This is a genomic window from Bradyrhizobium yuanmingense, from assembly GCF_900094575.1.
GTDB lineage: Bacteria > Pseudomonadota > Alphaproteobacteria > Rhizobiales > Xanthobacteraceae > Bradyrhizobium > Bradyrhizobium yuanmingense.
The window spans coordinates 1-451,346 of sequence record NZ_FMAE01000004.1 but is presented as its reverse complement, the minus strand read 5'-3'; the positions used below and the strand labels follow the sequence as shown (position 1 = coordinate 451,346).

Genomic DNA, 451,346 nt, shown 5'->3' with positions numbered 1-451,346 from the left:
GACACGCCGCACGTCGAGGCGACGATCTACGGCGAGCAGGGCCTGCTGAATTCCCCGCCGCCGGGCAAGCTGATCGTCGACATGAGCACGATCTCGCCGGTCGCCGTCCGCCGCATCCATTCGGACCTGCAGAAGACAGGCGTCGGCTTCATCGACGCGCCGGTCTCCGGCGGGCCGGTGGGCGCCAGGAACGCCGCGCTCTCGATCATGGCCGGCGGCGATGCGGACACGTTCGCCAAGGCCGAGCCGTTCTTCCGCGCGATGGGCACGACCATCACCCATGTCGGCGCATCCGGCGCCGGCCAGACCGTCAAGCTCTGCAATCAGCTGATCTGCGGCATCAACATCCAGGCGATCTGCGAGGCGCTCGCGCTCGGCCGCGCTTCGGGCCTCGATCTCAACCTGCTCCGCCGGGTGCTGCTCGGCGGCTCCGCCGCTTCCTGGATGCTGGACAAGCTCGGCCCCGCGATGATCGCCGGCGACGTTTCCGCGGGCTTCCGGATCGATCTGCAGCTCAAAGACCTTCGCCTGGTGCAGGAGCACGCACAGGCCCTGAACGTGCCCCTGCCTGGCACCGCGCTCGTCACCAGCCAATATGTCGACGCGCGCGCCCATGGCGAAGGCAGCAACGGCAACCAAGCGCTGTTCCGCGTCTATGACCGCATGACCAACCAGACCACCGGCTGACCCTGGAACGATGAGCCTCCAACTCGACTTTCCCGCAGTGCTGGAGCGTTGGCCGAGCTTTCTGGCCGGCGCCGTCCTCACGCTTGAGTTGGCATTCTTCGCGACCGTGCTAGGCGCTTTGCTCGGCACGCTCGCGGCGGTCGGACGCGGCACACACAATTCGCTGATTGCAGGTGCCTGCAAAGTCTATGTCGAGACCATCCGCAACACCCCGCTGCTGGTGCAGATCTTCCTGGTCTATTTCGGCCTCGCCAGCCTCGGCCTGAAATACTCCGCCTTCACGGTGGCGGTGGCGGCGCTGACCATCAATGTCGGCGCCTACACCGCTGAGATCATGCGGGCCGGCTTCGAGGCGATCCCGCGCGGGCAGATCGAGGCCGCCGAGGGGCTGGCGCTGTCGCGCTTCCAGATCTACTGGCACATCATCCTGCTGCCGGCGGTCGAGAAGGTCTATCCTGCGCTCACCAGCCAGTTCGTGCTCCTGATGCTGGCCTCCTCGGTCTGCTCGCAGATCTCGGCCGAGGAGCTCACCGCGGTCGCCAACTACATCCAGTCGGACACCTATCGCGCGTTCGAGACCTACATCATCGTCGCCGTGCTCTACGTCATCCTGTCGCTGGTGATGCGTGCCGGCTTCTGGGGCCTCGGCCTCCTCCTGTTTCCGCGCCGGCGCCGGCTCGGCACGCCGTTGTGAGATGACCATGGGCGGACATCTCAACATCAATCACCTGATGTTCCTCGGCCAGGGCGCGCTGTGGACCATCGGTCTGTCGCTGATCGCGCTGATCGGCGGCGGCATCGTCGGCTTCGTGATCGCACTGGCGCGCATCTCGCCGCTGAAATCGGTGCGGCTCGCCAGTGCGATCTATGTCCAGTTGATCCAGGGCACGCCGCTGCTCGTCATCCTGTTCCTCGGCTATTTCGGTATTGCCGCGATCGGCCTGAAGGTCTCGCCGCTGGTCGCGGCCGGTGCCTCGCTGACGCTCTACGTCGCGGCCTATCTCGGCGAGATCTGGCGCGGCTGCATCCAGTCTGTGCCGAAGCCGCAATGGGAAGCCGCCGAAGGCCTGGCGCTGAGCCGCACCCAGCGCATGGTCAAGGTGATCCTGCCGCAGGCGATCCGCATCGCGACGCCGCCGACCGTCGGCTTCATGGTGCAGATCATCAAGAACACCTCGCTCGCGTCCGTGGTCGGCTTCGTCGAGCTGATGCGCTCAGGCCAGATCGTCAACAACTCGCTGTTCGAACCGTTCGCCATCTACGCCATCATCGCCGTCACCTACTTCGCCATGTGCTATCCCCTGTCGCTGTTCAGCCAGAGGCTGGAACGGCGGATGGGACGTGGCAGGTCCAACCTCGCGCCAGCCTGACATGCAGCAAAACGCCCCCTCCTCCGAACCGATCGTGTCGCTCCACAACGTGCAGAAGAGCTTTGGCGCGCTCCGCGTGCTCGACGGCGTCTCCTTTGCCGTTGCACGTGGCGAGGTGCTCGCCCTGATCGGCCGCTCCGGCTCCGGCAAGAGCACGGCGCTGCGCTGCATCGACCGCTTCGAGAAGGTCGACGGCGGCCAGATCGTGGTCTGCGGGCATCGCGTCGACCGTCCCGACGTGAACTTGCGTGCGCTACGCCAGGACGTCGGCATCGTGTTCCAGAGCTACAATCTGTTTCCGCACCTCACCATCGAGCAGAACATCACGCTCGCGCCCTGCGCGGTGAAGGGCATGGCGACGTCGCAGGCCAAGGATCTCGCACGAAAAGTTCTGGCGCAGGTCGGGCTGGATGAAAAGCTGCACGCCTATCCCGAGCAGCTCTCGGGCGGCCAGCAGCAGCGCGCCGCAATCGCCCGCTCGCTCGCCATGCAGCCGAAGGTGATGCTGTTCGACGAGGTCACCTCCGCGCTCGATCCCGAACTCACCGGCGAAGTGCTGAAGGTGATCGAACAGCTCGCGGCTGACGGCATGACCATGGTGATGGTTACCCACGAAATGGGCTTCGCCAAGGGCATCGCCGACCGGATCGTGTTCATGCATCGAGGCAAGGTCCACGAGACCGGACCTGCCTCGATCCTGACGTCGCCGACCACGCCCGAACTCACGCAATTCGTGGGGACGGGGAACCTAAAATCATAACAGGGAGAGGAGAACCAAGGGATGACCAACAGAATGGTGCTGGGGACTGCCGCCGCGTTGTGCGGCCTCATCATGATGGCGGCAACGCCCGCGTCGGCCGATCTGCTCGACGACATCATGAAGGCGAAGAAGATCCGCATATCGACCGACCTCGCCATCCCGCCCTCGGGCATGATGGATTCCACCATGAAGCCGACGGGCTCCGATGTCGAAGTGGCGCAGATGCTCGCCAAGGATTGGGGCCTCGAGCTGGAATTCATCCAGACCACCGGTGCGACCCGCATCCCGAACGTCCTGACCGGCAAGGCCGACATCATCATCTCGACCCTGTCGGTGACGGCCGAGCGTGCCAAGGTGATCGACTTCACCAAGCGCTATGCGACGCTGCAATCCGACGTCGGCTGCCTGAAATCGTCGACCGTGAAGGACTGGCCGGACCTGAAGGACAAGTCGATCGGCGTCTCGCGCGGCACCACGCAGGACACAACCTTGTCCAACATGAAGGACAAGGACCTCAAGATCGCACGCTATGACGACGATGCCACCATGGTGACGGCGGCGGTGTCGGGCCAGGTCGACTGCGTCGGCTCGTCCGCGACAATCATCAACCAGATCGGCGTGAAGAATCCCTCGCGCGTGTTCGAGTCCCGGATTCCGCTGGCGACCTTCGACCTCGCGATCGGCCTGAAGAAGGGTGAGCAGCCGCTGATGGACAAGCTCAACGCCTGGATCACCGACAACGTCAAGAACGGCAAGCTCAACGCCATCTACAAGAAATTCCACGGCGTCGATCTGCCGGCGGACATGCGCAGCTGAACCACGGGGAAAGACATCGTGACAGCCGCGCGCGGCTGTCACGATCAATGCAAAGATCAAGAAGGACAAAGAATGCGTCTCGTCATCGGATCCGACCACGCCGGCTGGCCGCTCAAACAGACCGTCATCGACCACATCCGCAAGCTCGGCCACGAGGTCATCGACGTCGGCTCCTATGACGACAAGCCGGTGGATTTCCCCGACATCGCCCGCGCCGTGGCGGCGAAGGTGACGTCGGGCGAAGCCGCGCGCGGCATCATGGTGTGCGGCACCGGCGTTGGCGCCTCGATCGCCGCCAACAAGATGAAGGGCATCCGCGCCGCGGTCTGCCACGACGTCCACTCCGCGCATCAGAGCGTCGAGCATGACGACGTCAACGTCATGTGCATCGGCGCGCAGATCGTCGGCGCCTGGCTCGCTGTCGATCTCGTGTCGTCGTACCTGTCCGCCGAATTCTCCACCGACGAGGATTTCCGCCGCCGCGTCGAGAAGCTGCGCGTCATGGACGAGGAAGGCTGAGGGCTCTCCGCCATGATCCTGGTGTTCGGATCGCTAAACATCGATCTGGTCGCGCAGGTCCCGGTGATTCCAGGTCCCGGCCGAACGGTGCTGGCGCCGTCCTACCGGACGCATTTCGGCGGCAAGGGTGCCAATCAGGCCGTTGCCGCCGCGCGGATCGCCGGGCCTGGACGCGTGAGCATGGCTGGCCGCGTCGGCCGGGACGGATTTGGCGACAGCGCGATCGAGAACCTCAGAGCCAACGGCGTCGACGCCGACCGCGTCATCAGAGCCGACGAGCCGACCGGCTGCGCTTTCATCACCGTCGATCAGGCCGGCGAGAACGCAATCACGGTGGCGAGCGGCGCCAACATGACGGCGCGTGCCGGCGATCTTGCGAGCGAGCTGTTCAATTTGGGCACCGTACTAGTGCTTCAGATGGAGGTGCCCTTTGCGCACGCGCTGGAAGCTGCCCGAAGAACCGCCGCGGCCTCCGGCACCGTCATCTGGAACCTTGCACCCGTTCCGGAGCAGATGACGCGTGAGATGGTCACCGAGCTTCTCGCCGTTACCGACTATCTCCTCGTCAACGAGCACGAGGCGCGCGACGCCGCCACCGCCATCGGCCTGGCGTCCGCCGACTACGAAGCCGCAAGCGCCGGACTCGCGAAGTCCGGCAACCTCACCTGCATTGTCACCGCCGGCGCACAAGGCGCGCTCGCCGTGACGGCGGAAGGCACCCGCCTGCGGGCGCCCGCCCAGCGCATCACGCCGGTGGACACGACCGGCGCCGGCGACACCTTCGTCGGCGCCTTTGCGGCGATGATCAGCGAAGGCGTGTCGCTGCAACGCGCGCTCGAAGTGAGTTGCGAAGCGGCGGCTTTGAAATGCCTCAAGGCCGGCGCCCAGACCGGCATGCCCATGCGCAGCGCGATGGGCTCCCTCGCGTAGGACTGATCGCCCGCATCGCTGCCCGCGGCTAAACTCTCCCGATTCCTGGAGGCTGTTTTGGCCTTTCTCTTCGTCCTCGCCGTCGGCCTCGTCGCCGGCACCATCTCCGGCATCGTCGGCACCGGCTCGTCGATCATGCTGATGCCGGTGCTGGTCTATGCCTATGGGCCGAAGGAGGCCGTGCCGATCATGGCGGTGGCCTCCGTCATGGCGAATTTTTCGCGGATCCTGGCCTGGTGGCGCGAGGTCGATTGGCGGGCCTGCGCGGCCTATTCGGTCACGGGCATCCCGGCGGCGGCGCTCGGCGCGCGGACGCTGCTGGCACTGCCCTCGCATGCCGTCGATCTCACCATCGGCCTCTTCCTGATCGCGATGGTGCCGGTGCGGCACTTTCTGGCGCGGCACGAGCTCAAGGCCAATCTCTGGCATCTCGCCATCGGCGGCGCGCTGATCGGCTATCTCACCGGCATCGTGGTCTCGACCGGGCCGCTCAGCGTGCCCTTGTTCTTGTTCTATGGCCTGTCCAAGGGCGCGTTCCTCGCCACCGAAGCGGCCTCCTCGCTGGGGCTCTATTTCGCGAAGTCGGTGACTTTCGGGCGTTTCGGCGCCCTGACCGGGCAGGTCTTCATCAAGGGTCTGATCGCGGGCGCCTCACTGATGTCGGGCGCCTTCATCGCCAAACGCTTCGTGCTGCATCTGAGGCCGGAAACCTTCCGCCTGCTGATGGACGCGATCATGATCGCAGCGGGGCTCTCGATGCTCTGGACCGCAACGCAGCCGTGACCCAGCCGCAACTCAGACGGCGAATTCGGAGGTGATCGATGGGCTGTCAGAGACGACGCGGCTCGCCACGGCCGGCTGCCCGTCGAGCCATTGCAGCACGGCCTCGAGTGGCTGCGGCCGCTGATAGAGGAACCCCTGCCCGAGCCGCACTCCGATCTCGCGCATGGCCTCCGCCTGCTCGGCGCGCTCGATGCCTTCGGCGACCAATGTCAGTCCCAGCGTGGCGGCGAGCGAGGCGATGACGCCGACAATGGCCTTGTCCTCGGCGCTGTCGGGGATCTCGCTGATGAACGCCTTGTCGATCTTCACCTTGTCGAGCGGAAACCGGCGCAGATGGGCGAGCGAAGAGTAGCCCGTGCCGAAATCGTCGAGCGCGATCGTGGCTCCCAGGCGCCGCAGGCGATGCAGCGTTTCGGAGGCGCTGGCGATGTTGTTGATCAGCGACCCTTCCGTGATCTCGAGCTCGAGCATCGATGCCGCGACACCGAAGCGCGCACAGGTCGCGCGCAGCTCGGCGGCGAGCGAGTGGTCGGCAAGCTCGGACGGCGGCAGATTGATCGCGATCCGCAGCTGCGGCCTGCCCGCAGCGGCCAATTGCTGCAAGGCCCGGCAGGCATCGGTCAGCACGTAGCGGGTCAGCCGCGCATTGTTCCCGCTGCGCTCGATCAGCGGCAGGAATTCGCCGGGGCCGATCACGCCGTGCTCGGGATGGCGCCAGCGGATCAGCGCTTCCAGACCGACGACCTCGTGGCTATCGAGATCGACCTGGCTCTGGTACCAGACCTCGAATTGGCCCTCGGCGAAGCCGGTGGGAATTGCGAGCTCGAGATCCCTGCGGCGGCGATAGTCGCGCTGAAGCGCTTCGTCCAGCACGGCGACCGTGCCGGGCGCCTTGCTCTTGGCGTGATAGAGCGCGATGTCGGCGAGCGTCGGCAGATGCGACAGTTCCGGATCGTCGGCGTGGCGCACGGCAAGGCCGATGCTGGCGCGCGGCACCACCTGCTTGTCATGGAGGCGGATCGGCTCGGAAATGGCATCGAGCACGCGTTGAGCGAATGCGTGCGCGGCCCGCTCGTCGCTCACCTCGGGGCGAATGACGACGAACTCGTCGCCGCCGAGCCTTGCGACCCAGTCCTCGGCTTCGACCGCGCGACGAAGGCGCTGCGAAATCTGGACCAGGAACGCATCGCCGGCCTCGTGACCGAAGGTGTCGTTGATGCCCTTGAAGTCGTCGAGATCGATGAAGCAGAACGCGACCAGCGTATCCGGCGCGCCTCCATTCTGGCTCGTCACGGCGAGGCGCTCGGTCAGGGAGCGCCGGTTCGGCAGCCCGGTGAGCGGATCGTGCGTCGCCATGTGCCCGAGCCGGTCCAGCGCGCCGGACGTCGTGTGCTGCATGGCGTTGAAAGCGCGCGCGAGCTGCCCGAATTCGTTCGAGGACGTGACATCGGCCGGATAGGCCCGGCCGTCCTGCTTGCTGCGCTGGATCGCCGACATCATGGCCGCGAGCGGCCGGCCGATGAAGATGTTGGCGGAGATGCGCATGGCGATCAGGGTCGCGAACGTTGCCAGCAGCCCGACGACGAGCATCAGCAGCAGGCGGCTGCCCGCATCCGCGTACAGCGTCGCACGCGAATAGGCGATGGCGATGCGGCCGGCCTGAACGGCCATATTGCCGTTGCTGTAGTGTATCGGGTGCGAGACTTCGGCGACCGACTGGCCTTGGGGGCGCGCGACCACGCGGGCGATCGCAGCGCCGGTATCGTCATAGACGGCCGCCGCCGCAATGGTCTCGTCGTGCATGATCTCGTTGAGCACGCCCGTGACCTGGTCGTAGCGCATCTTCCAGAGCGGCTCGGCGATCAGCTCGGCCCGGCTCTCGGCGACGCGGGCCATGCGGGCGTCGAGTTGCCTGAGCTGCGACCAGAAGCTCGATGCCTCGACGCCGGCGGAGGCGAGCAATTGCACCAGCAGCAGAACGGGCACGGTGGCCCAGATCATCGCGTGGACGACCGAGCGCAAGCGCGGCGGCGCTGCCTGCTCGTTGCGATCCGGCTCGGTCATCGCCTCATCCTTGCGCATCAGTCGGCAACGCCTTCGGCGACCGGCAGCGACGAGATGAGCGCATCGAGGGAAAAGTCATATTGACCGCAGCGCCAGGCCTTCGCCCGGAACCGCGCGAAGTCGATCCGGTCGAACGCACGGGTCTTGATGAGGTCGGCGACCGAAGCGAGATTGTCGCGCGTGATCGCCGACGTCTTGACCTCGACGCGGGGCGAGACGGCAGCAAAATCGCAGCCATCGGCATAATCGCGCAGGAGAACGACGGACCAGCCGCCGAGCAGGAAATGCCCGCCATCGGTCAGGAGCATGCGGCCCGCCTTGATCTCGCGCAGCGCATCCTCCGACCAGTTGAGGCCGACCACCTGGATGTTCTCGCCGGGCACGAGGCCGGCGGCGATCGTCGCGCGCAGCGCGCCGAGCGCCATCGGATCGTTTCCGGCCCAGATCCCGGCGGGCCGGATCTGCTTGCGCGCGGCCCAGCTCAGGTAATTTGCCGTGACCCGCTCGGCCTCGGACTTCGTCCAGTTGGCGAACAGCATGCGGTCCACCACGACGTCGGACGCAGCATCCACCGCGAGCGTGAGGCCGGCGTTGCGGGCGATCGAGGCGGGCGTGGTCTCGTCGCCACCGATGCCGAGAATGTGGATCTTGCCGTCCGCGCTCTGCCATTTCTCGGCACGCGCCGCCGTGATCAGCGCATTGGCCATCCGCGCGCCCGCGGTCTGAAGATCGGTCGTGATGTCGCCGAGCCAGGTCTTGAGCTTTTGCCTGGGCGGTCCAAGGCGCACCGCGTCCTCGCCGATCAGCGTGTTCGAAAGCAGCAGCGTCTTGACGCCCGCGGCTTCGGCCGCCTCCAGGATGGGAACGGCGGCGGATTCCTCGTTCGACAGGATGAGGAAGTCGGGCTTGTCGGGACGGACCACCACGCCGAAGCCGAGCTCCTGCATGGTGCGGTGGTTCCGCTCGCTGGTCAGCACCTCGACATGGGCATCGAGCTTGCGGCCGGCGGCCTGCATGGTCTGCGCGACCATGTCCCAATAAACCTCGCCGGACTTGCCGGGATTGACGAAGACGATGTTGAGGGGCCTGGCGATGCTACCGCCAACGGACCCGAAGACGCCGCAGGCCATGCCCGCCGCGAGCAATATTCGCAGGAATCTCGTCAATTTCGCCGCCCCCATTGGTTCCGAGATTGGACCCACGTCCGCTAAGAATTGGCAAAATCGCACCGGGCACAGCGGCGCAGGGCTAACGAAAGGTATATCTCCCGTGCCGAATTGAGATATTCGAAGCGCCGGCGATCGGCCTGCCAATCCGTGCTATCAGCACATCTGAAACCCGCGACTCGCGCTCCCCATGGCCAAATCCACACTGTCCTTCGTCTGCCAGAACTGCGGCGCGGCCTATAACCGCTGGCAGGGCAAGTGCGAGTCCTGCGGCGAGTGGAATACGCTGGCGGAAGAAGACACCAGCGGAAGCGTGCCGGTGTCGATCCGCTCCAAGCGCAAGGGAAGAACCTTCGCGCTGGAGAGTCTCGCCGGAAAGAGCCCGGATGCGCCGCGCCTGTCCTCGGGGATGACCGAGCTCGACCGCGTCACCGGCGGCGGCTTCGTGCGCGGCTCGGTGCTGCTGGTCGGCGGCGATCCCGGCATCGGCAAGTCGACGCTGCTGACGCAAGCGACCAGCCTGCTCGCGCGCGCCGGCCACCGCGTCGTCTACATCTCCGGCGAAGAGGCGGTCGCCCAGGTGCGCCTGCGCGCCGAGCGGCTCGGGCTGTCGGACGCGCCGGTGCAGCTCGCGGCCGAGACCTCGGTCGAGGACATCGTCTCGACGCTGTCGGAGGGCGCGGTGCCCCGGCTGATCGTGATCGACTCGATCCAGACCATGTGGACCGACACGGTGGAATCCGCACCCGGCACGGTGACGCAGGTGCGCGCCTCGGCGCAGGCGCTGATCCGCTTCGCCAAAAAGACCGGGGCCGCCATCATCCTGGTCGGCCACGTCACCAAGGACGGCCAGATCGCCGGCCCCCGCGTGGTCGAGCACATGGTCGATGCGGTGATGTCGTTCGAGGGCGAAGGCTCGCAGCAATTCCGCATCCTGCGCGCGGTGAAGAACCGCTTCGGACCGACCGACGAGATCGGCGTGTTCGAGATGACGGGCCTCGGCCTGCGCGAGGTCACCAACCCGTCCGAGCTGTTCCTGTCGGAGCGCGACCTCGGCACGCCCGGTACCGCGGTCTTTGCCGGCATCGAGGGCACGAGGCCCGTGCTGGTCGAATTGCAGGCACTGGTGGCCCCGACCTCGCTCGGCACCCCGCGCCGGGCCGTGGTTGGCTGGGATCCGAGCCGGCTCTCAATGGTGCTGGCGGTGCTGGAGGCCCATTGCGGGGTCAAGCTGTCCGGCCACGACGTCTATCTGAACGTTGCCGGCGGCCTTCGCATCCACGAGCCCGCGGCCGACCTCGCCGCCGCCGCGGCCCTGGTGTCGTCGCTGGTTAATGCGCAGTTACCCACCGATGCCGTCTATTTCGGCGAAATCTCGCTGTCGGGCGTGGTGCGCCCGGTGGCGCAGACCCCGGCCCGGCTCAAGGAAGCGGCAAAGCTCGGCTTCCAGCGCGCCGTGCTGCCCGAATCGGCACGGGGCGATGCGGGCGGCGATGCCGGACTGTCCCTGAACGCGGTGAACAGCCTGACGACATTGGTGGCCGAGATCGCAGCGCGGGGCTCCCGCCGGGGCGAATCCGGTGCACAGCCAGAGAAAAATGCCACACCGGCCAGATTCCGCCGCGGAGAGGGTTAGGTGGAGGTGACGCCGGAGGCCTCCGCCGCTATACAGCCGTCACAAAAGCAGCATGGGATTGCGTGGTTGCGGCCTTGCCGGGAACGCCGTCCGCCCTTCTTTTAGGGCAGCGGCCAAGCACCGATTCGCTAGAGCACCTTTGAAGTACGAGCGGACCAGACCAGCCGATGCCAGTAACCATCCTCGACCTGATCCTGCTCGGTGTGATGCTGATCTCGGGCCTGCTCGCGATGGTTCGCGGCTTCATGCGCGAAATCCTGTCGATCGCGGCCTGGGGTGCCGCGGCGATCGTGACGCTGTATTCGTTCTCGAAGCTGCTGCCGACCGCCAAGACCTATTTCAACAACGACACGGTGGCGAGCGTCGTCGTCGTGGCCGGCGTGTTCATCGGCACCCTGGTCGTGGTCTCCGTCATCACGGTCCGGATCTCCGACATGATCCTGGATTCGCGGATCGGCGCGCTGGATCGGACCCTCGGCTTCCTGTTTGGGCTGGCTCGCGGGCTTTTGATCGTCGTGGTCGCGTTCCTGTTCTTCACCTGGCTGGTGCCGGACAAGCAGCGCCCCGACTGGGTCAGCGGGGCCAAGTCCCGCGTCGTGCTGCAGGGAACCGGCGATTGGCTGATGGCCCTCTTGCCTGACGACCCCGAGAACACCATCTTGAAGAGATTCAAGAAAAACAAACCAGATGATGATCAAGCTGAATCCGAGCAGCAGCCTTCGGGCAGTGGCGACGGGTACAGTAAGTCGGCTCGTGACGGCATGAAAAAGCTGATCGAGAAACCTGCGGCGCGTTGATAGGGCCCCAAAAGAGAGGCGAGAACGAGATGCGACACCCTGACCAGGACGCCCTGCTTGATCTCGATCCAAACGCCGGTCCAGGCCCGGCGGCGCTTGAGCTTCAGGACGATCTGGAAGGCGATACGCTGCGCGAGGAATGCGGCGTCTTCGGCATCTACGGCCACCCTGATGCGGCCGCCATCACCGCGCTCGGCCTTCACGCCCTCCAGCACCGCGGCCAGGAGGCCGCCGGCATCGTCTCCTACGACGGCAGCCGCTTCCACTCCGAACGCCGCCTCGGCCTCGTCGGCGACACCTTCTCCCGCCGCGAGGTGATCGACCGCCTGCCCGGCAATGTCGCGGTCGGCCATGTCCGCTACGCCACGACCGGCGCGACCATCCTGCGCAACGTGCAGCCGCTGTTCGCCGAGCTCAATGCCGGCGGTCTCGCGGTCGCTCACAACGGCAACCTCTCCAACGGCCTGACGTTGCGCCGCGAGCTCGTCAAGAACGGCGCCATGATGCAATCGACCTCCGACACCGAGGTGATCCTGCACCTGGTGGCGCGCTCCAAGCGCGTCCGCTTCATCGAGCGCTACATCGACGCGCTGCGCGAGATCGAGGGCGCCTATGCGCTGGTCTCGCTGACCAACAAGAAGCTGGTCGGCGCGCGCGATCCGCGCGGCATCCGCCCGCTGGTGCTCGGCGAACTCGACGGCTGTCCGATCCTGACCTCGGAGACTTGCGCCCTCGACATCATCGGCGCCCGCTTCGTGCGCGACATCGAGCCCGGCGAAGTCATCGTGTTCGACGAGAACGGCCAGGACATCCACAAGCCGTTCCCGCCGATGGCACCGCGCCCCTGCATCTTCGAATACATCTACTTCTCGCGGCCGGATTCCATCGTGCACGGCCGCTCGGTCTACGAGGTGCGCAAGAATTTCGGCGCGCAGCTGGCGCGTGAGAGCCACGTTCCGGTCGACGTCGTGGTGCCGGTGCCGGATTCCGGCGTGCCGGCCGCGGTCGGGTACAGCCAGTATTCCGGCGTGCCGTTCGAGCTCGGCATCATCCGTAACCATTATGTCGGCCGCACCTTCATCCAGCCGACGCAGGCGATCCGCGAATCCGGCGTGCGCATGAAGCATTCGGCCAACCGCGCCGCGATCGAAGGCAAGCGCATCATCCTGATCGACGACTCGCTGGTGCGCGGCACCACCTCCAAGAAGATCGTGCGCATGATGCGCGATGCCGGTGCCAAGGAAGTGCACTTCCGCCTCGCTTCGCCCCCGATCCTCTATCCCGATTATTACGGCATCGACCTGCCCGACCGCGGCGGCCTGCTGGCGGCGACACATACGCTGGAGGAGATGCGCGAGCTCATTGGCGCTGACTCGCTCGCCTTCCTGTCGATCGACGGCATGTACCGCGCCATGGGCGAGCCAGGCCGCGACCCCGCCAATCCGAAGTTTGCGGATCACTGCTTCACCGGCGTCTATCCGACCCACCTCACCGACCAGACCCAGACCGAGCCGCAGCCGCGGCAATTGTCGCTGCTGGCGGAGGCGAGCTGACGCAAGGGCGCGCCGATGCAGCTGAGCTCGGGAAACGAACCAACAGCGACAATATTCAATCGGGCGGCGGTAGCTAAAGCTTGAGGGCCAAATTCCGTCGTGGCTGGGCTTGTCCCGGCCGTCCACGGCTGTAAAACCCCGCCATGACAAAGCCCCTCGCTGACCGTATCGCTCTCGTCACCGGCGCCTCGCGCGGCATCGGTTTCGCCACGGCAATCGCACTGGCGAAAGCCGGCGCGCATATTGTGGCCACCGCACGCACGCAAGGAGGGCTGGAAGAGCTCGACGACGAGATCCGCAAAGACGGCGGCAGCGCCACCCTGGTGCCGCTCAACCTCACCGATTCCGACGGCATCGCGCGTCTCGGCGCCGGCCTGCACGAGCGCTACGGCAAGCTCGACATCCTCGTCGGCAATGCCGGCGTGCTCGGCCCCTCCTCGCCGATCGGCCATATCGAGCTGAAGACCTTCAACGACGTGATGGCGGTGAACGTCTCCGCGAACTTCCAGCTGATCCGCTGCATGGAACCGCTGCTCAGGCAATCCGATGCCGGCCGCGCCGTGTTCATCACCTCGGGTGCCGCCAACAAGGCCACCGCTTATGTCAGCCCCTACGCGGCCTCCAAGGCCGCACTGGAGACGCTGGCGCGTGCCTGGGCGCAGGAAACCGCAAACACGAAGCTGCGCGTCAATCTGTTCAATCCGGGCCCGGTGCGCACCCGCATGCGCGCCACCCTGATGCCCGGCGAGGATCCGGCGACGCTCGACACGCCCGAGCAGGTCGCAGAATACATCGTGCCGCTGTGCGCGCCCGACTGGACTGAGACCGGCAAATTCTACGATTACAAGACCCGCACCCTGATGAGCTTCCGCGCGCCGGCCTGATGGCCCTCCGAGGCCTTGGACGTCATGCCGGCGGTAATGTCCGTACCGCCGAGTTCGATACCGGAAAGCACATTTAGAATTTCAAGCCGACATCGAACGCGCTGAAATAGCGTCTCAACGCATTTTGCCCAAAAGTTAACCGATGGATGACGCTACGACGCAGCGTCATCCGGCTTTAGGTGCATTGCCGTCGGCCATGGGACACGGTAGAGCGTCAATTGGAACAAGGCTCCCGAAGAGAGCCGTCCGCATATTTGACAATGGAGGAAGCCTTTATGACGATGCCCGCACGCCGCGCCGCGGCTCTTCTGGCCTGTGCCGCTTTCGGCTTTGCCACATCCGCCTTCGCGCAAGACAAGACCATCAAGATCGGCGTGCTCAACGACATGTCGAGCCTCTATGCCGACATCGGCGGCCCGAACTCGGTGGCGGCAGTGAAGATGGCGGTCGAGGATTCCGGCCTGAAGGCCAAGGGCTGGACCATCGAGGTGCTCTCCGGCGATCACCAGAACAAGCCCGACATCGGCGTCAACATCGCCCGGCAATGGATCGACGCCGACAAGGTCGACGCCATCGCCGACACGCCGAGCTCCGGCGTCGCGCTCGCGGTGAGCAACCTCGTCAAGGAAAAGAATGCGGTGCTGCTCAATTCGGGTGCGGCCACCGCCGACCTCACCGGCAAGGCCTGCACGCCCAACACCGTGTCCTTCACCTACGACACCTACATGCTCGCCAACGGCACCGGCAAGGCGCTGACCAAGGCGGGCGGCGACAGCTGGTTCTTCCTAACCGCGGATTATGCCTTCGGCCATGCGCTGGAGCGTGATACCGGCGCGGTCGTCACGGCGACCGGTGGCAAGGTGCTCGGCGGCGTCAAGCACCCGCTGAACACGGCGGACTTCTCCTCGTTCCTGCTCCAGGCGCAGTCCTCCAAGGCCAAGATCATCGGCCTTGCCAATGCGGGCGGCGACACCACCAACGCGATCAAGCAGGCCGCCGAGTTCGGCATCGTCCAGGGCGGCCAGAAGCTCGCGGCGCTGCTGCTGTTCATCAACGACGTGCACTCGCTCGGCCTGAAGACCGCGCAGGGCCTGACCTTCACCGAGTCGTTCTACTGGGACCTCAACGACCAGACCCGCGAATGGTCGAAGCGTTTCCAGAAGGTCTCGCCCAAGGGCTCGATGCCCTCGATGACGGTTGCGGGCCTCTACGCCGAGATCCTGCATTACCTGAAGGCGATGGAAGCGCTCGGCAGCAATCCGCGTGACGGCGCCAAGGTCGTCGCCAAGATGAAGGAGCTACCGACCGACGATCCGCTGTTCGGCAAGGGCCCGCTGCGCCAGGACGGCCGCCGCCTCATCCCCGCCTATCTGTTCGAGGTGAAGAAGCCCGAGGAGTCGAAGGGGCCGTGGGACTATTACAAGCTGGTCGCCACCATCGCGCCGGAAGATGCGGCCAAGCCGCTCAAGGACAGCGACTGCCCGCTGGTGAAGAAGTAGGATCGTAGGGTGGGTTAGCATGCGGCTGCGCAAAGCGCAGTCCGCTTGCGTAACCCACCTCTTCCGCCTCCGCGGAAATGAAAGAGGTGGGTTACGCCTCGCGGTTTGCGCTTCGCGCGAACCGCGAGGCTAACCCACCCTACGAGACTGTCCTGGTCGCACCCAGCGACCGCACCGCGATCGCCACGCACACCACCATCAGCACCGCGGCGAGCAGGAACGGTGCGCCGGGCAGATGCAACGGCGCGCTGGCGCCGATGAAATAGGAAAATGTCAGCGTGAACAGGAACGGGCCGACGAGCTGCGACACGCTCTGCACGCTCGCGGTTGCGCCCTGCAGCTGGCCCTGCTGATCCGGCGCGACGAGCCGCGTCATCAGCGCTTGCGAGGCGGCGCCGGAGATGCCCCACAGCGCCAGAATGGGAATCCCGAGCCACGATAGCGGTCCGGTCGGCGCAGCGCCGAGGACCACCAATCCGACCGCGCCGCAGCAGAGGCCGAGCAGGAGCGCGTTGCGCTCGCCGAGCGCATGCACGATGGGGCCGATCGCAAAGCCCTGCACCACCATGGCGCAGATGCCGACCATGGCGAGCGTCAAGCCCACCGTCTTGGCATCCCAGCCGTAGCGATAGGTCGCGTAGAGCACGAAGGTCGAGGGCAGCACGACGTGGGCGACCTGCGCGATGAAGTTGACGATCGACAACGCGGCAAGCAGCGCGTCGGACCGCAGCAGATGCAGCGCTCCGAGCGGACTGGCGCTGCGCCAGCGCAGCGGCGCGCGCTTGTCGGGCGCAAGCGACTCCGGCAGCACGAACAGGCCATAGAGCGCGTTGGCGAAGCTCAGGGCCGCCGCGGCCCAGAACGGCAGGCGCGGATCGATATCGCCGAGCAGGCCGCCGAGCGCTGGCCCCAAGATGAAGCCGGCGCCGAAGGCCGCGCCGATCCGGCCGAAGACCGCCGCACGCCGTTCCGACGGCGTGATGTCGGCGATATAGGCGAAGGCGGTCGAGATGCTCGCCGAGGTGATGCCGGAGATCACGCGGCCGATGAACAGCCACACAAGCGACGGCGCCAGCGCCATCAAGACGTAATCGGCTGCGAGCCCGAAATTCGACAGCAGCACCACCGGCCGGCGTCCGAAACGATCGGACAGCGCACCAAGCACCGGCGAGAACACGAACTGCATCAAGGCCCAGGCGGTGCCGAACAGGCCGAAGATGCGCGCGGCATGTGCGGTGTCGTTGTCGACGAAGCTTTCGATCAGCTTCGGCAGGACCGGCATGATCACGCCGAGCGCGACCATGTCGAGCAGGATGGTGACGAAGATGAAGGCGACCGCGCCGCGGCGGGCCGGCGCTGCGTCCTGCACCACCGCCTCGCCGGCACCGTCGCTCACGATGGCCGCTTGCGCTTGTGCGCGAAGGGATTGGCCTTCTCGCGCAGCGTGATGCGCACCGGCGTGCCCGGCAGCTCGAAGGTCTCGCGCATGGAATTGGTGAGATAGCGCAAGTAGGATTGCGGCACGGCGTCCGCGCGCGAGCAGAACAGCACGAAGCTCGGCGGCCGGGCCTTGGTCTGCGTGATGTAGTTCAGCTTCAGCCTGCGGCCGGAGACCGCCGGCGGCGGGTTGGCCTGGATCGCCTGCTCGAACCAGCGATTGAGCGCCGAGGTCGGCACGCGCCTGTTCCAGATCGCATAGGCGTCCTGGATCGCCTGCATCAGGCGATCGATGCCCTCGCCCATCAAGCCCGAGACGGCGACGATGGGCACACCCTTGAGCTGCGGCAGCCAATGATCGGCATCGCGGCGCAGGCCGGAGATCGCGCCGCCGCCCTTGGTCTCCATCAGATCCCATTTGTTGACGGCGAGCACGACCGCCCGTCCCTCGCGCTCGATCAGGTCGGCGATGCGCAGGTCCTGCTCCTCGAAGCGGTTCTGCGAATCCATCATCAGCACGACCACTTCGGCAAAGCGCACCGCGCGCAGTGCGTCCGCGACCGAGAGCTTTTCCAGCTTCTCCTCGATGCGCGAGCGCCGGCGCAGGCCCGCGGTGTCGAAGACGCGGAAATCGCGGCCCTTCCAGTTGATCTCGACTGCGATGGAATCGCGCGTGGTGCCGGCCTCGGGGCTGGTCAGCAGGCGCTCCTCGCCGAGCAGATGGTTGATCAGCGTCGACTTGCCGGCATTGGGCCGGCCGACGATCGCGACCCGGATCGGGCGCGTCGCGGCCTCTTCCTCCGAGATCGGCGCGTCGTCCTCATCGTCATCTTCCTCGACGGGTTCGGGCATTAGCTTCGCGAGCGCATCGTAGAGCTCGCCCATGCCCTCGCCGTGCTCGGCCGAGATCTGGATGGGATCGCCGAGGCCGAGCGCAAACGCTTCCATCGCGCCGGCATCGCCGTGCTTGCCCTCACTCTTGTTGGCGATGAGCAGCACCGGCTTGTCGGCCTTGCGGGCGAAATCGGCGAAGGCGCGATCGGTCGGCGTCAGGCCGATGCGGGCGTCGATGACAAAGAACAGCGCGTCGGCCTGCGCGATCGCGGTCTCGGTCTGCTCCTGCATGCGCGCGGTCAGCGAGCCCTTTGCGCCCTCGTCGAGGCCGGCGGTATCGATGATGGTGAAGCGGAGATCGCCGAGCCTGGCCTCGCCTTCGCGGCGGTCGCGGGTGACGCCGGGCAGGTCATCGACCAGCGCGAGCTTCTGCCCAACAAGGCGGTTGAACAGCGTCGACTTGCCGACATTGGGCCGGCCGATGATGGCGATCGTGAAGGACATCGGTCATTCGTGCGCTGCCGGGGCTGCGCCTGTCAATGCAATGGGAAATATCAGCGCGAGAAGCTGCCGCTCGGCAGCGGTGCCGGGAAGGCGCTCTGCGATTGCTGCTGCGGGGGCTTGGTCGGCTGCGCCTGCTGGGCCGGCTGATCTGGCGGCGGCGCGGTGGTGCGCCTGCGGACGATCTTGTGCTTGGGCGGCGGAGCGGACGTCGCCGGCGCTGCCTCCGGCTGCGCCTCGCCGTCGACCTCGCCGACGGGTGCTTCGGCCGGCGCGGCGGACTGCTTGGTATTCTTTGCCTTGGCCCCCTTTGCCGGCTTGGCCGGCTCCGGCTCCGCAGGCAGGGCCGCGACGGCAGGTGCGTTCGGGTCGGGCTGCTGCTGCTGTGCGCCTTTGTAGAGATCCCTCGGCACGCCCTGCTCGAGCCCCGGCACACCCTCGGGGAAGACCGGCTTGCGGTCGCCCGGCAGCTTCTTCTTGGTGTCGAGGAAGTCGAGCAGATCGCTCGGATCGAAGCTGGAGCAGCCGCCCAGGACGCCGGTGAAGGCGATCAGGACGGCGGCTGCGATCAAGCGTGGCGTGCGGCGCATCTTGGTGTCTCGTTACGTCAGAGAACCGTCGTCAGCTTTTGGCGACGGGCGGCAACAAAGCCTGGAGCGCCTCGGCGCGAGAGCGCAGGCCGGGCGGCGTTTCGCCGTCTCCGTCAATCGCCTCGAGCCATTTGCGGGCTGCAGTCATGTCGTTGTTACGCCAGGCCGACAGCGCCAGCATCTCCCGGGCGGTGTGGCGGAAGGTCGATTTCGGCGCGGCGGAAGCTTCCAGCCGCTGCTGGATGTCGGCATAGCCAGCGCTGTCGAGCAGGAGCCCCGCGGCGCGGATCTTGGCCAGATCCTGCCACTCGCCGCCAATGCTGCGGTCGGCGGCGATGTCGTCATACATCTTCGCGGCCGCCTTGGGATCGCGGCTCGCGGCCTCGGCCGCAGCACGCAGCCGCGCCAGGGTGCGATAGCCGGACGGCGCCTTGGCGGCGAGCTCGGTGAAGGCTTTCTCGGCGTCCTCGTGCTTGCCCTGCTCGGACAGCTCGGCGGCCTTCTCGAAAGCGGCGCCGGCCGCGGCGGCCTTCTGGGCCTCCAGGTACCTATAACCCTGCCAGCCACCGGCGCCGGCGACGATCAGCACCATCAGCGCGATGAAGTAGATCGAATACTTGTCCCACAGCTTCTTGAACTGTTCGCGACGTACTTCCTCGTTGACTTCGTCAAATAATTCAGACACTTATGCCAATCCCATGCCCGTCCGGGTGCGCGCGCCAAAGCGTTCGCGTCAGGAATCCCGTCCCCGTGTGGCGGCGAGGTAGCCTAACGATATGGCGGTGGCAAGGCAAAGCGAGCCCGATCAAGGCGTTAACCACCCGGGACATCCCGGATGCCCCTGCCCGGCTCAAGCTCCCAGCAGCTCCCGCAGCTGGCGCTTCAGCACCTTGCCGTTGGCGTTGCGCGGCAGCGGGTCTGCCGTGATCGCCATGGTTTCGGGAACCTTGTAGTCGGACAGGCGCTCGGCGCACCAGGCGCGCAGGTCCGTATCGGTTACCGGCTGTCGCGTCACCACCACGGCGTGGACGCGCTCGCCCAGCACCGGGCAAGGCCTGGCAATGATCGCGCTCTCGACCACGGCGGGATGGCCGGCCAGCACGGATTCGACCTCGGCCGAATAGATCTTCAGGCCGCCGCGATTGATCATGTCCTTCTGCCGGTCGAACACGCGAACGAAGCCTTCCGCATCGACCGAGCCGAGATCACCTGAATGCCAGAATCCGCCCGTAAAGCTTTCGGCGGTGGCCTTCGGGTTATTCCAGTAGCCCTTGATCACGGAGGCGCTCTGGATCCAGAGCTCGCCGATCTCGCCGGGAGGCAGCTCGCGCCCGTCCGGGCCCATCACAGCGATACGCGCGCCGGGACACGGCAGGCCGACGCTGTCGATATGGCGCTCGGTCAGCTCGCCCGGCATGATGGTCGAGGGCGAGGTCGTCTCGGTCGCGCCGTAGCAGTTCATCAGCTTCAGGCCCGGAATCTTCGCCTTGAGCTTCTCGATGGTGGCGACCGGCATCGGCGCGCCGCCGAAACCGCCGATGCGCCAGCTCGAGAGATCATAGCCATCGAAATCGGGCTGGAGCAGGCAGAGATTGTACATCGCCGGCACCATCACCGTGTAGGTGACGCGCTCGCGCGAGGCGAGCTTGAGGTAATCGGCGGCCTTGAACTCGGGCATGATGATCAGCGTCCCGCCGCAGCGGATCATCGTCGTGATGTTGGCGACGACTCCGGTGACATGGCCGAGCGGCACAGCTGCGATCGAGCGATCGGCTTCCGTCAATTGCAGGCAGGATACGAACACCATCGAGGAATGGACGATGTTGCAATGGGCCAGCATCGCGCCCTTCGGCTTGCCCGTGGTGCCGGAGGTGTAGAGGATCATCGCGGTGTCCTCTTCGCTCACCTCGATCGGTGCCGATGCCGGAGCGTTTTCGGCGAGCGAAGAGAAGCTCGACCGCGCGGCATCGTCATCGATGGCAATGCGACGGATCACATCGGGCACGTCCTTTGCGTCGGGCAGTCGCTCGGCGATCGAGGCCTCGTGGATCAGGATCTTCGCGCCGCAATCGGCGAGCACATAGGCGATCTCCGGCTTCTGCTGGCGCGTGCTGAGCAGCACGGTCACCAGCCCCTCATGTGCCGCGGCAAACAGCAGCAGCGGAAACTCGATGCGGTTGCCGAGCAGGATGGCGACGCGATCGCCACGCTGCAATCCGAGCTTACGCAATCCCGCAGCGATCCGTGCCGCCTGCTCCGCTGCCTGCCGCCAGCTCAGACGGACATTGCCGCAGATCAAGGCTTCGCCATCGGCATTGCGGCCGCGCGCCTCCGCGATCATCGCCCAGAGGCTCGATGGCCGATCGCAAAATGCCGGCACCACCCGCTCGCCAAAACGCGACTCGAGCCGCATCGGCGGGATCTGAGATTGCGACCAGTCCATGGGATGCCCTCGGCTTGTTGCTCTCGTTATCTTCCCCGCACGGTCAGGCGAGCCCCGTCTTGCGCCGATCGGCTAGACCCCGATCACGGGCACACCGATCACCACCGGATGGAAGGCGAAGGCCAGGGCCAGATAGGCGACCACGCCCACCGCGACCGCGATCAGATCGTTGGTGGGGCCGCCGACCGGAATCGGCGGGGCACCGGCGTCGGTGCGAGCTTTCAGCGAGATGCGGTCATAGACCGCCCAGGCGAGGAACGAGCCGAACAGGACGATGGAGCCGAGATCGCCATTGGCGAGCAGATGCGCCGCCGCCCACAGCTTGATGCCGGCCAGCATCGGATGCTTCAACGTCGCATAGATGCGGCCACGCATGTAGGACGCCACCACGAGGATGACTGCAGGCAGCATCAAGGCCAACGCGATGTGCTTCATCGCCTTCGGCGGATACCAGACGTCGATCCAGCCGGAGCTGCGGTAGTGGGCATAGCCCCAGATGATCAGCGCCAGCCCCGCGAGTGAGACCGCCGAATAGAGGAGCTTGTAAGTCCCCTCGCCCAGCCTCGCGATCGCCTGCGCGCGGGCCTTCCGTCTGGTTGTGAAAATATGGGATGCAAAAAACAGCACCAGCCCCAGGATCATGACCAGCAGACCCACGACATCCTCCCCGCAAAGCAGCCCCCGCCACTGAAGTATCATCGATCGGCCGATGCTCGCAACTCGCGCGCTATTTGCCGAGCTCCCGATTGTCGACATAACGGATCGCGATGGGCCGCCCGGCCAACGCCCCGCCGAGCCCGCTGGTCAATTTCAGCGGCAGACAGGCCTTCAGCGATGCATTGATGGCGTTCAGATAGGTCGTCCGGGTGTCCGCCGGCACGCCCGCAGTCGCGTATGTGAGGCGCGGCGGGCCGATCAGGCCGCCGGTCTTGTTGAAGCTGAAGCGTACCGACATCTGCATGCCTGCGCGCGCATGGTCCGATGGCGGCGACCAGCAGCTGCGCAGCGCGGCGAAGAGGTCGCCGATCGTGTCGAGATCGTGATCGGGCTTCCGGTATTTGGCGCGGTCGGCCTCGGCAGGCACGCTCTCGATCGTGAGCTGGAGGTTCTGGCCGTAAGGGTAGTCGATCTCGGGAATACAGGGGCCGGGCTCGAGCGGGCTGCAATAGGATGGCGTGCAGGGCTCGCCGTCGAGCACGCTGCAAGGCTCGTGCGCGAACGGAATCGGATTGATCTGGCGTCGCTGCGCGTCGGCGGCGATCGAGGTCATTGCCAGCAAGGCAAGAACAAGAATGCAGCGCCACATGTACCGGGACCGCAATGGCATTTGCAACAGGTGGCGACGGCTATGAAAGCTTCAAGGCTGGCCGCGATGGTTCGCTTCACTCGACAATCTGATCCGCTTGCGCCACCAGCGTGGGCGGTAAATTCAGCCCCAACGCATTGGCTGTCTTGAGATTGAGCAGGAACTGGAATTCATTCGGTTGTTGGACTGGCAAGTCTGCGGGACGGGTTCCTCTCAAGACGCGGTCGACATAATCCGCCGAGCGACCGACGAGCTGCGTGATCGAGACTCCGTAAGACATCAGCCCGCCGTCCGTGACGAAGGACGGGAACGGATACATCGCCGGCAGACGATGCGCGGCCGCCAAGTTCAGAATCAATTGCCGATGAACGAGTGGAAATGCGTCGGGAAAGATCAGCAGCCCGCCGTCTGGCTGCTCTGCAAAGCGGGAGATCGCCTGTTCGAGCTCGGCGGCGTTGTGCGCCGGCGCCGGAACGAGCTGGAGCTGGACTGCCGGAATGGCCGCCTTCACGGACGGCATCAAGATCATGGGCGCCGTTCGCGGATTGAAGATTGCGGCAACCCTCCGTATCGCGGGTGCCGCCTGCTTGAGCAATTGCAGCCACTTGCCCGCCATTTCAGGCTCGAAGGTCGTGAACCCCGTGATATTTCCGCCCGGCTTGCCCAGACTTTGGACGAAACTGGCACCCACGGGATCGGCAACGACCGTGAAGATGATCGGCAAGGTCGGCGCGCGTCGCCTCAGGGCTTCCACAGAGGGAGTGCCGATTGCCAGAAGCACATCCGGCCCCCACTTCACGAGCTCCGCCGCCTGGGCATCGGCGACATTCGGATCGCCGGCCCACCAGCGATACTCGATATGGATGTTGCGCTCCTGTTCCCAACCGAGCTCGCCCAGACGCTGTCTCAGTTTCTGGTAGCCGGCCTGGCTCTCCGGATCGCTCGACCTGCCTCCCGCCAACACACCGATCCGCCGCACATTCCCCTGCGCGGATGTGCTCAGCGGATAGGCCGCCGCGCCTGCAACGAGCATGATGAATTCGCGCCGCCTCATGACCGTCGACCTCGCTGTCCTGCTTCACGGAAAAGGTCTGGGAAACATTACCCCTTCTTCTTGACATCCTTGACGTTGCTGAACTCGATGCCCTCGGCACGCTCCCGGGTGTAGCCGAGGTAGAACTCGTTCCGGGCGAGATAGACGGGATCGCCATCGACATCGTCGGCAATGCTCGAATTGTTCGCGGCGATGAAGCTGTCGAGCTTCTTGCGGTCCTCCGAGGAGACCCAGCGCGCCAGCTGGAACTCGCTGACCTCGAACTCGACCGGCAGCGAATATTCCGCCTCGAGCCGGGCCTTGAGCACGTCGAGCTGCAGCGCGCCGACCACGCCGACCAGCGCCGGGGCGCCGTCGCGGGGGCGGAACACCTGCACCACGCCCTCTTCCGACATCTGCTGCAGCGCTTCCTTCAGCTTCTTCGCCTTCATCGCGTCGGTGAGACGGACACGGCGGACGATTTCCGGCGCGAAGCTCGGCACGCCGACGAAGTTGAAATCCTCGCCCTCGGTCAGCGTATCGCCGATGCGCAGCGTGCCGTGGTTGGGAATGCCGACGACGTCGCCGGCGAAGGCTTCGTCCGCGACCGAGCGGTCCTGCGCGAAGAAGAATTGCGGGCTCGACAGCGGCATGCTCTTGCCGGTGCGCACGAGCTTGGCCTTCATGCCGCGGCTGAGCTTGCCCGAGCACAGGCGCGCAAACGCGATGCGGTCGCGGTGGTTGGGATCCATGTTGGCCTGGATCTTGAACACGAAGGCGCTCATGCGCGGATCGGTGGCCTCGACCTTGCGCTGGTCGCTGTCCTGCGCGCGCGGCTCGGGCGCAAACTTGCCGAGGCCCTCCAGGAGGTCTCCGACGCCGAAATTACGTAGCGCGCTGCCGAAATAGACCGGCGTCAGATGTCCCTCGCGGAACGCGTCCAGCTCGAACGGCTTCGACGCCTCGGTGACGAGCTCGAGCTCGTCCTTCACGGCGGAGACATCGAGATTGGCGTTGAGCTTGGCGAGCTCTTCGATCTCGATCTCGAGCGCCGCGCCGGTCTTGGCGCCACCGCCTTCGAGCAGGCGCACGCCGCCATTGACGACGTCATAGGTGCCGAGGAAGTCGCGGCCGCGGCCGACCGGCCAGGTCATCGGCGTGGTGTCGAGCGCCAGCGTCTTCTCGATCTCGTCGAGCAGCTCGAACACGTCGCGGCTCTCGCGGTCCATCTTGTTGATGAAGGTGATGATCGGGATGTCGCGCAGACGGCACACCTCGAACAGCTTTCGGGTGCGCGCCTCGATACCCTTGGCCGCGTCGATCACCATCACGGCGGAATCGACCGCCGTCAGCGTGCGATAGGTATCTTCCGAAAAGTCCTCGTGGCCCGGCGTGTCCAGCAGGTTGAAGACGAGGCCTTCGAACTCGAAGGTCATCACCGAGGTCACCACCGAGATGCCGCGTTCGCGCTCGATCTTCATCCAGTCCGAACGCGTGTTGCGCCGCTCGCCCTTGGCCTTGACCTGGCCGGCGAGGTTGATGGCGCCGCCGAACAGCAGCAGCTTTTCGGTCAGCGTGGTCTTGCCGGCGTCGGGATGGGAGATGATCGCAAAGGTCCGCCGCCTCGCCACCTCGGCGGCAAGCGGGGAACGGGCCGGCGATTCGGCTGTGGTGGCGGCGATGTCGGACATGGCGGGAGCGTGTGGCAGGGAAAACGGGCCTGATCAAGCCTCATTTGGTGATTGCGAAGGTTTCCGGCCAGCCCCATATCCCCCTTTTGGGAGGACGACCTCCCTGCCCATCAGCACACCAGCCGCGGGGACGACCCTGCCTTGAATGGAGGGTCGTCATGGCCTGGAGCATCCTGTTCGTCGCCGGTCTCCTCGAGATCACCTGGGCCATCGGCCTGAAATACACCGAGGGCTTTAGCAAGCTTGTCCCGTCCGCGGTCACGCTCGCGGCCATGGCCGGCAGCGTCATCCTGCTCGGATTTGCGCTCAAATCCCTGCCCGTCGGAACCGCCTATGCGGTCTGGACCGGCATCGGCGCGGTCGGCACCGCGACGCTCGGCATGGTTCTGTTCGGCGAGCCGGCGACGGCCTTCCGCCTCGCCAGCATCGGCCTGATCGTCGCCGGCATCATCGGACTGAAGCTCGTCACTTGACGAGCTGGACCACCCACCAGGTCAGCGCGGCCACGATGCCTGAGGCCGGGATCGTGATCACCCAGGCATAGACGATGGAGCTTGCGACGTTCCAGCGCACGGCCGAGACGCGGCGGGCGGCGCCGACGCCGACGATGGCGCCGGTGATGGTGTGGGTGGTCGAGACAGGAACCCCGAGGTAGGTCGCCATGAACAGAGTCACCGCGCCCCCGGTCTCGGCGCAAAAGCCCTGCATCGGGGTCAATTTCGTGATGCGCAGGCCCATGGTGCGGACGATGCGCCAGCCGCCCATCAGCGTGCCCAGCGCCATCGCCGCCTGGCACGACAGCACCACCCAGAACGGCACCGAGAACTCGCTGCCGAGATGGCCCTGCGAATAGAGCAACACCGCGATGATGCCCATGGTCTTCTGCGCGTCGTTGCCGCCATGGCCGAGCGAATAGAGCGAAGCGGAGACGAATTGCAGGATGCGGAAGGCGCGGTCGACCGCGAACGGCGTCGAGCGCACCGAGGCCCAGGACACGATCGCAACCAGCGCCATTGCGAGCAGGAAGCCAACCAGCGGCGACAGCACGATCGCCAGCACGGTCTTGGACAGGCCGCTCCACACCGCGGCCGAAATACCGGCCTTGGCCAAGCCGCCGCCGACGAGCCCGCCGATCAGCGCGTGCGACGACGACGATGGAATGCCGAGCGCCCAGGTCACGAGGTTCCAGACGATGGCGCCGACGAGGGCTGCGAAGATCACCTGGGCGTCGACGACCGCAGGATCGATGATGCCGGTGCCGATGGTCTGGGCGACGTGCAGCCCGAACACCAGGAAGGCGATGAAATTGAAGAACGCGGCCCAGAACACCGCGAATTGCGGTCGCAGCACGCGGGTCGAAACGATGGTCGCGATCGAATTGGCGGCGTCGTGCAGGCCGTTCAGGAAATCGAACAGCAGCGCGACGGCGATCAGGCCGACCAGGACGGGAAAAGCCAACGCAGCATCCACGGCGGCCCTGCCCTACACTTGCTCGATGACGATGCTGTTGATCTCGTTGGCGACGTCGTCGAAGCGGTCGGCGACCTTCTCGAGATGGTCGTAAATCTCGACGCCTACGATGAAGTCCATCGCATTGCCGTCGCGATGCTTGAGGAACAGCTCCTTCAGGCCGATGTCGTGGAGATCGTCGACACGGCCCTCGAGCTTGCCGAGCTCCTCGGTGATCGCGGTCAGCATGGCGACGTTCTTGCCGATCTCCTGCATCAGCGGCAGCGCACGGCCGACCAGATTGGCGCATTCGATCAAGAGTCCGCCGATCTCGCGCATCGGCGGCTCGAAACTGCGCACCTCGAACAGCATCACGGCCTTGGCCGTCTGCTGCATCTGGTCGATGGCATCGTCCAGCGACGTGATCAGGTTCTTGATGTCGCCGCGGTCGAACGGGGTGATGAAGGTGCGGCGCACCGCCGTCAGCACCTCGCGGGTGATATTGTCGGCGTCGTTCTCGAACTGGTTGACGCGCTGGCAATAGACCGGCGTCTCCTCGCCCCCGTTGAGCATGCCCTGGAGCGCGACCGCGCCCTGGATCACGGTCTGGGCATGGCGGTCGAACAGGTCGAAGAACCGCTCTTCCCTGGGCAGGAACGCACGAAACCATCGCATCATGGGGACAAACTACCGGTTGGAAAATGGTCAGGCCCGCAAGGGCTGTCACAAAACTGTCATAGACCATTTTCGATCCGCGCGCGTGTCGCCTCACGCCCGCGGAGCCGGATCATCCACCGCTTTCATGCATCAATGAAACTGATGCAATACCAGTTACTTAGAGCGATCGCCGGAAGTAATGCGCGATTTCGCCGACGACGCCGCGGCGGAAGGTGAGCACGCAGACCACGAAGATCGCGCCTTGGATCACCGTCACCCACTGGCCGAAGCCGGCCAGATATTGCTGCATGGCGATGATCACGAAGGCGCCGACCACGGGACCGAAAACGGTGCCGAGCCCGCCGACCAGCGTCATCAGCACGACCTCGCCCGACATCGTCCAGTGCACGTCGGTGAGCGAAGCGTTCTGCGCCACGAACACCTTCAGCGCACCGGCAAGTCCGGCGAGCGTCCCCGACAGCACGAAGGCCAGGAACTTGTATTGGTCGGTGCGGTAGCCGAGCGAGATCGCGCGCTGCTCGTTCTCGCGGATCGATTTCAGCACCTCGCCGAACGGCGAGTTGATGATGCGGAAGATCAGGAGGAAGCCGGCGAGGAAGCCGACCAGCACGACATAGTACAGCACCGTCGGCTTGGACAGATCGAGCACGCCGAACATGCGTCCCTGCGGGATGCCCTGGATGCCGTCCTCACCATGGGTGAACGGGGCCTGGAGATAGATGAAGTACAGGAGCTGCGACAGCGCCAGCGTGATCATCGAGAAATAGATGCCCTGGCGTCGGATCGAGATGTAGCCGGTGACGATCGAGAGCACGAACGCCGCGGCGACGCCGACGAGAATGCCGAGCTCGGGCGGCAGCGCCCAGACCTTCAGCGCATGCGCGCTGCAATAGCCGGCCGTGCCCAGAAACATCGCGTGGCCGAACGACAGCAAGCCGCCATAGCCGACCAGCAGATTGAAGGCGCAGGCGAGCAGCGCAAAGCACAGCGCCTGCATCACGAAGAACGGATAGACGCCCGTGAACGGCACCGCTGCGAGCAGCAGCGCCATCACTGCGAATACAATCATCTCGTCGCGCATTGCGCGCGGGGTCACAGGAAGCGTGTCGTCCGTCAGGGTTGTCATCTCAGGCCGCCCTTCCCGTCAATCCCGTCGGCTTCACCAGCAGCACCAGCACCATCAGCACGAACACGACGGTGTTGGAGGCCTCGGGGTAGAAATACTTGGTCAGGCCCTCGATCACGCCGAGCGCAAAGCCGGTGATGATGGAGCCCATGATCGAGCCCATGCCGCCGATCACCACCACCGCGAACACGACGATGATGAGGTCGGCACCCATCAGCGGCCGCACCTGGTTGATCGGCGCCGAGAGCACGCCGGCAAGCGCGGCAAGGCCGACGCCGAGACCGTAAGTGAGCGTGATCATGCGCGGCACGTTGATGCCGAAGGCACGCACCAGCGTCGGATTTTCAGTGGCGGCGCGCAGGTAGGCGCCGAGCTGCGTCTTCTCGATGAGAAACCAGGTCGCAAGGCACACCGCCAGCGAGAACACGACGACCCAGCCGCGGTAGATCGGCAGGAACATGAAGCCGAGATTCATGCCGCCCCTGAGCTGCTCGGGAATGGCGTAAGGCAGGCCCGAGGAGCCGAAATAGTTCTGGAACACGCCCTGCACGATCAGCGCGATGCCGAAGGTCAGGAGCAGGCCGTAGAGATGATCGAGCCCGGTTAGCCATTGCAGCATGGTCCGTTCCAGGATCATGCCGAAGATGCCGACGATGATCGGCGCCAGCAGCAGCGCCCACCAATAATTGATGCCACCAAGGTTCAACAGGAAATAGGCGACGAAGGCGCCCATCATGTAGAGCGCGCCGTGGGCGAAATTGATGATGTTGAGCATGCCGAAGATGACGGCAAGCCCGAGACTGAGCAGCGCGTAGAACGAGCCGTTGATCAGTCCCACCAGTAGCTGAGCGTAGAGAGCCTGCATCGATCCCGCACCCGGTCCCTTCTATTCCTCAAAGACAGGCCGGCGCCGTTGCGCGCCGGCCCGCATCGTTCACCGTTACTTCTTCACCAGCGGACAGGCGCTTTCCGACAGCGGCCGGAAGGCCAGGTCGCCGGGGGTCGTGCCGATCAGCTTGTAATAGTCCCAGGGGCCCTTGGATTCCTCGGGCTTCTTGACCTCGAACAGATAGGCCGGATGCAGCTTGCGACCGTCCGCACGGATCGTTCCCTTGCCGAACAACGCATCGTCGGTCGGCATCTCCTTCATCTTGGCGACCACCTTGGCCCCGTCATGCGGATTGCCGCCCATCGCCTCCAGCGCCTTGAAGTAGTGCAGCAGGCCCGAATAGACGCCGGCCTGCACCATCGAGGGCATCGCCTTGTTCTTCATCCGCTCGGAAAAGCGTTTGGAGAAGGCGCGCGTGCCGTCGTTCATGTCCCAATAGAAGGTCTCGGTGAAATTCAAGCCCTGCGCCACCTTCAGACCGAGCGAGTGCACGTCGGTGATGAAGAGCAGCAGACCCGCAAGCTTCTGGCCGCCCGAGACGATGCCGAACTCGGACGCCTGCTTGATGGTGTTGGTGGTGTCGCCGCCGGCATTCGCCATGCCGATGATCTTGGCTTTGGAGGCCTGCGCCTGAAGCAGGAAGGACGAGAAGTCAGCGGTATTCAGGGGATGCTTGACGTTGCCGATCACCTTGCCGCCCGACTTCACCACCACCGCGGCGGTGTCGCGCTCGAGGGCATGGCCAAAGGCGTAGTCCGCGGTGAGAAAATACCAGGTGTCGCCGCCCGCCTTCACCAGCGCCTGCCCGGTACTGTTGGCCAGCATATAGGTATCATAGACCCAGTGGACCGTATTCGGCGAGCATTGCGCGTTGGTGAGATCCGACGTCGCCGCACCTGTGTTGATCAGGATGGAATTCTTCTCTTTGACGATATTGTTCACCGCCAGCGCAACGCCGGAGTTCAGGACATCCATGAAGATGTCGACCTTCTCGACGTCGATCCATTGCCGAGCAATCGTGGAGCCGATGTCGGGCTTGTTCTGATGGTCGGCGGAGATCAGGTCGAGCTTCCAGCCCTTGGCAGCGAGCCCGGAATCCTCGATCGCCATCTGTGCGGCGACGGTCGAGCCGGCGCCACCGAGATCGGCATAAAGTCCTGAATTGTCGGTCAGCACGCCGATCTTGATGTTCTTGTCCTGCGCGACCGCGCCGCCTGCCGCGCCGAGCGCCAGGGCCGTCCCGAGCAACATTGCCGAAATGCTGTGCTTCATAATCCGACCTCCCAATATTCCTTTGATAGTTACTCTCGATCGTCCGGCCTGCTCGGCTACACACCGAGATAGGTGTGGAGCTTGTCCATGTTGGCGGCAAGCTCCGAATTGGAAAACCCGTCAATGATCTTGCCGTGCTCGACTACGTAATAGCGGTCGGCGACGGTGGAAGCGAAGCGGAAGTTCTGCTCGACCAGGAGGATCGTGAAGCCCTCCTTCTTGAGCCGCGCAATGGTATGGCCGATCTGCTGGATGATGACGGGTGCAAGACCCTCGGTCGGCTCGTCCAGCATCAGGAAGCTCGCGCCGGTGCGTAGGATGCGCGCGATCGCCAGCATCTGCTGCTCGCCGCCCGACAGCTTGGTGCCCTGGCTGTTCAGCCGCTCCTTCAGGTTCGGGAACAGCTCGAAGATCTGGTCGAGCGGCAAACCGCCTTCGCGGACAACCGGCGGCAGCATCAAATTCTCGCGGACGTCGAGGCTGGAGAATATGCCCCGCTCTTCCGGACAGAAGGCGACGCCCATGCGCGCGATCTTGTCGGAGGTCGCGCGGATGATCTCCTGGTTGTTGAACTTCACCGAGCCGGTGCGCTTGCCGATGATGCCCATGATCGACTTCAGCGTCGTCGTCTTGCCGGCGCCGTTGCGCCCGAGCAGGGTGACGACCTCGCCCGCGTTCACGTCGAAGTTGATCCCGTGCAGGATGTGAGACTCGCCGTACCAGGCTTCCAAGTTGCGGACTTGCAGGATGTTCCCGCCAGTCGCAGCCCTGGCCGGAGCCTCGGCGATCGCTGTATCAGGCATGACCGGCTCCCAGGTAAGCTTCCTTGACGCGCTCGTCCTTGGTGAGCTCGGAGTAGTGGCCTTGCGCGAGCACCTGCCCGCGCGTCAGCACGGTGATGATATCGGAGAGGTTGGCCACGACGCTTAAGTTATGCTCGACCATCAGGATGGTGTATTTCGCGGAGATGCGCTTGATCAGCGCCGCGATCTTGTCGATGTCCTCGTGGCCCATGCCGGCCATCGGCTCGTCGAGCAGCATCATCTCCGGGTCGAGCGCCAGCGTGGTCGCAATCTCAAGTGCACGCTTGCGCCCATAGGGCATCTCGACTGCCGGCGTGTTGGCAAACTCGTTGAGGCCGACATCGTTCAACAGCTCGCGCGCGCGGTCGTTGAAGCGGTTGAGCACCGACTTGGAGCGCCAGAAATCGAACGAAGAGCCATGCTGGCGCTGCAGCGCGACACGGACGTTCTCGAGCGCGGTGAGATGGGGAAACACCGCCGAAATCTGGAACGAACGGACCAGCCCCATGCGGGCCACATCCGCCGGCGCCATCGCGGTGATGTCCTGCCCTTTGTACAGGATTTTCCCGGCCGACGGCTTGAGGAACTTGGTCAGAAGATTGAAGCAGGTCGTCTTGCCGGCCCCGTTCGGGCCGATCAACGCATGAATGCTCCCACGGCGAACCTTGAGCGCAACGTCGCGGACGGCGAAGAAGCCCGCGAACTCCTTGGTCAAGCCTTCCGTTTCGAGAATGAACTCATCGGCCAAACAGTTTTCCCCCTGCCCGCGCGCGGCGCGTGGCTGTCCTTGTTGCTTCGGCTGTCCGGAGGACTTGCAGCCCACCGGGGCGCCGCCTCCGGGCGCGGAATATGCCGGAGGTGACGGGGGTTAGGCAAGGCGGAAAGCTGAGCAGGTCAGGCCTCCGGCCGGGGTACAAATGCTCCCTTAGTCGCAGAGGTCGATGTCGTGCCTGCCCGGCCTTTCCGGTTCGCAAGGCACCGGCCATCAAGCCGTCGTTAACGGTCTTTCGTCTCCCGCGCCAGCCTTCATCGAAAATTTTCCCGCAAGCCCGATCATCCCAGGGTTTTCACGCGCGGAGAATATTGTCTTGGATTTTGCAAGCGCCGCTCCCTCCGTCGTCAAGTCGATCCGCCAGCGTGATCTCCTCAACACGTGGCTGCGACTTTATGCGCGCCAGCAGATCGCTCCCGCGATCTGGGAGTATCAGCCCGCGCGGCTCGAGGAGGAGCTGTCGGATCTCATCTATTATACGGTGGAGCTTTCGACGCCGACGCCGCGTCTGGTCATCCAGAGCGAAGGCACGCGCATCTCGCGCGCCTATGGGCATACCGGCAAGGGCGTTTCGCTCGATGATTACGTCGGGCCGCGGCTCGCACCATACGTGATGCCGATCTATCATGAATGCGTCGCGCGCGGCCTTCCGATCTACAGCGTTGCCGACGTCGACGACGCCTATGGCCGAATCGTCGCGTATGAGCGGCTGCTGCTGCCGTTCCTGACCGACGGCAGGGTCAGCCACGTCATCGCGTCAGTAAAGACCTTCTGCGAGGACGGCGGCTTCGAGATCAAGAATCTGATGCGCGGAAATGACGCGCTGCCGCGCCCGAAGCTGCGGGCCGTGATCGATCGCGAGCTGTTTCATCGCGCCCCCGGCCGCATCGCACCCGCCGATCCGGTCGAGTTCTCGGACCAGCCGGGCCGCGCCATCTCCAACGAGATCATTGAGCTGAACTAGCCGTCAGCGCGCCTTGCCGCCGACCTCCTTGGCATAGATATCCGGCTTGAAGCCGACCAACAGCTTGCCGCCGATTTCGAGCACCGGCCGCTTGATCATCGATGGTTGCGCTAGCATCAAGGCCAGCGCCTTCTTCTCGGTGAGGCCTTCCTTGTCGGAGTCGGGCAGCTTCTTGAAGGTCGTCCCGGCGCGATTGAGCAGGGTCTCCCAACCGACCTTGTCGCTCCACTGCTTCAGCCTGTCCTTCTCGACACCCGCCGCCTTGTAGTCGTGAAACGCGTAAGCCACGCCATGGCCATTGAGCCAGGCGCGGGCCTTCTTCATGGTGTCGCAGTTCTTGATGCCGTAGATGATGGTGGGCAAGACGGTCCTCGCGCATGGCGTAGCGGTGATGTGCGTGGCGTTGTACGAAACTCCGCGTCGCGCGACAATGTCGCGAGACGCGTCACCCCACCGAACGGACATCCCATGCACGTCACCCACGATCCCGCAGCGGCGGCCGCACCGACCATCGACTTCGACACATTCCTCGCGGTCGACGTCCGTGTCGGCACCATCGTCGACGCCAAACCGTTTCCGGAAGCGCGCAAGCCAGCCTGGCGGCTGTGGATCGATTTCGGCCCCGCCATCGGCGTGCGCAAGAGCTCGGCCCAGATCATCGACAACCACCCGCTCGAAAGTCTCGTGGGCCAACAGGTCGCGGCCGTCGTCAATTTCCCACCGCGCCAGATCGGCCCGGTCGTCTCCGAGGTGCTGACGCTCGGCTTCCCCGATGCCGACGGCAAGGTGGTGCTGGTGCAGCCGAGCAAGCCGGTGCCGAACGGCGGACGGCTGTTCTAGCCTCAGGGCCTTGTCAGGGCCTTGCCGGAATGTTCAATCCGCGCTGCACCGCGGGACGCGCGAGGCCGCGTTCGAGCCAGGCGCCGACCGCCTTAAACTGGGCGAATTCGACGAGATCGCCGGCACCATAAAAGCCGATGAGATTGCGCACCCAGCCGAGCATGGAGATGTCTGCAATGGTGTAGTCGTCATCCATGAACCATTGCCGGCCGGCCAGATGCGTATCCATCACGCCGAGCAGGCGCTTGGCTTCGGCGACGTAGCGGTCACGAGGCCGCTTGTCCTCGTAATCCTTGCCGGCGAATTTGTGGAAGAAGCCGACCTGACCGAACATCGGCCCGACGCTGCCCATCTGGAAGTGCAGCCATTGCAGCGTCTGATAACGCCGCGCGGCATCCTGCGGCAGCAGCTTGCCGGTCTTCTCCGCGAGATATTGCAGGATCGCCCCGGACTCGAACAGCGCCAATGGTTTCCTGTCGCGGGGACCGTTGGGATCGAGGATCGCCGGAATCTTACCGTTGGGATTGAGCGAGAGGAATTCGGGCGTCTTCTGGTCGTCCTTGCCGAAGTCGACCAGATGCGCTTCGTAAGGAAGCTCGATCTCCTCCAGCATGATCGAAACCTTGACGCCGTTCGGCGTCGGCAGCGAATAGAGCTGAAGTAATTCCGGATGCTTGGGTGGCCAGCGCCTGGTGATCGGAAAGACTGACAGACGGTCCCAGTTGGGGACAGGAATGGAGGACATATCGGACATCGGGACTCTGGGTGCATGGACTGAGGCGTGCTCAATCTAGGCAAGGTACCGCACCGCGCAAGTCACTTCCGGCTGTGCTAGGGCGGCAGTGTCGCCATCGCCACGAACGGGGGCATTGCTTCATACTGCAGCCTCGACTCGATCTGCAGCCTCGACTCGATGAACCATTGACCCGTGATCAGCAGCAGGGCCGTAAAGGCAACCGCGAGCATCGCGGTCGCCAATTGGCACACGTCGTACATGGTGTTCTATATCCCTCGACAGCCTCTGGCGTAGAACGTCGGCTCAGGCGCCACGTTCCAGACGGCAACCAAATATTGCTACTTTTTCCCGATCCTGCTGCGACGGCATCGCTCTGTTCCGGCGGCTCTCAAAGGGACCAATGGCCCCCTCGCGCGTTGTCGCTCAATGAACATCGAGAAACGCGCCCTGCTCGACCACGCCGAACGCTGTCGCCGCGTCGCGAACGATCTTACGCACAGCAAAGCGGCGCAGCGGTTGCGGGCGATGGCCGACGAGTACCAAGCGCGAGCAGCGAGACTGGGCGACGAGGGCGGCTCATATCCAGGCCCCAACAGCCGCGGTCATCTCGAAGGCGAAGTCGAGGGCTGATCGCCTTCAGAAGTTGATCTCCATCCGTAGTCCGCGCGTATCGGCCGTGCCGTCACCAACGGATTGCGTGCTGTCGCGCGCTGCGACGGCGCAGGCACAGGCGTCGATGAGATCGTCGCGACCGATCCCGGTGCCGTGGCGAAGCGTGAGCCATCTCTCGACTTCAGTGAAGCCGCGGCCCCTCAAAAGCGCGATACGCTGCTCGCGGCCCCGCGGCGAGGTCTTCGGTTCGAGCCGCACGCGTCCTGCCAGATTCCAGAAGATCAATTCCGGATGCGCTTCGCCGATCGTCGCCTGCCGCGCCGGCGTCATGGCCTCGTCGACCTCCCTCATCTTGTCCCTGATATTCCAGAGCTGCGCCGACACGCCCCTGCCCTCGCCTTCGTGCTTCCAGTAATGGCGATTGGCCGCCGCCATGTCGTGGAACGCCCAGAGGTCGCGGCGCGCGCCGAGAAACACGGCTGGGCCGATCAGTTCGCGTGCGCGCAAATCGCAGGCGCGGTAGCCGCTCGCGTTCAGTCCGATCGGCATGTCGATCATCGCGCGGGCGTGCGGGATTGCGAGCAGACGCATCAGGCTTGGCGAATAATCGAAGCCTTGATCGCCGCGCTCGTCAATCCACGCTGCGACCCAGCCGAAGCGAAATCCGTCGAGCCCCAGATAGTTTTTGCAAGTCATGCGTCCGTCAATTTCAGTTTCCTCGCGCGTCTCGCTTGACATCCGCAAGTTGCGGGCGTATGTCCCGCGCCCTCGCAAGCACTTCCGTTTGCGACAGACACCATGAACCGAGCGATGTCGTACCGCTACGAAAGAATTATCCGCACCCCGAATAGCCCAAAGCTGTTCGATTGCGCATGCCCGGCTCATGGGAGCGATCTTGCCTGACCGCAAGATCGACAGTCCGCTTCTCACGGACCCTCCCGAGCCTGCCGCTCCGGAGGGTTTTTTGTTGCCCGCCGCGCGGCCCCACCGAACATCCCGGCAATGGCCGGAACGAGAGACCCGGATCTCGGGGCTCGCGCTGGAGAGGCGCGTGCCCAAGTGCGCGGGGCCTGCCGGAGGGAACGAGGCGATGAGCCGGACACCGATGGCAGAGCGAACCCAGTGGGTTCGCAATGTGCGGCGCGTCGACAGCGCCGCGATCGAATTTTTGTAACTCGGTTTGCCGTGAGGGATCGCGGCTCAACCGACGCTGGTGGTGAAGATGTCGGATACTTCTCCACACGGCACAGCGGGTATGCCTCCCGCCTTTGACACACGCACCGGGATGCGGCCTCGGAAAAGGCTTGCACGCGGCCCGGCGCAGGATCTGTCCGTTCGGGACAGAGACTGTGTTGTTGTCACTGAAAGCCGATATCGCCCGTTCCCCAGCGTACCCATCAATGGCCGATGCGAAAGCACTGGCCTGGCGGTGGTGAAGATGTCTGTTACTTCGTGGTAAAGGCGGGAAAGCGCCGAGCAGGTTCGAACCCTGCGCGCCGAAAGGCGGATCGCCCGCAAGGGCAGCAACAGCATCGATCGTTCCCCGCCAACCCCATCACGATCCGTGGTGAAGATTTCTGTTACTTCGCCTGCAACGCGAGAGGTCGCGGGTTCGAATCCCGCCCGGTGTCCCATGCACCGGTAGCTCAGAGGATAGAGCGCTTTCCGGCGAGCTTCGGCTCGTCGGGTACAGCAATCGCCCGTTCCCGGATCGTGTCCCCTAGCCACCGCCGGTGGTGAGGAGCGCTGTTACTTCGGATCGCAATGTCGAAGGTTCGACTCCTTCCGGACGAAAGTCCGTAGCTCAGCGGTAGAGCATGTGACTTGCCCGCAAGGGCAGTACAGCCTCGCCTGTTCCCCGGCACCGTTTCCATCCCCATCAACCCAAGAGGAGGCCATCATGGTCAGGCTCAACAAGATCGTTCGCGCCTTCACGCGGGAGGGCGCACGCGCAATTCGCTTCACGCCCGAGATGGAGCTGAAGCGCGCGCTGATGAACTGCCTCCTGTGGGAGGACCAGTTCTACGAGGACGGCGTTGCGATCGCCGACCGCATCAAGGCCCTCGTACCCAAGGTCGCGCCGGAGCGCGTTGCGCAGCTTGCGATCGAGGCGCGCGAGGTGATGAAGCTGCGGCACGCACCGCTCCTCGTCATCCGCGAGATGGCGCGGAACGAGAGGCACCGCACCCTCGTTGCCGACACGCTCGCCCAGGTGATCCAGCGTCCCGACGAGATGACGGAGCTGCTCGCGATCTACTGGGCGGATGCGCTGGGGCCGATGCAGCAGCGCAAGCGCCAGCCGGTCTCGGCACAGGTGAAGAAGGGTCTTGCCCGCGCGCTGACCAAGTTCGACGCCTATCAGCTCGCCAAGTGGGACCGCGACGGCGCGGTGCGGATCAGGGACGTTCTGTTCCTGGTGCACGCCAAGCCGAAAGACGCCGATCAGGCGAAGGTGTGGAAGCAGCTCGTCGATGGCGAGCTCGCCTCCCCCGACACCTGGGAGGTTTCGCTCTCGGCCGGCAAGAACAAGCGCGAGACCTTCGAGCGGCTGATCGCCGAGCGAAAGCTCGGCGGCCTGGCGCTACTGCGCAATCTGCGCCTGATGCAGAACGCGCAGGTCCCGCGCGAGAGCATCGCAGGCGCGATCGAGGCGATGCGGACGGATCGTATCCTGCCCTATCGCTTCATCACGGCGGCGCGCTATGCGCCGGACTTCGAGCCCGAGCTCGAGGCTGCGATGCTCAAGTCGATCAAGGACCATGTGCGGCTTCCGGGCCGCACCCGGCTCCTGATCGACGTGTCCGGCTCGATGTTCGCAACGCTCTCCGCGCAGTCGGAAATGACGCGCGCGGAGGCGGCGTGTGGCCTTGCCATTCTCGCCCGCGAGATCTGCGACGAGGTCGAGATCTTCACCTTCTCCAACGAGGTCGTGAAGGTCCCTCCCCGCCGCGGTTTCGCGCTGCGGGATGCGATCATCAACTCGCAGCCGCATGGCGGAACCTATCTCGGCAAGGCGGTGACGGAGATCGACCGCAAGGGCGATCGCCTCATCGTCTTCACCGACGAGCAGAGTCACGACCAGGTGCCCGAGCCCAAGGCGCGCGGCACCATGGTCAACGTGGCCTCGTATCAGCACGGTGTCGGTCACGGCGCCTGGACCCGCGTCAACGGCTTCTCCGAAGCCGTGGTCGCGTGGATCGCGGCGTCGGAGACGGCGTTGAACTGATGCGCAACGACAATGGCCCCGGACGCGAGATGCGCCCGGGGCCAGCGAAATCTCTGAAATGATCCGCCCGTCCCGTTATGGTGCGCGCGGAATGACAAGGATCTACGACCATGCGACGACCCGATCCCTACATGGAACGCGCCCGCGAGCTCTGCCTCGCCGCCGGTGTCGATCCCGACTCGCGCGTCGGCGAAGGACGCGGCCAGCCGGCCTGGTGCCTGTACAAGGACGCCGCGCGCAAGGAGCATCTTGCCCGCGAGGCCAATGCGACCGCGAGCTCGATTGCCGCGTTCCGGACGCAGGACGCCCGTTTCCAGAATGCGCCGCTGAAGGTGTTCGGCCCGCATGAGGAGGCGACGATCGCGCAGATGCGCAATTGCATGGCCATCGGCAATGTCGTCTCCGGCGTGATCTGCGCCGACGGCCATCTGGGCTATGCGCAGCCGGTCGGCGGGGTGATCGCCTATGAGAAGCAGATCAGCATCTCCGGCGTCGGCTTCGACATTGGCTGCGGCAACATGGCGGCTCGGCTCGACACGCGCTTCGACGACATCGCGGGGATCGCTCCCACGATCATCCGCGACGTCGCCAAGGTGATCTCGTTCGGCGTCGGCCGTGCCAACGCGGAACGGGCCGAGCACGACCTGTTCGACGACGGCGAGGCCTGGCGCGAAAGCGACATGGAGGACTACCGTCAGAAGGCCGTGAAGCAGCTCGGCACGGTCGGATCGGGCAACCACTATGTTGACCTCATGCGCGACGAGGAAGGCTTCGTCTGGATCGGCGTCCACTTCGGAAGCCGCGGCCTCGGGCATACCTCCGCGACGCGCTACCTCAAGGCCGCCGGCGGCAAGGACGGCATGAACGTCCCGCCCGCCGTAGTCGACGAGGACAGCGAGCTCGGCCGCCGCTACATCGCGGCGATGCAGCTCGCCGGGCGCTATGCCTATGCAGGCCGCGAGTGGGTCGTCGAGCGCGTCCGCCAGATCATCGGCGGCAGCGTCACCGAGAGCGTGCACAACCACCACAACTATGCCTGGCGTGAGACCCACGACGGCAAGGATTTGTGGGTGGTGCGCAAGGGCGCGACGCCGGCGTTTCCCGGCCAGAAGGGGTTCGTCGGCGGCTCGATGGGCGACGACGCCGTCATCCTCGAAGGCGTCGACAGCCCGGAAGCCAAGGCCTCGCTCTACTCGACCGTGCACGGCGCCGGCCGCCTGTTCGGACGACGTGAGGCGAAGCGGCGCTTCTCGCGCGAGGAGATGGACCGTTGGCTGAACGAGCGCGGCGTCACCTTGATCGGTGCCGACCTCGACGAGAGCCCGATGGCCTATCGCCGCCTGCCGGACGTGCTGGCCCAGCACGCCGGCACCGTGCGCGTGCTGCACACGCTACGGCCGTTCGCCGTCGCCATGGCCGGCGAAGGCGAGTTCGATCCGTGGAAGGACTAAAGCGAAGCCGTGGGCGGGAGGCGACGTCTCCCGCCCACGTCACTCCATTTTCTTTCTTTGAATCCGGTCGCCTCTCATCTCGTCAGATATTCGCGCATTAACGCGCGGGCGCGATGCAGCCGCGCCTTCACGGTCTGCCTGCTCGCGCCGAGCGCGGCGGCAATCTCTTCGATCGTCATCTCCTTGACGTCGCGCATCAGCGCGACATCGCGATAGTGCGGCGGCAGCGCCTCGAACGCCGCGGCGACGTCGAGCCGCAGATCGGCCTCAGGGCGCAACAGCAGTGCGGCCCCCGCCTCGGCGCCATCGACCGCCGGCACAACGCCGGCCCGGCGCGCGAGCCGCAGGCATTCGCGCCGGACCACGCTGAACAGCCAGGCCGACAACGCCAGCAGCGAACGGATCGTGCCGACGTGGCGGAACAGGATCCACAGCGCCTCCTGCGTCGCATCCTCGGCGTCCGCCGAGCTGCGGCAGGTCGCCCGCGCATAGCGACGGATGTCCGGCTGCGTCGTCTCGAGCAGACGCGCAATCGCCTCGGCATCGCCGAGCCGCGCGGCCTCGAACAGGTTTGGCGAGATCGCCGCCGCGCTCACGACACCCCTCCCTTGCCGATGCCCGCTATCGCGCACATCGGACAATAACCGACGAGACCGGTCAGCGCGAAGCCGGCGCCACCGAGCGCGACCAGCCATGCTGTCGCGCCGGCAAGATAAACGAACGCCGCAGCCGCCACCGCAATCCCCAGGACGACCCGCACCACCTGATGCAGTCCGCCGATGTTCTTCCTATAGAATCCCATCACATCCTCCGATATGGGCCGAGACCGATTGCCTCGACCAACAAGAGGACGCGACGGCCAAGAAGGATTCGCGCTGACGGAAGATTTTTTTGCGATCAGGCTCCGACCGCCTGATAGGCCAGGCGCTTGAACTCGAAGAAGAACGGATTCCAGAAGCCCATATAGCGCTGGGCCATCAGCACGCCCGCCGTATTGGCTTCCGGACAGATCCACCAATGGGTCCCGGCCAGGCCGCCCCATTGGAATTCACCGGTCGAGTTCGGCGGATCGAACGGTGTCGGCGCGAAGGTGACGGCGCCGCCGAGGCCAAAGCCCTTGCCGGGAATCGAGCCGAGATTGGCAAAGCGGATGGTCTGGCCTGCGGGCAGCTGGTTCGTCATCATCTGCCGCAGCGTTTCCGGCTTCAGCAACGCATCGGACCCGGGCAGCAGCGCACACACCAGCGCGAGCATGTCTGGCAAGGTCGAGACCAGACCGCCGCCGCCCGAGAGCCGCGGCAGCGGCCGCCGATAGGCTTGCGGGTAAGGCAGATGGTCGGCCCGCGTGAGGCCGGGCTTCATGGGGTCGAGCACGTCGGCGCCGTTGTAGAGCGCGACCAGCCTGCCCTGCTGTGTCTCGGGGACATAAAAGCCGGTGTCGGTCATGCCGAGGGAATCGAAGATGCGCGCCTTCAGGAAGGCGTCGAGCGGCTGGCCCGAGACGACCTCGACCACACGGCCGAGCACGTCGGTCGCCACGGAATATTCCCAGGCCGTGCCAGGGTGATAGGACAGCGGCAGGTCGGCGAGCCTGTCGATCATGTCGCTGAGCGGCGTTAGCGGATTGAGCACGCGCGCCTCGTTGTAAGCATTGAACAGCACCGTGCCGGGATCGAAGATACCGTAGCTGAGACCGGAGGTGTGGGTCAGGAGCTGGCGGATCGTGATCGGACTCTTCGCCGGCTCGACATCGGCAAGGCTCGAAGCGCCCTGCTTCAGCACCTTGCGATTGCCGAGCTGCGGCAGGAATTTTTCGACTGCGTCATCGAGCCCGATGCGGCCTTGCTCGACCAGCAGCATGATCGCGCAGGTGACGAAGATCTTGGTGTTGGAGAACGCCCAGAAGATATGATCGGGCCGCAGCGCAGTGTTGGCCTCTCGGTCGGCAAAGCCCACGCATTGCTGATCGACCACCTCGCGGCCGCGCAGCACGGCCCAGGATACGCCAGGAATGATCTCCTGATCGACGTAGCGCTGCATCGCCGTCCGTACGGCGGAAAAATCAGTCGTTCTGGCGTCCATGTGCTCCCCCCCGATTTGTGGTTGGAATCGATATAGCGCGATTTCTCAGGATATGAAGCCCACGGTGCAGCTCATCCCTGCTTCATCAGCACGGTGACCTGCAGCCGGCGCCGAATCCGCATGCCCTGCCGCTGGTACAGCGCGATGGCAGACGTATTGCTCGCGAACACGTGCAGGAACGGAATTTCGCCGCGCGCCTCGATCTGGCGCGCGATGGCGGCGAGCAACGCCTGTGCGTAGCCGCGACCGCGATGATCGGGATGCACGCAGACCGCCGTCATCTCAGTGAAATTGCCGGGCTTCATCCGCTCGCCGGCCATGGCGACCAGCTCGCCGCGAGCGCGGATGCCGAGAAAGGTGCCGAGCTCATGCGTCCGCGCCGCGAACGGCCCGGGCTTGGTCAGCTCGGTCAGCGCCATCATGGCGGAAACGTCAGTCGCGCCGAGGCGGACGATCTCGGCATCGCGCAGCGAAGTGTCGGCGGGCGAGCCGATCAACTGCTCGCCGGGCTCCGCGAGCAGCACCTTGAAGCCGGCGGGAATTTCGACGGACTCGGGCGTGAACAGCACCGCGACTTGCGAGCCCGACATGAGATCGCCGAGCGCCGCAAAACTTGCCGCGGACATGTCCGCCATATCGGCAAACGGCGTCATGTCCACGGGATAGCGCAGAGCCCGCGGGCCGCCCTCGGCCAGATGCTTCTGGCTCGTCGTCAACGCGCTCCAGATCGGGCGATCCAGCAGCGCCTCATCGCTCGCGGACATCGGCCTAATCCTTGTCGAAGCTGACGATGACGGCGGCATTGGCGATCAGGATGGGATCGTTGGCCACTTCCGTGGCCGAGGGGATCTCCAGCCCGCCCTTGACCGCGGTGACGGTCACGGTGCCGTAAGGCAGCTCCTTGGCGACGGCTTCCTTGTCGACGGCTTCTGGATTCGGCACGCCGATCGTGACGTCCACGAACATGTCGTTCGCGGTCTTGCCGATCATCCGGAAGAAGCCGAGGCTGGAATGCCTGATGGCATCGGAGACGGCGCGCTTGGCCGCCTTGGTAGCGTCCCTGCCGTGGACGTCGACGCCCATGCCCATCTCGGTGACACAACGAACGCGAGGCATGCTTTATTCCTGTGGCTGGTTGGGTAGTGGAGAGTTTCGACGATCGGCACGCCCAACACAAGTGTGGTTGTCATGTTGAACCGAGACGTGCGCCACAGGCTCCGTCATTGCGAGCGCAGCGAAGCAATCCAGAATCTTTCCGCGGTGACAGTCTGGATTGCTTCGTCGCAAGGGCTCCTCGCAATGACGAACGGTGAGAGCGTCGCACAAAATTCACGCCTTCGCCTTCTCGTGCGCCCGCAACTCGTCGACCAGCACCCGCACGTTCTCCGAATAATCGATCGGGACCACGACCAGATGCACGCCGCCTTCCCTGAAGGCGGCATCGAGCGTCGTGCCGAAGCTGTCGATGCTTTCGATGCGATAACCCTTGGCGCCATAAGCCTTGGCGTATAGTGCAAAATCCGGATTGCCAAACGTCATGCCGTAATCGGCAAAGCGGTCGACGGCCTGCTTCCAGCGGATCATGCCGTAGGCCTTGTCCTCCAGCACCAGCACGACCAGGTTGAGCTTGAGGCGGACCGCCGTCTCTATCTCCTGGCTGTTCATCATGAAGCCGCCGTCGCCGGCAACCGCAAGCACGCGGCGGTCGGGATAGAGCATCGCGGCCATCATCGCCGACGGCAGGCCGGCGCCCATGGTCGCCAGCGCATTGTCGAGCAGCAGCGTGTTGGCGACGCGGGTGCGGTAGTTGCGCGCAAACCAGATCTTGTACATGCCGTTGTCGAGGGCGACGATGCCGTTCTCCGGAATCACCTGGCGGATGTCGTGCACGATGCGCTGCGGCGTGGGCGGCCAGCACGCTTCGGTGGCGCGGTCGGCGATGTGATTCAGGATCTCTTCGCGCAGCGGCAGCAGTGCCGCGGCCTGCGGCAGCTTGCCTTCGAGGCGATCCGCCAGCAGCTCCAGGCTCGGGCCGACGTCCCCTACGACCTCGGCATCGGGGAAATAGACCTGCTCGACGCTCGCCGGCGTGTAGCTGACGTGAATGACCTTCGGGCCCGAGGGCCCCATGATGAAGGGCGGTTTCTCGATCGGGTCGTGACCGATCGCAACGATCAGGTCGGCAGCGTCAATGGCATCATGCACATAGTCGCGCTCGGATAAGGCGGCAGTGCCCATGTAGAGATTGGTGCCGCCGGGCACGGTGCCCTTGCCCATCTGAGTCGTGAAGAACGGAATGCCGGTCCGCCGCACGAAGCTTGCGATGCCGTGTGTCGACCGCGGCCGGCTGGTCGCAGCGCCCATCATCACCAGCGGGCGCCTGGCGGCCATGATCATCTCGGCGGCGCGGTCGAGCGCGGCGCGATGGGCGACCGGGATTTCGATCGGATGGACCGGGATCACGGGGACCGCAGGCACCTCGTCCCCGGCAACGTCCTCGGGCAGTTCGAGATGCACCGGCCCGGGCCGCTCCTCCATCGCGACGCGAAAGGCGTCGCGCACCACGGTCGGGATGCTGGAGGCGCTGACGATCTGCCGCGACAGTTTCGTGAGCGGCTTCATGGTCGCCACCACGTCCACGATCTGAAAGCGGGCCTGCCGGCTGCTCATGATCGGCTTTTGACCGGTGATCAGGATCATCGGCATGGCACCGAGATGCGCATAGGCGGCGCCCGTCGACAGATTGAGAGCACCCGGGCCGAGCGTCGACAGACAAACGCCGGGCTTGCCGGTCAGCCGCCCGTGCGTTGCGGCCATGAAGGCCGCGGCCTGCTCGTGGCGGGTCAGGATCAGCTCGATCCTCGAAGCACGCAGCGATTCGACCAGATCGAGATTCTCTTCGCCGGGAATGCCGAAGATGCGGTCAACACCCTCATTCTCCAACGCCGCGACGAACAGGTCCGATCCCTTCGCTTTGCGTTCCTGCCCGCTCATGTCGTCTCCCTGCTTGTCGGCTCTCCCGTGTTGCACGGCAGATGGCACATGGTAGCGGCCTGCCGCTCGGGCACAACTCACAATGCGGCGTGCGACTATCCGATCGCGCGATTGACACCCCCAGATATCTGACTAAAGTCAGATATCATGCTCGATCCCGCCTCCCGCGTCCGCCGCTTCAACCGCGCCGTCACCTCGGCCGTCGGAGCACTCGATACGTCGTTTCTCGGGCGCGGCCGGCCGCTCGGGGCCGCGCGCGTGCTCAATGCGATCGGGCACGGTCGATCGGAGGTGGCGGAGATCCGCGACTATCTCGGTCTCGATTCCGGGCTGATGAGCCGGCTGCTTCGCAGCCTCGAGGACGAAGGGCTGATCGAGACCGCCGCACGCGAGGACGATGCGCGGCGGCGCATGGCAAAGCTCACACGGGCGGGCCGGCGCGAGTTCACGGCCTACGAGGCGCTGTCCAACGCGCAGGCCGAAGGCCTCCTCGCGCAACATTCGCAACGCGATGCGTTGCTGGCGGCGATGGACCTGATCGCCTCCGCGCTGACGCGCGAGCGCGTCGCGCTGGAAGAGATGGATCCGCGCTGCGACCAAGCGCGCTACTGCCTCGGCGAGTACTATGCCGAGCTCGGCCGCCGCTTCAGCCAAGGCTTTGACGTCTCGCTGTCACGCGACCCCGACGCCAAGGACATGCGCCGGCCGCGCGGCACATTCCTCGTCGCGATATCGGACACGCTGCCGATCGGCTGCGTCGGCTTGAAGGGTACCGATCACGGCTACGCCGAGATCAAGCGGCTATGGGTCGCGCCGGCCGCGCGCGGGCTGCGGCTCGGCCGCCGCCTGATGGATGCGACCGAGAGCGCCGCGCGCGAGCTCGGCATCGCGCTGCTGCGGCTCGACACCAACAGCGCACTGCCCGAAGCCGGTCAGCTCTATCGCAGCACGGGCTGGCGCGAGATCCCGCGCTTCAACGACGATCCCTATCCGGACCTCTTCTTCGAAAAGCGCCTCTGATGCTGGACCGGTTCGCGATGTCAGCGCGTTAGTCGAAGCCGTGTTAGTCGAAGCCGTGTTAGTCGAAGCCTTGGGAGCTTCGGTATGACGAGAGACGACCTCGCCGACATCTACCGCGCCTACATCAGCTGCCTGAATCGGCGGGATTGGCCGGCACTCGGACAATTCGTGCATGATGAGGCCACCCACAACGCGCGGCCCCTTGGGCTCGAGGGCTATCGCGCGATGCTGGAAAGGGATGTTCGGGAGATCCCCGATCTGCAGTTCCATATCGAGATGCTGATCTGCGATCCTCCCCGCATCGCCGCCCGATTGAAGTTTGACTGCACACCGGTCGGGACATTCGTTGGTCTTGCGGTCAACGGGCGGCGCGTGTCCTTCTGCGAAAACGTCTTCTACGAATTTCTCGACGGCAAGATCCGGCAGGTCTGGTCGGTGATCGACAAGGCCGCGATCGAGGCGCAGCTCTGACGCCACGCCTCGATCTCGAATTCACGCCGCCGCGGGCGCCACCTCGCCTTGCGGCTTTGCGAAGGGGCGGAACGTCATGGCCATCAGGAAGGCCCCTAAGCCCATCGCCCAGGAGGCGATGTAGAGCCAGGCATAGCTGGAGAAGGCATCGTAGATCAGGCCGCCGGCGAGCGGGCCGGTCGCCATGCCGAGGCTGCCGGCCATCGCCGTGCCGCCGATCACCGTGCCCATCATCTTGAGCGGGAAGTTCTCGCGGATCAGAACGGCATAGAGTGGCATAGTGCCGGCATAGATGAAGCCGAAGATCGCGCCGACCGCATAGAACGTCGTCAGCTGTTGCGCGAAGACATAAGCGAGCGCGCCGAAGGCCTGCAGCAGCAGGCCCGAGACCAGCACGCGCTTGGCGCCGAAGCGGTCGCCCATCAGGCCGAAGGCGATGCGCCCGCCGAGGCCGGCAAATCCCTCGATGCTGTAGATCGTCACCGCTGCGACCAGCGGGATGCCGCAACTCACGGCATAGCTGACGGTGTGGATGATCGGGCCGGAATGCGTCGCGCAGCAGAAGAAGTTGGTGGCGAGGAGGATCAGGAATTGCGGCGAGCGCAACGCCTCGCCCATCGACATCTCGTTTTGTCCGGCGGTTTCGCCGGCGGGCGCGGCCGGACCTTGCGCGAGCGCCGGCGGACGGCGCACCAGGAACGAGACCGGGATCATGATGGCGCCGACCACGAGCGCGATGATCTGCATCGAGGTGCGCCAGTCGTGGCCGGAGACGAGCCAGGCCGCCAGCGGCGACATCGTCATCGGCGCCATGCCCATGCCGGCCGAGACCAGCGACACGGCGAGGCCGCGATTGGAGTCGAACCAGCCCGTGACGGTCGCCATCATGGGCGCGAAGATCGCAGCGCAAGCGGCGCCGACCAGCAGGCCGAACACGATCTGGAACACGAGAAGCGAGGTCGCGTGGCTCGCCGCGAACAGGCTGAGCGCCAGCACGACCGATCCCGTCAGCACCACCGGCAGCGGCCCGAACCGGTCGGACAGCGTGCCCCAAGCCATGCTGGTGAAGGCCATGGCCAGAAAGCCGATCGTCATCGCGCTGGAGATGCCGGTCACCGACCAGCCGGTGTCCTTGGTGATCGGCTGCAGGAACACCGGCAGCGAAAACATGCCGCCGATCGCGACGCAGCCAAGCACGCCGCCGGCGGCGACGATCACCCAGCGATAGTTGGAAGAAATCATTTCAGTCTCCCGTCAGGTCTGTCTCGCGTGAAAGACGATCGGGAACTGCGCCGGCCGACAGACCGGCGTCATTTTTGCCGCACGCTTTCGTGACCTGGCAACAAAACTCGAAAAACAACCCCATGCACAGTAGCGGCGCCAGCGGGATCAATGACTTACCTACCAGGAACGACAGCTCAGCGGCTCCCTGTCCTCGCGCGACATCATCACAGATCGGTTTGACACGTCGGGCAAAACAGCCGCAGAATGACAGCATCCCACACATATTGATCTGGTCCGCGATGTTCATCGTGATGATGCTTCGCGCCGCCGGTCTGTTGGTGGATTGCAGGGAGTTCCACATGCCAAAGATCGACGTCGCCACCGTGCCGGCTCGCAAGGGCTCCGGCTATCCGGCGCCTTTCAATGCGCCTTGCGCCGAGCGCATTCGCAAGCGGCTCGGCGATGCCGGAGGCTTGTCGGATTTCGGCGTCAACCTGATGCGCCTGCCGCCGGGCACCTGGTCGAGCCAGCGGCACTGGCATTCGCACGAGGACGAGTTCGTCTACATTCTCGAAGGCGAAGTGACGCTGATCGAGGATGGCGGCGAAACCGTGCTGCACGCCGGCGATTGCGCCGCCTTCCCCAAGGCCAGCGGCAACGGCCATCACATGATCAACAGGTCGAGCGTGACGGCGGTCTATCTCGAGATCGGCTCACGCTCGCCAGCCGACCTCATCACCTGCTCCGACATCGACATGATGAGCCCGGCAGCGGACGGCCGCTTCCTGCACAAGGACGGCACGCGCTATCTGTAAGTGACATTGCGGCTCACAGGGCCGCACTACGGCGCCAGTCGCCGACCGTGAGCCAGACCGCCGAGACCAGGAAGTAGATCGCGCCGACGGCGGCATAGCCCGCGACATTCGCGATCGACGGCACCGCAGGCGTCGCGGCCTGGAAGATGAAGAAGCCGCCCGCCAGGGCCGACTGGCCACCGCTGAGCACCATGGCCCATTGCGCGCCGAGACGCTTCCAGCGCCGCACGGCCGTGCCGAGCTGGAGCAGTCCGGACAGGATCGCCCAGGCTCCGAAGATTCCGAGCACCCAGTTCATGCTGACCTGCAAGGCCAGGATGACCGCAATGGTCGTGGCGAGGCTGACCAGCACGTTCAGGCCCTGCGTGCGGTTCTGGTTCAAGCCACCGCTCCAGAGCGCGTCGAGATAATTGGCGGCAGCGTCCCAGGCCGGATAGGCAACGAGCAACGTCGCTGCGATCACTGCCGATGACGGCGCGATCGCGAGGGCCGCAATGACCCAAGCGACGGAAAACGCGGCACGCATGAAGTAGTACTGCTTCAGCCATTGCGCCTGGTCGGCGCCCAAAGCCATCTCGCTGGTTCTCATTTTCTGCTCCTTACCTACTAGTTGGTAGTTTACGTACGACGCCGAAGCACCGCCCTGCCCGGCCTGTGCCGATCTCGTCAGTGCCTGGTGGAAAGCCGCTCCAGCAGCGGCCGGGTGATTGTCCCGAAGATTTTTGGATCGCCATAGGCCCGCGCCGACAGCATCGCGCCGTGAACGGTTGCCATGAATCCCTCCGCCTCGGCCCGCGCGGTGCCGGAGAGATGGAGCCGGCCTTGCCGCTTGCCGCGCTCCATCACCGAAGCCAGCCACGACGACACGGAGCGGAAATGCGCGCGGACTTCGAGCGCCACTTCCTCGGGCAGAATCGGAAGCTCACTGGCAAGGAGCGCGCAGACGCAGAAGGGAGCCGTCGCATCCTTGATGCACGCCTCCCAATAGGCGATGTAGCTTTTGAGCTGCTCGGCGGGGTCGGCGACATTGCGCTCGAGCGCCGACAGCCCTGCCTGGGCCTCCTCGCGATAGCGCGACACCAGGGTGCGGACCAGATCGACCTTGCTGGCAAAGTGGTGGTGGATGCTCGGCTTGCGGATGCCGACGACATCGGCGATGTCGGCGTAACTGAAGCCGTTGTAGCCGCCCGCGATGATCAGCGTACGGGCGCAGCCAAGAATGTCGTCGGCGGTCGAGGAAGCGGTGCTCATGGCGCTTAGCTACCTTCCAGTAGGTAGGCGGTCAAGCGAGGATGCTTCAATGATCCGTGAGTGAGTGGTAGGAGCCCTGCATGACCATCCGCCCGATGGTGCGCTATCCCGACCGCCGGCTTGCGCTGCCGGCCCGCCCCGTCACCGCGTTCGACGATTTCTTGCGCGAGCTCGCGCAGGATCTGCTCGACACAATGCGCGCCGCGCCCGGCATCGGCATCACCGCGCCGCATATCGGCGTGCCCTTGCGCGTCGTGGTGCTGGAGCTCGACGCGAAGGACGGTCCGCAGACCTACGTCAATCCGGAGATCACATGGGTCTCGCCGGAGATGATCATGCACCGCGAAGGCAGCGTCTCGATGCCGGGGATCAACGACGAGGTGCAGCGACACGCGCGGGTGCGGATCAGCTATCGGGATCTCGACGGCAACATGCACACCGAGGAGTCCGAAGCCCTGCGAGCTGTCTGCCATCAGCACGAGATCGACCAGCTCGACGGCATGTTCTGGATTCAGCGGCTGTCGCGGCTGAAGCGGGAGCGGCTGGTGAAGAAGTTCGAGAAGATGTCGCGGAATTCGTAGGGTGGATTAGCGCAGCGTAATCCACCTGAGTACGACAAAATGAGAGAGATGGTGGATTACGCCGCCCGCTGCGCTTCGCGGCGGCCTGCTAATCTACCCTACGCTACTGCCTGTGTGGGACACCCCGGATTACGCTGCGCTCCATCCAGGCTACGGAGCCCGATTACGCCCTCTTCCCTGTCCGCTTGATGATCGGCGCCTTGCGACGCTCGCGCTTGCCGCGCGCGATCTCGGTGGCGAGCGCGTCCAGCTTCGGCTCCCAGATAATCCTGAACTGGCCGACCCAGGCATCGACCGCTTGCAGCCCGGCGGCGTCGACCGAATAGAGGCGCCTTTGCGCCTCCGCCCGGACGCTCGCAAAGCCGCTCTCGCGCAGCACCTTGAGGTGCTGCGAGACGGCCGCCTGGGTGATGCCGAACTCGGCCCCGATGACTTCGACGACCTCGCCGGACGCCATCTCCTTGAGGCCGAGCAGCTCGAGGATGCGGCGGCGCACGGGATCGGCGAGGACCTCGAAGGCGTGCATCAGCTTCCGGTGCCGGGATGAACGATGTCGGGCGGCATCTCGCCGCGATAGAATGCGATGGTGCGGTCCGAGCGCTGCTTCGCCTCGTCAGGATCGACCCCGCTTGCGACATGCGCCGCACGCCAATATTCGCCGCTCGTCGTCATGAAGTCCTTGCCCTCGGGCGAGACCATCCACGCCTCCGCCGTTTCATGATCGACCGATGCCCCGGTCGCAAGATATCGCTCAAGTCCCGCAAGCGCGAGGTCCCAACCGATACCGACCGCACCCGGACCGAACTGATTCCAATGATCCTCGATGATCGCGGTGTGCTCAAGCGTCAGGCGCGCCTGGCTCCGCTCGGCTTTCAGGCTGACGTCGATCCAGCTCGTGGCGCCGCCGAATTCCCAGGTCGCGGCGAAATGGGTGGGCGGCGTGCAGGACGTGATGGTGCCGCCGGCATTGCCCTTGACCTGGTAGCGTCCGCCGAGCCGGAGGTCGCCCTCGACCGGCGCAAACCAGCGCGGGATCCGCTCCCTGCTGGTCACGGCGTCCCAGAGATCGTCGACGCTGGTGTCGTAGAGCCGCGTTAGCGTCACCGCGCTAGCCGGCTTGCCGTCTCTCTCCAAGCTCCTCACCGAGCGCGTCACAAGCCCCAAGACCCTGGCGACGTCGATCTGCATTTTCGGTTCTCCCTGTGGTTCATCCGCCGAACAAATATCGATCGCGACTAATATAAGTCAATACTTATATTGCGCGACGTTCCGCTGCGTCAAACCGCCCGCGAGGCGGAACCAAACAACGGCCACGGCGTCTATCGGTGCCCTCCCCCAGCCCCACAAGACGGAATGACCTCATGAAAGTTCGCAAATTCGCCATCGCCGACGCCTCGCTCGAGCGCTCACCGGGACAGGACGGCGATATCTTCGTCGCCAACTTGGTCGACCAGCGCCACGGCGGACCTATCACGATCGGCTTCGGCCGCTACGCGCCGAACCAAAATCTCAAGGAGACGATGAAGGTCGACGATGTCATGATCGTCCTCGAAGGGAAGCTGTCGGTCACGAGCGACGGCAGCACCGTGACCGCGGGGCCCGGCGAGATCGTCCATATGCCGAAGGGCGAGACGGTCACGATCCGCTCGCACGAGCAAGGCGCCGTCACCGCCTATGTCACCTATCCGCATTGGCAGGAGGCGCATGAGTGAGGCACGAGCTGCGACGCCCTACCCGCCGGGCATCAGCGCCTTCGCCGGCTCGTAGGGCGGATTAGCCGAAGGCGTAATCCGCCATTGCCGACACGGCGCGGCGAGAGATGGTGGATTACGCCGGCGGGCTGCGCTTCGCGCAACCGCAGGCTAATCCACCCTACCCGCCCGTCACTAGCGCCTTCGCCAGCGCCATGTAGGCCGGCAGCGTCACGGGATCGTTGGCGGCGTTACCCGCCATCGGATGCGAGGCGTAGCGTGCGATCACCATTTCGGCCTTGGGATCGATGTAGATGCCCTGGCCGTAGACGCCGCGCGCCATGTAGGCGCCGTGCGCGTTGTGCGTCACCCACCATTGATTGCGGTAGGAGGCACCCGGCAGCGTGGTGTAGCCGGCCGGCTTGAATTTTTCGGGATCGCCGCCGCGCGCGATGTCCTCGACTACTTGCGACGGCACGATCTGGCGGCCGTTGAAGCGGCCGTGATTGCGCATGGTCTCGCCGAAGCGGGCGAGATCGCGCAACGTGGTGGAGAGGCCACCGCCGCCGCTCTCGGTGCCGATGCGGTCGACGTGGTAGTACGCGTCCTCCTCCGCGCCAATCGGCTGCCAGATGCGTTCCGACAGGAAGTCGGACAGGGTCATGCCGCTGGCGCGCCTGATGATCCACGCCAGTACGTCGGTGTTGACGGTCTTGTAGGCAAAGGCCTTGCCATGCTCGCCCTGCTTCTTCTGCGCGATGAGGAAATCGAAGATGGTGGTGGGGCCGTCATAGCCCGGGGGGATCGGCGCCATGCCGTTGGCGCGCCGCAGGCCCCACACGTCGGAATTCTTGTCGGTGTAGATTTCGGTGTAGGCGAGCCCCGTGGTCATATCCATGACCTCGTGCACACGCGCATCGCCGAACGCGCTTGGCTTCAGCTCCGGCACATAGTCCGTGACGGGCGCCTGCGGGTCGATCCTGCCCTCGGCGACCAGAATCCCCGCGAGCACGCCGGTGAACGACTTCGTCACGGACATGCCGATATGCGGCTTGTGCGGCTTCAAGGCGCCGAAATAGCGCTCATAGATCAGCCTGCCCCGATGCAGCACCGCGATGCCGTCGGTGTAGGTCTCCTCCAGCATCTTCTCGAAAGTCATGGGCCGGCCGTCCATCGTGGTCGAGGCGACCGCGCCGATGTCCTGCTCCGCACGCGGCAGCGGTGATGCCGGCCCCGCCCCGCGCCAGACGTTCACCGTGGGCACCAGCTGGCGGATGTTGCACCAGGCCCAGCGCAGTTCTGGGAAGCTGCGGAACGAGCCGTCCTGGAAGGTGATGAGGCGGTCGGGCGACGGCGGAAAGCCGCGCATCCAGCCGAGGGTTTCGGGGTCGGATTCGATGGGGGGTGCGGACTGGTGGCTGAGGGTTGTGGCGATGGACATGCAGCTGCTCCGAGACAAAGATCCTAGCATAGAAGTCAGCATGCATGGCCGGTGTTGCATGCTGGGGTGGTCTATCGTTCTGCGTTGATTATGACTTCCTATACTCTACTCTCGCCTCGCCTCGACACCAGCGTGCGGAATCAGTTTCGTCGCTCTCTACTTTTGTTATGTCCTATGCGCCCTCACAACCTGCTGCTATCATACTCAGGATAGCTGGAATCAAACGATGGCACCTTCTCAAGAATACAACGATGATCTCCTTTTGCTACTCGCCACACTTTTGGTCGCGGATCATACCAATGTAGATTCGGATGATCTGGAGCCCTTCCTTGATCCATTACTCCGCACGCTTGAAGAGAGACTTTTTGAACGCAGCGAACTTTTTTCTCGGTTGCCGTTCCCTCCACACTTCATCTTCGCACGACTGCGCTCTTCCCTTCGGCGAGGCTCACTTGGGCGACGAACCAAAGGTATGCAAGAGATTGGCGATAGCATATACGGGCGCTTATCTGAGCGCCTCGATCGAATAGAACGAGAGACAGACAGGCGGTTTGCTGAAGTCCGTGAGCGCTTGAACGACCTTTCGTTCGAAGATGAAATCACTCGTCACAACGTACTGCTGTCTTTATCCGACGTTGCGGACGACTTGAAGACATTTGAATGGGGCCTTTCGATCGGCATCAAGCCTGAAGAGCTACGTACTCAACGTACAATACCGATTCGCATCTATCTATCCGAACCGGCGGGCGATGAAACTCACCAGGCGATCATCGACGCCGTAGTAGCAACCCTTGGCGAGCTTTCCTTTGAGAAGGATACTGATCTTCCAGAAGAAAGTGGATCGTGGTGGAAGCGCTTTTGGGCGCGCACCAAAGACATGGCCACCCAAGAAGACGTGGCCGAACGGCTTCAAAAGCTTGAGCGCGCCGCGGAAATAGCCCTACTAGACAAGCCTCAAGCTGCAGCTAACAAGGATCACGCAACCGCCATTGCTACTCTTATGAAAGCCCTTAACAATTCAGACAAGGCGTGCATTCAGGCAGGGAACATTCTGCTATTGAAAAACGGCGACGACATCATCGTCAGGACGCTGTCGCCTGTGGAACTGCGTGCGGTAGAGAAAAACCAGGCCCTGCTGAAACAACCGCAAAGCCTTTTGCGCAAGCTCCAGACGATTTGTGAGGAGGCCGAAGAGCCAGAAGCCAGTTCAGCTCCTCAAAAACCGAACCGACTGATACTTCCTAGACGGCCAAGTAAGCCAGAAAAGAACGACACATGACCTCATTCAATTGAAAGCTATCTCAAATAGTTTTTGCTTTGGCGGATTGGGCTTGGCGGAGAGATTCTACCAAACACATTTGGAATGTGGGGGCCTAGTACCGCTCTGCACGGTTCAACTTATCGGCTCAATGATTGGAAAGTACCTAGCTGTGTTTAAAAGCGAAGTGCGCGACAGCACAATCAATGCACTATTGGATAAGGCAAGAGAGAGGAACTATGGTCAGTACCTCGCCAAAATGGTACTGAAGAAGGTTCGCGGTTTTAGCGATGAACCCATCTCGTTCGACTTTCCTGTCACTGCAATCATCGGCCCGAATGGCGGCGGCAAAACGACCGTCCTAGGCGCCGCCGGCATCATCTACAAGGACGTTGCACCTCGTACTTTCTTTTCAAAGAGTGGGAAGTACGACGCCCGCATGCAGGACTGGTCGATAGAGTACGAGCTCACTAATCGAAAAGTTGCTCCGAAAGATCATATCCGGCGAACCGCTAGCTTTAAGAGCCTTAAGTGGAATCGCGACGCCATGGATAGGCAGGTCCTCGTCTTTGGCGTTTCGCGAACCGTGCCTGCAAGCGAGCGAAGAGAGCTTCTCAGCTGCACATCCCGGAAATTCTCTGTCCCAGACAGCCAAATAGTTGGATTCTCGCAGGACCTAAACCAAGCCGTCTCTCGAATTCTAGATAAAGATGTTAGCGGGTTCAAGCAGCTGAAGATTCACGCCTCTGGCGACGTAACGCTATTAACGGGACAAACAACGAATGGCGTCCAGTACTCGGAATTTCACTTTGGCGCTGGAGAATCGAGCATTATTCGCATGGTTGCCGCGATCGAAACTGCAGAAGATCAAACGCTGGTCTTGATAGAGGAGATCGAAAACGGCTTGCATCCTGTGGCCACGATTCGACTGGTGGAGTACCTGATCTGGGCCGCAGAGCGCAAAAAGATCCAGGTAATCTTCACAACACATTCGAATGAAGCTCTCCAACCTCTACCAAGTAAGGCTATCTGGGCGGCAACGAAGGACAAATTGTTTCAAGGCAAACTGGATATCGCATCCCTGCGGGCAATTACCGGGCAGATCGAAACGTCATCCGTCGTTTTTGTTGAGGACGATTTCGCGAAAATTTGGGTGGAATCGATTCTTCGGCAGGGCGCGAATCGTCCTATCGAGCACTTTCAGGTTCACGCGATGGCTGGCGATGGCGCAGCGGTCTCGATGAACAGCTATCACAATACCAATCCAGCAATAACTGTGCCTTCGGTGTGCGTGATAGACGGGGATTCCAAGCAAGACGAGAACCTTTCTAACGGTGTGTTTCGTCTTCCAGGCAACGCACCGGAAGCATTTGTATTCGACAGCTGCGTTGAAGCATGGCCAGCGATCGGTGGTAAATTGTCCGTCGCCCTTCTCCAAGAATTTGCTGAAAGTGATCGAGTTTTGGATGCGTGCAAACAGGTTCGTTTATCAAACAAGGACACGCATTTGCTTTTTTCGCAACTCGGCGCGAAGTTAGGGCTTATACCCGCACAAACAGTGAGCTTAGCCTTTACCACTATTTGGGCACAGAACAACAAGAAGGCCGTCGAAGAGCTAGCTAAAAGCATCCTTGAATTCAGCGGCGCTGGAAAGAAGAGTGCCGCCTCTGCCTGAACAGCAGCAAAGTCGGCAGCGTATTCAATGTGCAAATCAGTTCCCACCAGCGAGAAGGTTCCCTACTCCCACTCAATCGTCCCAGGCAGCTTGCTGGTCACGTCATACACCACCCTTTCACGGCTTTCACCTCGTTGATGATGGGCGTCGCGGTCTTGGCTGGGGCGGCCGACCTCGTAGCTCGACCATCGCCCGAAGGGGGCGATGCGGATGTCGTATCACGAGCGTAGGTGACGGAGATCCGACGTTTGCGCCGGGTGTCTCCGCGCGATCAGGACGGCAGCAGCGGCCGGCCCGGCGGGTCGGCAACTCCCTCACCCTGTCTTCAGCAGCCATCGGATCGGCACTGCAATCGCCAGCAGCGCGATCACACCTGCAGCCCACAGCGCAACGAACCACAGCAACTGCCGCCAGGCGCGAGACACACGCAGCATCAGTGATATCCCTCGCCGTGCCGCACCTTGCCGCGGAAGATCCAATAGACGTAGCCGGTATAGACAAGGATCACCGGTACCAGCACCGCCGCGCCGACGAGCAGGAACAACTGGCTGCTGGGATGCGTGGCTGCCTGCCAGATCGTAATCGAGGGCGGCACGATCATCGGCCACATGCTAATGCCCAGCCCGGCATAGGACAGCAGGAAAAAGCCCAGCGCGCACAGGAACGGCATCCCATCCTCGCCCTTTGCGAGCGCGCGGTGAAAGCGCCATGCCAGCAGGGCCAAGAGACCTGGCACAGGCGCTGCGTAAAGCATGTTCGGCAGCGTCAGCCATCGCTCCCGGAACGCAGGGCTTTGGATGACCATCATCAGTGATATGAGGCCGATGAAGCCGAGTGTCGCAAATCCGAGAACGCGTGCGTAGTTGCGGCAGCGTGCCTGAAGCGCGCCGTCGGTCTTCCATATCAGCCAGCACGCGCCGAGCAGGCCGTAGCCGACGACAAGGGCAACACCGGTCAAAACCGAGAAAGGTGTCAGCCAGTCCCACCACCCGCCGGCGTAAGCACGCCCCTCCACGCGGATGCCCTGCACGATGGCACCGAGGCAAACGCCCTGGAGCAATGCGGCCGCAAAGCTGCCCCAGGAGAAGGCGCGGTCCCACCATATTTCACCAGCCGACGTCCGTGCTCGAAACCGCATTTCGAAGGCTACTCCGCGGAACACCAGCGCCAGCAGCATCAGAATGAGCGGCATGTACAGCGCAGGAAAAATCGTCGCGTAGGCCAGTGGAAACACGGCGAACAATCCGCCGCCACCGAGGACGAGCCAGGTTTCGTTGCCGTCCCAGACCGGTGCCACCGAGTTGACCATGACATCGCGATCGGGCCTCGCCACCTCGGCCGGAAACAGGATGCCGACGCCGAGGTCGAAGCCGTCCATCACGACGTAGAGCAGCACGGCCGTGGCGATCAGCAGCGCCCAAATCAATGTGAGGTCGATGCTCATGGCCGGATCCCCGCTTGCCGCGGCTCTACTCTGTGCGTGTCTGACCCTGCTATCAAGGCTGGCGCCGGCGTGATGCCGGCCGTGCGGACCGGCTGGCCTTGTGGCGGTCCGTGCTCGCCGGCTTCAGGGGTCTGGCGGAAGAGGTGAAACAGATAAGCAATCCCCGCGCCAAAAACGACAAAGTACACGACAACGAATGCCGCCAGAGACGCGGCCACCGCCGGCGCTGCGATCGGCGCCACGCTATCGGCGGTCCTCAGCAGTCCATAAACCGTGAATGGCTGGCGTCCCGCCTCCGTCACCGTCCATCCGGCCGTCACAGCGATCAGCCCCGACGGCCCCATGGCCACGGCAAAGCGATGCAGCCATGGCGTGTCGTACAGGGCGTCTCGCCAACGCAGAACGAGCGAGGCCATGCCGAGCACGATCATCAGAATCCCCAAGCCGACCATGATGCGGAACGCCCAGAAGACGAGCGGAATGTTGGTCGGCCAGGTGTCTTTCGGGAAAGCCTTGAGCCCCTTGACCTCTCCATCAAGGCTATGCGTGAGATAGAGGCTCGCAAAGCCAGGAATGGCAATTTGGCCGCGCGTCACCCCGGCTTCGGCGTCCGGCATTCCGAACAGGATGGAAGGCGCGCGGCGCTCGGTCTCGAAGTGACCCTCCATGGCGGCGACCTTGGTGGGCTGGTGGTGATACGAATTCACCCCATGCAGATCGCCGATCAGAAGCTGTAGCGGGGCCACGATCGCGGCCATCCACATCGCCATTGAAAACATGATGCGTGCGCGTTCGTTCATCCTGTTCCGCAGCAGGTGCCAGGCGCCCACGGCTCCCACGATCATCGCGGTCGTCAGGTAAGCCGCCGTCACCGTGTGGGCGAAGCGATAAGGGAACGACGGATTGAAGATGATCGCGAGCCAGCTCTCGGGGATGAATTGGCCGTCCGCTCCCATCGCGTGTCCTGCCGGCGTCTGCATCCAGGAATTTGCGGCTAGAATCCAGAAGGCCGAGAGCAAGGTGCCGCCCGCGACGAAACAGGTCGCGACGAAATGCAGGCGCGGGCCAACGCGTCCCAGGCCGAAGAGCATGACTCCAAGGAAGCCGGCCTCGAGAAAGAATGCCGTCAGCACCTCGTAGCCGAGGAGCGGCCCGAGCACCGGGGATGTCTTGTCGGCAAACACCGACCAATTCGTGCCGAACTGGTATGACATGACCAAGCCCGACACCACGCCCATGGCGAAAGCGACGGCGAAAATCTTCAGCCAATAGCGGTAGGTATCGAGATAGGCGCCGCGGCCCGTCCACAGCCACAGCCCTTCGAGCACAGCAAGATAGCTCGCCAGTCCGATGGTGAAGGCCGGAAATAGGAAGTGCCAGACCACCGTGAAGGCAAACTGGAAGCGCGCGAGATCCAACGCGCTGGGTAATAAGTCGGACATAGCTCCGCCCCCGACATCAAGTGCGGCCCGCAGCTAACGCTTTCAACCTACGCTTGTTCCAGCTGCCTCGAACATCCGATGTCGAGGGTTTTAAGCATTCTCTGCGGGCGCTGTCCTTGAAGGCTATCCTCGGCACATTACCATCTCAATATGCCGGAATGTCCTACCCCGCGCACGGCCTGCAACGGACGAGTTGCGGTTGAGTTCGACGCGCAGAGGCCGTTCTGCCGGCTTCGAAGAGCCGGCGCCGAGCTTCTTTGATCAATGCAAGTTCTGGCGCGCTGCCGTTGGGCAAGCCTCACAAGAGGCCATTGTCCTTGAGCAGTTGAACTTCATCACCCGTAATCCAGCCGAAAACCTTCAGCAGCCCATCATTCTGCTCAAGCAGATAGGCATTGGTAAAAGGCACGTCGATACGCCTGCCATCTTTCTCGAATTCGCTGCTCCAGCCCACGTGGACAAGGCAATGTGTTTCATCGATCGAATGCATCTCGATCTCGGAGACGGTGACCGCCTTGTTTCCGATCTGACGGTAGCGCTCGTATCCTTTTGAAATCCGCTCGACAAAAGCGTGATCGTTGTCCCCTGCCATGACACCCTTTGGTCCTACAGCGATATATTGGGTGGAAAAAAGCGAACGGAAAAACTCCTCATCAAGAGTACCGTCCAAGCCATCTCTGAAGGCTTGGGCATATCGATCAAAGAACTGTTCCACTTCGCTTGTCGAGATGGTCATTCGCAGCTCCTCCTTCGACCTCGAGAAAGTGTTGCCAGATCCGCCGCAAGCTGACGGTGCGCTACCTATCGATCTTGGCAAAGATGGACCCTGTGCCAGCGACGCGAGTCTTGCCGGCGCTCGCAAGCACCAGCTTGAAAACGAAGAAGCCCGCATCTCTGCGGGCGTTCCAGGGTTTCACCTTTCTGGTTTCGGGCCGTGCCAACCAACCAGATCACTCCCACTCGATCGTCCCTGGCGGCTTGCTGGTCACATCATACACCACGCGGTTCACGCCCTTCACCTCGTTGATGATGCGCGTCGCGGTCTCCCCTAAGAACTTCATGTCGAACTGGTAGAAGTCCGCGGTCATTCCGTCGGTCGAGGTCACCGCGCGCAGGCCAACGACGTAATCGTAAGTGCGGCCGTCGCCCATGACGCCGACGGTCTTTACCGGGAGCAGCACCGCAAAAGCCTGCCAGATCTCGTCGTAGAGGCCGTGCTTCCTGATCTGGTCGATGTAGACGGCGTCCGCCTTGCGCAGGATGTCGAGCTTGTCCCTGGTGATCTCGCCGGGGCAGCGGATGGCAAGGCCCGGACCCGGGAACGGGTGGCGGCCGACGAAGATTTCGGGGAGGCCGAGCTCGCGCCCGAGCTTGCGCACCTCGTCCTTGAACAGCTCGCGCAGGGGCTCGACGAGCATCATGTTCATGCGTTCGGGCAGGCCGCCAACATTGTGGTGCGACTTGATGGTGACGGAAGGTCCGCCGGTGAAGGAGACGCTCTCGATCACATCAGGATAGAGCGTGCCTTGCGCCAGGAAATCGGCGCCGCCGATCTTCTTGGCCTCAGCCTCGAACACCTCGATGAAGAGGCGGCCGATGGTCTTGCGCTTGGCTTCGGGGTCGGTGACGCCCTCTAACTCGCCGAGGAATTGCTTGGAGGCGTCCACGTGCACGAGCGGGATGTTGTAATGGTGGCGGAAGAGGTCGACGACCTGCTCGGCCTCGTTGAGGCGCATCAAGCCGTGATCGACGAACACACAGGTCAGCTGATCGCCAATGGCCTCGTGGATCAAGACGGCCGCAACGGCCGAATCGACGCCGCCGGAGAGGCCGCAGATCACCCTGCCCTTGCCGACCTGCTGGCGGATCTTTGCAATCTCCTCCTCGCGGAAGGCGCGCATGGTCCAGTCGCCGGTGAGGCCGGCGATCTTGCGCACGAAGTTGCGGATGAGCTTTGCGCCGTCGGGCGTGTGCACCACTTCGGGGTGGAACATCAGGCCGTAATATTTGCGCTTCTCATCCTGGATGATTGCGAAGGGCGCGTTCGGCGAGGTGCCGGCGACGGAGAAGCCCGGCGGCATCCTGGTGATGCGGTCGCCATGGCTCATCCAGACCTGGTTCTTGCTGCCTGACGACCAGACGTCTGCGAACAGCTGGCTCTCGGCCTTCACCTCGACATCGGCGCGGCCGAATTCGCGATGATGGCCGCCCTCGACCTCGCCCCCTAACTGGGCCGCCATGGTCATCTGGCCGTAGCAGATGCCCATCACCGGCACGCCGGAATCGAAGATGAGTTGCGGGGCGCGGGGTGAGCCGGCTTCATGCACCGACTCGGGGCCGCCGGAGAGGATCACCGCTTTCGGCTTCATCTCCTCGAAGGCGGCTTCCGCCTTGTTGAACGGGACGATCTCGCAATAGACGCCGTCCTCGCGCACGCGACGCGCGATCAGCTGCGTCACCTGGCTGCCGAAGTCGACGATGAGAATCTTGTCGTGCGCCGAGGCCACCGAGGGCGTCGACGCGGAGCGGTCGTTCTGTGCTGCTGTCATGGCCAGCCAATACGCTGGCGGCGCGCGGGCCGCAACCGCGGTGGTGGAGCGCCCACATGCTTCTTTGGGCATGGACACGAGGCGCTTAGGTAAGTAATATTTACCTAATTTGTTCAACGCAAACGTCGTCGCAACGCTAACGAGCGCTCCAAGAAAAAGCGGCCACATCGGGGCGACGATCAACGCCTCGCGCCCGCAATGACGGAGGCAACAGCGTGCGCTAACAAAAGCGGCGCCGGCTCCGAGACAGGATCGCCCCCATGAAACTCCCCACCTCCCCCTTCACCGTCACCGACTGGAGCAAGGTTGAGCCGACCACGCATCCCGGCGAGAGCGGCGAGGCCACATGGCGCACGCTCAACATCGGCGAACTCCGCGTGCGGATGGTGGAGTACTCGCCGGGCTATCTCGCCGATCACTGGTGCGATCGCGGCCACGTGCTCTATGTGCTGACGGGCGAGCTCGACTCTGAGTTGCGCGACGGGCGCAAATTCAAGCTCACGGCGGGGATGAGCTACCAGGTATCGGACTTCGGCGACGCCGCGCACCGGTCCTCGACGACGACGGGGGCGACGCTCTTCATCGTCGACTGAAGCGCGCCGACGGTTAATTTGCACCGCGAAATAGCAAAGTGGCGGGACGTTTCGGGCCACGGGTGGTGCCTTGAAGTGGCCCCAAATTCTCGCTATATTGTGATCATCGATACTTGGCCGAACGACTGGGCCGCTTCGCTTCGTTGCTGACGGGCGCGCACGCTTCAGATGAATTCTCCAAACATCGACTCATCAGGGACTATGGGCGCAATGCTGCGTACCGGTCTGCGTGCGTACCTCTCTAACTAAACAAGGAAATTCCCATGGCTATGGGCACCGTGAAGTGGTTCAACACCCAAAAGGGTTATGGTTTCATCCAGCCGGATGACGGCCAGAAGGACGTGTTCGTTCACATCAGCGCCGTCGAGCGCGCTGGCCTCTCCTCCCTCAACGAGGGTCAGAAGGTCTCGTTCGACATCGTCGCCGACCGCCGCAGCGGCAAGTCGTCGGCTGACAATCTCCGCGTCGGCTAACGCCCTCGCACCGTTCTGACCGCGGACGTACCGGCAGAACGTTGGAACTCGAAAGCCCCGCGACCGGGATCGGTCTGCGGGGCTTTTGTTTTTGATGTCATTCCGGGGCGCCCGCAGGGCGAACCCGGAATCCATGGACCCGCGGAGACCGCCGCACGATGGATTCCGGGCTCGCGCTACGCGCGCCCCGGAATGACAACGTCGATCAGCCGGTCTTTTTCAGCACCGACACGAAAAACCCATCCGTCCCGGTCCGGCGCGGCGTCATCAGCCAGCCCTCGGCTGACTGCAGCGCAGCCTCGCCAAAGGCTTCCGCCTTGTCCCAGAGCACGCTTGCGGTCTGCTCGGGCGGGACAACCGAGAACTCGCCATGTCGGCCGACGAACGCCCTCACCTGCTCGCCGTTCTCCTCCGCCAGCACCGAGCAGGTGATGTAGGCGATGCGGCCGCCCGGCTTGACCAGCGGAACCGCGCGCTCCAGCACCTCGGCCTGGTCACGCAGGCGGATCTCCAGCGCACCGGGGCGCATCCGCCATTTGGCATCGGGGTTGCGGCGCCAAGTGCCGGTTCCGGTGCAGGGCGCGTCGATCACGACGAGGTCGGCGGTGCTGCGGATGTCGGCAAGCGAATCGGCCTCGCCCTTGGGCGTGCGGATGTCGGCGTTGTGGACGCCGGCGCGCGACAGCCGCTCATGGATCGGCGCGAGCTGGCGCTTGTCACGGTCGGTTGCGATCAGCCGACCCTTGCCCTGTATCAGGGCGGCCAGCGCCAGCGTCTTGCCGCCGGCGCCGGCGCAGAGATCGATCACCTGCTCGCCGGGTTTTGCCGCGGTAAACTGGGCCGCAAGCTGCGATCCCTCATCCTGCACTTCAATCGCGCCCTTGATGAAATCCTCCTCCGCCTGGATGCCGGGGTTGCGCGCATCGGCCGAAAGCTCGATGCGCAGGCCGGTTGCGGACCAGGGCGTCGGTTTTGCATGAAGATGAGAAAGCGCCTTCAGCGCCTTGTCGCGGTTGGATTTTAGCGTGTTGACGCGCAGGTCCAGCGGCGCCCGGCTCGCCATCGCGGCCGCCTCCGCGGCGCGATCCTCGCCGAACACTTTTGCAAGGTGCGGGTCGAGCCATTCCGGGTAGTCGCCGGCGACGGCGGCAGGTGCGTCCTGGAGGGAGCGCGAGGCGAGCGCAGCCTGCTCGGCCTCGGTCAGCGGCGCCGGCGCAAAGCGGCTGCCGTCGAACAAGGCGCCCATGGTCGCCGTGTCCATTTTGCGCTCGAGGCGGAGCATGCCGATCAGCCGGGCCCGCGCGGTATCGGAATCCATCAGCCAGGCGCTCGAGGCGTAGCGGCGCAGCACATCCCAGACGAGGCCGGCGATGGCCGCGCGGTCGCCGGAACCGGCGAAGCGGTGCGCGGTGCCCCACTCCTTCAGCGCCTTCGCCGCGGGCACGCGGTCCCTCTCGATGGTGTAGATCAGTTCGATGGCTGCGGACAGCCGGGCAGCAGGGGTCATTCGCGTTCTTTCAAGTGGTGCGCAGCGCCTAGATCAGCAGCAAAAGCTTCAGCGCGAAGTAAATCCACATCGCGAGCAGCACCAGCACGCCGGCGAGCCAGACCGTGGAGCGGCGGCCGAGATCGTTGGAGGAAACGAACACGCCGGCATGGGCAAAGCGCGTCACCACGAACACCCAGGACATCAGCACGATGAAGAGATCGGCGCGGCGCAAGGGCAATGCCAGCGCAATCAGGACATAGAACAGCACCGGCAGCTCGAACTGGTTGCGGTAGCAATTGGCGATTTGTGTGGCGCCCTTCGGCCAGTTTGGCTCGCCGAGCGCAATGTCACGGATCTTGGTCTCGCCGGAGACCAAGGTCTTGCGGCGCGCCAGGACCATGCCGATCAGCAGCGCGAAGGTGAGAGCGACCTGCACGAAGACCGGCAGCAGGACCATTTGAACGGACATCGGAACTTTCCCGGGAGGCGAAATGCCGCCGACGTCATTAGCCGCGACTTTTGGCGCTGACAATGAACGACTTGAACCGGCATTCCCGCTTCCCCGACCAACCCCAGATTGTTGAAGCGATTTCGGCCCCTTGGGCCCCGAGGCGAGACAGCCATGAATTCCTTGTCCAGCTTGTTCAGCGAAGCCGCCACGGGCCAGCTCGGCATCATGATGTCGGCGCTGTCCGGGATTGCAGCCGCGCTCGCGGTCGCGCTGGCCATGACGGTCTACTTCCGCCTGAGCTATCGAACCTGGCGCGACGTCGCCCGGCATGGCCTGGCGACCTTGGCCGCGCTCGCGCTGTTCGCCTTTGCCGCCTACGACATGCGTCACGCGGCGCTCGCCTATCTCGGTCTCAACCCCTCCAAGCCTGCCGTCGAGTTCGAGATCCGCATGCCCCGGGAGATGCTGGCGGCGGTGGGCGACAGCCAGATCGAGCTGCACACCGACCGCAACCAGACATTGGCGCTGGTGGACGGCGTGCGCGACCTCTCGGACGGCCGGGCCGTGCTGCGCGGCGCAGTGGTGCTCAACCACCGCACGGCCGATCGCGTTCTGTTCGTGAACCTCTCAGGCAAGGGCGTCTTCGAGTTCCGCCTCCGCCTGCCGGCCGAGCCGCATCGCTCCGGCCAGTTCGGCCCCTGGCACCTCGCCGACCGCATCGCTTCCCCGCTCGCCGCTGCCGTCGCCCCGCAGGACGGCTACAGCATCCGCTATCGCGTGCTTTAAACTTTGTTCGTTGCGATCCATGCCCGGCCCGTCATCGTTCCGACGCGCGGCGACGGGTAGGATGATCGCATGCCCGAATTTCGTCTCACGCAGATTTCCGACACCCATCTCGGCCGGCGCTTTCCCGGCCTGATCGCCAACTTCCATCGCATCAGCGAGCACATCGGCGCCGGCAGACCCGATCTCGTCGTCAACACCGGCGACGTCTCATTCGACGGGCCGACCAGCCGCGACGACCTTGAATTCGCGAAAGGCCTGCACGACGCCCTGCCGGTCACCTGCCGCTATCTCCCCGGCAATCACGATATCGGGGACAATCCGACCGCGATCGGGCCGGCGCCGAAGCCGCCGGTCAGCGAGACGCACCGCCAGCAGTTCTGCGACATCATCGGCGAAGATCATTGGGTGTTTGACGCCGCGGGCTGGCGCTTCATCGGCCTCAATTCGCTGGTGATGAATTCGGACCTCGCCTTCGAGGCCGAGCAGCTCGACTGGCTGTCTCAGGAAATCTCGCGCGTGAACGGCAGGCCGGTCGCGCTGTTCCTGCACAAGCCGCTGTTCCTCAACCTGCCCGACGACGCCGAGACGCCGGAGACGTCGATCCGCTACGTGCCGCAGCCGGCGCGGGCGCGGCTGATCGAGATGTTCGGCAAGGTCGACCTGCGTCTCATCGCCAGCGGGCACGTGCACCAGCGCCGCGACTTCACCTTCCGCCACACCCGCCACGTCTGGGCGCCGTCAGCGGGCTTCGTCGTCAACGATCAGCGCCAGGACCGGATCGCGATCAAGGAAGTCGGCCTGGTCGAATACCGCTTCCAGGCCGACAGTCTCGAGGTCCGCCACATCAGGGCGGCCGGCCAGGTCGATGTCGATATCGAGGAGCTGCTCATCCAGATGGGCGACGGGCACTGATAAAATCGGCTGCGTGCAGTAGGCGCGCTTGATGTCCGCCTGTCACTCAACACCTAGCGCAGAGCCGGACACGCGTGCTCCACATCCCGACCCCGTAAGCGAGGCCTGTCTAGTGGTTCTGGAGCTTCGGCTTGCGACCAACAGGAACATCGCTGGCTCCGCGCGCATTGAAGGACGATCAGACTACGTCGATGGAGGCCCCATGACCAGGACAACGCTGAATGAAGCGAGGCTGACCAATTTGGCCACGGCTTGCGCGGCCTTGGCACTCGTCCTCACGATGGTTCCGGCAACGGCGCAGGAGGCTGGGCGCTCGAGAGTCGGCACACTCACGTGCAACATATCGCCCGGAGTCGGCATGATTGTTGCGGGACAACGGCAGCTGAGCTGCATCTATGCATCGGCACGAGGCAGGGCGCGCGAGGCTTACGAAGGCACCGTCAGCACGCTTGGTCTGGACATAGGAGCCACGTCCGGCGGTCAGCTCGTTTGGACCGTGTTTGCGCCAACGACAGTTCGCCGGGCAGCCTTGGCCGGAACTTATGCGGGCGCGACCGCCGGCGGCACTGTCGGCGCCGGAGTTGGTGCCAACCTCCTGGTGGGCGGCTCGGATCGTACGATCGCCTTGCAGCCGGTGTCCGTCCAGGCGCAGACAGGTGTGAACGTCGCAGCAGGCATATCAAGAATGGAATTGCGGCCGGTTGCAGCGCCTGCACGCGGCAAGGCGCAGTGACGGCCGTCGCTGCCGATCTCAGGAGTTCGTCATTGAGTTGACGACCTCCACGATGGCGGCGGGGTCTGCGTACGTGACCATATGCCCGGCATTTGGAACAAGGTGAAGATCGGACCGAGGCAGTGCTTGATGTAAATCCTGCGCTTGTCTGAATTCGATCACTTGGTCCTCTGTTCCGTGGAATATCTGCACTCGCTCGCCGATGGCTGGATAATAAGCTTGGAATTGTGTTGCAGTTGGAATGAGGAGTGCACTTTCCTCCGCAGCCGCCCTCAACTGTGTGGGCCTGAGCACCAAAGACGCTGGAAATTCATTCCTGAACGTCTGCGGGACAGAACGGGGCGCAAAGATCTTGCGGAGAGCTCCTGGCAGGACGGCCCACGAAACGATCGGCGCGACAGTGTAACTGACCAGGTCGCCCAGGACCGGTATGGCTGGACCTGACATCAGCCACACGTCCAATCGGCCGGTCGGGAAATAGTACCCTGACGCAAGCACAAGACCCTGGGTCGGATAATCCTTTCGCACGGCGAGAGCGATAGCGACCAAGGCGCCCCAAGAATGGCCGAGCACAACCGGATTGCGGATTCCAAGTTGATTGAGCGCCTTCGCCAGCAGAGCGGCTTGAGCTGCCGCGGTCCATATTCGGAGCCGCGGCCGCTGACTATAGCCAAAGCCTGGGCGATCGAAGCACACCACGCGATTGGTGCGGGCAAGAAGATCGACCAGACCGCTGATCGTGAAGTCCTGGATCATGGATCCGTTGCCATGGAGCAGCACGACGCAAGGAGCGGCCGGATCCCCTCGATCGACATAGTGGAGCACTACGCCGTCGCATTCGAGGAACTTGCCGATTGGTGGATTCCTCCACTCGGCCAGTTTGGAGAAGCCGATGTTACCGACGACGAGAAGCGCCAATAACAAGGCAGCGATGAGCAACACGGTTTCAGCGGTGGTCATTACTGACCCTTGATGATCGAGGGTATGAACATGAGACCCGCGGTGCCAAGCAAGTGAACCAATCCATGGAGTAATTGGAAGTTGAGGCGCTCGTTCCTGCGCGCGATCGCGGAGGATTGATTAAAAATCACGTGCCCCGGAACGGTCGAGAAATGCCCACGTTGGCCGCTAAGGATCGCACCTGTGACGGAGAGGATCCGACGTCACCAACAATAACCAAGGAGCAACAGATGGCTAATCCACGCCAGGAGGAAAAGTCTACGCAAAGCCCTGAGGACACAATGCGCCGCGCCGCCGAAAGGACCGCTGAGCAAACCAGACGGATCGGCTTAGCTACCGCTGAGGCCAGCGAGGAGGTGGCCCAAGCCAGCAGTCACCTGCTGCAACAGAATGCCGAGATGTTGCAAAACAGTTGGCGCTTCGGCGTCGACATGGCCACTGTGATGTTGGGCCGGTCTGCTGATCAGCTTGGTCGCACGTTCGGTGTGACGGGCAATGAAACGGAGCAGGCAACAGAACGATCGGTCCGCAACGCTGAAGCAATCATGTACTCTACAACCGCGGTCGTCAAAGGAATGAACGGCGTCTCACGCGAGTACTTCGATTTCGTTCGACAGCAGATCGAGAGGACCATGGACCGTATGAATGAACTCTGGCGCTGCCGAACTCCGCAGGATTTGGCGGCTGTGCAGACCGATCTGATGCGCGATTCGATCAGAAGCGCCCTCGATACCAGCCGCCGGATGGCGGACATGTCTTTGAAGGTGGCTGACGATGCAGGAAACCATATTACTCAGAGTATCGAACGCATGCGGCACGCCGCCTAAAGCGCGACGCGATTAAGAGAATCGTCATCGCCCTTTGGGTTACTGTTTGAGCATCAGCTTTTCGGAAAACCGCCACCCACTTTTCCGAATCATGCTGTAGCGCACTGTCACAGCCATGGCGCACATGTGCGGCTGAACCTCAGCCGCTCTTGTGTTGCGGCCTCGCGAAAGACTCAAGCCACGCTTTTGAGATCCTGCTGGATCGCGGCGAGCAGCGATTGCAGCGCAGCGCTGTTCACCGGCTTGGCCTCGGTGCCGGCTGGCTGAGCAGCGTGGCGCTGCGCAGCTTTCACGGGACGCTTCGGGAATGGCGGAGGCGCAGGCATTGCGGCCGGGGCGAATTCGCCCTCGTCCTCGGCGTGAACGAACTTGCCATGGATGACGTCGTCGCGACGGCCCATGATGAACATGGTCGCCCAATAGCCGACGGCCAGGAGGATGACGCAGAAAATACCAATCTCTAACATCGCAGCACCTAAAATATGCGCGATGATTCAATGCCTTCGTGCGGCCGTCAATGAACCGGCGGTCACACCTGCGGCTTTTGCGGACAGGTGTGACCATTTGGTGACTCTTTGTTAACTATCCCCACGCGGCGTGTGCCCGCGGGGCCACGTAAGGCCCAGTCCCTGTCGCCTAAAGCGCGATGAATGCGCTCGCGCTTTAGGTTGTTGTTTTGGCATGATCTTCCGGAAAACCGCTTCGCACTTTTCCGGATCATGCCTAGGCCTTGTCCGGCCCGACCCGGACCAGCTGCTTGCCGAAATTGGCCCCCTTCAGCAGGCCTATGAAGGCGCCGGGGGCGCTTTCCAGGCCCTCGGTGACGAACTCCTTGTACTTTACCTTGCCGTCGCGAACCCAGCCGGACATGTCGCGCAGGAAGTCGCCGTGGCGGGCGGCGAAGTCGGAGACGATGAAGCCGCGGAAGGTCAGCCGCTTGGTCAGCGTGGCGCGCATCAGGCTGGCGGCCCATTTCGGCGGCTTGGCCTCGGTGTCGTTGTAATGGGCGATCAGGCCGCACACCGGCACGCGCGCAAACGGGTTGAGCAGCGGGAACACCGCCTCGAACACCGCACCGCCGACATTCTCGAAATAGACGTCGATGCCCTTTGGGCAGGCTTCCTTCAGCTTGGCGGCGAGATCGGGATCGCGGTGATCGATGCAGGCATCGAAACCGAGCTCCTTCACGACGTAGTCGCACTTGTCCTTGCCGCCGGCGATGCCGACCGCGCGGGCGCCCTTGATCTTGGCAATCTGCCCCACCGCCGAGCCGACCGCGCCGGACGCACCGGCAACGACGACGGTCTCGCCCTGTTGCGGCTTGCCGATGTCGAGCAGGCCCGTATAGGCGGTCATGCCGGGCATGCCGAGCACACCGATCGAGGTCGAGATCGGCCCGAGCTTGGGATCGACCTTGATCAGGCCCTTGCCGTTCGAGATCGCATGAGTCTGCCAGCCCGAGCGGATGCGCACGATGTCGCCGACCGCGAAATCGGGATTGTTGGACGCCGCGACCTCGCTGACCGCCTCGCCCTCCATCACGCCGCCGACCGGCACCGGAGCTGCGTAGGACGGCCCCTCGCTCATGCGCCCGCGCATATAGGGATCGAGCGACAGCCAGATCGTGCGCAGCAGGACTTCGCCCTGCCCTGGCGTCGGAACGGCGAATTCCTCCAAACGGAAATCAGACGGCTTGGGTTCGCCGACGGGACGCGCGGCGAGAACGATGCGTTTGGCTTGGGCCATGGCTTCCTCCTTTTGTCTTTCGATACGGACGGAAGCGGAGGCAGCGAGGCGCGTCAACACAAAAGCGGTGAGCGGTTGGCCCCTCGGAGCCGAGGGCGCGTCGGCGTCGATTCAAGGCCTATCGCCGATCAAGCCTGTTCAGATCTGTTGTCGCCGTTTCCAGCACTTGTGCCGACACGGCGTCCTTCATTCGGGTAGCCCGGCCATCCGCATGCCCTCCGAGGCGAGCGCGAAATCCTGCGGGCGGCGGACAAGCAGCCAATCGTCCAAAACGCCGACCCGTAAAGTCGGATCCAGCCTGCGAACGTGGGCCATCGCTTCTCGGGCGTCGTCCATCCGCCCGGCCAGCGCATGGCTCGCCGCCATGAAGGCGGCCACCCGCAGGACGTTCGGCATCTGCCGCGACGCCCGCTGCAGTGACGCCACCGCCTCGTCGAAGCGGCGGCAATACAGATGTCCCATCGCGATCCCGGTCTGCATCTGAAATATCTCGGGGTCGAGCGGGCTGAGCCGCATGGCGCGACTGAAATAGTCGATCGCGCTGTCGTGTTCGCCCATCGAGATTCGTTGATACCCGCCGAGATACCAGATCGTCGACGAATTCGGATTGAGCACCAGCGCGCGGTCTACATGGGCGACGCAGGTGTCCAGATCGCCGCCGAAATGGGGCCATGCGTGGCCGCCACGGCACAATGCAACTGCGTCGTTCTTGTTCAGCGTCACCGCGCGCTGGCACAACCGCGCCGCCTCGGCGCCATCGGCGGCGCGGTCTGCGAGCCAGCGATTCATCTTGCGCCAGTAAAAGCACCACGCCGCCATGCCATAAGCCGCAGCAAAGTCCGGATCGCGATCGATCGCCCCGTAGAACAGTGGCAACGCCGCATCGATTCCGTCGCGGGTCGCGGTGTGGAATTGCGCCAGCCCGCGGAGATAATAGTCGTAGGCATCGAGGCTTTCGGTCGGTTTGCGCTTGGCGCGTTCGATTTCGGCGAGTTCGAGCTGCGGCGCAATCGCGCCGACGACGCTGGCGGTGATCTGGTCCTGCAGTTCGAAGATGTCGTCCATCGCGCTCTCGAACCGCTCAGCCCACAGATGAGCGCCGGTAGAGGCGTCGATCAATTGTCCGGTGATGCGCACGCGGCCAGCGGAGCGGCGCACGCTGCCTTCCAGCACGTAGCGTACGCCCAGTTCGCGGCCAATTTGCTTCACATCGACCGCGCGGCCCTTGTAGGTGAAGCTGGAATTGCGGGCGATCACGAACAGCCAACGGATTCGCGACAGACCGAAGATGATGTCTTCGACGACGCCGTCGGCGAAGTAGTCCTGAGCGGCGTCCCCGCTCAGGTTCAGAAACGGCAGCACAGCGATCGAGGGCCGGTCGGGCAGGTCGAGCGCGGCAACCGGCTTCTCCGCCGACGGCACGATCGCGATACGCTGATCGGCCGCTACGTGCACCTCGCCGACAAAGCGGAACCCCTTGCGCGGAACGGTTCGAATCAGCCGCTGCCCCTCTCCACTGTCTTCCAGCGCCTTGCGCACAGCGTTGATGTGGCTGGCCAGCGTCGATTCCGAGACGATCCGCCCGCCCCAGACCGTGTCGAACAGATCATTCTTGCTGACGACGTGGTCGCGGTTGCGCACCAGATACAGCAGCAGATCGAAAGCCTGCGGCGTGAGGCTGACCGCCCCGGAGTCCCGCCGCAGCTCCCGCCGGTCCTCATCGAGGACATAGGCTTCGAAGGTGAACCGCACCACAGAGACCCTGATTGAAACCCGAGCGGCATCCCGCTCTCGGCGCACGACAGCCGATGCTGCTGCGCCCTGTTTGGACGAAACTGCAGGCAGATTTCAAGCGAAAACCAAGGGCGCTGCACGTCCATACCAAGGTCTTGGGCCGGATTCCGGCGCATCCTGCCGCCTCTGGAGCGAATGAGACGCGAGGGCACAATGAAGATCGTGGTGATCGGCGGCAGCGGCCTGATCGGAAGCAATGTGGTGCGCAGGCTTCAGGCCAAAGGCCACGAGGTGGTCGCGGCCTCGCCCTCCTCCGGCGTCAACACATTGACCCGCGAGGGCCTCGCCGAAGCAGTCGACGGTGCACAAGTCGTAATCGACGTCTCGAATTCGCCCGCCTTCGACGACAAGACCGCGATGGATTTTTTCCGGACCTCGGGCCGCAACCTGTTGGCGGCCGAAACCGCCGCCGAGGTGAAGCATCATCTCGCGCTGTCGGTGGTGGGTACCGACCGACTGCAGACGAGCGGCTATTTTCGCGCAAAGCTTGTGCAAGAGGAGCTCATCCAAGCATCAAGCCTTCCATACACCATCCTGCGCGCGACCCAGTTCTTCGAATTCATCGACGCGATCATCGCAGGCGGCGCCGAGGGCGACGTGATCCGGCTGTCGCCTGCGCATCTCCAGCCCGTCGCTGCCGACGACGTCGCGGCCACACTGACCGAATTGGCGCTTGGTCCGCCTCGCAACCGCATAATCGAGATCGCTGGTCCCGAAAGGCGTGGCCTCGATGAGTTTGCACAGCAGGTTCTGGCCGCCAGGGGCGACACACGCCGAGTGATCCCCGATATCCGGGCGGACTATTTCGGCCTGCCCCTGAACGATCAGTCGCTGACGCCGGGCGACGAGCCACAGCTCGGGCGGACCCGGCTCGCCGACTGGCTCCACAACCCTCTCCTCACCCCAAAGGACGCAAAACGATGAGCACGATCACCACCAAGGACGGCACCGAGATCTATTACAAGGACTGGGGCCAAGGCCCCGTCGTGACCTTCTCGCACGGCTGGCCGCTGAATGCAGACGCCTGGGACGGCCAGATGCTGTTCCTTGCCCAGCACGGCTTTCGCGTCGTCGCGCACGACCGGCGCGGTCATGGTCGCTCCAGCCAGGCCTCGGAGCACAACGACATGAACGGCTATGCGGACGATCTCGCCGCGGTGATCGAAGCGCTTGATTTACGCGACGCCACGCTGATCGGCCATTCCACCGGCGGTGGCGAGGTCGCACGCTATATCGGCCGCCATGGTACCGGTCGCGTCGCCAAGGCGGTACTGATCGCGGCGGTGCCGCCGATCATGCTGAAGACCGAAGCCAACCCGGAGGGACTTCCGATCGAGGTGTTCGACGCCATTCGTGCAGGCGTCGCCGGCGACCGGTCGCAATACTACAAGGATCTGGCGATTGCCTTCTACGGCGCAAACCGGCCTGGTGCAAAAGTCTCGCAGGGCACGCTCGACCAGTTTTGGCTGTGGAGCATGCAGGCAGGCGCCAAGAATGCCTATGAGAGTGTCAAAGCCTTTTCGGAAACTGATTTCACCGAGGATCTGAAGAAGTTCGATGTGCCGACCCTGGTCCTGCACGGCGAGGACGACCAGATCGTGCCGGTCAAGGACTCCGCGCGCAAATCGGCGAAGCTCATCAAGGGCGCCAAAGACGTCTACTACCCGGGGGCCCCGCACGGCCTGACGGCCACCCATCAGGATCAGATCAACGCCGAGCTGCTGAAATTCATCCGGAGCTAGCGATCTCGTTCACCTGAATTGCAGATCTCAACGAGAAAGACAGCAGCATGGACAAACCTGCCCACCGCACCCTCGCGGGCGTCGTCGTTCCCGACACTCCCATAGTCGATGCCGCAATCGAACATGCGCGGCAGCACTGCGCCCCGTATCTGTTCAACCACGTCGTCCGCTCGTGGCTGTTCGCGGCAAGGCTCGGACAATTGCAGAACGTGGTGCACGATGAGGAGGTGCTCGCGGTCGGCACCCTGCTGCACGACATCACGCTGAATGAAAGCTTCGCCGGACCTCGCCGCTTCGAGGTCGAAGGCGCGGACCTGGCGCGGCACTTTGCCGCCGAGCGCGGCTTCGACCGGCGCCGCGCCCAGCTGATCTGGGACAGCGTCGCGCTGAACTCGACCCCGTCGATCGCTCTCTACAAAGAGAGCGAGGTTGCACTCGCCACAGCCGGCATCTGCTTCGACGTCATCGGGCTGCAATACGACGTTATTCCCGCCGCCGAAGTGTCGCGGATCGTCGCCGAATTCCCGCGAATGCAGATCAAGCGGCAATTCCGCCGCTGCTTCTGCCATATTGCAAGCACTAGGCCGGAAACAAGCTACGACAATTTCATCCGGGATTTCGGCGAACGCTTTGTCGAAGGATACAGCGCGCCTTCGGTGGTTGATCTGGTGGATGCAGCGCCATTCGCCGAGTAGGATTGCATCTCAACCTTACCTGAGCGACCGCGACGACGAGCTTATCCGAAATCCGGTCGCGGGCCGCTCCGGTCGAACCAAGCACGGCAGTATCTTATCGCGCGCAAAACGCGCGCGCGACCGAAGCGCCTAACCCCCGCCCGGATAGTTCGGGCTCTCGCGCGTGATGGTGACGTCGTGGACGTGGCTTTCGCGCAAGCCCGCACCGGTGATGCGGACGAACTGGGCCTTGTCGTGCAGCTCCTTCATGTCGCGTGCGCCGACATAGCCCATCGCGGCGCGCAAGCCGCCGGCGAGCTGGTGCATGACGTTGCCGACCGGGCCCTTGTAGGGCACCTGCCCCTCGATGCCCTCGGGCACGAGCTTGAGCGTGTCCTTGATGTCCTGCTGGAAGTAGCGGTCGGCAGATCCCCGCGCCATCGCGCCGACCGAACCCATGCCGCGATAGGCCTTGTAGGAACGGCCCTGCCACAAAAACACTTCGCCGGGCGTCTCGTCGGTGCCGGCGAGCAGCGAGCCGACCATGGCAATGTCGGCGCCGGCCGCGAGCGCTTTCGCAAGGTCGCCGGAATATTTGATGCCACCGTCGGCGATGACGGGGATGTCGGCCTTCTTCGCCGCTTCGACCGCATCCATGATCGCGGTGAGCTGGGGCACGCCGACGCCGGCGACGATGCGCGTGGTGCAGATCGAGCCCGGGCCGATGCCGACCTTGATGCAATCCGCGCCCGCATCGATCAGCGCCTGCGCGCCTTCCTTGGTGGCGACGTTGCCGGCGACGACCTGCACCGAATTGGACAGGCGCTTGATGCGGTTCACCGCCTGCAGCACGTGACGGGAATGGCCGTGCGCGGTGTCGACGACGACAAGGTCGACGCCGGCATCGATCAGCCGCTCGGTGCGCTCGAAGCCGGTATCGCCGACCGTGGTGGCGGCAGCGACGCGAAGACGCCCCTGCCCGTCCTTGCAGGCGAGCGGATGAGCAACCGCCTTCTCCATGTCCTTCACGGTGATGAGCCCGACGCAGCGATATTGATCGTCGACCACCAGCAGCTTCTCGATGCGGTGCTGGTGCAGCATCCGCCGCGCCTCATCCTGGTTGACATTCTCACGGACCGTGACGAGCCCTTCACGGGTCATCAGCTCGGAGACTTTTTGCCGGCGGTCGGTGGCAAAGCGCACGTCGCGGTTGGTGAGGATGCCGACCAGCTTGCCGGGCGTGTTCTTGCCGGCGCCGGTGACGACGGGAATGCCGGAGATGCCGTGATCGCTCATCAGCTTGAGCGCGTCGTCGAGCGTGGCGTCGGGGCTGATGGTGAGCGGGTTCACCACCATGCCGGACTCGTAGCGCTTGACCTGCCGCACCTGGGCGGCCTGCCCTTCGGGATCGAAATTGCGGTGGATGACGCCAAGGCCGCCGGCCTGCGCCATGGCGATCGCCATGCGGGCCTCGGTGACGGTGTCCATGGCCGAGGCCATGATCGGGATGTTGAGCGGAATGGCGCGGGTGACGCGAGAGCGAATGTCGACCTCGCCCGGCATGACGTCGGACAGGCCCGGCTTCAACAGCACGTCGTCGAACGTAAAGGCTTCGCGGATGCCCTGAAGTTGCACCGTGGCCATCTGCCAACTCCTTCCTGCGGCCCTGCCGCAAATGGTAATGGATGAGCGCCGCCCTCGGCGTCCCTTGCGGCAACGCCTTGAGAATCGGAGCCCATCGGTGGGGTTGACGCGGGTCGATAGCACGGCCGCGTGACGAATCAAAGCAATTCGGGCCGCTGGCCAGCCATGCACAGGGGTTTTTTGGCCGATTCAGCGGGGTTGGGCTCGGTACGCCGTCCCTCCACCGGTCATTCCGGGGCGCGACGAAGTCGCGAGCCCGAAATCCATCGCGTAGCGGATGCTGCGGTCCGATGGATTCCGGGTTCGCGCCAAGTGGGCGCGCCCCGGAATGACGAAAGACGGTCACACCGTTGTTACGCGGGATTTAGGTACCATGCATGGATCCGCAATGGTCGGCGGCGGACGGCGGTGATAAGCCGCAACTCCACTCCTCCTTCCGATTTCATTGCCCTCATGGTCGACAAGCAACGCGTCATTCCGCTGATCGTGGCCACGGCTCTCTTTATGGAGAACATGGATTCGACCGTGATCGCCACCTCGCTGCCGGCGATCGCGGCCGACATCGGCACCAGCCCGCTGACGCTGAAGCTCGCGATCACCTCCTATCTGCTGTCGCTCGCGGTGTTCATTCCGGCGAGCGGCTGGACCGCCGACCGGTTCGGCGCGCGGATGGTGTTCGCGATCGCCGTCGGGGTGTTCATGGTCGGCTCGGTCGGCTGCGCGCTCTCGACCTCGATCACCGATTTCGTGTTCGCGCGGATCCTGCAGGGAATGGGCGGGGCGATGATGACGCCGGTGGGACGCCTCGTGCTGCTGCGCTCTGTCGACAAGAGCGCGCTGGTCAACGCCATGGCCTGGGTCACCGTCCCTGCCCTGATCGGCCCGGTGATCGGCCCGCCGCTCGGCGGCTTCATCACGACCTATGCGTCCTGGCACTGGATCTTCCTGATCAACATCCCGATCGGGCTGCTCGGGATCTTCATGGCGCTGAAGTACATCGACCCGATCAAGAGCGAGGAACGCGAGCCGTTCGATCTCTACGGCATGGTGCTCTCTGGGCTGGGGCTCGCAGGCATCGCCTTCGGCCTTTCCGTCGCCGGCCTCAACCTGCTGCCGTGGAGCACCGTCGCCGCGTTGATCGTGGGCGGTGCGATCTCGATGACGCTCTACGTCATCCATGCGCGGCGGACCGGATCGCCGGTGCTGGACTTCTCGCTCCTGAAGCTGCCGACGCTGCGCGCCGCCGTGTTCGGCGGCTTCCTGTTCCGGCTCGGCATCGGCGCGCTGCCGTTCCTGCTGCCGCTCCTGATGCAGATCGGCTTCGGCCTGTCGCCGTTCCATTCCGGCCTCGTCACCTTTGCCTCCTCGCTCGGGGCGATGGGCATGAAGACGCTGGCGGCGCGCATCATCCGCACCTTCGGCTTCCGCAATTTAATGACGGTGAACGCGATCGTCAGCGCGTTCTTTCTCGGCGTCTGTGCGCTGTTCACGGTGACGACGCCGCTGCTCATCATCATGGTGATCCTGGTGGTCGGCGGCTTCTTCCGCTCGCTGCAGTTCACTGCGATCAACACGGTCGCCTATGCCGACGTCGAGACCGCGCAGATGAGCCGCGCCACCACCCTCGTTAGCGTCAACCAGCAGCTCGCGATCTCGGCCGGCGTCGCCGTCGGCGCGGCCTGTGTCGAGACCACGATGTGGTTCAGCCATGTCAGCGAGCTCAACGCCACGGTGTTCGCGCCCGCCTTCGTCGTAGTCGCGCTGACCTCGGCGGCCTCGAGCTGGTTCTTCTGGCAGATGCCTGCGGACGCCGGCCACGAGATTTCTGGACGCAAGGCGGTGGAGATCGCGAGCCGCAAGGGCGCCGGCAAGGGTGCGGAGAAGGCCGCGGTCAAGGCGGCATCCGAGGATACGCAGGACGTGCGGGATCAGCGGCTGGGGTGAATACCTCCTCGGTCATTCCGGGGCGATGCGCAGCATCGAACTATGATGCGCAATTGCGCATCTGAGAATCCATCGCACCGCGGAACGCGTCGAGACATGGATTCCGGGCTCGCCTCTTCGAGGCGCCCCGGAATGACGGAGTGCGAGGCTACGCCGCTCCCCCGCCGCGAAATCCCGTCGCCAGCACGTAGCGTTCCGAGGAATCCTGCCGGCTCGCCGCCGGCTTGACGTGACGCACGGTGGCGAAGTCGCGCTTGAGCTGGGCCAGCAGCTCAGCATCGGCGCCGCTCTGGAACGTTTTCGCCAGGAACGTGCCGCCGGGTTTGAGCACGTCGCAGGCAAAGGCCGCCGCCGTCTCGACCAGGCCGACGATGCGGAGCTGGTCGGTCTTGCGGTGGCCGGTGGTGTTGGCGGCCATGTCGGACATCACGACGTCGGCCTTGCCGCCCAGCATCGCGGTGAGCTTCTCCGGCGCGTCGTTGTCCATGAAGTCGAGCTGCGCGAAATCCACGCCCGGAATCTCGGGCATCTCCAACAGATCGATGGCGACGACCTTGCCCTTGCCTTCCAATGATCCGACGCGCTTGGCGGCGATCTGGCTCCAGCCGCCGGGCGCCGCGCCGAGATCGACCACGGCCATGCCAGGCTTCAGAAGCCGGAACTTGTCGTCGATCTCCAGCAGCTTGAACGCGGCGCGGGAGCGATAGCCCGCCGCCTTGGCTTTGGCGACGTAGGGATCGTTGAGCTGCCGCTCCAGCCACAGCTTCGACGACAATTTGCGCTTGCCGCCGGTCTTGACCTGAACGTGCAAGCGGCCGGTAGTGTCCTTGGCCATACTCACCAGCTCCTGAGCGCGCCGTCCTCGCGCATCATCTCGACCAGCATGCCCTCGCGCAAGCCGCGGTCGGCGACGCGCAGGCGCGGCAGCGGAAAGGCGCGGCGGATAGCGTCGAGGATGGCGCAGCCCGCCAGGACGAGATCGGCGCGCTCGACGCTGATGCAGCTGTTGGCGGCACGCTCCTCGTAGCTCATGCCGAGCAGCTTGTTGATGGTCGCGGTGATGTCGGCATCGTTCATCCAGATGCTGTCGATGCGGCGGCGGTCATAGCGCGCGAGGTTGAGATGGATGCCGGCCAGCGTCGTCACCGTGCCCGACGTGCCGAGCAGGTGCATGTCGGCGAGATCGCGGCCGTGCTCCTCGGCGAATGGCGCGACGTGGCTTGCGACCTCCTGCTCCATGGCGGCATAGATCTCTGGCGTGACGTCGCGTCCGCCGAACTGCTCAGCGAGCGTGACCACACCATAGGGAATCGACATCCAGGCTTTTATGCGCGGCTCCGGATTGGTGGCGTCGCGCTCGATCCGCACCAGCTCGGTGGAGCCGCCGCCGATGTCGAACAGGATCGCGCCCCGCCCCCTGGGGTCGACCAGCGGCGAGCAACCCAGCACGGCGAGCGCGGCCTCGGTCTCGCGGTCGATCACCTCGAGCTCGATGCCGGTCTCGGCCGCAACGCGGCTGCGGAAACCTTCCGCGTTCGAAGCCGCGCGGCAGGCTTCGGTCGCGATCAGCCGCAGCCGACGCGCCTTCCGCAGATTGATCTTGTCGCGGCAGATGCTGAGCGCGGCGATGGCGCGCTCGATCGCGGCGTCGCTAATGCACCCCGTCGCCGAGACGCCCTCCCCGAGCCGGATGATGCGCGAGAAGGAATCGACCACACGAAAGCCGTCCTGAGTCGGACAGGCGATCAGCAGCCTGCAATTGTTGGTGCCGAGGTCCAGCGCCGCATAGACGCCGGTTCCCGGCGCCTGCGCGCCGACGGCCGGATTGGTGGCCAATGCCACCGCCGCCATCGACCCCTCCAGCTCGCTATGCGGCGCATGGCCGTCGCGGAGCCGCGTGTGGTCATTCATACAAACTGTCTTTCCGCGGCCGGTCGGGCCGGTCTGGAATTGATTATTCGCCTGAAACATTAGCAGCGCGGCAGGCCTGCGCAACAACGCATCACATGGGACCATGTCCAATCGTGCGTTGTCGTGAACGGGGGTGGTGGGTTATTTGAGGGAGTCCGGTGCTCCGCTGCCGCGAAAATGCGCAAATGCCGGCTTTTCAGGTCAATTCCCATGCAAGAACACACCAAATCGTCGACGCTCGAGAACGCTATTGCACTGCAAAAGTATGGCGTCGGGCAACCGGTCCGCCGCAAGGAGGATGACACGCTGGTGCGCGGCAAGGGCCGCTACACCGACGATTTCAACCTGCCGAACCAGGCCCATGCCGTAGTCGTCCGCTCGACCCATGCCCATGGCATCATCCGCAGCATCGGCCTCGATGCCGCCAAGGCCATGCCGGGCGTGCTGGGGGCGTGGTCCGGGAAGGATCTTGATGCCGCCGGCTATGGCCCCTTCACCTGCGGCCTGCCGCTGAAGAGCCGCGACGGCTCGCCCCTGCTCCAGACCAACCGCCAGCCCCTGGCGACCGACAAGGTCCGCTTCGTCGGCGATCCCGTCGCCTTCGTGGTGGCCGAGACGCTGGCTCAGGCGCGCGACGCGGCCGAGGCGGTCGAGCTCGACATCGAGCCGCTGCCGGCGGTGACGGACCCGGAGCAAGCCGCCAAGCCCGGCGCGCCGCAGCTCTATGACCACATTCCTGGTAACGTCGCGCTCGACTACCACTATGGCGACATGGACAAGGTGAACGCCGCCTTCGCCAGCGCCGCTCATGTGACCAAGCTCGACATCGAGAACACCCGCGTTGCCGTGGTCTCGATGGAGCCGCGCGTGGGGCTTGCCTCCTACGACAAGAAGACCGAGCGCTACACGCTTCAGGTGCCGACGCAGGGCGTTGCCGGCAACCGCGCCAACCTCGCCAACAACCTGAAGGTGCCGAACGAGAACGTGCGCATTCTCACCGCCAATGTCGGCGGCTCCTTCGGCATGAAGAACATCAACTATCCCGAGTACATGTGCATTCTGTATGCGGCGAAGGCACTGGGACGCCCGGTGAAGTGGCTGGACGAGCGCTCCACCAGCTTCCTCTCCGACAGCCACGGCCGCGCCCAGAAGATCCACGCCGAGCTCGCGCTCGATGCCGAGGGGCAGTTCCTCGCGGCAAAGCTGTCCGGCTACGGCAATCTCGGCGCCTACATCACCGGCGTCGCGCCGGGGCCGCTTTCGCTCAATACCGGCAAGAACTTCTCCAGCGTCTATCGCACGCCGCTGATGGCGGTCGACATCAAGGTGGTGCTCACCAACACCACGCTGATGGGGGCCTATCGCGGCGCCGGCCGGCCCGAGGCGAACTATTACATGGAGCGGCTGATCGACCGCGCCGCCGACGAGATGGGCATCAACCGGCTGACCTTGCGCAAGCGCAACTTCATCAAGCCGAACCAGATCCCGTTCGCGGCGTCGTCCGGCGTCACATATGACAGCGGCGACTTCCAGGCCGTGTTCAACAAGGCGCTCGAAATCTCCGACCACGAGAACTTCGCCAAGCGCAAGAAGGAGAGCAAGAAGGCCGGCAAGCTGCGCGGCATCGCGGTCGGCTCCTATCTCGAAGTCACCGCGCCGCCGAGCCCCGAGCTCGGCAAGATCGTGTTCGATCGTGACGGCACCGTGCAGCTCATCACCGGCACGCTCGATTACGGCCAGGGCCATGCCACGCCGTTCGCGCAGGTGCTGTGCGAGCAGCTCGGCGTCCCCTTCGAGAGCGTCAAGCTCGTGCAGGGTGACAGCGATATCGTCCACACCGGCAACGGCACCGGCGGCTCACGCTCGATCACTGCGACCGGCCAGGCCATCGTGGGGGCCGCAAAACTCGTCATCGAGAAAGGCAAGCGCGCCGCCGCGCACATGCTGGAAGCATCCGAAGCCGACATCGAGTTTGCCGACGGCAGCTTTACGATCGCCGGCACCGATCGCAGCATCGACATCATGGAGCTCGCCAAGCGTCTGCATGACGGCAAGGTGCCGGAGGGCGTGCCTGATAGCCTCGATGTCGACCATACCAGCGAACCGGTCGCCTCGGCGTTCCCGAACGGCTGCCACGTCGCCGAGGTCGAGATCGACCCGGACACCGGCGTAGTGCAGATCGTGCGCTACAGCGCGGTCAACGATTTCGGCACGGTGATCAACCCGATGCTGGTCGCGGGCCAGCTCCATGGCGGCGTGGTCCAGGGCATCGGCCAGGCGCTGATGGAGCACATCCGCTACGACGAGAGCGGCCAGCCGATCACGGGTTCGCTGATGGACTACGCGCTGCCCCGCGCGGAGGACGTCCCCAACATGACGGTCGGCGACCACCCGGTGCCCGCCACCACCAATCCGCTCGGCAGCAAGGGCTGCGGCGAAGCCGGCTGCGCCGGCAGCCTGTCGACGGTGGTGAACGCGGTGCTCGACGCGCTGTCGGAGTACGGCATCAAGCACATCGACATGCCGCTGACCCCCGAGCGGGTGTGGCGCGCGATCCAGGAGGCGAAGGCCAAGGCGGCGTAAGGGGCACTGTCGTCGCCACAAACTCTACTGTCATCGCCCGGCTTGACTGGGCGATCCAGTACTCCGAGACGGCAGCGATTGACCGAGAAGCTGCGGCGTACTGGATTCCCCGCCTTCGCGGGGAATGACGACGTCCTTGATTGACGGGCGTGGGCTTTCCCAACTGTCCGCTACGCCGCCGCCTGCTCGCGCGGCTGGTAGATCGCGGTGTGCTGGCAATGCGCGAGCGGCGTCGTGCCGTTGGCGACGACCAGCGCGTCGAACTCGACGAAGCGGTGGCCCTTCTTCTCGTAATTCGCAGTGACCTTGGCCCGCGCCGTGATCTCGTCGCCGGCGCGCGCGGCTGACAGCAGCTGCATGCGGCTGCCGACGTGGATCCATGGGCCTAGAATGGTGTTGTCCACCAGCACGCGGTTCATGACGCGCTGAATCAGGCCGGGATGGCCGAGCCCCTCGCGGGCAAAAATCGGATCGGCCTCCCTGACGTCAGTGAGATAATCGGCCGCATCCTGCCCGGCCCACCGGCGCGGCGTCGTGCCCAGCCATTTGCCCAGCTCGAATGTCGCAGGACTGACAGGCTTGCGCTCGGCGGCGGCGGGGACTTCGAGATACTCGCTCAACGACAATGCCGGCACCACCGCCGGCAGCGACGCCGTTCCCGTGGCACACAGCTCGGTGCGACTGAACACCTCGATGGTCAGCAGGCCGTTGTGCTCGGTGGCATCGACATCGGCGGTCTCGCCGTCATAGACCGGCTTGATGAAGCGGGCCTCGACCAGCCCGCGAGACAGGAAATCGCGGCCCCACCGCGCGATCGGCACGTGCATCATGTAGGCGAAGACATCGACGCCGGGGACCAGACCGCCGGAAAAGCCGAAGCGGCGGGCCACATTGTCATCGTGCATCTTGTTTTCGGACTGCTCGGCGGTGTTGTAGGCCTCGACGCGGTAGGTTTCGAGCCGGTTCGGCATGGGGCATCTTCCCTGTATTCTTGTTGTCGCGGGGCCGATCGTAGGCGCCGGGGAACAGCGGTCAATCCCCTCGCCTTTGCGGCCCGAATGCGGTACCACGCGGCGGAATGACCGAGACCCCGACCCGCATCTATGTCGACGCCGACGCCTGTCCGGTGAAGGACGAAATCTATCGCGTGGCGATCCGGCACGGCGTGCCCGTCAGCGTGGTCGCGGGCAATTTCATCCGCGTGCCGCAGGACCCGCTCATCGAGCGCATCGCCGCTGGCAGCGGCATGGACGCCGCGGACGACTGGATCGCCGAGCGCGCGAGGCCTGGCGACGTGGTGGTGACCTCGGACATCCCGCTGGCCAGCCGCTGCGTCAAGGCGGGCGCCGACGTGATCGCCCCGAACGGCAAGCCGTTCACCGAGGAGTCGATCGGTATGACGCTCGCGGTGCGCAATCTGATGACCGATCTGCGCTCGTCGGGTGAAGTCACCGGCGGCCCGCGCTCGTTCTCGCCGCGAGACCGCTCCGCCTTCCTCTCGGCGCTCGACCAGACGCTGCGCCGGATCCAGCGCCGCCGCGCAGATCAGGCCGTAACGAGCCAAGGTTAGCCATGGCCCCGCCGCTGATCCAACTCAAAGACATCAGGCTGACCTTTGGCGGCACGCCGCTGCTGTCGGGCGTCGAGCTCAACGTCGCGCCATCCGAACGGGTCTGCCTGATCGGCCGCAACGGCTCCGGCAAGTCGACTCTGCTGAAGATCGCAGCCGGCCTGGTCGAGCCTGACGCCGGCACGCGCTTCGTGCAGCCCGGCGCGACGGTGCGCTACCTGCCGCAGGAGCCGGATTTCGGCGGCCACAAGACCACGCTCGCCTATGTCGAGTCCGGGCTCGCGCCGGGGGACGACCAGCACCAGGCGCGCTATCTCCTGGAACAGCTCGGCCTCACCGGCGAGGAGAACCCGCACAACCTCTCCGGTGGCGAGGCGCGCCGCGCGGCGCTGGCCTTCGTGCTGGCGCCCTCGCCCGACATCCTGCTGCTGGACGAGCCGACCAACCATCTCGATCTCGCCACCATCGAATGGCTGGAGCAGGAGCTCGACTCCAGGCGCAGCGCGCTCGTCATCATCAGCCACGACCGTCGCTTCCTGACCAATCTCTCGCGCTCCACCGCTTGGCTCGATCGCGGCCGGATCAAGCAGATCGATCGCGGCTTTGCCTCGTTCGAGAGCTGGCGCGACGAGGTGCTGGCCGAGGAGGAGCGCGACCAGCACAAGCTCGACCGCAAGATCGTCGACGAGGAGCACTGGCTGCGCCACGGCGTCTCCGGCCGCCGCAAGCGCAACGTCAAGCGGCTCGCCAATCTGCATGCGCTGCGCGCCCAGCGCCGCAACTATCGCGGCACCGCCGGCAGCGCCAACCTCGCAGCCAGCGAAGCCGAGCAGTCCGGCAAGCTGGTGATCGAGGCCAAGGGCATCACGAAATCCTACGGCGAGCGCAAGATCGTCGAGAATTTCTCCACCCGCATCCAGCGCGGCGACCGGCTCGGCATCATCGGGCCGAACGGCGCCGGCAAGACCACGCTGGTCAACCTGCTCACCGGCGGCATGCAGCCGGATTCCGGGACGATACGTCTCGGCGCCAATCTGGAGATGGCGACGCTCGACCAGCATCGCGAAAGCCTCGATCCGAAATCGACACTGGCGGAAGCGCTCACAGGCGGCCGCGGCGATCAAATCATGGTCGGCGGCAAGCCGAAGCACGTCGTCGGCTACATGAAGGACTTCCTGTTCGCGCAGGAGCAACGCGGCACACCGCTGGAGGTGCTCTCGGGCGGCGAGCGCGGCCGGCTGATGCTGGCGCGAGCGCTGGCAAAGCCGTCGAACCTCCTGGTGCTGGACGAGCCGACCAACGATCTCGACCTCGAAACGCTCGACGTGCTCGAGGAGATGCTTGGCGACTACGAAGGCACCGTCATCCTGATCAGTCACGACCGCGACTTCCTCGACCGCGTCGTCACCTCGGTGATTGCGCCGGAGGGTAACGGCAAGTGGATCGAATATGCCGGTGGCTACAGCGACATGCTGAGCCAACGTGGCGCCGATTTGAAGCGCGAGGCGCCGAAAGCGCCACCGCTGGCGGAGAAGAAGGACGAGCGCGCAGCGGTCCCCTCGTCCGCGCCCAAGCGCAAGCTCAGCTTCAACGAGAAGCACGCGCTGGAAACGCTGCCGAAGAAGATGGAAACGCTGCACGCCGATATCGCAAAATTGCAGCGTGTGCTCGACGACCCCGGTCTCTATGCGAAAGATCGCAAAAAATTCGACGACACCTCGGCTGCCATCGCCAAGGCGCACGAAGAACTGTCCGCCGCCGAAGAGCGTTGGCTCGAACTCGAAATGCTCCGCGAAGAGATTGAACAGGCATAACTCATGACAACAACTCTTGCAGCCAAGATCGCCCGCGAATACGGCACACCCTGTGCCGTCATCGACATGGACAGGGTCGAGCGCAACATCGCGCGGATCCAGAAGGCCTGCGACGACGCCGGAATCGCCAATCGCCCCCACATCAAGACGCACAAGAACCCGACCATTGCCAAGATGCAGGTCGCGGCCGGCGCCAAGGGCATCACCTGCCAGAAACTGGGCGAAGCCGAGATCATGGCCAATGCCGGCATCGACGACATCCTGATCAGCTACAATCTGCTGGGCGATGAGAAGATGGCGCGGCTCGGCGCGCTGCAGGCGAAGGCCAACATGACGGTGGCGGCCGACAATTCGACCGTCGTCGCCGGCCTGCCTAAGGCGGCTGCGGCGTCAGGCCGCCCGCTCTCGGTCGTGGTCGAATGCGATACCGGGCGCAAGCGCGCAGGCGTCGAAACGCCGGCGGAGGCGATTGCGCTGGCGCGCGAGATCGCTTCGTCCAAGGGGCTCGAATTCGCCGGCTTCATGCTCTACCCCACTGAGACCGGGTGGACGGACGCGCAAAGATTCTACGACGAGGCGCTGGCCGGCGTGCGCGCGCACGGGCTCGACGCCAAGATCGTCTCGACCGGCGGCACGCCGAACCTCGTCAATATCGGCAAGCTCAAGGGCGGCACCGAGCATCGCTTCGGCACCTACATCTACAACGATCGCATGCAGGTCGCCGCAGGCTCAGCGACCTGGGATGATTGCGCGCTGCACATCTATTCGACGGTGGTGAGCCGCGCTGCGCCCGAGCGCGGCATCTTGGACGCCGGCTCGAAGACGCTGACCACGGATACCGGCGGGCTCGACGGCCACGGCCTGATCCTGGAGCATCCCGAAGCCAGAATCGCCAAATTCGCCGAGGAACACGGCTTCCTCGATCTCTCCCGCAGCAACACGCGGCCCAATGTCGGCGATGTCGTCCGCATCGTGCCGAACCACGTCTGCGTCGTCGTCAACATGATGGACGAGGTGGTGATGGTCCGCGGCGAGGAGATCATCGGCACGCTGCCGGTGGCCGCGCGTGGGAAGCTGCGGTAGGTGTACGCGCGCCGTTGCCACGGCCGTCATTGCGAGGAGCCCTTGCGACGAAGCAATCCAGACTGCCTCTGCGGAGGGATTCTGGATTGCTTCGCTGCGCTCGCAATGACGGGGGTTAGCGTTTGAGCCAGCCCAGCACGCCCCTGCCCGCCGCAGCCCCGGTCGCGAACGACGCCTGCAACAAGTACCCGCCGGTCGGCGCCTCCCAATCCAGCATTTCGCCGGCGGCGAACGTGCCCGGCACCTTGCGCAGCATAAAGTGCTCGTCGAGCTCGTCGAACAGAATTCCGCCTGCCGTCGAGATCGCGCGGTCGATCGCCGCTACTCCGGTAAGCTGAACCGGAACAGCATTGACCAGATCTGCGAGCTCCGCCGGCGAGAACGCGGCCAGCGGCCGGCCGGAGGCGATGGCGGCCTCCTGCATGAGGCCGATGCCGACCGGCGACAGCTGCGCGGCCTTGCGCAGGAAGTTCGCCAGCGATTGCTTGCCACGCACGCCTGACAGCCGCGTGGTCAGCGCAGCGGCGTCGAGATCGGGCCGCAACCCGATCATCAGCGTCGCCTGTCCGAGATTCAGCACAGCCTCGCGCAGTTCCGCCGACAGCGCGTAGATCGCACCGCCTTCGATGCCGCTGCGGGTGATCATCGCCTCTCCGCGAACCGTGTGCGCGCGAAGCGTCAGCGCCACGCCCTTGAGCGGCTGGCCTTCGAAACGGTCGCGGAAGACTTTGGACCAAGCGACCGTGAAGCCGGAATTGGCCGGCCGCAGCTTCGAGACGGCAATGCCCTTTGCAGCGAGGATATCGACCCAGCCGGCGTCCGAGCCGAGCCGCGGCCAGCTTGCGCCGCCGAGCGCGAGCAGCGTGGCGTTCGCTTCGATGGCGGAGACGCCTTTCGGCGTCTGAAAGATCAACCGACCCTCGCCGTCCCAGCCGATCCAGCGATGGCGAAAAGCAAAGCGGACACCGGCGGCATCGAGCCGCCGCAGCCAGGCGCGCAGCAAGGGCGAGGCCTTGAACGTTTTCGGAAACACGCGTCCGCTGCTGCCGACGAAGGTCGGCTCGCCCAGCGCCTCGCTCCAGGCACGTAGCGCATCGGGCGAAAATGCCTCGACCGCCGCCTGCAGCTTCGGTGCGGCCTCGCGATAGCGCGCCATGAATTGCGGCAGCGGTTCGCTGTGAGTGAGGTTGAGTCCGCCGCGGCCGGCCATCAGGAATTTGCGCCCCGCTGACGGCATCGCGTCGTAGACAGTGACGCGGGCGCCGCCTGACGCCAGCACCTCCGCCGCCATCAGCCCGGCGGGACCTGCGCCGATGACGGCGACGTCGGTCAGAGCTTGATCCCCGCCCGCGCCGCGGCCTGGGCGACGTATTTCTGCGTCTGCTCGAACGCGCCCTGCAGCGCCCTGGCCTTCGACATGTCGCTGATCTCGGCGAAATGCGCGGCGATCGCATCCGGCGTCCACTCGCTCTCCGGCAGGTTGATGCCTTCGCTCTCCAAAATCTTGATCACCGCAAACGAGCCGGCACCGGCGCCCATGATGGTGCGGGTCGGCGCATCCTCGCTCAGCATGTACTCGACCGCGGGGGTGATCGCGTTCGCCTTCATCAGCTGCAGCGCCTGCGGCGGCAGCAGCTCTTCCGTCATGCGGGTCGCAGCCGTCGGCGAGATGATGTTGACCCGAATGTCGTTCTTGCGGCCCTCCTCGGCGAGCACGTTCATCAAGCCGACCATGCCGGATTTCGCGGCGCCGTAATTGGCCTGGCCGAAATTGCCGTAGAGGCCCGAGGACGACGTCGTCAGCACGATGCGGCCGTAATTGCGGTCACGCATGCCGGCCCAGGCTGCCTTGCAGCAATAGAAGGTGCCGACGAGATGCACGTCGAGTACCTTCTGGAAATCGGCCACCTCCATCTTGCCGAACGACTTGTCGCGCAGGATGCCGGCATTGGCGCACAAGAGATCGACGCTGCCCCACTCCTTGGTAGCGCGCTCGACCATGGCGGTGACCTGCTCGAAATTGGAGACGTCGGCGCCGTCGGCCATCGCGATGCCGCCGGCCTTGCGGATCTCCTCGACCACGGCCTCGGCCGGCGACAGCGAGCCTCCGGTGCCGTCGCGCGCGCCACCGAAATCGTTGACCACGACCTTGGCGCCGCGGCTCGCCAGCCCCAGCGCATGCGCGCGTCCGAGACCATTGCCCGCGCCGGTGACGATGGCGACGCGTCCGTCGAACCTGATTGGCATAGTGGGTTTCCCAGATGTTAGCCGTCATGGCCGGGTTTGATCCGGCCATCCATCAAAATCGACAGGCTTTTGAGCAGCGATGGGTTGCCGGGTCAAGCCCGGCAAGGACGGCACGGGCCTACTCGAAATAGATCAGGCCGAGCCAGTCGGCGACGAGCGCCGGTTTATCCTCGCCCTCGATCTCGACCGTGACGTTGGTGCGGGACTGGAGCTCGCCTGGCTTGCGGAGCTTGGCTTCCGCCAGCACGAAACGGCCACGCACGCGCTTACCTGAGCGCACCGGCGAGATGAAGCGCAGCCTGTCGAAGCCGTAATTCACGCCCATCGTGGTGCCCGCAATCACGGGCATCACCTCGTAGGACATGATCGACAGCAGCGACATCGTGAGAAAACCATGCGCAATGGTAGTGCCGAACGCGGTTTCCTTCTTCGCGCGTTCCGGATCGACGTGGATGAACTGGTGATCTTCGATCACGTCGGCATAGCTGTCGATGCGGGGCTGATCGATCAGGTGCCACGACGATACGCCGATCTCCTTGCCGATCATGGCCTGATAGGCCTCGAGCGTAACAGGCGGCTTCTTCCAGACTTCGTTCACTTAGGTCTCACTCCGTGTCTTCGCCAGCTCCGGAAAATCCTCCTCACGGAATTCCCGGCCGCGCAAGGGATCGCTGCGATCGTCGTCGCGTTCGAGCCGTCGTAGCTGGACGCGGCGGATCTTTCCAGAGATCGTCTTCGGCAGCTCGGTGACGATTTCGAGGCGGCGGATGCGCTTGAACGGGGCCAGACGCGCGTGCAGGTGCTTGAAGATCGATAGCGCGGTTTCCGGCGAGCGTTCTGCACCCGCGGTCAGCAGCACGAACGCCTTGGGGATCGCGAGCCGGATTGGATCCGGGCTCGGCACCACCGCAGCTTCCGCGACCAGCTCGTGCTCGAGCAGGACGCTCTCCAGTTCGAACGGGCTGATGCGATAATCGGAGGATTTGAAGACGTCGTCAGAGCGGCCGACGAAGGTCAAGTAGCCGTCCTCATCCGCGAATACGACGTCGCCACTGCGATAGAGCGCGCCTGCGGCGCCGGACAATTTGCCGTCGTCGCCCTGATAGCCCTGCATCAGGCCGGCGGGGCGGTCGGCGCCGAGCACCAGCGTCACCTCGCCCTCCTTTGCGGGATAGCCGTCGGCATCGCTGATCTGCACGCGATAGCCCGGCAACGGACGGCCCATCGAGCCGATCTTGATCGGCTGGCCCGGCGAATTGCCGGCGAGCGCCGTGGTCTCGGTCTGGCCGTAGCCGTCGCGAATGGTGAGGCCCCAGGCCGCCTGCACCTGATCAATCACCTCGGGATTGAGCGGCTCGCCGGCGCCGCAGACCTCGCGAAGCGCCACCTTGAACGAGGCGAGGTTCTCCTGGATGAACAGCCGCCACACCGTCGGCGGCGCGCACAGCGTGGTGACGCCGCAGCGGCCGATGGTGGCAAGCAGCGACTTGGCATCAAAGCGCGGCTGGTTGACCACGAACACGGTCGCACCCGCATTCCACGGCGCGAAGAAGCAGCTCCAGGCATGCTTGGCCCAGCCGGGCGAGGAGATGTTGAGATGGACGTCGCCGGGCTTCAGCCCGATCCAGTACATCGTCGAGAGATGGCCGACGGAATAGCTGCGCTGACTGTGTCGCACCAATTTTGGTTTTGCTGTCGTACCCGAGGTGAAATACAGCAGCATCGGATCGTCGGCATTGGTCGGACCATCAGGCGCGAAGCTTTCGGAAGCTTTTGCTGCTTCGACATATGCCAGCCAACCGTCGGAGGCCGCGCCGACGACGATGCGAACGACATTCTCGGCGCCCAAGCTCGCGAATTTCGCCACCTGGTCCTGCGCGGCGACCACCGCCCTCGCCTTGCCGCGATCGAGCCGGTCGCGCAGCTCGTCGGCGGTCAGCAGCGTCGTGGCGGGAATGACGACCACGCCGAGCTTCATCGCGGCAAGCATCGTCTCCCACAGCGGAACCACGTTGCCGAGCAGCAGCAGGAGATGGTCGCCGCGCCTCAGGCCCTGCGCGCGGAGGAAGTTGGCGACCTGGTTGGAGCGGCGCGACAGCGCCGCGAAGGACAGCTTCGTCTGCTTGTCCTGGGCGGCATCGACGATCCAGAGCGCGGGCCGATCCTTGCTGTCCGCATTGGCCGCGAGCTCGGCGTCGAACCAGTCGAGCGCCCAGTTGAAAGGAACCGGATCAGGCCAGCGGAAACCTTTGACCGCAGCCTCGTAATCCGTGCGGTGTTGCAGAAGGAACGCGCGTGCTTCCTGGAATGTGGTCATCAAGCTTTCCCGGCTAAACTCCTAACGTGCTTGATAATTCCGGAAAAATCCACCCCGCCCTGGCCGGCTGCGTCGAAAGACTGATAGATCTCCTGCGCATGCTTGCCGAGCGGCGTCGCCGCGCCGGCAGCCTTGGCGGCATCCTGCGCCAGGGTGAGGTCCTTCACCATCAGCGCGGAGGCAAAGCCCGGCTTGTAATCGTTGTTGGCCGGCGAGGTCGGCACCGGGCCCGGCACCGGGCAATAGGTCGTCAGCGACCAGCACTGGCCGGACGAGGTCGAGGCCACATCGAACAGCGCCTGATGCGAGAGCCCGAGCTTTTCAGCCAAGGCAAAGGCCTCGCTCACCGCGATCATGGAAATGCCGAGGATCATGTTGTTGCAGATTTTTGCGGCCTGCCCTGCGCCGGCACCGCCGCAATGCACGATCTTCTTGCCCATGTTCTCGAGCACGGGCTTGGCCGCGGCAAATGCCTTCTCCTCGCCGCCGCACATGAAGGTGAGCGTCGCACCCTTGGCACCGCCCGTGCCGCCGGAGACCGGCGCATCGACCGAGAGCACGCCGTGCTTGGCGGCGAGAGCATGCGCGGCTCGCGCGCTTTCGACGTCGATGGTGGAGCTGTCGATGATGAGCGCACCCTTGGTCATGGCGGGCACGACCTCGTTCCAGACGCCGAGCACATGCTTGCCTGCGGGCAGCATGGTGACGACGACATCGGCGCCCTTCACCGCGGCCGGGGCGCTGTCGGCGATGCTGGCGCCATCGGTCTTGGCCTGATTGCGCGAGGCTTCGACAAGATCGAACGCCACCACCTTGTGGCCGGCCTTGACGAGGTTGGCCGCCATCGGGCCGCCCATGTTGCCGAGACCGATGAATGCGATCGTGGCCATTGTCGTATCCTCCCCTGTCGCGTTGTTAATTGAACTTCAACTCGTCCGCGCCGATCTCGGCGAGATAGGGCGCAAGCATCTCCGGCGTCACATGCTCGATTGCTCGCGGCGACCAGGTCGGGTTGCGGTCCTTGTCGATCACGGCAGCGCGCACGCCCTCGCGAAAATCATCGCTCCGAAACACTTCCAGCGCGGCGCGGTATTCGCGCACCAGGCACTCTTCCAGGCTCGATCCGCGCGCAAGCCGCAGCAGCTTGAGCGTCACCACCATGCCGCGCGGCGATTTTTCGTTCAGCGTCTTCAGCGTGGCCAGCGCGAACTCGGAACCATCGCGCGTCAACGCAGCGAAAATGTCCTCCATGCGATCGAAACCGAACAACGCATCGATGACCGGCTCCCTGGCGGCGACCGGCCCCGCAGTCTCGCCGGAGGCGAAGCCGTCGATGAGCTTGCTGACATCGGCTGCGGTCGCACCGGACCGCAGCTTGGTCAGCGCCTCGCGCAGCTCCGGCAATCTCACGGCCGGCACCACCCAATCGGCAAACTTCGCGTGGATCGCGTCCGGCCCGTTCATGGTCTGGCCGGTCAGCCCGAAATAGGTGCCGATCTCGCCCGGCGAATGCGACAGCAGATAGGTGCCGCCGACATCGGGGAAGAAGCCGAGGCCGACTTCGGGCATCGCGAGCTTGGTCCGATCGGTGACGATACGGTGGCTGGCATGGGCGGACAGACCGACACCGCCGCCCATCACGATGCCGTCCATGAAGGCGACATAGGGTTTTGGAAATTTCTTGATCCGGGCATTGAGGATGTACTCCTCGCGCCACAGGATCTTGCCGAGGTCGCCATTGACCTTGGAACTTTCCCAGAGCGTGCGGATGTCGCCACCGGCGCAGAGGCCGCGCTCGCCGGCGCCTTCCAGCAGGATCACGGCAACGGCAGGATCAGCCTCGAAGCGATCGAGCGCCTTGTCGATGTCGCGAAACATCTCAAGCGTCACGGCGTTGATCGCCTTGGGACGATTGAGCCTGATGATGCCGGCCGCGCCTTCGACGCGCGCGACCAGATCGCCCTCTTCCGCTCCGCTCATCGCGCGCCCTCGATCAGTTTGCGCGCCACGATGAGCCGCATGATTTCATTGGTGCCTTCGAGGATCTGGTGCACGCGTAAGTCGCGCACGATCTTCTCGATGCCGTATTCGCTGAGGTAGCCGTAGCCGCCGTGGAGTTGCAGCGCATGGTTGGCAACCTCGAACCCGACATCGGTGCCGAAGCGTTTCGCCATGGCGCAGAGCATGGTGGCGTCGGGGTCTTTGCGATCGAGCGCCGCGGCGGCGCGCCACAGGAAGGTGCGCGCGGCCTCCAACTCGATCGCCATGTCGGCGAGACGGAATTGCAGCGCCTGGAATTCGTCGAGCCGCTTCCCGAACGCCTTGCGCTCCTTCATGTAGGCGCGCGCCTTGTCGAGTGCTGCTTGCGCGCCGCCGAGCGAGCACGCCGTAATGTTGAGACGGCCGCCGTCGAGGCCGGCCATCGCGATCTTGAAGCCTATGCCCTCCTCGCTCAGGCGATTGGCCACGGGCACGCGGGCGTTCTCGAATATCACCGCGCGGGTCGGCTGCGCGTTCCAGCCCATCTTGCGCTCATTGGCACCGAAGGAGACGCCGGGGGTCTTGCCGTCGATGACGAGGGTCGAGATGCCGCCGGGGCCATCACCGCCGGTCCTGACCATCGCGACCAGCAGGTCGGTGCCACCGGCGCCTGAGATGAATTGCTTCTGGCCGTTGAGGACGTAGTGGTCGCCGTCGCGCACGGCGCGCGTGCGCAGCGCCGCGGCGTCCGAGCCGGCGCCAGGCTCGGTCAGGCAGTAGCTGGCGATCAGCTCCATGGTGCAGAGCTTCGGCAGCCAGGTGTGACGCTGGGTATCGCTGCCGAAGGCATCGATCATCCAGCTCGCCATGTTGTGGATGGAGATGAAGGCCGAGGTGGTCGGGCAGCCCGTCGCCAGCGCCTCGAAGATCAGCGCTGCGTCGAACCGCGTCATGGCGGAGCCGCCAACATCGTCGCGGATATAGATGCCGCCCATGCCGAGCTTGGCGGCTTCGCGCATCACCTCGACTGGAAAATACTTCTCCTCGTCCCAACGCAGCGCGTGCGGCGCGATCTTCTCGGCCGCAAACGCCAATGCCATGTCGCGAACCGCGATCTGATCCTCATTCAGAGCGAACTGCATGCCGGGCTGCTCTTTCTTTCGTCATTGCGAGCGAAGCGAAGCAATCCAGACCGTCTCCGCGGAAAGATACTGGATTGCTTCGTCGCTACGCTCCTCGCAATGACAGGCTGGGCTACAGCCTTACTTCATCAGCGGGATCGAGAACTCCGCACCTTCCTTGACGCCCGACGGCCAGCGCGAGGTCACCGTCTTGGTCTTGGTGTAGAAGCGGATCGAGTCCGGGCCGTGCTGGTTGAGATCGCCGAAGCCCGATTTCTTCCAGCCGCCGAAGGTGTAATAAGCGATCGGCACCGGGATCGGCACGTTGATGCCGACCATGCCGACGTTGACCCTGGCCGCGAAGTCGCGCGCGGCATCGCCGTCGCGGGTGAAGATGGCAACGCCGTTGCCGTAATCGTGGTCGGACGGCAGCGCCAGCGCCTCCTTGTAGTCGTGCGCGCGCACCACCGAGAGCACCGGGCCAAAGATCTCTTCCTTGTAGATCCGCATGTCCTTGGTGACGTTGTCGAACAGCGAGCCGCCGAGATAGAAGCCGTTCTCGTAGCCCTGCATCTTGAAGCCGCGGCCGTCGACGGCGAGCGTCGCGCCTTCCTTGACGCCGATGTCGATGTAGCTCTTGACCTTCTCGACCGCCTCGCGGGTCACGAGCGGACCGTAGTCGGCCGACGGATCGATCGAGGTGCCGATCTTGAGCGACTCGACGCGCGGGATCAGCTTTTCCATCAGGCGGTCGGCGGTGGACTTGCCGACGGGGACCGCGACGGAAACGGCCATGCAGCGCTCGCCGGCCGAGCCGTAGCCGGCGCCGATCAGCGCGTCCACGGCCTGGTCCATGTCGGCGTCGGGCATGACGATGGCGTGGTTCTTGGCGCCGCCGAAGCACTGGCAGCGCTTGCCGGTCTGCGCGGCGCGCTCGTAGATGTACTGCGCGATCGGCGTCGAGCCGACGAAGCCGATGGCCTTGATGTCGGGATCGTCGAGGATGGCGTCGACCGCCTCCTTGTCGCCGTTGACGACGTTGAGGATGCCGGCTGGCAGGCCCGCTTCCATCATGAGTTCGGCGAGCAGCATCGGCACGCCGGGGTCGCGCTCCGACGGCTTGAGGATGAAGGCGTTGCCGCAGGCGATCGCCGGCGCAAACTTCCACATCGGGATCATCGCCGGGAAATTGAACGGCGTGATGCCTGCGACGACGCCGAGCGGTTGGCGCATTGAATAGATGTCGATGCCGGGGCCAGCGCCTTCGGTGTATTCGCCCTTCATCAGATGCGGAATGCCGCAAGCGAATTCCGCGACTTCTAGGCCGCGCTGGATGTCGCCCTTGGCGTCGGGGACGGTTTTGCCGTGCTCGCGCGCGAGCAGCTCGGCGAGCTTGTCGTAATCGCGCTGGACCAGCTCCACAAATTTCATCATGACGCGCGCGCGGCGCTGCGGATTGGTCGCGGCCCATTCGGGCTGTGCGGCGCGCGCGTTCTCGACAGCGGCGCGGACTTCGGCCTTGGACGCCAGCGCCACCTTGGCCTGAACGTCACCGGTCATCGGCTCGAAAACGTCGGCGGTGCGGCCAGAGGTGCCCTTGACCTCCTTGCCACCGATGAAATGTCCGATTGAACGCATGGAATGGTCTCCTTCAGGCCGAGCGTGGTCGCTTTGACAAATCCTATTGACCTGCATTTTATAGGATTCAAGTCTGAGATAATGCACCATAGATGTGCGAAAATGCTGGATCAAGGCGCTATCGATTGGGACGACTTTCGCTTCGTGCTGGCCATCGTGCGGGGCGGCTCGGTGTCGGCTGCGGCAAAACAGCTGGGGGTCGACCATGCCACCGTGATCCGCCGCGTCGACCGGCTGGAGAAGCACCTCTCGGCCAAGCTGTTCGACCGGCGCAAGACCGGCTACCTCCTCACCGAGGCCGGCCAGCGCGTCGCCGACAGCGCCGAAGCCATGGAATCGACCATCGTCGCCAACCAGGAGCAGGTCGGCGGCTCCGTGGCGCGGCTGACCGGGACGGTGCGGATCGGCGCGCCTGATGGGTTCGGCACCGCCTTCCTGGCGCCGCGGCTGACGCCGTTCGCGGACCGCTATCCCGATCTCGACTTGCAACTTGTAGCAACCGCGCGGCTGTTCAGCCTCTCCAAGCGCGAGGCCGACATCGCCATCAGCCTGACCATGCCGAAGGAAGGTCGCATCGTCGGGCGCAAGCTGCTCGACTACCGCCTCGGGCTCTACGCGGCCCCCGCCTATCTGGACCGCTTCCCGAAAATCGCCTCGCGGCAGGATCTGACGCAGCACCGCTTCGTCGGTTACATCGAGGAACTCCTGTTCACGCCGGAGCTCGACTATCTGCCACAGGTGTCGCCGCGAATCTCGGCGCGCTTCCGCAGCGCCAATCTGATCGCGCAGCTCAACGCCACCCTCTCCGGCTTCGGCATCGCGGTGCTGCCGCATTTCATGGCGAGCGACTATCCGCAGCTTGTCGCCGTGCTGCCCGAAGAGATCTCGATCACGCGGACGTTCTGGATGCTGATGCACGCCGACAGTAAGGACCTGGCGCGGATCAGGGCCGTGGCGGATTACATCTCGGAGATTGTCGAGCGCGAGCGGGCGTTGTTTGCTGGGCGGTGAACGGCGGTCTCGTAGGGGTCTCGTAGGGTGGGTTAGCCGAAGGCGTAACCCACCTCTTCCGTCTCCGCGGACGAACACAGTGGTGGGTTACGCCAAGCGAATGCGCTTCGCGCAATCGCATGGCTAACCCACCCTACACGGCATTTCGCCTAGTTCTGTTTCGCCTTCTTCGCGGCCGCCACCTTCGACTCACGCTTCGCTCCCTCGAGCGCGTGGTCCCGGCCGGCCTTCAGCATCTCGTCGGACAATTCGCTCGAGCCGGCGATGCGCGCCAGCAGCATGGTTCCGGCCATCGTCGCGAGCGTCGCGATCGCCTGCTTGCGTGCCGCCTTGCGCGGCATGTTCGAGATGGTGTCGGTCAGGGCCTCGATCATCTCATCCAGCTTGCCGGCAAAGGCCTTGCGTGTCTTCGGACTCTCGCGGGCGATCTCGGCTCCCAGCGCGGGAATCGAGCAGCCGTGACCGGGATTGTCGCGATGCAGCGTGGACAAATAGCTTTCCGCGATCAGCGCTAGCCGCTTTTCCGGAGCGACCTCGCCGGTGAGCTTGCGCCAGTGTTCCATCGAACGGTCCATCGCGTAGGCAAAAGCCTCGATCACCAGTGCCTCGCGGGAATCGAAATGCGCGTAAAAGCCGCCGTGGGTCAGGCCCGCCTCCTTCATGAGGTCGGCGACGCCGATACCGTGGGCACCCTTCTCCCGCAGCCGCACCGAGGCCTTCTTCACGATGCGATCGTGGGTTTCCTGCTTGTGTTCCCGGGAATAGCGCATGCGGATCTCATTGAATGTCGGAGATCATCTCATAACACGCAAATGCCGAGATGGGTGCATCAATTCATGTCAAGTTGTGCCGATCATGGAGAAGGTCGCAGTTGCATGGACCGCAAGTGCGCCCTTGCCGTCCCGCACAAAACCCTCGGTGTAGCTGGTCTGGCGTCCTAGCTTGATCACCTTGCCCTCGGCCGAAATCAGCCCGGAACGCACCGACAGGGGGCGCAGATAAGTCAGCTTCAGATCGAGGGTCACCGAGCTTTGTCCGGCCTCCAGCCTGGTCGAGATGGCGCATCCCATGGCCGTATCGAGCAGCGCTGCGGCGGTCGCGCCATGGAGAAGTCCGATGGTGTTTTCGAGATCCTCGCGCGGCTCCAGTTCCATGACGATCCGGCCCGGCTCGACCACGGCCATGGTGAAACCTATCAGCTTGGCGAAGGGCGGCGGCGGCAGGCGGCCGTCACGGATGCCCAGCATGGCATCCATGCCCGACAGGCCCATCGCCGCCCGCGCCACCGGCGCAGGCACCTGCCAGTCCACTACGCGTTCCCGCCTCTGCGCGGGCGAAAACAGGTCGGGTTGATCGTCACCGGTCATGGCAGCCTCTTTAGATGATATTCGTCATACTATGCCACGGACTTCACGCTGGCAACCCGCCCTCCCCGCCGCTTGACAAGACGTACGTTTCGGCCCGGAAGTGATCCCGACCGGCGCGCCCCGCGCATGTCCACGAAACCTTTCGAGATCCCACGATGGAAATGCTCAACAATCATTGCGGCGTGACGCGCGATGCGCGCGGCGTCGTTCATGTCGCGATCTGCAACGCCGGCCCGCTCAACATCCTCGGCTCGCCCGTGACCGACGCCGTGCGCGAAGGCCTGCAGCAGCTCGCATCCGACCGCAGCATCCGCGTCGTGGTGCTGCGCGGACAGAGCGAGAAGAGCCTGATCGGCGGAGCCGACATCAAGGAGATGGCCGGGCTCGACCAGACATCCGCCGAGGCCTTCATCAGCCGCCTGCGCGATCTCTGCGAGGCGGTGCGCGCCTTCCCTGCCCCGATCATCGCACGCATGCCGGGCTGGTGCCTCGGCGGCGGGCTCGAAGTGGCGGCGGCCTGCGACTTCCGCGTCGCCGCGCATGATGCCCATTTCGGCATGCCCGAGGTGCGTGTCGGCATCCCCTCGGTGATCCATGCCGCGCTGTTGCCGCGCCTGATCGGTTGGGCCCGCGCGCGCTGGCTGGTGATGACGGCGGAGAACATCAATGCAGCCACGGCGCTGGCATGGGGCCTGGTCGACAAGGTCGCTGCGCCCGGCGAGCTCGATGCCGAGGTCGAGCATCTAGTGAAGGCCTTGCTCGAATGCGGCCCCGAGGCACTGCGCTCGCAAAAGGCGCTGCTGCGGCAATGGGAGGAACTGCCGCTGACCGAGTCGGTGAATTTGAGCGTGAAAGTGTTCGGCGAGTCATTCCTGACGGACGAGCCGACGCGGCTGATGGGCGCGTTCGTGAACCGGAAGCGATAGACGCGAGGAAGCAACAGCGCAGCCAAGAAAAGACGGTGTCATGCCCGCCTAGTGCGCAATTGCGCTCCGGGGGGCATCCAGTACGCGGCGCCTTCCCGGTTCTAGCCGCGAGGCCTCTGGAATACTGGATTGCCCGCCTTCGCGGGCAATGACAGCATACTGCGGGTAAGCAGCCCCCCCAACCGCACGACCAAATCTCATCCGACCCACGACATTTTCTCATCCCTGTCGCGGTTGCATTTTTTGCGCCGCATCATATGATGATCATCATCTTACACGTCATCGCCAGGGAGTTCTCGTCATGGCCGAAGCCGCCGATCCCGTCGTCATCGTCTCCGCCGCACGCACCCCGCTCGGCCGCTTCATGGGCGAGTTGTCGCCGCTCCCGGCCCACAAGCTCGGCTCACATGTGATCGGTGCGGTGCTCGAACGCGCCAAGCTCGCGCCCGAGAAGGTCGACGAGGTCTTCATGGGCTGCGTGCTGCCGGCAGGCCAAGGCCAGGCGCCGGCGCGCCAGGCCGCACGCAGCGCCGGTCTGCCCGATGCGACCGGCGCCACCACCGTCAACAAGGTCTGCGGTTCCGGCATGAAGGCGACCATGCTGGCGCACGACATCATCCGCGCCGGCTCGGCCGACATCGTCGTCTCCGGCGGCATGGAGAGCATGAGCAACGCGCCCTACCTGCTCGCCAAGGCGCGCGGCGGCTATCGCGTCGGCCACGACCGCATCATCGACCACATGATGATGGACGGCCTAGAGGACGCCTACGAGACCGGCCGTTCCATGGGCGATTTCGGCGAAGCTACCGCGGAAGCCTATCAATTCACCCGCAAGGACCAGGACGCCTATGCGATGGAGACGCTCAGCCGCGCCCGCAAGGCCGTCGAGGGCGGCGCGTTCAAGGCCGAGATCGCGCCGATCACGCTGACCGAAAAGGCCGGCCCGCGCGTGATCGCCAATGACGAGCATCCGCTCAAGGTCGACCCCGCCAAGATCCCCGGATTGAAGCCGGCATTCCGCGCCAACGGCACCATCACGCCGGCCGCCTCCTCCGCCAATGCCGACGGCGCCGCCGCGCTGGTGCTGACGAAGCGCGCACTTGCTGACCGGAGCGGCCTGCCTGTTCTCGCCGAGATCAAGGGCCACGCCACCCATAGCCAGGAGCCGCAATGGTTCACCACGGCGCCGATCCCGGCGATCCGCAAGCTGCTGGACAAGGTCGGCTGGAGCGCGGGCGACGTCGACCTGTTCGAGATCAACGAGGCCTTCGCCGTGGTGGCGATGGCGGCGCAGCGCGACCTCGGCATTCCCCGCGAGAAGCTCAACGTCAACGGCGGCGCCTGCGCGCTGGGCCACCCCATCGGCGCCACCGGCGCGCGGCTGATCGTGACGCTGCTCCATGCGCTGGAGGCCAACAACCTCAAGCGCGGCATCGCCGCACTCTGCATCGGCGGCGGCGAGGCCACCGCGATTGCGGTGGAACGCCTCGCCCGCTGACGCAAAAGTCCGAAAACAAGGGAACTCTGTCATTTGCGACAGATACATCCCGTGCCATTCTCTAACTGACGCAGGTCTCTTGCGGCCTGCCCATCCACGTTGAGGCCCAATGATTTCGAACTGGCTCGCGGCAGCACTGTCCCGCCGTAACATTCATTATGGCTGGGTGATGGTCGGCGTGACTTTCCTCACCGCGCTGATCAGCGCCGGCACGGTCGGCGCGCCCGGCGTGTTCATCGTTCCCCTGCAGAAGGAGTTCGGCTGGAGCACGGCGGAGATCTCGTCCGCGCTGTCGATCCGCTTCATCCTGTTCGGACTGATGGCGCCGTTCGCGGCCGCCCTGCTCAACCGCTATGGCCTGCGCAACGTCACGCTGGCCGCCCAGCTGATCGTGGTCTCGGCACTCGTGCTCTCGCTCGGCATGACAGAGGTCTGGCAGCTCATTGCCCTCTGGGGCGTGGTGATCGGGATCGGCACCGGCATGACGGCCTTGGTGCTCGGCGCGACCATCGCCACGCGCTGGTTCGCGACACGACGCGGCCTCGTGGTCGGCATCATGACCGCAAGCGTTGCCACCGGCCAGCTCGTGTTCCTGCCGCTGCTGGCGAGCCTCACCGAGCGCTACGGCTGGCGTCTCGCACTCGGCCTGGTCTGCATCATGCTCGTTATTTCGTCGCTGGCGGTGCTGCTCGCAATGCGTGACCGGCCGAGCGACGTCGGCCTGCGGCCGTTCGGCGACGAAGGCACCGAACCTTTGCCGGCGCCGCCGGTCAGCCACGGCTCGATCACTGGCGTTGCGCTCGGCACGCTGCGCGATGCCTCGAGGTCGATGGCGTTCTGGATCTTGTTCGCGACCTTCTTCGTCTGCGGCGCCTCCACCAACGGGCTCGTGCAGGTGCACCTGATCCCGATGTGCCTCGATTTCGGCATCCCGCAGGTGCAGGCGGCGAGCCTGCTCGCTGCAATGGGCATCTTCGACTTCTTCGGCACGATCATGTCTGGCTGGCTATCGGACCGCTACGACAATCGCTGGCTCCTGTTCTGGTACTACGGTCTGCGCGGGCTCTCGCTGATCTTCCTCCCCTTCAGCGATTTCTCCTTCTACGGCCTCTCGGTTTTCGCGATGTTCTACGGTCTCGACTGGATCGCGACGGTGCCGCCGACGGTGCGGCTCACCGCGCAGAAGTTCGGGCCCGAGCGCGCCAATCTGGTGTTCGGCTGGATCTTCGCCGGCCATCAGCTCGGCGCCGGCGCCGCGGCGTTCGGCGCAGGCTTCTCGCGCACCGTCTACCAGAGCTACCTGCCCGCCTTCTTCATCGCCGGCGCGCTCTGCATGTTCGCGGCCTTGATCGTGCTGGCGCTGTCGCGACAGCCGAAACTGCAGCCGGCGGCGGCCTGAAGCCGGCCTACGACCCCATCGTGATGGTGACGCCTGACCCGGCGGCGTCACCATCCGCAAGACGCGGTCGGCCACATTCCCATTAGACTCCTCGCGCCAAACGTGGACAATGCCCTCCGCACGTCACCGTGCGCAGTGCACACCAAGATGCGCCAGAGGAAACAATGCCGGCTGCCTTCCCATCGTCCCCACCCATCATCCCAACCGCCCCCTTGACCGCCGAGATGCGCGATGCGTTGCGCGCGATCGTCGGCGACAAAGGCCTGATCGAGGACGAGCATGGCAAGCAGCCGTTTGTGACGGATTGGCGGGGATTGCTGGTCGGCAACGCCGGCGCCGTCGTTCGCCCTGGCAGCACCGAGGAGGTCTCGAAAGTGGTCCGGCTCTGCCACGAGCACGGCGTCGCGATCGTGCCGCAGGGCGGCAACACCGGCCTGATGGGCGGGGCGACGCCCTGGCCTGCGCACACCGGCATCGTGCTGTCGCTCGGCCGGATGAACCGCGTGCTGGATGTCGATCCCGTCGGCTATTCGATGACGGTCGAGGCCGGCTGCGTGTTACAGACGCTTCAGGAGACCGCAAGCGAGCACGACCGCTTCCTGCCGCTGAGCCTCGGTGCCCAGGGCTCCTGCATGATCGGCGGCAATCTCTCCACCAACGCCGGCGGCGTGCAGGTGCTGCGCTACGGCAATGCCCGCAATCTCGTGCTGGGGCTCGAGGTCGTGCTGCCGAATGGCGAGGTCTGGGACGGATTGCGCGCGCTCAAGAAGGACAACACCGGCTACGACCTCAAGCACCTGTTCATGGGCGCCGAGGGGACGCTGGGCATCATCACCAAGGCCGTGCTCAAGCTGTGGCCGGCACCGAAGGACGTCTGCACGGCGTGGCTGGCGATCCGCGATCCCCGCGCGGCGCTGGAAATCCTGTCCGAGGCGCACGCGGCATCCGAGGACAATGTCGGCTCCTGCGAGCTGCTCAGCCGGGCGGCCATCGACCTTTCCCTGCGCCACATTCCCGGGACGCAGGATCCGCTGAAGGCGGATACGCCCTGGTACCTGCTGCTGGAATGGTCGTCGGCGCGCCCGCGGCAGGACGGAACCGAGGGCATGTCCGGCAAGATGGAGCAGTTTCTCGCCGATCAACTCGAGGCCGGCCGCGTGCTGGATGCGGCGATCGCGCACACATTCGGTCAATCGCGCAACATGTGGCGCATCCGCGAAGCCATGGCGGAGGCCTCCCGCGCCGAGGGACCGGGGATCAGTTTCGACGTGTCGGTGGCGATCTCAGGGATCCCGGAGTTCATCGACAAGGGCCTCAAGGCCGTGCTCGACATTCTCCCGACCATTCGGCCCTATCCGCTCGGCCATATCGGCGACGGCAATCTGCACTTTTCGTTCATGGGGCCGAAGGGCATGGACCAGCAGACGCTGAACCAATACGCGGCCGCCATCACGCGCGCCGTGAACGATCTCGTCACCTCCATGGGCGGCTCGATCTCGGCGGAGCACGGCATCGGCATCGACAAGCTCGACGAGCTCAGCCACTACCGCTCCAAGACCGAGCTCGACATCATGCGCACCATCAAACGCGCGCTCGATCCGCACAACATCATGAATCCCGGCAAGGTGCTCCGGCTGTGATCGGCTCGGCGTTCGGCGTTGGCGGGTCGCAAAGATGTTGCGACCCGTCCGCCGTTTTTGGAGCGCTATCCGCTGCCCTCAAGCCACCGAGCCGCCGCGCGGGTTGACAATCGTATACCCTCGCAGCGAACGCGCGTGGATTCGCGTCGCGCGCCCACCCGAGTTGGCGTCATAGGCCATCCAGACGTCGCCTCCGAGGTGCTGTTCAAGGACGAAAACGTGTCCTCGTCGCGCAGCAACCATTCCCGGTGCGGGTGATGTCCTGGGAAAGCGGAGCCAATTGGACGCAAGATTCAATTCCGGCACGATACGGCCGAACACGCGCAGAGCCGCGCCGCAGCCGCAGAACGACGAAGGGCAACCGGCCGGACGGCCACCGACAATGCGAGCGCCGTGGGCACCGGAGACGGCCGCCGGCGTGGTCGTGCTCCCAGCATCAGTCACCGTCAGTTGTGTCGAGCGGTACGCTTGCAGTGTGGACCTAGAAATCAGCGAAGATCTGGAAGCCAGTGAGGGCCTGGCAGCCCGCTCGCGTCGCGTCTGCGAATACGAGAAGTCGCAGGGCATTGTGACGTTGCATTCAGGAGCTTGATGAATGCGATAAGGGCGCGCTTCCGAAGCGATAGAACCCAGGATAACGAGGACGCACGCAGAAAATACGCGTTTGAACATTGCAGGACTCCAAATGAGAGACCCTGCCCCGGGCAAAGAGACCAATAACAGTTTGGCTGAAATGGGCCTAAAGCGCGGCTGAAACTGGCTGCGATCGTGCGCCACGACTGCACGATCTCATAGCCTACACGTAGCGCCTGAGATGATTAACTCGCCGCGCTCGAATGCGCGATTAGCGCGTCAAGCTCACGGCATGCAACCAAGTCGGACCGCGCGAGGCAAGTATCCATCAGCGCTCCTCCTCCCCGCACTGCCCGGATCGCCAGAACTCGCTGCCGCTCATTGCATCATGGCGGCCGCGATCTTCTCCGCCGACATCAACACCGGAAAGTTGGTGTTGGCGCACGGCACCACCGGGAAGATCGAGGCATCGACGACGCGCAGGCCCTGCACGCCCTTGACGCGGCCCTGATTGTCGACCACCGCCATCGGATCCTCAGTGCGGCCCATGCGGCACGAGCATGAGGCGTGCCAGACGCCGATCGTCGCCTTGCGCACGAAGGCTTCCAGCGCCTCGTCGTCGTTCATCACCTGATCGAAGGTGAAGCCTTCGACGACGAAATTGTCGATCATGTAGTGACGCAGCGCCGCCGGCCCGTCCATCAGGGTCGCGGCGATCGTGGTGAGAATCTTGTTCCTGGTGTTGACCACGCCGATCTTGCGGACGCGATCGGTATAGGCGGCCGGAAACGGCTTGTCCGTCACCTTCCTGACCACCTCGCTCATCTGGATCGCCGCCATCTTGCGGAAACCGCTCATCAGGCGATCGAGATCGCGGCGGTCGGACAGCAGGTTGAACTCGACGATCGGCTCTGCCGAGGGATCGCGCGAGGCGAGCCTGACCTGTCCGGTCTCGGAATAGGTCTTGTTGACGAAGGTCAGGAGCGAGCCGATCTGCGCGCCGACGGCGTGCCAGGCCGATTTGCTGATGACGACGACGAACATGTCGCCCTTGGGCACATCAGGCAGCCCGGAGGAGTAGCGCAGGCCGAGCTGCATGTGGCGCCTGGTGTGCTCGTTCATGCGCGCGCCGCGGCGAACAAACGACGACAGCGAGATCGAGGGATGGTCCATCAGGCGCTGGCCGACGCCCGGCAAGGCCGCCAGCACGGGAATGCCCAGATCCTTGAGGTGACCGACGGGACCGATGCCGGCGCGGAGCAGATGCGCCGGCGAATGGATGGCGCCGCTGGAGAGGATGATCTCGCGCCCGCGGAATTCCTGCTCGCGTCCGTCGACCATCGCCTTCACGCCGACGCAGCGCGTGCCTTCGAACAGCAGCTCTCGCACCTGCGTGTTGGTCGAAATCGCAAGGTTCGCACGCGCGCGGGTGTCGCGATCGAGATACCCCATCGCGGCCGAGACGCGCTGCTCGGCTTGATTGGAATGCGTCACCGGGAAGAAGCCGTCGACGAATTCGCCGTTCTGGTCGGCCACGAATTGATGGCCGGCCTGCTGGAAGGCCTGCGCGAATGCCTCCGAATGTCGCGTCCAGTGCTCGCGCGGGATGCGGCGGACAGGGATCCTTCCGTCCGTGCCGTGATACGGTCCGTCGAAATCGAGGTCGCGCTCCACCTTCTTGAAGAACGGCAGCACGTCAGCCCACGACCACCCCTCGGCGCCGCGCGCCTCCCATTCATCGTAGTCGGTCGGCGCGCCGCGGTTGGCCATCTGCCCGTTGATCGACGAGCCCCCGCCCAGCACGCGCGCCTGCTCGTATTTGCGCAAAGGAGGCCGCGACTCCTCGGGATTGTTGTGGCTGACGACCTGGGTCGTCACCTTGAGCTCGGTCCAGTGAAAGCGCGGATCGAAATAGGCGGTGCCGGGATAGCTGTCCCTGATTTCGGCTGGCTCGTTGCCGGGTGGCGTGTCCTGACCGGCTTCGCAGAGCAGGACCTTGTTGGCGCTCCTGGCGGAGAGCCGGTGGGCCAGCACGGACCCCGCCGAGCCGCCGCCCACGATGATGAAGTCGTACACGATTGGCGCTTCCTCTTGTTCTTGTTGGGGGAACGTAGCGCGTTCCTGTTGTGAGGTCACGCCATCGCTGCCGCGACAAGATTGTCGCGGCAGTCGGATGATGGCCGATATCAAGGCCTGATCGTCATATTCTCCGGCGGCCCCGGCTTTCGCAGCGGCTCCGCGAGCCGGGCAAACTCGCACAGGAGCGATCGCGTCTTCCTGGGATCGATGATCTCCTCGACCCAGAATTTTTCGGCCGAGCGGAACGGCGAGCGGAGCTTGTTGAGCCGCTCCTCGATCTCCTTCAGCTTCGCCGCCTTGTCTTCCGCCGCGTCGATGTCGGCGCGGTAGGCGGCTTCGATGCCGCCTTCGAGCGGCAGCGAGCCCCAATAGGCCGAGGGCCAGGCATAGCGGATCGAGAAGCGGTCGGCCGGCTGGTGCACGACACCGGCGACGCCGAACGCGTTGCGCAGGATCACGGTGCACCAGGGCACCGTGGTCTGGTTCACCGCCGCCATGGCACGCACGCCGTGGCGAATGGTGGCCGCCTTCTCCGCATCGAGGCCGATCATGAAGCCGGGGCAGTCCATGAGATAGACGACCGGCAGGTGGAAGGTCTCGGCGAAGTCGACCCAGCGCACCACTTTCTGGCAGGCATCCGCGGTCCAGGATCCGCCATAATGGAAGCTATCGCTGGCGAGCAACAGCACCGCCCTGCCCTCGAGCCGCGCGAGGCCGACGATGATCGGCTTGCCGAAGTTTTTTGCGACCTCGAAGAACGAGCCCTTGTCGACGACGGACTCGATGATGGGCCGCATCTTGTAGACCTGCTTGCGGTTGCGCGGCACCGCGTTCATCAGCGCTTCGTCGCTGCGTTCAGGACTGTCCGTGCAGGGCAAGGTCGGCGGCAGCTCGTAGACCGATGACGGCAGGTAGGAGAGGAAGCGCCGCGCGCAGGCGAACGCCTCCTCCTCGGTGTCGACCGCATGATCCACCGCGCCGGCGCGGGTCTGGATATCGGCGCCGCCGAGCTCCTCCTTGGTAAGGTCCTGCCCCAGCGCCTTCACCACCGGCGGACCCGCGACGAACATCGCGGACTTTCGCGTCATGATGGAATAGTGGCTGGCGGCAAGACGCGCGGCGCCCAGGCCTGCTACCGAGCCGAGGCCGAGCGCGACCACCGGCACGCGCGACAGATTCTCCGTCGTGAAGCGATACCAGCGCGTGCCGCCGATGCCGCCGGGTAGATTGGCCGCGCCCTTGGTCTCGATGGTCTTGACCGAGCCGCCGCCGCCGGAGCCTTCGATGATGCGGACGATGGGCAGCCGGAAATCGTGCGCCATCTCCTCCGCCATCAGCGGCTTGGCCGAGATCGACGCATCCGCCGAGCCGCCGCGCACGGTGAAATCGTCGCCGACCACGACCAATGTACGGCCGTCGACGCGCGCGCGGCCGAACACGCAATTAGCCGGCGTGAGCTTCTTCAGATCGCCGCTGGAATCGTACTCGCCGATGCCGGAGACGGCACCGATCTCGTGAAAGCTGCCTTTGTCGATCAGCTTGTCGATACGCTCCCGAACAGTCAGCCGGCCCTGGTCATGCTGTCGCTTGACCTTGTCAACGCCGCCCATCTCCCGCGCGAAGGCTTCGCGCCGGGCGAGCTCGTCGAGTTCCGGCTTCCAGTTCATTCACTCCCTCCGAATGGATCGGCTTGTTATTGTTGTGCACGGCCATGGCGACCGGCTTACGCGAGATACGGTTGTTGAAGGCGTCGCCTTCCGCGCCTTCCATCAGGCTGCCGAGCGAGCGGCCAAGCTGGAGCATCATCGGCGCGACTTCCTCGTGCAGACGCTGCTCGTCATACATCGCCGACAGAAGACCGATCGTGATGACCACGAAGGTCTGGTACTGCGGCGACCAGATCGGCACCGCGAGACCGTTGATGTGCGGGCTCCAGAGGCCGCAGGCGACGACATAGCCGCGCTCGCGCAACATCTGCCGGTTGGCCTCGATGCGGGGCTTGAGAATCTTCGCAGCTTCGGGGGCTTCCCGCTCCATGTCCGCGACGAAGGCATCACCGACTTCCGGCGCGAGCGCCGCGGTGTAGGCCGCGCCCGCGGCGGTCGAGGCCATCGAGATGCGGCTGCCGGTGCCCTCGTGCAAGCCGAGCGCCGTCGCCGAACGCGCGAACTGGAGATAGACGAGATGGAAGCGGTCGGGGACGACGAAGCCGACCGTGCCCGGCAGCTGCTCGGCGACTTCCTGCAGCCGCTGGCGAATCATGCTGCGCAGCTGCGCGCCCTTCATCATCGAAGCACTCATCGCCACCGCGCTCGGGCCGATGCGATACTTCTGGTCGCGCGGGAGATACACGAGCTGGCCCATGCGGGTCAGCGTATGCGTGAGCCGCGATACCGTCGAGCGCGGCAGACCGCAGCGATTTGAAATCTCGAGATTGCCGAGTCGCGCCTCGTGGCCCTCGAAGCATCGCAATACGTCGAACGCGCGCGACACCACCTGGATCACATCACCCTCACCGGCTTCGCCAGCGAGCGCACCTTGCCTGCTCAACCGCTCCGAACGTCGTCCCATGATCCCTACCGTTGTGTTCCGCTGTGCGGAATTAAATTCCACTTGCAGACGACGCTACCTCAGGCATTTTGCGACGACAACAAAAAGGCGATGGCATGCCAGAAATTAAGATCGTCACGGAGGTCGCGGGACGCATCTGCGCAACTCCCGTGCAAGTTGGAGGAACCGTCGCGGATGGCGATGACGTTGTGGTGGTCGAAGCGATGAAGATGGAGATCCCAGTGCCCTCGCCCGCAAACGGCACCATCACATCGCTTCTGGTAAAGGTCGATGACGTCGTTGCGGAGGGACAGGCGATAGCGATCGTCGCGAGCTGAGCGTCTTATCCGGTCTTTTCCGCGACAATGTGTCAGTCGCATTCCCACGCGCGCTGTATGGCGTTGCCATCGCTTGATCGCGGTGACATGATCGGTTTCAAACAAAACGTTGTTTCAAACAAAGAATGAAAATCTTCGCGGCAAAGCGAAGATCATTGGAGGGAAACATGCTTCGTGGGCTGCTCGTGCTCGCGCCTGCTCTGGTGGCGGGCATTTCTTTTGCGTCTACACGCTATTCGTTCGCCGAAGACATCAAGCTGCCGGCGACATTGACCTTCACCGCCTATGACACCGGCACCGCCGGATTCAACATAGCGGTCGGCGTCGGCAAGATGATGAAGGACAAGTACGGCACCGACGTGCGCGTGCTCCCCGCAGGCAACGACGTCGCGCGCCTCGCGCCGCTGCGCGCCAAGCGCGCGGTTTCCGCGGCGATGGGGTCGGGCACCTACTTCGCGCAGGAAGGCGTGTTCGAGTTCGGCTCGAAGGAATGGGGTCCGCAGCCGCTGCAGACCCTGCTCTCGACCGTCGACTGCAATTGCGCCTCGCTTGCGGTGGCCGCCGACACCGGCGTGAAGGAGCTGAAGGATCTCAAGGGCAAGCGCGTCGGCTTCGTGGTCGGCTCACCCGCGCTGAACCAGAACTCGCTCGCGGTGCTCGCCTTCGCCGGGCTGACGCAGAAGGACGTCAAGGCTGTCGAATTCGCCAGCTACGGCGCGATGTGGAAAGGGCTGATCAACAACGACGTCGATGCCGCCTTCGGCACCACCATCACCGGTCCCGCCAAGGAGGCCGAGGCTTCGCCGCGCGGGTTGATCTGGCCGCCGCTGCCCGCCAAGGACAAGGAAGGTTGGGCGCGGATGCAGAAGGTCGGCTCGTTCTTCTTCCCGCAGCTTGCGACTTGCGGTGCCGGCATCTCGCCGGAGAAGCCGATCGAGCTCGGCAATTATCCCTACCCGATCTTCGTCGCCTACGCCTCGCAACCGGCCGACCAGGTCTATGCGATCACCAAGGCGATGATCGTCAACTACGACGCTTATAAGGACTCCGCGCCCGGCGCCGGCGGACTCGCGGCCAACCGCCAGACCAAGAACTGGGTGGTGCCGGTGCATCCCGGCGCGGTGAAGGCGTTGAAAGAGGCCGGCCAATGGAGCGACGCTCAGGAGGCACACAACAACCAGCTGATCAAGCGGCAGGAGGTGCTGGCGGCCGCCTGGGCCGATTACGGCAAGTCCAATCCGCCGTCGGACGACAAGGCGTTCCTCGAAGGCTGGACGAAGGCGCGTGCCGCGGCGCTAGCGAAAGCGGGCATGCCGAACGGGTTCGAGGAATAGAGCGAGGTGTTGTTAGGCGTGATCGTTGCCTCGCGAGAAGTGCGCCCCCTCTCCCGCTTGCGGGAGAGGGTTGGGGAGAGGGTGCCTCCGCGGTGGGATTCCCCCAGAGGAGAAAGCCCTCACCCGGCGCTTCGCGCCGACCTCTCCCGCACGCGGGAGAGGTTGAGCGCGCGGCCAGAGCGGTTCAAACAACTGCCGTTTGCCTGATTGCGTTCACCAGCCCACGCGCGGGATCGATGATGTCCTCTTCCACTTCCACCGTCCCGCAAGACGAGCCCAAGCGCGTCGTGTTCGATGATCCCCATGGCGCCGCCGGCAACATGCAGGAAGCGGAAGTCACGCGCGTTCGCACGTTGCGCGGCGCGTGGCGCTGGACGCTGATCGTTGCGACCGCGGCGACGATCCTGCTCTGCATCAACCAGCAATTCTCGCTGCGCTTCTTCGTCGGATACACCCAGCTCAACACGGAATATTTCTATCTCCTGATCGCGTTGATGCTGCCGTTCACCTTCCTGATCTTTCCGGGCACCGAACGCGCGCCGCTCGACCGCATGCCCTGGTATGACCTCGTCCTGTTCGTCGTGACCTTCGCGGCGGCGCTCACGCTGATGGTTAACGTGCGCAAGGCGGCAGAGGCCGGCTGGGAATTCGGCGGCGCGCCCAACACGGTGATCGCCGCAGGCCTCGTGATGTGGGTGATGCTGATGGAAGCGTTGCGCCGCACCGGCGGCTGGAGCCTGCTCCTCAGCGTTCTGCCCTTCACTGTCTATCCCCTGTTCGCTGAAGCCCGCTGGCTCGGGCCGTTCCGTGGCACGCAATCGACGCTCGAGCAGGCGACCGCCTATCACGTGCTCTCGGGCGAGAGCCTGCTCGGCATCCCCATCCAGGCCTTCGCCGACACCGTGATCGGCTTTTTGGTGTTCGGCACCGCGCTGATGATGACGGGCGCCGGAAAGTTCTTCATCAACCTGTCCTTCGCGCTGTGCGGCACCTTTCGCGGCGGCGCGGCAAAAGTCTGTATCTTTGCCAGCGGCCTGCTCGGCATGATGTCGGGTTCGATCATCTCCAACGTGCTCACCGCCGGCACCATGACCATCCCCGTGATGAAGAAGAGCGGCTTTCGCGCCTCCTATGCCGCCGCGATCGAGGCCTGCGCCTCGACCGGCGCCGTGCTGGCGCCGCCAGTGATGGGTGCGACCGCTTTCGTGATCGCCCAGTTCCTCAATGTCAGCTACGCCGATGTCGCCCTCGCCGCAATCATTCCGGCCGTGCTCTATTACGTCGGCCTCTTCATGCAGGTCGACGCCTACGCGGCGCGCCACAAGCTGAAAGGTATTCCCCGCGCCGAGCTGCCGCGGATCATGGATACGATCAAGGACGGCTGGTACTACGTCTTCGTCATCGCGCTTCTGATCGTGATGCTGCTCTATTTCAAGCGGGAGAGCCACGCGCCGTTCTACGCCACCGCGCTGCTTCTCGTGCTCAACCAGTTCTTCTCGAAGGACACGCGCTGGACATTTGCGACGATCGGCAAGTTCCTGGAGGTCAACGGCCGCACCTTCGTCGAGCTGGTCGGCATCCTCGCCGGCTGCGGCCTGCTGATCGGCGCGTTCTCGATGACGGGCGTGGTGTCGAGCCTTGCCAACGACCTCCTGCACATCGCCGGCGACAATGCCTTCCTGCTGCTCGGCATGTGCGCCCTCACCAGCCTCATTCTCGGCCTTGGGCTGACGACGACGGCCTGCTACATCTTCCTCGCCATCCTGGTCGCGCCTGCGCTGGAGAAGCTCGGGCTCAACCGCATGGCGGTGCACATGTTCATCTTCTATTGGGGCATGCTGTCGTCGATCACCCCGCCGGTCGCGATCGCTTCCTTCGCAGCTGCCGGCATCGCCGGATCGCCGGCCATGAAGACCGGCTGGGAATCGATGTGGGTCGGCAGCATCATCTATTTCCTGCCGTTCTTCTTCGTACTCAATCCGGCGCTGGTGCTGCAGGGTTCGAGCCCATACCTCGCCGGGCTCGGCCTGATGGGCCTCGCCGCCTTCGGCACGCTGTTCATCTGCGGCGGCATCCAGGGCTACCAGCCTTTCGTCGGGGACTTGCGCGGCACAGGCAGCCTGGAATGGCCCATCCGTGTGCTGCTGGTGATCGGCGGCTTCGTGGTGGCGACCCCCGGCGGCGGCATCATGCCGCTGTCGCAGATGCAAGTGACGCTGCTCGGCCTTGGCATCCTGCTGCCGACGATCCTGATCGCGCTTCTCTTGGTCCGGCGCCCGCCTGTGATGCCGGACGGGTTGCGCGTGCTCTGATTGCGTTGCACAAGGGAGGCGATGAAACCGCTCTCGCCTCTCGCCACCGCCTGGACCCGTTCGAAGCCGCCCCTGCTGCGGTTTCTGGACAATTGCCTCAGCGAATTCTCCGCCGAAACGTCGGGCCATGTCGCCGATTACATTCCCGAGCTCGGCAAGGCGGACCCTGCCTATTTCGGCATCAGCCTGGCGACGCTTGACGGCCATGTCTATGAAGTCGGCGACTCCAGGGTGCCCTTCACCATCCAGTCGATGTCGAAACCCTTCGTGTTCGCGCTGGCGCTGGACCTGCTCGGCGCCGGCAAGGTCGAAGGCGCGATCGGCGTCGAACCCTCCGGCGATCCCTTCAACTCGATCCGGCTCAATTCCGAGAACCATCCGTTCAACCCGATGGTCAATGCCGGCGCGATCGCCTGCACCGGGTTGATCTACGACAGCAAGGGCGCGGAGGCTTTCGAGCAGATCCGCCTTGCGCTCAGCCGTTTTGCAGGCCGCGACCTTTCCGTCGACGACGCCGTCTATTCTTCCGAGAGCCAGACCGGCGACCGCAACCGCGCCATCGGCTATCTGCTCAAGACCAACGCGGTGATCTCGGACAACGTCGTCGGCGTGCTCGACGTCTATTTCCGGCAATGCGCCGTGCTGGTGACCGCGCGCGATATCGCGGTGATGGCGGCAACGCTCGCCAATCGCGGCATCAATCCGGTCACCGGCGAGCAGGTGCTGAGCGCCTACGCGATCTCGCGCACACTTTCGGTGATGACGTCGTCGGGCATGTACGACTATGCCGGCGAGTGGATCTACCGCATCGGCATCCCCGCCAAGAGCGGCGTCGGCGGCGGCATCCTGGCCGCGCTCCCTGCCCGCCTCGGCCTCGGCAGCTATTCGCCAAAGCTCGACAAGCACGGCAACAGCGTGCGCGGCATCAAGGTCTGCGAGGCGCTGTCCTCGCATTACGACCTGCACATGCTCAACCGCAGCGACGACGCACGCAACGCCGTCATCGCCGACTACGACATCGGCAAGAGCCCGTCGCGCCGCGTGCGCCGCCCGCAGGAGCGCGAGATCCTGGCGGCGCACGAGCAGGAGGTGCGCATCATCGAGCTGGTCGGCACGCTGTCGCTGTCGGCGGTGGATTACGTCTCGCGCCGGCTCGCGGGACGACCGCGGCCGCAATTCGTGATCTTCGATCTCCACCGCGTGACCTCGACTACGCGGGCCGGCGCACGACTTGTGGCCGAAGCGTTCGAGGAATTGGCCGCGCTGAATGTCACGGTGGTCTTGTCGGGCGTCCGGCGCGCCTCCAAGGAATGGAATACGTTACGCGAATGGACCGCTGAGCTGAAGAACGTGCGCGATTTCTATCTGCTCGACACTGCGATCGAATGGGCCGAAGACCAGATCGTCTATCGCTACGGCGGCTCGATCGATTTTCACGAGACCACCGAGCTAGCCGAACAGCCGCTGCTGACCGGGCTGAGCGAGGAAGAGCTGACGGATCTCGCCTCGCTCTGCACCATCAGGACCTATCAATCCGGCGCGAAGATCCTCACGGCCGGCGACCCCGCCGATGCCCTGTACTTCCTGCGCAGCGGCGCCGTGCACGTCACCTTGCCCGACGGCGTCAGGCTGGCGACGCTCACCGCCGGCATGGCGTTCGGCGAGATGGCGCTGCTGGAACAAACCCGCTCCGCCGACGTGTTCGCCGACATGGCAGCGACGGCATGCGAGGTGCCGCTGAAGGATTTCGAGCGCTTCCGCAAGCGGCACCCCCGCGCCAGCGAATGCATCATGCGTAACCTGGCCCAGCTTCTGGCCGACCGCCTGATCGTCGCCAACGCCAAGGTGGATATTCTGACCTCGACGTGAGCGGTTCATGCGCAACAGATCGTCATGCCCGGGCTTGTCCCGGGCATCAACGTTCTTCGTGCTGCGCGGCAAGTCGTGGATGGCCGGGACAAGCCCGGCCATGACGCCGGAGCTCCCAGCTTTCACTTGCTCTACCGGCTCGCCGCTTCGCTGATGCGTCGCCTGATCTTGGCGGCACTGGCGTTGAGCAGCGCGGACGGCTGCTGGCCGGTGGCGGCGCACAGGCAGGCCCAGTAGTAGACGACATCGCCAAGCTCTTCGACGAGACCGGCCTTGTCGAGCCAGTCGTCGCGCAGGAGCTTCTTGATGTGCTCGGCGACCTCGCCCGCCTCAGCGGCAAGGCCCAGCCCGAGATAAGACAACCGCTCGTTCGACGGATGCTCGTCGACTTTGGCAATGGTTGCGGCCCAGGCCGCATATTCATCGATTGTCATGAGCATCCCTCGCAAGCCGAGCTTTGGATCAGCCCACCACTTCGGTGACGGGCTGGAGGTCGATCTCGAACGTCTCCAGGAATTTTGACGTCATGATGTAGAAGCCGACCGAGAGCTGGAGCTCGACCAGCGCCGCTGGCGTCAGCTTCGATGCGATCGCCTTGAAGGTCGCATCCGTCGGCTTCGTCAGCTTCACGATCTCGTCGGTGAAGGCGAGCGCGGCGCGCTGCACCTCGTTGAAGCAGGATGCGGCCTGCCAGTTCTCGAGCGCCTCGTTCTGCTCGTCGGTGACGCCGACATTCTTGCCGATGCGCTTGTGCGCGACGATCTCATAGGGTGCCTCGCACAGGATGCCGGTACGGGTGATCGCAAGCTCGCGCACGATGGGGTCGAGCTCGCCCTTGTGCCTGATTGCGCCCCCGAGGCGGCAATATTGCTCAAAGTAACTCGGCGAATGCGCCATCATCCGGAAGATGTTGGCATGGCGGTTCTTGTCGAGGATTTCGCGGGTGCGGTCGGATGCCTTGGACGGGTCGCTGTACTGAATGCGGGCCATGATTTTCCTAAAGTTTCCCTGATCTTTTGATGCTTTTTGTCGCCGTTGGCGAAGGTTCCCGAAGACTCTATTCGCGTGGGGACGCACGAGCAACATCATCGAGTCAAATTGCCGCCGCATTGCTGATCGACCCTGACACAGTCGATATTCGCCGCGGGGGACAAATCGCGGCGGATACTCGCAAGGGGTGTTCCGAGTAAAAACAATTGGCCGTCGTAAGCGCTCACCGCGCAACGATGAGTCACGCCCAAGTCTAGGGAGAAAACGGCATGAAGGAAGCCACCAAGGGGGCAGCCTCGGGAGCGCTCGCGCATATGCTGGCGGTGACGGCGATGCTCGTCATCGCCAGCATCTTGTTCTACGGGCGTTAGAGTATTTCGATTGCGCATGATCTTTTCGGAAAACCGCTTCACACTTTTCCGAATCAGGCGCTCAGCGTTTTCGTCATTCCGGGGTGGCTCTCGCACAAGCCAAGCCCAGAATTCCCGTTCCAGGCTCGGTCGCATGACCGCCCCCGAATGACGGATCCCTCGGTTGGCGTGTAGCCCGGATGAAGCGCAGCGCAATCCGGGAAGTCTGTCCGCGAGGTGCGAATCCCGGATTTCGCTGCGCGCCATCCGGGCTACATTCGCGTTTCCCTATTTGGTTTTGGCAAAGAACGGCACCAGCTTGCCGGCGAACGGCTTGAAGCTCGCGATGACCGAATCGCCGATGGCGAGGTCATTCTCGCCGTGGGCCATCATGCGAAAACCCTCGGCGCAATCGACCAGCAGGATGTTGTAGGGCACGTGCGCGCGCGTCTCGGGCGTTGCCGCGCGGCAGACCAACGAGGTCGCATACACCCTGCCCTTGCCGCTGGCGCGCTGCTCGCGCGGGCCCGATTCGCCACAAGCTGCGCAGAAGGCCCGATGAAAATACTGTACATGCCCGCATGCGGTGCAGGTCTGGTAGGTGATGGCCTCTTTACCCTTTGTCCAGTCCGCCAGACGCTCGCTCATCTGACCCGCTCCAGGAACATGCTGACGTGAGACGACAGCACGCCGCCGTCGCCGTGCAGCAGTGCAATCGAGGCGTCGCGGACCTGGCGGGTGGCCGCCCGCCCCGTCATCTGCAAATGCGCCTCGACGAGATGCGCCATGGCGCCGCCGACGCCGCAATGGCCGTAACTGAGCAGGCCGCCATGGGTATTCAGCGGCATCGCGCCGTCACGGCTGAAATGGCCGGCGCGCACGCGCGCGGCCGCCTCGCCGCGGCCGGCGAGACCGAGGTCTTCCAGCAGCATCGCGAGCGTGATCGTAAAGCTGTCATAGATCGCGGCGTAGCGCACGTCGGAGATCGCGAGACCCGTGGTCGCCTTTGCACGCGCGATGGAGATCTCGGCGCCAAGCTCGCTGAGGGCGGGCGCTGCCGTGACATGCTGATGCGTGTGGGCCTGGGCGCAGCCGCGGATACGCACGCCCGCTTCCCCGGTTCGCTCGCGGCTGACAACGAACGCCGCGCCGCCGTCGGAGACCGGGCAGCAATCGAGCAGCTTGAGCGGCAGCGCCACTGGCTTGGAGGCCATGACGTCGGCGACATTGATGGGATCGTGGAATTGCGCGCCGGGATGGGTGCAGGCGTGAGCACGCATCAGCACCGCGAATTCGGCGAGATCCTCTTCGGTCACGCCGTATTCGTGCATGTATCGGTTGGCAACGAGGCCGTAATAAGCGGGAATGGTCGGTCCTAACGGCACCTCGTAGTCGGGATGGCCGACCTGCGCCAGCGCCTGGATCGAGGCATCGCGGCTCTGCCCGGTGAGCCGGTTCTCGCCAGCGACCACCAGAACGTTCCGGCAGACACCTGACGCGACGAGATGATGTGCAAGCATCGTCATCGCAAGACCCGTGGCGCCGCCGACCTGGACGGCATGGGCGTAAGACGGGCGGATACCAAAATGCTCGGCGAAGACGGTGGCGAGCATGATGTGCGGGGAGACCGTGGAATAGCCGCAGAGGATGCCGTCGATGTCGGTGCGCTCGAGGCCGGCATCGTCGAGCGCGGCTTGCGCGGCCTCGCTCATCAGGTCGAGCGAGGAGGAGCCCTCGTGCTTGCCGAACGACGTGAGGCCGACGCCGGTGATGAAGCTCATGGTGCCATTTCTCCACCGTCATTCCGAGGCGCGACGAAGTCACGAGCCCGGAATCCATCGAACGGCATGTGCGGAGGATGAATGGATTCCGGGCTCGCGCCCAAGTGGGCGCGCCCCGGAACGACGGATGAGAGAAGCGTGGTCATCTGCACTCCCCCTACTCCGGTGCGTCACGCGTGACGCCGTCGCGCACCATGGCTGCGATCTCGTCAGCGGAATAGCCGATCTCGCGCAAGATCTCGGCGCCGTGCTCGTTGAGCCGCGGCGCCAGGCGTACCGGCTCGGCTTCGGTCTCGGACCAGGTCGCCGTCACTTTCATGCTGCGGATCGGACCTTCGGCCGGATGGGTCACCACCGGGAAAAAGCCGGTCGCCTCCAGATGCTCATCGTGCAGGATCGAGGCGAGATCGTGCATCGGCATGACAGGCACGTCGGCTTTCGTCAGCAGGTCGATCCATTCCGCCGTGGTCCGCGTCTCGAAGATGCGGGCGAGCTCGGCATACACCACATTGATATTGGCGGCCCGGCCGGCGAAGGTTGCAAATTTGGGATCGGCGCGCAGGTCGTCGCGCCCCGTGGCCTTGAAGAAGTTCTCCCACTGCTTGTCGTTGTAGACGATGACGCTGAGATAGCCGTCCGAGGTCTTGTAGGGCCTGCGGTCGCGCGAGAGATGGCGGGCATAGCCGCCCTTGTCGAGCGGCGGCTCGAACGTGAGCCCGCCCATGTGGTCGCCCATGACGAAGCCGGCCATGGTCTCGAACATCGGAATGTCCAGACGCTGGCCGCGGCCGGTGCGGTCGCGGTGCACGAGGCTGGCGCAGATCGCGCCGACCGCGGTGAGGCCGACGATACGGTCGACGAGCGCGTTCGGCACGTAGCGCGGCACGCCGTCGCCGGTCTGCGCCATCAGCGCCGGCAGCGCCGTGGCGCCCTGGATCAGGTCGTCGTAAGCGGGTTTTGCGGCATAGGGCCCGTCCTGGCCGAAGCCGAACACGCCGGCATAGACCAGGCGCGGGTTGATGGCGGAGACGACGTCGTAGCCGAGCTGAAGCCGCGCCATCGCCTGCGGGCGGACGTTGTAGACCAGGACGTCGGCGTCCTTCAAAAGCCGCAGCACGGCTTCGCGCCCCGCAGCCTTCTTCAGATCGAGACAGATCGAGCGCTTGCTGCGGTTGGTGTTGAGAAATACCGGCCCCATGCCGGCGTGACGCATCGGGCCGATCAGGCGGGTGACGTCGCCGTCCAGCGATTCCAGCTTGACGACGTCGGCACCGTAATCGCCGAGCATTTGGGTCGCATAAGGGCCCATCAGCACGGTGGTCATGTCGACGACCTTGATGCCTTTCAGCGGCCCCATCGTTCGCTCCCGATTGCGCCGAGCCCAACTGCCCACGCGATTTCGGTCCAGCTAACGGCAGTGCCGCCGCTCGCGCAAGGGCGGGCGGCGTATGGCGGCATGCGCCGCGGGGCGACGTCGGCCGCTATTTCTTCTGACGGGATTCCCGGATCTTCAGGAGCCGGTCGAGTTCGTCATTCTGCTGATTGATCCGGTCGGCGATGCGCGACTCGTTCTGCTCGCCGGAGGCGGCAGCGGCCTGCTCGATGAGCTGGCGGATATTGTCCTCGAGGATCGCGATACGATCGTTGAGTGCGTCCATCGACAGTGAATCTTCGTAGTTAGTGCTCATGATGCATTTCCCGCAAAATCAATCAGAGCATTAAGGGGGCCGCGCGAGCCCACCATGATCTAACGCAAAGAAATAAGGCGGGCATGGCGTATGGCGCCTTTGCCCACCCTACAGGATCAAACTACTTCAGCGGCTCCAGGACGGAGACGTAGTTGGCGACGGCCGCGCCACCCATGTTGAAGATGCCGCCGAGCTTGGCGTTCTTGAGCTGCATGCCCTCGGGCGCCTGGCCCGCGAGCTGCATCGCGGTCATCACATGCATGGAGACGCCGGTGGCGCCGATCGGATGGCCCTTGGCCTTGAGGCCGCCGGACGGATTGACCGGCAGCTTGCCGTCCTTGAGCGTCCAGCCTTCTTTTATGGCGCGGGCGCCCTGCCCCTTCGGCGTCAGACCCATCGCTTCGTACTCGATCAGCTCGGCGACGGTGAAGCAGTCATGGGTCTCGACGAAGGAGAGATCGGACAGCGTGACACCGGCCTTCTCCAGCGCCCGCTGCCAGGCGACCGTGCAGCCCTCGAACTGCAGGATGTCGCGCTTACTCATCGGCAGGAAGTCCTGGGCGTGCGCAGTGGCGCGGAAGCCGATCGACTTGGTCATGCCCTTGGCCGTCTCGGCATCGGCCAGCACCAGCGCAGCGGCGCCGTCGGAGACCAGCGAGCAGTCCGTCCGCTTCAGCGGGCCGGCGACATAGGGGTTCTTCTCGCTCTCGGCGCGGCAGAAGTCGAAGCCAAAGTCCTTGCGCATCTGGGCGAAGGGATTGGCGACGCCGTTCTTGTGGTTCTTGGCCGCGATCAGCGCCAGCGCATCGGACTGGTCGCCGTATTTCTGGAAGTAGGAGCTGGCGATCTTGCCGAACACGCCGGCGAAACCGCCGACCGTGTCGCCGTCCTCAGGGAGGTAGGAAGCCTTGAGCAGGTTCTTGCCGATCTCGGCGCTCGGCGTGCGCGTCATCTGCTCGACGCCGACGACCAGCACAATCTTGGCCGCCCCTGCGGCAATCGCGCGCAGGCCCTGATGCACGGCGGCAGATCCCGTGGCGCAGGCGTTCTCGACACGGGTCGCCGGCTTGAAGCGCAGCTTGGGATCGGCCTGCAGTACCAGCGACGCCGTGAAATCCTGCGGCGAGAAGCCGGCGTTGAAATGGCCGAGCACGATCTCGTCGACATCACCGGCCGAGATGCCGGCATCCGCCAGCGCCTCATTGGCGACGCGGGTGACGAGGCTTTCGACGGTTTCGGTGTCGAACTTGCCGAACGGCGTATGCGCCCATCCGACGATGCTGGCGGTCATGGTCATTTCTCCCTGGAGGCCTCTTCCTGAGCTAAGTCTTAGCCCAGGGATGGCAAGACTTCACGCGGCTTTCAGCGCCTTGAGGGTCCGCTCGCAGATGGCAGTTATGCCGGCCCAGTTCCCGGCCCGGATTTCCGCCGTCGGGCACAGCCAGGACCCGCCAACCGCAACGACATTGGGTTCAGCCAGCCAGGTCGCGGCATTGGCCTCGCCCACCCCGCCGGTCGGGCAGAACCGCACGTTCGGGAACGGCCCGCCGAGGGCGCGCAGGCCCTTGATGCCGCCGGCCTGCTCCGCCGGGAAGAACTTTGCGACGTCGAAACCGTAGGACAGCGCCATCATCAGTTCCGAGGCCGTGGCAATCCCCGGCGCGAACGGCAAGGAGCTGTCGGTCGCGGCCTTGAGCAGATCGGGGGTCAGGCCCGGGCTGATGCCGAACGCGACGCCGAGCTTCTCGACGCGGCTGAAGTCGGACGGGTTGAGAATGGTCCCGATGCCGACGACCGCCTCGGGGACCTCGGTCATCATCGCGCGCGCCGCCTCGATCGCAACGGGGGTGCGCAAGGTCACCTCCAGCGTGCGGACCCCGCCGGCAACCAGCGCGCGCGCCAGCGGCACCGCATCCTGGATGCGCTCGATGGTGAGGACGGGAATGACGGTCGCAGCCTTGAACAGCGCGACGAGGTGGTTCTGTTGGGCAGCCGTGGTCATGGGTCTCGATTCATTTGGTCGCTGTCTAATTGTTGGCCTGGCGGGACGCCGCCGGCCGGTGCCGCTTCTTCGGCGGCATGGCATAGCCCGGAATGATGGCGCCGGGATAGCAGATCACGAGGCTGGCGAGCCGATGTCCTGATAGGGCGGCCTCCACCGGCTCGGCGCCGGCGAGCCGGGCCGCGATATAGGCCGCGGCGAAGCTGTCGCCGGCGGCGGTGGTATCGACCACGGGCTTGGTCATGGGCTCGGCGCGGACCTCGCTGGCGCCGCCGGGGTAGCGCAACAGGCTCACCGGCTCGGGCAGACGGAACACCAGTTCCGGGGTTGGGATGCGCGCCATCAGCTGGTCGTGACTTTCGCCGGGATGGAGGGCGAGCAGATCCTCGGTCGAGGTCAGCACGATGTCGGCGGCTGCGAAGGCGGTCGCAAACACCTCCCGCGCGATATCGCGGTCCGGCCAGCCGCGCGCGCGGAAATTGGTGTCGAACACGAAGCGAGTGCCGAGCAGGCGCGCGCGCTTGATGGCGCCGAACAGGCGCTCGCGCCCGGCCGCGTCGTAGATCGAGAGCGTGATCGCAGAGAGATAGACGACGTCGTAGCTCATCAGCGAGTTGAGCAGCTCGTCCGTCTCCGGCAGGCTCATCAGCTGGCGCGCGGCCGCACTGTCGCGCCAATGGAAGAACTGGCGCTCGCCCTTCGCATCCGTCTGGATCATGTAGAGGCCGGGCAGCTTGCCCGCGAGCCGCACGACACGCCGCGTGCCGACGCCTTCCGCATTCCAGGCAGCGACCATCTCGTCGCTCAGGGCGTCATCGCCGAGCGCGGTGAGATAATCGACCTTGACGTCCAGGCGCGCCAGATACACCGCCGTGTTGAGGGTGTCGCCGCCGAAGCCGCGTGAGTACAGGCCACCGCCCTGCCCCTGCCCGGCGGACGCGCCGCCCTGGGCCTGCCGCAGCTCGACCATGCATTCGCCGATGCAAGCAACGCTCGCCATCATCAGGGCCCGCTCAGTCCGAGCTCAGGCGACGAAATTGCCGCCGAGCTCGTCTTCGATGTGAATGCGGATGATATCGTCGAACGTCTTCTCGGCGGTGGTGAAGCCGAGTTCGCGCGACCGCCTGGCATCGAAATTGCGCGGCCAGCCGCCGACGATGCCGACGATGAAGGGATCGGGCTCGCGCTTGATGCGCGCGGCGACCTTCTCGCCCGCAACCCGCTTCAAGGCGGCGATCTGCTCGCCGACCGTGGCCGATAGGCCCGGCATGGTCAGGTTGCGGCGCGGGCCGACAGTGGCGAGATCCATGGTGCCGGCGTGAAGCAGGAAGCCGACGGCCGAGCGAGGCGTCGCGTGCCAGTGGCGGACGTCCTCGGAGACCGGAAGGATCGCTTCCTTGCCGGCGAGCGGTTCGCGCAGAATGTTGGAGAAGAAGCCCGATGCCGCCTTGTTGGGCAGGCCCGGCCGGATGCAGATGGTCGGCAGGCGGATGCCGATGCCGTCAAGGAAGCCGCGGCGGGAATAATCGGCGAGCAGAAGTTCGCCGATCGCCTTCTGCGTGCCGTAGCTGAGCAGCGGGGTATGGAAGAACTCGTCGCCGATCGCATCGGGAAACGGCGCGCCGAACACTGCGATCGAGGACGTGAACACCACGCGCGGCTTGTAGCCGCCGCCCGCAAGGCGGATCGCATCGAGCAGCATCCGCGTGCCGTCGAGATTGATGCGATAGCCCTTGTCGAAGTCGAGCTCGGCCTCGCCGGAGACGATCGCGGCGAGATGGAAGATCACGTCGGGGCGACCTGCGATCAGTTTCTCAGCCGCGCCCGGGACGGCGAAATCGCCCGAGACGGTCTCGACGGCAAAACCGGCCTGCTCCGGCTTCTTCGGCTCGACCACGTCATGCATGGTCAGCTTGGTGATATCGCTCTTGCCGAGCCGGCCGTCGCGCAGCAGCCGTTCACAGAGCTTGCGGCCGACCATGCCGGCGGCGCCGAGAACCAGAATGTGCAAGAGCTCAACTCCTTCTTATTGGCCGGACTTATTGGCCGGAGCGCGCCGCTCTTGAAACCATTGGCGCGCCCTCGGCAAGCCCCGCGATCATTCCTTCACGGCGCCGGTCATCGCCGACACATAATGCTCCACGAAGAAGGCGTAAAGGATCACGAGCGGCAGCGAGCCGGCCAGCGCGCCCGCCATCAGCGAGCCCCAGCGGTAGATGTCACCGTCCACGAACTCGTTCACGATCGCGACCGGCACCGTCTTGTTGCTGGTCGATTGCAGGAAGGTCAGGGCGTAGATGAACTCGTTCCAGCACAGCGTGAAGCAGAAGATGAAGGCCGAGATCAGGCCGGGAATGGCCAGCGGCACGACGATCTTGATCAGGATCTGCCAGCGGCTCGCCCCGTCGATCAGCGCGCATTCCTCGAGCTCGAAGGGGATGGTCTTGAAATAGCCCATCAACAGCCAGGTCGAGAACGGGATCAGGATGGTCGGATAGGTCAGGATCAGCGCCAGCGGCGAATCGAACAGGCCGTACTGATACACGACCGTGGCGAGCGGAATGAACAGGATCGACGGCGGCACCAGATAGGCGAGGAAGATCAGCCCGCCGACGAGATTGGCGCCCTTGTAACGCAAGCGCACGATGGCGTAGGCGGCGAACACCGAGGCGATGATCGAGAGCACCGTCGCGCAGATCGCCACGTACATCGTGTTCCAGAGCCAGTACGGATAGTAGCTCTCGAACAGCAGCTTGTGGAAGTGCTTGAAGGTCGGATTCCAGGTCCAGAACGGATTGTACTTGTCGAGGTCGAGCAGCTGCTCGTCGGGCTTCACCGAGGTCAGCGCCATCCAGTAGAACGGGAACAGCAGGACGACGACGATGATGGCGAGCGGCAGGTACAGCGTCACCAGCCTGCGCGGCACCGACTGCAGATAGCTCATGCCCTCGCTGTGATCATCCTTCGCGACTGTCGGAGCCGAGCTATGCAGGACGGCCTTGAGATCGATCCGCGAGGTGGGGAGATCAGTCATTGTTTTCTCCCTGCTGCCACTTGCGACGCTGCAGGCCGAACCAGGACACCATGATGGCGGCGAGCAGGAACGGGATCATCGCACTGGAGATCGCGGCGCCCTCGCCGAGCTGCCCGGCGATGATCGCACGCTGATAGGACAGGGTCGCCATCAGATGAGTGGCGTTGACCGGGCCGCCACGCGTCATCGCCCAGATCAGCTGGAAGTCGGTGAAGGTGAACAGGACCGAGAAGGTCATCACGACGGCGATGATCGGCGTCAAGAGCGGATAGGTGATGTAGCGGAAATTCTGCCAGCGCGTGGCGCCGTCGAGCGTCGCGGCTTCATAGAGCGACGGCGAGACGGTCTGGAGGCCTGCGAGCAGCGTGATCGCGACGAACGGCACGCCGCGCCAGATATTGGCGAAGATCACGCAAATGCGTGCCCAGGTCGTGTCGCCGAGGAAGTTGATGTTCTGGTTGATCAGGCCGAGCTGCTTCAGCGACCAGGAGATGATCGAGAATTGCGAGTCGAAGATCCACCAGAAGGCGAGCGCGGAGAGCACCGTCGGAACGATGAAGGGGATGAGCACCATCGCGCGCAGCATCGCCTTGAACGGCATGTGCTCGTTGAGCAGCAGCGCGAGGTAAAGGCCGATGCCGAATTTGAAGGCGCTGGCGACGAAGGTGTAGAGCAGCGTGTTGAACACCGACAGCCAGAAGATGGAATCGTCCCACAGCCATTCGTAGTTCTCGAAGGCGATGAACTGTCCGACCCTGCCGATGCGCGTGTCCGTGAAGGACAGCCAGATGCCCAGCCCCAGCGGATAGGCCAGGAAGAAGATCAGGAACACCATGGCCGGCACCATGAACCAGAAGCCGAGCCAATTGCGATTGTGTTTAAGCTGGGCCCAGGCGCCAGCCTCGGTCATCTGAGGCTTGGCCCGGGGAATTGCGACATCAGCCATGCCCGATATCCCTGATCGAAATGTTGACGAGCGGGCGACCCAAGAGGCGCCCGCCCCGTGACTGTTCAGCGATAGATGCGCTTCAGCTGGCGCTCGGCTTCCGCCATCGCGCCCTTCGCATCCTTGGCGCCGGTGCAGTAATTGGCGAACATGTCGACGACGATGAAGTCGGCGATCGCGGTTGCCGCCTTCTCGCCGACGGTGCCGATGCCCGACGCCGGCAGCGTGCGCTTGGAGGCCTGCGAGAACACGGCGTTCTTGGGATCGGCCGTCCAGATCGGCGCCGATTCATAGGCGTTCAGGGTCTGCGTCAGATAGCCCTGCGCGCCGGCCAGCCACTTCTCGTAGTTCTCCTTCTCCAGCATGAAGGCGACGAAGGCCTTTGCCGCATTCGGATATTTGGTGAAGTTGAAGGCGAGGATCGGCAGCGCCAGCTGCAGCTCGGTCGGCTTGCCGACCGGACCGACCGGCCAGAGCGCGTGATAGGTGTCCTCGGTGAGCTCCTTCTTGCTGGGATCGGTCTTGGCGGCGACGTAGATCGAGATGCCGTTCGCCGTGCAATAGAGCTCGCCGGCGAGATACGCCTTGTTGTTGGAGGAATCGTTCCAGGACGCCGTGCCCGGAATGAAGTTGTCGTACAGCGCCTTGCAATATTCCAGCGCCTTCGCCGTCTCCGGCGAATTGATGACGATCTTGTCGTTCTGGTCGACCGTGTAGGCACCGTGGCCCCACAGCACCCAGTGCAGCCAGGAATTGCCGTCGCCCGAGGCGTGACCGAGCGCGAAGCCGGCCGGCGTGTTGTTGGCCTTGAGCGCCTTGCACATCTCGAGGAAGCCGGGGAAGTCCTTCGGGAATTCCTTGAAGCCAGCCTTGTCGAGCGCCGACTTGCGGTAGGTCATGTAACCGCCGTTGGTCGCGACGGGAATGCCGAGCCAGTCGTTGCCGAGCTTGCAGGTCTTGGCCGCCGCATCGGTCCAGCCGCCGTATTTGTTGCCGAGATAATCGGCGACATCATTCATCTTCAGCACTTTGGTCGGGAAAAGCTGCGGCAGGGTGTGCAGACCCCAGGCGAGATCGAGGCCGGAGCCGGTGTTGGCCGCAACCGAGGCCTTCGGCTGCACGTCCTCGAAGGACTCGCTGAAGGTGTTCATCTCGGTGCCGGTCGCGGCCTTGAACGCCGCCACCATCGCGTTGAACGCATCGTCCTCCGCCGGCACGAAGCGCTTCCAGCGCATCACCGTCAGCTTGGCGCCGGGCTCGGCCTTCCAGGGCGCGCTCTGCGCCCAGGCCTTGGCGAAGTCGAACAGTGCCGGCCCCGTCAGCATGCCGGTCGCAGCCAAAGCGGTGCCGCCTTGAAGCAGAGACCGGCGGGTAAAGTCTTGCATGTTGTCCTCCCTGTGATGCTTTTTGTCGTCTTATGCCTTGTCGTCTGATGCGTTAGGCGTTCATGCGTTTGCCCGTCGCATCGTCGAACAGATGGACCAGCGATGGCTCGGGCTTCAGCCGCACCTTGTCGCCCGGATTGAACTGGTGACGCTCGCGGAAGACCGCGACGACCTGCTCGCCGCCGAGCTTGGCAAACACCTGCGTCTCCGAGCCGGTCGGCTCGACGACGATGATCTCGGCCTCGGCGCCGTCATCGGCGATGGTGAAGTGCTCCGGCCGCACGCCATAGACCGCAGGACGGCCGTCGGAATTGGCGGGCGCGGTCTTGAGCGGGAGCTTGACGCCGTTCGGTCCTTCGAAGCTCGCAACGCCGTTGACGCGCACATGGCCTTTGAGGAAGTTCATGGCAGGCGAGCCGATGAAGCCGGCGACGAACTGGTTGTCGGGCTTGTCGTAGAGCTCGAGCGGGGTGCCCATCTGCTCGACGATGCCGTCATGCATGACAACGATCTTGTCGGCCATGGTCATGGCCTCGATCTGGTCGTGGGTGACGTAGACGGTCGTCGTCTTCAGCCGCTGGTGCAGCTCCTTGATCTCGGTGCGCATGGCCACGCGCAGCTTGGCGTCCAGGTTCGACAACGGCTCGTCGAACAGGAACACCTGCGGATCGCGCACGATGGCGCGGCCCATGGCGACGCGCTGGCGCTGACCGCCGGAGAGCTGTCGCGGATAGCGGTCGAGCAGCGGCGACAGCGCGAGGATCTCGGCGGCGCGCTTGACGCGCTTGTTGATCTCGTCCGAGCTGGCATTCCGCAGCTTGAGCGAGAAGCCCATGTTGTCGGCGACCGTCATGTGCGGATAGAGCGCGTAGTTCTGGAAGACCATCGCAATGTCCCGCTCCTTGGGCTGGACATTGTTGACGACGCGGTCGCCGATCGAGATCGTCCCGGAAGTGATGTTCTCGAGGCCGGCGAGCATGCGCAGAAGCGTCGACTTGCCGCAGCCGGAGGGGCCGACCAGGACGACGAACTGGCCGTCCTCGATCGGAATCGTCACGCCGTGCAGGACTTCAAAATTGCCGAACGATTTCCGCACGTCGCGGATTTGCACAGACGACATCTAGCTCCCTCCTCGAAAGTCCACGGCGCCTCTCGCGCCGCGACCGTCTTGTTTTTCGGACTTTACCGAACCAGGCCCGATATTAGCGGGCAACATTGTCGGTAGTTTGTGCGGTTTTGGCAATTTGTCTTTGGTTAGTCGTTGCTGGTAGCGCTGTCAACGTTCCTTTGTTTGCGGGACTGACTGTGTTAAGAGCAGCAAATGGGTCGAAAACGCACCAAGTCAGGCAAAATCCGGCTGGCCGAAGTGGCCGAGCTCGCCGGCGTCAGCCCGATTACCGCGTCGCGCTTTTTCCGCAATCCGGAGGCCCTGTCGGTCGCGAAGCGGACGCGGGTCGAGAGCGCCGCCAAGGAGCTCGGCTATGTGCCCAACCTTGCCGCGCGCGCCCTCGCCTCGCAACGCACCGAGGTCATCGGTGTCCTGATCCCATCGCTCACCAATAACGTGTTCTCGGACGTGCTGCGCGGCATCTATGACGCCTCCGAAGGCAGCCGCTACTCGATCCAGTTGTCAAACACGCGCTACAGCATTCTCCAGGAAGAGAAGTTGCTGCGTCTGTTTCTGGCGCAGAAGCCGGCCGGGCTGATCGTCACCGGGATCGACCAGACCGCGGAGTCCCGCGCGATGCTTCAGGCCGCGGACTGTCCGATCGTGCAGATCATGGAGATCGGCCCGGACCCGGTCGACATGATGATCGGCTTTTCGCACTATGATGCGGCCCGCGCGGCGATCGCGCATCTGTTCGAGCAAGGTCACCGCAAGGTCGGCTTCGTCGGCGCGAGGATGGATCCCAGGGTGCAGCGGCGGCTGGACGGATATGTCTCGGCCATGAAGGACGCCGGATCGTTCGACCAGCGCCTGGTGGTCACGACGGCGACGCCGACCTCGGTGACGCTCGGCGGCGCCCTGTTCACCGATCTGCTGGCGCGCGAGCCGGACATCGATGCGGTGTTCTGCGCCAACGACGACCTCGCGCTCGGCGTGCTGTTCGAATGCCGGCGCCGGGAGATCGCAGTCCCCGGGCAGATCGCGATCGTCGGCTTCAACGATCTCGAATTCATGGCCGCCGCCGTCCCCACCCTCACCAGCGTCCGCACCAACCGCTATGAGATGGGCAAGACGGCCGCCACCATGCTGATCGACGCGATCGAGGGCCGCCGCCCGGAGCAGCCGGTGCTCGATCTCGGCTTCAAGGTGATCGAGCGGCAAAGCTCGTCGGCGCGACGTTCGGACAGCAGGCCAGCCGTATCAGCCGCGGGCGCGGCGAACAAAATGATAGCGTTACCAAGCAGCCACGACTAGTATCGGAATCGTGAGGAAACGACCCGCCAGCGGGAAGGCAGATCATCGCGCGCGCCGTTGGGCACCGCACATGCCGCACCATGAGACGGACGGTAGTCGCGTTTGCATTGCAGGAGAAACCAATGACAAAGAAACCAACCAACGGGCATGCCGCCGGCAGCAACGGTACCCGCCGCCATCTTCGCTCGCAGGAATGGTTCAACAACCCGCACAACCCGGGCATGACCGCGCTCTACATGGAGCGTTACCTGAATTACGGCCTCACCCGCGCCGAGCTGCAATCCGGCAAGCCGATCATCGGCATCGCCCAGACCGGCAACGATCTGTCCCCCTGCAACCGCCATCATCTCGAGCTCGCGCACCGCGTCCGCGAAGGCATCCGCGAGGCCGGCGGCATCGCGATGGAATTCCCGACCCATCCCATTCAGGAGACCGGCAAGCGACCGACCGCGGCGCTCGACCGTAACCTCGCTTATCTCGGCCTCGTCGAAATTCTCTACGGCTATCCGCTCGACGGCGTGGTGCTGACCACCGGCTGCGACAAGACCACGCCGGCCTGCATGATGGCGGCGGCGACGGTGAACCTGCCCGCGATCGTGCTGTCGGGCGGCCCGATGCTGAACGGCTGGCACAATGGCGAGCGCACCGGCTCCGGCACCATCGTCTGGAAATCGCGCGAGCGGCTCGCGGCCGGCGAGATCGACTATGAAGAGTTCATGGAGATCGTGGCCTCCTCGGCGCCCTCGGTCGGCCATTGCAACACCATGGGGACGGCCTCGACCATGAACGGGCTTGCCGAAGCGCTCGGCTTCTCGCTGCCGGGCTGCGCGGCGATCCCGGCGCCCTATCGCGAGCGCGGCCAGATCGCTTACGAGACCGGAAAACGCATCGTCGAGATGGTCTGGGAGGATTTGAAGCCTTCCGACATCCTGACCCGCAAGGCGTTCGAGAACTGCATCGTGATCAATTCGGCGATCGGCGGCTCGACCAACGCGCCGATCCACATCAACGCCCTCGCCCGCCATATCGGCGTCGAGCTGTCGATCGAGGACTGGCAGAAGTTCGGCCACGACGTGCCGCTCCTGGTCAACATGCAGCCGGCCGGCTTCTATCTCGGCGAGGAATTTCACCGCGCCGGCGGCGTGCCCGCCGTGGTGCGCGAGTTGATGAAGCACAAGCGCATCCATGAGGACGCGGTCACGGTCAACGGCCGCGGCATCGGCGAGAACTGCAAGAACGCGCCCGCTCCCGACAACGACGTGATCTGGGCTTACGACAAGCCGCTGGTGAAGGACGCCGGCTTCCTGGTGCTGAAGGGCAATCTGTTCGATTCCGCGATCATGAAGACAAGCGTGATCTCCAAGGAATTCCGCGACCGCTACCTCAGCAACCCGAAGGACCTCAATGCCTTCGAGGGCCGCGCCATCGTGTTCGAGGGGCCGGAGGATTATCACGAGCGGATCGACGATCCTTCGCTCGACATCGACGAGCGCTGCGTGCTGTTCATCCGCGGCACCGGCCCGATCGGCTACCCCGGTGGCGCCGAGGTTGTGAACATGCAGCCGCCGGCGGCGCTGATCAAACGCGGCATCCTGTCCCTGCCCTGCATCGGCGACGGTCGCCAGTCCGGCACCTCGGGCTCGCCCTCGATCCTGAACGCCTCGCCGGAAGCTGCCGCCAATGGCGGTCTTGCCGTCCTAAAGACCGGCGACAAGGTGCGCATCGACCTCAACAAGGGCAGCGCCAACATCCTGATCTCGGACGAGGAGCTGAAGAAGCGCCATGCCGAGCTCAAGGCCAGCGGCGGCTTCAAGCATCCGCCGAACCAGACGCCGTGGCAGGAGATCTATCGCAACACCGTCGGCCAGCAATCGACCGGCGCCTGCATGGAGCTCGCCACGCGCTACCAGAACGTCGCCGGTACGTTCGGTGTGGCGCGGGACAATCACTGACACGGTCATTCCGGGGCGCGACGCAGTCGCGAGCCCGGAATCCATTCATCCACCGGCGCTGTGGCGCGATGGATTCCGGGTTCGCGCCAAGAGGCGCGCCCCGGAATGACGAAGGAAAATTCGCAGGAGAAACAACATGGCAGACCGCCTCAAGGGAAAGCGCGCCGTCGTCACGGCTGCCGCGGCAGGCATTGGGCGCGCTTGCGCCATCGCGTTCGCGCGTGAAGGCGCAACCGTCATCGCCACCGACATCAACGAAGCCGGCATCGCGAGCCTGACGAAGGAAGGCATCGCCGAGGTCGCAAAGCTCGACGTCCGCAACACCGCCGACGTCAACGCCTTCGCCAAGCGCGTCGGCAAGATCGACATCCTGCTCAACGCCGCCGGCTTCGTGCATCACGGCACCATCCTGGAATGTTCGGAAGAGGACTTCGACTTCTCGTTCGACCTCAACGTCAAGTCGATGCACCGGACCATCAAGGCTTTCCTGCCCGACATGATCGCCGGCGGCGGCGGCAGCATCGTCAACATCTCGTCCTGCGCAGCCTTGCGGCCGCCGGCGAACCGCTACGTCTACAGCTCGTCGAAGGCGGCGGTGTCGCTGCTGTCGCGCGCGGTCGCGCTCGACTTCATCACCAAGGGCATCCGCTGCAACTCGATCTGTCCCGGCACCGTCGAGACGCCTTCGATGCTCGACCGCGCGGCAGCCCAGGGCCCGCAGGGCAAGGAGATGTTCATCTCGCGCCAGAAGATGGGCCGGCTCGGCACCGCCGAGGAGATCGCCGCGATGGTGGTCTATCTCGGCAGCGACGAGAGCGCCTTCACCACCGGCGTCGATCTCGTCGTCGACGGCGGCTACATGCTCTGACGCAGGAAGGCCTCCGGCATGAACAAGATCGATCTCAACGGCCGCATCGCTATCGTCACCGGCGGCGCGCAGGGCTTTGGCCGCGCCATCACCGAGCGCTTCGTCGCCTCCGGCGCCAAGGTCGCGATCTGGGACTTTGACGCCGCGCTGGCCGAGAAGACGGCAAAGGAGATCGGCGGCGAAACGAAAGTCTTCAAGGTCGACGTCACCGACACGGCGGCCGTCGAGCAGGCACGCGATGCGACGCTCAAGGCCTTCGGCAAGATCGACATTCTCGTCAACAACGCCGGCATCGCCGGCGTCAACAAGCCGGTCTGGGAGACCGACCTGGAGGAATGGCGCAAGGTGCTGCGCATCAACCTCGACGGCCCCTTCATCGTCTCCAAGGCGATCGTGCCCGAAATGCTCAAGCAGAAATACGGGCGGATCGTGAACATCGCCTCGATCGCCGGCAAGGAAGGCAACCCGAACGCCGCGCATTATTCGGCGTCCAAGGCCGGCCTGATCGCGCTGACGAAGTCGCTCGGCAAGGAGCTCGCCGCCCATGACATCCTCGTCAACGCGGTGACACCGGCGGCGGCGAAGACGGCGATCTTCGACCAGATGACGCAGCAGCATATCGACTTCATGCTGTCGAAGATCCCGAAGGGGCGCTTCGTGCTGGTGGAAGAGCTCGCCGCGATGGTGAGCTGGCTCGCATCCCAGGATTGCGCCTTCTCGACCGGTGCGGTGTTCGACATCTCGGGCGGGCGCGCGACCTATTGAGGACATCATGATCCGGGAAGGTGGTTGCCTGTGCGGCGCGGTGCGTTTTAAGGCGGAGGGCGAGCCGCTCAACGTCCGCATCTGCCATTGCCGCATCTGCCAGAAGGCGATGGGCTCGCCCTACTTCGCCCGCGCCCAGTTCGACCAGCGCGCGCTCAGCGTCGAGGGCGAGACTGCACGCTACGCCTCCTCGGAGAATATCGATCGCGTGTTCTGCAAGCGCTGCGGCACGCGGCTTTTCGCCTGGCGCCGCAACGGCACGCTAGCGGGCGTTGCGCTCGCCACCTTCGATGATCGTAACGCCTTTGCGCCGACCGAGCACATCTGGGTGTCGGAAAAGCTCGCCTGGGTGAAGCTCGACGACGGCTTGGTGCAATATCCCGGGACGATCCCGGCGTGACTTTGCGCGACTGCACGGCGGCCGGCCGAAGCATCCATCTGCAGCGTGGCAATTCGGAACCGGCCACCCTATGTTGAGCCGAAGCGTTGCTGCGCCGGTTTGGTCAGGACGGTTGCAAGGCCGCTAGCTAACCGAAATGGATGAGCTGTGAACATTTCCTTGTACGACCTGTCGGTGTGGGTGCTTCCCCTCGTGCTCGCCATCACCTTCCATGAGGCCGCGCATGCCTTCGTCGCGGACCGGCTCGGGGACAACACGGCCGCGCAGCTCGGCCGCGTCAGCTTCAATCCTATCAGGCATATCGACCCGTTCGGCACCGTCATCCTGCCGGCGATGCTGCTGTTCGCGCATTCGCCGTTCCTGTTCGGCTACGCCAAGCCGGTGCCGGTAAACTTCCGCAAGCTGAACAATCCCAGGCTCGACATGGTCTGGGTAGCGCTGGCCGGACCCGCCACCAACATCCTGCTGGCGCTCGCCACCGCCCTCGCCTTCCATGCCCTGCCGCTGGTGCCCGCGAGCGCGGCGAAATGGGTTGCCGACAACCTCAAGAATGCCCTCATCATCAACGCCATCCTGGCCGTCTTCAACATGATGCCGATCCCGCCGCTGGACGGCGGCCGCGTCGCGGTCGGGCTGCTGCCGCGCCCCCTGGCCTTGCCGCTCGCCCGGCTCGAGCCGTTCGGTATGTTGATCCTGATCGGGCTCTTGATCCTGCTGCCGCTGGCGGGCTCGCAGTTAGGTCTAAATCTTGATGTTATTTCAGCAATACTGCGGACGTTGACCGGTTATGTGATTCAGGCTGTTCTCTTCCTGACCGGCAATGCGTAGTTGAACCGGAACACCCGAACACGAGCCGAAAGGCCAGAGGCCGACTTGGTCAAAGCTGCCGATATGCTGATCGCGCGACGCGCCGACACCCGCGCCCGCGCTGATTTCGCCACCTGGAAGATGATGGCTAAGCTCAACGGGGCGTCCGCGCTGCCTCCGGAGGCCCAGGAGTTCCTGAGCAGCTACAGGAACCTGCTGGCGCAGATGAGCGAAGGCGAAGCCACCGAGGCCACCATCGGTGCGATCTACAAGGCCTATTACGTCGAGATGGGTGGCGCTGGAAAGCCGCCCGACGTCCGTCCGCGCGAGGCCGAGCCGGCAGCGGATAATGTTACCGCTTTCCGGCGCCCGGCGCCGAAGCCGAAAAGCGCTGGTTTCTTCGGGACAGGCGCGGCCAGCGGAGTCCAGAAACGGCCCCTGCCCGTGGCGCTGATCTTCGCCTGCCTGGTGGTGGTCTATGTCGGGATCCGGCTCTACTGGCGTTGAGCCGACTTCTTGTTGGCGGTCTTCTTCGATTTCTCAGGGGCGAAGCTGATCTCGAGGGTGCGCTCGAAACGCTCCTCGGTCAGTTGAACCGGAGGCGGCTCGAAAGGATCCGCCTTGCGAACCATCGAGATCGCAGCTGCATCGTAGGCGGCGTCGCCGGACGACGCGATCACGTCGACCGAGACCACATTTCCCTTTCGGTTGAGCGCGAAACTCACCGTGACCTTCTGATTGGCGTTCTCTCTGCCTTCCGGATTGATCTGGTGCTGCTTGATACGCGCACTGATTTTCTTGTTCCAGTCCACCGTGATCTTCAGGATGTCCTTGCCGAGCCCAACCACCGGCGCCAGGGCCTTTTCGGCCTCGCGCGTTGCGTCCTCGAACGTTTGCCGGGCCATATCAACCTGCTTTGGGGCAGCCTCCATGGCGGGCGTTTCAACGGCAGCCGCCTTCGGATCGTCGTCCTGCTCCTTCTTCGCAACCTTTTCGCTGACAATGCGATCGGGATCCTCGGCCTCTTGCGGTCGATCTTGAGGAAGTTCCGTCTCCTTCAGTTCGGCCTTCTGCTCTGGAAGCTCCGGGCGCTCCTCTTGTGCCGCGGAGTCGTTTGGTCCGGTCGGCAAATCGGATTCCTGAGCCTCCGGCGAAGCCATCTCGACGGCGAACTCGGCTCCGGCTGCGCCGAGACCATCGCCGTCGTCGTCGCCGTGCAAATGCGCCAGCGCGAGCGCAGCACCGCCGAGATGCAGGGCGAGCGCGGCCGCCGCCGCCAGGATCCAGAGCTTCCGGGATGGTCTCGGTTCGTCCGCCATCGTTCCGTCTTCTTAAGGCTGGGCGGCGCCTGCCACAGGCGCCCCCGGTGCGCCTTCCAGCGCGACCAGCTTCACCCGCGTATAGCCGCCCGAGCGCAAGAGCTCCATCACGCCCATCAACTCGCCATAGGGCACCGAGCGATCAGCGCGCAGGAAAACGTACTTGTCCTTGCTCATCTCGGAAAGGCTGTCGAGGGTTCCGATCAACTCGGCCCGGTGAACGGCGTTCTCCCCGATCGCGAGCGTCAGATCGGGCTTGATGCTGAGATAGGTCGGCTTGTCCGGCTTCTTCTGCGGCGTCGCACTCGACGTCGGCAGATCGATCGGCAGGTCGACCGTGGACAGCGGCGCGGCGACCATGAAGATGATCAGCAGCACCAGGATGACGTCGATGAACGGCGTGACGTTGATGTCATGCGTTTCCGAGAAATCGTCGTCGTCATCATTGTCAGCGAGCGAAACGGCCATGGTCTACTCCGCCGCGCGCGAATGCACGCTGCCGTGGCTGCGGTCGAGATCACGCGACAGCAGTCGCCCAGCCGCGCCCGAGGCGCGGCTGACGAGCTCGAGATAGCCTTTCGTCACGCGCGAGAAGTGGTTGTAGATGATGACGGCGGGAATGGCGGCGACGAGGCCGATCGCGGTGGCGAGCAGCGCCTCGGCGATGCCGGGCGCGACCACGGCGAGGTTCGTGGTCTGCGACTTCGAGATGCCGATGAAGCTGTTCATGATGCCCCAGACCGTGCCGAACAGGCCGACGAAGGGCGAGGTCGAGCCGATGGTCGCGAGCACGCCCATGCCGATCCGGATGCGCCGTTGCTCCGCGCGCACGATCTCGGAAAAGCTCGAGGCGGCGCGTTCCTTGATGCCGGCATCGCTGGACAGGCCAGCCGACATCCGCGCTTCGCGCAACGCCGCCGCAAGGAACGACGGCAGGATGCCCTCCTTGGTGCCGAGCGCCATCTGCGCTTCGGCAAGCGAGCGCGCCTCCGCAATCTTCTTCAACGCCGAACGCAGCTTGCCGGAGGCGACCGACAGCTCGATCGACTTGGCGATGAAGACGGTCCAGGTCATCAGCGAAGCGAAGGCGAGCCCGATCATCACCGCCTTCACGATGACGTCCGCCGACATGAACATCACCCAGGGCGACAACTCCTTCATGGCCGCCGCCTCGGGCTTCGCACTCGCGGGATTGGCGGCCACCGGGGCGGCGCCCACGACGGCGGGAGCCGTCGAGGCCGCAGGCGCAGCTGCCGGGGGGACGGTCCCGGCAGCGGACGGCTGAGCCGTCGATGGGGCCGGTGCCGGCGGGCTCTGCGTCTGGGCGGAAACGGGGGATGCGAGCCAGGCAGACGCCAGCATCAAGGCTGCGGCAAGGCTTGCTTGAAAGGAGATGGTCTTCATACTTCGGCCCAGTAGCGAATGAGATTGTGATAGATACCCGTCAATTTGACCGTTTCGGGATCGTCACGCCCGAGCCGTTCCACCAGCGCCTGTATCGCGGTGTCGAGGCCATAGATCATGCTCCGGGCTTGATCGTCCCGTATCATGCTCTGAAGCCAGAAGAAAGACGCAACCCGCGTCCCCCTGGTCACGGGGGCGACGAGAGGTGCTGGAGGATAGAGCACAAGGCCCTCCAATTCCTGTCGTTCACACGCGTCGAACGAATGTCGCCTGTTGGTATCGGCCACACAATTGCGGGTCAATGCGTGCCGTTCGCGAGAACCCTTGAATAGATCAAGATCAAAACGATTCTAAACTGCCCCGCTCTCTGAGCGAAGGATGCGTCCTAAACGCAAATCGATTGCTGGCCACTCGATCGCCGCTCTGGGTTTCATCAGCCACAGCAACTCGTCGACGGTCTTCGCAACGGCGCGCACGCGATCGGTGCTGTCCATGCCGGCGATGTTGGCGCCGTTGACAACGGCTTTGATCTCGTCGCGAAAGTCGGTGAAGGAAGCACAAGGGATCGCGCTGCTCGTTGGTGACACGCGATCAATCCCTCGATCAGCATCTGGCACGCGATCAGCTTGCCGTTCAGCTCGTCCATGCTTTGCTCCGTCGCTGCGGCGCCGAAATGGACGATGCCGAAATCCATGGTAACCGAAACGGCTACGAGGCGACTTAGAACCGTTCTTGCGGCAGATCCGAAAGGCAGCGCGGCGCGGGGCCGATCGGTCCCGAGCACACTGCTCCGCGTGCTGCGCAAGACTTGCACGCCGGCCGATCGCGGCGGGAAAACGCGGCATTGCACGTCGCCGCGCCAACGAGCTGCCTACACGGTGCAAAGCTTTCCAATTGTTTAGGATTCTCACCCGATAGTGCTGTTTACTCTGGAAGTTGGCGTGTATTATACATCATGCTGGAACCGTACGATTGCCCCGATATTCGTAGCCGAGGGCATACGAGCCGACACGAGACGACATGAACAAGTCCCGGCCGATCCTTTGGCTTCTGATCATCGCGGCCGTGGCTTCTGCGGGCTATTATGGTTGGCAGCAGAAATTCGGCACGTCCGAGGCGGGAAAAACCCAGACCGCACAAAAAGGCCCGCCTCGCCCCTCCGCCGTCCCGGTCAGCGTTGCGCCGGTTCAGAAGACCGACTTTCCGGTCTATCTCACTGGTCTCGGCACGGTTCAGGGCTTTAACACGGTCCAGGTCCGAAGCCGTGTGGATGGCCAGATCGACAAGCTCGAATTTAGGGAAGGCCAGATCGTCAAGCAGGGCGATCTCCTGGTTTCGATCGATCCCCGCCCCTATCAGGCCACGCTTGACCAGGCCAAGGCCAAGAAGGCGCAGGACGAGGCCAGTCTCGCCAACGCCAATCTCGAGCTCCAGCGCGCCACGAAGCTCGGCGAATTCGCCACCGCCCAGCGCGTCGACACACAGCGCTCCACCGTCGCTCAGCTCACCGCCCAGATCGCCGCCGACGATGCCGCGATCTCCAACGCCCAGACCCAGCTCGATTACACCCAGATCAAGGCGCCGATCACCGGCGTGGCAGGCCTGCGTCAGGTCGACATCGGCAACATCGTCAACGCTTCGTCGCAGACCGCCATCGTCACGATCTCGCAGGTCGAGCCGATCGCCGTGATCTTCACCGCGCCGGAAGACCAGCTCCCCTATATCAGCGAGGGCCAGAAGGCCGGCGCGCTCAAGGTGATCGCCTTCACCACCGACGGCAAGAGGACGCTGGCCGAGGGCAAGCTCGCGGTGATCAACAACCAGGTCGACGCGACCAGCGGCACGATCCGGCTCAAGGCGGTGTTCGACAACAAGGAAAGAACGCTGTGGCCGGGGCAATCGGTCTCGACGCGGCTCCTGGTGCGAACGCTAAAGGATGCGACGGTCGTTCCGGATGACGCGGTCCAGCGCTCCACCAACGGACTCTATGCCTATACGGTCAACCAGGACAACAAGGCCGAACTGCACAAGATCAAGGTCAGCTATGGCATCGACGGTCATTCGGTCATCGAGGAAGGATTGAGCCCCGGTCAGCAGGTGATCGTCGGCGGACAGTTCAAGGTGCAGCCCGGAAGCCTGGTGTCGACGGCGGTAGCAAGCTCGGATCCGACCCAGAACAAGGTTCGACAGCAATGATCGGGGGCGGGATTTCGGCGCCTTTCATCCGATATCCCATCGGCACCTCGCTGCTGATGGCCGGCATTCTCTTCGTCGGCCTGGTCGCCTACCCCCTGCTCCCGGTCGCGCCCCTGCCGCAGGTGGACTTTCCGACCATTCAGGTCACCGCCAATTTGCCCGGCGGCAGCCCCGAGACCATGGCTTCGTCGGTGGCGCAGCCGCTCGAGCGGCAATTCGCCCAGATTCCTGGCATCGCGCAGATGACCTCGACGAGCTATCTGGGCACGGCGTCGATCACCATCCAATTCGACCTCAACCGCAACATCGACGGCGCCGCCAACGACGTACAGGGTGCCATCAACGCGGCCAGCGGCCAGTTGCCGAGGAACCTGCCGTCGCCCCCGACCTACCGCAAGGTCAACCCCGCCGATGCGCCGATCCTGCTACTGTCGGCGACGTCGGAGACGCTGCCGCTGACCAGCGTCAGCGATGCCGTCGACACCCAGCTCGCCCAGCAGATCAGCCAGCTCTCGGGCGTCGCCCAGGTCTTCATCGGCGGCCAGCAGAAACCCTCGATCCGCATTCAGGTCGATCCCGCAAAGCTGGTCGCCAAGGGCTTGTCGATGGAGGACATCCGCAGCCAGATCGCCATCACCACGGTCGACAGCCCCAAGGGCAATATCGACGGCGAGAAGCGGGCCTATACGATCTACGCCAACGACCAGCTCACTCACGCGAAGGACTGGAACGACGTCATCATCGCCTATCGCAACGGCGCTCCGTTGCGAATCCGCGATATCGGCCAAGCGGTCACCGCGGCCGAAGACGCCAAGCAGGCGGCGTGGGCCAACGGCAAGCGCGGCGTGTTCCTCGTAATCTTCAAGCAGCCCGGCGCCAACGTCATCGAAACCGTCGACAGGATCAAGGCGACCCTCCCTCGTCTCGTGGCGGCGATCCCGCCCGCGATCAAGATCGAGCTCATCAGCGACCGCACCGCGACCATCCGTGCCGCGGTCGAGGACGTCCAGTTCACGCTGCTCTTGACCATTGTGCTCGTGGTCATGGTCATCTTCATCTTCCTGCGCAGCTTCTGGGCGACGGTCATTCCCACCGTCACGGTTCCGCTGGCGTTGCTGGGCGCGTGCGCCCTGATGTGGCCGGTCGGCTATTCGCTCGACAATCTGTCGCTGATGGCACTCACCATCGCGGTCGGTTTCGTGGTGGACGACGCCATCGTGATGCTCGAGAACATCACGCGCTACATCGAGGAAGGCGACTCGCCGATGGAGGCCGCCTTCAAGGGTTCCAAGGAAATCGGCTTCACGATCGTCTCCATCAGCATCTCGCTGGTCGCGGTGCTGATCCCGCTGCTCCTGATGGGCGGCATTATCGGGCGCCTGTTCCGCGAATTCGCCGTGGTGCTGGCGATGACGATCTTCGTTTCGATGTTCGTATCGCTGACGCTGACGCCGATGATGGCCTCACGCTTCCTGCGCGCCCATGGTGAGGTGCAGCACGGCCGCTTCTATCAATGGAGCGAGCGCGCCTTCGACGCGATGCTGCGCGGCTACGAATATGTGCTCGATCACGCCCTCGCCTGGCGGCGCACCACGCTCGCGATCTTCTTCGTCACGCTCGGCCTGTCGATCTACCTGTTCGTGCTGATCCCCAAGGGCTTCTTCCCGCAGCAGGACGTCGGCCTGATCACGGCCACGTCCGAAGCCTCGCAGGACATCTCGTTCAAGGAGATGGTGAGACGCCAGGAGCAACTCGGCAAGATCATCCTGGCCGATCCCGACGTTGCCAGCGTTGCCATGTCGATCGGTGGCAGCGGCCGTGCCGGCAACAACGGCAACCTGTTCATCACGCTGAAGCCGCGCAATGAGCGTGACGCTTCGGCCCAGCAGATTATCGCGCGTCTGCGTCCGCAGTTCGACAAGGTCCAGGGCGCCCGCCTCTACATGCAGGCGGCCCAGGACGTGCGGCTCGGCGGTCGACCCACGCGCACTCAGTTCGAATTCACGCTGCAAGACGCCAATCTGGACGAGCTGAACGAATGGGCGCCGAAGATCCTTGGCAAGATGCAGACACTGCCAGAGCTGCGCGACGTCGCGACCGACCAGCAGACGCAGGGCACGACGGTCCAGCTCAAGATCAACCGCGACACCGCCGCCCGCTACGGCATCCAGCCCCAGCTGATCGACGATACGCTGTATGATTCCTTCGGACAGCGGCAGGTCACGCAATATTTCACGCAGCTCAACACCTACAAGGTGATCCTGGAAGTCCTGCCGGAGATGCAGGGCGATCTCGAGACGCTAAACAAGCTCTACGTGAAATCGCCGCTGACCGGCGACCAGGTGCCGCTGTCGACCTTCGCGAGCTGGACCACCGATCCGGTCCGCCCGCTCTCGATCAGCCATCAAGGCCAGTTCCCGTCGATCACGATCAGCTTCAATCTCGCGCAAGGCGTCGCGCTCGGCCAGGCCACCGAGGCCGTGCAGAAGGCGATGGCGGAGCTCGGGACGCCGCCCACGCTGAATTCGAGCTTCCAGGGCACCGCGCAGGCGTTCCAGCAATCGCTCGGCACCGTGCCGCTCCTGATCCTCGCCGCGTTGGTCGTGGTCTATCTGATCCTCGGCATTCTCTACGAGAGCTACATCCATCCGATCACGATTCTGTCGACGCTACCCTCGGCCGGCGTCGGCGCGCTCGCGATCCTGATGGCGGCCGGATTCGACTTCAGCCTGATCGCGCTGATCGGGATCATCCTCCTGATCGGCATCGTGAAGAAGAACGGCATCATGATGGTGGACTTCGCGATTGCCGCCGAGCGCGACGAGCACAAGACGCCGGAGGAATCGATCCGCCAGGCCGCACTGCTGCGCTTCCGCCCGATCATGATGACGACGATGGCGGCCCTGCTCGGCGGCGTGCCCCTCATGCTCGGCCACGGCACCGGCGCCGAAATCCGCCAGCCGCTCGGCTACGCCATGGTCGGCGGCCTGATCGTCAGCCAGGCGCTGACGCTGTTCACCACGCCGGTCGTCTATCTCTACCTCGACAAGCTCAACAACTGGTTCTCGACCTGGGGCCGTTCGGACGACGAAGGCGAGGAGACGCCCGAGCACGGCAGCGTCAAGGAAGCCGCCGAGTAAGCTTGCGCCGCGCCTGCCGCGACGCTACAGCGAGACCCCGGTTCGCAAATGCGGTTTCCCATGCCTGTGCAATCCAGACTTGTCGCCCTTGTCGCTGCTGTCCTGTTGTCAGCGGGCGCAGCACACGCCCAGCAGGGCGCCAAGAAGAACGCCGCGCCCGCCCCGGCCGCGCAGCCCGCGCCTGCCCCGACCCAGGCGCAGGCTGACGGTGCTTCCGGACAGCCCGGCTGGATCGTCCGCTGCACCAGCGCAAGCCGCGACGCGCCGCTCGAATGCGCGATGGAGCAGAACGCGGTGCTGACCAAGACGGGCCAGACCGTCGTCCTGATCAACATCCGCATCGCGCCCGACACCCGCACGCCGATCGCGCTTCTGCAATTGCCGCTCGGCCTCAACCTTCCGGTCGGGGCCAAGCTCCAGATCGACGAAGGCAAGACGTTCGATCTCCAGATCCAGACCTGCGAGAATCGCGGCTGCTACGCCTCGACCCCGGTTGCGCCGGACCTGCTCGCCGCCTTGCGGTCGGGCAAGCAGCTGAAGGTCTCTTTTCAGAACATGGCCAAGGAGACCATCGCGATCCCGATGCCGCTCGGCGATTTCGCGGCGGCCTACGACAAGATCAAGTAGCGGGCACGCCTCACGTCACGATGTCACTCGCCCGAAGCAGCGTTGTGAAGCCGCCATAGATCATGCGCTTGCCGTCGAACGGCATGCCCTCGAATTTGATGCGCGGGTCCGCCATCACCTTCTTGTTGATGGCATCGCGGCTCTCGCGGTCCCGATAGACGATCCAGGCGAACACCACGATCTCGTCCTCCTTCGCGATCACCGCGCGCGGAAACGAGGTGAGCTCTCCATAGGGAACGTCATCGCCGATGCATTCGACGTAATCGAGCGCGCCCTGCTCCATCCAGATGGCGCAGGCTTGCGTCGCCAGCGCCTTGTAGGCCTCGATATTGTCCTTCGGCACGGCGAGAACGAAACCATCGACATAGGGCATTTGCGGATCTCCTTGGGTTGTCCAGCCCAAGGACGATACAGCGCGCGGCGATCCGACTTGGAAACGCAAATACTAGGTGAGGCAAACCGTCGCGAGCAGCGAGGCAGCCCATCAACCTGCCTGCCATCCTGCCCAGGGACCGGAACCATACCTTTGGGAAAGCGCCCGGAACTGGCTGGGGAACCTGGATTCGAACCAAGACAAACAGAGTCAGAGTCTGTTGTGCTACCGTTACACCATTCCCCAACGGAATAGTCGAACAAATTCAAAGGCCTGCTTGATTTGTTCGACTGTGGCCGGGAAGCGCATCGCGCTAATCGCGGCTCAGGCGTGGCAGCCTTCTACCCGCTCACATCTGGGCTGGCAAGCGCTGCGGTGGACGGATCGGGTCAGGGCGCGTTTGATCAGACGACGATGTGGTCGAAGTCTGCGGCGATCCGGGTGTTCGGGAAGATTTTTGCCGCCTCGGCGAGAATCTCTGCGTCTTCGTAGCGTCCCGACATATGCGTCAGCACGAGCTCTCCGACCTCGTTCGCGGCGGCAAAGGAGGCCGCTTCTGCCGCGGTGAGATGGCCGTAATTCCGCGCGGTCGGCGCGTCGCGATCGAGGAACGTCGCCTCGATCACCAGCATGTCGGCGCCGGCCACGTATTGCGACAATCCATCGGTGGTCTCGGTGTCGCCGATCACGACGAGCTTGCTGCCGCCGCTCGGCGGACCGAGGACGTCTTCCGGATCGATAGTTCGGTCGGCAAGCACGATCGGTCGGCCGGCGGCCAACTCGCCGCGCAACGGACCGTCGGGGACACCCAGCGCGATGAGGCGATCAGGCCGCAGATGACGGCGCGCGGGGCTTTGGAAGATGAAGCCGAAGCTGTCGGTGTCGCGGTGGCGGACCGGAAAACAGTCAACGGCGAATTCACCGGTATCGATAGCTCGTCCCTCGGTCAGCGCTTCGAACTGGACGGCGATCGGCGCCCTCCCCGCGCCCCACAGGCCGGCGAGCATGCGGGTGACGAGGTCGAGCGTGCCCGCGCCGCCGTGAACGGTCATTATCTCGGACGTCTGCCGCAAGCCGAGGGTCGAGAACAATCCGGGGATGCCGAGCACGTGGTCGAGATGGGCGTGGGTGAGCAGGATGCGGTCGAGCCGCCGGAAGCCGGCGCCGCTGCGCAGCAGCTGGCGCTGCGTGCCCTCGCCGCAATCGACCAGGACGCGCTTGCCTGCGGCTTCCACAAGGAGTGCCGGATGGTTGCGCTCCGCCGAGGGAACGCTCGCCGATGTCCCGAGAAACGTCAGGGCGAACATGGTCGTCGATGTCCAGCGACCGTCCTTCTCCGCGTCGATACGGTTGACGGTCTCACCGTCCCCAATGCCACGCGAGCAGCAGCGCGTACAGGCCCATCGACCCGGCATAGAGCACGGCGAGCAGCACGTACCCCGCGATCTGGCGACTGATCGTCGCCTTCGGCGTCACCCACCAGTCGAGCGCCTTGAAGGCGGCGGGCACCAGCCACCAGCCGAGCAGCTGCGTGCTGACGAGATTGCCGATGAACAGCGACAGCCAGACCGGCACGCCGTTTCTGTCGATCAGGGGCGCGCTGATGAAAGTACCCCAGAGGTAGACCACGGGATAAAGCACCAGGAGAACGATCAGGTTGCTCTTCCAGATGAAACCGGGCCCTTGCTCGGGAGCCTGCGTCTTGCCGGCCGGGAACCAGAAATTGAAGCCGTAGCTCGCCCGTTTCACGTTCATGCCGGCGTTGAAGCGCGCGCCCTCCTTCAGCAGCGTCTGCCGCAACGGCGAGTCGAGCCAGGCATTGAGATTGGCATCGCTGTCGAAAGACAGGATGATGATCCATTCGTCATGCAGGCCCGGAATCGGCCGCTCGACCTTGTGCCGCAGAAATCCCTTGAACTCGGCCTCCGCTGCCTGGATGCGCTGCTGCCATTTCAGGAAGGCGTCCTCGAGTCCATCAGGGACTTTGAATGAGATGACGGCCGAGACCGCGCTGTCGCGCGGGACGCCGGTGTCGGGCAGGATATGGACGTCCTCCGAACCGACGAAGAAGCGCTGCACCTCCGCGATCAACTTCGCCCGCACCTCGCTCTGCAGCCAGGCACGTGCCGCAGCCGGGCTCGCGAAACGCAGGATCGTCACCCAGTCCACATGCGCCGGCGGTTGCGGCGGCACCACTTCAAGGCTGAGGAAGCCTGGCCAGGCCTTGAGCACCTCGCCGACCTCACCGTTCCACCGGGCGAACGCAGCAAAGCCGTCGTCGGCGATGCGGCGCTGAATGACAAGAGCGACCGGCTGGCCGGTTGTTTCAGGAGATGCGCTCATTGGCAGCGGTCCGCCTCAGCCTTTCTTGTAGAGCCGCTTGCCCATCACCCAGGTCTCGTCGACGCAGCGATCGTCGCCGACCATCATGATGGCGAACAGCATGCTCGCGGCCTCGTCCATCGTGCGCGGGCCGGCGCCGTCGGCGATCAGCGATTGATGCCACGCTTGCGCGACCTGCCCGCCGTTCGGATCGAGCGCGACGAAATCGGCCTCCTTGCCCGGCTCGAAGTTGCCGAGCTTGTCGTCGATGTAGAGGCCTTCGGCGCCGCCGAGCGTGATCGACCAGAAACCGCGATAGGGCGAGAGCTTGTTGCGCTCGGCTTCCGCGAGGTCCTTGCGCGCGGGATCGATGCTGCCGTCGAGCAGCGTGTTGTTGCACATGCCGACCTTGTAGGCGTCGTCGAGCACGGAGATCATCGAGAAGCGGTTGCCGCCGCCGACATCGGTGCCGAACGACATCTTGACGCGATGCTCGGGATCGGTGGCGCGGCCGAGGCGGAACAGGCCACTGCCGAGGAACAGATTCGAGCACGGGCAGAACACCACCGCCGCGCCCTTCTTCGACATGCGGCGGAACTCGTTGTTGGAGAGATAGACGCCGTGGCCGCCGGAGAATTTCGGACCGACCAGGTCGAACTTCTCGTAGACACCGAGATAATCCTGGCAGTCCGGATGCTCGACCAGCACGCCGCTGCATTCGGCCGGATTCTCGGAGATATGGGTGTTGACCCAGCAGTCCGGATGCTCGTGCTTGAGACGCTGACACGCTCTCAGCAATTCCGGCGAGGCACCAAAGGCGAAGCGCGGCGTGATGGCGTAGAGATTGCGGCCCTTGTTGTGGTACTGCGCGATCAGCCGCTTGCTGTCGCGATAGAAATTTTCCGGCGTATCGATGAAATCGGCCGGCGCGTTGCGATCGATCCCGGTGAGGCCCGCGATGACGCGCATGTTGCGCCTGCTCGCTTCCTCGAACAACTCCTCGGTCGAAACAGGCGAGGAGCTCGTGAAGGCTTGGCAGGTGGTGGTGCCTGAGGCGAGCAGCGCATCGAGGAAACGCTTCACGCCCTCGCGCGCGTAGTCGCGATCCCGGTATTTGAGCTCTTCCGGGTAGACCCATTTCTGCAGCCACGGCAGGAGCTGCTCACCATAGGCCCCTAACACGCGCGTCTGCGGCAGATGGATGTGGCCGTCGATGAAGCCGGGAACGATGATGCGGTCCTTGATGTGGGTGACCTCGACGCCCGGATGGGCGGCGGCAATCTTGTCATAAGGACCGAACGCCTTGATCACGCCGTCAGTGACGACCATGAGACCATCCTGGTGAAAGCGCGCGGCGGCCGGCTCGTTGCCGACGTGCTTCCAGGGATCGTCGACGAAATCGAAGAACGTGCCGCGAATTCCGACCGTGGTCATGATTTGGTTCCTTATTTAACTGTGTGTCGCTTGGCGCGCCGACGGCAGCGAGATCGCGAGCAGCGTCCCCGCAATGGCGCAGAGCCCGAGATAAAGCCATCCGATCGGCGCCTGTGTCGCTTCGGGCAACACCGCCGTGATCGCCATGGCACCGCTCACGGCGAGATAGCAGAGCGCGCTGATGAGGCCGCCAACCAGGCCATGGTCGCGTTCGAACAGGCCAAGCGCCATGCCGTACATCATCGGGCACAGCACGCCGCAGCCGCCGAGCACCAGCGCGCCGCCGATCGTGATCGACGTAAAATCCAGACCTAGGGTCATGCCCGTTACGCTCAGGACCGCAGAGCCGGCGAGGAACAGCGCGAAGGCGCCGAAGCCCAGCAAGCGCGCCGGCATGACGCGTGCGAAATGCGCGCAGCCGAGCTCGCCGGCGAGATTGACCCCGCCAAGCCCGAGTGCGACGAGGCCGTAGATGGCCGCCGAATAGCCGAGACCGGTCTGGTAGAAGAACGGCGCGACGACGCCGAACGCCAGCTGCGCGCTGGCCGCCGCGGCAAACACCAGCACGAAGGCGAGGAAGCCCGGGCGGACCAGCGCATCGCGCAAAATACCGGCAGTGCGGCGCGGATCGAACGGCGCGCGCCGCTCTGCCGGCAATGTTTCGGGCAGAAGAAATGCGACGATCGCGGCGACGATCGCCGCGGCGACGGCAATGACGACGAAGACGCCGCGCCACGAGGTCAGCTCGACGATGAAGCCACCGGCTGCCGGCGCCAGCACCGGCGCAAGGCCCCAGGCGGCACCCAACAAGCCGGAGATCGCGGTGAGCTCGCGGCCGCGGAAACAATCGGCTGCGACCGCATAGGCGACGACGAGACAAGTGCAGCCGCCGATGCCTTGCAGGAAGCGCAAGCCGAGCAGCAGCGAGGCGCTGGTGGCCATCGCACAGGCGATGCTCATCGCGATCAGGACCGACAGGCCTGCGAGCAGCACGTTGCGGCGGCCGAGAGTGTCCGAGGCGATACCGACCGGCACCAGCGCCAGAGACATGCCGAGCATGTAAGCGGTGACGGTGTTCTGCATCGAGGCCGCGTCAGCTGTGAGATCCACCACCATCTGTGGCAGGCCCGGCGTATAGGCATCGAGCGGAATCTGGCTGAACGGCACGACGCACAACAGGATCGGCACGATCCCACTCCTGGCGCGACCGGCGTCCGAAGCAAGTGCAGTCATGGCTTACGCCCCCTCGATGCCCGCAGGCCCCATCTTTTCGTGCGCGCAATGAGACACGATGCAGGTTGCGGATATTCACGCACGGAACGTGCCAGAACTGTATGTAAAAACTCTTAGGAGTTCCCGTATCGATACGGTTCGCGGCGCTGGATGATCAGGCTCCGGGCACGCTCAAACAAAAATGCGAAAACAACCCCATGCACAGTACGAATCATTGAAGAATTTCGCGCCGCATGGTGCGGGTCCTGCCGGCGAGGGCCGTTTGACACGTCGGGCAGAACAGGCGCAAAGTTGCATGATCGCCGATCGTGAATCCGCAACTCGCGCCGACGCCGTTAACCGGTCGGAAGCCATGGCTGCTATCAAACGTGAGCCGGCCTCGACATCGGCACCACTGTCGATGGCGCGAGGCTGAACTCTGTGCACGCGCCCGATCGCAGTTTGCACGAGGCCATGCTTGTCCGGCAGATGGATCGAGCCACGGCAGGCATCGGCAATCGAGGTTGGAAATGACTCTCCTCAGAAGTGACGGCGTGTGGTTGAACGAACCGAAACGATGGACGGCAGAGGACGATCGCCTCCAGGTCGTGACGGAAAAAGGCACCGATTTCTGGCGAGAAACCCACTACGGCTTTTATCGTGACAGCGGGCATTTCCTGGGCTTTCCAACCGGCGAGGCATTCACCGCCAGCTTACGTGTACAGGGCGACTTCCAGGCGCTCTACGATCAGGCGGGCATCATGGTGCGCATCGACGCGCGACATTGGGTCAAGGCCGGCATCGAACTGTCGGACGGCCGCGCCATGCTTGCAAGCGTGCTAACCGACGGGCGATCGGACTGGGCAACGGCACCCTATGAGCATGATGCCGGAGACTTCTGGGTCCGCGCAACCGTTGCCGACGGCGTCCTTCGTCTACAAGTCTCGGCCGATGGCAAGACCTGGCCTCTCATGCGGCTAGCGCCGTTTCCGGCAGCAAGCTCCTATCTTGTGGGCCCGATGGCCTGCACGCCCGAGCGGGCGGGACTGGAAGTCGTGTTCTCGAACTTTCGTCTGACACCGCCGCTTGGAAAGGACCTTCACGACCTGAGCTAAGCGGCCTTGCGATCTATCGCGCTCCCGAGCGGGCAGATCGTCGTTCAGCGCAGGCCACTCGTCTCTACCCCCTGGCCGACTGCGCTTCCACGGCCTGCACGGCGACATCAGCGACCTGCCGCAGCGCTTCACGATTGGCGCCTGAAGACGCCATCACGCCCATGCCGACCGCCACCGCCGAGACATAGCGCGCGAGCGCGGCCGGATCGACGCTCTCCTTGAGATCGCCCTCCGCCTTGGCCCGGACGAAACGGTCGCGGAGCTGGTCCTCGTTCTGGGCGCGGCGGGCGGCGAGCTCGAAGGGGACGTTTTCTGAGCCGGTGCCGCAGGCGATGCCGCCCTGCACGAGCAGGCAGCCGGGCGGATTGGCGGGATCGGTCTGCTTGTCGGCGATGCCCATCAGCATTCGCTCGGCGACGGCTCGGGCGGTGGGCGCTGCGACCACCTCGTCCATCCAGATGTTGCGCAGCGTGGTGTAGCGGTCGAGCGCAGCCTTCAGCAGGCCTTCCTTGTTGCCGAAGCAGGCGTAGAGACTGGGCGGATTGATGCCCATGGCCTCCGTGAGCTGGGCAATGGTCGCGCCCTCATAGCCATGGCGCCAAAACACTTCCATCGCCTGGTCCAACGCCGTTTCGGCGTCGAATTCGCGGGGGCGTCCCATGCCCATGTGCCTGTCTCCTCGGATTCGGCGTGCTGTCTCAGCCTAACGCCGGATCCTATCTATTTGTTCTAGCTTTCTTTTTCTTGTGTCTTCCAATCGTCGCGGTATCGGCGTACAATTTTCTTAGTGATTGGTACATAAGTATCTTGCACTGCGGTATCCAGCTCCACATCTGTAGTGAACACTACATATCTGGAGCGCGCAAATGCATCCCTCCCAAAATACCTCCCGCACCGGCCATTTCCGCCGCCTTCTGGGCGGCGTCGCCATCGTGGGCGCCCTCGCCGCGGCCGGCTCGATCGTGACCGGCCGCTATTTTCATGCGGCGCAAGCGACCGCACCGGCGGCCGCAGCTGAACAAGCCGTTTCCGTCACCGTCGCGATGATCGAGCCGCGGCAGACCGTGCTGTGGGACGATTTCTCCGGCCGGCTCGAGGCGATCAACCGTGTCGAGCTCCGCCCCCGCGTTGCGGGTGCGATCATGTCGGCGAACTTCACCGAGGGCGCGCTGGTGAAGGCCGGCGACGTGCTGTTCAAGATTGATCCCGCCCCCTATGCGGCCGAGGTCGACAAAGCTGCCGCCCAGCTCGAGGCCGCCAAAGCGCGCGTCGTCTTCACCCAAAGCGAGCTCGAGCGTGGTGCACAGCTCGTCGGCAACGCCGTGGTCACCCGGCGGGACTACGACCAGCGCGACAACGCCAATCGCGAAGCAATCGCCAACGTCAAGGCGGCCGAGGCGACGCTGCAGACCGCAAAGCTCAATCTCGACTACACCGAAGTGCGCGCCCCCGTGGATGGCCGCGTCGGCAAGATCGAGGTCACCGTCGGCAATCTCGTCGCCGCCGGCACCGCCTCGCCGGTGCTGACCTCGCTGGTCTCGGTCAATCCGATCTACGCCTCGTTCGATGCGGACGAAGAGGTGGTGCTGCGCGCGCTGAACTCGATCGCCGATGCTTCCGGCCAACGCGGCAAGCTCGACCAGATCCCGGTCGAGATGACGACCTCGGGCGGCTTGTCCGCGAAGGGCAACATCCAGCTGATCGACAACCAGGTCAACGGCCAGAGCGGCACCATCCGTGTCCGCGCGGTGTTCCGCAACGACGATGGGCGTCTCATCCCCGGCCAGTTCGCGCGCGTGCGCATGGGCCAGCCGAAGCAACAGGCGCTGGTGATGATCGACGAGCGCGCGATCGGCACCGACCAGGACAAGAAGTTCGTGATGGCAGTCGGCGACGACAGCCGCGCCGTCTACCGGCCGGTCACGCTCGGCGGCGCGGTCGATGGGCTTCGCATCGTCACCTCGGGCCTGAAGTCCGGCGACCGCATCGTCGTCAATGGTCTGCAACGCGTGCGTCCGGGAGCCCTCCTCAAGACGGAGGTGGCGGCGATGGGTGCACGGGGGCCGCAGCAGGCGTCGAACCACAGCAACCAGGACGTGGTGCAGCGTTAATGCACCCCGTCATCCCGGGGCGCGCATCGCGCGAACTACGGTGCGCAATGCGCACCTGAGAATCTCGAGCGTACGAAACTCCGAACACATCACCTCTGGATTCCGGGTTCGCGCTTCGCGCGCCCCGGAATGACGAGTGGAGGTCTCGGAGAACATCAGGATATTGCCCAGGGGCAAGGCCATGAATCTGTCAAAGTTCTTCATCGATCGTCCGATTTTCGCCGGCGTGCTGTCGGTCCTGATCTTCCTTGCCGGCCTGATCTCGCTGTTCGCGATGCCGATCTCGGAATATCCGGACGTCGTGCCGCCCTCCGTCGTGGTGCGCGCGACCTATCCCGGCGCCAACCCCAAGGTTATCGCGGAGACAGTGGCGACCCCGATCGAGGAGCAGATCAACGGCGTCGAGAACATGCTCTACATGTCGAGCCAGGCGACCACCGACGGCGCGATGACGCTGACGGTGACGTTCCGGCTCGGCACCGATCCCGACAAGGCGACGCAGCTGGTGCAGAACCGCGTGCAGCAGGCCGAGCCGCGCCTGCCGGCCGTGGTGCGCCAGCTCGGCATCATCACCAAGAAGTCCTCGCCCGACCTCACCATGGTGGTGCATCTGTTGTCGCCGAACGGCCGCTACGACATGACGTATTTGCGCAACTATGCCGTGCTCAACGTCAAGGACCGGCTGGCGCGGATCGACGGCGTCGGCGACGTCCAGCTCTATGGCACCGGCGACTATTCGATGCGGGTCTGGGTCGACCCGCAGAAGGCGGCCGAGCACGGCCTGACCGCAAGCGACATCGTGCGCGCGATCCAGGCGCAGAACGTCGAGGCCGCCGCCGGCGTGGTCGGCTCCTCTCCGAACGTCAAAGGCATCGATCTCCAGCTCTCGGTCAATGCCGAAGGCCGGCTCGCCAACGAGGAGCAGTTCGGCGACATCGTGGTCAAGACCGGCACGCGCGGCGAGGTCGTTCGTCTGCGCGATGTCGCGCGCATCGAGCTCGGCGCGTCCGAATACGGCCTGCGCTCGCTGCTCGACAACAAGCATGCGGTGGCAATCCCGATCTCCCAGGCGCCGGGCTCCAACGCGCTGCAGATCTCCGACAATGTCCGCGCCACCATGGCGGAGATCAAGAAGAACATGCCGGAGGGCGTGTCCTACCAGATCGTCTACGACCCTACCCAGTTCGTTCGCTCCTCGATCGAAGCCGTCATCCACACGCTGTTGGAAGCCATCGCTCTCGTGGTGCTGGTCGTGATCCTGTTCCTCCAGACCTGGCGGGCCTCGATCATTCCCCTGCTGGCCGTGCCGGTGTCGATCGTCGGCACCTTCGCCGTGATGCACGTGTTCGGCTTCTCGATCAACGCGCTCACCTTGTTCGGCCTGGTGCTCGCTATCGGCATCGTTGTCGACGACGCCATCGTCGTGGTCGAGAACGTCGAGCGCAACATCGAGTCCGGGCTGTCGCCGCGCGATGCCACCTATCAGGCGATGCGCGAGGTCTCGGGCCCGATCATCGCGATCGCGCTGGTGCTGATCGCGGTGTTCGTGCCGCTCGCCTTCATCTCCGGCCTCACGGGACAGTTCTACAAGCAGTTCGCGCTAACGATCGCGATCTCGACGGTGATCTCGGCCATCAATTCCCTGACGCTATCTCCGGCGTTGTCGGCGCTGCTGCTCAAGGGCCACAACGAGCCGAAGGACTGGCTGACGCTGATCATGGAGAAGAGCCTCGGCTGGTTCTTCCGCGGGTTCAACAAGGCGTTCACGCGGTCCTCGGAGAACTACAGCGGCAGCGTCGGCAAGGTGATCTCGCGTAAGTCCGCGATGATGGGCCTTTATGTGGTCCTCGTCGGACTCACCGCATTTCTGTTCCAGCAGGTGCCGAGCGGCTTCGTGCCGGGCCAGGACAAGCAATATCTGGTCGGCTTCGCCCGCCTGCCCGACGGCGCCACGCTCGACCGCAGCGAAGAGGTGATCCGCAGGATGAGCGACATCGCGCTGACCCAGCCCGGTGTCGAGAGCTCGGTGGCCTTCCCGGGCCTGTCGATCTCCGGCTTCACCAACTCATCCAATGCCGGCATCGTGTTCTCGACGCTGAAGCCGTTCGACGAGCGCAAGGATCCCTCGCTCAGCGGCCCTGCGATCGCGGCCGAGCTGAACAAGAAATATGCCGGCATCCAGGAAGCCTTCATCGCCATGTTCCCGCCGCCGCCGGTCAACGGCCTCGGCACCATCGGCGGCTTCAAGCTGCAGATCGAGGACCGCGCCGGTCTCGGCTATGACGCCCTGAACGAGGCAACCACCGCCTTCATGGCGGCGATGCAGAAGGCGCCGGAGATCGCGGGCGTGTTCTCCAGCTTCCAGGTCAACGTGCCCCAGCTGTTCGCCGACATCGACCGCACCAAAGCGCTGCAGCTGGGCGTGCCCGTCACCGAGGTGTTCAACACGCTGCAGATCTACCTCGGCTCCTACTACGTCAACGACTTCAACAAGTTCGGCCGCACCTATTCGGTCCGCGTCCAGGCCGATGCGCCGTTCCGCGCCCGCGCCGACGACATCAGGCAGTTGAAGGTGCGCTCGTCGTCCGGCGACATGGTGCCATTGTCGGCGCTGCTCAATATCCGCCAGAGCGCGGGGCCGGAGCGCGCGATCCGCTACAACGGCTTCCTCTCGTCCGATATCAACGCGGCGGCTGCGCCGGGCTTTTCATCGGGCCAGGCGCAGGAAGCGGCGACGCGGATCGCGGCGGAGGTGCTGCCGCCGGGCTTTGCCTTCGAATGGACCGACCTGACCTATCAGGAGTTCATCGCCGGCAATTCCGGCATCTGGGTGTTTCCGCTGGCGATCCTGCTGGTGTTCCTGGTGCTGGCCGCGCTCTATGAGAGCCTGACCCTGCCGCTATCGATCATCATGATCGTGCCGATGGGCTTGCTCGCCGCGATGTTCGGCGTCTGGATCTCCAAGGGCGACAACAACGTCTTCACCCAGATCGGCCTCATCGTGCTGGTCGGCCTCTCCGCCAAGAACGCGATCCTGATCGTCGAATTCGCGCGCGAGCTTGAATTCGCCGGGCGCACGCCGATCCGGGCTGCGATCGAAGCCAGCCGCTTGCGGCTACGCCCGATCCTGATGACGTCGATGGCGTTCATCATGGGCGTGCTGCCGCTGGTGCTCTCGACCGGCGCAGGCTCGGAGATGCGGCGCGCGATGGGCGTTGCCGTGTTCTCGGGCATGATCGGCGTCACCGTGTTCGGCCTGTTCCTGACGCCGGTGTTCTATGTGCTGCTCAGAACCGTCACGGGCATGAAGCCGCTGGTTCATCACGGCAGTGACATCAGCGCAGCGCCGGTCCAGGGGCCTGCCGAGTGAACAGCGTCCCGCCGCGGCACGCCCTCGGCGGGACCATCATTTCCGGTTCTCCTCGCAGAATTTCAGCGCCGCCAGCGCCTCGCCGGCCCGCGGGATCTGCATCTCGATGATGTCATCGTCGTCGTCCTCGAAGTCCAGCGTGAGGCGCTTGGCCTTCGCGAGGCGGTCCATGATCGACTGGTCGTATGCGAAGATGCCGCGCACCGTGGTCTTGTCCATGACCTCCCACTTGGCCTTCTTCATGATGTCGGCATCGTCGGTGCCGACGTCGGCCCGGAGGATCTCGCCGGCCTTGTCCCATTCCCAACCGTCGTAGATCATCACGATCACGATCGCCTGCTCGGAATAGGTGATCACGATGACGTAGTCGCGGTTCTCGTCATCCTTGTCCTTGTAGCCGCGGCTGGCATTGCAATGGGTGTCCTGCGCCCGCTTCTCGATGGTCCAGTCGCCGACTTTGGATTGTTGCGCAAGCGCGGGCCTCGAGCTCGAGGCGGTTACGCTCAAGACGCAAGCGAGAATTCCGGCGGCAAGAAGAGATCGTTTCATGTCGGCCTCCAGCGCGTTCCCCGCGCCGAGATGACCACCTCTCCCGGCGGCTCGCAAGAGGGCGAGGCGAACGGCCGGCGGCCGTCCTATCCCCGCCGCGGCACGATCGCGATCGGAGTGAAGGTGTAAACCTCCTCGCCGTTCTGGTTGAACATGGTCCATTTCACCAGCGCGATGCCTTGCGGCTTCGATTTCGACGGCGTCAGGCTCATGACCTCGCCGACCAGATGCAGGCGGTCGTTGGGCCGCACCGGCATCGTCCAGCGCAGGCCGTCCACACCGGCGCCGATCAGCGGATGCGGGCCGAACGGACGGGTCTGGATCGCAAGGTTCATCGCGATCGCGGCGGTGTGCCATCCCGAGGCGGCAAGCCCCTTGAACAGGGTCTGCTTCGCCGCCTCGTGGTCGAGATGCATCGGCTGCGGATCGAACTCGGCGGCAAAGCGCTTGATGTCGGCCTCGGTGACCACGACTTCGGGGGATTTGAACTGCATTCCGATGGTGAGATCGTCGAACCACTCGACCTGCGCCATGATTTTGCCTCGCAAAATGACGTGCCGCTCCCGAAGAGACGGCTCAAAATCGACTGAGCCATGAGGGATATAGCGGGCCCGCAGCGCACAAACCAGCGCAAGGTTCCTGACGAAACCCCTTTCCCGATGCGACGAAACACGCCTGAAACAGATGGCCGCTTAAGTAGTTGTCAAAATAAATACAGGGACGGCCACCATGCAGTTCATCCTCGACCTGATCTACGAATATTCGTGCTGCCAGAATCTCGTTGTCCAGCCGCTGCGGGAGGATGAGCTATGATCGAGCTGATCTCAGCCCTGCTCGCGCTGTGCAGCATCGGCGTCTTCGCGGCGCATGCGTTCGACGCTTACCGCACTACGCATTCCTGACCGTTCTGACGCTAAAGCGCGATGCGATTAGGATGAATCGTCATCGCGCTTTAGTTGTTGTTTGAGCATGATCCTTTTGGAAAACCGCTCCGCACTTTTCCTCCGGATCATGCTCTAGAAAGGTCGCCGGTAGAAGTGCTCGGAATGCGTCGCCGGCGGAAACCGGTTGGCGAGCGCAAGCGCCCCCCTCTCGTCCGTCTCGAGCGCGATCTTCTGCGCCAACATCACATCGCCCGGTACCAGGAAGCCTGACGGGACGAAGCACCACCCCATCGTCGCGCGCCCCTCACTATCGACCTCGTGGACGTTGGCGGCTGTGCCGTAGTGGATGCGATAGGTCCGGCCGGTGTCGCAACCGACGACGTCGAAATACCGAAACTGCTCGAATTGAGCGCGCTGCGCCGGTGACAGCCATTCGGCCAGAAGCCGGCGGCCGCGCGCATCCGGCGTGTTCTCGCCGAAGAAGCGGCGATAGAGTTCACGCAGCGCATGCAGGCGCGCACGCGCCGGCGCGCGGAGCCAAACTGCCGCGATCATGAGCAGCTCAGATCAACCGCCGACCAGGCGGGGATAGAACAGCGTTTCCTGCGCGGTCGGATCGAACGATCGGATCCGGGTCACTTCGCCGGGTCCGGTTCGAAGCGCGGCGGTGAAGCCCGCTCCGGTCAGCTCACGAAAGCGCCGTTCGGCTCGCGCCAGCGCCTCGGCGTTGCCAGGATCAAACTCGTGGCGCGTATCGCCAGTTTGGTCCATCACGATCTGGGTAGCCATGTTGAGTCTCCTCATGCCCAGCCCTGAACTTGATCAAAGCAAACCTCGTGCCGTCGGTTCCAGAAGGCAACAACTTTCTCTCGCCGTCGCATCACACGTCGCTGAGCAAGAGCTCAGCGTGAGGCCGCAGCACTCCCGCCCTCGTCGATCTGCCGGCCCATCAGCGCGATCGCCTTCTGATAGACACCAGCGGCATTCCAAGCCTCGATCGCAGCGAAATTGGGCTCGCCCGGCTGGTATCCCGCTCCCGCACGCCAACCATGGGCTTTGAGGAAATTCGCGGTCGAGTTCAGCGCATTGGCCGCAACTTCGAGATTGCCGGTGCCGTAGGCCAGAATGCTCTTGGGCATGAACTGGGTCTGGCCGACCTCGCCATGCATGGAGCCGCGGGTCGATCCCGACAGCGTACCGCGGTCGATCAGCTTCAGGGCGGCATAGAGCTGGTCGGTGAAGAATTCGGGACGGCGGCAGTCATAGGCGAGGGTCGCAATCGACGACAGCATGTTCTGGTTGCCGCGCTGGCTGCCGAAGCCGGTCTCCATGCCCCAGATCGCGATCAGCGGCCCGGGCGGGACGCCATAGCGCTGCTCGATCGAGGCGAACAAGGCGGCCTGCGACTGCTTGAGCTGCCGGCCCTTGGCGACGATGGTGGTGGCGCCGCGCTTGGCCAGGAACTGGTCCAGCGTCAGCGAGAAGCTGCGCTGGCCGCGGTCGGCCGCGATCGTGGCGCTGGCATAGTTCGTTTGCATCAGCGCCGACAGTGCGGTGGGGCCGATGCCCTTGCCCTGAGCCTCCGCGCTGAACTCGCGCTTCCAGGCCTCGAAGCCGGCCGGCGAGCTGCCGCATTGCGCGGCCTCGGCGGAGGATGCCAGGCAACCGAGCAGCGTCATTGCGCCAAGAACCGCTCCCGCAACAGCCCTGCCCCTGATCATGCCCGACCTCTCCTGTCCTGTACCGCTCGGCGGCGCAATCTTACCCGCTGGAATGCGCCGACTCCATGGCCCGATCATAGGACAATTCGAGGCCTTCCAGGTTGCCCTCTTTGCGCCATTTGTCGAGCAGCCGCAGGAATGCCACCGGCCCTCGCCAATATTGGCTGTTTCTTGCCGCGATCGGATCGAACACGCCTTCGTTATTGTAGTAGCCCGGCGTGCATTCGGCGAGATAGGTCTGCCGACCGAGCGCGGCCTTGACGACCTCCTCGACCCAGGCGTTCTCGGCCGCAAGCGTCGGCTCCAGGGTGCGTGCGTTGCGCTCGCGCGCCTGCTTGATGACATAGGCGATGTGCTGCGACTGCTCGTCGATGATGTGCGGAAAATTGGCGCTCTGGCCGGCCTGCACGGTGACGATCAGGAAGCAGTTCGGAAAGCCGCGGCTGTAGAAGCCGTGCAGCGTCTTGACGCCGTCCTGCCAGCGCTCGGACAGGCTCATGCCGTCGCGGCCATAGACCTCGAAGCCCATTCGGCGCGCGTAATCGGTGCCGACCTCGAAGCCGCTGGCATAGATCAGGCAGTCAAGCTCGTAGGCCTTGCCGCCGGCGACGACGGCATTCTCGGTGATGCGTTCGACGCCCTTTCCCCCGGTATCGACGAGATGCACGTTGGGACGGTTGAAGGTGTCCAGATATTCGTCGTGGAAGCACGGCCGCTTGCAGAACGCCTTGTACCACGGCTTGAGCGCAGCCGCGGTCGCCTCGTCCTTGACCACGGTGTCGACGCGCGCGCGGATCTCCTCCATCTTGCGGTAGTCGGCCTGCTCGATGACCTTCAGCGCTTCCTCAATCGAGGTCACCGGCTGCTTTTGCCGGCGCGGTGCCAGCAGGATTTCGCCGAGCAGGCCGGTCCAGCCGTCCTGCACCAGGTCCTGCTCGAACGGCTCGCCTGAAATCACGGCGGTAAAATTGTCCATGCGCTCGCGCTGCCAGCCTGGCTTGAGGCTCTGCGCCCAGGTCGGGTCCGTCGGACGATCGTCGCGAACGCCGATTGCGGACGGCGTGCGCTGGAACACATAGAGCTCCTTGGCGGAGCGGCCGAGATGCGGCACGCATTGCACGGCGGTGGCGCCGGTGCCGATGATGCCGACGCGCTTGCCGGCAAGACCGGTAAGGCCACCATCCGCGTTGCCGCCGGTGTAGCCGTAATCCCAGCGGCTGGTATGAAAGCTGTGACCTCTGAACGTCTCGATGCCGGGAATGCCCGGCAGCTTCGGACGGCTGAGCGGTCCGCCGGCGAGGATGACGAAGCGCGCGCGGATCTGGTCGCCCCTGTTGGTCTCGACCAGCCACCGCGCCTCATGCTCCTGCCAGGTCATCCGCGAGATGACGGTCTGAAACAGCGCGCGCTCGTACAGGTCGAAATGACGGCCGATGCGGCGCGAGTGCTCGTAGATCTCCGGCGCCCGGGCATATTTGCGCACGGGCATGTAACCAGTCTCTTCCAGCAACGGCAGGTAGATATAGCTCTCGGTATCGCAGGCGGCGCCGGGATAACGATTCCAGTACCAGGTGCCGCCGAAGTCGGCGGCCTTTTCCACGATACGAAAATCCGCGATGCCGGCCTCGCGCAATCGCGCGCCACACAGCAGGCCGCCGAAGCCACCGCCGACGATGAGCACTTCGGTCGCTTCGTTGATGGCCGCGCGCGCAAATCCGGGATCGGCCCAGGGGTCGTCGAGATAACGGCCGAACTCGCCCGCAACCTCGACATACTGCGCCTTGCCCTCGGCGCGCAGACGGCGGTCGCGCTCGTCGCGATAACGGGCACGGAGGGCGGAAATATCGACCGTAGATGCGCCGGTTGCATCGGTCTTGTGTCTTTCCGCTGACATTCGATTCCTCCCGCGCATGCTGCTTCGTCGGCAGCTCACCGCACGTTAGCGCCGAAAAAGCGCGGCATGCAATCACGCTGATTGTTTTTTGCGTGAACGCTGCGTGACCTTCCGCTAACCTCGAGCGCAAATCACGAGCCTACGCCATGCAACGACATGGCCATCCGGAGGGAGACCATGCAGGGATTGATGATGGACATGCCGCTGCTGATCAGCGGCCTGATCCAGTATGCGGCCGATTATCATGGCGAAGCCGAGATCGTCGCACGCGAGATCGAGGGCGACATCCATCGCTACACCTACTCAGACGCGCATCCGCGTATCAAGCGCATGGCGCTGGCGCTGAAGCGGCTCGGCATGAAGCAAGGCGACCGCGTCGGAACGCTGGCCTGGAATACACACCGGCATTTCGAGATGTTCTACGCCGCGCCGGGCATGGGCTACGTGCTGCACACGGTCAATCCCAGGCTGTTTCCCGAGCAGCTCGTCTACATCATCAACCATGCCGGGGACCGCCTGCTCTTCATCGATCGCGCCACGCTGCCACTCGTGGAGGCGATCGCGCCGCAGCTAACGACGGTCGAAGCCTATGTCGTGATGTCCTCGCGCGAGCGGATGCCGGAGACGAAGCTCGCGAACGTGCATTGTTACGAAGAGCTTCTGGAACGCGAGAACGATGCCGGCTTCGCCTGGCCGGAGTTCGACGAGAAGTCTGCCTCGACGATCTGCTACACGTCGGGCACGACGGGCAATCCCAAGGGCGTAATCTACTCGCACCGCGCCGCGATCCTGCAGACCATGACCTGCTGCAATTTCGACTTCCTGCCGGGACATGTCGAAGGTGTGCGCGAGGTGATGATGCCGATGGCGCCGCTCTTCCACGGCAATGGCTGGAACATGCCGTTCACAGCGCCCTATACGGGATCGAAGCTCGTGCTGCCCGGCCGCAACTACGAGCCGGACAAGCTCTATGAATTGCTGGAAGGCGAGAAGGTGACGCTGTCGGCGGGCGTGCCGAGCTTCTGGCTGATCCTGCTCGATTGGCTCGGGCGGACCGGCAACAAATTCTCGGCCTTGCGCGCGACGTTGTCGTCGGGCTCGGCCCCACCGCGCGCCATGGTGGAGAAGCTGAAGCGCGAGTACAATGTCGATTACATCCAGGCCTGGGGCATGACCGAGGCGCTGGGCTGCTCGATGCCGGGGCTGCGGCCGGGCTCGGAGCATCTCAGCGAGAAGGAGAAATTCGACCGTCGCCAGGTCTCCGGCCGCGCCTGCTTCGGCACGCATTTGCGCATCGTCGACGACGCCGGCATTGAGCTGCCGCGCGACGGCAAGACGGTCGGCCATTTGCGCGCCCGCGGGCCCTGGGTTGCCTCCGGCTACATGAAGCTGGACGAAGGCCTCGACCGCGACGGCTGGCTGATCACCGGCGACATGGCCGTGATCGACCCACAAGGCCACGTCACGCTGACCGACCGTTCCAAGGACGTGATCAAGTCCGGCGGCGAGTGGATCTCCTCGATCCAGCTCGAGGACATCGCCCTGTCCCACCCCGACGTGCTGCAAGCGGCCGTCGTCGCGATCAGCCACGAGAAATGGCAGGAGCGCCCCCTGCTCCTCGTCGTCCGCAAGAAGGGCGCGACCGTCGACGGCAAGGCGCTGCTCGAGCACATGCGTCCGAAGATCGCGAGCTGGTGGCTGCCGGACGCCGTCGAATTCCTCGACGAATTCCCGATGACCGGCACCGGCAAGGTGCTGAAATCCGCTCTGCGCGATAGGTTCAAAGAGTACCGGGTCGCGTGACCCGCTCGCCGTCGATCAAGGAGACCAGAAAATGCTCTATCCGATGTCGCCGAAAGTCGTCGAGCTCAAGCGCAGGCTCGAAAGCTTCATGGACCGGCACATCTATCCGAACGAGGAGCGCTTCTACCGCGAGGCTGAAGAGCTCGGGCCGTGGAAGGTCTATCCGGTCGTCGAGGAGCTTAAGCCGCTGGCGCGCGCGGAGGGGCTGTGGAATCTGTTTCTGCCCGAGAGCGATCACGGCGCGGGCCTCTCCAATCTCGAATACGCGCCACTGTGCGAGGTGATGGGCCGTTCGCACCTTGCTCCTGAAGTCTTCAACTGCTCGGCGCCCGACACCGGCAACATGGAGGTGCTGGAGCGTTACGGCAGCGAGCAGGACAAGGAGCGCTGGCTGAAGCCGCTGCTCGCGGGCGAAATCCGCTCCTGCTTCGCCATGACCGAGCCGGCGGTCGCATCATCCGATGCGACCAACATCGAGAGCTCGATCGTACGCGACGGCGACCATTACGTCATCAACGGGCGCAAATGGTACACCACCAACGCGACCGACCCGCGCTGCAAGATCTGCATCTTCATGGGCAAGACCGACCCCGACAATCCCGACCGTCACAAGCAGCAATCCATGATCCTGGTGCCGATGGACACGCCGGGCATCGAGGTCAAGCGTCCCCTGCCCGTGTTCGGCTTCTACGGAGTGCCCGACCGCGCCTCCGAAGTGGTGTTCACCAATGTGCGCGTGCCCAAGGAGAACATGCTGCTCGGCGAGGGCCGCGGCTTCGAGATTGCGCAGGGCCGTCTCGGGCCCGGCCGCATCCATCATTGCATGCGGCTGATCGGCCTTTCCGAACGCACGCTGGAGAAGATGTGCCGCCGCGTGCGGAGCCGGGTCGCCTTCGGCAAGCCGGTCTCGGAGCAGACGGTGACGCAGGAGCGCATTGCGGAGGCGCGCATCATGATCGAGCAGGCGCGGCTACTGACGCTGAACGCGGCCCATGCGATGGACACGGTCGGCAACAAGGTGGCGAAGGCAGAGATCGCAATGATCAAGGTCGCCGTGCCCAACATGGCCTGTCAGATCATCGACTGGGCCATTCAGGCCCATGGCGGCGGCGGCACCTCGAACGATTTCGGCCTGACGCAGGCCTACGCCACCGCGCGCTTGCTGCGACTTGCCGATGGACCCGATGAGGTCCATCGCAACCAGATCGCGCGGCTCGAGCTGAAGAAATACTCGAACGCGTAAGAAGGGCGCTCTTCCTTCGCTTCAGTTCACCACATAGACGTCAGGATCGGCGCTCGAGCTCGGTTTCTTGAAGGCGTTGCGCAAGGCCGATGACATTGGGACGTTATAGTTGAGGCCGTTCGGCGGCGTCGGCGATTGCAGCCATTTCTTGTAGAGCACCTCGATCTCGGGGCTGGCATAAAGCTCCGCGGTGGCGCGATCGGCGAGCGCCTTGAACGGCGCATCCTCTCGCCGCAGCATGATGCCGTAGGGCTCGGGCTTGGAGAACGCCTCCTCGCTGATCATGTAAGCTTGCGGCTCCTTCGACCGCGCGATCGCGACCGCGAGCTGGACGTCGTCGAGCGCATAGGCCTGGGCGCGGTCGGTCTCCAGCAGCAGGAAGGCCTCGGCCTGGTCCTTGGCCGGCATGATGTTGATGCCGAGATTGCGCTCGGTGTTGACCTTGGCGAGCTGCGTCAGGTTCACAGATCCCGCGACCGCCGTGACCGCCTTGCCCTTGAGATCGTCGATGGTCTTGATGCTCGCCGCCTTCCTGGCCGCGAACCGCGTCGCGCTGAGGAAGTGCGTGTTGGTGAAGGCGACCTGCTTCTGGCGGTCGGCATTGTTGGTGGTCGCCGAGCAATGCAGGTCGAGCGTGCCGTTGACCATCAAAGGAATCCGGTTCGAGGACGTCACCGCGACAGTCTCGACCGAAATGTCTGATATGCCGAGCTGCTTCTTCACGGCTTCGACGATACGGAGGCAGATGTCCATGGCAAAGCCGACCGGCTTCTGGTTGCCGTCGAGATAGCTGAATGGGACGGAGGCCTCCTGATAGCCCAGCGTGATCTTCTTGGTCTCCTTGATCTTCTGGAGCGTGCCCGCGAGGTCTTCGGCTGACGCCGCGCCTGCAAGACTTGTCAGGGCAAGGAAAAGAACGGGTAGACGCATCAGTTGCTCCTCAATGGGGTCGTCGGCCTTATCGCGAGGGGGGTGATAACCGACACATGCAGCGTCCGCCAGACGGGACAGCGACTACCAGCTATCGCGCTTTTCAATACTGGCCAAACGGACGCTGCTTCACTGGCACGTCAGCTGCTGCTCGAACCAGCCCCTCAACCGATCCGACAGGGACGGCCACATCCGCCGGAAGCTGTCGAGCTTGCCGACATTGGCGCGGTACATCGCCCGCGATTCGCGCTCGATGGCCGGAAGGTCGACGCCCGTGCAGACCCCGTCCCGCGCGATCGTCCTGCCGGCGACGACCACCTCCTTTACCAGCGACGCATTGCCGCGCGCGAACAGCAGCGCCATCGGGTCAACCGACATGATCTGGTCTCGATCCAGCCGGTCAAGATCGATCACGACGTAGTCGGCGGGATTGCCCGCCGCGAGCTCACCATTCCCGGGCGCCCCGGTCGCATGGCGTCCGTTGCGGATGGCGAGCGAAAACATCTCGGCCGGCGTCCATGTCGCCTTGAAGCCGAGGCCGCCGTGGACCATCTGCACCAGCCGCATCTCGCGCAGGATGTCGTCATCCTCGTCCAGCGCCAGGCCGTCGACGCCGACGGCAATGGCGCAGCCGCATCTGTGCGCGGCGGCGATCGGGGCGAGGCCCGAACGCAGATGCATGTTCGAGCTGAAATTGGTGACGATGCGCGCGCCGGAGGCCGCGATCATCTCGAGCTCTTCGGGACGGGCGTGAATGCAATGCGCCAGCGTCAGCCGCCCGGAGAGAAAGCCGACATCGCGAAGCCAGCGCACCATGTCCGGAAAGTGCTGGTCGGCCCAGGCGCGCTGATAAACTGTTTCCAACAGATGCATGTGAATGCGGCGACCGGTCCGTGCGGAGTTCTCCGCGACGGCCTCCAGCAGCGGCTTCGAGCACCATTGCACGCCGGCGGGCCCGAGCTGCACGTCGACCATCGGTCCGGCGATGGCTGCGGCAATCGCATCGGTCAGCTCGATATAGGCCTTCGGCGACAGCGGCGCGCGAACGAAGAGATCCTCGATCGTCTTGCGATCGTCCCCGGGAAGCCCTGAAAGCACCGGCTCGGCATCACCGTAGACGACGGGGTTCTGGTCGCGCACCGCCATTGCAAACGCCATGCGAATCCCGACCTCGGATGCGGCTTTCGCGATGGCCTTGGCCTCGTCCAGCAGCGGCATCGTCCCGCTCGGACGCGTGTAATGGACCATCATCGCCGCGCAGCCTGCCTTGGCGGAACGGGCCAATGCCGAGACGGCTGTCAGATAGGGATCGACCGGCGAGCCCAGCGCGGTTCGCAAAATCCAGCTTTCCAGGGGCATGCCGACCGCACCGAAGGACGACGCCGTGGCACGGGCATGATCATGGGCGTTGACGAAGGCAGGGATGACGAAGGAGCGAGGCGCCGGCCCCGCTCCTTCCGAGATTTCGGTGATGACGCCCTCGTCGTGCCGCAGCACGACGTTCTCGCTGACGCCACGGTCAGGGCCACGGAACAGGCTGGTTGCCGAGATCGCCGTGGCCATGGCTGTTCCTCCAATCTCAGTTGGCAGTGTACACCAGTTCCCGCTCCGCGCGCGGCGGCAGGAATTCGCGCGAGAACACCTCCGCCGGCGTCGGCGCACGGGCGAGCTGATAGCCCTCGACCACGATGCCGATCGCGCGCGTCATCCGGTCGTCCTTGATGTCGCCGATGCCGATCTCCTTCATCTCGGACGAGACGATCAGCTTCTCGAAGGAATATTGCAGCCGGCGCTTCTCCACCTCGGCGTTGATGAGGTTGTCGTAGTTCAGTGCCGCCTTCATGCCGGCATTCTGGTCCTTGGCGATCGCGATCGCACCCTTGTTGATGGCGCGCACCAGGCCCGCCACGGCCTTCGGATTCGAGGCGATCAGCTTGCGGGAGACCATCACGCCGTTGGAGTAGAGATCGAGGCCATATTCACCGAAGGAGAACCATTTAAAGTCCTTGTCCGGATCCTGGCGGTTGAGCACCAGATTGAAATAGCTGGTGATGTTGAAGACGAGGGCCGCATCGATGTCGCCCTTGATCAGCATCGGCTCCTGCAGGTTCGGCGCCATGTTGGAGATCTTGATCTTCTCGCCGTCGAGCCCGTTCTTGCGGGTGAACACCGGCAACAAGCGCGTGGTCGGCGTGCCCTGCGCACCGCCGAGCGTGCGGCCTTCGAAATCCTTGATGGTGTTGATGCCGCTGCTCTTCTTGGCGACGATGGCGAACGGCGGCTGGTTCCACATCATGTAGACCATGACGGGCGCCTCCTGCGGCTTGGTCGAGGCGTTCTGGATGATGGCGTTGACGTCGCCGAAGCCGGCGTCATAGGCGCCCGACATCACGCGCGTGACGGTGGCGCCGGAGCCCTCGCCCTGATCGATGACGACGTTGAGGCCTTCCTCTTTGAAGAAGCCGTTGTCCTTGGCATAGAAGAAGGCAGCGTCGCTGCCCTGGGTTTTCCAGCCTAGCGTGAACTTGATCGTGGTCTCCTGCGCGGTGGCGGCGCCTGCGGATAGCGCCAATCCAAGCAGCGCGGCGGTTAACTTCCTCAACATCGAGACCTCCTCAGCTTCGTTGCGTGACGGTTCAAGAAATCAGGTGGCGATCACGTCGTTCTTGCGCGTGGCCCAGCCGGTGACCTGTCCTTCGATCAGCGAGAACACGACGTAGAGCGCGACACCGAGCCCGGCGAGCACGAACAAGCCCGCGAACACCAGCGGCACGTTGAAATTGGAGGACGCGGTCATCATGACGTTGCCGATGCCGCGGTTGGAGGCGACCGTCTCCGACAGCACCGCGCCGACGAAGGCGTAGGAGATCGCGACCTTCAGCGAAGCAAAGAAGAACGGCATGGTGCGCGGCAGACCGACATTCCAGAGGATATCGAGCTTGCTGGCGCCGAGCGCCTTCAAGACGTCCTCGAGCTCGGGCTCCGTGGTGGCAAGTCCCGTCGCGATATTGACCACGATCGGGAAGAAGCAGATCGACAGCGCAGTCAGCACCGCCGGCACCGTGCCGGAGCCGAACCACAGCACGAAGATCGGCACCACCGCGACCTTGGGGATCGAGGAGAAGCCGATCAGCAGCGGATAGCAAGTGTCGTAGGCCGTCTTCGACACGCCGATGATCGCGCCGAGGGCGACGCCGAGCGCGACGCCAAGCACGAAGCCGAGCATGGTGGTGGCGAGCGTCTGCACGATGTGCGGCCACAGCACCGGGAAGCGCTGGACCAGCGTCACGAAGACCTGCGATGGCCGCGGCAGCACCAGGTCGGACATGCCGGTCATCAGGCAGAACAGCTCCCAGGCGACGAAGAACAGCACGATCAGCCCCGCCGACCACGCTTTTTGCCTGACATCGATCCCGAACATCAGCCTGCCCCCTGCTCAGCGGCGCTGCGCGCATCCTCGATGAAGGCGCGCAGCTTCTGGTTCAGCGCGACGAAATCCGGCTCAAAGGTCATCGCCACGGTGCGCGGCCGCGCGAACTCCACGCGGCTGTCGTCGAGGATGCGGCCGGGACGCGCGCTCATCACGCAGATACGACTGGCGAGAAAACCGGCCTCGCGCAGATCGTGCGTCACCAGCAGCACGGTTGGCTTGTGCGTCATCCAGAGATTCTGGAGGATCGCCCATAGCTCCTCGCGGGTGAACTGGTCGAGCGCGCCGAAGGGCTCGTCGAGCAGCAGCATGCGCGGCTCGTGGATCAACGCGCGGCAGAGATTGGCGCGCTGGAGCATGCCGCCGGAGAGCTGCCAGGGATAGCGGTTGCCAAACCCTTTGAGGCCGACCTGCTCCAGCAGCGCATTGGCCTTGTCGCGGAATTCGGTCTTGCGCAGCTTGCGGAACTTCGGGCGGAACGGCTCGACGATCTTCAGCGGCAGCATGATGTTCCGCTCGATCGTCATCCACGGCAGCATGGTCGGGTTCTGAAAGGCCATGCCGACCCGCATCGCCCGGGCCGCCACCTCGCGGCCGCCGACGATGACGACGCCGCTGGTCGGCTGCACCAGGCCGCTGACGAGACGCAATATGGTCGATTTGCCGCATCCGGACGGGCCGACCAATGCGACAAACTCGCCGTCGGCGATCTTGAGCGTGGTCTTCGACAAAGCAGGCACGGCGCGGTCGCCGCGCCCGAAGGTCACCGAGGCCTCCGACAGCTCGATCGCGATCGTCGCAGAGCCTTCGGGAACGGGCTGGCCGTCGAACTGGGCGTTGGGTTGCATGCGCATCACGGAAAAAAGTGCATGCAAGCTGGATGCCAGCGATCGAGCCCCGCGAGATCTAAAGGCCTAGCCGAAACCCGCGCCAAACCGCCGGATTCGATTTAGGCAGTCCGAAGGCCAAACTGCATGCAATTGGAGCGCTGAATCGGCGCGAGCCTGTGCTAAAGAGAGATATCATTCCCATGAGATTCGCCGATGGCGGCGCGCGCCAGCAGCAAGACTTCTGAATCGTCGGACAAGGTCAGCGTAATCTGCCGCGCGCTCCGGCGCGCCATCATCGAGCAGGCGCTGGAGCCCGGCGCCAAGCTGCCGGAAGATGCGCTCGGCGAACGTTTCGGCGTCAGCCGCACCATTGCCCGCCATGCGCTAGGTCAACTCGCCGCCGAAGGCCTGGTCGAGCTCCGCCGCAACCGGATCGCCGTGGTGGCGACGCCGAGCTGGCAGGAGGCGCGCGATGCCTTCGACATCCGCATCGAGCTCGAACGCCTCGTCGTGCGCCAGCTCGCGGGCAAGCTGACCAAGGCGCAGATCGCCGAGCTGAACGCCCATGTCGATGCCGAGGATCGCGCCCGCGGCGGCACGGATGCGGTGTCGATCCGACTCGCGACCGAATTCCACATTCTGCTCGCCCATATGACGAACAGCCCGATTCTGGTGCGCTATGTCAGCGAGGTCGCCTATCGCTGCTGCCTGACGCTGTCGCTGTACAGCCGGCCGCATTCCACCGAATGCGCCATCAACGAGCACCGCGCCATCATCGCGGCGCTTGCCAAGGGCGATGCGGCCAAGGTGATGGAATTGATGCATCATCACCTGGATTCGGTGGCCAATCGTGCGCTGGTCGCTCCCACTCCGCAGCGTGGCCGCGATCTGCTCGACATCCTCGCACCCTATGCGGACGAGGTGACGAGCAATCGCGTCGTCAAGCTACCGAAAATCGCGCGGAGGGGCTAAGCCTCGATGCCGCGCTGGACGAGGATGCGCTCGGCGCTGTCGTTCCAGACATCCATCTTCACGATCTGCCCGTCCCTCACGACGAAGCGATCGACGTAGCGGTTGCCCTCGAACGGCGTGCCGTCCATCCACTCGCCATAGAGCGTGCCGACGCTGTAGACGACGGTCTCGTCCGCGCCCGGGCAGACGTCGAACCGGTCCATCTTCTTCTTGACCCAGCGATAGCGTTTCGCGTTGAAGCCGGTCGGCCCGCGCGGATGGTCGAACGCGCGCCCGCCGGTGAACGTGATCACCGTGCCCGGCTTCATATAGGCCGCAGCGGCGTCGGGATCCGGTATCATCGAAGCGGTAAGATAGGCCTCGACAATCTCGGCGTCGGTCATCGGGCTTTCGGGTTTTGCGGCAGTAGACATCGCGGGGTTCTCTTGGGACGCCGCTATTTTACAATCCGGGCCTCAAAGTGCATGCATATTTTTTAGACAATACGGCCTCAGCACTGCACACAATCTGGAGCTGCCCGCTCCGATGGCTTCGGCTAGGCTGCTGCAGCTGAATCCAACGCCATGACCACCCAAGCCGCTTTCGACCTGATCTTCCGCAACGCGCTGTTGCGCTCTTCCGCCGCACCGGTCGATATCGGGGTGAAGGACGGCCGCATCGCCGCGATCGCGCCAAAGCTGGCCTGCGAGGCCGCCGAGGTCGAGGTCGGCGGCCTCCTCGCCCTGCCCGGCTTCGTCGACACCCACATCCATCTCGACAAGGCCTGCCTGCTCGGCCGCTGCGGCCACGATCACGGCAGCGTCTCGGAGGCGATCCGCGCCGTCGCCGGGATGAAGAAGGATTTCACGATCGAGGACGTCTACGCACGCGGCGCAAGAGTGCTCGAACGCGCCATCGTCAACGGCACGACGCGCATGCGCACGCATGTCGAGACCGACCCTCGCATCGGCCTTCGCGGCTTCGAGGCGGTCAAGGCGCTGAAGCGCGATTACGCCTGGGCGATCGATCTCGAGCTCTGCGTCTTCCCGCAGGAAGGCCTCACCAATGATCCCGGAGCGGAGGAGCTGCTGATCCAGGCGCTTCGCGAGGGTGGTGAAGCCATCGGCGGCTGCCCCTACATGGACACCGACCCGAACGCGCACCTTGCGCGCATCTTCGACCTTGCCGGGGAATTCGACATCGACGTCGACCTCCATCTCGACTTCGACCTCGATCCCTCCTGGTGGCATCTCGACGAGGTCTGTCGCCAGACCGAGCAGCGCAATTATGGCGGACGCGTCGCGATCGGCCATGCCACGAAATTGTCGGCCTTGCCCCCCGAACGGATGAAGGCGGCCACTGCGCAACTGGCAAGGTCAGGCGTTGCGGTCACCGTCCTGCCCGCGACCGATCTCTATCTGATGGGGCGCGAGGCCACGCACAACGCGCCGCGCGGGCTGACCCTCGCCCACAAGCTTGCCGGCGACGGCGTGCTCTGCTCGGTCGCGACCAACAACGTGCTCAATCCCTTCACGCCGTTCGGCGATGCCTCGCTGCTGCGGATGGCGAACTTCTACGCCAACGTCGCGCACGCCTCGGTCCGCGACTTCGACACCTGCCTGGACCTCGTGACCGAGCTGCCGGCCCGGCTGATGAACCTCGCCGACTACGGCATCGAGGTCGGCAATCCCGCCGATCTGATCGTGCTCGATACCAAGGACAGCCGACTCGCGATCGCCGAGCTGCCTGACGTCCTGATGGGCTTCAAGCGCGGCCGGCAGACATTTGCACGGCCCCGGCCGACCCTGTTCAAGAGCTGAGCGCGTTTCACGGCCGATATTTCGGGCATCGCGCGCACAACCTGATCGGCCGCGAGGCCACGGCAGTTCGATTTTACCGCCGGTCCGCGCCGACCCGAGTTCGGTAGAATCCCGGACCGTAGCTCAACGCATTGCGAGGCAGGCCGCGCCGCCGTAACTACGACGTGCACTGACAATCTGCGTTCAGTGGGGGAGTATGAGTCTGTTCAGCGCATTCAGCAGCATTGATGATTCGGTCCAGGCCCGAACGCCGACCGATACGGCGGTGAAGCGGCTGGACGGCATCGGCCACGTTCTCTCGGGTCTCGATATCTCGGCCATCCAGACGCAGGCCGACGTGAACCGTACGCTCTGGACGCTCGATGCCGCCAGCAAGTGCGTTCGCGCCGTGCTGGCGGAGTTCCGCACCCAGCCGGCCACCGAGCAGCTCGTCCGTAAATCCCGCAATCTGATCGACCTCATCGAACGCGCGCGTGACCAGGTCGGGAGCTTCGAAGCCAGCGACCCGGTCCTGAGCTGACTATTTCGTCCGATTGATCTTCGCCAGGATCCGGTCCGCCTCGATGCGCCAGTCCGCACTGCGGGCGAACTCCCCGCGGCCTCTCAACCCGAACAGCCCCTCATCGGCGAGATCGGCCATCCAGGCCTGCCGCTCGGCCGTGCCTTGCGCCGACCACGGCGTCAGCCCCGCCTCGCGCACGGTCTCGGCGACCTCCCGCACCTCTTCGGCCCGGCGGCGGCCGTGCTCGATCACGCGCTGGAAGCAATAGGCGCCCAGCTCCTCCCAGTCGATCCCGGGGAACGTTTCCGCAAGCGAAGGCAGCACCGCATCCTCGACGCCATAGGCACGCGCCGTCGTGAAGCTCTCGATGACCATGGCCTCCAGGCCCTTGATCATGATGCTGCGGCACATTTTGACGGCCGAGGACACGCCGAGCTTATCGCTGGCGACCTTGGCCGCGAAACCGATCGTATTCAGAAGCGGCTCGAGCTCCCTCGCGCCGGGTCCGCCGAGCAGCAAAGGCACCTTGATGCGATAGGGCGGCACCGAGGTCATCACCGCGCCCTCGACATAACGCCCGGCGGCGCCGTCGATCAGCGCCGCCGCCCGCTGCTTGGCGCCGGGAGAGGCCGAGTTGAAATCGAGGAACCAGGTGCCCTGATTGATCGCTGCCACACAGGCCTTTGCGACCGGCACGGCCTGGCTCGCCGTGACGGCGGAGATGATGAAGTCGGATTTCGCGGCCAGCTCGGCGTGGGACGTTGCAAGAGCGACACCGAATTTCGCCGCATGCTCTTGCAGCGACGCGCCCTGCTCGCCGCCAAGCTTGATGTCGTAGGCTGAGACTCTGATGTCCTGCTGGCGCAAATCCTCGGCTAGAATCCTGCCGACCTCGCCATAGCCGACCAGCCCGATCTGCCAGCGTCTGGGATCACCTGCCATCAGTTCAGTCCTCGTGTCGTCTCGTCAAAGAGCTCATCGACCGTATAGCGGCGCGGGATCAGCGCCTGCTGGAAGGCGTAGTCGATGATCAGCTCGAGCGGTTTTCTGTTGGCCTCGATCCCGTACGGAACGAGGTCCGGCGTTGCCGTCGCTCCCGTCTGCGCCTTGTTGCGCTTGAGCAGATCATAGACGCCGGCGACCACGTCGGGGCGCGATTTCGCCAGGCTCTCGGTCACGACCACGAGATGGTTGATCGGGACCACGCCGCGCCGCGAATACCATCTGGAGGCTTCTGCGGCCGGATCGGGAAACAGCGGCTTCAGCTTGGGATCATCGGAGGTCTCGCCGAGGACGGCATCGAGCTCGCCGTCGCGCAGCATCTGCAGGATCTTCTTGTCCTTCGGCGCGCGCTCCGTGGTGTCGACATATTCGGCGACATGCGGATCCTCGAAGGTGATCCAACGAATCCTGTCGAGATCGACGCCGTAGTCGTTGGCGAGGATGCCCCTGATCCAGGCGCCCGTCGTGGTCGTGAAGGAGCGGATACCGACGCGCTTGCCTTCGAGATCAGTGGGCCCGAGCGTCCCATGCGCGGGATTATAGAGAGCGTAGGAATGCTGGAAGCGGCCGAGCATGGTCGCCGGCAGCAGCACCAGCGGCTTGCCGTGCGCTTTCGCCATCAGATAGGTGACGATCGCCATCTCGCAGACGTCGAAGGCCTGCTCGCGCACCATCGGCTTGAACGCCGTGTTGGTCGGCGTGTATTCGATGAAATCGAGATCGAACAGGTCGGAACGGAGCGCCCCGCTCTTCACCGCCTGCACATGGTGGTGACTGCCGAGCACGGCCTTCAGCTTGATGTTGCGGACCGGCTTCATGCCAGCTCGTCCGCAACCGTCGGGAACAGGCGCTGATAGGCCTCGCCATAGGTCATGGGCACGCCGGTGTTGCGGCTGCCCTGGATGCCGCGGTTGAGCGCGACGCGCTCGTAATAGCCCCAGAGATGTTTTTGCGCGGCGAGAATCTGGAACGCCTCGTATTTCTCCTTCCAGACCTCGTCGATTTTGAGGATCGTGTCCGGCTTGTAGTTACACTGCTCGGGCTGGTGCGGCTCGAACAGGAACACCGGCGGCGCCGAATATTTGTACTGCGCGCCGGGCTTGTGGCCCATGGCCTGCGCGACCACACGCGTCTCCTGCGCGAAATGCGCCGCGTTCGGATGGTCGAAATTATAGGGGTCTTCCAGCGCATGCGTCAGGACGAAGCTCGGATTGAGCTCGCGGTAGATGTCCACCATACGGTCGAAATGCGCCTCGGTGAGCTTCAGCGGATAGTCACCGCAATCGAAGAACTCGATTTCGGCGCCCAGCAGCCTGGCTGCCCGCTCCGCTTCGTCCTTGCGGCCGGCCTTGACCGATTCCAGCGTCGCGCCCTGCTCCTTCCAGGCGAACTGGCTCTCGCCGCGCTCCCCGAAGGACAGGCACACGATCTTCATCCGATAGCCCTTCTTCGCATGCAGCGCGATGGCGCCGCCGGCGCGCCAGACGAAATCGCCGGGATGGGCGGTGACGACGAGGCCTGTTTTCATGGGCTACTCCTTTTCGTTCGTTCGTATGCATCCGCCAGCGTCCGCAACGCATGTCGCGCAACGTCTCGTCACGCTTCGAACCCGAACAGGCGCGCGGGATTGTCGACCAGTATCTTCGTCTGGAGCTCCGGCTCCGGCGCGAACAGCGGGATCAAATCGACGAGATCGCCGTCATTCGGCATCACCCTGACGTTGGGATGCGGCCAGTCCGTGCCCCAGATGACACGATCCGGTGCGGTCTCGACGATCTTTCGCGCGAACGGCACCGCATCGGTGAACGGCGGACCGATAGAGGACACCCGCTCTGAGCCGCAGATCTTCACCCAGCACTTCTCATCGCGCTGCATCAGCTCGATCAGGATTCTGAACGGCAGCTGGTCGAGCCCGTCCCCTGCCTTCACCCGGCCCATATGGTCGATGGTGTAGGTCAGCGGTAGCCTTGCCAGCATGTCGGCGTATTCGGGCAGATCGATCGCATCGAAATGCAGATCGACGTGCCAGCCGAGCGGCGTGACCATCGCGACGATGCGGTCGAACACGCGCTTGTCGGGGACGCCGCCGAGATGGCGGACGAAATTGAAGCGGCAGCCGCGAAAACCGCCCTCGTGCAGCACGCGCAGGTCGGGCTCCGTGATGGTGCCATCGATATTGGCGACGGCACGGTAGGCGCCATTGCTCTCAGCGATCGCATCGAGCGCCACCCTGTTGTCGGTGCCGTGCACGCTGGCATTGACGATGACGGCGCGCTCCACGCCGAGCTTGGCATGCAGCGCGCGAAAATCCTCCAGCGGTGCGTCCGGCGGTGTGTAGGAACGCTCCGGCGCGTAAGGGTATTTCGCGCCGGGCCCGAAGATGTGGCAATGCGCGTCACACGACAGCTTCGGCAGCCTGAACTTCGGCGCGCGCGTATCAGGATCGGGCGGCGGAATGGTCGGCGTGTACATCATCGTCATGAGGTGAACCGCCGAAGCGTTTCACGTCTTGCCGGCGACGACCGGCCGCCGCCGCGCCGGCGCGGCCTGGTCCAGCGCCGGCGCCTGTAAGGCGGCGACGGTGGCCTGCACCAATTGCTCGATGGCGCAAGCGGCATCGCTGCCGTCGGCCTCGCCGCGCGACAGGCGCGACACGCGCTCCGGCGTCACCAGCGAATAATAGAGTGCGCCGAGCAGGAAGTGACTGCGCCAGACGATGTCCGTGCGCGGAATGTGCGGCAGACTCTCGTGCACCGCGTCGATGAAGGCGTGGCTGGTGTCGTCGAAGGTCTGCGCGATGATCTTTCGCGCGACCTCGTTACCTTCCGCCGACATCACCGCGCGCAGCCGCGTGAAACGCGCCCCGCCGCCGGCGAGATCGCTGCCCGAGGTGAAGGCCGGCACCACATAGGCCCGAACGATCGCCTCCAGCCGGTCCTGGAGATCGCGCACGCGCTTTGCGGCCGCGAGCAGCTCGGAACGGCGCAGATTCATCGGCCCGCAATGACGCCGGTAGATCTCCAGCAGCAAGCCGTCCTTGGTCTTGAAATGATAGGTCACGCTGCCCGGATTTGCCCCGGCAGCTTGCGCAATGTCGCGCACCGATACGGCATTGAAGCCCTTGGTGGCGAACAGCTCCTCCGCGGCGGCGAGGATCGCCTCGCGCATGTTCGGCTTGCGGGCCGCTTCCTTGCTGGTGGGCTTGCGTACCATGAGATTTGTACTATCGTACAAAAGATCAGGTCTCGTCAACAAGAACGTGGCAATGGCGGGACGACGCAGGCGCGTAAGCGCCGTTCAGTGACTGGCGCTCGCCCGCATCTTCTCCGGCGGTGCGGGACGCAGTCCGAGATCGCCCTCTCCGTCTCCCGACGGGATCAGGATGGCGCGGTCGCGCGGCAGCGCCTCCGGCATCTCGTCGCGGATGAAGGCGATGAGCTTCTCCCTGATCTCGCAGCGCAGGTCCCACGACTGCGGTGCGTTCCTGGCACTGACCAGCGCCCGAAGCTCGATGGTGCGCGAATCGGCATCGATCACCTGGAGATTCACCACCTCCCCGTCCCACAGCTTCGACTGCTTCACCGCCTCCTCCAGCCAGCGTCGGATGCGCGGGACGTCGGCGCGATAGTCGACATGCAGCGCGACGACGCCGATGAGGGATGCGGTGTCGCGCGTCCAGTTCTGGAATGGCTTTTCGATGAAGTAGGACAGCGGCACCACCATGCGGCGCCAATCCCACAGCCGGATCACGACATAGGTCGAGGCGATGTCCTCGATCCAGCCCCATTCGTTCTCGATGATCACGGCATCCTCGATTCGGATCGGCTGGGTGATCGCGATCTGCAGGCCGGCGATCAAATTGCTCAGCAGCGGGCGCGCGGCAAGGCCGACGATGATACCGGCAGCACCTGCGGAGGCGAACAGGCTGACTCCGTATTGCTTCACGGAGTCGAACGTCATCAGCGCGGCGGAGACCGTGATGATGACGATGATGGTGTCGGTGACGCGCTTGAACACGCGCACCTGCGTGACGTGCTTGCGCGCGACGAAATTCTCGGTGACATCGCGAAAGTTCTGCAAGTAGCGCGCCGCGCTCATGTCGACGATCCGGATCGAGATCCAGCCGATCAGCGCGATGAAGGCCACGACGAACAGGCGCGTCAGGGGGGTGCGGATCGTATCGTCGAGCGGCGCCAGCGGCAGCACCATTGCGACGGCGGCAAGGCAAAGCGCCATTTGCGCGGGGCCTGCCGTGCGCTCGATGAACACACTCAAGAGCGGAAGCCGCGTTCCGAAAGCGCGGTTGAGCAGCCATGTGGCGACCCGGTAGGCGAGCAGGGCAAGAAGGATCGCGCCGGCAACCAGGGTGAGGCCGATGAACCATGACGGTATCCAGCCGAACATCCCGTCGATATCGGCCGTCAGAGCCTGCCAATCCATGGATCGTCCCCATCATTGCATTCACGCAACCCGCACAACGCATCCCGGCCGGCTTCGCTCCCCCGCCCCGTGCAATGCAGCATCCCGCAGGTGCAACCGTCGCTGAGCTGCGCTAGGCTTGTCGCCATGACTCGACGAACCGGCAGCGCCGATCTTCCTCTTCACACCGGGCGGGTTCCGCCCTGGCTGGCAAGTCGCATGTCCTCGCTCGGGGCGATCGTCACCCAGGCGATCGTGCATCATTACGGCCGCGACGCATTTCTACAGCGCCTGTCGCATCCATTCTGGTTCCAGTCGTTTGGCGCCGTGATGGGAATGGACTGGCACTCCTCCGGCATCACCACCTCCGTGATCGGCGCGCTGAAGCGCGGGCTCGGACCGCTCCAGGACGAGCTCGGGATTTACGTCTGTGGCGGTCGCGGTCAGCATTCGCGCAAGACGCCGGACGAGCTGTTGCAGCTCGGCGACCGCGTCGGATTCGACGGCGTCAAGCTGACCCGGGCCAGCCGTCTGGTCGCCAAGGTCGACAGCGCCGCGGTCCAGGACGGCTTTGACCTTTATCTGCACGGCTTCTTCGTCACCACTGAGGGCAAATGGACGGTGGTGCAGCAGGGCATGAACGGCGACAAGCGGCAGGCGCGGCGCTATCACTGGCACTCCGAGGCACTGAAGAGCTTTGTCGATACGCCGCACAGCGCAATCGACGGGCCGCAGCAGGGCGAGATCGTCAATCTCACCGATCATCGCGCCGATCTGTCTCGGACGGCACAGCTCGAGCTGCTCTCCGACCTCGGCCCGGATCGCATCGTCTCCGAATTCGAGCGGCTCGCGGGGACCCCGTCCACGCCGGCGCAAGGCATGCTGCCGCATCTGATCATGCCTGCGCATCATGATGTGCGGCCGAAGGACGTGTTCGCGCGCCGCCTGCACGGCACGCTCGCCGCCGCAGCCGAGCGCGGCCCGGTCGATTTCCCGGAGCTGCTGCTGACGCCGGGCGTCGGCGCGCGCACCGTGCGCTCGCTAGCCATGGTCGCTGAGGTCGTGCACGGCGCGCCCTATCGCTTCACCGACCCCGCCCGTTTCTCGCTCGCCCATGGCGGCAAGGACCGGCATCCCTACCCCGTTCCGATCAAGGTCTATGACGAGACCATCCGGGTGCTGAAGGGCGCGATCCGAAACGCGAAGCTCGGACGCGACGAGGAGATGCAGGCGATCAAACGCCTCGACGACCAGGCACGGCGGTTGGAGAGGACCGCGCGCGGCCCCTCAGTCGATGCTTTCATCGCCGGTGAACGAGCGGCCTCACCGGAGCTCGACGGCCGTTCGGTGTTCGGCTGGGAGCGTGACGTTGCGCCCACAAAAAAGCGGACCGGCTGAACACCGGTCCGCAAGTTGGCGGAAGGAACGTCCTCTCAGGTCTCGTCGGCCTCCGGCTTCTCAGCGAACCGGTTTGCTGCGTGGTCCTGATATTGTTCGGTCTGGATGGACTTGCCGTCCATGCCACGAATGTCCGAATGCTGTTTCTTGTCTCGGTTGGACAGGACCATGTTGTCGCCGATCATCTCCTTCGGCACGTCGGTCAATGCGCCGGTGCCGTCGCCCTTGCCATGCATGCCCGATCTGAAGTGCGTCTTGCTGCCATGCCCACCAGGCATCAGTCTCTCCTCTCTTCCGATGATTTAGTGCTTCTGTTGTGCCGCCGTCGGTTTGGGCGGCTTGTGGCCGCTCTGGCCGGGATCGTTGTGCTTGTTGTGATCGCTTTCCTGGTTGAGGCCGCCGCGGCTCACCGGAAACTCGCTATGACGAGCTTCGGGGTTGGCACGATGGACGCGCGTATCTTGCGGGTTATGACCGGCGGCCTGCTCGAGTTCTCGCGCATCCGGAACATCTGGCTTCCGCTCGAGGATGCGCACTTGCTGTTCGTGAGTCTTCTTGCCCTGCATTGTGGGCCTCCAATCTTACCGGCCTCTTCGGGGCGAACCGCTCCGCGCGATATCCTTGTCGATACCGCCACCGGCGTTCACGTCGTTTTCGACGTCGCCTTCGATCGTGTTCTCGCCCAAGACGTCCTCGAGGTCGTCAGGCGAAACGCCTGCCCTGTTCGCGCCCTTGGATCCGCCGATCAGGGGGTTGTCATGCAGGTCCTTCTCGGTCGGCGCGTACAGCTTGGGTTGCTTGTTGGTCATGTCACCTGCCTCCGCCCTTTCCGGCCTCGTCGTGCGTGTGATGGGAGTCGCGCTCGCCACCGCCGCCGGAAACCCGGCTGTGGCTGCGCTGCGGATCGTCCGCCGGCGGCTTCTTCACCTGAAGCGGTGCCTTCGCGTTCTCATGCGAGGCGCCGGGTCCGCCCTGTCGAATGCTGTTCGGTGTCTTCGTGGATGTCGACATGAATGTCGTCCTCCTCAGCGATCTTGCTGATAGCCTTGGTTGGTCGTGTTCTGCTTGATGTTGCCCTGCTCTCCCTGCTGATCCGGATTCTGTACACGCTCCTGACCGTGTGGCATCTGATCGGCGGACATCTGCTTGCGATCGCCGGTTCCCTTGCGGCTCTGATTGTCCGGTGGAACAGGTGGCATCTTGCTGGCCATGATCTTGTCTCCCGTTAAGACGTCGATCTGCGACATGCGCCCCAAGGAACTCCCCTCCGCGCCATGTCGGGATGACAACAGCACGAACGGCACACCGTTCCTGGCCGATCACAACAGGCGAAGATTTTCCGAAAGGGCCTCGCCGGCGTCAGTTCGTCGCGATGAGGGAACGATCGCCCCTCGTTCCGCTGCGTGCAGTCGCCTCTGTTCCGCGGCCCTCTGCCGTGACGGGAAGCTTCGCGATCGCGCGCAAGCACGGCCGCCTGCGCCAGCGGATTTCAGCGGCATCGACGGCAAGACTCAATTTCGGCCAACGCACGAACAGCGCCTCCAGCGCACAGGCCGCCTCGATGCGCGCGAGCTGATGGCCGAGACAGAAGTGGATTCCCGTGCCGAACGAGATATGGCGGTTCGGCTTGCGTTCGAGATCGAGGGTCTCGGGACGATCATGTACCGCGGGATCCATGTTCGCAGCGGCGAGCATCACCATGACGCGATCGCCCTTCTTCAGGCGCACGCCCTCGACCTCGACATCGCGCCGCACGTAGCGTGGCTTGGAGAATTGCACGGGCGAGACGAAGCGCAGAAACTCCTCGACCGCGAGCCCGACGCGGCTCCAATCCTGTTCCAGCCAGTCGCGCAGCTCGGGATTCCTGAGCAGCTCGTAGATGGAACCGCTGATGAGATGGGTGGTGGTTTCCGATCCCGCCCCGAGCAACAGAAACACCATCGAGACCATTTCATCCGGCGTGATCTGGCCGCCTTCGCGCTCGACCTGAACCAGTTCGGCAATCAGCCCCTCGCCGCCCTGCACACGCGCGATCTGCAACTGCTGCTCGAGGTAGGCGCGCATCTTGCGCACCGCGAACAGCAGGCGGAAGAAGCTGACGACATTCGTCAGCGAGGATATCGCGTTGGCCCAGGCGATGAACTTTGGACGATCTGCCAGCGGCAGGCCGAGCAGCTCGGAGATCACCGCGAGCGGCAGGATGCGCGCATAGCGCTGGACCAGATCGGCCGGGGATCCTTGCGCGAACAGCTCGTCGGCCAGACCGTCAGCGATGGCCCGGATGCGCGGCTCCATCGCAACGATCGCGCGGCGGCGAAACGCTTCGTCGACGATGCTGCGCAGCCGCGTGTGATCCGGCTCGTCCATCGTCAGCATGTTGTTGGCGATGGTCCTGACGAACCTCGGCATCCACCAGCGCAAGCCCGCGATATCGCCATCCTCCTTGCGCAAGGTGAAGGTCGCGCCGTCCTTCAGGACCTGCGCGGTGGCGTCATGGGTCGTGGTGATCCAGACATTGCCGACGATGGGAAACCGCGTCGCGACCACGGGTGCGGACATTCGCAATTTCGCGATCGCCTTGGGCGGATCGCGAAAGAAGGCCTCGCTGGTGAAATCGAGGCGCACTGTCATGGGATCACCGGAACGATTGGTGGCGTATCACCGAGATGGTGCGCGGCGCGGCCGGCGCAAGGGCGCGTCTGCTCGTCGGCCGCGGGCGTGGCGAGCCGCGGCTATCCGCGCCCGGAGGAGCGCTGGCCGCTCTTGCGCTGCTGTTGGGTGTAGGCGTCCCAATGGCTCCAGCTGCCATTGCTGAGGCTCTGCAGGTCGGTTGCGAGTGGACGGCGCGTCCGTTTGTCGTGATCGGCGATGGCGCGCTCCGACTGTGCGATCTTGCGCTTGAGTTCCGCGATCGTCTTCTGCGTCTGGCCGTTGCGCTTCGAGGTGGCGATCTCGCCCATCGTGAAGCGCGCGGTCTCCAGCGCCTTCAGCTCGGCGCGGTTCTTCTTCAACTGAACCCGGTGCCAGGCGATGTTGCTGTCGCTGTCCGCAACCATGTGGGAACTCCGCTGATTCGGTCCCACATAGTATCGTGCGCCGAATCGGCGCCGCAACGCCCCGGCGGTGGCGAAAATGCGATCTTCTCGCGCAGAAATTCCGGATCTGGAGCCCCCGCAACGGGGCCCTAGATTCTTATTTGGGCGGGTCTTCTTGACGCGAACCGGTATCCACTTCGCTCGAAAACGCTTCAGCGCTCGGCGAAGGCCTTCTCGACCACGAACTGGGCAGGCTCGCCGTGATTGCCCTCGACGAAGCCGCGCTCACCCAGGAGGACGCGGGTGTCCGCCACAAGGGCCGGGCTGCCGCAGATCATGACGCGGTCATGGGCGGCTTCCAGCACCGGCAGGCCGATATCGGCGAACAGCTTGCCTGAGGTGATGAGATCGGTGATGCGGCCGCGATTGCGGAAGGGATCGCGCGTCACGGTCGGATAGTAGATCAGCTGGTTCTGGATGTACTCGCCGAGCAGCTCGTCCTTCGGCAGATGCTCGGTGATCATCTCGCCATAGGCGAGCTCCTTGACGTGCCGACAGCCGTGCAGCAGCACCACCTTCTCGAACCGCTCGTAGGTCTCGGGATCCTTGATCACGCTCAGGAACGGCGCAAGACCCGTGCCGGTGCCGATCAGGTAGAGGTTACGTCCCTCTTCCAGATTGTCGATCACCAGTGTGCCGGTGGCCTTGCGGCTGACGATGATCTCGTCGCCTTCCTTCAGATGTTGGAGGCGCGAGGTCAGCGGTCCGTCCGGCACCTTGATCGAGAAGAATTCCAGCGTGTCCTCGTAATTGGCGCTGGCGACGCTGTAGGCCCGCAGCAGCGGCTTCTCGCCGACCTTGAGCCCGATCATGGTGAATTCGCCGTTACGGAAGCGGAAGGTCGGGTTGCGGGTGGTCTTGAAGGAGAAGAGCGTATCGGTCCAGTGGTGGACGCTCAAAACGCTTTCTTGATTGAAATTGCTCATCGCACCTTCCCTGTCGCGTCGATTGCGGTTCCGAGGCCGGCAGCTATGCGTCGTTTGTACACGATCATTCGTATACTAATGAATAATCCGGCTTGATCCCGCGGTCAAGGCTGCCCAAGATCGGAAGCGTTGCAGTTAGGAATAAGGAGCCCTTCCATGGCGCATGACGCACCCCAGGCCACCGGACCCTCGAAGCTGGTGATCCGCAATATCGGCCTGATCCTGTCCGGCGCTTTGGAAAAGCCGATCCTGGACGGCGACACCATCGTCGCCGAGAACGGCAAGATCAGCGCGATCGGCCGCTTCAAGGAGGTCAATACCGAAGGCGCCACCACCATCGTCGACGCCAACGGCACCACGGTGGCGCCGGGCCTGATCGACAGCCACGTCCACCCTGTCGCCGGCGACTGGACGCCGCGGCAGAACCAGATCAACTGGATCGACAGCTATCTCCACGGCGGCGTCACCACCATGATCTCCGCCGGCGAGGTGCACATGCCTGGCCGCCCCCGCGACGTCGTCGGCCTCAAGGCCATGGCCGTGTTCGCCCAGCGCGCATTCTGGACCTTGCGCCCCGGCGGCGTGAAGGTTCACGCTGGCGCGCCGGTGATCGAATGCGAGATGGTGGAAGAAGACTTCAAGGAGATGGCGGCCAACGGCGTCAAGCTGCTCGGCGAGGTCGGCCTTGGCGGCGTCAAGGACGGCCCGACCGCGCGGAAAATGGTCGGCTGGGCGCGCAAATACGGCATCCAGAGCACCATCCACACCGGCGGCCCCTCGATTCCCGGCTCCGGCCTGATCGACAAGGACGTGGTGCTGGAGGCCGACACCGACGTGGTCGGTCACATCAACGGCGGCCACACCGCCCTGCCCGACGACCAGATCCGCTGCATCTGCGAGGGCTGCAAGCGCGGCCTTGAGCTCGTGCACAACGGCAATGAGCGCTCGGCCCTGTTCACGCTGCGCACCGCCCGCGAGATGGGCGACCTGCATCGCGTCATCCTTGGTACCGACGCGCCCGCCGGCTCCGGCGTGCAGCCGCTCGGCATTCTGCGCATCGTCTCGATGCTGTCCTCGCTCGGCGACCTCCCGGCCGAGATCGCATTCTGCCTTGCCACCGGCAACACCGCCCGGATGCGCCAGCTCGACTGCGGCCTGATCGAGGTCGGCCGCTCCGCCGACTTCGTCATCATGGACAAGGCCCAGCACTCGCCGGGCAAGAACATCCTGGAGAGCGTTCAGCTCGGCGATCTCCCCGGCATCGGAATGACCATCATCGACGGCATCGTCCGCACCCAGCGCAGCCGCAACACGCCGCCCGCCGGCAAGGTGCCGGAGGTGGTGGCGAAGTGATGCAGCCGGAGCGGCCCGCCGCTCGCACCGTCCCTCGAAGGCATTGAACAAGTCGCAAGCCTGTTGCGTCTAACGCAGGCAGCCCTCGGCGGCGGCAGTTCATTGTTCGACCATCGAGGCTGACATGAAGGACCCATCACGGATAGCCGTGGGCGTGGCTGGCGCGGTGGCGGGCTATATCGCGATCTTTGTGCTGTTTTCTCTGCTCGATGTCGGCAACCGTGCGGACCCGATCACATCGGGTCTGCTGGGACTGTTCGTCTACTCGCCCACCGGTGCAATCGCCGGCGCGGTCCTCGCCAATTGGCTCGTGACGCGTTCAGGCAAAAATGCAGGGCAGGACGCAGGCGTCGGCGGCGTCGCGCGGAACAGCTTAAAGTCGCTCGGCATCGTCGCCCTGCTCTGCACCGCCGGCCTCGGCGCCTACATTGCGTACGCATACGCGACCGCAACGCCCTGGCTCAACCGCAACGGCGCCAATCCCCTGCTCGTGTTCGAGGTCCGCTTTCCGGCGGGAGTAACGGTGCCGACATCGGCGCAGGACATCACCATCGAACTGCAAACCGACATCAACACCATGCCGGGCGAAGTCAGTCCGGCCGCGTTCTATCGCGATGGTGACCAGGCGGTTATCGCCGGCGAAGTCGAGCTGGCGTTTCGAACCTCGCACCGGCAGCTCGCCATCACCATCCAGGGCCAGCCGAGCCGGATCTATCCGATCGATTTGACGGCCCGGGCGCCGCATACGCCGGAATTCGGAACGTGGCGGCGGCTTGGTGACGGCAGCGAAATCCGCTACCGCGCCAAATGGCCGGGAAAGACGTAAGAGATCAGCGCTTCTTCGCAATCTCACAGCGCACATAGGTCTGGCGCTTGGCCCGCCCAACCGGACCGTTGTCCATCACCAGCCTGCCATCCGCAGCGAGAGAGACGCGAGGATTGGAGCGAAATTTTTCGCCCTCGCCTTCGCAGGCCAGCTTCATTTTCCAGCCGAGCCTTCCGTCGGCCGTGATCTGGCTGGCGCGGCACCGCGTCTCATACCAGTACAGGCGATTGCCGCCCTCGATGCTCATGCGGTTGGGACTGTCGTCGTCGCGACAGTCCTTTTTGGTCGAGGCCCAGAAGCCTTCGTAAGGCTGCGCCGCCAAGGCGGGAGCGCTTTCGCCGACGAGCACGGCAGCAAAACTCAAGACAACCGCAAAGCGCGTCGCAACTCTCATGACCAAAACCTCGATAAACCCTTCATCAAGGTTAGTCGCCAGTTCCGGCACCTTGTTCAACTGCCGTAGGGTGGTCAAACGGCGCGAAGTGCCGTGCCCACGATTTTTGCGACTCGAGAAAGGATGGCGGGCACGCTTCGCTCTGCCCGCCCTACGAAACCTTCACCTGAGCTTGTTCAGCAGCATCATCAGCGTCTCGCGCTCTTTCGCCTCGAGCGGCGCCAGCGTCTCGCGGGTGATCGCCAGCGCGTTCGGCGCCAGCTTTTCGGCAAGCTGCTGTCCGGCGCGGGTCAGGCTCACCAGCAGGCGGCGGCCGTCCTCGGGATCCTGGCTCGTCTCGGTGAGGCCGCGCGCGGTGAGACGATCGATCACGCCCTTGATGGTCGCGACGTCCATCGCCGTCAGGCGCCCGAGCTGATTCTGCGAGCACGGCCCGGTCTCGGCCAGTTTCGACAGCGCCGCCCATTGCGTCGGCGTCAGATTGGTGCCGATGTCGCGGGCGAAGATCGAGCTGTGGCGCTGCCAGACCTGGCGCAGGATGAAGCCAACCTGTTCGTCGAGCACGTAAGGCGGTTTCGCCGGTTTGACACTTTTCTTTGCCGCAACGCTTCTCGCCATCCGTTCGCAGCCCTTCCCCTTGCCTCACAACGACAGATGCGCGTCGCGGATATCCGGGCGCGCGTCGAGCTCGGCCATGGTGCCGCCGAAGCAGATGCGGCCGCGCTCGATGATGTAGGCGCGATCCGAAATCAGCCGCGCGAAATGCAGATTTTGCTCGGAGACGACGATGCTGACGCCTTCCTTCTTCATGGTCAGGATGGCGTCGACCATCTGCTCCACGATCTTCGGCGACAGGCCCTCCGACGGCTCGTCCAGCAGCACCAGCGAGGGATTGCCCATCAGCGTGCGCGCGATGGTGAGCATCTGCTGCTCGCCGCCGCTCATGCGTCCGCCCGGGCGGTTCTTCATCTCGCCGAGGTTAGGAAACAGCGCGAACAGCTTTTCGCGCGTCCAGTGCGGTGCGTTCGGACGCTTCGGCTGGCGGCCGACTTCGAGGTTTTCCTCGACGGTCAGGTCCGTGAAGATGCGACGCTCCTCCGGCACGTAGCCGAGGCCATCGCGCACGATCTCGTGTGTCGGCTTCGACGAGACGTCCTTGCCCTCGAACGTGATGCGGCCGGAGCGCTGCGCGACGAGGCCGACGATCGACCGGAACGTCGTCGACTTGCCGGCGCCGTTGCGTCCCAGCAGTGCCACCACCTCGCCCTCGCCGACCTCGAAGCCGATGTCGAAGAGGATATGCGCCGGACCATAATGGCTGTTGAGGTCTTGCACCGTGAGCTTCATGTGGAGGCTCCCTCGCGGTGCCGGGCATCGTAGACAAGGCCCTCGCCGAGATAGACCGCCTGCACCTGGGGATTGCCGCGCACTTCCGCCGGCGAGCCCTCCGCGATCAACGTCCCGCGGTTGAGCACGAGGATGCGGTCGGCATGCTCGAACACCACGTCCATGTCGTGCTCGGTGAAGAGAACGCCGATGGATTTTTCCCGGGCAATGCGCGCGGTCAGCCGCATCAATTCGACGCGCTCGCGCGGTGCCATTCCGGCCGTCGGCTCGTCCATCAGCAGCAGCTTGGGCTGGTTGGCGAGCGCAACCGCAAGCTCGAGCCGCTTGAGATCGCCATAGGCAAGCTCGCCGCAGGGCCGGTCCGCATAGCCGCCCATGCCGACCAGCTCGAGCAGGCGGCCGGCCTCGTCGCGGTCGAACTTCGGCGCCGAGCCGAACAGATTGAACAGCTGCTTGCCGTGCGAGATCAGCGCGACCTGCACGTTCTCGCGCACGGTCATGGTGGCAAAGGTCGCGGTGATCTGGAATGTGCGGCCGACGCCGAGCCGCCAGACCTCACGCGGCTTCCGGCCGGTGATCTCCTCGCCGAGCAGGCGGACGTGCCCGCTGTCAGGCATGTTCTGGCCGTTGAGCATGTCGAAGCAGGTGCTCTTTCCCGCGCCGTTCGGCCCGATCAGCGCCAGGATCTCGCCGGCCCGCAGCGAGAACGAGACGCCGCGCACGGCATGGATGCCACCATAGGATTTGGTCAGGCCTTCGACCGCGAGAAGTGGAGGTGCGACGCTCATTCGGCAGACTCGATCGGCTTGGCGAGCAAAGTTGATCCCGGCGGCGATGCTTTCTTGCGGCGCTGCGCCAGCATCTCCAGCGTGCCGACGATGCCCTTGGGGAAGACGACGACGATCAGCATGATGAAGCCGCCAAGCACGAGCTTCGACAGATCGGTCTGGCTCACCAGCCAGATATTCAAAGCCTTGTAGATGATGGCGCCGATCACCGCGCCCGACACCGTCTCGACGCCGCCGAGCAGCACCATGACCAGCGCGTCGACCGAGAGCGAGATGCCGAGATTGTCGGGGAACACGCTGCCCTTCAGGTAGGCAAACAGCGCACCGCCGATGCCGGCGGTCGTGCCGGCGATCACGAAGGCGGTCCACTGGATGCGCTTGGCATCGATGCCGATGGCTTCGCTGCGCAGAACCGAGTCGCGCGTGGCACGAAGCGCGTAGCCGAACGGCGAGAACACCATGGTCCGCAGCGCGACGGTCACCAGCGCCGCGACGCCGAGCGAAAGCCAGTAGAAGCGCGACGGGCTTGCCGCCCAGCTCGACGGCCAGAGGCCGAGAATGCCGTTGTCGCCGCCGGTCACGTCCACCCACTGGAACGCGATCGACCAGACGATCTGCGCGAAGGCGAGCGTCAGCATCGCGAAATAGACGCCGGAGAGCTGCACCGCGAAGAAGCCGAACACGGCCGCGCCCATGCAGCCGAGCAGCGGCCCGAGCAGCAAGCAGACGATCATCGGCAGTCCCGCCATCTTGGCGAGGAAGGCGATGCCATAGGCGCCCAGGCCAAAATAGGCGGCGTGCCCGAACGATGCGAGGCCGCCGACCGACATCAGGAAGTGCAGGCTGACGGCGAAGATCACGAAGATCGCGATCTCCGAGCCCACGGTCAGCAGATAGTTGCCGGCGAACAGCGGCAGCATCGCTGCGACGATCAGCGCCGCAAGCGCCATCAGCCGCTCGTTCGACGTCAGCGGCCGCCAAGGATTGACGGTGAGACCCGGCGTCTTGCGCGCGGCCGCCTCCGGCTTGCCGAACAGGCCCCAGGGACGCACGATCAGCACCACGGCCATGACCAGGAAGACGAGAATGATCGAGATCTTCGGGAAGATCAGGATGCCGAAGGCATTCAGCTCGGAGACCAGCACCGCCGCGACGAAGGCGCCGACGATGCTGCCGAGGCCGCCGATCACGACCACGACGAAGACCTCGACGATGATGCGCAGGTCCATGGCGTGGTGCACGGCATCGCGCGGGATCTGGAGCGCGCCGCCGAGCGCTGCCAGGAAGACACCGACAGCGAACACCGACGTGAACAGCCACTTTTGGTTGACGCCGAGCGCGGCCACCATGTCGCGATCCTGCGTCGCCGCGCGCACCAAGACGCCCCAGCGCGTGCGCTGGAACAGCAGCCAGAGAATGCCGAGCACGACGGGACCGAGCACGATCAGGAACAGGTCGTAGCTCGGAATGTTCTGGCCGAAGAAATCGATCGCGCCCCTGAAGCCCGGCGCGCGGCGGCCGACGAGATCGTCGGGCCCCCAGATCAGCACGACGAGATCCTCGACCATCAAGGTCAGGCCGAAGGTCGCGAGCAGCTGGAACAGCTCGGGCGCATGATAGATGCGCCGGAGCAGCACCATCTCGACGATGACGCCGATCAGCGCCACCGCGAACGCGGCCAGGACGATGCCGCCCCAGAAGCCGAACGCGCCGGACAAGCGCTCGGTCAGCGTGAAGGCGATGTAGGCGCCGATCATGTAGAAGGCGCCATGCGCGAAATTCACGATCCGGGTCACGCCGAAGATGATCGACAGGCCCGAGGCCACCAGAAACAGCGACGCTGCGCTGGCGAGACCGGTCAGAAACTGTACGACGTAAAAGGCCATCGGCGGTCCGGGTTGGTTAGGTCTCGGTGCTGGTCTTCATCCTTCGAGACGGCGCTCCGCGCCTCCTCAGGATGAGGTCCGGGACCCTCATAGTGAGGAGCGCGGCGACGCCGCGCGTCTCGAACCATGAAGGCCCCGGTCTCTGTTGTATCAATCCTTCGGACGCAACTTCGCGACTTCGGCATCGCTGGGCAGATAGTCCGCGCCTTTCTTGTAAGACGAGTCCACCATCACGCCCTTGCCGTCCTTCAGCGCGGTCTTGCCGACGAAGGCCCCGAGCGTCGACTGGTGGTCGATCTTGCGGAAGGTGATCTCGCCGAACGGCGATGGCATCGTAAGCCCCTCCGCCGCGGCAATCAGCTTCTCCGGATCGGTCGATCCTGCCTTGGCCAGGATCGCGGCGGCCGACTTGATGGTCTGGTAGCCGACGATCGAGCCGAGACGCGGATAGTCGTTGTACTTGGCCTGGTACGCCTTCAGGAACGCGTCATGCTCGGGCGTCTTGATCGAGTACCAGGGATAGCCGGTGACGATCCAGCCCTCCGGCGTCTCGTCCTTGAGCGGGTCGAGATATTCGGGCTCGCCGGTGAGGAAGGAGACGACCTCGCGCCCCTTGAACAGGCCGCGGGTGTTGCCTTCGCGCACGAGTTTGACGAGATCCGCGCCGAACGTGACGTTGAGGATCGCTTCCGGGTTGGCGGCGGCAACCGCCTGCACCACCGGGCCGGCGTCGATCTTGCCCTGCGGCGGCCATTGCTCGTCGATCCACTGGATGTCGGGGCGCTTCTCCGACATCAGCTTCTTGAACACCGCGACCGCCGACTGGCCGTATTCGTAGTTCGGCGCGATCGTCGCCCAGCGTTTCGCCGGCAGCTTGCTGGCAGCTTCCACCAGCATCGCCGCCTGCATGTAGTTGGAGGGACGCAGGCGGAAGGTGTATTTGTTGCCCTTGGACCAGGTGATGGCGTCCGTGAGCGGCTCGGCCGCGAGGAAGAACACCTTCTTCTGGTTGGCGAAGTCAGAGACCGCAAGACCGATGTTCGACAGGAACGTTCCCGCGAGCATCGCGACGCCCTCGCTCGAGACGAGCTCGTTGGCCGCGGTCTGCGCGTCCGCCGGCTTGCCGCCGTCGTCCTTGGAGATGACGACGAGCTTCTTGCCGTTGATGCCGCCGGCCGCGTTGACTTCCTCGACCGCAAGCTGCCAGCCCTTGCGATAGGGCTCGGTGAATGCCGGCAGCAGCGAATAGCTGTTGATCTCGCCGATCTTGATGTCCTGCGCCAGGGCCGAATGGGCCATGCCGCCTGCCAGAAGCGCGAAGGCCGCGCCGACGATAGTATTTCTTGCTCGCATCCCAACCTCCAATTTGAACTCGCCTACGACTTCTATCTCAGACCGTCTTCGCCCTTGATCTCCGCGACCGTCAGCCCGCCGACGCGCGGCAGCGGACGGCCGCTGTCGGTGACGGCGACAGCGACCATGATCTCGTTGGCGCGCGGCGCATCGTTGATCTGTACCTCCATCCCGTCGAAATGGCTGCGGACGAAGGCTGCGTCCTTGTGCCCCAGCGGAATGTCCAGGGTCGTGCCGGGGCCGCTGCGCTTCTTCGAGGACGGGATCAGCGCCGCGCCCTTCCCCAGAACTTTACGCACCGGCGCGCCCATCTTGGGGTGGAGGATTGCGGCGGCATGCTCCAGCTCGCCGTTCTCGCCGACGGCCGCGGCCTTGCCGTAGCTATGTGCCTTGGCGCCATCGATGCCGAGCGCCGCCACCGCGCGCTTCGATAAGAGCTCGCCCAGCTCCTCGCCGATCGCGATCAGCGGCGAAAGATCCTCGACATATTTTCCGGCGAAAGGATTTTCGATCACGGCGATCGCGGCGGCACGCCGGGTCGGCGGCGACACCTGGCGTCCCATCTCCATCTGCGTCTCTTCGACGACGGTGACGATCTTGCGGATGATCGCGCTCATGTTTCGCTTCCCTGTTCAGGCATGGATCGCGTTCTCCAGCACACGCGGGCGCGATCGTTGCTCTTCTATATCCTTTGTTCCGATGACAAGCATATCACCACAAAGCCGCAGCACGGCACCTTCGATCAGTCCGCGATCGAACAATTGCCGTGCACATTCCGCGCCAGATTCAAGCGCGGCGGCGATCTCATTGTGAGACAGCTCGCCGACACCGCGCGTCACGAGGCGCGCGCCCAGATCGCTGTCGGGCTGAAGCTCGTTCGCAGGCTGTCGGATGATTGCGGGATGCCCGGGCAGATCGACGGCATTGGCGATCACGGTCGCGGCCGCATCGGCCTGCGAAGCGGTTGCGGCCAGCACGGTCACGGCATCGGCGATCCCGAGCGAAAAGCTGCGGCCGTGCCGACCGCTGGTCGCGACGCCCCGCACCGGATCGTTCGCATCGATCCGCATCCTCCGCATCACGCCGTCGTGGTCGGGACGATCCATCAGGCCGACCGAAAAATGCTCGCCCACACCGAGATGCAGCGCGATGTCGCCGCCATTGTTGACGTAAATCCGATCGAGCGGTGCAGCGCGCAGCATCGCGGCCAGAATCTCCTCCGCGACGCTGCCGGCAACGGCCGCCATCGGCGTGATGAAGCAATCGGCGGCATAAGGCGCGACGGCAGCGTGCATGCGGCGGGCGACAACGCCCTTCAGCGAGGTCTTCTCCTCGACCGCCGTACGCAGCCCTGGCAATTCCGCGCAAAGCTCGTCGAGCAATCCAGTGAACCGCAGCGCCGCAGCCTCATAGGCGACCCGCACCGCATCCGTACGTCCCCTCGCCTCCACGATCAGATCGATCGGTCCATCCTGCAAATGCAGCCGCCGGCCATCAGACAGCAATGCGATTTGCGGGCGCCTGGTCATGTGCGAGGCCCCGGAATCGGGTTCTGCCAGGGCAATTGGCGGACATCGTCGCCGCTCTGCACCTCGGAGAGCGGCTTCACATAATCCATGTGGCCACCGAGCGCGGCATAGTCGGACAGCTTCATGGTGAATTCGATCGGCGCGACCAGGGCCGGTGTCGGCACATAGCCGAACGCGCCTGACGGCATCTGCGTCACGTCGACCATGTAGGTGATGCCGCCGCCGGGCCAGACATAGACCGGCGCGCCGCCGCTGGTGACGCGCGTCAGCGCATCCTTCACCGAGCGCGTCAGCCGCACCGGGTTGTCGGTGACGCCAGCGCGCAAGGAGCCGCCCGCGCCCGCCATGAACAACACCGTGCACAACGCGGGCTCGCAATTTTCCTGGATGCGCTCGACCGAGAACTTCAAGTCGTCAGGCATCTCGGTCTCGACCGGCTTCAAGGCCTGGTCGAGCACGTAATAGGATGAATGCTCTCCGGTGGTGGAGACCATCAGCATGGTCAGACCGGGCTTTGCTTCCTTGGCATCGAACGGGCCAAGGATCGACAGGGGATCTGAGATGTTGGTGCCGCCCCAGCCCGTGCCTGGATCGGCCACCTGGAAATAGCGGCCGGGCGTCGAGCGACGGCCCTTCATCTTGATGCCGGTGTCGGCGATGTCGAGCAGCTTGCCCGCTTGATGCTCGCTGAGCACGCCGGTGATGTGGTCATCGACCACGACGACTTCGTCCACCTTGCCGTGCCATTGCTTGGCGAACATGCCGATCGTCGCCGAGCCGCAGCCGACGCGCATGCGCTCTTCCTTCACGCCGTTGACGATCGGCGGCTGCCCGGCCTGCACCACCACGGTGGCGCCGCCATCGATGGTGAGCTCGACCGCCTTGCAATTGGCGAGGTCCATCAGCGTGTCGCAGGTGACGCGGCCCTCCTTCTTGGAGCCGCCGGTGAGATGATGCACGCCGCCTAGCGAGAGCATCTGCGAGCCGTATTCGCTGGTGGTGACATGGCCGACCGCCTCGCCCTGCGCGCGCACGGTCGCGGTCTCCGGGCCGAGATAGCGATCGGTGTCGATCTTCACCTTGATGCCGCAATAGGAGAAGATGCCCTCGGTGACGACCGTCACCATGTCGACGCCTTCGACCTCCGCAGAGACGATGAAAGGCGCCGGCTTGTAGTCGGGATAGGTCGTGCCTGCCCCGATCGCCGTCACGAAAGTCGAGGGCTCGTGGACGATCTTGCCGTCCCAGTCCTCGGTGCGGCTGAACGGGACGAGCTTGCCGCCGTGAGAGACGGTGCGCTCCAGGATGACATGCGGATCGACGCGGACCAGCTTGCCGTCGTGATTGGCATAGCGATCGCAGGCCCCCGCCGCGCCGGGCTTGATGTAGCACATCACCGGACAAGCATCGCAGCGGATCTTGTCGATGACGGCGCTCGTCGTTTCTGTCACCATGTCGGAGCTGGCGGACACCGCTGTTATCATTCGTATACGAACGATGTTGCGCGCGCTGCCCCGGCGCTGTCAAGCGGCGGTGCAGCGCAAAAGATGCCACTGCCGCATAAAACCTCATTTGCCTATCCGCACTGTCCACAAAGAAGGCACCCGCGCTGCAGTGCGGCATGCACCGCTTGCACGTTTGTGTACAAACGGTATCGTCGCGGCGTCCGATTTTCGCGATTGCATGATCTTGGATATCGTCTTGGGCTTGGAAACGAGGATGACGCAGACACCGATCCGCCTCACCGTGAACGGCAGGATCCACGAGCTCACGGCAGCGCGCGACACGCCGCTGCTCTACGTGCTGCGCAATGATCTCGCGCTGAACGGCCCGAAATACGGCTGCGGCCTCGGCGAATGCGGCACCTGTACTGTCCTGATCGACGGACTGGCGGCACGCTCCTGCGCGATTCCGGTGAGCGGCTGCGCCGGGCGCGACATCGTGACGCTCGAAGGCCTCGGCACAAGCGACAAGCCCGACGTCGTGCAGCAGGCCTTCATCGACGAGCAGGCCGCACAATGCGGCTATTGTCTCAACGGCATGATCATGACCACCAAGGCGTTGCTCGCGATCAACCCGCGGCCGACCGAACAGGAGGCGCTGGCGGCGCTGCGCTACAATCTCTGCCGCTGCGGCACGCATGTCGAGATCCTTCGCGCGGTGATGCGCGCATCGGGCCAGCTCACCGAGGCCGCAGATTGATGGCGTCCTTTGTTACGAACGGAGCTGAGCGTGCGGGTTCGCTCATCGTCGCGCGCAGCGTGGACGAGGTCACATCGGAAACCTTCGTCCGCATCACCGCGGACGGTTCGGTCACGGCCTATAACGGCCATGTCGATCTCGGCACCGGCATCCGCACTGCGCTGGGCCAGATCGTCGCCGAAGAGCTCGACGTGTCCTTTGCGCGCGTTGTCGTCGTGCTCGGCAATACGGCATTGGTGCCGAACCAGGGCGCGACGATTGCGAGCGAGACCATCCAGATCACGGCCGTGCCGCTGCGGAAGGCCGCGGCGCAAGCGCGGCACTTTCTGATCGCGCGCGCGGCGGAACGCCTGGACTTGCCCGAAGCCGAGCTCAAGATCGAGGACGGACTCGTTCGCGGCCACGACAATCGCAGCGTCAGCTATGGCGAGCTCATCGGCGACGAAGCGATCCGCCTCGAGCTCGCCGATGACGTCGAGCTCAAGCCTGTCGGCGATTACGCGATCGTCGGCCAGTCGGTGCCGCGCGTCGATCTACCTGCTAAAGCCACGGGCGAGCTGACTTTCGTGCACGACGTCCGAGTATCAGGAATGGTGCATGGCCGCGTGGTGCGGCCGCCCTATGCTGGCGTCGATGCCGGACCGTTCGTCGGCACCAGCCTCATTGCGGTCGACGAATCCTCCGTGCGCGACATTCCCGGCCTTGTCGCCGTCGTGCGGATCGGCGATTTCGTCGGCGTCGTCGCCGAGCGCGAGGAGAATGCGATCCGTGCGGCAGAGCAGCTCAAGGTGAGCTGGAAGCCGACGCCGACGCTTACCGATCTTGGCGATGTCGAGACCGCCCTGCGTGCCAATCCATCGACGCCGCGCACGCTGATCGACAAGGGCGAGGTCGACAAGGCGATATCAGCCGCGGCCAAGCCGATGCAGCGCACTTACCTCTGGCCGTATCAGATGCACGCCTCGATCGGCCCCTCCTGCGCCGTCGCCGACTTTCAGGACTGCAACATCCGCGTCTGGTCGGGCACGCAGAACCCGCATGTGCTGCGCAACGACCTCGCGTTGCTGGTTGAGCGTCCCGAGAGCGAGATCGAGGTGATCCGGCTGGAGGCGGCCGGCTGCTACGGCCGCAACTGCGCCGACGACGTCACCGCCGATGCGCTGCTGCTGTCGCGCGCCGTCGGCCGTCCGGTCCGCGTGCAGCTGACGCGTGAGCAGGAGCATGCCTGGGAGCCCAAAGGCACGGCACAACTCATCGACGTCAATGGCGGCCTCGACGCTGACGGCGGCATTGCTGCTTACGACCTCGCCACGCGCTACCCCTCGAACGCCGCTCCGACGCTGGCGCTGCTGCTGACCGGTCGCATCTCCCCCGAGCCCACCGTGCTCCAGATGGGCGACCGCACCGCGATCCCGCCCTATGATTACGAGCACATGCGCGTCGTCGCCCACGACACGCCGCCGATCGTGCGGGCCTCCTGGTTCCGCGGCGTCTCGGCATTGCCGAACACCTTTGCGCATGAATCCTATATCGACGAGGCTGCGGCCGAAGCCGCCGTCGATCCGATCGAATATCGCCTGCGCTATCTGAAAGACCCGCGCGCGATCGATCTGGTCAATGCGGTGGCCGAGCGCGCGGGCTGGACGCCGCGGCCGGTCCGAGAGGAGAAGGACGGCGAGGTCGTGCACGGGCGCGGCTTTGCATATGCGCTCTACGTCCACAGCAAGTTTCCGGGTTACGGCGCGGCGTGGTCGGCCTGGGTTGCCGACGTCGCGGTGAACAAGACGACCGGCGACGTCAGCGTGACGCGCGTCGTTGCGGGGCAGGATTCCGGGTTGATGATTAACCCGGACGGCGTGCGCCACCAGATCCAGGGCAACGTCATCCAATCCACCAGCCGCGCGCTGATGGAAGAGGTGCCGTTCGAGCGCGGCACGGTGGCCGCGCGCGAATGGGGCGCCTATCCCATCATCCCCTTCCCCGACGTACCCAAGATCGACGTCTTGATGCTGCCGCGGCAGGACCAGCCGCCGCTCGGCGTCGGCGAGTCTGCTTCGGTGCCGAGCGCAGCGGCGATCGCGAACGCCATCTTCGATGCCACCGGCGTGCGCTTCCGCGAGCCGCCGTTCACGCCCGAGCGAATCCTGAAGGGATTGCACGGCGAAGCACCGGCGACACCGCAGTCCCTGCCTGCGCCGGCAGCCCCGCCTCCATCGCGTATCTGGGAAAATCCGTTCGCCAGCCGCGCCGGCATCTTTGCAACGATCGCAGCCGTCTGCAGCGCCGCGATCGGTATCGGCGCGGCGCTCCTTCCCGGCCGCGCCATCGCGCCGATCACCCGGCCGGATGCATCGGTCTATTCCGCAGCGACAATCGCCCGCGGCGCGCAGCTCGCCGCGCTCGGCAATTGCGCGGAGTGCCACACCGCCGTCGGCGGCGCTCCCAACGCCGGCGGACGCGCCTTGGAAACGCCGTTCGGCACGATCTACGCGACCAACATCACGCCCGACGTCGAGACCGGCATCGGCGCCTGGTCCTACCCCGCGTTCGAGCGCGCCATGCGCGATGGCCTGCATCGCGACGGACGCCGGCTCTATCCGGCCTTCCCCTACACGCATTTTGCAAAGACCAGCGACGCCGATCTGCAGGCGCTCTACGCTTATCTGATGGCGCAGCCTGCGGTGCGCGCGACGAGGCCGGCGAATGCGCTCGCCTTCCCGTTCAATCTGCGCCCGCTGCTCGCGGGCTGGAACGCGCTGTTCCACCGAACCCACGAATTCAAGCCGGACCCGTCAAAGTCCGAGCTTTGGAATCGCGGCGCTTATCTGATTGAGAGTCTCGGCCATTGCAGCGGCTGTCATTCGCCCCGCAACGCCCTCGGCGCCGAGCAGCGCAACGCCTATCTCGCCGGCGGCTTCGCCGAGGGGTGGGAAGCGCCGGCGCTGACCTCGCTCTCGCACGCGCCGATTCCGTGGAACGAGGAGGAGCTCTACGCCTATTTGCGCACCGGCCATTCGCGTTACCACGGCGTCGCGGCCGGCCCGATGGCGCCTGTTATCCGCGACCTCAAGGCTCTGCCCGACCAGGACATCCGTGCGATGGCGGTCTATCTCAACTCGTTCAATGACACGGCGGTCGACCAACAGGCGCAGGATGCGCTTGCCGCCAAGCTCGAAAGCACAACGGAAGTGACCGTCGCCTCCTCCGCGGGCGCGCGCCTCTATCAAGGCGCCTGCGCGGTCTGCCACGAGGTCGGCGGCCTGCCGCTGTTCGGCACGCGGCCCTCGCTCGCACTCAACAGCAACCTGCACAGCGCCACGTCGGACAATCTGGTGCAAGTGATCCTGCATGGCATCGCTGAGCCCGTCTCGAGTGATCTCGGCTACATGCCCGCGTTCAGGAACAGCATGAGCGACGCGCAGATCGAGGAGCTCGTCAGCTTCCTGCGCCGGCAGTTCGCACCTAGCAAGCCGGCCTGGACCGGCGTGCGCGAGACGATCTCGCGGGTGCGAAGTTCGACCCACTAACGTCATTCCGGGGCCCGAGCATAGCGAGGGAGCCCGGAATCCATACCCACCAGCCGGGGTTATGGATTCCGGGCTCGCCGCTTCGCGTCGCCCCGGAATGACACTGCGTGAATACGCTAGTCGTGCTTCACCTCCACCGGCGGCGTGCCGTGGGTGTGGAAGGACTCGATCGTCTTCAATCCCCAGGCCTGGCCCTTCTTGCGCTCCTCCTCGGTCCACACGATCGGCTTCCAGTCGGGCGCGAGAATGAGGCGCGCGCCGGCATTGGCGACTTCGACGCGGTTGCCGCCGGGCTCGTAGACATAGAGGAAGAAGGTCTGCTGGATCGCGTGCTTGTGCGGGCCGGTCTCGATGTGCACGCCGTTCTCTAGAAAAATGTCCGCGGCGCGAAGAATCTCTTCCCGGCTGTCGAGCGCGTAGGTGACGTGGTGGAAGCGGCCCGGCACGCCCGAATGATCGAGCGAATAGGCAAAGTCGTAGCTCTTGTTCGACATCGTCAGCCACATCGCAGCTTCACGGCCGTCGTTGAGCACAATCTGCTCGGTGAGGCGGCAGCCCAGATAGGTCTCGAAGAACTCGCGGTTGGCCTTGATGTCGACGGCAAGACAATTGAGATGGTCGAGGCGGCGGACATTGACGCCGCGGGCGGGAAAGCGCTGCGCCTGGTTCTTCAGCGCAGGCTTGAGTTCGGGCGGCGCCTGATACCATTCGGTCTCGTAATAGAGCTCGACGATGTGGCCATCGGGATCGCGGCAACGGAAGGTCGGCCCCTGCCCCATGTCGCCGTCGATCCAGCCGATATCGAAGCCGGATCCTTTTAGCGCCGCAACACGGCGCTCCAGCGCCTGCTGGCTGCGCGCACGGAGCGCCATGTGGCCCATGCCCGAAGTCTTCGACGCCGTGAGCTTGAGCGAATAGCGCTCGTAATCGTCCCAGCCGCGCAAATAGACCGACTCGCCCTTCTGGCCGCTGACGGTCATGCCCATCACATCGACGAAGAACCTCAGGCTCTCGTCGTGCTTCGGCGTCAGCAGCTCCATGTGGCCGAGATGGGCAAGATCGAGGATCGGTTCGGGCTGCATGTTTTCCTCCTGGAGCAGCGCCGGGCTTTCTGCGCGGCACCTCATTTGTACTAATGTACAAATCATTAGGTCCAGTCAACAAAGCAACCGATGTCCCTGCTGCGATCAGCGACTGACCGCCATCCTCCGGACGAAGCGGGCAGCCTGCCCGAATGGTAAACTCTTCCTTAAGGACCATCTCACCTGAAAGGTCCGGAAAATGCAGCATTTTCCCGGCGATTTTGCCAATAAGCAGGCATTGGCGGCGAGGCTCCCGACCGAATTACCGCGGATTTAACGGAGCCGGCGCGTCCGGCGTTTAACCGTTTGTGCAGCGACGGCCGCGCATAGTCCGGGCAACTCCCCTTGCTCTTGCCAGGTTCATTCATCGTGACATCCTTTGGACGCGTGATTTCGGTTCGCGGATCGCTCGCCCGGGTTGGGCTTCTGGCGGAAAGCCTGATGCCGATCTCGGAGGTGCGGGCCACCGTCGGCCGGTTCGTCAGCATTCGCTGCGCCAGCTCGGTCATCGTTGCGATGATCACGGAGGTCTCCTGCGAAAATCTGTCGAGCTCCGACAATTACATTGCCATCGCCTCAGTCGACCTGCTCGGCGAGATCCTCAATGCCGCGGACAAGGCCAAATTTCAGCGCGGCGTCACCAACTATCCGACCATCGGCGATGCCGTCGACCTGATCACGAGCCAGGAGCTGCGCACGATCTACGCGCCGACCGGCTCGGACCAGATCAATGTCGGCTTCCTGCAGCAGGACCGCTCGGTCATCGCCTATGTCGACGTCGAGGAAATGCTGTCCAAGCATTTTGCCGTGCTGGGATCGACCGGCGTCGGTAAATCGACCGGCGTCTCGCTGCTGCTCAACGAGATCCTGAAGGCGCGGCCGAACCTGCGCATCTTCCTGCTCGACGTGCACAACGAATATGGCCGCTGCTTCGGCGACCGCGCGCTGGTGCTCAACCCGAGGAACCTGAAGCTGCCGTTCTGGCTGTTCAACTTCGAGGAAATCGTCGACGTGCTGTTCGGCGGCCGCGCCGGCGTCCCGGAAGAGCTCGACATCCTCGCCGAGGTGATCCCGCTCGCCAAAGGCGTCTACACACAGTACCAGAACGCCGACCGCATCGGCCTCAAGCGCATCGATCCCAAGCAGATCGGCTACACCGTCGATACGCCGGTGCCCTATCGCCTGGTCGACCTGCTGTCGCTGATCGACGAGCGCATGGGCAAGCTCGAGAACCGCTCCTCGCGCATCATCTATCACAAGCTAATCTCGCGCATCGAGGCGGTGCGCAACGACCCTCGCTACGCCTTCATGTTCGACAACGCCAATGTCGGCGGCGACACCATGGCCGAGGTGATCAGCCATCTGTTCCGCCTGCCCGCCAACGGCAAGCCGATGACGGTGATGCAGCTCGCCGGCTTCCCGGCCGAGGTGATCGATTCCGTCGTCTCCGTGCTCTGCCGCATGGCCTTCGACTTCGGGCTGTGGAGCGACGGCGTCTCGCCGCTGCTGTTCGTCTGCGAAGAGGCGCACCGCTACGCCTCCGCCGACCGCAACATCGGCTTCGGCCCGACCCGCAAGGCGGTATCGCGCATCGCCAAGGAAGGCCGCAAATACGGCGTCTATCTTGGCCTCATCACCCAGCGCCCCGCCGAGCTCGACGCCACCATCATCTCCCAGTGCAACACGCTGTTCACGATGCGCCTCGCCAACGACCGCGACCAGGCGCTGCTGCGCGCCGCCGTGTCGGACGCCGCCGCGAACCTGCTCTCCTTCGTGCCGTCGCTCGGCACCCGCGAGGTGCTGGCGTTCGGCGAAGGCGTGGCGCTGCCGACCCGCTTGCGCTTCAAGGAGGTGCCGCCGCACCAATTGCCGCGCGGCGAGGCCACCATCTCGAGCGTGCCCTCCGTCACCTCCGGCCACGACATGCATTTCGTCAGCGCCGTGCTCGAACGCTGGCGCGGCGCCACCTCGCAGCGCGACGTGCCGAACGACCCCGTGTTCTCGGCACCGCCCGCGAAGACGATGTCCAGCGTCGAAGCCCCGATGCTGCAGCCCTCGATGGGCCTCGATCCGGACCGCTTCTCGCTGCTGAAGAAGCCGCTGCGGTAAGGCCTCGCTCCATCCACATCGTCATTGCGAGCGCAGCGAAGCAATCCAGAGTCTTTCCGCCGGGGGGACTCGGGATTGCTTCGCTGCGCTCGCAATGACGGAGGATGGAACGTCGTTCCCACCTGACACCTTCGTCGCGGCCACTTCGGACCGGCAGATTGAGCCCGCCTTCCGCATCGACTATGGTTCCCGCCCCAAGCCGGACTCCATGCCCATGACAAAGACCGCCGCGCAACGCTTTCCCGCCCCCGCCCTCGACACCCTGCCCGACGACATCCGTAAGCGCCTCCTTGCCGTGCAGGAGAAGAGCGGCTTCGTCCCGAACGTGTTCCTGACGCTGGCCTATCGCCCCGACGAGTTCCGCGCCTTCTTCGCCTATCACGACGCGCTGATGGAAAAAGACGGCGGCCTCACCAAGGCCGAGCGCGAGATGATCGTGGTGGCGACGTCGGCGGCCAACCAGTGCCAATATTGCGTGATCGCCCATGGCGCGATCCTGCGCATCCGCGCCAAGAACCCTGTGATCGCCGACCAGGTCGCGATCAACTACCGCAAGGCCGACATCACGCCGCGGCAGAAGGCGATGCTCGATTTCGCCATGAAGGTCTCGGCAGACGCGCAGCGGATTTCCGAGGATGATTTCGTAGCGCTCGCGCCGCACGGCTTCAGCGACGACGACATCTGGGACATCGCCGCGATCTCCGCCTTCTTCGCGCTGTCGAACCGGCTGGCGAATTTCACGGGCATGCGGCCGAACGAGGAGTTCTATCTGATGGGCCGCCTGCCGAAGACGTAGTCGAGGCGCCATGACCGAGCTCGATTGGCCCGAAATCCTGCTGCGCCTCGGCACGGCCACGCTTGCCGGCGGCGCGATCGGCCTCAACCGCGACCTGCACGGCAAGCCGATCGGGCTGAAGACGCTCGGCATCGTCGGGCTCTCCACCGCGAGCGTGGTTCTGCTCGCATTGCAACTCGCCGAACCGGCCAGGGTCGTCGACGCCGCCAGCCGTGTCATCCAGGGCATCCTCACCGGCATCGGCTTTCTCGGCGCCGGCGTCATCGTGCACCAAAGCACCGGGTTTCGCGTTCGAGGCCTCACCAGCGCCGCCTGCACTTTCCTTGCCGCCTGCCTCGGCATCGTCTGCGGCGCCGGACAATGGAAGATCGTCGTCGTCGCCCTGGCGCTGGCCTTCGTGCTGCTGACGATTGGCCGCCGCCTCGAGCGCCGGCTGCATCGTATGCTTGGCGGCAAGGAAGATCCTCAGCGGACGGAGACCTCGCCGAGCTCGGGTCAGCGGGAGAGCGATTAGAATCGCAACCGTCGGCCCCAAATCGGCTTCAGCAGTTCGAGCGCCGTGAGCACCAGCACTCCCGCGCCGAGCGTGATCATCAAATCGTCAAGATGCAGGGGACCGAAGCGAAACAGGCCTGAGGCCGGCGGCCAGAACAAGGCTGTGGCGAGAACGAGCGCAATCAAGAGGAAGATCCAGAGCAATGCCGCGTTCGGACGGAAGAAGGCGGACAAGAACGATGCGCTGAAGGATCGATTGACCAGCACCAGCGCGAGGACGCAGACGACGAGCGCGATGAATGCGAGGGTGCGAGCCTCCTCGGGCGGAAGGCCGGAACGAAGCGCTGCGACGAAGATCACGGCGATCAAGGCGAAGGCCATCGTGCCTTGCAGAACGCTCCAGGCGATCAGGGGCCACGAGAACAGCTCCGCATCGGCACGCCGCGGCGGACGCTTCATGACGTCGCGCTCCTCCCGCTCGGCCTCGAACACCAGCGAGCAGACGGGATCGATGATCAGCTCCAGAAAGGCGATGTGCACCGGGCCGAGCACCAGCGGCAGCCCGAACACCAGGGGAAGCAGCGCAAGACCCGCGATCGGCACGTGGACGGCAAAGATAAAGGCCATGGCCTTGCGCAGATTGTCGTAGATCCGGCGACCGAGGCGGATGGATGCGACGATGGAGCTGAAGTCGTCGTCGAGCAGGACGATCGAGGATGCCTCGCGAGCGACGTCGGTGCCGCGGCCACCCATCGCGATTCCGATATGGGCGGCCTTCAGCGACGGCGCGTCGTTGACGCCGTCGCCCGTCATCGCGACGATCTCGCCGCTGCGCTTCAGCGCCTGCACGATCCGCAGCTTCTGCTCCGGCAGAACCCGCGCGAAGACGTTCACCTTCCTGACGAGTGCCTCGAGCTCGCGGTCGTCCGCGAGCTTGACCTGCTCCCCGGTCGCGACCTCATCGACGTCGAGCCCGGCTTGCGCGGCGATCGCCATGGCGGTCGCCGGATAGTCGCCCGTGATCATGATGACGCGGATGCCGGCCGAACGGCATTCGCGAACCGCCTCCGGAACATGAGGCCGCAACGGATCGGCAAGCCCGACCAGGCCGACGAAGCGAAATACAAAAGCCTCCTGGGATGCCGGCAGGGAAGCCTCATCGCAAACGGCAACCGCCATCCCCAGCACCCGGAGCCCGTCCTTCGCCATGGCCCCGACGGCAGCTTGCACGGCCTCCCGATCGGCCTCGTTCAGCCTGCACAGGCGCGCAATCGCTTCCGGCGCGCCCTTGGCGCATGCGACGAGGTCCGCCCCTCCGGCTGTCCGCCAAACCTGGGTCATGGCCAGCAGCTCGGGGCGCAGACCATAGGTGCGCACCAGCGTCCGCTCGCCATCCATCGCGTCGCCGTCCCGCAGGACACCACGCGCGAACGAATGCAGCGCCTTCTCCATCGGATCGAACGGCTCCGGAGAGCTTGCCAGTGCCCCGCAGCGCGCCAGCTCTGCGAATTCGCGCCCGACCTGATCCGGTCCGGACGCCTCCGCGCGCAGGCGCGCGCCGTCCAGCAGGCGCAGCTCGGCGACCGACATCTGATTCTGCGTCAGCGTTCCGGTCTTGTCGGTGCACAGGACTGTTGCTGAGCCGAGGACCTCGATGGCGGCGGCGCGCCGCGTCAGGACGCGGGCCTGCGAAATCCGCCACGCACCCATGGCCATGAACACCGTGAGCACGACACCGAATTCTTCTGGAAGCATCGACATGCCGATGGCGACGCCTGCCAGCAGCGCCTGCAGCCAGTCGCCGCGCGAGACGCCGTAGAGCACAATCGCGGCCAGGCTGATGATGGTGCCGCCGAGGAAGCAGAGCCGCACCAGCCTTGCGGTCTGTTGCTGAAGCCGCGGCGGCTCGGCCTGCAAGCCGCGAAGCGACAGCCCGATCTTCCCGATCTCGCTGCGCGGCCCGGTGGCCTCGACCAGCGCCAGCCCCTCGCCGCGCACGACGAGCGAGCCGGAATACACGAACGGCTGATCCTCGCCGCCGGGCCGGTGAGCGGCTACTTTGATCTTGTCGGCCGTCTTCTTGCGGACGGGCACCGACTCGCCGGTCAGCAGGGACTCGTCGATCTGCAGGTCCCGCGCTTCGACGAGCGCGGCGTCGGCGGGAACGCGATCGCCTTCACTGAGGACGAGAAGGTCGCCCTGCACGACCTCGCGGCCGGCAATTCGCCGGCGCGCACCGTCACGCACCACCAGCGCCCGCGGGCTGGTCAGGTCGCGCAAGGCTTCCAGCACGCGCTCGGTCCGGGTTTCCTGCACCACCGTGATCACGATGGACATCGCCCCGAACGCCAGCAGGATCACCGCCTCCTTGAGATCGCCGAGCACGAGGTAGATCAGCCCGCCGCAGAGCAGCAGCAGGAGCATCGGCTCGCGCAGCACTTCCACCACGATGCGCAGCGGACTGCGTCGTTCCGGCCGAGGCAGTTCGTTGGGGCCGTCTGCCGCGAGCCTCGCCCGCGCCTCGGTCTCACTCAGACCGGCCGCACCTCCGCGTTGCACCTCGCTCACGGTTTCCGCCGCAGGCTCCAGAAGCTGCCGGCACCGACGATTGCGGTGGCGAGCAGGACGGCGACGAAAGTCTGGATGATGGTGAAGTTCAGCGCGTCACGCGCAACGAACAGCGCCGTGATCGCGCCGGCGAGGACAAAGAGGATGCGAAAGATGACGCTCATGGTCGTGCCTCCAAGATCTGCATGACAAGATCTGCATGACTTGGAGCCCGGGGGCCCTCCCATCGGGGCACAACGCTGTCTCTGCAACCATGCAGGCAGACCTTAGCCGCTCAGGGCGAGGCAAGTTTGCGACAAGTCAAACCTGACCCGGCCATCATCGGTCGGCGACTGCGACGTGATGTCCGCCCAGCAGCGAACAGCCGCTGCATCGCTCACGGCTGCGAGGCGTATGCGGCTAGCGCTTCGCCATCAACTCGAGCGCCGGAGCAAAGCGCTCCGCGAACGTCAACGTCTTGGCGTGGTGGACTGCGGCGAAGGATGCAGAGATTCCCGCCGAAGCGACCGCGAGCAAGCCAACTACGAAAGCCAGACGGCGCATGTTCGCCTCCTGTGTGAGCTCGACTACCCCATAGAGTTGGGACGGCTCTGTTTCAGGACGGTTTCGTGGGCGCGGAAATTGATTTCGCTCAAGCGGCTGTGATGAGATCCGGCTTATCTGGGTGCATTGAGTAACCAACTAACTGGGGTCGACGTGTTTTGGAGCGGCGGCCGTGTTGGGAATTACCCGCAGCAGCATTCGCCGGAATGGGAGTCATCAAGGACTACGCAAATGAAGATCGTGATCCAGAAGCTCAATGGCCTGTGGCACCTCATCGTCGGATCGAGCCAGATCCGAACGCCGTTCCTGGACACCCAGGACCGCGCGCTGGTGGTAACTTACGCCCGCCGCGCCTATCCCGGCGCCAGGATCTTCCAGCGCGACTGACGTGAATACCCTCAGTCGTCGTCCGCCGGGCCGCACCAGCCGGGCAGATAGATCGCATTCTTGCTTCTGGCCGCGGCCATCGCCTTCTCGAGCGCATTATCGAAATCGGCCTCCACCGCCTTGCGCGAGACCTGCCGGCGCAGGAAGTCGGCCCACAGGAATTCGGAGAACGGTGTGGTGTCCTTGGCGAAGCCGCCCATGCGGCGCAATTCGCCGGCAAGACTGCGGAACGGATCGTCCTTGAGGTCAGCGACGGATTTCGGCAGGTCGCGGAACGAGCGCCGCTCGCCCTTGGCGTCGTAAGGATAGACCCAGCGCTTGTTGTCCATGACGCCCCAGAACGCCTCGCGCTCCACCATCCTGAGATCGCCGACGACGGTCACCAGAACCTCCCTGACGCCTTCATCGTGCAGCGCGCGGCCGAGGTGATGATGGTCGATCACGTAGTAGCGCGCGTCGGGGCCGTAAACGACGGGGATCATGTGCTTGCCGAGCAGATCCGCCTGCTTCTTCTTGCCGTGCTCGCGCCAGCGCCTGCGCTTCTCCTTGACCTCGCGCATGCCGACCGTCATCTGCGTCGGCCGGAGCGACAAGATCGGAACCGGATGCACTCTCGGCTCGCGCGCGTTGGTCGTGGTCATGATCGAAGGCCCCTGGCAGCAACGAACGGTTCGGGTTCCCGCGACTATGCCACGGGTCCCGCGGTGGCAAAATCCGTTCGGAAGACGCGCAGATCACAAGTCGATGCCGGCCGGTAAAAAGACGTCCTCAATGGCTGTCGCTATGCCCGCGTTGCAGCGCAACGCTCGCGACGGGCACGATGGCCCGTTGCTGGATCGCGGCACACCGGTCCATGCGCAAAATAGTACGAACGCACAAATGCATCCTGGCATTGCAAAGATTTACTGCAACGCGTGCCTCACCTATGCTATCTAGATCGCTGCTTCGGAGTGATCCCCGCCCCATGAACAATCAGCGGCCCATAAGCTCTGATGAGGAGCACCGGGTGCTCCAGTTCAGGCCGCGCACCCCGCCTTCTCCAAGGGTCCAGCGCGGCAATGGCTCCGTGCAACCGCTCCGCGGCACGCCCGAACGGCTGGACCTGTCACGCTACGAGCAGCCGCGTGCCGAGCCCGACAATTACCGGCAGCGCATGCTTGCCAACATCGCAGCGCTCGCCTTCACCATCGCGCTGACGGCGATCGGGATCTGGCTCGCGGTCAGCATCGCCGACCTGCGCCGGACCCAGGATTGCGTGCTGATGGGCCGCCGCGACTGCGTCAAGATCACAACGCCGCATATTTAGGGACCGGCCCGGCACGGACCTCGCGGCGGACGGACCCAGCCGGCATCCCCAGCCACGTCCGATGCTGTCCCCGGAGGCCTGCCCGGCTCCATTGAACTCAGGGCGGCGCTCCGATATACGGGCTTTCGACCCGGCCAGAGGGGGGTTTGAGGGCGTCATCAGGGGCGCGATGCCCAGCCACCGTGCCACTCTGGACAATCTGACAAATACCTACAATATATCAAAGGCTTAGTGATGTCCTCCACATTCGATCAGGTCGCCACGATCATCGCTGAAACCTGCGACATCCCGCGCGACACGATCACGCCGGATAGCCATGCCATCGATGACCTCGGCATCGACAGCCTCGATTTCCTCGATATCGCCTTCGCGATCGACAAGCAGTTCGGCATCAAGCTGCCGCTGGAGAAGTGGACTCAGGAGGTCAACGACGGCAAGGCGACCACCGAGCAATATTTCGTGCTGAAGAACCTGTGCGCCCGCATCGACGAATTGGTTGCGGCCAAGGGCGCGAGCGCCTAAGGGCGCAGTCATGCAACTCGAATACTTCCACATGATCGATCGCATCGTCGACCTCAAGGTCGACGAGAAGACGATCGTCGTCGAAGCGCAGGTCCCGCAGGAAAGCACCATCTTCGAGGGGCACTTCCCGGGTTATCCCTTGATGCCCGGCGTGCTCCTGATCGAATCGATGGCGCAGGCCTCGGGCTGGCTTCAACTCGGCGTGTTCCGATTCGAACGCATGCCGATCCTGGCCGCCGTGAAGGAGGCCAAGGTCCGCGGCTCGGTCTTCCCCGGCGACCTCATGAGCATCGAGGCGAGCCTCACCCATGAAGGCTCCGGCTATGCCATGACCGAGGCCAAGATCCGGGTCGGCGGCAAGCTGCGCGCCAATTCGGCGCTGACCTTCACGCTGATTCCCTTCCCCAATGCGGATATGCGCGGATACATGGCGAAGGTCGCCGAGCGCGTCGGCTTTCCGCAACAGGCCGTATCGTCATGATTGACACTCCCGCTTTGAAGCCGGGCCAGACCGAGGTCTGGATCACCGGCATTGGGCTCGCCACCTCGCTCGGCGAGGGCCTCGACGCCAATTGGGCCGCGCTTTCCGAGAAGCGCATCAATGTCGACGAGAAGGGCTTTGCGCCCTACATCGTGCATCCCTTGATGCCGGTATCCTTCGACAGCCAGATCCCGAAGAAGGGCGACCAGCGCCAGATGGAAGCCTGGCAGCGCATCGGCACCTATGCCGCCGGTCTTGCGCTCGATTCCGCCGGCATCAAAGGCAACAAGGACATCCTGTCGAAGATCGACATGGTCGTCGCCGCCGGCGGCGGAGAGCGCGACATCAACGTCGACAGCGGCATTCTCACCGCCGAGGCCAAGGGCGCTAACGCGCCGGGCTTCCTCAACGAACGGCTGATGAGCGATCTCAGGCCGACGCTGTTCCTGGCCCAGCTCTCCAACCTGCTCGCCGGCAACATCGCCATCGTGCACGGTCTGGGTGGCACCTCGCGCACCTTCATGGGCGAAGAGGTCGCCGGCGCCGACGCCGCCCGCATCGCGCTCGCGCGCATCGCCTCGGGCGAGAGCGACATCGCGCTGGTCGGCGGCTCGTACAACGGCGAGCGCAAGGACTTGCTCGTCCTCTACGAGTTCGGCGACTTCAACCTGAAGGACAAGTTCGCGCCCGTGTGGGCGCGCAAGGACCATCCCGGCTTCGCGCTCGGCTCGGCCGGCGCCTTCCTGGTGCTGGAATCGAAGGCGCATGCGGAAGCGCGCGGCGCCAAGCCGTTCGCAAAGCTGTCGAGCGTCGTCGCCGACCTCGCCAAACGCAAGCAGCCCGGCGACATGACCGCGACGCTCGAGAAACTGTGGGACAAGCTGCCCAGGCGCGAGGGCAAGGGCGCGATCATCACCGGGGCGACCGGCGCGGAGCCTGCGACCTCGGACGAGCGCGACTTCCTGAAGAACCATGCCGACTTTCCGGTGCGCTCGACCGGCACGGTGTTCGGCCACGCCATGGAAACGCAATTCCCGCTCGGCATTGCCCTCGCCGCATTGTCGATCTCGCGCGGCGCGCTGTTCCCGCCGAATGATTCCACGGGGACCGAGATTGAAATGCAGGGCCCGCCCACCCAGATCGTGGTGGTGGGAGCCGGACACTGGCGCGGCGAAGGCATGGCGCTGGTCGAGGCGATTTAATCAGCTCAAGCGGGGATCGACATGATTGCACCACGCGACAAACTCGGGCGTCCCGTCGTCGTCGTCACCGGCATGGGCATCATGACCTCGCTCGGCGCCGGCAAATCCGACAATTGGGCAAAGCTCGTCGCCGGCGAATCCGGTATCCGCACGATCACGCGTTTTCCGATCGACGGTCTCAAGACCACGATGGCCGGAACGGTCGATTTCGTCAGCGCCGATCCGTTCTCTTCCACCGCTCTGTCCGAGCGGATGGCCGAGCTGGTGACGCAGGAAGCGCTGGAGCAAGCCGGCATCGGCGCCAAGGCCGATTTCCCGGGTCCGCTTTTCCTCGCGGTGGCGCCGGTCGAGGTTGAATGGCCGCAGCGTCGCGAGCTCGGTCGCGCCGTCGGCCAGCAAGACATCACCTATGACGATCTGCTCCGCATCTCCGGCGGCGGCAAGTTTAGCGCCTATCATCATCGCTTCATGTTCGGCTCGGTTGCCGCCTATCTTGCCGAGACCTTCGGCACCAAGGGCTCGCCGATCTCGCTGTCGACGGCGTGCGCGTCCGGAGCCACCTCGATCCAGCTCGGCGTCGAGGCGATCCGCCGCGGCGAGACGGACGCAGCGCTCTGCGTCGCGACCGACGGCACCGTGAACCCGGAAGCGCTGGTGCGCTTCTCGCTGCTCTCGGCGCTGTCGACCCAGAACGATCCGCCGCAGGCGGCCTCCCGTCCCTTCTCCAAGAACCGCGACGGTTTTGTCATGGCGGAAGGCGCCGGCGCGCTGGTGTTGGAGAGCTATGAAGCCGCCACCGCGCGCGGCGCAAAAATTCTCGGCGTGATCGCCGGCTGCGGCGAGCTCACCGATTCCTTCCACCGCACCCGCTCCTCGCCCGACGGCAAGCCGATCATCGGCTGCATGAACAAGACGCTGGCCGATGCCGGCATGACGCCGGATCAGATCGACCACATCAACGCGCACGGCACCGCGACGCCCGAGAACGACAAGATGGAGTTCAACACGACGTCGGCCGTGTTCGGCGAGCTCGCGCAGAAGATTCCGGTCACCTCCAACAAGTCGATGGTCGGCCATACCATCTCGGCCGCCGGCGCGGTCGAGGCGATCTTCTCGCTGCTCACGCTCGAGCATCAGCGCATTCCGCCGACGATCAACTACGACAATCCAGATCCCACGATCCTGTTCGACGTCGTCGGCAACAAGGCGCGCGATGCGCGCGTGACCGCGGTGATGTCGAACTCATTTGGCTTCGGCGGCCAGAACGCTTCGCTGATCCTGACCCGCGAACCGGCCTGACCGGACGCATGGCGCTGCTTCCTGCGAGCACGAAGGCCCGCGCGCGGGAGGCTGCCAAATCGCTCGGCGGCAGCCTGATCGGCGGCGCGACCGTCGCGATGCTGCGCACCACGCGCTATTTCGATCCGGCCAAGACCTCGGACTTCTTCGCGCGTGCCGTCAAGCTGATCGGGCCGCGCCTGCGCGAGCACCGCATCGGCCGCGCCAACCTCACCGCCGCCTTCCCCGAGAAGTCACCGGAGGAGATCGAACGGATCCTGATGGGCGTCTGGGACAATCTCGGCCGCGTCGGCGCCGAGTTCGCCCATATCGACCAGGTCTGGGACTACGCCCGCGATGTCCCCGAGAAGAGTCGCATCGAGATTTCCCCGCGCAGCATCGAGCTGTTCGACCAGATCCGCGACGACGGCAAGCCGGCGCTGATCTTCGCCGCACATCTTGCGAACTGGGAATTGCCGGCGCTCGCCGCGGTCGCGCATGGCCTGGACACCGCGATTCTCTATCGCCGCCCGAACATCGCCTCGGCCGATCGCATCATCCAGGAGATGCGCCAGGTCAACATGGGCACGCTGATCCCGGCCGGCCGCGACGCGCCGCTGCGGCTCGCGCAGGCGCTGAAGGACGGCAAGCACGTCGCCATGCTGATCGACCAGTATCTGACGGCCGGCGTCGAGGTCACGTTCTTCGGCCGCAAGACCCGCGCCAATCCGATGCTGGCGCGCCTCTTGCGCCAGGTCGAATGCCCAATCCACGGCGTGCGCATCATCCGCCTGCCCGACGGCCGCTTCCGCGGCGAGCTGACCGAGGAGATCCCGCCGGTGCGCGATGCCGACGGCAGGATCGACATCCAGGGCACCACGCAGGCGATCACGAGCGTGGTGGAAAGCTGGGTACGAGAACATCCCGAGCAGTGGCTGTGGCTGCATAGAAGGTGGCGGTAAATACTCCGTCATTGCGAGCGCAGCGAAGCAATCCAGAATCGTTCCACGGAAGCAGTCTGGATTGCTTCGTCGCTTCGCTCCTCGCAATGACAGGCGCTACTACCGCCCCGTCTTCACCTTCGTCCAGAGCCGGTTGATGATCCGTTGCGTGGCCGGCTCGCGCGCCGTGATCACGAACAGTTTTGCGAGCGTCGCTTCGTCCGGATAGATGTTCTTGTCATCAAGGATTTTTGGATCCACCAGCTTCTGGCTGGCGAGATTGCCGCTCGCGTAGGACAGGAAGTCCGAGTTCTTGGCGGCAACGTCCGGGCGATAGAGATAGTTGATCAGCTCGTAGGCTTCCTTGACGTTCTTGGCGTCGGCGGGGATCGCGAGATTGTCGAAGAACATCTGCGCGCCCTCCTTCGGAATGGTGTAGCCGATCTCGACGCCGCTTTTGGCTTCCGCGGCGCGGGCGCGGGCCTGCATGATGTCACCGGACCAGCCGACCACGAAGCAGATCTCGCCGGTGGCGAGCGCGCTTAGATATTCGGACGAGTGGAACTTGCGCACGGAGGGGCGGACTTTCGCCACGGCATCGGCGGCCTTTTCCAGGTCCGCCTGCTTGGTCGAGTTCGGATCGAGCCCGAGCCAGCTCAGCGCCGCCGGGAAGATGTCGTCGGCGGAGTCGAGCATGTGCACGCCGCAGTCCTTGAACTTGGCGAGGTTCTCCGGCTTGAAGACGATGTCCCAGCTGTCGATCTTCGCATCAGCCCCAAGGATCTGCTTCACTTTGGCGATGTTGTAGCCGATGCCCGTCGTGCCCCACATGTAGTTGGCGGCGTAGACATTGCCGGGGTCGTAGGTGGCGAGGCGCTGCGTCACCACCGGCCAGGCATTGGCGAGGTTCGGGAGCTTCGACTTGTCGAGCTTCTGGAAGATATTGGCCTTGATCTGGCGCTGCAGGAAATAAGCGGTGGGCACCACGACGTCATAACCGGACTTGCCGGCCATCAGGCGCGTCTCCAGCGTCTCGTTGGCGTCGAAGGTATCGTAGACGACCTTGATGCCGGTCTCCTTGGTGAAGGCCTCAAGGACGTCAGGCGCCATGTAGTTGGACCAGTTGTAGAAATTGACGACCCGCTCCTCGGCACCTGCGGGAGCGGAGAGCAACGTCAGCGCGGCGGCGATCGCGAAACCAAGGCCAAAGCCGGAGCGGCCGACGTTCGTCATCTCTGTCTACCTCTTGCGTCCACGCACCGCGTCCGACAGCCGCTCCAGTGCGGTGTCGAGCGTCTCATCCTTCTTGGCAAAGCAGAAGCGCACCACTGATGTGACCGGGTCCTGCTCGTAGAACGCCGAGACCGGGATCGCGGCGACCTTGTAGTCTTTCACGATGCGCCAGCAGAACTCAGTGTCACTCTCGTTGAGCCCGAGCGGCGACAGGTCGACGGTGAGGAAGTAGGTGCCTTGCGACTTCAGCACGGGGAAGCCGAGGCTCTCCAGTCCCTTGGTCAGCCGGTCCCTGCTCCGCGTCAGGTCCTTGCGCATCGACAGGAAGTAGTCGTCGGACTTGCCGAGCCCATAGGCGACCGCGGCCTGCAGGTTCGGCGCGGTGGTGAAGGTCAGGAACTGGTGCACCTTGGCCGCGACGCGGAGCAGCGGTGGCGCCGCGCAGACGAAGCCGATCTTCCAGCCCGTCAGCGAGAAGATCTTGCCGGCCGAGCCGACCTTGATGGTGCGCTCGCGCATGCCGGGAATGGTGATCAGCGGGATATGCTTGTGCTCGTCGAAGGTGACGTGCTCCCAGACCTCGTCGCAGATCGCGATGACGTCGAACTCCTGGCAGTAGCGCGCCAAGACCTCGAGGTCCTCGCGCGGATAGACCACCGCGCTGGGATTTAAGGGGTTGTTGAAGAGCACCGCCTTGGTCTTTGAATTGAAAACGCTTTTCAGCATGTCTTCATTCAGCCGCCAGTGCGGCGGCTCGAGACGCACCAAGCGCGGAATGCCACCGGCCTGGCGGATGATCGGCAGATAGGAATCGTACACCGGCTGGAAACAGACCACCTCGTCGCCGGGCTGGACCACCGCGAGGATCGCCGAGGTCAGCGCCTCGGTCCCGCCGGAGGTGACCATCACCTCGCTCATCGGATCGAGCTTGAGGCCGTGCCAATGGCCGTAATGGGTCGCAATCGCCTGGCGCAGCTCCGGCAGGCCCATCATCGAGGGGTACTGGTTGTAGCCGTTCAGCGAGGCCTCGGCCGCGGCGCGGCGGATGTCCTCGGGGCCGGGATCGTCGGGAAAGCCCTGGCCGAGATTAATCGCATTGTTGTCGCGCGCGGCCTGCGACATCGCCTCGAAGATGGTGACGGGAAGGTCGGCGAAGACCTTGTTCAGCGAAGAGCTCTTGGTCGTCATTGCGCGGTTAGCCACCGACCTTGCTGGGAAGCCCGGCCGCCTTCCAGCCCAGCATGCCGCCGGCCAGATGCTTGTCGTAAGACAGGCCCGCCGCCTGTGCCGCCAGCGAGGCTGTCACCGAGCGCTTGCCCGAACGGCAGGCGAACACGACCTCCTTGCCGGCCGGATCGGGGATCGCCTTGGGATCGAAGGTCGAGAGCGGAACCACGACGCCGTAAGGGTACGCCTCGGCCTCGACCTCGTTCGGCTCACGGACGTCGACGAGCAGATAGCGCCCTTCCGCGACACCCTTGGCGACCTCGTCCGGGGTCAGATCCTGCACTTGATTTGCCACATCATCCTCCAACGTCGCGGGCCGCGTACCGGGGCGATCCCGGCCGGCGGCAACCTCGCCTCTCGGGAGACGAAAATCAAGCGCCACAAAGGCTTGAGCCGCGCGGCGCAAGTTAAAGCTAAATCGCAGCGACTTGAAGTCCGCTTTGAATCCCATGCCCTGGATCGTCTGCCCTAGATCGTCACCTGCGTGCCGACCTCGACCACACGGCCGGACGGGATCTGGAAATAGTCGGTGGCGTCGTTGGCGGAGCGGCTGAGCGAGATGAACAGCCGGTCCTGCCAGCGCGGCATGCCGGAATGGGCGGCGGGCTTGAGCGCCCTGCGCGACAGGAAGAACGAGGTCGACATGATGTCGAACTGCCAGCCCAGCTTGCGGGCGATCGCGAGCGCCTTCGGCACGTTGGGCGATTCCATGAAGCCGAATTTCAGCGTCACCTTGGAGAAGGTCGGTGAAATCTGCTCCAGCTTCACCCGTTCGGCCGGATCGATCCGCGGGGTCTGCGCGGTCTCGATGGTGAGAATGACGTTCTTCTCGTGCAGCACCTTGTAGTGTTTCAGACTATGCATCAGCGCGGTCGGCGCGCTGAGCGGGTCCGAGGTCAGGAACACCGCAGTGCCGGGCACCCGCTGCGGCGGCCGCTTCTCCAGCATCGCCACGAGATCGGCGAGCGGGAACTCGAGCTTGCGCGATTTCTCGAACAACAGCCGGCTGCCGCGCCGCCATGTGTACATCAAGATGATCATGACTGCACCGAGCGCCATCGGCACCCAGCCGCCCTCGAACACCTTCAACAGGTTCGCGCTCAGGAAGGTCAGATCGAGGAACAGGAACGGCGCAATCAGCGCGCCGGCGGCAAGCGCTGACCAGCGCCAGCCCTTCCAGACCACGACGAAGCCCATCATCGCCGTGACCACCATGGTACCGGTGACGGAGATGCCATAGGCGGATGCAAGCGCGCTCGACGAGCGGAACAGCAGCACCAGCAGCACCACCGCGACCAGCAGCAGCTGGTTGATGCGCGGAATGAAGATCTGGCCGGAATGGGCTTCCGACGTATGGCGAATTTCAAAGCGCGGCAGCAGCCCGAGCTGGATCGCCTGGCGCGTCAGGGAATAGGCGCCGGTGATGACGGCCTGGCTCGCGATGACGGTCGCCATGGTGGCGAGGACGACCATGCAGCCTCGGACGAAGCCTTGCGGGAACAGCTGAAAGAACGGGCTCACGATCGCGCCGGGGTCGCCGAGCACCAGCGCGCCCTGCCCCAGATAGTTCAGCGCCAGCGAGGGCAGCACGATGGTAAGCCACGCGGTCTGGATCGGCCGCTTGCCGAAATGGCCGAGATCGGCATAGAGCGCCTCGGCGCCGGTCACCGCCAGGAACACCGCGCCCAGCGTCACGAAGCCGACGATGCCATGGTGCAGCATGAAGTTCACGGCGTAGAGCGGGTTGAGCGCAAGCAGCACCTGCGGCTGCTGGGCGATCTGAGGGATCGCCGCCACCGCCAGAACCGTGAACCAGACGCACATGATCGGGCCGAACAAGGCGGCAACGCGCGCCGTGCCGCGGGACTGCACGGCGAACAGGCCGACCAGGATCACAACCGTCAGCGGAACGATGTAGGGCTCGAACCTTAGCGTGACGTCCTTCATGCCCTCGATCGCCGACAGCACGGAGAGCGCCGGCGTGATCACGGCATCGCCGTAGAACAAAGCTCCGGAAATGATGCCGAGCAGCACGATGGTCGCGCCGCCGCGGCCGGTGCCAACCGCCCGCTGGGCCAGCGCCATCAGTGCCAGCGTGCCGCCCTCGCCGTTGTTGTCGGCGCGGAGCAGAATCACGACGTATTTGAGCGTCACCACCACGATGAGCGCCCACAGGATCAGGGAGAGCACGCCGAGCACGGCGGCCGGCGTCGGCAACCCGTCCGCGCCCGAGGCCGCCATCACCGCCTCGCGGAACGCGTAGAGCGGGCTGGTGCCGATGTCGCCGTAAACGACGCCGATGCTGCCGAGCGTCAGCGCGCCGAAACCGGCGGTGGTATGGGCATCGCCATGCCCATTTGCCGCCACCGTTTCCGGGGCGGGAACTGCTACGTCGCTTGTCATGGGAGAGCCCGATGGCCTCTAAAATGCTTCACTGCACAACGGCGGAAGAGCGCGCGGCTTATAGTCCTGCGCCACCGGCATGGCCTAGCCCGATTCCGGGCCATAGCCATGCAAATCTGCATGGCTACGCCAGTTGCATTCTAGATGGTGACCTGGGTTCCGACTTCGACCACGCGGCCGGTGGGGATCTGGAAGTAGTCGGTGGCATCGTTGGCCGACCGGCTCAGCGCGATGAACACATGATCCTGCCAGAGCGGCATGCCCGACTGTGCCGAGGCCTTCAGTGACCTGCGCGACACGAAGAACGACGTCGACATGATGTCGAACTGCCAACCCTGCTTGCGCGCGATGGCGAGCGCCTTCGGCACGTTCGGCTGCTCCATGAAGCCGAAGCGCAAGCGGACCTTGGAGAACTTTTCGCTGATCTTCTCCATCCTGAACCGCTCCGACAGATCAACCCGAGGCGTCTGCGCGGTCTCGATGGTCAGAATCACGTTGTGCTCATGCAGCACCTTGTTGTGCTTGAGATTGTGCAGGAGCGCGGTCGGCACGAACGCCGGATCGCTGGTCAGGAACACCGCGGTGCCCTTGACGATGTGCGGTGGCCGCTTCTCCAAACTGCGGATCAGATCGTCCAATGGCACCTCGATCCGGCGGGTCTTCTGGATCAGGATTGCGGAGCCCTTGCGCCAGGTCCAGATCGTCCCTGCCATGACGATGCCGAACAGCAGCGGCACCCAGGCACCTTCGAGCAGCTTGAGCAGGTTGGCGCTGAGGAAGCTCAAATCGACGATGACGAAGGGGACGATCACGGCTGCGGCCGTCGCGGCGCGCCAGTTCCACAACTTCCAGATCACGACGAAGCCCATGATGCCGTCGGCGACCATGGTGGTGGAGACGGCAATACCGTAGGCGGAAGCCAGATTGCTGGGGGTGTGGAACAGCAGCACCAGCAGCATCACGCCGATCAGCAGCAGGCGGTTGACGCGCGGCAGATAGATCTGGCCGGCATGGGATTCGGAGGTGTAACGCACCTCAAAACGCGGCAGGAGCCCGAGTTGCACGGCCTGGTGGACCAGCGAATAGGCGCCGGTGATCACCGCCTGGCTCGCGATCACGGTTGCGGCCGTCGCGAGTCCGACCAGCGGCAGGACCAGGCTCTCGGGCACCATGCGATAAAACGAATGCTCGATCGCGCTGGGATCGGACAGCACCAGCGCACCCTGCCCGAAATAGTTGACTAGAAGCGCCGGCAGCACGAAAAACATCCAGGCCGACTGGATCGGCTTGCGGCCGAAATGGCCGAGATCGGCATAAAGCGCCTCGCCGCCCGTCACCGCCAGGAACACCGCGCCGAGCGTCACGAGGCCGATCACACCGTGCGACAGCACGAACTGCACCGCATAGTACGGATTGATCGCCGTCAGCACCGTGGGATCGTCGGCGATGTGGACAGCCCCCATCACGGCGATGACGGTGAACCAGACCACCATCACCGGCCCGAAGGCCGAGGCGACCAATGCGGTTCCCTTGCTCTGCACGGCGAACAGCAGCACCAGAATGAGCACGGTGAGCGGCACGACATAGTGCTCGAGCGCGGGGGTCGCGAGCTTGAGGCCCTGCACCGCCGATAGCACCGAGATCGCCGGCGTGATCATGGAATCGCCGATGAACATCGAAGCGCCGATCACGCCGAGCGCGAGCAGGACCCAGCTTCGCCGCCCGAGCGCGCGCTGGCCGAGCGCCATCAGCGAGAGCGTGCCGCCCTCCCCGTTATTGTCGGCGCGCAGCAGCAAGAGGACATATTTGGCGGTGACGACGATCAGGAGCGCCCACAGGATCAGCGAGAGCACGCCGAGCACGATGACGCGCGAGACGGGCTCGCCATGGGCGGCGGCCTTGACCGCCTCGTGGAATGCATAGAGCGGCGAAGTGCCGATATCGCCAAAGACGACGCCGACACTCCCGAGCGTAAGGGCCCAAAAACTTGCGGTGGGCCGCCCGTCCTGGGTCTCGGCCTGTGTGATGCTCGCCGTCATGAAGGTGGAGAACGCTTCGTTCCTGAAATTGATCCGGCGCCTTTTGACGCTTCCGGTGCACCTGTCAATCGGCGCACCATCATAGCAGGCGCCGAGCCGGATGCTGTGACGCCACAGCCACGCTCATCGCCCGCGCGACGACATGCCTCAGGTAAGATGGTAGCGCAAGGGGGTTACGGCCTCAGATTCGGCGGCAGCGGCGGATCTTCGCGCATCAAGGTGATGGTCACCCGCCGGTTGGCTGCCAGCGAGGGATCGTCCGGAAACAGCGGCTGGGTATCGGCCTTGCCGGAGACGGCGAAGATGTGCGACGGCGGCAGGCCCTGGCGCTCGAGGATCTGGCGCACGGCGTTGGCGCGATCGGCCGACAGATCGAAGGCGCCATAGTCGCTGCGGGTCGGCACGAACCCCGCCGCGGTGTGGCCGGCGATGGAGACGCGGAGCGGCGTCGCCTTGAGCGGGATCGCGAGCTTCTCGACCAGGCGGCGGGTGCGGTCATAGGGCACCTTGGAGCCGTCGGCGAACATCGAGCGGCCGTCCTGGTCGACGATCTCGAGGTTCAGGCCCTGCTTGGTCTCCTCGAACATGATGTGCTTGGACATCTCGGTCAGTTCCGGCATGTCCTGCAACGCCTGGCGCAGCGAGGCTGCGGCCAGCGCGAAATTGCGGTCGACCTTGATCTTCGCGCCGGAGGTCTTTTCGCGGTCTTCCTGATCTGGCGTCGGCGTGTTGGAGGCATCTTCCGGCTGGATGTGGTCGACGTTCTTGAGCCGCGGGCGCGTCGGCAGGCCGTCGGATTCGACGATGCCGGAGTAGCGCGCCTCGGTCTGCACGCCGAACGCCTCGCGCATCGAGCCCGCGACGATCTTCAGCTTGTTGGCGTCTTGCGTGGAGAACGCGACCAGCATCACGAAAAACGCCAGCAGCAGCGCCATCAGGTCGGCGAAGGTCACGAACCAGCCGTGGCCGCCACCGTGAGCATTGCCGCGCTTCTTCTTGGCCATCTCTCAAAATCCAGGCGGCGGCCTCAAGCCGGCACCGGCTCGCCTTCGGTGTGACGATGCTTCTCCGGCAGATAGGCCAGCAGCATTTCGCGCACCAGGGTCGGGCTCTTGGAGTCGCGGATCATCAGGATGCCGTCGATGATCAAGGTGCGGTTGGTCTCTTCGTCCAGCAGCTTGCCGTGCAGCTTGTCCGCGATCGGCAAGCAGATCAGGTTGGCGACAACGGCGCCGTACAGGGTCGCCAGCAGCGCGGTGGCCATGAACGGGCCGAGCTTGGAGGGATCCGACATGTTGGAGAACATCTGCACCATGCCAAGCAGCGTGCCGATCATGCCGAACGCCGGGGCGCAGTCGCCGACGGCGCGGTAGATCTTGCTGCCTTCGTCGAGGTGCATCAGGAAGTTGTCCCGGTCGCGCTCCAGATTGTCGCGAATGAAATCGAGGTCGTAGCCGTCGGCAACATAGCGAATGCCCTTGGCGAGGAAGGGCTCGTCGGTCTCGACCTTTTCGAGTCCGACCGGGCCCTGCTTGCGGGCGATTTCCGCGATGCGGGCGAGCTCGTCGACAAGGTCGTGAGCCGACAGGCGGCTCAGGGTGAAAGCAAACTTCGCGCCCAGCGGCACGCCGTGGATCATCGCGGACAAAGGAAAGCGGATCATCGTCGCTGCGAACGAGCCGCCGAAGATGACGATGACGGCGTGGATGTCGTAGAACATCCCGAACGTACCGCCCATCAGGATCAGCGACGACACAACAATGGCGCCTGCGACGAGGCCGACAAGTGTTGCGATATCCATGATCGACTCCAACGCCTACGCAACAACGGCCGTCCTGGCCGCTGGCGCGGCTCAACCCCGAACCGCATCGCAGACCCTAGAGCGCCGCCCTTAAAGGCGCGTAAAGGTTAAGTCTCGACGATGTGCCGCCTGCCGCCGCAATTTGTCCCGGTTGCCGTCCAGCGATAGGAATTTCAACCCTTCGCTAACCATAATCAGGCGCCCACCACGTCACGTCGGCTGCGGCCCTCCGCCACATCGTGGACGGGGATCAGTTGGTGTCTGCTAGCGTTGCGACAGGGCCAATCGCGGAGCCAGCGCGATGTTGATGCTATTCGGTCTACTCACGGCGCTGCCCGCGGCGCTGGCGTTCCACCTGCTCGAGGCGGAACTCGTGCTTCCGGCGTTCAGCGTGCTGCTCTTTATCGAGGCCGCCTTCGCCGTGCTCGCGGCGCGGTTGATGCGCAGCTCCAACAGCGCAGACGATATCACCCTCTGGGACCTTGCCGGCGGCTTCACCCTGATCGGATGCGCAGCCGCCGTGCTCGGAGAACCGGATCAAGTCGCCCTGCTTCTGACCGAGCAAGGCGGCATTCGGCCGTCGTCCGGGCCGTAGATTGCCCTAAAGCGCGATGCGATTAGGATCAATCGTCATCGCGCTTTAGGTTATTGTTTGAGCATGATCTTTTCGGAAAACCGCTACACACTTTTCCGGATCACGCTCCAGCAGCCGTCAATGGATCTCCGCAGAGCGCTTCAGCGCGGCCTTGAGCTTCTCGAGCGAGAAGTCGGGACTGCGGGCGATCTCCAGGATCGGCGTCTCGCGGCGGCCGCACAGTTCGGCCGCCTCCGGCAGCTTTGCGGCAAGGTCGAGCGGGATCACGATGGCGCCATGCCGGTCGGCGTGGATGAGGTCGTCCGACTTCACGGTCATGCCGGCGACGCGCACCTCGCCGCCAAAGCTTTCCGCGTGCACCCAGGCGTGCGACGGGCCGATCGAGCCGGCTAGCGCCTGGAACCCTGGCGCCCATTGCGGGATGTCGCGGATCGAGCCGTCGGTGATGACGCCGAGGCAGCCGAGCGCCTTGTGCACGTTGCTCTGTACCTCGCCCCAGAACGCGCCATAGCCGACGTCGGGTCCGTCGATGTCCTGGATCACCGAGATGCGCGGGCCATGGCCGGTGCCGACATATTCGTAATATGCGATTCGGCGCTTGGACTGCTCCTCGGCCGGAAGCGATGACTTCAGAACCGAGCGGATCGTCACCGTGCGGGCATAGCCGACGATCGGCGGCAGGTCGGGAAACGGACAGACCAGCTGCTTGGTGGTGTAGCCGATCAGCCGCCGCTCGGGCGCCACGATCTCCATGGCGTTGCAGATCGTCGGCGTATCGTAACGGCCCAGCGCTTCGAGGACGGAAGCGGGCAGCGGCCCGGTCGCGGAATTGGTCACGGCGTTCTCTCCCAGGTTGGCGGCGATTGATTGCGCGATGCCGCCGGCACAAGGGCGATATAGCCGAGATCGGACCTCGACCCAACTCAGGCAGGCTTCATGGCAGATATCCGCGAGGAGCGCTTTAGTGCAGTCGTCCGGGCCGATCGTCGTCTTGCGGCGGCTCCGACAAATTCGCCAGCGTCGGCGCCGAGGGCGGTGACGGGACCTCGCCTCCCGCCGGCGCGGTGGCTTCCATCGCGCGCGCCTGGTCGCGATAGGATTTGTAGCCGAGCGGCAGCGCGAGGAGGTACAGCACCGTGCCGATCGACAGCACGTGCCAGGGATAGGCGATCAGGAGCGCGATGAAGACGATCACGGCGACGAAGGCCGGCAGCACCAGCTCGGGCGGCACGCGCATCCGCTTGGTCTTGCCGGAGAACACCGGCAGGCGCGACACCATCAGAAACGCGATCAGAAGCGTGTAGGCCGCGGTCACCGCCGCAGGTGTGCGCCCGACGTCGAGGAACGCGACATAGATCGGCAGCAGCACGGTGATCGCGCCGGCGGGCGCCGGCACGCCGGTGAAGAAATTGGCGGCGAAGGCCGGCTTGTTCGGATCGTCCATGGTGGCATTGAAGCGGGCGAGCCGCAGGCCGCCGGATATCGCGAACACCATGGCGGCGATCCAGCCGGCATTGCCGAGCTCGTGCAGCTGCCAGAAATACAGCATCAGGCCGGGCGCCACGCCGAAATTGACGAAGTCGGCGAGACTGTCGAGCTCGGCGCCGAACTTCGACTGCCCCTTGATCATGCGCGCGATGCGGCCATCGATGCCGTCGAGCGCGGCGGCGAACACGATTGCATAGACCGCGAGCGTCATCCGCCCTTCGATCGACAGGCGGATCGAGGTCAGGCCGGCGCAGATCGCCAGCAGCGTGATGACGTTGGGCACCAGCATCCGCACCGGGATCGGTCGGAACCGCCGGCGGCGGACGTCGGGATCCTTGAAATCGTAAGGCGTCATGGCTCGTCCTTATCTCGAGGCGAGATATAGCAAGCCGCGCCGCCGTCCGCCATTGCGGCGGAACGCCTGCGAGCACCGACTATTGGTTAATTGGCGCGGAACGCGCGGCCCGGGTCGTCGCCGGCAAGGTCGGCCAGGATCGTCTCTCCGGCGACCGCGGTCTGCCCTTCCGAGACCAGCGCCTTGGTGCCCACGGGCAGGTAGACGTCGAGGCGCGAGCCGAAGCGGATCAGGCCGAAACGCTCGCCGGCGCCGATCGCCTGCCCCTCCTTGACGAAGCAGACGATGCGCTTGGCGACCAGGCCGGCGATCTGGACCACGCCGATCCGCGCCGTCGGCGTCGTGATCACCAGCGAGTTGCGCTCGTTGTCCTCGCTCGCCTTGTCGAGCTCGGCGTTGATGAAGAGGCCGGGCCGGTAGGCGATACGATCCACCCTGCCCGCCACGGGCGCGCGGTTCACGTGGCAATTGAACACGCTCATGAAGATCGAGACGCGCGGCAGCGGCCGGTCGCCGAGCCCGAGCTCGGCCGGCGGCAGCGCCATGGTGATCATGGAGACACGCCCGTCGGCCGGCGACACCACGAGACCCTCGCGCGCCGGCGTCACACGGACGGGATCGCGGAAGAACAGCGCGCACCAAACGGTCAGGATCGTGCCGATCCACCCCAGCGGCGACCACAGCCAGAACAGGAGCAGGCTCGCCAGCGCAAAGGCGCCGATGAAGGGATAGCCCTCCTTGTGGATCGGCGGGATCTGACGCTGGATCGAATCGAGAATGGACATTGCTTTTTGCCGGTCGGGGGTTAATGCCACGGGGTCGTCGCGCGGGCTTGTTTAGGCCAGACTTTGTTTAGGCCAGACTTGGGACCGGAGACAAGGTCACTCCGCCGCCGCGGGCGTCGTCAGGCTATCATCGACCGGCGGCGGCTCCCGGTTAGGCGCGGCATTGGTGTCGGCCATCTTGGCCAGCTTCTCGCGGGCCTCCTCGGCCTCGCGCTGCCTGTTCCACATGCTGGCATAGAGCCCGCCCTGCGCGAGCAGGCTCGCGTGAGTGCCGCGCTCGGCGATGCGGCCCTGGTTCAGCACGATGATCTCGTCGGCGCCGACGATGGTGGAAAGCCGATGCGCGATCACCAGGGAGGTGCGGTTCTTCGCCACGCGGTCGAGCGCCCCCTGGATCTCGTGCTCCGTATGGGTGTCGAGCGCCGAGGTCGCCTCGTCGAGCACCAGGATCGGCGGCGCCTTGAGCACCGTGCGCGCGATCGCGACCCGCTGCTTCTCGCCGCCCGACAGCTTCAGGCCGCGCTCGCCAACCTGGGTCTCGTAGCCCTTCGGCGCCATGCGGATGAAGTGGTCGATCTGCGCCAGCCGCGCCGCCTCCTCGACCTCGGCATCGGTCGCGTCCCAGCGGCCGTAGCGGATGTTGTAGCGGATGGTGTCGTTGAACAGCACGGTATCCTGCGGCACCATGCCGATCGATGCGCGCAGGCTGGCCTGCGTGACCTCGCGGATGTCCTGGCCGTCGATCAGGATCCTGCCGCCGGAGACATCATAGAGGCGAAACAGAAGCCGCGAGATGGTCGATTTGCCGGCGCCAGAGGGGCCGACGATGGCAACCGTCTTGCCGGCCGGCACTTCGAAGCTGATGCCCTTGAGGATGGGGCGCGCCGGCTCATAGGCAAAGCGCACGTCCTCGAAGCGCACCGTGCCGGCGGAGATGACCAGCGGCTTCGCGCCAGGCGCGTCCTTGATCTCGGCCTCGCGGCTGAGCACGCCGAACATCTTCTCGATGTCGATGATCGCCTGCTTGATCTCGCGATAGACCATGCCCATGAAGTTCAGCGGCTGGTAGAGCTGGATCATCATGGCGTTGACCAGCACGAAATCGCCGACCGTGTTGGTGCCGTTGCGCACGCCGATCGCGCACATCAGCATGGTCGCGGTCAGGCCCAGCGTGAAGATCACCGCCTGGCCTGTGTTGAGCACCGCGAGCGAGGTGTAGGTGCGGACGCTCGCCTCCTCGTAGCGCTCGACCGACCTGTCGTAGCGCTGCGCCTCGCGTGCCTCGGCACTGAAATACTTCACCGTCTCGTAGTTGAGCAGCGAGTCGATCGCCTTGGTGTTCGCCTCGGTGTCGGAATCGTTCATCTTGCGGCGGATGCCGATCCGCCACTCGGTCGCGACGTAGGTGTAGTACATGTAGAGCGTGACCGTGATCAGGGTCGCGACCACGTAGCGCCAGTCGAATTGCCAGAGCAGCACCGCCAGCAGCAGCGAGACCTCGACGATGGTCGGGATCAGCTGCAGGATCACCATGCGCACGATGACCTCGATGCCCTCGCGGCCGCGCTCGAGCACGCGCGTGAGGCCACCGGTCTTGCGCTCGAGGTGAAAGCGCAGCGACAGCTCGTGCATGTGGATGAAGGTGAGGGTCGCGAGCTTGCGCACCGCATGCATGGCGACGCGGGCGAAGATGCCGTCGCGCCATTGCGTCAGCACCGCCATCAAGATGCGCATCACGCCGTAGCTCGCGGTCAGCAGCAAGGGCGAGGCGATCACCCAGAGATGCCAATTGTCGGCCGCGACCGGCGCGGTGTTGGCGCCGGTCAGCGCATCCGTCGCCCATTTGAAGCTGAACGGCACGGTGAGCGTGATCAGCTTGGCGGCGAGCAGCAGCACCAGCGACCAGACCACCCTCATCTTCAGGTCGGAACGGTCGCCGGGCCAGATGTAGGGCCACAGATGTGCCAGCGTGCCCATCAGCGTGGCCCCGGCCTGCGGTCCTGCCACGGAAGGATCAGGAACGTCGGCGCCGTCGAACGATTGAGGTTGGTCCATCAACAAACCCGAAGCCCGCCGGGTGCGGGCGCAACTGCGATTAACGATTTTCGCCCGTCATATAGAGCCTTCCCGATGCCCGTGCACCCCGCCAGATGGCGAATCTTCGATTGTTTGTCGCGATTTACCGGTAAATTCCCGGACGTATCGAATCACCGTTTGGGCTTGACGCCACTTCGCTGCAATGCATCATGGCACCAATGAGCACGATCAAAACCGTCTGTGTCTATTGCGGCTCCGGCCCTGGAACAAATCCCAACTTCATTGAAGCGGCGAAGGCGCTCGGCAGAGCGTTGGCGGAAAACAAGATCCGTCTTGTTTATGGCGGCGGCTCGCTCGGCCTGATGGGCGCGGTTGCGACCTCCGTGCTGGATCACGGCGGCATGGTCACCGGCATCATCCCCGACTTCCTCCGGATGCGCGAGAATGCGCTGACGCGCGTGCAGGAGATGGTCGTCACGCCCGACATGCACGAGCGCAAGCGGCTGATGTTCGAGCGCTCCGACGCCTTCGTGGCCCTGCCCGGCGGGCTCGGCACGCTGGAGGAGCTGGTGGAGCAGCTGACCTGGCAGCAACTCGGCCGTCACGCCAAGCCCGTGCTGCTCGCCAATGTCGACGGCTTCTGGGAGCCGCTGTTCTCCCTGGTGGCCCACATGCGGCAGACCCAGTTCATCCGCGCCGGCCTCACCGTCGATATCCTGAAGGCGGACAAGGTCGAGGAGATCATCCCACGGCTGCGCGCCGCGGCGGCGCAGATCCCTGACGACCAGCGCGATCTCGCGCCCGACGTGGCCCGGCGGCTCTAAAGCATGATCCGGAAAAAGTGTGAAGCGGTTTTCCGAAAAGATCATGCTCAAACAACAACCTAAAGCGCGATGACGATCCATCCTAATCGCATCGCGCTTTAGACCGTCCCTATTCCTGCGGAAACGTCACCGCCTCGATCCGGTTGCCGTCGGGATCGGCGACGAAGGCGGCGTAGTAGCGCACGCGATCGTGCGGGCGGAGGCCCGGTGCGCCGTCGGAGGCGCCGCCAGCGGACAGCGCAGCTGCGTGAAACGCATCGACCTCGGCTGCGGTTTTCGCCCGCAGGCAGATGTGCACGCCGCTCTCCGGCGCGACACGCGGCATGCCCTCGCGCAGATTGATCCAGAACTCCGGATAGGCCTTGCCAAACCCGATCGTCCGCGGCCGCGTGACGAGGCGCGCGAGGCCGAGTGCGGCGAGCGTCGCCTCGTAGAACTTTGCGGCGCGATCGAGATCGCTGACGCCGACGGAGATGTGGTCGATCATGGCCGTGCCCTTTCCCCATCCTCGGTGTCATCGCCCGGCTTGACCGGGCGATCCAGTACTCCGTGACAGCAGTAGATAAATCGATGGGCCGCAGCGTACTGGATTCCCCGCCTTCGCGGGGAATGACAGTCGTCGTGGGGGTTACGCCGGCGCGTCCGACTTCACGAGCTTGTAGATTACCGAATCCATTAGCGCCTGGAACGAGGCATCGATGATGTTCGGGGACACGCCGACGGTGGTCCAACGATCGCCGTTCTCGTCCTCGCTCTCGATCAGCACGCGCGTGACCGCGCCGGTGCCGCCATTGAGGATACGGACGCGATAGTCGATCAGTGTCAGGCCCTCGATGAACTTCTGGTACTTGCCGAGGTCCTTGCGCAGGGCGACGTCGAGCGCGTTGACGGGACCGTTGCCTTCGGCCGCCGAGATCAGATGCTCGCCGGCGACGTCGACCTTGACCACCGCGAGCGCCACCGTGACGCGTTCGCCGAGCGCGTTGTAGCGCTGCTCGACGTTGACGTCGAACTGCTCGACCTCGAAATAATGCGGCACCTTGCCGAGCGTGCGGCGCGCCAGGAGCTCGAACGAGGCGTTGGCGGATTCATAGGCATAGCCGGCCGCCTCGCGCTCCTTCAATTCCTCGACGAGACGCGTCAGCTTCGAATCGCTCTTCTCGTAGGGGATACCGGCGCGGTCGAGCTCGGCGATGACGTTGGAGCGCCCGGCCTGGTCGGACACCAGCACCTTGCGGTGATTGCCGACCAGCTCCGGCAACACATGCTCGTAGGTCTGCGGATCCTTCAGCACGGCGGAGGCATGGATGCCGGTCTTGGTGACGAAGGCGCTCTCGCCGACGTAAGGAGCATGCCGGTTCGGCACGCGGTTCAGCATGTCGTCGAGCGTGCGCGACACCTTGACGAGCGTCGCCAGCTTCTCGGTGGTGACGCCGATCTCGAAAGCGTCGGCAAACCCCGTCTTCAGCTTCAGCGTCGGGATCAGCGAGCAGAGATTGGCATTGCCGCAGCGCTCGCCGAGGCCGTTCAGCGTGCCCTGGATCTGCCGCGCGCCGGCACGCACCGCGGCGAGCGAATTGGCCACCGCCTGCTCGGTGTCGTTATGGGCGTGGATGCCGACGTGATCGCCGGGGATGTGCCTGGTCACGTCTCTGACGATGGCCTCGACCTCATCGGGCATGGTGCCGCCGTTGGTGTCGCACAGCACCACCCAACGCGCACCGGCATCGAAGGCGGCCTTGGCGCAGGCGAGCGCGAAGGCGGCGTCTTCCTTGTAGCCGTCGAAGAAATGCTCGCAATCGAGCATCACCTCGCGGCCGGCCGCCTTCGCCGCCGCGACGCTGTCGCGGATCGAGGCGAGGTTTTCTCCCTTCGTGGTCTCCAGCGCGACGCGGACCTGATAGGCCGACGCCTTCGCCACGAAGCAGATCGCGTCCGCCTTCGCTTCCAAAAGGCCCGCGACCCCAGGATCGTTGGACACCGAGCGGCCCGCCCGCCGCGTCATGCCGAAGGCGGTGAAGCGCGCATGATTGAGCTTGGGCTTGGAGCCAAAGAACTCCGTATCGAGCGGATTGGCGCCGGGATAGCCGCCCTCGACATAGTCGATGCCGAGATCATCGAGCATCGCCGCGATGACCTGCTTGTCGGCCAGCGTGAAGTCGACGCCATTGGTCTGCGCCCCATCGCGCAGCGTGGTGTCGAACAGATAGAGACGCTGCTTGCTCATTGCCCCGCTCCGAGCGTCTTCTTCATGGTGGTGTTGGCGAGCCACTCGTCGTTGATGGTGACGCTGTTGCGCTGCTGGGCGGTGTAGCCGCGCTTGGCGAAGAAGCCCTCCGCGGTATCGCTGGCGTCGACCGAGAGGCTCTTGGCGCCGCGGCCGCCGGCGAGCTTCTCCAGCGCGTCGACCAGCATGGTCGCGATGCCCTGCCCGGCCACGGCCGGATGCACATAGAGCATGCGGATGTGATCATTGCCGCGCAGCGAGGCGAAGCCGACAGGCGAGCCTTCCAGCGTCGCGATCAGCGTCAGGTCGGACGCAAGCCGCTTGCCGAACTCCTCGTCCTCGGCCGCCGCCATCCAGGCTTCCTGCTGCGCCTCGCTATAATCGTCGCCGGTCAACTCCTCGATGCTGGCGGCGAAGATCGCGGCGAGCATCGGCACATCCGCCGGCAGGAAGGGCCTCAGTGCGGGCTTTGGCAAAGTCTGTCCCATCGTCCTTACCACATCCCATAAAGCTTGAGCACGATCGCCACCGCGCCGGCGAGCAGCGCGATTTTCAGCGCGATGTAATAGAGCCAGTGCCGCGGGAAAGGCGTCTCGGGGCGCTTCATCGGGCGATCTCCCAGGTGGTGCCTTCCTTGGAGTCCTTGATCGCGACGCCCATCGCAGCGAGCAGATCGCGAATGCGGTCGGACTCGCCAAAGTCCTTGCGGCTACGCGCAGCTGTTCGCTCCGCGAGCAGGCGCTCGACCTCCTTGGCGTCGATCCCGCTCGCCTGCTGCTTGCGCCCTTCCCACTGCGCCGCGCTCTCGGAGAGGAATCCGAGCAGCCGCAACGAGCCCGCAAGACCTGCGATATCGTTGCCGCGGAGGCCGTGCAGCGCCGCGATCGCCTGCGGCGTGTTGAGGTCGTCGAGCAGCGGTTCGACCACCGACGGAGCCGGCTCGCCGGACACGACATCGGCCGCGACGCGATACCAGTCGTCGAGCGTCTTGGCGCTCTCCTCCAGCGACTTCATGGTCCAGTCGATCGGCGAGCGGTAATGCGTCTTGAGCATGTTGAGGCGCAGCACCTCACCCGGCCAATCCCTGAGCAGCTCGTGGATCGTGATGAAGTTGCCGAGGCTCTTCGACATCTTCTCGCTCTCGACCTGCAAGAAGCCGTTGTGCATCCAATAATTCGCCATGCGCTCGCGATGGAAGGCGCAGCAGGTCTGCGCGACCTCGTTCTCGTGGTGCGGAAACACGAGATCGATGCCGCCGCCATGGATGTCGAAATGCTCGCCGAGATGCTTCCAGGCCATCGCTGAGCACTCGATGTGCCAGCCCGGACGCCCCTCCGCCTTGATGCCGGATGGCGACGGCCAGGACGGCTCGCCCGGCTTCGACGGCTTCCACAGCACGAAGTCGGTCGCATCGCGCTTGTAGGGCGCAACATCGACCCGCGCGCCGGCGATCATCTCGTCGAGCGAGCGCTTCGACAGCGCGCCATAGCGCGGCAGCGCGGAATTGGCCGCGTTCATCGCCTGCGGCGAGAACAGCACGTGGTTCTCGGCGACATAGGCAAAGCCGCCGGCGACCAGCTTCTCGATGATCTCGCGCATCTCGCCGATATGCTCCGTGGCGCGCGGCTCGACGCTCGGCCGAAGCGCGCCGAGCGCATCGACGTCGGCATGAAACTGCTTGCCGGTCTGCTCGGTGACCTTGCCAATGGCCTCGTTCAGCGGCAGGCCGGGAAAGTCGCGCGCGGCGCGGTCGTTGATCTTGTCGTCGACGTCGGTGATGTTGCGGACATATTTGACGTGCGCCTCGCCGTAGATGTGGCGCAGCAGCCGAAACAGCACGTCGAACACGATCACCGGCCGCGCATTGCCGATATGGGCGAAGTCATAGACCGTCGGTCCGCAGACATACATGCGGACGTTGTTCGGATCGAGCGGCACGAAGGTGCGCTTTTCCCGGCTCAGCGTATCGTAAAGACGCAATTCCATGACAACCCATCCCTCTCGGCCGGGCGTCCAAGGCTCTCAATGTGTTTGAGAAAAGACGGCTCCAGCCAGCGAATCGCTAGCTCGTAATCTCGCGGCAAATGGCGCAAATGGCGAGGAGACCGTTCATGCGGCCACATATGGGCCACCACGGGCCCCGGCGTCAAGGGCCGCGAAAATGCCGTTTTTGCCTCCGCAAGGGGCGCGGCCTGCCTTAAGGCTTCATGATCCCCTAACCATTTGAGCCCATTCTGAAACCCGCGGTTCCCTAGTTTTTTGCCCCCGGTATTTTCATGCGATCCCTGCTCGCGCTCATTTTCAGCGCCTCGCTCCTTGCAGCACCTCAGGCGTGCGCCGAGACCCGCGTCTTCATCATCGCCGACCAGTGCCTGTCCAAGAACGACACCAAGGGCGACACATGCGGCGCCTCCGCCGCGCGCACCTATTGTCAGTCACGAGATTTTGCAAAGGCATCAGGCTATCGCCGGGTCGATCCCGACGAAATTACCGGCTCCGTCCCCAAAACCGGCACAAACTGCTCCCATGGCCATTGCGACGAATATGTCGCAATCACCTGCCAGCGCTGAATTCCCTCGGAGCTGGCGGACCTTAGGACCAGTTCGGCCCCTGAAACGACGTGACGATGCCGCGGGAAGCGGCTATTGGAGGGCGCGCTTCGGCCCCCACCTCACTTGGATGATCACGCTGGGCCGTGACCTCGCTAGAATGGCGGATATGCCTGAATTCTTCTCTCTCCTCCGTGCCCGCTCCCTCCTTGCTTGCACCGTGCTCCTCGGCACACTCGTGCTCGCCGATGGCGCTTTGGCGCAGGCCGGCCCGCCGCCCCAGCCCGGCCAGAACGGGCTCGGACCGAACCCGATGTGCGTGCGGCTGGAAGCCCAACTCGCCGCGCTCGATCGCGGCGGAGGTGATGCCGCGCGCGAAGAGCAGATCCGCCGCTACCAGGATTCCCAGGCCAAGCAGCAGGCCGAGCTCGACCGTGTCACCATGCAGGCCAAGCGCATGGGCTGTGATTCCTCCGGCTTCTTCTCGCTGTTCAACGGCCAGTCGGCGCAGTGCGGCCCGGTCAACACCCAGATCCAGCAGATGCGCGCCAATCTGGACCAGATCACCGGCAGTCTGGAGCGGCTGCGCGGCGGTCCCGGCGCCAACCCGGAGCGCGACAACCAGCGCCGCTCGGTGCTGATGGCGCTGGCGCAGAACAATTGCGGCCCGCAATATGCCAATGCCGTGCAGCAGCAGGGCGGCGGCAACTTCCTCAGCAATCTGTTCGGCGGCAACAACCCGAACAATCCGCAGGCCATGCCGCCCTCCGATCTCGGCCCGCAATCCGGCACCTTCCGCACCGTCTGCGTGCGCACCTGCGACGGCGCCTATTTCCCGATCTCCTTTGCCACCGTGCCGGCGCGCTTCCCTGACGATGAGAAGACCTGCAAGGCGCTGTGCCCGGCCGCGGAAGCCGTGCTCTACAGCCATCGCAATCCCGGCGAGGATATGAACGCTGCGGTCTCGATCGGCGGCCAGCCCTACACGGCGCTGCCGACCGCATTCAAATTCCGCAGCGAGTTCAACCCTTCCTGCTCCTGCAAGGCGGCGGGACAGACCTGGGCGGATGCGCTGAAATCGGCCGATGACAAGGCCGCGGCCGAGCAGCAGGGCGACATCATCGTCACCGAGGAAAGCGCCAGGAAGATGCAGCAGCAACGACTCAACAAGGGCGCGCCGCAGCCTGCCAATGCCAAGAAAGGCGCGGCTCCTGCGCCAGCAACTGCTGCCGCACCGGTCGCCACGCCACCCGCGGACGCGAGCCCCGCGTCGGAGAACAAGCCGATCCGCTCGGTCGGCCCCACCTTCCTGCCGCAGCAGCAGAAGTAGGCCGTCGCTCTGTCATGCTCCGCGCGGGCGTCCCAGCGCGGCCGTTCCGCTGTTACGGCTCGCCCTCGCGGCTCCACGGGAAGAGATTGGCCGGAAAGTCTGCTGCGTAGCGCCTGCCCTTCCGGGGCGGAAGCGGTGCATCCGGTGGGTTCGGATTGGGCTCGACCACCCGCCGATAGAGGTGCCAGGTGGCATGACCGAGCACCGGCAGAACGACGGCGAGACCGACGAAGAGCGGCAGCGAGCCGATCACGAGCAGAGCCGCCACGATGAGGCCCCATCCGGCCATCGCAACCGGATTCGCCGCCACCGCTCGGAGCGACGTGCGGATCGCGTCGATCGCCGTCGCATGACGGTCCAGCATCAACGGAAATGACACGACGCTAACGCACAATGCCACAACCGCAAACAGGAAGCCGACACCGCAACCGATGATGATGAGCGACCAGCCTTCGGGTGTCGTCAGCACGCGCGTTGCGAAGTCGGGTATGCTTGCGGCCGCAGCGTGACCGAAGATCGCGACATAGATTGCGTTCGCGGCACCGATCCAGGCCCCGAACAGGACCAGCAGGAGCACGCCGAGTTCGACCATGGCGCCGAACGACGGTGCGCGCAGCACCTTGATCGCATCCCATGCTTCGACCTCTTCGCCGCGCTCGCGACGACGGCTGAGTTCGTAGAGACCGATCGCGGCAAAAGGACCGATCAAGGCAAAGCCGGCGGCCAGCGGAAACAGTAGCGGCAGCACCGAATAGCCGAGCACCATCCTGAACAGGACGAGACCGAGAACGGGATAAATCAGGCACACGACGATCGCGTGACTCGGCATCGCCTGGAAATCACCCCAACCCAGGCGCAGGACCTCGGTCAGGTCGGACAAGCTTATCTTGCGAATGGGATAGGAGGTCGCTTCGCCGAATGCGCGCCGCCTGATGTCGTGGGAGTACAGAGTGGCCATGTACGGACCCTCCCGAGCTGAAAATCGCGGTTTTCGACAACACGCGCTCTTCAGCCACGCGTGTCCGCCTGACGAGCAGGAAACGCGATGGGTCTGGTACGGCAACCCAGGTTCAGTAACCGAGCCTGGCCGGACGGAACCCGTCGCGACCTGCCCGGCAAGCTTAGCGCGCGCGGAGCACGACTGCACTCACGGTTGGGTGAATTGCGCACCAGCACGGATTTGTGCGTTGCATCACCCAAACCGAACAATGGGCACCGGATGCTTGTCGGTTTGCCAGCACCGGCAATCACACCAATTCGGGCACCTCTATTGCTCTATTGACGCCGGATTAGGCTGGGATCATTTTAGACGCAGACGCCCTTAGAGTTGAAGGTCGCGAGCGTTCTCTTGATTTCGCGATCGGTGGACTGGGCGAAGCAAGAGGCCGGCGATGGCATATGCCAAGAAAGGCCAGCCATCGCGACAGACATGAGCTCCGCCCGGGATTCGTATCCGTAGCCTTCGATGGCAAGGATGGATCAGGATGGCTGTCGCACTGATACTGCTTCTGGTCGCGATCGGCTCGGTGCTGTTTCACATCTACAGCCCGTGGTGGTGGACGCCGATCGCCACGAACTGGGCCTATATCGACCACACGATCAACATCACGTTCTGGATCACGGGCTTTGTTTTCGTCGCCGTGATCGCCTTCATGGCTTACTGCGTCTTTCGCTTTCGCCATAGAGAGGGAAGAAGGGCTGACTACAATCCGGAAAACAAAAGGCTCGAATGGTGGCTGAGCGTCGGGACCGGCATCGGCGTCGCGGCCATGCTGGCGCCTGGCCTCGTGGTCTGGCACCAGTTCGTGACGGTGCCTGCGGATGCCACCGAGATCGAGGTCATGGGCCAGCAATGGCAGTGGAGCTTCCGCCTTCCGGGCAAGGATGGGCAGTTGGGCACATCGGATGTCCGCAACATCGCTTCCGACAATCCGATGGGGCTCAATCGTGACGACCGGCACGCGCAGGACGATGTCGTGATCGAGAGCGGCGACCTGCACCTTCAAGTCGGAAAGCCGGTCAAGGTTCTCCTCCGCTCGGTTGATGTCCTGCACGATTTCTACGTGCCCGAATTCCGAGCCAAGATGGACATGGTTCCAGGCATGGTGACCTATTTCTGGATCACGCCGATCCGAACCGGAACCTTCGATGTCCTCTGTGCGGAGCTTTGTGGCACTGCTCACTATCAAATGCGGGCCAAGGTCATCGTCGACGAAGAGCGTGAATATCACGCTTGGCTGGAGCAACAAAAAACGTTCGCAGAATTATCGCCGGCAAAAGCCGTCGTGAAGACGACGTACCAATCCGGCAGCAAGTAGCAAGCTGCCGCCGAAGATAGATCGGGCGCAAGAGGCCAGCGCCTCCCCCCGATGGAACGACCGAGGAGGTTCTATGGTCGATGTTCCATATGAAGGGATCCCCGGCATCCCGCCTGCCGAAGTACCTGACGTCGAGCTCTATCATCCGCGGAGCTGGTGGACACGATATGTGTTCTCGCAGGACGCCAAGGTGATCGCCATTCAGTATTCGCTGACGGCCACGGCCATCGGGCTGGTGGCCCTGGTGCTGTCGTGGCTGATGCGGCTGCAACTGGGATTCCCCGGCACATTCTCTTTCATCGATGCCAACCAGTACCTCCAGTTCATCACCATGCACGGCATGATCATGGTGATTTACCTGCTAACTGCATTGTTCCTGGGCGGCTTCGGCAACTACCTGATCCCGCTGATGGTCGGCGCCAGGGACATGGTCTTCCCCTATGTGAACATGCTGAGCTACTGGATTTACCTGCTCGCAGTCCTGGTGCTTGCCTCGACATTCTTCGTGCCCGGTGGCCCCACCGGCGCCGGTTGGACGCTGTACCCGCCGCAAGCAATCCTTTCAGGAACGCCCGGGCAGGATTGGGGCATCCTTCTCATGCTCGCGTCCCTGATCCTGTTCATCATCGGCTTCACCATGGGCGGGCTGAACTATGTGGTCACTGTGTTGCAGGCGCGCACGCGCGGCATGACCTTGATGCGCCTGCCCCTGACGGTGTGGGGCATTTTCACGGCGACCGTTATGGCGCTCCTCGCGTTCCCTGCATTGTTCGTTGCCTCGGTCATGCTGCTGTTCGACCGTCTCTTGGGAACCAGCTTCTTCATGCCCGCTCTCCTCGAGATGGGCACGCTTTCGAAACATGGCGGCGGCAGCCCGTTGCTCTTCCAGCACCTGTTCTGGTTTTTCGGTCATCCCGAAGTCTACATCGTCGCCCTGCCCGCCTTCGGCATCGTCTCCGATCTGATCAGCACGCATGCGCGCAAGAACATCTTTGGTTATCGCATGATGGTCTGGGCGATCGTAGCCATCGGCGCGCTCAGCTTCATCGTATGGGCGCACCACATGTATGTGAGCGGCATGTTCCCGCAATTCGGGTACTTCTTCGCCACCACGACGCTCATCATCGCAATCCCCACCGCGATCAAGGTCTACAACTGGGTGCTGACCCTGTGGCGCGGCGACATTCATCTCACGGTGCCGATGCTGTTCGCCCTCGGCTTCATCGTCACCTTCGTGAACGGCGGGCTCACCGGCCTCTTCCTCGGCAACGTCGTCGTGGACGTGCCCCTCTCGGATACCATGTTCGTGGTCGCCCATTTCCACATGGTGATGGGCGTGGCGCCCATCATGGTCGTGCTCGGCGCGATCTATCATTGGTACCCAAAGGTCACGGGGCGGATGCTGAACGAGGCCATGGGCAAGTTTCACTTCTGGGTCACCTTCCTCGGCGCCTACCTGATCTTCTTCCCCATGCACTATCTTGGACTGCTCGGGGTCCCGCGCCGGTATTTCGAACTCCTGGATACGACGTTCATTCCGTCCTCGGCCCATTCACTCAACGCCTTCATCTCCGTGGTGGCCTTGATCGTCGGCTTTAGCCAGATGGTGTTCCTGTTCAACCTTGTCTGGAGCCTGTTCAAAGGTGAGGCCTCAGGCGGCAATCCGTGGCGGGCGACGACGCTGGAGTGGCAGACGCCGGAGACGCCCCCGGCGCACGGCAACTGGGGCAAGGAGCTCCCTGTCGTGTACCGCTGGGCCTATGATTACAGTGTGCCCGGTGCCGCGGAGGACTTCATTCCGCAGAACCAGCCGCCGCGTGCGACTCAGCTCGTTCAGGGAGCTGCTTCGTGAGCGCCATCATCCTGTTCCTGGCTGTGCTTGCGGTGATCGCCGGATGGTGGCTGTCGCAGCAGCGCCTGACGGCCAAGCCCTGGCTGGAGGAAGGCCCGGCCGGTGACTTCCCCGGCGGCGATGCCATAACCTGGCCGGCAGCGAAGATCGGACTTGGCGTGTTTCTCGCGGTCGCGAGCGCCTTGTTCATCCTCTTCATCAGCGCCTACTCGATGCGCATGAGCGTGGTGGACTGGCGGCCGCTGCCGGTGCCACGGCTGCTGTGGGTCAACACGGGCGTCCTGGTCCTGAGCAGTGTCGCGCTGCAATGGTCGTACGTGGCCGCGCGCCGACACGATACCGAAGGCGTCATGATCGGTCTGCTCGCGGGCGGAGCATCTGCCGTGATCTTCCTCGCCGGGCAGCTCCTGGCCTGGCAACGGCTCGGGGCTGCGGGATATTTCGTGGCGTCCAATCCATCGAATTCCTTCTTCTACCTGTTGACCGCAGTGCACGGGCTGCACCTGACGGGCGGTCTGGTGGCCTTGGGCCGAACCTCGGCCAAGATGTGGCGCGGCGCCGAGATCGCCGACATGCGCTTGAGCGTGGAGCTGTGCGCCATCTACTGGCACTTCCTGCTGTTGGTCTGGCTTGTCCTGCTCGGTCTTCTCACCGGCTGGACCGACGATTTCATCGACATCTGCCGCCAATTGCTGAGCTAGGAGGCGAGACCAGATGGCTGAGACCGTGCTGACAAATCCGGGCCAATCGCCTGCGCGGCTTGAAGGCTGGCGCGGCATCGCCGCCGACTGGGCGTCCGATCAGCGCGCCTTCAAGAACGTGTCCTGGGGCAAGGCCATGATGTGGATCTTCCTCCTCAGCGACACCTTCATCTTCAGTTGCTTCCTGCTCTCCTACATGACGGCGCGCATGTCGACGACCGTGCCGTGGCCCAATCCCAGCGAAGTCTTCGCCCTCGATATCGGGGGCAACCACATGCCCCTGATCCTGATCGCCATCATGACCTTCGTGCTGATCAGCAGCAGCGGTACGATGGCGATGGCCGTCAATTTCGGCTACCGCCGCGATCGGGTGAGAACCGCAATCCTGATGCTGGTCACTGCAGCCTTCGGCGCGACCTTCGTCGGAATGCAGGCCTTCGAATGGACCAAGCTGATCATGGAGGGCGTCCGGCCCTGGGGCAATCCATGGGGCGCCCCGCAGTTTGGTGCGAGCTTCTTCATGATCACCGGCTTCCATGGCACCCATGTGACGTTCGGTGTGATCTTCCTGATCGCCATCGCGCGAAAGGTCTTTCGTGGCGACTTCGACGTCGAGAGGCGCGGCTTCTTCACGAGCCGAAGGGGGAATTACGAGATCGTCGAGATCACGGGCCTATACTGGCACTTCGTCGATCTCGTGTGGGTGTTCATCTTTGCATTCTTCTATCTTTGGTGAGGTCGGCGCATGACAAACGCGGCGGTACACATGGAAGAGCGGCTCCACGCTCCGGCGCACGGCGCAGTCGGAACGGAAGCCGTTCACGCTGAGGGGCAACAGCACCCGATCAAGCTCTACCTCGTGGTCTGGGGCTGGTTGTTCGTCCTCAGCACGTTCTCCTACCTCGTCGACTACTTTGGCCTGCATGGCTATCTGAGGTGGTCGCTGATCCTGCTGTTCATGATGTTGAAGGCCGGCCTGATCGTCGCCGTCTTCATGCACATGGCCTGGGAGCGGCTGGCCTTGACCTATGCCATCCTGCTGCCGCCGGTCGTGGTATTCGTATTTGTGGCGATCATGGCGCTCGAATCCGAATACACGCGCTTCCTGAGGGTGCTGTTTTTCGCAACCCCGTCATAGCCCCTGCCGTCGCTCAGGCTAGGCTTCACCCCTCGAATGCGTCGATTGACGCCGTGCTTCCACGTGACACCAGCGCCTCATCCGTCGCCGGCAACGGCTGGCCCTTGTCGCGAAAACGGTTGGTGATGGGATAACGGCGGTCGCGGCCGAAATTCCTCGGTGTCACCTTCACCCCAGGCGCGGCCTGGCGGCGCTTGTATTCGGCGACGTTGAGCAGATGATCGATCCGGATCACCGTCTCGCGGTCGAAGCCGGCGGCGATGATCTGGTCGAGCGGCTCCTCGCGCTCGACCAGGCGCTCCAGGATGGCATCGAGCACGTCGTAAGGCGGCAACGAGTCCTGATCGGTCTGGTTCTCGCGCAGCTCCGCGGTCGGCGGGCGCGTGATGATGTCGGGCGGGATCACCTCGCCGGCAGGGCCGAGCGCGCCCTCCGGCTTCCAGGAATTGCGCAGGCTTGCCAGGCGGAACACCTGCGTCTTGTAGATGTCCTTGATCGGGTTGAAGCCGCCGTTCATGTCGCCATAAAGCGTGGCGTAGCCGACCGACAACTCCGACTTGTTGCCGGTCGTCACCACCATCAGCCCGGTCTTGTTGGAGATCGCCATCAGCAGCGTGCCGCGGGTGCGGGCCTGGAGGTTCTCCTCGGTGATATCGGGCGGCAGGTTCTTGAAGATGCCGGACAGGATCGTCTCGAACCCGGTCACGGCTTCGGCGATCGGCAGCACCTCGTAGCGGATGCCGAGATGGCCGGCGAGCTCGCCGGCATCCGCGATCGAATGCGGCGCGGTGTAGCGGTAAGGCAGCATCACGCCATGCACCTGGTCGACGCCGAGCGCGTCGACAGCGATCGCCGCGCAGAGCGCCGAATCGATGCCGCCGGAGATGCCGAGCAGCACGCCTGGAAAGCCGTTCTTGGCGACGTAGTCGCGTAAGCCCAGCACGCAGGCGGCGTAGTCGGCCTTGTCGCGCTCGGGCAGCTCGGCGATCGGCCCGCTGCAGCGCCAGTCGTCGCCGTTTCTGCTGAAGCGCAGCGTGACGATGCCTTCTTCGAAGGCCGGCAGCTGCGCCGCGAGCGAGAGATCGCCATTGAGCGCGAAGGATGCGCCGTCGAACACGAGCTCGTCCTGGCCGCCGACCTGGTTGAGATAGACCAGCGGCAGCCCGCTCTCTGTGACGCGCGCCACCGCGACCGACAGGCGCACGTCGTTCTTGTCGCGGGCGTAAGGCGAGCCGTTCGGCACCAGGATGATCTCGGCGCCGGTCTCGGCCAGCGTCTCGACCACGTTCTCGTAATCCTCGGACTCTTCCAGCCAGATGTCCTCGCAGATCGGCACACCGATGCGCACGCCGCGCACAGTGACGGGACCGGCGGCAGGGCCGCGCGAAAACAGCCGCTTCTCGTCGAACACGCCGTAATTCGGCAGGTTGCACTTGAAACGCAGGCTCGCGATGCGCCCGCCGTCGAGCAGCGCACAGGCATTGTAGAGCATGCCCTCCTCGACCCAGGGCGTGCCGACCAGCATCGCAGGCCCGCCATCGGCGGTCTCGCGCGCGAGGCTTTCGATCGCGGCGCGGCAGGCGGCCTGGAAGGCGGGCTTCTGCACCAGGTCTTCCGGCGGATAGCCGGCGATGAACAGTTCTGGAAACAACACGAGATCGGCGCCGTCGGACTTGGCCTGCGCCCGCGCCGCGCGCGCCTTGGCCGCATTGCCCTCCACGTCGCCCATGGTCGGATTGAGCTGGGCGAGCGTGACCGCGAATGTGTCGAGACGTTCGGTCATCGCGCGCTCGCTTTCACCTCTCCCGAAGGGAGAGGTCGAATTGCGTCGGAGATGCAATTCGGGTGAGGGGTTACGGTGTCTCGTGGGAGCTGAGCCCCCTCACCCGATTTGAGCTCGACGATGCTCCGCATCGCGAGACACAAATCGACCTCTCCCCGTTGGGGAGAGGTGAAGGGACCTCGGACACCCACGCGCAATGGATTGTCTCCGCGCTCTAGAGGAACCCCAATCGCTCGATGATGGCAATGATCCAGAACGCGCCGGTCATCAAGAGCGCAACGCCAACCGCGGCCGAGCCCATGTCCTTGACTCGGCCGATCTGCTTGTCGTGATCCAAGGTCAGCCGGTCGGCGAGCTTCTCGATCGCGGTATTGAGCAACTCGACCGTCAGCACGAAAGCGACAGAGCACACCAATTCGACCGCGCGCATCGCGGTGGCGCCGATGAACCAGGCGAGCGGCACCGACAGCAGCAGCGCAAAGATCTCCTCGCGGACCGCCTGCTCCGACCGGAACGCAAAGGCCAGCCCGTTGCGGGAATTGATCGTGGCCTTCCAGATCCGCAGCAAGGTCTTACAGCCCCGCTGCGGCCGGAATCGGCTGAGCCTTGCCGGCGCGCTCCTGCTTGAGCAGCTCCGCGACCAGGAAGGCCATATCGATGGATTGCTCGGCGTTGAGGCGGGGATCGCAGACCGTGTGGTAGCGATCGTTGAGATCCTCATCCGTGATCGCGCGGGCGCCGCCGAGACATTCGGTGACGTCCTGGCCGGTCATCTCCAGATGCACGCCGCCGGCATGGGTGCCCTCGGCGGCGTGGACCGCGAAGAACGACTTGACCTCGGACAGGATGCGGTCGAACGGGCGAGTCTTGTAGCCGGACGTCGAGGTGATGGTGTTGCCGTGCATGGGATCGCAGGACCAGACCACCACCCGGCCCTCGCGCTTCACGGCACGGACCATGTTCGGCAGATGCTCGCCGATCTTGTCGGAGCCGAAGCGGCCGATCAGCGTCAGCCGGCCCGGCTCGTTGTCGGGATTGAGCACGTCGATCAGCTTCAGCAGCTCGTCCACCTTGAGCGAGGGGCCGCACTTCAGCCCGATCGGATTCTTGATGCCGCGGAAATATTCGACATGGCCGTGATCGAGCTGGCGGGTGCGGTCGCCGATCCAGATCATGTGGCCCGAGGTCGCGTACCAGTCGCCGGTGGTGGAATCGACGCGGGTCATGGCCTGCTCGTAGCCGAGCAGCAGCGCCTCATGGCTGGTGTAGAAATCGGTGGCACGCAGCTCCGGATGGCTCTCGAGGTCGAGGCCGCAGGCGCGCATGAAGTTGAGCGCGTCCGAGATGCGGTCGGCCAGCTCCTTGTAGCGGCGTGACTGCGGGCTATCCTTGAGGAAACCCAGCATCCATTGATGCACGCTGCCGAGATTGGCGAAGCCGCCGGTGGCGAACGCGCGGAGCAGGTTCAGCGTCGCGGCGGACTGGCGATAGGCCATCAGCTGGCGCTGCGGATCGGGAATGCGCGCTTCGCTGGTGAAGGCGATGTCGTTGACGATGTCGCCGCGATAGCTCGGCAGCTCGACGCCATTCACCTTCTCGGTCGCCGACGAGCGCGGTTTCGCGAACTGGCCGGCGATGCGGCCGACCTTCACCACCGGCACCGCGCCGGCATAGGTCAGCACCACCGCCATCTGCAGCAGCACGCGGAAGAAGTCGCGAATGTTGTTGGCGCCGTGCTCGGCGAAGCTCTCGGCGCAGTCGCCGCCCTGCAGCAGGAAGGCCTCGCCGGCCGCAACGCGGCCCAAGGCCTTCTTCAGATTGCGCGCCTCGCCTGCGAACACCAGCGGCGGAAAGGTCGCAAGCTGCGCCTCGACGTCGGCCAAAGCCCTGGCGTCGGGATATTCGGGCACCTGTAGCACCGGCTTGCTGCGCCAGGACTCGGGCGTCCACCGCTCGGACATCGCAATCTCTCCGTGAAGCAAAAACCACAACCTGATCTAGGGGTTGCGAGGGCCGCCTTATACACAGGCCGGCCACGCCCCGCCAGTTGTAAATCCATTTCGCAGCGCAAACCCTTGCGGCCAAAGCCGAATTCGCATTTGCTTGGGCAGGCTTGAGGAATCCGACAGGACACCGACCGCCATGGGCGCGGCACTGGATGACGTTTTCATCGACGAGATCAGCTTCCCGGCAGCCGACGGCTATGCCCTGACCGGCACCCTGTTCCTGCCGCGCAGCGCCAAGCGCCATGCCGTCCTGATCAATTCGGCGACCGCCGTGCCGCGAAAGATCTATCGGGGCTTTGCCTCCTACCTCGCCCATCGCGGCTGCGCGGTGCTGACCTACGATTATCGCGGCATCGGCGATTCCCGCCTGCCGGCGATGGTCGGCTACAACCAGCCGAAATCGCTGGTCGGCTTCAAGGCCTCGATGTCGGACTGGGCCGCGCTCGACGTCACCGCCGCGGTCAGTTGGATGCGCGAGCGCTATCATGCCCTGCCGCTCGCCTATATCGGCCATTCCTTCGGCGGCCAGGCGCTCGGGCTGATCGCGAACAACAGCGAGATCTCGCGCGCGGCCTTGGTGGCCTCGCAGGCCGCGACATGGCGGTTGATGACCTCGCCGGAAAAATACCGGGTCTACGCCTTCATGAATTTTGTCGGCGTGCCGCTGGTCCATGCACTCGGTTACGCACCGGGCTGGGCCGGCGTCGGCGAGGATTTGCCCAAGGGCGTCTTCCTGCAATGGACCGAATGGGTCTCGAGCCCGCGCTATCTGTTCGATTCAAAGCTGCCGGCACTCGAGAACTTCGCCAGGTTCAAGGGCGAGCTGCGCTCCCTATGCTTCTCCGACGATCCCTGGGCGACGCGGCCCGCGGTCGAGTTGCTCGCGAGCGGATTCACTGCGATCAAGCCGGAGGTGCTGATGGTCAAACCGTCCGACGTCGGCGCCAAGGGAATAGGCCATTTCGGCTTCTTCCGCCCCGAGCACCGCGACACGCTGTGGCGCGGCGTCGCGGAATGGATTCAGGGGGAATGAGGCTCTTCACCTCTCCCGAAGGGAGAGGTATAGCGGAGCTAGCCGCCCGACCCCCCGCCTCATCATCCACTAGCGGATGATCGTCGTCAGCGACGAGTAGCGCCGGTTCGGCTTGGCGTCGCTAGGTGCGAACTGCGCGAAGGCGTCGCTGACGCGCACCGCCGGCGGCGTGTCGCTCGCGAACCGAAACTCCTCCGGCCGCGGTGCGTAGAAGCTTGCGCGGTAATAAGCGTCGTCGAAGCGCGCCTCGCCGACGCCGAACAATGCGTCACAGACCAGCAGGAGCGCGTAGACTCCCGCGACCGCTGCGACGATCTCCCTGAGAATTGTCATGCCCGATGCCCTGCCCTTTGCGGGCAGGATGCAGATCGGTTCCAAAGGCCTGGTTTAAGGCGCCCGGCTTCTTGTCGGCAGCGTTTGCCGGCACTGAACCGATTGCAGACAATTTTATCGATCTCGAAAGAGAGCCCGCCCAACCGGACGATCAGGCGGGCTCCAGGATTGGCCGCTCGGGAGGTATCGGGCGGCCAGCTTATCAGCCGTGCTCGGCCGCCTTGCGATGGCCGCTCTCGCTGAGGCGGTCGACCCAGGCGATGCCGACCGCCGAGACGATGAAGGTCATATGAATCAGCACCTGCCACATTACCCCGCTCTCGGTGAAATTGCTGCGGGTCGTGCCGAGATTGCCGGCCTCGATGAAGGTCCTGAGCAGCGAGATCGAGGAGATGCCGATGATCGCCATTGCGAGCTTGATCTTGAGCACGCTGGCATTGACGTGACCGAGCCATTCCGGCTCGTCCGGATGGCCGCTGAGGTTCAGCCGGGAAACGAAGGTCTCGTATCCACCCACGATTACCATGATCAGAAGGTTCGAGATCATGACGACGTCGATCAGCCCGAGCACGACCAGCATGATCTGCTGCTCGCTGGCGTCGAACGAATGCAAGACGAGGTGCCAGAGCTCCTTCAGGAACAACAGCACATAGACGGACTGGGCGACAATGAGGCCAACATAGAGCGGCAGCTGCAGCCAGCGCGAGCCGAAGATCAGCTTCGGAAGCAGGCCGACCGGCGGCAACGGCGCGGCCCGCGCCGAAGGTGCTTTGGGTTCAGACGTCATTGATCACTCCGGACTGCGGTAGATTGTCGCCTCAGAGACTCGCAATCACCGGTGCAAGTTCCAGCGTGCCGCGATAGATCATCTCAAACGAGACGTAAAGGATGATGGCGAGGCCGACATAGGCCACCCAGCGCTGCTTCTGGAGCAAACGGCCAAGCAGATCCGCGGCAACGCCCATCATCCCAACCGACAAGAGCAGGCCGAAGGCCAGGATGTAGGGATGCTCCCGCGCGGCGCCCGCGACCGCGAGCACGTTGTCGAGCGACATCGACACGTCGGCGGCGACGATCTGCACCGCCGCTTGGCCGAAAGTCTTCTGCGTTACCGGCTGCTGTACCGGCGCAGCACCTGCGCCGTTACTATCGAATGCGAGTTCTTTCGAATGCGCGGCCTGCTCGCGCAGCTCGCGCCACATCTTCCAGCAGACCCAGAGCAGCAACACGCCGCCGGCGAGCAGAAGGCCGATCACTTGCAGAAGCTGGGTCGCAACGCCGGCGAAGGCGATACGCAGTGCGGTGGCAGCGGCGATACCGACGATGATGGCGCGGCGGCGCTGCTCGGCCGGCAGGCCGGCAGCCGCAAGGCCGATGACGACGGCATTGTCGCCGGCGAGCACGAGATCGATCAGGATGACTTGAAACAGCGCGGACAGCGCTTCGGCGGTGATGAGTTCAGTCATGATTGATCATTCCTAGAGGCAGACGGATCGAGCCAATGCGGCTTGCGCCGCTCGATCCAGTCGAAGACTTTTGAACGGGAGGAGCGCAGCGCAGGCACGTCCTCGGCGAGCAGAGCAAGGCCGAGCGGCAGCATCCAGACGCCGAGCACCGGGAGGATGGAGAGCACACCGCCGACGACCAGCAGCGTGCCCGAGGGGATCCTGACCCAGCGGCTGGACGGCTTGAGCAGATAGGTCAGGGTGTCGCTCATGCGCGGCGGCAGGCGGTCGACGAGCTTGGCCAGGCGCGGGTCTCCACCAGCGATCTGCTCGGTGTTCCCCTCGGTTTGCCTGGCGCGCTCGTTCGAAATCGTGCTCATGCTTACCCCTTCGAGGCGGCGTGCAGCTTGGGGCCCGGCGCACTCGCCCCGACCGGCTTCGCGCGCGGCAGCACCAGCGTCAGCAAGCGCAACAATTTAATCGCCTGGACTTCGTGGGGATGTACGTCCTCGTCTGCGGCAGCAACGCGCTCCGACAGCTCCACCAGATGCGACGACAGCGGCAGGTTCGAAACCGGTCGCAGCGTATCGATCACGACGTTGGCAAAATCCGGCTCTTCGAGCCGTTCGGCGAGTTCGTCGAACATCGCACGGAGCCGTTCGTCGCCGATGTGCGGCGCCAGCTTGCGGTCTCTGATGAAACGGATCACCTCGTCGCGTTCGACGGGTGAGACGCGCCGGTCAGCAACCGCTACCAGGGCGCCCACGATCACCACGGCCGCCGCGGCCTGCTCATTCAGGCTGGACGGTTCCGTGATCTCGATCGAATTTGAGGACTTGGTTCCGGACATCGTAGCTCCCTTAACTTGCGAAATAGCCGCACGGAGCTGCGATGGGGACGAATGGTCGGAGAAAACGAAACAGGGGGCCCGACAATCGGCCGATCCATCGCATTCGCGCGGGACTGGTCATCCGACATCGCGAGGTTTGCCGACGAACGTCGACGTCCTCGCCAGAGGGGCCCGGATTCTTGTTCGCTTCAGAATTATAGGTACGCCTGTCGGAATCAAGGCGGACCGGCTGCGACCAGCCGCCGCATCCGTTCGGCGTTGCGGGATCGGTCATGCAACCCTTTCGCAGCTGGAACCATGCGTCCGTGACAGGTGTTGATGCACCTCGCGACGCATCAAACCGCCTGGCAGGAACCCGCATGTGCCGCTGGATCGCATACCGGGGCGAAACCACCTCGTTCGAGCCTTATGTCACCGAACCCGAGCATTCGCTGATTGCGCAGAGCATCCGCTCGCTTCAGTCCACGGCGGGCTCGAACGGAGACGGCTTTGGTCTCGGCTGGTATGGCGAGCACCCCGAGCCGGGCCTTTATCGCGAGACGCGCCCGGCGTGGTCGGACGAAAACCTGCGCTACCTCTGCCGGCATCTGCACTCGCATCTGTTCTTCGCTCATGTGCGTGCCGCAACCGGCACGGCCGTGACGCGGCAGAATTGTCACCCCTTTGCCTGCGGGCACTGGATGTTCATGCACAACGGGTTCGTCGGGAGCTGGAATCGGCTGCGGCGCAGAGTCGAGGCGCTGATTCCCGATGCCTACTATCCGTCGCGGCTGGGCACGACGGATTCGGAAGCCGTGTTCCTGGCCATGATGGGGGCCGGTCTCGAGCACGATCCGCTCGGCGCGACACAGTCCGTGCTGCAATCCCTCATCGGATTCGTCAATGAAGGCGGGCTCGCGAACGGCTGCGCTTTACCAGCGCGATTGCCAACGGCCGCGACCTCTACGCATTTCGGGTCTCGGTGAACGATGCCGCGAACACGCTCTACTTCCGCGAGGACGGCGGGCAAGTCATCGTCGTCTCCGAGCCGTTCGATAAGGAATCGGACTGGGCGGAAGTCCCGCCGAACCACGCCCTGATCGCGCGAGCGTCCGAAGCCGTCAAAATTGTTCCGTTCGACCTTGCAATTTCCAGTACATTGGGTGCGGAACCGGCCACAATCAGACGGATTATCGCCCGCAGGTAGTGACCGCGCCGGTGGCCAATGACATTTGCTTCAGACGTTTCAAAGCTGCTGCGTCTTGCCCCCTCCGAGGACAAGCAGCATGTCGTCATCCGTTCTGCCGGCGGCGGCGGCAATCCGGCGGAATATTCCTTCGGCATCGAGGAGGAATACTTCCTCGCTGACCGCCGCAGCTTCGAGGTCGCGATCCGCACGCCCAACGAGCTGTTCGAATCGGCAAACTGGTCGACCGGCGGCCAGGCCATGCGCGAGATGCTGCAATCGCAGCTCGAGGTCGCAACCAACGTTCATGTCGACGTGAACGACGCGCGCGAGGAGCTGCGCTTCCTGCGACGCGAGGTCGCGAACGTCGCTGCGCAATACGGCTTCGTGATCATGGCCTGCGGCACGCACCCGAGCGCAGTCTGGCGCATGTCGCAGCCCAGCCCGAAACCGCGCTACGAGGAGATGATCGAGGATCTGCGCAGCATCGGCCACCGCAACATGATGTGCGGCATGCATGTGCACGTGCAGCTGCCGGATCCCGAGAAGCGCATGGCGGTGATGCGGGCCATGCTGCCGCATCTGCCGCTGTTCATCGCGCTGTCGACGTCCTCGCCGTTCTGGAATTCGCACAAGACCGGATTGAAGGGCTACCGCCTCGCGGCTTATTCCGAGCTGCCGCGCACCGGCCTGCCCGAATTGTTCGAAGGCAAGCAGGATTTCGACGCTTATGTCGGCGCGTTGCAGCGCTCCGGCGTGATCCCGGACGAAAGCCACATCTGGTGGGCAATGCGCCCCTCCATGAAGCATCCGACGCTGGAGCTTCGCGCGCCCGACACCTGCACCTTCGTCGACGACGCGGTTGCCATCGCCTCGCTCTACCGCTGCCTGACGCGGCATCTCTATCTGCGCCCTCAGCTGTCCCGGGAGGTCACTGCGGTCGAGCGCGCGATCGCGGTCGAGAACAAATGGCGCGCCCAGCGCTACGGCACCGACTGCATCTTCGCCTCCACGGACGGGCCGGTGACGATCTCGGAGCTGCTCACCGGGGTGATCGACGACATTGCGGAGGACGCAGCCGCGCTGAACTGCTCCGCCGAGATCGAACACTGCCGTACCATCGTCGCGCGCGGCAGCTCGGCGGAATTCCAGCTTCGCGCCTATCGCGACAGCGGCGACGACATCGCAGCCGTGTCACAATGGATCGCTACATCTACGCTGTCGGGAACGAGCGCGCTTATCCAACGCAGCGCTTCTGCGCCGTCATAGCGCCCCCGCAAGCTTGCGCGACGAAAATGCCATTCCTGAATTGCGGAGATCGTGGAGAAGCGCATGAACCGCACCACACCCTGCCCCGGCTGCGGCCATGCGCTTGTGCCGATGCTGACGGCCCACGGCCACACGGAGCCGAGCTGCCTCTGGTGCGAAGGCTTCGACGCGCGCGCCATGGACATGGCGAAATGGGCAGGCAGCCCGTCCGGCAAGCCCGAGCCGGCGCTTCCGCGATCATTCGACTGAACCGTGCCGGGCGCCCGTCGCGGGGGCCGGCTGCATGCGCTTTTGCAGGGCATGCCGACAAATTAGACAAGACAAGCCGCTGCGCCCACTGACGCTTGTCCGGAGAAGTCGGGCGAGTTCGGCGCCACCCATTGTCTAACCTCAGGTGCAATCTCGATTATTTGCGCGTCGCGTGCAGCCGGCGGACCAGCGCGCCGCATTGCGCTCCGGCTGGCCTGAAATTCGCAAGACTGCATCAGGCCAAGTCCCTGCCCGGCCAGATGAGGAGCGGCCAGTCACGTGCGCTCGGCTTCCGGGATGAATGGCCTCAGATCGGAGAATGCCATGAACGTGCATGCTGCCGGAGACATCAAATTCACCGGTCTCACCCATCCGAACGGCGCCCGGCTGCGCCTCAACGATCAGGACTTCGTGGCGATCGATCGCGACAAGAATGCGAATTTCGAGGCGACCTACCGGCCGCAGGCGCTCTACAACCGCGCCAACGAAGGCTTCCACGCCAACAACGAAACCTTCCTGCTGCACGAGGTCGCCACCAATCTGCCGATCTATCGGGCCGACACCGGCCCCACCGACTTCCATTTGCATCTGCCGCCGGGCGGCTTTCAGCTCGTGCTGGTCACCTCGGGCGCGTTCACCTTCGACTATGACGGCCGCTGGTACAATGTCGGCCCGGGCGCGGTGATGCTCCAAAGCGCGATCGTGCATCGCCAGCTGTTCTACACGTGGTCGGGCCTGTCGACCGAAGAGAATTTGAAGACGCCGCAGACGGTGGTGCCCGATCCGATCTCGATGGGCTATTCCGGCAAGTTTCTCGAAGCCTTCATCACCGATCCCACCACCTTTCCGAACCCGACCATTGTCGGTCCGGATCAGATCAATGAGGACGAAACGCCGCGCGTGGCCTGGAGCCATCCGCTGCATGACCGCCCGGCCGATGCCGGCTTCTGGCTTCAGGATCCCCTGGCGCTCGACGCACTGTTCAAGCCGCTCACCGATGGTTCTGTCAGATCGGCGATGCCGGTTTACGTACGCGACATCGGCATCGAGATTCCGAGCGGGCATCTCGTCACCGGCCACATCATCGCGACCGACCCGCGTGGCCACGCGCTCTTGCCGAAGAGCACGTCTGCCGCGGCGGACGCGACCCGCTTTGCCAAGGGCGAGGTCGTGATCTATCGCGTCATTCGCGGCATGGCGGAGTTCAAGAGAAAGTCCGGCGAGAGCTTTGAACTCTCTGCCGGCGACGTGGTGACGGCGGGGAAGGGTTCCATCAGCCTCACGGGTCTCGGCGAAAACACGCAGGTCCTCCGCCTCGGCCTGCTCAAGGGCATGAACGAGCTGCGCAGCTGGACGGCGACGCAGCGCGACGAGATCGACGGCCTCGCCGGTCAGATCATCACGCAAAAGGACGTGCGTCCCCTGCGCACCGAGGGCAAACCGGTCGGATATCTGTACGGCTAGGCGGCTCGCAGCTAGGGTCTTCTTCCCTTCTCCCCTTGTGGGAGAAGGTGGCGCGAAGCGCCGGATGAGGGGTTCTCTCAGCTCGTAACACTGTTCGTGAGGAGAGAGACCCCTCACCCGTCTCGCCGCTCCGCGGCGATCCACCCTCTCCCGCAAGGGGAGAGGGTAAGCGCGCACCAACTTATTCGGTTGAGTGTGCTCGTGCCCCCGCCCTACTCCGCCGCCTGCCGCACGTGCCGTGCGGTCGGGGTGCGCATGGTGACGAGCTCTTCGGCCGCGGTCGGATGCAGCGCGATGGTCGCGTCGAAATCGGCCTTGGTTGCCTTCATCTTCACCGCGATCGCGACGGCTTGCGTGATCTCGGCGGCGGCATCGCCGACGATGTGACAGCCGAGCACGCGGTCGGTCGCGCCGTCGACCACGAGCTTCATCAGCACGCGGGTGTCGCGGCCGGACATCGTCGCCTTGATGGGCCGGAACGTCGTCTTGTAGATGTCGACGTGGCTGAATTGCGCGCGCGCCTCGGTTTCCGTCAGGCCGACAGTGCCGACCTCCGGCTGCGAGAACACGGCCGTCGGGATATTGGCGTGGTCGACCCGCACCTCGCGCTCGCCGAACACCGTGTCGGCGAAGGCATGGCCCTCCCGGATCGCGACCGGCGTCAGGTTGAAGCGGTGGGTGACGTCGCCGATGGCATAGATGCTGTCGACCGAGCTCTTGGAGAAATGGTCGACCGCGATGCCGCCGTTGGCGGGATTGATGGCGACGCCCGCATTCTCCAGGCCGAGATTGGCGACGTTCGGATGGCGGCCGATCGCGAACATCACTTGGTCGGAGGCGAGGCTCGAGCCGTTCGACAGATGCGTGGTGAAGTCCTCGCCGTGGCGGTCGACCTTGGTCACGGTGCAGCCGGTGAGGATGGTGATGCCCTGCTTCTCCATCTCGGCGCGGACATGGGTCCGGACATCCTCGTCGAAGCCGCGCAGAATGTTGTCGCCGCGATAGATTACCGTCACATCGGAGCCGAAGCCGGCGAAGATGCCGGCGAATTCCAGCGCGATATAGCCGCCGCCCTGGATCACGATCCGCTTCGGCAGCCTCGCAAGATGAAACGCCTCGTTGGAGGAGATCACGTGCTCGATGCCGGGGATCGCCGCGCCATGGTTGGGCGCGCCGCCGGTGGCGATCAGGATGTACTTCGCCGTGACCTTCCTGTCGTTCTCGAGCAGGCGGACGGTGTGCTTGTCCTCGATCACCGCGCGGCTCTTGACGATCTGCGCGCCTGATTTCTCGACGTTGGCGGTGTAGGCCGCCTCCAGCCGCGCGATCTCCTTGTCCTTGTTGGCGATCAGCGTCGGCCAGTCGAAGCTGGCGGGCGGCACGGTCCAGCCGAAGCCGGCGGCGTCCTCGAGCTCGTGACGGACGTGCGAGCCGATCACGAACAGCTTCTTCGGCACACAGCCGCGGATCACGCAGGTGCCGCCCATGCGGTACTCTTCCGCGATCATGACGCGGGCGCCGTAGCCGGCCGCGATGCGGGCGGCACGGACGCCGCCCGAGCCGCCACCAATGACGAAGAGGTCGACGTCGAAATCAGCCATTATCCACTCCGACCCCTTATCAGGAACGAGCTTTCAGAGGTGCGCTCAGATCTCCTTGCCACGCTTGCGCATCTCGGCACGGAAGGCGCCCATCACGGTTTCCGAGAAGTTCTGGGCCCAGCTGTTCATGAACGCCATGCTCTGCCCGATCGCGCGCGGCTCGGCATCGATCAGCTTCTTGCCCAGCGGCGACTTGTAGAAGGTGACGAGGTCCTTCAGCTCCTGCTCGGTGAACTCGCTGGCATAAATCTGCGCCATGCCTTCGCCGATCTCGCTCTGGCGGCCGTTGAGCTGCTGGGCCACGATCGGGGCGACCTCGTTGAGGTCCTTCTGGTAATTCAGGTTCTGCTGGATCAGCGCGCCCTTGGTCTTCTCGACCATGCCCGGCACGGCGCCCGCATACATCCCGGCGGCGTTCTTGATCTGCAGAATTTCCTTCGCTGCCGCAATCGCCGCGGGCGACGCCTTCGGCAGGGCCGGCGCCGCGGGAGCCTTCTGGCCCGCCTGCTGCGCGGCGACCGGGGCGGCCGAAAGGGCCAATCCCGCAGCGAGAGCCGCAGCCGGCAAGATTTTCAACACGTTCTTCATTCCTGGTCTCCTTTCGGCTTGCGCCGTTCAATCACGCGGATTCCGCCGCCGCCCGCCAGAACGGCCGAGCTGGCCAAGCCGATGAACAGCCCGTGCTCGACCACACCGGGAATGGCGCTCAACGCCTTGGCGAGACCGGGGGGATCCGTAATACGTCCGAGCTGGGCATCGACGATCCAGTGGCCGCCATCGGTGACGAAAACGTGGCCGTCCTTGTCCCCGTCCTTGGCCTTGCGGACCGCCATTTGCCCGGAAACGCCGCATTCGGCAAATGCCTTTTCGATCGCGCGGCGCGTCGCACCGAGCCCGAATGGGATGACCTCGATCGGCAGCGGAAACTTGCCGAGCGTCGGCACCCATTTGCTGTCGTCGGCAATCACGATCATGCGGTCCGAGGCGGCCGCCACGATCTTCTCGCGCAACAGCGCGCCGCCGCCGCCCTTGATCAGATTGAGCTCGGGATCGATCTCGTCGGCGCCGTCGATCGTGAGGTCGAGATGGTCGATCTCGTCCAGCGTCGTCAGCTTGACGCCGCAGCGTTCCGCATCGGCCCGCGTCGCCTCGGAGGTCGGCACGCCGATCACCTTGAGCCCGGCGGCAACGCGTTCGCCGAGCAGCTCGACGAAGTGCTTGGCGGTCGAGCCGGTGCCGAGCCCGAGCTGCATGCCGTCGCGCACCTCCTCCAGCGCACGCGCCGCAGCCTGCCGCTTCAACTGGTCCATGGTCACGTGTGCGCCTGCCTTGTGAAGTCTCGAACATGCGGCCGATTCCGGCCGGTTTCGGGCGCCTATGTAGCCTCGTTTTTCCCAGGAGAACAGGGCCTGGAACAGGGTCTGGGAACAGGCCTATAAGGTGATCTTATGGGCCCGCCCCTTGCGCGGATAGGACCAGGCCGGTAGCGCTTGGAAATCATGACCTTCTTCAAGACGACTTCCCCTCACACCATCGTCTTCGATCTCGACGGCACGCTGGTGGATACGGCACCCGACCTGATCACGGCCCTCAATTACGTGCTCGACCGCGAAGGCCTGCCGCCGGTGCCGATGGCCTCGGCCCGCAACATGATCGGCGCCGGTGCCCGCAAGCTGATCGAGCGGGGGCTGGAAGCGGAGGGCCGCACCGTCACGCCCGCGGACATGGACCGGATGACTGCGGATTTCATCGCGTACTATGCCGACCATATCGCGGTGGAATCCCGCCCCTTCGAGGGTCTCGAGGCCGCGCTGGACCAGTTTGCCGCCCAGGGCCATCGCCTCGCGGTCTGCACCAACAAGCTGGAATGGCTGTCGAAGCGCCTGCTGGACCAGCTCGACCTCAGCCGCCGCTTCGCGGCGATCTGCGGCGCGGACACCTTTGGCGTCCAGAAGCCCGATCCGACCATTCTTCGCGAGACCGTGGCCCGGGCCGGCGGCGAGGTGAAGGCCAGCATCATGGTCGGCGACGCCGGAACCGATGTCGGCGTCGCCCGGCGGGCCGGCGTGCCGGTGATCGGGGTCAGCTTCGGCTACACCGACGTGCCGATCGCCGAGCTGAAGCCGGACCGCCTGATCCACCACATGCGCGATCTGCCGGCGGCCGCGATCAGCCTGATGACGGCAAGCAACACAGCAACGCTTTGATAGGATTGCCATTTTCGCCGCCTCACATCCCGAATGGATGCATAGAGGGCTGACTTCACCGGCGCCGCGGGCGTTGCCGGTCGTACGCGGAACCCAGCTGCGAGCCGCACCGAACGAGCCGAAATCCCGCGCCGAGGGGGTCACATGCGTCAGTGCTGCACTCACGTATACCACCCGATTGTCCTTGCCGCGTCCGATGCTTAGATTGCGTCGACCGCACCGCTGCAGCAAAGGTGCGCCCGTCGCCATAAGTGAAGGCCTCTCGCATGACCGGATCCGCCGCATTGTCGACCCCGATGACCGATCCGTTCGGGCGGACCATCACCTACTTGCGCGTCTCCGTCACCGACCGCTGCGACCTGCGCTGCTTCTACTGTATGTCCGAAGACATGACGTTCCTGCCCAAGGCGGACCTGCTGACGCTGGAGGAGCTCGATCGGCTCTGTACGGCCTTCATCGCCAAGGGCGTGAAGAAGCTGCGCCTCACCGGCGGCGAGCCCTTGGTCCGCCGCAATGTGATGTCGCTGGTGCGCTCGTTGTCGCGGCATCTGTCGAGCGGCGCGTTGAGCGAGCTGACGCTGACCACCAACGGCACCCAGCTTGCGAAGCACGCGCGGGAGCTCGCCGATTGCGGCGTCCGCCGCATCAACGTCTCGCTCGACACCCTCGATCCCAAGAAGTTTCGCGAGATCACCCGCTGGGGCGAGATCGACAAGGTGCTGGAGGGCATCGAGGCCGCGCGCGCCGCAGGGCTCGCCGTGAAGATCAACGCCGTGGCGCTGAAGAACCTCAACGAGGACGAGCTGCCTTCGCTGATGCGCTGGGCCCACGGCAAGGGCATGGGCCTGACGCTGATCGAGGTGATGCCGATGGGCGAGATCGGATCGGGCCGCATTGACCAATATCTGCCGCTGTCGCTGGTGCGCGCCCGCCTCGCCCAGCAGTTCACGCTGACGGATCTGGCCGAGAGCACCGGCGGTCCGGCCCGCTATGTCGGCGTCGCCGAGACCGGCGGCAAGCTCGGCTTCATCACGCCGATGACCCATAATTTCTGCGAATCCTGTAATCGGGTACGCATCACCTGCACCGGAACGCTGCACACCTGCCTCGGCCATGAGGATGCCTCCGATTTGCGCAAACCTCTGCGTGCATCGAGCGACGATCTATTGCTTGCGGATGCGATCGACCGCGCCATCGGGCTGAAGCCCAAGGGCCACGATTTCATCATCGACCGCCGCCACGACCGGCCCAGCGTCTCCAGGCACATGAGCGTCACCGGCGGCTAACTCCGTATAGTTGCGGCCCTATTCCCCTTAACTATCAACAAACTTCCGATTGACTGGCGGCACGCCCGCTGGTTTGGTGCGGCGGCCTCATGCCTGCGCGGCGAGATAAGCCACGCGCCATCTCGGCGCAGTCAAGACGGCCGGGGCACAATCGGGGGAGGACCTATCGTTGCAAGCGCTCCTTAAGCTGAGCAGCAGGATCGACGCGTTCACGCGCTGGACCGGCAAACGTATTGCGTGGCTGATCGTGCTCGCCGTTGTCATTTCGGCGGTCAACGCGATCATCCGCAAGACGTTCGACACCTCGTCCAATTCGTGGCTCGAGCTGCAATGGGTGCTGTTCAGCATCGTCTTCCTGCTCTGTTCGCCCTGGACGCTGCTCGACAATGAGCACATCCGCATCGACATCGTAAGCAACACGATGCCCAAGAAGGCGCGCAACGTCATCGACATCGTCGGTCACGTGTTCTTCCTCATTCCGATCTGCATCGTCATGATCGTCACGGGCGTGCCGTTCTTCCTGCGCTCCTTCCAGATCAACGAGCAATCCGGCAATGCCGGCGGCCTGCCGCAATGGCCCGCCAAAGCCCTGATCATGGTGGGGTTCGCCTTCCTTCTGGTCCAAGGCATTTCCGAGCTGATCAAGCGGATCGCGGTGATGCGCGGCTTGATACCGGACCCGCACGAATCGCAGGTGTCGGCGCTCGAAGCGGAAGTCGAGCATCTCGTTGAAGCGATCGAGAAGAAGTAGCCGTTGGCGACGGTGTAGGGGGAATCCATGACCGCATTCATCATCGCCAATATGGCGCCCATCATGTTCGTATCGCTGGTCGTCATGCTGCTGCTCGGCTATCCGGCGGCATTCTCGCTCGGCGCCGTCGGCCTGTTCTTCGCCATCATCGGCGTCGAGCTCGGCCAGTTTCACCCCGACTTCCTCCAGGCCTTGCCGGAGCGCGTCTATGGCGTGATGAACAACGACACGCTGCTCGCGATCCCCTTCTTCACCTTCATGGGATTGGTGCTGGAGCGGTCGGGCATGGCCGAGGACCTGCTCGACACGATCGGCCAGCTGTTCGGCACGATCCGCGGCGGCCTCGCCTATGCCGTGATCTTCGTCGGCGCGCTGCTCGCTGCGACCACCGGCGTGGTCGCGGCGTCCGTGATCTCGATGGGCCTGATCTCGCTGCCGATCATGCTGCGCTATGGCTATGATCGCCGCGTGGCCGCCGGCGTCATCGCCGCCTCCGGCACGCTCGCGCAAATCATTCCGCCCTCCCTCGTCCTGATCGTGATGGCCGACCAGCTCGGCAAGTCCGTCGGCGACATGTACGAAGGCGCCTTCATCCCGGGCCTCGTGCTTGCCGCCCTCTACGCCGGATACGCTTTCCTCGTCAGCATGATCTGGCCGAAGGCGACGCCCGGCCTGCCGAAGGACGCCATCGGCTTCCGCGAAGAGAACGGCGATCGCGGCCTTGTATCGCTCGGTGTGCTGTTCCTCGCGAGCTGCGCATTCGGATGGCTCATGATGCGCAATTCCAGCACTCGTGGCGCCGATTACGTGGTGCTCAGCATGTTCTACGGCATCATCTTCGCATTCGCCGTCGCCGTGCTGAACTGGGTGGTGGATAAGCTGACCGGATTCCGTTTCCTCTCGAAGATGGCGCAGCAGACCACCTTCGTGATGGTGCCGCCGCTGTTCCTGATCTTCCTGGTGCTGGGCACGATCTTCATCGGCATCGCCACGCCGACCGAAGGCGGTGCGATGGGTGCCGCCGGCGCCCTCATTCTCGGTGCCGTGAAGCGGCGGCTGAGCTGGGACCTGATACGGCAGGCCACGGAATCGACCGCCAAGCTGTCGGCCTTCGTCGTGTTCATCCTGGTCGGCGCCCGCATCTTTTCGCTCACCTTTTACGGGGTCAACGGTCACGTCTGGGTCGAGCACCTGCTCACATCGCTGCCGGGCGGCCAGATCGGCTTCCTGATCTTCGTCAACGCGCTCGTATTCGTACTGGCCTTCTTCCTCGACTTCTTCGAGCTGGCCTTCATCGTGATCCCGCTACTGGGACCGGCCGCCGAGAAGCTCGGCATCGACCTGATCTGGTTCGGCGTCATTCTCGGCGTCAATATGCAGACCTCGTTCATGCACCCGCCGTTCGGATTCGCGCTGTTCTATCTCCGGTCCGTCGCGCCGAAGGAGCGATACACCGATCGGGTCACTGGCAAGCGGATGGACCCCGTCACCACCGGCCAGATCTATTGGGGTGCGGTGCCCTTCGTCGTCATCCAGATCATCATGGTCGGCCTCGTGATCGCGTTCCCGTCGATGGTGATGCACTACAAGGGCGTGCAGACGAACATCGATCCCAGCACGATCAAGATCGAGGTGCCGCAGATCGAGCTGCCTCCGCTGGATCTCGGCCCTCCGCAGAAGTAGTGCGACAACTGGTTCTAGCAGCGAGCGCCCACACCCTCTTCCCTTCTCCCCTTGTGGGAGAAGGTGGCGCGAACGCAGTTCGCGCCGGATGAGGGGTTTCTCTCCGCGCATTTTACTCGCCGTCGGACTCGCGGAGACAACCCCTCACCCGGCTTCGCTATCGCGAAGCCGCCCTCTCCCACCAGGGGAGAGGGTGCAGCACGGCCGCGTGACAAGCGCCGCGAACACAGGCATATCGGCTCCTTCTTCAACCGAAGGACTGTCCGCTCATGCCCCGATCGCACCTCGCTTCCACGTTCTTTGGAACGTTGATCGCCTCACTCTGGCTGGCATCTGCCGCAACGCTGGTGCACGCCGAGCCGGTCGCCAACGTCCATGCGCTGGCGCAGAAGGAACAGCAGCCGCTGCTCGACACGCTGCGCGATCTCGTCAACATCGAATCCGGCAGCAAGGACATCGAAGGCCTGAACCAGATCGCCGAGCGCATTGCCGGTCAGCTCAAGCAACTCGGCGGCACGGTGGAGATCCTGCAGCCGACTGACATCTATCGCCTCGACGACACCCCCGAAAAGATCGGGCCGGCCGTACACGCCGTGTTCAAGGGCACGGGGTCCAAGAAGATCATGCTGATTGCCCACATGGACACGGTGTACCTGAAGGGCATGCTGAAGGACCAGCCGTTCCGCATCGACGGCGACAAGGCCTACGGGCTCGGCATTGCCGACGACAAGCAGGGCATCGCGCTCATTCTCCATACCGTAGCATTGCTGCAGAAGCTGAACTTCAGGGATTACGGCACGCTCACGGTGCTCACGAACGGCGACGAGGAGATCTCCTCGCCCGGCTGGCGCAGCACCATCACCAAGCTCGCCTCGGATCAGGACGTGGTGTTCTCGTTCGAAGGCGGCGGCACCGACGGCACGCTGCGCCTCGCCACCAGCGGCATCGGCTCGGCCTATCTTACCGTGCATGGCAAGTCGTCACATGCCGGCGCACGGCCCGAAGGCGGCGTGAATGCGCTGTACGAGCTCTCGCACCAGGTGCTGCAGATGAAGGACTTGTCCAAGCCCGAGCAGGGCCTGAAGCTGAATTGGACGGTGTCCAAGTCCGGAACCAACCGCAATGTGATCCCTGCCGAGGCGACGGCCCAGGCCGACGCGCGCGCCCTCAAGGTGTCCGACTTCGACGAGTTGCAGAAGGCGCTGCAGGACAAGATCAAGAATCGCCTGCTGCCCGATTCCAGAGTCGAGCTGAAGTTCGAGGTGCGGCGCCCGCCGCTCGAACCCAGTGAGGCCTCGCGCCGGGTGGCGGCCTATGGCAAGACGATCTATGGGGAGATCGGACTATCCCTCAAGGTCGACGAGAAGGCCATCGGCGGCGGCACCGACGCGGCTTTCGCCGCGCTGCAATCCAAAGGAGCCGTGGTGGAAGGCATGGGCCTGTCGGCCTTCGGCGCGCACTCCAACGATGCCGAATATGTGCAGATGGGCAGCATCGTGCCGCGGCTGTATCTGACGACACGCATGATCATGGACCTGTCCACCGGCAAGCTGAAATAGCGGCTCGGTCGCCGCGTTTCACTTTCAGGCTTGCCGCTCTCCACGGCGAACGAGACCGAGCGAAGCTGTTCCGTCAGGAACAGGAAGCGTTCAGAGATCGTCTTCGAAATGACGTCCGGCATATGCGATTGTGACGATCTCGACCTCTGTCTTCAGGACACGGAACGCGATCGTCACGCGCCGCTCGAATCCGACGGTACGCAGACCTGGAAGAAGATGTCGCGACTGGTCCCACGTTTGGGAAAGGTGGCGAGAGCCATGCATGCCTTCTCGATACGGTCGATATAGCCGCCTGCAATTCAGTAGCCGGCACGTTCTGCGATGTACTCGTAAAGGCCGACCAGATCGGCCTCCGCCTCCGGTCGGAATACGACCTTAAGTGCCACGCTTGGCTGCCTTCACGTTTCTGGCGTGACGAGTCCGCAGGCGCTTGAAAACGTCACTCGCAGCAACGCTTGGGCGGGGATCCTGGACCGAAGCTTGGACCTTGGCGGCCAGATATTCGTCAAGCGCGGCATCCTGACGATCGAGGGCGCGGAGGGCCGAGCGCATGACTTCGCTGGCAGAGGCATATTCGCCTGACTTCAGGCGGGCTTCCAGGCTCGCGCGCTGCGGGCCAAGAGTCACGGTGATCGGCTTGCTGGTCCGCATGTGGTTCCCCTTCAGTGCTCTACAACGCAAGATATGACAGTGTCATACATACCTCAAGCGCCATCCGGGCCTCCCTGCTCCGCGCACGGGAAAAGGTGCATTGTCATTGCCGGGCCAGTTCCTCCTCCATCGTGACCTTGTCCGCCAGCCGAAACCGCAGCGTGAACTCCGCACCGCCGCCGGGCAGGTTCTCCACCGACACCGTGGCGGCGTGATCATCCGCCACGGCGCGCACGATCGAGAGCCCCAGCCCCGCGCCGTCACTGCGCCGGCGGTCGGCGCGCCAGAAGCGCTGGAAGATCAGCTCGCGCTCAGCCTCCGCGATCCCCGGGCCGGAATCGCGCACCCGCACCGAACCGTCCTCCCCCACCTCGACCTCGACGGTGGTGCCCTCCGCCGTGAACTTGATGGCGTTTTCGGCAAGATTGAACACCGCGCGCTGCAGCATCTCCGAATTGCCGTGGATCAGGACCGGTGCGTCGGTGCCCTTCAGCGCGATGTCCTTGCGTTGCGCGATCGCGAACGGAGCGATCGAGCCGACCACCTCGGCACAGACGGCGCGCAAATCCGCGGTCTCGCCGGGATCGAGCACCAGGGTGTCGAGCTCGGCGATCTCAAGCAGCTGGGCGACGATCCGGCTCATCGCCTCGATGTCGGCATGCAGCGCCCGCCGTTCCGCGCCGTCGCCGAGCGTCTCGATCCGCGTGCGCAGGATCGCCAGCGGCGTGCGCAATTGATGCGCGGCATCCGCCGTGAACTGCCGCTGCACGCGAAAGCCGGCCTCGAGGCGGTCGAGCGCCTGGTTCACGGCGGTGACCAGCGGCACGATCTCGCGCGGAATCTGCTCGGTCGGCAGGCGAATGTCGGTGCGTGCAGGGCCGATGTTGCTGGCCTCCTGGGAGGCCTTCCACAACGGCGCGATCGCGCGGCGGAAGATGATGATGTCGATGGCAAGCAGGACCAGGAGGATCGGGACGGTGATCCACCCGACCCGCCGAAAAAAGTTCGAGACGATATCGTCGATGATGACGTCCCGGTGGGCCAGATCCTCGGCAACCTGGATGCCCACCGTCTTGCCGGCAACGTCTCGCGTGACGCTGGCGCCGGAGACGGTGTCGGAGAAACGGGAGGGCGCCGTCGCGGCGGAACGCCGGTGCGAGGAGAACAGCAACCTTCCGTCGGCATCGCGAATGTCGAACTGGTAGCGGCCGTAGGCGTCCGAATAGAGCCCCTTGAGGCTGTCGGGCAGGTTGAAGGTCAACGTGCCGTCCGGCTGCGCGACGATGCGCTCCGCCAGCACCTCGGCCTGCGCGCGCATGGCATCGCGATGCAGCTGGTCGATCTCGGAGTTGAGCAGCCAGAACAACACCAGCGGCAGGAAGATCGCGACCATCGCGACCGCGACGATGTGCAGAAACACGATGCGCGAGATCAGCGATTTGAAGGTCAGCGATCCGGCACGGCCCGCGGCGGGCACGCTATTTCTCCTCGGTCATGAGATAGCCGACGCCACGGATCGTATGGATCACGACCTTGGCGCCGTGTTCAGTCAGCTGCTTGCGCAGCCGCGACACGTAGACCTCGATCGCATTGGAGGCGACGTCGCCTTCGAGACCGAAGATGTGGTCCTCGACGTTCTTCTTCGGTACCACCCGCCCCTGCCGGCGCAGCAGGATCTCGAGCACCGAGGTCTCGCGCGCGGAGATGATCCGCGGCTGGTCGTCGACGAAGATCTGCCGGCTCTCGGTGTCGTAGACGAGGTTGGCGAGAGTGAGCGAGCGGCCGAGCAACTGGCCGGGGCGGCGCAGGATGGCCTCCAGCCGCGCCACCAGCTCCTCCATCGCGAACGGTTTTGCCAAATAGTCGTCGGCGCCGCTGCGCAGGCCGGTGACGCGGTCCTGCAAGCCGCCGCGCGCGGTCAGCACCAGCACCGGCAGCGGCTCCATCTTGAGGCGCAGCTCGCGCAGCACCGACAGGCCGTCGGCATCGGGCAGACCGAGGTCGAGGATCATCGCGGCATAGCTGACGCTGTTCACCGCCTCGCGCGCCTCGGCCGCGCTGCCCACGATGTCGCTCTCATAGCCGGCTGCGGCCAGCCCACCGGCCACGAGCCGCGACAGCTCGGCATTGTCCTCGACGATCAGAAGCCGCATCGCATATCCGCTGGACGTTCCTGATACCGCACCGCTCGCGCCGCATCTGCGCTCTTTTCCAGCATTCGGGGCGCCGCGGCCAGCGAAAAAGCGCCGAATAGCCTCTCCTTGTCAGGTCAGTGTAAGCCAGCGCTGCGCATGAACCCGGTCATCGACCACATGATCATCGCCGGCCGAAGATTGACCCACGGAACATTCGTTTTGGCGTGTCGTTAAATCCAAGCGCTCAGGATGAGCGCCTGGAGGAGCCCGATGTCGTATTTTCCATCTGGCGAAGACCAAGCCTTCCGCATTTGCAAGGTGCTCGCCGACGTCTTCTGCGCGATCCTGCTCGGCACCTTTTCGATCGTGTTCTTCGGCTGGATCGGCGGAATTGTCGCCTTCGTCATTCTCGAAGCTGCCCTGCTCGGGCTCGACTGGCTCATGCCAAGCGCAAGAGACGCAGCAGGCGTCGTTCGCTAGCCGCGCTTCCGATGCTCGGCAGCCGACCGATGGTCCGCCTCTGGCGGCAACTAAGCTCGGCTGCTAAGACTCAGCTTGCCCCAACGCGCGGACCTTTCCATTACGACGCGCGCCGGCACTAACGGAAAAGGACATCGACCAGGCCTTGCGCAGCGCTCTTTGAATTTCATCGGGATCGAAGCGCATCGGGGGCATCGTTCAGCGCCACGATTTCGGATCGGGCGATGATGCATGTCTACCACTGTTTTGCCCGACGGGTCAAAAATTTCGGTAATTTCGCAATCGCTCGTGGTAACGAAGTCAAGTCATTGATATCGCTGCCCCGGTCTACTGTGCATGGGGTTGTTTTCGATGTTTTGGTTGGACGCCCTCCCAACAGCAGCGACAACGCCCCGGAGCCTTTCGCTCCGGGGCGTGCCGCATCCGATCGGGACGCGATCAGCTCTGCGAGCGCCGCGCCATGAAGATGTCGTAGCCGACCTCGGCCACCTGGAACCAGGAATAGCCGTCGCTCGTGAACTTGGCGAGCGAGTCGTTCACCTTCTTGAAGTTCGGATTGGTCGCAGCGACTTCGGCGTGCAGCTCCTTGGCCGCCTTGTAGCAGGCATCCATGATCGCGGGCGAGAAGGCGTGCAGCTTGGTGCCGCCCGCGAGCAGCTTCCTCAGCGCCAGCGGATTGGCGTTGTCGTAGCGCGCCATCATGTAATTGTTGGCGTAGTGGCCGGCCTGCTCCAGCACGCTCTGGTAATATTTCGGCAGCGCGTTCCATTTGTCGAGGTTGACGAAAGCCATCAGCATCGGACCGCCTTCCCACCAGCCGGGGTAGTAGTAGTGCGGCGCGATCTTGTAGAAGCCGAGCTTCTCGTCGTCATAAGGCCCGACCCATTCGGCGGCGTCGATCGTGCCCTTCTCCAGCGCCGGATAGATGTCACCGCCGGCGAGCTGCTGCGGCACCACGCCGAGCTTCTGGAGCACGCGGCCGGTGAAGCCGCCGATGCGGAACTTCATGCCTTTGAGATCGTCGGGCGTGTTGACCTCTTTCCTGAACCAGCCGCCCATCTGGCAGCCGGTGTTGCCCGCGAGCAGCGAGACGACGTTGTAGCTCTTGTAGAACTCGTTGAGCACGTCGCGGCCGCCGCCCAGCATGTACCAGGCCTGGTTGATGCGCATGTTGGGACCGAACGGCACGGCCGAGCCGAAGGTGAAGGTCGGGTCCTTGCCGAAATAATAATAGGACGCGGTGTGGCCGATCTCGCAGGTGCCGTTCTGCACGGCGTCGAGCACCTGCAGGCCCGGCACGATTTCGCCGGCCGCGAAGATCTGGATCTGGAATTTGTTGTCGGTCGCCTCGGCAACCATCTTGCACATCATCTCGGCGCCGCCAAACAGCGTGTCGAGCGATTTCGGCCAGCTCGTCGGCATGCGCCATTTGATTTCCGGCATCGACTGCGCGATCGCGGGAGCCGCGAGCGTGGCGGCGCCGGCCGCACCAAGTCCTGTGACCTTGATGAAGTCTCTTCTCTTCATGATTTCCTACCCTGATGGATCTAATTGTGGAGCCTTCTTTGCGAGGCTTGCCGACAGAATGGAGCATCACGGGACCGAATGCCATCCCGATCGCAAAGAAAAAGCCCGGCCTCCTGGGGAGGCCGGGCTAGTGGTCTTACGACCTAAGCCGTAGATCAGCCGCGGGTGCGCGAGCGGATCATGAAGCTATCGTAGGTATATTCGGCAACCTGCCACCACAGATATTCGTCGGAGCGGTAGGCCTGCATGGAGTCAATGGCCTTTTTGAAGTCGGCGTTCTTGCCAGAAACCTCGGCCCACAGCTCGTTGGTCGCCTTGAGGCAGGCTTCCAGCACCTCGTTGGTGAACGGACGAAGCTGGGTGCCGCCGGCGACCAGGCGCTTCAGCGCCGCCGGGTTCTGCATGTCGTAGCGCGCAGCCATCCAGCTGTTGGCGTTCGCCGTCGCGTTGGTGAGGATCGCCTGGTAGCTCTTCGGCAGCGCATTGAACTTTTCCAGGTTGGCGAAGGCGTGGACGGTCGGACCGCCCTCCCAGAAGCCGGGGTAGTAGTAGTACTTGGCGACCTTGGCGAAGCCGAGCTTCTCGTCATCGTAGGGGCCGACCCACTCGGCGGCGTCGATCGTGCCCTTCTCCAGCGCGGGATAAATGTCGCCGCCGGCGAGCTGCTGCGGCACCACGCCGACCTTCTGCAGCACCTGGCCGGCAATGCCGCCGATGCGCATCTTGAGGCCGGAGAGGTCGGCAACGGTCTTGATCTCCTTGCGGAACCAGCCGCCCATCTGGGTACCGGTGTTGCCGCATGGGAAGCCGATCACGTTCGACTTCTTGAAGAACTCGTTGGCGAGCTCGTTGCCGCCGCCCTGATAGAGCCACGAATTCTGCTGACGCGCGTTGAGGCCGAACGGCACCGAGGCGAAGATCGCGAAGGTGGGGTCCTTGCCGACGTAATAGTACGAGACGGTGTGGCACATATCGACCGTGCCGTTCGAGGTCGCATCGAGCGCCTGGAGGCCGGGGACGATTTCGCCGGCGGCGAACACCTGAATCTGGAACTTGTTGTCAGTCATCTCGGCGACGTACTTCGCCACCTGCTCGGCGCCGCCATAGATGGTGTCGAGCGACTTCGGGAAGCTCGAAGTCAGGCGCCACTTCACCTCGGGCGAGGACTGTGCGATCGCCGGCGAGGCCACCGCGGTCGCCGCCGCGCCTGCTGCCGACACTTTGAGAAAATCACGACGCTTCATCTTCAGGTCTCTCCTTGCTGGGGCGTTTCCCCTTGACTTCTCTTCTTGCCGCCGCTCGTTCCGGCGACGCGTTGAGGTCGCGTCGAACCGAAGGGGCTTGACTGCGGGGGGCCTTTAACACGGCCAGCCCGGTTTCGGAACGCGACAATGACATGACGGGGCTCTACGAAAGTCGCATGCCCCGGAGCCTGCCGCGGTGCCCCCCATTCAGGCCGCGGCGATGACACCCTTGAGCTGGTCCCGGACCTGGCCGGCAATGGCGCGGTAGATCGCCGCATGAGGGCCGTCCGGCTCGCTGTCGACCACGGGATTGCCGGCGTCCGAGGTGGCGCGAATCGCCATGTGCAGGGGGATCTCGCCCAGGAATGGGACGCCGAGCTTCTCGGCCTCGTGCCGCGCCCCGCCATGGCCGAAAATATCCGACTTGGTGCCGCAATGCGGACATTGGAAGTAGCTCATATTCTCGACGATGCCGAGCACGGGCACGTTGACCTTCTTGAACATGGCAAGCCCCCGCCGTGCATCGATCAGGGACAGGTCCTGCGGGGTCGAGACGATCACGGCGCCCTTGAGCGGCACGTTCTGCGCCAGCGTGAGCTGGGCATCGCCGGTGCCCGGCGGCATGTCGACGACCAGCACGTCGAGCTTGCCCCATTCGACGTCGCGCAGCATCTGCGTCACCGCCGACATCACCATCGGGCCGCGCCAGATCATGGCGGTCTCCTCCTCGACCAGGAAGCCGATCGACATGATGGCGAGCCCGAAGCGCCGAAGCGGAATCATCTTGCGCTCGTCGTTCAGCTCCGGCTTGTCGCGCAGGCCCGTCAGGCGCGGCACCGAGGGGCCGTAGATATCGGCGTCGAGCAGCCCGACCTTGAGGCCGAGGTCGCGCAGGCCGAGCGCCAGATTGAGCGCCGTGGTCGACTTTCCGACGCCGCCCTTGCCGGAGGCGACCGCGATTACGGCGGCAACGCCGGGAATTTCCGATTGCCGCGCCATCGGCGACCCCCCGCCCTGGGGCGGCTTGTGGGCATGGGCCGGCTGCACGCCGGGCGCGCCGCGGCTCGGCTGCGGGGGTGGCAGCGGCGCGGAGCCCGGCTTGCGCTCGGCGGTCAGCGCCACCATGACGGTGGTGACACCGGGAATGCTGCGCACGGCGGCTTCCGCTTCGGCCCGGACGGATTCCCAGGCTCTTGCCTCGGCGGCGTCGACATTGATCGAGAAGAATACCTTGCCGTCGGAGGCGCTGATCGCGCTCAGCACATTGGCATGGGGAAGCGCGACCCCGCGGGGCGACTGGACCCTGGCGAGGCTATCGAGAACCTGTTGCTGCGTCACGCTCAAAGCGCATCTCCTGCAGTTGAGGATGCCCCATTAGAGCGGAAACGCCCAAAAGGCTACTGTCTGCCGATATCGTCCGCCTTTTCGGCCGGCGCCGCCCCCTGCTCCAGGGCGGCCTCGTAGTTCAGCTCGATCATGACCCCGTTGGGGTCGTGGACGAAGATCTGCCAGAGATCGCCACCGGGCACCTGGCGGGCCTCGAACTTGATCTTCTTTGACGCCAGCCGCTGTTTCATACCGTCAAAGCCGCGACTGGCGAAGGCGACATGGTGGACAACGCCGGAATCCGGCTTTTGTGGCTCGTCGGTCGGGGAAATGTCGACGAGGTGAACCACCGGCCTGCCCTCGCTGTACATCCAGGCGCCCGGGAAGGCGAAGTTCGGCCGCGCGCCTTTTTCCAGGCCCAGCACGTCTTCGTAGAAGCGGACGGTCTCGGCCAGATTCCGGGTCCGGATGTTGAAATGATCGAGGACGCCTACGCTCACGCCGCCCATGCTCTCGCTCCCTTGTTTTGAAGTCCTTGGGTCGCCACCCTAGCACGGCAGGCCGCCAAACGAAGCCGTTGCCCTCTGGCCTCAAGGGTTTATGGTGCGCCTCCGGTCCGCCCTCACCGCGGAACCCAGGCATCCCTCGCTTGGCAAGAACCGTAAACCCGAACTACGGACAAGGTACCACTATGGCTAAAGTCGCTTTCCTAGGTCTTGGCGTGATGGGCTTCCCCATGGCCGGACACCTCGTGAAAAAAGGGGGCCATGAGGTCACCGTCTACAACCGCACCGCGGCGAAGGCGAAGGAATGGGCGGACAAGTTCGGCGGCAAGACCGCACCGACCCCGAAGGCCGCCGCCGAGGGTCAGGATTTCGTGATGTGCTGCGTCGGCAACGACAACGATCTGCGCGCGGTCACGATCGGCCCCGACGGCGCCTTCGCCGGCATGAAGAAGGGTGCGACCTTCGTCGACCACACCACTGCCTCCGCCGAGGTCGCCCGTGACCTCGACGCAGCCGCGACCAAGGCCGGCTTCAAATTCGTCGACGCCCCCGTCTCCGGCGGCCAGGCCGGCGCCGAGAACGGCGTTCTGACGGTGATGTGCGGCGGCGCGCAGGACGCCTATTCCGGCGCCGAGCCGATCATCACGGGCGCCTATGCGCGGATGTGCAAGCTGCTCGGGCCCGCCGGAAGCGGCCAGTTGACCAAGATGGTCAACCAGATCTGCATCGCCGGTCTGGTGCAGGGCCTCTCCGAGGGCATCCATTTCGCCAAGAAGAGCGGCCTCGACGTCGCCGCTGTGATCGAGACCATCTCGAAAGGGGCCGCCCAGTCCTGGCAAATGGAGAACCGCTACAAGACCATGAACGAGGACAAGTACGATTTCGGCTTCGCGGTCGAATGGATGCGCAAGGACCTCTCGATCGCGCTGGCCGAAGCCCGCCGCAACGGCGCCAATCTGCCGGTGACCGCGCTCGTCGATCAGTTTTATTCCGAGGTCGAGAAGATGGGCGGCAAGCGCTGGGATACGTCGAGCCTGCTCGCACGCCTGCAACGCTGACGCTCTGTTGCGGCCTGGTTCGGCGTAGCCGGCTTTGAACGTCGTCGCGACATCCGTCGCGACGGCGTTCCGTAAAGCGCGCCGACCGAAACAATCATAGACTTCCGGGGGGAAGCCTTGCCTAACGTGATCGCCGCCGTCCTTGCTGTTGTTGCGCGCCTGTTCCCGGTCGCGCTCCTGGCCCTGCTGGCATCACCTTCGCAGGCGCTTGCCGCATCGCTCGATGGTGCCAGCATTGGCCCGCAATGGGCGCTTCCATTCGCGGGGATGCTGCTCTCGATCGCCATATTTCCGCTCGCCGCGCCTCACTTCTGGGAGCATCACCAAGGCAAGATTGCCGCGATGTGGGCCACCCTGATCGCGCTGCCGCTTGCAATCTGGTACGGCCCGCTTCCAACCGTCCAAGCGCTCGTTCACACGGCGCTGCTCGAATACGTCCCGTTCATGCTGCTGCTCCTCGCCCTGTTTACCGTCGCCGGCGGAATCGTGGTGCGCGGCAATCTTCACGGCTCCCCCGTCCTGAATACGCTGCTGCTCGCTCTCGGCACTCTGATCGCGAGCGTCATCGGCACGACCGGCGCCTCAATGGTCATGATCCGACCGGTGATCCGCGCCAATGACGATCGGCGGCACAACGCGCATGTCGTGATCTTCTTCATCTTTCTGGTGTCCAACATCGGCGGTTCGCTCTCCCCCCTTGGAGATCCCCCGTTGTTTCTGGGGTTCCTGCGCGGCGTGGATTTTTTCTGGACGACGACACACCTGCTTCCCCAGACCACGTTCGCGGCCTGGATTCTGCTCGCCCTGTTCTTTTGCATCGATACTTATCTCTATCGCAAGGAAGGCCGCGTCAAACCGGACCCAACTCCGGACAATCCCTTGCGGATCAGCGGCGGCCTCAACTTCGCTTTGATGGGAGTCATCATCGCTGCGATCCTCTTGAGTGCCAAGCTCGACCTCGGCGGATTTGAAGTTCTCGGCACGCATCTCCAGGTGCAGAATCTCCTGCGCGATGCCGTGATGATCGGAGTCGTGTTCGCATCTCTCGCCGTCACCTCGAAGGAGGACCACGACGCGAACGGCTTCTCTTGGGGCCCGATGATCGAAGTGGCAAAGCTGTTTGCCGCGATCTTCATCACCATCATTCCCGTGCTCGCGATTCTCAACGCCGGCAAATCCGGCGCGTTTGCCTCCGTCGTAAACATGGTCACCAACGCAGACGGCACGCCGAACAATGCTGCATATTTCTGGTTGACCGGCCTGCTCTCATCCTTTCTCGACAATGCGCCGACCTATCTGGTCTTCTTTGAACTTGCCGGAGGCGACGCCAAGCATCTGATGACGAACGGCGCCTTGACCCTTGCCGCGATTTCCGCCGGTGCGGTGTTCATGGGCGCAAACTCCTACATCGGCAACGCGCCCAATTTCATGGTGTACGCAATTGCCCGAGCGAGTGGTGTCGCAATGCCCGGCTTCTTCGGATACATGGCCTGGACCTCCGTCCTGCTGCTGCCGGTCTTCGGGTTGGTCACGCTCGTTTTCTTCAGATGATTGAAGCGCGGGTTGATGAAAGCGGCCGCCCGGACTGCGTATGAATTAACGTTCGGTTAACGTAATTCTTTAGCTCCTTAAGTCAGCTCTTAAGGATTTCTTGCCAGAGATAGACAATGCAGAAAGCCCGCGTCCGGCGTGGGCAGGAATCCGTGTTGCTTGATGAGTAACCCCGCTGAAAAGCCCGAGGTCGTGCAGCTTCCGGCCGAGCCGGTGAGCGCGCCATCGGCGAGCAGCCGAAGGGCTGCGGCGCAGCGGGTGCGCGAGGCGCGCGACAAGTTAACGTCGACCAGTGGAACCCGGCCGGCTTTCGACGCCGAGATGCTGCGGCAATACGCCCAGACCCGGCTGTCCGCCTCCTATGTCGTGATGCTCCTGGTGGTGGCGACCGGCGTGCTGTTCGGGCTATGGATGCAGCCGATCCCGGCCGCGGCCTGGACCGCGGGCATGCTCTGCATCCACAGCGCCATGATCCGCAGCTGCCGGCGCTTCCTGACCGAGCCCGCCTCTCCGGCCGCGACACGCGCATGGCGGACGCGCTTCGTCGTGCTCGACCTGCTCTATGGCCTGTGCTGGATGGCGATCCTGATCCATCCCGTGCTCGACATGGTCACCGAAACGCTGATGATGTTCTTGATGCTGCTGGTGATCGCAGTATCGAGCATGCTCGCGGCCAATCTGCCGATCGCAGCCCTCGCCGCCACGGCGCCGGTCGCGGTTGCGATGGCGCTGAGCTTCGTGACGACCGGATCGCTGGACAATTACATCCTGGCAGCGCTGTCGCTCGCCGCCGAAGGCTATTTCGTGCTGCTGGCGCACCGCCTGCACTCCTCCACCTTCGCCACGCTGGAAGCACGTGCGGAAAAGGACGCGCTGATCGGCGAGCTGGAGCAGGCCAAGGCAATCTCGGACGAAGCGCGCCACCGCGCCGAAGCCGCCAACGTCGCCAAGTCGCGCTTCCTCGCGCAGATGAGCCACGAGCTGCGGACGCCGCTGAACGCCATCCTCGGCTTCTCAGAGGTCATGAAGAGCGAGATTTTCGGCGCGCATGCGGTACCGGTCTACAAGGAATATTCCGCCGACATCCATAATTCCGGCGTGCACCTGCTCAACCTGATCAACGAGATCCTCGATCTGTCACGGATCGAAGCCGGCCGTTACGAGCTCAACGAGGAGGCGGTGTCCCTGGTCGGCATCGTCGCCGATTGCCATCATCTGATGAAGCTGCGTGCCTCGAGCCGCGGCATCACCATCCACGAAGTGTTCGAGCAGGCGATGCCGCGGCTCTGGGCCGACGAGCGCGCGATCCGCCAGGTCGTGCTCAACCTGCTCTCCAACTCGATCAAGTTCACCCCGCAGGGCGGCGAGATCTGGCTCAAGGCCGGCTGGACCGCCTCCGGCGGACAATATCTCTCGGTGAGGGATTCCGGCTCCGGCATACCCGAGGACGAGATCCCGGTCGTGCTCGCCTCGTTCGGCCAGGGCTCCAATTCGATCAAGTCGGCTGAACAGGGCGCCGGCCTCGGCCTGCCGATCGCCAAGAACCTGATCGACCTGCACGGTGGCACGTTCACGTTGAAATCGAAGCTGCGCATCGGCACCGAGGTGATCGTCACATTCCCGCCGGAGCGCGTGATGAGCGCGCTTGCCCCACTCTCGGACGATTCTCCACCGCTCCAGCCGGAGAGCTCCGTCGTGCCGGACGAGAAACGTCGGCCGCGGCACAAGCCGATCATGAGTGCCGGCACAGGCTCTTAACGAGATGCTTGCAGACATGCCCGATCATCCCTCACTATGTCCGTATGAGCAAAGAAACGCCGTGCGTCGCCGTGTGCATGATCGATCCCAAGACCAAGCTGTGCTTCGGCTGCGGCCGCACCTTGCCGGAGATCGCACGCTGGCACGCCATGGAGAGCGCGGACCGGCGCGCGATCATGGCCCTCTTGCCGGAGCGCATGACGGAAGCCGGACTAGTGCCGATCGCTGGATCCCCAAAGCACGTCTGATCCGCTTGCGTGCCCTTGGAGGCGCGCGATGATCCGCTTCCTGCTCGTCCTGATCATGCTCGCCGGCACGGCAGGTGCCGTCGTCGCCTATGGCGATCCCGACCAGATCGCGCGCGCCAGCCACAAGGTCTCGCATATTTTTCGCGCACAAGCCGCCTCCCCGGCGCCGGCCGTGCAGATCCCGCGTGGCCAGGGCGGCGAATTCACGCTGCGCGCGAAGATCAACGGCGTCACTGCGCCGATGGTGATCGATACCGGCGCGACGTCGGTGGTGCTGACCTGGGAAACCGCAAGGGCGATCGGGCTGCCGCTCGAGATGCTTGAATACGACGTCGATCTCGAGACCGCAGGCGGCCACACCAAGGCAGCGCGGCTCACGCTCGACCGTCTCGCCGTCGGCAAGCTGGTCGAGAAGTCGGTGCCGGCCCTCGTCGTGCAGCGCGGCCAGATGAAGACCAATCTGCTCGGCATGAGCTTCCTCGACCGGCTGGAAAGCTGGGGCGTGCGCGCCGACACGCTGATGCTGACAGGGTATCCGGAGCAGCAGCGCAGTCCCCGCCGCGCGCGTACGGCGGTCGACTAAAGCGCGATGCGATTAGGATGAATCGTCTCGCGCTTTAGGCTGTTGTTTGAACATGATCTTTTCGGAAAACCGCTGCGCACTTTTCCGGATCATGCTCCCGCTCATTCAGGCCGCCTCAGCCGGCGCGCGGGCCCCGACACACGTAATCGCCTCGCGCAGCACGTCGAGACCGGCGCCGCGCTTCACACCCTGCTCGGCCAGATGCCGGCGGAACGCACGCGCGCCGGGCACAGCATGAAATGCGCCGACGAAATGCCGCGTGATCGCGTGCAGCCGCGTGCCGTGCGCGAGCTGCTCTTCGATGTAGGGCATCATCGCCTCGAGCGCGTCCTGCATGGTGGCGTGCGGCGCCGGCCCTCCAAAGATTTCGCGGTCGACCGCGAGCAGCCGCCACGGCTCCTGATAGGCGGCGCGGCCGAGCATCACGCCGTCGACATGGGCAAGATGCGCCTTTGCCTCGTCGATGCTCCGAACGCCGCCGTTGATGATGACGGGCACATCGGGCATCGCGCGCTTGAGCCGGTAGACGCGATCATAGTCGAGCGGCGGGATATCGCGGTTCTCCTTCGGCGACAGGCCGTTGAGCCAGGCCTTGCGGGCGTGCACGATCAACGCATCGCTGCCCGCGGCGACCACCGCACGCGCGAGCGCATCGAGCGCGACCTCCGGATCCTGATCATCGATGCCGATGCGGCACTTCACCGTGACGGGAACGGCGACCACGCGCTTCATCGCGTCGACGCACCTCGCCACCAGCTCCGGCTCGGCCATTAGACAGGCGCCGAAACGGCCATCCTTCACACGATCGGACGGGCAGCCGACATTGAGATTGATCTCGTCATAACCGAAGTCCTCGCCGATCCGTGCCGCCGCCGCGAGCTCGCGCGGATCCGATCCGCCGAGCTGAAGCGCCACGGGGTGCTCGACCGCGTCGAACCCAAGCAGCCGCACCCGGTCGCCGTGAATGATCGCGCCGGTCGTCAGCATCTCGGTATAGAGCAATCCCCGCCGCGTCAGGTGACGGTGGAACACCCGGCAATGCCGGTCGGTCCAATCCATCATGGGTGCCACGGAAAAGCGATAGTCTTGATATTTCAATCGTTTATCCTATCCTCTCAATGGGATGGAAGAAGAACGTGTGCACTCCAAACTAGCCGAATTTGCACACGTTTGTACCCGTTTTGACCTCCCGGTGCACACATAGTGCACACGAAAGCCGGAGTGCACACGCGTGGCGACCTTCACTCAATTGGGATCGGGAAACTGGCGCGTTCAAGTCCGCCGCAAGAACCGTTATGTGGCCGAGACTTTCCGGCGGCGCAAGGACGGCGAAGAATGGGCGCTCGAGATGGAGCGCAACATTGACCGCAATGGATCGTCCAAACCACGCGTGGTGCGAGACGTTCGCACATTTGGCGATCTGATTGATCTGCACGACGAAGACATGCGCGATGTCGGAAAGCCCCCTCGCCGTTCAAAGGCTGCTGTGATGGCGTCGCTCAAGGCTGAGCTCGGTAGTGTGAAGCTGCCGGCGCTCAATCGAGAGCGGCTGATCGAGTTTGGGAGAAAGCGGGCCAAGCAAGGCGCTGGTCCAGCGACGTTGGCGATCGATTTATCTTTCATCCGAACCATCATAACCCACGCGGCCGCTGTGCATGGCATCGAGGTTTCAGCCGAAGAAGCCCGCCTCGCGCGCGTCGCGTTAAGCCACCTCAATTTGGTTGGAAAGAGCAAGGAGCGTGACCGACGGCCCACACAAGACGAACTCGACGAGCTAATTGAATACTTCGAGACGAACCGTCGGCAATTCATACCGATGGGGCGCATCGTCAGATTTGCCGTCGCAACGACATTGCGCCAGGAAGAGATCTGCAAACCCGAGTGGCCGCTGGTGGACATGAAAAAGCGACTGGTGGTCATCCAGGACAGAAAGGACCCCAGGAATAAGGATGGAAATGACCAGAAAGTGCCTTTGCTCAACCTAACGGGCTATGATGCGTGGGAAGTCGTGCTTCAGCAGCGGATTGTGACTCGAGGCTATGGACGAGTCTTTCCCCATAACCATAGATCCGTAAGTGCGGCATTCACCCGGGCATGCGATGAACTCAAGATCGAAGACCTGCACTTCCACGATCTGCGTCACGAGGGAACGAGCCGTCTGTTCGAAGCGGGACTTCCAATCGAAAAGGTGGCACTGGTCACCGGGCACAAGGATTGGCGGCAGCTCCAACGTTATACCAACCTCAAGGTGGAAGATCTTCTCAAACTGCAGTACGCCCAGCAGCCGTCAATGGAAGAATTCATAAAGATGTTGGCGTGAGGTGTCCGTCAAATTGATACGGAGTTCATTCGGCGAGACTCAGGTTAATTTCACCACCATTGGCCGAATTCACTGAGCGTCGTTGCGCTCACATAAAAAGCGGATTTCACGGAGAGTCACTCAAAAGCACGCGGGGCGCCTCTGTGCGCCCGCGAATCTGCGCGTCATTTCCGGACGGGTACTGTCGATGGAACGCTCGGGTCTACGTGCTCGATGAACGTAATGCCGCCGTCGCCGCTGGTCATCGTGTCCCAAAGGTTAAGACCGGACTTCTGGATCATCAGCTTCCACAGATCCTCAAGATCCTCCCTCGCTTGCTTGACCACCTCCGGCTTGCACTCCGTTTCCCAGCCAGCGCTCAAACCTCCGCCGCCGAAAAGGTCGATTTCCTCCGGCGCTCTTATCAGAACCTCGTCGTATTCGGCATAGACCGGCTTACCGTGAGCGAGGGTGTCGCGAAGCTTCTTCATCCGCTCCATGGATTTCAGCGGGCGCTTGTCCAGTTCGACCGGGATGCCAAGCGCACCAAACACCTTCTTCAGCTTCTCCATGAAGGATTCGCGCTCCTTCCAATCGGGAAGCTTGCCGGCCTCGTTGAGTTCGAAGCCTATGAAGTTGACGTTGGCCTCGAACGTGAAGGCCACCATGACCGCGCAGGCCATACCGTCGTACATGATAGCGTCGCGCGAGCCCTTACCCAGCTTCTCCTGAATGACACCAGCGTGGTACATCGCGGCCTGGGAGAGGTCGTTGTGGACGAACACGCGTTTCGACTTCTGAACCCGCGCTTTAATCTTCTTTTCCATCTGCAAACATGGTCCCTCTTTGCCACCACGCCGCTTGGCGTGGAAAGCATACCCTCAGAGACGCGCATGACAAAGCCTCCCAAAAAACCCAGCGTCCAACTCCTGATAGATGACGCGACCCTGCGCGCCATCGGACATGTGGCCGCCCAATGGGCGGTGCTAGAGATCGAGTTCGATATCTTGCTAGGCCGGCTACTCAGGCATCCGGATGCTAAGAAAATAGTACCCAAGGTGATGCCCCAGTCATTCGACCGGCGAGCGAAGCTGTTCCGAGAATGCGCCAAGCTGCTGTTGCACGACCAGCCTGCCCTTCGGAAGCAACTGATCGCAATCATCGACGACGCCACTTCAGCACGAAAAAAGAGAGACGATGTAATTCACGGACAGTGGCATCTCGGTCGCAAGAAAGGCAAGGTTGGGACGGCGGTGACCGTCGTCAAGCAGCGCCCACAATTCAAAGCGCAGCTTCACCACATGTCGGCTGCACAAGTTGAGAATGTTGCTGCCATCATATCAGAGGTGACATTAACGCTGATCTGGTGGGCCCAAATGAACGTAGGCTGAAAAACCTCGAGCATTTCTGGATCTTTCAACTCGTCCTCCGTCCGCTCTAACCCTCTTTCGTCTTGCACGCTTCACGTGTGACCTGAGGGTACGACGCATCTTCCGGCAGGGGATCTTCCTCGGAGTCCTGCCCGGGCGATGCGGTGGACGAAGGATGAACAGTCGTTCTTTATAGGCGCTGCGCGTCAACGCCACGCCCATAGCTCGATCCACACCTACAATGGGATGCTCGAGCACGATGTCGGGAACGATATGCAAATGTGAGTGAGCCAACTGACACAGGATATGTCAGAAGCGACAAGTATTGGTAATGTTCTGGGCAGCTCGCTTGTCCGCCCCTCAAATGGGAGGAGAACGCACTCCGCGACCGGCGGCGTCGGCGACATCAGCCTCTAGCGATATTCGGATCGAATTGTCACCATGCTAGGAAAAAAGCGGTCAAATGCGCGCTGAAAGAATTGCCGATGGGCCGAGAACGTCACGAGTATGGCTATGCGGCCATCCACCGTTGCGAAGTAGTCCGTGTAAAAACTTGGCACTTCCGATTCGAACTGCCTTCCATGGATCCACACCCTGTCTCCGATCGTTTCGCGCTTGACGAACTCGACGCTCGACGAACGACCCGTAGGCAGACCATTACTGTCCATCAAAGGGCGGGACGTCGAGAGATGGTCTTCGTAGAGATCGAACCTGTCCGTGTCTCCGCGTTCTTTCGCAGTCAGAATGATGATGGCGGTTCGCTGTTTGCTTTCCGTCACATCAGAGCAAACCCACTCCGTCTCCTCCAGAGCGCATGTCCAACCCGAAGGGAGCTCGAAGGAGATGTACGCATTGCGGAAGGTTTCTGAATGCGCCGCGGTAATGCAGGCCAGCAGCAGTTGACTGACGATGAATATCGACGAAAGAATTCTCATCTGTCCTCCTCCGGGGCGCTGACGGTATTGTCGGCCATCGTCTGTATCACTCTCGGCCACAGGTTCCGTTCCAATGATCCATCGTCCACTCGCGCCCAGCGATAGAGATCTCTCGTCTGAAGCACGACGATGCTGTCTCGCCTGAGAGGACGTTCCCATTCCTCGACTTGCGACCAATCACGCTCAGCTGGATCCAGCTCGGGCTGCGGATTGACAATGACGAGCTTCTTTTCGACCACGCGGGACGCGCGCGATGCTATCCCCGCCCGCGTAATGGTCGACGTCGCTCGCGCTCCCGCCACGCAAATGACAGCCAGCACTCCAAAGCCGGGCACATCGAACACAGGAGCAGTTCCCCCCGGGGTCGGTATTTCGCGGGCACCACTCTTCAAGAACAGAGCCCTTACCGCACTCTCGAGCGCTTCGGCATCTCTCGCGATCAAAATTCGGCTAGCCAGACGGGACGATTCGATCACCGTGCGCGCCGACCGCATCTTCGCCTCGGTCTCATCGCGAAGCTCGGCCAAACGATCAAACTCGCGCAGCGCCTTCACGCTTTCGGGAGTATCGTATCTGGTAATCCAATCCGGCGTGTCCCGTGTCAATAACGAGCGCCAGCGCAAGTGCTGCAGAAATCGATCACTAAGCCGATGATCGTTCGAGTCTAGTGCTCGCGATAGCAGATACTCCTTGAGCTCAGCGGCAGCCTCCGCAGGAAGTTCCCGAGCGAGATAGTCGAAGACCCCCGCGAAGCGGTCGTCGCCGGCCAATGAGAAGCGCTTGGTTGAGTCTGCGCGTAACAAGGCGAAATGCAGGTAGAAGTCGGCGATCTTGTCGTGACGGAATCTGTACTCCACCAATTCCTTGCCCGACGCGACCTCCACGGTGGTACGTCTGACCTGCTTGCGCTGCTCCAGAATGGCGACATATTCCGCGAACGAGGCCCAGTCGATCTCTGCCTTTCCTTGCTCGCGCGCCGCAAGCGCGGCGGTCGAAAAAGCATCGATTGGAAAGCGCCTCTTCAGCTTGGTCCGACAATCTTCGTCCACCAATCGAAATTGCTGCTCCTGGAGCCGAAATGGATCGGGATCGATATCGAGCGAGAGCAACGTAGCCGCCGTTTCGAGATCCATCGGATTTGCAAGCGTGGCGAGGAAACTGGTGACGATGGCGTCCTGTGCGGGCTCTGCTGCCACGACCTGTTCCGATACCACCACCTCATCGGCCAATTCCTGCAGGAAGGCTTCGACCCGCACGCGATAGTGTTCGCCGCGAAGCGGCGCGGTCGCGTCCAGGGCAGTCTCCCGGCTCAGCAGAAACTCTTTCATCTGGGCCTTCGTCAGAGGCAGAAGGAAATAGGTTGCAAGCTTCGATGGCAGAGAAACCCCAATCTCCTGCGAGGTAACGAAGATATTCGCGGTCGGATAGTCGACAATGAAGCGCACGATGCGCTCTTGAAGCTCCCGATCGACTTCGTTGAGGCCGTCGATATAGATATCGAGCAGTCCGGAGCGGATCAGAGAGATAATCAGGTCCGCGTCGCGGCCCAGGCCGGGAAATCGCGCGCAGACCGCCGTTGCGACATCATTACCGCACTGGGCCGCGCGCAAATATACAAAGGGAATCCGCTGCCGAGGATTGGCCGCCAGCACGTACCGTAGATAGCTGGTCTTGCCGCGTCCGGACGGCCCGAAGAGGCATGTCGGTCCCTTCCAGCTCGCAAGACCGCTCGTGATCGGTCGCGCCGCCGCGTCAAGACTACCGGACAGAGCTTCCCGCTCGGCATCCCTGAGCCCGCGCGCAAGCTCCGCCCGGTCGAGCCTGACCACGAGCGAGTTCGCGTAGTACGGCCCCTCCTTGGCGCCGAAAGAAATTTGTCCGATGTCTCCGGGCATGGCATCGACGAAGGGCGCGAACAGAATTCTTCTGAGCGGCCCGACCCAAATCAGCAAAATATCGACGTAACCGAAGCCGAGAATCTTCCTGGCCAGCGGGTTATAGAAGACGTGCGCCTGCACGCGCGTCGAGGTGCGGTAGGTCAAGAGCAGGACAGACCAGAATGCCAAGTGCAGGAGCATGGCGGCTGGAATGGCCAAGGCCAACAGATACACCGCGCGGAGCAGCCATTCCTTTCGGAATGACCATGCCTGGTCGGGATAGTCGCGAGACAATTCCGAATCCCAACGTCTCAGCAACGTGACTTCCGTCAAGCTCCACCCTAATCGAGGAGCGAGAGCCCCTGCACGGGCGGCAATTCGCCGGCGGCTTAGATCACCGAGGGACCGCTGCTTCGAGATTGACCAGAGTCCGGAGAGAGTTTCCAATTGCTTTGCGGGTTCCTCTTCGGTCGCGAGTTTGCCGTCCCGAAGGGAAAGAAGCCAAAGCATCTGCCCAGCTTCGGTTGGGCCGGCAGAAGTGGATCCCGCGAGCCAGGCCACGCAGGCCGGCAACCACTCCTCTGACTGATAGCTCTGATTCGAGGCCTCCAGCATTTGGAACGTAAGGCCATTGTCCACGAAAGGCCCCAAGGTCGCCGCATCGGCGCAGACGGCAATGGTGCTGCCACGCCTCGAAGGCACGGCTTGCGCGAGCCATGCTGAAAGAAAGCGCGGGTCGATCGCAAGCGTTTCGGGGCGAAGCCCGAGGGCCCGTACGACGCGGCCGCGCAGACCTTCTACCGACAGACGTTCGAGGAGCCAGTTCAACCGCTCCCGGCTGTAGAGGCTTGGTCGGTCCCGGGTTTCATGCGCGGCTCGCGTAAACGCCCGGACCGCTCTCACTGCGCGCTCATCCGGCGCACCCGACGGATCCGGCAACCGCCGCGCGATCGCGTCGAAGGTGTCCGTCAGACCGGGAACGTATCCCGCCAGCATAAGGGCGTCGAATGCCGCGCGGGCGACATCGACATCGGATTCTGTCGTCGACAACACGCTGACTTGCGAGATATCTCGACTCGTCCAGCCATCAGCTCGCGCGGTCAGGCGCAAAACGGTCAGGACGATTTTTCGATTGCGAAGCAAGTAGTCCGTCAGGATCTCGTTTGCTCCAGGCGTCAGAACCCGGCGAAGTTCGGAAAGCACGGCGTGATCTGGCGGCAGCGATTGAACAAGGGCGGCAGCAAGGGGGTGCACCTCTTCCCGCGCCGCCTTGCTTGCGAGTTCCTTCGGGTCCGAGGCGAATGCGCTCCGGGTCGCGGGAGCCGACTGCAGCAGGTTTCTCACGGTCGCGATTCCGGGGGCGTTGTCGTTCGCGGCCACGGCGTACGGATCGACCTCCTGCGTCAACGCGGCCGCGTAGGCCTTGGCCGCATCGGCCCCAATTCGGGAGGTTACGGAATCAAGAAGCGGCGCGGTTCGCTCGACGTTGCAGGTCGAACTGCGAGGGGACCGCGCAATCGTCGAAAGCAGTCTTGCGACGATCGTGGCGACATCCGTGGGATCGCGGCCGGGCGATATAAGATCGATAGCCGGCGCAAGAACCTCGCACCGGCCCAATGCCAGCATCTCTCTCAATGGTATGTCCGCCTGCCGCTGCCTCACGATGGAAAGCGCGGCGGGAACAGTAGCCACGGCATCGATGACCGCGAACCCGCGATCGCCAAGCCAGAAATCCGTATCGCCCCGGTGCTGGTCAATGAACGACGCGACCGTCTCCGGACGAATTCGGATCAAGATGCGGAGCACATCGGCCCAAGCGCCGACCTCGAGCGAACTTTCCGACAGCCCAGTCAAGATCGGTTCGAACCGGTTGACCCTTCTCGGTTCCAAACGCGACAATCTGGCGAGCGCGGCCCTCAACGAGCCCGGATCGGGGCTTCTAAGGGCCCCTGACAGCTCCTGATCCGAGGCGTCTAGACCACGGGCAAGCAGATACCGAACGGCCAGATTGCGGGCCTTCGCAGCCCGACAACGTCGTTTTCCATTCCCGCCAGGATCTCGGGATATGACGCCACGCGCTCGATCAATTCTCCGCTGGCGGCATTGGTGGCGTCGGTGGCCCTGGCGATCAACGCGCGTTGGGCGGCAGGCGTCGCCATCCGCATTCGACGCAGAACCTCGTCGACAGGCTTGCCGTCGACCGTGCCTGCACCGTCAAAAACAAGAGTTTTGGCCAGGATATCCGCGATATCTGGCAATTGCCGAGTGAGACGCAGATACAGGTCTCGATTGCCCGGGAAAGAGGAGCGGAGGCGCACCTGAAGCGCCTCGTTGACCTCGCGCCTGGCGGTCACCGTCCCCACGACGCTCGGCCAGAAGGCGTCCCCGGTCTCCAGGACTTCCCCTTGCTTCTCGGCGAGCGCCGAGAGGACGCCGGGCGCGAGATCGACTGGCGCCGACAAGAGCTTCACCAACCCCGCGACGAAGCGATCCTCGGCCTGGCTTGGTATCTCGGCCCCGAACGCCGAAGCCGTCGCCGCAAATGCTGCGACCGAGCATGCGAGCGCGACAGCCGGCGATCGAACGAACAGGACCCAGAGGGCGGTCGCGTCTCTACCCCCACTTCGCAGCGAAAAGCAAAACCGAAACTTTTCTCCAAAATGCAATGACGAACTCTCCGCGGAAAATGACACGGCGTCGGCCAACTCGAGGCATCCAATAACTGGCAGGATAAGTGCACTACTGTCGGTTGAAAAGCCCCATAAAGGCGATTTCTCGAAGCCCCAAGCATGGAAGTCGTTGCATCGAGTCAGTCGGCTCCTGGCCCATTTGAGACGAGGCCGTTCGGCTAGAGGTCCGCTTTGCGGCGCAAGAGGCGGTAGTGCAAGTGGGCATAAGGTCCGGTGCGTATCGAGTAGCCGACGCGAGCCGAGATCGGCTCTCATGTTTGACGTGTTGTAAGAACATCGTCGAAAATCGATCGCTCGCTTTGTCACACAAATCGATCTACCAGCCGCGACGCATCACCTACCAAGGTGAGTTTGGTCAGCGCGCTCGACGTAATCGCGGCTCGCAAAGTCACCTAACCCGACCGACACAGCTCTCCGTCAAATGCTGGGGCCGTCGGCAATACTTATAAAGCATGGGCGAACGGGCCGAGGACAAGAACTTGCCGCCAATCGACACCACTCTTATGACCGACACGTCACGATGCACTTCCCATAAACGCCCCGTATGGTCCTGGTCGATATGAGATATATAGGCGTAGTCGATCTTCTTTTTCTTTGCGCGGAGTTTCGACAACTCGCCGCGCACAACTCTGTCGTATTCGTACGGGTCATCGCGTTCAATCCAGCAATGAAAGCGCCCGTCCCGCACCTCATGGCCGACAAGACGAACTGTCCAAACACCAGCTTGAATTCCCTGCGGGCCGCGTTCGTCCAAATCGGGCGAAAGATAAAGCGTTATGTAGTTGCACCCATTCACAGGGTGGAAGAGCTCGTTGTAGACTGAAAGGAATGTTCCGTTTGGCAGCTTCTTGTTTTCGATGAACTCGCGCGGCTTCACCTCTATCCACTGGTCGCTTCCCGGCGCGCGCAATTGAATAACAAAACGGTCTTGGGCCCCATACCAGATCTCCAATTCATTTTCGGATACGTCAACGATCGAGTTTCCGACTACCGTCCATTCGAGGTCGACAGCAAGGCCAGCAGATCGAATGTTGCCGCTTGGGTGAATTCGACCCATCACCCAGCCGATATCATCGTCAGATTCGCCAGCTTCTTGGCCAGCATTACCGGCCGCTACACAAATCGAGCGGCCTTCGGTTGCTAGGCTCGCATCAAGCCAACGGGAAACCCCGCTTGAGCCGTCATGGGCACCGCCATTTGTGCCGAGGCTAATATTGATCGAGATCGGCCTCTTATGCCGCTTTGCCAGATCCAAGAGGTATTCGACCGCTTCAATAATTACGTTGGAATCGGAAAACGCACTTCTGCGCTCCTTAACCGGATCTTTCTGCTTGGGGATATCTATTAGAACGGCTGCAATCATGGCCTTCGGGCAAACACCAGTACGCCCGGCCGCAATACTGGCGACGTGGGTCCCGTGAGATCCCTCTACTTGCTGTGATTGAGGCTCGATAGCTACAGCTGGAAGTTTGCTGGACGCGCGCATCGCAGCATTCAGGTGAGCCTGCGTAAATTCTGCCCCTCTCTTGAAGGCCTTGGGTGGATCCCGGAATGTGCTGCCCTGATCCCATATGGCCAAAAACCTCGTTCCACCCTTTCCATCTGAGAAGTCGGGGTGTGAAAAGTCAAAGCCGTCGACGTCGATAATTCCGATGATAACATCTGAGCCATCGGCGCGCCCAGTGGATTTTGCTACGGCTCGAGGGCTGGGTTTAGTCCTTCCTACGCTTGCCCACGCCGGCACTGGAATTCTTGCATTCAGTCCCTCGGCGAGTTGAACAAACGCCACTCGCTTATCCGACCGAAGCCCCTCTATCAGAGTTAGTGGTACCGTCGCAGTCACAAAATTACGCTTTGCCAACACGGGGCGGCCAAATTTCCTGCAATCGGGATTCTTTGCGAGCTTCTTCTCTAGATCCGCGCGCAAAGCCTCCGCTTCCGACTTGCCTTCAGCACCGGCGACGCTTGACCTCTGAACCTCTATAAAGATATCCGCGTAAGCCTTGTTCGGAGGGCCTGCGGTTTTTAGCTTCCTTCTTCTTTTACCAGCGGTCTTCTTGCTAAGGGCCAGTTCGTTGCCTGGTCCAAGCAATTCGTCGGGCTTTTGCAGGAGGTCCTGCGTTGCCTGCGATAACTCTTGCCGTTTTCCAGGCCTATAAGTTGAGGCGAGGCTGCTATTAAGTTCGGCGCGGCGAAAATTTACTTGGTTGCTGCCATTGCCGATCATGCGAAGCTTTGGATGCAGCTTGTCTATTTCACCATTCTTTTTCACGAACCTTCCCCCTTCGAAATCGCTTTGAAGACACGCTTCTCATCCGGCCGGAAATTGTGAGCCAGGCGCGCCGCACGACAATTCGTTCGAAACAGACGCAATATGAATTACTTACGGAAAACGGACCGCGGCGAGAACTTTAGTCCCGCGCGACTAGAGATTGCAACTTCACCGCTGGGATCTGCGCGCGACAGCCTGACGCAGGCTGTCTCGGCTGATCAGCCGGGTCGGGCGTCCAAGAGCAGCTCGATCCCGTCGTGCGGCTGCCCTAAACCACCTAGGCGAAAGTCACAATTTTTGATTGTATGGCCATCCAACTGCTAGGTGGAGGTGGATCATGCACCGGATCTTGATTGCGGTCTTATTCTTGATTTCCACCCCAACGCTTGCTTCGGCCTGAGGTGACACCGGACACAAGATCGTTTGCGAAATAGCATTCCGTCTAGCGCTCCCGGAAGTACGCGCCGAGATTCGCCGTCTCATGAAGGGCGAAGACCAATATGATTTCTTCCGGGAAGCCTGCATCTTCCCCGATCATCCGCGCACGCGCGACAACGAGCATTACGTCAATCTTGCTAGAACCGCAAAGGGGATTGCCGCTACATCACCCTGTCCATTGGCGCCGAAATGCGTCCTGTCGGGGATCGAGAGCGACATGGCGGTGCTTGCATCGCCCGCCAACGATGAACGCAAGCTCATCGCGTTGAAATATCTTGGGCATTGGGTGGGTGACTTGCACCAGCCGCTTCACGTGTCGTTTGGAGACGACCGAGGCGGCAACGAGGTGACCACCATCGGCGAATGCCAGACCAATCTGCATTCGACCTGGGATACATGTCTGGTATTGCGCGCTGTCGGCGAAGATCCAGTGGCGGCGGCAGCCGAGCTCGTTAAATCGATCACGCCCGCGCAACAGGAACTGTGGACGCAGGCCTCTGACCCACGCGATTGGGCCAATGAATCGTTCGCCATCACCCGTGCCGCGGCAACACGATACTGCCTTCAGCAGGGAGCCTCCTGTAATCAGCCGGCCGACGAAGTCACGGTTGATAATGCCTATATTCAAGCGAACCGGGACATCGTCCGCACCCAGCTCGCAAAAGCCGGCGTGCGGCTTGCACACCTTCTAAACAAAGCCTTGCAGCCATGACGCTGGTGCCGCGCGGAAGCTGGCGCTCGGTGGCTGGACGATCAGCCGGCGCGATCACGGTCGCCCTGATATTGCAGCTGCCCCAACCTGCACTTGCGGGCGGCATTACAATTGATTCCCGTGAATACAAACTTCTCCTGACGCCCACTGACTTCGCGGGCGACCCGAACGCGCGTGCAGCCGAATTTTGGGATGGACGTCTAAAGCCGATCATCAGTACTCATCTCGACCGCCGCGAGAGCGGAGAGAGCCGCGCCAAGAAATCCTTTGTGCTCCGCCACCAACGCCGCGTGTCCTTTAAAGACACGGCAGGCTGCACGCTTAGTCTGGCAGGATTCTCGTACCGGGAGCGCGCGGCGTTGACGGCGGAGCGAGGGGCCGCCACCGTTGAGACCACGCTCAAATTCCGGAGCCCGGACATCTTCATCTCGAACGCTTCGTCGTTTGCAGGCCAACGCGAAGCGAAATCAAAGTTCGAGGAAGACATCTCAATCCCGATACAGGGCGCTAAAACCCGGAGCAGCTATTCCCATTCGGTGTCCCAGAAGCAAGCTGGCTTATCCCCGCCAGCGACGCTCAAAGACGTCATGGATACCTATCCAGGCGCTTGGTCGTGGCTCGAAAGCGTCTCGACAAAACCACCCCAGCTGGGCGCCAATCTGATAGCCGGCCCCGTATTTGCTGAGCTCGTTTTCAGCAGGGCCGAGGTTGATCTTGGCCATGATGCCGATGCAGAGTTCGATTTCACCTTCTGGTATCCTGCTAGTGATGCAAGCCGTACTCAACCAGCATTGGTTGAGATCTCATTCAGCTACAACACCGATGACGGCGAAGTGGACAGCAATATCGCGTTGCGTGCTTCAAAGCTTTTCGTGGCCATGCAGAGCGAGCTGTCGGCTATGATTGCTCCAGGCAGCCAGAGCAAAACATCGTGGGCTCTGCCTAGTGATTGCCAGGAGAACTGAGCTTGAACGAAGCGAGGGACGCATCGAGCCAAGGTAGGTCCCTCGCGAGCAACACAGGGGTTGGCGATAGATAGCCCCGCACAATCACTTTGGCCGATTGGCGCCTCCTGAATTTACGGCAGGATGCCTTGCCCATGAACCGTAGGCGCGGTGCGTCCTGGCTAGGCGAAGGTCGAAGTGCAGCAGGAGGCATGAAGCGCGCTGCAGCAGCGTCGCCTGACTAGACCCGGACGAATGTCACTGCAGCGCTTCTGGGATACTTACAGAACTTTTCTGGCTATCTGGCTGAGGAGGAACTTATGACTACCATCGAAGTCGACATCGGACCGCCCTACGGTACGATTGCTGTCAATGCCGACACCATTTGCGCCGCAATCGCTGACCCCACTTCACCGGACAAACTATCAAACCTGCTCATCGACTCGGCGGGCGGACGGTCAATAACCGCACTTGCCGCGATCGCAAACATTGGAAGCATGCTGGGCAGCAATTTCGTCCAATTCACCGCTGCCGACCAAGCTAAATCAGTCTGTTTCGTGAATCGCATGCTGTGGGTGAGCGTCGCACCTCATCCGCAAGTCACCCGGGTCTCGCAGATAAGCTTTGCAAACCGCCGTCCGCTCAGCGTTGCCGGCCAAGTTGCGAACGTCCTCTCCCTCCTCCGAGGAAAGCCTGGAAGGACTGCAAGACGCGCGGCGCGGGAGTAGCCGCGAGTCTGGCAGACCCACGGGGGCGAGCGGTGAACCGTCCCGGGTTTGCCGGAGACCATTTGGTGTAAGTTATGCCGCCATGGCGGGTTGCATGCAGCCTCACCCTGGGTGTTCGTTCATCTGTTAGTGGATACTTATGCCGTTCAAGCGCGAGCCGAAGCAGAACGGTTAGAATCGTTATTGGCGAAGCTCTCTCCAGAAGCGAGGGAACTGCTAGGCGTTCGAAGCCATCAAGCAGGGGCCACGTGCGGTCGGAGCAGCTGCCCTCGCCTTGCTTGACGCGGCAGCGCCGGTTGCGGCTTCGACCGCGCTCGGCGTGATCGTGCCAGTGATGATCGCAAGTGGGTCAAAGCTGGCCGGCGTTGTCCGCAGGTGGCTCGCGGAAGCGACGGACCGCGCCGACGCAGCTGCCGCAACTCAGGCCGCGATCACGATTGGCGAGGAACCTCTCGTCTGGCTGGCCCTGCACCATAATCGCGCCGACGCGCGTCAAAGGGCGCTTGAATATCTGGCATCAAGACTGCCAGATCCACTCCCTACCGAGCTCCCTGCTCTTGCGGGTGACAAGGGTAACCGGGTCCGCCGCAGTTTGACGGCTGCCCTCAGCAGCCGACTGCACCCGGAGCATTTTCCGATACTCATGCAACTTACTCTGGACCGATGGTCCGAGCCGAGCCGCAGTATCGGAGCCGGAATCCTATTCGATCGCACGCGAAGCTGTGGCCGCGCTAGAGGCGAACGGATCACTTGATGATGAGTCCGGGACCAAGCTTATCGCGTTGGCCAGGGAGACCTCCGACGAGCAGCTGCGCCGAGATGCGTCGAGCGCCGAAGCCCGGCTTTGCGGGCCGTTCGACGCCAGATCTGGTCGCTTTTTACTGTGGTTGGCTGCGCATCGACGCCATCGATGCATTGAGCACGCCAGCGCAGTGCAGCTCGAAATTTGTCGGGAGATCACCGCAGATCGCTTGATGAAACTGTCGGCGCCGCTAGAGGCCTCTGCCACGATTCTGGTGGGAGCGCACCTTCCCGTCGCCGATGCCGTTCAGATATTTGAGCGGGTCGGACATTCGCAATCGCACAGAGCTTTGTTGCTGCTCGGGGTCGTTGCATTAGGGAGCCGAGACCGTGCAGCCGCGCTCGGTCTCCCTCAAATTGCTCGACGCTGGCCGCCCGGCGCGCAGACTGCTCGCAACTGATGAGCTTTTGCCACCGACCGTTCTCGACGACCTCGGTGACGTCCGGATCCGACGGCATGTGGGCAGATGGCTCAATGATCGTATTGCGAAGAAATGATTGCCGATGTTGGGCTCACCGGCTCGTTCACATCACGGCACAGGAAGCACACCGCGCTTCACGACCGCGACGAGTTCCGGCATCCAACTCCGAAGCTCGTCGCGGTGTCGACGACCGAGCGCCGCAGCGGGAGGGTGCTTGCTAATCTCGACGTCGATATCATCATCGATCGACGGCATATTGCTGCTTGGATTCATGGTGCGCTCGGAGGGCGGTCTAATTCGTTGTGAATTCAATTGATTACAGAGAATGACGAAGAGTTTAGGTGCATTTCCCGCTTATAAGTGCCTTTTGGCCCGGCCATCAAACCGAGCTGGGAGAGGGTCGGCCGCCGCAGAGTTGCGGAGCCCCACTATGTGAAGGCCGCAGCCACAGGGCCACGCTCAGTGAGACCAGGCTGTCATCGACATAGCTGGGTCCGACCGAGCGGAACGCTATGATGAGGCATGGAGTCAGTTCTCAAGATATTGCCCGCCAACAAGGCCTTGCGCCTAAGCAACCGCACCTGCCTTTACTGCGGTGCGGAGCCGACTACGGATAGCCCGCATACCGTCGAGCATGTTATCGGACGCCGCTTCGTACCGAAAGGCTCGCTCCATCAAAGCTGGGCACTCATCGGCAAGGCGTGTGCGATCTGCAACGGCGAGAAGGCCGGTCTCGAAGATGATATCTCGGCAATTACCTTGCAGCCCAATTTGGGCGAACAGCATAGCGACCCTGTCCTCCAAGCCGAGGCCGTCCGTAAATCTGCAAACTCGATCAGCCGGCGAACGAAGAAACGCGTCGCTGACAGCCATGAGGAAGACTCAGTGTCAGGCACCATCATGTCGGCGCTGGACTTCACGGCTAACTTCATCATGCCGCCCCAGCTCGATCAGAAGCGCGTGCATCGGTTGGCCGAGTTTCATCTTCAAGGCTTTTTCTACCTGATGAGCTATGACGAAAGCGGCGGAATCGGTGGATTTCTGCCCGGCCCCATCGGCTTTGCAGCGAATGCGAACCGGCCGGATTGGGGAAACGAGCATTTGCGCGGCTTCGCAGACCAGACCAAGGATTGGTCGCTCCAGCTCGATTGCGTCTGCGCGAGCGGCTTCTTCAAAATCCGGATGCGCCGTGAGACCGAACAATCCGCACTGTGGGCCTTCGCGCTCGAATGGAATCAGATGCACCGCGTCGTCGGATACTTTGGCGATCTTGAGCGGGCACAAGGCTATTTCAATGCGCTGCCGCCGCTAAAGTGGAAGACTTTGAAACCAGATACGCGGTACCGGCAAGAGATCGCACTTGCATCCGAAGAGGATACTCTTTTTACCGTACGCCCCGCGCCTTAAAGTGGCGGGCGCGAACGAGCCAAAAAGTTCCCGCGGGATACGCGTCTTGTCTTGAAGACCATACCGACAAGATCCGCGACAATTGGCACATGCGCGGCGCGGATACCGCTGTCAGCCCGAGCCCCAATCTAAGCCGGTGTTTGTGGCGGCCTCCCCCGCCGTTACAGCCAACGATATCTGAGGTTGTCACACCGCCACTGCCACGACCGGCCCCCGGAAGACATCGTCGAACGCGAGCGCGCACTACACGAAAAGCATATCCTGGCGCTTTACGAGGTGATGGCGGGGAGGCGCTGGCGGCACTAGGATCTCACGCGGGGCCAGCTTGCATGGTCCCGATGTCCCCCGCCAACGCAGCGCGGCATCAACGGGGGACGCTATTCATCGCTAGACTCGGAGCGAGGCCCTTATGGCTGCAAACTGCTTGCGCGCTTTCTCAAGCTGCCTCCGGCTCTCCCGCTTGCGCGCCCGGTCCTGCGCAAAGCCGCTTTGGGGGCGAATCTCGGCATCCAGGTCTTCGATGACCGCTTTCGACATGTTGAAGCTCGCATTCAGCGTGTCGTAGCCGAGATCATCGACAAAGGTCTTGTGCTTAAAACCCAAATGCAGGGCCGCGGCTATGAGCATGCCGTTCGGCACATAAGCCGGCCCAAGCTTTCCGCCTTCGGGATAGGTACAAACATAGTTTTCAGCGATGTGCTTGAGCCGATAACTGCCTGTGCCGGAGCGGATGGTCTTGGTTGCCTTGACCCGCGCCAGCAAGGCCAGCGACCGCAAGAAGGCTTCCGCGGCATACGTGCCGAGACACTCCCGCCGGCACTCCAGGAATTCCGCATATTGCTGTTGCGGGGTTTGCCGCGAACCATCGACATTGCGCTGCGGACGCCCGAAGCCGATGCCGCGCATATTCAATCTTGGCGCACTGTCGAGCACGACTTGAATCGCCACTTGTGCCGTCGCCAGGTAAAAATGCGTCGGGTCCACCTCAAAGCCATGATGCTTGAGATAGGCTGAAAAGGGCGCTCCCGCCACCGTAACTGTGATGGGCGCCGACGCCTCGGCTGCCGCTCGCAGCGCAGCATAGGTGCGAAAGCCAAGCCCGCGGCCGAGCGCTTCGACCCGATGGGATGACTTAACGTGTGGAAGACTGGTGGTGAGTGCCGCCTTGATCCGTTCAATAGCTGGCAACGTCGCGGAAATACGAAGCACAAACATGTGCATCCTCCTTGCGGGCCATGCTGTTCGCCGATTACGCAGCAGCCCACGAGGTGAGATGCAGGATATGTGCGGTGTTGTCCCGAAAGGAGCGTTTGACCCGGCGACAGGTCGAAGGTGCCCTACCCCTAGATGCCTGAGTATCGCTGAGTCGCCCGTCTTTTTCAAATGCTAGCCGCTAACGTGGCATCAGGCCGCCAGCACCGCGCATCCAAGCGTGGTTGACTATATGGTCGGCATCCCCTGGCATTTCGGTGCATCGTCCAGCAAGGCGGCTCGCTGCTCGGGCGTCACGGCAGCCAACCTGTCAAAAGGACACACTGGTGAGCAGGCACACTGGGTTTACGGAGCGCGCAGGATCAAGAAAGTACCTAGGATGCGATGAGTGCGGCCATCGGTCGATCGTTGGTTACTATTCGTCGCCCTATGGCGCCGTGCTCGATGCCGCTGAAAAGGAGGGCCGTGGCAGCGTCGGTGTCCGCCCGGCCGCAGCTCAGGTTTCCTATCCGAAGATTTGAGTACATGCTCCTGTCGTGCACTCTCTTGCTGAGACAACGGTCAGCTCTTGGCCGGGCCAATCCGCTTTGGCCCTTTGTTCGAGCTTGATCTTTCAGTAACCGATGTCCACTTCCCCCGTTTTGCTCTAGCTGGCTTCGAACTCTCCAACAAATGGTTGGGCAAGCAATCGCGTGGCCAGCTCGGCATCTGGTCGGTAAAGCCCTCGACTTCCAGGCGCGGCCGTCGGTTTTTCCAACCGCAGCGGGTTTGTGATTACCCAACCAAAGACATTTGCTGGGCAGTCGCCCAGATCCAGGTGCGTCGAACGCCATACATCCCAACGCTCGCCATCGAGCGGCACGACATCGCGTAGACGGAATGCGCCGACAAAGCCGCCTGTGAACAGCGAGGTGAACCCAAATCGGCTGTAGCTGGCCTCGTCAAAGGTCTTTCCGGTGTGAAGCCAGACCCATCCGCGGTGCTGAGTGGACCATTGGCGTAGTTCCACTTTCTTCCGTTCAAGCAAGATCAGCTCCGCCCAGGGCTGACGGATGCTGAGACATGGCGCATCCGCCAGCAGGCGTCGCACCTCGCCAAAATCGCTAAACTCTGTCTTCACTTGTAAGTCCTGGTCCACTCTTTGGCAAAACGGCGATAAACGGCGAGCGCCTCTGCAGGCGTCATCTCACCACCAGCCCCCAGTGCGATCCGAGTCGCGGCAGGAACAGATTCCATGAAGTCGTAGACGTCGAAGCCCTTCTCCAGCAATCGTTCTGCAAAGGCCGAGTAGGACTCGTAGTGTACTCTTACGACCGGATCGCGTGCCACCCGTCCACCTCCATTGCTAAAATCGACGGCTGCGGCGCTATCGTCTGCCCCCAGCGCCGCCTTGCGGACCAGGCACGGAACACACGCGCCACAGGGTTCGCCGTTTTTCTTGCGAGGTTGGCCAGCCACGATGATCTTCGAGTTAAGGTACCAGCAGGATTCAGTCAGAGCGATAACCCTCTTGAATTGGTCCCTTGTAAGTCCACTTCTCAATCTTTTAACCGCTTCCCCCTTCGTCGTGTTCAGGAAGGGATTGCTCAGGTTGATGGTCCGCCCCCTGAGGATCTTGAACAGACTCGCAAGATGCCGATGCACGAGCGGATGAGCGTGTCGTGTGATCCTGTACAGATCAAGAGGTTCGACGGCTAAAGCTAGCGGCCCGTTTTCGAACTGAAACAGTGACTTGGAACAGGTGGCATCGGCAAAGAGAAGCGCAAGCGCCAGAAACAGGAAGGAGCGATACATGAATTGTCCGCCGACGCGGGGAGCTGTTTCCGAGACAGTCCAATTGCTGCCGATCTGAACCAGCCGACGAAATCCCATTTCTTTGGCAATGTTCTCCTGTTTCGTCCTGTTTCGCGCATAGTAAGCGACAAGAAGTGTCGTGTCGGCCTGCTCCATCAAGGTCGCCAATCCGGCGGTACTGTCGAGCCCGCCCGAGAAGAGCATCACATTTTCGATTGCTTGACCTCGCTTTGCTGTCTTCTTCGGCGTCGTCTTCTCCCACTCGCCGCCACCGAATACGAGATCAGCGGAAGTTGCTCTGGTTGTCCGTTTTGTGAAATCGAATACCCATTCGGCGTTGCCCTGAACCCGCAACACCGCGCTCAGCTCCCTTTTCGCGGCCGACGTCCACCGCGCGGGCTCCCGTAAGGACATCGTAACATGCACCTGCTTTACCCTGACTCCTGTGGTGCGCTTCGGCTGCCGGCGGTCGAACTCATGCACGGCGCGCGCGATTTCCAGTAGATCGAGCAAAGCCGGATGAGGGTGTCCTATTCTGTCAAGGTTATGCGCAGACCACGTGAGGGTCGCCAGGTCCAACTTCAGTGTCTTTTGAGGATCACGCGGCAACCGCATGGTGGCGACGATATCGACGGGAATCTTTCGCCTGGTCATTTTCCGCCCCCTGTATAGACAGAGAAGTCGTCCGCAATCGTCTGCATGATCTCACGGAAGGACACGCCCTTCCTGCGGCTGCGGTCGCTGAATTTATCCGTCCAACTCACCGCGATCTGGTTGCTTGCATCGCCGATAACAGCACGCGCTTCGGCGCTCAGTTTCAGAAGGTCGCCGCGCACTGCGTTCGCGATGAGTCCGCCTAGGAAAAAACCGGCTGTGTTCGCCAAAGGCTGCGCATTAAACTTGGCTCCGAGGTTTCTGATTTGCGTCTCATAATAGAGATCATGTCCATTGCTGACGGTTCGCATGAGAACATCCGTGACGGCGCGCCTCACGATCCGCTCGACGCGCTCATCCGTGTCGGGACTTTGACCGACATGGCAAATGACGTCAGCTAGGTCGGCCAGAGTGCCCTCAGCCGTCACGCCAAGTTTCTGGACTGCTGCGCTCAGCGCAGCACCGTCGCTCAAATCGGCCTCGATCGAGAGCAGGCCCTGATAGGAAGCTGAGAGCATCGGGTCCGACAGCATGGCGCGCATGAAAGCCGCACGGGTGCGGTCCTGCAGCATCTCGTAGATCTGCTTGCTTACCTTGGCCATTTCCGGGTTGGCATTAACGGCGCTCGTCAGCTTGTTGAGCTTCAAGATGCGCTCATACGCCGAGTCGCCTTTGCCTCCACCGACGCCTCCGGAGCCGCCTCCGCCGCCACCTCCTGAGCCGCCGCCCCGTCCACCACCACCCCCGGAGCCACCTCCTCCGAAGGATCCGCTGCCGCCGCCGAACGACCCGCTTCCCATCTACACGTCTCCCCGCCAATAGGCCGATGGATCGTGTGCGTCGTGCTCTTCGATCCAGACGGCCGACCAACTCAGCTCTCTGAATCGGGTCCAGCTTTCTTGATTGCCAACAGCTCCCGCGCTTGCCAGCCCCGCATGGCTTAGCGCGACCAAATGCTTATCGGAGTCGGACGCCACCTGGGCGAGCGGCTCGAACAATTGAATATTCCGGACGAGCAGCAATCTCATTCCCGCCAGGTCGCCTGCTCGCTCAAGCTCGCGGGCCGCCCACGCGCGGGCCTGTGCAGCATAGCGCTTTGCCCAAACGTGCGACTCCAGGAATTCGAGTTTCCGGAGACGGACAGCGAAGAGAGTGTGGTCGAAAGGCGTGTTCTCGTGCTGCACGGAGAGCCGGAACAGGCGCATTTCGGCAATGCGCTGGCACACTGCGTGGCCTGCTGAACGCGCGAGCTCAATCGTCCCTGTCAAATGGTCGCGTGCAGCCGCCCAGTCGCTCTCAACCTCGTCGAGCTTTGCCGTGCTGTAGGCTGCCTCGGCACCGAGTGAGTCGAGGCAGTGTCGGCGAGCAATATCGATGGCGCGTCTAAGATGCCGTCGCGCTTCGGCGCGCTCCGCTCCTGCGGAACGGAATGGTTCAAATTCGAACAAGCATTCAGCGAGGTTGCGCAGGGTGGCAACGAGCGAAGAGGCGACGGTGGCTTCGTTTTCCCGATTCAGCTCGTCCAGGATGGCTGTGAAGGTTACCCTTGTCCCCTCCGCGTCGTGGTTAAAATACAGGTTAAGCCGGGCAATATTGGCTTTCATATCGCGCGCGCGAGCGCGAAGCCGTGGATCCAGTGGAGATTGCGATTTCGCTTCCTGAATCTGTCTTAAGGCATCCTGGGCATGGCGCCACATTTTCTGCTGCGCTCCCGGCGTGCCTTCAGCCTTTGCGATTTCGGACAACAGTGAGAGGCGTGTTGTGTTCAGCAGAGGATCATCGGTTTGCACGGCATCGAGCCAAGGCAGGGCCTGCCGCAAGGTTTGCCGCTCAACGAGCGCGCTTGCGATCTCAAGCAACACCCGGGGGTCAATTGCGTCCCATCGATCCCTCGCAGACTCCAGGGAGCGCCCCAACCGAAGCCATTCGGCAGCGCCCCAATCGCTGGCAAAGCGGGTGGCGAACGCATTGACGAAGTCTACAAGTTCGATAGCGCCTGCCCCTGCCAGATCACGCACGGGTGCAAATATATCATCGCTTTCGATCAAGGCCGGTACGCTTCGGCGCGCTTCAAATGCGCGCTGATGGGCTCGTGCGAGCTCGTCGTCTTGGAGAGTGGAGCGAACAATATCCCTGACGCCGGGCGCAAGCACGATTCCACTAGGCATGTTGATCGTGAGGTCCGCGGCCATTTCCGCGCTAGCTTCGCCGGTGATCAGTGCGAGGGCCTCCCGCTTGGCGGGACCATCGAGGACGGCAAGGAGCGCAAGGGTCGCCGGATAGTTTTGGAGGGCATCGCGCGCGATTTGCATGGTGGCCTCCGTATCGACCCGATCAAGTGTCCAGAGCGGCCTTTGCTCCTGATTGACCGAGGCATAGCCAAGAACGATTGTCGCATCCGCGCCAGCCCCCTCGAAAATAGCCCATGCTGTGATGTCGCCGACATTCGGTGGCGAACTGAAAATCAGTGCGATATCGGGAATGCCAACAAGCGCCTCGAGGCCGTCGAGATCACGATTAGATAATTGCCGCAGCGCGCGGCCGATGACTGTCTCACGCTCAAGCCCGTCGAGCGCTGCCAGCATGGAGCTCGCCCACTCCGCGAGGCGGAGCGCGAAAGATCCTGTTTCCCTGAGGCGGACAAATAATGTCGGCCTGGGTGATTGCGCAGCAATGGCTCCCGCGATCTTGGCAAAAAGAGCGGCGAGCGCCGGTTCGTCAGTTCCGGCAACATCAACTCTGACCCGCCGATCCTGCGACCAGCGAGCGGCGGTTTGCGCCACGTCGTTGTCAGGCGGACCTAGTCCGACGCCCGGGTCGTCCGCCGCGACGCGTGTCAATTTTGCGGCTATCAGTTGCGGCAGTATATCAGCGCTACGCGGCGGGTTCGGGCCGACGACAGTGCTCCATACGGCCGGTGCAGCCCAGTCGACAAGGGAGGATGTGCCGCTCTGACGGGCCCGGCGCGCAGTTTTGCGTGCCGTCGCAGCGGCGAACTCAAGCGGTATCTTACCACTGAGGCTTTCGATCAGCGACGCGGCCACGATCTGGCCAAGCTGCGGCCTTATACGGGCTCGCATGGCAAGCATCGCCCTCGCGCCGCGTGTGGCGAGAATCCTGAATGCTTCGGGGCCCGCGGGCCCGGCATCATGGCTGGGCGCTTCACCAATCGAGCACGCAATGAATATCCAGGAAGCCGGAAATGGATTCTGGTTGGTCGCGTATCCGGCCAAACGCTCAAGCGGCAGCCAGCCGCCATTTTCCGGACCGACCCAGATAGCCGGCACTGAGCCCGCCCGCCCGTGACCGAAGTAGAATACCGCATGTGGGTCGGCATCTGCAAAGAAGTCACTCCGGTCTTTGTCAGAAGGTACGGCGACGAGGTCCAAGGTCGCGATAGCATCGGCGTCGGCAATGCGTGCCTTGACCTGAGCCGACGCGGAGAAAGCACTTTTCAGCTGTGCCAGCTGCTCGTCGCGCGCGAACGTCTTGTCGTTGCCCTCGTGCCCGACCAGCAGCGCTACCCTGAGCGCGCCCGTGCGGTCCGCTGGCGCCGCCGCTATTGTGCCATCGGCTCGAACAGGATGATAATCGAGGGCGCGATCAATGAACCCGCGCTCGAGCGCCTCCCACGGCATTTGGTCGGCAATCTTCCCGCCGGTGATCGACAGGATGCCACCCGCACGGCCCTTGGCCAGGACTGCAAGTCCCTGAACGACTTTTTCGATACCCTTGATCGCATCGATTCGGGCGCCAACGTTACTGTCGTAGAGGTCAAGGTTGCGCTTTCGCCACCACCACCATGCATCCAGATCAACCGGAGTCATATCTGGCTCGGGCCAGATGAGCTGCGACGACAACCACCTTTCGTCGATGTGTATCGAGCCCGCAGGAAAGGGCATGCACTGGGCCGCCCCTATTCGCGAAACAGTCTTTTAAGCCCGAGCAAAATGAGAGGCGCGAGGAGAGTCCAGGCGATCAGGGCGAGGCCGGATTCCCGTTCGTTCCAGATACCATACAATTTGAAGACATCGCCGAATGAGAAGACCCAAATCACGAAAGACAGCATTGACATGATGACGGCTGACCACTCGGCGGGAACGCCGGCGCTCCTGTCGGAGGTCATCCACCGCCGCAAGCCGAAGACCGCCACAAGGCATAGAATGGTCCATCCCAACCACCAAGCGCCGTCCAAAGGCGGAGGCCCCTGCAGGATGGCCTTGCCCGCTAGGTATGCTGCGACGACCTCCCCAGGGACAAGTTTGGCGGCCGCCAACGCCCACTTCTCCACGCCGCTCGCGCTGTCAGCCGCGTCCGGTCCCAGGCTCTTCTGATTGTCATGCCTTTCGATACGAAGTGGTGCACCCCGCATGTTCGCCCCCCTGCTTAGCCCTACTACTCTAAGTTGGATCGATGCTGGTGAAAAGAAATTTTACAGTGCCCCTGACCGACAGCGCCCTATGAGGACGGAGGAGCCGTGCCACTGGCAGAGACGACGCTGTTACAAAACCGTCACCATCTCGAATATCCATCTTGGTTCTCTCCAACAGGAGGGAAGAACCTGTCACGCCCGATCACGTTGCCACGCGCATGGTTATCGCCGATCCCGTGCCATGCCCCACTCTGCTAGTCGCAGTCGCATCCAGTCCGAGCTGTTTTCGGGTGCAATTCGAGCACACCGTCGGCCGCGCCCACGGGTCCTGCGATCAGGATGCTCCGGCCTGCCCAAGCTGGCTTTCCAGTTCATCCAATCGCTTGCGCGCGAGCTTGATCATTTCAACCGCCACCTTTTGCGAGTAGCAGGATCGGTCGCGTGGGCCATCGTAGATGACGAGACATATCGCGCCCTTTGGGATCGCCTCGCTCGTGAACTTGCAGGTGCGTCTTGCCTTTGCGATCTCGATTTCGGATCGCTTAACCATCTGTTTTGGGCGCGCCATTCCTCAGCTTCTCCCTTACGAGGCTCGATAGCCGGTCAGCAATATCCGGCGAGGCGTTGATTGCGCTCTCGAACTGTCCAATATTGGCAGACTGCCGTTGCCCGGATTCAACACCCATGACCTTGTTCTGCTCTGCGCTCGCGAGCCGGATCAGAATCTCCGAGTTGTGGTTTCCAGAAAAACACCGCAGAAGATCCCGGCCGCGGTGTTGCAGGCTGAGACGGTTCAGGATGGTGTCTGCGATGGATCGCGCCTCCTGCTGCAGCCGCCCTTTCAGCGCCTCACGGCGCTCCTGTGGCTGAATGACGGGGTTGAAGGCTGCCACCTGCCCTTCGGCCTGCGCCGCGGCAAGGCGCTTCCTGACGATCTCCTCGTCGAGCCCAAATTCCGTGGGTTCGAACCCCTTCTCGCGAATCGTTGCAAAGAGATCGCTGACCATCACGTCGTCGATCTTCTTGAGGTATCCCTTTCGGTGGTAGCTTTCGACGACTTCGTTCAGAATGCGCATGAAGGGGCGAAGAGTCATACGCGGGGATTGCTCTCCCTCCGCGTCGACCTCCAACTCCCCTTGCAAAAACTCGTGAAAGAACTCCTGATCGTCCTTGTCAAAATTGGTAAAGTCGCTCCACCAGCGCTCGTCGTTTAGACCGACATGCGACACGAGATACACGTGATTAGCCGGTGAATAAGGAACGTCGGGCTGCGCCAGGCGGAGAATCCGTCCGACAAACTGGACGTAAGGCGAAAGACTTCGGTACGGACGGAAAACCGCGGCGACGGACAGCGTAGGCAGGTCGTATCCTTCACCGAGAATGTTCACTTGGACGACTACATCCGTGACACCGCTACGCAGCGTGGCCTCGATCCGCCCGCGCTCTTCCTCTCTCAGTTGACTGTGCAGGACCTCGACTCGAAGGCCGTGTTCGCGATAAAGCGCGGCGACCTGCGTTGCGTGGCGAATGGAACACGCGACCGCGATCAGCTGGCGCGGCGAACCCAATGTACGCACATGATGGAGTTGCTGGACCGAGGCATTGACGATGCTGCGATTGCACTCCTCCGACGTCGCTACGCCGCGGCTGAACCAGTCTTTCTCCCGCATCTTCATGATTTCGTTGATGCCGAGCGTCTTGGTTTCACCCTCGACCGTGAAAGTTAGCTCAGTCGGTTTGACGAACAGCGCATCGATCTGGGAAATAAAGCCCATGATCATCGACCGGGCGTAACCGAACCGGTAGACTCTTTCGCCCGCGACCACCTGACCGTCGGATCGGAGCGGCGTGGCCGTGAACGACACCACCTTCGCCTCGTCAAAGTAAGCAAACAGACGCGTCCATGTGTCGGCGACGTTGTGATGTCCCTCATCCACGAGGATCATATCGAAATAGTCGTTCGGTAACGCCTCATACCACTTGTTTCGCGCCCCCGAGAACTGCTGAATATTGGCAACCACAATGTGTGCGGCATCGCAGTCGTGAATATTCGCACCCGTCTTGAGCTCCGACAGGTAAGGACCGTTCTTCGGAACGAACACGCCGCGCTTGCTGTAGAAACAGTTAGGGTTACTGACATTGAGTTCGCGCCGAATGTTCTCGCGAATCGTGAGGTTTGGCGCGATGATCAGAATGCGCCCCTGCGCAATCCCAAACGGCGTCAGCCCCATCAGACCCGTCTTGCCACACCCCACGGGTAGCTGGACGTAGCAAGGCTCCTTGCTATTTGCAAAATGCTCACGGATGGCAAAGTAGCCCTCGATCTGAGGCTCACGGAGAGACGCGTTTTGCCAGATACTGGCTTTTGTCTCGCGAAAGAATTGCTCGATTTCGGCGTTATCCATGCAGTGCCTGCCTTCCCCGCGCCGCGCGGCTCATGTGTTCGAGGAGACGGTCGTAGGACATCACGGTCACCCCGTCGGCGGACAGGGCGCGGTAGGTCTTGATCTGTTTGGGATCGAGCCCGGCGCGACGGCCAATGACAACGAAAGCCGCACACGCGGAATCGATATCTTTTAGTCCAAGTTCGCCGCGAGCGTATCCGACGTTGTCTGTGAGCCATGTACGCCAATCGCGGACCTGCTTGAGGGCTTCTGCAAGTTTCTTGGCCGGCAGGCCCGCCCGCGTCAGTGGCCTCTCCGCCGGGCTTTCCAGCTCGATCATTGTCCACTGGAATCCGATCGATGTAACGGTTGCGAGCAGGAAATCGGGCACGAATTCGGACCCGAGACGAGGCCGGTCGAGGCACCAGATCTTTCCTCCTGGCTGCGCAAGGGCAGCGAGCAACACGGGGAAGGACGCCAGGAACGTTTGCAGAGGGCGTTCATCCGCCGCATCGTCGAGCACGCGCTCGAAATCGTCGACGGTCTGCACGGAGGGTTCGCGGCCCGCTACGACTTCGCAATTTTCCCATTTTTCTAAGATGTGTTTACTCATATGATCAACGGTCCCCATCCCGCAATCGCAATATCTGTTCGTCGCATTCTCATGTGCTCGGCATTCTCGTCGCGGCCCGAATGCCGTCGAGCGCCTCATGCGCGCAGGTGAACGCGCAGCGGCTGATGAATATTGACCTCTGCCTCGTGCTCCAACTCAACAGCGACAGCAAAGCGTTGATGCGCAATTTCTTCTCCTGCCCATCGGCGCTCCGCAAACACGGCGAGATAATAGTCATCGCCATAACGGTCGACATTCTGATGCATCGTCATTGTCGATCTTTGCAGCGTACTCGTCCCCCGCAGGTCTCGAGACGGACCGAGCGGGCACTTCGCGGCCCCCGGCAACTTCTCGAACGGAGCTTCCTCCTTCGTCCGGTGCCTGAAATATTCAAAGATCGCGTCGGGCTGCATACCGCGGATGAGGTGATAGTTGAGACGTAGGCCGAGATATTCGAGCCGAGTGTGCCGGACCGGCGGATCGAACGCCAGGCTCACGCGGATATGCCGCTTGCCTTTGGTTGACTGAAACTCCTTCGGCAAAGGCACTCGGTAGAGCGCGAACTGGTCCGTCGCCAGTTCCTGTCGGTCAGCAATGAAAATCACACGTCGCTCTTCGGAATCCAGCGCCCGCGCAATATCAGGAACGCCATATCCCAAACAGGCGCGTTGGCCGTCGGGGCCGAGCTTCTGCAGACATTGCAGGGCTTCCGCGGGGGCGTTGGCCGAGAGCGCAAGCAAAGTGCGGATCATGTTGGCGGATGCCACCGGCATGGCGCGAAGCAGCAGAGCCGCCTTGTAGGCGATGCGAGGCGCCGCCATTGAAGTCCCGGTCGAGGAGGTCAGCAGGCCGTCGAGATAGTCTGGCCGCAACGTCAGCATTCCCGCGCTGGCGTATTGATCACCTGACACGATGCGTTGGGTCATGCCATCAAAGAGCACCGTGCCGCCGAAATCAACGAGGTCCGGCTTGATCGAATCGTTTGCTCCAGGCCCCGAACGGGTCACGGGGGTCGGCAGATTTAGCGATGTGACGGCCCTCAGCTCCGCGCCGCCCGAACCATCGGTCGGCAGGCCATTGGCGTGGGCGAGACTGCCGACTGTCAGTGCGATGGCCGCCGTGGCCGGGTCGACGATCCGATTTTCCGGAATGACAAGATAGTCCGGGTAGGTCCGCGTGATCTGTTCGGGTTCCTCTCCCCAGGGAGCGCGCTGACCCGCACTGGAGTTTCCGGCAGAGATTATGATGACAATGTCGAGCTCGCGAGCCAACGTATCGAGCGTCGCTGCCCAAGGCGAGACGCGACCGCCATCGTAGGGGATGCGGTGCGCATCTCCGAGCGCGATATTGACGATCCGACAACCGCGTTGATGAAGCAGCCGGATGGCCCGCTCCATTTGATCCGGAATCGTGTCGGTGTCGTCGAAACGACCCTCGTCATTTACGACCTTTGCCGAGATGATCCGCACGGGACTTTCAAAGATCCCGCGAGCGATGCATTCCCGGATGTCGCCGAAGGTGGCGATGCCCGCCACCTTCGTCCCGTGACCCCAAACGTCAGCCGTACCCAGTTTCTCGGGCACACCAATCGAATCGACGAGAGAGGGCACGATAAGCGGATGATCCGTGCTTCCACTATCGACAATTCCGATCAGTGGAGCATCCACGGCAGGCGCAGGCGCGGATACATCGTCAACTGTTACGACCGGCGGATCGCGTTCGCCGAGATCTGGAATCGGAGGAAGATCGACGCATGCAACCGCTGGCAATTCGATCAGGGTGCGCAAGACTGATCCGCGCATTCGCGCGCGCAGAACGATCAGGCCCGTTGAACCGATGTAGCGAGAGAGAATTTCACCGCCGGCCTTCTCGACATGCTCGACAATCTTTTGGACCCGGACCTGACGATCGAGCTGGGTCGGGGCGTCCCAGAGCTCGATGTCGATGGTGAAATTCTCGCGCGCGTCAAAATCTGCGGCTGATGATTTGCCGTCAGCGCGAAGCCGCGCACCGATACGATCGGAAGCCGAGAGGCTGCGGACGTCGTCGATCGCTGCGAAAAGCTGGTTGTAAGCCGGGTTCTTGGCGTCTCCTTGAACGCCTTTCTGATACTCACCCAATCGCTGGCGGAACGCCTTCAGCTCTGTATCATCGCTAAACAGCACGAGGATGCCGCCAGGCTCCTGGGCGAGGACTTTGAAGCCTGCGGTGCGCCACGTCTCCTCCTGGATCGGCGCGCTCAAGTGCACTTTCAGGATCAGCTCGGGATCGATGCCTTCAATCCTCGGAAGCGCCATTTGCTCTGCCGCGGCCGTATCAATTTGCGCGGTGATGCTCGCTGCATGGCTGCTTGCACTCCCTCGTACGGGAGGAGCTACCGGCGCGGGAACTCTGCGCCGGTCGAGCGTCTTGTCCAACCGCTGAAGCGGCAGATGCGGGAGCTTAGCCATTTCAGTTGTAAACTACAGGCCGCGGCGCGACGTCAGCCCTTTGCGACGCGTTTCTTGCCGGAGCGCAGCGGCGAATTCGGTCTCACTGATGGATTTGCGCTTCTTCAAGACGGCCTTCTTGATGGCATCGATGCAAATGCGTTCGATGTCCGCATAGGACATGCCGACCAGTTTGCTGACCGGCATGTCGAGATCGAACTGGGCAGGGAAATTGGCAAACTGACGTTTCAACAAGAGTGCGATCTCACGTTCGGTGGGAGGATCAAATGACAAAATATCGTCGAAGCGCCGCCAAAGAGCCTCGTCTAAGGACTGCGGCAAGTTGGTCGCGGCGATCACAAGGCCCGGCCCCTTGAATCGCTCGATCATGAGCAGCAGGCTGTTGACGACGCGGCGCAGTTCATTGTGCTCGGCTATATCGGTTCGCGTGCGCGCCAGGGCATCGAATTCGTCGAGAAACAAAATGCACGGCCTGCGTTCCGCAAACTCGAATAGTCGGCGCAGGTTGCTTGCGGTTTCGCCGAGCAGAGATGAGATGATGACGTCGATGCGTGCGCTGTAAAGCGGCAAAGACAGTTCACGTGCAAGGACCTCGGCACATAGCGTCTTGCCGCAACCGGCAGGCCCCGAGAACAATAATCGCGTCGAGACCGGCAGCCGATGACGGCGCAGCTCTTCCCTCCGCCGACGCTCCTCAATGAGGCCCTCGATCAGCGAACGTGTATCGGAGTTCAACACGATGTCATTGAGACCGCGAGAGACGGGAATTTCGTCTACGAGATCGGCGGCGGCATCAATCTGACTTGCGAGGGTTGTCAGCCCTGGCTGCGGGGCAGTCTGGTAATCCGCGCGTACATTGGCATCGAGTATCTTCCTGAGCGACTCGGCAAAGGGTTTTTTCCCCTGACTGGTCGCCTCGTCGATGATGCGAAGCGCCGCGGCCCGAAACTCCTGGTTCCGGCCAAAACTTGCGACGAGCTTCTTGATATGGTCCGCCTTGGCCATCCGCGTCTAACCTTGCCCCGATTCGTTGCCCGTATAGATTGTATCCCGACGCCCGTGACGTAGGGAGCCCGAAAATTCTGGCATGTTCAAGATGATGCCAACAGGAATTATCATGAAATTTCATATGCTTATTTTGAGTTGCATCGATTCAAGCTATCCCACCACCGTTCCAAATCGGGCCGAGGTTGTCGCCGGTCGCCGATCATCGGTCTGGTCGTCATTTGACGAAGAACTACTTCAACCACTGCGGGCTTTGCTCGTCGAGACAGGAATAGCACATGATTCCTGCCGACTGGACGCCGGCATTCGTCCTGCCGAATATTCCTCTGGAAGCCGCGATTGGCTGCGATATCGCGGTGCTCGCGGCCGCGCACAATCACCGCGTTGCGGTGCTCGAGCGGACGCATTCAACGCTCAGGCGCTTCTTGAACCGTTTCGCCGACAACTTCGGACAGAAGCTCGAGCCTCCTTTCTGATCCTGAACACGGCCGCACCGCCGATCTTTCGCGACGTGACGGCGCCGGTTAGCTTCCATGCTCGGCGGTGACCCAGCGCTGGAGCTCCGACATCCGAGCGAGCATCGCGTGCTCTTCGGCGAGGCCTTCGCGATCTACCCCTGGATGCTCGACCGACACTATGTGGATATGATCGGCAGCACGCCGGCCAGCCTCCCAGACCGGTCCATGCATGGTCCAGGCTGCCGGAGGTTTACGCCCTGACCATGAGGGTGCCCACCCGATAGCTATCGGTCCTGAAATAGGACAACAGGATCAACCCCCAGTGCTTTCGAAATTTGTTCGAGAGCGTCAACGGTCGGTGAATTTTCCTCGCGCTCGATCATTCCAATGTAGTTGCGATTCAGGCCAGCGCGATCAGCCAACTCTTCCTGAGTAAGGCCGCCCTTCCGTCGTAGTCGCCGAAGATTTTGGGCTACCACCCGCCGCAACTTCATGCGGCAAGACGGCCTCAAACGTCACTTGATCTCCACCTAGTATACTAGGTATTATTCGTACCTTGCTGGGAAGCTTTGGATGACCAATGTGCTAACGCCGTCAGCTAAACCGTTCGTCGAACAGGTCGCCATGACTAAGGGGCGGCTTCTTCGCATTGGATATCGAGCTGACGGTATGGACTCCATCTTGGCAAGTGTTGAACTTCCCGTTGAAGTACTTGAACAGGGAATAGCAGGCGGTCTGGAGCTGGTCACTACGATTCGTCCTTCCGGCGAGATAGTGTCTCAAATCTTCGGGTCATCCGGATTAGCTTTGGAGGGGCCTCATTCGAGCGTCCCAATCGATCGTCTGGTTTCACAAACCGTCGACAGCGATAGGCTTCGTCTAGAGGAACTGCCGACAAGTGAACTGAGTGGGCTCTTGAGATCGCTGGAGGCATCGATCGAACATGTGAGGACCGCACTCGCCGAAAGGGCATAGCTCTCTATCAGTAGGGGCCCTGTCAATCACTAGAAGACGATATTGTACCATCGACCTTCTTCCTCCCTTTCTTGAAGGCTACGTCGCCATCGAGAAATGCCTCAAGCATGAACGGTATCAGTTCAGTCACCTCTTCCTTGCTGCCATAGGTCTCTGCATAGAAGGCAGCATACTCGCGCAGCCGTTGCGCCAGGCCTGGCATAACCACAACGTTCATCTTCACTGGGGTCCGATCCGGCAGCTTCGCAAGCTTCATCCCTCACCTGCCCTTCGCCACCGTCTGAACGTCGTGGTACGGCTTCAGCACCAGATCCTTCGAAACAATCACCCGGAGCGGCCAGCCCGGCCGCACTGTGATCGTCGGCTGCACGTCGAGCTCGCGCTCCACCAAGCGCTGCCCCGCACGATTGGTCGTTTGCTGCGAGCTTTCTCGCAGCGCCTTGACGAGATCGCTTTCGTCATTGCCGATCGAAAGCTGGGTCCCCACCCCGATCAGGGTCGCCAAGGCCACGCCTTTGAGCAACTGCCAGGTATGGAAGTCCACCTGGTCCTCGAGTCCGGCGTAGCCTGCAACGTCTGTAGCCGGAAGGTTCTCGATCACGATCGAGTTGCCGTTGGGCAGGATGAGCCGGCTCCATACGACCAGCGCCCGCTTCTGGCCAAAGGCGACGACACTATCGTACTTGCCGACGATCCTTGTCCCCTGCGGGATCAAGAGATGCTCGCCGGTTACCGTGTCGTAGACGTTTTCGGTGACCTGGCCGATGGTCGTCCCAGGCAGGTCCGAATTCAGCCCCGTGACGAGGCTCGCCGGGATGATCGATCCTGCCATCACCGCATAGGTGGATGGTGCCAGTTTTAGCGCGTGGGGATTGGCGGTTTCCGTGTCGGCTTTCGCTCCCACGAAGGCCAGCTTTCGCGCCTGCGACGACGGAATGATTTCGCTGGAGCGATCGATCATCGCCTGCGCCGTCTTTGCAAGTTCCGCAGCAGATGGACCGATGTCGGGCGTTGGAGGCCGGAACGTCGATTGTGTGATCGCTGGAGCGTCAGTCGGGCTTGCCTGCTTGCGCTTCTCCTGTTTTTCCGACAGGCGGACGAACAAGCCGGACTCCTTTGCCTGCTGAGCGACTCGCGTCTGGCGGATCCGCTCGGCTCGTTCGGCGTCTTCCTCCGGATTGGTTCGGAAGCCAGCGTCCGGAGCGACGCCAGCCTTCTTCTCATTTTCGGCAAAGGCCCTGCCAATGTCCCCTGGCGACGGCGGCCCGAGCCGCGGCGTCGATGGCGGCAGGTCTTCATAGGACTTTGGCAGCTTGCTCAGGCCTTCGGCCGTCTGCTTGCGGTCGGTATTGTACAGCTCCGTTCGCTCGGACTGCTTGAAGGAGATCGGCTTGAGCGCAATGAGTATCGCTCCACCAACAAACAGCGCCGCAACAGCGCAGCCGATCATGAGAGCGCGCCTATTGAGGCGCCGCACGGGCCGTGGCCGAGCCCGCAGTTCCAGCGGCTCCGGATCCTGATCCAAGCTCGTCATGAAGCGCTCCCGGTGCTGAAGGCTTGCGACACGGGCCGCGCGTCGATGCGGATGATCCGGACGATACGCTGCGGATCTTCGCCAAGACGAAGCTCAGCGGCGCCGAACATCCGATCGACAATGTAGTAAGAACCGCGGACACGGTAGTTGACGAGGTTCGGCCGGCCATCGGCTCCGGCGACGAACAAAGGCGGCGCTTCGCCTTGCGACAGGCCGGACGGCAGCTGGATATAGACCTTGCGGCCGTCGTCGAAGGCGCGCACCGGCCGCCACGGCGGATCGTCGCCTTCGATGCGATAGCGGAAATTCAGGCTGTCGAGCCGCACCCCGCGATCGGCGATCCTCTCCTCGCCTTCCCGGGCGGCAACGTTCTGCTTGTGGAGGGCGACGAGCGTATCCGTCGGATAGGTCCAGGAGATGGATGCCATATAGGTCTGCTTGGTCGAGACGAGCTCGAGGTGATACGCCCGCCGGTCAGTCAGAACCACGAGGTTGGTCTGAATATCCGGAAGCGTTGGCTTGACGAGAATATGCACCCGCCGGGCGCTCCCCTGCCCGCTCGACGTGTCGCCAACCACCCAGCGAACCGTATCGCCCGTGGAGACGTCGATCAGTTCCTCACCGGGTTGAAGCGCGATGGTCGAGACCTTCTCCGGGCTTGCATAGAGCCGGTAAAGCGCACCTTCCGTCCAGGGGTAAACCTGGATAGCGTTGATGTACCCGGCGCGTGTCGGCTCCATCCTCGCCGCCTTGTTGGCCTTTGCGATCGCCTGCTCCGGCGGCAGCTTTTCCTCCTTGACGGCCTTTGTCGGAAAGGGTTTCAACTGGCCCGGCAAAGGCAGGACCTTGGGTGTTTCGACGACTTGCACCGGCGCCGGCGGATCAGTTTCTGGGAGCGCCTTCTCAAATGTCATCTCATCATAGGGCGCTTCGAGATTGAGTTTGGTGGCGCATCCGGCAAGCCCAAGGGACAAGGCTAAAACGCTGGCCGACGCGAGCTTGGCAAGGACTCTGGAATTCATTTGGCGTCTCCGATGAGGTCGCGCGACCAGTTGAGGGAATGGACGTAGAGGCCGAGGGGGTTCTTCCGCAGCGTTTCGGCATCCGCGGGCGGCTTGAGAACGGTGGTGACGAGACCCGTGAAGCGCTCGGTCTTTGCGATCGCCCCGTTCTCGTAGGTGTTCTCTCTCCAGCGGATCTCGAAGCTGTCGCCGGACGCACGCACCACGGACGTGACTTCGGCCGTCACGGTCCTGGAGCCGATCTTCGTGAACGGATCGGCTTCACGGGCGTAGTCGTTCAATGCTTGTGCGCCGCGGTCGGTGACGAAGTCGTAGGCACGCAGCCAGTTCGCCCGGACGATGACCGGATCGATCGACAGCGAGCGGACGTTCTCGATGAACCGCGCAAGGAAATGCGCGATCTGTGCGTCTGACGGCTGGTAGGCCTCGAGCGCCGGCCCGACTGCTCGGACTTCACCAAGCCGATCGACCTCGACCACATAGGGTACGACACCGGAGCGAGCGATCTGGGTGAAGATCGTCAATCCGAGGACGCTGGACAGGCCGATGGCTGCCAGCGCTGCAAGCCGCCAGTTGCTGGCCTGGACACGGGCGGACCCGAGCCGCTCGTCCCAGACCTGGGCTGCCTTCTGATAGGGCGTTACCGGCTCTGGCGTTTCACCGTAGCGGACGGACACGCGCTGAAAGGGCTGACCAGCCATATCCTACTCCTCCCCCAGTTTCGGGCCCGACGAATGCCCACCTTTGTCGCCCTCTTTCAGCGTGTGGGCTGCGACTTGGGCCGCTTCCCTCGCGTGTCCGCGACCTGACGGTGCCGCTGAACGCCCTGTGCCCGACGCAGCCGCTCCATTCGTTGCGCCGCCAGTACCCGCGCTCGCGAGCTGATCCACCGTTGCGGCCCGAGCTGATGTGCCGGCAGCCGAAGACGCACCAGTTAGGGACGCAGCTGAGCGAACCGCAGTCATTGAGCCGCCCGCCGCAAGGCGCAGCCCTCCCGCGACCGCCGCTCCGCCGCCGATCACCACAGCCGCCGCACCCGCCACCGTTCCCGCGGCTGCACCGGCCCCTAACTGGGGCGCACCTGAGACCAATCCTGCCGCGATGCCTGGGCCGAAGATGCCAAGGCCAAACAGCGAAAGGGCCGCAAGCAGCAAGCTCATGGCCGACACGATGTCGACCGGCCGGGTCAGCGTGCTTGCGAGCTGACCGAAGATGGTCGAGCCAATGCCGATGATGATCGCGAGGACCATCACCTTCACCCCTGAGGCAACCACGTTGCCGAGGGTCTTTTCCGCGAGGAACGCGGTCTTACCCCACAGGGCGAAAGGCACGAGAATGAAGCTTGCAAGCGTCGTCAGCTTGAACTCGATGAGCGTGACGAAGAGTTGCACCGAGAGGATGAAGAACGCGAGCACGATCAGGATCCAGCAGAACAGCAGGATCAGGATCGTGGGCAGGTTGGTCAGGACATCAAAGCCAGAGAATTGCCCGGTCTCCTCCAGAAGCGGATGGGCGGCCGTGAACCCGGCGGAGGCGACAAAGCCCGGCCGCGCCAGGTCGGCCGCGCTCAAGCTCCCGCCGGATGCCTTAAGACCGATGCTGGAGAACGAGGCAAAGACAATATCGGCAAGGCTCTTGAAGTTGCCGATAATGAACGCGAAAGCACCGACATAGAGCACCTTCTTGGCCAGCGTGACCATGATGTGGTCGTCAGCCCGCATGCTCCAGGCAAGCCCTGCCAGCGTCAGGTCGATGCCGATCAACGTTGAGCTCAAGAATGAGACGTCGCCAGACAGAAGGCCAAATCCGGAGTCGATGTAGCGCGAGAAGGTGTCGGTGAACCGGTCAATGACGGAGAGATCAGCCATGGCGCCCTCACCTACTTGCCAGCGGTGTAGGCGTGGCCATCGCCGATGAAGCGAGTGAATCGCTCCTTCGCGGCGGCGGACGATGCCTGCTGTTCGGCTGCACGCAACGTGTCCGCGCGCGCCTGCGTTGCCATGAGAGCCTGGGCTTGCAACGACTGCTTGATCTGCAGCGCGAGCAGTTCATTGCCGGACTGTTGGGCTTGTAGTGAGCCGACGGCAGCGGACGAATTCGCCATCAACGTTCGAAGCGTCTGGCCGTCCTGATCCAACGAGCCGACGATCGCCGACTGAAGCGTGAGCGACTGCTTCAGCCCGTCGTAGCTGTTGTCCCAGCGAGAGGTCGCGTCCCGAACCATCTTGTCGGACGAAACGGCTGCCGCATATTGGCGAGGATAGAGCCGCTCGAAATCCTGTTGGCTTCTCTGGACATCGAACGAGACGTTCTTGGCCTGACCAATCAGGGTGTTCATCTGATTGATCGTCGACGCGAGCTGGCCGACGACGCTCGTCGGCAGGGCGGCGAGATTCTTTGTCTGATTGCGCAGCGATTGCGCCTGATTCTCGAGGCTCCTGATCTGATTGTTGATCTGATCAAGCGCTCGTGCGGCAGTCAGGAGATTCTGGCTGTAATTGGTAGGATCGAATACGATATCAAACGCGCCAAGCCGTCGCGAACCATTCACGGCGATGGCGATCGATAGTATTGTTGTTACGATAACTCTAGAAGTTGTACCCAAGAACATGCGGCCGACACTTTCGAGCATGGAAGACTCCAGGAGTTGAGATTGAGGTCAGGCCTTGGCCTGTTCGAAGGTGCTGATCAGGTTCGCTGCCCAGTGCAGGTCTCGCTCTGCGAGATAGCGCTTGGCGAAGTGATGGGGGCCGGAGCGAGACAGGACAGTATCGACGGCCCGTTGATCCTCCGGCGAAGACGCTGCGACCAGCGCGAGCGCCACCGGTCCGAGGCCGAGCTCAAATAAGCGGTTTCCGGCGCGGGACTGCAGGTAGTAGTCGCGCTTCGGGAATGCTTCTGCGATTAGCCGAACTTGCGTGTCGTTCAGGCCGAACCGGCGATAGGTCTCGGTCTGGGTCGGCTCCAGCGCTCTGGCGTTCGGAAGGAAGATGCGGCTTGGGCAGGATTCGATGATCGCAGGGGCAATCTGGCTGTCGGCGATATCGGCCAGCGACTGGGTCGCGAAAATGACAGAGACGTTCTTCTTGCGCAGCGTCTTCAGCCATTCGCGAATCCGGCTCGCAAACAGCGGATCATCCAGAAACACCCAGGCCTCATCGAGGACCAGCAGCGTGGGCCGGCCGTCGAAGCGGTCCTCAAGGCTGTGGAAGAGATAGGTCAGCACCGGCGCGACCAAGCCCGGCAATGCCATCAATTCTTCCATCTCGAAGGTGAGCACGTCGGCACCGGAAAGACGGTCGGAGTCCGCGTCCAGGAAGCGGCCATAGGGTCCTTCCAGCGTGTAGGGCTGCAGCGCCTGCCGCAGCGCGTCGCGGGCAAGCAGCGCGACGAGGCCGGTCATCGTCCGCTGAGAGACGGGCGCAGACCCGAGGCTCCGGAGCGCCGACCAGAGCGTCTCCTTGACGTCGGGGGTCACTGTCACGCGCTCATGGGCGAGGACACCACAGAGCCAGTCGAGCGCCCAGAGCCTCGCGCCCTCCTCCGCGACATCCTTGAGCGGCTGAAAGGCAATGCCACCTTTGGCGCCTAGCTCATACCAGGAGCCGGACAATGCGAGCGTGGTGACCCGGGCTGACCGGCCCTTGTCAAACGTGATCAGTTGAGAATTCGGATAACGACGGAATTGCAGCGCGAGCATCGAAAGCAGGACCGACTTGCCCGCTCCTGTAGGACCGACAATGATGGTGTGCCCGACATCGCCGGCGTGGAGCGACAACCGGAACGGGGTCGCCCCTTTGGTCTTGGCGATCAGAAGCGGTGGGCCGTCGAGGTGCTCACACCGTTCGGGTCCGGCCCATACTGCCGACAATGGGCACATATGGGCGAGGTTCAGGGTGTGGACGATCGGCTGGCGGATGTTGGCATAGGCTTGGCCCGGCAGACTGCCAACCCAGGCTTCCACGGCGTTGACGCTCTCGCGGATGGCCGTAAAGCCCCGGTTATTGATCACCCGCTCGACCGCACGGATCTTCTCATCAGCCTGATGGGAGTCCTCATCGCTTACGGTAACGGTCGTGGTGATATAGCCGAAGGCAACCAGATCGTCGCCGAGCTCGGAGAGCGCCGCGTCGGCATCAAGCGCCTTGTTGCTGGCGTCAGTGTCGAGCAGCGCTGCCTGCTCGTTGAACATGACCTCCTTGAGGATCGCTCCCAGCGACTTCCGCTTGGCAAACCACTGCCGCCGGTAGCGCGACAAGGTTGCGTTTGCTTGCGTACGGTCGAGCGGAATAAACCGGGTCGCCCAGCGATAGGCAACGCCGAGCCGATTCAGTTCATCGAGCAAGCCTGGAAAGGTGACGTGCGGAAACCCAAGGACCGTCAACATGCGCAGATGGCTCTGCCCGATCGCCGGCGACAGTCCCCCAGTCAAAGGCTCATCGCTTAGGAAACAATCGAGATAGGCCGGGATCTTGGGAACGCTGACCGGATGGCGCTTTGTCGAGATGCAGCTATGAAGATAGGTGAGCGCCTCCGTATCGCTGAGAGGCCAGATCTCGGGCAAGACTGACGAGAGCAGATCGATCGCCCGATCGGTTTCCTGGATAAACCTCTGGAGATGATCGCGATAACCTTTCTCGTTACTGGAAAATCTCGGTTGCTCATCAATCTCACCGTCGATGTCCACTTGCTTGGGAGTTTTGGTCGATGGGACGCGCTGAATGCGTTGTTCGTTTCGCGCCGCGCTATCCCTCGCCTTGGGATGCTCCAGAAACAGGCCTTCGAGGCGCGAGACCGTTTCGGGCGGCGGCAAATACATCAGCGTAAGATGCAGCACGCTTTCGAAGTGCTGCCCGCCGGGGCGTGACGGATCCTCCCACGCCACCCCGGCCGGCCCTTCGAAACCGGCCCGTCGCTCCTCATCCACCAGCCACGACACCGCATCAGGGAATTCCGACCGCGGATATTCGCCAGTTGGGATGCGCGTGGCATCGAAGAAAAGGGCCCAGCCGGAGCCAAAGCGCTTCAGAACGTTGTTGACGCGAGATACCACGCTTATCAGTTCGGCCTCGGTCGCACTGTCGAGGTCCGGTCCGCGGTAGCGTATCGTCCGTTGGAAGCTGCCGTCCTTGTTGAGGATGACGCCTGGCGCGACCAGGCATGCCCAAGGCAGCCAATCAGCCAACCGATGGGCGTTGCCGCGGAATTCTCTCAAGTTCAGCATGTAAGCCGGCCTTTGTGCTTGGTGTGACGGATGGCGACTTCGACGAAGGCCGGGTCGCGTTTTGCGAGCCAGACGGCCGCGCTGTGGCCGATGACCCAGAGGATGAGGCCTGCGAGCCAAAGGCGCAGGCCGAGCGCCAGCACGGCCGAAAGGGTCCCGATCAGGATGGCGGCCGCGCGCGGGGCACCACCGATCAGGATGGGTTCGGTCAACGAGCGGTGGAGCACGAGTTCAAAACCATCGGGGCGCATCAGATCAGCGCTCCGCCGCCGAACGAGAAGAACGACAGGAAGAACGAGCTCGCAGCGAAGGCGATCGAGAGGCCAAATACGACCTGGACCATCTTGCGGAAACCGCCGGAGGTATCGCCGAAAGCCAGCGATATGCCTGTTACCGTGATGATGATGACGGCGACGATCTTGGCGACGGGCCCCTGCACGGATTCCAGGACGCGCTCGAGCGGAGCTTCCCAGGGCATGCCTGAACCCGCGGCGTGCGCCGCCGTGACAGTGAGAAGCACGCAAGCCGACGCTGCACCGAGCGTGACCAGCGGCAATCCGCTAACCGAGCAGAAGCCGCGCAGGCGAGAACGCACATTGAGACATAGGCGAATGGACATTTGCAGTCTCCTTGAGATCAGGGGCGATGGGAGGTGTTTGGAAGTCCGGGCGTGGTCTCGAGCAGGTAGTCGCCGGATGGATCGAGACCTTTGAGCTCTGCGACGGCCTCGATGCGCCGTGCGGGGCCCCGCCCCTTGATGAAGACGATCAGGTCGATTGCCTCGGCGATGAGCCGGCGCGGCACGGTTGCGACCGCTTCCTGAATGAGTTGCTCGATCCGGTAGAGCGCAGCTCGGGCCGAGTTGGCATGAACAGTGGCAATCCCGCCGGGGTGACCGGTATTCCAGGCCTTCAGCATGTCGAGGGCTTCGGCGCCCCTGACCTCACCGACGATGATGCGGTCGGGCCGCAAGCGCAGCGTGGAGCGGACAAGATCGGCAAGGCTCGCGACGCCCGGCTTGGTTCGGAGCGTCACGGCATCCTTGGCATCGCAGCGCAGCTCGCGGGTGTCTTCGATAATGACCACCCTCTCGTCGAGCCCGGCGATCTCCGCAAGAAGCGCATTGGCAAGCGTGGTCTTGCCCGACCCGGTTCCGCCAGCGATCAGGATGCTGCGCGCCTCGGTGACCGCTGATGTCAGCACCTTTGCCATCAATGGAGAGGCAATCTGCGCCTTGACGTAGTCGGACAGACGGAACGTGGTCGTCGCCGGCTTGCGGATGGCAAAGCAAGGCGCGAGCGCGACCGGCGGCAAGACGCCTTCAAAGCGTTCACCCGTTTCGGGGAGTTCCGCCGAGACGATTGGCGACGAACCGCTCGCTTCCGCCCGCACGTGGCTGGCAACAAGTCGGATGATCCGCTCGGACTCCTGCGGCGTCAGGACAACGCCGGTATCGGCGCGGCCCGTCCCGTGCCGATCGAGCCAAAGCCTTCCATCGGGATTGACCATGACCTCGACGACATCAGGCTCATCCAGAGCGAGCGCAATTGCCGGCCCCATCGCGGTCCGCAGCATGCCCCGGCGCCGTTCACGGGTTTCTGGCGAGAGGAGATCAGACATTGCCGACCTCCTCTCGCCCTGCCGGAGAATGCTCCGGCGGCTCACCCGCCGCGCTCTGCGCGCGGGATCCAGTGTCGCTAGGTTGAGCAGCGCCCAATGGGGCGCCCTCCTCGATGTTCCGCGTGAAGAGATCCGGCTTGACGGCGCTGACGCGGTCCATGACGTCGGCGACAAGCCGCCCGCCGGAGGCGACGCGTTTGCCGACCTGGGCGACAAACATCTCGAACCGCTCGCGGCCGAGCGCTCGCGCTGCATCCTGATCCTGCGACGGCAGCGGCGGGGTGATGGTCAAGTAGTAGCGGATGAAGAGCGCGATGGTCTCCGCCATCACCGACAGATCGCGATCGGCTCGATCGAGCTGGCGGCTCATGCGATCGAGCCTACGGATCAGCGCCGCATCGCCGCTGGTGTCCCGCTCAGGGTTGAGAAAGCGATCCAGCGCGGCATCCACAATGGATGACTTGTTGGCTCCTGGACGCTTGGCGGCGATCTCGAGCCGCTGCGCCACACTTTCAGACACGTAGGCCGACAGTTTCGGTTTCATCAGGGATACTCTCAGAACGAGGGGAGAAGGTCGTCGTCGTCGCGGGTGACAGCATGGGCTCGGCGCACGGCGCTCGACGCGTTTGCTGCCTGCATCTGGCTACGGTCGGCGGCGACGTCGGACTCGTCGTCGAGCAACCGCTCCTCGATGGCACGGACGTCAGTCGCAACTGGTGCGGCCTCGTCAAACAACGGCAATTGCTGCTTGAGACCGCCCTCCTCGCCGCCCGTCTGCATCAGCTCGCGATATGGCAGGGTCGCTAGGCGAAGGTCGGTGGTGCGCAACTCGCCACGCCAATCGTCAAGGCCAGCCGGCGGACGATCGGCATACCTGTCCCTCGCCAAGAACGGCGGCTTACGCAGGCGACGGACGAAGTTTGCGTCCTCGTAGTGCCGCAGCTTTGTCGCCCGGACCGGCGCAAGACCCGAGACCAGCACGATGGCCTGGTCGGGCGGCAGTTGCATCACCTCGCCAGGCGTCAGCAAGGGACGCGCCGTCTCCTGACGGCTGACCATCACATGGCCAAGCCAGGGAGCCAGCCGATGTCCGGCATAATTGCGCTGTGCACGTAGCTCCGTCGCGGTGCCGAGAGCGTCCGAAATCCGTTTGGCGGTGCGCTCGTCATTGGCAGCGAAGGCGATTCGGACGTGACAATTGTCCAGGATCGCATTGTTCTCGCCATACGCCTTTGCGATCTGGTTGAGCGACTGGGCGATCAGGTAGGCGCGGATGCCGTAACCAGCCATGAAGGCGAGCGCACTCTCGAAGAAGTCGAGCCGGCCAAGCGCAGGAAACTCGTCCAGCATCATCAGCAGCTGACGGTGCCTGCGGTCGCCTGCCTTGGTATTCAACGTCTCGGTCAGCCGGCGACCGATCTGATTGAGGATCAGCCTGATCAGCGGCTTGGTCCGGCTGATGTCCGACGGCGGAACGACGAGGTAGAGCGTGACCGGCTTATCGGCACTCACGAGGTCGGCGATGCGCCAATCGCAAGATTCGGTGTTTCGGCCGACGACGGGATCGCGGTAGAGCCCAAGAAAGCTCACGGCTGTCGACAGAACGCCGGAGCGTTCGTTTTCGGACTTGTTCAGCAGCTCGCGTGCGGTCGCGGCGACGACGGGATGCACCTTCGGCTCCGCCTCTGTGCCGAGGTGATTGGTCGCCAGCATGATCCTGAGCGTCTTCTCAAAGGACTGCGCGGGGTCAGCCAGGATCTCGGTGACGCGGGTGAGCGTCTTCTTCTCTTCGGCGTAAAGGACGTGAAGGATGACGCCGACCAGCAGGGAATGACTGGTCTTTTCCCAATGGGTGCGGCGTTCAAGCGCCCCTTCGGGGTCGACCAGGATGTCGGCGATGTTCTGGACATCGCGGACTTCGGCCGCCCCCTTGCGCACCTCGAGCAGGGGATTGTAGCGGGCGCTCCGCTCATCCGTGGGATTGAACAGAAGGCAATGCGAGAACGTCGAACGCCAGCCGGAGGTCAATTCCCAGTTTTCGCCCTTGATGTCGTGCACCACCGCCGACGACGTCCACGAGAGCAATGTGGGCAAGACCAGTCCGACGCCCTTGCCTGATCGGGTCGGAGCAAAGCACATGACGTGTTCCGGTCCGTCATGGCGCAGATAGTTGTTCTCGAGGCGGCCCAGAAAAACGCCCTTGGATGCGAACAGGCCGGCCGCCTTGATTTCCTTTGCGGTAGCCCACCGAGCTGAACCGTAGGTCGTCACCAGTTGGCTTTGGCGCGCGCGCCACACCGAGTTGACGATCGCAAAGAGCGCGCCTGCAATACCGCCGCCCGCGGCTATTGCACCACCCTGCTCAAAAATCTCGGGCGCGTATGCCTCATAGGCAAACCACCATTCGAACAATCGCCAAGGCAGATAGACGCGATAATCGATGATCAGGAACCAGGGCTCACCCAAGCGCTGTTGATATCCGAGAGCAGCCGCAGTCCATTGCGTCGCGCCCCAGGTCGAGGCGACGACGATTCCGAACACGACGGCGATCTGACCGACATAGATTTTTGCTGGAAACATTCCGCTCGCCCCACGCACTCACCCCACGTGAGCGGCGCGATGAAAGCGGTGAATGCGGCAGGCCTTCAATCGAAATAAAAAGTCGCGCCGTCAGCAAGCGCGAGATTGATCAAGTCTGATCAGGTGCCAGACTTGAAGATCAAGGTCAGCGCAGCGTCATCGCGTGCCTCAACAGCGCGTGAGCACTTGGAGCAAATAGCATCTCGTTGGCATGGTCACCCACCGAGCCCTGGCAGTTGGTGCTCAACACGTAGCGGCTATGCGCGAGTCGGCGCGGCCACGAAGCGCTATGATACGATTCTGCTAGACTGAGCTGGATCTGATTGTATTCAGCGCGGAGCGTCGGATGGGTCAGTGATCCGCATGTGGTTTGGCCAGCAAAAGCCAGAAGCGTCGACAGCCCGATCACTGCCAACGTCCTGTTGCGCCAGACGCGGTGCCGAGCATGACCCGTGACATGCAGGTGATCGGCATCTTCATCAGCAGCACTTGGCGACGGAGGTGATCATGTCGACGCCAAGCCTGTGCTGCTGCTGCTGCTGCTCGTCGAGGCCCCGTTGGCAGGAAGCGCGAGGCCAGTACCTGGCCCGCCCGTCGACCGGTCATTTTGACGGAGGAGCCAGCTTGTCGGTGGTCTTGTCTGCCAGATCGTAATTGGCTGGATCGGAGCCGAGCTCAGAGACACCCTTCGCAAGTTCGGTTCGGAACAACGTCTGGACATCATCGTCATAGGTTGCAAGGCTGGTGCGGATCGCAGCTCTCCACTGATCACCACGGTCCCATGCCTCCATTAAGGCGGAGGCGAGATCAGCGTGCTGCCGGTTCTCGATCATGGCTTCAATGATCGATCTGGCCTGAAGCCGATCCTTCGCGCTCTTGGCCGTCCCGTCGCGGTCCTGCTTCCGGCGGGATCCGACGATCAGCTTGTGGATGGCATATCGCTCGGGAGATGGAATGAGAACGGGCACGCCCGCACCGTGCAGCAGCACGGCGCGGATGGGCTCGTAAATCAGAAAATCCAGAAAGCGCAGCGGAAATGCCGCCGCACCACCGAGCGCCGGCATCGGAACTGGCTTGCCTGCCTGATCGTCGGACCACTGGTTCGGCGTCAGGAATTCCACCTTGAAGTTGTCCCTCGACACGAATTGGGTGGAGACTCTGCCGTCGGCCTGGCTCGGGACCTCGCGAAATGTCGGATCGACATGTCGAAGTACCTCCAGGATCGGAGGCATGGAATCCTTGATCGCGACCGATATTTCGTGGAATTGCGCAAAGTCCGCGTCACCAGTCTGCATGGCGACGGCGTCGAGGCGTCGGCCAAGCGTGGCCGAGTAACATTGGTAGGCTACAGTTCCGACGAGCACTCCCCTCATGCGGAAAAAGCCGGCCTTGGCCAGTTGCTCCACGACTTGGCCAACCTTGGCTAAGGGACGTGGCAGATAGGCCTCGCGGGTCAGCGTGGAAACCAGCCGTCGACGTCCCTTCAGGTCGGCCTTCAGATCTTTGAATGCCTCAACCCGCTTGGTGATTTCAGGATCGTCCACTGGACCGACGTAGCGGCGATCCTGGCCGCCCCCCTCGGGCTTGGGTGTGTCGAAGTACCAGTATTTCTTGTCCTTGACCTCGACGGCCACGAACCTTCCATTCGAGGAGAATTCGGAGGTAAAGCTCTCATCGAGGCTACGCTGGGCCAATTCCGAATATAGCGTTTGATAGGTGATATCGAGGCGGGCGGAGGTCATTGCGGGAACCCCGGTTATACTATTTTCGCGAAAATAGTATAACCAAAACAATGCAGACGGCAATCCGCTATACTATTCTCGCAAAAATAGTATAACTTATATATTAATCAATGACTTATGTGATCCTAAAGACCCAATCCACGCTTGATACCGATCGACCAAGAAATGCCCTCCCCGCCGACCTGACCGCTGACCAATTGCCCGCGCGCTCGCTCCAGCACCGGCCGCCATGGCACCAGCACGAACTCATGGGACCGCTCGATCAGCGCGAACCGCCCGCTGTTCAGCGTCAGCATGCGCCGGTAGACGCCCTCGATCTTATCGCCGGCCTTGACATCGACATGTTCTAGGCCGGTGCGCGCGGATATGTCGGCCGCAGTCCTTGCGAGCTCGCGCGCCTCGAGCGTCTCGAGCATATTCCGGGCAAAACGCATCTGGCCGCCTTCCTCTCGCGCCAGCCCCTGCTCGATCAGCCATTGCCGTCTTGTTCGGAGCGCCGTCTCCACCTCCGCCCCAAAGCCGGTCGATGCGAGCTCATCGGGCTCCTTCCCAACAAGCTTGCGATCGAGCCAGGTGGCGCCCAGCGCCTGCGGCAGATCCTCGAGCCGTTGCCGTGACAGCACCGCGGCCCACACCGGATTGCGCGTTTGCTGGAGTTTCTCGTATTCAAGCGCCCGGTCCAGATAATCCCGTCCTACGCTCCAGCTGCCATCGGCAAGCCGGCTGACCATCCCTTCGCGACGCATCGCCTCCAGGCGCCGCACATGCGATCCGACATATTCGCCGGATGCTTGCGGATCGAATTCTCGATGCAGACGATCGCTGTAGATGCCAGCATGGCGGGCAGCGACGCTAGCGATCGTGCGATCGATTGCGCGCGGCTCAGCGACGCGCGACCTGAGCTCCAGGATCGTGTTCCGGACAGGCGCTTCTTCGTTGGCCCGAAGGCTACCGATCTCGACATAGTGCGTTCGTCCGTCCACCCCGTCGATCACGACATAGCGGCGCTCCGTCAGCTCATCGGCAAACCCCTCGCCGACAACCCGCCCGACCAGGCGATGCGCGCTTCCTTCCGGATCAAAGATCGCATAATCGCTTGCCGCCCGCCTAACTCCTGCCGCGGCCATCTCGCGGTGCATGGTCTTGATGATGTCGCCGCGTTCCCCCATGCGTCTGAGCTTCGGCTCGAGCTCAGGGTCGATCCGCCAGCGCCCCGGCTCGGCCTCTTCTGCCAACCCCATCCGCTCCAGAGTTCGCAGCCGTCCGATCCGCGCCGTTTGCAAGGCGGGCTCCCGGCCCGACAGCGCCCCTGGCTCAAGAACTCCGCTAGGGGCATCTCGCAGGATGCTCCGGTCGAGCCGCGTCAGCCGCTCGGCTGTGATATCCTGCTGAAGCTTGCGCGTGACCTCGATCTCCGTTTCAGGGCCGAGTTCTCGCGTGATGAGCTCGGCTGCCCGGGAGCGAAAGCCATGAGCGATATAGTCGCGTGCGATGACGAGGTCGTTTCCTTCGTCATCCTTGCCGCGCAACACGATGTGGGTATGGGGATGGCCGGTGTTGAAATGATCGGCAGCAACCCAGTCGAGCCTGGTGCCGAGGTCCTGCTCCATCTGCCGCATGAGGTCGCGGACGAAGGGTTTCAGGTCCGCCAGCTCAGCGCTGTCCTCTGGCGCCACGATAAACCGGAATTGGTGGCGGTCGCCGCCGCTGCGCTCCGTAAAGCTCCTGCCATCGGCGCGGTCACTGCCGGCATCGTACAGCTCCCCCGGCTCGCCCTCGCGCGTGACGCCGTCGCGCTGGACGTATCGGAGGTGAGCTCGCACGCCACCTAGGTCACCCGACTTGATCCGCACGATCCGAGCCTTGACCACGACGCGGCGCTGCCCCTGGCCTCGGCCCCACCCGGCCAGCACTGCGCCTTGCGCGCGGCCGCGGCCAATGCGGCCGCCGCTGAACGACGAGGCCGTCCGCGCACCGGCGCCAGCTTTGGCCACCTCCTGGCGGACACGTCGAAGATAGCTCGTCGCTTTACTGACTCTGCGGTTGCCGATCCGTCCGAGCTTCACATCGAATTCGTCGTCGATCTCTCGCATGGCCCGCATCCGACGTCTCTAATGAGCCAGCGATATGTGAAGCCGACGAGCGTCTGCCAAGACGCAGACGCAATTGCGCAGGTTCGCCATTGTGTTGGGTCGAACATGGTGACAACGCGGGCCCAAGCGGCGCCAAATCTTGGATGTGCAGACAACGGCTTAGGCAATCCGTAGCGCCAGTGCTTTTATCTTGCCCTCCCGCTTTTTTGCTTTCCTCGCGAAAGAGCCGCCGCGACCTGGCTGTTGACTTGCGAAACCCCACTGTTTGCGCGCGCTCGCGATAGCGATCGTTACCCGAAGGGCCGAGACACCCGTAGGGTGGCTCGGTGAGGAGCGAAGCGACGAGTAGAGCGCGGGCCGAAGGCATCGCCCGTATAGCCATCAGCACCGCGAATTAGCGAAGATCCTTTAGTACCAAACTCGAAAGTCTTAGAGTCCTGATCGTGTTGCAGCGTTTCGAATGCACACCGAATGTCCATCACGGGGTGCCAGCGAACCTGGAAACTGACGGGTGATATCACGAGCTGCCCGATGTGCAACCGCCGGACGCTTACAGGCCAAAGCTGGTCCGCGTCTAAACGAAAATGACGCTCGACAACGGGCCTTTTGGGCTGTACCGACGAGCGCTGGACTTCATCAGCCGCACGGAGGTCGACCGAGCGAACCAGGCTTGGCAGCCTGGCTCGCTCAGGCAGTTTGCGAGACGAAATTCGCCGCAAAGACCGTCAGCGCTTGGGCGCGTAGGGTCCAAGATCGTTGAACAAGTCCGCCTGGAAGGGGCTTTCGTCAAACCGAATTCCGCCCCTGGCTTTGGCCTCGACCTCGCGAATTATCGCGTCCTGCCGCTCCACCGGAACGCCGTTTTTGCTCCAGAGAGCGCGCAGCTCGGCCTCAGGCTCGGCTGAAGATCGAACCTTGTTGCGAGGGATTTCCTCGAAGTTGGCACAGACGATTTCGACATTGGGCGCGATGCCTTTCCACCCGTCACGATAGTAAGAACAGTCTACGCCGCAGCCTGCTTCGAGATGAATTCCCGTCTGTTCGCTGAACTTGAGATAATCCGCGCTCTTGCGTTCTCGGTAGCACTGCACGCCGCTATATTGGAACGGCGCAGACGCCTGGGGGATGATGAACGCGCCAAAATCCGCAATATCGGAAGCGATATCGATCACGTGAAACTCGAAAGACCGCCCCGTGTAGCGCGGTCCGCTTCCGATCCGGGGAGTGGCTCCGAACGGAGGATTTGCGACCGCAGAGCCGAAATGACCGAGGCTCGGCAAGTCCAGATCGAACACGTCAGCGCAAATCCATTTGGCTTCCGGCAGCACCTTGCGGCCGACTTCGACATAGGCAGGATTACGCTCGATGCACACGACCTCTTTCTGTGGTTCGTCGCACCCGCGCGCGTAGCGGGCCCTCCAATAGACATGGAATGCGAGCGCGCCAATGCCGGCGCAAAGGTCGACGGTTCGGCCGCCGTAAGCATCGATTGCGAAGTCTCCGGCAAGCCCGCTAGGGGTAAAGAACGCCCCCGCCGATCCGTTGATGTGGCTTGCGCCCTCGTGCCAGTTGTCGAGCACAAACACGCGCTCATCGTAGGTGAGGACGTCTTTCTTAAGCAGTTCGACGGCCTCGGCATGTGCCTTGGCCTCTGCCTTCGTCAGTTTTGCCATTGTGATGTCTCGCTTGTCGGCCCTTGCTGGGCGTTTGATCGGCGCGGCGCGCATGGCCTTCGCCATGCCGCCTGCCCGTCGGCGAGACCGGGGTTTGGGGGGCAAGAGCTTGTTTCGGCGCCGGCTTTGCCGGCGCGCATCCGATGGTGCGCAACGCGGTTGCACCGAGCAGCGTGGGCTGCGACGTGCGACCGACTTGCTGCACCGGAGGACGAAAGAAGGTCTTGCGGGGGTGACGGGGCAGCGCCCCTCAAGTCCCCCATTCAAGAGAAAAGCGGCTTACGCGTGCCAACCCGCGCGCGAGCTAGCGAGATCGAGGACGTGACTGTCAACGTCTCGATCCGGTCGCTCGTCGTGGAGGTTTGATAGGCCCTGTGCTGGGAAACCTTCCCCAACCGGCCCGACGCGGGTGCTGCCGAATGGGCTCGAGCCGGGCAAGAAACACGACGGGCGCGCGCCTTCTTGCAGACGCGCGCCCTAAAACAACCGCTCACATATCCGGATTCCAGGTCCAGAGCGGCCGCGCAACGCCGAGGAGATCGCAGCGGAGCACCGGCCCGAAGTACCGCGAGTCAAAGGAATTCGGGTGTGGCTGCAGCAGGAAATATTCCCCCTCCACGAGCCTCATGCAGCCTTCCCATGTCGGCAGAGGCCGCCCTTGCCGGTCTTTATCGAGCACTTCGGCAACGATCTTTCCATTGATGGAGATCGCAGCGATCGGCTCTCTGACGCGACAGATTTCGTCTCCGCCTGCCGCCTCGACCCGCTTCAGGAGCGGCACGGGCATTGGCAGGATCTCGTGTGCGATGATCAGGATCTCGATCCCGGGAGGTGGCTTGAAGACGGCGAGCTCGCCGCGCGCCGGCAGTCGCGGCTCTACATAGTAGAAGCCGAGCGGCGCGCTGCCGGTGGCGTTGTAGATCAGCACCGGCACCGCGGGGGCGGACGACATCAGGAGCGTGATGATGCCGGCGCACATGGCCGAGAGCGTGGAGGCCTGGCGCCAAAGTCTCGTGAGATCAATCGGCATCAGAGGTCGACCTCCTCTTGCTCGCATGCGACCATTCGACGAGGTCTTCGATGTGATAGCGGACATAGCGTCCGTGCTTGCGGTAGGCTGGTCCCCTGCCCTGGACCCGCATCTTTTCCAGGGTGTTTTTGGTGAGCCTGAGCCAGGCGGCTGCCTCCACAGTGTTGAGGAACGGCTTATCCGGCTCCTTGTCGTCTGCTTTCGTCGTCATCCAGCTTTCCTTCCCACACCCGTACAACCAAGAGGTGCAAGAAGAAGCGTCGTCCGATCGGGGGCACTTTGTGGAGTGGCGAAAATGGCGGGCGAGCTTTCGCCATACCGCGCGGGCAAAGTTCATCAAAGGAGAGGGAAATAATCCGATCAGGCCAAAAGACCGCGGTAGCCACCCTTCATCAATTCGGTGCCCTTGGCGACGAGGCGTCGCGTGCGATCGCGCAAAAATTGACTATGACTGTGCCATTCCTCAGTGACTTTCTTCTCTCCGAAGATCGCAATTGCGATCTGTCGATACGTCTTCCCTTTGAGGCTCTCGTCGAGCGCGATGAGAGCCTGCTGGAGGCGCTCGTCGGCAGCCAAGGACGGTCTTTGAACGGCTCTAAAGTCCGCGTCGGTGAAGCGCTGCAGACGCCTTAAAAGCTCGGCCTGGGCTGTGAGATCGTCGAGATCGTGCAGCTCGTAGACGGGCGTGAACGCCGCTGTCACCACCGAAAGGCCGTGGATTTCGAGGGGAACACGAACGCCATTGCGCTTCATGACGACCAGCGGAACACCGTCCACGCCGATCACCGCATGCCGCTCGGCATTGAAATCAGCCAGCCGCCGGACGTTCGCTTCGGCCTCGTTCGGCTTCCTCGCATTGAGCCGGACCACCCGTTTCAGAGCATTCGCGTGCCAGAATGCGGTTGCGAGGTGAGCGCAGAGTCTTGGGTCGGCGAAGGCGTAGAGCCCCCATTTCTCGGCTTGCGGAAACCGCCGCCTGAGCCGCAACAGCTTTGTGCCATCGTTCAGCGTGATGCACGGCAAATGCTGAGGTACGCTGCTGCGCCAGTCGGCGACATAGTCGGCGTTCCGCCGCAAGAACTCCCACGCCCAGTCGCCGCCATCATGACCCGTGGTCGGGCAGGAGACGGCGTGATCATCGGATTGGCCCTGCTTGGAATTCACCGACCAGTTCAATAAGCGTCCCTCCGGAATCACTCATACAACTTTGGATGGTTCTGTCCAAATGAGGCAAGAGCACGGCCCCCGCGAGCAGCTCTCGCGGGGGCCGACGGGCGTCAGTCCGCCGGATTCCAGATCAGCGCGAACACGCTGTCGTCGTCCTGGCCGGCGGCGCGGCCGAGATTGGCGTAGAGCTTGCGCGGGCCGAACTCGGGCGCTGCCAGCGACAGGCTCACATAGTCCTTGCGGCTGTTCTCTCCGCGGCGGATCCAGCCTGCCCCGATCTCGACGCCTTGGGTGAAGACTCGGAAGTCGGGATGGGTCTCGGCGCTCTTGTCGCGGTTCGGGATGATGTCGATGTCGGCCCGGATAGAGACGGTCTTGAGCTGACCCTTGTAGCTGCCGTTGTCGTTCTTGGTGACGTATCCGATCGCGGTCATGGTCTTGTCCTCTTCTGTTGTTCCGCGAGGAGCCGATCCCCTCGCGATGGCGAGACCGCGATGGGAAGCGAAACGCCTTCGAACCCGTCTTCGGGGCGCAGCGCATGCGGAGCACCTGAGGCGATGGCTTTTTTGTAGGCGAAGCGGGCGCGAGGAGCCGGACTTTTCCGTCCGGCGGGGAAAAAAGCTGGCGGGGAAGGTTTTGATAGGCGGAGCGCTTCCCATAGGTCTCTTCGCCACGCATGAGGGGATCGGACCCACGAACGGCAGATGAGGACAAGCCCCCCGATCGGCGGCACGAGATGATGCGGCAGTCACGCAAGCTGCCCATTTGTGTCTGCATTCTGGCCTGCATCGACGTCATCTCCGAACGCAAAAAGAGCGCTGAGGCCCACCCCAACTTCTGGGTCTTCATGCAAAGCACCGATATCTGCGGCATCCATCCGTTGAGGCAGAATGCAGAAGGACTGTGCGAGCCCGTCACTGGCCGCAGTCGAATTCGCTCCGCAAGCTCTGCGCCAATCTCGGCCGCGCTGCCGGCCAGGATGCTGACAACGTGTTTGCTCCGATCGGGAATCCCGCCGACTGACGCCCCTCGGCCCCCGCGAGAGCTGCTCGCGTGGGCCGTGCTCTGCTCCACGTGCAGCACTTCTGCTCTCATCAAGACTCAAAGACGCGAGGTCGCACGCGACGTTCAGTGGTCGCAATGTCAATCTCGCGAGTTCGTGTTACCCTGTTTTTTGTGCAGCCCGATTCCCGGCTTGCACTTTAGCTTTGATGGATTGACGGAGGGCTCATGGCCAAGAAAGCGAAGAAGGCGAAGAAGACCACCCCGAAGAAATCGCTTTCACTTTCAAGAGGCCCTTGCCTGACGCAATCATGAAGCTCGCGTGAGTTGTTTGGTGGCCTTGGCGAGAGTGGATCGCGTCAAAACGTTGAAGCCGGATCGTGAGCGTGCCATCGCGCAGAACGGTCCGGCTTTACATTTCTGGAGTCTGCTCCCCTTCGTCTCGGCCTCGCCAGCTGCAAGGCGGCGTTCAGTTGAGCCCACCCAGCATGGTGGGCACGATCTTCGTCAGCAGGACTGCGTTGCAGGCCAGCGCCGAAAGGCAGACGACGGCTTGCGCGAGGCAAATGCGGCTAAGCCTCACCACCTGCGGTTCGGGAAACAGCTTGTATGAGTTCGCCATCGTGCGCTCCATGATGCACTGCACTTAGCTCAGTCGGATCGAGCTATAGGATGAGTCGCCCGGTTTTCGATTCCCGGAATTTCCTGTTCACCGGATTGACTCAGATGCGACTCGGACGCTGCAAAATTCGGGCGCGGAAGGGTGTTCCGCGTCCGAATCGTCAGACCGAAGTTCAGGTAAACAAAGCGTTAATGCTTTCTGAGGCCCGTGCGATTTCAAGGGTTTTGTTCGGGTCGTAATGGCCGATCGGGAAAGTCATGTAGCGGGGCACGAAGCCCTCAGCGCGCTCCCTTCCCTCGCCGTTCAGGCAGTCGTGGATGATCTTTTTCTGCACCTTGCCGGTCTCCGACACATTGGCGTCCGCAACAGCCTTGCCCGCGATCTCGGAGAGCAACGTGTTGATCGCAGTTCGATCCTTGAGGAGGTCGAGAAAGACGTCGTCCAGCTTCCACCACTGTGTCACGTCCGGTTTGATCGCGAGCCCAGCGGCCTCGTTGAGGATCGAACCAGCCGCCAAGGTCTCGGCCATGACGAGGGCAACGATCCGCAGCACGGCATCGTCGGGCAGCGCCAGCAATCTGGCAAACAGGCCGACCGCCGTGAACGCATCTCCGTTGCCACGCGTGACGGTGCCGTAATAGCTCTTCTCGACCTGCAAGAGGTCGAGAATGGCATCCCGTTCGCTATCGAGGGCCGATTGGGCAGGGCTTGCCGCTACGCTTTGGCTGGTCGTCTCCTTGTCCGCTCGCTGCGGGTCAGGCTTGACGCTCCAGATCGGTGAACTGCCGATCATATGGGCGACCGCGAGCCGCAGGGCGATGCCTGGGTGAGCCAGCAGCTCCGCACGGACGATGGCGTGCCGGTGCAGGGCAAGGTAGTTCTCGGCGGCCCTGGTGAGTTCGGGTCGTGAAGCTCGCGGCGCTCCGCCCGACTCCTCTGCCTTGGTCCCGCTGCAAGTTTCCGCGTAAGCTCGGTAGCCTTCGTGAACCTCCACCTCGCCATTGTTGCGGACCTCGATGAAGGCTTCGCCGCCGTCCTCCAACGGGACCTCGTCATATTGCCATGACGGAAATCGCGTGCCTTTGTCGAGCACCGTGACCTTCCAGCCCTTGACCGCAAGGTCGTCTCTCATGCTCGCAATGGCAACGTTCTGCAAGGTCCAGAAACCTGCGCTATCTGCAAAATAGCTGACGTCGCCGAAAAGATCGGTGACGATTTCGCCCTTGTAGGCTTCGAGCGGAAACAGCGCAGCGGTGGTTGCGATCTGCTCGCTCCCGAACAGCCATTGCTTCAACTGGTGGCCCCTTGGGGCTTCATCAACATCGCCATCCGGACCATTCTCCGCCTCAAACGCCGCGACCCAGTCCTTTTGCTGGCTGCGTGTGGCGCTGGCGAGCAGTTGCAATTCCTCGGGCTCGATGTCGCCGTTCTGGTAGGCCTGCTTGATAGCGCTGTTGAGGCCGGCGAGCGCAAGGCGCTGTTTGATATAGCGCTCGGTCTGGCCGAAGGTTTGGGCGATGTCGGCGACGCTCTTTCCCTGCTTCAACAGCTTGGCGAACGCTTCATATTCTTGCAGTTCGTCCATTGGCGCGCGTGCTACGTTCTCAATCAGGGACGCTTCCGGAGCGTCGGCGTCGTTGCCAGATTCCGTAACCGCGCAAGGCAGCAGGACATCTGCGGTCGGCATCCCCTGCTCCTCAGCGACCTTGCTTGCGGCAAAGAAACGGCGTCGGCCGGCGACGATCTCGAAGGCGTCGCCCTGGGGCCGGACCAGCAAGGGTTGCAGCACGCCGCGCGCGCGGACCGATGGCAGGATGTCGGAGATATCAGGGGCTTTCCGGCTATGCCGGACGTTGACGTTTGCGATCCTGAGATTGCAAAGAGCGATGTTGCGCAGTTCCATGTCTATAGTCCTTCTTGAGTGTGGGCTCGTTAATTGCGGCCGGCCTCTTCGAAGAGCCCGACGATCGAGAGGCCGTTCACGGGGCGAGCGAAAGGCGAGCGCCGCCGCTCGACCCGTCGTTACGGACCAATCTCGGGCTGTGTCGCGGCTGCGGAGGTCTCGCCGCCTTCTGCGAAGGCAAGCAGAAAGTCGGCAGCCTTTGAGGCCTTGCTGGCGGCGCGGAAGATCGCGCGGCTGTCTTCCCGAAGGACCTTGAGCCACGAGCCGAGGTAATCGGCATGGCGGACGGTGGGCTTGATCGTCAGCGCAGCACAAACGAAGGCTGCGGTCAGTTCGGCGATCAGCTCTTCGTTGGCGTAGAGCTTTGTGCCAAATGCACCCAACTGATCCCGGTTCAAGCGCGAGGGGTGGCCGGTCCAATGCCCAAGCTCGTGAAATACCGTTCGGTAGTAGTTGATCTGCTCGTAAAAGGCGGGCTGTGGCGGGACGTGCACGGCGTCTTCCGATGGTGAGTAAAACGCCTTTGCGCCACCGATGCGGATATCGGCCCGTGTTGCAACGGTAAGCGCTTCGGCCTGCGGCACGATTTCTCGCTCGGGCAAGGCTGGTGCTTCCGCAAGACAATGGTCCGGCAAGTTGTCGCACTGGTCGACATTGAAGACGGTGTAGCGCCGCAGGAATGGAATGGCCGCCCCTTCGGCTTCCTGTCCGCCTTGAGAGGTGCGCCCCGCCTCTTCGTGCTCGGGTTTGGGAATGAACCGATCGGCATAGCAGACGGTGACGCCGTGTTCTCCCTTGCGCACTGATCCGCCGAGGCTTGAGGCTTGGCGAAAGGTGAGCCACCGCGAGGAGGCAAAGCTGCACTCGAACAGCCGTCCCCACAGGATCAGGACGTTGATCCCCGAATAGGTTTTGCCCGTGGCTGCATTTCTGGGCAGGGCGAAAGCCTGACTGCCGCCACCAGTGCCCCACGGCCGAGCCCAGGGGAAGATGCCCGCCTCCAGATCCGCAACGATGTGGGCGGTGATTTCTTCGTAGAGACCTGCCTTCGGCTTGGCCGCGCGATGGTGGGTTGAACTGTTAGACATGACGATCTCCGCTCGCTCCTCTTCCGCGCCCTGCCCCCGAAAGGCGGGGTGGGCGGCGAAGAACGACCGGAAAGCCCCGAACGCGAGAGGCGGACCGCACCGGAACGGCCGAAGCGGCAGCGGAGGACCGCGCCAACGACACCAGCGACCTCGAGCGGGTTACCGAGGCGCGGTTGCGGACCGCCGGTTCGGGGCTATGCGGGAGCGCCGCCCACCCCGGCTTCCGGGGGCCCATCAAAAGCGCCGGCCGCCAGCGGCCGGCTCCTCAGAGCATCGCCTCAAACGATCTCGGCGACGTCGTCGGGACCGTCGCCCGCGATCGATTACGCAGACGACACCTGCCAGGTAGACGGCACTTAGGCGCCAGGATCTGTAGACGACCTGTTTGCGCCAGGGATCGAAGCCGCAAGGCCGAGACCGCGAAGCGGGCTCGGTTCAACGAGAGCCCGGCCCGCAAGCTCTAGCTTGCGGGAGGCGCCGATTAGGCTAGCAATTCACGAACCGTCCGTCTGACCTCCTGATCGCCCAGTGAGACGGCCCATTCAAGAAGAGCTTGGCGTAATGTCGTGGAGAGTACGCCGTGATGGGCTAGTCGCGCTAAAGCAATCGACCGATCGCGCTTGTCACGTGCAAGCGACAAATCCGGGACCAGCCGGATATCGTACCCGTGCCGCACTCCTTCCAGTGCCGCGATCAGCACCTCTTCTTCAAGGAATGCTCCGCCCAAAAAGAGCACGCCCGTGCCCAATTCCGTGAGGCGTCCGGCGAGCTGCGGGTCCCACCAAAGAGCCAAGGGATCGACATCCAAGCGCTCGACGGACGCGGCAATGTGATCTGGAAGCAGGTCTCGCTCGTATTCGCCAATCGCAATTTGGGGAATGCCAAAAACCTCGCGGCAGGCAGACAGCAGAGCGAGACTTTCGCCCTGCGCGCGGGCGGACGCATTAGCATCCAATCGACCGACTCGCGTGATGTTCAAAAGAACGATGCAGCTATGTCGCGGATCGGCCAGCATGGGACGAGACCTCGGCTACGACAATTAAGCGAAAGATCAGGCAACCTTGCGCTCAGCACCGGGCAAAACCAGCACCGGTCCAATGACGCCGGCTTGGCGGTACATGGCCTCGAGCGCCTGGTCCGAATCGTGGAGAAACCCTGCAAGCGCCATCGTCTGTCCAAGCGGCTGTGGGTCGCACAAGCGCTCCAAGGGCCAGCCGGCTCTTCTCAGGATGCGTTCCATCCTGGCATCGGTAACAGTCACGATGGACTGTGCTCCCGCTGCTCGCATCGCCTCGAGCATTGCGGCAAACAGCACGAAGGTGACACGATTGAGCCCGCCTCGGCCGGGGCCGACGTTGCGCTCAGTGTCGACGCAGAAGCGCGAGCTTTCGAGAATGCGCTCGTCACTCGGTGCCGCCCTGCCGCCGAGAAGATTGGCAAAGGTGTGGGCGAGCATGTTTGGACCTGTTGTCGGCAGCAGCCTGACGCAGCCGAGCACCTCGTTGTCATCTGAGACCACCAGAAGATAGGTCGGGCTCAGAGCATCATAGACATCTATTTCCAAGTCGCCCGAGACCGACACACTCCAGTGCAGCCGATCTTTGAAAACGCGTCGGCGCAATCGATACATCGATGTCAGCAAATCCAGATGGCCACCAAATTCAGACCTATGAAGCGCGATGGCATGCATGCCGACCTCCCCGAACAACCGAGAAGGCTTTGACAGCAGAAAATGAAGACGTGATCGCCTGTCAGATTTTGCAGTTCGCGCCACGTCGACTGGACCATGCTAGACCATGTTGGTCGTAACATAGTACGCACTGCGCCGCGCGAGCTGCCGGCATGCGCTTTTCGTGGGCTAGCTCTGCTGGAAAGGAGACAAGAGATTCGTTAGCTTAAGAGCCCGCGGCGGAGAGCTATCGCAACACACTGCGCAATTGACGCTGCGCCCAGTTTGCGGCGCGCGTTTTCGAGATGAAAGACAACGGTACGTGGCGCGATCGCGACCAGAACGGAAACGTCAGCAACCGTTTTGCCTTGGGCGGTCCATGCGAGGCACTGACGTTCGCGCTGGGTCAACTCACCCTCGCCGTATTGTTGCGGGGTGAACGCGGTGTCCATCCGAGCGGCAACGTGAGCGTGGAAATATAGACCAACCTGGAGAATGATATCGCGCCACTCACCGGCAAGACGGTCAAGATTGGTCTCTCTATCCCCCGTCGCCAACGTGAATGCCGCCATTCGGCCGAACCCAGCTCTAATCGGCACCGTGATTCCGGATCGAATGCCAAACGTCATGGCCTCATCGAAAAATTGACGTTGCACGCGAGAGCCCGGTGGCTTGGAAATCTCTCCTCCCCAGACGAAGAGATCCCGCTCAACCTTCGCACGCTGCACCACCGGATCAAGCTGCTGATACTGAAGGTGAAAATAGCGACTGGTCCAAACTCTTGGGTAAGAGGAGATCAGCATGGGCGAATCGTCTGCCAATCGCAGATAGGCGAACCTCTGGAACCCGAACTTTTTGGTTAAACGTCCAGCAATCCGTTCGAATGCGTTCGTGTCGCTAGCGGTCAGAAGAGCGTCAACGAACTCCTGGAATGCGTTCTCCATGAGATTCATTTCCGTGGACTGGGCCGAAATACTCCATCGCTTTCGCGAGAAAGTAGGAGAAGGGAACTAACGAGCGGCCTGGAGTCGTCCGCCCGCGCTTCTGACCACTTTCTCCCCTCATGTGGCTTCGATCATCTCTCGGCGCACGACAATCGCTTTGCCTCCGTGCCTTGGAGGCCAGCCGGAATTCAGTCTTCCGGGCTCGACTCTGTTCTCGATCGGCCGCCCGCACTGCCAAAAAGGCGTTCGAGCATGCGTTGGCCCAAAGCAGCTCTTCCTGCCGGTGTGCCGACTGCGGCCCAAGGTCGAGGGCATCGCAGGCGATGCGCATAGGTGGCAAGGAGTTGATCATCACGGGTGCTTGAGTTCGGCAGGGACCATCACCGCTACTGCAGAGTAAGGCCAACGATTGGCTTGGATCCTGCCTTGACGATGTATGAACTTGAAGGCTTGGCCAATCTCCTGAATCTGGTCCAACATGAGACATCTTCCCCAGTTTGCCGCTTCAGAATTCTCGCCTTCAGACGTTCGAAGACATTCTCCGCTTCGCGAACTCGACGAACCAGGGTACGCAATCCGCGTTGGCCATCGCATCGAGCTTGAACAGCTGCTCGGGCGCCGTTCCCATCAGCAGTTTCTTTACAGGCAATTCCATCTTCTTACCGGACAGCGTGCGCGGAATAGCACTCACTTGAATGATCTCGTTTGGCACATGGCGGGCTGACAGCGCCGTCTTGATGGCCTCGCGAAGGCGCTTTTCGAGTGCCGGATCGAGGGTCAGACCCTCTCGCAACACCACAAAGAGTGGCATGTAACTTTCGCGGCCGAGGTATTCGAGGTCGACCACCAGACTGTCGATAACTTCGGGCTGCGCTTCGGCAGCGCGATAGAGCTCAGAGGTGCCCATACGAATACCATGGCGGTTGATCGTAGCGTCGCTTCGGCCGTAGATGATCGCGCCACCGCTCGGCGTGAGACGAATCCAATCACCGTGACGCCAAACGCCCGGGTACATATCGAAATAGCTCTCGTTGTAGCGCTTGTTGTCAGGGTCATTCCAGAAGTAGAGCGGCATCGACGGCATGGGCTTGGTGCAAACGAGTTCACCGACTTCATCAGTCAGCGGCTTTCCGTCTTCATTCCATGCTTCGATTGCCGCACCAAGACAACGGCACTGCATCTCGCCTTCCACGACCGGCAGCGTCGGCAGGCCCCCAATGAAAGCACCGGCGAAATCGGTGCCCCCCGATACGACCGACAGCCAGATGTCTTTTCCTTCAACCTTAGGCACGTGGTCGTAGGCCCAGCGGTAACATTCGATGGCAAGCGGAGAGCCTGTGGCTCCTAGGGCACGCAGGTGCGCGAGCTTGAGGATCTCCTTCGGCTTCACCTCGGCTTTGAGGCAGCTGGAGAAAAAGGCACTGCCGGCGCCGAAGAAGGTCGCCCTGGCTTCGTCGACGAAGCGCCACAGGGTGGACCAGTCGGCATTCCCGCTCTTTCCGGCCGGGCTGCCGTCGTAGATGCAGATCGTCGTCCCGAGCAACAGACCCGCCAGCTGCGAGTTCCACATGATCCAACCCGTGGCGCTGTACCAGTGGTAGCGATCGCCCGTGTCGACCGTGGCGCCCAGATTCGTGTGCAGGCCGAGCATCTTGATCGCCTCAAGCACCACACCGCCGTGGCCATGCACGATGGGCTTCGGCAGGCCGGTCGTACCGCTAGAATAGACGACCCACAGCGGGTGGTCGAAGCCGACCCACTTGGGCACCAGGGTCGCCTCGTCGGCAGTCAACTGATCGAAGTCGTGCGACTGCCGAGACGCGGAGGCCAGGCGCCCCGGCTCGGCGTTCGCATCTAGACATCGCCACAGCACCACATGCTGTACGCTCGGCAATTCGCCAAGCAGATTCTCTAGCACCGTCAGTTTGTCGTATTCCGTGCCGCCGTACACGTAGCCATCGCAAGCGATCAGGATCTTGGGCGCAATTTGGCGGAAGCGATCGAGCACCGCGATGGCACCCATGTCGGGAGAGCACACTGACCACACAGCCCCGAGGCTCGCCACCGCGAGAAAAGCCACAGCGGTCTGCGGCGTGTTTGGTAGGACGGCGACTACCCGGTCGCCAGCTTCGACGCCGAGGCGCTGCAGATGCGCCGCGAGCGACGCCACCTGCCGACGCAGCTCGGGCCAGCTCACCTCCTGCAGCTCGCCGTGCTCACGCATACGCTCATTTTGGAACACGATCGCCGGGTGGCCAGCGGCATGCGCTGCGTCGGCATGGCGGAACACCTGCTGCACATAGTTGAGATGCGTCCCGGGAAACCACCGCGCTCCGGGCATCTTTTCTTCCACCAACACGGCGCTGTGCGGCGTGGGGGACTGAATGTCAAAATATTGCCAAACAGACGACCAGAAGGCATCGAGCTCGTTCACGGACCACCGCCACAGCGCATCATAGCCTTCGGTCGTTCTCGGATCGAAGTGCAGCCCATGCTCTCGCTCGAGCCAACGAGTGTAGCGGGTGATCTGCGGTTCGGGCAAAGCAGTCATTTCAGAGATCCCTCAGCGTCAACGTTCAAGCGGGCTTCGCACAAAGTGTCCGGCGATAGCACGCGGCGGAAAACCCCAGTTGCCTCGATGAGGCGGCTTTCGGATGCGAACGCTCGCCGAGAGCAGCACAAGGAGCATCGGCGAAGAGTCTTGGTAGCGCTCCGCTATTTGCGAAGCCCCTAAGCTATGCCACTCGATCCGGGCCGAAGGTCCTCGCGCCACGACCTTGATGCGCCGTCGGAGTATCAGCCAACCAGTTCATTTGCTTTCTTGTGCAAGGCGCGCGGCACGCTCAGCCGCTTGCGCTCCGAACATGGCGATCATCTGCGAGACGAAATTACCAACGAGCGCGCCACCTTCGCGCATGCGAGCGATGTCGGCATCACTGTAGCCTAGCTCCCGGCAGATCTCCTCGTTCTGTTCGCCTTGTTCGCTGGGAGCGCCAGGGAGAGGTAATTCCGCGTCGGAGAACTTCCACGGGCGGCCAGGTAGGCGGAATTCACCGCCCTGCCGATCCGGGACATTCAGCGTCGCGCTCCAGTAGTCAGCCCATTCGCTGGCCGCGAGTTGCTCAACCGAGCGGACTTCGCCGGTAGCCAGCTTAGCCTGGTCGAAATGGGCGTCGAGTGTCGCCATGTCGGGGAAGGTCCAAATCCATTTTTGGACGATCTCTTCGAACTGCGCGCGATTGGCCCGACGCAGGCCCGAGGTGGCGAAGCGGGGATCCTCCAGCAGGTCGGGCCGCCGCATGGCCGCGACGAACCAGCTGAACGTCATCGCACTGACGATACTGATTGCGCAAACGAACTTCTCACCGTTCGGACCAGTGAAAAACGATCCATCGGTTGCACCCAGGATGGCCGGGTCGTCACCCGGGTCGAGGCCGTTGAGGTCCATATGGGCATGTTCGTTTACGGCCAACATTGTTGCAGCCATGGCGACGTCAATGTGTTGACCGATTCCGGTCCGTTCACGCTGGTGGAGCGCTGCGAGCACCGCGATCACACCTTGCAGTCCGACATACGCGTCGGCATGGCTGAGAGCGTCCGTTTGGGGCTTATTCATCAGGCCGAAATGACGGAGCGTGTGGTGGGTGAACCCGGCCTCGGCCTGGACGGTCGGCGCGTAGGCCATCCGGCCGCGCCATGGACCGCCCTGGCCATAACCGGAGATCGAGACATAGATCAGCCGCGGGTTGCGCTTAGCGACGCTCTCGTAGTCGAACCCAAAGGAGGCAAGAGTGCCGGGACGGAAGTTCTCGACCAGAATGTCGGCCGCTTCCACTAGCTTCCAGGCAATCTCCTTGGCCTCGTCCTTGTTCAAATCGATCGACAGGGCGCGCTTGCCGGCATTCTGCTGCGCGTAATAACCGGTGACGCCGTTGAGATTGATCGGCGCGGCTAAGCGCGAAACGTCCCCGCGAGGCGGCTCGATCTTGGTGACATGGGCTCCGAGGTCCTGCAGCGTGCGCCCGCACAGAGGGCCCGCCAACACGCGTGAGAAATCAACAACCTTCAGGCCTTCGAGAGGAGCGGCCATAGCTTAGCGTCCCTTGAAGACGGCAAGACCGGGGCCCTGCTTCATCAGGCTTTCGAGGCCGATGTTGAGGTCGGCGGACGTCCAAAGCGGCCGCTGCAGTTGCGCCATGGCCTCGTCAGCGGCCTCGACGCCCTTGGCCGCGGCAAGGTTGGCGATCTGTTTTGTGCTCGTGTGCGCGAGCGTCGGACCATTGCCAAGTTCGAGCGCGACCATCATCGCCGCTTCACCAAGCTTCTCATCGTCCACGACGAGGTTGATGATGTTCCACTTCTCCAGGGTTGCCGCATCGTAGCGCCGACCCAGCATCGACATCTCTTTGGCTCTCGCGATCCCCGCTCGCTGGACCTGACGCTGGATCGCGCCCATCAGCGGGTTCAAGCCGAGCGTCGCTTCGACCGAGCCGATCTTGGCCGAACGCGCCGCGATAATGAAATCACAGGCCAATGCCAGTTCAAAGCCACCACCGACGCAGACGCCCTGCACCGCCGCGACGATCGGCAGCGGAAACTTTTCTAGGTCGCGCAGGAAGGCAAGCGAGGAGCTTCCGACCCGTCCCTCCGGGCCTTGCGACCGTTCGAACAGAGAAGTATCCGCCCCAGCGGAGAAGTGCCTTAGGCCGCTCTTGAGCAGGACGGCACGCGAGCCAGCTTCTTTTGCCGAGGCAAGACCTTCCCTGATGCCGCCCATCAGGTCAAAGCCGATCAGGTTGTGCGGTGCAAATTCCATCGAAAGGACAGCAACCGGCCCTTCGTAGGAGACCTTGACGCAGGACGAAACAGGCTTGGAAATTGAAGACATAGGCGTTCATCCCTTGATATTGATGATAACATCATTGCGCCCGTCACGCTTGATGATACAGGTGGTATCGTGCCATCATGAGGTGAAATGATGCCACCCTCCGCACTGCGTGATACTGCTGTCGGTCATGGCCTCCAGGCCCTGATTGAAGAGCTGGGGGCGTTGGGAATAGACGCTGAAAAGCTGCGGCGCGCAGCGGGGCTGCGATCCCTCGGCGGCACGCTCACCCAGGCGCAGCGACTGGCCGTGCTCACGGCCGCGCATGAACTGACCCAAGATCCCTTACTCGCGCTCAGGGCGGGCAAGCGCCAACGCGTGCATCATTTCGGAGTTTATGGCTTCGCGCTCGCCACCAGCCCGACGTTCGGCGATGCTTTCGCCTTTGGCCACCAACACGTCGAGTTCGCAGGTGCCGTGCTGCGGATCACCCTCCGCCGGGAAGGTGATCGGGTCGTGATGCAAAGCTGGAACCCACGCTCGCTGCGTGGGCTGTTGCCGTTCGTTGCAGAGTTTTGGCGCGCCTCTATGGTCACCCTGAAGGGCGAAATTCTCCAGGACCACTTCCCTTCCACGCTCATGCGCTTTCCCTATCCTCGGCCTGCGCATTGGCGGGCGTATGCCGAACTATTTCAATGCCCGCTTGAATTCGAATCTGAAACGATGGAATGGCACTTCGATGCAGCCGTGTTCTCGCGGCCTTGCCCAAACGCCAGCTCACTCACCGCAAACATCTGCCGAGACTTCTGCGAAGGCTTGATTGTGGGCGCAGACGGAGAAAGCTCGCTGCTCCGGGAGCTTCGCAGCTACTTCCTAGGCAACAGCGGCCGGCGCTGCACGGCTGATGAGGCGGCAGCCGCGTTGGGTCTTTCGCGCCGCACCCTGTTTCGTCGATTGGCTCAAGACGGTACCGCGTTCCAAGACCTGCTCGACCAAACTCGCGCTTCGCTCGCCTGCGAGTATCTGGAGAACACACATATATCCGTGTCTGAAATCGCGGAGAGGTGCGGCTTTGGCGACGAAGCCAATTTCAGGAGGGCCTTCACTCGCTGGCGCACGATAACGCCTAGCGCGTGGCGTAGGTCACGCAGGAATGACGAACATGCCTCAGTAAGCCGCTTGAGCTCAACTGCCCCCCTAGCAGCTTCGTAGCTCCTGAAGTAACAAACCGCAGTTACAATCTAATCCAAGGCGGCAACATTCCCAATTAGTGACGGTCTCCTTGAACGAGGCGCCAGCGACGGCTCGGAGGGAGAAAGCAACCCATCCGCCATCTTAACAGCCCAAGATCCACGATGTTGGCGGGGCACGCAGCGCGCAATGCACGCTGAATGAAATATTGGCATAATGCATCCGCCGATCCTTTCAACCCGATCTCCGCCGATGTGACGCAGACGATCAGTCTGCCCTTACAAAGGCGCGGTTCGTTGCAGGAAAGATGAACCGTCTGGCTGGTGGACCAACACCCTATGGGCAATGCTGCGATTTGCAGCAATGCATCGCCCAACTTAGTCAAGATCTAGAAGGTGACAGCAGCGAAACCGACACCGGCCTAGGCCCAATCACGACGACGCTGCTTCCACTTTCCCCTGCAACTGCTTCAGCGTAGGATAATCCGTATACCCCACGGCATCAGGGCCATAGAAAGTATCGGGACGAGGCGGATTGAGCTCGGCACCGACTCTCAACCTTTCAGCAAGGTCCGGGTTGGCAATGAAGGCTTTTCCGAACGCCACGGCATCAGCCCACCCCTTGGCCAGTGCCTCGTCCGCCGAAGCTGCCGTGAAGCCTTCGTTGGCGATATATATGCCGCCGAAAGCCTTCTTTAGATCGGGACCGATACTATCAGGCGCCACTTTCTCGCGGGCACAGATGAAGGCTATCTTACGGCGTCCCAGCTCTCGCGCGACATAGGTGAATGTTCTCGTGCGGTCACTGTCCCCCATCGAATAAACGTCGCCACGGGGAGCCAGATGCATACCGACCCTGCTCGGCCCCCACACTGAAATCGCGGCATCCGTGGCTTCAAGCATGAGTCTTGCTCGGTTCTCGATCGAGCCGCCGTATTCGTCCTCGCGATGATTCGAGACATCCTGCAAGAATTGATCGAGCAGATATCCGTTCGCTCCGTGCAATTCGACGCCGTCAAAACCGGCATTCTGAGCAAACTGAGCCGCACGTCGGAACGATTCGACTACGCCTCGCACCTCGTCTGTGCGCAACGCTCGGGGCGCGACATACGGTCGCTCCGGACGCAAAAGGCTGACGTTACCCTTCGCAGCAATCGGACTTGGTCCGACGGGCAGGCCGCCCTCGTAGAAACTCGGGTCGGATATGCGCCCTACGTGCCAGATTTGCATAAAGATGCGGCCGCCGGCGCGCTTTACCGCTGCCGTGATGCGTCTCCAACCGTCGATATGCTCCGGAGCCCAGTTGCCTGCAACACCCTTATAACCAATGGCTTGAGGGGATACCGGAACACCTTCCGTGATGATCAATCCCGCCGTGGCCCGTTGGCTGTAGTATTCCGCCATGAGTTCATTGGGCACATTGCTGTCGCCCGCTCTCAATCTGGTGAGTGGGGCCATAATGACTCGATTGGGAAGCAGAATGTCCCCTAACTGCAGTGGGTCGAACAACGTTGGCATGTCTCAGTCCTTGCTGGTTTGAAGTGATTGTGACGGGGTACTTGCGTGTGTGACTTCGTTGACCTGATTCAATTGACGATCTCGAACAGCCCCGCGGCACCCATGCCGCCGCCAACGCACATGGTCACAACCCCATATTTTGCTTTCCTGCGACGGCCCTCAATCAGGATGTGACCCGCCAAACGGGCGCCGGTCATTCCGTAAGGATGGCCGAGCGCTATTGAGCCGCCGTTTACGTTGAGCTTCTCGGGATCGATACCGAGCTTGTCGCGACAATAGATCACTTGCACCGCGTAGGCCTCGTTCAGTTCCCACAGATCGATGTCGTCGATCTTCAAGTCGTGACGCTTCAGCAGCCGAGGTATCGCAGCCACCGGTCCGACGCCCATTTCGTCCGGCTCGACTCCGGCCGCGACGAATCCACGGAATATGCCAAGCGGCTTCAGCCCCTTCTGCGCGGCCATTCGATCGCTCATCAACACGCAAGCCGCCGCACCGTCGGAAAGCTGGCTTGCGTTACCCGCGCTGATGGTCTTTCCCTCGAACACCGGTTTGATCTTTGCCAGTCCTTCCGCCGTGCTGTCCGGCCGGGGTCCCTCGTCGTGCGCCAGCGTGACCTCCTGATAACTTATCTCACCGGTGTTCTTGTCGACGACTGCCATCTTCGTGGTGATCGGAACGATCTCGTCTTTGAACCTCTCTCCCTGCAGCGCGGCTCCGACCCGGCGTTGACTCTCAAGGCCATATTCGTCCTGCCGCTGTCGCCCGATGCCGTAGCGCTCGGCTACGACTTCGGCCGTCTCTAGCATCGACATGTACATCTCCGGCTTCATCGCCATCAATTCCTCGTCGACGACACGAAACTTGTTCATGTGCTCGTTCTGCACGAGGCTGATGGATTCGACGCCACCACCGACTGCGATCTCTACACCGTCGAGCATAATCGATCTCGCGGCGACTGCGATTGCCTGCAAACCTGAGGCGCACTGGCGGTCGATGGTGGTGCCCGCAACGGTGACAGGCAGGCCTGCGCGGACGGCCGCTTTGCGGGCCACGTTCATGACGGCGGTCCCTTGCTGCATGGCGCAACCCAGCACGACATCTTCCAATTCTCCAGGCTGGATGCCGGCGCGACTGACTGCCTCGCGAATGACGTGGCCCGCCATCGTCGGCGCTTCAGTGTTGTTTAAGGCACCTCGATAGGCACGACCGATTGCGGTCCGCGCTGTCGAAACGATAACGGCGTCTACCATTTCAATCTCCTCGTCTGATCCGGCGCGAGCATTGTCGCCTTCGTCGCGAATATCGTTCTTTTTTAGCACTGGTCAAGCGCATAGCTTCTGCATGATTTGCGCGAAGAACCCCTTCCGTCCGAATGGAGAAACGCCGATCGTGCCGAAGTCGCACGATTTTCCGAGACTTTTATCACCAGAAGAAACTGTCCCCGCGCAAACTGCCTGCAACCGGAAAACGACCCGGTGATCATTCATTCGTTCTTTTTTTGAATTGACAGGATCGATATTCCAAAGACAACTTGATGCGCTCCACATGAGATCCCCGTTTGCTACACGAACGCGCGAAAGCTTCTCGCCTTCGTGTACCGGGGCGAGCGACTTCGGCGCTTGGCTCAGCAGTAACGACTGCCGCCAAAATCAGTCAGATCAACGCAATTCAAGCTCTTCGCTCGGCAGCTCTTTTGCCGGTCGATTCAATCCGGATCGTACGAAAGTCGCGCGGTCCGACAACGCGGCCATCCTTCGCCTTGATCTGCAGTCGACCGAGCGGCTTTCTATTCCGATTGTCGACCATCACATGTTTGAGCTCACCAGGCTTGAAGCAGTTCTCTTCGCCCCATTGCCACAGTGCAATGAGAACCACGTACAGCTTCTCGCCCTTATCGGTCAGGACGTAACGATGGATCGACGACGATTCGTCATCCGGTTCGATACTGAAGATGCCATTCTCGACCAGCTTCTTCAGTCGGGCCGACAGGATGTTCTTCGCCAACCCAAGGCTTTTCTGAAACTCGCTGAAACGTCCGACCCCGTGGAACGCATTCCGAATTATCAGAAGGGACCACCAATCGCCGACGATCTCCAAGGTGCGTGCAATCCCACAGTTGGCTTGATCCAATTGGGTTCGTTTTCCTTTCATTGCTTCTCTCAATCCGCTCCTTCGACCATAGAGTTGCAAAGTTGAACCGTTTGAACCGTGATGTCGATAGTTGAGGTTCTGGAGCGGGTTTTCTGGGCGCTGCGGACTGCCGCAGCGCAGAAACGTTCCCTTGACTAATCCGCAAGCCGAGAGACGCTCCCGCCATTTCGCTCAGGACACCTGAAGCCACGGCTTGAGGATGATCTTTCCGGCGCTCGCGCGCGCGGCGAGAATTCGGTGCGCCTCCGCCGCCCTGCTCAACGGAAGAATATGCCCGATTTGCACCTGGATCGCCCCCGACTTGATCATTCCAATGAGGCGCAGAAGTGCGGCGACGGCTTGCTGCGGTCGGGCCTGAAACCAGCCACCCACGTAGTACGTGATGAGTGATTGGTTTAACCCGAGCATGGCGTATGGGTTGATGGACTTGCGCTCACGAGAGGCGGCTCCAAACACCACGATGCGTCCAAAGGGACCCATGGTCTGGATGCTCTGCGTAAGAACGTCACCGCCGGTAGCTTCGAGCACAACATCGACTCCCTTGCCGTCGGTGAGCACGCGCAACTGGTCGACCCAATCCGGCGCGGTGTAGTCAATCGCGTGGTGCGCACCGAGCTTCAAGGCGAGGTCGCGCTTTGCCTGGGTGCTGGCAGCGGCGATGACCTTGCCGGCGCCCAGATGTTTGGCGATCTGCACGGCGTAAGTACCTACCCCGCCGCCGGCCGCCTGCACCAGGACGGTCTCACCGGACTGAAGATGGGCGCAATCGGTGAGAGTTTGCAGGGCGGTCATTCCGGCGACCACGAGCGAGCAAGCCTGGTCCGGCGTAAGCCCCTCCGGCAAGGGGATGACCTTACCGGACTTCGCCACCGCGTACTGAGCGTATCCGCCCGCCCCACCGTTTTCGAGGGATGCGAAAACTGTCATGCCCTCGTTGATGTTGCCGGCACTCTCGCCCACTGCCTCCACGACTCCCGCGACCTCGCTGCCCGGAATGAACGGGAGCGGTGAAGGAAATGGATAAGGATCGTTGTTCCGCCTGACTACATCAGCAAAGTTGACGCTGGCCGACTCCACCTTGATCAACACTTCGCCGGGTCCCGGTTTCGGCTTTGGGGCGTCCTCATAGACGAGGACATCCGGGCCACCGTACTTGTGCAGTCGTGCTACTTTCATTGAACGCTCCATAACGAAGATGCTACACGCCTAGCTGAAGCGAATGTCGTCAAAGTCGATCGCTACAAAAACGGGCTCCGGCACCGCACTCCCGTCGGTATTGCGGCGAAGCGCTCGCCTCCGCGTGGGCAAAACGACTCCATCGAAGTTCTTGTGGTCCAGCAAGTAGTGTGCGGTGGGGACGCCCCCTGTGACCGTCGCCGCATAATCCGTTCGCGCGATTAATCCATGCGGATTGATGTAGAAAACCTGTTCCGGACAATGCGTCGCGACGTCTTCTGGAAAGCACACCTTGAGACGGCGCCACGTCTCCTTTCCCTCTTTCCAAGTCTCGATTTCCTGAACCTGGAACCCTGGCATCGCAAACGTAAACGGCGCGGTGAGATAGTTCCACATGGCGTAGCCGCTGAAATACGCGAGATGAAGATCGTCCCACTTCGATTCGACGGTATGTCCATCAAATGCAGCACGAGGATTGTCGCGTGCTTGCATCACTTCTCCCTTCGAGTCTTCAATCGCGGTACGCGAGGGAGTATGGACGCTGCGTCTGCCCGCGCCTTTGAAGGGCGAGTAGCTGATCCATTGCTCTCGCGGCTTCGCCGTGATGTGGACGCCGCGGAGTGCATCGCCATGACCTTTGCGAATCCACATCGCGCCGTAGATTGAAGCGTCTGCCTCAATCTTCTCGATCTTTTTCCACCGGTCGAGACCGCCATGGGCAGCGAGCACCTCGTCAAGCAAGCCAGACATCCCGCATCACTCCTTGGAAGACCTCGCACCGCCAGAGGTCCTTCACCTTCTAGGTTTAATTTTGCAACCTCGATAACAATGTCACAGCCGGTTTAATCTTGCAACCAGTGTTTTGGTGCCCCTGTCGGAACGCAGACAGCCTTCCAAGCACGGCGAGGAAGCGCTACACGCAGACGATTGGCCAATTCGATTTTGGCCTCCACGTCGCTCTCAGATGGAGACCCAAGATTCTTGACGAAGTTCAAGAACTTGTTCGATCGGCAGGCCTGCGTCTCATCGGGGAGCGATCATACGTCACTCCTGGCGGTGCTCGACTGCGGGGCAGCAGCTCCTGGCCGCTCACGATGCCCCTCTGGGATCCGCCTTCTGGCAATCCGGCAACTCTCCTACGGTGACCTGGTCGATCGTTGCATGTACAGGCAAGGGACTGGTGGGTGCTGACTAGCGCGAACGCCGGAACGGTAGCGCATGGATACTTGATCCAGTCGATGAGAACGCAGCCCGCCAATCGGTTCGCGTCCTGGCAGATGCGGACCGTTCTTTCGGCCTACACGAAGGACTGTGACGATTTTGGCGTGGATGCTAGACGTGCAGACCGAGCACCAATTCGTCCACCTCACTTTGTTTGCTGTGGGTTTTCGAGGCGGTTACTCGACGTCCTCCGGCATGCGACACCGCTCAGGAATCAGACCGTTCGAAGGAACCCGCAGATTCTCCCAGGGCGGCGCTTTTCCGATCAGAGTTGAGCCAGGCGCGGCATCGCGACGTGGCATTTCAATCGAGCGCATTTTGCATGACACTCGTCATATGCAAAATGCCCTCGAATTGAGACCTGCCCATGCTGCGGGCAGTTCTAGGCGATCGCATTCCAGAGCATCTTGAGGAAGAGCCGAGGTAATGTCCGATCCAGCCATCATTACAATAGATCGATGAGGGGAATGCCTCACTTGATAAGGGTGTCCGGATCTCCTTCGCAGCCCCGCGCGCAAACGTATTGATCATGATGCATTCCGGAGTGCCTCTCGCGTCGGTGCACGAGCGGGAATGCGCGCATCGAGATTTACGGATGCGCGCAAAACACTCATCATTTAGAGAATTGGAATACGGATTTGATCCGCTCTCCCGCATTAGCGACAGGGATAACCCAAATGGGAGTAGATCCCGGCGCAGGACTAAGCATTGTAGTGTATGGTTCGTTGTTAGTTAGATCCTGATTTATCCCCCGAAGCGCGTCCACATAAGAATCCGGGAGAACAAGCATTACGTGCGGACCGGTGTAGTACCACTTCTCAACTTTCTTTGGATCCGTTTTCGTGAATACATTCTGTCCCTCCCGCGCCTCCCCCATAAGCATGTACGAGAGGCCCACTCGGTCGATGTTTGGCTTTTTTCCTGAGATAGTAGCCTCCGCCCATTTCATCATTACTTCATCCATACACATGGGATTATGCTGAGGTCTTCCGGGAATATCGGGCATGCAAGTCCAACCATTGGTACCCTCGCGCAGCATTCGGTATTGGTGAGTGCCTTCCTTGGGCCAATCCATCACGGCCGCCCGATCGGTGATGCTGGGCGGCCCGGCGCTCAGAGCATTTGCGATCTTCCATTCATCGGAGTGCTCTGATGTGGTGAATGTGCCCGGAGGTAGGGGCGCAGTCGCGGTAGAAAGGTCCTCCGCACGAGCTACCGATGAGATCGCTGCAAGGCAGACCACATAGAACGCCGTTTTCTTCATAGACTTTCTCTCCTTCGGTATACGCGTGGAACGCATGCTCATCTTCCGGGGCGATTGGCCTCCGAAGCAGTTCAATAGGCCCGTCAACGGCTCTTTCTGTCTGGGATTTAGGGGCTGTGTATTCGCGCGTTTCAGTCTCTCGTCTGCGGAAGTACTGCCTTCCGCTCGTTTGAATATCGAACTCTCAATTTTAGCAGTCGATCGGTTCAAACGCCCCCGTCTGGCCTATCGCTTGGTCGACGACCTCGAGAATTGCCCGCTTGCCCTCTACAATGGAGATCAGGTCCCGCGCGTCCCACGCTTCTACGATGGCCGCATCGAGTGCCCTAATTTCGATGAGTAGCTGCGAACGCGCTCTCTTGAGCTTATCTCCCGTGAGGTCGCATATCTCTCTGCGTTCGGTCATTCCGCGTCTCCCTTCGATGACTTTCAAGCAATGGCCGGCCCTATTCTTGGTCGCTCTTCTGCGCAGTTTTCTCAGGGGCGGTTCAGAGCAATCCTGCGCACACGGCCCTGTCGTACCTCTTTAGCGGATCACTCACGCACCACCCTTTTTGCTACTGCAGGGTACGATCTAAACGCTGACGTATGATCGTCTCGGCCTCTATCATGATCCGATCGAGCAGATCCTTGACAGTTGGAACATCGTTGATCAGGCCGACCACCATACCGCAGCTCCAGCCCCCAGCATCCATCTCCCCATCCTTCATGACTTTCGGATAGACCCCAGCAACTTCTGGCGCGATATCGGCGAACGTGACTGCCGTCCCCAGCTCCTTTTCCTTCAGCAAGAGTCGCTCGACACCAGCGTTCTTGAGAACGCGCTCGGTATTGCGCAGCGGCCGCATAATGAGCCGTGTGTCGAGCTCATTTGCTGCGAGGATAGCCTCCTTCACCCGCGGATGTACCGGTGCCTCCTTGGTCGCGATGAACCTCGTTCCCATATTAATGCCGTCCGCCCCCATGGCCAGAGCGCCGACGAGACCACGGCCGTCGGCCATGCCGCCCGACGCCACGAACGGAATCTTCAGTTCGTCGGCGGCCCGCGGCAACAGAATGAAGTTCGGGATATCGTCTTCGCCTGGGTGTCCACCGCATTCGAAGCCGTCGATGCTCAGTGCGTCGACTCCGATCGCCTCGGCTTTCAGAGCGTGGCGCACCGAGGTGCACTTGTGGATGACCTTGATGCCAGCTTCCTTCAAGATCGGCATCCACTTTTGCGGGTTGTTTCCCGCGGTCTCGACGACTTTGATTCCGCCGTCGATAATCGTCCGGATGTAACCGGGATAGTCGGGCGGATTGACTGCAGGAAGGAAGGTGAGATTGACGCCGAACGGCTTATTCGTCATCTGGCGGCACTTCCGGATTTCGGCGGCCAAGTGCTCTGGTGACGGCTGCGTCAACGAAGTGATGAGGCCCAGACCGCCGGCATTGGCTACGGCGGCCGCCAACTCGGCCAACCCAACGTAATGCATCCCGCCCTGGATGATCGGGCGCTCGATCCCGAAGAGTTCCGTGATACGTGTCTTCATTGAAAGCGTCTCCCTGAGCGGTCTGCCGCACCGCGATCGCGGTTTGTGCTACCTTTTCTCGACTTTTTCCGGCGTGATGATCTGGACCTGCACCGGGGCGGCGAAACACTTCACTGCCACGCGACCGAAGGCCCGCATGTGATCAGATTTCGAATGCTGGGCGAGGCGATCGGGAGACTCCCACTCTTCGACGAACGCCAGCTTATGAGGATCGACGGTGCTCTCGAAAAGTTCGTAGGAAATGCAGCCCTCTTCTTGCCGGGTCGCAGCGATCGCGTCCTTCGCGGCTGCGATCAAATCAGCCTTCGCTTCGGGCTTGACCGTCAAAGTGGCAATTACGAAGACCATCTTAATCTTCTCCTTTTTGTTTCCGGAACATCACTGGCAGAATCACTTCGCAAGGGAACCAAACCCGTCGCCCGACATCGCGAGACGCTCCAACAGAGGAACCGGCCTCAACGTCTTATCGCCGTCGACCCCGGACATGTAGACGAGTCGCTCCGCTACCTGAGTGAGGCCGATCTGATCGGCGTGGTACATTGGACCACCGGTCTGCGGCGGCCAGCCGTAGCCGTAGAGCCAGACGAGATCGATGTCGCTGGCCCGGGCCACCATACCCTCTTCAAGGATGCGCGCTCCTTCGTTGATCATCGGATAGATCAGCCGCTCATGGATCTCCTGGTCCGAGAACAAGCGGCGCGTGATGTTCAACTTGCGGCTGGTCGCGATGATCAGCGCCTCAACATCGGGATCGGGTAATGGCGATCTCGACCCTTTTTCATATCGATAATAACCGGCACCCGTCTTTTGACCGAAGCGTCCCGCCTCGCAGAGTGCGTCTTCAAGGGGCGACTTCGCCCCGCTGTCCTTGCGTGACCGCCAGCCGATATCGAGACCGGCCATATCTCCCATGGCGAACGGCCCCATCATGCCGAACTTGCCTGCGACCGCATCGACCTGCTGCGGCGTGGCTCCTTCGAGGAGCATCTTGCGGGCTTGATGGATGCGGACCCCGAGCATGCGGTTTCCGACGAACCCGTGGCACACGCCGACGACGACCGGAACCTTCCCGATCCGACGGGCCGCGCCGACGGCCGTCGCAAGGACTTCGGGCGAGGTCGCTCGTCCCCGAACGATTTCGCAGAGCTTCATGATGTTCGCCGGGCTGAAGAAGTGCATGCCGACGACGTCTCCGGGGCGCTTCGTCATGTCAGCAATCGCATTCACATCCAGATAGGAGGTGTTAGTGGCCAGAACTGCGCCTGGCTTGGCGATCGCGTCGAGCTTGGAGAATACTTCCTTCTTGATCTCCATCGTCTCGAAGACCGCCTCGATGATTAGATCGGCGTCGGACGCATCCTCCAGCTTTCCTCCGCCGGCAATCAACCGCGTTCGCTTATTCGCGTCTTCCGAGGAGAGCGAGCCTCTTGCGCTCATCGATGCATAGGTGTCGGCGATGTTCTTCATGCCCTGCTCAAGTGCACCCGATGCCACATCGATGAGCCTGACCGAAATGCCGGCATTGGCGACGGACATTGCGATGCCACGCCCCATCGTTCCCGCACCAATGATCGCAACCGATTGCACTTTCCGGGGCCGGACTTCCGGTCTTATGCCTTCGATCTTGTTGCCGCTTCTCTCGGCGAAAAACACATGGCGCAAGGCCTTTGACTGGTCGCCAGCCCGCAGGCGCGTGAACAGATCCCACTCGCGCTTGATTGCCTCATCGAATGGCACGTCGAGACACCATGCGACAGCTTCCACGCACGCCATCGGCGCCTCGAGACCCCTGTTGCGCTTGACCGCTTCTGCAGCGGCTTTCGTAAAGATGCCGCGGTCGGCGCGCGCGGCTGCCAGCTTGGAATCGTCGTTACGCAACGACCTCAGCTGTTGCTTTTCCTGCAGGACTTTCCGAGCGAACGCGACGCCACTGGCGATCGGATCGGCAGTGAAGATCTCCTGGATCAAACCGAGCTTCAGCGCCTCATCGGCACCGATGGCATCTCCGGTGACGATCAGTTGAACCGCCCTTTCCGGACCGATTGCGCGCGGCAGGCGTTGAGTTCCGCCCCCGCCCGGGATTAGACCGAGCTTGACTTCAGGCTGACCGAGCTTTGCGTCCTTCCTAGCGATACGGAAATGACACCCCATCGCAACCTCGAGTCCGCCTCCCAAGGCTACGCCGTGGATAGCCGCGACTGTAGGCTTGGTGGGGTTTTCAAGAAGATGGTTGATCTCATCGATGCTCGCTCCGTGCATGTTTTGGCCGAATTCGCGGATGTCGGCTCCGCTGATGAAGGTTTTTTCGGCGCAGGCGAGAACCACGGCCGCGTATTGGTCATCCTTGAGAATCTGCTCAAGATTGTCTCGCAATCCGTTTCGGACCGCCGCTCCTAGCGCGTTGACTGGAGGATTGTCGACCAGCAGAACTGCGATGTTGCCGTGTTTCTGAACAGAGACGGGAGATTGCATCTGAGCCTCGATAGATTTGTGAACGGCCCGGTGGTCGGCCCGGCGCATAGCCCTGTCCCAAACGATGCTTCAGGACTTGTAGCGGAATCCGGCTGTCCGGTGCGGATCACGGCCTCGTAGAATTTCTTGCGAGCGCCTTTGTTGCACGGCGCCCTGTCGAAGGGTTCGATGTTGGCGTGCTTGACGGCCTTGCGGAGGGAATGGCGGCGAGCCGGGCGCTTAGCACGTTATTCAACGCACCGTGGTATGCCTTGCCAATCGGAGGACGGGCAGCAGTCATAATAACGACTTCTCTCATAGACAGTTTCCGGTCCCCGGTTTGCAACTTACTTGCGATAGTCGTTGGTATAGCCCGCTGGCAGGGGCAGCCAGAGCGCATGTGGCGACCACCTATTCACTGGTGAATAGCTGTGGCGTCCGCCCGGACGCAGCGCTAAGTCTAGGATTTGCGTTTAGGTTGTCTGCGAGCCGTTCCGCCAGAGGCGAACCAGGTCTTGGAAGCCGCGAATTCGTTCTCAAGAAAGCGGCGTACTTGGCGCGTTAATTTGCGAAGATCACTTTCGCGGCGGCGCAGCAACCAGACGTCCATCAATAGCGATTCCTGCGGCAGGACAGGGACAAGACCCTCTGCCAACGCAAACGGCGCAGCCAAGAATGCGATTCCCAATCCTTCGCAAGCCGCTGAATAGTGGCTTGCAATTGGCATGAGACGCAACGTCCTGCTGCCCTCGGCGGCCTTCAAGAAACTCGTCAACAGCGGCATGCTGCCAGCGCGTTCTCCTCGAAGTCCCGAGAAGTCTCCGGAACTTCCGATAAAATCGTGGCCCATGAGATCGCCGACGGTCTTCGGCTGCCCGCGGTGCGAGAGATAGGTCTCCGAGGCGTAGATGCCAAAGCCGATCGTTGTGACCTTGCGGCCAATGAGTTCATTCTCTCCCGGGTGTCCCATGCGGATCACGAAATCGAGGTCGCTGTTCGCGAGATTCTGCTGTTCGACGGTCGAATTGATGTGCAGGCGAATGTTCGGATGGAGCTCGTACAGTCTGTGAACGCGGGGCAGCAGCCAGTGCTTCGTAAGACCCTCGGTTGCCGAAATCTTGACCGCAGCCGATCTTGGTCCAACGCGCAGTCGCAAGTCGCGGTGGAAACTGCCGAACGTGTCGACAACACCGCCAGCAGCGCGTTTCAGCTCTTTCCCCTCTTGCGTCAGTGTGACGCCCGATGGCACACGGAAGAAAAGGGGTGCGCCGACGTAGCGTTCGAGCTCCTTGAGCCGCCGGCTCAAAGTCGGCTGGCTCATATTGAGTTCGCGGGCTGCCGCATTGACGCTGCCGCTGTTGGCGACGGCAAAGAAGAGCCTGAAAAGATCCCAATTCGCTTCGCTCAAATTGGCCTCCAACCCGACGAACCATCGATCGGCCTAGCAGCCTCAGTTCACCTGTCTTTCGTACCCTTTCCAGTACCGTTCTCTCAGTTCCCTCTTCAGTATCTTTCCCGTCGAATTGCGAGGTAACGTCTCCGCGTAGTCGATCGACTTCGGGACCTTGTACCCAGCTATTCGTTCACGCGCATAATTCAGGATCTCGACACTGTCCTCCTGCTGGCCCGGCTTGAGGACGATCACAGCCTTCACCGCTTCGCCCCACCGTTCGTCGGGAACGCCGATCACCGCGACGTCGGCAACCGCGGGGTGGCCGAAAATCGCGTTTTCGACTTCCGCGGGATAGATGTTCTCTCCACCCGACACGATCATGTCCTTGACGCGATCATGAATGAACAGATAGCCGTCGGCATCGATGTAACCGGCATCGCCAGTCCTCAACCACCCATCGCGCAGCGTCCGGGCCGTCTCTGCGTCACGATTCCAGTAGCCTTTCATGTTCTTGACAGTGCGGCACAGGATCTCTCCGACTTCGCCGGGGCTCACCGCATTGCCGTCCGCACCTTCGATGCGCAGTTCAACTCCGGCGATCGGCCGTCCACAGGACTTCATGTGCGCTCCGTCCGGACAACGATGATCTTCCGCTGATAGAACGGTGATTCCACCAGTTGTCTCGGTGAGGCCGTATATTTGGATGAAGCTGGTCGCCTTGAACCGCGACAAGGCGCTCTGAAGGAGCGCAAGAGGAATCGGAGACGCGCCGTAGACGATGCAACGGATCGACGACACGTCGGCGTCGGCGATGCCTTTGTTCTCCAAGATGAACTTGATCATCGCTGGCACCATAAACGACACGGTTATCCGCTCCTCTTCGATCAGCGAAATAACGTGCTGTGGTACGAATTCCCGAACCAGAACGATCCTGAGGCCGGCGATCAGGCTGAGCATGCCGACGCCGCAGCCCGCGATGTGAAACAGTGGCATCGCAACAAGAGCGACATCGTGGGAAGACCAATGCCCCCACGCCGTTAGCGTATCGGACATTCCCGATAAAATGTTCCGGTTGGTCAACTGAACGCCCTTCGGGTGTCCCGTGGTGCCGCTGGTGTAGAGTTGCATGCAGACGTCGTCCGGAGCGCCAGAAGTCACCGCATCGCTCCAGTCCTGCCCATTTCGCCATGCTTCATAGTGTTCGTTGATCACGATCACCGCCTTCAGATTCTGCAGTTCCCCGCGTACCTGCTCGATCAGAAGCGCGAAAATCTCGCCTATGAACAGGACCTTTGCCGACGAATCCTTGACGATGTAGGCGACTTCAGGCGGCGCCAGCCTAGCGTTCACGGGCACGATGACGGCATTGCACTTGGCGGCACCAAGCCAGATCTCGAAAAACCGGTCGACGTTCTTGTCCAGGACGGCCACCCGATCCCCAGGAGCTACGCCCATCAGCCGAAGTCCATTTGCTACCCGGCTGGACGCCTCCTGCAGATCCGCGTAGGTTGTGCTTCGACCTTCGAAGGAAATCGCCACTGCGGCGCCGGAGGCGGCAGCATGAAACCGCGGAACGTCAGCGAGCGTCTTAAGTGTCGTAACGATCTGCTCGTTCTCGCGTTTGCTGATTTGATTCATGGCGTCCTCCATCTGCTGTTGTTTCGTTCACGTTGGATGGCGGATCCGTCATCCGGTAGGCCATAGATCGACGAAGGCTTATTCAACAATGAATGGTACTGCCTCGGCAAAAAAACCGTCCTCAGCCCGAAGGCTGAGGACGCCAGGGAATCATCGAGCTAGGGAGGGTCGCTTCGACCGTGTGCCCCGGGGCTGAGCGCAAGCATTCGCGCCCAAGTTAGTCAGGATTGGAGATCCGTTATTCAATCGAGCAGCAATCAGATCTCCATGGGCTCGGCGAAATGGGCAATACCGAGCCATTCCGCGATCAGCGCGGGCTTCTCGATCCCCTGGATTTCCACGGAAACTTCGGACCTGGTGAGAAATTCCATCGGACTTCGCGGGGTCACGTCGACGAGCTTGAAATGCGCCCGAATCTTGCTTCCCGACGGAACGGGCGTCACGAAGCGGATCTTGTCGAAGCCGTAATTCACGCTCATGATACGACCGTTGATCCCCGGAAGCGCGTCGACCGCCATCGGTAGAAGCATCGATAGCGTCAGAAATCCATGAGCGATCGTTCCTCGAAACGGTGTTTTTGCAGCCTCCTCTGGATCGACATGGATGAACTGCCGGTCCTCGGTCACCTCCGCAAATTCGTTGATCCGCTTCTGGTCGATCTCGAACCAGCGCGACGTGCCGACGGCCTGGCCCTTGCGGGCCGCGTAATCCTTGAGGTCGATGTAACCTGCCATACGATGGCTCCCGTTCTTGCTCGATGAACATGTCGCGTGGACGCGGCGCAAGGCGCTTAATCGCGGCTGCCAATAACTTCGCCGAACAACTGCCAAGCCCCTCCAGAGGAAGGGCATCAACTGCATCTGCTCCAGCGGCCGATAGTCGTCGCTCGCGGTCTTGATACGAATTGCCGGCAAGAGCACGTTCGATGGACATGTCGATGTTAGCCGCCTGCGAAGGGCATCCCCCCAGAGTTACTCTTGTTCGGTGTTCGCTGGCGCTCGTCAGACGGCTGTAGTGCCGCCGTCGACCGCAAGGATTTGTCCCGTGATATGCTTACCAGCGTTGCTCGCAAACAGAAGTGCGGCACCCTTCAGGTCCTCGTCATCGCCCAGCCGGCGGAGCGGCACACCTTCGATGAGCTTCTCTTCGCCCAGCGCCTTGATGGTCCCGTAGGTCATCTTCGACGGGAAGAAGCCGGGGGCGAGCGCGTTGACGGTGATGCCATACTTGCCCCACTCGCCGGCCAGACCTCTTGTGAAGTTAACGACCGCCGCCTTGCTCGTGTTGTAAGCGAGCGTTCCCAGCCCGCCGCGGTTGCCGCGCAGACCCGCGATCGAAGCCAGATTGATGACCCGGCCGTACTTGTTGGGGATCATCGAGAGCTTTCCGACCCGCTGCGACAACAGGAAGATCGATCGGATGTTGAGGTTCATCACCTTGTCCCAGGCATCGATCGGATGATCCTCGGCGGGGGCCCCCCAAGTCGCACCAGCGTTGTTGACGAGGATGTCGATGCGGCCCAGCTTCTTGAGAGCTTCGTCGGCTAGGCGGGCGACGTCCTCGTCCTTGGAATTGTCCGCGGCGATATAGTCGACCTCGATTCCGAGTCCCGATAGATGCTTCTTTGCCTCTTCGAGATCGGCGGCTTTACGGGAAGAGATCACGAGGCGCGCGCCCTGCTCACCCAGAACCTCCGCGATCTGCAATCCCAGACCACGCGACCCGCCCGTGACGAGCGCGGTCTTACCCTTCAGATCGAAAGCCTTCATGATGCTTGCCATTCCGTTGTCTCCCTTTACTTCTTGAACTTTTCCTGCTGTCTCAGAGATCTGCCGCCGCGAGGTCCATCAATCCCTCGGCACCAAGACTCGCGCGCCGCAACAAGGCGCGTGTCATCGGCAGTTCGCGCTTTGCCCAAAAATGGGCCAACGCGAGCTTGCGCTCATAGAAGGACGACCTAACATCCCCCTCCGCGATCTTCTCGTATGCTCGCGTAGCCATCCGGGCCCACATCATTCCGACCGCGACCACCCCGAAAATATCCATGATATCGTAGGAACCCCCGGCAGCGTCGGTGAGGTCGCCCCCGCGTTGCAGCCACTCTGCGGCCTGCTTGAGATCCGTTGTGCTCTCGTGCAGGGCCTCAGCCAGCTCGTCCAGACGTGGGACTGCCCTGCACTGCTCGATCGCGCTTTCAACTTCCTCGAGGAACGTCGCGAAGAGGCGCCCGTTAGCAGTCGGCATTTTGCGGGCGACAAGATCCAGCGCTTGGACGCCGTTTGCACCTTCGTAGATCTGATAGATACGCGCATCGCGCACGAACTGCTCGACGCCGTTGTCGCGAATATAACCGTGACCGCCGTAGATCTGGACCGTGGCGTTCGCGGTCGCGGAAGCTTGATCGCTGAAATAGGCCTTGATGACCGGGGTCAGTAATTGAACCAGGTCCGCGGCTCGCTGACGCTGCTGCGGGTCCTCGGAATGCCGATCGAGATCGATGAGCAGGGATATCCAAGCGCCGAGCGCCCTTGCTCCCTCGATGAAGGCCCGCTGTCGCAACAGCAACCGCCTGACATCCGGATATTCTGCGATTGTATGTGGCGTCGACGAGCCTTGCTCGCCCTTTCCAGCCACACGCTCGCGCGCGTAGGTTGCGCCGTTTTGGGCTGCTGTCTCCGCGACGGCCAAGGCGGAGATGCCGGTGCCGAGACGGGCGCCGTTCATCATAGCGAACATGCCTGCCATTCCGGCCGCCGAGCTCGTGGCACCCGACTTCTGGCCGCCGCCGGCGAGCCGGTACGCCACGGCTTCCTCGAAGTTCAGGACGCAGGTTGCGTTGCCTTTGATCCCCATTTTCTTTTCGACACTGCCGACGCTGACGCCGTTGCGGCCGAGCATCTTTCCTGTAGCGGGATCAATCGAAAACTTCGGAATCATGAAGAAATTCACCGTCGACAGATCGTCGACGAACTTCCCCTCCGCGTTCGGCAGCTTCGCCAGAACGAGATGAATGATGTTCTCGGACAGGTCATGGTCGCCGCCGGAAATGAAGATCTTCGTGCCCGTGACCCGGTAGGTACCATCAGGCTGTTCGTAGGCCTTTGTCTTCATCAGACGGAGGTCAGTGCCGCAGTGCGGTTCTGTCAGACACATGGTGCCTGTCCACTTCCCGTCGATCATCCGCGGCCTGACGTGCTCCTGCATCCACGCCGCGCCCGATCGGGCGAGCGTGGCGTGAGCAGCGTTCGTCAGGCCGGAATAGAGCGCCAACCCTGCGTTCGCAGAGACGGAGAATTCGGAAACCGGCAGCGCGACGACACCAGGAAGCCCTGCGCCGCCGTGCTCTTCCGGCGCCGCAAGCTTGTTCCACCCTGCATCGCAGTACTGCTGATAGGCCGCCGCAAACCCGTCCGGAGTCCGCACGACGCCGTTTTCAAGCACGCACCCCTGTTCGTCGCCGACTTGATTGAGAGGCTGCAGAACCTCCTCACAAAAGGTCGCCGCCCCCTCGAGGATCTGTCGCGTCAGTTCCTCGCTGACGTTTTCGAACCCGGGAACGTGCGTGAAATCCTGAATTCTCAGGAGTTCATGCAGGATGAACATGTACTCATCAACCGGTGCCTTGTAGGCGACCATCGCACAACTCCAGAATAGAAGATCTCAGCGGCCCTTAAAGACCGCGGCACGACGTTCGACGAAGGACTGGATACCTTCCTTCATGTCTTCGCTGTTCATGACCCGATCGCGGATCTGGGGAATGATGTCGACCGCGGCCTTCTCCCCCGCCTCGATGAACTTGCGACCCGCTTCCTTGGTGATCTGGATGCCGATGGGCGCATTCTTGGCGATCAACTGAGCCAACTCCATGGCTCGTTCCACCTGCTTGCCGGCGGGCACGACCTCCTGGACGAGACCGATCTTGTAGGCCCGCTGGGCGTTGAACTCGTCGCAGAGGAAAAGATGGTACATGGCATCTCCCCAACCGGCTCGCGTCAGATAGCGGAAGTGAGCGCCCCCGAGCGGCGCGATGCCGCGTTTCGATTCCATCTGGCAAAAGCGGGTATCTTCCGCCGCGACGACGATGTCGCCGGCGAGCGAAATCTCGATGCCAACCGTGAAGCAGATGCCCTGAACGGCGGTGACGATTGGCTTGCGGCAACGGTTAGCGAGACCGAAGGGATCGATGTTGCCTTCCTTGCGCGGCTTCACGGTCGCCTTGGGTCCGAAGAACTTCGGCATGTCGAGACCGGCCGTGAAGTCCGAACCATTCGCGCAGAGGACGCCGACCCACAGGTTCTCGTCGCCATCGAGCAGTGTCATTGCGTCCGACAGTTCTGCCATCATTTCGGGGCTGAACGAGTTCTTCTTCGCAGCGTTGTCGATCACGATCTTGAGAACGTGACCGTGCGTTTCATGATAGACGCGTCCCACCGCTTCGACCTTGTCCGACATTTCTATACTCCGTTTCGTTGTGTTGAAATTTGCCTAACGCGGCATGATGATCACGTCGCTTGCGACGGGATCCGCGTAGAGGTGTTCGACGGCGGCGGACCGACGGATCAATCCGGCGCGTTGATTGACGTAACCCTTGTCGGTGATTTCGTTGTGATCGATCGAGGGTGGATCGCTAAGTAGAAGCACTCGCCCGATACGCCGGCTCCCAGCGTTGCCGCACGCTTGGTTGTGAGAATGGATGCCCCATCGGATGGCGTCGCGGATCTCGCGACTTCCGACGATCTTTTCGATGGTCGCGGTGCGGTCCCCGAGATAGGAGCGGCAGGCCTCCAGATGAGGCCAGGCCAGCAAACCCACCTCGTCGCGATCCTGGCCGGCAACCAATGCGTCCGAGATCAGCGGACTCGCAGCGGCAATTACATCGACACGCAGTGCGCTGACCAGGACGAACGTCCCGGACAAGAGTTTGAAGTTCTCGACTAGGCGCCCCGCGAAAACCAAGCCTTTAGCCGGCCGACCGTAAGTCGCGAATTCGACGAGATCGCCGATCTTGTAAAATCCTTCTTCGTCGAACGCCGCTTCAGTCAGATCCGGTTGGTCCTGATAGCCCGGCGTGACGGCGACGCTCTTGATCCTGACTTCGTACTTACCATCTGTGACCGGAAGCAATTTGAGTTCGACACCCGGACAGGGCAGCCCGATCAGACCCACCCGCTCGGCATTCCAATAGGACATGGTTGCTGCCGGCGCCGTCTCGGTCGCCCCGTACGTCGTCGTGAACACGATGCGCTGTCCCGTGGTCTTGACGGCGAGCGCCTGAACACGGGCATAGACGTCGTCGGGCAAGCGCGCACCGCCGTATGTCATCACTTTCAAATTCTTGAAGAAGGAACGGCATAGCTCGTCGTCGCCTTCGAGTGCCGCTGCAAGAGACGCGAAGCCCGCCGGCGCGTTCGTGTAGGAGATCGGTGAAATATCTCGCAGATTCCGGATCGTCTTCGAGAATTGTTCCCCCACGGGCTTGCCGTCGTCGATGTAGAGCGACAAACCCAGAGAGAGGACGACGTTAAATACGCCGTTTCCACCCATGACGTGGTTCCAGGGCAACCAGTCCAGGTATTTGCTGACGCCCGGCTCCGCATTGAGCGATCGGCACTGATTGATCATCGCCACGTTGGCGCACATCATGCGCTGTGTGGTGATCACCGCCTTCGGCACGCCGGTAGAACCGGAAGTGAAGAGGTATTTCGCCGGAGCCGCCGGATCGATGCGGTCAATCGAGTCCTTAACGTTGCCGGTCGGCTTGGTCTTCGTCAGCTCATCGTAGGCGAGATGCCGAGGCCGGGTGCTTCCCGCGACCGATATGACGGTGACGTCCGACAAATCCAGGGCCAAAAAGGCGCTCACGAACGGTCGCGTGTCCTGGACGAAGATAATCTTCGGCCGGATGAGGCGAAAGATATGCTTCAGCTTCGAATGGTCGCCGCTTTGAAGTGAGTACGCAGGCGAAATTGGCGCAACCGGCAGACGCGCCTGCATGCCGGCCATCATCACGATAGCATGTTCGATGGAATTTCCGCTCAAGATCGCGATGGGACCCCGAGCATCCGGGGGCAAATCGAGGAGAGCCTGGGTGACCGAGTCCACGCGCCGCTTCCCGTTGGCGTAGGTGAGCTCCTGCCAGCCGCTACCCGCTCGCTGCCCCAGCCAGACTTGGTCCGGGCGCTCTTGCGCCCAGCGGGTCAGAAACGCCGGCACATGCCGCTCGAAGGGCGCGAGCGGGATTCGTGACTTCATCCGGATCGTTCCATCCGGACGATGCTCCATCGCAACGTCGCGCTCGAGCCAATCGACTTGACGAAATGGGGCCGGACCACGCGACAGCACGTCAGCGTCGGCACCCGGTCGGATTGCTCCCACGTCGTCTTCTCCCTGTTGGCGATTGGACCACTCCCGGATAGGCGCAGTCAAAAGTGATTGGCTTCGACCGCGAACATCCTTATCTTCCGGAAAGCGATCTGGATGATTCTCATCATCCAGAAATCAGGATGACGCCTATCATCCAGATCGTCAAGTCTTAGTTTTTGGAGATTTCGGAACGTGGGTCATTCTCAAGCCGACAAAGCGCAGAGCCGGCAGCGGATTCTGGACGCGGCAGCGCTTCAACTCCGGGAGCTCGGTCTATCCGGCGTGAGCATCGGGGACCTGATGAAGTCCGCGAAGCTCACGCATGGGGGGTTCTACGGGCATTTCTCGTCACGCGACGATTTGGTCGCCGAGGCGTTGGAAAAGGCGCTTCGCGATGGCGAAGAGTCATCGCTACGGAGCGGGAGCACGAAAGGTCCGCGCACACTTAAATCCTTCTTGAACAGCTATCTTAGCAAGACCCATCGCGACAATCCGAGTACAGGATGCGCAATTTCGGCTTTGGCTGGCGACGTTGCGCGCGCCGGTACCCGCGCTCGGTCGATCATGTCGGATAGACTGGGGAAGTACTTCGACAACATCAAAGACATCGCAGAAGAGGAGGAGGGGGATGACTTCGCCATGGCCGTCATGAGCATGGTCGTTGGAGCTGTGACCCTCTCCCGTGTCATGAAGGACCAAGAGACCTCCGACAAGCTTCTGCTGGCGGCTCGCAAGGCCATCCTCGAATATCATGAGCTGCGCAAGAAGACCTAGGTCTACCTAGCCACTGATCCGCCAGGAGTTATGCCCTTCCACTTTGCAAGTCACTCAAATGCTGCCTTCACCTCGGTGCACAAGAGACGTTTACACAGGACAAAGCGCAAGTAGTCGCGAGCATGTTCTAATCAAGCAGAATCACGCGTTGAGGCTCCCTTGAACGCATGAAGCTCACTGAGCAGCAGCACCAGAAGGTCTAAAACTTCATCCGCGACCACCGTGGCTGCACCACGTCTGACATCCAGCGCAAGACGAGGATACAGTGCCCGAGCGGACGCATGGTTAAGATGAGATAGCCGGCGCTCCTCTCGTCAGCGTCGGTCAGTAGAGGTGCGACGGGGAGCCGCTCCTTCGAGATGTACGCCATCGAGGGCGATCGACCTGTCCACAAGATGGCGTACCGTTATGACGTGGCACGGGACGTCGCAGTGAAGATGATCCTCATCTAGAGGAATACCTCACTGCTTCCAGTTCACCCATAGCTGCCGCACTCTTTCCGAAAAATCGATGAACCCACTCAATCATTTCGAACTAGGTTTCGTCGTTGATTTGCAAACACACATTTTCGAATCTGACGGACAAATTCCGACGGTATACCCGACGCAGTTTTTGGTCTTGAATTCACAGAAAATTGCTCCTCACCACGCATTGGCAATTCCGCCCTTACCTCTACACGGCGAGGCCTGCGCCTGATTAGCGACAGATCGAGATCATCGCTGGTCAAACTTGGTCAATCGCCACCGCACGAGTTCGTCGGCTCCGGGGCCGGCCTGCGGCCTGACGTCTCGCAGCCGCACCACCTCCCCTGACTTGTCGTCGATTAAAGCGACCTTCACCGGACGTCCGCTGTTCTTGTTGATGAACCTGAGCGGCGGCCCCGCTTCGCCTGCAATGGCCCACTTGTCCCCGACTTGGGCAAGCGCCTGAATTACTAAGACGATGTCCCACCCTTTCCGCGTGAGGATGTATTCGTAGCGATCGGGGCCCGTCTGGTATTGCCGCCGCTCGATCAAATGGTTCTCTTCCAAATGGCCGAGCCGGTCCGAGAGCGTCGCATGCGTGACCCCGGTCGATTTCCTCAATTCCTCATATTTGCTTAGCCCCAGCGAGAGATCGCGCAGAATCAACATAGCCCAGCGGTCGCCCACGGCGTCGAGCACGCCGGCAATCGAGCACGTCATCCCCTCAAAGCTCTTCGACCGCATCGGATCCACCCTGGCAAATTACTCTAATGATTAGAGTATCTCGATCATCTACGCAAATGTTTGCAAAGGGCTTGTTATTCTGACACTCTTATAATTAGAGTTACAAAGGCTCAGGGAGGGAGATGGCTGTGACGGACTTGCGCGATCTGGTTCTTGAGGCTCACGGCGCCGCGCAATGGCAACGGTTCCGAAAGATCGAGGGGGACATGTCGATCGTCGGCGCCCTGTGGGCGCGAAAGGGCTGGCCGGACGCGCTAAAGAACGTTCGCGTCACCGCCGATATCGCCGAGCAGCAGCTCAGCTACGAGCCATTCACGGCTGACGGCCTGCGAAGCTTCTATCGTCCCGACTTGGTCGCGATCGATACCTTCGACGGCAAGCGCCTCAAGCAGCGTACCAATCCGCGCGATGCATTTGCGAGCCATACGCCGGCTACCCCGTGGGACGATCTCCACCTCGCCTATTTCAGTGGCTACGCGATGTGGAACTACCTCAACACGCCCTTCATGTTCGCGCTGCCAGGCTTCGCGGCGGAAGAGATCGAACCGTGGGTTGAAGGTCACGAGAGCTGGCGCCGGCTCAAGATCACATTCCCAGAGTCGATCGCCACCCACTCACCCGAACAGGTGTTCCACGTCGACGGCAACGGCCTGATAGCACGGCTCGATTATTCCGCGAACGTCGTCGGTGGCATTCCGACCGCGCACTACACTTCCGATTATCGCGACTTTGCTGGGATCAAAATTCCCACCAAACGCCGCGCCTATCGTCGAAACACCGATGGGACTCCGATCCAGGACGGAGTTGGCGTGGCCATCGACATCAGCAACGTTAAGTTCTCGTGAGGAGATGTCATGTCTACGCGTGAAGAGCGTCACACGGTGACCTTCGAAATCAACGGCGCCCGCAAGACCGTAGCCGCGGAGGCGCGACGACTGCTCGTCCATTTGATCCGGGAGGACCTTGGCCTCACCGGCACGCATGTTGGCTGTGATACCTCACAATGCGGCGCCTGTACCGTGGAGATCGATGGGCTTGCGGTAAAGTCCTGCACCGTGCTGGCCGTCTCGGCAGAAGGTGCGTCGATCACGACGATCGAAGGCCTGACCCCAGGCACCGATCTCGACCCGATTCAGGCCGCGTTTCACGAGCATCATGCGCTGCAATGCGGTTTCTGCACGCCGGGCATGGTGATGAGCGTGCGTCAACTCTTAAAGGATCAGCCCGCTCCGAGCGAGCACGACATTCGCCGCGGTCTTGCCGGCAACATCTGCCGCTGCACTGGATATCATAACATCGTTCGCGCCGTTGAAAGCCTGGCATCGAAAGGCGAACAGTCATGAGCCAGGCGCCCGCGATCCGCCAAATCGGTCAACCGCTCAGGCGACGAGAGGATTTCAAGCTCCTCGCCGGCAAGGGGCGCTACGTCGACGATATCAAATTGCCCGGCATGCTGCATATGGCGGTCCTGCGATCGCCGCATGCCCATGCCAGGATTGGACGCGTCGATCTGTCGGCCGCCAGGAGCGCGCCCGGTGTCCGTCTCGCCCTGTCCGGCCAGGCGCTCGACGGCAAGATCGGCCCCATCAGACCAAACTGGATCATTCCCGGCAGCAAGGTGCCATCTCGCCCAGTGATCGCAATCGATCGCGTTCGCTTTGTCGGCGAGTGCGTGGCTCTGGTGGTGGCTGAAACGCTGGCTGAGGCCTATGACGCCGTCGGCCTGATTGATGTCGATTACGAGGTACTGCCCGCCGTGACGGACGAAGAAGTCGCCGTCCGCGATGGCGCGCCGCAGCTCCACGACAACGTACCCGGCAACATCACGACGATCTACAAGGTGCGCGGGGGCGATTACCAGAAGGTCAGTCGCGAGGCCGATCACGTCATCGGACTGCGCGTCGTCAACAACCGCTTGATCCCGACCTGCATGGAAACGCGCGCGATTGTTGCCGCGCCGGAGCTGGATGGCACGCTGACAGTCTATATCGGCAGTCAAGTTCCGCATATGCACCGGCGCTGGATCGCCGAAACCGTCGGGATTCCCGAGCATCAATTGCGGGTGGTCGCGCCTGACATCGGCGGCGGCTTCGGCGCCAAGATGCACCTGTATTCCGAGGACCTGCTCTGTCCCTATCTCGCACGCGAGCTTGGCGCGCCGGTCAAGTGGTGGGAGAGCCGATCCGAAAGCCACCAGTCGACCAGCCATGGTCGCGCCCACACCGAACGCATTGAGGTGGCGTTCACGAACGAAGGCAAGATCCTTGGCCTGAAGGTCGAGACGCTGGGCAATGTCGGCGCCTATCTCTCGAACATGGCGAGCGGCGGTCCAACCGTGAACACGGTCAACTTCGGCACCGGCACCTACAAGATCGACAACTATGAGGCGATCTCCCGGGTCGTCGTCACCAACACCGTTCCGGTCGATGCCTATCGCGGTTATGGCCGCCCCGAAGGCGCATACATCGCCGAGCGCGCGATCGATGCGGTGGCCCGCCATCTCAAGCTCGATCAGGTCGAAGTGCGGCGGAAGAATTTTGTTCAACCGGCGGAATTTCCCTACCGGCCGTACGGCAGCATGGGCGTGATGTACGACAGCGGCAACTACCAAGGTCTGCTCGACAAGGCGCTCGCCGCTTTCGACTATGACCGACGCCGCAGCGAATGCGAGGCCCTGCGCGGCAGCGGCATCTATCGCGGCATTGGCGTGGCCGCCTATACGCATATGTGCGGAATGGCGCCATCACGCCGGCTCGCCGTGAGCGGGTTTGACCGTGGCGGCTGGGAAAGCGCGCGGGTCAGCATCGACTCCAGCGGGCGAGCCACGATCTATTCGGGCTCGATGAGCCAGGGACAAGGCCACATCACCTCCCTATCGCAGATCGCGGCGGACGTGCTGCAAATTCCGATTGAGAACATCGAGGTGGTGCAAGGTGACACCCGTCAGGTGCAGGCGGGCCACGGCACGTTCAATTCGCGCTCGATGGCAGTCGGCGGATCCAGCGTGCATGTGTCCTCGCAACGCATCGTCGCCAAGGCCAAGAAGATCGCTGCGAGCATGCTGGAAGTCGACGAGAAGGATGTGTCCTATTCGGCGGGCGCGTTCAGTGTGCCCGGCACGGATATCCCGCCGGTGACGTTCTCGAAGGTCGCCCGCATGGCGTATGTCGGTCACAAGCTTCCGGATCGGCTGGAGCCCGGCCTCGATGAGACGGTGTTCTACGACCCGACCGGCATGGGCTCGCCTTCGGGCGTCCATCTCGCCTATGTTGAGGTCGATCCGGAGACCGGGATCGTCGACATTCTCGACTATGTCGCTGTCGATGACGTGGGGACCCTAATCAACCCGCGTCTCGCAGCCGGCCAAATCCATGGCGGCGTCGTGCAGGGCATCGCCCAGGCGCTCTATGAAGAGGTCAGCTACGATGCCGACAATGGGCAGCTTCTGACCGGCTCGCTGCTCGACTACGCAGTTCCGCGCGCCGAGCACGTCCCGAACATCCGCTCGCTGTTTCAGGAAACGCCGTCTCCGACGAATCCGATCGGCGTCAAGGGCATCGGCGAGAGCGGCTCGATCGCCGCCCCGCCCTGCATGGTCCACGCCGTGCTCGATGCCGTGTCACCCTTCGGTATCACTCATCTCGACATGCCGCTGACGCCGCCTCGAATCTGGGCGGCGGTACAAGAAGCACGCAAGGGAGCAGGCCAATGATCCCCGCAGCCTTCGATTACGTCCGTGCGTCTTCGCTGACCCAGGCGATCGATCTGCTGCGCAACGATCCAGACGGGACGAAGCTTCTGGCCGGCGGCCATACGCTGCTGCCATCGCTGAAGCTGCGGCTGGCCTCGCCCGCGCTTCTCGTCGACATCGGGGACCTCGCCGAGCTCAAGGGAATCGAAATCAGCGAAACCGGGATCAGGATCGGCGCACTGACGACCCATGCCGAGCTCTTTGCTTCGCTGCCGCTGAACGAGCAGTTGCCCCTGTTTCGCCAGGCGGCTGGCCTCATCGCCGATCCTCAGGTGCGCAACCGCGGCACGATTGGCGGCTCGCTGGCCAACGCCGATCCCGCGGCCGACTGGCCGGCCGTCATGCTGGCGCTGCAGGCAGAGATCGAAATCGCAGGTACGAGCGGCTTCCGAACGATATTAGCTCGGGATTTCTTCGTAGATATCTTTTCGACGGTACTGGAAGCGGACGAAATTCTCGCCAGGATTAATATCCCGCGGCCTACGGCGGGCACGCGCTTCGTCTACCGCAAGATCCGGCATCCAGCGAGCGGCTTTGCGGTCGTGGGGATCGCGATCGCCCTGCGCTTATCGCAAAACCTGGTAAGCGAGGCCACCATCGGTGTCACCGGCGCGGCGAATCACGCATTCGTCGGCGAAGACGCCGCCGACTTCTTGATCGGAAAGACGCTTTCGCGGGAGAACATAGACCAGGCGGCAAGGCTGCTCAGTGAAGCCACGGAGTGCCTCTCGGACCGGTACGCTTCGGCGGACTATCGCGCGAACCTGATCCAGGTGGAGCTTAAGCGAGCGCTACTTGCGCTTACTCCGTGAAGCGGGAGCCTTCGTCCCGGCCGTCACGCCGTCCGCAGCAGCGCCGCCAAATCGCTTGCGATTGAAAGCCACTGCACCTGAGCCCGCAACGATCTCGACATCCTCGAGGCGCAATGGCTTGCCGCTGCTGGCCCGTAGTTCCGGAACATCGATCGGGCGCGCCGCGCCGCGCTCGCGGAATACGACCTGGGGCCCGGCCGGCTCCGCCAGCCACGCGTCCCCCCATTTCTTCAGTGCCAGATAGGCCGGGAAGAAATCACGCCCTTTCTCGGTCAGGACGTACTCGAATCGTCCGGCATGTTCAGGAAGCCGCACGCGGGTCATGATACCGGCATCGACCAATTTCTTCAGTCGGGAGCTTAAGATGTTGGGTGCAACGCCTACGTAGTATTCGAATTCGTCGAAGCGCTTCACTCCGTAATATGCTTCGCGCAGGATAAGGATCGACCAGCGATCGCCCACGATCTCCATGGCCCGGGCCATGGAGCATTCCTTGTTTGCCAGACGACTTTGCCTCACACCGGACATAACCACCCATCTGCTCCGAGACCTACCTCTATCATATTGAGGCTGAATTCGTGCATGTCCAGCGTTACCATCGGAGTTTAGCCCGGCCCGAGTTCAAAACCGCCCCACTCAGGGATCCGGCGGCCTCGAGCCATTGTCCTTGGAACGCGCGATAGTCTCCTGCGGAATACCCCGGTCGCCACGGCCTTCGAGACTGCCTGCAGAAGCTACGAACGGGGCTCCGCCGGTTTGGTGAGACTTCCAATACTGGGCCGTCGATTCCTCACTGCGGCTTGACCGAAAGCGACCCTAGGACCGCCAAATACTTCTCCCGTTCACTTTTGAAGAAACTCATTGCGCGAGAAACGTCCATCGGCGCGACACTTCGCGACGCGTTTGCCTTGATCCTCTCGAGGTTCTGGTCACTCGCACTCCAGACGTTCATTGCCTCATTCAGGCGCGCGACGACCTCGTCGGGGGTATCCGGCGGCGCGAATAACGCCGCCCAGAGACTGTACTCGAACTTACCGATTCTTGCACTCTCGCCGAGAGTCGGGACGGTCGGCAACATCGGATTACGCTCCGCACTGGCGATGGCGATCGGGTTGACCTCTCCGGCCAGAATGAGACTGAGCGTTCCGCCGCCGATCGGCACAAAAGCGAGGTCGATGTGTCCCCCCAACATGTCCGCGATCACCGGCGCAGCGCCCTTGTACGGCACCTCCAGGAATTTCGTCCCGGTTCGGATCTGGAAATCGGCTCCGACGACCTGCGCCGAAGATCCGGCACCCCAATGGGCAAGCGTCAATTCCTTGTTGCCCGGTTTCAGCGCGTAGTCGATCAGCTCATCGATGGTTTTGAACGCGTGCGCTCTGCTCGACAACAGGACGAAATCAGAATCGCCGACGATCCCGATCAGCTTGAACTTCTCGGGTTCGTACCTCGCCGATGGCATCGTGACCGGTGCCGTGATGAAGTCCAAGCCTGTGGTGCCGAGCAACGTATAACCATCCGGCGGGGCCTTCAGCACGGCGGCAGCGGCAATCGAACCGCTCGCTCCCGGGATATTTTCCGTGACGATCGGTTTGCCGAGATGCCGCTCCAGTACCACGTTCGCAGCCCGTATTGACGCATCGGCGGGACCTCCAGCGGGAAACGCCACCTTGATGGTGAGGGCTTTCGCAGGATAGTTCTGTGCGATTGACGGGTCTGTTGTCCAAAGCAAAAGTAGTGCGTGCCCCAACATACAACTGGCGTTCAGCAATCCAGCCCTCATGTGCCCCTTCATTCTGAACCTCTCGAAGTTAAACGAAATCGGGCCGGTCTCCCGCTATGAAACCGCGATAAAGACCGCAATGAGCGCAATCAGGGTCACACCCCAGCCGACCACGATCGTCCACCATTGCGACGCGATCTGGTTTTGTCTGGACCACGGGTCTTCACCCATCTGCATCATCGACTCTGGAAACCGCTTTTTTCGCTTCGATTAGGCGACAATGACGAATCGCCACGCCTCAACGAGGTGGAAGGCGTGCTCCCGCCTGGCTCAGCCCGTTTGGCCGAGGCCGAGCTTATGTTGAAAGTCCTGCACGCGGATGCGAGACGAGGACTCCGGCATCGCTTAGGCGCTTCAACTCCACCTCACTGACGCCAAGCTCACCGAATACCGCCTTGTTATGCTCGCCTTGAAAAGCGGGCGCGCCGATCGGCGTCAATTCGTCGGCCGAGAACCGCCAAGGCCGACCGGGCAAGCGATACTCGCCTCCACTGCGATCAGGAACGTGCTGCACAGCGCCCCAATAATCGCTCCATTCCGACGCCGTGAGTTCCTTGATCGACCGGATCTCCCCCATGGCGATCTTGGCCTCGTCAAACTGGGCGTCGAGCGTCGCCATGTCCGGAAACGTCAGAATCCAAGACTGGATGATCTGGTGCAGCACGCCGAAATTCAAGCGGCGTGCTGCCGCAGTGGAGAATCGCGGATCGTCCGAGAGATTCGCCCGACGCATGGCACGCAGCCAAGACGGAAACGTTCTGCTGCCGATGATGCTCGTGGCCACAGTGAAGTGCTCCCCTTGCGGCCCTGTAAAGAACGAGCAATCTGTAGCCCCGAGCACTGCGGGTTCCGCGCCGATATCGTCATCCGAAAGATCGACATGCGCACGTTCGTTGACAGCGAGCAATGTTGCGGCCATTGCAATATCGATATACTGGCCCCGCCCGGTGTTCTGCCGGCTGTTGAGCGCCGCGAGGATTGCGACCACGGCCTGCAGTCCGGCATAGACGTCAGCATGTGAGAGGCTATCCGTCCGCGGCTCAGTGAGCGCGCTGCCGTAGTGACGCACGCTGTTTTCGGTGAATCCAGCCTCGGCCTGCACGGTTGGTGCATAAGCCATCCGGCTCCGCCACGGCCCCCCCTGGCCGTAACCGGTGATGGATGCATAGATCAGGCGCGGGTTTCGCTTGGACAACGTCTCGTAGTCCAGACCAAAAAATCCTAACGTCCCCGCGCGGAAATTCTCCACGATCACGTCTGCTGTGTCGCAGAGCTTCAATGCCAACTCATAGGCGCCAGGGAGATTGAGATTGATGCTGACATTGCGTTTGCCGGCATTCTGCTGCGCATAATAGCCGGACATCCCGTCGGTCGATGGAAATGCAAAGCGCGAGACATCCGGACTTGGCGGTTCGATCTTGATGACCTCGGCGCCTAGGTCTTGCAAGGTCCGGGCACACAGCGGACCAGCAAGCACTCGGGAAAAATCGACCACACGGATTCCGCTCAGCGGGCCACTCATGTCAGCGCCCCGCAAATTTGGCCAGGCCGGGTCCGTTCTTGCGGAACGAGGCCAGACCGGTCTTCAGATCTTCCGACGCCCAAATCGGCGCCTGAACTCTCGCCATCGCCTCGTCGGCAGCCGCGACGCCCTCATTGACGGCGATATGCGCAAGCTGCTTGGTCGCCGCGTGCGCCACAGTCGGCCCTTGCGCAAACTCTTCCGCTATCGACATGGTGGCGGTCTCTAGCGACTCCTCCGGAACCGTGAGGTTGATCAATCCCCATTTTTCCAGGGTGGGAGCATCGTAGCGCCGCGCCAGCATCGACATTTCCTTGGCACGCTGCGCGCCGATCCGCTGCACCTGGCGCTGAATCCCGCCCAGCAGCGGATGTAGCCCGAGCGTTGCTTCGACCGAGCCAATCTTCGCCGAAGACGCCGCGATGATGTAGTCGCACGACAGCGCAAGCTCGAGCCCGCCCCCGAGGCAAACACCGTGAACGCTGGCGATCAACGGAATTGGCAACAGCTCCATGAAGCGCAGGAATTCGATGCCGCTCAAACGCCGATTTTCACTGGCCTGATCCGCGCTGCCCGCTTCCACCCTCTTATCGAAGATATCAAGGTCAGCCCCAGCGGAAAAATGCCGTAAGCCGCTCCGGATGACGATCGCCCGGCTGCCCGCCTGCTGCGCGCCCTCCACCTGCTCGACGAGCGCGTTGATCAGCTTCGGGCCAAGCAAGTTGTACGGCCGATAGACCATCGTCAAAACAGAGATATTGCCGCGCTGTTCGCGCGTTACCAACGCATCCTCGGACAAACTTGCCTCCTGTGCCGACGGCTCTGCGGCCGCATCATTTAACTTGCGACATGCAAGCTTATCTAACAACTTGCATTTTGCAAGTTGTTATTCAAGCGACCCGACGTTCAACCCGGTTTTTCAAGACACCGATGTTCTCGACCTCGAGTTCGACGCTGTCCCCATGCTCGAGATACCAGCCGAGCTCCAGGCCGCAGCCATTGCCCACGGTACCTGAGCCGATGAACTCGCCCGGCATCAGCGTCTCGTCTCGTGTAACGTGCGCGATGATTTCCTCGAACGAGAACAGCATGCCTTCGGTCGTGCCCTGTGAACGGACCTCGCCGTTGACGCGGGCCTCCATCTTAAGCTTGTAGGGATCGCCGATTTCGTCGGGCGTCACAATCCAAGGCCCGAGCACGTTGCCACCATCGAAGCTCTTGCCTTTGGCGGGCCCCAACCGCCCCTCCATCTCCAGGCGCTGGGCATCGCGGGCAGAAAAGTCGTTGAAGATCGTGTAGCCGAAAATGTGATCTCGCGCGTTCGCGGCGGAGATGTTCGCGCCTCTATTCTTGGTGATGATTCCAAACTCAAGTTCGTAGTCCATCACTTGACTGTAGCGTGGCCACTTCACCGTCGTATTGGGTCCCTGCACGTTGAACCGATTGGTAATGTAGTAGATCGGTTGTTTGCGATACACCTCCGGCAGCTCGGGCAGCGGCGCCGCCTGCAGGCGAGCAAGCTCGGCCATATCGCCGGCCTGTCGTGCCTTCAGTTTGAGATGCCCAATCGGGCCCTGAACGATATGAACCGGAAACGACATGCCGTCGCGCATCTGACGCGGCTCCGGCAGCGGGGCCAGAATCTCGGAGTCCCCGACTGCGGAACACAAATCCTGATCATCCCGGTAATGTTCAAACAGGCTGGATGCTTCGTCGAGCGCGGCGTCACCGTGATCCACAAGGTCCAGCATCGAGTTGAATGCCGGATTTGGCTTACCGGCCCGCTTCGATGCGGAAGCGAGATCAAACAACAAGCCGCCGCCCGCATGCACCAGCCCGACCTTGGTGTGACCGCCGGATCGATAGGTAGCTAGCTTCAAGATGCTCCTCCCAACAAAATGAACAGCTTCTGGGATGCAGCATAGACGCCAGCTTGCATTTTGCAAGCCATTGTCCAGGACTGAGATCCGAAAGACGTCTGATCACACCGGTGCTGATCGGCCGCGGGATGTCGGAATTCCGCCGGAAGAGAATGAACGCGTCATCGGCGCCATCAAGACCCGGTTTGGCAGGTTCAGCTCTTTCAGCTTGAAAGGTCGGAAAAGAGCGTCGCTGGACATCCGTGCTCCACGAGTGGGTTGGTGTGTTGGGCTCAAATCCCACGCGCTGCATATTCGGAAGCTACAATTCACTTGCCGTCGGCGCTGAGTACACTACCAAATTGCTCCCACGTGGTCCCATTCCAGCGCTGTAGTTGCAGCTGCGTATACGCCATGCTGCTTTCGGGGCTGGTGTTGATGATGACGCCAGGTATGACCGTGGGAAGCGACAGCCCGCGGATGCTACGCGATTGCCTGACGATGTTCTCGCGCGAGAGATCGTCACCGCATTGCTTGAGGACCTGCTCAAGGAGCTGTCCCTGCTGGGTACCGAACAGATAATTGTTATCGCCGATATCGGCACCCGGCAGGTATCTGGCAAAAAAGTCGCGGTACCATTTGATGCCGGGATCGTCGGCCCACTTCTTGTCGTTTGGATCCTTGGTGATCGTCGCGGCGACTATGCCGACGGCCTTTTCCGGTCCGGCCGGGACGATGGTCGACGACACCGAGCTCGAAACGAAGTTGATCAGGAATAGCGGCTTCCAACCGATCTCGTCGACCTTCTTGATGGCCTGTGCTGCGAACTTCGGCGTGCCGGCAACCAGGAACGCTTCTGCACCGGACGATTTCAGCGAAACCACGTGGGAATCAATGGTTGGCTCGGACACCTCATAGGAGGAGACGACGACTTTCTTGTCGAAATCGTCTTTCAGGTAACCTTTGAACGCATTGACGAAGTCCTTACCCAAATCGTCGTTCTGATAGAGTATCGCGATCTTTGCGTCTGGACGGGTTTGGGTGATGTATTTCGCGTAGATGCGTCCTTCGGTGTCGTAGCTCGGCAGTCCCGTCGTGGTCATGGGGAATTCTGCGAAATTCGTGAACTTGGTGACCCCGCTCACGACAAACAAATGCGGCACTTTCTTAGCATTGACGTACTTGATGGTGGCGCTGATGCCGGGCGTTCCCAACGGACCAAACAGGAACGCCACCTCATCGCTTTCGATCAGTTTTCTGGTCTGCTCCACCGTCTTGGGGGGACTGTAAGCATCGTCGTACGTGATGAGGTTTATCTTCCGCCCGTTGATACCGCCACGGTCGTTGATCGATTTGACGTAGGCGATCATGCCCTTGCCGGTGTTGCTCAAGGGCGAAGCGGGCCCGCTAAACGGAAAAGTCGCCCCTATCTTCACCTCGGATTCGGTGACGCCTGGCGTCTGCGCGTGCGCGCCCGCCATCGAGGCCGCGAGCGTGGCTGCAATCATGATGTTTCTCATCATCGTCATCTCCCCTGGCGACACTCCGTCGCTCACAATTTTTTTGAATGGGCCTCTGGTTCCAAACGCTTTGATCATTACCGCAGCTGATCAGCCCGCGGCCGCTGCGCCGCTGGTCCTGGGAGCCGCCTGCTCGTTCGCGATCTCCCGCAATCGGTGTTTGAGTATCTTTCCGGTTGAAGCCGAGGGCAGAGCGTCGAGCACGAACAATTCGGTCGGACGCTTGTAGGAGGTGAGCAATTGGGCCGCGTACCGCTTGAGTTCTTCGGGGCCAATGCTGGCACCGGGCAGAAGCTGAACGAACGCGACCACCTCCTCATTGCCGTCGACCTTCCGACCAACTACGGCCGATTGAACGACATGCTCGTGCGCGTTCAGGACCGCTTCCACCTCCGCCGGATAGACGTTGAAGCCGGAACGGATGATCAGCTCCTTGGTGCGGCCGGCAATGTAGAGGTGCCCCTCGTCGTTGACGCGGGCGAGGTCTCCTGTGTTGAACCATCCGTCATCATCGATCGCCGCCGCCGTCAGGTCGGGCGCTCGATAGTAGCCGAGCATGATGTTGGGACCTCGAACGTGCAGTTCGCCCACCTCGCCCGTCGCCACCTTCTTTCCTTGCCCGTCGACGATCCGGTGCTCGATACCGGGAAGAAATGGACCGACCGACTCATCCGACACAGGCCGGTCCGAGCGGACCCCCGTGAGTCCCGGCGAGCATTCCGTTATGCCGTAATTGTTCAAAAGCGGAATTCCGAACTCGCTCTCGATCCGCTTCTTCAGATCGAGGTCGAGTGGAGCGCCGGCCACGGCCATGATGCGCAGATTCCCCCGTTCGAGCCGCTGGATGCCCTTGACGGCCTTATATTCGAGCAGGCGCTGATATGTGGCGGGCACGCCGAACAGGCTCGTAATTCCCTCCTTGGCGATGGCATGAGCCAGCGCGGCCGGATCGGCCTTGGCTACGACATGCAACGTGGCGCCATGCATCAGCGTCGAAATCAGCAAGATCGAATAGCCGACGATGTGCGACATCGGCAGCACGCCGTAAATGCGATCGGCTGAACTGTTTTTGCGAAGGACACCCGACGTCCTTGCGGTGAAAAGCAGGTTGCGGTGGCTCAGCATGACGCCCTTCGGCGCACCTGTCGTGCCGGAGGTATACAAGAGCCCCGCGACCTGGCGGGCACCATCCCTTTCGACGGGCTCCGCTAACGCAGCCGCATTGAGCGGACCGACACCGATACCACCGAAGGGCCCTACAGCACCGATTGTCGCACCGATGCGAGTGGCATGATCGGCCGCTTCCCTCGACAGCGCCGAGTTGAACAGCACGCGTCTGGCGCCACTGTGCGCTCCGATCACGTCGAGTTCTCGGGACGAAAGACGGGGATTGACCGGGATACCCCAGGCATCGAGCTTGCTCGCCGCGAAGAGCATCGCCCCGAGAGCCACGCTGTTCTCGCTGGCGATTATCACGCGATCGCCGGGCCCGATGCCCAAACCGGCAAGATCCTTTGCCGCAGCGTCGACTGCATCCGAGAACTGCCGGTAGCTCCAGGAACGTCCGCCTTCCACGAAGGCCGGATGATCCGGAATATCCCGCACGAACGGTGCGTAGACTTCGTGGACTCTGGACGGCAGGCCGTCCAGCAGTTCGGCCGCGGTGAGCTCGTCCACGTTCATCATGCCATCCTCCCTCGCGCCTTGTTGTCGGCAGCATTGCGGCCCCCTCTAACCGGGAAGGTCCGCAGCGTCAGTCCTATTGGACGGGCGGGAGTAAAGCGTTCTAAAATAGAACTGTCAAGCCATCTCAATGTTTGGGCAGCTTGTGGGGGAAAGGATTCAAGACAATATGCGGCATTCCATTTTCGAATTTACTGCCTCATCGCAATCATTCGGATGATTCACTGAGCGCGATTACCATTTCTCGACCCACGGCCGCAGCACGATTTCAAAGGCCCAGGTCGACCGATGCTGACGGTGCAATTGCAGATAGGTTTGGGCAATGTGGACAGGATCGGCCATGTTGTCGTCGACAGTTGCTCCCGCCAGACGGTGCGCGCGGGTCCCGTCCTCCTGCGTCCATCCGATCGCGGCATCGATCGGCACGTTCGCCACATGGATACCCTGCGGCATCAATTCTCTGGCCATGCTTTGCGCCAGTCCGGACTTGGCATGACAGGCCATCGCAAATGCGCCACTCGACGGAAAGCCTTTGAGCGCTGCGCTGGCGTTGGTAAAGATGATCGTTCCTCTCGCGCCATTAGCGTCGGGCTCGTTTCGGAGCATGAGCCGAGCTGCCTGTTGACCTACCAGAAATGCACTGAATGCCGCATTTCGAACTGTCTCGAGCGCCATGCCTGGATCGGCATCGACAATGGTCTTGCGAAAGATCCCAGGAACCCGGCCGTCGATATTGTGCACGACGAGCCTTGGCGTCCCGATCTCTTGAACGACTTTCTCGAAAAGCTGTGCCACGGCTGCTGGTTCGGCTGCATCGCAGCCATATCGACGCACGCCATGCATCCTTTCGAGAGACTGAAGAACTGGTTTTTCCGGATTCCTGGCTGCCACGGCGACACGCATCGCGTTTTCCGCGAACAACCTGGCGCAACTCGAGCTGATGCCAGGGCCACCACCGACAATGAGTGCTACCTCAGGTGCGGAAATCCCGGTATCGCGAGACGGCTGAGCCATCCTGGTTCCTCCGATGTTTCGGCCGGCAGAACTCCGGCGAAGCCGAACGAGCTATTCCCTTGGCCGCAAGCACGGCCCGCTCCGCCTTCAAGCTCATGAACCCACCGGGCTCACCTGTAACTGGGAGACCGTTTCTCAATGAAAGCCCGGACGGCTTCGGCGTGCTGCGCAGTTCCTGCCGCGAGGACCATCCGCTCGGCCTCGTGGTCCAGTGAGGTCAGGAAGTCGGCCGACAACGCAAGGTCGAGATTATCCTTCATGGAGGCATAGGCGCTCGCCGGACCATTCGCCAATGTTCTCGCCACCGCGAATGCTTCGCGCTGCAGTTCAGAATCGGGCACCACGCGATTGACCAGCCCCAGCGCTTCGCCGCGGCGTGCATCGATACGGTCGGACAAGAACATCAGTTCGCGAGCCCGCGCCGTCCCGGCCAGCCGGGTCAACAGCCACGAGATACCGTAGTCGCCCGTGAGCGCAATCCTGGCGTACCCCGTCGTCATGATGGCAGATTCGGCTGCAATACGAAGGTCGCAGGCGAGCGCGATCGCAAGCCCGGCGCCAGCCGCCGGTCCGGGCAAAGCCGCGATGGTGGGCTTCCTCACCGAAACAAGTACGCCCGTCAGGGTTCGCTGACGTTCCCGCAGTCGCGCGACCTTGTCGCTGACTGACATGGCCGGCGTGGCAGAGTTGCCGCCCATCCCCTTGACGTCGCCGCCCGAACAGAAAGCAGTGCCTGCGCCGGTAATCAGGAGCGCTCCGACCTCAGGATCATCGCCATTCTGCTTGATCATCCGGCGCAACGCCGGCGTCAGATGATCCGACAACGAATTTCGGGCTTGAGGTCGGTTCAAGGTAATCACCGCGACACGATCCCTGATCGTGCACAGCAGTTCGTCCGTTCCCGTATCAACCGAGATGGATCCATCAGTCATGTTTCTGACCTTTCAAGTCGCGGAGTTCTCTCCAAGTGACCCAGCGCGCCGTGTCCGTGCTCGAGCATTACCAATTTTCGTTGAATGGCCGCAGTTCCGTTAGAAACGACCAGGCCGAGCGGTCCTGACCATAGAGATGCAATAATTCATCGGCGATCGCCGCCGGCTTGATGAAGAATTCATCCGGTTTGTCGCTCATCCGCGCGCGCATCCGGGGCGTATCGATAACGGCGTCGATGAGAACGTAGGAGACGTGTACGCCGAGAGGTCCCAACTCACGTGCGATCGACTCGGCCAGAATGCGTTGTGCCGCCTTCGTCGGCGCGAAGCCGGCGAAATTGGCTTTGCCTCGGATCGAAGACGTGTTGCCGGTCACGAGGATTGCGCCCTTACCCCGATCGATCATGTCAGGCGCCACTTCTCGGGCCAGGTACAACAGTCCCATCACGTTGACTTCGAAGTTACCCTTCAGCATCTTCGGATCGATCTCGCGAAAATTCCCCCAGCCCCCGCCGACCGCGTTGTGGATGAGAACGTCAGCCGGACCGAAACGCCGCTTCGCTTCTGTAATCACAGTCCGCACCTGGCGTTCGTCCGATACGTCGCAGGTCATCGCGTGCACGTCGGGAAGCTCTTGCGCGAGGCGATCGATGAGCTCCGCAGAGCGGGCAAGCGCGATGATACGGAAACCACCGGCAGAGAAGCGCTTGACGATGGCAGCTCCCGTGCCCGGGCCCACCCCGGTCACGATCGCGATTGGCTTCCCGGTCATTTGACGCTCCCTTCCACTATTGTCCGGCCGCTCTGTTGTGAATTCGGTCGGATTGCGACTGATAGGCGGCAGCTTCGTGCCCGGACACCAGGGACAAGCGCACCGGGACGTTCTTGTGGTAGGGCGTGCCCGCAATGGGATCGCGGTTGCCGCTCTCGGTGAGCAGATTGATGCGCGGTCCGTTGATCAGGCGAACTCCGTCTGATGTCGGGTATGCCTGACCATAGCCGTGCGGCAGCGCCAATTGGCCGTTCCGCATGGCGTCATCGACCTTGCAGCGGACGACGAGCCGCCCGACCGATGACTCGACGGCGATCCAATCGCCATCCTTCGCACCCAATTCACGCAGATCACATGAGTTGATCAACATGGCGCCGTCAGGGTCGTCGCGACGCCACGCGGGATCGCGAAATATCTGGTTGGCATTGAACATGCGGCGACCACCGGCCGCCAGGATGAACGGAAACTCCTTTGGCGCGCCTGCGGTCCGCGGATCGAGACGCGCCAGCCATTCCAGCATCTGTGGCACCACCAGCCGAACTCTGCGATCCGAATGGCTGATCAATGACCAGACCTCGTCATAGTCGTGCCGGGTAACCGCCGTGCCCTGCCGGGCCGCCACGATGGTGTCGAACAGGAGATCTCCGAGCTGATGGTCCGCCACCTCCCCGGATGCGCCGATCGCCCGCCGCACCGCTTGCGGCGATCGCTTCGCGCAAGCCAGTGCCGCGCTCCACAAGGGAGCCGCGGCCGCCGTGCCATCCGGAAGCGTCTGCCCCAGCGTATGGTAAAGCACCAGGGCAGGCACTGCCGCAGGGTTTTCCCCGATGAAAACACGATAGGCAGCGGCGAACTCAGGTCGCGAGCGCCGTGCTATGTCGCGTAGCGGCGCGAGGACATTGTCACCCGGCAGAAGCCCCAGGGCGATCGCAAGCCGCGTATAGATCTCGGGCTCCGGCAACGTGCCGGCGAGCGGCGGCAAGACGCCAGCGCGCACGTGAAAATAGTTTGTCGGGAATTCGAAGTTGAAGAGAGTGAATTCGGTCTTCTCGTATTGTGTGGACGCCGGGAGAACGTAATGCGCGAGCCTAGCGGTTTCGGTCATCGCGACGTCCACGACAACGCATAGTTCGAGCGATTTCAGCGCGCGTTCCACCGCCTCCGTGTTTGCGGCGGTGTTGGCGGGATTGGAGCTCTCGATCCAGGCGCAGCGCAACCGGTCTGGATGATCCTTGAAAACCGCTTCGGGGAAAATGTTAGGCGGCAACAAGCCGCCGATGATCGCGTCGCCCGTTGGCGCGAATGTCTGGTTCGGAGAATTTCCCCATAGCGGCTGAAGCCAGCTATGCAATTGGTTGGTACCTTCACGGCCGAAATTGCCGGAAAGCATGATCAGGAGCTTCTCGAGATAGGAGTTGAGAGTCGAGTTGACGCCTTGCTGGATCCCGAGTTCAACCCGAACCACCATGGCCTTCGCGGCCGCGATCATCGCCGCGCAGCGCTCCAGCTCCGCGATCGAGATATCGGCAGCGGACGCCCATTCCGCAACGGGGATATTCAATAGCGCCTGCCTCACTTCTGCGAAGCCGATCGTGTGCTCCTCAATGAACGCGTGGTCGATCCGGTCGGAACGGACGAGCGTGGCCAGCAGCGCGCCAAGGAGAAACGCATCGGCACCCGGGCGAACCGCAAGATGCAGATCCGCCATCTCTGCGGTTTCGGTTCGACGGGGGTCGATGACGATCAGCTTGCGTGCGGGATCCTTGCGGATCTGATTGAGATAATCGCGCGCATTGGGGAAGCCGTGCGCGATCCAGGGATTTGCCCCGATGACGAGCAAGAGATCGCAATGATGGACGTCCTCCGACGTGTGGCAGGTTTGGCTGCCGAACATGTGGCCATTGACCCAGAAATCGCCGGTTTTTTCCTGCGAAAGCGCGTTGAAGACGCTGCGCGAGCCCAGCGCACGCAACAAGCCACTGGCGTAGGCACCGCCGGCGTGATTGCCTTGCCCGCCGCCGCCGTAAAGGGCAATACTCTTGCCACCATACCTGCCGACGACGTCTCGAAGCCGCTCCGCGATTTCCGCGATCGCGACGTCCCACTCGATTTCATCAAAGTTGCCATCGGGCCGACGACGCAGCGGGGTCGTGAGCCGATCCCTGTGATGGGCATAGTAGGGAATGCGCGCCGCCTTGTTGCACAGATAGCCTTGCGACTTCGGGTTTGAACGATCGCCTCGTACCTTCTCGAGGCGCCCCTCATTCACCCAGACCTCGATGCCGCAGTTTACGTAACACAGGTTGCAGGCTGTCTTGAGCCACTTGCCGGCCGTCATGGGCACCTCCCAGATTATGATTTGTCGCAGCTCATAGCCTTTGCTGTTCGGCGCTGCCGCTTTTGATTGCACCCGCAGACAGTCATCCGTCCGGCGTCGAGAATATCGTCGGAAAGCTTCCCGGCGCCGACAGCACGCGACAGCACGATCGATCCGACCATGGTCGCAATGGCGCTCGTCGCGATTTGGCGTGCCTGTTGGGGACCCTCGGCGGGAAGCGCTTCGACCAGGATGTCGATCATCTCCTCCAGCTTGGAAGCAAGCGCCCGCTGCTCGCTCGGGCTCGATCGAGCGACATCTGCGGCCAGGGCTGGAAGCGCGCAACCTTGTCTGGGATTGTCGCGGTGGCGGGAACTTAAGTAATCGGCGATCACCGTCTCGAAGCGATCTCCGCTGGCCTTCCTGTTCGCCAACTTTCTCCACCGGTCGACCATTTGGTCCATCGCAAACGCGATTGCCTCGCCAACAAGTGCGGCCCGCGACTCGAAATGGTTATAGAACCCGCCGTGCGTAAGACCCGCGAGCTTCATCAACTCGACAACGCTAAGCCCTTCGGCACCGTTTTGACGCAAGCCGTAGGAAGCATTTTCAACGATCCGGCTGTGGGTCCGGCGCCTATGGTCTCCTACGTAACGCATCTCCCCTCCGTGCAAGCTGCTCGATGACCGGCTGTTCGACCGATCCCATCCACCAGCGCTTCTGGACCGCGCTTTTGAAGTGACGGCAATATTTCATTGCAGCGCCAGCCATGTTATATGATTATCGTCATATAACAACAGCGATCAACAGGAGAATTCGCCATGGCCGCCGCTTCCGATCCCGTCGTTATCCTCTCCGCAGCCCGCACGCCGCTCGGCCGCTTCATGGGCGAGCTCTCGCCACTCAGTGCCCACAAGCTCGGTTCCCATGTGATCGGATCGGCTTTGGAGCGGGCCAAGCTGGCACCCGAACGGATCGACGAGGTCTTCATGGGCAACGTGCTGCCGGCCGGACAAGGCCAGGCACCGGCGCGCCAGGCCGCGCGCGGCGCCAAATTGCCGGATGCCACCGGCGCCACCACAATCAACAAGGTTTGCGGCTCCGGCATGAAGGCCACCATGATCGCTCACGACATCATCAATGCAGGCTCCGCCGAAATCGTTCTTTCCGGCGGCATGGAGAGCATGAGCAACGCGCCCTATTTGCTGGCCAAGGCGCGCGGCGGCTATCGCGCCGGCCACGACCGCATCATCGACCACATGCTGATGGACGGGTTGGAAGACGCTTACGAGACGGGACGCTCGATGGGCGACTTCGGCGAGGCCACCGCCGAAGCCTATCAGTTCACGCGCAAAGATCAGGACGACTATGCGATCGAGACCTTGACCCGCGCCCGCAAGGCGGTTGAAGGCGGCGCATTCAAGGCTGAGATTGCTCCAATCACGTTGACCGAGAAGGCCGGGCCCCGGATCATTTCCAACGACGAGCATCCGCTCAAAGTCGATCCCGCCAAAATCCCGGGGCTGAAAGCCGCGTTCCGCTCCAACGGCACCATCACGCCCGCCGCCTCATCCGCCAATGCTGACGGCGCTGCGGCACTCATCCTGGCGAAACGCTCGCTGGCCGATCGCGACGGCCTTCCGGTGCTCGCCGAGATCAAGGGCCATGCCACCCACAGCCAGGAGCCACAATGGTTCACGACGGCCCCGATCCCCGCCATTCGCAAGCTATTGGACAAGGTCCGCTGGAGCGTTGGCGACGTGGATCTGTTCGAGATCAATGAGGCATTTGCGGTCGTAGCTATGGCGGCGCAGAAGGATCTCGGCATCCCCAGAGAAAAGCTGAACGTCAACGGCGGCGCCTGCGCGCTAGGTCATCCCATTGGCGCCACCGGCGCGCGGCTGATCGTGACGCTGCTACACGCGCTCGAAGCACAAAACCTCAAACGCGGCGTCGCGTCGCTCTGCATTGGCGGTGGCGAAGCTACCGCCATCGCGGTCGAGCGCCTCGTCCGCTGATATCACGGCTGAAGGACGAGACGGACTCGGCGAGCGGCGCGACCCGCGTCACTTGCCGCTTGATCTGCAATCCTCCACGGCGAGGAATATCCATGGCTGATATGACGAATACCGCGTCGCGGGACATTCCTGGCTCCAGCGTCCTGCCGATCGCGATCCTTTCCGTGCTGGCCGCGATGGGAACGCTTGCGACCAACATCCTGCTGCCGTCCCTGCCGCAGATTGCGATCTCGTTGAATGTCACGACTGCGGAGGTCACGTCCGCAATCACCATCTTTCTTGCGGTGTTCGGGGTCGGGCAGCTTCTGGTCGGACCGCTTTCGGATCGCTACGGAAGACGTTGGCCGGTCCTGATCGGGTTCGCCGTATTCTTTGCCGGCAGCGTTTGGTGCGGTCTGGCAACCGACCTGCCCAATCTCCTCTTCGGCCGCGTCGTGCAGGCAACAGGTGCTTGCGCGACGTCAGTCCTGTCTCGCGCCATCGCTCGCGACATGTTCAGTGGCGCAGCACTGGCACGCGCGATGGCGCTCATCATGATCGTGATGTCCGCAGCTCCCGGGTTCTCGCCGCTGCTTGGCGGCGCCCTCGACCATCGCCTTGGCTGGCGCGCCGAATTCGCGCTGGTCGCGGCCTTTGCCGCCGTCGGCGCGGTTGCCCACGGCATCGTTCTTGGCGAAACCCACAATTCGGTCCGCACGCCGTTCAATCCAGTTGTCGTCGGCAGGACCTATGCCGGCCTGATTGGCGATCGTCGCTTCGCCATCCCCGCGATCACCTCGAGCCTCATCATAGGGGGCTTGTTCTCTATGTTTTCGGCTGCACCGCGCTTACTCATCGAAGCGCTGCACTTTACGCCTATCCAACTCGGCTTCTTCTTCGCGGGTACCGTCTTCATCGTATTCGGCGGCGGTATGCTTGCTACAAGATTGGCACCACGCTATGGGCTCGATGGTCCGATCCGGGCAGGTTTGTGCGCGACGGCCGCCAGCAGCCTTGCGATCCTGCTGATCTCGCTCATCAACCCGACTTTCTTGCCCTTTTTAGGCGCGATGAGCGTATATCTGCTCGGCATGGGCATTGTCAGTCCGTTGGCCACGGCGCGCGCGTTGGCTCCATTTGGCGGGAAAGCTGGCGCGGCCTCGGCGCTGCTCGGCTTCTTGCAGATGGTGATCGCGGCAATCGGCGTATGGCTTGCTGCCACAGTGTCACATGAAGCAATGTTTGCGCTGGGCGTCGTGATGAGCGCGTTCTCCCTGCTGGCTCTTGGCCTGTATGCGCGGGACCCGGGATCTTGAGGGGCGTATGATTCCACATGCGTCTCCGTTCAGTCACCCATCGGCTTTGCTAAGTCGGGCTTAGACCTGTTGGGCAAAACGCGGCAATGCAATGGCCGGCCGACAATTGAGCCTGTTTTCCAGCACAATCAGGTCCCGTGGAATTCCGGCTTGCTGCTGCCCGCTGGGCGCTTCATCTCGAACATGTTCTCGGTCCTGACCTCGAGGTAATCTCCACCCCGGCCGGCGCGCAGAATGGGACGCGCAAGTGCCGTGTTGTAGACACCGTCCTCGATCAACGTCTTGTCGATGTAGACCGCGACGACCTCACCAAGCACGAACCATCCTTCGACCTTTTCTTCGCGTGCATTGGCCAGCTGAGAGACCTCGACGACCTTGCATTCCATGGCGGCCCTGCTCTCGCCCACCCGCGGCACAGCAACGTGGCGTCCGGGTATCGGCGTCAAACCGGCTGCTTCGAACTCGCTTACGCCGTAATCGAGCGGCGTCGCTGTCACGTTCATGCGCTCGCCGAGATCCATGGTGACCAGATTCCAGACGAATTCGCGGGTCTCGCTGACGTTCTTGATGGTGTCTTTCCACGAAATCGAGGAGAACCCGATGATCGGAGGATCGTACAGGAACGCGTTGAAAAAACTATACGGCGCGAGGTTCAATTGACCGGCCGCATTGCGCGATGAAATCCAGCCAATCGGACGCGGCGCGACGATTGCATTGAAGGGATTATGCCGGAGTCCGTGGCCTTTCGAAGGCTCGTAGTAGTGGAAGTCGGCTTGGCTCATAAGTGCCTCCGAGGCTAACGAAGGCCGTCCATCAGCCCATCGGCCTCAACAACGATCGACGCACGCATGACCATGCGCTGCGCATAACCTCGTCAGAACGTCCGCAACCGCTTCCGGAAGGGCTCAGGCGATTGCCCGAACCGCAGCCGGCCGTTGCCCGGCGCCGTCGAGAAAACCAGTCAGGCGCTCCCGGATGATACGTTCGGCGTCGGCCATGATACGGTCGATCAGCTCCTTCACGGTCGGAATGTCGTTGATCAGCCCGACCACCATGCCGCAGCTCCAGGCGCCGGCATCCATCTCACCGTTGACCATCACGCGCGGGTATACGCCGGCGACTTGATCATGGATGTCCTCGATCTTCAGGCTTGCCCCCTTCCCACGTTCGATCTCAAGCAGTTCGTCGACGCCCTTGTTCTTAAGAACGCGCTCGGTGTTGCGCAGCGCGCGCATGACGAGAACGGTGTCCAGCTCCGTGGCCTTGACCAGCGCCTGCTTGACGTTGTCATGGACCGGCGCCTCCTTGGTGGCGACGAAACGCGTCCCCATGTTCATGCCCGCCGCGCCCATCGACAGCGCCGCGACGAGGCTGCGGCCATCTGCCATGCCGCCGGACGCGACAAAGGGGATGCTGAGCTCGTCTGCGGCGCGCGGCAGCAGGATCATGTTCGGAATGTCATCCTCGCCCGGATGACCGCCGCACTCGAAGCCGTCGACACTGACCGCGTCGCAGCCGATCTTCTCGGCCTTCAGCGAATGACGGACCGAAGTGCATTTGTGGATCACCTTGATGCCGGCGGCCTTCAGTGCCGGCATGTACTGTTCCGGGCTGCGACCGGCGGTCTCCACCGCTTTTACTCCGCCCTCCCTGATCGCGGCGATATATTCCGGATAAGGCGGGGCGCTGAAGGTCGGCAGGAAGGTGAGGTTCACGCCGAACGGCTTGTCGGTCATGTCGCGGCAGCGCGCAATTTCCTTGGCCAGCAGCTCGGGCGTCCTTTGGGTCAGCCCGGTGATGATGCCGAGCCCGCCGGCGTTCGACACCGCAGCTGCGAGCTCGGCGAAGCCGACATAGTGCATGCCGCCCTGGATGATCGGATGTTCAATGCCGAACAGTTCGGTGATTGCTGTTTTCACGAATGATCTCCCCGCGCTTTGCGCTCAGTGGATGATTTCAAACAGGCCGGCGGCACCCATGCCGCCGCCGATGCACATGGTGACCACGCCGTATTTCGCCTTGCGCCGACGGCCTTCGATCAGCAGGTGGCCGGTGAGGCGCGAGCCGGTCATACCATAGGGATGGCCGATCGCGATCGAGCCGCCATTGACGTTCAGCTTGTCGGGGTCGATGCCAAGCTTGTCGCGGCAATAGATCACCTGCACCGCGTAAGCCTCATTCAGTTCCCAGAGGTCGATATCGTCGATCTTCAGATCATGGCGTTTCAGCAGCCGCGGGATCGCGGCGACCGGGCCGACGCCCATCTCGTCGGGCTCGACGCCGGCGGCGACGAAGCCGCGGAAGATGCCGAGCGGCTTGAGGCCCTTTTTGGCGGCCAATTTGTCGCTCATGATCACGCAGGCCGAGGCGCCGTCCGATAGCTGGCTGGCATTGCCCGCGCTGATGGTCTTGCCTTCGAACACGGGCTTGATCCTGGCGAGGCCCTCTGCGGTGGTTTCCGGACGGGGGCCTTCGTCTTTCGTGAGCGTCACCTGCTCATAGCTGACCTCCTTGGTGTCCTTATTGACCAGCGCCATTTTGGTCGTGAACGGCACGATCTCGTCGTTGAAGCGCCCCGCCTGCAGGGCAGCGCCGACGCGGCGCTGGCATTCGAGACTGTATTCATCCTGCTTGTCGCGGCCGATCTTGTAGCGTTCGGCGACGACCTCGGCGGTCTCCAGCATCGACATGTACATGGCGGGCTTCATCGCCATCAGTTCGTCATCGACGGCGTGGAACTTGTTCATGTGCTCGTTCTGGACCAGGCTGATCGACTCGATGCCGCCGCCGATCGCAACCTCGACCCCGTCGAGCATGATCGAGCGTGCGGCTACCGCGATGGCCTGCAAGCCGGACGCGCACTGCCGGTCGATGGTGGTGCCTGCGACTGTGACCGGCAACCCGGCCCGGATCGCGCCCTTGCGCGCCACGTTCATCACCATGGTGCCCTGCTGCATGGCGCAGCCCATGACCACATCTTCCACCTCGCCCGGCGCAATGCCGGCGCGCTTTACCGCCTCGGCCATGACGTGACCCGCCATGGTCGGGCCGTCCGTATTGTTGAGCGCGCCGCGGTACGCTTTGCCGACGGCTGTCCTTGCGGTGGAAACGATGACTGCTTCAGTCGTCATGCTGGCCTCTTCTCTTTACGCGGCCGCGTCCAGCTGCGCGTAACGCAGCACGTGGAACGCGGGATCGCCGAACTGGATGTTGATGGAGGAGATACGCTTGAAATAGTGCCCGACATTGAGCTCGTCGGTCATTCCCATGCCGCCATGAAGCTGCACCGCCTGCTCGGCGACGAACTTGCCGGCATACCCGATTTTCGACTTGGCGCCGGAGGCGAGCCGCGATAGTGCAGAATCGCCGGTGCTGAGGCTGAGGCTGAGATGCTGCATCAGGGAGAGCGCCTCCTGATGAGCGATGAACATGTCCACCATCCGATGCTGCAGCACCTGGAAGGAACCGATAGGGGTACCGAACTGCTTACGCGTCTTCGAATACTCCAGCGTCGCCGAGTTCAGCTCGCCGATGGCGCCGACGGCTTCCGCGCAGAGCGCGCCGATGGCTCGGTCGCGGCAAGCTTCCAGCGCGGCAACGCCCTCGCCTTCTGCGCCCAGCAACCGCCCGCGGACCTCACGCAGGCCGAGCTCGGCAGCCCGGCGGCCGTCGATGGTCTTGAAGCTCTGGAGATCGATGCCGCTCGCGCGGCGATCGACCACGAAGAGGCTGACGCCGCCGCTTTCACGATCGTCGCCGGAGGTCCGCGCCGACACAATCAGATAGTCCGCCCAAGGCGCGGCGATCACCATGGTCTTCGCGCCGGTCAGAACGTAGTCGTTCCCCTCGCGCCGCGCCTTTGTCGTGACATTGGCAAAATCGAAGCGCGACGCCTTCTCCGTCCAGGCCAGCGCCCAGATTTTCGATCCGTCGACGATTGCGGGGATGAAGCTTTGCTGCTGCTCCGGCGTGCCCATTTGCTCGATCAGTCCGCCGGCTAGCACCACCGTCTCGACGAAAGGCTCGACGACGAGATGACGCCCGAACTCATGCATGACGATCATGGTCGAGAGCGGACCGCCACCGAGACCACCGGCGCTCTCGGAGAACGGCGCGGCCAGCAGGCCGAGCTCGGCGAAAGCGTCCCATTGCTTCCGGCTGAAGCCCTCCTCGCTCGCCACGATCTTGCGCCGCGCTTCGAAATCATACTGCTCGCGGAGCAGGCGCTGGACGCTGGATCGCAGCAATTCCTGCTCTTCCGTGAACTGAATATCCATCCGATCCTCCCGATCCGCCGTGGCTAGAGCCCGAGCACGGCCTTGGCGATGATGTTTCGCTGGATCTCGTTGGATCCGCCGTAGATGCTGAGCTTGCGCGCGTTCAGATATTTCTCCGACGCGGTATGGCCGTAATCGGGGCCGGGCATGAAGCGGTTGGCGCTGACCGGATGCTCGCGGATGGCAAGACCGTAATTGCCGATCGCGCGATGGGTGAGCTCGGTGATATCCTGGAATATCTCGGTGCCGCGGATCTTGAACAGCGAGGCCGCTGGACCCGGATCTATGCCGCGCGCCATCTGGGCGACGACGCGCAGCTCCGTCGCCTCCAGCGCCAGCACGTCGAGCTCGATGCGGGCAATGTCCCGCAGAAATTCGAGATGCGCGGGATCGTCGGCCGGGATCTCCGCCTTCACGATCTGCTTCAACCTGCCGATGTAGCGGGTGGACCGGCCGACGCCGGCCATGCTGGTGCGCTCGTTGCCGAGCAGGAATTTGGCGTAGGTCCACCCCTTGTTCTCCTCGCCGACCAGGTTCTCGACGGGCACGCGGACGTTCTCGAGGAAGACGTCGTTGACCTCATGGCTGCCGTCAATCGTGATGATCGGCCGCACGGTGACCCCGGGCGACTTCATGTCGATCAGCAGAAAGGAGATTCCGGATTGCGGCTTCGCGTTCGGATCGGTTCGCACTAGACAGAAGATCCAGTCGGCATGCTGGGCCAGCGTGGTCCAGGTCTTGTGACCGTTGACGATGTAGTGGTCGCCGTCACGCACCGCCTTGGTTCTGACGGTCGCGAGATCGGAGCCGGAGCCGGGCTCCGAATAGCCCTGGCACCACCAATCCTCGCCGGAGAGGATCCGCGGCAGAAACTTCTTCTTCTGCGCCTCGTTGCCGAAGGTATAGATCACCGGCCCGACCATGGTCACGCTGAAGGCGAGCGGCGGCAGCGTGCCTGCCCGAGACGTCTCCTGCTCGAACAGGAAGCGCTGCATCACCGACCAGCCCGGGCCGCCATATTCCTTGGGCCAGAGTGGCGCGATCCAGCCCTTCTTGTGGAGGATCCGATGCCAGAACAGCGACTGCTCCTTGGTCAGGTCGGTCTCCGGATTGGGAACGCGCATTTCCTGCGGATAGTTCTCCGCAATGAAAGTGCGCACCTCGTCACGAAACGCGGCGTCCTCGCTGGAAAGATTGAGCTCCATCGCAGCAGGTCCCGCTACCACTTCTCGCCGAAGGGGCGGATCTCGAGCTCGAAGGTCCACGCGCTTTTCGGCTGCTGGTAGAGCTGCCAATAGGATGCTGCGACGGAGGCCGGAGGCATCAATGCGTCCGGATCATCCAGCGCGTTGGGCCCGAGAGCCTCCAGCCGGCGTTGCCGAACCCACTCGGTATCCACGCCGGAATCGATGATGAGATGCGCGACGTGAATATTCTTCGGGCCAAGCTCGCGGGCCATTGCCTGCGCGACCGCGCGAAGGCCAAACTTGGCGCTTGCAAAAGCTGCATAGCCGCTGCCGCCGCGGAGCGAAGCTGTCGCCCCGGTAAAGAAGATGTTGCCGCCCCCGCGCGGCAGCATCAGGCGGGCCGCCTCGCGACCGGCCAGGAAGCCGGAATAGCAGGCCATTTCCCAGACCTTGCGGAAAACGCGCTCAGTCGTGTCCAGAATCGGGAAGTTGACGTTCGCTCCGATGTTGAAGATGCAAACTTCCAGGGGCGCGTGCTTGTCCGCATCGTTGAGGAAGGAGGTGATTTCGTCCTCCTTGCGAGCGTCGAGCGAGCGGGCGTGAACCTCGCCGCCGGCAGCCTCGATATCCCTGACGAGGGGAGCCAGCTTGTCGCCGTTTCGACGGCCGGCGAAGACCGTGAACCCCTCTGCTGCGAACTTTTTGGCGATCTCGCCGCCGATGAAGTCGCCCGCGCCGATCACGGCCACGGTTGCGTTTCTCTTTTGCAAATTGTCCTCCCGGTAAGTTAGATATGTTGTCTGCGCAATTCGGGCGTCGGCACCGCAGAGGTTGCGCCATCTTCGCGCAAGCTCTCCGCGAGCTTGTGCTTGAGTATCTTGCCGGTCGATGTCGCCGGCAAGGCATCAAGGATGACAATTTCGGACGGCCGCTTGTAAGAAGTAAGCTGAGACCGGACAAATTGCATCAGGGTCTCTGATGTGGTGCGAGATCCTGGCAGCAACTGCACAAAGGCCACGATCTCCTCATTGCCGCCCGCGGCACGACCGACCACAGCGGATTGCACGACGTCCTTGTGTGAACTGAGGACAGCTTCGACTTCCGCGGGATAGACGTTGAAGCCGGAACGAATGATCATTTCCTTGGTGCGTCCGACGATGTACAGACAATCGCCGTCGAAACGTGCGAGATCGCCGGTATTGAACCAGCCCTCGCTGTCAACCACCTTCGCGGTGAGCTCGGGGCCGCGATAGTACCCCAGCATCACGTTGCGCCCGCGAACATGCAGCTCGCCGACTTCACCGGATAAGGTCGGAAATCCTTCGGTGGTTCGCACCCGCGCTTCCACACCAGGCAGCAGCGTTCCAACAGCAGCATCCGAGCGCGGCCTATCGAAACGTACGCCTGATATTCCAGGCGAACATTCGGTGATCCCGTAGCCGTTGAGCAACGGAAGCCCGAACTCTTTTTCCACACGCAATTTCAGGTTCAAATCCAGCGGCGCGCCGGCGACGGCAATCAAGCGCAACGAGCCTCGGGACAGTTGTTCCACGCCTGATATGCTCTTGTACTCCAGCAGGCGCTGATAGGTGGCAGGCACGCCATTGAGGATGGTGACGCCCTCCTCCGCGATGGCCTTTGCAGTCGCGGCAGGGTCGTATTTGCTGACCATCCGCACCGTGCCGCCAACCATCAGCGTCATGATCAGGAGCGAGATGCCGACGATATGCGAGATCGGCAACACCAGATAGATCTTGTCCTTCTCGTTCATTCTGCGGAAGTACGCAGTGGTCTTTGCGCTGATCAGAAGATTGTCATGCGACAGCATCACGCCCTTGGGAGTCCCCGTCGTCCCTGACGTGTAGATCAGGACCGCGACTTGCCTTGCCGGATCGGTCTCCAGGGGCTGGACTGTCGCGCTTTCGTCGAGCGGGCCAACCCCAATTTCCGCCAGCGGGCCAATTCGCCGATTCTCGGCGCCGTAGCGTGAGGCGTGAGCAGCGGCCTCCTTCGACATACCGGACGTGAAGAACATCCGCCGGGCGCCGCTGTGATCGCGGATCTGGTCCAGTTCGCGCGCAGACAAGCGCGGGTTGGCGACAATCGCCCAGGCGTCGAGCCGGCTTGCCGCCAGCAGCAATGCAGCAAGCGCAATACAATTTTCGCTGACAATGATCATCCGATCGCAGGCCCTGATCCCTAGCGATGAGAGCACGGTGGCGATTTCGCCCACACGCTGCTCCAGGTCTCGATAGCTCCACGAAGCCCCGTCCTCAACCAGCGCAATCTGGTGGGGCGCTCTGGCAACCGGTCCTGCCGTTACTTCATGGATTCGGCTCGGCAAGCCGACAGCGATCTCGTCGACACTGATCGTCTCTGAAAGCTCCAGCACCACTGACCTCCCGACCGACCGTGCCAGCGTTGCAATGCGGCACATTTGGGGCCTCGTCTTATAGTTCTTTTTTAGAACTCGTCAATTGATAAATCGGCGCCGGACCTTTTTCGGTGTCGAGCGGCAACTTCGAACCATTATAAACCGCCGTTTACAACGCGTGATCGGACGGTTAGTCTATAGTATCAAATCAGAACTTATAGGGAGGATCCGGGATGGCAGCGAGCCGAGGTGTAGCGATACTTGTTGGCGCAGGCGATGCCATCGGCGCGGCGGTCGCCCGGCGCTTTGCTCAAGGCGGCTATACAGTCTGCATCTGCAGACGCGATGCGTCCAAATCGCAGGTGCTCGTGGCCGAGCTGAGGGCTGCGGGACATGACGTTCACGCATTCAGCGTAGATGCGCGCCAGGAGGCGGAAGTCCAAGGCATTTTCGCGCGGGTCGAGAAAGAGCACGGTCCCATCGAGGTTTGCCTCTACAATGCCGGCTCGAACGTCAACAAGCCTCTGCTCGACACGACGGAGAAGTTGTTTTTCAAAGCCTGGGAACTCGCCTGCTATGGCGGTTTCCTGGTTGGACGTGAGGCCGCCCGCGTGATGCTGTCGCGCGGACGCGGCACCATCTTCTTTACGGGTGCGACGGCAAGCGTGCGTGGCGGCTCGGGGTTTGCGGCATTTTCATCAGCGAAGTTCGGACTTCGAGCAGTGGCCCAGGCGATGGCGCGCGAGCTTGGACCGAAGAACATTCACGTCGTGCATCTCCTGATCGACGCTGGCGTGGATAGCGAGGCAATTCACCAACGCATGAAGGCAGCGAAGGGGATCGACGCAAGCGATATTCCGCCGGATAGCCTGACCAAGACGTCTTCCATTGCCGACGCTTATTGGTTCACCCACCAGCAAAGCAAAGATGGCTGGACCCACGAGCTCGATCTCCGTCCGTCCGTGGAGAAATGGTAACATGGATGCGGCACCAAACCTGACCCTGTGGGGCGTTGGAACGAGTCGCACGATTCGTCCGCATTGGGCCATGCACGAACTGGGTTTAGCCTATAAGACAAAGCCCATTGGCCCACGAACGGGCGAAACCAAGACCGCAGAATACTCGAAGCTCAATCCGCGCCAGAAGATCCCGCTGCTTCAGGATGGCGACTTCTGCATCGGCGAGAGCGCAGCGATTGTTGCCTACCTGTCGCGCATGTATTCCACGCCGGAACGATCGCTGATTCCGGAAGCCCCGCGCGAGTATGCCTCGTGGCTGGAATGGTGCTTCTTTATCGTCACGGAGCTGGATTCCACCAGCCTTTACGTGATGCGCCGCCATCGGGCCGACGCGCTCGGACCGATCTACGGCATTGCACCGGAGGTCGTTGCCCAGGCCGGCGAGTATTTCCGCCAGCAGTTGCGCCATGTCGAGGTCGCGCTCGCAGATGGCCGGCAATTCCTGATGGGCGACCAGTTTACGAGCGCAGACATCCTGCTCACGACCTGCCTGGAGTGGGCCATCGCCTATGGCGTCGGCATTTGCGACAACGCTCAGCCCTATCTCGAACGCATCAGGAAACGGGAAGCCTTTCAGCGAGCCGTTGCGGCGAATGTCCCGATGGCACCGATCACGCCGGCGCCGGCGAAGGTCTAGAATACCGTCGCGAACGGCTTCGCGGTTAGACCGCGACGCGCAGGCTACGCTCGGCGACCATCTTGTCGATGGCGCCGTCGTCGTAGCCCAGCTCGTGCAACACGTCGCGGGAGTGCTCACCCACCCGGGGAGCAGGCCCACCGATCGCGGACTCGTTGATCGCAAAACGCGCCGCCGGCTTAGGTTGCCGCACCCGCCCCACTTTCGGCTGATCGAACTCCGCAATGATGTCGCGCGCAACCACCTGTTCATTGTGGATGATCTCGCTCCGCCGCAGGATCGGCGAACAGGGGACGTCGGCGGCATCCAGACGCTCCAGCCATTCTGCGGTGGTGTGCTGGCTGATATATTCGGCCATTTTGTTGATGCGTGCCGTGGCGTTGACCGAGCGCGCCGATGGCGTCGCAAACCGGGGATCCTTGGCAAGCTCGGCGTCGCCAGTGGCGCGGCAAAAACCCTGCCATTCGGAGTCGGAAATTGTACCGGCGGTGATGTAGCCGTCGCTGGTCTTGAACACGAGATCGGGACGATCATTGGGATCGGCAGCAGCGGCCTCGGCACCGACCACCGTGTATTGCATCATGCCTTCGGGCCACAAATACGAGATCATCGCATCCAGCATGGCGACCTGGATGTGATCACCCTGCCCTGTCTTCTCGCGGGCGTAGAGGGCTGCTGCGACCGCCTGGGCGGTGAACACGGCGGTGGTCTTGTCGCAGACGATAGTCCGGATCATCTGCGGACGGTTCGTGACCGGCTGCGACTGGATATCGGCAAAGCCCGAGAGGCCCTGAATGATCGGATCGTAAACACGTTTCTTCACATAAGGTCCGGTGTCGCCGACACCGCTGATCGAGACGTAGATCAGGCGCGGATGGCGCTGGCGCAACTCCTCGACGCCGAGACCGAGGCGCTCCATGGTGCCGGGCCGGAAATTCTGCACCAGCACATCCGCCTTCGCGACCAGTTTGGCCAGAACCTCACGGCCGGCCGCGCTTTTGACGTCAATCGACAGCGAGCGCTTGCCACGGTTTGAAGAAATGAATAGCGCGGAGAACTCGCCTTCCTTATCAATCGTGGCACGGCTGCGCCGGGTAATGTCGCCGCCGATCGGCTCGATTTTCAGGACGTCCGCGCCCTGATCCGCCAGGAACATGGTCGCAAACGGGCCCGACACCACGCCGGTCAGATCGAGGACGCGAACGCCGTTGAGGGGACCGGGCATCACATTCTCCCTGAATTGACTTCGTTATAGATCGACTGAGGTTTCGTCATGCGGATGCCGCGGACGCCCGGCTCTGCGAGGCTCCAGGTCTGGCGTTAGGCCGTCTTCGAAACGGGCTGGCCGATCTGCTCGACGATCGACTCCTCCACATCGCGAAGCTGGTCCTTGCCGAAAAACATCTCATTTCCAACGAAGAAGGTCGGCGAGCCGAACGCGCCGCGGTTGACCGCGTCGGTGGTCCGATCCAACAGCCGCTTCTTGACGTCATCCTGCTGTGCTCGCGCAATCAGCCGGTCGATATCGACGCCTGAGGAGATGAATGCCTTTCGGAAAGTTTCAAGATCATCCATCTTCTTCGGCTCCTCCCACATGTGGTGATAGGCCGCGCGGAAATAGGGCTCGAACACGCCTTCGAACTGAGCCGCGACGGCACCGCGCATCAACATCAGCGTATTCACCGGAAAGAACGGATTGGAACGAAACTTCGTCACGTTATGGCGGCGAATGAAACGCTGGGTCTCCAGAGTCTGGTATTCCGGCTTGTTCTTGATGCCACGAAGGGAATCGAACGGTGACATGTTGCCAGTCGCTTTGAAGATGCCGCCGAGCAGGATCGGGACATATTCGAATTTCACGCCGGTGCGCCGTTCGATTCCCGGCAGGGCCAATTCCGCGAGGTAAGCGTTCGGACTGCCGAAATCGAACAGGAATTCAACCTTCAGGGACATGTCAGCTCCTCCCGCAGAGCGCAATGATGGGCAGGCTTGGTGATCTTCTAGGCCGGTCGCTGCCTGTTACCATCCTTACAGTTCTAAAAATGAACTGTCAAATGGACCATCGCCATGGCCACATCGCGGGTCGGCGGGGGTATTGTCTCAAATTTAGTACCTATCTAGAATGGAGCGAGCGGCGCTTGGCGTTGCCCCTGATTCAGGCGGAACGGGAGTCGGTCGACCGGAGGGCACGAATGAAATGGGATGAACTTGAGGAAGAGCCATGTTCGATGGCCCGCACCATTGGCGTGATCGGGGACCGGTGGACTCTTCTGATTCTCCGCGAATGCTTTCTGCGTACGCGCCGCTTCGAGGGTTTTCAGTCGGCGCTTGGAATCACCCGCCATTTGCTTGCCGAACGGCTCAAAAAGCTAGTTCGGCAGGGCGTTCTGCGCCGCATTCCCTATCAGGAGTCGCCCAAACGCCACGAGTACATCCTGACGCAAAAGGGCCTCGACCTCTATCCGATCATGATGGCGCTCGTACACTGGGGTGACACCCACATGGTTGACGAACGCGGACGTCCCCTACTACACGAGCACCGTAAGTGCGGCAAGACGTTCGATCCCGTGATGGTGTGCTCCGAATGCGGAGAGCCACTTTTGGCCAAGGAAGTTCATGTCCATCCTGGTCCAGGCGCGCGCCCCGCTCCAGAGCGAGTTTTGCTCGACAAGAAAGCAAAGCCAAAGCCCCGCAGGAAAGCGGCATAACGAGGACAAGCCAGACCACGTCACTGTTGGCGGTAATGGGCTCGCTGCGGACACTTGGCCCGCATCTTGCTCTATTGTCACGTCGACGTTGTCGGACTTCTTCTACTCGGTTCCACACCGCCTGATCCGAGAGCAGGCCTTTCTGTACGATCGTACGCGCGGCGATGCTTCGTCAGAAATGACTGCTTAATCGCGGTACTCCGCCGGGATAAGATCAACTCACCGTCTCGGCTACAGGTGCAGCTAGGTCCAACTTCACTTCACCGCTTTCACGATTTCAACGAAATATGATCGTTAGCCTCTCCTGTGATTGCTCTTCCTTACTTCGAATCTAAAATCCTTCAGGTGCCCTAATGTGCACCAAGCTTCCTCTACATTCAGTAGAGCGATCTATGTGGGTCATGATTGAATGACGCTGTGCCTTAGCTTCACACCCACGCCACGTGAGCGGCGCGAAGAAAACGGCAAATGCGTCAAGCCTTCGATCGAAATAAAAAGTCGTGTCGTCAGCGAGCGCTAAATTGCTCTCGCGCGTGACGTTGTCGCGCTTGGCGTATCTGAGATGAGCTCACACAGCACCGAGGTCGCACAAGACGTCGGTATCCCGTCGCAGCGATCCGCACGTCCGCCCTAATCGCACAAAACTAGCTCCCGAGCGCCATCATCGCTACAAGGCCGATCGCCAAAGCTTGCTAATGATGGATTTTTCTTGATCTATCGGTGCACACGCCGTGCACACGCGGCCTTCTAACTGGCTGAAATTACTGAACTCTCGATCAATCCATCATGGGCAAGCTGGGGCTAGCACAAGCAATCGATATCCAATTGGAGCTAAGTAGCGAAAGATCTGTCCATCACCCTGGGAGAGACGCTCGACAAGGATGCGCTGCGTGGTCCTCTCGCCGCCCTAGGAATGAGAAGGCCCGGACGGCGCCACATCCAAGCGGACCGCGATCCCGTCCAGATCCGGGGTCGGCGCTGGATAATGCATCATGACGAGCGGATCGTGACCAGGAACGATGTGGTCCGCCTCGGGCGCTGCGGCCCGCAGCCTGTCGAACCCGACCAGCATGTCGCCGACATGAAACGCTGTCGTAAAAGGACGCTCGCCCCTCAGGTTTTCGTAGAAATGACTGACGTCGGAAGCGAGCACGACCGGCCCGCGGCGCGTGTTGACCCGGACGAATTGAAGTCCCGCGGAATGTCCGCCCGCCGCATGGACCGTCAGCCCGGGAGCGATCTCAGCATCGCCATCGTAGAATAGGACGCGACGCGCATAGTTCAGCCGCACGATGCCGCAGACGTCCTCGACCTCGAAGGAATGCGACAACCTCGGATATTGCATGTAGCGGCCGGTGGCGTAGGCTAGCTCGCGCTCCTGCAGATGAAACCGCGCGTTCGGAAACCGGTCGAAATTGCCGGCATGGTCGTAGTGCAGATGCGTGAGGATGACGTCCTTGACGTCGGCCACGTCAATATCGAACGCGGCAAGCGTCTCTACCGGGCAGCGCAGGAACGTCCGCCTGCGCTGCCTGGCGGTTTCGGCGTTGAACCCGGTGTCGATGACGAAGGTGCGCCCGCCTCCCCGCGCCAGCCACATGAAATAATCCATCGGCATCGGCCCGTCATGCGGGTCGCCGCCGATGAAGTGCTCGCTGCGCTGCGCCTCCCGCGTGGCGTAGCGGATGGCGAACAGCTCGTAGACCGGATCAGCCATGGATCTGCGATCTGCTCAGGAGCCGGCCGCGTCGACCTCGTTGAACGCCTCGCGCGCGTTACGGAAGGCGTCAATGCCGGCGGGCACGCCGCAATAGACGGCGACCTGGAGCAAAATCTCCTTGATCTCCTCCTTTGTGAGCCCGTTCTTCAAGGCGCCCTTGACGTGCAGCTTCAGTTCGTGCGGGCGGTTCAGCGCGCCGAGCATCGCCAGATTGACGATCGAGCGCGTGCGCCGGTCGACGCCGGGCCGAGTCCACAACGCGCCCCAGCAGAACTCGGTCGACCATTCCGCCATGGTACGCGTGAAGTCGTCGGCACCGGCGATGGACTTATTGACGTAATCCTCGCCGAGCACTTCCTTGCGAACCTTGAGCCCCTTGTCGAACAGTTCGGTCTTGCTCATGATCGTCCCTTTCAGGTCTTGAGAGTTGAGTTGGAAGTCGATGAACGCAATAGCGGCCGCAGCGATTGCAGCAAAGCAGCGACGTCATCGACCGCGTCGAGCCGCCAGACCGCGTCGATGACACGGTCGGCATCCCAGTCGCTTCGGCCGCTCCGCACGCCCTCGCGCAGCTTGGCCTCGAGATCGCGATCCGTGAGCGGCGCGGCAAGACTGCCGCGCGGCGAAATGACTGTCTCGGTGAGGACATCCCCGGACGCCAGGCGCAACGTCACACGCGCGGCGCCATCGCGCATTTCGCTGTCGAGCTCCGCACTCACCTTCTGCCGCAGTTGCACGATGTCGGGCCGGATTACGGTTTCCTGCACAAACTCGGCGACCCCGGCGGCACCGAGCAAAAGACCGCATGCCACGCAATGATGGATGCTGACGCGCGCATCGCGCTCGTTGTTGACCGGGCGGTTGCCACGGGCGAGCAGCAGGGCCGAGCCTTGCACCGTCACCTGCTCGATCTGGTCGATGCGTCCAGCGATCCGTTTGCGCAACAGGAGGCAGGCATCGATCACCGCGTGAAACACGATGCCGGCGGGATACGGCTTGTAGGTGTTCTTTGCGATCTCGAACGTCCTGCCGAGACCGTCGAGCAGCCGCGCGAGGTCGGGCTGATCGCCCATGGTGCGGGCCCAGCCGAGCGGTCCCTCGATGGCACGGGGCGCCGCCTCGTAGCCCTGCTGCGCCAGCAGCGCGGCGAACAACCCGTTTCGCGCCGAATTGCCGACGCTGACATTCTTGGCTCCAGTCGGCAGGTTCTCGACATTGCCGGCCGACTGGCTCGCCGCAACTCCGATTGCGTTTGCAATGCCCTCCGCGGGCAGGCCCAGGAGCTTCGCGCAAGCCGCAGCCGCTCCAAAAATCCCGCAGGTCGACGTGATGTGCCAGCCACGCGCGTAATGGCGCGGCGAGACTGAATTGCCGATGCGGCATTCTACGTCCACGCCGAGAATGAATGCCGTCAGCACCTCGTGCCCCGACAACCTTCGCGTCTCCGCGAGCGCGAATATGGCGGCTGCGACCGGCGCGGCCGGATGAATGATCGTCTCGGGATGGGTGTCGTCGAAGTCGAGCAGATTCGCCGAGATGGCGTTGAGGAACGCCGCGCAGAGCGCATCCATCGGCTCGGAATGACCGATCACCGTCGATGTCGCGGCACCACTGAACGGTGCCAGCGCGCGAATCGCTGCGATGACGACGGGATCGCGTGCGGAGCCGAGTGCCGTCGCGAAGAAATTGAGGATCGATCGTCGCGCCTCGAGGCTCTGCGCTTCCACCTCCACCCATGATGAGGCAGCGACGAAATCAGCGAGCGTCCTGCTCACGCTAGGAATGGAATGTTGCGGCACGCGGGGCTTCTTCCTCGTTTTGTTCGGACCTTATGCCGATCCGCGGCAAACTGTCGACCCCAAATGTTATGCTTGACAGCTTGTCTGACAATCATAACAATCCGGCCGTTGGCGCGGGATCCCCGCCGCCGCAACGACGGCGGTCGTCCAGGCCGACTGGTAAAGAAAACGACAAGATCAAGACGGCGCGCCTCATCACGGGAGCACGCAACAGGGAGTGGACGATGGCGGGAGAAACGCTCGGCGTGATCGGAACGGGTCGCATGGGCGGCCCCATGGCGGGGCGATTGATGGACGCGGGCTATTCGCTCGTCGTCTACGACACGCAGAGCGACGCAACGCAGCCGCTGGTCAAGCGCGGCGCTCTCCTCGGCAAGTCGCCCGCGGACGTCGCCTCCCGCGCGGACATCGTGCTCGCAAGCCTGCCGACGCCTGACATCGTCAAGGCGGTGACGCTGGGCCAGGATGGCATCAGCAGCGGCAACCGCGCGAAGATCGTAATCGATCTCTCGACCTCGGGTCCGGGCGCGGCGAAGCTCGTCGCGGAAGGCCTCAAGGCGAAAGGCATGACGCTGGTCGATGCGCCGGTCAGCGGCGGCATCAAGGGCGCCGTCAACGGCACGCTGGCCGTGATGGTATCGTGCCCGCAGGCGACCTACGAGACCGTGCAGCCGATCCTGAAGAACTTCGGCAAGCTGTTCTACACCGGCGACAAGCCCGGCGTGGCGCAGACCGCCAAGCTCGCCAACAATCTGATGGCAGCGGCGGCGCTCGTGATCACGTCGGAAGCGGTCGCGATGGGCGTCAAGGGCGGCGTCAACGCCAAGGTGTTGATCGACATCATCAATGCCAGCAGCGGCCGCAACAGCGCTTCCGAAGACAAATTCCCCCGCTCGGTGCTGCCAGGCACGTTCGATTTCGGCTTCACCACCGGCCTTTCCTACAAGGACGTCCGTCTCTGCGTAGACGAGGCCGAGGCTATGGGCGTGCCAATGGTCTGCGGCGCGGTCGTGCGGCAGATGTTGGCGATCACCAGTGCCAAGTACGGTTCATCATCCGATTTCACCTCGATCGCCAAGGTGCTCGAGGAGTGGGCCGGGGTCGAGATGCGCGGCTGAGCGCGCGAGTCTTGGGGAGAGCACGTGGCAATGACGAACGGCCCGACCAGATCCGGCAAGGCATCGCTCGCGCGCCAGATGGCGCGGAGCGCACTCGCCGTCGATCTCGGCGATTTCGGGCCCGAAGTCGTCGCCAAGGCCAAGCTCTGCCTGCTGGACTTCCTGTCCTGTGCGTTCGAGGCAGGTCAGCATCCCTGGAGCCGTCAGGCGATTCAGATCGCGCATGACGGCGGCGGCGCGACCATCATCGGGACCTCGCAACTCTCCTCGCCGGCGGACGCGGCATTCAGCAACGCCGTGATGGGGCACGGCCTCGTGCGGGAAGACATGCACGCGGCCAGCATCGCGCACCACGGCGTGGTGATCTGGCCGGCGCTGCTCGCGCTGTCGGAACAGGCGCCGCTGTCCGGCGCGAGGCTACTCGCGGCCGCCATCATCGGCTATGAGACCGGCGCGCGGATCGGCCGCGCGCTTCTGACCTCCGACCTTGCGCGGCTCTATCGCCCGACCGGCGTCGTGGCTCCTCTGGGCGCGGCGCTCGCGGGAAGTTTCGCGCTCCGCCTTTCCGAGGACCAGGCGACCAGCGCCATGGCGATCGCGGCCAATACGTCCAGCGGTCTCAACGAGTGGCCGCATGCCGGCGGCTCCGACATGTATTTCCATCCGGGCTTTGCCGCCAGCAACGCGATCAAGGCGATCGGTCTGGCCACAGCCGGCGCCTTCGGCTCCGAAACCATCCTCGAAGGCGAGGCAGGCCTGTTCGCCGCCTATCGTCGCCAAGCCGCACCCGACAGCATCGCGATCTTCCCTGGCGGAGAGTGCGAGATCATGGCCGTGTACAACAAGCCGGTTCCGGCCTGCAATTTCGCGCAAACCGCCGCTCAAGCTGCGCTCCGTGTCTCGCACGAGCTCGTCGGCACCGACGAGATCGATCGCGTCGTCATTCGCGCCCCCGATGCTGCGGTTCGCTATCCGGGCTGCGACTCCCTGGGGCCTTACCGGAACGCGCTCCAGGCCAAGATGAGCATTCCCTTCAGCGTCGCGGCGACGCTGGCCCGGGGCGAGATTGAGGAAGAGAACTACGCCGAGCTCGGCAATGCCGACATCATCCGCCTGGTTTCGGTCACGGACCTCGAGGCAGATGCCGGCTTCACCGCCGCCTTCCCTGGCAAGCAGGGCGCGGATGTGACCGTGCATCTGCGGAGCGGCCGGACCATCCAGCACACGTTGCCCGACGTCATAGCCGCAACACCATCTGATATTCGCGCGCGCTTCCGCGCTGCCAGTTGCGCAGTCCTCGGTGAGGCCCGCGCGCACAGGCTGGAGCAACTCATCGAGAACAGTGACCGGCTCGACAATGCCGGCGAGATCGCAGCGCAATGCCGCCTGGACACGGCGGAACGGGTTTTACGATCGGCATCATAAGAAGTGCCGGAGAGTACGGGGGAAACATGGTCGATTTCGAGACCTGCTTAAGTTCGTCAGCCGCGCGGAGGCGGGGCTGATGGAGGGATTCCTGCAAGCGCTCGCCGCGGGCCTTCTGATCGGCGCCGTCTACGGGCTTATGTGCGTCGGGCTCGGCCTGATCTTCGGCGTCATGCGCGTCATCAACTTCGCCCATGGCGATTTCATGATGCTCGGCATGTACACCGCCTTTTATCTATTCACCGCCGCCGGCGTTCAATCGTTCTTTGGCAATGCCGTAGGACCATTCGTCGCTATCCTGCTAGCCGGCCCCGTCCTCGCTGTATTCGGCTACTTCGTCCACCGGACACTGATCTCGCACGTTTCAGGGACGCGCACCGCTTCGCTGGAAGGCGAAGGCCACTACGCCCAGCTCATCCTGACGCTCGGCATAGCGCTGATCCTGCAGAACGGTGGCTTGCTCGTCTTCGGATCGGTGCTGGCCTCGATCCGCACGCCGCTGTCGAGCTCGGCCTGGGAGCTCGGCCCTTTCTTCGACATGAGCATCTTCCTCAACAAGGCGCGCAGCATCGACATGATCGTTTCGCTGGTCATGATGATCCTGCTTTCGCTGCTGATCACGCGGACGCGGATCGGCAAGTCGTTACGGGCGGCCGCCGACAATCCGACCGCCGCGACCTATATGGGCATCGACGTCGACCGGGCGCACCGCACCGCCTTCGCGCTCGGCTGCGGCATCACGGCGATCGCCGGCGGCCTGCTTGCCACCAACTATCCGTTCCACCCGTTCGTCGGCCTCGAATACGTCATCGTCATGTATGCGGGCGTCGTGCTCGGCGGCATGGGCAGCATCATCGGCGCGTTCTGGGGCGGCATGACCATCGGCCTGGTGCAGCAGATGTCGACGCTGATCCTGCCGACGCAGCTGCAGAACGCAGCGATCTTCGCAGTCTTCCTCCTCATCATCTTCTTCCGTCCGCAAGGCTTCTTCGGACGGATGGTGGAGAGGACGTGACGATGCTCCGGACGCGCTCCTTTCTGCCCCCCCTGCTGTTCACCCTCGCCTATGCCGCGCTCTCGCTCGGCGTGACCAATTCCTATTACCAGCTGATCCTGACGCTGGTGCCGGTGTGGGCGGTGTTCGGCCTGTCCTGGAACCTGCTCAGCGGCTACACGGGATTGATCTCCTTCGGCCACGCCGCATTCTTCGGCATCGGAGCCTATGCGACTGCGCTCGGACAAATCTACTTCGACATCTCCCCCTGGCTGCTGATCCCCGTCGCAGCCGTGCTCGGCGGCATCGCCGGGCTCCTGATCGGATTTCCGACCTTCCGCCTCCAGGGCCACTACTTCGCCCTGGCGATGCTCGCCTACCCGCTCGCCATCCTCTACGTGTTCGAGTGGCTCGGCTTTCAGGAGGTGACGCTTCCGATCAAGCGCAATGCGCCGATCGCCTACATGCAGTTCTCCGACCCGCACATCTACACGCTGCTGGGGCTCGCGATCATGCTGGCGACCATCGTGCTGACGCAAGTGATCGAGCGTTCCCGCTTCGGCATGGCGCTGCTCGCTATCAAGCAGAACGAGGCCGCGGCCGAGGCGGCTGGCATCAACACGCTCGCCTGGAAGCTGCGCGCGATCACGTTGAGCGGCGCTATCGCCGCCACTATCGGCGGCTTCTACGCCCAGGTGCTGCTGGTCGTGACGCCGCAATCGGTGTTCGGCATGCTGGTGTCGGCCCAAGCACTGACCGTCGCCATGTTCGGCGGCGTCGGCACGGTCTGGGGCCCGGTGATCGGCTCGGTGATCCTGATTCCGCTCGCCGAGGTCCTGCATGCCGAGGCCGGCGACCGCTTCCCCGGCATCCAGGGCGTCATCTTCGGCTTCGCCATCGTCTGCGTCATTCTGCTGGCGCCGGAGGGTCTGTTCTGGAAGCTGCGCGATCTGTTGCGCAAGCGGAAGGCGCCGAAGGCGGCTGCAGCTGACGTCCCCGAAACAGCGGTCGCCAACGTCACCGCGCTGAAGCCCGCCTCGCAGCAGCGTGCGGCCACCGGCGAGATCATGCTCGAGGTCAAGAACCTCTCGCGTTCGTTCGGCGGTCTCAAGGCGGTGCAGAATGTCAGCTTCAAGCTGCACCAGAACGAAATCCTCGGCATCATTGGGCCCAACGGCGCCGGCAAGACGACGCTATTTAATCTCCTCAACGGCTTCCTGAAGCCGAGCGAGGGGGAAGTCTTGATCGGCGGCCGCAACATGTCCGGTCAACGGCCGCACGTGATCTGTGAAGCCGGCATCGGCCGCACCTTCCAGGTCATGCGGCCGTTCCTGCGCATGTCGATCCTCGACAATGTCGTGGTCGGCGCCTATGTGCGCGCGCGATCCGACGAGGTGGCGCGCAAGCTCGCTTCCGACGCGGTCGCCCGTGTCGGGCTCTCTGCCGTCGCCGACCGCCTGGCCGGCGAGCTTTCGACGAAGGAGCTGCGGCTGATGGAACTTGCCCGCGCCATCGCCGGCCAGCCGCGCATCCTGCTGCTCGACGAGACGCTCGCGGGCCTTGGCCACGGCGAGGCCGATGAGGTCGTCGCAGTGATCCAGCAGCTCGCGCGCGACGGCACGACCATCGCGATCATCGAGCACACGATGCAGGCGATGGTCCGCTTGGTCGACAGGTTCGTCGTGCTCGACCACGGCGCCGTCATCACCGAAGGCCTGCCGGAAGTGGTGACGCGCGACAATCGCGTGATCGAGGCCTATCTCGGCAAGAAATGGGTGGGCCATGCTGCGAATTGAGGGATTGAGTGCGGGCTATTCCGCCAAGCCCGTCCTGAACGACATCTCGATCAATGTCGGCGCCGGCGAGTTTGTCGCGATCGTCGGACCAAACGGCGCCGGCAAGACCACGCTTTTCAAGACGATCTCCGGCATCGTCAAGCCGAGCGGCGGGGCCATCACCTTCGACGGCGTCGATCTGCTCGCCGTGCCGCCGCCGCAGCGCCCCCATCTCGGCATCGCCCACGTTCCCGAGGGCCGACAGGTCTTCCCGTCTCTCACCGTGATGGAGAACCTGGAAATGGGCGCGATGACGGAGAGCGGCCGGCGCGACTGGCAGAGCAACATCGAGCGCATCTTCGAGTGGCTACCGGTGCTGAAGGAACGCCGCAACCAGTTCGCAGGCACGATGTCCGGTGGCCAGCAGCAGATGCTCGCGATCGGCCGCGGCCTCGCCTCCTCGCCGAAGCTGTTGATGCTCGACGAGCCCTCGATGGGGCTGGCGCCTTCGACCGCCGACTTCATCTTCGAGCGCCTGATCGAGATCCGCCGTCAATCCGGCCTGACCATGCTGCTGGTCGAGCAGCGCGTCGCCGAAGCGCTGGAATCGGCGGATCATGGCTACGTCCTCGAAGCCGGGCGCGTCGTGCTCGAGGGCAACAACGACACGCTGCGCGCGGACGATCGCGTGCGCAAGGCCTATCTTGGCATGTGACGACAAGAACAAATGACTAGGGAGAGAAAACAATGAAGAAGACATCGAACGGACTCACGCGCCGAACCGTGCTGTCCGGCGCGGCCGCCGTGGGGCTTGCCGGCGTGGCGCACGCGCAGACGCCGGCCGAGATCAAGGTCGGCCTCATCGTGCCGTTGTCGGGCATCTACACCCGCCCCGGCCAGGTGATGAAGATGGGCGCCGAGATGGGCATCGAGCACATCAATGCGCAAGGCGGCATCAAGGCGCTCGGCGGCGCCAAGCTGAAGTTGGTCGTGATCGACTGCGGCGACACCACCGAGAAGGCCAAGAACGCGGCGCAGCGCATGGTGGCGCAGGAGCCCGATCTGGTCGCCGCAACCGGCTCCTATCTCTCGTCCTTCACGTTGGCGGTCACCGAGGTGACCGAGCGCGCCGAGCTGCCGGTGCTGACTCTGTCCTATTCGGACCTTCTGACCGATCGCGGCTTTAAATACATCTTCCAGACCGCCGCGACCGCAAGCCGCCAGTCCGAGCTCGGCCTGCCGACTCTGATGAAGCTCGCCGAGAACGCCTCCGGCAAGAAGCCGAAGACCGTCGCGATGCTGATGGACAACACCGCGACTTCGGTTGCCACCGCGAAGGCGCTGAAGGAAAGACTGTTCGCGCAGGAAGGCCTCCAGCTGGTCGTCGAGGAGGTCTGGACCCCGCCGCTGTCGGATGCGACGCCGCTGATTCAGAAGGTTCGTTCGACCAAGCCCGACCTGCTGCTGTTCATGCCGAACGCGGTGTCGGACGCCAAGCTCGGGCTCGAGAAGATCAGCGAGTTCGGCCTCGGCCAGGGCAAGATCCCGACCGTGTCCTTCAGCATCACCATCGCCGAACCAGACATGCTCCAGAGCGTGAGCCCAGAGACCGTGCAGGGCATCATGACTATCGTCGCCAACTGGGGCTCGAAGGGTCACGAGGCGCTGATCGCCGAGCTGAAGGCCAAATACAAGGAGCCCTGGATGACACAGAACGTCATCTCGACCTATGGCGACATGTGGCTGATGAAGGAAGCCTTGGAAAAAGCTGGCAAGGCCAACCGCAATGCGGTCGCGCAGGCCTTCCGCACCATGGATGCCGGCCCGTCGAAATATTATCCGGGCGGCCAGCTCAAGTTCGACGAGAAGGGCCGCAGGATCGGCGCCGGCGTCGTCATCGTGCAATGGCAATCGGGCGTTCCGGTCACCGTCTATCCGCCCGAACTCGCGCAGGCACAGCCGTTCTGGCCGAAAAAGTAGCATCGCGCAATTTTTCAGGGAGGAGGATTGTCATGAGTAAATTCACGCTAAGTCGACGAACGCTGCTTGCCGGCGCGTCCGGCACGCTGATCGCATCTCGCGCCTGGGCCCAGCAACCTGCGGAAGTGAGGGTCGGCCTGCTGGTGCCGATCTCCGGCATGTACGCCCGCCCGGGCACGGTGATGCGTCATGGCGCCGAGATGGCGGTCGAGCACATCAACGCGCAAGGCGGCATCAAGGCGCTCGGCGGCGCCAAGCTGAAGCTCGTGGTGCTCGATTCCGGCGACTCCACCGAGAAGGCCAAGAACGCAGCCCAGCGCATGGTCGCGCAGGAGAGCGATCTGGTCGCGGCGAGCGGCGCCTACCTGTCGTCGTTCACGCTCGCGGTGACCGAGGTCACCGAACGTGCCAACCTGCCCGTCCTCACCCTCTCCTATTCCGACCTGATCACCGATCGCGGCTTCAAATACGTGTTCCAGACCTCGGCCACGGCAGGATCGCAGGCCCGTCAGGCCTTGCCGCAGATCATCAAGCTGGCGGAGACGGCGTCCGGCAAGCGACCGAAGACGGTCGCGATCCTCACCGACAACACGGCCGCGTCGATCGCCTCGGCGAAATCGATGCGCGAAGGCCTGCTGGCGGAAAACCAGCTGCAGCTGATAGTCGACGAGACGTTCACGCCGCCGCTGGCGGATGCGACATCGCTGGTGCAGAAGATCCGTTCGGCAAAGCCCGACCTGCTCTTCTTCCTCCCGACGGTGATCTCGGACGCAAAACTCCTGCTCGAAAAGATGAACGAGTTCGGCCTCGGTCAAGGCAAGATTCCCACGATCTCGTTCGGCATCGCCATCGCCGAGCCGGACATGCTGCAGACCGTGAGCCCCGAACTGCTCCAGGGGGTCCTGACCTGCGTTGCGAGCTGGGGCGCCAAAGGCCACGAGGCGCTGATCGCGGAATTGAAGACCCGCTACAAGGAGCCCTGGATGACGCAGAACGCGATCTCCACCTATGGCGACATGTGGGTGATCAAGGACGCGCTGGAGAAAGCCGGCAAGGCGGACCGCGTCGCCGTCGGCGAAGCCCTGCGCACCATGGATGCAGGTCCTTCGAAATATTACCCGCTCGGCGAGATCAAGTTCGACGAGAAGGGCCGCCGCGTCGGCGCCGGCATGACCATCGTGCAGTGGCAATCCGGCGTGCCGGTGACGGTGTTCCCGCCCGAGCTCGCGCTGGCAAAGCCATTCTGGCCCAAGAGCTAAGGTAAGAGCTGAGCTGAGAGCTGATACCGCCCGAAGGAGAAACGGAGAACAGAATGGACAAGGCGACCTACGACCGCGGTCTCGAAATTCGCAAGAGCGTGCTCGGCAACGAGTTCGTCGATGAGGCGATCGCATCCGCGGACGACTTCAACCGGCCGATGCAGGACCTCACCACGGAGTATTGCTGGGGCTACGTCTGGGGCCGCGAAGGCCTGACGCGGAAGACCCGCAGCTTCCTCAATCTGGCGATGCTCTGCGCGCTCAACCGGCCGCACGAGCTCAAGACCCACGTCCGCGGCGCGCTCGCCAACGGCGCAACCCGCGAGGAGATCCGCGAGGTCTTCATGCAGGTCGCGATCTATTGCGGCGTGCCCGCGGGCGTAGACGCGTTCCGGAACGCGAAGGAAGTCTTCGCCGAGCTCGACAAGAAGTAACGGAGCGCAGCTGCGATGAAGGACAATTGGGCGCTCGTGACCGGTGCGACGGCAGGCCTTGGCCTCGCCGTGGCCGAGGGCCTGGCCGGCGCGGGCGCCAATATTGTCCTTCATGATCTCGTTGCTCCGAAGCAGGCCGCGGACGATCTCCGCACCCGCTTCGGCGTCGAGGTCATCCCCGCCGCGGCCGACCTGGCCCGGCGGGACGCCATCGACACCATGATGGCCGACCTACTCGACCGCTGCGGCGCCATCGATATTCTCGTCAACAACGCGGTTGTCAGGCATTTCGCTGCGATCGAGCAGTTCCCGCCGGAGCGCTGGGACGAGGCGCTGGCCGTCAATCTGTCGGCGCCGTTTCACCTGATCCGGCTCGCTCTGCCGGCAATGAAGCAGCGTGGCTGGGGCCGGATCATCAACATGGGCTCGATCTATTCGAGCCGCGCGGTCGAGGACCGCATCGACTACGTCACCACCAAGACGGCGATCGCAGGCATGACCCGCGCCGTCGCCATCGAAACGGCGCGCAGCGGCATCACCTGCAACATGCTCTGCCCCGGCACGCTGCCAACGCCAGCGATCCTGAACAAGATCGCGGGGATGGCGGAGACCAGCGGCCGTCCCGTCGCCGAGGTGACGCGCGACTATCTCGGCGAACGCCAGCCGACGCACCGCTTCATCGACATGGGCGCAGTTGCGGCCATGGTCGTCTTTCTCTGCGGCCCCGCCGCAAACGACATCACCGGCGCCAGCCTGCCAATCGACGGCGGCTGGTCGGTCGCATGAGCACCGGAATGGGAGTTTCGCGATGACCGAACAATCGAGCCAAACCGTCGTGCTGACCGGTGCCGCCGGCGGCATGGGTCGCGCCATTACCGAGGCGCTGATCGACAGCGGCCGCCGCGTCGTGTTGGTCGACCGCGACGCCAGGGCGCTTCGGGAACTGGCGGCGACGGGGGGCGACAAGGTGTTTCCGATCGAGCTCGACATCAGCAATGCAAAGGCCGTCGATCGCCTGCCCGATGCCATTCCCGATCATTTCAGGCCGGTCGGCGTCCTCATCAACAATGCCGGCCACGACATCGGCGGCCGGACGCGCTTCGACATCGGTTCTGCCGACGACTGGTCCAGCATCATCCAGACCAATCTGATCGGCCTGATGCGCGTCACGCGCGCGATCCTCCCCGGCATGGTCCAGCGCGATGCCGGGCACATCGTCAATATCAGCTCCATCAACGCGGTACGGATCGTGCCCGACATGGCGGCCTACAGCGCCAGCAAGGCGGGCGTGCACATGTTCACCGAGACCCTGCGCGGCGAGCTGGCGGAGACCGCGATCCGGGTCACCGAGCTCCAGCCCGGCCTGACCCGCACCAACATCATCCTGACCCGCTACCGCGGCGATACGCAGAAGGAAAAGGACTATTTCGACCAGTTCAGGATGGCGCTCGATCCGGCCGATATCGCCCGGTCGATCGTCTTCGCGCTTGACCAGCCCGCCCACGTTCAAATTGCCGAAATGATGATTCTGCCTGTAAACCGGTACTGAGTTTTCCCGAACAGGACCCGGACATGGAAAGACGCCGCGACTTGCAATCGACACTCCGCATCGAGGACGTCCCGACCGTCCGGGCGATGGTGGCGCAGAAGCTGCGTGAGGCGATCATGTCGGGAACGCTGAAGCCGGGCCAACGGCTGGTCGAGCGCGAGCTCTGCGAGATGATGGGCGTCAGCCGCCCCTCGATCCGCGAAGCGCTGCGTGCGCTCGAGGCCGACGGGCTCGTCAATATGGTGCCACACCGCGGCCCCGTGGTGTCCACCATCAGCCTCGAAGAAGCCCGGCAGCTCTACGCAGCGCGCGCCGTCCTCGAAGGCTTCGCCGGCCGCGAATGCGCCAGGCTTCACGACCCCGAGGTGGCCCGCCGGATCGGCGACGCCCTGACGCGGCTCAAGGCGGCCGCGGCCAAGCAAGACCTCATCGGATGCCTCGAAGCCAAGACCGAATTCTACGCGGCGCTGATCGGCGGCTGCCGCAATGCGTTCATCCAGCGCATGCTCAAGCCGCTGCACGACCGCATCCAGCTGTTGCGGATCACATCGATGTCGCAGCCGAAGCGCATCAACAAGAGCCTGCGCGAAGTCACCGCGATCTGGCGTGCGATCCAGGCCGGCGATGCGGACCTCGCCGAGCGCTGCTGCGTGGACCACATCAATGCGGCTGCGGTGGCCGCGCTCGACATGATCGAAAAATCGTCGGCGGCCAAGGAGGCGGCGCCTTCCGACGACTAGAACAATGCCGCCAGGGAGTGTTCGATGCCGTATCTCGTACGATCGCTAATCCTGCTTTTCCTGCTCTCTCCCAGCGGCACGGCCATCGCGGATGAATATCCCTCACGCCCGGTCACGATCATCGTGCCGTTCTCGGCTGGCGGTCCCGGAGACGTGATCGCGAGGATTCTCGGCAGCGCAATGAGCGCGGCGCTGAAACAGTCCATTGTGATCGAGAATGCCGTTGGTGCCGGCGGCACGCTCGGCACCAACCGCGTCGCCAAAGCCGCTCCTGATGGCTACACGCTGCTGCTGATGCATGTCGGCCAGGCGACAGCGCCCGCGCTGTACGCAAAGCTGCCGTTCGACCCCGTCGGCGACTTCGCCCCGATCGGGCTCGTCACCGACGTCCCGATGATCCTGGTGGCCCGGCCGAACTTTCCGGCCAAGGACTTGAGCGAGATGATCGCACGCATCCGCAGCGAAGGCGGCAAGATGACCTTCGGCAATGTCGGACTGGGCTCTGCCTCACAGCTCTGCGGCCTGATGTTCATGAGCGCCACCGATACGAAGCTCACGCCGATCTACTACAAGGGTGGCGGGCCGGCGCTGAATGATGTGATCGCCGGGCATATCGACGTTTATTGTGATCCCGCGACCGGACCGACGCCATACATTCAGTCGAAGACGATCAGGGGTTACGCCATCACCAGCAAGACGCGTGTCGCGACCTTGCCCGACGTGCCGACCTCGGCCGAGGCTGGCGTTCCAGAATTTAACGTCACGACCTGGTACGGCCTGTACGCGCCGCGCGGCACGCCAAAGCCAGTCCTCGACCGACTTGTTGGTGCGTTGCAGAGCGCGCTGAGGGACCCCGTACTGATCAACCGCTTTGCCGAGCTCAGCATGGCTCCGGTCGAGCCCGAGCGTGCGACGCCGGATGCCCTCGAAGGCTTCTTGAAAGCCGAGATCGGCAAATGGGGAATGATCATCAAAGCGGCCGGTATCGACCCGCAGTAGACCGCCAGCGGCGGAGAGTCGCCCTGTCAGGCCGTGCTTCGACGCAGGCAGGAGGACCGCATTTCGCGCCTTCTGTGCTCCGTGAAGCGTATCCCATCAGTTTGGTGAGAAAATCGTATGATTGGTAGCGGGGAAGCGACTAGAACCCCGACGCCGGCCTTTTGTTTTTCTCACTGCAGCTCACTTTACATCTTGGGATTGACCGACGCTGAGCCCTGCTCGTGAGACTTTGCCGAGCCTGCGCACCGCCTCCGCTCTCCCCTCGTCAGCGCTTTCCGAACGCCGCGCGCAGGTCCAACGAACGACTACCTTGCGCTTGCCTCCGATGGATTTTTCTTGATCTCCCGGTGCACACGTTGTGCACACAATGCCTTCTAACCATTTGAAACACCTGAGCTCTCGCTCCAGTCCATCATGGCAAGTTTGATCTAGCATCAGCAGTCGATGGCCGATTGGAGCCATTGAGAGAAAGAATCGTCCATTTGGCAAGCTCTTCCGGCGTGAAGCCCGCCAGTTGAAGACCGAACGCCAGGGCCATGGTGAAGCAGCCTGCATGTGCGGCGGCGATCAGCTCTTTCGGATTGGTGCTTTTCGGATCATCGTTCAATTTCCTTTCTGTAACGCTCGCCACATCAGGTTTTCAGGAGAGCGGGATCGATCGGTAACTGTCGCAAGCGTTTGCCGGTCGCGGCAAAGACGGCATTTGCAATAGCAGGAACAATTCCGGACGTTCCGGCCTCACCCATGCCTCCGGGCGGCTCCGTGCTGCTCACGAGGTGGACCTCGATCGCGGGAGCTTCGTTGATACGCAACATCTGATAGGTGTCGAAATTTCCCTGCTCGACGCGCCCATTGTTCAGCGTGATTTCGCCGTAGAGCGCGGCGGTTACGCCGAACATGACCCCGCTCTGGATCTGAGCTTCGACGGTGTCGGGATTGATGACGGTGCCGCAATCCATCGCGCAAACCACGCGGTGAACCCGGACGGAGCCGTCCTTGGCGACTTCCACCTCGGCAACCTGAACGAGTAGGCTGCCGAACGCCTTCTGCAATGAAACACCTCGGCCCCATCGTTGCGGCAATGGCGTGCCCCAGCCGGATTTTTCTGCAGCCAGATCGAGCACGGCGCGCGTCTTCGGATTATGCGCGAGCAGGTCGCGGCGATAGGCCAGTGGATCCCGCTTCGCAGCGGCGGCGAGTTCGTCGACGAAGCTTTCGGTGACGAAGACGTTGTGCGAGGGGCCGACGCTCCGCCAAAATCCCGTCTGAATACCTGGAGGTTCGACCCTTGCATATTCGACGTGAACGTTGGGGATCGCGTAGCTCAGGTCGATAGCCCCGTCCACCGAGTCCGGGTCGATGCCGTCCTTGAAGCCCGGCGGCAGCCATCGTGCGACCACGGACGAGCCGGCGAAGCGATTGATCCACGCCAGCGGCCTTCCATCGCGATCCAGACCGGCCTCGATCCGGTCCACCCAGCTTGGCCGATACAAATCGTGCTGGATGTCCTCCTCGCGCGTCCAGATCAATTTGACCGGCCCATCGACCTGCATCGCAACCTGAACCGCACGCACCGCGCCGTCCGTCTCCAGGCGGCGCCCGAAGCCTCCGCCGATGAGGTGGTTGTGAACGGTGACCTTCTCGAGCGGCACGCCGGCCGTCTTGGCAGCGGCCGCCTGTACACGGGCGATCGCCTGGGTGCCGAGCCAGAGCTCACAGACGCCGTCGTGAACATGAGCGGTGCAGTTCATCGGCTCCATGGTGGCATGGGCGAGGAACGGCAGGCGGTAGCTTGCGGTCACGCGGACTGCCGCACTTGCCATAGCCTTTTCGGCGCCACCAACGTCCTGCGCGACGGCGCCGCGGCCCTGGACGGCCTGTTCGAGCTGCCGATAGACCTCCTCGCTGGTCAAGGCCGCATGCGAGCCATCGTCCCATTCGATCTTGAGTGCGTCGAGGCCCTTCTCCGCTGCCCCCATGTGGTCGGCAACGACGGCAACGGCATCATCGAGCCGGACGATCTGACGCACACCCTTGATGGCCTTGGCCGCGGTGTCGTCCACCCGTTTGACGCGGCCGCCGGGAACGGGCGACTGGGCAAGCGTCGCGATCTTCAGGCCCGACGGGCGGGCGTCGATGCCGAAGAGGGCCGTGCCGTTGACCTTGCCTGGCAAATCAAGCCGCTTGGCAGACGTACCGATCAGCGTGAACCGATCCGGCGTCTTGAGCGAAATGGCTTTCGGCGGCGTCAACCGCGCCGCGTCGCCAACCAGCTCGCCATAGGAGAGAGTCTTGCCGCTGGCGTGGATGACCTTGCCTGCCTTGGCGTGGCAGGACGAGGCGTCGACGCCCCAGCGCTTCGCCGCCGCTTCGATCAGCATGAGGCGCGCAGCCGCGCCGGCCTCGCGCAGCGGCTTCCAGGCGCCGCGCATGGCGTTCGAATTACCGGTCGCCTGAACGCCGAGCAGCGGATTGTAGTAGAGCTTTTCGTCGGGCGGCGCATGTTCGAGCCGGATCTGTCCCAGCTCGACCTCGAGCTCCTCGGCGATCAGCATCGGAATCGAGGTGTAGGTGCCTTGCCCCATTTCAACATAGGGCATGATCAGCGTGACCTGCCCGTCCCTGCTGACGCGAATGAAGGCATTGGGAGAGAAGGTCTCGGCCGCCGCGGCGGCGCTACCGTCGACGGGAAGGCTGAACCCAAGAACCAGACTGCCCCCGGCGGCCGCGCTATTGACGAGGAACTGGCGGCGGGACAAGCGGGACGATGACGCGCTGAATGTTTTGACCATGATCAGCCTCGCTTGCCCTGCGCCTGCGACGCCGCCTTGATGGCGTTGCGGATCCGAACATAGGTGCCGCAGCGGCAGATATTTCCGCTCATGGCATCGTCGATCTCGGCGTCGCTGGGTTTCGACTTCTCGTTCAGAAGCGCCGCAGCCGACATGATCTGGCCGGATTGACAATAGCCGCATTGCGGAACCTGGTGGTCGAGCCAGGCTTTCTGAATGTGCTCCCCGCTCGGGGTCGCGGCAATCGCCTCAATGGTGGTGATCCTGGACTCCCCGATGCTGTCGATGCTGGTGATGCAGGAGCGGACCGCGCTGCCGTCGAGGTGCACGGTACAGGCGCCGCACAACGCCATGCCGCATCCGAACTTCGTGCCGGTCATGCCCAGCACATCACGGAGCACCCACAGGAGAGGGGTATCGCCGTCGACGTCGACGCTCCGTTTCGTGCCGTTGATCTCGATTGTGAAGGCCATCATTCATCTCCATGGTTGGCTCGTGCCGCGGGACTGACGGTCCTGCCCGCACGCGTGAAAAAATTAGGCGCGGTCACGGTCCGGCGCCGTCTCCTGCGAGGCCTGCTCGACTAGCCGCGCGGGCTCGTCATAGCCACTGCGGCTGCTGTAGAAGACCAGCGCCATCAGCCCGGCGCCGACGACCAGCGAAAATCCAACGCCGATTGCCAGCGTGACGTAGCCGACGCCGGGGACATCCGTGTCAGGCGCCGACTCCCAGCCGAGCCAGGCCATGGCAGCTGCCGCGATCAGAAGCGCGCCGAGAACTCCCAGGAGCACGTAGCCCCCGGCACTCAGCGAGCGCAGGCTCGATGCGGTCTCGCGCGTCAATTGCCGAAGGGCTCCCATGGCAGACTCGATCATTGCTTCTCCTCCGCGTGGTTTCGACCGCGCCTGCAAGTCCGACCCGGCTACCTCGCCATCATGACGGTTCAGGCAGGGCGGCACAGGCCAACGAAGGGTCATCCAGACGACAAGAGAGCATGGGCCTCCCACACCAAAGTTCAGGAAGACAACGCAGCCGCCACGGCACCACCCTTTCCCCTCTCTGGCTTTGATGCTGCCATTTCAATCCGTCCGACCTGATCCCGGAGATCGCCGGTGGTCGCAAGCGCCGTTCAGCAAAGGAAATCAAAATGTCTGCCGATCATGCTCACCCAGCTCGTGATCCCTATGCAGATCCCCGCAGTCCGTTGCTGCCGAAGGCCGATATGCGGCTCGACGCGGCCAGGGCGGCGCTCGTCGTGATCGATCCGCAGATCGACGCCCTGAGTCCGAAGGGCGGCGCTTGGGCGGCGGTCGGCGAAAGCGTCACCGAGCATAACGTGGTGCCCAATCTGGTACGGCTGTTTGCCGCCGCCAAGCACGCGGGCATCATGGTGGCGGTGTCGCCGCATTATTACTATGGCTGGGATCACCGCTGGAAAGTGCATGGTCCGCTCGAGGTGTTCCAGGCCGAGGCCGGCGTGTTCAATCGAAGCGGGCCCTACACGCTGGACGGATTTCGCGAGTCGGGCGCCGATTTCATGCCGGAGTTCAAGCCCTATATCGAGGACGGCAAGACCGTGATCTGCTCGCCGCACAAGCTCTACGGCCCACAGGCCAACGATCTCACGCTGCAGCTCCGCAAGCAGCGCGTCGACCAGGTCATCCTCGCCGGCATGCTCGCCAACATGTGCGTCGAATCCCATCTGCGCGACCTGCTTGAAAACGGCTTTGAAGTCGCGGTGGTCAGGGACGCGGTGGCCGCGCCGAAGATTCCGGAAGGCGATGGCTATCAGGCGGCGATCATCAACTTCCGCTACATCGCGAACGGCCTTTGGACCACGGAGCAAGCCGTCCAGTTCCTGACGGGGACCGGCAGCTGAAATCACACGGGATCAGCCCGGTCGCGGCGGCGCCGGGCTGATCATTCGTTGGGCTTCAGGACAGGAAACGATCGATCTCCGCCGTGAAATCGTCGGCGCATTGAAACAGGAAGGCGTGGCCCGCATCGGGATAGAGAACGAGCTTACCGTTCGCCACTTCCTGCGCGAGGACATAGGAGCGGTAGGCCGGGATCATCACATCGTGCTGACCGTTGGCGACCAGCACCGGGATTTTCAGTTCGGCCAATCTGTCGCGCACGCCCGACCAACTGCTGAAGGCCTTGATTTGATTGATGAACGACGGGCCCGTGACGGCAGGGCCGCGATTAGTGATCGCCTTGAGGCGCGCGTAATAGGCGCGGCCGGCCGCGCGCGCCGTGTCCGTTTCCGGGAAGAACAGAAACAAGAAGTCATCCTCCGTGTTCGTCGCATGCGTCATGACCTCCTGCACACGAGGATGCTGCTTCGGCCCATCGCCGATGCCGCCCGGGCTCGAACCGGCGACGATCAGGCGGCGGACAATGGTGGGATGATCGAGCGCGGTCTCCTGGGCCACAAGTCCGCCCAGCGACCAGCCGAGAACATCGACCTGCTCGAAGCCAAGCGCAGCTACGACCTCCGCGGCCACATCGGCCATGCCGGCAATCGTGGTCGGCACCTCGCCCTCGGAGCGGCCGATCCCGGCGCTGTCGAAGGTCACGACGGTCCGGCTACGAGCCAGCAGCGCGAGGAAGGCCGAGTCCCAATCGTCGAGCGTGCCGCGAAAGCGATTGGCCAGCAACAAGGGAACGCCCCCGGCGGGGCCCATGACGCGATAAGCGAGCCTGCCGGCCTTGGTCTGCAGGAATTTGATGTCGGACATGTTGTCATCTCCTCTGATGTCGCAAGCCGCGCAGCTCAGGCGAGCTTTATGTGCGACAGATCGATCGAGACGACCAAAGGTTCGGTCAGCGAGCGGCCATCCGGACCACGGGGGAAAATCCTGCGCGAGGTCGGAATCCTGAAGCCCTGTACATCCGCATAATCAAAGATGTAGTGCGCTCCCGGCGTATGCCCGGCGATCTCGACGTCGTAGTCGTGACGCTTCAGCAGGCCATGATCGTCGGCGTATAGGGTCTGCACCGTGCTGTGGGTCGCAACCTCGCGCGGGAACGTCACGCGCAGCCGCTGCCAGGTGGCTCCGCCCTCCTCCCAATCGGACAGGCGTTCCGACTGGACGCCGTCACGAGCCAGCAGGAACGGCAGGTTCAAATAGGTCCACATCGCGATGCCGGCGAAATAGGCGAGTTGCAGCTCGGACCACGGTGTCTCCAGCGTGTGACCGGCGAACGAAGCGCGCGGGTCCTTCAACTCCTCGAGAACACGGCCGTCGCGATCCGCCAGTTGCACCATGTCCGGCCGAAACGAAGAGATCTTGCCGTCGGGACCGAACGGCGCGTGCGAGGCCCACTCGTCCTGCAGTCCCACCGTGACCGATGTCTCGTCGAGCTTTCCCGGATGTCCCTTCAAGCCCCAAAGCGCACCTCCCTGCTGCAACTTGGCACTGAGGCTTTTGAACTTCCGCCATTTGGCAATGTCGCCATGGGCGTCGATGATCCGGGCTGCGAGCGGGTCCATGAGAATATCCTATGTTTGAGCAGGTTGACGTTGTCAGGCGGACAGAAACGTCTCGACGTGAGACGCAAAGATCTGCGGATATTGGAAGATCGCGCCATGCGCGGAGTCCGGATAGACGATCAGCGTGGCCTCGCTCATCTGTTCGACCATGGTGAACGCGTTCGTGACCGGAAACATGGTGTCGTCGCGGCCGTGGACGATCAAGCTCGGCCGACCAATGCGCTTCAGGAGCGAATGTGCTGCGCTCTTGTCGGCACACCAGTTGATGATGGCCTTGGCCTGCGCGGTCCTGACGTTCTCGCCGCTCTCGGGGGCGCGTTCCGTGGTTCGGGCTGTTGCGCGAGCGACGAAGGCGCGGCCAGCCGCCTGGCTCGCCTCAGAAGGCGTGAAGAACAGCGGCAGGCGCACCTCCGGGGCCTGTTTCGCGAAGGCTTCCGTCACGACCGCGAGCAGATGCTCCTCGCCGCCTTGTGGCGCGCTGCCGGCCAACACGATACGGCGCACCGGCAGCTTGCCGCGGGCGGCCATCAGCTGCGCCAGGAAGCCCCCGAGCGAGAAGCCCAGCAGATCGACTTCGCCGAGATCGAGCGCCTCGATGAAAGCCTCGGCATCGATCGTCATCTGCGCGACGTTGTCCGGCGTTTTCCCGCCCGACAGACCGACACCGGCATTGTCGAAGATGACGACGGTGCGATGGCGTGCCAAGGCGTTGACAACGGCCGGATCCCACGAATCCATCGTTCCGGTGAAGTGCTGCATGAAAATCAGCGGCCGCGTGCCGGGTACGCCGAGCCTGCGGTAGGCGTATTTCACGCCATCGCTCGCGACGACATAGCGATTTGGAGCTGACTCGAATTGCGTGCTCATAATCATTCCTTTCGGCCTCGCCACCGGACTGCGGAGAGGATTCCTGAACCCGGTGTGGAAGCCGCTACTTGCCAGACTTCGCGCCGCCCTGGGATCATACCGAGTTGTGGGTTTGTCCGACTTCAGGATGAGGTCAATCAGGACCGACATCGTCGTGATCGACAACATCTACCTTGGTGTGCGTCCACCAGCCCTAAGCACCGCATCCGCAATCCTTGGTGTGTCTCGCAGTCGAGCGCGAACTGGCGAATGCTCGCAGTCATCAGCGGAGGGTACGGGCGATGACGAGCCGGCGGCAATTTGTTCAATGGACGACCACATTGGCCATCGCAGTCGCGACATCTGCCAGCGCAGCCCAGGACAAGGAGAGCGGAATGACCGCCATGACCAGACTGCCCAGCGTTCATGCGTTTGCGGACACAGTCACCCGCCTGACGACGGCGTTGCAGGCCAAGGGCTTCACTATCTTCGCCACAATCGATCAGCAGAAGGCAGCACGATCGGTCGGCCTCGACATGCCGCCGACGGTGCTTCTGATCTACGGCAATCCCAAGGGTGGAACGCCCTTGATGCTCGCCGCGCCGGACTTCGCGCTGGAGCTGCCGCTGAAGGTGCTGGTGCGCGAAGACGCCGGCAAAGTGCTGGTGGTGTTCACGCCGGCCAGCGCGCTCGAGGGCCGGCACGGTCTGCCGGCCGGCCTCGCCGCCAGGCTCGGCGGCGCCGAAGCTGTCATCGCTGCCGCGATCGGCGCCGGATCGAACTGATCAAAGCAGGTCTGTCGAAAGGGACTCGAACATGAGATCACCCGCGCAAAACGGCGGACGCCGGTTGACGCGCCGCGGCCTGCTCGGCGGCGCAGCCGGCCTGGCCGGGGCTGCTGCAGGCGGTTCGGTCAAGGCCGACAGTCTTCTGGACGTACCGCCCCGCGGACCGGGCGCGCCGCTGTCGGCGACCAGCGAAAGATCCAGATACGTCCATCTGGCACGTACTCCCGAATCCACCCCGGGCATGCGCCCCGTTGACCCGAGCGTCGCGATCAACTCGAAGGCGCCGATCGACAAGCTGGTCGGATCGATCACGCCGACTGATCTGCATTATGAGCGCAGCCATTCCGGTGTCCCCGACATCGATCCCGCCCAGCACCGGCTGCTCGTCCACGGCATGGTAAAGCAGCAGCTGGTGTTCAGCATGGACGACCTCCGCGCGATGCCGACCCTGTCACGCGTCGCGTTCCTGGAATGCACCGGAAACGGGTGGGAGAACTGGAAGACCGCGTCGCCCGACGTCACCGTGCAGAACACGCACGGTCTGATCAGCACCAATGAATGGACCGGCGTTCCCTTGTCCTACGTGATCGACCTGATCGGCGTCGACCCGCGCTCGACCTGGATGCTGGCGGAAGGCGGCGACGGATCGGCCGTGGCGCGCAGCATTCCGCTGACCGACGAAATCATCGCGGAGGGTATCCTGGCCTACGGCCAGAACGGTGAGCCGTTGCGGCCTGCTCATGGATTTCCGCTGCGGCTGTTTCTTCCCGGCTTCGAAGGCAACCTCAACATCAAATGGTTGCGGCGGCTGAAATTCGGCGATCGTCCCTTCATGACGCGCTGGGAGACTGCGCGTTATACCCAGCTGCAGGCCGATGGCCATGCCCGACAATTCCAACTCCGCCAGGACGTCAATTCGGTGATCACGAGCCCCTCGGGCATGATGCAGATCCGGCCGGGCTACAACCGCATCACGGGACTCGCTTGGAGCGGACATGGCCGTATCGACCGTGTCGAGATCAGTACCGATGGCGCAAAATCCTGGCGCGAGGCGCAGCTTGCCGGGCCCAAGCTACCGAAGGCCCAAACCCGCTTCCAGGCCGATTGGGTCTGGGACGGCAAGCCCACCAAAATCGTGAGCCGCTCCACCGACGACAAGAAGCAGGTGCAGCCGGACCGCGCGGCGTTCATCGCCAGGACCGGGACCAATGCGCTCTTTCACTACAACGCGCAGCAGACCTGGGCGATCGACCAGGACGGAAAGGTGCGCAATGTCCTTCAATAGTACGCTGGCCTTCGGCATTGCCGCCCTGCTCTGCTGCAGCGACTCCGCTACCGCCGCCGAGTTCGGCCGGCCGGCCACCGCCGAGGAGATCAAGGCGTGGAACATCGACGTCGCGCCGGACGGCACCGGTCTGCCGGACGGCCAGGGCGACGTCGCCCGCGGGCGGCAGGTGTTCGAGGACAACTGCTCGGCCTGCCACGGCGCCAAAGGCGAAGGCGGATTCGCCGATCGCCTGGCCGGCGGTCGCGGCAGCCTGGCGACCGATCATCCGGTCAAGACCGTCGGCAGCTTCTGGCCATACGCGACGACATTGTTCGATTACGTGCGTCGCGCGATGCCCTATCCGGCTCCGCAGACCCTCAGCGACGACGACACCTATGCCGTCGTCGCCTATATCCTGAACCTCAACGACATCGTGCCGGCCGACGCGGTCCTCGATCGCAGCAGCCTGCCGCGCGTGAAGATGCCGAACCGCGACGGATTGGTTCCAGACAGGGAATTCTCCGTCATCACCAATTCCAGACAGCATCAGGGACGAAAGCCATGACGACAGCTCGCGCCGACTTGAACCGCCGAACGACGCTCGGTCTGCTCGGACAGGTCGCGTTGCTGGCGGGCACCGCAGGCACCGCCTCCGCAGCATCGCCGGTCCGAGACGAGCGAGCAACCAGCCGCGAGCTCGAGACGCTGCAGCGACGGTTGGCGCTGGCGCCGCGACGACGTGACTTCAAGACCGTGCCATTTATGGTGACGCGCAAGGACCAGTGGGATCACGAGGCTGCCGAGCTGGTGCTCGCCTATCGCAATCGATCGCTTCAGGTCTGGGAAGCCACCGACATCGGCGCTCCCTGGCTCAACTTGATGCGGGAAGCGCTGAACGGGCAGGTGTTCGCCCATGGCAACCCGGGCTTCCTCGCCGTCGCCGCGGTCCACGGCTCGGCGCATCTGTCGCTGTTCAGCCAGCCCGTCTGGGACAAGCACAAGCTTGCTTCGCTGACGGGCGGCGCGGCCGGTGCGAACACCTATGTGGCCGCCAAGGCAGGGGCGTCGGCCTCCGATGATGTGCAGGATGTCGCCGGCTATTACGGTCCCGGCAACAACAACATCGCGACGCTTCAGCAACGCGGCATGGTTTTCGTCGCCTGCCATGATTCCATTCATGCGATAGCACGCGGGCTTTGCCATGCCGGCCACGGTGAGGCTTGCAGCCCTGACGAAGTCGCCGCCGATCTCACCAACCATCTGGTCCCTGGCGTGATCCTGGTGCCTAGCGTCGTGGCTTTCCTGGTCGAACTCCAGCGCGCTGGCTTCACCTACGCGAAGGCGGGCTGAGGCGGAGCGCCTCCAGCCGGCACAGCATGGCCGATCACGTCGCCGTCTTAGGAGCTGACGCAGCGACCACGGGCGGCAAAATCTTTCCCGCCACGAGCACCCACAGCGTGCGCAGCATCAGGGCCGCCATGATCAGATTCACGGCACCGAATACGATCGGCGCCATCGTCGCCGCAGGCCCGGTGTCGCCGCGCAGCACCATCCGCAGCAACGAGCCGGCAAGAGCCGTCAGGCCGAACGTGAAGCCCCAATACCCGGCAGAGACCGGCTGCTCCAGAATCCATGGCAGCAACCGAACCAACAGCAGCAACTGAAGCAGGCCGTAGCCGATCAGCGCATAGACCACCATGTCCGGCGGCCCCTCGCTCACGCTGAGATAAGCCAACGCACCGACCGTCGCGGGCGCAAGCTGAATGCCCAACGCAGGACGAATGCCGGGCGCCAGCGGTTCCAACGTGTAGAGCCGGTGCAGCAAAACCGACTCGACGGCGAGCCAGGAGAACAGCCCGGAGCCAAACGCGAGCTTGCCCCAGTCAGGGAAGCCAAGGGCTCCGGCGCCGATCGCTGTCACGAACGAGCCTGCGACTGTCGGGAGGTACAACACCGGCGTCGAAGCGGCCGGATCGCAGCCGCCGCGCCACAAATGTCCGGTCCGCCACAGCGCAAAACCAAGCGTGAAAACCAGGCCGACGAAGTAGATGCAGAGCGCGGCAATATGATGATAGGGCTGCACCGCGACCCCCACCAGCATGGTGGAGACCCCAGCCAAGCCGACATAGCAGCATTGGACCGGATGCAGCGCTTCCGCCCGGGCCGCCTCCGCGGACACGATCCACTTCAACACAAAGAACAGCAGAACCGCAGCCCAGATCAGGATCCCAAGGGCCATCAGCCCTTCGCCGATCGCGCTCGGTAACGTCCATAGCTGATGCGCAACGCGCCAAGTGCTGCCAAGACCAATCACGCCGAGAACGATGCCGAAGAACGACGCCGGCACGAGCGGCAGCCGGGCAACAAGCGAACTCATGAGACCATCCAATTTCCAGCAGGCCGCAGCGCGCGGGCAGCGATCGAGCTTACGCCGCGCGCCCAAGGGGATTAAACTCGTACGACGGTATACCTCTTCGTGCCGGGAGAGCCGCGGAACCAGGACGGCGATCCGGTCTGCGTCCTATTGATTTGCCGCTTCCGCCAGCAGCCAATCCCGGAAGGCCATCACGGGCGCGTTGCCTGCGAGCGCTGGCGGATAGACCACGTAGTGCGAGATCGGAAGGCGATAGCTGTGTTCCGACAACCGGACCAGCCTGCCGCCGAGCAGATCGGCTTTTGCGACCGATCGGCGCGCCAGCGCCAATCCGTGTCCGGCAATGGCGGCTTCAAGCAGCAGATTCGCGTCCGTGAAAGAATTGCCCACGAGCTTGCGATCGACCTGGACGCCGACCGATCTGAACCACGTCGACCAGGGCACGTTTGGGTCAATCAACAGCCTCTCGGTCCCGAAAGCTGCAGGGTCTTTTGGAAGACGCCCGTCGTTGTAGTGCGGACTGCAGACTGGGAACACCTCCTCGTCCATCAGCCGGATCGCGGTCAGATCCTTCCAGCTTCCGCCACCGAGGCGAAGGGCAATGTCGATCCGATCCGACTTGAAATTCGACAAGTGCCGATCGGATCGGACGTTGATCTGGATATGAGGATAGATCTCGTTGAATCCGGGCAGGCGCGGGAGGAGCCATCGCGCCGCCATGACCGGTAGCAGACTGACCGTCACTTCGGCTCCTGGACCGGACGCCGACAGCGACGTGATCGCCGCCGTCAATTCGGTCAGTGACCGGGTGACACGGCCATGAAGGCGACGGCCTGCTGCTGTCAGCTCCATTCGGTGCCCGCTGCGCTCGAACAGTGCGATGCCGATGTGCTGCTCAAGCTGTCGGATCCGCTGGCTGACCGCGCCATGGGTAATGTGCAGCTCGTCGGCGGCCCTGGAATAGCTGCGATGCCTTCCGGCTACTTCGAGAACGCGTAAAGCTTCAAGCGGGGGCAGACGGGCCATTGGCGATTGTTAGTTTTTCTAACAATTCATGTCAATTCATATGGTTGGCCATGTCTGTGGGCGCATGGTCTGGTCGCGGTTCACCGTCGGAGTCGCGCCTGTGAATGCTCATGCAACGATCCGCTCGACAACCGCTCAGGATGGACGAACGCCGCCTGCATCGCGGGCCGACGTGCTGCTGGCGCATCCGGTCGCGTGGACCATCGTGCGTCTTGCGATTCCCAATTCGGCGGTGATGCTCGTCCAAGTGCTGATAGGTTTGCTTGAAGTGTATTTCGTCTCCAGGCTCGGGCTGGAAGCTCTGGCGGGCGTCTCTCTCGTATTTCCGCTGCTGGCCCTGACGGTCGCGGTGTCGCAAGGCGCCACGGGTGGCGGCATCGTGACGTCCGTCGCGCGGGCGCTGGGGCGCGGCGATGCGGCCGAGGCCAACACCTATCCTTGGTATGCGTTGCTGTTGGCTGTCCCACTCGGAATCGCGACCACCGTCGTGATGTGGATCGCAGGTCCGGCGATCTATCGCGCAATGGGCGGCCACGGAACAACGCTGCAAATCGCTATGCAGTACTCAGGCGTCGTCTTCGGCGGCGCGACCCTTATCTGGACGTTCAATCTGCTGATGGCCGCAGTGCGGGGTACCGGAAATCTTCGCCTCCCGGTCGTGGTGGTCTGCTCCGGGGCGGCGCTGCTCGTTCCGCTCTCGCCTCTGCTGATCTTCGGCGGTTTGGGCATGCCTGCATTGGGGCCGATCGGCGGGGGCGTCGCCCTGCTGATCAATTATGGTCTCGGCTCGCTCGCTTATGCGTCGTATCTTTGGGGGCACCTCGGCGTGTTGCAGCCGTCGCGGTCCCCACCTCGGCTGGCGCTCGCTCCCGCCATCACGATCCTGAAGATCGGCGGCATCTCCGCGATCATCGCTGCCAGCACCAACGTAACCCTCACTCTGGTCACGGCCTATGTCGGCGCCCATGGCCTTGAAGCGCTGGCGGGCTATGGCACGGCCTCCCGGCTGGAATTTCTGCTGGTCCCGATCTCATATGGAATCGGCGGCCCCGTCGGAATGATCGTCAGCGCGAGCCTCGGCGCCGGGCTTGTCGAGCGCGCGCGACAGGCGGCTTGGACCGGCGCCGCGATCGGCGGCGCGCTGACTGGCACGATCGGCCTCGCGGGCGCGCTGTTCGCGCCGATTTGGATCGAGCTCTTCAACAACGACCCGGCGGCCGTCCAAGCCGGCGTGCAATACCTTCACGATGTGGGGCCCTTCTACGGGTTCTTCGGCCTCGGCTTTGTGCTGTATTGCGTCGGCCAAGCGACCCGCCGACAGATGGCCTCGCTGCTCGGGGCACTCACGCGAGCCGCCATTGCCGCCGCTGGCGGCTATCTGTTGCTGCGCTTGCATGCCAGCTTAGATCTGAACTTTTTCGCCGTCTCTGCCGGCATGATGATCTTCGGCCTCATCCCGCTGTGGAGCCTGTTTCGCCGCATGGGTTTTGAGGATGTTACGGTGACTGTAAACAAGCAGTCCCTTCAGCCGGCACGCTAATTGCTGCAAACAACCCAGGTCTGCGACGAGGGCCAAGGCCGGCTGTCGTCTTGCACCTGGCCGACCGAGACAAGTAAAGCAACGCTCTGCGGCTGTGACCGCTCGCCCACGAGAGGCACGTTCTCTACCGATGGCACTGCGAATACTATGAACATGCCAACCGATTTCGGCTTCACGCAGCCGGACGTCTTCAATCTGACACGCGAGAGCGTGATCGTGCGCGATGCCGTCGGCCGCGTGCTGGCTTGGAATCGCGCCGCCGAGCTGCTCTACGGTTGGTCGGCCGGCGAGATGGTCGGCCGCGTGGCGGACGAGATGCTCCGAAGCAGCCCGCCTGTGACGATTGCGGCCGGCGCTGGGGCGGAGCTCTGGTCCGACCAGATCGTTCGCGTAGGACGAAATCGCAATACGTTGCTGATCGACGCGCAATTCAGCGTCCAGCGGCGTGATCAAAACGGTGCGCCCGTTGAGATCGTCGAAATCAGCCAGCTGATCTCCGGTGCCCGGACCGCATCTTCGCTGGAGGGAGAGCACCGCTACCGCACGCTCTTCCACGCCATGCCGACATCATTCCTCGAACTCGACATCACCGGCGTTAGACCCATCCTCGCCGAGTTCCGGGATTGCAGCATCGAGGAGATCCGGTCACGGTTGCATGCGACCCCGGCCACCGTCGAGCGAATGATGCGGGCGACCCGCGTGGTCGACGTCAACGAGCATGCCATCGAAACCTTCGGCGACGGCGACAGGACCGGCATGCTCGACTGTGTCGCGCCGTTCTGGCCGATCGAAAGCTACGGGGTCTATGTTGACAGCCTGATCGCCCGCTTGACCGAGACGCCGCGTTTCACGCGCGAGACGACCATGACGACGCTACGAGGACGTCCGGTTCACGCCATCTTCACGGCGTCGCTTGATCCAAGGCTCGTCGGCAACGGACGGGTGATCATCGGCATTGTCGACGTGACCGCGCTGACTCTGGCCAATCTGACGCTCGCGGAGAGCCGGGAGCGCTACCGGGCGATTTTCCACCGCATGCCGATGCCGTTGTTCCGGCTCAACGGCGACGCCGTGAGCCTCGAACTGAAGGATTTCACGGCCGAGCAGCGCGACGATCCCGAGGCAGTTCTGCGCGCCCGTCCCCAGATACTCGATCACGTCATGCGCACCTCCTTCATCGAGGAGGCGAATCTGCCGGCCGCAAGGCTGCTCGGCGTGGACGACCCCGAGCAACTGATCGGCCTGCCGGGCGGCCCCCTGCTGGCGAGCCGCCCCGACTCGTTGCGCCGTTTGGCGCTCGCCTCGATTCAGTCGGTCAGCTTTGAGGAGGAGACCCAGATCACCACGCCACAAGGCCGGGTTCTCGACGTGCTGCTGACGATGAATTTCATCAACGAGAACGGCAGGCGCTTCTCGCTGGCCGGGATGATCGACGTCACGGATCGACGGAAGACCGAGGCGGATCTGGCCGCGCTGCAAGCCGATTTCGCCCACGCGGCCCGCATCTCCATGCTCGGCGAACTGGCGGCTTCGATCGCGCACGAGGTCAACCAGCCCCTCGCGGCGATCGGCGCGAGTGGCGAAGCCGGCATGCGCTGGCTGGATCGCGATCCTCCCAACCTCGATCGGGTGCGAAACCAGTTGACGCGGCTGGTCGGCCAGGCGGAACGCGCCTCGCGTATCATCGAACGGATCCGCGGCGCGGCCCGGAGTTCGGCGCCCGAGCGCCAGTCCCTTGACATGTCGAAGGTCGCGCAGAACGCCCTCGGCCTCGTCGAACATCAGGCGCGGGCCATGCGGGTGACGCTCGACCTTCGCGTCATGGGCGGCCCCTTCCTGGTGATGGCCGATCGAACCCAGCTCGAACAGGTGATCGCCAATCTGGTGATCAATGCGATGCAGGCGATCGCCGCCGGCGAGGCCGCGCATGGCCATGTGGTCGTCGGCATCGGCGGCAGCGACGGCTACGTCGAATGCTCCGTGGTCGACGACGGACCCGGCCTCGAGCCGCATGTCGAGCGGCGCCTGTTCGACAGCTTCTTCACCACCAAGAAGGACGGCATGGGGCTTGGCCTGTCCGTATGTCGCTCGATCGTGCAGTCGCTCGGCGGCAGCCTGACGGCCGAGAATCGATCCGACGCGCCGGGTGCACGCTTCATCTTTCGCGTTCCACGCGCTGCGGCGGGCGACGGTTAGAGGCCGAGCGCGGCGATCTTGCCGACGATATCCGCAGCGGATACGGCGTTGAGCTTTCGCTTGGCGCTGCTGCGATGCATTTTCACGGTGATCTCGGACACTCCGAGTTCGTGAGCGATCTGCTTGTTGAGAAGGCCGCGGCCGACTCCACGCAACACGTCGCGCTCGCGCGCCGTGAGCCGCTGCGCCAGCCGGCGCAATTGCACCATCTCCTCGTCTTTCGAGCGCCGCTCCTCGTCCTCGCGCAAGGCCCCCAGAACGGCGTCAAGCAACTCCTGATGCCGAAACGGCTTCGGCAGAAAATCGACGGCTCCCGCCTTCATGGCCCGCACCGAGGTCGGGACATCCCCGTGGCCCGTAATGAAGATTACCGGGATCGTGAAACCCATCTCAGTCAATCGCGACTGCAGTTCGAGCCCGCTGGTCCCGGGCAAGCGGAGGTCGAGCACCAGGCAGGCTGGCCGATCCGGTAGACCGGCCGACAACAGTTCCTGGGTTGAGCCGTACAGCAGGGACTCGATACCGACCGAAGCCAGCAGATCCCCGAGACTCTCGCGCACCGCGATGTCGTCATCCACGACCAGAACCACGGGATCACCGGTCGGCGCGCTCACAATATTCGGCCTCCGCTTCGAAGTTGACGGGTCGGGCGACAGCATCTCGCTCCTCTGGCTCGCCAGCACAGGGCATCGCTCCGATCGCCCGAATACAGGCTACCAAACCCGATCACCGGCCTCAACGCCCCCGTATTTACCCTGCCCTATACCTTGGTAGTCGGCCACAAGCGCCTAATCGCGTTGCATCGGCGGCATCCCTCGTTCAGTGTGACGGATATTGATCGAGGAAAAGACTGAATGCGCTAGTCTTTAACTCTCAATCCGCAAAAATCAGATGTTCCCGGCTCGGCCGAGAGCGCAAGGAGGATCATCTTTGGCCGGACGATTGCTATCCATCATCGATGATGATGAGGACGTCCGGCAATCCTTGCTGGCCCTGATCGAAAGCGTCGGCTACAGCGCCCGGCTGTTCGCCAGCGCCGAGGAGTTCCTGGCCTCGGACGCATGGACCGAGACCTGCTGCATTCTCAGCGATGTCCAGATGGCTGGAATGTCCGGAATCGAATTGGCCGATCGCCTGGCGCAGTCCGGCAGCCGGATTCCGATCATCCTGATCACCGCTTACGCCAAGGACAACCAGAGCTTCGCGCTCAGCCGACCGGGCGTGGTGGCGGTGTTGCCGAAGCCGCTGCAGCTCAACGCGTTGATCGAGCAGATCGGCCGCGCGCTGGACTCCGGCGCCGCCGGCTGAAGAGCGCACCTCTCGCAGTGCATGGACCGCGCGCCCGGCTGCGCCGGATCGCGCGAACCTGCCGGCCGCGGCTCCCGGTCTCGGCAGCGGTTCAGATGCTGAGACATCAGCCGGACATAACGGCACGAGGCCGCCTTTGTCCGGCGTGCCTCGAGCGATGGATGCGATGACTGCCGAAGGCCTCAGGGCCTTCGGCAACGAGATCAGAGAAGCGGCGTGAGGTCGCTGACGGTGACAAACCCGGGACCTTCCGCTGCGAGCGCAGCGTGCACCGAGGGCCGGCGGCCGACCCGTTCCAGCAGGCCGAGCAGCCGCGGACAATCATCGAGCGGGATCTTGAAACAGCGCGTCCAGCTCGCGATCACGAACAGATAGGTGTCGGCCGCGGTGAAAATGTCGCCGGTCAGGAACGACCCGGTCATTTCGCTCGACGAAGCCGAGCCGCCCGCGGATGCGGACGACCGCGAGTTCGCCCGTCCGGGTTTCGACGCCCGGCCAGTACAACGGCACGAGACTCTTGTGCAGTTCGGCGGCGATGAAGCTCTGCCACTCCATGACGCGGTAGCGGGACATGGTGCCCGCCGGAGGCATCAGGTCGTGGCGCTCGGAACGATCGCAGAGATACTGGACGATAACGAGGTTCTCCGTCAGCCGCTCGCCATTGTCCAGCTCGAGCAACGGCACCATGCCACGCGAGGCGACGGCCTTGTAGTCCGACCCGTCGGCGCGCTGCTTGGCGGTGACGTTGACGACCTCGATGCTGAAGGGCAGCCCGATCTCGCGCAACAGGATGTGGACCGAGAGCGAGCTTGCGCCGGGATGGGTATAGAGCTTCATGGCCAGGATCCCTGAATGGCGTCAGAACGAGGTGATGACGGACCACAACCTCATGGTCCGACGCGGAAACGCAGGCCTTGGCATCAACGTTCCGACTGGTGTCAGTAATCGTCCGATGCCCAACATGGGGGGGTGATTGGTAAGTGAAAAGCACAATCCCTATGACGTAGGTTTGGATCAGTGTCCGGCAATCCGTCGCAACCAACCATGTATGCCGACAGACTTTCAGGCGCGAGCTTTGAGTCGATGCTATTTTCTTCAATCTGTCAGGTCACGATAAGAATCTCGCGATACCTTCCCGGATACAGGCGAGGATTTCGTCCTGCCTTTCCTCAAGGCGGGACACCGGCCCGCCGACGCCAAGGACCAAGTTGCGTCCGAAATCACGCTTTGGCAGCAGGACGGCGATGACGCCGGCGTCCTGGACGACAATGTGCTTGGAGAACATGTAACCGTCGCGCCGGATGCTGTTGACGATCTTCATCAGCGCGTTCAGTTCGAAGTGCTCTTCCGGCGGGCAAACGGCGTTAATCCGCCGCAGGAGCCGTTCAATCTCCACGTCGGTATGACCACTGAGCAATGTGCGTCCGATTCCGCTGATTGCGAGCGGCCGGACATCGCCGGGCTTCACTTCGAAACGAAGGCGCTTGCTGGTTTGCAAGGCGTGAATGTACTGAGCATGCAGATCAGATTGTGTGCTGATGCTGACAAGCTCGTCGAGTTTCCCATGGACAAAATCGACTAAGGCAAGGATGGCGCTGTCGCCAAAGAGCCCCGTGTCCAGCCATCGACCCATTTGCGCGATGCGCATCGTCGGCATGTAGGTGCGGTTGTAGCTGTCGTAGAATAGGTATCCGAGCATCGCCATGCTCTTCAACAGGGCAGCGGCACTGGAGGTCGGATAATCGCACTTCGTCGCCACCTCCTTCAGGGAGATCGGGCGCTTCACATCCTCAAAATATTCGAGGACCTCGAAGACGCGCTTGGCGGACTTGATGCTGGAATTTGTCATTTACACATATGTAGAAACAATTCTGCTCGAACGCGCGCGGGAACAGAACTCTGACCTGACAGAACAAATCGACGAGGCCAGCAACAAATTAGCACCTATCGACGTCCGACCGCAACTCTTTTCTATATATATGGAAATAGAACTACATATCTGTAACCTGATGGACTCCAAGCGGTCCCGCTAATATTGTTCTCCCCGCCGACGAGGCTGCGGCGTTGTCGCCGCTCAAAAACAAAAATGCCTGCCACAGCTGGCGGGACTTGCAGGGAGGCGTCATGGAGCCGCGAATGAATTTTTCAGCCGCGATTGACTGAAATCGGCCGGTCGCTGCGCGGGCTCCCCATCGCCGTGTCGAAGCCCGCGACCGTTCTCCCCGAGATCAAACCAGCCCGCTCACGATGGCGACTCCGGCCAAGCCGCTGCGCGCGGTGGCGGCAACACCTCTCGAGACCGAACAGGAATTTGAAAGCATGAACCACCGATTGCCCGAAGGCAGCTGCGATTGTCACTTTCACATCTACGGTCCCTTCGATCGTTTTCCGCCCGCAAGCGAGGGACGCTTCACCGCGGCTAAGCCGTTCACGATCGAGGACGCCTTTGCCGTCTGGGACAAGCTGGGGATCACGCGCGGTGTGATCGTCCATGCCGTAGGGTCGGGCGAAGATAACGCTGTGACTTACGACGCGCTGCGTCGTTATCCCGACAGGCTTCGCGCCGTCGCGATCCTGCGGCCCGACGTCTCGGATCGGCGGCTCGACGAGCTCACCGACGCCGGCTTCAAGGCGGTGCGCGTGACCATGATCCGGCAGGACGGCAAGCCAGTCTCGACGCTCGGCACCAGCTACGACGATCTGGTCAAGCTCGCCCCTCGCATCGCGGAGCGCGGCTGGCACGCCCAGCTCTGGATCGAGAGCTCGGATCTGGCCGCCGCCGCGGCCGAACTCGAGAAGCTGCCACTCGACTACGTGATCGACCACATGTCACGGACGATGGCTGACAAGGGCCACGAGCATCCGGATTTCCGGGCCTTCACCGACCGGCTGAAGACCGGGCGCTATTGGACCAAGATCTCGGGTGCGGACCGCAACACCCGGATTGGACGCCCTTATGCGGACACTGCACCGTTCATGCGCGCCATCGTTCAGGCTGCGCCAGATCAGGTCGTGTGGGGTAGCGATTGGCCTCACGTCGGCCATAGCGCCGAGACGATGCCGGATCTTCAGGATCTGCTTCGCCTGCTTCACGAATGCGTTCCCGACGAAGCCACTCGCCGCAAGATCCTGATCGCCAATCCGGCGCGGCTCTACAATTTCTGACCAGACCGAGGACATCTTGGACAACAACAGCAAGAAGCTGCCGCTCGACGGCGTAATCGTCATCGACCTCGGCCAGGTCTATCAGGGTCCGTATGCCGGCTTCCTGATGGCGCAGGCCGGGGCGACCGTCATCAAGGTCGAGCCGCCGAACGGCGAGCCGGTGCGCCATCGCGCCCGCATCAGCAAGGGCAACGCCGTCCCCTTCGCGATGCTGAACGCCAACAAGCGCAACATCAGCCTGAACCTGAAATCGCCTGACGGAGCCAGGGTTCTGAAGGAGCTCGCGGCGAAAGCCGATGTGCTGATTGAAAACTACGCGCCGGGCGTGCTCGATCGACTGGGCGTCGGCTACGCCGCGCTCAGCGCCATCAACCCGCGGCTGATCTACGGATCGGCCACCGGCTACGGCCTGTCGGGTCCGAGCCGCGACAATCTGGCGATGGACCTCACGGTACAGGCCGTGTCTGGCATCATGAGCGTGACGGGATTTTCCGATGGTCCGCCGGTCAAGGCCGGCCCGGCTATCACCGACTTCATCAGCGGCGTGCATCTTTACGCGGGTATCCTCACCGCGCTCTACGACCGCGAGAAGAGCGGCCGCGGCCGGCTTGTCGAGATCGCGATGGTCGAGACCGTCTACCCGGCAATGGCCTCGAATCTGGCCGATGTCTTCAATCGCAAGGCGGCGGCTCCCCGCACAGGCAACCGTCACGGCGGACTGGCCGAGGCGCCTTATAATGTCTACCCCGCATCCGACGGCTACGTCGCCATCATCAGCGTCAACGAATCCCACTGGATCGGACTCACGCGCGCGATGGGGCGGCCGGAACTGGCCGACGACGTGCGCTTCAAGACGGTGCTTGACCGTTTGAAGCACATCGACCTGACCGACCAGATGGTGTCGGACTGGTCCTCCCAGCTCACGCGCGACGAGATCACGGAGCTCTGCCGCGCCAACCGTGTTCCTTGCGCCGCGGTTCGCGACCTGCGCGAGGTGACCGAAGACAAGCATCTCCACGCCCGCGGAATGCTGCGCGAGATCGCCCATCCCGAATACGGCGACATCCTCGTTCATCGCAGTCCGCTGGTGCTGCATGATACAGCCGCGCCGGACTACATACCGTCCGCGCGTCTCGGTCAGCACAATGGCGAAGTGCTGTCGCAATATCTCGGCCTGTCCGACGACGAGATCGATGCGCTCCGCCTCGTCGGCGCCATCGCACAAGCATGACGAATATCGAGGCGCGAATGTCCGGGTTCGCGAATTCAGGGGGAGATCACAATGGTCAAGCTGTTTGAAAACATCGCATTCCGTGGCGTCGAGCTGAGCAACCGCATAGTCGTCTCGCCGATGGGGATGTATTCGGCCGTGAACGGTTATGTGACCCCGTTCCATCTGGTCCACTACGGCAAGTTTGCCCAGGGCGGGGCCGGTCTCGTCTTTGTCGAACAGACGTCGGTCACGCGGAAGGGACGCATCACCAACGGCGATCCGGGATTGTGGGAGGACGGCCAGATCGATGGCATGCGCCAGATCGTCCATGTCATCAAATCGCATGGCTCAAAAGCTGCGATCCAGATCAATCACGGCGGACGCAAATCCAGCCAGCAGCGCGCGTTTCGAGGCAACAGCCATCTGACCGATCGCGATATCGAGATGGGAGAGGAATCCTGGGTGCCCACGGGTCCATCGGATGTCGCGTTCTCCGACGGCTTCCAGACTCCCATTCCTCTCAGCAAAGATGGTCTCGTCGGCGTGCGCGATGCCTTCGTCGCAACCGCGCGTCGAGCGTTACTTGCGGGATTCGACGTCATCGAGCTTCACATGGCTCACGGTTACCTGTTGCAGTCGTTCCTGTCGCCGCTCGCTAATTTCCGCACGGATGAATATGGCGGCAGCCTCGAAAACCGGATGCGCTTTCCACTCGAAGTGGCGCGCGCCGTGAGGGCCGCGCTTCCTTCGTCGACACCGCTGTTCGTGCGCATCTCCGCGACGGACTGGATCGATGGAGGCTGGGAAATCGAAGACAGCGTCGTTTTCTCCCGCAAATTGAAGGAACTGGGCGTCGACCTGGTCGACTGCTCGACGGGCGGCAATCTGCGCGCTGGATCAACCAATGCCAACCTCAATCGGGGTCCGGGGTACCAAGTGCCGTTTGCCGAACGCATCCGGCACGAGGCGGGTATCGCGACCGGCGCAGTCGGCATGATCCGAACCCCGGATTTCGCAGAGAAGGTTCTTCAGGACGGCCGGGCCGACCTTATCTTCCTCGCGCGCCAGATGCTCTACGATCCGTTCTGGGCGCTCCACGCTGCAGAGCATTTCGGACTGACCGGCAATTTCGAACAGTGGCCCGAACAATATGGCTGGTGGCTTGCCAAATGGGGCGGAGCGCTTCGCGCCAAAGGCGAAAGCCTTGACGGCGTGGAGCGATACCGCGAGGCGGCCGAATAGAGCCTCATCCGCGCCGATAGCATCGCAAGATCAATCCAGACTTCAAGCATTTAAAATTTCAAAGGGAGTGAAACAATGAGAAGTGTGCTGGCTGCATCGATGGTTTTCCTGAGTCTTGCTTCGGCTCATGCGCAGGCGCCTGCATCGAAGCCGGTCAAGCTTGGCGTGCTCAACGACCAGTCGGGGCAGTATGCGGATGCCGCCGGGCCTGCGGCGGTCGAAGTCGCCAAAATGGCGATCGCTGATTTCGGCGGCAAATTGCTGGGTCGGCCGATCGAACTCGTCTTCGCCGACCACCAGAACAAGACCGACATCGCTTCGGGCATTGCCAGGAGATGGATCGACACGGAAGGCGTGGATGTTATCCTTGATATCGGAAACTCCGCGGTCGCGTTGGCTCTGGCCGATCTGGTACGGGACAAGAACAAGATGATGATCGTGTCGTCGGCCGGCGCTTCCGCCATCACGAACGAAAAATGCTCGCCCAATACATTCCAGTGGACCTACAACACCTACACGCTGGCGCGCAGCACAGCGAAGGCGCTGATGGGCCAGGGCGGCAATGAATGGTACTTCCTGACGGCCGATTATGCCTTCGGACAAGCCTTCGAGTCCGATGCGTCTGCCGTGCTCAAGGAAGCCGGCGGCAAGGTGGCTGGTTCGGTGCGGCACCCCTTCAACACCAGCGACTTCTCTTCATTCCTGCTGCAGGCGCAGAACTCGAGCGCCAACGTGCTGGCGCTCGCCAATGCCGGCGGTGACACCACCAACTCGCTGATGCAGGCTCACGAGTTTGGCCTGCTCGGCCAGAAGAGCAAAATGCGGGTCGCCGCCCTGCTGTTCCAGATCACCGATGCCAAGTCGGTCGGCCTTCCCAACCTGCAGGGTCTCTACACCTCGGAGGCCTTCTACTGGAATCGGAACGATGCCTCGCGCGCGTTCGGGAAGCGGTTCTTCGAGAAGGTCGGCCGCATGCCTACCATGGTTCAGGCCGGTATGTACTCGGCGACCATGCACTATCTGAAGGCCGTCGAAGCGGCCGGAACGCTCGATAACGCCGCCGTGCTGGCAAAATTCCGTTCGATGCCCGTGAACGACTTCTTCTCGGAGAAGGGCTATGTGCGCGAGGACGGCATGCACATCCACGACTACTATCTGCTGCGAGCAAAGACGGTGGAGCAGTCCAAGACGCCGTGGGACTTCTACGACGTGGTCGCGACCGTTCCGGCCGAGGATGCCAACATCCCCCGCGATCAGAGCAAGTGCTCGCTGATGAAGAAGTCCTGATCTCCAGGCGTTGTAGGAGGAATTCTGAGCGGCAGCCTGAGGCTGCCGCTCAGAGGGCGGCTTCCACCGCTCCGATCGAGCCGGAGTCCCGGCTTCGCTTCCGGTCACACCGAATTTATGCTTATCTCGCCCCGAACAGGCTTCGGGAGGGGATGAACCGTGACCGATCAGGCGAGAGAAGCAATCGAGCTTCTGCTGAAGAACCGCCAATCGGAACGTCGACAATCCTATCTCGTGCGCGGCCGCCGGTACGAACGGCTCTCGGCCGACGATCTTTGCAAGCTCTGGGCGGAGCAGATGAACCGCTGGGCTGACGACTCGATATCGTTCGATCAGAGGGCCCTCAACGATCTCGGCGTCGAGATGGGTTTGCGGGACATGTCACCGCCTCTCGACTGGATCGCTGAAGCGAGACAGAAGATCCTCGCGAAATCGGGACAGGCCTTGGCGGCAGTTTTGCAGGCGACCCCAGAATAGCAGTCGAGAGCACGATGCCGTCTCGCAGAACACCCCTTTTCATATCCATGTAAATGCGACGCCGTCACTGACGCGCATTGGCATGCCTGGGCCGGCCTCCTAATCTTGATCAACAAAAGGGAGGCCGGGATGAAGGAAACGCTGCTGTTCTCGCCGCTACGCATTCGGGATGTGACGTTCAAGAACCGGATCGTGGTCCCGCCGATGCTGCAATACGTGGCAGAACGCGGCTTCCCGACACCCTGGCACATCACCAATGCGGGCAAGTTCGCCGCAGGCGGCGCGGGCCTTGTCATCGTCGAGTCGACCAAGGTCGAGCGCCGCGGCTGCGGCACGGTTGGAGATCTCGGCATCTGGGACGACAAGTTCATCGCGCCGCTTCGCGATATCGCGAGCTTCATCAAGTCGAACGGCGCGGCGGCCGGCATCCAGCTTGGACACACCGGCCGGAAGGGAAAGGCCCGGCGCCCCTGGGAGGGAGATGGAACCCTCTCCGCCCAGGAGCTTGCGGAGGTCGAGGATGTGAACGGCTGGGACCTGATCGGTCCGAGCGCGCTTGCATTCGGCAATGGCTATTTCATGCCGCGGGCGCTGCAACGTCATGAAATTCCCGATGCGATCGACGCCTGGGGCAAGGCTGCGGCGCGCGCCGACCAGGCGGGGTTCGACGTCGTCGAATTGCATGCCGCCCATGGCTATCTGATCCATTCGTTCCTGTCGCCGGAGGCGAACCAGCGTTCAGACGATTATGGCGGCAGCGAAGCCAACCGTATGAGATTCGCCATTGAGGTCGCCGAGTCCGTTCGTGCGCATTGGCCCGCGTCCAAACCCCTGTTCGTCCGCCTTTCGATCGAGGACGAAGCGGGTTGGGGACCGGCGGAGAACGCCAGGCTGGTGCGCATCCTCAAGACGAAGGGCGTCGACGTCATCGACTGTAGCACCGGCGGTCTCAACAGCAAGGTGCCGAACTTCTTCCGGCTCAACGAGTACGGTTATCAGGTTCAGTTCGCGGACTATATCCGCCGCGAAGCCGATATCATGACGATGGCAGTGGGCCTCATCATTCACGGCGACCAGGCCGAGGCGATCCTGCAGGACAAGAAGGCCGACCTCGTCGCGGTCGGCCGCGAATTCATCCACAACCCGAACTGGGCGATGGATGCGGCCCAAAAGCTCGGCGTCGATCCGACCTTCAGCGCGGTCCCGCCGCAGATGGGCTACTGGCTCGAAAAGCGGGCCCGCCGCGGTTTTGGCGGAAATCCCTCCACGTGGCAAAAGGGCATCGCGGCGGATAGCTGATCACCGCCGGGCGCGGTTGCGCAGCGACACGGCCTGTGTTGATTGTTTTGCGAGGCGTATTGCGGCGCGCCTCGTGAACATCCATCAACTGCGAGCGATCACCGAAAATGTCGTATGAAGACTTGATCAGGCAGACCGAGGCGCGACGCCCTGCCGCGTGGGAATTGCTCGGCGTCGGAGGCGTCTCCTATGATCAGACGCGCGATCGCGTCATGATCGAATGGCATGCCGAGCCGCGGCACTGCCATTCTACGGAAGGACATCCCAAGGGCGGTATCGTGCAGGGTGGCATTGTCACGGGCTGGCTCGATGCGGCCATGGCGACCGCGAGCCTGCTGCGCGGCGAATACCTGATTACAGTCGCGAGCCTCGAGATCAAGGTCGCATTCCTGCTGCCCGCGCACCCGGGCCTGTATCGCGCTTACGGCAAGGTCGTCCGGCAAGGACGGAGCGTCGGCTTCCTGGAGGCCGAGCTGCGCGACGCCAACGACGTGCTGATCGCCACAGCAAGCTCGACGGCCGCCCTGCGTCCCAAGACTCCCGCCGGAAGCAGCCCGGCGTGATTCCTTCGCGGCCTCCGGCTCTCAGAAGCCGTAGAGCCGGGCCGGATTGTCGATCAGGATCTTCCTGCGAACGGCCTCGTCAGGCACGCAACGCCCAAATAGATCCATCAGCACGGACTCCTTCGGGACCGCATCGTCGGCGTGCCCGACATGCGGCCAGTCGCTGCCCCAGACCAGCCGATCGGGGTTGGCGGCGACCAGCGCTTTCATGAAGTCCTCGGTGTCCTTGTACGGGCTGCCGATGCGAGTGTTGCGGTCCGCACCGGACAGTTTGCACCAATAGCGGCCGCTCTTGAGGCCGCGGTCGCAGAACCACTGGTAGCCGCTGTAGTTGACGGTCTTGTCCGCCATGGTGCGGCCCTGATGGTCGATGACGAAGTCGAGCGGCAGCTTTTCGATCTCCGGCGCGAGCTGCTGCAGGTCGCCGGTCTCGATCCAGAGCTGTGCATGCCAGCCTCGCTCGGCAATGCGCGGCGCCAACGCCTTCAGGTCGTCCAGGTTCATGCCGCCGCCCGACAACACGGGCTTGCCGTCCTGATACAGGAGATTGATGCGCACGCCCTTGAAGCCGGCATCAGTCAATTCGTCCAGCCGCTTGTCGGTGACGTGCTGATCGAGGATCGCGACCGCGCGCAGCTTGTCCGGAAAGCGCTTCAGGGCTTCGAGCGTGACCTCATTGTCCGAGCCGGCATTGCCGGCATGGACGATGACGCCGCGTGAAATGCCGATCGACTTCCACACGTCGAACAGCATCTCGACCGGGAATTCCTGCTTCGGAGCAAATTTTCCAGAATAGTCGACGGGGAAACGATCGAATGGCCCATAGATGTGGACGTGGCAATCGCAACTCCCGTCTGGGAATTTTTCGAGCTTTTCCGTCATGGCGCTCTCACTTGCCGGTGAAATTTGCGGATCGCCGTTCCGCCGTGGACTTGACGCCTTCCCGGAAATCATCCGTCGCGCGCAGGCGGTTCTGCTCGGTCAGTTCATGATCCGTCGCCGTCTTGACGCGGTCCGCAAGCCCGGCACGCATGGTCGCTCGGGTCGACAGCAGGCCGAGCGGCGCGCATTCGGCAATCTCCTGCGCGAGCGACATGGCGGCCGCGCGGACCTTATCCTGAGGGACCAAGACGCTCGCCAATCCCATCGCCAGCGCCTGTTCCCCGGTGACGCGCCGGCTGGTGTAGAACATCAGCTCGGCGTTGGACTTGCCGATGGCCTCCGGCAGGGTGACGGTCAGTCCGAAGCCGGGATGGAAGCCGAGACGGGTGAAGTTCGCGGCGAACCGGGCCTCGGGACAGGTCACGCGGAAATCCGCCGACATCGCGAGGCCAAAGCCGCCGCCGATTGCGGCGCCCTGCACTGCTGCGACGATCGGCTTCTTGTTCCGGAAGATGCGCACGGCCTCAATATAGAGGTGGCCGCTGTCCCGCTGGTCGCCATTGGCCGGCGCGTCCCGGGCCGGCGTATTGAAATCCGCTCCGGCGCAGAACGCCTTGCCCTGCGCGGCAAGGACGACGGACCGGATTTCGGCGTTCGCGTCGATCTTGTCGAGTGCGTCGGCGATGTCGCGGATGAGCTGGAGATCGAAATAATTCAGCGGCGGCCGCTGGATCTCGATCATTGCAACGTGGCCTTGCGAAGTAACTGCGATATCAGTGCTCATATGGCGTCAGATTCCTTTTGTCCTAATCAGCGAAGTCCAAGTCCGCGCGCGATGATGCCCCGCAGGACTTCCGTCGTGCCGCCCTGGATCGTCAGCTTCGGTGCGATCTTGAGCTCGAAGTCGAGCTTGTTGCGGAATACATCCTCTTCGTCGTCCTCGAGGTCGAGCAGCGAAGCGAGTTCGCGCACCCGATGCGGCAGGCCCTGCTCCCAGACTGTGCCAAGGTCCTTAACGATCGCGGCCTCGACGACGGGCTCTCGGCCTGCTTCGAGCATCCCCGCCACCGAGACGGACATGCGGCGCAAAGTGTGCAGCTGCGCGACCAGCCGCCCGATACCGACGGTCACTCGGACATCCGGCTTCGCACCCGCCGCATTGGTGAGCGCGAGCAGCGCGTCGTAAGTCTCGAGAAACCGTTCCGGCCCGGATCGCTCGTAAGCCAGCTCGCTTGTAGCCTGCTTCCAGGCACCATCGACCTCGCCGATGACATGATCATCCGGAATGAAGGCGTCCTGGAACACGACCTCGTTGAAGTCGCGCTGGCCGCTCATCTGGCCGATGGGCCGGCAGGTGATGCCGGGCGTCTTCATGTCGACCAGAAACGAGGTCAGGCCATGTCGCCGATTCTCCTTGGTCGAACCCGAGGTCCGGAACAGGCCGATCATATAGTCCGCAAGGTGCGCGCTGCTGGTCCAGACTTTCGTACCGTTGATCAGCCAGCCGCCGTCCGTCTTGGTCGCCTTCGTGCTCGCTGCGAACAGGTCCGAGCCCGAGTTCGGCTCGCTCATGCCGATGCAGAAGAAAAGCTCGCCGCGGATGATCCGGGGCAGCACGTCTTGCTTGATCTTTTCATGGGCGTAACGAATGAGAGTTGGGCCGCTCTGCCGGTCCGCGACGAAGAAGCGCCGCACGGGAGCATTGGCGATCCGCATTTCCTCGGTCACGACATAGCGCTCGAGGAAGCTGCGCTCCTGACCGCCATATTTCTTGGGCCAAGTCATTCCGATCCAGCCTTTCGCACCGACACGACGGGAGAACTCATCCGCGTTCTTGTCGCCGACCTCCGGCCTGTCAGGATCGAACGTGCCGGCGGCGATCTCGCTCTCCAGAAACGCCCGGACCTCCTTGCGCAGTTCCTGGCAACGAGCTGGCAGGCGCATGGCGTCGAAATGGATGAGGGACATCGCGGCTCCTTTCAGCGAGAGGCCAGCAGGGGCCAGAGTTCCCGGGGACCTCTGGCCGCAATGAGCTCGCCGAGCTTGAGGCTCCAGAACGTTTCGTCACCAAACTCATCCCGCCACGACAGCAGACGGAGCGTGAACCGGTGCAGGATATGCTCGTCGGTGAAGCCGATCGCGCCGTGCACCTGATGGGCAATGCCGGTCCCGACCTCAGCGGCCTCGCTGCAGCGAATCTTGGCCGCAGCAACCTCCAGCAGCGCGGCGGCGTCATCGAAGCCGGTGTTGGCGATCGTATCGGCAGCGGACGCCGCAGCGGACGCTGCCGCAGCGACCTCGCCGCCGAGCCGCGCGAGACTGTGCTGGATCGCCTGGAATTTTGAGATCGGCTTCTCGAACGCGACACGCTGCTGCGAATAAAGAACCGAGAGTTCGAGAATTCTGTCCAGAGCGCCGGCAATCTGCTGCGCTCGCGCCGCTGCGCCCATCAGCAGGAGAACGTCCTTCTCCTGTGTTCCCGCCTCCTCCAAGCGTGCACTGTGAACCGGCAGAACGTTCGCGAGCTCCACGGTGTCGCGCGCGTCCCGCGCGAGGCTCTTGCCGGGCTTCAGCTTGCAATCGGCGGTTCGGACCAGAGCGACCAACGGTCCCTGGTCCCCAGTCGCCAGCACGGCGAGATGCTCGACATCGCTGGCAAAGGGCACCATGCGGGCCCGGCCGTTGACGCGGCCAGCCTTGTCGAGCGTGAGATGATCCTTCGGCCGTACCGGCGCCACCGTCATCGGGCCGCCCGGCGCAGTCAGGCCCGCGCGGTCGAGCAGCCATCCGGCCAGAAGCGTTTCCGCGAGGGGCACTGCCAAGGCCGCGCGGCCGGCCTCGCGAATGATGCCGAAGCCATCGGCGAGCGACGCGCCAGCACCGCCGCCGGTCTCGGAGGCCCAGGCGAGGTCCAGTCCGATTTCCTGAAGCGACAACCAGAGCGGCGCCTTCCAGGCGTCGTCGCGCTGCTGCACGATGGTCTGCGGATCGGCCAGATCCGCCAGGACACGCGCGGCGGTTTCGACGACGAGGGTTTCAGAAGCTGACATCGTCATTCTCTCGTTAGGTGGATGGAGGGCGTGGCCCGATCACGCCCTCGGTTCGCAGCGCGAAGATCTCAGGATCCGACATCTCGAGCATCGATGACAGTACCTCGTCGGTGTTCGCCCCCAATCTGGCTGAGACCGCGGCAGGCAATCTGTCGGCGCCGTGGATGCGGATCGGGCTGTCCGGGATCACGATCCGCCCGAACTGCGGATGCTCGATCCATTCGAGCATGCCGCGCGCATGCATGTGCCGGTCGTTGCAGACCTCTTCGAGGTCGCGTACCGGCGCGGACGGCACTTTGAATTTCGCCAGCGCCGCGCAGGCCTCCTCGCGGGTGATCTTCGAGCTCCAGTCCGCGATCAGCTGGTCGGTTTCGTCCATGTTGCGGACTCGCGCAACCTTGTCCCGGAAACGCGGATCATCAGCGAGCTCGGTCCGCCCGATGGCTTGCAGCAGGGCGGACCAATGCTTGTCGTTGGTCGCGATGATCGCGATGTAGCCGTCGCTTGCCGGATAGACATTATAGGGCGCAGCGGAGAGCCCGCCGTGGCGATTGCCGGTTCGGGGCGGCGCCCGGCCGATGTCGTACATGTAGGCAAGGTTGGAGGCGAGAGCAGGAAACACGGCCTCCTGCATAGCGACTTCCACGAGACGGCCGACGCCCGTGATCTGCCGCTCGTACAACGCCGTCATCACGCCGGCATAGAGGTGAATTCCGCTCATGAAATCGACCAGGGCCGGGCCGGCCTTGACGGGCGGACTATCTGGAAAGCCGGTGACGCTCATCAAGCCTGACACGGCCTGAACGGTCACGTCCATGGCCAGATTGTCCTTATCCGGACCCGAGAGTCCGTAACCGGATCCAGATGCGTAGACCAGTCGGGGATTGAGCTCGTGCAGCACGGACCAGCCGATGTCCAGACGATCCATCACTCCCGGTGCGTAGTTTTCCAGGAGGACATCCGCGCCCTTGACCAGGCCCTTGACGATCTCCTTCCCCTTCGCGGATTTCAGATCGAGCGTAATGCACTTCTTATGGCCGTTTAGCATCGCAAACGGCGCGCCTGAGCCGCGGCTGACGCTGTCGCGCTGACGAACGGGCTCACCGGCCAGCGGTTCGATCTTGATCACCTTGGCGCCGGCCTTGGCCATCAGGTAGGTCGCGTACGGCCCTTGGTAAACCTGGCCGAAATCGATGACCGTGAGGCCATCGAGTGGAAGATTGCGTCGACCCTGCATGTGTCTGTCTCAAATCCCTTGCAACGAGCTGACTGCGCTAAGCGCCGAGATAGGCTTCCTGGATGTCGGGGGCATCAGCGATTTCGCCGGCCGTTCCTTCGCGCACGATCGAGCCCACCCTGAGCACATAGGCCCGGTCGGCAATCTTGAGCGCCGCACGCATGTTCTGCTCGACCAAAAGCGCCGAGAGGCCTTTGGTCCGCAGCGCTCCGATCGCGCCGAGCACGAATTTTGAGAAGAACGGCGACAGCCCGAGTGACGGCTCGTCGAACAGAATCAGCCGGGGCCGCGCCATCAAGCCGCGGCCGATCGCCAGCATCTGCTGCTCACCGCCGCTGAGATTTCCGGCGGCTTGACGGAAGCGCTCACGCAGGCGCGGAAACATGTTCAAGACGTCCTCGACTGAGAACATCGGGCCGCTGCCGAACGCGTCGACGATCTTCAGGTTCGCTTCGACAGTCATCGACGGAAATATCTCGCGTCCCTCGGGGACGTGGCTGATGCCCGCGCGGCTGAGCGTCCAGGGCTTGCATCCGTCGATGCGCTTCTCTGCGAACTCGATGCGGCCCGCCGCGATCGGCAGCACGCCGGAGATCGCGTTCAACAGCGTGGTCTTGCCCGCACCGTTGGCGCCGAGAATCGCAACGATCTCGCCGTGCTTGACGGAGAGCGAGACGCCGCGGAGCGCAACGACCTTGCCGTAAGCCGCCGAGACGCCATTGACCGTCAGCAGCGTGCCATCACTCGTCATCGTCAGCCCCCAGATAAGCGGTCACGACTTCCGGATGGCTGAGAACGTGATGCGGCGCGTCAACCACAACAGGCTTGCCGTCCACGACGACAAGCGCGCGGCCACAGAGTTGCCGGATCACGGCCATGTCGTGCTCCACGATCAGGATCGTCCGCCCCGGCGCAATGGCACGAATCAGCGCGATGAAGTCGGCAGTCTCGCGGCCGTTCATGCCGGCTGCCGGCTCATCGAGAAACATGATTTTCGGATCGGACATCAATGCGATACCGACAGCGAGCCGGCGCTGCACGCCATAGGCCAGCACGCCCGCCTTTCGGTGCCGCTCTCCGTCAAGGCCGATGAGCGTGAGCACCTCCTCGGCGCGCGTTTGGAAGGCCTGTTGATCCCCGGCAAAGGTCTTGCTGCCGAAGATTCGGCCCAGAACGCCGTGGTGGAAGCTCGTATGGCGCCCGAAGAGAAGATTTTCGAGCACTGTGCTTTCGGCAAACACAGCGGTCCTCTGGAAGGTCCGGGCGACACCCGAACGCGCGATGTGGTGCGGCGGCACCCCCGCAATCTCGTTGCCCATAATGCGGATTGATCCGGTTGTTGGGACGGTGATTCCGCAGAGGATATCGAACAGCGTCGACTTACCCGCGCCATTCGGACCGATGATGCCAAAAATCTCGCCTTCCTGAACGTCGAGGCTGACGCCGTTCAGGGCCGTCACGCCTCCGTACCGCTTGACGATATCCCGGGCCGAGACGGCCGGACGCTCAGCGGCTGCGATCGTCATCTGTCTTCCCTCCGAACCGATCCCGCAGGGCGACGCCCAGTTGATGCAGACCGCCTGGGGCAAACATCATGATCAGAATGATGATCGACGAGAACACCAGGATCCGTATGTTCGGATCGAGGTTCATCGCCTGCGGAATCAACGTGAACATTGCTGCACCGATGACGGGACCGACCACGAGCTGAGCGCCCCCCAGCAGCACCATCAAGAGTCCGTCCACAGTGTTTGCAACACTGAACACCTCGGGTGTCACGATCTGGGTGTAGGGAACGGCCAGCGCGCCGGCCAGCGCGGCGAACGGCGCGCTCAGCATGAATGCCTTCAGTCGGACACGCGCGACATCGACGCCCACGGAGCGGGCGAGATGGCGATTTTGGCGCACGCTGTCCATCGCGGCGCCAAAGGGAGATCGGCGCAGGGCTACGAGGAACAGGATAGCGAGCAGAAGAATGGTGGCCGTGACCGCAAAGTAGGTCTGCGGATCCGACAATTGAAGTGGACCGATCTCGATCGGCGGGAAACCGAACAGGCCGAGCGGACCCCCGGTGACCTCCTCGAGATTCGTCGCTGCGACCATCGCGACGCCGGTAAGGCCCCAGGAGACGATCGAGAAATATGCACCGGTCAAGCGCAGCGTAATGACGCCGATGATCGCGGCCAGCACTACGGACAAGATGAGCGCGATGAACACCGAGACTTGGAAAGGCAGCCCCAGTTTGCCCATGCCGATCGCCGCGCCATAAGCCCCGACACCGAAGAACAAGCATTGGCCGAGCGGGACTTCGCCGACACCGCCGAGGATGATGTTGATGCTCAAGGCAAATAGGGCGAACGCGCAGGTATAGCCTGCCAGAGTTACCACAAACGGGTCGCTGAAGGTGTAAGCGAAGACGGCGATGACAATGAGCGCGCAGGCGACGGAGGAGGCCTCCCGCGCGGTGCGTCCAGACATTTTCCTGTCCGAGACACCGACCTGCTTGCTGTCGATCATGGTGCCAAAGTCCTGGGTCGCCATACTAGTGCCGATGCTGCTGGAGTTGACCAAGCAGTCCCTGTGGACGGAATAACAGCGTTGCGATGACAAGCGCCCAGCCCAATGCGGGCGTCCAAGAGACCGAGACATAAGTTTCGAACAGCGCGTTGGCGACACCGATCAGGAGCGCTCCCAGCATCGCGCCGGGAATACTGCCCATGCCGCCCAGGATGACGACGGTAAATCCAACGATCAGGGCGCTGTATCCCATGGTCGGATAGATCGTCGTGATCGGCGCCAGCAGCGCACCGGCAAGACCCGCCGCGGCGACGCCGAGCACAAAGGCAAGCGCGCGTATCCAGGGCACGTCAATCCCGGAGTAAAGCGCGCCGCGCGCGTTCTGGGCAACTGCGACGACCTGCTGACCCTTGATGCTCAGGCGAAGCCAGAGGCCGAGGGCACCGAGCACGAGCATCGAGCAAACGAAGATGAAAGCGCGCTGCGAAGTGACGAACATCCCGAAAAATCGCATCGTGCTCTGCCCTAGAGGCGACGGCACGGGAAGCGGATCCGGCCCGAAGATCAGGATCAGTCCGGCCACCGCCGCTTGACCGAGCGCGAAGGTCACGATCAGCGAGCCGTGATGCGAGTCTCCGTAGAGGCTGCGCCTGATGACAATCCACTCGGTCAGCGCTCCGATGATCACGACGATCAGTACGGACAGCGGAACAGCGGCCAAATAGCTCAGGCCTTGCGACGTCAGGAGATAACAGGCGTAGCCGCCCATGGCGAAGAACGCGCCATGGGCAAAGTTTGCGATGCCCACGATTCCAAAGATCAGCGTCAGGCCGACGGCAATGACGGCATAGCCGGCGCCGAGCACCAATCCGTTGACCAGGGTTTGAGCCAAAAGTTCCAAAGCCGACGCGCCTTCTACTTTGATCTGCGGTCGATCTTCAGTTCGAGCTGACGCGCTCGAGCTGAACGACAGCCCCGTTCTCGACTCGCTGAATGTAGAAGTACGGCGCGCGCGCCCTGCCCTTTTCGTCGAACTTCAGCAGGCCACGCGGGCTCTGCCAGGCACCTTCGCGAATGACCTTCGATATCCTGTCGTAGTCGCTATCGGTGCCGGCCTTGTCCATCGCGGACGCAATCAGATTGATCGCTTCGAAAATCACCAATTCGCCTTTGCCCGGGACACTGTTGAACTTCTTCTGGTAATTCTCGACGAATTCTTTGCCGTCTGGCCCCGGGTCGGACGCCATGAAGATCTCACCCGTGATGACGCCATTCATCGCGCCTTCCGAAGGCTTGATCATGCCCGGCGTCACCACGCCCGGCGACATTACCTCGATCTTGAAGCCGCCGATCTGTCGCACCTGTTTCCAGAGTTGGGCTGCACGCGCCGGATAGGCATCGGCGACGTAAATCATGTCGGGATTGCTCGCCTTGATCTTGGTGAGGATAGACGTGAAGTCGTTGGTCTCGGCGTCGTAGGTCGACGTGCTGACCAGTTCGATGCCGGCTGACTTGAGGCTTTCCTTGAGCTTCTCCAGAACGGTCTTGTTAAACTCGGAATTCTCGCCCATGTAGGCGACCGTCTTGGGCTTCAAGGTCTTCACAATGTAGGCGTTGAAGGCTTCCGAATTCAACGATACCGTGTTGTTGATCTGAAACAGCCATGGGCTTCCCTGATCGGTGATGGCGTCAGCCTGCGCGCCCGCGTTAACCTGCAGGATCCGCTTCTTTGTGACAGAGGACTCAGCAAGCACGACCGAGCTATTCGTTCCGCCCGTGATCGCCTTCACTCGCCCAACGGACATCAGCTTCTGCACCGCTGCAACTCCGCCTTGAGGAGTGCCCTTTTCGTCTTCGAAGACTAATTCGAGCTTCCGGCCGCTGAGAATGCCGCCGCGCTGATTGATGAGTTCGGCTGCGTATTCGGCGCCGCGCTGCAGCTCTTGGCCGTAAGTCGCTGCTGCGCCGCTCAGCGGCAGCGCTAGACCGATCTTTACCGGGTCGGCAGCCATCGCGCTGGGCGCGTAAGCGAGTTGCAAAGTGGTGGCCACAACGGTCCCTGCCGAAAGCAGCACCTTTATACGATCCGCAAGCTTCATCGTTCCTCCCTTATGATTTTCTGCCGGACGCGCTACGACGCCCCGGCGGCTTCCTTGAATGCAGGTCGGCTCAGAGGTTCGAGCTCAATTCAGATTGCGCTGAAAGAGATCGAACAAGCGTTCCCAATGCCGCTCGGTGCTGGCCTTGTGGTAGAGGCGCCGGGTCGGAAACGCGAAGCCGTGCTCGGCTTCCGGATAGTATTCCATCCGGCCTTTGATGCCGGCCGTCTTGATCGCCTGTGACACCTGCTCGAGCATCTCGGGCGGCGCGTAGTGATCATGCTCGGCCAGCGCAAAGTAGATCTCGCCCTTGATCTTGTCGGTGACGAGATGTGCGGAGTCCGGCTGGTCGGTGACGAGACGCGCGCCGTAGACGGACGCACCGGCGGCCATGCGATCGGGAAACACGCCCATCGCGCGATAGACGTAGCGGCCACTCATGCAATAGCCGACGCATCCCGTCTTGCCCTGCCGCGCCGCCGGCTCGTTGGCGAGGAAGTCGAACATGACTTGGGTGTCATCCATCACCATGGTGTTGGTGAGGTGCCGGTTGAGCTTCCACATCAACTCCAGCTTGTCCGCGCAAGCCGGGTCCCACAGCCGGTTGGCGTCGAGATCGACGCAGCGGACCATGCGGTAATACATGTTCGGCATGATAACGTAATAGCCGACGGTGGCGAGACGCCGGCACATGTCTGACAGCTCCTCGCGGACACCGACCGAGTCCATATAGAAGATGATGACAGGGAACGGTCCTGGACGGTCCGGGTGAAACACATAGGTGTTCATCACCCCGTCCTTGGTTTTCAGATCGACGACCTTCTCCTGCACGACTCCACCCTTCTAACCGTTTTGTATCCCCGCGCGTCGAGGCGTGGAGTGGGCGGGAGAATGTGCTGGGCCGCAGCTGAAAGCCAGAGCATTACAGATATGCGTGCGTACTTACAGATATGTGAAAATCAATCTGATCGGTTGCGGGCTTATGTCGCGGATGCGCGGTCCTCCCGCGTGACGAATTTATCGATGCCTTCGCGTAGCGATCGCAGGATTTGGGTTCGTTTGGACACCAGCCGCTCGACTGGGCCGCCGACGCCGATCGCCAGGATGCGGCCGTGGCGCCGCTCCGGCAACAACATGCCGATGACGCCTGCTCCGGCCGTCACGGTGTGAAGCGAGATGACGTAGCCATCCTTGCGGATCTTGCGCAGCTTCTGCATCAGCTCCTTCAAATCGACCTTCTTCTTCCGATCCTCCTCTTCGAAATTGATGCGGCGCACGAGCTTCTCGATCATGTCATCCGAACGGGCGCTCAAGAGCATCCATCCAAGGCCCGAGCGCGCGAGGGGCCGGATCGTCCCTGGCCTGATCGAGAACTGGATTGTGCGCGGTGATGGCTGAACATGAATATATTGCATGTACAGGTCACTCTGCGTTGCGATGCTGACGGTCTCTTCCGTTTCCTTGTTAAGGTGATTGACCAGGGCCGAAATCCCCCGCTCGCCGAAGAGAGCCCCCTGCACCCAGTTCCCAAGCTGAACGATCCGCATGGTCGGCATGTAGGTCCTGGAATAGCGGTCGAAATCGACATAGCCGAGCACCACCATGCTTTTGAGAACCGCGGACGCGCTGGAGACCGGGTACCCGAAGCGCAGCGCGACCTCCTTCAGACTCAAGGGCCGCTGCACTTCATCGAAATATTCCAGGATCTCGAACAGCCGCTTGGCGGTTTTGATGACCTCTTTAGACATGCTTCCTCACTTGCTTTTTCACATAGATAGAAAAGTTTTCCCATTAGCGAAAGCCATTTCGCGGTTATCCGGCCTTTGCTAGACCACTCACCAAATGGAGCGCGCCTATGGTTTCTGCCGAGCAGATGAAGTTCGAAGTTTCCGATCGGGTTGCGACGATCACGTTCGACCGGCCGGACAAGATGAATGCGTGGACGCCGGTCATGGAGAGCGAACTCCGCCGCCTGATGACGATCGCGTGCGAGGACGGCGACGTACGTGCGATTGTGATCACCGGCGCGGGCCGCGGCTTCTGCGCGGGCGCTGACATGGTCCGCCTGTCCGATGCGTCTTCAGGAAATGCTGCTTCCGCTGCATCAGTCGTTTGCCCTGACACCGACGATGATCTTGCGCAGCGATACAGCTACCTGCTTGCCGTCCCCAAGCCAGTCATTGCAGGCATCAATGGCGCGATTGCAGGCGTCGGTCTTTGCATCGCACTCTATTGCGATCTTCGCTACATGGCCGCGGGTGCAAAGCTGACCACCTCCTTCGCCCGGCGTGGCCTGATCGCAGAGCACGGCAGCGCCTGGATGTTGCGACAGCTCATCGGACCAATGAATGCGGCAGACCTACTGCTATCGGGGCGGGTGGTTGAGGCTGCGGAGGCCGAGCGGCTCGGCCTGGTCAGGATGCTGCCAGCAGACACATTCCGCGAGACCGTGCAGCAGACGGCATCCGATTTCGCCAATCTTTGCTCACCGCGGTCCATGCGCATCATCAAGCAGCAATTGACAGCAGCTCCCCGGCAAACCCTGGCCGAAGCCACGCAACTCGCAAACACGGAAGTTGCGATCTGCCGCGAAGCAGAGGACTTCAAGGAGGGCGTCGCTCATTTCGTTGAAAAGCGAGCGCCGCGCTTCACCGGCAAGTGACCGCGCGATCAGCGCGCCTGATTTCGGAGCCCGCAGCAGAACTCCGCAAGATCATCCAGAAGTTTACGCCAGAAGACCCAGTAGGTGACCTCAATGAGTCTCTTCTGCTCTAGTCCCTTAACTGCCCTCTGCCTTAGATGCCGCTGACGTCTGGTGCTGAAGATGACGAGGTGGAAGAGAAGCTGGCCACCGGACTGGGCGAAGGGCAAATAGCCGAGTTCATCCAGCACGATGAAGTCCATCCGGGTCAGATGCTCGGCGAGCCGTACGACCGGCCTGTCGGCTCGTCGGTCTTTTCTCGATGGAAGTCTATTTGGTTCGACAACCTTGCCTAGCGAACCAGACCATCGCTCATGGAAGGCACCAAAGAGCACCATGAGCAACTCCTTAACTCGAACACCGACCCATCCGAGAGAACGCGCACAGAGGTGTCTAAATGGCTTCAAAACCCGTCTAAACGTTCACACTCCGTACTTCGTAAGTGAGACGCTAGATGCTTGACTTTGTGAGGGGATTTATGGTGGGCGCGCCAGGGCTCGAACCTGGGACCCGCTGATTAAGAGTTCAAAACCGGCGCCTCTCTACGATTTCTGAATCTGCGCTACACTACGGTGAGGTCGAAGAAGACCTTTTATTTATAGGGACTTGTCGCATAGCTTCGCAGTCCGGCGAACGCAGACCTTCAAACACCTCGGCTCGCCAAAACCGTTTGAAAACCGTTTTAACAGTTCACGTCCCCCCATGACCGATATTCGCATTGCTCTCAGCGACAAGGCTATCGCTCAGCTACCGTCTCCTGAAGATGGCTGGTATCTGGCTCGCGACACCGAGCTGAAAGGCTTCTTCGTGGTCGTGGGGAAGCGGAAAAGGACCTTCACCGTTCAAGGTGATCTTAGGCAACGAGGAAAGCGGGCCTCATCCATTAGAGTGTCTATTGGAGATGCCAGCGAGTTAACGACCCGAGCGGCCCGCTCGCTTGCCAAGGAATATCTTGCTCAAATCAGCAAGGGAAAGCACCCGAAAGCGAGGCAAGACGGAAACGCCGAACAGGGCAATACCAACCGGGATGAAGCTGTAGCGAGCGTTACCCTGAAGCAGGCTTGGCAACGCTATCTGGAAGCCCACATGATTCGAAAAGGCCGTAGCAAAAAAACGATAAGCGGCTATCGGGATCACGTCGAGCGTCTCTTTTCCGAATGGCTTGACACCCCTCTGCTCGACCTCGCGAACGATCCCGGTCGCGTCGCCGAAAAGCATGATGAGCTTTCCAAGGAGAACGGTCCCTACATGGCGAATGGCAGCATGCGGACGCTGCGGGCCATTTACAATCATGCTCGGAAGACCAATCGATCGCT

At 63.1% G+C, this 451,346-nt stretch carries 424 protein-coding genes, 2 tRNA genes and 9 pseudogenes (1 of these 435 running past the window's edge); 156 read left to right on the top strand and 279 right to left on the bottom strand.

Translation table 11 applies throughout. From position 1 onward, the window contains the following. From GA0061099_RS15645 to GA0061099_RS15610, 8 genes and pseudogenes are all read left to right on the top strand, one after another. A pseudogene (locus GA0061099_RS15645) lies at positions 1-687 on the top strand (NAD(P)-dependent oxidoreductase); its annotated part reaches 219 nt to the left of the window's first position; the annotation flags it as partial. Positions 688-697: 10 nt separating this feature from the next. After that, positions 698-1,381, top strand: a complete 684-nt coding sequence (locus GA0061099_RS15640; RefSeq protein WP_036000766.1) for an amino acid ABC transporter permease — start codon at positions 698-700, stop codon at positions 1,379-1,381. A 7-nt stretch (positions 1,382-1,388) separates the two neighbouring features. Next, positions 1,389-2,057: an amino acid ABC transporter permease gene (locus tag GA0061099_RS15635; protein WP_036022701.1), complete on the top strand. Its 669-nt coding sequence runs from the start codon at positions 1,389-1,391 to the stop codon at positions 2,055-2,057. A gap of 1 nt (position 2,058) precedes the next feature. Further along, positions 2,059-2,817 (top strand): amino acid ABC transporter ATP-binding protein, encoded by a 759-nt coding sequence (locus GA0061099_RS15630; RefSeq protein ID WP_036000768.1) that lies wholly within the window; start codon positions 2,059-2,061, stop codon positions 2,815-2,817. 21 nt (positions 2,818-2,838) lie between these two features. Beyond that, positions 2,839-3,633 carry a transporter substrate-binding domain-containing protein gene (locus GA0061099_RS15625; protein WP_036000770.1) on the top strand — a complete coding sequence of 265 codons (795 nt, stop codon included), beginning with the start codon at positions 2,839-2,841 and terminating at the stop codon, positions 3,631-3,633. 72 nt (positions 3,634-3,705) lie between these two features. After that, positions 3,706-4,152 (top strand): ribose 5-phosphate isomerase B, encoded by a 447-nt coding sequence (rpiB, locus tag GA0061099_RS15620; RefSeq protein WP_036022692.1) that lies wholly within the window; start codon positions 3,706-3,708, stop codon positions 4,150-4,152. Positions 4,153-4,164: 12 nt separating this feature from the next. Further along, positions 4,165-5,082 (top strand): ribokinase, encoded by a 918-nt coding sequence (locus tag GA0061099_RS15615; RefSeq protein WP_036022691.1) that lies wholly within the window; start codon positions 4,165-4,167, stop codon positions 5,080-5,082. A 57-nt stretch (positions 5,083-5,139) separates the two neighbouring features. Beyond that, entirely contained in the window at positions 5,140-5,865 is a 726-nt protein-coding gene (locus tag GA0061099_RS15610) for a sulfite exporter TauE/SafE family protein (RefSeq protein WP_036022690.1), read from the top strand. A 12-nt stretch (positions 5,866-5,877) separates the two neighbouring features. Here GA0061099_RS15610 and GA0061099_RS15605 read toward each other — a convergent pair whose 3' ends face one another. Together GA0061099_RS15605 and GA0061099_RS15600 are read right to left on the bottom strand one after the other, a co-directional pair. Next, entirely contained in the window at positions 5,878-7,929 is a 2,052-nt protein-coding gene (locus GA0061099_RS15605) for a putative bifunctional diguanylate cyclase/phosphodiesterase (RefSeq protein ID WP_420886529.1), read from the bottom strand. 17 nt (positions 7,930-7,946) lie between these two features. Continuing rightward, positions 7,947-9,059: an ABC transporter substrate-binding protein gene (locus GA0061099_RS15600; protein WP_036022684.1), complete on the bottom strand. Its 1,113-nt coding sequence runs from the start codon at positions 9,057-9,059 to the stop codon at positions 7,947-7,949. Between the two features lie 226 nt (positions 9,060-9,285). Here GA0061099_RS15600 and radA point away from each other — a divergent pair, with 226 nt between their 5' ends. The 5 genes from radA (at position 9,286) to GA0061099_RS15575 (ending at position 15,464) form a co-directional block, all read left to right on the top strand. Next, complete coding sequence (gene radA, locus GA0061099_RS15595; protein WP_036022683.1) at positions 9,286-10,731, top strand: DNA repair protein RadA; 1,446 nt, start codon at positions 9,286-9,288, stop codon at positions 10,729-10,731. A gap of 167 nt (positions 10,732-10,898) precedes the next feature. Next, positions 10,899-11,528, top strand: a complete 630-nt coding sequence (locus tag GA0061099_RS15590) for a CvpA family protein (RefSeq protein ID WP_036000794.1) — start codon at positions 10,899-10,901, stop codon at positions 11,526-11,528. A 29-nt stretch (positions 11,529-11,557) separates the two neighbouring features. Continuing rightward, on the top strand, positions 11,558-13,081 hold the full coding sequence (gene purF, locus GA0061099_RS15585; RefSeq protein WP_036000798.1) for an amidophosphoribosyltransferase: 1,524 nt from the start codon (positions 11,558-11,560) through the stop codon (positions 13,079-13,081). 143 nt (positions 13,082-13,224) lie between these two features. Continuing rightward, positions 13,225-13,965: an SDR family NAD(P)-dependent oxidoreductase gene (locus GA0061099_RS15580; RefSeq protein ID WP_036022682.1), complete on the top strand. Its 741-nt coding sequence runs from the start codon at positions 13,225-13,227 to the stop codon at positions 13,963-13,965. A gap of 275 nt (positions 13,966-14,240) precedes the next feature. Next, positions 14,241-15,464 carry an ABC transporter substrate-binding protein gene (locus tag GA0061099_RS15575; RefSeq protein WP_036000868.1) on the top strand — a complete coding sequence of 408 codons (1,224 nt, stop codon included), beginning with the start codon at positions 14,241-14,243 and terminating at the stop codon, positions 15,462-15,464. A 139-nt stretch (positions 15,465-15,603) separates the two neighbouring features. Here the strand turns inward: GA0061099_RS15575 and GA0061099_RS15570 are convergent, their stop codons facing one another. From GA0061099_RS15570 to GA0061099_RS15530, 9 genes are all read right to left on the bottom strand, one after another. Beyond that, positions 15,604-16,860 carry a TCR/Tet family MFS transporter gene (locus tag GA0061099_RS15570; protein ID WP_036022680.1) on the bottom strand — a complete coding sequence of 419 codons (1,257 nt, stop codon included), beginning with the start codon at positions 16,858-16,860 and terminating at the stop codon, positions 15,604-15,606. Continuing rightward, positions 16,857-18,239: a ribosome biogenesis GTPase Der gene (der, locus tag GA0061099_RS15565; RefSeq protein WP_036022679.1), complete on the bottom strand. Its 1,383-nt coding sequence runs from the start codon at positions 18,237-18,239 to the stop codon at positions 16,857-16,859. Before der ends, GA0061099_RS15570 begins: the two co-directional genes overlap by 4 nt. A gap of 50 nt (positions 18,240-18,289) precedes the next feature. Beyond that, a complete protein-coding gene (locus GA0061099_RS15560) occupies positions 18,290-18,826 on the bottom strand; it encodes a hypothetical protein (RefSeq protein WP_036022676.1) in 537 nt (178 codons plus the stop codon). Positions 18,827-18,857: 31 nt separating this feature from the next. After that, entirely contained in the window at positions 18,858-19,511 is a 654-nt protein-coding gene (locus tag GA0061099_RS15555; protein WP_036022675.1) for a tetratricopeptide repeat protein, read from the bottom strand. A gap of 165 nt (positions 19,512-19,676) precedes the next feature. Next, the gene (locus tag GA0061099_RS15550) at positions 19,677-21,269 is read right to left on the bottom strand and encodes a class I adenylate-forming enzyme family protein (RefSeq protein WP_036022673.1); all 1,593 of its coding nucleotides are present in this window, start codon (positions 21,267-21,269) and stop codon (positions 19,677-19,679) included. 72 nt (positions 21,270-21,341) lie between these two features. Further along, a complete protein-coding gene (locus GA0061099_RS15545) occupies positions 21,342-21,926 on the bottom strand; it encodes an NnrU family protein (protein ID WP_036022669.1) in 585 nt (194 codons plus the stop codon). A 70-nt stretch (positions 21,927-21,996) separates the two neighbouring features. Beyond that, entirely contained in the window at positions 21,997-22,575 is a 579-nt protein-coding gene (locus GA0061099_RS15540; RefSeq protein WP_036022667.1) for a hypothetical protein, read from the bottom strand. A 76-nt stretch (positions 22,576-22,651) separates the two neighbouring features. Next, a complete protein-coding gene (locus tag GA0061099_RS15535) occupies positions 22,652-23,629 on the bottom strand; it encodes an ABC transporter substrate-binding protein (protein ID WP_036022665.1) in 978 nt (325 codons plus the stop codon). Positions 23,630-23,676: 47 nt separating this feature from the next. Further along, positions 23,677-25,299 (bottom strand): peptide chain release factor 3, encoded by a 1,623-nt coding sequence (locus GA0061099_RS15530; RefSeq protein WP_036022662.1) that lies wholly within the window; start codon positions 25,297-25,299, stop codon positions 23,677-23,679. Between the two features lie 158 nt (positions 25,300-25,457). Here GA0061099_RS15530 and sugE point away from each other — a divergent pair, with 158 nt between their 5' ends. After that, on the top strand, positions 25,458-25,772 hold the full coding sequence (sugE, locus tag GA0061099_RS15525; RefSeq protein ID WP_036022660.1) for a quaternary ammonium compound efflux SMR transporter SugE: 315 nt from the start codon (positions 25,458-25,460) through the stop codon (positions 25,770-25,772). Here the strand turns inward: sugE and GA0061099_RS15520 are convergent. The 7 genes from GA0061099_RS15520 to GA0061099_RS15490 form a co-directional block, all read right to left on the bottom strand. Further along, positions 25,765-26,769 (bottom strand): inorganic phosphate transporter, encoded by a 1,005-nt coding sequence (locus GA0061099_RS15520; protein WP_036022657.1) that lies wholly within the window; start codon positions 26,767-26,769, stop codon positions 25,765-25,767. The two genes, sugE and GA0061099_RS15520, sit on opposite strands and share 8 nt — an antisense overlap. A gap of 12 nt (positions 26,770-26,781) precedes the next feature. Then, positions 26,782-27,426, bottom strand: a complete 645-nt coding sequence (locus GA0061099_RS15515) for a DUF47 domain-containing protein (protein WP_036000836.1) — start codon at positions 27,424-27,426, stop codon at positions 26,782-26,784. Positions 27,427-27,583: 157 nt separating this feature from the next. Then, on the bottom strand, positions 27,584-28,552 hold the full coding sequence (locus tag GA0061099_RS15510) for a branched-chain amino acid ABC transporter permease (protein WP_036022655.1): 969 nt from the start codon (positions 28,550-28,552) through the stop codon (positions 27,584-27,586). 1 nt (position 28,553) lies between these two features. After that, positions 28,554-29,417, bottom strand: a complete 864-nt coding sequence (locus tag GA0061099_RS15505) for a branched-chain amino acid ABC transporter permease (protein WP_036022653.1) — start codon at positions 29,415-29,417, stop codon at positions 28,554-28,556. 75 nt (positions 29,418-29,492) lie between these two features. Further along, on the bottom strand, positions 29,493-30,713 hold the full coding sequence (locus GA0061099_RS15500) for an ABC transporter substrate-binding protein (protein ID WP_036000846.1): 1,221 nt from the start codon (positions 30,711-30,713) through the stop codon (positions 29,493-29,495). Between the two features lie 56 nt (positions 30,714-30,769). Continuing rightward, positions 30,770-31,516 (bottom strand): ABC transporter ATP-binding protein, encoded by a 747-nt coding sequence (locus GA0061099_RS15495; RefSeq protein WP_036022650.1) that lies wholly within the window; start codon positions 31,514-31,516, stop codon positions 30,770-30,772. Beyond that, on the bottom strand, positions 31,509-32,264 hold the full coding sequence (locus GA0061099_RS15490; protein ID WP_018317619.1) for an ABC transporter ATP-binding protein: 756 nt from the start codon (positions 32,262-32,264) through the stop codon (positions 31,509-31,511). Before GA0061099_RS15490 ends, GA0061099_RS15495 begins: the two co-directional genes overlap by 8 nt. A gap of 340 nt (positions 32,265-32,604) precedes the next feature. On the opposite strand from GA0061099_RS15490, the gene GA0061099_RS15485 reads away from it, so the two are divergent. Next, the gene (locus GA0061099_RS15485) at positions 32,605-33,252 is read left to right on the top strand and encodes a hypothetical protein (RefSeq protein ID WP_167361655.1); all 648 of its coding nucleotides are present in this window, start codon (positions 32,605-32,607) and stop codon (positions 33,250-33,252) included. A gap of 3 nt (positions 33,253-33,255) precedes the next feature. On the opposite strand, the gene GA0061099_RS15480 is transcribed toward GA0061099_RS15485, so the two are convergent. Further along, positions 33,256-33,615 (bottom strand): ArsC family reductase, encoded by a 360-nt coding sequence (locus tag GA0061099_RS15480; protein ID WP_036022641.1) that lies wholly within the window; start codon positions 33,613-33,615, stop codon positions 33,256-33,258. A 105-nt stretch (positions 33,616-33,720) separates the two neighbouring features. Here GA0061099_RS15480 and GA0061099_RS15475 point away from each other — a divergent pair, with 105 nt between their 5' ends. Then, entirely contained in the window at positions 33,721-34,092 is a 372-nt protein-coding gene (locus GA0061099_RS15475; RefSeq protein ID WP_074447872.1) for a tRNA-binding protein, read from the top strand. A 13-nt stretch (positions 34,093-34,105) separates the two neighbouring features. Here the strand turns inward: GA0061099_RS15475 and GA0061099_RS15470 are convergent, their stop codons facing one another. Further along, a complete protein-coding gene (locus tag GA0061099_RS15470) occupies positions 34,106-34,837 on the bottom strand; it encodes a glutathione S-transferase N-terminal domain-containing protein (RefSeq protein ID WP_036022638.1) in 732 nt (243 codons plus the stop codon). 86 nt (positions 34,838-34,923) lie between these two features. After that, on the bottom strand, positions 34,924-35,088 hold the full coding sequence (locus GA0061099_RS41150) for a hypothetical protein (RefSeq protein ID WP_167361654.1): 165 nt from the start codon (positions 35,086-35,088) through the stop codon (positions 34,924-34,926). A 166-nt stretch (positions 35,089-35,254) separates the two neighbouring features. Between GA0061099_RS41150 and GA0061099_RS15465 the strand changes: the two genes are divergently transcribed. Beyond that, positions 35,255-35,458, top strand: coding sequence for a hypothetical protein (locus GA0061099_RS15465; protein WP_036022634.1), 204 nt, complete (start codon positions 35,255-35,257; stop codon positions 35,456-35,458). Positions 35,459-35,464: 6 nt separating this feature from the next. Here GA0061099_RS15465 and GA0061099_RS15460 read toward each other — a convergent pair whose 3' ends face one another. Further along, positions 35,465-36,136 carry a DUF429 domain-containing protein gene (locus tag GA0061099_RS15460; protein WP_036022636.1) on the bottom strand — a complete coding sequence of 224 codons (672 nt, stop codon included), beginning with the start codon at positions 36,134-36,136 and terminating at the stop codon, positions 35,465-35,467. Positions 36,137-37,078: 942 nt separating this feature from the next. Here GA0061099_RS15460 and GA0061099_RS41145 point away from each other — a divergent pair. The 3 genes from GA0061099_RS41145 to GA0061099_RS15445 all read left to right on the top strand — a co-directional run bounded on the left by GA0061099_RS41145 (position 37,079) and on the right by GA0061099_RS15445 (position 40,117). Continuing rightward, a tRNA-Arg gene (locus GA0061099_RS41145) sits at positions 37,079-37,234 on the top strand. Between the two features lie 106 nt (positions 37,235-37,340). Next, positions 37,341-38,666: a TROVE domain-containing protein gene (locus GA0061099_RS15450; protein WP_036022630.1), complete on the top strand. Its 1,326-nt coding sequence runs from the start codon at positions 37,341-37,343 to the stop codon at positions 38,664-38,666. Positions 38,667-38,776: 110 nt separating this feature from the next. Further along, on the top strand, positions 38,777-40,117 hold the full coding sequence (locus tag GA0061099_RS15445) for an RtcB family protein (protein ID WP_036022627.1): 1,341 nt from the start codon (positions 38,777-38,779) through the stop codon (positions 40,115-40,117). A gap of 74 nt (positions 40,118-40,191) precedes the next feature. Here the strand turns inward: GA0061099_RS15445 and GA0061099_RS15440 are convergent, their stop codons facing one another. The 6 genes from GA0061099_RS15440 to GA0061099_RS15415 form a co-directional block, all read right to left on the bottom strand. Further along, positions 40,192-40,713 carry an RNA polymerase sigma factor gene (locus GA0061099_RS15440; protein WP_036022625.1) on the bottom strand — a complete coding sequence of 174 codons (522 nt, stop codon included), beginning with the start codon at positions 40,711-40,713 and terminating at the stop codon, positions 40,192-40,194. Further along, on the bottom strand, positions 40,710-40,919 hold the full coding sequence (locus GA0061099_RS15435; RefSeq protein WP_036022623.1) for a YgaP family membrane protein: 210 nt from the start codon (positions 40,917-40,919) through the stop codon (positions 40,710-40,712). Before GA0061099_RS15435 ends, GA0061099_RS15440 begins: the two co-directional genes overlap by 4 nt. Positions 40,920-41,014: 95 nt before the next feature. Next, a complete protein-coding gene (locus GA0061099_RS15430; RefSeq protein ID WP_141697611.1) occupies positions 41,015-42,199 on the bottom strand; it encodes a serine hydrolase domain-containing protein in 1,185 nt (394 codons plus the stop codon). Between the two features lie 71 nt (positions 42,200-42,270). Next, positions 42,271-42,963, bottom strand: coding sequence for a GNAT family N-acetyltransferase (locus GA0061099_RS15425; protein WP_036022604.1), 693 nt, complete (start codon positions 42,961-42,963; stop codon positions 42,271-42,273). Between the two features lie 4 nt (positions 42,964-42,967). Further along, positions 42,968-43,315, bottom strand: a complete 348-nt coding sequence (locus GA0061099_RS15420; RefSeq protein ID WP_036000921.1) for a Lin0512 family protein — start codon at positions 43,313-43,315, stop codon at positions 42,968-42,970. A 213-nt stretch (positions 43,316-43,528) separates the two neighbouring features. Further along, positions 43,529-45,193, bottom strand: a complete 1,665-nt coding sequence (locus GA0061099_RS15415; RefSeq protein WP_036022603.1) for an acetolactate synthase large subunit — start codon at positions 45,191-45,193, stop codon at positions 43,529-43,531. Positions 45,194-45,340: 147 nt separating this feature from the next. On the opposite strand from GA0061099_RS15415, the gene GA0061099_RS15410 reads away from it, so the two are divergent. Both GA0061099_RS15410 and GA0061099_RS15405 read left to right on the top strand, forming a co-directional pair. Continuing rightward, on the top strand, positions 45,341-46,213 hold the full coding sequence (locus tag GA0061099_RS15410) for a bifunctional helix-turn-helix transcriptional regulator/GNAT family N-acetyltransferase (protein ID WP_036022600.1): 873 nt from the start codon (positions 45,341-45,343) through the stop codon (positions 46,211-46,213). Positions 46,214-46,297: 84 nt separating this feature from the next. Continuing rightward, a complete protein-coding gene (locus GA0061099_RS15405) occupies positions 46,298-46,684 on the top strand; it encodes an ester cyclase (protein ID WP_036022598.1) in 387 nt (128 codons plus the stop codon). 21 nt (positions 46,685-46,705) lie between these two features. Here the strand turns inward: GA0061099_RS15405 and GA0061099_RS15400 are convergent, their stop codons facing one another. Then, positions 46,706-47,926 carry an MFS transporter gene (locus GA0061099_RS15400; RefSeq protein WP_036022596.1) on the bottom strand — a complete coding sequence of 407 codons (1,221 nt, stop codon included), beginning with the start codon at positions 47,924-47,926 and terminating at the stop codon, positions 46,706-46,708. 1 nt (position 47,927) lies between these two features. Beyond that, entirely contained in the window at positions 47,928-48,269 is a 342-nt protein-coding gene (locus GA0061099_RS40015) for a hypothetical protein (RefSeq protein ID WP_157785984.1), read from the bottom strand. Here GA0061099_RS40015 and GA0061099_RS15395 point away from each other — a divergent pair. Then, a complete protein-coding gene (locus tag GA0061099_RS15395) occupies positions 48,268-48,723 on the top strand; it encodes a cupin domain-containing protein (protein ID WP_036022613.1) in 456 nt (151 codons plus the stop codon). The genes GA0061099_RS40015 and GA0061099_RS15395 overlap by 2 nt on opposite strands. Before the next feature lie 13 nt (positions 48,724-48,736). Here the strand turns inward: GA0061099_RS15395 and GA0061099_RS15390 are convergent, their stop codons facing one another. Together GA0061099_RS15390 and GA0061099_RS15385 are read right to left on the bottom strand one after the other, a co-directional pair. Further along, positions 48,737-49,312, bottom strand: coding sequence for a DUF308 domain-containing protein (locus GA0061099_RS15390; protein WP_074447870.1), 576 nt, complete (start codon positions 49,310-49,312; stop codon positions 48,737-48,739). A gap of 77 nt (positions 49,313-49,389) precedes the next feature. Then, a complete protein-coding gene (locus GA0061099_RS15385) occupies positions 49,390-49,974 on the bottom strand; it encodes a TetR/AcrR family transcriptional regulator (protein ID WP_036000944.1) in 585 nt (194 codons plus the stop codon). Positions 49,975-50,054: 80 nt separating this feature from the next. On the opposite strand from GA0061099_RS15385, the gene GA0061099_RS15380 reads away from it, so the two are divergent. Continuing rightward, positions 50,055-50,555, top strand: a complete 501-nt coding sequence (locus tag GA0061099_RS15380) for a peptide deformylase (protein ID WP_036022592.1) — start codon at positions 50,055-50,057, stop codon at positions 50,553-50,555. Positions 50,556-50,718: 163 nt separating this feature from the next. Here GA0061099_RS15380 and GA0061099_RS15375 read toward each other — a convergent pair whose 3' ends face one another. Then, positions 50,719-51,081 carry an ArsR/SmtB family transcription factor gene (locus GA0061099_RS15375; RefSeq protein ID WP_036022590.1) on the bottom strand — a complete coding sequence of 121 codons (363 nt, stop codon included), beginning with the start codon at positions 51,079-51,081 and terminating at the stop codon, positions 50,719-50,721. Beyond that, positions 51,081-51,743 carry an SRPBCC family protein gene (locus GA0061099_RS15370; protein ID WP_036000961.1) on the bottom strand — a complete coding sequence of 221 codons (663 nt, stop codon included), beginning with the start codon at positions 51,741-51,743 and terminating at the stop codon, positions 51,081-51,083. Before GA0061099_RS15370 ends, GA0061099_RS15375 begins: the two co-directional genes overlap by 1 nt. Before the next feature lie 173 nt (positions 51,744-51,916). On the opposite strand from GA0061099_RS15370, the gene GA0061099_RS15365 reads away from it, so the two are divergent. Then, entirely contained in the window at positions 51,917-52,267 is a 351-nt protein-coding gene (locus tag GA0061099_RS15365; RefSeq protein ID WP_036022587.1) for a cupin domain-containing protein, read from the top strand. Between the two features lie 160 nt (positions 52,268-52,427). Here GA0061099_RS15365 and GA0061099_RS15360 read toward each other — a convergent pair whose 3' ends face one another. Continuing rightward, complete coding sequence (locus tag GA0061099_RS15360) at positions 52,428-53,687, bottom strand: serine hydrolase domain-containing protein (RefSeq protein WP_036022585.1); 1,260 nt, start codon at positions 53,685-53,687, stop codon at positions 52,428-52,430. A gap of 226 nt (positions 53,688-53,913) precedes the next feature. Between GA0061099_RS15360 and GA0061099_RS15355 the strand changes: the two genes are divergently transcribed. Both GA0061099_RS15355 and GA0061099_RS15350 read left to right on the top strand, forming a co-directional pair. After that, complete coding sequence (locus GA0061099_RS15355; protein ID WP_141697609.1) at positions 53,914-54,966, top strand: hypothetical protein; 1,053 nt, start codon at positions 53,914-53,916, stop codon at positions 54,964-54,966. Between the two features lie 52 nt (positions 54,967-55,018). Next, the gene (locus tag GA0061099_RS15350; protein ID WP_199751033.1) at positions 55,019-56,620 is read left to right on the top strand and encodes an ATP-dependent nuclease; all 1,602 of its coding nucleotides are present in this window, start codon (positions 55,019-55,021) and stop codon (positions 56,618-56,620) included. Positions 56,621-56,682: 62 nt separating this feature from the next. On the opposite strand, the pseudogene GA0061099_RS43410 reads toward GA0061099_RS15350, so the two are convergent. The 5 genes and pseudogenes from GA0061099_RS43410 to guaA form a co-directional block, all read right to left on the bottom strand. After that, positions 56,683-56,777, bottom strand: a pseudogene (locus GA0061099_RS43410) (GMP synthase (glutamine-hydrolyzing)); the annotation flags it as partial. 276 nt (positions 56,778-57,053) lie between these two features. Beyond that, positions 57,054-58,064: a cytochrome d ubiquinol oxidase subunit II gene (gene cydB, locus GA0061099_RS15345; protein WP_036022581.1), complete on the bottom strand. Its 1,011-nt coding sequence runs from the start codon at positions 58,062-58,064 to the stop codon at positions 57,054-57,056. Next, positions 58,061-59,506: a cytochrome ubiquinol oxidase subunit I gene (locus GA0061099_RS15340; protein WP_036022578.1), complete on the bottom strand. Its 1,446-nt coding sequence runs from the start codon at positions 59,504-59,506 to the stop codon at positions 58,061-58,063. Before GA0061099_RS15340 ends, cydB begins: the two co-directional genes overlap by 4 nt. 298 nt (positions 59,507-59,804) lie before the next feature. Continuing rightward, a complete protein-coding gene (locus GA0061099_RS15335; RefSeq protein WP_141697608.1) occupies positions 59,805-60,242 on the bottom strand; it encodes a nuclear transport factor 2 family protein in 438 nt (145 codons plus the stop codon). A gap of 214 nt (positions 60,243-60,456) precedes the next feature. Further along, the gene (gene guaA / locus GA0061099_RS15330) at positions 60,457-62,055 is read right to left on the bottom strand and encodes a glutamine-hydrolyzing GMP synthase (protein WP_036022575.1); all 1,599 of its coding nucleotides are present in this window, start codon (positions 62,053-62,055) and stop codon (positions 60,457-60,459) included. Between the two features lie 260 nt (positions 62,056-62,315). Between guaA and GA0061099_RS15325 the strand changes: the two genes are divergently transcribed. Both GA0061099_RS15325 and GA0061099_RS15320 read left to right on the top strand, forming a co-directional pair. Beyond that, positions 62,316-62,648, top strand: a complete 333-nt coding sequence (locus tag GA0061099_RS15325) for a DHCW motif cupin fold protein (RefSeq protein ID WP_036022573.1) — start codon at positions 62,316-62,318, stop codon at positions 62,646-62,648. 263 nt (positions 62,649-62,911) lie between these two features. Next, positions 62,912-63,121 carry a cold-shock protein gene (locus GA0061099_RS15320; RefSeq protein ID WP_008141931.1) on the top strand — a complete coding sequence of 70 codons (210 nt, stop codon included), beginning with the start codon at positions 62,912-62,914 and terminating at the stop codon, positions 63,119-63,121. A gap of 205 nt (positions 63,122-63,326) precedes the next feature. On the opposite strand, the gene GA0061099_RS15315 is transcribed toward GA0061099_RS15320, so the two are convergent. Next, positions 63,327-64,628: an RsmB/NOP family class I SAM-dependent RNA methyltransferase gene (locus GA0061099_RS15315; RefSeq protein ID WP_074447869.1), complete on the bottom strand. Its 1,302-nt coding sequence runs from the start codon at positions 64,626-64,628 to the stop codon at positions 63,327-63,329. Between the two features lie 28 nt (positions 64,629-64,656). Continuing rightward, complete coding sequence (locus tag GA0061099_RS15310) at positions 64,657-65,079, bottom strand: MAPEG family protein (RefSeq protein WP_036000992.1); 423 nt, start codon at positions 65,077-65,079, stop codon at positions 64,657-64,659. A 153-nt stretch (positions 65,080-65,232) separates the two neighbouring features. Here GA0061099_RS15310 and GA0061099_RS15305 point away from each other — a divergent pair, with 153 nt between their 5' ends. From GA0061099_RS15305 to GA0061099_RS15295, 3 genes are all read left to right on the top strand, one after another. Next, a complete protein-coding gene (locus tag GA0061099_RS15305; RefSeq protein WP_036022568.1) occupies positions 65,233-65,847 on the top strand; it encodes a hypothetical protein in 615 nt (204 codons plus the stop codon). A gap of 69 nt (positions 65,848-65,916) precedes the next feature. Further along, positions 65,917-66,759: a metallophosphoesterase family protein gene (locus tag GA0061099_RS15300; protein WP_036022565.1), complete on the top strand. Its 843-nt coding sequence runs from the start codon at positions 65,917-65,919 to the stop codon at positions 66,757-66,759. Between the two features lie 202 nt (positions 66,760-66,961). After that, complete coding sequence (locus tag GA0061099_RS15295; protein ID WP_050995857.1) at positions 66,962-67,492, top strand: DUF992 domain-containing protein; 531 nt, start codon at positions 66,962-66,964, stop codon at positions 67,490-67,492. Positions 67,493-67,510: 18 nt separating this feature from the next. Here the strand turns inward: GA0061099_RS15295 and GA0061099_RS15290 are convergent, their stop codons facing one another. Beyond that, positions 67,511-68,452, bottom strand: a complete 942-nt coding sequence (locus GA0061099_RS15290; RefSeq protein WP_036022562.1) for an alpha/beta fold hydrolase — start codon at positions 68,450-68,452, stop codon at positions 67,511-67,513. A 230-nt stretch (positions 68,453-68,682) separates the two neighbouring features. Here GA0061099_RS15290 and GA0061099_RS15285 point away from each other — a divergent pair, with 230 nt between their 5' ends. Further along, positions 68,683-69,279 (top strand): phasin family protein, encoded by a 597-nt coding sequence (locus tag GA0061099_RS15285; RefSeq protein ID WP_036001015.1) that lies wholly within the window; start codon positions 68,683-68,685, stop codon positions 69,277-69,279. 173 nt (positions 69,280-69,452) lie between these two features. Here the strand turns inward: GA0061099_RS15285 and GA0061099_RS15280 are convergent, their stop codons facing one another. The 3 genes from GA0061099_RS15280 to GA0061099_RS15270 form a co-directional block, all read right to left on the bottom strand. Beyond that, positions 69,453-69,746 carry a hypothetical protein gene (locus GA0061099_RS15280; RefSeq protein ID WP_036022561.1) on the bottom strand — a complete coding sequence of 98 codons (294 nt, stop codon included), beginning with the start codon at positions 69,744-69,746 and terminating at the stop codon, positions 69,453-69,455. Between the two features lie 256 nt (positions 69,747-70,002). Then, positions 70,003-71,025: an NADP-dependent oxidoreductase gene (locus GA0061099_RS15275; RefSeq protein ID WP_036022559.1), complete on the bottom strand. Its 1,023-nt coding sequence runs from the start codon at positions 71,023-71,025 to the stop codon at positions 70,003-70,005. Between the two features lie 186 nt (positions 71,026-71,211). Beyond that, the gene (locus GA0061099_RS15270) at positions 71,212-72,777 is read right to left on the bottom strand and encodes a winged helix-turn-helix domain-containing protein (RefSeq protein WP_074447938.1); all 1,566 of its coding nucleotides are present in this window, start codon (positions 72,775-72,777) and stop codon (positions 71,212-71,214) included. A 195-nt stretch (positions 72,778-72,972) separates the two neighbouring features. On the opposite strand from GA0061099_RS15270, the gene GA0061099_RS15265 reads away from it, so the two are divergent. Genes GA0061099_RS15265 through GA0061099_RS15255 form a run of 3 tightly spaced genes read left to right on the top strand, consistent with a single transcriptional unit; the run spans position 72,973 to position 75,256 of the window. Beyond that, positions 72,973-73,743, top strand: coding sequence for an SDR family oxidoreductase (locus GA0061099_RS15265; RefSeq protein ID WP_050995855.1), 771 nt, complete (start codon positions 72,973-72,975; stop codon positions 73,741-73,743). Further along, a complete protein-coding gene (locus GA0061099_RS15260) occupies positions 73,740-74,561 on the top strand; it encodes an alpha/beta fold hydrolase (protein ID WP_036022549.1) in 822 nt (273 codons plus the stop codon). The genes GA0061099_RS15265 and GA0061099_RS15260 overlap by 4 nt, the downstream gene beginning before the upstream one ends. A 47-nt stretch (positions 74,562-74,608) precedes the next feature. Further along, on the top strand, positions 74,609-75,256 hold the full coding sequence (locus GA0061099_RS15255) for an HD domain-containing protein (RefSeq protein ID WP_036022547.1): 648 nt from the start codon (positions 74,609-74,611) through the stop codon (positions 75,254-75,256). Between the two features lie 129 nt (positions 75,257-75,385). Here the strand turns inward: GA0061099_RS15255 and guaB are convergent, their stop codons facing one another. Continuing rightward, complete coding sequence (gene guaB, locus GA0061099_RS15250; RefSeq protein WP_036022544.1) at positions 75,386-76,879, bottom strand: IMP dehydrogenase; 1,494 nt, start codon at positions 76,877-76,879, stop codon at positions 75,386-75,388. A gap of 453 nt (positions 76,880-77,332) precedes the next feature. Between guaB and GA0061099_RS15245 the strand changes: the two genes are divergently transcribed. Further along, positions 77,333-78,823: an MDR family MFS transporter gene (locus GA0061099_RS15245; protein WP_036022541.1), complete on the top strand. Its 1,491-nt coding sequence runs from the start codon at positions 77,333-77,335 to the stop codon at positions 78,821-78,823. 148 nt (positions 78,824-78,971) lie between these two features. Here the strand turns inward: GA0061099_RS15245 and GA0061099_RS15240 are convergent, their stop codons facing one another. After that, positions 78,972-79,658: an RlmE family RNA methyltransferase gene (locus tag GA0061099_RS15240; RefSeq protein ID WP_036022539.1), complete on the bottom strand. Its 687-nt coding sequence runs from the start codon at positions 79,656-79,658 to the stop codon at positions 78,972-78,974. 2 nt (positions 79,659-79,660) lie between these two features. Next, the gene (locus GA0061099_RS15235; protein WP_036001035.1) at positions 79,661-80,734 is read right to left on the bottom strand and encodes a Ppx/GppA phosphatase family protein; all 1,074 of its coding nucleotides are present in this window, start codon (positions 80,732-80,734) and stop codon (positions 79,661-79,663) included. A 210-nt stretch (positions 80,735-80,944) separates the two neighbouring features. Here GA0061099_RS15235 and GA0061099_RS15230 point away from each other — a divergent pair, with 210 nt between their 5' ends. Continuing rightward, positions 80,945-83,317 (top strand): xanthine dehydrogenase family protein molybdopterin-binding subunit, encoded by a 2,373-nt coding sequence (locus GA0061099_RS15230; RefSeq protein WP_036022537.1) that lies wholly within the window; start codon positions 80,945-80,947, stop codon positions 83,315-83,317. Between the two features lie 170 nt (positions 83,318-83,487). Here GA0061099_RS15230 and GA0061099_RS15225 read toward each other — a convergent pair whose 3' ends face one another. Next, positions 83,488-84,288, bottom strand: a complete 801-nt coding sequence (locus GA0061099_RS15225) for a hotdog family protein (protein ID WP_036022534.1) — start codon at positions 84,286-84,288, stop codon at positions 83,488-83,490. A 107-nt stretch (positions 84,289-84,395) separates the two neighbouring features. On the opposite strand from GA0061099_RS15225, the gene GA0061099_RS15220 reads away from it, so the two are divergent. Genes GA0061099_RS15220 through GA0061099_RS15210 form a run of 3 tightly spaced genes read left to right on the top strand, consistent with a single transcriptional unit; the run spans position 84,396 to position 87,784 of the window. Beyond that, a complete protein-coding gene (locus GA0061099_RS15220) occupies positions 84,396-84,887 on the top strand; it encodes a YaiI/YqxD family protein (RefSeq protein WP_036022533.1) in 492 nt (163 codons plus the stop codon). A 2-nt stretch (positions 84,888-84,889) separates the two neighbouring features. Further along, the gene (locus tag GA0061099_RS15215) at positions 84,890-86,701 is read left to right on the top strand and encodes an ABC-F family ATP-binding cassette domain-containing protein (RefSeq protein WP_036022531.1); all 1,812 of its coding nucleotides are present in this window, start codon (positions 84,890-84,892) and stop codon (positions 86,699-86,701) included. Positions 86,702-86,704: 3 nt separating this feature from the next. Continuing rightward, positions 86,705-87,784, top strand: a complete 1,080-nt coding sequence (locus GA0061099_RS15210) for a D-TA family PLP-dependent enzyme (RefSeq protein ID WP_036001049.1) — start codon at positions 86,705-86,707, stop codon at positions 87,782-87,784. A gap of 115 nt (positions 87,785-87,899) precedes the next feature. Here GA0061099_RS15210 and GA0061099_RS15205 read toward each other — a convergent pair whose 3' ends face one another. From GA0061099_RS15205 to GA0061099_RS15170, 8 genes are all read right to left on the bottom strand, one after another. Next, positions 87,900-89,117 carry a BaiN/RdsA family NAD(P)/FAD-dependent oxidoreductase gene (locus GA0061099_RS15205; protein WP_074447937.1) on the bottom strand — a complete coding sequence of 406 codons (1,218 nt, stop codon included), beginning with the start codon at positions 89,115-89,117 and terminating at the stop codon, positions 87,900-87,902. Beyond that, entirely contained in the window at positions 89,114-90,031 is a 918-nt protein-coding gene (locus GA0061099_RS15200; RefSeq protein ID WP_036022527.1) for an SDR family NAD(P)-dependent oxidoreductase, read from the bottom strand. The genes GA0061099_RS15205 and GA0061099_RS15200 overlap by 4 nt, the downstream gene beginning before the upstream one ends. Positions 90,032-90,149: 118 nt before the next feature. Continuing rightward, on the bottom strand, positions 90,150-90,629 hold the full coding sequence (locus tag GA0061099_RS15195) for a MaoC family dehydratase (protein ID WP_036001055.1): 480 nt from the start codon (positions 90,627-90,629) through the stop codon (positions 90,150-90,152). Continuing rightward, positions 90,630-92,348, bottom strand: a complete 1,719-nt coding sequence (locus GA0061099_RS15190; RefSeq protein ID WP_036022526.1) for an AMP-binding protein — start codon at positions 92,346-92,348, stop codon at positions 90,630-90,632. After that, complete coding sequence (gene mmsB / locus GA0061099_RS15185; protein ID WP_225149736.1) at positions 92,348-93,268, bottom strand: 3-hydroxyisobutyrate dehydrogenase; 921 nt, start codon at positions 93,266-93,268, stop codon at positions 92,348-92,350. The genes GA0061099_RS15190 and mmsB overlap by 1 nt, the downstream gene beginning before the upstream one ends. Next, positions 93,264-94,328 (bottom strand): enoyl-CoA hydratase/isomerase family protein, encoded by a 1,065-nt coding sequence (locus GA0061099_RS15180; protein ID WP_036022520.1) that lies wholly within the window; start codon positions 94,326-94,328, stop codon positions 93,264-93,266. Before GA0061099_RS15180 ends, mmsB begins: the two co-directional genes overlap by 5 nt. Continuing rightward, positions 94,325-95,470, bottom strand: coding sequence for an isobutyryl-CoA dehydrogenase (locus GA0061099_RS15175; protein ID WP_036022518.1), 1,146 nt, complete (start codon positions 95,468-95,470; stop codon positions 94,325-94,327). Before GA0061099_RS15175 ends, GA0061099_RS15180 begins: the two co-directional genes overlap by 4 nt. Positions 95,471-95,590: 120 nt before the next feature. After that, positions 95,591-97,087 (bottom strand): CoA-acylating methylmalonate-semialdehyde dehydrogenase, encoded by a 1,497-nt coding sequence (locus GA0061099_RS15170; protein ID WP_036001072.1) that lies wholly within the window; start codon positions 97,085-97,087, stop codon positions 95,591-95,593. A 102-nt stretch (positions 97,088-97,189) separates the two neighbouring features. Between GA0061099_RS15170 and GA0061099_RS15165 the strand changes: the two genes are divergently transcribed. Beyond that, on the top strand, positions 97,190-98,098 hold the full coding sequence (locus GA0061099_RS15165; RefSeq protein ID WP_036001074.1) for a LysR family transcriptional regulator: 909 nt from the start codon (positions 97,190-97,192) through the stop codon (positions 98,096-98,098). Positions 98,099-98,247: 149 nt separating this feature from the next. Here the strand turns inward: GA0061099_RS15165 and GA0061099_RS15160 are convergent, their stop codons facing one another. After that, a complete protein-coding gene (locus tag GA0061099_RS15160; RefSeq protein ID WP_036022516.1) occupies positions 98,248-98,868 on the bottom strand; it encodes a TetR/AcrR family transcriptional regulator in 621 nt (206 codons plus the stop codon). 69 nt (positions 98,869-98,937) lie between these two features. Next, entirely contained in the window at positions 98,938-99,465 is a 528-nt protein-coding gene (locus tag GA0061099_RS15155) for a PaaI family thioesterase (RefSeq protein WP_036022513.1), read from the bottom strand. Between the two features lie 155 nt (positions 99,466-99,620). Here GA0061099_RS15155 and GA0061099_RS15150 point away from each other — a divergent pair, with 155 nt between their 5' ends. From GA0061099_RS15150 to GA0061099_RS15135, 4 genes are all read left to right on the top strand, one after another. Beyond that, a complete protein-coding gene (locus tag GA0061099_RS15150) occupies positions 99,621-100,391 on the top strand; it encodes an enoyl-CoA hydratase (RefSeq protein WP_036022509.1) in 771 nt (256 codons plus the stop codon). 301 nt (positions 100,392-100,692) lie between these two features. After that, positions 100,693-101,889 carry an acetyl-CoA C-acyltransferase gene (locus GA0061099_RS15145; protein WP_036022507.1) on the top strand — a complete coding sequence of 399 codons (1,197 nt, stop codon included), beginning with the start codon at positions 100,693-100,695 and terminating at the stop codon, positions 101,887-101,889. A 109-nt stretch (positions 101,890-101,998) separates the two neighbouring features. Further along, entirely contained in the window at positions 101,999-103,288 is a 1,290-nt protein-coding gene (locus GA0061099_RS15140) for an MFS transporter (protein ID WP_074447868.1), read from the top strand. 164 nt (positions 103,289-103,452) lie between these two features. Further along, positions 103,453-104,928: an FAD-binding oxidoreductase gene (locus GA0061099_RS15135; protein WP_036022491.1), complete on the top strand. Its 1,476-nt coding sequence runs from the start codon at positions 103,453-103,455 to the stop codon at positions 104,926-104,928. A 951-nt stretch (positions 104,929-105,879) separates the two neighbouring features. Here the strand turns inward: GA0061099_RS15135 and GA0061099_RS15125 are convergent. The 3 genes from GA0061099_RS15125 to GA0061099_RS15115 all read right to left on the bottom strand — a co-directional run bounded on the left by GA0061099_RS15125 (position 105,880) and on the right by GA0061099_RS15115 (position 110,151). Continuing rightward, positions 105,880-107,577, bottom strand: a complete 1,698-nt coding sequence (locus tag GA0061099_RS15125; protein ID WP_036022488.1) for a GMC family oxidoreductase — start codon at positions 107,575-107,577, stop codon at positions 105,880-105,882. 110 nt (positions 107,578-107,687) lie between these two features. Continuing rightward, a complete protein-coding gene (locus GA0061099_RS15120) occupies positions 107,688-109,247 on the bottom strand; it encodes an acyl-CoA carboxylase subunit beta (RefSeq protein ID WP_036001111.1) in 1,560 nt (519 codons plus the stop codon). Beyond that, positions 109,177-110,151: an IclR family transcriptional regulator gene (locus GA0061099_RS15115; RefSeq protein WP_036001116.1), complete on the bottom strand. Its 975-nt coding sequence runs from the start codon at positions 110,149-110,151 to the stop codon at positions 109,177-109,179. The genes GA0061099_RS15120 and GA0061099_RS15115 overlap by 71 nt, the downstream gene beginning before the upstream one ends. A 95-nt stretch (positions 110,152-110,246) precedes the next feature. Here GA0061099_RS15115 and GA0061099_RS15110 point away from each other — a divergent pair, with 95 nt between their 5' ends. The 4 genes from GA0061099_RS15110 (at position 110,247) to glsA (ending at position 115,983) form a co-directional block, all read left to right on the top strand. Further along, the gene (locus GA0061099_RS15110; RefSeq protein ID WP_036001120.1) at positions 110,247-110,468 is read left to right on the top strand and encodes a biotin/lipoyl-containing protein; all 222 of its coding nucleotides are present in this window, start codon (positions 110,247-110,249) and stop codon (positions 110,466-110,468) included. Positions 110,469-110,635: 167 nt separating this feature from the next. Continuing rightward, positions 110,636-111,802, top strand: coding sequence for a TAXI family TRAP transporter solute-binding subunit (locus GA0061099_RS15105; RefSeq protein ID WP_036001123.1), 1,167 nt, complete (start codon positions 110,636-110,638; stop codon positions 111,800-111,802). 236 nt (positions 111,803-112,038) lie between these two features. After that, positions 112,039-114,114, top strand: coding sequence for a TRAP transporter permease (locus GA0061099_RS15095; protein ID WP_085972025.1), 2,076 nt, complete (start codon positions 112,039-112,041; stop codon positions 114,112-114,114). 21 nt (positions 114,115-114,135) lie between these two features. Further along, positions 114,136-115,983: a glutaminase A gene (gene glsA / locus GA0061099_RS15090; protein ID WP_036022485.1), complete on the top strand. Its 1,848-nt coding sequence runs from the start codon at positions 114,136-114,138 to the stop codon at positions 115,981-115,983. Positions 115,984-116,114: 131 nt separating this feature from the next. Here glsA and GA0061099_RS15085 read toward each other — a convergent pair whose 3' ends face one another. The 14 genes from GA0061099_RS15085 to GA0061099_RS15020 form a co-directional block, all read right to left on the bottom strand. Then, complete coding sequence (locus tag GA0061099_RS15085) at positions 116,115-116,417, bottom strand: nucleoside triphosphate pyrophosphohydrolase family protein (RefSeq protein WP_036022497.1); 303 nt, start codon at positions 116,415-116,417, stop codon at positions 116,115-116,117. A gap of 28 nt (positions 116,418-116,445) precedes the next feature. Further along, on the bottom strand, positions 116,446-116,973 hold the full coding sequence (locus tag GA0061099_RS15080; RefSeq protein WP_036001128.1) for a carboxymuconolactone decarboxylase family protein: 528 nt from the start codon (positions 116,971-116,973) through the stop codon (positions 116,446-116,448). 638 nt (positions 116,974-117,611) lie between these two features. Beyond that, positions 117,612-117,971, bottom strand: coding sequence for a Zn-ribbon domain-containing OB-fold protein (locus GA0061099_RS15075; RefSeq protein ID WP_036022483.1), 360 nt, complete (start codon positions 117,969-117,971; stop codon positions 117,612-117,614). Beyond that, entirely contained in the window at positions 117,968-119,104 is a 1,137-nt protein-coding gene (locus GA0061099_RS15070) for a thiolase family protein (RefSeq protein ID WP_036022481.1), read from the bottom strand. The genes GA0061099_RS15075 and GA0061099_RS15070 overlap by 4 nt, the downstream gene beginning before the upstream one ends. A 157-nt stretch (positions 119,105-119,261) precedes the next feature. Beyond that, positions 119,262-120,461: a CaiB/BaiF CoA transferase family protein gene (locus GA0061099_RS15065; RefSeq protein ID WP_036022478.1), complete on the bottom strand. Its 1,200-nt coding sequence runs from the start codon at positions 120,459-120,461 to the stop codon at positions 119,262-119,264. A gap of 124 nt (positions 120,462-120,585) precedes the next feature. Beyond that, positions 120,586-120,792 carry a hypothetical protein gene (locus GA0061099_RS15060; protein ID WP_036001140.1) on the bottom strand — a complete coding sequence of 69 codons (207 nt, stop codon included), beginning with the start codon at positions 120,790-120,792 and terminating at the stop codon, positions 120,586-120,588. 121 nt (positions 120,793-120,913) lie between these two features. After that, positions 120,914-122,083: an acetyl-CoA acetyltransferase gene (locus GA0061099_RS15055; protein ID WP_027571779.1), complete on the bottom strand. Its 1,170-nt coding sequence runs from the start codon at positions 122,081-122,083 to the stop codon at positions 120,914-120,916. Between the two features lie 60 nt (positions 122,084-122,143). Next, a complete protein-coding gene (gene eda / locus GA0061099_RS15050) occupies positions 122,144-122,794 on the bottom strand; it encodes a bifunctional 4-hydroxy-2-oxoglutarate aldolase/2-dehydro-3-deoxy-phosphogluconate aldolase (protein ID WP_036022476.1) in 651 nt (216 codons plus the stop codon). A 25-nt stretch (positions 122,795-122,819) separates the two neighbouring features. After that, complete coding sequence (locus GA0061099_RS15045; RefSeq protein WP_036022494.1) at positions 122,820-123,794, bottom strand: sugar kinase; 975 nt, start codon at positions 123,792-123,794, stop codon at positions 122,820-122,822. Positions 123,795-123,818: 24 nt separating this feature from the next. Continuing rightward, complete coding sequence (gene denD / locus GA0061099_RS15040; protein WP_036022474.1) at positions 123,819-124,805, bottom strand: D-erythronate dehydrogenase; 987 nt, start codon at positions 124,803-124,805, stop codon at positions 123,819-123,821. A gap of 87 nt (positions 124,806-124,892) precedes the next feature. Beyond that, positions 124,893-125,828, bottom strand: coding sequence for a carbohydrate ABC transporter permease (locus GA0061099_RS15035; RefSeq protein WP_036022472.1), 936 nt, complete (start codon positions 125,826-125,828; stop codon positions 124,893-124,895). After that, a complete protein-coding gene (locus GA0061099_RS15030; protein WP_193375039.1) occupies positions 125,821-126,738 on the bottom strand; it encodes a carbohydrate ABC transporter permease in 918 nt (305 codons plus the stop codon). The genes GA0061099_RS15035 and GA0061099_RS15030 overlap by 8 nt, the downstream gene beginning before the upstream one ends. Positions 126,739-126,839: 101 nt before the next feature. Then, positions 126,840-128,159 carry an ABC transporter substrate-binding protein gene (locus GA0061099_RS15025; RefSeq protein WP_036022467.1) on the bottom strand — a complete coding sequence of 440 codons (1,320 nt, stop codon included), beginning with the start codon at positions 128,157-128,159 and terminating at the stop codon, positions 126,840-126,842. Positions 128,160-128,211: 52 nt separating this feature from the next. Further along, on the bottom strand, positions 128,212-129,279 hold the full coding sequence (locus GA0061099_RS15020) for an ABC transporter ATP-binding protein (RefSeq protein WP_036001178.1): 1,068 nt from the start codon (positions 129,277-129,279) through the stop codon (positions 128,212-128,214). 201 nt (positions 129,280-129,480) lie between these two features. On the opposite strand from GA0061099_RS15020, the gene gntR reads away from it, so the two are divergent. From gntR to GA0061099_RS14985, 7 genes are all read left to right on the top strand, one after another. Next, the gene (gntR, locus tag GA0061099_RS15015; RefSeq protein WP_036022457.1) at positions 129,481-130,581 is read left to right on the top strand and encodes an HTH-type transcriptional regulator GntR; all 1,101 of its coding nucleotides are present in this window, start codon (positions 129,481-129,483) and stop codon (positions 130,579-130,581) included. Positions 130,582-130,703: 122 nt separating this feature from the next. Then, positions 130,704-132,533 carry an IlvD/Edd family dehydratase gene (locus tag GA0061099_RS15010; protein WP_036001184.1) on the top strand — a complete coding sequence of 610 codons (1,830 nt, stop codon included), beginning with the start codon at positions 130,704-130,706 and terminating at the stop codon, positions 132,531-132,533. Positions 132,534-132,669: 136 nt separating this feature from the next. Continuing rightward, a complete protein-coding gene (locus GA0061099_RS15005; protein WP_036022455.1) occupies positions 132,670-133,401 on the top strand; it encodes an SDR family oxidoreductase in 732 nt (243 codons plus the stop codon). An 18-nt stretch (positions 133,402-133,419) separates the two neighbouring features. Beyond that, positions 133,420-134,166 carry an SDR family NAD(P)-dependent oxidoreductase gene (locus GA0061099_RS15000; protein ID WP_036022452.1) on the top strand — a complete coding sequence of 249 codons (747 nt, stop codon included), beginning with the start codon at positions 133,420-133,422 and terminating at the stop codon, positions 134,164-134,166. 7 nt (positions 134,167-134,173) lie between these two features. Next, a complete protein-coding gene (locus GA0061099_RS14995; protein WP_036022450.1) occupies positions 134,174-134,566 on the top strand; it encodes a GFA family protein in 393 nt (130 codons plus the stop codon). Between the two features lie 147 nt (positions 134,567-134,713). Then, positions 134,714-135,394, top strand: coding sequence for a site-2 protease family protein (locus tag GA0061099_RS14990; RefSeq protein WP_036022448.1), 681 nt, complete (start codon positions 134,714-134,716; stop codon positions 135,392-135,394). Positions 135,395-135,457: 63 nt separating this feature from the next. Next, positions 135,458-135,880, top strand: a complete 423-nt coding sequence (locus GA0061099_RS14985) for a hypothetical protein (protein ID WP_036022445.1) — start codon at positions 135,458-135,460, stop codon at positions 135,878-135,880. Here GA0061099_RS14985 and GA0061099_RS14980 read toward each other — a convergent pair. The 5 genes and pseudogenes from GA0061099_RS14980 to GA0061099_RS14960 form a co-directional block, all read right to left on the bottom strand. Then, the gene (locus GA0061099_RS14980) at positions 135,868-136,692 is read right to left on the bottom strand and encodes a TonB family protein (protein WP_036001198.1); all 825 of its coding nucleotides are present in this window, start codon (positions 136,690-136,692) and stop codon (positions 135,868-135,870) included. The two genes, GA0061099_RS14985 and GA0061099_RS14980, sit on opposite strands and share 13 nt — an antisense overlap. 12 nt (positions 136,693-136,704) lie before the next feature. Next, on the bottom strand, positions 136,705-137,160 hold the full coding sequence (gene exbD, locus GA0061099_RS14975; protein ID WP_036022443.1) for a TonB system transport protein ExbD: 456 nt from the start codon (positions 137,158-137,160) through the stop codon (positions 136,705-136,707). Between the two features lie 3 nt (positions 137,161-137,163). Beyond that, positions 137,164-138,096 (bottom strand): tonB-system energizer ExbB, encoded by a 933-nt coding sequence (exbB, locus tag GA0061099_RS14970; RefSeq protein WP_074447866.1) that lies wholly within the window; start codon positions 138,094-138,096, stop codon positions 137,164-137,166. After that, positions 138,093-138,299 (bottom strand): annotated as a pseudogene (locus GA0061099_RS14965) (PKHD-type hydroxylase); the annotation flags it as partial. The gene exbB and the pseudogene GA0061099_RS14965, both read right to left, overlap by 4 nt. Before the next feature lie 147 nt (positions 138,300-138,446). After that, a pseudogene (locus GA0061099_RS14960) lies at positions 138,447-138,742 on the bottom strand (hypothetical protein). Positions 138,743-139,116: 374 nt separating this feature from the next. Between GA0061099_RS14960 and GA0061099_RS14955 the strand changes: the two are divergent. The 3 genes from GA0061099_RS14955 to GA0061099_RS14945 are packed head-to-tail and all read left to right on the top strand — an operon-like array spanning position 139,117 to position 144,059. After that, on the top strand, positions 139,117-140,292 hold the full coding sequence (locus tag GA0061099_RS14955; RefSeq protein WP_036022410.1) for an efflux RND transporter periplasmic adaptor subunit: 1,176 nt from the start codon (positions 139,117-139,119) through the stop codon (positions 140,290-140,292). After that, a complete protein-coding gene (locus GA0061099_RS14950; RefSeq protein WP_036022406.1) occupies positions 140,289-143,432 on the top strand; it encodes a multidrug efflux RND transporter permease subunit in 3,144 nt (1,047 codons plus the stop codon). The genes GA0061099_RS14955 and GA0061099_RS14950 overlap by 4 nt, the downstream gene beginning before the upstream one ends. Before the next feature lie 60 nt (positions 143,433-143,492). Further along, positions 143,493-144,059 carry an invasion associated locus B family protein gene (locus tag GA0061099_RS14945; protein ID WP_036022432.1) on the top strand — a complete coding sequence of 189 codons (567 nt, stop codon included), beginning with the start codon at positions 143,493-143,495 and terminating at the stop codon, positions 144,057-144,059. Between the two features lie 10 nt (positions 144,060-144,069). On the opposite strand, the gene GA0061099_RS14940 is transcribed toward GA0061099_RS14945, so the two are convergent. The 6 genes from GA0061099_RS14940 to GA0061099_RS14915 form a co-directional block, all read right to left on the bottom strand. Further along, on the bottom strand, positions 144,070-144,432 hold the full coding sequence (locus GA0061099_RS14940) for a DUF1428 domain-containing protein (RefSeq protein WP_036022404.1): 363 nt from the start codon (positions 144,430-144,432) through the stop codon (positions 144,070-144,072). Between the two features lie 172 nt (positions 144,433-144,604). Then, positions 144,605-144,678, bottom strand: a tRNA-Gln gene (locus GA0061099_RS14935). A 158-nt stretch (positions 144,679-144,836) separates the two neighbouring features. Next, positions 144,837-145,739: a ribonuclease Z gene (gene rnz, locus GA0061099_RS14930; protein WP_036022401.1), complete on the bottom strand. Its 903-nt coding sequence runs from the start codon at positions 145,737-145,739 to the stop codon at positions 144,837-144,839. A 52-nt stretch (positions 145,740-145,791) separates the two neighbouring features. Continuing rightward, entirely contained in the window at positions 145,792-146,775 is a 984-nt protein-coding gene (locus GA0061099_RS14925) for an antibiotic biosynthesis monooxygenase (protein ID WP_036001231.1), read from the bottom strand. A gap of 15 nt (positions 146,776-146,790) precedes the next feature. Continuing rightward, positions 146,791-148,188, bottom strand: coding sequence for a guanine deaminase (guaD, locus tag GA0061099_RS14920; protein WP_036022398.1), 1,398 nt, complete (start codon positions 148,186-148,188; stop codon positions 146,791-146,793). 15 nt (positions 148,189-148,203) lie between these two features. Continuing rightward, positions 148,204-149,421 carry a multidrug effflux MFS transporter gene (locus tag GA0061099_RS14915; RefSeq protein WP_036022396.1) on the bottom strand — a complete coding sequence of 406 codons (1,218 nt, stop codon included), beginning with the start codon at positions 149,419-149,421 and terminating at the stop codon, positions 148,204-148,206. A gap of 509 nt (positions 149,422-149,930) precedes the next feature. Here GA0061099_RS14915 and GA0061099_RS14910 point away from each other — a divergent pair. After that, the gene (locus GA0061099_RS14910; protein WP_036022394.1) at positions 149,931-150,515 is read left to right on the top strand and encodes a DUF1349 domain-containing protein; all 585 of its coding nucleotides are present in this window, start codon (positions 149,931-149,933) and stop codon (positions 150,513-150,515) included. Between the two features lie 64 nt (positions 150,516-150,579). Here the strand turns inward: GA0061099_RS14910 and GA0061099_RS14905 are convergent, their stop codons facing one another. Next, positions 150,580-151,182: a TetR/AcrR family transcriptional regulator gene (locus tag GA0061099_RS14905; RefSeq protein ID WP_036022392.1), complete on the bottom strand. Its 603-nt coding sequence runs from the start codon at positions 151,180-151,182 to the stop codon at positions 150,580-150,582. A gap of 199 nt (positions 151,183-151,381) precedes the next feature. On the opposite strand from GA0061099_RS14905, the gene GA0061099_RS14900 reads away from it, so the two are divergent. Continuing rightward, positions 151,382-152,626, top strand: a complete 1,245-nt coding sequence (locus tag GA0061099_RS14900; protein WP_036001246.1) for an efflux RND transporter periplasmic adaptor subunit — start codon at positions 151,382-151,384, stop codon at positions 152,624-152,626. Between the two features lie 181 nt (positions 152,627-152,807). Further along, on the top strand, positions 152,808-155,996 hold the full coding sequence (locus GA0061099_RS14895; protein WP_036022430.1) for an efflux RND transporter permease subunit: 3,189 nt from the start codon (positions 152,808-152,810) through the stop codon (positions 155,994-155,996). A gap of 36 nt (positions 155,997-156,032) precedes the next feature. On the opposite strand, the gene GA0061099_RS14890 is transcribed toward GA0061099_RS14895, so the two are convergent. The 6 genes from GA0061099_RS14890 to GA0061099_RS14865 all read right to left on the bottom strand — a co-directional run bounded on the left by GA0061099_RS14890 (position 156,033) and on the right by GA0061099_RS14865 (position 161,044). Beyond that, the gene (locus GA0061099_RS14890) at positions 156,033-156,545 is read right to left on the bottom strand and encodes a hypothetical protein (RefSeq protein ID WP_036022390.1); all 513 of its coding nucleotides are present in this window, start codon (positions 156,543-156,545) and stop codon (positions 156,033-156,035) included. Between the two features lie 86 nt (positions 156,546-156,631). Continuing rightward, positions 156,632-157,078 carry a MaoC family dehydratase gene (locus tag GA0061099_RS14885; RefSeq protein WP_036001252.1) on the bottom strand — a complete coding sequence of 149 codons (447 nt, stop codon included), beginning with the start codon at positions 157,076-157,078 and terminating at the stop codon, positions 156,632-156,634. 483 nt (positions 157,079-157,561) lie between these two features. Continuing rightward, entirely contained in the window at positions 157,562-157,984 is a 423-nt protein-coding gene (locus GA0061099_RS14880) for a hypothetical protein (protein ID WP_036001255.1), read from the bottom strand. A 12-nt stretch (positions 157,985-157,996) separates the two neighbouring features. Further along, complete coding sequence (locus GA0061099_RS14875; protein ID WP_007592399.1) at positions 157,997-158,218, bottom strand: hypothetical protein; 222 nt, start codon at positions 158,216-158,218, stop codon at positions 157,997-157,999. 113 nt (positions 158,219-158,331) lie between these two features. Next, on the bottom strand, positions 158,332-159,150 hold the full coding sequence (locus GA0061099_RS14870; protein WP_036001257.1) for a lytic murein transglycosylase: 819 nt from the start codon (positions 159,148-159,150) through the stop codon (positions 158,332-158,334). A gap of 40 nt (positions 159,151-159,190) precedes the next feature. Continuing rightward, positions 159,191-161,044 carry a flavin-containing monooxygenase gene (locus GA0061099_RS14865; RefSeq protein WP_036022389.1) on the bottom strand — a complete coding sequence of 618 codons (1,854 nt, stop codon included), beginning with the start codon at positions 161,042-161,044 and terminating at the stop codon, positions 159,191-159,193. A gap of 177 nt (positions 161,045-161,221) precedes the next feature. Between GA0061099_RS14865 and GA0061099_RS14860 the strand changes: the two genes are divergently transcribed. Beyond that, positions 161,222-162,847, top strand: a complete 1,626-nt coding sequence (locus GA0061099_RS14860) for a long-chain fatty acid--CoA ligase (RefSeq protein ID WP_036022428.1) — start codon at positions 161,222-161,224, stop codon at positions 162,845-162,847. Between the two features lie 31 nt (positions 162,848-162,878). Continuing rightward, positions 162,879-164,090, top strand: coding sequence for an acyl-CoA dehydrogenase family protein (locus tag GA0061099_RS14855; RefSeq protein ID WP_036022388.1), 1,212 nt, complete (start codon positions 162,879-162,881; stop codon positions 164,088-164,090). A 21-nt stretch (positions 164,091-164,111) separates the two neighbouring features. On the opposite strand, the gene GA0061099_RS14850 is transcribed toward GA0061099_RS14855, so the two are convergent. From GA0061099_RS14850 to GA0061099_RS14830, 5 genes are all read right to left on the bottom strand, one after another. Continuing rightward, a complete protein-coding gene (locus GA0061099_RS14850; protein ID WP_036022387.1) occupies positions 164,112-165,020 on the bottom strand; it encodes an amino acid ABC transporter substrate-binding protein in 909 nt (302 codons plus the stop codon). A gap of 129 nt (positions 165,021-165,149) precedes the next feature. Continuing rightward, on the bottom strand, positions 165,150-166,583 hold the full coding sequence (locus tag GA0061099_RS14845; RefSeq protein WP_036022386.1) for an amidohydrolase family protein: 1,434 nt from the start codon (positions 166,581-166,583) through the stop codon (positions 165,150-165,152). Between the two features lie 16 nt (positions 166,584-166,599). Next, entirely contained in the window at positions 166,600-167,625 is a 1,026-nt protein-coding gene (locus GA0061099_RS14840) for an ABC transporter substrate-binding protein (RefSeq protein ID WP_036022384.1), read from the bottom strand. A gap of 39 nt (positions 167,626-167,664) precedes the next feature. After that, entirely contained in the window at positions 167,665-168,441 is a 777-nt protein-coding gene (locus tag GA0061099_RS14835) for an ABC transporter permease (RefSeq protein WP_036001283.1), read from the bottom strand. Beyond that, entirely contained in the window at positions 168,441-169,298 is an 858-nt protein-coding gene (locus GA0061099_RS14830) for an ABC transporter ATP-binding protein (RefSeq protein ID WP_036022426.1), read from the bottom strand. The genes GA0061099_RS14835 and GA0061099_RS14830 overlap by 1 nt, the downstream gene beginning before the upstream one ends. Positions 169,299-169,493: 195 nt before the next feature. On the opposite strand from GA0061099_RS14830, the gene GA0061099_RS14825 reads away from it, so the two are divergent. Next, positions 169,494-170,252 carry a GntR family transcriptional regulator gene (locus GA0061099_RS14825; protein ID WP_025035646.1) on the top strand — a complete coding sequence of 253 codons (759 nt, stop codon included), beginning with the start codon at positions 169,494-169,496 and terminating at the stop codon, positions 170,250-170,252. Here GA0061099_RS14825 and GA0061099_RS14820 read toward each other — a convergent pair. Continuing rightward, entirely contained in the window at positions 170,249-170,665 is a 417-nt protein-coding gene (locus tag GA0061099_RS14820; protein ID WP_036022379.1) for a nuclear transport factor 2 family protein, read from the bottom strand. The genes GA0061099_RS14825 and GA0061099_RS14820 overlap by 4 nt on opposite strands. A gap of 150 nt (positions 170,666-170,815) precedes the next feature. Here GA0061099_RS14820 and GA0061099_RS14815 point away from each other — a divergent pair, with 150 nt between their 5' ends. Next, the gene (locus tag GA0061099_RS14815) at positions 170,816-172,051 is read left to right on the top strand and encodes an amidohydrolase family protein (protein ID WP_036022374.1); all 1,236 of its coding nucleotides are present in this window, start codon (positions 170,816-170,818) and stop codon (positions 172,049-172,051) included. 196 nt (positions 172,052-172,247) lie between these two features. Beyond that, complete coding sequence (locus tag GA0061099_RS14810) at positions 172,248-172,571, top strand: hypothetical protein (RefSeq protein ID WP_085972019.1); 324 nt, start codon at positions 172,248-172,250, stop codon at positions 172,569-172,571. Here the strand turns inward: GA0061099_RS14810 and GA0061099_RS14805 are convergent, their stop codons facing one another. The 6 genes from GA0061099_RS14805 to GA0061099_RS14780 form a co-directional block, all read right to left on the bottom strand. Beyond that, the gene (locus GA0061099_RS14805) at positions 172,572-173,495 is read right to left on the bottom strand and encodes a DUF1932 domain-containing protein (protein WP_036022372.1); all 924 of its coding nucleotides are present in this window, start codon (positions 173,493-173,495) and stop codon (positions 172,572-172,574) included. Beyond that, positions 173,495-174,373, bottom strand: coding sequence for a substrate-binding domain-containing protein (locus tag GA0061099_RS14800; RefSeq protein ID WP_036022371.1), 879 nt, complete (start codon positions 174,371-174,373; stop codon positions 173,495-173,497). Before GA0061099_RS14800 ends, GA0061099_RS14805 begins: the two co-directional genes overlap by 1 nt. Beyond that, positions 174,370-175,083: a PIG-L deacetylase family protein gene (locus GA0061099_RS14795; protein ID WP_036022365.1), complete on the bottom strand. Its 714-nt coding sequence runs from the start codon at positions 175,081-175,083 to the stop codon at positions 174,370-174,372. The genes GA0061099_RS14800 and GA0061099_RS14795 overlap by 4 nt, the downstream gene beginning before the upstream one ends. Before the next feature lie 68 nt (positions 175,084-175,151). After that, positions 175,152-176,036, bottom strand: a complete 885-nt coding sequence (locus tag GA0061099_RS14790; RefSeq protein ID WP_036022364.1) for an amidohydrolase family protein — start codon at positions 176,034-176,036, stop codon at positions 175,152-175,154. A gap of 21 nt (positions 176,037-176,057) precedes the next feature. Further along, positions 176,058-176,768 (bottom strand): TetR/AcrR family transcriptional regulator, encoded by a 711-nt coding sequence (locus tag GA0061099_RS14785; protein WP_036022363.1) that lies wholly within the window; start codon positions 176,766-176,768, stop codon positions 176,058-176,060. A gap of 84 nt (positions 176,769-176,852) precedes the next feature. Continuing rightward, positions 176,853-177,995, bottom strand: a complete 1,143-nt coding sequence (locus tag GA0061099_RS14780; RefSeq protein ID WP_036022360.1) for a mechanosensitive ion channel family protein — start codon at positions 177,993-177,995, stop codon at positions 176,853-176,855. Positions 177,996-178,121: 126 nt separating this feature from the next. Here GA0061099_RS14780 and GA0061099_RS14775 point away from each other — a divergent pair, with 126 nt between their 5' ends. Beyond that, complete coding sequence (locus tag GA0061099_RS14775) at positions 178,122-179,372, top strand: DUF763 domain-containing protein (protein WP_036022358.1); 1,251 nt, start codon at positions 178,122-178,124, stop codon at positions 179,370-179,372. Between the two features lie 35 nt (positions 179,373-179,407). Here the strand turns inward: GA0061099_RS14775 and GA0061099_RS14770 are convergent, their stop codons facing one another. The 8 genes from GA0061099_RS14770 to GA0061099_RS14735 all read right to left on the bottom strand — a co-directional run bounded on the left by GA0061099_RS14770 (position 179,408) and on the right by GA0061099_RS14735 (position 183,393). Then, positions 179,408-179,650 carry a hypothetical protein gene (locus GA0061099_RS14770; protein WP_036022356.1) on the bottom strand — a complete coding sequence of 81 codons (243 nt, stop codon included), beginning with the start codon at positions 179,648-179,650 and terminating at the stop codon, positions 179,408-179,410. Positions 179,651-179,674: 24 nt separating this feature from the next. Then, positions 179,675-179,938 carry a hypothetical protein gene (locus GA0061099_RS14765; RefSeq protein ID WP_036022354.1) on the bottom strand — a complete coding sequence of 88 codons (264 nt, stop codon included), beginning with the start codon at positions 179,936-179,938 and terminating at the stop codon, positions 179,675-179,677. 15 nt (positions 179,939-179,953) lie between these two features. After that, a complete protein-coding gene (locus GA0061099_RS14760; RefSeq protein ID WP_036022351.1) occupies positions 179,954-180,181 on the bottom strand; it encodes a hypothetical protein in 228 nt (75 codons plus the stop codon). A 1-nt stretch (position 180,182) separates the two neighbouring features. Next, on the bottom strand, positions 180,183-180,383 hold the full coding sequence (locus GA0061099_RS14755; protein WP_036001325.1) for a hypothetical protein: 201 nt from the start codon (positions 180,381-180,383) through the stop codon (positions 180,183-180,185). Positions 180,384-180,397: 14 nt separating this feature from the next. Beyond that, positions 180,398-180,583, bottom strand: a complete 186-nt coding sequence (locus GA0061099_RS14750) for a hypothetical protein (protein ID WP_036022421.1) — start codon at positions 180,581-180,583, stop codon at positions 180,398-180,400. 148 nt (positions 180,584-180,731) lie between these two features. Further along, positions 180,732-182,003, bottom strand: coding sequence for a cytochrome P450 (locus GA0061099_RS14745; protein WP_074447865.1), 1,272 nt, complete (start codon positions 182,001-182,003; stop codon positions 180,732-180,734). 101 nt (positions 182,004-182,104) lie between these two features. Continuing rightward, positions 182,105-182,428 carry a hypothetical protein gene (locus GA0061099_RS14740; RefSeq protein WP_036001330.1) on the bottom strand — a complete coding sequence of 108 codons (324 nt, stop codon included), beginning with the start codon at positions 182,426-182,428 and terminating at the stop codon, positions 182,105-182,107. 191 nt (positions 182,429-182,619) lie between these two features. After that, positions 182,620-183,393 carry a ferredoxin--NADP reductase gene (locus GA0061099_RS14735; RefSeq protein ID WP_036022348.1) on the bottom strand — a complete coding sequence of 258 codons (774 nt, stop codon included), beginning with the start codon at positions 183,391-183,393 and terminating at the stop codon, positions 182,620-182,622. 156 nt (positions 183,394-183,549) lie between these two features. On the opposite strand from GA0061099_RS14735, the gene GA0061099_RS14730 reads away from it, so the two are divergent. Both GA0061099_RS14730 and GA0061099_RS14725 read left to right on the top strand, forming a co-directional pair. Further along, positions 183,550-184,746: an amidohydrolase family protein gene (locus tag GA0061099_RS14730; RefSeq protein WP_036022345.1), complete on the top strand. Its 1,197-nt coding sequence runs from the start codon at positions 183,550-183,552 to the stop codon at positions 184,744-184,746. A 124-nt stretch (positions 184,747-184,870) separates the two neighbouring features. Then, positions 184,871-185,572 (top strand): hypothetical protein, encoded by a 702-nt coding sequence (locus tag GA0061099_RS14725; protein WP_036022343.1) that lies wholly within the window; start codon positions 184,871-184,873, stop codon positions 185,570-185,572. Positions 185,573-185,576: 4 nt separating this feature from the next. On the opposite strand, the gene GA0061099_RS14720 is transcribed toward GA0061099_RS14725, so the two are convergent. From GA0061099_RS14720 to GA0061099_RS14680, 9 genes are all read right to left on the bottom strand, one after another. Then, positions 185,577-185,966, bottom strand: coding sequence for a hypothetical protein (locus GA0061099_RS14720; protein WP_036022340.1), 390 nt, complete (start codon positions 185,964-185,966; stop codon positions 185,577-185,579). A gap of 162 nt (positions 185,967-186,128) precedes the next feature. Next, on the bottom strand, positions 186,129-186,584 hold the full coding sequence (locus GA0061099_RS14715) for a MarR family winged helix-turn-helix transcriptional regulator (RefSeq protein WP_036001344.1): 456 nt from the start codon (positions 186,582-186,584) through the stop codon (positions 186,129-186,131). Between the two features lie 24 nt (positions 186,585-186,608). Next, the gene (locus GA0061099_RS14710; protein WP_036022338.1) at positions 186,609-187,313 is read right to left on the bottom strand and encodes an ABC transporter ATP-binding protein; all 705 of its coding nucleotides are present in this window, start codon (positions 187,311-187,313) and stop codon (positions 186,609-186,611) included. Then, complete coding sequence (locus tag GA0061099_RS14705) at positions 187,310-188,101, bottom strand: ABC transporter ATP-binding protein (protein ID WP_036001349.1); 792 nt, start codon at positions 188,099-188,101, stop codon at positions 187,310-187,312. Before GA0061099_RS14705 ends, GA0061099_RS14710 begins: the two co-directional genes overlap by 4 nt. Beyond that, the gene (locus tag GA0061099_RS14700) at positions 188,098-189,987 is read right to left on the bottom strand and encodes an ABC transporter permease (protein WP_036022335.1); all 1,890 of its coding nucleotides are present in this window, start codon (positions 189,985-189,987) and stop codon (positions 188,098-188,100) included. The genes GA0061099_RS14705 and GA0061099_RS14700 overlap by 4 nt, the downstream gene beginning before the upstream one ends. Before the next feature lie 150 nt (positions 189,988-190,137). Continuing rightward, positions 190,138-191,340, bottom strand: coding sequence for an ABC transporter substrate-binding protein (locus GA0061099_RS14695; RefSeq protein ID WP_036022333.1), 1,203 nt, complete (start codon positions 191,338-191,340; stop codon positions 190,138-190,140). A 32-nt stretch (positions 191,341-191,372) separates the two neighbouring features. Then, complete coding sequence (locus GA0061099_RS14690; protein ID WP_025035619.1) at positions 191,373-191,957, bottom strand: amino acid synthesis family protein; 585 nt, start codon at positions 191,955-191,957, stop codon at positions 191,373-191,375. Between the two features lie 15 nt (positions 191,958-191,972). Continuing rightward, positions 191,973-192,869 carry a UPF0280 family protein gene (locus GA0061099_RS14685; protein WP_036022330.1) on the bottom strand — a complete coding sequence of 299 codons (897 nt, stop codon included), beginning with the start codon at positions 192,867-192,869 and terminating at the stop codon, positions 191,973-191,975. Continuing rightward, entirely contained in the window at positions 192,866-194,323 is a 1,458-nt protein-coding gene (locus tag GA0061099_RS14680) for a 6-hydroxynicotinate reductase (protein ID WP_193375175.1), read from the bottom strand. Before GA0061099_RS14680 ends, GA0061099_RS14685 begins: the two co-directional genes overlap by 4 nt. 265 nt (positions 194,324-194,588) lie before the next feature. On the opposite strand from GA0061099_RS14680, the gene GA0061099_RS14675 reads away from it, so the two are divergent. After that, complete coding sequence (locus GA0061099_RS14675) at positions 194,589-195,071, top strand: (2Fe-2S)-binding protein (RefSeq protein ID WP_036001419.1); 483 nt, start codon at positions 194,589-194,591, stop codon at positions 195,069-195,071. Then, positions 195,071-198,598, top strand: coding sequence for a molybdopterin cofactor-binding domain-containing protein (locus tag GA0061099_RS14670; protein WP_036022328.1), 3,528 nt, complete (start codon positions 195,071-195,073; stop codon positions 198,596-198,598). Before GA0061099_RS14675 ends, GA0061099_RS14670 begins: the two co-directional genes overlap by 1 nt. A 116-nt stretch (positions 198,599-198,714) precedes the next feature. Here the strand turns inward: GA0061099_RS14670 and GA0061099_RS14665 are convergent, their stop codons facing one another. After that, positions 198,715-199,680 (bottom strand): catechol 2,3-dioxygenase, encoded by a 966-nt coding sequence (locus GA0061099_RS14665; RefSeq protein ID WP_036022415.1) that lies wholly within the window; start codon positions 199,678-199,680, stop codon positions 198,715-198,717. Between the two features lie 369 nt (positions 199,681-200,049). On the opposite strand from GA0061099_RS14665, the gene GA0061099_RS14660 reads away from it, so the two are divergent. From GA0061099_RS14660 to GA0061099_RS14650, 3 genes are all read left to right on the top strand, one after another. After that, positions 200,050-201,789, top strand: a complete 1,740-nt coding sequence (locus GA0061099_RS14660; protein ID WP_036022326.1) for an ATP-binding protein — start codon at positions 200,050-200,052, stop codon at positions 201,787-201,789. Between the two features lie 214 nt (positions 201,790-202,003). Then, positions 202,004-202,585 (top strand): peroxidase-related enzyme, encoded by a 582-nt coding sequence (locus GA0061099_RS14655; RefSeq protein WP_036001422.1) that lies wholly within the window; start codon positions 202,004-202,006, stop codon positions 202,583-202,585. 10 nt (positions 202,586-202,595) lie between these two features. Then, positions 202,596-203,099: an MgtC/SapB family protein gene (locus GA0061099_RS14650; protein WP_036001373.1), complete on the top strand. Its 504-nt coding sequence runs from the start codon at positions 202,596-202,598 to the stop codon at positions 203,097-203,099. Here the strand turns inward: GA0061099_RS14650 and GA0061099_RS14645 are convergent. The 3 genes from GA0061099_RS14645 to GA0061099_RS41135 all read right to left on the bottom strand — a co-directional run bounded on the left by GA0061099_RS14645 (position 203,096) and on the right by GA0061099_RS41135 (position 206,191). Beyond that, complete coding sequence (locus GA0061099_RS14645; RefSeq protein WP_036022325.1) at positions 203,096-205,648, bottom strand: cation-translocating P-type ATPase; 2,553 nt, start codon at positions 205,646-205,648, stop codon at positions 203,096-203,098. The genes GA0061099_RS14650 and GA0061099_RS14645 overlap by 4 nt on opposite strands. Continuing rightward, entirely contained in the window at positions 205,645-205,812 is a 168-nt protein-coding gene (locus GA0061099_RS41140) for a hypothetical protein (RefSeq protein ID WP_167361653.1), read from the bottom strand. Before GA0061099_RS41140 ends, GA0061099_RS14645 begins: the two co-directional genes overlap by 4 nt. Before the next feature lie 235 nt (positions 205,813-206,047). Beyond that, positions 206,048-206,191, bottom strand: a complete 144-nt coding sequence (locus tag GA0061099_RS41135) for a hypothetical protein (RefSeq protein WP_167361652.1) — start codon at positions 206,189-206,191, stop codon at positions 206,048-206,050. Between the two features lie 231 nt (positions 206,192-206,422). On the opposite strand from GA0061099_RS41135, the gene GA0061099_RS41130 reads away from it, so the two are divergent. Further along, on the top strand, positions 206,423-206,578 hold the full coding sequence (locus tag GA0061099_RS41130; protein WP_165637160.1) for a hypothetical protein: 156 nt from the start codon (positions 206,423-206,425) through the stop codon (positions 206,576-206,578). Positions 206,579-206,589: 11 nt separating this feature from the next. Here GA0061099_RS41130 and GA0061099_RS14640 read toward each other — a convergent pair whose 3' ends face one another. Beyond that, positions 206,590-207,219: a ParB-like protein gene (locus GA0061099_RS14640; RefSeq protein ID WP_036022321.1), complete on the bottom strand. Its 630-nt coding sequence runs from the start codon at positions 207,217-207,219 to the stop codon at positions 206,590-206,592. A 323-nt stretch (positions 207,220-207,542) separates the two neighbouring features. Between GA0061099_RS14640 and GA0061099_RS41125 the strand changes: the two genes are divergently transcribed. From GA0061099_RS41125 to GA0061099_RS14610, 6 genes are all read left to right on the top strand, one after another. Further along, complete coding sequence (locus GA0061099_RS41125; RefSeq protein WP_036001385.1) at positions 207,543-207,884, top strand: hypothetical protein; 342 nt, start codon at positions 207,543-207,545, stop codon at positions 207,882-207,884. Between the two features lie 234 nt (positions 207,885-208,118). Beyond that, on the top strand, positions 208,119-208,406 hold the full coding sequence (locus tag GA0061099_RS14630; RefSeq protein ID WP_007592476.1) for an acyl carrier protein: 288 nt from the start codon (positions 208,119-208,121) through the stop codon (positions 208,404-208,406). A 10-nt stretch (positions 208,407-208,416) separates the two neighbouring features. Further along, entirely contained in the window at positions 208,417-208,887 is a 471-nt protein-coding gene (locus tag GA0061099_RS14625) for a 3-hydroxyacyl-ACP dehydratase FabZ family protein (RefSeq protein ID WP_036001387.1), read from the top strand. Next, a complete protein-coding gene (locus GA0061099_RS14620) occupies positions 208,884-210,089 on the top strand; it encodes a beta-ketoacyl-ACP synthase (protein ID WP_036022319.1) in 1,206 nt (401 codons plus the stop codon). The genes GA0061099_RS14625 and GA0061099_RS14620 overlap by 4 nt, the downstream gene beginning before the upstream one ends. A 21-nt stretch (positions 210,090-210,110) precedes the next feature. After that, positions 210,111-211,388 (top strand): beta-ketoacyl-ACP synthase, encoded by a 1,278-nt coding sequence (locus GA0061099_RS14615; protein WP_036022315.1) that lies wholly within the window; start codon positions 210,111-210,113, stop codon positions 211,386-211,388. An 8-nt stretch (positions 211,389-211,396) separates the two neighbouring features. Next, positions 211,397-212,329 carry a lipid A biosynthesis lauroyl acyltransferase gene (locus tag GA0061099_RS14610; protein WP_036022313.1) on the top strand — a complete coding sequence of 311 codons (933 nt, stop codon included), beginning with the start codon at positions 211,397-211,399 and terminating at the stop codon, positions 212,327-212,329. Positions 212,330-212,428: 99 nt separating this feature from the next. On the opposite strand, the gene GA0061099_RS14605 is transcribed toward GA0061099_RS14610, so the two are convergent. From GA0061099_RS14605 to GA0061099_RS14575, 7 genes are all read right to left on the bottom strand, one after another. Further along, positions 212,429-213,541: a polyamine ABC transporter substrate-binding protein gene (locus GA0061099_RS14605; protein WP_036022311.1), complete on the bottom strand. Its 1,113-nt coding sequence runs from the start codon at positions 213,539-213,541 to the stop codon at positions 212,429-212,431. A gap of 6 nt (positions 213,542-213,547) precedes the next feature. Further along, entirely contained in the window at positions 213,548-214,729 is a 1,182-nt protein-coding gene (locus GA0061099_RS14600) for an aminotransferase (RefSeq protein ID WP_036022308.1), read from the bottom strand. Between the two features lie 7 nt (positions 214,730-214,736). Next, positions 214,737-215,063 carry a rhodanese-like domain-containing protein gene (locus GA0061099_RS14595; RefSeq protein WP_036022412.1) on the bottom strand — a complete coding sequence of 109 codons (327 nt, stop codon included), beginning with the start codon at positions 215,061-215,063 and terminating at the stop codon, positions 214,737-214,739. 173 nt (positions 215,064-215,236) lie between these two features. Further along, positions 215,237-217,171 (bottom strand): potassium transporter Kup, encoded by a 1,935-nt coding sequence (locus tag GA0061099_RS14590; protein WP_036022305.1) that lies wholly within the window; start codon positions 217,169-217,171, stop codon positions 215,237-215,239. 140 nt (positions 217,172-217,311) lie between these two features. Next, a complete protein-coding gene (locus GA0061099_RS14585; RefSeq protein ID WP_036022303.1) occupies positions 217,312-219,210 on the bottom strand; it encodes a potassium transporter Kup in 1,899 nt (632 codons plus the stop codon). Positions 219,211-219,383: 173 nt separating this feature from the next. Continuing rightward, positions 219,384-220,214, bottom strand: coding sequence for an OmpA/MotB family protein (locus GA0061099_RS14580; RefSeq protein ID WP_036001445.1), 831 nt, complete (start codon positions 220,212-220,214; stop codon positions 219,384-219,386). Positions 220,215-220,237: 23 nt separating this feature from the next. Beyond that, the gene (locus GA0061099_RS14575) at positions 220,238-221,011 is read right to left on the bottom strand and encodes a motility protein A (RefSeq protein ID WP_036001447.1); all 774 of its coding nucleotides are present in this window, start codon (positions 221,009-221,011) and stop codon (positions 220,238-220,240) included. 301 nt (positions 221,012-221,312) lie between these two features. Between GA0061099_RS14575 and GA0061099_RS14570 the strand changes: the two genes are divergently transcribed. Next, entirely contained in the window at positions 221,313-221,606 is a 294-nt protein-coding gene (locus GA0061099_RS14570; protein WP_036022295.1) for a hypothetical protein, read from the top strand. Positions 221,607-221,723: 117 nt separating this feature from the next. Here the strand turns inward: GA0061099_RS14570 and GA0061099_RS14565 are convergent, their stop codons facing one another. From GA0061099_RS14565 to GA0061099_RS14550, 4 genes are all read right to left on the bottom strand, one after another. Beyond that, entirely contained in the window at positions 221,724-222,443 is a 720-nt protein-coding gene (locus tag GA0061099_RS14565; RefSeq protein WP_036001451.1) for an RraA family protein, read from the bottom strand. A 124-nt stretch (positions 222,444-222,567) separates the two neighbouring features. Beyond that, the gene (locus GA0061099_RS14560; RefSeq protein ID WP_036001453.1) at positions 222,568-223,449 is read right to left on the bottom strand and encodes a CDP-alcohol phosphatidyltransferase family protein; all 882 of its coding nucleotides are present in this window, start codon (positions 223,447-223,449) and stop codon (positions 222,568-222,570) included. An 86-nt stretch (positions 223,450-223,535) separates the two neighbouring features. Further along, a complete protein-coding gene (locus GA0061099_RS14555; protein ID WP_276324954.1) occupies positions 223,536-224,264 on the bottom strand; it encodes a phosphatidylserine decarboxylase in 729 nt (242 codons plus the stop codon). Positions 224,265-224,330: 66 nt separating this feature from the next. Next, positions 224,331-226,289 (bottom strand): ABCB family ABC transporter ATP-binding protein/permease, encoded by a 1,959-nt coding sequence (locus GA0061099_RS14550; RefSeq protein WP_036001459.1) that lies wholly within the window; start codon positions 226,287-226,289, stop codon positions 224,331-224,333. A gap of 200 nt (positions 226,290-226,489) precedes the next feature. Here GA0061099_RS14550 and GA0061099_RS14545 point away from each other — a divergent pair, with 200 nt between their 5' ends. After that, positions 226,490-227,095, top strand: a complete 606-nt coding sequence (locus GA0061099_RS14545) for an LOG family protein (protein WP_036001463.1) — start codon at positions 226,490-226,492, stop codon at positions 227,093-227,095. 109 nt (positions 227,096-227,204) lie between these two features. Here GA0061099_RS14545 and GA0061099_RS14540 read toward each other — a convergent pair whose 3' ends face one another. The 4 genes from GA0061099_RS14540 to cysS form a co-directional block, all read right to left on the bottom strand. Beyond that, positions 227,205-227,582 (bottom strand): VOC family protein, encoded by a 378-nt coding sequence (locus tag GA0061099_RS14540; protein WP_036022293.1) that lies wholly within the window; start codon positions 227,580-227,582, stop codon positions 227,205-227,207. Between the two features lie 141 nt (positions 227,583-227,723). Continuing rightward, positions 227,724-229,322, bottom strand: a complete 1,599-nt coding sequence (gene cimA, locus GA0061099_RS14535) for a citramalate synthase (RefSeq protein ID WP_036001469.1) — start codon at positions 229,320-229,322, stop codon at positions 227,724-227,726. Next, positions 229,319-229,810 (bottom strand): GNAT family N-acetyltransferase, encoded by a 492-nt coding sequence (locus GA0061099_RS14530; RefSeq protein WP_036001471.1) that lies wholly within the window; start codon positions 229,808-229,810, stop codon positions 229,319-229,321. The genes cimA and GA0061099_RS14530 overlap by 4 nt, the downstream gene beginning before the upstream one ends. Before the next feature lie 115 nt (positions 229,811-229,925). Beyond that, entirely contained in the window at positions 229,926-231,308 is a 1,383-nt protein-coding gene (gene cysS, locus GA0061099_RS14525; protein ID WP_036022289.1) for a cysteine--tRNA ligase, read from the bottom strand. Positions 231,309-231,598: 290 nt separating this feature from the next. Between cysS and GA0061099_RS14520 the strand changes: the two genes are divergently transcribed. Both GA0061099_RS14520 and GA0061099_RS14515 read left to right on the top strand, forming a co-directional pair. Continuing rightward, positions 231,599-231,892: a hypothetical protein gene (locus GA0061099_RS14520; protein WP_036001478.1), complete on the top strand. Its 294-nt coding sequence runs from the start codon at positions 231,599-231,601 to the stop codon at positions 231,890-231,892. Positions 231,893-232,031: 139 nt separating this feature from the next. Beyond that, positions 232,032-233,201, top strand: coding sequence for a DUF2865 domain-containing protein (locus GA0061099_RS14515; RefSeq protein ID WP_074447864.1), 1,170 nt, complete (start codon positions 232,032-232,034; stop codon positions 233,199-233,201). Between the two features lie 52 nt (positions 233,202-233,253). Here the strand turns inward: GA0061099_RS14515 and GA0061099_RS14510 are convergent, their stop codons facing one another. After that, entirely contained in the window at positions 233,254-234,159 is a 906-nt protein-coding gene (locus tag GA0061099_RS14510) for a DUF2189 domain-containing protein (protein WP_036001493.1), read from the bottom strand. A 526-nt stretch (positions 234,160-234,685) separates the two neighbouring features. Between GA0061099_RS14510 and GA0061099_RS14505 the strand changes: the two genes are divergently transcribed. The 5 genes from GA0061099_RS14505 to GA0061099_RS14485 all read left to right on the top strand — a co-directional run bounded on the left by GA0061099_RS14505 (position 234,686) and on the right by GA0061099_RS14485 (position 239,210). Beyond that, positions 234,686-235,519, top strand: a complete 834-nt coding sequence (locus GA0061099_RS14505; RefSeq protein ID WP_036022267.1) for a cytochrome c oxidase subunit II — start codon at positions 234,686-234,688, stop codon at positions 235,517-235,519. 73 nt (positions 235,520-235,592) lie between these two features. Further along, entirely contained in the window at positions 235,593-237,371 is a 1,779-nt protein-coding gene (locus tag GA0061099_RS14500) for a cbb3-type cytochrome c oxidase subunit I (protein WP_036001499.1), read from the top strand. Then, entirely contained in the window at positions 237,368-238,072 is a 705-nt protein-coding gene (locus tag GA0061099_RS14495) for a cytochrome c oxidase subunit 3 (RefSeq protein WP_036022264.1), read from the top strand. The genes GA0061099_RS14500 and GA0061099_RS14495 overlap by 4 nt, the downstream gene beginning before the upstream one ends. Positions 238,073-238,085: 13 nt before the next feature. Beyond that, the gene (locus tag GA0061099_RS14490; RefSeq protein WP_036001504.1) at positions 238,086-238,808 is read left to right on the top strand and encodes a heme-copper oxidase subunit III family protein; all 723 of its coding nucleotides are present in this window, start codon (positions 238,086-238,088) and stop codon (positions 238,806-238,808) included. Between the two features lie 9 nt (positions 238,809-238,817). Continuing rightward, the gene (locus tag GA0061099_RS14485) at positions 238,818-239,210 is read left to right on the top strand and encodes a cytochrome C oxidase subunit IV family protein (protein WP_036022261.1); all 393 of its coding nucleotides are present in this window, start codon (positions 238,818-238,820) and stop codon (positions 239,208-239,210) included. Positions 239,211-239,235: 25 nt separating this feature from the next. On the opposite strand, the gene GA0061099_RS14480 is transcribed toward GA0061099_RS14485, so the two are convergent. From GA0061099_RS14480 to GA0061099_RS14470, 3 genes are all read right to left on the bottom strand, one after another. Next, entirely contained in the window at positions 239,236-240,993 is a 1,758-nt protein-coding gene (locus tag GA0061099_RS14480) for an NAD+ synthase (RefSeq protein ID WP_036022259.1), read from the bottom strand. A 214-nt stretch (positions 240,994-241,207) separates the two neighbouring features. Further along, the gene (locus GA0061099_RS14475; protein ID WP_036001513.1) at positions 241,208-241,561 is read right to left on the bottom strand and encodes a diacylglycerol kinase; all 354 of its coding nucleotides are present in this window, start codon (positions 241,559-241,561) and stop codon (positions 241,208-241,210) included. A 4-nt stretch (positions 241,562-241,565) separates the two neighbouring features. Beyond that, a complete protein-coding gene (locus tag GA0061099_RS14470; RefSeq protein WP_036022257.1) occupies positions 241,566-242,954 on the bottom strand; it encodes a class II 3-deoxy-7-phosphoheptulonate synthase in 1,389 nt (462 codons plus the stop codon). A 181-nt stretch (positions 242,955-243,135) separates the two neighbouring features. Here GA0061099_RS14470 and GA0061099_RS14465 point away from each other — a divergent pair, with 181 nt between their 5' ends. Next, positions 243,136-244,032, top strand: a complete 897-nt coding sequence (locus GA0061099_RS14465) for an alpha/beta hydrolase family protein (RefSeq protein ID WP_036022252.1) — start codon at positions 243,136-243,138, stop codon at positions 244,030-244,032. A 69-nt stretch (positions 244,033-244,101) separates the two neighbouring features. Here GA0061099_RS14465 and GA0061099_RS14460 read toward each other — a convergent pair whose 3' ends face one another. The 5 genes from GA0061099_RS14460 to GA0061099_RS14440 all read right to left on the bottom strand — a co-directional run bounded on the left by GA0061099_RS14460 (position 244,102) and on the right by GA0061099_RS14440 (position 246,660). Further along, positions 244,102-244,365 (bottom strand): hypothetical protein, encoded by a 264-nt coding sequence (locus GA0061099_RS14460; protein ID WP_036022250.1) that lies wholly within the window; start codon positions 244,363-244,365, stop codon positions 244,102-244,104. Positions 244,366-244,567: 202 nt separating this feature from the next. After that, on the bottom strand, positions 244,568-245,152 hold the full coding sequence (locus GA0061099_RS14455) for a TIGR00645 family protein (protein ID WP_036022249.1): 585 nt from the start codon (positions 245,150-245,152) through the stop codon (positions 244,568-244,570). A 31-nt stretch (positions 245,153-245,183) separates the two neighbouring features. Beyond that, a complete protein-coding gene (locus GA0061099_RS14450; protein WP_036022248.1) occupies positions 245,184-245,831 on the bottom strand; it encodes a TerC family protein in 648 nt (215 codons plus the stop codon). Further along, positions 245,828-246,190 (bottom strand): hypothetical protein, encoded by a 363-nt coding sequence (locus GA0061099_RS14445; protein ID WP_036022245.1) that lies wholly within the window; start codon positions 246,188-246,190, stop codon positions 245,828-245,830. Before GA0061099_RS14445 ends, GA0061099_RS14450 begins: the two co-directional genes overlap by 4 nt. 2 nt (positions 246,191-246,192) lie before the next feature. After that, on the bottom strand, positions 246,193-246,660 hold the full coding sequence (locus GA0061099_RS14440; RefSeq protein ID WP_036022243.1) for a tellurite resistance TerB family protein: 468 nt from the start codon (positions 246,658-246,660) through the stop codon (positions 246,193-246,195). A 359-nt stretch (positions 246,661-247,019) separates the two neighbouring features. Between GA0061099_RS14440 and GA0061099_RS14435 the strand changes: the two are divergent. From GA0061099_RS14435 to GA0061099_RS14420, 4 genes and pseudogenes are all read left to right on the top strand, one after another. Next, positions 247,020-247,846: pseudogene (locus GA0061099_RS14435) on the top strand (class II glutamine amidotransferase). Positions 247,847-247,864: 18 nt separating this feature from the next. Beyond that, the gene (locus GA0061099_RS14430; protein ID WP_036022239.1) at positions 247,865-249,094 is read left to right on the top strand and encodes a carboxylate-amine ligase; all 1,230 of its coding nucleotides are present in this window, start codon (positions 247,865-247,867) and stop codon (positions 249,092-249,094) included. Positions 249,095-249,157: 63 nt separating this feature from the next. Next, positions 249,158-249,343: a hypothetical protein gene (locus tag GA0061099_RS14425; RefSeq protein WP_036022282.1), complete on the top strand. Its 186-nt coding sequence runs from the start codon at positions 249,158-249,160 to the stop codon at positions 249,341-249,343. Positions 249,344-249,667: 324 nt separating this feature from the next. Then, positions 249,668-250,807: a hypothetical protein gene (locus tag GA0061099_RS14420; protein ID WP_036022237.1), complete on the top strand. Its 1,140-nt coding sequence runs from the start codon at positions 249,668-249,670 to the stop codon at positions 250,805-250,807. Positions 250,808-251,019: 212 nt separating this feature from the next. Here GA0061099_RS14420 and gor read toward each other — a convergent pair whose 3' ends face one another. The 3 genes from gor to rpiA are packed head-to-tail and all read right to left on the bottom strand — an operon-like array spanning position 251,020 to position 253,724. After that, positions 251,020-252,408 carry a glutathione-disulfide reductase gene (gene gor / locus GA0061099_RS14415; protein ID WP_036022235.1) on the bottom strand — a complete coding sequence of 463 codons (1,389 nt, stop codon included), beginning with the start codon at positions 252,406-252,408 and terminating at the stop codon, positions 251,020-251,022. Between the two features lie 45 nt (positions 252,409-252,453). Further along, positions 252,454-252,996, bottom strand: a complete 543-nt coding sequence (locus GA0061099_RS14410; RefSeq protein WP_036022233.1) for a DUF2059 domain-containing protein — start codon at positions 252,994-252,996, stop codon at positions 252,454-252,456. After that, positions 252,993-253,724: a ribose-5-phosphate isomerase RpiA gene (rpiA, locus tag GA0061099_RS14405; RefSeq protein ID WP_036022230.1), complete on the bottom strand. Its 732-nt coding sequence runs from the start codon at positions 253,722-253,724 to the stop codon at positions 252,993-252,995. The genes GA0061099_RS14410 and rpiA overlap by 4 nt, the downstream gene beginning before the upstream one ends. Before the next feature lie 183 nt (positions 253,725-253,907). Here rpiA and GA0061099_RS14400 point away from each other — a divergent pair, with 183 nt between their 5' ends. The 5 genes from GA0061099_RS14400 (at position 253,908) to GA0061099_RS14380 (ending at position 259,894) form a co-directional block, all read left to right on the top strand. After that, a complete protein-coding gene (locus GA0061099_RS14400; RefSeq protein ID WP_074447936.1) occupies positions 253,908-254,615 on the top strand; it encodes an HAD family hydrolase in 708 nt (235 codons plus the stop codon). A 266-nt stretch (positions 254,616-254,881) separates the two neighbouring features. Then, entirely contained in the window at positions 254,882-255,901 is a 1,020-nt protein-coding gene (gene moaA, locus GA0061099_RS14395) for a GTP 3',8-cyclase MoaA (RefSeq protein WP_036001562.1), read from the top strand. Between the two features lie 169 nt (positions 255,902-256,070). Next, on the top strand, positions 256,071-256,652 hold the full coding sequence (locus GA0061099_RS14390) for a TRAP transporter small permease subunit (protein WP_036001566.1): 582 nt from the start codon (positions 256,071-256,073) through the stop codon (positions 256,650-256,652). Positions 256,653-256,679: 27 nt separating this feature from the next. Then, positions 256,680-258,335, top strand: coding sequence for a TRAP transporter large permease (locus GA0061099_RS14385; protein WP_036001569.1), 1,656 nt, complete (start codon positions 256,680-256,682; stop codon positions 258,333-258,335). Between the two features lie 269 nt (positions 258,336-258,604). Beyond that, entirely contained in the window at positions 258,605-259,894 is a 1,290-nt protein-coding gene (locus GA0061099_RS14380) for a M20/M25/M40 family metallo-hydrolase (RefSeq protein ID WP_036022227.1), read from the top strand. Between the two features lie 375 nt (positions 259,895-260,269). Here the strand turns inward: GA0061099_RS14380 and GA0061099_RS14370 are convergent, their stop codons facing one another. The 3 genes from GA0061099_RS14370 to GA0061099_RS14360 all read right to left on the bottom strand — a co-directional run bounded on the left by GA0061099_RS14370 (position 260,270) and on the right by GA0061099_RS14360 (position 262,698). Next, a complete protein-coding gene (locus GA0061099_RS14370; RefSeq protein WP_036022224.1) occupies positions 260,270-260,545 on the bottom strand; it encodes a ribbon-helix-helix domain-containing protein in 276 nt (91 codons plus the stop codon). A 103-nt stretch (positions 260,546-260,648) separates the two neighbouring features. Further along, positions 260,649-262,022 (bottom strand): sensor histidine kinase, encoded by a 1,374-nt coding sequence (locus GA0061099_RS14365; RefSeq protein ID WP_036022221.1) that lies wholly within the window; start codon positions 262,020-262,022, stop codon positions 260,649-260,651. Position 262,023: 1 nt separating this feature from the next. Next, entirely contained in the window at positions 262,024-262,698 is a 675-nt protein-coding gene (locus tag GA0061099_RS14360) for a response regulator (RefSeq protein ID WP_036001578.1), read from the bottom strand. Positions 262,699-262,950: 252 nt separating this feature from the next. Between GA0061099_RS14360 and GA0061099_RS14355 the strand changes: the two genes are divergently transcribed. Next, positions 262,951-263,160 (top strand): hypothetical protein, encoded by a 210-nt coding sequence (locus GA0061099_RS14355; protein ID WP_036001583.1) that lies wholly within the window; start codon positions 262,951-262,953, stop codon positions 263,158-263,160. 438 nt (positions 263,161-263,598) lie between these two features. Here GA0061099_RS14355 and GA0061099_RS14350 read toward each other — a convergent pair whose 3' ends face one another. From GA0061099_RS14350 to GA0061099_RS14335, 4 genes are all read right to left on the bottom strand, one after another. Beyond that, the gene (locus GA0061099_RS14350; protein WP_036001586.1) at positions 263,599-264,687 is read right to left on the bottom strand and encodes a TRAP transporter substrate-binding protein; all 1,089 of its coding nucleotides are present in this window, start codon (positions 264,685-264,687) and stop codon (positions 263,599-263,601) included. Between the two features lie 155 nt (positions 264,688-264,842). After that, positions 264,843-265,931 (bottom strand): TRAP transporter substrate-binding protein, encoded by a 1,089-nt coding sequence (locus GA0061099_RS14345; RefSeq protein ID WP_036001589.1) that lies wholly within the window; start codon positions 265,929-265,931, stop codon positions 264,843-264,845. Positions 265,932-266,138: 207 nt separating this feature from the next. After that, a complete protein-coding gene (locus GA0061099_RS14340; protein WP_036022219.1) occupies positions 266,139-267,275 on the bottom strand; it encodes an Mrp/NBP35 family ATP-binding protein in 1,137 nt (378 codons plus the stop codon). Positions 267,276-267,328: 53 nt separating this feature from the next. Next, positions 267,329-267,766 (bottom strand): VOC family protein, encoded by a 438-nt coding sequence (locus tag GA0061099_RS14335; RefSeq protein ID WP_036001594.1) that lies wholly within the window; start codon positions 267,764-267,766, stop codon positions 267,329-267,331. A gap of 182 nt (positions 267,767-267,948) precedes the next feature. On the opposite strand from GA0061099_RS14335, the gene GA0061099_RS14330 reads away from it, so the two are divergent. From GA0061099_RS14330 to GA0061099_RS14310, 5 genes are all read left to right on the top strand, one after another. Then, positions 267,949-268,821, top strand: coding sequence for an NAD(P)-dependent oxidoreductase (locus tag GA0061099_RS14330; RefSeq protein WP_036022216.1), 873 nt, complete (start codon positions 267,949-267,951; stop codon positions 268,819-268,821). Between the two features lie 117 nt (positions 268,822-268,938). After that, positions 268,939-270,372 (top strand): sodium:proton antiporter, encoded by a 1,434-nt coding sequence (locus GA0061099_RS14325; RefSeq protein ID WP_249787251.1) that lies wholly within the window; start codon positions 268,939-268,941, stop codon positions 270,370-270,372. A 162-nt stretch (positions 270,373-270,534) separates the two neighbouring features. Next, a complete protein-coding gene (locus GA0061099_RS14320; protein ID WP_036001601.1) occupies positions 270,535-272,130 on the top strand; it encodes a sensor histidine kinase in 1,596 nt (531 codons plus the stop codon). 44 nt (positions 272,131-272,174) lie between these two features. Further along, a complete protein-coding gene (locus tag GA0061099_RS14315; RefSeq protein WP_036022214.1) occupies positions 272,175-272,378 on the top strand; it encodes a DUF1289 domain-containing protein in 204 nt (67 codons plus the stop codon). Between the two features lie 28 nt (positions 272,379-272,406). Continuing rightward, entirely contained in the window at positions 272,407-272,961 is a 555-nt protein-coding gene (locus tag GA0061099_RS14310) for a TIGR02281 family clan AA aspartic protease (protein WP_036001607.1), read from the top strand. 105 nt (positions 272,962-273,066) lie between these two features. Here the strand turns inward: GA0061099_RS14310 and dusA are convergent, their stop codons facing one another. Beyond that, a complete protein-coding gene (gene dusA, locus GA0061099_RS14305; RefSeq protein WP_074447862.1) occupies positions 273,067-274,059 on the bottom strand; it encodes a tRNA dihydrouridine(20/20a) synthase DusA in 993 nt (330 codons plus the stop codon). A gap of 133 nt (positions 274,060-274,192) precedes the next feature. Between dusA and GA0061099_RS14300 the strand changes: the two genes are divergently transcribed. Beyond that, positions 274,193-275,281, top strand: coding sequence for a site-specific integrase (locus tag GA0061099_RS14300; protein ID WP_074447861.1), 1,089 nt, complete (start codon positions 274,193-274,195; stop codon positions 275,279-275,281). A 164-nt stretch (positions 275,282-275,445) separates the two neighbouring features. On the opposite strand, the gene GA0061099_RS14295 is transcribed toward GA0061099_RS14300, so the two are convergent. Continuing rightward, positions 275,446-276,087, bottom strand: coding sequence for a hypothetical protein (locus GA0061099_RS14295; protein ID WP_074447860.1), 642 nt, complete (start codon positions 276,085-276,087; stop codon positions 275,446-275,448). A gap of 66 nt (positions 276,088-276,153) precedes the next feature. Here GA0061099_RS14295 and GA0061099_RS14290 point away from each other — a divergent pair, with 66 nt between their 5' ends. Next, positions 276,154-276,651, top strand: a complete 498-nt coding sequence (locus tag GA0061099_RS14290; protein WP_074447859.1) for a hypothetical protein — start codon at positions 276,154-276,156, stop codon at positions 276,649-276,651. A gap of 392 nt (positions 276,652-277,043) precedes the next feature. On the opposite strand, the gene GA0061099_RS14285 is transcribed toward GA0061099_RS14290, so the two are convergent. From GA0061099_RS14285 to GA0061099_RS14270, 4 genes are all read right to left on the bottom strand, one after another. Beyond that, a complete protein-coding gene (locus GA0061099_RS14285; protein WP_074447858.1) occupies positions 277,044-277,565 on the bottom strand; it encodes a hypothetical protein in 522 nt (173 codons plus the stop codon). Further along, the gene (locus GA0061099_RS14280) at positions 277,562-281,296 is read right to left on the bottom strand and encodes an NACHT domain-containing protein (RefSeq protein WP_141697606.1); all 3,735 of its coding nucleotides are present in this window, start codon (positions 281,294-281,296) and stop codon (positions 277,562-277,564) included. Before GA0061099_RS14280 ends, GA0061099_RS14285 begins: the two co-directional genes overlap by 4 nt. Before the next feature lie 119 nt (positions 281,297-281,415). Further along, positions 281,416-282,147 (bottom strand): hypothetical protein, encoded by a 732-nt coding sequence (locus GA0061099_RS14275; RefSeq protein WP_141697605.1) that lies wholly within the window; start codon positions 282,145-282,147, stop codon positions 281,416-281,418. Between the two features lie 373 nt (positions 282,148-282,520). Beyond that, positions 282,521-284,404: a S8 family serine peptidase gene (locus GA0061099_RS14270; RefSeq protein WP_074447855.1), complete on the bottom strand. Its 1,884-nt coding sequence runs from the start codon at positions 284,402-284,404 to the stop codon at positions 282,521-282,523. Positions 284,405-284,816: 412 nt separating this feature from the next. Between GA0061099_RS14270 and GA0061099_RS14265 the strand changes: the two are divergent. From GA0061099_RS14265 to GA0061099_RS39995, 3 genes and pseudogenes are all read left to right on the top strand, one after another. Then, positions 284,817-285,554, top strand: a pseudogene (locus GA0061099_RS14265) (S1/P1 nuclease); the annotation flags it as partial. Next, positions 285,551-286,519: a hypothetical protein gene (locus GA0061099_RS14260; protein ID WP_074447853.1), complete on the top strand. Its 969-nt coding sequence runs from the start codon at positions 285,551-285,553 to the stop codon at positions 286,517-286,519. The pseudogene GA0061099_RS14265 and the gene GA0061099_RS14260, both read left to right, overlap by 4 nt. 299 nt (positions 286,520-286,818) lie before the next feature. Then, a complete protein-coding gene (locus tag GA0061099_RS39995; protein ID WP_141697604.1) occupies positions 286,819-287,226 on the top strand; it encodes a hypothetical protein in 408 nt (135 codons plus the stop codon). Between the two features lie 1,331 nt (positions 287,227-288,557). Here the strand turns inward: GA0061099_RS39995 and GA0061099_RS41120 are convergent. Next, positions 288,558-288,722, bottom strand: coding sequence for a hypothetical protein (locus tag GA0061099_RS41120; protein ID WP_158644878.1), 165 nt, complete (start codon positions 288,720-288,722; stop codon positions 288,558-288,560). A gap of 249 nt (positions 288,723-288,971) precedes the next feature. Between GA0061099_RS41120 and GA0061099_RS14250 the strand changes: the two genes are divergently transcribed. Next, a complete protein-coding gene (locus tag GA0061099_RS14250; RefSeq protein ID WP_074447851.1) occupies positions 288,972-289,856 on the top strand; it encodes a hypothetical protein in 885 nt (294 codons plus the stop codon). 387 nt (positions 289,857-290,243) lie between these two features. On the opposite strand, the gene GA0061099_RS39990 is transcribed toward GA0061099_RS14250, so the two are convergent. The 11 genes from GA0061099_RS39990 to GA0061099_RS14195 all read right to left on the bottom strand — a co-directional run bounded on the left by GA0061099_RS39990 (position 290,244) and on the right by GA0061099_RS14195 (position 304,340). Next, complete coding sequence (locus GA0061099_RS39990; protein WP_141697603.1) at positions 290,244-291,071, bottom strand: hypothetical protein; 828 nt, start codon at positions 291,069-291,071, stop codon at positions 290,244-290,246. A 643-nt stretch (positions 291,072-291,714) separates the two neighbouring features. Further along, positions 291,715-292,188: an ASCH domain-containing protein gene (locus tag GA0061099_RS14240; protein ID WP_074447849.1), complete on the bottom strand. Its 474-nt coding sequence runs from the start codon at positions 292,186-292,188 to the stop codon at positions 291,715-291,717. After that, on the bottom strand, positions 292,185-293,516 hold the full coding sequence (locus GA0061099_RS14235; RefSeq protein ID WP_074447848.1) for a hypothetical protein: 1,332 nt from the start codon (positions 293,514-293,516) through the stop codon (positions 292,185-292,187). The genes GA0061099_RS14240 and GA0061099_RS14235 overlap by 4 nt, the downstream gene beginning before the upstream one ends. After that, a complete protein-coding gene (locus tag GA0061099_RS39985; RefSeq protein WP_158644877.1) occupies positions 293,513-294,163 on the bottom strand; it encodes a hypothetical protein in 651 nt (216 codons plus the stop codon). The genes GA0061099_RS14235 and GA0061099_RS39985 overlap by 4 nt, the downstream gene beginning before the upstream one ends. 153 nt (positions 294,164-294,316) lie before the next feature. Next, positions 294,317-297,376, bottom strand: a complete 3,060-nt coding sequence (locus GA0061099_RS14225) for a hypothetical protein (RefSeq protein WP_141697601.1) — start codon at positions 297,374-297,376, stop codon at positions 294,317-294,319. A 56-nt stretch (positions 297,377-297,432) separates the two neighbouring features. Beyond that, positions 297,433-297,888, bottom strand: coding sequence for a hypothetical protein (locus GA0061099_RS14220; RefSeq protein WP_074447846.1), 456 nt, complete (start codon positions 297,886-297,888; stop codon positions 297,433-297,435). A 334-nt stretch (positions 297,889-298,222) separates the two neighbouring features. Next, positions 298,223-298,456, bottom strand: coding sequence for a hypothetical protein (locus GA0061099_RS14215; protein WP_141697600.1), 234 nt, complete (start codon positions 298,454-298,456; stop codon positions 298,223-298,225). After that, positions 298,431-300,293, bottom strand: coding sequence for a DEAD/DEAH box helicase (locus tag GA0061099_RS14210; RefSeq protein ID WP_074447844.1), 1,863 nt, complete (start codon positions 300,291-300,293; stop codon positions 298,431-298,433). The genes GA0061099_RS14215 and GA0061099_RS14210 overlap by 26 nt, the downstream gene beginning before the upstream one ends. Continuing rightward, complete coding sequence (locus tag GA0061099_RS14205; protein ID WP_158644876.1) at positions 300,286-300,885, bottom strand: Shedu anti-phage system protein SduA domain-containing protein; 600 nt, start codon at positions 300,883-300,885, stop codon at positions 300,286-300,288. Before GA0061099_RS14205 ends, GA0061099_RS14210 begins: the two co-directional genes overlap by 8 nt. A gap of 95 nt (positions 300,886-300,980) precedes the next feature. Continuing rightward, on the bottom strand, positions 300,981-303,182 hold the full coding sequence (locus GA0061099_RS14200; protein WP_158644875.1) for a S8 family peptidase: 2,202 nt from the start codon (positions 303,180-303,182) through the stop codon (positions 300,981-300,983). Between the two features lie 165 nt (positions 303,183-303,347). Then, positions 303,348-304,340: an AAA family ATPase gene (locus GA0061099_RS14195; protein WP_074447841.1), complete on the bottom strand. Its 993-nt coding sequence runs from the start codon at positions 304,338-304,340 to the stop codon at positions 303,348-303,350. Positions 304,341-304,618: 278 nt separating this feature from the next. Between GA0061099_RS14195 and GA0061099_RS41845 the strand changes: the two genes are divergently transcribed. Then, the gene (locus GA0061099_RS41845; protein ID WP_074447840.1) at positions 304,619-304,816 is read left to right on the top strand and encodes a hypothetical protein; all 198 of its coding nucleotides are present in this window, start codon (positions 304,619-304,621) and stop codon (positions 304,814-304,816) included. Between the two features lie 266 nt (positions 304,817-305,082). Here the strand turns inward: GA0061099_RS41845 and GA0061099_RS14180 are convergent, their stop codons facing one another. Then, the gene (locus tag GA0061099_RS14180; protein ID WP_074447838.1) at positions 305,083-305,292 is read right to left on the bottom strand and encodes a helix-turn-helix domain-containing protein; all 210 of its coding nucleotides are present in this window, start codon (positions 305,290-305,292) and stop codon (positions 305,083-305,085) included. A gap of 79 nt (positions 305,293-305,371) precedes the next feature. On the opposite strand from GA0061099_RS14180, the gene GA0061099_RS39980 reads away from it, so the two are divergent. Next, positions 305,372-305,773: a hypothetical protein gene (locus tag GA0061099_RS39980; RefSeq protein ID WP_141697599.1), complete on the top strand. Its 402-nt coding sequence runs from the start codon at positions 305,372-305,374 to the stop codon at positions 305,771-305,773. A 22-nt stretch (positions 305,774-305,795) separates the two neighbouring features. On the opposite strand, the gene GA0061099_RS14175 is transcribed toward GA0061099_RS39980, so the two are convergent. From GA0061099_RS14175 to GA0061099_RS14045, 29 genes and pseudogenes are all read right to left on the bottom strand, one after another. Further along, complete coding sequence (locus GA0061099_RS14175; protein WP_074447837.1) at positions 305,796-306,029, bottom strand: DUF2274 domain-containing protein; 234 nt, start codon at positions 306,027-306,029, stop codon at positions 305,796-305,798. Between the two features lie 3 nt (positions 306,030-306,032). Further along, on the bottom strand, positions 306,033-307,223 hold the full coding sequence (locus tag GA0061099_RS42075) for a TraB/TrbI/VirB10 family type IV secretion system protein (protein WP_245311227.1): 1,191 nt from the start codon (positions 307,221-307,223) through the stop codon (positions 306,033-306,035). 80 nt (positions 307,224-307,303) lie between these two features. Next, complete coding sequence (gene trbG / locus GA0061099_RS14165) at positions 307,304-308,329, bottom strand: P-type conjugative transfer protein TrbG (RefSeq protein WP_074447835.1); 1,026 nt, start codon at positions 308,327-308,329, stop codon at positions 307,304-307,306. Next, positions 308,326-309,030 carry a conjugal transfer protein TrbF gene (gene trbF, locus GA0061099_RS14160; protein WP_074447834.1) on the bottom strand — a complete coding sequence of 235 codons (705 nt, stop codon included), beginning with the start codon at positions 309,028-309,030 and terminating at the stop codon, positions 308,326-308,328. The genes trbG and trbF overlap by 4 nt, the downstream gene beginning before the upstream one ends. Before the next feature lie 3 nt (positions 309,031-309,033). After that, positions 309,034-310,197 carry a P-type conjugative transfer protein TrbL gene (gene trbL, locus GA0061099_RS14155; RefSeq protein ID WP_074447833.1) on the bottom strand — a complete coding sequence of 388 codons (1,164 nt, stop codon included), beginning with the start codon at positions 310,195-310,197 and terminating at the stop codon, positions 309,034-309,036. An 11-nt stretch (positions 310,198-310,208) separates the two neighbouring features. Further along, a complete protein-coding gene (gene trbJ / locus GA0061099_RS14150; protein WP_083235109.1) occupies positions 310,209-310,961 on the bottom strand; it encodes a P-type conjugative transfer protein TrbJ in 753 nt (250 codons plus the stop codon). A 27-nt stretch (positions 310,962-310,988) separates the two neighbouring features. After that, the gene (gene trbE / locus GA0061099_RS14145) at positions 310,989-313,553 is read right to left on the bottom strand and encodes a conjugal transfer protein TrbE (protein ID WP_074447832.1); all 2,565 of its coding nucleotides are present in this window, start codon (positions 313,551-313,553) and stop codon (positions 310,989-310,991) included. Further along, the gene (locus GA0061099_RS14140) at positions 313,547-313,804 is read right to left on the bottom strand and encodes a VirB3 family type IV secretion system protein (RefSeq protein WP_074447831.1); all 258 of its coding nucleotides are present in this window, start codon (positions 313,802-313,804) and stop codon (positions 313,547-313,549) included. The genes trbE and GA0061099_RS14140 overlap by 7 nt, the downstream gene beginning before the upstream one ends. Then, positions 313,804-314,172: a TrbC/VirB2 family type IV secretion system protein gene (locus GA0061099_RS14135; protein WP_244620982.1), complete on the bottom strand. Its 369-nt coding sequence runs from the start codon at positions 314,170-314,172 to the stop codon at positions 313,804-313,806. Before GA0061099_RS14135 ends, GA0061099_RS14140 begins: the two co-directional genes overlap by 1 nt. A gap of 17 nt (positions 314,173-314,189) precedes the next feature. Then, a complete protein-coding gene (gene trbB / locus GA0061099_RS14130; RefSeq protein WP_074447829.1) occupies positions 314,190-315,173 on the bottom strand; it encodes a P-type conjugative transfer ATPase TrbB in 984 nt (327 codons plus the stop codon). Then, positions 315,166-315,717, bottom strand: coding sequence for a hypothetical protein (locus tag GA0061099_RS14125; RefSeq protein ID WP_074447828.1), 552 nt, complete (start codon positions 315,715-315,717; stop codon positions 315,166-315,168). The genes trbB and GA0061099_RS14125 overlap by 8 nt, the downstream gene beginning before the upstream one ends. 11 nt (positions 315,718-315,728) lie before the next feature. Next, positions 315,729-317,753, bottom strand: a complete 2,025-nt coding sequence (locus GA0061099_RS14120; protein ID WP_074447827.1) for a conjugal transfer protein TraG — start codon at positions 317,751-317,753, stop codon at positions 315,729-315,731. 602 nt (positions 317,754-318,355) lie between these two features. Beyond that, on the bottom strand, positions 318,356-319,495 hold the full coding sequence (locus GA0061099_RS14115; protein WP_074447826.1) for a nucleotidyltransferase family protein: 1,140 nt from the start codon (positions 319,493-319,495) through the stop codon (positions 318,356-318,358). Positions 319,496-319,620: 125 nt separating this feature from the next. Beyond that, entirely contained in the window at positions 319,621-321,588 is a 1,968-nt protein-coding gene (gene rlxS, locus GA0061099_RS14110) for a relaxase/mobilization nuclease RlxS (RefSeq protein ID WP_074447825.1), read from the bottom strand. Positions 321,589-322,313: 725 nt separating this feature from the next. Further along, positions 322,314-323,327, bottom strand: a complete 1,014-nt coding sequence (locus tag GA0061099_RS14105; RefSeq protein WP_074447824.1) for a class I SAM-dependent methyltransferase — start codon at positions 323,325-323,327, stop codon at positions 322,314-322,316. A 424-nt stretch (positions 323,328-323,751) separates the two neighbouring features. Beyond that, a complete protein-coding gene (locus GA0061099_RS14100; protein ID WP_199751032.1) occupies positions 323,752-324,291 on the bottom strand; it encodes a S26 family signal peptidase in 540 nt (179 codons plus the stop codon). Next, positions 324,281-324,502 (bottom strand): helix-turn-helix domain-containing protein, encoded by a 222-nt coding sequence (locus GA0061099_RS14095; RefSeq protein ID WP_074447823.1) that lies wholly within the window; start codon positions 324,500-324,502, stop codon positions 324,281-324,283. Before GA0061099_RS14095 ends, GA0061099_RS14100 begins: the two co-directional genes overlap by 11 nt. A 149-nt stretch (positions 324,503-324,651) precedes the next feature. Then, positions 324,652-325,161, bottom strand: a complete 510-nt coding sequence (locus GA0061099_RS41115) for a DUF2285 domain-containing protein (protein ID WP_158644874.1) — start codon at positions 325,159-325,161, stop codon at positions 324,652-324,654. 84 nt (positions 325,162-325,245) lie between these two features. After that, positions 325,246-325,455 (bottom strand): annotated as a pseudogene (locus GA0061099_RS43100) (transcriptional regulator domain-containing protein); the annotation flags it as partial. A 113-nt stretch (positions 325,456-325,568) separates the two neighbouring features. Further along, positions 325,569-325,892 carry a DUF736 domain-containing protein gene (locus tag GA0061099_RS14085; protein ID WP_074447821.1) on the bottom strand — a complete coding sequence of 108 codons (324 nt, stop codon included), beginning with the start codon at positions 325,890-325,892 and terminating at the stop codon, positions 325,569-325,571. A 1,037-nt stretch (positions 325,893-326,929) separates the two neighbouring features. Next, positions 326,930-327,082 (bottom strand): hypothetical protein, encoded by a 153-nt coding sequence (locus GA0061099_RS41110; RefSeq protein ID WP_158644873.1) that lies wholly within the window; start codon positions 327,080-327,082, stop codon positions 326,930-326,932. Positions 327,083-327,254: 172 nt separating this feature from the next. Further along, positions 327,255-328,985: a ParB/RepB/Spo0J family partition protein gene (locus GA0061099_RS14080; protein WP_074447820.1), complete on the bottom strand. Its 1,731-nt coding sequence runs from the start codon at positions 328,983-328,985 to the stop codon at positions 327,255-327,257. A 119-nt stretch (positions 328,986-329,104) separates the two neighbouring features. Beyond that, complete coding sequence (locus tag GA0061099_RS14075) at positions 329,105-330,073, bottom strand: ArdC family protein (protein WP_074447819.1); 969 nt, start codon at positions 330,071-330,073, stop codon at positions 329,105-329,107. Between the two features lie 481 nt (positions 330,074-330,554). Then, positions 330,555-331,088, bottom strand: a complete 534-nt coding sequence (locus tag GA0061099_RS14070; protein ID WP_074447818.1) for a cysteine hydrolase family protein — start codon at positions 331,086-331,088, stop codon at positions 330,555-330,557. A 36-nt stretch (positions 331,089-331,124) separates the two neighbouring features. After that, positions 331,125-331,763 carry an acyl-homoserine-lactone synthase gene (locus GA0061099_RS14065; RefSeq protein WP_074447933.1) on the bottom strand — a complete coding sequence of 213 codons (639 nt, stop codon included), beginning with the start codon at positions 331,761-331,763 and terminating at the stop codon, positions 331,125-331,127. 200 nt (positions 331,764-331,963) lie between these two features. Continuing rightward, complete coding sequence (locus GA0061099_RS14060) at positions 331,964-332,686, bottom strand: autoinducer binding domain-containing protein (protein WP_158644872.1); 723 nt, start codon at positions 332,684-332,686, stop codon at positions 331,964-331,966. Between the two features lie 520 nt (positions 332,687-333,206). Beyond that, on the bottom strand, positions 333,207-335,237 hold the full coding sequence (locus tag GA0061099_RS14055; protein WP_074447816.1) for an acetoacetate--CoA ligase: 2,031 nt from the start codon (positions 335,235-335,237) through the stop codon (positions 333,207-333,209). A 258-nt stretch (positions 335,238-335,495) separates the two neighbouring features. Continuing rightward, the gene (locus GA0061099_RS14050) at positions 335,496-336,776 is read right to left on the bottom strand and encodes a CaiB/BaiF CoA transferase family protein (protein ID WP_074447815.1); all 1,281 of its coding nucleotides are present in this window, start codon (positions 336,774-336,776) and stop codon (positions 335,496-335,498) included. Between the two features lie 3 nt (positions 336,777-336,779). Next, positions 336,780-337,502, bottom strand: coding sequence for an enoyl-CoA hydratase/isomerase family protein (locus GA0061099_RS14045; RefSeq protein WP_083235108.1), 723 nt, complete (start codon positions 337,500-337,502; stop codon positions 336,780-336,782). Positions 337,503-337,661: 159 nt separating this feature from the next. On the opposite strand from GA0061099_RS14045, the gene GA0061099_RS14040 reads away from it, so the two are divergent. Then, positions 337,662-338,723 (top strand): AraC family transcriptional regulator, encoded by a 1,062-nt coding sequence (locus GA0061099_RS14040; protein WP_074447813.1) that lies wholly within the window; start codon positions 337,662-337,664, stop codon positions 338,721-338,723. A 410-nt stretch (positions 338,724-339,133) separates the two neighbouring features. Here GA0061099_RS14040 and GA0061099_RS14035 read toward each other — a convergent pair whose 3' ends face one another. The 17 genes from GA0061099_RS14035 to GA0061099_RS13955 all read right to left on the bottom strand — a co-directional run bounded on the left by GA0061099_RS14035 (position 339,134) and on the right by GA0061099_RS13955 (position 359,423). Further along, positions 339,134-340,219, bottom strand: coding sequence for an alkene reductase (locus GA0061099_RS14035; RefSeq protein ID WP_074447812.1), 1,086 nt, complete (start codon positions 340,217-340,219; stop codon positions 339,134-339,136). A gap of 68 nt (positions 340,220-340,287) precedes the next feature. Next, entirely contained in the window at positions 340,288-341,472 is a 1,185-nt protein-coding gene (locus tag GA0061099_RS14030; protein WP_074447932.1) for an acetyl-CoA C-acyltransferase, read from the bottom strand. Between the two features lie 418 nt (positions 341,473-341,890). Further along, positions 341,891-342,373, bottom strand: coding sequence for a winged helix-turn-helix transcriptional regulator (locus GA0061099_RS14025; protein ID WP_074447811.1), 483 nt, complete (start codon positions 342,371-342,373; stop codon positions 341,891-341,893). 171 nt (positions 342,374-342,544) lie between these two features. Continuing rightward, positions 342,545-343,549, bottom strand: coding sequence for a quinone oxidoreductase family protein (locus tag GA0061099_RS14020; RefSeq protein ID WP_074447931.1), 1,005 nt, complete (start codon positions 343,547-343,549; stop codon positions 342,545-342,547). Positions 343,550-343,579: 30 nt separating this feature from the next. Next, entirely contained in the window at positions 343,580-344,299 is a 720-nt protein-coding gene (locus tag GA0061099_RS14015; protein WP_074447810.1) for a hypothetical protein, read from the bottom strand. 1,084 nt (positions 344,300-345,383) lie between these two features. Further along, entirely contained in the window at positions 345,384-346,034 is a 651-nt protein-coding gene (locus tag GA0061099_RS14010; protein WP_141697598.1) for a hypothetical protein, read from the bottom strand. A 190-nt stretch (positions 346,035-346,224) separates the two neighbouring features. Beyond that, on the bottom strand, positions 346,225-346,440 hold the full coding sequence (locus GA0061099_RS14005) for a hypothetical protein (protein WP_074447808.1): 216 nt from the start codon (positions 346,438-346,440) through the stop codon (positions 346,225-346,227). Between the two features lie 151 nt (positions 346,441-346,591). Continuing rightward, on the bottom strand, positions 346,592-347,566 hold the full coding sequence (locus tag GA0061099_RS14000) for an NAD(P)H-dependent flavin oxidoreductase (protein ID WP_074447807.1): 975 nt from the start codon (positions 347,564-347,566) through the stop codon (positions 346,592-346,594). 48 nt (positions 347,567-347,614) lie between these two features. Beyond that, positions 347,615-347,914 carry a putative quinol monooxygenase gene (locus GA0061099_RS13995; protein WP_074447806.1) on the bottom strand — a complete coding sequence of 100 codons (300 nt, stop codon included), beginning with the start codon at positions 347,912-347,914 and terminating at the stop codon, positions 347,615-347,617. Between the two features lie 42 nt (positions 347,915-347,956). Further along, complete coding sequence (locus GA0061099_RS13990) at positions 347,957-350,038, bottom strand: 3-hydroxyacyl-CoA dehydrogenase NAD-binding domain-containing protein (protein ID WP_074447930.1); 2,082 nt, start codon at positions 350,036-350,038, stop codon at positions 347,957-347,959. A gap of 439 nt (positions 350,039-350,477) precedes the next feature. Further along, positions 350,478-351,425 (bottom strand): LysR family transcriptional regulator, encoded by a 948-nt coding sequence (locus tag GA0061099_RS13985; RefSeq protein ID WP_074447929.1) that lies wholly within the window; start codon positions 351,423-351,425, stop codon positions 350,478-350,480. A gap of 42 nt (positions 351,426-351,467) precedes the next feature. Continuing rightward, positions 351,468-353,048 carry a fatty acid--CoA ligase gene (locus tag GA0061099_RS13980; RefSeq protein WP_074447928.1) on the bottom strand — a complete coding sequence of 527 codons (1,581 nt, stop codon included), beginning with the start codon at positions 353,046-353,048 and terminating at the stop codon, positions 351,468-351,470. A gap of 257 nt (positions 353,049-353,305) precedes the next feature. Then, the gene (locus GA0061099_RS13975) at positions 353,306-353,968 is read right to left on the bottom strand and encodes a MaoC family dehydratase (RefSeq protein ID WP_338060690.1); all 663 of its coding nucleotides are present in this window, start codon (positions 353,966-353,968) and stop codon (positions 353,306-353,308) included. Positions 353,969-354,049: 81 nt separating this feature from the next. Further along, positions 354,050-354,829 carry an SDR family oxidoreductase gene (locus GA0061099_RS13970; protein WP_074447804.1) on the bottom strand — a complete coding sequence of 260 codons (780 nt, stop codon included), beginning with the start codon at positions 354,827-354,829 and terminating at the stop codon, positions 354,050-354,052. Positions 354,830-354,869: 40 nt separating this feature from the next. Beyond that, positions 354,870-356,684, bottom strand: a complete 1,815-nt coding sequence (locus tag GA0061099_RS13965) for an acyl-CoA dehydrogenase C-terminal domain-containing protein (protein ID WP_074447803.1) — start codon at positions 356,682-356,684, stop codon at positions 354,870-354,872. A 24-nt stretch (positions 356,685-356,708) separates the two neighbouring features. Next, positions 356,709-357,500, bottom strand: coding sequence for a crotonase/enoyl-CoA hydratase family protein (locus GA0061099_RS13960; protein ID WP_074447802.1), 792 nt, complete (start codon positions 357,498-357,500; stop codon positions 356,709-356,711). A gap of 33 nt (positions 357,501-357,533) precedes the next feature. Next, positions 357,534-359,423 (bottom strand): AMP-binding protein, encoded by a 1,890-nt coding sequence (locus GA0061099_RS13955; RefSeq protein WP_244620980.1) that lies wholly within the window; start codon positions 359,421-359,423, stop codon positions 357,534-357,536. Positions 359,424-359,603: 180 nt separating this feature from the next. Between GA0061099_RS13955 and GA0061099_RS13950 the strand changes: the two genes are divergently transcribed. Beyond that, on the top strand, positions 359,604-360,185 hold the full coding sequence (locus GA0061099_RS13950) for a TetR/AcrR family transcriptional regulator (protein WP_074447801.1): 582 nt from the start codon (positions 359,604-359,606) through the stop codon (positions 360,183-360,185). A 713-nt stretch (positions 360,186-360,898) separates the two neighbouring features. Here the strand turns inward: GA0061099_RS13950 and GA0061099_RS13945 are convergent. Continuing rightward, complete coding sequence (locus tag GA0061099_RS13945; protein ID WP_074447800.1) at positions 360,899-361,393, bottom strand: winged helix-turn-helix transcriptional regulator; 495 nt, start codon at positions 361,391-361,393, stop codon at positions 360,899-360,901. Between the two features lie 122 nt (positions 361,394-361,515). Here GA0061099_RS13945 and GA0061099_RS13940 point away from each other — a divergent pair, with 122 nt between their 5' ends. Genes GA0061099_RS13940 through GA0061099_RS13925 form a run of 4 tightly spaced genes read left to right on the top strand, consistent with a single transcriptional unit; the run spans position 361,516 to position 365,956 of the window. Further along, a complete protein-coding gene (locus GA0061099_RS13940; RefSeq protein WP_244620979.1) occupies positions 361,516-362,238 on the top strand; it encodes a hypothetical protein in 723 nt (240 codons plus the stop codon). A 9-nt stretch (positions 362,239-362,247) separates the two neighbouring features. Next, positions 362,248-362,736, top strand: coding sequence for a (2Fe-2S)-binding protein (locus GA0061099_RS13935; protein WP_074447799.1), 489 nt, complete (start codon positions 362,248-362,250; stop codon positions 362,734-362,736). Then, entirely contained in the window at positions 362,733-365,105 is a 2,373-nt protein-coding gene (locus GA0061099_RS13930; RefSeq protein WP_074447798.1) for a xanthine dehydrogenase family protein molybdopterin-binding subunit, read from the top strand. The genes GA0061099_RS13935 and GA0061099_RS13930 overlap by 4 nt, the downstream gene beginning before the upstream one ends. Then, a complete protein-coding gene (locus GA0061099_RS13925; RefSeq protein WP_074447797.1) occupies positions 365,102-365,956 on the top strand; it encodes an FAD binding domain-containing protein in 855 nt (284 codons plus the stop codon). Before GA0061099_RS13930 ends, GA0061099_RS13925 begins: the two co-directional genes overlap by 4 nt. Here the strand turns inward: GA0061099_RS13925 and GA0061099_RS13920 are convergent. The 12 genes from GA0061099_RS13920 to GA0061099_RS13865 all read right to left on the bottom strand — a co-directional run bounded on the left by GA0061099_RS13920 (position 365,936) and on the right by GA0061099_RS13865 (position 380,017). Further along, positions 365,936-366,439 (bottom strand): winged helix-turn-helix transcriptional regulator, encoded by a 504-nt coding sequence (locus tag GA0061099_RS13920; RefSeq protein ID WP_074447796.1) that lies wholly within the window; start codon positions 366,437-366,439, stop codon positions 365,936-365,938. The genes GA0061099_RS13925 and GA0061099_RS13920 overlap by 21 nt on opposite strands. Before the next feature lie 307 nt (positions 366,440-366,746). Further along, complete coding sequence (locus GA0061099_RS13915) at positions 366,747-367,751, bottom strand: tripartite tricarboxylate transporter substrate binding protein (protein ID WP_074447795.1); 1,005 nt, start codon at positions 367,749-367,751, stop codon at positions 366,747-366,749. A 283-nt stretch (positions 367,752-368,034) separates the two neighbouring features. Beyond that, complete coding sequence (locus tag GA0061099_RS13910; protein WP_074447794.1) at positions 368,035-369,261, bottom strand: CaiB/BaiF CoA transferase family protein; 1,227 nt, start codon at positions 369,259-369,261, stop codon at positions 368,035-368,037. A gap of 1 nt (position 369,262) precedes the next feature. Further along, the gene (locus GA0061099_RS13905; RefSeq protein WP_074447793.1) at positions 369,263-370,060 is read right to left on the bottom strand and encodes an enoyl-CoA hydratase/isomerase family protein; all 798 of its coding nucleotides are present in this window, start codon (positions 370,058-370,060) and stop codon (positions 369,263-369,265) included. A 91-nt stretch (positions 370,061-370,151) separates the two neighbouring features. After that, positions 370,152-371,141: a fumarylacetoacetate hydrolase family protein gene (locus GA0061099_RS13900; RefSeq protein WP_074447792.1), complete on the bottom strand. Its 990-nt coding sequence runs from the start codon at positions 371,139-371,141 to the stop codon at positions 370,152-370,154. Positions 371,142-371,449: 308 nt separating this feature from the next. After that, a complete protein-coding gene (locus GA0061099_RS13895; protein WP_074447925.1) occupies positions 371,450-372,643 on the bottom strand; it encodes an ABC transporter substrate-binding protein in 1,194 nt (397 codons plus the stop codon). A gap of 87 nt (positions 372,644-372,730) precedes the next feature. Continuing rightward, on the bottom strand, positions 372,731-374,326 hold the full coding sequence (locus GA0061099_RS13890; RefSeq protein ID WP_074447791.1) for a class I adenylate-forming enzyme family protein: 1,596 nt from the start codon (positions 374,324-374,326) through the stop codon (positions 372,731-372,733). A 231-nt stretch (positions 374,327-374,557) separates the two neighbouring features. Next, positions 374,558-375,337, bottom strand: coding sequence for an SDR family oxidoreductase (locus GA0061099_RS13885; protein ID WP_074447790.1), 780 nt, complete (start codon positions 375,335-375,337; stop codon positions 374,558-374,560). Between the two features lie 110 nt (positions 375,338-375,447). Next, positions 375,448-376,269 carry an enoyl-CoA hydratase-related protein gene (locus GA0061099_RS13880; protein ID WP_074447789.1) on the bottom strand — a complete coding sequence of 274 codons (822 nt, stop codon included), beginning with the start codon at positions 376,267-376,269 and terminating at the stop codon, positions 375,448-375,450. A 67-nt stretch (positions 376,270-376,336) separates the two neighbouring features. Beyond that, the gene (locus GA0061099_RS13875; RefSeq protein ID WP_074447788.1) at positions 376,337-377,041 is read right to left on the bottom strand and encodes an SDR family NAD(P)-dependent oxidoreductase; all 705 of its coding nucleotides are present in this window, start codon (positions 377,039-377,041) and stop codon (positions 376,337-376,339) included. Between the two features lie 16 nt (positions 377,042-377,057). Continuing rightward, positions 377,058-379,379: a molybdopterin-dependent oxidoreductase gene (locus GA0061099_RS13870; RefSeq protein WP_074447787.1), complete on the bottom strand. Its 2,322-nt coding sequence runs from the start codon at positions 379,377-379,379 to the stop codon at positions 377,058-377,060. Positions 379,380-379,393: 14 nt separating this feature from the next. After that, on the bottom strand, positions 379,394-380,017 hold the full coding sequence (locus GA0061099_RS13865; protein ID WP_074447786.1) for a TetR/AcrR family transcriptional regulator: 624 nt from the start codon (positions 380,015-380,017) through the stop codon (positions 379,394-379,396). A gap of 162 nt (positions 380,018-380,179) precedes the next feature. Between GA0061099_RS13865 and GA0061099_RS13860 the strand changes: the two genes are divergently transcribed. Both GA0061099_RS13860 and GA0061099_RS13855 read left to right on the top strand, forming a co-directional pair. After that, a complete protein-coding gene (locus GA0061099_RS13860; protein ID WP_074447785.1) occupies positions 380,180-381,376 on the top strand; it encodes an acetyl-CoA C-acyltransferase in 1,197 nt (398 codons plus the stop codon). A 92-nt stretch (positions 381,377-381,468) separates the two neighbouring features. Next, on the top strand, positions 381,469-382,671 hold the full coding sequence (locus GA0061099_RS13855) for a multidrug effflux MFS transporter (RefSeq protein WP_244620978.1): 1,203 nt from the start codon (positions 381,469-381,471) through the stop codon (positions 382,669-382,671). 128 nt (positions 382,672-382,799) lie between these two features. Here the strand turns inward: GA0061099_RS13855 and GA0061099_RS13850 are convergent, their stop codons facing one another. The 7 genes from GA0061099_RS13850 to GA0061099_RS13820 all read right to left on the bottom strand — a co-directional run bounded on the left by GA0061099_RS13850 (position 382,800) and on the right by GA0061099_RS13820 (position 390,527). Beyond that, positions 382,800-383,453, bottom strand: coding sequence for a flavin reductase family protein (locus GA0061099_RS13850; RefSeq protein WP_074447783.1), 654 nt, complete (start codon positions 383,451-383,453; stop codon positions 382,800-382,802). Between the two features lie 123 nt (positions 383,454-383,576). Next, on the bottom strand, positions 383,577-384,590 hold the full coding sequence (locus GA0061099_RS13845) for an NAD(P)H-dependent flavin oxidoreductase (RefSeq protein ID WP_074447782.1): 1,014 nt from the start codon (positions 384,588-384,590) through the stop codon (positions 383,577-383,579). A gap of 24 nt (positions 384,591-384,614) precedes the next feature. Further along, on the bottom strand, positions 384,615-385,802 hold the full coding sequence (locus GA0061099_RS13840) for an acetyl-CoA C-acyltransferase (protein WP_074447781.1): 1,188 nt from the start codon (positions 385,800-385,802) through the stop codon (positions 384,615-384,617). Between the two features lie 15 nt (positions 385,803-385,817). Further along, a complete protein-coding gene (locus GA0061099_RS13835; RefSeq protein WP_074447780.1) occupies positions 385,818-386,948 on the bottom strand; it encodes an acyl-CoA dehydrogenase family protein in 1,131 nt (376 codons plus the stop codon). 23 nt (positions 386,949-386,971) lie between these two features. Beyond that, on the bottom strand, positions 386,972-388,153 hold the full coding sequence (locus tag GA0061099_RS13830; protein ID WP_074447779.1) for an acyl-CoA dehydrogenase family protein: 1,182 nt from the start codon (positions 388,151-388,153) through the stop codon (positions 386,972-386,974). Between the two features lie 14 nt (positions 388,154-388,167). Then, the gene (locus GA0061099_RS13825; protein ID WP_074447778.1) at positions 388,168-388,905 is read right to left on the bottom strand and encodes an SDR family oxidoreductase; all 738 of its coding nucleotides are present in this window, start codon (positions 388,903-388,905) and stop codon (positions 388,168-388,170) included. Positions 388,906-388,922: 17 nt separating this feature from the next. After that, positions 388,923-390,527: a class I adenylate-forming enzyme family protein gene (locus tag GA0061099_RS13820; RefSeq protein ID WP_074447924.1), complete on the bottom strand. Its 1,605-nt coding sequence runs from the start codon at positions 390,525-390,527 to the stop codon at positions 388,923-388,925. Between the two features lie 215 nt (positions 390,528-390,742). Between GA0061099_RS13820 and GA0061099_RS13815 the strand changes: the two genes are divergently transcribed. Beyond that, positions 390,743-391,486: an SDR family NAD(P)-dependent oxidoreductase gene (locus GA0061099_RS13815; RefSeq protein WP_074447777.1), complete on the top strand. Its 744-nt coding sequence runs from the start codon at positions 390,743-390,745 to the stop codon at positions 391,484-391,486. 1 nt (position 391,487) lies between these two features. Next, positions 391,488-392,165: a glutathione S-transferase family protein gene (locus GA0061099_RS13810; RefSeq protein ID WP_074447776.1), complete on the top strand. Its 678-nt coding sequence runs from the start codon at positions 391,488-391,490 to the stop codon at positions 392,163-392,165. Between the two features lie 25 nt (positions 392,166-392,190). On the opposite strand, the gene GA0061099_RS13805 is transcribed toward GA0061099_RS13810, so the two are convergent. Together GA0061099_RS13805 and GA0061099_RS13800 are read right to left on the bottom strand one after the other, a co-directional pair. Beyond that, positions 392,191-393,390 carry a CaiB/BaiF CoA transferase family protein gene (locus tag GA0061099_RS13805; protein WP_074447775.1) on the bottom strand — a complete coding sequence of 400 codons (1,200 nt, stop codon included), beginning with the start codon at positions 393,388-393,390 and terminating at the stop codon, positions 392,191-392,193. Between the two features lie 95 nt (positions 393,391-393,485). Then, the gene (locus GA0061099_RS13800; RefSeq protein WP_074447774.1) at positions 393,486-394,118 is read right to left on the bottom strand and encodes a 2-hydroxychromene-2-carboxylate isomerase; all 633 of its coding nucleotides are present in this window, start codon (positions 394,116-394,118) and stop codon (positions 393,486-393,488) included. A 239-nt stretch (positions 394,119-394,357) separates the two neighbouring features. On the opposite strand from GA0061099_RS13800, the gene GA0061099_RS13795 reads away from it, so the two are divergent. Beyond that, positions 394,358-394,873: a winged helix-turn-helix transcriptional regulator gene (locus tag GA0061099_RS13795; protein ID WP_074447923.1), complete on the top strand. Its 516-nt coding sequence runs from the start codon at positions 394,358-394,360 to the stop codon at positions 394,871-394,873. A 907-nt stretch (positions 394,874-395,780) separates the two neighbouring features. On the opposite strand, the gene GA0061099_RS13790 is transcribed toward GA0061099_RS13795, so the two are convergent. Genes GA0061099_RS13790 through GA0061099_RS13780 form a run of 3 tightly spaced genes read right to left on the bottom strand, consistent with a single transcriptional unit; the run spans position 395,781 to position 398,368 of the window. Then, entirely contained in the window at positions 395,781-396,590 is an 810-nt protein-coding gene (locus GA0061099_RS13790) for an N-acyl homoserine lactonase family protein (RefSeq protein WP_074447773.1), read from the bottom strand. Positions 396,591-396,605: 15 nt separating this feature from the next. Further along, entirely contained in the window at positions 396,606-396,995 is a 390-nt protein-coding gene (locus GA0061099_RS13785; protein WP_024341820.1) for a carboxymuconolactone decarboxylase family protein, read from the bottom strand. An 11-nt stretch (positions 396,996-397,006) separates the two neighbouring features. Beyond that, complete coding sequence (locus GA0061099_RS13780; RefSeq protein ID WP_244620977.1) at positions 397,007-398,368, bottom strand: MmgE/PrpD family protein; 1,362 nt, start codon at positions 398,366-398,368, stop codon at positions 397,007-397,009. A 56-nt stretch (positions 398,369-398,424) separates the two neighbouring features. Here GA0061099_RS13780 and GA0061099_RS13775 point away from each other — a divergent pair, with 56 nt between their 5' ends. The 12 genes from GA0061099_RS13775 to GA0061099_RS13720 all read left to right on the top strand — a co-directional run bounded on the left by GA0061099_RS13775 (position 398,425) and on the right by GA0061099_RS13720 (position 410,665). Next, on the top strand, positions 398,425-399,510 hold the full coding sequence (locus GA0061099_RS13775) for an NAD(P)-dependent oxidoreductase (protein WP_338060689.1): 1,086 nt from the start codon (positions 398,425-398,427) through the stop codon (positions 399,508-399,510). Positions 399,511-399,540: 30 nt separating this feature from the next. Then, the gene (locus GA0061099_RS13770) at positions 399,541-400,935 is read left to right on the top strand and encodes an MmgE/PrpD family protein (RefSeq protein ID WP_074447771.1); all 1,395 of its coding nucleotides are present in this window, start codon (positions 399,541-399,543) and stop codon (positions 400,933-400,935) included. Positions 400,936-401,014: 79 nt separating this feature from the next. Next, positions 401,015-401,950 (top strand): branched-chain amino acid ABC transporter permease, encoded by a 936-nt coding sequence (locus GA0061099_RS13765; RefSeq protein ID WP_024341824.1) that lies wholly within the window; start codon positions 401,015-401,017, stop codon positions 401,948-401,950. Positions 401,951-401,952: 2 nt separating this feature from the next. After that, positions 401,953-403,725 (top strand): branched-chain amino acid ABC transporter ATP-binding protein/permease, encoded by a 1,773-nt coding sequence (locus GA0061099_RS13760; protein ID WP_199751037.1) that lies wholly within the window; start codon positions 401,953-401,955, stop codon positions 403,723-403,725. Then, positions 403,712-404,419 (top strand): ABC transporter ATP-binding protein, encoded by a 708-nt coding sequence (locus GA0061099_RS13755; RefSeq protein ID WP_024341826.1) that lies wholly within the window; start codon positions 403,712-403,714, stop codon positions 404,417-404,419. Before GA0061099_RS13760 ends, GA0061099_RS13755 begins: the two co-directional genes overlap by 14 nt. Before the next feature lie 32 nt (positions 404,420-404,451). After that, positions 404,452-405,684, top strand: a complete 1,233-nt coding sequence (locus GA0061099_RS13750) for an ABC transporter substrate-binding protein (protein ID WP_074447769.1) — start codon at positions 404,452-404,454, stop codon at positions 405,682-405,684. Between the two features lie 32 nt (positions 405,685-405,716). Beyond that, complete coding sequence (locus tag GA0061099_RS13745) at positions 405,717-406,943, top strand: ABC transporter substrate-binding protein (RefSeq protein ID WP_074447768.1); 1,227 nt, start codon at positions 405,717-405,719, stop codon at positions 406,941-406,943. A 53-nt stretch (positions 406,944-406,996) separates the two neighbouring features. After that, complete coding sequence (locus GA0061099_RS13740) at positions 406,997-407,377, top strand: carboxymuconolactone decarboxylase family protein (protein WP_024341829.1); 381 nt, start codon at positions 406,997-406,999, stop codon at positions 407,375-407,377. 15 nt (positions 407,378-407,392) lie between these two features. Beyond that, positions 407,393-408,163, top strand: a complete 771-nt coding sequence (locus GA0061099_RS13735) for an SDR family oxidoreductase (protein ID WP_024341830.1) — start codon at positions 407,393-407,395, stop codon at positions 408,161-408,163. A gap of 22 nt (positions 408,164-408,185) precedes the next feature. Next, positions 408,186-408,926, top strand: coding sequence for an SDR family oxidoreductase (locus GA0061099_RS13730; protein WP_074447767.1), 741 nt, complete (start codon positions 408,186-408,188; stop codon positions 408,924-408,926). Between the two features lie 23 nt (positions 408,927-408,949). After that, positions 408,950-409,666 carry a GntR family transcriptional regulator gene (locus GA0061099_RS13725; protein WP_074447766.1) on the top strand — a complete coding sequence of 239 codons (717 nt, stop codon included), beginning with the start codon at positions 408,950-408,952 and terminating at the stop codon, positions 409,664-409,666. A gap of 24 nt (positions 409,667-409,690) precedes the next feature. Continuing rightward, a complete protein-coding gene (locus GA0061099_RS13720; RefSeq protein ID WP_074447765.1) occupies positions 409,691-410,665 on the top strand; it encodes a tripartite tricarboxylate transporter substrate-binding protein in 975 nt (324 codons plus the stop codon). Between the two features lie 463 nt (positions 410,666-411,128). Here GA0061099_RS13720 and GA0061099_RS42070 read toward each other — a convergent pair. The 4 genes and pseudogenes from GA0061099_RS42070 to GA0061099_RS13700 all read right to left on the bottom strand — a co-directional run. Continuing rightward, positions 411,129-411,266, bottom strand: a pseudogene (locus tag GA0061099_RS42070) (OsmC family protein); the annotation flags it as partial. Positions 411,267-411,297: 31 nt separating this feature from the next. After that, positions 411,298-413,457: a xanthine dehydrogenase family protein molybdopterin-binding subunit gene (locus GA0061099_RS13710; protein ID WP_074447764.1), complete on the bottom strand. Its 2,160-nt coding sequence runs from the start codon at positions 413,455-413,457 to the stop codon at positions 411,298-411,300. A 2-nt stretch (positions 413,458-413,459) separates the two neighbouring features. Beyond that, positions 413,460-413,930, bottom strand: coding sequence for a (2Fe-2S)-binding protein (locus GA0061099_RS13705; RefSeq protein WP_074447922.1), 471 nt, complete (start codon positions 413,928-413,930; stop codon positions 413,460-413,462). A gap of 63 nt (positions 413,931-413,993) precedes the next feature. Then, positions 413,994-414,332, bottom strand: a complete 339-nt coding sequence (locus GA0061099_RS13700) for a hypothetical protein (RefSeq protein WP_244620975.1) — start codon at positions 414,330-414,332, stop codon at positions 413,994-413,996. 272 nt (positions 414,333-414,604) lie between these two features. Here GA0061099_RS13700 and GA0061099_RS13695 point away from each other — a divergent pair, with 272 nt between their 5' ends. Further along, positions 414,605-415,336, top strand: coding sequence for an isochorismatase family protein (locus GA0061099_RS13695; RefSeq protein WP_074447763.1), 732 nt, complete (start codon positions 414,605-414,607; stop codon positions 415,334-415,336). A gap of 55 nt (positions 415,337-415,391) precedes the next feature. Here the strand turns inward: GA0061099_RS13695 and GA0061099_RS13690 are convergent, their stop codons facing one another. From GA0061099_RS13690 to GA0061099_RS13680, 3 genes are read right to left on the bottom strand one after another with little or no spacing between them, the layout of a single operon-like run. Further along, on the bottom strand, positions 415,392-416,198 hold the full coding sequence (locus GA0061099_RS13690; protein ID WP_074447762.1) for an alpha/beta fold hydrolase: 807 nt from the start codon (positions 416,196-416,198) through the stop codon (positions 415,392-415,394). A gap of 35 nt (positions 416,199-416,233) precedes the next feature. Beyond that, positions 416,234-416,953 (bottom strand): hypothetical protein, encoded by a 720-nt coding sequence (locus tag GA0061099_RS13685; protein WP_074447761.1) that lies wholly within the window; start codon positions 416,951-416,953, stop codon positions 416,234-416,236. A gap of 33 nt (positions 416,954-416,986) precedes the next feature. Next, entirely contained in the window at positions 416,987-417,820 is an 834-nt protein-coding gene (locus tag GA0061099_RS13680) for an alpha/beta fold hydrolase (protein WP_074447920.1), read from the bottom strand. Positions 417,821-418,194: 374 nt separating this feature from the next. Between GA0061099_RS13680 and GA0061099_RS13675 the strand changes: the two genes are divergently transcribed. Genes GA0061099_RS13675 through tetH form a run of 4 tightly spaced genes read left to right on the top strand, consistent with a single transcriptional unit; the run spans position 418,195 to position 421,204 of the window. Next, entirely contained in the window at positions 418,195-418,584 is a 390-nt protein-coding gene (locus GA0061099_RS13675; protein WP_083235122.1) for a DUF302 domain-containing protein, read from the top strand. Positions 418,585-418,615: 31 nt separating this feature from the next. Beyond that, complete coding sequence (soxC, locus tag GA0061099_RS13670; protein ID WP_074447759.1) at positions 418,616-419,872, top strand: sulfite dehydrogenase; 1,257 nt, start codon at positions 418,616-418,618, stop codon at positions 419,870-419,872. Further along, complete coding sequence (locus GA0061099_RS13665; protein WP_074447758.1) at positions 419,859-420,419, top strand: c-type cytochrome; 561 nt, start codon at positions 419,859-419,861, stop codon at positions 420,417-420,419. Before soxC ends, GA0061099_RS13665 begins: the two co-directional genes overlap by 14 nt. Continuing rightward, positions 420,416-421,204, top strand: coding sequence for a thiosulfate dehydrogenase (gene tetH, locus GA0061099_RS13660; RefSeq protein WP_074447757.1), 789 nt, complete (start codon positions 420,416-420,418; stop codon positions 421,202-421,204). The genes GA0061099_RS13665 and tetH overlap by 4 nt, the downstream gene beginning before the upstream one ends. A gap of 34 nt (positions 421,205-421,238) precedes the next feature. Here the strand turns inward: tetH and tehA are convergent, their stop codons facing one another. Together tehA and GA0061099_RS13650 are read right to left on the bottom strand one after the other, a co-directional pair. Next, positions 421,239-422,231, bottom strand: a complete 993-nt coding sequence (gene tehA, locus GA0061099_RS13655) for a dicarboxylate transporter/tellurite-resistance protein TehA (RefSeq protein ID WP_083235103.1) — start codon at positions 422,229-422,231, stop codon at positions 421,239-421,241. Between the two features lie 144 nt (positions 422,232-422,375). Next, positions 422,376-423,254 carry a LysR substrate-binding domain-containing protein gene (locus tag GA0061099_RS13650; RefSeq protein WP_074447756.1) on the bottom strand — a complete coding sequence of 293 codons (879 nt, stop codon included), beginning with the start codon at positions 423,252-423,254 and terminating at the stop codon, positions 422,376-422,378. Positions 423,255-423,426: 172 nt separating this feature from the next. On the opposite strand from GA0061099_RS13650, the gene GA0061099_RS13645 reads away from it, so the two are divergent. Both GA0061099_RS13645 and GA0061099_RS13640 read left to right on the top strand, forming a co-directional pair. Continuing rightward, a complete protein-coding gene (locus GA0061099_RS13645; protein ID WP_158644871.1) occupies positions 423,427-424,794 on the top strand; it encodes an MATE family efflux transporter in 1,368 nt (455 codons plus the stop codon). A gap of 216 nt (positions 424,795-425,010) precedes the next feature. After that, the gene (locus tag GA0061099_RS13640) at positions 425,011-426,990 is read left to right on the top strand and encodes a PAS domain-containing sensor histidine kinase (RefSeq protein ID WP_158644870.1); all 1,980 of its coding nucleotides are present in this window, start codon (positions 425,011-425,013) and stop codon (positions 426,988-426,990) included. On the opposite strand, the gene GA0061099_RS13635 is transcribed toward GA0061099_RS13640, so the two are convergent. Next, positions 426,987-427,649, bottom strand: coding sequence for a response regulator transcription factor (locus tag GA0061099_RS13635; protein WP_083235121.1), 663 nt, complete (start codon positions 427,647-427,649; stop codon positions 426,987-426,989). The two genes, GA0061099_RS13640 and GA0061099_RS13635, sit on opposite strands and share 4 nt — an antisense overlap. 271 nt (positions 427,650-427,920) lie before the next feature. On the opposite strand from GA0061099_RS13635, the gene GA0061099_RS13630 reads away from it, so the two are divergent. After that, positions 427,921-428,298, top strand: coding sequence for a response regulator transcription factor (locus tag GA0061099_RS13630; RefSeq protein WP_158644869.1), 378 nt, complete (start codon positions 427,921-427,923; stop codon positions 428,296-428,298). Between the two features lie 203 nt (positions 428,299-428,501). Here the strand turns inward: GA0061099_RS13630 and GA0061099_RS43095 are convergent, their stop codons facing one another. The 3 genes from GA0061099_RS43095 to GA0061099_RS13620 form a co-directional block, all read right to left on the bottom strand. Further along, the gene (locus GA0061099_RS43095) at positions 428,502-428,720 is read right to left on the bottom strand and encodes a glutathione S-transferase family protein (protein ID WP_141697596.1); all 219 of its coding nucleotides are present in this window, start codon (positions 428,718-428,720) and stop codon (positions 428,502-428,504) included. Beyond that, positions 428,620-429,135, bottom strand: a complete 516-nt coding sequence (locus GA0061099_RS13625; RefSeq protein ID WP_083235101.1) for a glutathione S-transferase N-terminal domain-containing protein — start codon at positions 429,133-429,135, stop codon at positions 428,620-428,622. The genes GA0061099_RS43095 and GA0061099_RS13625 overlap by 101 nt, the downstream gene beginning before the upstream one ends. A 271-nt stretch (positions 429,136-429,406) precedes the next feature. After that, the gene (locus GA0061099_RS13620) at positions 429,407-430,147 is read right to left on the bottom strand and encodes an IclR family transcriptional regulator (protein WP_074447753.1); all 741 of its coding nucleotides are present in this window, start codon (positions 430,145-430,147) and stop codon (positions 429,407-429,409) included. 470 nt (positions 430,148-430,617) lie between these two features. Here GA0061099_RS13620 and GA0061099_RS13615 point away from each other — a divergent pair, with 470 nt between their 5' ends. From GA0061099_RS13615 to GA0061099_RS13585, 7 genes are all read left to right on the top strand, one after another. Further along, positions 430,618-431,463 (top strand): amidohydrolase family protein, encoded by an 846-nt coding sequence (locus tag GA0061099_RS13615; RefSeq protein ID WP_074447916.1) that lies wholly within the window; start codon positions 430,618-430,620, stop codon positions 431,461-431,463. Between the two features lie 16 nt (positions 431,464-431,479). Continuing rightward, positions 431,480-432,694 carry a CaiB/BaiF CoA transferase family protein gene (locus GA0061099_RS13610; protein ID WP_074447752.1) on the top strand — a complete coding sequence of 405 codons (1,215 nt, stop codon included), beginning with the start codon at positions 431,480-431,482 and terminating at the stop codon, positions 432,692-432,694. Positions 432,695-432,745: 51 nt separating this feature from the next. Beyond that, positions 432,746-433,918, top strand: a complete 1,173-nt coding sequence (locus GA0061099_RS13605) for an NADH:flavin oxidoreductase/NADH oxidase (RefSeq protein ID WP_074447751.1) — start codon at positions 432,746-432,748, stop codon at positions 433,916-433,918. Between the two features lie 75 nt (positions 433,919-433,993). Continuing rightward, on the top strand, positions 433,994-435,205 hold the full coding sequence (locus GA0061099_RS13600) for an ABC transporter substrate-binding protein (RefSeq protein ID WP_074447750.1): 1,212 nt from the start codon (positions 433,994-433,996) through the stop codon (positions 435,203-435,205). 159 nt (positions 435,206-435,364) lie between these two features. Then, on the top strand, positions 435,365-435,682 hold the full coding sequence (locus GA0061099_RS13595; RefSeq protein WP_074447749.1) for a hypothetical protein: 318 nt from the start codon (positions 435,365-435,367) through the stop codon (positions 435,680-435,682). A 129-nt stretch (positions 435,683-435,811) separates the two neighbouring features. Further along, positions 435,812-436,981: an NADH:flavin oxidoreductase/NADH oxidase gene (locus GA0061099_RS13590; RefSeq protein ID WP_074447915.1), complete on the top strand. Its 1,170-nt coding sequence runs from the start codon at positions 435,812-435,814 to the stop codon at positions 436,979-436,981. Positions 436,982-437,088: 107 nt separating this feature from the next. Continuing rightward, positions 437,089-437,544, top strand: coding sequence for a PaaI family thioesterase (locus tag GA0061099_RS13585; RefSeq protein WP_074447748.1), 456 nt, complete (start codon positions 437,089-437,091; stop codon positions 437,542-437,544). A 21-nt stretch (positions 437,545-437,565) separates the two neighbouring features. Here GA0061099_RS13585 and GA0061099_RS13580 read toward each other — a convergent pair whose 3' ends face one another. The 12 genes from GA0061099_RS13580 to GA0061099_RS13525 all read right to left on the bottom strand — a co-directional run bounded on the left by GA0061099_RS13580 (position 437,566) and on the right by GA0061099_RS13525 (position 449,077). Next, a complete protein-coding gene (locus tag GA0061099_RS13580; RefSeq protein ID WP_074447747.1) occupies positions 437,566-438,426 on the bottom strand; it encodes an amidohydrolase family protein in 861 nt (286 codons plus the stop codon). Positions 438,427-438,433: 7 nt separating this feature from the next. Beyond that, positions 438,434-439,210 carry an enoyl-CoA hydratase/isomerase family protein gene (locus GA0061099_RS13575; RefSeq protein ID WP_074447746.1) on the bottom strand — a complete coding sequence of 259 codons (777 nt, stop codon included), beginning with the start codon at positions 439,208-439,210 and terminating at the stop codon, positions 438,434-438,436. A 26-nt stretch (positions 439,211-439,236) separates the two neighbouring features. Further along, entirely contained in the window at positions 439,237-440,394 is a 1,158-nt protein-coding gene (locus GA0061099_RS13570; RefSeq protein WP_074447745.1) for an acyl-CoA dehydrogenase family protein, read from the bottom strand. An 11-nt stretch (positions 440,395-440,405) separates the two neighbouring features. Next, positions 440,406-441,476: an acyl-CoA dehydrogenase family protein gene (locus tag GA0061099_RS13565; RefSeq protein ID WP_074447914.1), complete on the bottom strand. Its 1,071-nt coding sequence runs from the start codon at positions 441,474-441,476 to the stop codon at positions 440,406-440,408. A 13-nt stretch (positions 441,477-441,489) separates the two neighbouring features. Further along, positions 441,490-442,713 carry a CaiB/BaiF CoA transferase family protein gene (locus tag GA0061099_RS13560; RefSeq protein ID WP_074447744.1) on the bottom strand — a complete coding sequence of 408 codons (1,224 nt, stop codon included), beginning with the start codon at positions 442,711-442,713 and terminating at the stop codon, positions 441,490-441,492. 37 nt (positions 442,714-442,750) lie between these two features. After that, on the bottom strand, positions 442,751-443,464 hold the full coding sequence (locus GA0061099_RS13555; RefSeq protein WP_141697594.1) for an ABC transporter ATP-binding protein: 714 nt from the start codon (positions 443,462-443,464) through the stop codon (positions 442,751-442,753). Beyond that, positions 443,454-444,239 (bottom strand): ABC transporter ATP-binding protein, encoded by a 786-nt coding sequence (locus GA0061099_RS13550; RefSeq protein WP_074447743.1) that lies wholly within the window; start codon positions 444,237-444,239, stop codon positions 443,454-443,456. The genes GA0061099_RS13555 and GA0061099_RS13550 overlap by 11 nt, the downstream gene beginning before the upstream one ends. After that, complete coding sequence (locus tag GA0061099_RS13545; RefSeq protein ID WP_244620974.1) at positions 444,220-445,230, bottom strand: branched-chain amino acid ABC transporter permease; 1,011 nt, start codon at positions 445,228-445,230, stop codon at positions 444,220-444,222. Before GA0061099_RS13545 ends, GA0061099_RS13550 begins: the two co-directional genes overlap by 20 nt. A gap of 25 nt (positions 445,231-445,255) precedes the next feature. Then, on the bottom strand, positions 445,256-446,131 hold the full coding sequence (locus GA0061099_RS13540; RefSeq protein ID WP_074447741.1) for a branched-chain amino acid ABC transporter permease: 876 nt from the start codon (positions 446,129-446,131) through the stop codon (positions 445,256-445,258). Between the two features lie 37 nt (positions 446,132-446,168). Next, on the bottom strand, positions 446,169-447,329 hold the full coding sequence (locus tag GA0061099_RS13535) for an ABC transporter substrate-binding protein (RefSeq protein ID WP_074447740.1): 1,161 nt from the start codon (positions 447,327-447,329) through the stop codon (positions 446,169-446,171). Positions 447,330-447,413: 84 nt separating this feature from the next. Next, complete coding sequence (locus GA0061099_RS13530) at positions 447,414-448,160, bottom strand: dienelactone hydrolase family protein (protein WP_074447739.1); 747 nt, start codon at positions 448,158-448,160, stop codon at positions 447,414-447,416. Between the two features lie 149 nt (positions 448,161-448,309). After that, complete coding sequence (locus tag GA0061099_RS13525) at positions 448,310-449,077, bottom strand: IclR family transcriptional regulator (protein ID WP_074447738.1); 768 nt, start codon at positions 449,075-449,077, stop codon at positions 448,310-448,312. A 107-nt stretch (positions 449,078-449,184) separates the two neighbouring features. Between GA0061099_RS13525 and GA0061099_RS13520 the strand changes: the two genes are divergently transcribed. Further along, the gene (locus GA0061099_RS13520) at positions 449,185-449,991 is read left to right on the top strand and encodes an enoyl-CoA hydratase-related protein (RefSeq protein WP_074447737.1); all 807 of its coding nucleotides are present in this window, start codon (positions 449,185-449,187) and stop codon (positions 449,989-449,991) included. A 164-nt stretch (positions 449,992-450,155) separates the two neighbouring features. Here GA0061099_RS13520 and GA0061099_RS43090 read toward each other — a convergent pair. Further along, positions 450,156-450,257: pseudogene (locus GA0061099_RS43090) on the bottom strand (ATP-binding protein); the annotation flags it as partial. Between the two features lie 475 nt (positions 450,258-450,732). Here GA0061099_RS43090 and GA0061099_RS13510 point away from each other — a divergent pair. Next, positions 450,733-451,346, top strand: a 614-nt coding sequence (locus tag GA0061099_RS13510; RefSeq protein WP_141697592.1) for an integrase arm-type DNA-binding domain-containing protein, incomplete at its 3' end; no start/stop codon positions are given.

Excerpts from the sequence above, each read along its gene's own strand:
- GA0061099_RS15640 (WP_036000766.1), top strand. The coding sequence starts at position 698 with ATGAGCCTCCAACTCGACTTTCCCGCAGTGCTGGAGCGTTGGCCGAGC.
- GA0061099_RS15635 (WP_036022701.1), top strand. The coding sequence starts at position 1,389 with ATGGGCGGACATCTCAACATCAATCACCTGATGTTCCTCGGCCAGGGC.
- GA0061099_RS15630 (WP_036000768.1), top strand. The coding sequence starts at position 2,059 with ATGCAGCAAAACGCCCCCTCCTCCGAACCGATCGTGTCGCTCCACAAC.
- GA0061099_RS15625 (WP_036000770.1), top strand. The coding sequence starts at position 2,839 with ATGACCAACAGAATGGTGCTGGGGACTGCCGCCGCGTTGTGCGGCCTC.
- rpiB (WP_036022692.1), top strand. The coding sequence starts at position 3,706 with ATGCGTCTCGTCATCGGATCCGACCACGCCGGCTGGCCGCTCAAACAG.
- GA0061099_RS15615 (WP_036022691.1), top strand. The coding sequence starts at position 4,165 with ATGATCCTGGTGTTCGGATCGCTAAACATCGATCTGGTCGCGCAGGTC.
- GA0061099_RS15605 (WP_420886529.1), bottom strand. The coding sequence starts at position 7,929 with ATGACCGAGCCGGATCGCAACGAGCAGGCAGCGCCGCCGCGCTTGCGC.
- GA0061099_RS15600 (WP_036022684.1), bottom strand. The coding sequence starts at position 9,059 with ATGGCCTGCGGCGTCTTCGGGTCCGTTGGCGGTAGCATCGCCAGGCCC.
- radA (WP_036022683.1), top strand. The coding sequence starts at position 9,286 with ATGGCCAAATCCACACTGTCCTTCGTCTGCCAGAACTGCGGCGCGGCC.
- GA0061099_RS15590 (WP_036000794.1), top strand. The coding sequence starts at position 10,899 with ATGCCAGTAACCATCCTCGACCTGATCCTGCTCGGTGTGATGCTGATC.
- purF (WP_036000798.1), top strand. The coding sequence starts at position 11,558 with ATGCGACACCCTGACCAGGACGCCCTGCTTGATCTCGATCCAAACGCC.
- GA0061099_RS15580 (WP_036022682.1), top strand. The coding sequence starts at position 13,225 with ATGACAAAGCCCCTCGCTGACCGTATCGCTCTCGTCACCGGCGCCTCG.
- GA0061099_RS15575 (WP_036000868.1), top strand. The coding sequence starts at position 14,241 with ATGACGATGCCCGCACGCCGCGCCGCGGCTCTTCTGGCCTGTGCCGCT.
- der (WP_036022679.1), bottom strand. The coding sequence starts at position 18,239 with ATGTCCTTCACGATCGCCATCATCGGCCGGCCCAATGTCGGCAAGTCG.
- GA0061099_RS15560 (WP_036022676.1), bottom strand. The coding sequence starts at position 18,826 with ATGCGCCGCACGCCACGCTTGATCGCAGCCGCCGTCCTGATCGCCTTC.
- GA0061099_RS15550 (WP_036022673.1), bottom strand. The coding sequence starts at position 21,269 with ATGGACTGGTCGCAATCTCAGATCCCGCCGATGCGGCTCGAGTCGCGT.
- GA0061099_RS15540 (WP_036022667.1), bottom strand. The coding sequence starts at position 22,575 with ATGTGGCGCTGCATTCTTGTTCTTGCCTTGCTGGCAATGACCTCGATC.
- GA0061099_RS15535 (WP_036022665.1), bottom strand. The coding sequence starts at position 23,629 with ATGAGGCGGCGCGAATTCATCATGCTCGTTGCAGGCGCGGCGGCCTAT.
- GA0061099_RS15530 (WP_036022662.1), bottom strand. The coding sequence starts at position 25,299 with ATGTCCGACATCGCCGCCACCACAGCCGAATCGCCGGCCCGTTCCCCG.
- sugE (WP_036022660.1), top strand. The coding sequence starts at position 25,458 with ATGGCCTGGAGCATCCTGTTCGTCGCCGGTCTCCTCGAGATCACCTGG.
- GA0061099_RS15515 (WP_036000836.1), bottom strand. The coding sequence starts at position 27,426 with ATGATGCGATGGTTTCGTGCGTTCCTGCCCAGGGAAGAGCGGTTCTTC.
- GA0061099_RS15510 (WP_036022655.1), bottom strand. The coding sequence starts at position 28,552 with ATGACAACCCTGACGGACGACACGCTTCCTGTGACCCCGCGCGCAATG.
- GA0061099_RS15505 (WP_036022653.1), bottom strand. The coding sequence starts at position 29,417 with ATGCAGGCTCTCTACGCTCAGCTACTGGTGGGACTGATCAACGGCTCG.
- GA0061099_RS15500 (WP_036000846.1), bottom strand. The coding sequence starts at position 30,713 with ATGAAGCACAGCATTTCGGCAATGTTGCTCGGGACGGCCCTGGCGCTC.
- GA0061099_RS15495 (WP_036022650.1), bottom strand. The coding sequence starts at position 31,516 with ATGCCTGATACAGCGATCGCCGAGGCTCCGGCCAGGGCTGCGACTGGC.
- GA0061099_RS15475 (WP_074447872.1), top strand. The coding sequence starts at position 33,721 with ATGCACGTCACCCACGATCCCGCAGCGGCGGCCGCACCGACCATCGAC.
- GA0061099_RS15470 (WP_036022638.1), bottom strand. The coding sequence starts at position 34,837 with ATGTCCTCCATTCCTGTCCCCAACTGGGACCGTCTGTCAGTCTTTCCG.
- GA0061099_RS41150 (WP_167361654.1), bottom strand. The coding sequence starts at position 35,088 with ATGTACGACGTGTGCCAATTGGCGACCGCGATGCTCGCGGTTGCCTTT.
- GA0061099_RS15465 (WP_036022634.1), top strand. The coding sequence starts at position 35,255 with ATGAACATCGAGAAACGCGCCCTGCTCGACCACGCCGAACGCTGTCGC.
- GA0061099_RS15460 (WP_036022636.1), bottom strand. The coding sequence starts at position 36,136 with ATGACTTGCAAAAACTATCTGGGGCTCGACGGATTTCGCTTCGGCTGG.
- GA0061099_RS15450 (WP_036022630.1), top strand. The coding sequence starts at position 37,341 with ATGGTCAGGCTCAACAAGATCGTTCGCGCCTTCACGCGGGAGGGCGCA.
- GA0061099_RS15445 (WP_036022627.1), top strand. The coding sequence starts at position 38,777 with ATGCGACGACCCGATCCCTACATGGAACGCGCCCGCGAGCTCTGCCTC.
- GA0061099_RS15435 (WP_036022623.1), bottom strand. The coding sequence starts at position 40,919 with ATGGGATTCTATAGGAAGAACATCGGCGGACTGCATCAGGTGGTGCGG.
- GA0061099_RS15430 (WP_141697611.1), bottom strand. The coding sequence starts at position 42,199 with ATGGACGCCAGAACGACTGATTTTTCCGCCGTACGGACGGCGATGCAG.
- GA0061099_RS15425 (WP_036022604.1), bottom strand. The coding sequence starts at position 42,963 with ATGTCCGCGAGCGATGAGGCGCTGCTGGATCGCCCGATCTGGAGCGCG.
- GA0061099_RS15420 (WP_036000921.1), bottom strand. The coding sequence starts at position 43,315 with ATGCCTCGCGTTCGTTGTGTCACCGAGATGGGCATGGGCGTCGACGTC.
- GA0061099_RS15415 (WP_036022603.1), bottom strand. The coding sequence starts at position 45,193 with ATGAGCGGGCAGGAACGCAAAGCGAAGGGATCGGACCTGTTCGTCGCG.
- GA0061099_RS15410 (WP_036022600.1), top strand. The coding sequence starts at position 45,341 with ATGCTCGATCCCGCCTCCCGCGTCCGCCGCTTCAACCGCGCCGTCACC.
- GA0061099_RS15405 (WP_036022598.1), top strand. The coding sequence starts at position 46,298 with ATGACGAGAGACGACCTCGCCGACATCTACCGCGCCTACATCAGCTGC.
- GA0061099_RS15400 (WP_036022596.1), bottom strand. The coding sequence starts at position 47,926 with ATGATTTCTTCCAACTATCGCTGGGTGATCGTCGCCGCCGGCGGCGTG.
- GA0061099_RS15395 (WP_036022613.1), top strand. The coding sequence starts at position 48,268 with ATGCCAAAGATCGACGTCGCCACCGTGCCGGCTCGCAAGGGCTCCGGC.
- GA0061099_RS40015 (WP_157785984.1), bottom strand. The coding sequence starts at position 48,269 with ATGTGGAACTCCCTGCAATCCACCAACAGACCGGCGGCGCGAAGCATC.
- GA0061099_RS15390 (WP_074447870.1), bottom strand. The coding sequence starts at position 49,312 with ATGAGAACCAGCGAGATGGCTTTGGGCGCCGACCAGGCGCAATGGCTG.
- GA0061099_RS15385 (WP_036000944.1), bottom strand. The coding sequence starts at position 49,974 with ATGAGCACCGCTTCCTCGACCGCCGACGACATTCTTGGCTGCGCCCGT.
- GA0061099_RS15380 (WP_036022592.1), top strand. The coding sequence starts at position 50,055 with ATGACCATCCGCCCGATGGTGCGCTATCCCGACCGCCGGCTTGCGCTG.
- GA0061099_RS15375 (WP_036022590.1), bottom strand. The coding sequence starts at position 51,081 with ATGCACGCCTTCGAGGTCCTCGCCGATCCCGTGCGCCGCCGCATCCTC.
- GA0061099_RS15370 (WP_036000961.1), bottom strand. The coding sequence starts at position 51,743 with ATGCAGATCGACGTCGCCAGGGTCTTGGGGCTTGTGACGCGCTCGGTG.
- GA0061099_RS15365 (WP_036022587.1), top strand. The coding sequence starts at position 51,917 with ATGAAAGTTCGCAAATTCGCCATCGCCGACGCCTCGCTCGAGCGCTCA.
- GA0061099_RS15360 (WP_036022585.1), bottom strand. The coding sequence starts at position 53,687 with ATGTCCATCGCCACAACCCTCAGCCACCAGTCCGCACCCCCCATCGAA.
- GA0061099_RS15355 (WP_141697609.1), top strand. The coding sequence starts at position 53,914 with ATGGCACCTTCTCAAGAATACAACGATGATCTCCTTTTGCTACTCGCC.
- cydB (WP_036022581.1), bottom strand. The coding sequence starts at position 58,064 with ATGAGCATCGACCTCACATTGATTTGGGCGCTGCTGATCGCCACGGCC.
- GA0061099_RS15340 (WP_036022578.1), bottom strand. The coding sequence starts at position 59,506 with ATGTCCGACTTATTACCCAGCGCGTTGGATCTCGCGCGCTTCCAGTTT.
- GA0061099_RS15335 (WP_141697608.1), bottom strand. The coding sequence starts at position 60,242 with ATGACCATCTCGACAAGCGAAGTGGAACAGTTCTTTGATCGATATGCC.
- guaA (WP_036022575.1), bottom strand. The coding sequence starts at position 62,055 with ATGACAGCAGCACAGAACGACCGCTCCGCGTCGACGCCCTCGGTGGCC.
- GA0061099_RS15325 (WP_036022573.1), top strand. The coding sequence starts at position 62,316 with ATGAAACTCCCCACCTCCCCCTTCACCGTCACCGACTGGAGCAAGGTT.
- GA0061099_RS15320 (WP_008141931.1), top strand. The coding sequence starts at position 62,912 with ATGGCTATGGGCACCGTGAAGTGGTTCAACACCCAAAAGGGTTATGGT.
- GA0061099_RS15315 (WP_074447869.1), bottom strand. The coding sequence starts at position 64,628 with ATGACCCCTGCTGCCCGGCTGTCCGCAGCCATCGAACTGATCTACACC.
- GA0061099_RS15310 (WP_036000992.1), bottom strand. The coding sequence starts at position 65,079 with ATGTCCGTTCAAATGGTCCTGCTGCCGGTCTTCGTGCAGGTCGCTCTC.
- GA0061099_RS15305 (WP_036022568.1), top strand. The coding sequence starts at position 65,233 with ATGAATTCCTTGTCCAGCTTGTTCAGCGAAGCCGCCACGGGCCAGCTC.
- GA0061099_RS15300 (WP_036022565.1), top strand. The coding sequence starts at position 65,917 with ATGCCCGAATTTCGTCTCACGCAGATTTCCGACACCCATCTCGGCCGG.
- GA0061099_RS15295 (WP_050995857.1), top strand. The coding sequence starts at position 66,962 with ATGACCAGGACAACGCTGAATGAAGCGAGGCTGACCAATTTGGCCACG.
- GA0061099_RS15290 (WP_036022562.1), bottom strand. The coding sequence starts at position 68,452 with ATGACCACCGCTGAAACCGTGTTGCTCATCGCTGCCTTGTTATTGGCG.
- GA0061099_RS15285 (WP_036001015.1), top strand. The coding sequence starts at position 68,683 with ATGGCTAATCCACGCCAGGAGGAAAAGTCTACGCAAAGCCCTGAGGAC.
- GA0061099_RS15280 (WP_036022561.1), bottom strand. The coding sequence starts at position 69,746 with ATGTTAGAGATTGGTATTTTCTGCGTCATCCTCCTGGCCGTCGGCTAT.
- GA0061099_RS15275 (WP_036022559.1), bottom strand. The coding sequence starts at position 71,025 with ATGGCCCAAGCCAAACGCATCGTTCTCGCCGCGCGTCCCGTCGGCGAA.
- GA0061099_RS15265 (WP_050995855.1), top strand. The coding sequence starts at position 72,973 with ATGAAGATCGTGGTGATCGGCGGCAGCGGCCTGATCGGAAGCAATGTG.
- GA0061099_RS15260 (WP_036022549.1), top strand. The coding sequence starts at position 73,740 with ATGAGCACGATCACCACCAAGGACGGCACCGAGATCTATTACAAGGAC.
- GA0061099_RS15255 (WP_036022547.1), top strand. The coding sequence starts at position 74,609 with ATGGACAAACCTGCCCACCGCACCCTCGCGGGCGTCGTCGTTCCCGAC.
- guaB (WP_036022544.1), bottom strand. The coding sequence starts at position 76,879 with ATGGCCACGGTGCAACTTCAGGGCATCCGCGAAGCCTTTACGTTCGAC.
- GA0061099_RS15245 (WP_036022541.1), top strand. The coding sequence starts at position 77,333 with ATGGTCGACAAGCAACGCGTCATTCCGCTGATCGTGGCCACGGCTCTC.
- GA0061099_RS15240 (WP_036022539.1), bottom strand. The coding sequence starts at position 79,658 with ATGGCCAAGGACACTACCGGCCGCTTGCACGTTCAGGTCAAGACCGGC.
- GA0061099_RS15235 (WP_036001035.1), bottom strand. The coding sequence starts at position 80,734 with ATGAATGACCACACGCGGCTCCGCGACGGCCATGCGCCGCATAGCGAG.
- GA0061099_RS15230 (WP_036022537.1), top strand. The coding sequence starts at position 80,945 with ATGCAAGAACACACCAAATCGTCGACGCTCGAGAACGCTATTGCACTG.
- GA0061099_RS15225 (WP_036022534.1), bottom strand. The coding sequence starts at position 84,288 with ATGCCGAACCGGCTCGAAACCTACCGCGTCGAGGCCTACAACACCGCC.
- GA0061099_RS15220 (WP_036022533.1), top strand. The coding sequence starts at position 84,396 with ATGACCGAGACCCCGACCCGCATCTATGTCGACGCCGACGCCTGTCCG.
- GA0061099_RS15215 (WP_036022531.1), top strand. The coding sequence starts at position 84,890 with ATGGCCCCGCCGCTGATCCAACTCAAAGACATCAGGCTGACCTTTGGC.
- GA0061099_RS15210 (WP_036001049.1), top strand. The coding sequence starts at position 86,705 with ATGACAACAACTCTTGCAGCCAAGATCGCCCGCGAATACGGCACACCC.
- GA0061099_RS15200 (WP_036022527.1), bottom strand. The coding sequence starts at position 90,031 with ATGCCAATCAGGTTCGACGGACGCGTCGCCATCGTCACCGGCGCGGGC.
- GA0061099_RS15190 (WP_036022526.1), bottom strand. The coding sequence starts at position 92,348 with ATGACCACATTCCAGGAAGCACGCGCGTTCCTTCTGCAACACCGCACG.
- GA0061099_RS15180 (WP_036022520.1), bottom strand. The coding sequence starts at position 94,328 with ATGAGCGGAGCGGAAGAGGGCGATCTGGTCGCGCGCGTCGAAGGCGCG.
- GA0061099_RS15175 (WP_036022518.1), bottom strand. The coding sequence starts at position 95,470 with ATGCAGTTCGCTCTGAATGAGGATCAGATCGCGGTTCGCGACATGGCA.
- GA0061099_RS15170 (WP_036001072.1), bottom strand. The coding sequence starts at position 97,087 with ATGCGTTCAATCGGACATTTCATCGGTGGCAAGGAGGTCAAGGGCACC.
- GA0061099_RS15165 (WP_036001074.1), top strand. The coding sequence starts at position 97,190 with ATGCTGGATCAAGGCGCTATCGATTGGGACGACTTTCGCTTCGTGCTG.
- GA0061099_RS15160 (WP_036022516.1), bottom strand. The coding sequence starts at position 98,868 with ATGCGCTATTCCCGGGAACACAAGCAGGAAACCCACGATCGCATCGTG.
- GA0061099_RS15155 (WP_036022513.1), bottom strand. The coding sequence starts at position 99,465 with ATGACCGGTGACGATCAACCCGACCTGTTTTCGCCCGCGCAGAGGCGG.
- GA0061099_RS15150 (WP_036022509.1), top strand. The coding sequence starts at position 99,621 with ATGGAAATGCTCAACAATCATTGCGGCGTGACGCGCGATGCGCGCGGC.
- GA0061099_RS15145 (WP_036022507.1), top strand. The coding sequence starts at position 100,693 with ATGGCCGAAGCCGCCGATCCCGTCGTCATCGTCTCCGCCGCACGCACC.
- GA0061099_RS15140 (WP_074447868.1), top strand. The coding sequence starts at position 101,999 with ATGATTTCGAACTGGCTCGCGGCAGCACTGTCCCGCCGTAACATTCAT.
- GA0061099_RS15135 (WP_036022491.1), top strand. The coding sequence starts at position 103,453 with ATGCCGGCTGCCTTCCCATCGTCCCCACCCATCATCCCAACCGCCCCC.
- GA0061099_RS15120 (WP_036001111.1), bottom strand. The coding sequence starts at position 109,247 with ATGAACTGGAAGCCGGAACTCGACGAGCTCGCCCGGCGCGAAGCCTTC.
- GA0061099_RS15115 (WP_036001116.1), bottom strand. The coding sequence starts at position 110,151 with ATGGGACGACGTTCGGAGCGGTTGAGCAGGCAAGGTGCGCTCGCTGGC.
- GA0061099_RS15110 (WP_036001120.1), top strand. The coding sequence starts at position 110,247 with ATGCCAGAAATTAAGATCGTCACGGAGGTCGCGGGACGCATCTGCGCA.
- GA0061099_RS15105 (WP_036001123.1), top strand. The coding sequence starts at position 110,636 with ATGCTTCGTGGGCTGCTCGTGCTCGCGCCTGCTCTGGTGGCGGGCATT.
- GA0061099_RS15095 (WP_085972025.1), top strand. The coding sequence starts at position 112,039 with ATGATGTCCTCTTCCACTTCCACCGTCCCGCAAGACGAGCCCAAGCGC.
- glsA (WP_036022485.1), top strand. The coding sequence starts at position 114,136 with ATGAAACCGCTCTCGCCTCTCGCCACCGCCTGGACCCGTTCGAAGCCG.
- GA0061099_RS15085 (WP_036022497.1), bottom strand. The coding sequence starts at position 116,417 with ATGACAATCGATGAATATGCGGCCTGGGCCGCAACCATTGCCAAAGTC.
- GA0061099_RS15080 (WP_036001128.1), bottom strand. The coding sequence starts at position 116,973 with ATGGCCCGCATTCAGTACAGCGACCCGTCCAAGGCATCCGACCGCACC.
- GA0061099_RS15075 (WP_036022483.1), bottom strand. The coding sequence starts at position 117,971 with ATGAGCGAGCGTCTGGCGGACTGGACAAAGGGTAAAGAGGCCATCACC.
- GA0061099_RS15070 (WP_036022481.1), bottom strand. The coding sequence starts at position 119,104 with ATGAGCTTCATCACCGGCGTCGGCCTCACGTCGTTCGGCAAGCACGAG.
- GA0061099_RS15065 (WP_036022478.1), bottom strand. The coding sequence starts at position 120,461 with ATGGGGCCGCTGAAAGGCATCAAGGTCGTCGACATGACCACCGTGCTG.
- GA0061099_RS15060 (WP_036001140.1), bottom strand. The coding sequence starts at position 120,792 with ATGAGCACTAACTACGAAGATTCACTGTCGATGGACGCACTCAACGAT.
- GA0061099_RS15055 (WP_027571779.1), bottom strand. The coding sequence starts at position 122,083 with ATGACCGCCAGCATCGTCGGATGGGCGCATACGCCGTTCGGCAAGTTC.
- eda (WP_036022476.1), bottom strand. The coding sequence starts at position 122,794 with ATGACCACGGCTGCCCAACAGAACCACCTCGTCGCGCTGTTCAAGGCT.
- GA0061099_RS15045 (WP_036022494.1), bottom strand. The coding sequence starts at position 123,794 with ATGGCGAGCGTTGCTTGCATCGGCGAATGCATGGTCGAGCTGCGGCAG.
- GA0061099_RS15035 (WP_036022472.1), bottom strand. The coding sequence starts at position 125,828 with ATGACTGATCTCCCCACCTCGCGGATCGATCTCAAGGCCGTCCTGCAT.
- GA0061099_RS15030 (WP_193375039.1), bottom strand. The coding sequence starts at position 126,738 with ATGACCGAGGCTGGCGCCTGGGCCCAGCTTAAACACAATCGCAATTGG.
- GA0061099_RS15025 (WP_036022467.1), bottom strand. The coding sequence starts at position 128,159 with ATGCAAGACTTTACCCGCCGGTCTCTGCTTCAAGGCGGCACCGCTTTG.
- GA0061099_RS15020 (WP_036001178.1), bottom strand. The coding sequence starts at position 129,279 with ATGTCGTCTGTGCAAATCCGCGACGTGCGGAAATCGTTCGGCAATTTT.
- gntR (WP_036022457.1), top strand. The coding sequence starts at position 129,481 with ATGGGTCGAAAACGCACCAAGTCAGGCAAAATCCGGCTGGCCGAAGTG.
- GA0061099_RS15010 (WP_036001184.1), top strand. The coding sequence starts at position 130,704 with ATGACAAAGAAACCAACCAACGGGCATGCCGCCGGCAGCAACGGTACC.
- GA0061099_RS15005 (WP_036022455.1), top strand. The coding sequence starts at position 132,670 with ATGGCAGACCGCCTCAAGGGAAAGCGCGCCGTCGTCACGGCTGCCGCG.
- GA0061099_RS15000 (WP_036022452.1), top strand. The coding sequence starts at position 133,420 with ATGAACAAGATCGATCTCAACGGCCGCATCGCTATCGTCACCGGCGGC.
- GA0061099_RS14995 (WP_036022450.1), top strand. The coding sequence starts at position 134,174 with ATGATCCGGGAAGGTGGTTGCCTGTGCGGCGCGGTGCGTTTTAAGGCG.
- GA0061099_RS14985 (WP_036022445.1), top strand. The coding sequence starts at position 135,458 with ATGCTGATCGCGCGACGCGCCGACACCCGCGCCCGCGCTGATTTCGCC.
- GA0061099_RS14980 (WP_036001198.1), bottom strand. The coding sequence starts at position 136,692 with ATGGCGGACGAACCGAGACCATCCCGGAAGCTCTGGATCCTGGCGGCG.
- exbD (WP_036022443.1), bottom strand. The coding sequence starts at position 137,160 with ATGGCCGTTTCGCTCGCTGACAATGATGACGACGACGATTTCTCGGAA.
- exbB (WP_074447866.1), bottom strand. The coding sequence starts at position 138,096 with ATGAAGACCATCTCCTTTCAAGCAAGCCTTGCCGCAGCCTTGATGCTG.
- GA0061099_RS14955 (WP_036022410.1), top strand. The coding sequence starts at position 139,117 with ATGAACAAGTCCCGGCCGATCCTTTGGCTTCTGATCATCGCGGCCGTG.
- GA0061099_RS14950 (WP_036022406.1), top strand. The coding sequence starts at position 140,289 with ATGATCGGGGGCGGGATTTCGGCGCCTTTCATCCGATATCCCATCGGC.
- GA0061099_RS14945 (WP_036022432.1), top strand. The coding sequence starts at position 143,493 with ATGCCTGTGCAATCCAGACTTGTCGCCCTTGTCGCTGCTGTCCTGTTG.
- GA0061099_RS14940 (WP_036022404.1), bottom strand. The coding sequence starts at position 144,432 with ATGCCCTATGTCGATGGTTTCGTTCTCGCCGTGCCGAAGGACAATATC.
- rnz (WP_036022401.1), bottom strand. The coding sequence starts at position 145,739 with ATGTTCGCCCTGACGTTTCTCGGGACATCGGCGAGCGTTCCCTCGGCG.
- GA0061099_RS14925 (WP_036001231.1), bottom strand. The coding sequence starts at position 146,775 with ATGAGCGCATCTCCTGAAACAACCGGCCAGCCGGTCGCTCTTGTCATT.
- guaD (WP_036022398.1), bottom strand. The coding sequence starts at position 148,188 with ATGACCACGGTCGGAATTCGCGGCACGTTCTTCGATTTCGTCGACGAT.
- GA0061099_RS14915 (WP_036022396.1), bottom strand. The coding sequence starts at position 149,421 with ATGACTGCACTTGCTTCGGACGCCGGTCGCGCCAGGAGTGGGATCGTG.
- GA0061099_RS14910 (WP_036022394.1), top strand. The coding sequence starts at position 149,931 with ATGACTCTCCTCAGAAGTGACGGCGTGTGGTTGAACGAACCGAAACGA.
- GA0061099_RS14905 (WP_036022392.1), bottom strand. The coding sequence starts at position 151,182 with ATGGGCATGGGACGCCCCCGCGAATTCGACGCCGAAACGGCGTTGGAC.
- GA0061099_RS14900 (WP_036001246.1), top strand. The coding sequence starts at position 151,382 with ATGCATCCCTCCCAAAATACCTCCCGCACCGGCCATTTCCGCCGCCTT.
- GA0061099_RS14895 (WP_036022430.1), top strand. The coding sequence starts at position 152,808 with ATGAATCTGTCAAAGTTCTTCATCGATCGTCCGATTTTCGCCGGCGTG.
- GA0061099_RS14890 (WP_036022390.1), bottom strand. The coding sequence starts at position 156,545 with ATGAAACGATCTCTTCTTGCCGCCGGAATTCTCGCTTGCGTCTTGAGC.
- GA0061099_RS14885 (WP_036001252.1), bottom strand. The coding sequence starts at position 157,078 with ATGGCGCAGGTCGAGTGGTTCGACGATCTCACCATCGGAATGCAGTTC.
- GA0061099_RS14880 (WP_036001255.1), bottom strand. The coding sequence starts at position 157,984 with ATGATCGCGGCAGTTTGGCTCCGCGCGCCGGCGCGTGCGCGCCTGCAT.
- GA0061099_RS14875 (WP_007592399.1), bottom strand. The coding sequence starts at position 158,218 with ATGGCTACCCAGATCGTGATGGACCAAACTGGCGATACGCGCCACGAG.
- GA0061099_RS14870 (WP_036001257.1), bottom strand. The coding sequence starts at position 159,150 with ATGATCAGGGGCAGGGCTGTTGCGGGAGCGGTTCTTGGCGCAATGACG.
- GA0061099_RS14865 (WP_036022389.1), bottom strand. The coding sequence starts at position 161,044 with ATGTCAGCGGAAAGACACAAGACCGATGCAACCGGCGCATCTACGGTC.
- GA0061099_RS14860 (WP_036022428.1), top strand. The coding sequence starts at position 161,222 with ATGCAGGGATTGATGATGGACATGCCGCTGCTGATCAGCGGCCTGATC.
- GA0061099_RS14855 (WP_036022388.1), top strand. The coding sequence starts at position 162,879 with ATGCTCTATCCGATGTCGCCGAAAGTCGTCGAGCTCAAGCGCAGGCTC.
- GA0061099_RS14850 (WP_036022387.1), bottom strand. The coding sequence starts at position 165,020 with ATGCGTCTACCCGTTCTTTTCCTTGCCCTGACAAGTCTTGCAGGCGCG.
- GA0061099_RS14845 (WP_036022386.1), bottom strand. The coding sequence starts at position 166,583 with ATGGCCACGGCGATCTCGGCAACCAGCCTGTTCCGTGGCCCTGACCGT.
- GA0061099_RS14840 (WP_036022384.1), bottom strand. The coding sequence starts at position 167,625 with ATGTTGAGGAAGTTAACCGCCGCGCTGCTTGGATTGGCGCTATCCGCA.
- GA0061099_RS14835 (WP_036001283.1), bottom strand. The coding sequence starts at position 168,441 with ATGTTCGGGATCGATGTCAGGCAAAAAGCGTGGTCGGCGGGGCTGATC.
- GA0061099_RS14830 (WP_036022426.1), bottom strand. The coding sequence starts at position 169,298 with ATGCAACCCAACGCCCAGTTCGACGGCCAGCCCGTTCCCGAAGGCTCT.
- GA0061099_RS14825 (WP_025035646.1), top strand. The coding sequence starts at position 169,494 with ATGGCGGCGCGCGCCAGCAGCAAGACTTCTGAATCGTCGGACAAGGTC.
- GA0061099_RS14820 (WP_036022379.1), bottom strand. The coding sequence starts at position 170,665 with ATGTCTACTGCCGCAAAACCCGAAAGCCCGATGACCGACGCCGAGATT.
- GA0061099_RS14815 (WP_036022374.1), top strand. The coding sequence starts at position 170,816 with ATGACCACCCAAGCCGCTTTCGACCTGATCTTCCGCAACGCGCTGTTG.
- GA0061099_RS14810 (WP_085972019.1), top strand. The coding sequence starts at position 172,248 with ATGAGTCTGTTCAGCGCATTCAGCAGCATTGATGATTCGGTCCAGGCC.
- GA0061099_RS14805 (WP_036022372.1), bottom strand. The coding sequence starts at position 173,495 with ATGGCAGGTGATCCCAGACGCTGGCAGATCGGGCTGGTCGGCTATGGC.
- GA0061099_RS14800 (WP_036022371.1), bottom strand. The coding sequence starts at position 174,373 with ATGAAGCCGGTCCGCAACATCAAGCTGAAGGCCGTGCTCGGCAGTCAC.
- GA0061099_RS14795 (WP_036022365.1), bottom strand. The coding sequence starts at position 175,083 with ATGAAAACAGGCCTCGTCGTCACCGCCCATCCCGGCGATTTCGTCTGG.
- GA0061099_RS14790 (WP_036022364.1), bottom strand. The coding sequence starts at position 176,036 with ATGACGATGATGTACACGCCGACCATTCCGCCGCCCGATCCTGATACG.
- GA0061099_RS14785 (WP_036022363.1), bottom strand. The coding sequence starts at position 176,768 with ATGGTACGCAAGCCCACCAGCAAGGAAGCGGCCCGCAAGCCGAACATG.
- GA0061099_RS14780 (WP_036022360.1), bottom strand. The coding sequence starts at position 177,995 with ATGGATTGGCAGGCTCTGACGGCCGATATCGACGGGATGTTCGGCTGG.
- GA0061099_RS14775 (WP_036022358.1), top strand. The coding sequence starts at position 178,122 with ATGACTCGACGAACCGGCAGCGCCGATCTTCCTCTTCACACCGGGCGG.
- GA0061099_RS14770 (WP_036022356.1), bottom strand. The coding sequence starts at position 179,650 with ATGCCTGGTGGGCATGGCAGCAAGACGCACTTCAGATCGGGCATGCAT.
- GA0061099_RS14765 (WP_036022354.1), bottom strand. The coding sequence starts at position 179,938 with ATGCAGGGCAAGAAGACTCACGAACAGCAAGTGCGCATCCTCGAGCGG.
- GA0061099_RS14760 (WP_036022351.1), bottom strand. The coding sequence starts at position 180,181 with ATGACCAACAAGCAACCCAAGCTGTACGCGCCGACCGAGAAGGACCTG.
- GA0061099_RS14755 (WP_036001325.1), bottom strand. The coding sequence starts at position 180,383 with ATGTCGACATCCACGAAGACACCGAACAGCATTCGACAGGGCGGACCC.
- GA0061099_RS14750 (WP_036022421.1), bottom strand. The coding sequence starts at position 180,583 with ATGGCCAGCAAGATGCCACCTGTTCCACCGGACAATCAGAGCCGCAAG.
- GA0061099_RS14745 (WP_074447865.1), bottom strand. The coding sequence starts at position 182,003 with ATGACAGTGCGCCTCGATTTCACCAGCGAGGCCTTCTTTCGCGATCCG.
- GA0061099_RS14740 (WP_036001330.1), bottom strand. The coding sequence starts at position 182,428 with ATGGTTGCGGACAGCGACAGCAACATCGCCTGGCACCGGGTTCAGTTG.
- GA0061099_RS14735 (WP_036022348.1), bottom strand. The coding sequence starts at position 183,393 with ATGAGCAATTTCAATCAAGAAAGCGTTTTGAGCGTCCACCACTGGACC.
- GA0061099_RS14730 (WP_036022345.1), top strand. The coding sequence starts at position 183,550 with ATGGCGCATGACGCACCCCAGGCCACCGGACCCTCGAAGCTGGTGATC.
- GA0061099_RS14725 (WP_036022343.1), top strand. The coding sequence starts at position 184,871 with ATGAAGGACCCATCACGGATAGCCGTGGGCGTGGCTGGCGCGGTGGCG.
- GA0061099_RS14720 (WP_036022340.1), bottom strand. The coding sequence starts at position 185,966 with ATGAGAGTTGCGACGCGCTTTGCGGTTGTCTTGAGTTTTGCTGCCGTG.
- GA0061099_RS14715 (WP_036001344.1), bottom strand. The coding sequence starts at position 186,584 with ATGGCGAGAAGCGTTGCGGCAAAGAAAAGTGTCAAACCGGCGAAACCG.
- GA0061099_RS14710 (WP_036022338.1), bottom strand. The coding sequence starts at position 187,313 with ATGAAGCTCACGGTGCAAGACCTCAACAGCCATTATGGTCCGGCGCAT.
- GA0061099_RS14705 (WP_036001349.1), bottom strand. The coding sequence starts at position 188,101 with ATGAGCGTCGCACCTCCACTTCTCGCGGTCGAAGGCCTGACCAAATCC.
- GA0061099_RS14700 (WP_036022335.1), bottom strand. The coding sequence starts at position 189,987 with ATGGCCTTTTACGTCGTACAGTTTCTGACCGGTCTCGCCAGCGCAGCG.
- GA0061099_RS14695 (WP_036022333.1), bottom strand. The coding sequence starts at position 191,340 with ATGCGAGCAAGAAATACTATCGTCGGCGCGGCCTTCGCGCTTCTGGCA.
- GA0061099_RS14690 (WP_025035619.1), bottom strand. The coding sequence starts at position 191,957 with ATGAGCGCGATCATCCGCAAGATCGTCACCGTCGTCGAAGAGACGCAG.
- GA0061099_RS14685 (WP_036022330.1), bottom strand. The coding sequence starts at position 192,869 with ATGACCAGGCGCCCGCAAATCGCATTGCTGTCTGATGGCCGGCGGCTG.
- GA0061099_RS14680 (WP_193375175.1), bottom strand. The coding sequence starts at position 194,323 with ATGGTGACAGAAACGACGAGCGCCGTCATCGACAAGATCCGCTGCGAT.
- GA0061099_RS14675 (WP_036001419.1), top strand. The coding sequence starts at position 194,589 with ATGACGCAGACACCGATCCGCCTCACCGTGAACGGCAGGATCCACGAG.
- GA0061099_RS14670 (WP_036022328.1), top strand. The coding sequence starts at position 195,071 with ATGGCGTCCTTTGTTACGAACGGAGCTGAGCGTGCGGGTTCGCTCATC.
- GA0061099_RS14665 (WP_036022415.1), bottom strand. The coding sequence starts at position 199,680 with ATGCAGCCCGAACCGATCCTCGATCTTGCCCATCTCGGCCACATGGAG.
- GA0061099_RS14655 (WP_036001422.1), top strand. The coding sequence starts at position 202,004 with ATGACAAAGACCGCCGCGCAACGCTTTCCCGCCCCCGCCCTCGACACC.
- GA0061099_RS14650 (WP_036001373.1), top strand. The coding sequence starts at position 202,596 with ATGACCGAGCTCGATTGGCCCGAAATCCTGCTGCGCCTCGGCACGGCC.
- GA0061099_RS41140 (WP_167361653.1), bottom strand. The coding sequence starts at position 205,812 with ATGAGCGTCATCTTTCGCATCCTCTTTGTCCTCGCCGGCGCGATCACG.
- GA0061099_RS41135 (WP_167361652.1), bottom strand. The coding sequence starts at position 206,191 with ATGCGCCGTCTGGCTTTCGTAGTTGGCTTGCTCGCGGTCGCTTCGGCG.
- GA0061099_RS41130 (WP_165637160.1), top strand. The coding sequence starts at position 206,423 with ATGAAGATCGTGATCCAGAAGCTCAATGGCCTGTGGCACCTCATCGTC.
- GA0061099_RS14640 (WP_036022321.1), bottom strand. The coding sequence starts at position 207,219 with ATGACCACGACCAACGCGCGCGAGCCGAGAGTGCATCCGGTTCCGATC.
- GA0061099_RS41125 (WP_036001385.1), top strand. The coding sequence starts at position 207,543 with ATGAACAATCAGCGGCCCATAAGCTCTGATGAGGAGCACCGGGTGCTC.
- GA0061099_RS14630 (WP_007592476.1), top strand. The coding sequence starts at position 208,119 with ATGTCCTCCACATTCGATCAGGTCGCCACGATCATCGCTGAAACCTGC.
- GA0061099_RS14625 (WP_036001387.1), top strand. The coding sequence starts at position 208,417 with ATGCAACTCGAATACTTCCACATGATCGATCGCATCGTCGACCTCAAG.
- GA0061099_RS14620 (WP_036022319.1), top strand. The coding sequence starts at position 208,884 with ATGATTGACACTCCCGCTTTGAAGCCGGGCCAGACCGAGGTCTGGATC.
- GA0061099_RS14615 (WP_036022315.1), top strand. The coding sequence starts at position 210,111 with ATGATTGCACCACGCGACAAACTCGGGCGTCCCGTCGTCGTCGTCACC.
- GA0061099_RS14610 (WP_036022313.1), top strand. The coding sequence starts at position 211,397 with ATGGCGCTGCTTCCTGCGAGCACGAAGGCCCGCGCGCGGGAGGCTGCC.
- GA0061099_RS14605 (WP_036022311.1), bottom strand. The coding sequence starts at position 213,541 with ATGACGAACGTCGGCCGCTCCGGCTTTGGCCTTGGTTTCGCGATCGCC.
- GA0061099_RS14600 (WP_036022308.1), bottom strand. The coding sequence starts at position 214,729 with ATGACGACCAAGAGCTCTTCGCTGAACAAGGTCTTCGCCGACCTTCCC.
- GA0061099_RS14590 (WP_036022305.1), bottom strand. The coding sequence starts at position 217,171 with ATGACAAGCGACGTAGCAGTTCCCGCCCCGGAAACGGTGGCGGCAAAT.
- GA0061099_RS14585 (WP_036022303.1), bottom strand. The coding sequence starts at position 219,210 with ATGACGGCGAGCATCACACAGGCCGAGACCCAGGACGGGCGGCCCACC.
- GA0061099_RS14580 (WP_036001445.1), bottom strand. The coding sequence starts at position 220,214 with ATGGCCAAGAAGAAGCGCGGCAATGCTCACGGTGGCGGCCACGGCTGG.
- GA0061099_RS14575 (WP_036001447.1), bottom strand. The coding sequence starts at position 221,011 with ATGGATATCGCAACACTTGTCGGCCTCGTCGCAGGCGCCATTGTTGTG.
- GA0061099_RS14570 (WP_036022295.1), top strand. The coding sequence starts at position 221,313 with ATGTTGATGCTATTCGGTCTACTCACGGCGCTGCCCGCGGCGCTGGCG.
- GA0061099_RS14560 (WP_036001453.1), bottom strand. The coding sequence starts at position 223,449 with ATGACGCCTTACGATTTCAAGGATCCCGACGTCCGCCGCCGGCGGTTC.
- GA0061099_RS14550 (WP_036001459.1), bottom strand. The coding sequence starts at position 226,289 with ATGGACCAACCTCAATCGTTCGACGGCGCCGACGTTCCTGATCCTTCC.
- GA0061099_RS14545 (WP_036001463.1), top strand. The coding sequence starts at position 226,490 with ATGAGCACGATCAAAACCGTCTGTGTCTATTGCGGCTCCGGCCCTGGA.
- GA0061099_RS14540 (WP_036022293.1), bottom strand. The coding sequence starts at position 227,582 with ATGATCGACCACATCTCCGTCGGCGTCAGCGATCTCGATCGCGCCGCA.
- cimA (WP_036001469.1), bottom strand. The coding sequence starts at position 229,322 with ATGAGCAAGCAGCGTCTCTATCTGTTCGACACCACGCTGCGCGATGGG.
- GA0061099_RS14530 (WP_036001471.1), bottom strand. The coding sequence starts at position 229,810 with ATGGGACAGACTTTGCCAAAGCCCGCACTGAGGCCCTTCCTGCCGGCG.
- cysS (WP_036022289.1), bottom strand. The coding sequence starts at position 231,308 with ATGGAATTGCGTCTTTACGATACGCTGAGCCGGGAAAAGCGCACCTTC.
- GA0061099_RS14520 (WP_036001478.1), top strand. The coding sequence starts at position 231,599 with ATGCGATCCCTGCTCGCGCTCATTTTCAGCGCCTCGCTCCTTGCAGCA.
- GA0061099_RS14515 (WP_074447864.1), top strand. The coding sequence starts at position 232,032 with ATGGCGGATATGCCTGAATTCTTCTCTCTCCTCCGTGCCCGCTCCCTC.
- GA0061099_RS14510 (WP_036001493.1), bottom strand. The coding sequence starts at position 234,159 with ATGGCCACTCTGTACTCCCACGACATCAGGCGGCGCGCATTCGGCGAA.
- GA0061099_RS14505 (WP_036022267.1), top strand. The coding sequence starts at position 234,686 with ATGGCTGTCGCACTGATACTGCTTCTGGTCGCGATCGGCTCGGTGCTG.
- GA0061099_RS14500 (WP_036001499.1), top strand. The coding sequence starts at position 235,593 with ATGGTCGATGTTCCATATGAAGGGATCCCCGGCATCCCGCCTGCCGAA.
- GA0061099_RS14490 (WP_036001504.1), top strand. The coding sequence starts at position 238,086 with ATGGCTGAGACCGTGCTGACAAATCCGGGCCAATCGCCTGCGCGGCTT.
- GA0061099_RS14485 (WP_036022261.1), top strand. The coding sequence starts at position 238,818 with ATGACAAACGCGGCGGTACACATGGAAGAGCGGCTCCACGCTCCGGCG.
- GA0061099_RS14480 (WP_036022259.1), bottom strand. The coding sequence starts at position 240,993 with ATGACCGAACGTCTCGACACATTCGCGGTCACGCTCGCCCAGCTCAAT.
- GA0061099_RS14470 (WP_036022257.1), bottom strand. The coding sequence starts at position 242,954 with ATGTCCGAGCGGTGGACGCCCGAGTCCTGGCGCAGCAAGCCGGTGCTA.
- GA0061099_RS14465 (WP_036022252.1), top strand. The coding sequence starts at position 243,136 with ATGGGCGCGGCACTGGATGACGTTTTCATCGACGAGATCAGCTTCCCG.
- GA0061099_RS14460 (WP_036022250.1), bottom strand. The coding sequence starts at position 244,365 with ATGACAATTCTCAGGGAGATCGTCGCAGCGGTCGCGGGAGTCTACGCG.
- GA0061099_RS14455 (WP_036022249.1), bottom strand. The coding sequence starts at position 245,152 with ATGACGTCTGAACCCAAAGCACCTTCGGCGCGGGCCGCGCCGTTGCCG.
- GA0061099_RS14450 (WP_036022248.1), bottom strand. The coding sequence starts at position 245,831 with ATGACTGAACTCATCACCGCCGAAGCGCTGTCCGCGCTGTTTCAAGTC.
- GA0061099_RS14445 (WP_036022245.1), bottom strand. The coding sequence starts at position 246,190 with ATGAGCACGATTTCGAACGAGCGCGCCAGGCAAACCGAGGGGAACACC.
- GA0061099_RS14440 (WP_036022243.1), bottom strand. The coding sequence starts at position 246,660 with ATGTCCGGAACCAAGTCCTCAAATTCGATCGAGATCACGGAACCGTCC.
- GA0061099_RS14430 (WP_036022239.1), top strand. The coding sequence starts at position 247,865 with ATGACATTTGCTTCAGACGTTTCAAAGCTGCTGCGTCTTGCCCCCTCC.
- GA0061099_RS14425 (WP_036022282.1), top strand. The coding sequence starts at position 249,158 with ATGAACCGCACCACACCCTGCCCCGGCTGCGGCCATGCGCTTGTGCCG.
- GA0061099_RS14420 (WP_036022237.1), top strand. The coding sequence starts at position 249,668 with ATGAACGTGCATGCTGCCGGAGACATCAAATTCACCGGTCTCACCCAT.
- gor (WP_036022235.1), bottom strand. The coding sequence starts at position 252,408 with ATGGCTGATTTCGACGTCGACCTCTTCGTCATTGGTGGCGGCTCGGGC.
- GA0061099_RS14410 (WP_036022233.1), bottom strand. The coding sequence starts at position 252,996 with ATGAAGAACGTGTTGAAAATCTTGCCGGCTGCGGCTCTCGCTGCGGGA.
- GA0061099_RS14400 (WP_074447936.1), top strand. The coding sequence starts at position 253,908 with ATGACCTTCTTCAAGACGACTTCCCCTCACACCATCGTCTTCGATCTC.
- moaA (WP_036001562.1), top strand. The coding sequence starts at position 254,882 with ATGACCGGATCCGCCGCATTGTCGACCCCGATGACCGATCCGTTCGGG.
- GA0061099_RS14385 (WP_036001569.1), top strand. The coding sequence starts at position 256,680 with ATGACCGCATTCATCATCGCCAATATGGCGCCCATCATGTTCGTATCG.
- GA0061099_RS14380 (WP_036022227.1), top strand. The coding sequence starts at position 258,605 with ATGCCCCGATCGCACCTCGCTTCCACGTTCTTTGGAACGTTGATCGCC.
- GA0061099_RS14370 (WP_036022224.1), bottom strand. The coding sequence starts at position 260,545 with ATGCGGACCAGCAAGCCGATCACCGTGACTCTTGGCCCGCAGCGCGCG.
- GA0061099_RS14360 (WP_036001578.1), bottom strand. The coding sequence starts at position 262,698 with ATGCGGCTTCTGATCGTCGAGGACAATGCCGAGCTGTCGCGGCTCGTG.
- GA0061099_RS14355 (WP_036001583.1), top strand. The coding sequence starts at position 262,951 with ATGTCGTATTTTCCATCTGGCGAAGACCAAGCCTTCCGCATTTGCAAG.
- GA0061099_RS14350 (WP_036001586.1), bottom strand. The coding sequence starts at position 264,687 with ATGAAGAGAAGAGACTTCATCAAGGTCACAGGACTTGGTGCGGCCGGC.
- GA0061099_RS14345 (WP_036001589.1), bottom strand. The coding sequence starts at position 265,931 with ATGAAGCGTCGTGATTTTCTCAAAGTGTCGGCAGCAGGCGCGGCGGCG.
- GA0061099_RS14335 (WP_036001594.1), bottom strand. The coding sequence starts at position 267,766 with ATGGGCGGCGTGAGCGTAGGCGTCCTCGATCATTTCAACATCCGGACC.
- GA0061099_RS14330 (WP_036022216.1), top strand. The coding sequence starts at position 267,949 with ATGGCTAAAGTCGCTTTCCTAGGTCTTGGCGTGATGGGCTTCCCCATG.
- GA0061099_RS14320 (WP_036001601.1), top strand. The coding sequence starts at position 270,535 with ATGAGTAACCCCGCTGAAAAGCCCGAGGTCGTGCAGCTTCCGGCCGAG.
- GA0061099_RS14315 (WP_036022214.1), top strand. The coding sequence starts at position 272,175 with ATGAGCAAAGAAACGCCGTGCGTCGCCGTGTGCATGATCGATCCCAAG.
- GA0061099_RS14310 (WP_036001607.1), top strand. The coding sequence starts at position 272,407 with ATGATCCGCTTCCTGCTCGTCCTGATCATGCTCGCCGGCACGGCAGGT.
- GA0061099_RS14295 (WP_074447860.1), bottom strand. The coding sequence starts at position 276,087 with ATGGAAAAGAAGATTAAAGCGCGGGTTCAGAAGTCGAAACGCGTGTTC.
- GA0061099_RS14290 (WP_074447859.1), top strand. The coding sequence starts at position 276,154 with ATGACAAAGCCTCCCAAAAAACCCAGCGTCCAACTCCTGATAGATGAC.
- GA0061099_RS14285 (WP_074447858.1), bottom strand. The coding sequence starts at position 277,565 with ATGAGAATTCTTTCGTCGATATTCATCGTCAGTCAACTGCTGCTGGCC.
- GA0061099_RS14260 (WP_074447853.1), top strand. The coding sequence starts at position 285,551 with ATGACGCTGGTGCCGCGCGGAAGCTGGCGCTCGGTGGCTGGACGATCA.
- GA0061099_RS39995 (WP_141697604.1), top strand. The coding sequence starts at position 286,819 with ATGACTACCATCGAAGTCGACATCGGACCGCCCTACGGTACGATTGCT.
- GA0061099_RS41120 (WP_158644878.1), bottom strand. The coding sequence starts at position 288,722 with ATGAATCCAAGCAGCAATATGCCGTCGATCGATGATGATATCGACGTC.
- GA0061099_RS14250 (WP_074447851.1), top strand. The coding sequence starts at position 288,972 with ATGGAGTCAGTTCTCAAGATATTGCCCGCCAACAAGGCCTTGCGCCTA.
- GA0061099_RS39990 (WP_141697603.1), bottom strand. The coding sequence starts at position 291,071 with ATGTTTGTGCTTCGTATTTCCGCGACGTTGCCAGCTATTGAACGGATC.
- GA0061099_RS14235 (WP_074447848.1), bottom strand. The coding sequence starts at position 293,516 with ATGACCAGGCGAAAGATTCCCGTCGATATCGTCGCCACCATGCGGTTG.
- GA0061099_RS14220 (WP_074447846.1), bottom strand. The coding sequence starts at position 297,888 with ATGCGGGGTGCACCACTTCGTATCGAAAGGCATGACAATCAGAAGAGC.
- GA0061099_RS14215 (WP_141697600.1), bottom strand. The coding sequence starts at position 298,456 with ATGGCGCGCCCAAAACAGATGGTTAAGCGATCCGAAATCGAGATCGCA.
- GA0061099_RS14210 (WP_074447844.1), bottom strand. The coding sequence starts at position 300,293 with ATGGATAACGCCGAAATCGAGCAATTCTTTCGCGAGACAAAAGCCAGT.
- GA0061099_RS14205 (WP_158644876.1), bottom strand. The coding sequence starts at position 300,885 with ATGAGTAAACACATCTTAGAAAAATGGGAAAATTGCGAAGTCGTAGCG.
- GA0061099_RS14200 (WP_158644875.1), bottom strand. The coding sequence starts at position 303,182 with ATGGCGCTTCCGAGGATTGAAGGCATCGATCCCGAGCTGATCCTGAAA.
- GA0061099_RS14195 (WP_074447841.1), bottom strand. The coding sequence starts at position 304,340 with ATGGCCAAGGCGGACCATATCAAGAAGCTCGTCGCAAGTTTTGGCCGG.
- GA0061099_RS41845 (WP_074447840.1), top strand. The coding sequence starts at position 304,619 with ATGATTCCTGCCGACTGGACGCCGGCATTCGTCCTGCCGAATATTCCT.
- GA0061099_RS14180 (WP_074447838.1), bottom strand. The coding sequence starts at position 305,292 with ATGAAGTTGCGGCGGGTGGTAGCCCAAAATCTTCGGCGACTACGACGG.
- GA0061099_RS39980 (WP_141697599.1), top strand. The coding sequence starts at position 305,372 with ATGACCAATGTGCTAACGCCGTCAGCTAAACCGTTCGTCGAACAGGTC.
- GA0061099_RS14175 (WP_074447837.1), bottom strand. The coding sequence starts at position 306,029 with ATGAAGCTTGCGAAGCTGCCGGATCGGACCCCAGTGAAGATGAACGTT.
- GA0061099_RS42075 (WP_245311227.1), bottom strand. The coding sequence starts at position 307,223 with ATGATCGGCTGCGCTGTTGCGGCGCTGTTTGTTGGTGGAGCGATACTC.
- trbG (WP_074447835.1), bottom strand. The coding sequence starts at position 308,329 with ATGAATTCCAGAGTCCTTGCCAAGCTCGCGTCGGCCAGCGTTTTAGCC.
- trbF (WP_074447834.1), bottom strand. The coding sequence starts at position 309,030 with ATGGCTGGTCAGCCCTTTCAGCGCGTGTCCGTCCGCTACGGTGAAACG.
- trbL (WP_074447833.1), bottom strand. The coding sequence starts at position 310,197 with ATGGCTGATCTCTCCGTCATTGACCGGTTCACCGACACCTTCTCGCGC.
- trbJ (WP_083235109.1), bottom strand. The coding sequence starts at position 310,961 with ATGCTCGAAAGTGTCGGCCGCATGTTCTTGGGTACAACTTCTAGAGTT.
- trbE (WP_074447832.1), bottom strand. The coding sequence starts at position 313,553 with ATGCTGAACTTGAGAGAATTCCGCGGCAACGCCCATCGGTTGGCTGAT.
- GA0061099_RS14140 (WP_074447831.1), bottom strand. The coding sequence starts at position 313,804 with ATGCGCCCCGATGGTTTTGAACTCGTGCTCCACCGCTCGTTGACCGAA.
- GA0061099_RS14135 (WP_244620982.1), bottom strand. The coding sequence starts at position 314,172 with ATGTCCATTCGCCTATGTCTCAATGTGCGTTCTCGCCTGCGCGGCTTC.
- trbB (WP_074447829.1), bottom strand. The coding sequence starts at position 315,173 with ATGTCTGATCTCCTCTCGCCAGAAACCCGTGAACGGCGCCGGGGCATG.
- GA0061099_RS14125 (WP_074447828.1), bottom strand. The coding sequence starts at position 315,717 with ATGAAACCGAAACTGTCGGCCTACGTGTCTGAAAGTGTGGCGCAGCGG.
- GA0061099_RS14120 (WP_074447827.1), bottom strand. The coding sequence starts at position 317,753 with ATGTTTCCAGCAAAAATCTATGTCGGTCAGATCGCCGTCGTGTTCGGA.
- GA0061099_RS14115 (WP_074447826.1), bottom strand. The coding sequence starts at position 319,495 with ATGACCTCCGCCCGCCTCGATATCACCTATCAAACGCTATATTCGGAA.
- rlxS (WP_074447825.1), bottom strand. The coding sequence starts at position 321,588 with ATGCGAGAGATCGACGACGAATTCGATGTGAAGCTCGGACGGATCGGC.
- GA0061099_RS14105 (WP_074447824.1), bottom strand. The coding sequence starts at position 323,327 with ATGGCGAAGGCCATGCGCGCCGCGCCGATCAAACGCCCAGCAAGGGCC.
- GA0061099_RS14100 (WP_199751032.1), bottom strand. The coding sequence starts at position 324,291 with ATGCCGATTGATCTCACGAGACTTTGGCGCCAGGCCTCCACGCTCTCG.
- GA0061099_RS14095 (WP_074447823.1), bottom strand. The coding sequence starts at position 324,502 with ATGACGACGAAAGCAGACGACAAGGAGCCGGATAAGCCGTTCCTCAAC.
- GA0061099_RS14085 (WP_074447821.1), bottom strand. The coding sequence starts at position 325,892 with ATGACCGCGATCGGATACGTCACCAAGAACGACAACGGCAGCTACAAG.
- GA0061099_RS41110 (WP_158644873.1), bottom strand. The coding sequence starts at position 327,082 with ATGGCGAACTCATACAAGCTGTTTCCCGAACCGCAGGTGGTGAGGCTT.
- GA0061099_RS14080 (WP_074447820.1), bottom strand. The coding sequence starts at position 328,985 with ATGGAACTGCGCAACATCGCTCTTTGCAATCTCAGGATCGCAAACGTC.
- GA0061099_RS14075 (WP_074447819.1), bottom strand. The coding sequence starts at position 330,073 with ATGTCTAACAGTTCAACCCACCATCGCGCGGCCAAGCCGAAGGCAGGT.
- GA0061099_RS14070 (WP_074447818.1), bottom strand. The coding sequence starts at position 331,088 with ATGCTGGCCGATCCGCGACATAGCTGCATCGTTCTTTTGAACATCACG.
- GA0061099_RS14065 (WP_074447933.1), bottom strand. The coding sequence starts at position 331,763 with ATGCATGCCATCGCGCTTCATAGGTCTGAATTTGGTGGCCATCTGGAT.
- GA0061099_RS14060 (WP_158644872.1), bottom strand. The coding sequence starts at position 332,686 with ATGGAGAACGCATTCCAGGAGTTCGTTGACGCTCTTCTGACCGCTAGC.
- GA0061099_RS14055 (WP_074447816.1), bottom strand. The coding sequence starts at position 335,237 with ATGACTGCTTTGCCCGAACCGCAGATCACCCGCTACACTCGTTGGCTC.
- GA0061099_RS14050 (WP_074447815.1), bottom strand. The coding sequence starts at position 336,776 with ATGGCCGCTCCTCTCGAAGGCCTGAAGGTTGTTGATTTCTCACGCGTG.
- GA0061099_RS14045 (WP_083235108.1), bottom strand. The coding sequence starts at position 337,502 with ATGGAATTTGCACCGCACAACCTGATCGGCTTTGACCTGATGGGCGGC.
- GA0061099_RS14040 (WP_074447813.1), top strand. The coding sequence starts at position 337,662 with ATGATGCCACCCTCCGCACTGCGTGATACTGCTGTCGGTCATGGCCTC.
- GA0061099_RS14035 (WP_074447812.1), bottom strand. The coding sequence starts at position 340,219 with ATGCCAACGTTGTTCGACCCACTGCAGTTAGGGGACATTCTGCTTCCC.
- GA0061099_RS14030 (WP_074447932.1), bottom strand. The coding sequence starts at position 341,472 with ATGGTAGACGCCGTTATCGTTTCGACAGCGCGGACCGCAATCGGTCGT.
- GA0061099_RS14025 (WP_074447811.1), bottom strand. The coding sequence starts at position 342,373 with ATGAAAGGAAAACGAACCCAATTGGATCAAGCCAACTGTGGGATTGCA.
- GA0061099_RS14020 (WP_074447931.1), bottom strand. The coding sequence starts at position 343,549 with ATGAAAGTAGCACGACTGCACAAGTACGGTGGCCCGGATGTCCTCGTC.
- GA0061099_RS14015 (WP_074447810.1), bottom strand. The coding sequence starts at position 344,299 with ATGTCTGGCTTGCTTGACGAGGTGCTCGCTGCCCATGGCGGTCTCGAC.
- GA0061099_RS14010 (WP_141697598.1), bottom strand. The coding sequence starts at position 346,034 with ATGAAGAAAACGGCGTTCTATGTGGTCTGCCTTGCAGCGATCTCATCG.
- GA0061099_RS14005 (WP_074447808.1), bottom strand. The coding sequence starts at position 346,440 with ATGACCGAACGCAGAGAGATATGCGACCTCACGGGAGATAAGCTCAAG.
- GA0061099_RS14000 (WP_074447807.1), bottom strand. The coding sequence starts at position 347,566 with ATGAAGACACGTATCACGGAACTCTTCGGGATCGAGCGCCCGATCATC.
- GA0061099_RS13995 (WP_074447806.1), bottom strand. The coding sequence starts at position 347,914 with ATGGTCTTCGTAATTGCCACTTTGACGGTCAAGCCCGAAGCGAAGGCT.
- GA0061099_RS13990 (WP_074447930.1), bottom strand. The coding sequence starts at position 350,038 with ATGCAATCTCCCGTCTCTGTTCAGAAACACGGCAACATCGCAGTTCTG.
- GA0061099_RS13980 (WP_074447928.1), bottom strand. The coding sequence starts at position 353,048 with ATGAATCAAATCAGCAAACGCGAGAACGAGCAGATCGTTACGACACTT.
- GA0061099_RS13970 (WP_074447804.1), bottom strand. The coding sequence starts at position 354,829 with ATGGCAAGCATCATGAAGGCTTTCGATCTGAAGGGTAAGACCGCGCTC.
- GA0061099_RS13965 (WP_074447803.1), bottom strand. The coding sequence starts at position 356,684 with ATGGTCGCCTACAAGGCACCGGTTGATGAGTACATGTTCATCCTGCAT.
- GA0061099_RS13960 (WP_074447802.1), bottom strand. The coding sequence starts at position 357,500 with ATGTCGGACAAGGTCGAAGCGGTGGGACGCGTCTATCATGAAACGCAC.
- GA0061099_RS13945 (WP_074447800.1), bottom strand. The coding sequence starts at position 361,393 with ATGCGGTCGAAGAGCTTTGAGGGGATGACGTGCTCGATTGCCGGCGTG.
- GA0061099_RS13940 (WP_244620979.1), top strand. The coding sequence starts at position 361,516 with ATGGCTGTGACGGACTTGCGCGATCTGGTTCTTGAGGCTCACGGCGCC.
- GA0061099_RS13935 (WP_074447799.1), top strand. The coding sequence starts at position 362,248 with ATGTCTACGCGTGAAGAGCGTCACACGGTGACCTTCGAAATCAACGGC.
- GA0061099_RS13930 (WP_074447798.1), top strand. The coding sequence starts at position 362,733 with ATGAGCCAGGCGCCCGCGATCCGCCAAATCGGTCAACCGCTCAGGCGA.
- GA0061099_RS13925 (WP_074447797.1), top strand. The coding sequence starts at position 365,102 with ATGATCCCCGCAGCCTTCGATTACGTCCGTGCGTCTTCGCTGACCCAG.
- GA0061099_RS13920 (WP_074447796.1), bottom strand. The coding sequence starts at position 366,439 with ATGGCCCGGGCCATGGAGATCGTGGGCGATCGCTGGTCGATCCTTATC.
- GA0061099_RS13915 (WP_074447795.1), bottom strand. The coding sequence starts at position 367,751 with ATGAAGGGGCACATGAGGGCTGGATTGCTGAACGCCAGTTGTATGTTG.
- GA0061099_RS13910 (WP_074447794.1), bottom strand. The coding sequence starts at position 369,261 with ATGAGTGGCCCGCTGAGCGGAATCCGTGTGGTCGATTTTTCCCGAGTG.
- GA0061099_RS13895 (WP_074447925.1), bottom strand. The coding sequence starts at position 372,643 with ATGATGAGAAACATCATGATTGCAGCCACGCTCGCGGCCTCGATGGCG.
- GA0061099_RS13890 (WP_074447791.1), bottom strand. The coding sequence starts at position 374,326 with ATGATGAACGTGGACGAGCTCACCGCGGCCGAACTGCTGGACGGCCTG.
- GA0061099_RS13885 (WP_074447790.1), bottom strand. The coding sequence starts at position 375,337 with ATGGCTCAGCCGTCTCGCGATACCGGGATTTCCGCACCTGAGGTAGCA.
- GA0061099_RS13880 (WP_074447789.1), bottom strand. The coding sequence starts at position 376,269 with ATGACTGATGGATCCATCTCGGTTGATACGGGAACGGACGAACTGCTG.
- GA0061099_RS13875 (WP_074447788.1), bottom strand. The coding sequence starts at position 377,041 with ATGACCGGGAAGCCAATCGCGATCGTGACCGGGGTGGGCCCGGGCACG.
- GA0061099_RS13870 (WP_074447787.1), bottom strand. The coding sequence starts at position 379,379 with ATGACGGCCGGCAAGTGGCTCAAGACAGCCTGCAACCTGTGTTACGTA.
- GA0061099_RS13865 (WP_074447786.1), bottom strand. The coding sequence starts at position 380,017 with ATGCGTTACGTAGGAGACCATAGGCGCCGGACCCACAGCCGGATCGTT.
- GA0061099_RS13860 (WP_074447785.1), top strand. The coding sequence starts at position 380,180 with ATGGCCGCCGCTTCCGATCCCGTCGTTATCCTCTCCGCAGCCCGCACG.
- GA0061099_RS13855 (WP_244620978.1), top strand. The coding sequence starts at position 381,469 with ATGGCTGATATGACGAATACCGCGTCGCGGGACATTCCTGGCTCCAGC.
- GA0061099_RS13850 (WP_074447783.1), bottom strand. The coding sequence starts at position 383,453 with ATGAGCCAAGCCGACTTCCACTACTACGAGCCTTCGAAAGGCCACGGA.
- GA0061099_RS13840 (WP_074447781.1), bottom strand. The coding sequence starts at position 385,802 with ATGACGACTGAAGCAGTCATCGTTTCCACCGCAAGGACAGCCGTCGGC.
- GA0061099_RS13835 (WP_074447780.1), bottom strand. The coding sequence starts at position 386,948 with ATGGATATTCAGTTCACGGAAGAGCAGGAATTGCTGCGATCCAGCGTC.
- GA0061099_RS13830 (WP_074447779.1), bottom strand. The coding sequence starts at position 388,153 with ATGGAGCTCAATCTTTCCAGCGAGGACGCCGCGTTTCGTGACGAGGTG.
- GA0061099_RS13815 (WP_074447777.1), top strand. The coding sequence starts at position 390,743 with ATGGCAGCGAGCCGAGGTGTAGCGATACTTGTTGGCGCAGGCGATGCC.
- GA0061099_RS13810 (WP_074447776.1), top strand. The coding sequence starts at position 391,488 with ATGGATGCGGCACCAAACCTGACCCTGTGGGGCGTTGGAACGAGTCGC.
- GA0061099_RS13805 (WP_074447775.1), bottom strand. The coding sequence starts at position 393,390 with ATGCCCGGTCCCCTCAACGGCGTTCGCGTCCTCGATCTGACCGGCGTG.
- GA0061099_RS13800 (WP_074447774.1), bottom strand. The coding sequence starts at position 394,118 with ATGTCCCTGAAGGTTGAATTCCTGTTCGATTTCGGCAGTCCGAACGCT.
- GA0061099_RS13795 (WP_074447923.1), top strand. The coding sequence starts at position 394,358 with ATGAAATGGGATGAACTTGAGGAAGAGCCATGTTCGATGGCCCGCACC.
- GA0061099_RS13790 (WP_074447773.1), bottom strand. The coding sequence starts at position 396,590 with ATGGCTGATCCGGTCTACGAGCTGTTCGCCATCCGCTACGCCACGCGG.
- GA0061099_RS13785 (WP_024341820.1), bottom strand. The coding sequence starts at position 396,995 with ATGAGCAAGACCGAACTGTTCGACAAGGGGCTCAAGGTTCGCAAGGAA.
- GA0061099_RS13775 (WP_338060689.1), top strand. The coding sequence starts at position 398,425 with ATGCCGATCCGCGGCAAACTGTCGACCCCAAATGTTATGCTTGACAGC.
- GA0061099_RS13770 (WP_074447771.1), top strand. The coding sequence starts at position 399,541 with ATGACGAACGGCCCGACCAGATCCGGCAAGGCATCGCTCGCGCGCCAG.
- GA0061099_RS13765 (WP_024341824.1), top strand. The coding sequence starts at position 401,015 with ATGGAGGGATTCCTGCAAGCGCTCGCCGCGGGCCTTCTGATCGGCGCC.
- GA0061099_RS13760 (WP_199751037.1), top strand. The coding sequence starts at position 401,953 with ATGCTCCGGACGCGCTCCTTTCTGCCCCCCCTGCTGTTCACCCTCGCC.
- GA0061099_RS13755 (WP_024341826.1), top strand. The coding sequence starts at position 403,712 with ATGCTGCGAATTGAGGGATTGAGTGCGGGCTATTCCGCCAAGCCCGTC.
- GA0061099_RS13750 (WP_074447769.1), top strand. The coding sequence starts at position 404,452 with ATGAAGAAGACATCGAACGGACTCACGCGCCGAACCGTGCTGTCCGGC.
- GA0061099_RS13745 (WP_074447768.1), top strand. The coding sequence starts at position 405,717 with ATGAGTAAATTCACGCTAAGTCGACGAACGCTGCTTGCCGGCGCGTCC.
- GA0061099_RS13740 (WP_024341829.1), top strand. The coding sequence starts at position 406,997 with ATGGACAAGGCGACCTACGACCGCGGTCTCGAAATTCGCAAGAGCGTG.
- GA0061099_RS13735 (WP_024341830.1), top strand. The coding sequence starts at position 407,393 with ATGAAGGACAATTGGGCGCTCGTGACCGGTGCGACGGCAGGCCTTGGC.
- GA0061099_RS13730 (WP_074447767.1), top strand. The coding sequence starts at position 408,186 with ATGACCGAACAATCGAGCCAAACCGTCGTGCTGACCGGTGCCGCCGGC.
- GA0061099_RS13725 (WP_074447766.1), top strand. The coding sequence starts at position 408,950 with ATGGAAAGACGCCGCGACTTGCAATCGACACTCCGCATCGAGGACGTC.
- GA0061099_RS13720 (WP_074447765.1), top strand. The coding sequence starts at position 409,691 with ATGCCGTATCTCGTACGATCGCTAATCCTGCTTTTCCTGCTCTCTCCC.
- GA0061099_RS13710 (WP_074447764.1), bottom strand. The coding sequence starts at position 413,457 with ATGGTCAAAACATTCAGCGCGTCATCGTCCCGCTTGTCCCGCCGCCAG.
- GA0061099_RS13705 (WP_074447922.1), bottom strand. The coding sequence starts at position 413,930 with ATGGCCTTCACAATCGAGATCAACGGCACGAAACGGAGCGTCGACGTC.
- GA0061099_RS13700 (WP_244620975.1), bottom strand. The coding sequence starts at position 414,332 with ATGATCGAGTCTGCCATGGGAGCCCTTCGGCAATTGACGCGCGAGACC.
- GA0061099_RS13695 (WP_074447763.1), top strand. The coding sequence starts at position 414,605 with ATGTCTGCCGATCATGCTCACCCAGCTCGTGATCCCTATGCAGATCCC.
- GA0061099_RS13690 (WP_074447762.1), bottom strand. The coding sequence starts at position 416,198 with ATGTCCGACATCAAATTCCTGCAGACCAAGGCCGGCAGGCTCGCTTAT.
- GA0061099_RS13685 (WP_074447761.1), bottom strand. The coding sequence starts at position 416,953 with ATGGACCCGCTCGCAGCCCGGATCATCGACGCCCATGGCGACATTGCC.
- GA0061099_RS13680 (WP_074447920.1), bottom strand. The coding sequence starts at position 417,820 with ATGAGCACGCAATTCGAGTCAGCTCCAAATCGCTATGTCGTCGCGAGC.
- GA0061099_RS13675 (WP_083235122.1), top strand. The coding sequence starts at position 418,195 with ATGACCGCCATGACCAGACTGCCCAGCGTTCATGCGTTTGCGGACACA.
- soxC (WP_074447759.1), top strand. The coding sequence starts at position 418,616 with ATGAGATCACCCGCGCAAAACGGCGGACGCCGGTTGACGCGCCGCGGC.
- GA0061099_RS13665 (WP_074447758.1), top strand. The coding sequence starts at position 419,859 with ATGTCCTTCAATAGTACGCTGGCCTTCGGCATTGCCGCCCTGCTCTGC.
- tetH (WP_074447757.1), top strand. The coding sequence starts at position 420,416 with ATGACGACAGCTCGCGCCGACTTGAACCGCCGAACGACGCTCGGTCTG.
- tehA (WP_083235103.1), bottom strand. The coding sequence starts at position 422,231 with ATGAGTTCGCTTGTTGCCCGGCTGCCGCTCGTGCCGGCGTCGTTCTTC.
- GA0061099_RS13650 (WP_074447756.1), bottom strand. The coding sequence starts at position 423,254 with ATGGCCCGTCTGCCCCCGCTTGAAGCTTTACGCGTTCTCGAAGTAGCC.
- GA0061099_RS13635 (WP_083235121.1), bottom strand. The coding sequence starts at position 427,649 with ATGCTGTCGCCCGACCCGTCAACTTCGAAGCGGAGGCCGAATATTGTG.
- GA0061099_RS43095 (WP_141697596.1), bottom strand. The coding sequence starts at position 428,720 with ATGACCGGGTCGTTCCTGACCGGCGACATTTTCACCGCGGCCGACACC.
- GA0061099_RS13625 (WP_083235101.1), bottom strand. The coding sequence starts at position 429,135 with ATGAAGCTCTATACCCATCCCGGCGCAAGCTCGCTCTCGGTCCACATC.
- GA0061099_RS13620 (WP_074447753.1), bottom strand. The coding sequence starts at position 430,147 with ATGACAAATTCCAGCATCAAGTCCGCCAAGCGCGTCTTCGAGGTCCTC.
- GA0061099_RS13615 (WP_074447916.1), top strand. The coding sequence starts at position 430,618 with ATGAACCACCGATTGCCCGAAGGCAGCTGCGATTGTCACTTTCACATC.
- GA0061099_RS13605 (WP_074447751.1), top strand. The coding sequence starts at position 432,746 with ATGGTCAAGCTGTTTGAAAACATCGCATTCCGTGGCGTCGAGCTGAGC.
- GA0061099_RS13600 (WP_074447750.1), top strand. The coding sequence starts at position 433,994 with ATGAGAAGTGTGCTGGCTGCATCGATGGTTTTCCTGAGTCTTGCTTCG.
- GA0061099_RS13590 (WP_074447915.1), top strand. The coding sequence starts at position 435,812 with ATGAAGGAAACGCTGCTGTTCTCGCCGCTACGCATTCGGGATGTGACG.
- GA0061099_RS13585 (WP_074447748.1), top strand. The coding sequence starts at position 437,089 with ATGTCGTATGAAGACTTGATCAGGCAGACCGAGGCGCGACGCCCTGCC.
- GA0061099_RS13580 (WP_074447747.1), bottom strand. The coding sequence starts at position 438,426 with ATGACGGAAAAGCTCGAAAAATTCCCAGACGGGAGTTGCGATTGCCAC.
- GA0061099_RS13575 (WP_074447746.1), bottom strand. The coding sequence starts at position 439,210 with ATGAGCACTGATATCGCAGTTACTTCGCAAGGCCACGTTGCAATGATC.
- GA0061099_RS13570 (WP_074447745.1), bottom strand. The coding sequence starts at position 440,394 with ATGTCCCTCATCCATTTCGACGCCATGCGCCTGCCAGCTCGTTGCCAG.
- GA0061099_RS13565 (WP_074447914.1), bottom strand. The coding sequence starts at position 441,476 with ATGTCAGCTTCTGAAACCCTCGTCGTCGAAACCGCCGCGCGTGTCCTG.
- GA0061099_RS13560 (WP_074447744.1), bottom strand. The coding sequence starts at position 442,713 with ATGCAGGGTCGACGCAATCTTCCACTCGATGGCCTCACGGTCATCGAT.
- GA0061099_RS13555 (WP_141697594.1), bottom strand. The coding sequence starts at position 443,464 with ATGACGAGTGATGGCACGCTGCTGACGGTCAATGGCGTCTCGGCGGCT.
- GA0061099_RS13550 (WP_074447743.1), bottom strand. The coding sequence starts at position 444,239 with ATGACGATCGCAGCCGCTGAGCGTCCGGCCGTCTCGGCCCGGGATATC.
- GA0061099_RS13545 (WP_244620974.1), bottom strand. The coding sequence starts at position 445,230 with ATGATCGACAGCAAGCAGGTCGGTGTCTCGGACAGGAAAATGTCTGGA.
- GA0061099_RS13535 (WP_074447740.1), bottom strand. The coding sequence starts at position 447,329 with ATGAAGCTTGCGGATCGTATAAAGGTGCTGCTTTCGGCAGGGACCGTT.
- GA0061099_RS13525 (WP_074447738.1), bottom strand. The coding sequence starts at position 449,077 with ATGTCTAAAGAGGTCATCAAAACCGCCAAGCGGCTGTTCGAGATCCTG.
- GA0061099_RS13520 (WP_074447737.1), top strand. The coding sequence starts at position 449,185 with ATGGTTTCTGCCGAGCAGATGAAGTTCGAAGTTTCCGATCGGGTTGCG.